The 461373-nt window shown below is 32.8% G+C and carries 368 protein-coding genes, 3 tRNA genes, 1 other RNA gene and 4 pseudogenes (2 of these 376 cut by a window edge); 178 read left to right on the forward strand and 198 right to left on the reverse strand.

Going from position 1 to position 461373, the window contains the following annotated elements:
* Both JOOMADRAFT_RS15020 and JOOMADRAFT_RS15025 read right to left on the reverse strand, forming a co-directional pair.
* Window positions 1–280, reverse strand: partial view of a nuclear transport factor 2 family protein gene (locus tag JOOMADRAFT_RS15020; protein WP_008614827.1) — the 5' portion only. Its footprint begins 98 nt before the window's first position; the window shows 280 of its 378 coding nt (coding positions 1–280); the start codon lies at window positions 278–280; its stop codon lies beyond the left edge, outside the window.
* A gap of 30 nt (window positions 281–310) precedes the next feature.
* Window positions 311–688: a VOC family protein gene (locus JOOMADRAFT_RS15025; RefSeq protein ID WP_008614828.1), complete on the reverse strand. Its 378-nt coding sequence runs from the start codon at window positions 686–688 to the stop codon at window positions 311–313.
* Between the two features lie 662 nt (window positions 689–1350).
* Here JOOMADRAFT_RS15025 and JOOMADRAFT_RS15030 point away from each other — a divergent pair.
* Genes JOOMADRAFT_RS15030 through JOOMADRAFT_RS15040 form a run of 3 tightly spaced genes read left to right on the forward strand, consistent with a single transcriptional unit; the run spans window position 1351 to window position 3095 of the window.
* A complete protein-coding gene (locus JOOMADRAFT_RS15030) occupies window positions 1351–1845 on the forward strand; it encodes a hypothetical protein (protein WP_008614829.1) in 495 nt (164 codons plus the stop codon).
* A 31-nt stretch (window positions 1846–1876) separates the two neighbouring features.
* Entirely contained in the window at window positions 1877–2320 is a 444-nt protein-coding gene (locus JOOMADRAFT_RS15035; RefSeq protein ID WP_050989702.1) for a DUF6265 family protein, read from the forward strand.
* A 1-nt stretch (window position 2321) separates the two neighbouring features.
* Complete coding sequence (locus JOOMADRAFT_RS15040; protein WP_008614831.1) at window positions 2322–3095, forward strand: NYN domain-containing protein; 774 nt, start codon at window positions 2322–2324, stop codon at window positions 3093–3095.
* Between the two features lie 943 nt (window positions 3096–4038).
* Here the strand turns inward: JOOMADRAFT_RS15040 and JOOMADRAFT_RS15045 are convergent.
* On the reverse strand, window positions 4039–6216 hold the full coding sequence (locus JOOMADRAFT_RS15045; RefSeq protein ID WP_008614842.1) for an endonuclease MutS2: 2178 nt from the start codon (window positions 6214–6216) through the stop codon (window positions 4039–4041).
* Between the two features lie 179 nt (window positions 6217–6395).
* Here JOOMADRAFT_RS15045 and JOOMADRAFT_RS15050 point away from each other — a divergent pair, with 179 nt between their 5' ends.
* Window positions 6396–7061 (forward strand): uracil-DNA glycosylase, encoded by a 666-nt coding sequence (locus JOOMADRAFT_RS15050; protein ID WP_008614844.1) that lies wholly within the window; start codon window positions 6396–6398, stop codon window positions 7059–7061.
* Here JOOMADRAFT_RS15050 and JOOMADRAFT_RS15055 read toward each other — a convergent pair.
* The 5 genes from JOOMADRAFT_RS15055 to JOOMADRAFT_RS15075 all read right to left on the reverse strand — a co-directional run bounded on the left by JOOMADRAFT_RS15055 (window position 7048) and on the right by JOOMADRAFT_RS15075 (window position 11239).
* On the reverse strand, window positions 7048–7899 hold the full coding sequence (locus JOOMADRAFT_RS15055) for a substrate-binding domain-containing protein (RefSeq protein ID WP_008614845.1): 852 nt from the start codon (window positions 7897–7899) through the stop codon (window positions 7048–7050). The genes JOOMADRAFT_RS15050 and JOOMADRAFT_RS15055 overlap by 14 nt on opposite strands.
* Window positions 7900–7966: 67 nt before the next feature.
* Window positions 7967–8842 carry a nucleoside phosphorylase gene (locus JOOMADRAFT_RS15060; protein WP_008614846.1) on the reverse strand — a complete coding sequence of 292 codons (876 nt, stop codon included), beginning with the start codon at window positions 8840–8842 and terminating at the stop codon, window positions 7967–7969.
* Between the two features lies 1 nt (window position 8843).
* Window positions 8844–9776 (reverse strand): DUF1835 domain-containing protein, encoded by a 933-nt coding sequence (locus JOOMADRAFT_RS15065; RefSeq protein WP_008614857.1) that lies wholly within the window; start codon window positions 9774–9776, stop codon window positions 8844–8846.
* A gap of 153 nt (window positions 9777–9929) precedes the next feature.
* Window positions 9930–10259, reverse strand: a complete 330-nt coding sequence (locus tag JOOMADRAFT_RS15070; RefSeq protein WP_008614859.1) for a translation initiation factor — start codon at window positions 10257–10259, stop codon at window positions 9930–9932.
* A gap of 29 nt (window positions 10260–10288) precedes the next feature.
* Window positions 10289–11239 carry an isopenicillin N synthase family dioxygenase gene (locus JOOMADRAFT_RS15075; protein WP_008614861.1) on the reverse strand — a complete coding sequence of 317 codons (951 nt, stop codon included), beginning with the start codon at window positions 11237–11239 and terminating at the stop codon, window positions 10289–10291.
* A 153-nt stretch (window positions 11240–11392) separates the two neighbouring features.
* On the opposite strand from JOOMADRAFT_RS15075, the gene JOOMADRAFT_RS15080 reads away from it, so the two are divergent.
* The 6 genes from JOOMADRAFT_RS15080 to JOOMADRAFT_RS15105 all read left to right on the forward strand — a co-directional run bounded on the left by JOOMADRAFT_RS15080 (window position 11393) and on the right by JOOMADRAFT_RS15105 (window position 18445).
* On the forward strand, window positions 11393–13396 hold the full coding sequence (locus tag JOOMADRAFT_RS15080; RefSeq protein ID WP_008614863.1) for an alpha-ketoacid dehydrogenase subunit alpha/beta: 2004 nt from the start codon (window positions 11393–11395) through the stop codon (window positions 13394–13396).
* A gap of 110 nt (window positions 13397–13506) precedes the next feature.
* Window positions 13507–14004 carry a lipocalin-like domain-containing protein gene (locus JOOMADRAFT_RS15085; protein WP_008614865.1) on the forward strand — a complete coding sequence of 166 codons (498 nt, stop codon included), beginning with the start codon at window positions 13507–13509 and terminating at the stop codon, window positions 14002–14004.
* A 46-nt stretch (window positions 14005–14050) separates the two neighbouring features.
* Window positions 14051–14737 (forward strand): OmpA family protein, encoded by a 687-nt coding sequence (locus JOOMADRAFT_RS15090; protein WP_008614866.1) that lies wholly within the window; start codon window positions 14051–14053, stop codon window positions 14735–14737.
* A gap of 79 nt (window positions 14738–14816) precedes the next feature.
* Window positions 14817–15680 carry a dienelactone hydrolase family protein gene (locus JOOMADRAFT_RS15095; RefSeq protein WP_008614867.1) on the forward strand — a complete coding sequence of 288 codons (864 nt, stop codon included), beginning with the start codon at window positions 14817–14819 and terminating at the stop codon, window positions 15678–15680.
* Window positions 15681–15859: 179 nt separating this feature from the next.
* Window positions 15860–17836 (forward strand): aconitate hydratase, encoded by a 1977-nt coding sequence (locus JOOMADRAFT_RS15100; RefSeq protein WP_008614868.1) that lies wholly within the window; start codon window positions 15860–15862, stop codon window positions 17834–17836.
* Between the two features lie 6 nt (window positions 17837–17842).
* Window positions 17843–18445, forward strand: a complete 603-nt coding sequence (locus tag JOOMADRAFT_RS15105; protein ID WP_008614870.1) for a nitroreductase family protein — start codon at window positions 17843–17845, stop codon at window positions 18443–18445.
* 113 nt (window positions 18446–18558) lie between these two features.
* Here the strand turns inward: JOOMADRAFT_RS15105 and JOOMADRAFT_RS15110 are convergent, their stop codons facing one another.
* The 8 genes from JOOMADRAFT_RS15110 to JOOMADRAFT_RS15145 all read right to left on the reverse strand — a co-directional run bounded on the left by JOOMADRAFT_RS15110 (window position 18559) and on the right by JOOMADRAFT_RS15145 (window position 26100).
* Complete coding sequence (locus JOOMADRAFT_RS15110) at window positions 18559–18960, reverse strand: arsenate reductase family protein (RefSeq protein WP_040879773.1); 402 nt, start codon at window positions 18958–18960, stop codon at window positions 18559–18561.
* 125 nt (window positions 18961–19085) lie between these two features.
* Window positions 19086–19388 carry a ribosome hibernation-promoting factor, HPF/YfiA family gene (hpf, locus tag JOOMADRAFT_RS15115; RefSeq protein ID WP_008614879.1) on the reverse strand — a complete coding sequence of 101 codons (303 nt, stop codon included), beginning with the start codon at window positions 19386–19388 and terminating at the stop codon, window positions 19086–19088.
* A gap of 712 nt (window positions 19389–20100) precedes the next feature.
* Entirely contained in the window at window positions 20101–20400 is a 300-nt protein-coding gene (gene trxA, locus JOOMADRAFT_RS15120) for a thioredoxin (RefSeq protein ID WP_008614888.1), read from the reverse strand.
* Between the two features lie 158 nt (window positions 20401–20558).
* Window positions 20559–20855, reverse strand: a complete 297-nt coding sequence (locus tag JOOMADRAFT_RS15125) for a DUF3817 domain-containing protein (protein WP_008614890.1) — start codon at window positions 20853–20855, stop codon at window positions 20559–20561.
* 80 nt (window positions 20856–20935) lie between these two features.
* Complete coding sequence (locus tag JOOMADRAFT_RS15130; RefSeq protein ID WP_008614892.1) at window positions 20936–22258, reverse strand: dipeptidase; 1323 nt, start codon at window positions 22256–22258, stop codon at window positions 20936–20938.
* Window positions 22259–22497: 239 nt separating this feature from the next.
* Window positions 22498–24318: an SLC13 family permease gene (locus JOOMADRAFT_RS15135; protein WP_008614894.1), complete on the reverse strand. Its 1821-nt coding sequence runs from the start codon at window positions 24316–24318 to the stop codon at window positions 22498–22500.
* Between the two features lie 846 nt (window positions 24319–25164).
* Window positions 25165–25650 (reverse strand): hypothetical protein, encoded by a 486-nt coding sequence (locus JOOMADRAFT_RS15140; protein ID WP_008614896.1) that lies wholly within the window; start codon window positions 25648–25650, stop codon window positions 25165–25167.
* Between the two features lie 12 nt (window positions 25651–25662).
* Window positions 25663–26100 (reverse strand): ATP-binding protein, encoded by a 438-nt coding sequence (locus JOOMADRAFT_RS15145; RefSeq protein ID WP_040879774.1) that lies wholly within the window; start codon window positions 26098–26100, stop codon window positions 25663–25665.
* 486 nt (window positions 26101–26586) lie between these two features.
* Between JOOMADRAFT_RS15145 and JOOMADRAFT_RS15150 the strand changes: the two genes are divergently transcribed.
* Both JOOMADRAFT_RS15150 and JOOMADRAFT_RS15155 read left to right on the forward strand, forming a co-directional pair.
* A complete protein-coding gene (locus JOOMADRAFT_RS15150) occupies window positions 26587–27045 on the forward strand; it encodes a (2Fe-2S)-binding protein (protein ID WP_008614897.1) in 459 nt (152 codons plus the stop codon).
* A 7-nt stretch (window positions 27046–27052) separates the two neighbouring features.
* Entirely contained in the window at window positions 27053–29308 is a 2256-nt protein-coding gene (locus tag JOOMADRAFT_RS15155) for a xanthine dehydrogenase family protein molybdopterin-binding subunit (RefSeq protein WP_008614898.1), read from the forward strand.
* A gap of 78 nt (window positions 29309–29386) precedes the next feature.
* On the opposite strand, the gene JOOMADRAFT_RS15160 is transcribed toward JOOMADRAFT_RS15155, so the two are convergent.
* The 11 genes from JOOMADRAFT_RS15160 to JOOMADRAFT_RS15210 form a co-directional block, all read right to left on the reverse strand.
* Window positions 29387–29812 (reverse strand): helix-turn-helix domain-containing protein, encoded by a 426-nt coding sequence (locus tag JOOMADRAFT_RS15160; RefSeq protein WP_050989703.1) that lies wholly within the window; start codon window positions 29810–29812, stop codon window positions 29387–29389.
* Window positions 29813–30424 (reverse strand): flavodoxin, encoded by a 612-nt coding sequence (locus tag JOOMADRAFT_RS15165; RefSeq protein WP_008614899.1) that lies wholly within the window; start codon window positions 30422–30424, stop codon window positions 29813–29815.
* Between the two features lie 33 nt (window positions 30425–30457).
* The gene (locus JOOMADRAFT_RS15170; RefSeq protein ID WP_008614900.1) at window positions 30458–31597 is read right to left on the reverse strand and encodes an alpha/beta hydrolase; all 1140 of its coding nucleotides are present in this window, start codon (window positions 31595–31597) and stop codon (window positions 30458–30460) included.
* A gap of 24 nt (window positions 31598–31621) precedes the next feature.
* On the reverse strand, window positions 31622–33214 hold the full coding sequence (locus JOOMADRAFT_RS15175; RefSeq protein ID WP_008614901.1) for a carboxylesterase/lipase family protein: 1593 nt from the start codon (window positions 33212–33214) through the stop codon (window positions 31622–31624).
* A 96-nt stretch (window positions 33215–33310) separates the two neighbouring features.
* Window positions 33311–33757, reverse strand: coding sequence for a nuclear transport factor 2 family protein (locus tag JOOMADRAFT_RS15180; protein WP_008614902.1), 447 nt, complete (start codon window positions 33755–33757; stop codon window positions 33311–33313).
* Window positions 33758–33788: 31 nt separating this feature from the next.
* A complete protein-coding gene (locus tag JOOMADRAFT_RS15185; protein ID WP_008614904.1) occupies window positions 33789–34232 on the reverse strand; it encodes a nuclear transport factor 2 family protein in 444 nt (147 codons plus the stop codon).
* A 37-nt stretch (window positions 34233–34269) separates the two neighbouring features.
* Window positions 34270–35250 carry an aldo/keto reductase gene (locus tag JOOMADRAFT_RS15190; RefSeq protein WP_008614906.1) on the reverse strand — a complete coding sequence of 327 codons (981 nt, stop codon included), beginning with the start codon at window positions 35248–35250 and terminating at the stop codon, window positions 34270–34272.
* Between the two features lie 10 nt (window positions 35251–35260).
* Window positions 35261–35737 carry a cupin domain-containing protein gene (locus tag JOOMADRAFT_RS15195; RefSeq protein WP_008614907.1) on the reverse strand — a complete coding sequence of 159 codons (477 nt, stop codon included), beginning with the start codon at window positions 35735–35737 and terminating at the stop codon, window positions 35261–35263.
* Between the two features lie 10 nt (window positions 35738–35747).
* Window positions 35748–36599, reverse strand: a complete 852-nt coding sequence (locus JOOMADRAFT_RS15200) for an aldo/keto reductase (RefSeq protein WP_008614908.1) — start codon at window positions 36597–36599, stop codon at window positions 35748–35750.
* Window positions 36600–36632: 33 nt separating this feature from the next.
* Entirely contained in the window at window positions 36633–37709 is a 1077-nt protein-coding gene (locus JOOMADRAFT_RS15205; protein ID WP_008614914.1) for an alpha/beta hydrolase, read from the reverse strand.
* Window positions 37710–37811: 102 nt separating this feature from the next.
* Entirely contained in the window at window positions 37812–38549 is a 738-nt protein-coding gene (locus JOOMADRAFT_RS15210) for a carboxymuconolactone decarboxylase family protein (protein WP_008614915.1), read from the reverse strand.
* A gap of 181 nt (window positions 38550–38730) precedes the next feature.
* Here JOOMADRAFT_RS15210 and JOOMADRAFT_RS15215 point away from each other — a divergent pair, with 181 nt between their 5' ends.
* The 4 genes and pseudogenes from JOOMADRAFT_RS15215 to JOOMADRAFT_RS20760 all read left to right on the forward strand — a co-directional run bounded on the left by JOOMADRAFT_RS15215 (window position 38731) and on the right by JOOMADRAFT_RS20760 (window position 41176).
* A complete protein-coding gene (locus JOOMADRAFT_RS15215; RefSeq protein ID WP_008614916.1) occupies window positions 38731–39624 on the forward strand; it encodes a helix-turn-helix domain-containing protein in 894 nt (297 codons plus the stop codon).
* A gap of 429 nt (window positions 39625–40053) precedes the next feature.
* Window positions 40054–40332: a transposase gene (locus JOOMADRAFT_RS15220; RefSeq protein ID WP_008611014.1), complete on the forward strand. Its 279-nt coding sequence runs from the start codon at window positions 40054–40056 to the stop codon at window positions 40330–40332.
* Window positions 40329–40915, forward strand: a pseudogene (locus JOOMADRAFT_RS20755) (IS3 family transposase); the annotation flags it as partial. The gene JOOMADRAFT_RS15220 and the pseudogene JOOMADRAFT_RS20755, both read left to right, overlap by 4 nt.
* 12 nt (window positions 40916–40927) lie before the next feature.
* The gene (locus JOOMADRAFT_RS20760) at window positions 40928–41176 is read left to right on the forward strand and encodes an integrase core domain-containing protein (RefSeq protein WP_394359002.1); all 249 of its coding nucleotides are present in this window, start codon (window positions 40928–40930) and stop codon (window positions 41174–41176) included.
* Window positions 41177–41525: 349 nt separating this feature from the next.
* On the opposite strand, the gene JOOMADRAFT_RS15230 is transcribed toward JOOMADRAFT_RS20760, so the two are convergent.
* From JOOMADRAFT_RS15230 to JOOMADRAFT_RS15245, 4 genes are all read right to left on the reverse strand, one after another.
* Entirely contained in the window at window positions 41526–42161 is a 636-nt protein-coding gene (locus JOOMADRAFT_RS15230; RefSeq protein WP_008614918.1) for an RloB family protein, read from the reverse strand.
* Window positions 42148–43491 carry an AAA family ATPase gene (locus JOOMADRAFT_RS15235; protein WP_008614919.1) on the reverse strand — a complete coding sequence of 448 codons (1344 nt, stop codon included), beginning with the start codon at window positions 43489–43491 and terminating at the stop codon, window positions 42148–42150. The genes JOOMADRAFT_RS15230 and JOOMADRAFT_RS15235 overlap by 14 nt, the downstream gene beginning before the upstream one ends.
* Before the next feature lie 603 nt (window positions 43492–44094).
* The gene (locus JOOMADRAFT_RS15240) at window positions 44095–47652 is read right to left on the reverse strand and encodes an ABC transporter permease/M1 family aminopeptidase (RefSeq protein WP_008614920.1); all 3558 of its coding nucleotides are present in this window, start codon (window positions 47650–47652) and stop codon (window positions 44095–44097) included.
* 3 nt (window positions 47653–47655) lie between these two features.
* Window positions 47656–48543 (reverse strand): ABC transporter ATP-binding protein, encoded by an 888-nt coding sequence (locus JOOMADRAFT_RS15245; RefSeq protein WP_008614921.1) that lies wholly within the window; start codon window positions 48541–48543, stop codon window positions 47656–47658.
* A 295-nt stretch (window positions 48544–48838) separates the two neighbouring features.
* Here JOOMADRAFT_RS15245 and JOOMADRAFT_RS15250 point away from each other — a divergent pair, with 295 nt between their 5' ends.
* Both JOOMADRAFT_RS15250 and JOOMADRAFT_RS15255 read left to right on the forward strand, forming a co-directional pair.
* The gene (locus JOOMADRAFT_RS15250; protein ID WP_245547683.1) at window positions 48839–49900 is read left to right on the forward strand and encodes a sensor histidine kinase; all 1062 of its coding nucleotides are present in this window, start codon (window positions 48839–48841) and stop codon (window positions 49898–49900) included.
* Window positions 49893–50591 carry a LytR/AlgR family response regulator transcription factor gene (locus tag JOOMADRAFT_RS15255; RefSeq protein ID WP_008614924.1) on the forward strand — a complete coding sequence of 233 codons (699 nt, stop codon included), beginning with the start codon at window positions 49893–49895 and terminating at the stop codon, window positions 50589–50591. The genes JOOMADRAFT_RS15250 and JOOMADRAFT_RS15255 overlap by 8 nt, the downstream gene beginning before the upstream one ends.
* Window positions 50592–50741: 150 nt before the next feature.
* Here the strand turns inward: JOOMADRAFT_RS15255 and JOOMADRAFT_RS15260 are convergent, their stop codons facing one another.
* Window positions 50742–51074 (reverse strand): hypothetical protein, encoded by a 333-nt coding sequence (locus JOOMADRAFT_RS15260; protein WP_008614926.1) that lies wholly within the window; start codon window positions 51072–51074, stop codon window positions 50742–50744.
* Between the two features lie 286 nt (window positions 51075–51360).
* On the opposite strand from JOOMADRAFT_RS15260, the gene JOOMADRAFT_RS15265 reads away from it, so the two are divergent.
* Entirely contained in the window at window positions 51361–51837 is a 477-nt protein-coding gene (locus tag JOOMADRAFT_RS15265; RefSeq protein WP_008614929.1) for a hypothetical protein, read from the forward strand.
* Between the two features lie 267 nt (window positions 51838–52104).
* Here the strand turns inward: JOOMADRAFT_RS15265 and JOOMADRAFT_RS15270 are convergent, their stop codons facing one another.
* A complete protein-coding gene (locus JOOMADRAFT_RS15270; protein ID WP_008610872.1) occupies window positions 52105–52983 on the reverse strand; it encodes an IS982 family transposase in 879 nt (292 codons plus the stop codon).
* 205 nt (window positions 52984–53188) lie between these two features.
* Window positions 53189–54469: a serine hydrolase domain-containing protein gene (locus JOOMADRAFT_RS15275; protein ID WP_008614931.1), complete on the reverse strand. Its 1281-nt coding sequence runs from the start codon at window positions 54467–54469 to the stop codon at window positions 53189–53191.
* Between the two features lie 460 nt (window positions 54470–54929).
* Here JOOMADRAFT_RS15275 and JOOMADRAFT_RS15280 point away from each other — a divergent pair, with 460 nt between their 5' ends.
* On the forward strand, window positions 54930–55769 hold the full coding sequence (locus tag JOOMADRAFT_RS15280; RefSeq protein ID WP_008614933.1) for a DUF1853 family protein: 840 nt from the start codon (window positions 54930–54932) through the stop codon (window positions 55767–55769).
* 1137 nt (window positions 55770–56906) lie between these two features.
* Here JOOMADRAFT_RS15280 and JOOMADRAFT_RS15285 read toward each other — a convergent pair.
* Window positions 56907–59165, reverse strand: coding sequence for a xanthine dehydrogenase family protein molybdopterin-binding subunit (locus JOOMADRAFT_RS15285; protein WP_008614935.1), 2259 nt, complete (start codon window positions 59163–59165; stop codon window positions 56907–56909).
* A gap of 222 nt (window positions 59166–59387) precedes the next feature.
* Window positions 59388–59843: a (2Fe-2S)-binding protein gene (locus JOOMADRAFT_RS15290; protein ID WP_008614937.1), complete on the reverse strand. Its 456-nt coding sequence runs from the start codon at window positions 59841–59843 to the stop codon at window positions 59388–59390.
* 326 nt (window positions 59844–60169) lie between these two features.
* On the opposite strand from JOOMADRAFT_RS15290, the gene JOOMADRAFT_RS15295 reads away from it, so the two are divergent.
* On the forward strand, window positions 60170–61174 hold the full coding sequence (locus tag JOOMADRAFT_RS15295) for an NADP-dependent oxidoreductase (RefSeq protein WP_008614939.1): 1005 nt from the start codon (window positions 60170–60172) through the stop codon (window positions 61172–61174).
* A 146-nt stretch (window positions 61175–61320) separates the two neighbouring features.
* Here the strand turns inward: JOOMADRAFT_RS15295 and JOOMADRAFT_RS15300 are convergent, their stop codons facing one another.
* The 5 genes from JOOMADRAFT_RS15300 to JOOMADRAFT_RS15320 all read right to left on the reverse strand — a co-directional run bounded on the left by JOOMADRAFT_RS15300 (window position 61321) and on the right by JOOMADRAFT_RS15320 (window position 67708).
* Window positions 61321–62268, reverse strand: coding sequence for an EamA family transporter (locus tag JOOMADRAFT_RS15300; RefSeq protein ID WP_008614944.1), 948 nt, complete (start codon window positions 62266–62268; stop codon window positions 61321–61323).
* Between the two features lie 17 nt (window positions 62269–62285).
* Window positions 62286–63647 (reverse strand): DEAD/DEAH box helicase, encoded by a 1362-nt coding sequence (locus JOOMADRAFT_RS15305; protein WP_040879776.1) that lies wholly within the window; start codon window positions 63645–63647, stop codon window positions 62286–62288.
* A gap of 87 nt (window positions 63648–63734) precedes the next feature.
* Window positions 63735–65045, reverse strand: coding sequence for a DEAD/DEAH box helicase (locus JOOMADRAFT_RS15310; protein WP_008614955.1), 1311 nt, complete (start codon window positions 65043–65045; stop codon window positions 63735–63737).
* 117 nt (window positions 65046–65162) lie between these two features.
* Window positions 65163–66506, reverse strand: a complete 1344-nt coding sequence (locus JOOMADRAFT_RS15315; RefSeq protein WP_008614956.1) for a DEAD/DEAH box helicase — start codon at window positions 66504–66506, stop codon at window positions 65163–65165.
* A gap of 203 nt (window positions 66507–66709) precedes the next feature.
* A complete protein-coding gene (locus JOOMADRAFT_RS15320) occupies window positions 66710–67708 on the reverse strand; it encodes a metal-dependent hydrolase (protein ID WP_040880142.1) in 999 nt (332 codons plus the stop codon).
* A 329-nt stretch (window positions 67709–68037) separates the two neighbouring features.
* On the opposite strand from JOOMADRAFT_RS15320, the gene JOOMADRAFT_RS15325 reads away from it, so the two are divergent.
* Window positions 68038–68610, forward strand: coding sequence for a pseudouridine synthase (locus JOOMADRAFT_RS15325; protein WP_008614958.1), 573 nt, complete (start codon window positions 68038–68040; stop codon window positions 68608–68610).
* A gap of 525 nt (window positions 68611–69135) precedes the next feature.
* Here JOOMADRAFT_RS15325 and JOOMADRAFT_RS15330 read toward each other — a convergent pair.
* Window positions 69136–70404: an MFS transporter gene (locus JOOMADRAFT_RS15330; protein WP_008614960.1), complete on the reverse strand. Its 1269-nt coding sequence runs from the start codon at window positions 70402–70404 to the stop codon at window positions 69136–69138.
* 470 nt (window positions 70405–70874) lie between these two features.
* Here JOOMADRAFT_RS15330 and JOOMADRAFT_RS15335 point away from each other — a divergent pair, with 470 nt between their 5' ends.
* Window positions 70875–71708, forward strand: coding sequence for an OmpA/MotB family protein (locus tag JOOMADRAFT_RS15335; protein WP_008614961.1), 834 nt, complete (start codon window positions 70875–70877; stop codon window positions 71706–71708).
* A 290-nt stretch (window positions 71709–71998) separates the two neighbouring features.
* Here the strand turns inward: JOOMADRAFT_RS15335 and JOOMADRAFT_RS15340 are convergent, their stop codons facing one another.
* From JOOMADRAFT_RS15340 to JOOMADRAFT_RS15380, 9 genes are all read right to left on the reverse strand, one after another.
* Window positions 71999–73276, reverse strand: coding sequence for a PQQ-dependent sugar dehydrogenase (locus JOOMADRAFT_RS15340; RefSeq protein WP_008614963.1), 1278 nt, complete (start codon window positions 73274–73276; stop codon window positions 71999–72001).
* A 199-nt stretch (window positions 73277–73475) separates the two neighbouring features.
* On the reverse strand, window positions 73476–74522 hold the full coding sequence (arsB, locus tag JOOMADRAFT_RS15345; protein ID WP_008614965.1) for an ACR3 family arsenite efflux transporter: 1047 nt from the start codon (window positions 74520–74522) through the stop codon (window positions 73476–73478).
* The gene (locus JOOMADRAFT_RS15350) at window positions 74522–75133 is read right to left on the reverse strand and encodes an arsenate-mycothiol transferase ArsC (RefSeq protein ID WP_008614967.1); all 612 of its coding nucleotides are present in this window, start codon (window positions 75131–75133) and stop codon (window positions 74522–74524) included. The genes arsB and JOOMADRAFT_RS15350 overlap by 1 nt, the downstream gene beginning before the upstream one ends.
* A 15-nt stretch (window positions 75134–75148) precedes the next feature.
* Window positions 75149–75619 carry a DUF6428 family protein gene (locus JOOMADRAFT_RS15355; protein ID WP_008614968.1) on the reverse strand — a complete coding sequence of 157 codons (471 nt, stop codon included), beginning with the start codon at window positions 75617–75619 and terminating at the stop codon, window positions 75149–75151.
* Between the two features lie 87 nt (window positions 75620–75706).
* The gene (locus tag JOOMADRAFT_RS15360) at window positions 75707–76042 is read right to left on the reverse strand and encodes an ArsR/SmtB family transcription factor (RefSeq protein WP_008614970.1); all 336 of its coding nucleotides are present in this window, start codon (window positions 76040–76042) and stop codon (window positions 75707–75709) included.
* A gap of 73 nt (window positions 76043–76115) precedes the next feature.
* Complete coding sequence (locus JOOMADRAFT_RS15365; protein WP_008614971.1) at window positions 76116–76718, reverse strand: LbetaH domain-containing protein; 603 nt, start codon at window positions 76716–76718, stop codon at window positions 76116–76118.
* A 1-nt stretch (window position 76719) separates the two neighbouring features.
* The gene (locus tag JOOMADRAFT_RS15370) at window positions 76720–77178 is read right to left on the reverse strand and encodes a universal stress protein (protein ID WP_008614972.1); all 459 of its coding nucleotides are present in this window, start codon (window positions 77176–77178) and stop codon (window positions 76720–76722) included.
* Window positions 77179–77346: 168 nt separating this feature from the next.
* Window positions 77347–78033: a hypothetical protein gene (locus tag JOOMADRAFT_RS15375; protein ID WP_157136693.1), complete on the reverse strand. Its 687-nt coding sequence runs from the start codon at window positions 78031–78033 to the stop codon at window positions 77347–77349.
* Window positions 78034–78353: 320 nt separating this feature from the next.
* On the reverse strand, window positions 78354–79655 hold the full coding sequence (locus JOOMADRAFT_RS15380) for a carboxypeptidase-like regulatory domain-containing protein (protein ID WP_008614974.1): 1302 nt from the start codon (window positions 79653–79655) through the stop codon (window positions 78354–78356).
* 307 nt (window positions 79656–79962) lie between these two features.
* Between JOOMADRAFT_RS15380 and JOOMADRAFT_RS15385 the strand changes: the two genes are divergently transcribed.
* A complete protein-coding gene (locus JOOMADRAFT_RS15385; protein WP_008611014.1) occupies window positions 79963–80241 on the forward strand; it encodes a transposase in 279 nt (92 codons plus the stop codon).
* Window positions 80238–81086 carry an IS3 family transposase gene (locus tag JOOMADRAFT_RS15390; RefSeq protein ID WP_008611013.1) on the forward strand — a complete coding sequence of 283 codons (849 nt, stop codon included), beginning with the start codon at window positions 80238–80240 and terminating at the stop codon, window positions 81084–81086. Before JOOMADRAFT_RS15385 ends, JOOMADRAFT_RS15390 begins: the two co-directional genes overlap by 4 nt.
* 105 nt (window positions 81087–81191) lie before the next feature.
* Here the strand turns inward: JOOMADRAFT_RS15390 and JOOMADRAFT_RS15395 are convergent, their stop codons facing one another.
* The 5 genes from JOOMADRAFT_RS15395 to aroC form a co-directional block, all read right to left on the reverse strand.
* Window positions 81192–81578 carry a response regulator gene (locus tag JOOMADRAFT_RS15395; RefSeq protein WP_008614976.1) on the reverse strand — a complete coding sequence of 129 codons (387 nt, stop codon included), beginning with the start codon at window positions 81576–81578 and terminating at the stop codon, window positions 81192–81194.
* A complete protein-coding gene (locus JOOMADRAFT_RS15400; protein WP_008614977.1) occupies window positions 81571–81972 on the reverse strand; it encodes a hypothetical protein in 402 nt (133 codons plus the stop codon). Before JOOMADRAFT_RS15400 ends, JOOMADRAFT_RS15395 begins: the two co-directional genes overlap by 8 nt.
* 197 nt (window positions 81973–82169) lie before the next feature.
* Window positions 82170–83330, reverse strand: a complete 1161-nt coding sequence (locus tag JOOMADRAFT_RS15405; RefSeq protein ID WP_008614979.1) for a flavohemoglobin expression-modulating QEGLA motif protein — start codon at window positions 83328–83330, stop codon at window positions 82170–82172.
* The gene (locus JOOMADRAFT_RS15410) at window positions 83327–84760 is read right to left on the reverse strand and encodes a dicarboxylate/amino acid:cation symporter (protein WP_008614981.1); all 1434 of its coding nucleotides are present in this window, start codon (window positions 84758–84760) and stop codon (window positions 83327–83329) included. Before JOOMADRAFT_RS15410 ends, JOOMADRAFT_RS15405 begins: the two co-directional genes overlap by 4 nt.
* Before the next feature lie 57 nt (window positions 84761–84817).
* Complete coding sequence (aroC, locus tag JOOMADRAFT_RS15415; RefSeq protein ID WP_008614984.1) at window positions 84818–85888, reverse strand: chorismate synthase; 1071 nt, start codon at window positions 85886–85888, stop codon at window positions 84818–84820.
* 277 nt (window positions 85889–86165) lie between these two features.
* On the opposite strand from aroC, the gene JOOMADRAFT_RS15420 reads away from it, so the two are divergent.
* Window positions 86166–86996 carry a UDP-2,3-diacylglucosamine diphosphatase gene (locus tag JOOMADRAFT_RS15420; RefSeq protein WP_008614986.1) on the forward strand — a complete coding sequence of 277 codons (831 nt, stop codon included), beginning with the start codon at window positions 86166–86168 and terminating at the stop codon, window positions 86994–86996.
* Between the two features lie 157 nt (window positions 86997–87153).
* Entirely contained in the window at window positions 87154–87915 is a 762-nt protein-coding gene (locus tag JOOMADRAFT_RS15425) for a hypothetical protein (protein ID WP_040879778.1), read from the forward strand.
* 644 nt (window positions 87916–88559) lie between these two features.
* On the opposite strand, the gene JOOMADRAFT_RS15430 is transcribed toward JOOMADRAFT_RS15425, so the two are convergent.
* Window positions 88560–91427, reverse strand: coding sequence for an FAD-binding and (Fe-S)-binding domain-containing protein (locus tag JOOMADRAFT_RS15430; RefSeq protein WP_040879779.1), 2868 nt, complete (start codon window positions 91425–91427; stop codon window positions 88560–88562).
* A gap of 96 nt (window positions 91428–91523) precedes the next feature.
* Here JOOMADRAFT_RS15430 and JOOMADRAFT_RS15435 point away from each other — a divergent pair, with 96 nt between their 5' ends.
* Window positions 91524–92024, forward strand: coding sequence for a hypothetical protein (locus JOOMADRAFT_RS15435; protein ID WP_008614990.1), 501 nt, complete (start codon window positions 91524–91526; stop codon window positions 92022–92024).
* A 127-nt stretch (window positions 92025–92151) separates the two neighbouring features.
* The gene (locus JOOMADRAFT_RS15440) at window positions 92152–93261 is read left to right on the forward strand and encodes a TlpA disulfide reductase family protein (protein WP_008614992.1); all 1110 of its coding nucleotides are present in this window, start codon (window positions 92152–92154) and stop codon (window positions 93259–93261) included.
* A 164-nt stretch (window positions 93262–93425) separates the two neighbouring features.
* On the opposite strand, the gene JOOMADRAFT_RS15445 is transcribed toward JOOMADRAFT_RS15440, so the two are convergent.
* Window positions 93426–94115, reverse strand: a complete 690-nt coding sequence (locus tag JOOMADRAFT_RS15445; RefSeq protein ID WP_008614993.1) for an SIMPL domain-containing protein — start codon at window positions 94113–94115, stop codon at window positions 93426–93428.
* A 53-nt stretch (window positions 94116–94168) separates the two neighbouring features.
* Window positions 94169–94816: a rhomboid family intramembrane serine protease gene (locus JOOMADRAFT_RS15450; RefSeq protein WP_008614994.1), complete on the reverse strand. Its 648-nt coding sequence runs from the start codon at window positions 94814–94816 to the stop codon at window positions 94169–94171.
* A 56-nt stretch (window positions 94817–94872) separates the two neighbouring features.
* On the opposite strand from JOOMADRAFT_RS15450, the gene JOOMADRAFT_RS15455 reads away from it, so the two are divergent.
* From JOOMADRAFT_RS15455 to JOOMADRAFT_RS15465, 3 genes are all read left to right on the forward strand, one after another.
* Window positions 94873–95787: a lysophospholipid acyltransferase family protein gene (locus JOOMADRAFT_RS15455; protein WP_008614995.1), complete on the forward strand. Its 915-nt coding sequence runs from the start codon at window positions 94873–94875 to the stop codon at window positions 95785–95787.
* A 295-nt stretch (window positions 95788–96082) separates the two neighbouring features.
* Window positions 96083–99799 carry a YCF48-related protein gene (locus tag JOOMADRAFT_RS15460; RefSeq protein ID WP_008614996.1) on the forward strand — a complete coding sequence of 1239 codons (3717 nt, stop codon included), beginning with the start codon at window positions 96083–96085 and terminating at the stop codon, window positions 99797–99799.
* Window positions 99796–100506: a fibronectin type III domain-containing protein gene (locus JOOMADRAFT_RS15465; protein ID WP_008614997.1), complete on the forward strand. Its 711-nt coding sequence runs from the start codon at window positions 99796–99798 to the stop codon at window positions 100504–100506. The genes JOOMADRAFT_RS15460 and JOOMADRAFT_RS15465 overlap by 4 nt, the downstream gene beginning before the upstream one ends.
* A 90-nt stretch (window positions 100507–100596) precedes the next feature.
* Here the strand turns inward: JOOMADRAFT_RS15465 and glmM are convergent, their stop codons facing one another.
* Entirely contained in the window at window positions 100597–101985 is a 1389-nt protein-coding gene (gene glmM / locus JOOMADRAFT_RS15470; RefSeq protein WP_008615000.1) for a phosphoglucosamine mutase, read from the reverse strand.
* Window positions 101986–102271: 286 nt separating this feature from the next.
* Between glmM and JOOMADRAFT_RS15475 the strand changes: the two genes are divergently transcribed.
* The 5 genes from JOOMADRAFT_RS15475 to JOOMADRAFT_RS15495 all read left to right on the forward strand — a co-directional run bounded on the left by JOOMADRAFT_RS15475 (window position 102272) and on the right by JOOMADRAFT_RS15495 (window position 109551).
* Window positions 102272–102856 (forward strand): acyl carrier protein phosphodiesterase, encoded by a 585-nt coding sequence (locus tag JOOMADRAFT_RS15475; RefSeq protein WP_008615001.1) that lies wholly within the window; start codon window positions 102272–102274, stop codon window positions 102854–102856.
* A gap of 6 nt (window positions 102857–102862) precedes the next feature.
* Window positions 102863–104542, forward strand: a complete 1680-nt coding sequence (gene ggt / locus JOOMADRAFT_RS15480; protein ID WP_008615003.1) for a gamma-glutamyltransferase — start codon at window positions 102863–102865, stop codon at window positions 104540–104542.
* 11 nt (window positions 104543–104553) lie between these two features.
* A complete protein-coding gene (locus JOOMADRAFT_RS15485) occupies window positions 104554–105261 on the forward strand; it encodes a hypothetical protein (protein ID WP_008615005.1) in 708 nt (235 codons plus the stop codon).
* Between the two features lie 716 nt (window positions 105262–105977).
* Window positions 105978–108809 (forward strand): excinuclease ABC subunit UvrA, encoded by a 2832-nt coding sequence (uvrA, locus tag JOOMADRAFT_RS15490; protein ID WP_008615006.1) that lies wholly within the window; start codon window positions 105978–105980, stop codon window positions 108807–108809.
* A 52-nt stretch (window positions 108810–108861) separates the two neighbouring features.
* The gene (locus JOOMADRAFT_RS15495; RefSeq protein ID WP_008615007.1) at window positions 108862–109551 is read left to right on the forward strand and encodes an LOG family protein; all 690 of its coding nucleotides are present in this window, start codon (window positions 108862–108864) and stop codon (window positions 109549–109551) included.
* A gap of 54 nt (window positions 109552–109605) precedes the next feature.
* Here the strand turns inward: JOOMADRAFT_RS15495 and JOOMADRAFT_RS15500 are convergent, their stop codons facing one another.
* From JOOMADRAFT_RS15500 to JOOMADRAFT_RS15515, 4 genes are all read right to left on the reverse strand, one after another.
* Window positions 109606–110484 (reverse strand): YihY/virulence factor BrkB family protein, encoded by an 879-nt coding sequence (locus JOOMADRAFT_RS15500; protein ID WP_008615009.1) that lies wholly within the window; start codon window positions 110482–110484, stop codon window positions 109606–109608.
* Between the two features lie 115 nt (window positions 110485–110599).
* Complete coding sequence (locus JOOMADRAFT_RS15505) at window positions 110600–113188, reverse strand: phosphoenolpyruvate carboxylase (RefSeq protein ID WP_008615010.1); 2589 nt, start codon at window positions 113186–113188, stop codon at window positions 110600–110602.
* 88 nt (window positions 113189–113276) lie between these two features.
* A complete protein-coding gene (locus tag JOOMADRAFT_RS15510; RefSeq protein ID WP_008615011.1) occupies window positions 113277–113756 on the reverse strand; it encodes an Lrp/AsnC family transcriptional regulator in 480 nt (159 codons plus the stop codon).
* A 99-nt stretch (window positions 113757–113855) separates the two neighbouring features.
* Window positions 113856–114989 carry a M14 family metallopeptidase gene (locus JOOMADRAFT_RS15515; protein ID WP_008615012.1) on the reverse strand — a complete coding sequence of 378 codons (1134 nt, stop codon included), beginning with the start codon at window positions 114987–114989 and terminating at the stop codon, window positions 113856–113858.
* 302 nt (window positions 114990–115291) lie between these two features.
* Between JOOMADRAFT_RS15515 and JOOMADRAFT_RS15520 the strand changes: the two genes are divergently transcribed.
* The 3 genes from JOOMADRAFT_RS15520 (at window position 115292) to JOOMADRAFT_RS15530 (ending at window position 116685) form a co-directional block, all read left to right on the forward strand.
* Entirely contained in the window at window positions 115292–115717 is a 426-nt protein-coding gene (locus tag JOOMADRAFT_RS15520; RefSeq protein WP_008615014.1) for a helix-turn-helix transcriptional regulator, read from the forward strand.
* Window positions 115718–116095, forward strand: coding sequence for a hypothetical protein (locus JOOMADRAFT_RS15525; RefSeq protein WP_008615015.1), 378 nt, complete (start codon window positions 115718–115720; stop codon window positions 116093–116095). It abuts the gene before it with no gap.
* A 134-nt stretch (window positions 116096–116229) separates the two neighbouring features.
* Window positions 116230–116685 carry an MgtC/SapB family protein gene (locus JOOMADRAFT_RS15530; RefSeq protein ID WP_008615016.1) on the forward strand — a complete coding sequence of 152 codons (456 nt, stop codon included), beginning with the start codon at window positions 116230–116232 and terminating at the stop codon, window positions 116683–116685.
* A gap of 120 nt (window positions 116686–116805) precedes the next feature.
* Here the strand turns inward: JOOMADRAFT_RS15530 and JOOMADRAFT_RS15535 are convergent, their stop codons facing one another.
* The 3 genes from JOOMADRAFT_RS15535 to JOOMADRAFT_RS15545 form a co-directional block, all read right to left on the reverse strand.
* Entirely contained in the window at window positions 116806–119421 is a 2616-nt protein-coding gene (locus tag JOOMADRAFT_RS15535; RefSeq protein WP_008615017.1) for a DNA gyrase/topoisomerase IV subunit A, read from the reverse strand.
* 44 nt (window positions 119422–119465) lie between these two features.
* The gene (locus JOOMADRAFT_RS15540; RefSeq protein WP_008615022.1) at window positions 119466–121319 is read right to left on the reverse strand and encodes a DNA topoisomerase IV subunit B; all 1854 of its coding nucleotides are present in this window, start codon (window positions 121317–121319) and stop codon (window positions 119466–119468) included.
* Between the two features lie 99 nt (window positions 121320–121418).
* Window positions 121419–122330 (reverse strand): DMT family transporter, encoded by a 912-nt coding sequence (locus tag JOOMADRAFT_RS15545; RefSeq protein ID WP_008615024.1) that lies wholly within the window; start codon window positions 122328–122330, stop codon window positions 121419–121421.
* Window positions 122331–122426: 96 nt separating this feature from the next.
* On the opposite strand from JOOMADRAFT_RS15545, the gene JOOMADRAFT_RS15550 reads away from it, so the two are divergent.
* Window positions 122427–122945 carry a gluconokinase gene (locus JOOMADRAFT_RS15550; RefSeq protein WP_245547684.1) on the forward strand — a complete coding sequence of 173 codons (519 nt, stop codon included), beginning with the start codon at window positions 122427–122429 and terminating at the stop codon, window positions 122943–122945.
* Between the two features lie 86 nt (window positions 122946–123031).
* Here the strand turns inward: JOOMADRAFT_RS15550 and JOOMADRAFT_RS15555 are convergent, their stop codons facing one another.
* On the reverse strand, window positions 123032–123934 hold the full coding sequence (locus tag JOOMADRAFT_RS15555) for a hypothetical protein (RefSeq protein ID WP_008615041.1): 903 nt from the start codon (window positions 123932–123934) through the stop codon (window positions 123032–123034).
* A gap of 240 nt (window positions 123935–124174) precedes the next feature.
* On the opposite strand from JOOMADRAFT_RS15555, the gene JOOMADRAFT_RS15560 reads away from it, so the two are divergent.
* Together JOOMADRAFT_RS15560 and JOOMADRAFT_RS15565 are read left to right on the forward strand one after the other, a co-directional pair.
* Window positions 124175–125191 (forward strand): formimidoylglutamase, encoded by a 1017-nt coding sequence (locus JOOMADRAFT_RS15560; RefSeq protein WP_008615051.1) that lies wholly within the window; start codon window positions 124175–124177, stop codon window positions 125189–125191.
* 201 nt (window positions 125192–125392) lie between these two features.
* Window positions 125393–125857 carry a GNAT family N-acetyltransferase gene (locus JOOMADRAFT_RS15565; protein WP_008615053.1) on the forward strand — a complete coding sequence of 155 codons (465 nt, stop codon included), beginning with the start codon at window positions 125393–125395 and terminating at the stop codon, window positions 125855–125857.
* Between the two features lie 64 nt (window positions 125858–125921).
* Here the strand turns inward: JOOMADRAFT_RS15565 and JOOMADRAFT_RS15570 are convergent, their stop codons facing one another.
* From JOOMADRAFT_RS15570 to JOOMADRAFT_RS15610, 9 genes are all read right to left on the reverse strand, one after another.
* A complete protein-coding gene (locus JOOMADRAFT_RS15570; protein WP_008615054.1) occupies window positions 125922–126839 on the reverse strand; it encodes a patatin-like phospholipase family protein in 918 nt (305 codons plus the stop codon).
* 27 nt (window positions 126840–126866) lie between these two features.
* Window positions 126867–127763 (reverse strand): patatin-like phospholipase family protein, encoded by an 897-nt coding sequence (locus JOOMADRAFT_RS15575; protein WP_008615056.1) that lies wholly within the window; start codon window positions 127761–127763, stop codon window positions 126867–126869.
* An 87-nt stretch (window positions 127764–127850) separates the two neighbouring features.
* Entirely contained in the window at window positions 127851–129938 is a 2088-nt protein-coding gene (locus JOOMADRAFT_RS15580) for a M1 family metallopeptidase (RefSeq protein WP_008615058.1), read from the reverse strand.
* Between the two features lie 656 nt (window positions 129939–130594).
* Window positions 130595–131356, reverse strand: a complete 762-nt coding sequence (locus JOOMADRAFT_RS15585; RefSeq protein ID WP_008615059.1) for a YoaK family protein — start codon at window positions 131354–131356, stop codon at window positions 130595–130597.
* Window positions 131340–131816, reverse strand: a complete 477-nt coding sequence (locus JOOMADRAFT_RS15590; RefSeq protein WP_008615060.1) for a hypothetical protein — start codon at window positions 131814–131816, stop codon at window positions 131340–131342. The genes JOOMADRAFT_RS15585 and JOOMADRAFT_RS15590 overlap by 17 nt, the downstream gene beginning before the upstream one ends.
* A gap of 17 nt (window positions 131817–131833) precedes the next feature.
* Window positions 131834–132304, reverse strand: coding sequence for a hypothetical protein (locus tag JOOMADRAFT_RS15595; protein WP_008615061.1), 471 nt, complete (start codon window positions 132302–132304; stop codon window positions 131834–131836).
* A gap of 303 nt (window positions 132305–132607) precedes the next feature.
* Window positions 132608–133960 carry a sensor histidine kinase gene (locus JOOMADRAFT_RS15600; RefSeq protein WP_008615063.1) on the reverse strand — a complete coding sequence of 451 codons (1353 nt, stop codon included), beginning with the start codon at window positions 133958–133960 and terminating at the stop codon, window positions 132608–132610.
* The gene (locus JOOMADRAFT_RS15605; RefSeq protein ID WP_008615064.1) at window positions 133944–134663 is read right to left on the reverse strand and encodes a response regulator transcription factor; all 720 of its coding nucleotides are present in this window, start codon (window positions 134661–134663) and stop codon (window positions 133944–133946) included. The genes JOOMADRAFT_RS15600 and JOOMADRAFT_RS15605 overlap by 17 nt, the downstream gene beginning before the upstream one ends.
* A 75-nt stretch (window positions 134664–134738) precedes the next feature.
* The gene (locus tag JOOMADRAFT_RS15610) at window positions 134739–135617 is read right to left on the reverse strand and encodes an IS982 family transposase (protein WP_008610872.1); all 879 of its coding nucleotides are present in this window, start codon (window positions 135615–135617) and stop codon (window positions 134739–134741) included.
* Window positions 135618–135756: 139 nt separating this feature from the next.
* Here JOOMADRAFT_RS15610 and recG point away from each other — a divergent pair, with 139 nt between their 5' ends.
* Both recG and pheT read left to right on the forward strand, forming a co-directional pair.
* Window positions 135757–137859, forward strand: coding sequence for an ATP-dependent DNA helicase RecG (gene recG / locus JOOMADRAFT_RS15615; protein ID WP_008615065.1), 2103 nt, complete (start codon window positions 135757–135759; stop codon window positions 137857–137859).
* A gap of 453 nt (window positions 137860–138312) precedes the next feature.
* A complete protein-coding gene (pheT, locus tag JOOMADRAFT_RS15620) occupies window positions 138313–140739 on the forward strand; it encodes a phenylalanine--tRNA ligase subunit beta (protein ID WP_008615066.1) in 2427 nt (808 codons plus the stop codon).
* Between the two features lie 230 nt (window positions 140740–140969).
* Here pheT and JOOMADRAFT_RS15625 read toward each other — a convergent pair whose 3' ends face one another.
* The 6 genes from JOOMADRAFT_RS15625 to pabB all read right to left on the reverse strand — a co-directional run bounded on the left by JOOMADRAFT_RS15625 (window position 140970) and on the right by pabB (window position 147871).
* Complete coding sequence (locus tag JOOMADRAFT_RS15625; protein WP_008615067.1) at window positions 140970–142937, reverse strand: protein-disulfide reductase DsbD family protein; 1968 nt, start codon at window positions 142935–142937, stop codon at window positions 140970–140972.
* Window positions 142930–144246, reverse strand: coding sequence for a tRNA lysidine(34) synthetase TilS (gene tilS / locus JOOMADRAFT_RS15630; protein WP_008615068.1), 1317 nt, complete (start codon window positions 144244–144246; stop codon window positions 142930–142932). Before tilS ends, JOOMADRAFT_RS15625 begins: the two co-directional genes overlap by 8 nt.
* A 60-nt stretch (window positions 144247–144306) precedes the next feature.
* On the reverse strand, window positions 144307–144549 hold the full coding sequence (locus JOOMADRAFT_RS15635; RefSeq protein ID WP_050989704.1) for a hypothetical protein: 243 nt from the start codon (window positions 144547–144549) through the stop codon (window positions 144307–144309).
* A 73-nt stretch (window positions 144550–144622) separates the two neighbouring features.
* On the reverse strand, window positions 144623–145468 hold the full coding sequence (locus JOOMADRAFT_RS15640) for an alpha/beta hydrolase (RefSeq protein WP_008615069.1): 846 nt from the start codon (window positions 145466–145468) through the stop codon (window positions 144623–144625).
* A gap of 74 nt (window positions 145469–145542) precedes the next feature.
* The gene (locus JOOMADRAFT_RS15645; protein WP_008615070.1) at window positions 145543–146505 is read right to left on the reverse strand and encodes a glycoside hydrolase family 43 protein; all 963 of its coding nucleotides are present in this window, start codon (window positions 146503–146505) and stop codon (window positions 145543–145545) included.
* 70 nt (window positions 146506–146575) lie between these two features.
* A complete protein-coding gene (pabB, locus tag JOOMADRAFT_RS15650; protein WP_008615071.1) occupies window positions 146576–147871 on the reverse strand; it encodes an aminodeoxychorismate synthase component I in 1296 nt (431 codons plus the stop codon).
* A gap of 616 nt (window positions 147872–148487) precedes the next feature.
* Between pabB and JOOMADRAFT_RS15655 the strand changes: the two genes are divergently transcribed.
* The 14 genes from JOOMADRAFT_RS15655 to JOOMADRAFT_RS15720 all read left to right on the forward strand — a co-directional run bounded on the left by JOOMADRAFT_RS15655 (window position 148488) and on the right by JOOMADRAFT_RS15720 (window position 162978).
* On the forward strand, window positions 148488–149117 hold the full coding sequence (locus tag JOOMADRAFT_RS15655; RefSeq protein WP_008615073.1) for a GNAT family N-acetyltransferase: 630 nt from the start codon (window positions 148488–148490) through the stop codon (window positions 149115–149117).
* Window positions 149118–149156: 39 nt separating this feature from the next.
* Entirely contained in the window at window positions 149157–150338 is a 1182-nt protein-coding gene (gene argG, locus JOOMADRAFT_RS15660) for an argininosuccinate synthase (RefSeq protein WP_008615075.1), read from the forward strand.
* Window positions 150339–150450: 112 nt separating this feature from the next.
* Window positions 150451–151425, forward strand: a complete 975-nt coding sequence (gene argC, locus JOOMADRAFT_RS15665; RefSeq protein WP_008615080.1) for an N-acetyl-gamma-glutamyl-phosphate reductase — start codon at window positions 150451–150453, stop codon at window positions 151423–151425.
* 18 nt (window positions 151426–151443) lie between these two features.
* Complete coding sequence (gene proC / locus JOOMADRAFT_RS15670) at window positions 151444–152232, forward strand: pyrroline-5-carboxylate reductase (protein WP_008615081.1); 789 nt, start codon at window positions 151444–151446, stop codon at window positions 152230–152232.
* Between the two features lie 113 nt (window positions 152233–152345).
* Window positions 152346–153488, forward strand: coding sequence for an aspartate aminotransferase family protein (locus tag JOOMADRAFT_RS15675; RefSeq protein WP_008615082.1), 1143 nt, complete (start codon window positions 152346–152348; stop codon window positions 153486–153488).
* Window positions 153488–154684, forward strand: coding sequence for a glutamate-5-semialdehyde dehydrogenase (locus JOOMADRAFT_RS15680; RefSeq protein ID WP_008615083.1), 1197 nt, complete (start codon window positions 153488–153490; stop codon window positions 154682–154684). The genes JOOMADRAFT_RS15675 and JOOMADRAFT_RS15680 overlap by 1 nt, the downstream gene beginning before the upstream one ends.
* Window positions 154685–154775: 91 nt before the next feature.
* Window positions 154776–155558 (forward strand): glutamate 5-kinase, encoded by a 783-nt coding sequence (gene proB / locus JOOMADRAFT_RS15685; protein ID WP_008615084.1) that lies wholly within the window; start codon window positions 154776–154778, stop codon window positions 155556–155558.
* A 185-nt stretch (window positions 155559–155743) separates the two neighbouring features.
* Window positions 155744–156520 (forward strand): glutamate 5-kinase, encoded by a 777-nt coding sequence (gene proB / locus JOOMADRAFT_RS15690; protein ID WP_040879785.1) that lies wholly within the window; start codon window positions 155744–155746, stop codon window positions 156518–156520.
* Window positions 156521–156566: 46 nt separating this feature from the next.
* Window positions 156567–157505, forward strand: coding sequence for an N-acetylornithine carbamoyltransferase (locus JOOMADRAFT_RS15695; RefSeq protein WP_008615086.1), 939 nt, complete (start codon window positions 156567–156569; stop codon window positions 157503–157505).
* A gap of 194 nt (window positions 157506–157699) precedes the next feature.
* Window positions 157700–158473, forward strand: a complete 774-nt coding sequence (argB, locus tag JOOMADRAFT_RS15700) for an acetylglutamate kinase (protein WP_008615087.1) — start codon at window positions 157700–157702, stop codon at window positions 158471–158473.
* Window positions 158474–158916: 443 nt separating this feature from the next.
* Complete coding sequence (locus JOOMADRAFT_RS15705; RefSeq protein WP_008615088.1) at window positions 158917–159267, forward strand: four helix bundle protein; 351 nt, start codon at window positions 158917–158919, stop codon at window positions 159265–159267.
* A gap of 98 nt (window positions 159268–159365) precedes the next feature.
* The gene (locus JOOMADRAFT_RS15710; protein WP_008615090.1) at window positions 159366–160427 is read left to right on the forward strand and encodes a M20 family metallo-hydrolase; all 1062 of its coding nucleotides are present in this window, start codon (window positions 159366–159368) and stop codon (window positions 160425–160427) included.
* A gap of 337 nt (window positions 160428–160764) precedes the next feature.
* Entirely contained in the window at window positions 160765–162045 is a 1281-nt protein-coding gene (gene argH / locus JOOMADRAFT_RS15715; RefSeq protein WP_008615091.1) for an argininosuccinate lyase, read from the forward strand.
* A gap of 165 nt (window positions 162046–162210) precedes the next feature.
* Window positions 162211–162978, forward strand: coding sequence for a porin family protein (locus tag JOOMADRAFT_RS15720; protein ID WP_008615092.1), 768 nt, complete (start codon window positions 162211–162213; stop codon window positions 162976–162978).
* Window positions 162979–163365: 387 nt separating this feature from the next.
* Here JOOMADRAFT_RS15720 and JOOMADRAFT_RS20765 read toward each other — a convergent pair whose 3' ends face one another.
* Together JOOMADRAFT_RS20765 and JOOMADRAFT_RS20210 are read right to left on the reverse strand one after the other, a co-directional pair.
* Entirely contained in the window at window positions 163366–163608 is a 243-nt protein-coding gene (locus JOOMADRAFT_RS20765; RefSeq protein WP_394359003.1) for an alpha/beta fold hydrolase, read from the reverse strand.
* Window positions 163609–163617: 9 nt separating this feature from the next.
* Window positions 163618–163782 (reverse strand): hypothetical protein, encoded by a 165-nt coding sequence (locus tag JOOMADRAFT_RS20210; protein ID WP_157136695.1) that lies wholly within the window; start codon window positions 163780–163782, stop codon window positions 163618–163620.
* A 215-nt stretch (window positions 163783–163997) separates the two neighbouring features.
* Between JOOMADRAFT_RS20210 and JOOMADRAFT_RS19745 the strand changes: the two genes are divergently transcribed.
* From JOOMADRAFT_RS19745 to JOOMADRAFT_RS15750, 5 genes and pseudogenes are all read left to right on the forward strand, one after another.
* Window positions 163998–164561, forward strand: a complete 564-nt coding sequence (locus JOOMADRAFT_RS19745; protein ID WP_008615094.1) for a Crp/Fnr family transcriptional regulator — start codon at window positions 163998–164000, stop codon at window positions 164559–164561.
* 69 nt (window positions 164562–164630) lie between these two features.
* Window positions 164631–164990, forward strand: coding sequence for a hypothetical protein (locus JOOMADRAFT_RS15735; RefSeq protein ID WP_040879787.1), 360 nt, complete (start codon window positions 164631–164633; stop codon window positions 164988–164990).
* Between the two features lie 21 nt (window positions 164991–165011).
* Window positions 165012–165395 (forward strand): hypothetical protein, encoded by a 384-nt coding sequence (locus JOOMADRAFT_RS15740; protein WP_040879789.1) that lies wholly within the window; start codon window positions 165012–165014, stop codon window positions 165393–165395.
* Between the two features lie 242 nt (window positions 165396–165637).
* Window positions 165638–166261, forward strand: coding sequence for a DJ-1/PfpI family protein (locus JOOMADRAFT_RS15745; RefSeq protein WP_008615095.1), 624 nt, complete (start codon window positions 165638–165640; stop codon window positions 166259–166261).
* A gap of 112 nt (window positions 166262–166373) precedes the next feature.
* Window positions 166374–166694: pseudogene (locus tag JOOMADRAFT_RS15750) on the forward strand (YegP family protein).
* A 124-nt stretch (window positions 166695–166818) separates the two neighbouring features.
* Here the strand turns inward: JOOMADRAFT_RS15750 and JOOMADRAFT_RS15755 are convergent.
* Window positions 166819–166935 (reverse strand): hypothetical protein, encoded by a 117-nt coding sequence (locus JOOMADRAFT_RS15755; RefSeq protein WP_008615097.1) that lies wholly within the window; start codon window positions 166933–166935, stop codon window positions 166819–166821.
* Window positions 166936–167118: 183 nt separating this feature from the next.
* A complete protein-coding gene (locus JOOMADRAFT_RS15760) occupies window positions 167119–168300 on the reverse strand; it encodes a YbfB/YjiJ family MFS transporter (protein WP_008615098.1) in 1182 nt (393 codons plus the stop codon).
* 106 nt (window positions 168301–168406) lie between these two features.
* Between JOOMADRAFT_RS15760 and JOOMADRAFT_RS15765 the strand changes: the two genes are divergently transcribed.
* A complete protein-coding gene (locus JOOMADRAFT_RS15765; protein WP_008615099.1) occupies window positions 168407–169273 on the forward strand; it encodes a LysR family transcriptional regulator in 867 nt (288 codons plus the stop codon).
* Between the two features lie 127 nt (window positions 169274–169400).
* On the opposite strand, the gene JOOMADRAFT_RS15770 is transcribed toward JOOMADRAFT_RS15765, so the two are convergent.
* Window positions 169401–169757, reverse strand: coding sequence for a winged helix-turn-helix transcriptional regulator (locus JOOMADRAFT_RS15770; protein ID WP_008615102.1), 357 nt, complete (start codon window positions 169755–169757; stop codon window positions 169401–169403).
* A gap of 103 nt (window positions 169758–169860) precedes the next feature.
* On the opposite strand from JOOMADRAFT_RS15770, the gene JOOMADRAFT_RS15775 reads away from it, so the two are divergent.
* The 4 genes from JOOMADRAFT_RS15775 (at window position 169861) to JOOMADRAFT_RS15790 (ending at window position 173604) form a co-directional block, all read left to right on the forward strand.
* Complete coding sequence (locus JOOMADRAFT_RS15775) at window positions 169861–170607, forward strand: SDR family NAD(P)-dependent oxidoreductase (RefSeq protein WP_008615105.1); 747 nt, start codon at window positions 169861–169863, stop codon at window positions 170605–170607.
* A gap of 486 nt (window positions 170608–171093) precedes the next feature.
* Window positions 171094–171966 (forward strand): HD domain-containing protein, encoded by an 873-nt coding sequence (locus JOOMADRAFT_RS15780; RefSeq protein WP_008615106.1) that lies wholly within the window; start codon window positions 171094–171096, stop codon window positions 171964–171966.
* Window positions 171967–172189: 223 nt separating this feature from the next.
* A complete protein-coding gene (locus JOOMADRAFT_RS15785) occupies window positions 172190–172771 on the forward strand; it encodes a TetR/AcrR family transcriptional regulator (RefSeq protein WP_008615107.1) in 582 nt (193 codons plus the stop codon).
* Between the two features lie 41 nt (window positions 172772–172812).
* A complete protein-coding gene (locus JOOMADRAFT_RS15790; RefSeq protein WP_008615108.1) occupies window positions 172813–173604 on the forward strand; it encodes an SDR family NAD(P)-dependent oxidoreductase in 792 nt (263 codons plus the stop codon).
* Window positions 173605–174000: 396 nt separating this feature from the next.
* Here the strand turns inward: JOOMADRAFT_RS15790 and JOOMADRAFT_RS15795 are convergent, their stop codons facing one another.
* The 10 genes from JOOMADRAFT_RS15795 to JOOMADRAFT_RS15845 form a co-directional block, all read right to left on the reverse strand.
* Window positions 174001–175671, reverse strand: coding sequence for a RagB/SusD family nutrient uptake outer membrane protein (locus JOOMADRAFT_RS15795; protein ID WP_008615109.1), 1671 nt, complete (start codon window positions 175669–175671; stop codon window positions 174001–174003).
* Between the two features lie 8 nt (window positions 175672–175679).
* On the reverse strand, window positions 175680–179060 hold the full coding sequence (locus tag JOOMADRAFT_RS15800) for a SusC/RagA family TonB-linked outer membrane protein (protein WP_008615110.1): 3381 nt from the start codon (window positions 179058–179060) through the stop codon (window positions 175680–175682).
* Between the two features lie 35 nt (window positions 179061–179095).
* Entirely contained in the window at window positions 179096–179698 is a 603-nt protein-coding gene (locus tag JOOMADRAFT_RS15805; RefSeq protein ID WP_008615111.1) for an RNA polymerase sigma factor, read from the reverse strand.
* Entirely contained in the window at window positions 179688–180650 is a 963-nt protein-coding gene (locus JOOMADRAFT_RS15810; protein ID WP_008615112.1) for a FecR family protein, read from the reverse strand. The genes JOOMADRAFT_RS15805 and JOOMADRAFT_RS15810 overlap by 11 nt, the downstream gene beginning before the upstream one ends.
* Window positions 180651–180943: 293 nt before the next feature.
* Window positions 180944–181789: an MBL fold metallo-hydrolase gene (locus JOOMADRAFT_RS15815; RefSeq protein WP_157136696.1), complete on the reverse strand. Its 846-nt coding sequence runs from the start codon at window positions 181787–181789 to the stop codon at window positions 180944–180946.
* Between the two features lie 251 nt (window positions 181790–182040).
* Complete coding sequence (locus tag JOOMADRAFT_RS15820; RefSeq protein WP_008615115.1) at window positions 182041–182394, reverse strand: DUF4260 domain-containing protein; 354 nt, start codon at window positions 182392–182394, stop codon at window positions 182041–182043.
* Between the two features lie 362 nt (window positions 182395–182756).
* Window positions 182757–183329, reverse strand: coding sequence for an NAD(P)H-dependent oxidoreductase (locus JOOMADRAFT_RS15830; protein ID WP_008615117.1), 573 nt, complete (start codon window positions 183327–183329; stop codon window positions 182757–182759).
* Between the two features lie 72 nt (window positions 183330–183401).
* The gene (locus tag JOOMADRAFT_RS15835; protein ID WP_008615118.1) at window positions 183402–184223 is read right to left on the reverse strand and encodes a helix-turn-helix domain-containing protein; all 822 of its coding nucleotides are present in this window, start codon (window positions 184221–184223) and stop codon (window positions 183402–183404) included.
* A 20-nt stretch (window positions 184224–184243) separates the two neighbouring features.
* The gene (locus JOOMADRAFT_RS15840) at window positions 184244–184783 is read right to left on the reverse strand and encodes a hypothetical protein (RefSeq protein WP_008615119.1); all 540 of its coding nucleotides are present in this window, start codon (window positions 184781–184783) and stop codon (window positions 184244–184246) included.
* A 532-nt stretch (window positions 184784–185315) separates the two neighbouring features.
* Window positions 185316–185855 carry an NADPH-dependent FMN reductase gene (locus JOOMADRAFT_RS15845; RefSeq protein WP_008615120.1) on the reverse strand — a complete coding sequence of 180 codons (540 nt, stop codon included), beginning with the start codon at window positions 185853–185855 and terminating at the stop codon, window positions 185316–185318.
* Between the two features lie 109 nt (window positions 185856–185964).
* On the opposite strand from JOOMADRAFT_RS15845, the gene JOOMADRAFT_RS15850 reads away from it, so the two are divergent.
* Complete coding sequence (locus tag JOOMADRAFT_RS15850) at window positions 185965–186855, forward strand: aldose 1-epimerase family protein (protein ID WP_008615122.1); 891 nt, start codon at window positions 185965–185967, stop codon at window positions 186853–186855.
* Window positions 186856–187139: 284 nt separating this feature from the next.
* Here JOOMADRAFT_RS15850 and lpdA read toward each other — a convergent pair whose 3' ends face one another.
* Window positions 187140–188540, reverse strand: coding sequence for a dihydrolipoyl dehydrogenase (gene lpdA / locus JOOMADRAFT_RS15855; protein ID WP_040879794.1), 1401 nt, complete (start codon window positions 188538–188540; stop codon window positions 187140–187142).
* Between the two features lie 443 nt (window positions 188541–188983).
* On the opposite strand from lpdA, the gene JOOMADRAFT_RS15860 reads away from it, so the two are divergent.
* Entirely contained in the window at window positions 188984–189958 is a 975-nt protein-coding gene (locus JOOMADRAFT_RS15860) for an MBL fold metallo-hydrolase (RefSeq protein WP_008615126.1), read from the forward strand.
* 100 nt (window positions 189959–190058) lie between these two features.
* Here the strand turns inward: JOOMADRAFT_RS15860 and JOOMADRAFT_RS15865 are convergent, their stop codons facing one another.
* Window positions 190059–190517: an Lrp/AsnC family transcriptional regulator gene (locus JOOMADRAFT_RS15865; RefSeq protein WP_008615127.1), complete on the reverse strand. Its 459-nt coding sequence runs from the start codon at window positions 190515–190517 to the stop codon at window positions 190059–190061.
* 157 nt (window positions 190518–190674) lie between these two features.
* Between JOOMADRAFT_RS15865 and JOOMADRAFT_RS15870 the strand changes: the two genes are divergently transcribed.
* Window positions 190675–191877 carry an aminotransferase class I/II-fold pyridoxal phosphate-dependent enzyme gene (locus JOOMADRAFT_RS15870; protein WP_008615133.1) on the forward strand — a complete coding sequence of 401 codons (1203 nt, stop codon included), beginning with the start codon at window positions 190675–190677 and terminating at the stop codon, window positions 191875–191877.
* A 160-nt stretch (window positions 191878–192037) separates the two neighbouring features.
* Here the strand turns inward: JOOMADRAFT_RS15870 and JOOMADRAFT_RS15875 are convergent, their stop codons facing one another.
* A complete protein-coding gene (locus JOOMADRAFT_RS15875; RefSeq protein WP_008615135.1) occupies window positions 192038–192490 on the reverse strand; it encodes a thioredoxin family protein in 453 nt (150 codons plus the stop codon).
* Window positions 192491–192699: 209 nt separating this feature from the next.
* Between JOOMADRAFT_RS15875 and nhaC the strand changes: the two genes are divergently transcribed.
* From nhaC to ribB, 10 genes are all read left to right on the forward strand, one after another.
* A complete protein-coding gene (gene nhaC / locus JOOMADRAFT_RS15880) occupies window positions 192700–194154 on the forward strand; it encodes a Na+/H+ antiporter NhaC (protein WP_008615137.1) in 1455 nt (484 codons plus the stop codon).
* Between the two features lie 205 nt (window positions 194155–194359).
* Complete coding sequence (locus JOOMADRAFT_RS15885; RefSeq protein WP_008615147.1) at window positions 194360–194998, forward strand: peroxiredoxin; 639 nt, start codon at window positions 194360–194362, stop codon at window positions 194996–194998.
* A 7-nt stretch (window positions 194999–195005) separates the two neighbouring features.
* Window positions 195006–195320 carry a thioredoxin family protein gene (locus tag JOOMADRAFT_RS15890; protein WP_008615150.1) on the forward strand — a complete coding sequence of 105 codons (315 nt, stop codon included), beginning with the start codon at window positions 195006–195008 and terminating at the stop codon, window positions 195318–195320.
* The gene (locus JOOMADRAFT_RS15895; protein WP_008615152.1) at window positions 195301–195561 is read left to right on the forward strand and encodes a DUF6952 family protein; all 261 of its coding nucleotides are present in this window, start codon (window positions 195301–195303) and stop codon (window positions 195559–195561) included. Before JOOMADRAFT_RS15890 ends, JOOMADRAFT_RS15895 begins: the two co-directional genes overlap by 20 nt.
* Before the next feature lie 158 nt (window positions 195562–195719).
* Window positions 195720–196223, forward strand: coding sequence for a thiol peroxidase (gene tpx, locus JOOMADRAFT_RS15900; RefSeq protein WP_008615153.1), 504 nt, complete (start codon window positions 195720–195722; stop codon window positions 196221–196223).
* Window positions 196220–196579 carry a diacylglycerol kinase gene (locus tag JOOMADRAFT_RS15905; protein ID WP_008615155.1) on the forward strand — a complete coding sequence of 120 codons (360 nt, stop codon included), beginning with the start codon at window positions 196220–196222 and terminating at the stop codon, window positions 196577–196579. The genes tpx and JOOMADRAFT_RS15905 overlap by 4 nt, the downstream gene beginning before the upstream one ends.
* 62 nt (window positions 196580–196641) lie before the next feature.
* Window positions 196642–199062 carry a DNA translocase FtsK gene (locus tag JOOMADRAFT_RS15910; protein ID WP_008615157.1) on the forward strand — a complete coding sequence of 807 codons (2421 nt, stop codon included), beginning with the start codon at window positions 196642–196644 and terminating at the stop codon, window positions 199060–199062.
* Between the two features lie 71 nt (window positions 199063–199133).
* Complete coding sequence (locus JOOMADRAFT_RS15915; protein WP_008615167.1) at window positions 199134–199781, forward strand: LolA family protein; 648 nt, start codon at window positions 199134–199136, stop codon at window positions 199779–199781.
* 73 nt (window positions 199782–199854) lie between these two features.
* Complete coding sequence (locus JOOMADRAFT_RS15920; RefSeq protein WP_008615168.1) at window positions 199855–201306, forward strand: LptF/LptG family permease; 1452 nt, start codon at window positions 199855–199857, stop codon at window positions 201304–201306.
* A gap of 201 nt (window positions 201307–201507) precedes the next feature.
* Complete coding sequence (gene ribB, locus JOOMADRAFT_RS15925) at window positions 201508–202659, forward strand: 3,4-dihydroxy-2-butanone-4-phosphate synthase (RefSeq protein WP_008615169.1); 1152 nt, start codon at window positions 201508–201510, stop codon at window positions 202657–202659.
* A gap of 376 nt (window positions 202660–203035) precedes the next feature.
* On the opposite strand, the gene JOOMADRAFT_RS15930 is transcribed toward ribB, so the two are convergent.
* Both JOOMADRAFT_RS15930 and JOOMADRAFT_RS15935 read right to left on the reverse strand, forming a co-directional pair.
* On the reverse strand, window positions 203036–204241 hold the full coding sequence (locus JOOMADRAFT_RS15930; RefSeq protein WP_008615170.1) for a DegT/DnrJ/EryC1/StrS family aminotransferase: 1206 nt from the start codon (window positions 204239–204241) through the stop codon (window positions 203036–203038).
* Window positions 204242–204319: 78 nt separating this feature from the next.
* A complete protein-coding gene (locus JOOMADRAFT_RS15935) occupies window positions 204320–204952 on the reverse strand; it encodes an NAD(P)H-dependent oxidoreductase (RefSeq protein WP_008615171.1) in 633 nt (210 codons plus the stop codon).
* A gap of 382 nt (window positions 204953–205334) precedes the next feature.
* On the opposite strand from JOOMADRAFT_RS15935, the gene JOOMADRAFT_RS15940 reads away from it, so the two are divergent.
* From JOOMADRAFT_RS15940 to JOOMADRAFT_RS15955, 4 genes are all read left to right on the forward strand, one after another.
* Window positions 205335–205419 (forward strand) — tRNA-Ser (locus tag JOOMADRAFT_RS15940).
* A 248-nt stretch (window positions 205420–205667) separates the two neighbouring features.
* Window positions 205668–206879, forward strand: a complete 1212-nt coding sequence (locus JOOMADRAFT_RS15945; RefSeq protein ID WP_040879796.1) for a site-specific integrase — start codon at window positions 205668–205670, stop codon at window positions 206877–206879.
* A gap of 85 nt (window positions 206880–206964) precedes the next feature.
* A complete protein-coding gene (locus JOOMADRAFT_RS15950; RefSeq protein WP_008611014.1) occupies window positions 206965–207243 on the forward strand; it encodes a transposase in 279 nt (92 codons plus the stop codon).
* Window positions 207240–208088 (forward strand): IS3 family transposase, encoded by an 849-nt coding sequence (locus tag JOOMADRAFT_RS15955; protein ID WP_008611013.1) that lies wholly within the window; start codon window positions 207240–207242, stop codon window positions 208086–208088. Before JOOMADRAFT_RS15950 ends, JOOMADRAFT_RS15955 begins: the two co-directional genes overlap by 4 nt.
* A 727-nt stretch (window positions 208089–208815) precedes the next feature.
* Here the strand turns inward: JOOMADRAFT_RS15955 and JOOMADRAFT_RS15960 are convergent.
* The 7 genes and pseudogenes from JOOMADRAFT_RS15960 to JOOMADRAFT_RS15990 form a co-directional block, all read right to left on the reverse strand.
* Complete coding sequence (locus tag JOOMADRAFT_RS15960; protein ID WP_083833488.1) at window positions 208816–210165, reverse strand: RNA-binding domain-containing protein; 1350 nt, start codon at window positions 210163–210165, stop codon at window positions 208816–208818.
* Between the two features lie 282 nt (window positions 210166–210447).
* Complete coding sequence (locus tag JOOMADRAFT_RS15965) at window positions 210448–211248, reverse strand: DUF4138 domain-containing protein (RefSeq protein WP_008615176.1); 801 nt, start codon at window positions 211246–211248, stop codon at window positions 210448–210450.
* An 86-nt stretch (window positions 211249–211334) separates the two neighbouring features.
* Window positions 211335–212276, reverse strand: a complete 942-nt coding sequence (gene traM / locus JOOMADRAFT_RS15970; protein ID WP_040880163.1) for a conjugative transposon protein TraM — start codon at window positions 212274–212276, stop codon at window positions 211335–211337.
* Window positions 212277–212293: 17 nt separating this feature from the next.
* Window positions 212294–212908 (reverse strand): conjugal transfer protein TraK, encoded by a 615-nt coding sequence (locus tag JOOMADRAFT_RS15975; RefSeq protein ID WP_008615187.1) that lies wholly within the window; start codon window positions 212906–212908, stop codon window positions 212294–212296.
* Between the two features lie 23 nt (window positions 212909–212931).
* Window positions 212932–213774 carry a hypothetical protein gene (locus tag JOOMADRAFT_RS15980; RefSeq protein WP_008615189.1) on the reverse strand — a complete coding sequence of 281 codons (843 nt, stop codon included), beginning with the start codon at window positions 213772–213774 and terminating at the stop codon, window positions 212932–212934.
* A gap of 3 nt (window positions 213775–213777) precedes the next feature.
* A complete protein-coding gene (locus JOOMADRAFT_RS15985; RefSeq protein WP_008615191.1) occupies window positions 213778–214371 on the reverse strand; it encodes a hypothetical protein in 594 nt (197 codons plus the stop codon).
* 8 nt (window positions 214372–214379) lie between these two features.
* A pseudogene (locus tag JOOMADRAFT_RS15990) lies at window positions 214380–214967 on the reverse strand (TraG/VirB4 family ATPase); the annotation flags it as partial.
* Window positions 214968–215035: 68 nt separating this feature from the next.
* Between JOOMADRAFT_RS15990 and JOOMADRAFT_RS16000 the strand changes: the two are divergent.
* Window positions 215036–216219 (forward strand): IS3 family transposase gene (locus JOOMADRAFT_RS16000; RefSeq protein WP_085942222.1). Its coding sequence is split into 2 segments (ribosomal slippage): window positions 215036–215297 and window positions 215297–216219, totalling 1185 coding nucleotides; the frame shifts between segments, so codons are not numbered across the junction.
* Between the two features lie 39 nt (window positions 216220–216258).
* Window positions 216259–217200, forward strand: a pseudogene (locus tag JOOMADRAFT_RS16005) (transposase); the annotation flags it as partial.
* 104 nt (window positions 217201–217304) lie between these two features.
* Here JOOMADRAFT_RS16005 and JOOMADRAFT_RS16010 read toward each other — a convergent pair.
* The 3 genes from JOOMADRAFT_RS16010 to JOOMADRAFT_RS16020 all read right to left on the reverse strand — a co-directional run bounded on the left by JOOMADRAFT_RS16010 (window position 217305) and on the right by JOOMADRAFT_RS16020 (window position 220893).
* Window positions 217305–219167: an ATP-binding protein gene (locus JOOMADRAFT_RS16010; RefSeq protein ID WP_008615199.1), complete on the reverse strand. Its 1863-nt coding sequence runs from the start codon at window positions 219165–219167 to the stop codon at window positions 217305–217307.
* 3 nt (window positions 219168–219170) lie between these two features.
* The gene (locus JOOMADRAFT_RS16015) at window positions 219171–220292 is read right to left on the reverse strand and encodes an SIR2 family protein (RefSeq protein ID WP_008615200.1); all 1122 of its coding nucleotides are present in this window, start codon (window positions 220290–220292) and stop codon (window positions 219171–219173) included.
* Window positions 220293–220632: 340 nt separating this feature from the next.
* Window positions 220633–220893 carry a helix-turn-helix domain-containing protein gene (locus tag JOOMADRAFT_RS16020; protein WP_008615201.1) on the reverse strand — a complete coding sequence of 87 codons (261 nt, stop codon included), beginning with the start codon at window positions 220891–220893 and terminating at the stop codon, window positions 220633–220635.
* A gap of 854 nt (window positions 220894–221747) precedes the next feature.
* Between JOOMADRAFT_RS16020 and JOOMADRAFT_RS16025 the strand changes: the two genes are divergently transcribed.
* From JOOMADRAFT_RS16025 to JOOMADRAFT_RS16035, 3 genes are all read left to right on the forward strand, one after another.
* Entirely contained in the window at window positions 221748–224783 is a 3036-nt protein-coding gene (locus JOOMADRAFT_RS16025; protein WP_008615202.1) for a SusC/RagA family TonB-linked outer membrane protein, read from the forward strand.
* 142 nt (window positions 224784–224925) lie between these two features.
* Window positions 224926–226215: a RagB/SusD family nutrient uptake outer membrane protein gene (locus JOOMADRAFT_RS16030; RefSeq protein WP_245547686.1), complete on the forward strand. Its 1290-nt coding sequence runs from the start codon at window positions 224926–224928 to the stop codon at window positions 226213–226215.
* 98 nt (window positions 226216–226313) lie between these two features.
* Window positions 226314–228863, forward strand: coding sequence for an alpha/beta hydrolase family protein (locus JOOMADRAFT_RS16035; RefSeq protein WP_008615204.1), 2550 nt, complete (start codon window positions 226314–226316; stop codon window positions 228861–228863).
* Between the two features lie 74 nt (window positions 228864–228937).
* On the opposite strand, the gene JOOMADRAFT_RS16040 is transcribed toward JOOMADRAFT_RS16035, so the two are convergent.
* From JOOMADRAFT_RS16040 to JOOMADRAFT_RS16070, 8 genes are all read right to left on the reverse strand, one after another.
* Window positions 228938–229228: a DUF6520 family protein gene (locus JOOMADRAFT_RS16040; RefSeq protein WP_008615206.1), complete on the reverse strand. Its 291-nt coding sequence runs from the start codon at window positions 229226–229228 to the stop codon at window positions 228938–228940.
* Between the two features lie 78 nt (window positions 229229–229306).
* The gene (locus JOOMADRAFT_RS16045) at window positions 229307–230800 is read right to left on the reverse strand and encodes a MauE/DoxX family redox-associated membrane protein (RefSeq protein WP_008615207.1); all 1494 of its coding nucleotides are present in this window, start codon (window positions 230798–230800) and stop codon (window positions 229307–229309) included.
* Between the two features lie 143 nt (window positions 230801–230943).
* Entirely contained in the window at window positions 230944–232530 is a 1587-nt protein-coding gene (locus JOOMADRAFT_RS16050) for a type IV secretory system conjugative DNA transfer family protein (protein WP_008615208.1), read from the reverse strand.
* Between the two features lie 11 nt (window positions 232531–232541).
* Entirely contained in the window at window positions 232542–233612 is a 1071-nt protein-coding gene (gene mobB / locus JOOMADRAFT_RS16055) for a MobB family relaxase (RefSeq protein WP_008615209.1), read from the reverse strand.
* 11 nt (window positions 233613–233623) lie between these two features.
* On the reverse strand, window positions 233624–234016 hold the full coding sequence (locus JOOMADRAFT_RS16060; RefSeq protein WP_008615210.1) for a BfmA/BtgA family mobilization protein: 393 nt from the start codon (window positions 234014–234016) through the stop codon (window positions 233624–233626).
* A gap of 410 nt (window positions 234017–234426) precedes the next feature.
* Window positions 234427–234624, reverse strand: coding sequence for a hypothetical protein (locus JOOMADRAFT_RS19960; RefSeq protein WP_008615211.1), 198 nt, complete (start codon window positions 234622–234624; stop codon window positions 234427–234429).
* A gap of 126 nt (window positions 234625–234750) precedes the next feature.
* The gene (locus JOOMADRAFT_RS16065; RefSeq protein WP_008615212.1) at window positions 234751–235200 is read right to left on the reverse strand and encodes a JAB domain-containing protein; all 450 of its coding nucleotides are present in this window, start codon (window positions 235198–235200) and stop codon (window positions 234751–234753) included.
* Between the two features lie 69 nt (window positions 235201–235269).
* Window positions 235270–235614 (reverse strand): single-stranded DNA-binding protein, encoded by a 345-nt coding sequence (locus JOOMADRAFT_RS16070; RefSeq protein WP_008610593.1) that lies wholly within the window; start codon window positions 235612–235614, stop codon window positions 235270–235272.
* Between the two features lie 715 nt (window positions 235615–236329).
* On the opposite strand from JOOMADRAFT_RS16070, the gene JOOMADRAFT_RS16075 reads away from it, so the two are divergent.
* Complete coding sequence (locus JOOMADRAFT_RS16075; RefSeq protein WP_008615213.1) at window positions 236330–236659, forward strand: YegP family protein; 330 nt, start codon at window positions 236330–236332, stop codon at window positions 236657–236659.
* A 92-nt stretch (window positions 236660–236751) separates the two neighbouring features.
* Here the strand turns inward: JOOMADRAFT_RS16075 and JOOMADRAFT_RS16080 are convergent, their stop codons facing one another.
* From JOOMADRAFT_RS16080 to JOOMADRAFT_RS16125, 10 genes are all read right to left on the reverse strand, one after another.
* Window positions 236752–236928 carry a histone H1 gene (locus JOOMADRAFT_RS16080; RefSeq protein ID WP_008615214.1) on the reverse strand — a complete coding sequence of 59 codons (177 nt, stop codon included), beginning with the start codon at window positions 236926–236928 and terminating at the stop codon, window positions 236752–236754.
* A gap of 195 nt (window positions 236929–237123) precedes the next feature.
* Window positions 237124–237459 carry a hypothetical protein gene (locus tag JOOMADRAFT_RS16085; protein ID WP_008615215.1) on the reverse strand — a complete coding sequence of 112 codons (336 nt, stop codon included), beginning with the start codon at window positions 237457–237459 and terminating at the stop codon, window positions 237124–237126.
* A gap of 60 nt (window positions 237460–237519) precedes the next feature.
* Window positions 237520–238356 (reverse strand): DUF932 domain-containing protein, encoded by an 837-nt coding sequence (locus JOOMADRAFT_RS16090; protein WP_008615216.1) that lies wholly within the window; start codon window positions 238354–238356, stop codon window positions 237520–237522.
* 77 nt (window positions 238357–238433) lie between these two features.
* Window positions 238434–238841 (reverse strand): hypothetical protein, encoded by a 408-nt coding sequence (locus JOOMADRAFT_RS16095; RefSeq protein WP_008615217.1) that lies wholly within the window; start codon window positions 238839–238841, stop codon window positions 238434–238436.
* Window positions 238842–239468: 627 nt separating this feature from the next.
* Window positions 239469–240926 (reverse strand): aldehyde dehydrogenase family protein, encoded by a 1458-nt coding sequence (locus tag JOOMADRAFT_RS16100; protein WP_008615219.1) that lies wholly within the window; start codon window positions 240924–240926, stop codon window positions 239469–239471.
* A 17-nt stretch (window positions 240927–240943) separates the two neighbouring features.
* Window positions 240944–241726: an enoyl-CoA hydratase/isomerase family protein gene (locus JOOMADRAFT_RS16105; RefSeq protein WP_008615227.1), complete on the reverse strand. Its 783-nt coding sequence runs from the start codon at window positions 241724–241726 to the stop codon at window positions 240944–240946.
* Window positions 241727–241737: 11 nt separating this feature from the next.
* Complete coding sequence (locus JOOMADRAFT_RS16110) at window positions 241738–242886, reverse strand: CaiB/BaiF CoA transferase family protein (protein ID WP_008615229.1); 1149 nt, start codon at window positions 242884–242886, stop codon at window positions 241738–241740.
* A 2-nt stretch (window positions 242887–242888) separates the two neighbouring features.
* Window positions 242889–244034, reverse strand: coding sequence for a CaiB/BaiF CoA transferase family protein (locus JOOMADRAFT_RS16115; protein WP_008615231.1), 1146 nt, complete (start codon window positions 244032–244034; stop codon window positions 242889–242891).
* Window position 244035: 1 nt separating this feature from the next.
* Window positions 244036–245193 carry an ABC transporter substrate-binding protein gene (locus JOOMADRAFT_RS16120; protein ID WP_008615233.1) on the reverse strand — a complete coding sequence of 386 codons (1158 nt, stop codon included), beginning with the start codon at window positions 245191–245193 and terminating at the stop codon, window positions 244036–244038.
* 53 nt (window positions 245194–245246) lie between these two features.
* The gene (locus tag JOOMADRAFT_RS16125) at window positions 245247–247796 is read right to left on the reverse strand and encodes a glycoside hydrolase family 2 protein (RefSeq protein WP_008615235.1); all 2550 of its coding nucleotides are present in this window, start codon (window positions 247794–247796) and stop codon (window positions 245247–245249) included.
* A gap of 93 nt (window positions 247797–247889) precedes the next feature.
* Between JOOMADRAFT_RS16125 and JOOMADRAFT_RS16130 the strand changes: the two genes are divergently transcribed.
* Entirely contained in the window at window positions 247890–248636 is a 747-nt protein-coding gene (locus tag JOOMADRAFT_RS16130) for an IclR family transcriptional regulator (protein ID WP_008615236.1), read from the forward strand.
* Between the two features lie 123 nt (window positions 248637–248759).
* Here JOOMADRAFT_RS16130 and JOOMADRAFT_RS16135 read toward each other — a convergent pair whose 3' ends face one another.
* From JOOMADRAFT_RS16135 to JOOMADRAFT_RS16180, 10 genes are all read right to left on the reverse strand, one after another.
* Window positions 248760–249989 carry a glycoside hydrolase family 117 protein gene (locus JOOMADRAFT_RS16135; protein WP_008615237.1) on the reverse strand — a complete coding sequence of 410 codons (1230 nt, stop codon included), beginning with the start codon at window positions 249987–249989 and terminating at the stop codon, window positions 248760–248762.
* 29 nt (window positions 249990–250018) lie between these two features.
* Window positions 250019–251032 carry an L-rhamnose/proton symporter RhaT gene (locus JOOMADRAFT_RS16140; RefSeq protein ID WP_008615238.1) on the reverse strand — a complete coding sequence of 338 codons (1014 nt, stop codon included), beginning with the start codon at window positions 251030–251032 and terminating at the stop codon, window positions 250019–250021.
* A 39-nt stretch (window positions 251033–251071) separates the two neighbouring features.
* Window positions 251072–252112: an aldose epimerase family protein gene (locus tag JOOMADRAFT_RS16145; RefSeq protein WP_008615239.1), complete on the reverse strand. Its 1041-nt coding sequence runs from the start codon at window positions 252110–252112 to the stop codon at window positions 251072–251074.
* A gap of 11 nt (window positions 252113–252123) precedes the next feature.
* Window positions 252124–253218, reverse strand: coding sequence for a mandelate racemase/muconate lactonizing enzyme family protein (locus tag JOOMADRAFT_RS16150; protein ID WP_008615240.1), 1095 nt, complete (start codon window positions 253216–253218; stop codon window positions 252124–252126).
* A 127-nt stretch (window positions 253219–253345) separates the two neighbouring features.
* Window positions 253346–254800: an aldehyde dehydrogenase gene (gene aldA / locus JOOMADRAFT_RS16155; RefSeq protein ID WP_008615241.1), complete on the reverse strand. Its 1455-nt coding sequence runs from the start codon at window positions 254798–254800 to the stop codon at window positions 253346–253348.
* Window positions 254801–254811: 11 nt separating this feature from the next.
* Window positions 254812–256236: a sulfatase gene (locus tag JOOMADRAFT_RS16160; protein WP_008615242.1), complete on the reverse strand. Its 1425-nt coding sequence runs from the start codon at window positions 256234–256236 to the stop codon at window positions 254812–254814.
* An 11-nt stretch (window positions 256237–256247) separates the two neighbouring features.
* Window positions 256248–257018 carry an SDR family oxidoreductase gene (locus tag JOOMADRAFT_RS16165; protein WP_008615250.1) on the reverse strand — a complete coding sequence of 257 codons (771 nt, stop codon included), beginning with the start codon at window positions 257016–257018 and terminating at the stop codon, window positions 256248–256250.
* Window positions 257019–257028: 10 nt separating this feature from the next.
* Complete coding sequence (locus JOOMADRAFT_RS16170) at window positions 257029–258045, reverse strand: zinc-dependent alcohol dehydrogenase (RefSeq protein WP_008615251.1); 1017 nt, start codon at window positions 258043–258045, stop codon at window positions 257029–257031.
* A gap of 10 nt (window positions 258046–258055) precedes the next feature.
* Window positions 258056–259396, reverse strand: coding sequence for a LamG domain-containing protein (locus JOOMADRAFT_RS16175; protein WP_008615257.1), 1341 nt, complete (start codon window positions 259394–259396; stop codon window positions 258056–258058).
* A 3-nt stretch (window positions 259397–259399) separates the two neighbouring features.
* Complete coding sequence (locus tag JOOMADRAFT_RS16180; RefSeq protein ID WP_008615267.1) at window positions 259400–261955, reverse strand: glycoside hydrolase family 2 TIM barrel-domain containing protein; 2556 nt, start codon at window positions 261953–261955, stop codon at window positions 259400–259402.
* Window positions 261956–262550: 595 nt separating this feature from the next.
* Here JOOMADRAFT_RS16180 and JOOMADRAFT_RS16185 point away from each other — a divergent pair.
* From JOOMADRAFT_RS16185 to JOOMADRAFT_RS16220, 8 genes are all read left to right on the forward strand, one after another.
* Complete coding sequence (locus tag JOOMADRAFT_RS16185) at window positions 262551–264083, forward strand: hypothetical protein (protein WP_245547688.1); 1533 nt, start codon at window positions 262551–262553, stop codon at window positions 264081–264083.
* A 244-nt stretch (window positions 264084–264327) separates the two neighbouring features.
* Complete coding sequence (locus JOOMADRAFT_RS16190; RefSeq protein WP_008615269.1) at window positions 264328–267414, forward strand: SusC/RagA family TonB-linked outer membrane protein; 3087 nt, start codon at window positions 264328–264330, stop codon at window positions 267412–267414.
* Window positions 267415–267432: 18 nt separating this feature from the next.
* Entirely contained in the window at window positions 267433–269163 is a 1731-nt protein-coding gene (locus JOOMADRAFT_RS16195; RefSeq protein ID WP_008615270.1) for a RagB/SusD family nutrient uptake outer membrane protein, read from the forward strand.
* 13 nt (window positions 269164–269176) lie between these two features.
* Window positions 269177–270760: a PKD domain-containing protein gene (locus JOOMADRAFT_RS16200; protein WP_008615271.1), complete on the forward strand. Its 1584-nt coding sequence runs from the start codon at window positions 269177–269179 to the stop codon at window positions 270758–270760.
* A gap of 87 nt (window positions 270761–270847) precedes the next feature.
* Complete coding sequence (locus JOOMADRAFT_RS16205; protein ID WP_040879802.1) at window positions 270848–271870, forward strand: PfkB family carbohydrate kinase; 1023 nt, start codon at window positions 270848–270850, stop codon at window positions 271868–271870.
* A gap of 62 nt (window positions 271871–271932) precedes the next feature.
* Window positions 271933–272598, forward strand: a complete 666-nt coding sequence (locus JOOMADRAFT_RS16210) for a bifunctional 4-hydroxy-2-oxoglutarate aldolase/2-dehydro-3-deoxy-phosphogluconate aldolase (RefSeq protein ID WP_008615273.1) — start codon at window positions 271933–271935, stop codon at window positions 272596–272598.
* A 41-nt stretch (window positions 272599–272639) separates the two neighbouring features.
* The gene (locus JOOMADRAFT_RS16215; protein WP_008615274.1) at window positions 272640–273467 is read left to right on the forward strand and encodes a xylose isomerase; all 828 of its coding nucleotides are present in this window, start codon (window positions 272640–272642) and stop codon (window positions 273465–273467) included.
* Entirely contained in the window at window positions 273464–275047 is a 1584-nt protein-coding gene (locus tag JOOMADRAFT_RS16220; RefSeq protein ID WP_008615275.1) for a solute:sodium symporter family transporter, read from the forward strand. Before JOOMADRAFT_RS16215 ends, JOOMADRAFT_RS16220 begins: the two co-directional genes overlap by 4 nt.
* Before the next feature lie 67 nt (window positions 275048–275114).
* On the opposite strand, the gene JOOMADRAFT_RS16225 is transcribed toward JOOMADRAFT_RS16220, so the two are convergent.
* Genes JOOMADRAFT_RS16225 through JOOMADRAFT_RS16235 form a run of 3 tightly spaced genes read right to left on the reverse strand, consistent with a single transcriptional unit; the run spans window position 275115 to window position 277841 of the window.
* Window positions 275115–276356, reverse strand: coding sequence for an NAD(P)/FAD-dependent oxidoreductase (locus tag JOOMADRAFT_RS16225; protein ID WP_008615276.1), 1242 nt, complete (start codon window positions 276354–276356; stop codon window positions 275115–275117).
* Window positions 276357–276371: 15 nt separating this feature from the next.
* On the reverse strand, window positions 276372–276680 hold the full coding sequence (locus JOOMADRAFT_RS16230; protein WP_008615277.1) for a 2Fe-2S iron-sulfur cluster-binding protein: 309 nt from the start codon (window positions 276678–276680) through the stop codon (window positions 276372–276374).
* Between the two features lie 6 nt (window positions 276681–276686).
* Window positions 276687–277841, reverse strand: a complete 1155-nt coding sequence (locus tag JOOMADRAFT_RS16235) for a cytochrome P450 (RefSeq protein WP_008615278.1) — start codon at window positions 277839–277841, stop codon at window positions 276687–276689.
* 175 nt (window positions 277842–278016) lie between these two features.
* On the opposite strand from JOOMADRAFT_RS16235, the gene JOOMADRAFT_RS16240 reads away from it, so the two are divergent.
* The gene (locus JOOMADRAFT_RS16240) at window positions 278017–278862 is read left to right on the forward strand and encodes an AraC family transcriptional regulator (RefSeq protein ID WP_008615279.1); all 846 of its coding nucleotides are present in this window, start codon (window positions 278017–278019) and stop codon (window positions 278860–278862) included.
* 41 nt (window positions 278863–278903) lie between these two features.
* Here JOOMADRAFT_RS16240 and JOOMADRAFT_RS16245 read toward each other — a convergent pair whose 3' ends face one another.
* The 4 genes from JOOMADRAFT_RS16245 to JOOMADRAFT_RS16260 all read right to left on the reverse strand — a co-directional run bounded on the left by JOOMADRAFT_RS16245 (window position 278904) and on the right by JOOMADRAFT_RS16260 (window position 286264).
* A complete protein-coding gene (locus JOOMADRAFT_RS16245; protein WP_008615280.1) occupies window positions 278904–280286 on the reverse strand; it encodes a c-type cytochrome domain-containing protein in 1383 nt (460 codons plus the stop codon).
* A gap of 110 nt (window positions 280287–280396) precedes the next feature.
* Window positions 280397–281506, reverse strand: coding sequence for an NHL repeat-containing protein (locus JOOMADRAFT_RS16250; RefSeq protein ID WP_008615282.1), 1110 nt, complete (start codon window positions 281504–281506; stop codon window positions 280397–280399).
* Window positions 281507–281536: 30 nt separating this feature from the next.
* Window positions 281537–283045 carry a DUF1501 domain-containing protein gene (locus JOOMADRAFT_RS16255; protein WP_008615283.1) on the reverse strand — a complete coding sequence of 503 codons (1509 nt, stop codon included), beginning with the start codon at window positions 283043–283045 and terminating at the stop codon, window positions 281537–281539.
* 3 nt (window positions 283046–283048) lie between these two features.
* The gene (locus JOOMADRAFT_RS16260; RefSeq protein WP_008615284.1) at window positions 283049–286264 is read right to left on the reverse strand and encodes a DUF1553 domain-containing protein; all 3216 of its coding nucleotides are present in this window, start codon (window positions 286262–286264) and stop codon (window positions 283049–283051) included.
* Between the two features lie 255 nt (window positions 286265–286519).
* On the opposite strand from JOOMADRAFT_RS16260, the gene JOOMADRAFT_RS16265 reads away from it, so the two are divergent.
* Window positions 286520–287392, forward strand: a complete 873-nt coding sequence (locus JOOMADRAFT_RS16265) for an AraC family transcriptional regulator (protein ID WP_008615285.1) — start codon at window positions 286520–286522, stop codon at window positions 287390–287392.
* Between the two features lie 3 nt (window positions 287393–287395).
* On the opposite strand, the gene JOOMADRAFT_RS16270 is transcribed toward JOOMADRAFT_RS16265, so the two are convergent.
* From JOOMADRAFT_RS16270 to JOOMADRAFT_RS16290, 5 genes are all read right to left on the reverse strand, one after another.
* Window positions 287396–290914: a VCBS repeat-containing protein gene (locus JOOMADRAFT_RS16270; RefSeq protein WP_008615286.1), complete on the reverse strand. Its 3519-nt coding sequence runs from the start codon at window positions 290912–290914 to the stop codon at window positions 287396–287398.
* A 206-nt stretch (window positions 290915–291120) separates the two neighbouring features.
* On the reverse strand, window positions 291121–292680 hold the full coding sequence (locus JOOMADRAFT_RS16275) for a RagB/SusD family nutrient uptake outer membrane protein (RefSeq protein ID WP_008615287.1): 1560 nt from the start codon (window positions 292678–292680) through the stop codon (window positions 291121–291123).
* An 18-nt stretch (window positions 292681–292698) separates the two neighbouring features.
* The gene (locus tag JOOMADRAFT_RS16280) at window positions 292699–295770 is read right to left on the reverse strand and encodes a SusC/RagA family TonB-linked outer membrane protein (protein ID WP_008615289.1); all 3072 of its coding nucleotides are present in this window, start codon (window positions 295768–295770) and stop codon (window positions 292699–292701) included.
* A 189-nt stretch (window positions 295771–295959) separates the two neighbouring features.
* A complete protein-coding gene (locus JOOMADRAFT_RS16285; protein WP_008615291.1) occupies window positions 295960–297495 on the reverse strand; it encodes an alpha-L-fucosidase in 1536 nt (511 codons plus the stop codon).
* Between the two features lie 128 nt (window positions 297496–297623).
* Entirely contained in the window at window positions 297624–299294 is a 1671-nt protein-coding gene (locus tag JOOMADRAFT_RS16290) for a sulfatase-like hydrolase/transferase (RefSeq protein WP_008615293.1), read from the reverse strand.
* Between the two features lie 357 nt (window positions 299295–299651).
* On the opposite strand from JOOMADRAFT_RS16290, the gene JOOMADRAFT_RS16295 reads away from it, so the two are divergent.
* The 10 genes from JOOMADRAFT_RS16295 (at window position 299652) to JOOMADRAFT_RS16340 (ending at window position 310630) form a co-directional block, all read left to right on the forward strand.
* Window positions 299652–301202 (forward strand): alpha-L-fucosidase, encoded by a 1551-nt coding sequence (locus JOOMADRAFT_RS16295; RefSeq protein WP_008615295.1) that lies wholly within the window; start codon window positions 299652–299654, stop codon window positions 301200–301202.
* 93 nt (window positions 301203–301295) lie between these two features.
* Window positions 301296–302303 (forward strand): zinc-binding alcohol dehydrogenase family protein, encoded by a 1008-nt coding sequence (locus JOOMADRAFT_RS16300; protein WP_008615297.1) that lies wholly within the window; start codon window positions 301296–301298, stop codon window positions 302301–302303.
* A 1-nt stretch (window position 302304) separates the two neighbouring features.
* Window positions 302305–303327 (forward strand): sugar kinase, encoded by a 1023-nt coding sequence (locus JOOMADRAFT_RS16305; protein WP_008615298.1) that lies wholly within the window; start codon window positions 302305–302307, stop codon window positions 303325–303327.
* An 8-nt stretch (window positions 303328–303335) separates the two neighbouring features.
* Window positions 303336–304010, forward strand: coding sequence for a bifunctional 4-hydroxy-2-oxoglutarate aldolase/2-dehydro-3-deoxy-phosphogluconate aldolase (locus JOOMADRAFT_RS16310; protein ID WP_008615300.1), 675 nt, complete (start codon window positions 303336–303338; stop codon window positions 304008–304010).
* 10 nt (window positions 304011–304020) lie between these two features.
* Window positions 304021–305673 (forward strand): UxaA family hydrolase, encoded by a 1653-nt coding sequence (locus JOOMADRAFT_RS16315; RefSeq protein WP_008615302.1) that lies wholly within the window; start codon window positions 304021–304023, stop codon window positions 305671–305673.
* Between the two features lie 12 nt (window positions 305674–305685).
* On the forward strand, window positions 305686–307152 hold the full coding sequence (locus JOOMADRAFT_RS16320) for a tagaturonate reductase (RefSeq protein ID WP_008615305.1): 1467 nt from the start codon (window positions 305686–305688) through the stop codon (window positions 307150–307152).
* A gap of 129 nt (window positions 307153–307281) precedes the next feature.
* Entirely contained in the window at window positions 307282–308109 is an 828-nt protein-coding gene (locus JOOMADRAFT_RS16325; RefSeq protein WP_008615308.1) for an amidohydrolase family protein, read from the forward strand.
* 4 nt (window positions 308110–308113) lie between these two features.
* On the forward strand, window positions 308114–308905 hold the full coding sequence (locus tag JOOMADRAFT_RS16330) for an SDR family oxidoreductase (RefSeq protein ID WP_008615310.1): 792 nt from the start codon (window positions 308114–308116) through the stop codon (window positions 308903–308905).
* 59 nt (window positions 308906–308964) lie between these two features.
* Complete coding sequence (gene fucP, locus JOOMADRAFT_RS16335; RefSeq protein ID WP_008615311.1) at window positions 308965–310293, forward strand: L-fucose:H+ symporter permease; 1329 nt, start codon at window positions 308965–308967, stop codon at window positions 310291–310293.
* Complete coding sequence (locus JOOMADRAFT_RS16340) at window positions 310283–310630, forward strand: L-rhamnose mutarotase (protein WP_040879803.1); 348 nt, start codon at window positions 310283–310285, stop codon at window positions 310628–310630. Before fucP ends, JOOMADRAFT_RS16340 begins: the two co-directional genes overlap by 11 nt.
* A 246-nt stretch (window positions 310631–310876) precedes the next feature.
* Here JOOMADRAFT_RS16340 and JOOMADRAFT_RS16345 read toward each other — a convergent pair whose 3' ends face one another.
* Together JOOMADRAFT_RS16345 and JOOMADRAFT_RS16350 are read right to left on the reverse strand one after the other, a co-directional pair.
* Window positions 310877–312559: a sulfatase family protein gene (locus tag JOOMADRAFT_RS16345; RefSeq protein ID WP_008615313.1), complete on the reverse strand. Its 1683-nt coding sequence runs from the start codon at window positions 312557–312559 to the stop codon at window positions 310877–310879.
* A gap of 122 nt (window positions 312560–312681) precedes the next feature.
* Window positions 312682–316917 (reverse strand): two-component regulator propeller domain-containing protein, encoded by a 4236-nt coding sequence (locus JOOMADRAFT_RS16350; protein ID WP_008615314.1) that lies wholly within the window; start codon window positions 316915–316917, stop codon window positions 312682–312684.
* Window positions 316918–317489: 572 nt separating this feature from the next.
* Here JOOMADRAFT_RS16350 and JOOMADRAFT_RS16355 point away from each other — a divergent pair.
* The 3 genes from JOOMADRAFT_RS16355 to JOOMADRAFT_RS16365 all read left to right on the forward strand — a co-directional run bounded on the left by JOOMADRAFT_RS16355 (window position 317490) and on the right by JOOMADRAFT_RS16365 (window position 323997).
* The gene (locus tag JOOMADRAFT_RS16355) at window positions 317490–319079 is read left to right on the forward strand and encodes a sulfatase family protein (RefSeq protein WP_008615315.1); all 1590 of its coding nucleotides are present in this window, start codon (window positions 317490–317492) and stop codon (window positions 319077–319079) included.
* A 212-nt stretch (window positions 319080–319291) separates the two neighbouring features.
* Window positions 319292–322168, forward strand: a complete 2877-nt coding sequence (locus tag JOOMADRAFT_RS16360) for a glycoside hydrolase family 2 protein (protein ID WP_008615316.1) — start codon at window positions 319292–319294, stop codon at window positions 322166–322168.
* A 5-nt stretch (window positions 322169–322173) separates the two neighbouring features.
* Window positions 322174–323997: an arylsulfatase gene (locus tag JOOMADRAFT_RS16365; RefSeq protein WP_040880170.1), complete on the forward strand. Its 1824-nt coding sequence runs from the start codon at window positions 322174–322176 to the stop codon at window positions 323995–323997.
* A 197-nt stretch (window positions 323998–324194) separates the two neighbouring features.
* Here JOOMADRAFT_RS16365 and JOOMADRAFT_RS16370 read toward each other — a convergent pair whose 3' ends face one another.
* Window positions 324195–325751, reverse strand: coding sequence for an alpha-L-fucosidase (locus JOOMADRAFT_RS16370; protein WP_008615319.1), 1557 nt, complete (start codon window positions 325749–325751; stop codon window positions 324195–324197).
* A 388-nt stretch (window positions 325752–326139) separates the two neighbouring features.
* Here JOOMADRAFT_RS16370 and JOOMADRAFT_RS16375 point away from each other — a divergent pair, with 388 nt between their 5' ends.
* The 4 genes from JOOMADRAFT_RS16375 to JOOMADRAFT_RS16390 all read left to right on the forward strand — a co-directional run bounded on the left by JOOMADRAFT_RS16375 (window position 326140) and on the right by JOOMADRAFT_RS16390 (window position 331541).
* Window positions 326140–327381 (forward strand): sulfatase-like hydrolase/transferase, encoded by a 1242-nt coding sequence (locus tag JOOMADRAFT_RS16375; protein ID WP_245547689.1) that lies wholly within the window; start codon window positions 326140–326142, stop codon window positions 327379–327381.
* A gap of 115 nt (window positions 327382–327496) precedes the next feature.
* On the forward strand, window positions 327497–329347 hold the full coding sequence (locus JOOMADRAFT_RS16380) for a sulfatase family protein (protein WP_008615328.1): 1851 nt from the start codon (window positions 327497–327499) through the stop codon (window positions 329345–329347).
* A 7-nt stretch (window positions 329348–329354) separates the two neighbouring features.
* Window positions 329355–330236: a family 16 glycosylhydrolase gene (locus JOOMADRAFT_RS16385; protein WP_008615329.1), complete on the forward strand. Its 882-nt coding sequence runs from the start codon at window positions 329355–329357 to the stop codon at window positions 330234–330236.
* 54 nt (window positions 330237–330290) lie between these two features.
* Window positions 330291–331541 carry a glycoside hydrolase family 117 protein gene (locus tag JOOMADRAFT_RS16390; RefSeq protein ID WP_008615331.1) on the forward strand — a complete coding sequence of 417 codons (1251 nt, stop codon included), beginning with the start codon at window positions 330291–330293 and terminating at the stop codon, window positions 331539–331541.
* Window positions 331542–331702: 161 nt separating this feature from the next.
* Here the strand turns inward: JOOMADRAFT_RS16390 and JOOMADRAFT_RS16395 are convergent, their stop codons facing one another.
* The 5 genes from JOOMADRAFT_RS16395 to JOOMADRAFT_RS16415 all read right to left on the reverse strand — a co-directional run bounded on the left by JOOMADRAFT_RS16395 (window position 331703) and on the right by JOOMADRAFT_RS16415 (window position 341873).
* Window positions 331703–333202 (reverse strand): sulfatase family protein, encoded by a 1500-nt coding sequence (locus JOOMADRAFT_RS16395; RefSeq protein WP_008615332.1) that lies wholly within the window; start codon window positions 333200–333202, stop codon window positions 331703–331705.
* Window positions 333203–333353: 151 nt separating this feature from the next.
* Window positions 333354–334916 (reverse strand): hypothetical protein, encoded by a 1563-nt coding sequence (locus JOOMADRAFT_RS16400; RefSeq protein WP_008615334.1) that lies wholly within the window; start codon window positions 334914–334916, stop codon window positions 333354–333356.
* A gap of 11 nt (window positions 334917–334927) precedes the next feature.
* Window positions 334928–336739, reverse strand: a complete 1812-nt coding sequence (locus tag JOOMADRAFT_RS16405) for a RagB/SusD family nutrient uptake outer membrane protein (RefSeq protein ID WP_008615335.1) — start codon at window positions 336737–336739, stop codon at window positions 334928–334930.
* A 15-nt stretch (window positions 336740–336754) separates the two neighbouring features.
* Window positions 336755–339844 carry a SusC/RagA family TonB-linked outer membrane protein gene (locus tag JOOMADRAFT_RS16410; RefSeq protein WP_245547690.1) on the reverse strand — a complete coding sequence of 1030 codons (3090 nt, stop codon included), beginning with the start codon at window positions 339842–339844 and terminating at the stop codon, window positions 336755–336757.
* Window positions 339845–340661: 817 nt separating this feature from the next.
* Window positions 340662–341873, reverse strand: coding sequence for a site-specific integrase (locus tag JOOMADRAFT_RS16415; protein WP_008615337.1), 1212 nt, complete (start codon window positions 341871–341873; stop codon window positions 340662–340664).
* A 613-nt stretch (window positions 341874–342486) separates the two neighbouring features.
* Between JOOMADRAFT_RS16415 and JOOMADRAFT_RS16420 the strand changes: the two genes are divergently transcribed.
* The gene (locus JOOMADRAFT_RS16420; protein ID WP_008615338.1) at window positions 342487–344937 is read left to right on the forward strand and encodes an arylsulfatase; all 2451 of its coding nucleotides are present in this window, start codon (window positions 342487–342489) and stop codon (window positions 344935–344937) included.
* Window positions 344938–345063: 126 nt separating this feature from the next.
* Here JOOMADRAFT_RS16420 and JOOMADRAFT_RS16425 read toward each other — a convergent pair whose 3' ends face one another.
* On the reverse strand, window positions 345064–346494 hold the full coding sequence (locus JOOMADRAFT_RS16425; RefSeq protein WP_008615339.1) for a hypothetical protein: 1431 nt from the start codon (window positions 346492–346494) through the stop codon (window positions 345064–345066).
* Between the two features lie 140 nt (window positions 346495–346634).
* Between JOOMADRAFT_RS16425 and JOOMADRAFT_RS16430 the strand changes: the two genes are divergently transcribed.
* The 4 genes from JOOMADRAFT_RS16430 (at window position 346635) to JOOMADRAFT_RS16445 (ending at window position 349446) form a co-directional block, all read left to right on the forward strand.
* A tRNA-Pro gene (locus JOOMADRAFT_RS16430) sits at window positions 346635–346708 on the forward strand.
* Window positions 346709–347169: 461 nt separating this feature from the next.
* Entirely contained in the window at window positions 347170–348153 is a 984-nt protein-coding gene (locus JOOMADRAFT_RS16435) for a hypothetical protein (protein ID WP_008615340.1), read from the forward strand.
* A gap of 169 nt (window positions 348154–348322) precedes the next feature.
* Complete coding sequence (locus JOOMADRAFT_RS16440) at window positions 348323–348601, forward strand: transposase (protein ID WP_008611014.1); 279 nt, start codon at window positions 348323–348325, stop codon at window positions 348599–348601.
* Window positions 348598–349446 carry an IS3 family transposase gene (locus tag JOOMADRAFT_RS16445; protein ID WP_008611013.1) on the forward strand — a complete coding sequence of 283 codons (849 nt, stop codon included), beginning with the start codon at window positions 348598–348600 and terminating at the stop codon, window positions 349444–349446. The genes JOOMADRAFT_RS16440 and JOOMADRAFT_RS16445 overlap by 4 nt, the downstream gene beginning before the upstream one ends.
* Here the strand turns inward: JOOMADRAFT_RS16445 and JOOMADRAFT_RS16450 are convergent.
* A complete protein-coding gene (locus tag JOOMADRAFT_RS16450) occupies window positions 349441–349653 on the reverse strand; it encodes a hypothetical protein (RefSeq protein ID WP_008615341.1) in 213 nt (70 codons plus the stop codon). The genes JOOMADRAFT_RS16445 and JOOMADRAFT_RS16450 overlap by 6 nt on opposite strands.
* A gap of 302 nt (window positions 349654–349955) precedes the next feature.
* On the opposite strand from JOOMADRAFT_RS16450, the gene JOOMADRAFT_RS16455 reads away from it, so the two are divergent.
* A complete protein-coding gene (locus tag JOOMADRAFT_RS16455) occupies window positions 349956–350885 on the forward strand; it encodes a TolB-like translocation protein (protein WP_008615342.1) in 930 nt (309 codons plus the stop codon).
* Window positions 350886–351057: 172 nt separating this feature from the next.
* On the opposite strand, the gene carB is transcribed toward JOOMADRAFT_RS16455, so the two are convergent.
* The 3 genes from carB to JOOMADRAFT_RS16470 form a co-directional block, all read right to left on the reverse strand.
* Entirely contained in the window at window positions 351058–353910 is a 2853-nt protein-coding gene (carB, locus tag JOOMADRAFT_RS16460) for a carbamoyl-phosphate synthase large subunit (protein ID WP_008615343.1), read from the reverse strand.
* Window positions 353911–354008: 98 nt separating this feature from the next.
* Entirely contained in the window at window positions 354009–354170 is a 162-nt protein-coding gene (rpmH, locus tag JOOMADRAFT_RS19965; protein WP_008615344.1) for a 50S ribosomal protein L34, read from the reverse strand.
* Between the two features lie 233 nt (window positions 354171–354403).
* Window positions 354404–354973 carry a carboxymuconolactone decarboxylase family protein gene (locus JOOMADRAFT_RS16470; protein ID WP_008615345.1) on the reverse strand — a complete coding sequence of 190 codons (570 nt, stop codon included), beginning with the start codon at window positions 354971–354973 and terminating at the stop codon, window positions 354404–354406.
* A 534-nt stretch (window positions 354974–355507) separates the two neighbouring features.
* On the opposite strand from JOOMADRAFT_RS16470, the gene JOOMADRAFT_RS16475 reads away from it, so the two are divergent.
* A complete protein-coding gene (locus JOOMADRAFT_RS16475) occupies window positions 355508–356023 on the forward strand; it encodes a membrane protein (protein ID WP_008615346.1) in 516 nt (171 codons plus the stop codon).
* Window positions 356024–356090: 67 nt separating this feature from the next.
* Here the strand turns inward: JOOMADRAFT_RS16475 and cls are convergent, their stop codons facing one another.
* Genes cls through JOOMADRAFT_RS16490 form a run of 3 tightly spaced genes read right to left on the reverse strand, consistent with a single transcriptional unit; the run spans window position 356091 to window position 359207 of the window.
* Window positions 356091–357545, reverse strand: coding sequence for a cardiolipin synthase (gene cls, locus JOOMADRAFT_RS16480; protein ID WP_008615347.1), 1455 nt, complete (start codon window positions 357543–357545; stop codon window positions 356091–356093).
* Window positions 357545–358504: a lytic transglycosylase domain-containing protein gene (locus tag JOOMADRAFT_RS16485; protein ID WP_008615349.1), complete on the reverse strand. Its 960-nt coding sequence runs from the start codon at window positions 358502–358504 to the stop codon at window positions 357545–357547. The genes cls and JOOMADRAFT_RS16485 overlap by 1 nt, the downstream gene beginning before the upstream one ends.
* Before the next feature lie 37 nt (window positions 358505–358541).
* A complete protein-coding gene (locus tag JOOMADRAFT_RS16490; protein ID WP_008615353.1) occupies window positions 358542–359207 on the reverse strand; it encodes an alpha/beta hydrolase in 666 nt (221 codons plus the stop codon).
* A gap of 206 nt (window positions 359208–359413) precedes the next feature.
* On the opposite strand from JOOMADRAFT_RS16490, the gene JOOMADRAFT_RS16495 reads away from it, so the two are divergent.
* Window positions 359414–359707 carry a GNAT family N-acetyltransferase gene (locus JOOMADRAFT_RS16495; RefSeq protein ID WP_008615355.1) on the forward strand — a complete coding sequence of 98 codons (294 nt, stop codon included), beginning with the start codon at window positions 359414–359416 and terminating at the stop codon, window positions 359705–359707.
* A gap of 121 nt (window positions 359708–359828) precedes the next feature.
* Here JOOMADRAFT_RS16495 and JOOMADRAFT_RS16500 read toward each other — a convergent pair whose 3' ends face one another.
* From JOOMADRAFT_RS16500 to JOOMADRAFT_RS16510, 3 genes are all read right to left on the reverse strand, one after another.
* Entirely contained in the window at window positions 359829–360167 is a 339-nt protein-coding gene (locus tag JOOMADRAFT_RS16500; protein WP_008615356.1) for a hypothetical protein, read from the reverse strand.
* 450 nt (window positions 360168–360617) lie between these two features.
* Window positions 360618–361811: an ADP-forming succinate--CoA ligase subunit beta gene (gene sucC / locus JOOMADRAFT_RS16505; protein WP_008615357.1), complete on the reverse strand. Its 1194-nt coding sequence runs from the start codon at window positions 361809–361811 to the stop codon at window positions 360618–360620.
* Window positions 361812–362049: 238 nt separating this feature from the next.
* A complete protein-coding gene (locus JOOMADRAFT_RS16510; RefSeq protein ID WP_040879809.1) occupies window positions 362050–362679 on the reverse strand; it encodes an LON peptidase substrate-binding domain-containing protein in 630 nt (209 codons plus the stop codon).
* 222 nt (window positions 362680–362901) lie between these two features.
* Here JOOMADRAFT_RS16510 and lysA point away from each other — a divergent pair, with 222 nt between their 5' ends.
* From lysA to JOOMADRAFT_RS16545, 7 genes are all read left to right on the forward strand, one after another.
* Window positions 362902–364143: a diaminopimelate decarboxylase gene (gene lysA / locus JOOMADRAFT_RS16515; protein WP_008615359.1), complete on the forward strand. Its 1242-nt coding sequence runs from the start codon at window positions 362902–362904 to the stop codon at window positions 364141–364143.
* A gap of 295 nt (window positions 364144–364438) precedes the next feature.
* Complete coding sequence (locus JOOMADRAFT_RS16520) at window positions 364439–364681, forward strand: type II toxin-antitoxin system ParD family antitoxin (RefSeq protein WP_008615360.1); 243 nt, start codon at window positions 364439–364441, stop codon at window positions 364679–364681.
* Entirely contained in the window at window positions 364678–364980 is a 303-nt protein-coding gene (locus JOOMADRAFT_RS16525) for a type II toxin-antitoxin system RelE/ParE family toxin (RefSeq protein ID WP_008615361.1), read from the forward strand. Before JOOMADRAFT_RS16520 ends, JOOMADRAFT_RS16525 begins: the two co-directional genes overlap by 4 nt.
* A gap of 124 nt (window positions 364981–365104) precedes the next feature.
* Entirely contained in the window at window positions 365105–365620 is a 516-nt protein-coding gene (locus tag JOOMADRAFT_RS16530) for a thioredoxin family protein (protein ID WP_008615365.1), read from the forward strand.
* A 105-nt stretch (window positions 365621–365725) separates the two neighbouring features.
* Window positions 365726–366901 (forward strand): serine hydrolase, encoded by a 1176-nt coding sequence (locus JOOMADRAFT_RS16535; RefSeq protein WP_008615366.1) that lies wholly within the window; start codon window positions 365726–365728, stop codon window positions 366899–366901.
* A gap of 8 nt (window positions 366902–366909) precedes the next feature.
* Entirely contained in the window at window positions 366910–367362 is a 453-nt protein-coding gene (locus JOOMADRAFT_RS16540) for a VOC family protein (RefSeq protein WP_008615367.1), read from the forward strand.
* A gap of 131 nt (window positions 367363–367493) precedes the next feature.
* The gene (locus tag JOOMADRAFT_RS16545) at window positions 367494–368075 is read left to right on the forward strand and encodes an NUDIX domain-containing protein (RefSeq protein ID WP_008615368.1); all 582 of its coding nucleotides are present in this window, start codon (window positions 367494–367496) and stop codon (window positions 368073–368075) included.
* A 72-nt stretch (window positions 368076–368147) separates the two neighbouring features.
* Here the strand turns inward: JOOMADRAFT_RS16545 and JOOMADRAFT_RS16550 are convergent, their stop codons facing one another.
* From JOOMADRAFT_RS16550 to JOOMADRAFT_RS16560, 3 genes are all read right to left on the reverse strand, one after another.
* Window positions 368148–369485, reverse strand: coding sequence for a DUF3472 domain-containing protein (locus JOOMADRAFT_RS16550; protein ID WP_008615369.1), 1338 nt, complete (start codon window positions 369483–369485; stop codon window positions 368148–368150).
* Between the two features lie 76 nt (window positions 369486–369561).
* Complete coding sequence (locus JOOMADRAFT_RS16555) at window positions 369562–371220, reverse strand: RagB/SusD family nutrient uptake outer membrane protein (protein WP_008615370.1); 1659 nt, start codon at window positions 371218–371220, stop codon at window positions 369562–369564.
* An 18-nt stretch (window positions 371221–371238) separates the two neighbouring features.
* Window positions 371239–374163 (reverse strand): SusC/RagA family TonB-linked outer membrane protein, encoded by a 2925-nt coding sequence (locus JOOMADRAFT_RS16560; RefSeq protein WP_008615375.1) that lies wholly within the window; start codon window positions 374161–374163, stop codon window positions 371239–371241.
* Window positions 374164–374460: 297 nt separating this feature from the next.
* On the opposite strand from JOOMADRAFT_RS16560, the gene JOOMADRAFT_RS16565 reads away from it, so the two are divergent.
* The 5 genes from JOOMADRAFT_RS16565 (at window position 374461) to JOOMADRAFT_RS16585 (ending at window position 379502) form a co-directional block, all read left to right on the forward strand.
* Window positions 374461–375597, forward strand: a complete 1137-nt coding sequence (locus tag JOOMADRAFT_RS16565) for an SIS domain-containing protein (protein WP_040880172.1) — start codon at window positions 374461–374463, stop codon at window positions 375595–375597.
* Window positions 375598–375601: 4 nt separating this feature from the next.
* Window positions 375602–376540 (forward strand): 1-phosphofructokinase family hexose kinase, encoded by a 939-nt coding sequence (locus tag JOOMADRAFT_RS16570; RefSeq protein ID WP_008615390.1) that lies wholly within the window; start codon window positions 375602–375604, stop codon window positions 376538–376540.
* Window positions 376541–376742: 202 nt separating this feature from the next.
* Complete coding sequence (locus tag JOOMADRAFT_RS16575) at window positions 376743–377687, forward strand: carbohydrate kinase family protein (protein ID WP_008615392.1); 945 nt, start codon at window positions 376743–376745, stop codon at window positions 377685–377687.
* A 5-nt stretch (window positions 377688–377692) separates the two neighbouring features.
* The gene (locus JOOMADRAFT_RS16580) at window positions 377693–378511 is read left to right on the forward strand and encodes a class II fructose-bisphosphate aldolase (RefSeq protein WP_008615393.1); all 819 of its coding nucleotides are present in this window, start codon (window positions 377693–377695) and stop codon (window positions 378509–378511) included.
* 4 nt (window positions 378512–378515) lie between these two features.
* Entirely contained in the window at window positions 378516–379502 is a 987-nt protein-coding gene (locus tag JOOMADRAFT_RS16585; RefSeq protein WP_008615394.1) for an amidohydrolase family protein, read from the forward strand.
* A gap of 155 nt (window positions 379503–379657) precedes the next feature.
* Here the strand turns inward: JOOMADRAFT_RS16585 and JOOMADRAFT_RS16590 are convergent, their stop codons facing one another.
* Window positions 379658–381466 carry a glycoside hydrolase family 15 protein gene (locus JOOMADRAFT_RS16590; RefSeq protein WP_008615395.1) on the reverse strand — a complete coding sequence of 603 codons (1809 nt, stop codon included), beginning with the start codon at window positions 381464–381466 and terminating at the stop codon, window positions 379658–379660.
* Window positions 381467–381675: 209 nt separating this feature from the next.
* Between JOOMADRAFT_RS16590 and JOOMADRAFT_RS16595 the strand changes: the two genes are divergently transcribed.
* From JOOMADRAFT_RS16595 to JOOMADRAFT_RS16610, 4 genes are all read left to right on the forward strand, one after another.
* Window positions 381676–383889: a bifunctional alpha,alpha-trehalose-phosphate synthase (UDP-forming)/trehalose-phosphatase gene (locus JOOMADRAFT_RS16595; RefSeq protein ID WP_008615396.1), complete on the forward strand. Its 2214-nt coding sequence runs from the start codon at window positions 381676–381678 to the stop codon at window positions 383887–383889.
* A gap of 206 nt (window positions 383890–384095) precedes the next feature.
* Window positions 384096–385391 carry a VOC family protein gene (locus JOOMADRAFT_RS19750; RefSeq protein WP_157136698.1) on the forward strand — a complete coding sequence of 432 codons (1296 nt, stop codon included), beginning with the start codon at window positions 384096–384098 and terminating at the stop codon, window positions 385389–385391.
* 155 nt (window positions 385392–385546) lie between these two features.
* Window positions 385547–386881: a M28 family peptidase gene (locus JOOMADRAFT_RS16605; protein ID WP_008615399.1), complete on the forward strand. Its 1335-nt coding sequence runs from the start codon at window positions 385547–385549 to the stop codon at window positions 386879–386881.
* 202 nt (window positions 386882–387083) lie between these two features.
* A complete protein-coding gene (locus tag JOOMADRAFT_RS16610) occupies window positions 387084–387911 on the forward strand; it encodes a dienelactone hydrolase family protein (protein WP_008615401.1) in 828 nt (275 codons plus the stop codon).
* Window positions 387912–388337: 426 nt separating this feature from the next.
* Here JOOMADRAFT_RS16610 and JOOMADRAFT_RS16615 read toward each other — a convergent pair whose 3' ends face one another.
* A complete protein-coding gene (locus tag JOOMADRAFT_RS16615) occupies window positions 388338–388931 on the reverse strand; it encodes a Fic family protein (protein WP_245547691.1) in 594 nt (197 codons plus the stop codon).
* Between the two features lie 662 nt (window positions 388932–389593).
* Here JOOMADRAFT_RS16615 and JOOMADRAFT_RS16620 point away from each other — a divergent pair.
* Both JOOMADRAFT_RS16620 and JOOMADRAFT_RS16625 read left to right on the forward strand, forming a co-directional pair.
* The gene (locus tag JOOMADRAFT_RS16620) at window positions 389594–390160 is read left to right on the forward strand and encodes a YdeI/OmpD-associated family protein (RefSeq protein ID WP_008615406.1); all 567 of its coding nucleotides are present in this window, start codon (window positions 389594–389596) and stop codon (window positions 390158–390160) included.
* Between the two features lie 31 nt (window positions 390161–390191).
* A complete protein-coding gene (locus tag JOOMADRAFT_RS16625; RefSeq protein WP_008615408.1) occupies window positions 390192–391835 on the forward strand; it encodes a M1 family metallopeptidase in 1644 nt (547 codons plus the stop codon).
* Window position 391836: 1 nt separating this feature from the next.
* Here the strand turns inward: JOOMADRAFT_RS16625 and JOOMADRAFT_RS16630 are convergent, their stop codons facing one another.
* Window positions 391837–392856 carry an App1 family protein gene (locus tag JOOMADRAFT_RS16630; RefSeq protein ID WP_317133728.1) on the reverse strand — a complete coding sequence of 340 codons (1020 nt, stop codon included), beginning with the start codon at window positions 392854–392856 and terminating at the stop codon, window positions 391837–391839.
* A 13-nt stretch (window positions 392857–392869) separates the two neighbouring features.
* On the opposite strand from JOOMADRAFT_RS16630, the gene JOOMADRAFT_RS16635 reads away from it, so the two are divergent.
* The 7 genes from JOOMADRAFT_RS16635 (at window position 392870) to JOOMADRAFT_RS16665 (ending at window position 397927) form a co-directional block, all read left to right on the forward strand.
* The gene (locus JOOMADRAFT_RS16635; protein ID WP_008615411.1) at window positions 392870–393742 is read left to right on the forward strand and encodes a diacylglycerol/lipid kinase family protein; all 873 of its coding nucleotides are present in this window, start codon (window positions 392870–392872) and stop codon (window positions 393740–393742) included.
* A 135-nt stretch (window positions 393743–393877) separates the two neighbouring features.
* Window positions 393878–394588, forward strand: a complete 711-nt coding sequence (locus JOOMADRAFT_RS16640; RefSeq protein WP_008615412.1) for a DUF2490 domain-containing protein — start codon at window positions 393878–393880, stop codon at window positions 394586–394588.
* 106 nt (window positions 394589–394694) lie between these two features.
* Window positions 394695–395312 (forward strand): YceI family protein, encoded by a 618-nt coding sequence (locus JOOMADRAFT_RS16645; protein WP_008615421.1) that lies wholly within the window; start codon window positions 394695–394697, stop codon window positions 395310–395312.
* 7 nt (window positions 395313–395319) lie between these two features.
* Window positions 395320–395901 (forward strand): superoxide dismutase family protein, encoded by a 582-nt coding sequence (locus JOOMADRAFT_RS16650; protein WP_008615422.1) that lies wholly within the window; start codon window positions 395320–395322, stop codon window positions 395899–395901.
* 101 nt (window positions 395902–396002) lie between these two features.
* Window positions 396003–396533 (forward strand): RNA polymerase sigma factor, encoded by a 531-nt coding sequence (locus tag JOOMADRAFT_RS16655; RefSeq protein ID WP_008615424.1) that lies wholly within the window; start codon window positions 396003–396005, stop codon window positions 396531–396533.
* Window positions 396533–397330 (forward strand): anti-sigma factor, encoded by a 798-nt coding sequence (locus tag JOOMADRAFT_RS16660; protein ID WP_008615431.1) that lies wholly within the window; start codon window positions 396533–396535, stop codon window positions 397328–397330. Before JOOMADRAFT_RS16655 ends, JOOMADRAFT_RS16660 begins: the two co-directional genes overlap by 1 nt.
* 24 nt (window positions 397331–397354) lie before the next feature.
* Entirely contained in the window at window positions 397355–397927 is a 573-nt protein-coding gene (locus JOOMADRAFT_RS16665; protein WP_008615437.1) for a pentapeptide repeat-containing protein, read from the forward strand.
* A gap of 426 nt (window positions 397928–398353) precedes the next feature.
* Here JOOMADRAFT_RS16665 and JOOMADRAFT_RS16670 read toward each other — a convergent pair whose 3' ends face one another.
* The 3 genes from JOOMADRAFT_RS16670 to JOOMADRAFT_RS16680 are packed head-to-tail and all read right to left on the reverse strand — an operon-like array spanning window position 398354 to window position 401478.
* Window positions 398354–399673 carry a sugar MFS transporter gene (locus JOOMADRAFT_RS16670; protein ID WP_008615440.1) on the reverse strand — a complete coding sequence of 440 codons (1320 nt, stop codon included), beginning with the start codon at window positions 399671–399673 and terminating at the stop codon, window positions 398354–398356.
* Between the two features lie 33 nt (window positions 399674–399706).
* The gene (locus JOOMADRAFT_RS16675) at window positions 399707–400435 is read right to left on the reverse strand and encodes a LytR/AlgR family response regulator transcription factor (RefSeq protein ID WP_008615441.1); all 729 of its coding nucleotides are present in this window, start codon (window positions 400433–400435) and stop codon (window positions 399707–399709) included.
* The gene (locus tag JOOMADRAFT_RS16680) at window positions 400432–401478 is read right to left on the reverse strand and encodes a sensor histidine kinase (protein WP_157136699.1); all 1047 of its coding nucleotides are present in this window, start codon (window positions 401476–401478) and stop codon (window positions 400432–400434) included. The genes JOOMADRAFT_RS16675 and JOOMADRAFT_RS16680 overlap by 4 nt, the downstream gene beginning before the upstream one ends.
* A gap of 222 nt (window positions 401479–401700) precedes the next feature.
* Between JOOMADRAFT_RS16680 and JOOMADRAFT_RS16685 the strand changes: the two genes are divergently transcribed.
* From JOOMADRAFT_RS16685 to JOOMADRAFT_RS16705, 5 genes are all read left to right on the forward strand, one after another.
* Window positions 401701–404784, forward strand: coding sequence for a SusC/RagA family TonB-linked outer membrane protein (locus tag JOOMADRAFT_RS16685; RefSeq protein WP_008615444.1), 3084 nt, complete (start codon window positions 401701–401703; stop codon window positions 404782–404784).
* 5 nt (window positions 404785–404789) lie between these two features.
* Window positions 404790–406388: a RagB/SusD family nutrient uptake outer membrane protein gene (locus JOOMADRAFT_RS16690; RefSeq protein WP_008615445.1), complete on the forward strand. Its 1599-nt coding sequence runs from the start codon at window positions 404790–404792 to the stop codon at window positions 406386–406388.
* 211 nt (window positions 406389–406599) lie between these two features.
* Entirely contained in the window at window positions 406600–408516 is a 1917-nt protein-coding gene (gene nagB, locus JOOMADRAFT_RS16695; protein ID WP_008615446.1) for a glucosamine-6-phosphate deaminase, read from the forward strand.
* A gap of 270 nt (window positions 408517–408786) precedes the next feature.
* Window positions 408787–409647, forward strand: coding sequence for a BadF/BadG/BcrA/BcrD ATPase family protein (locus JOOMADRAFT_RS16700; protein WP_008615447.1), 861 nt, complete (start codon window positions 408787–408789; stop codon window positions 409645–409647).
* A 10-nt stretch (window positions 409648–409657) separates the two neighbouring features.
* Window positions 409658–411952: a family 20 glycosylhydrolase gene (locus JOOMADRAFT_RS16705; protein ID WP_008615448.1), complete on the forward strand. Its 2295-nt coding sequence runs from the start codon at window positions 409658–409660 to the stop codon at window positions 411950–411952.
* A gap of 508 nt (window positions 411953–412460) precedes the next feature.
* Here JOOMADRAFT_RS16705 and JOOMADRAFT_RS16710 read toward each other — a convergent pair.
* The 4 genes from JOOMADRAFT_RS16710 to JOOMADRAFT_RS16725 all read right to left on the reverse strand — a co-directional run bounded on the left by JOOMADRAFT_RS16710 (window position 412461) and on the right by JOOMADRAFT_RS16725 (window position 423530).
* Window positions 412461–413252, reverse strand: coding sequence for a hypothetical protein (locus tag JOOMADRAFT_RS16710; RefSeq protein WP_008615449.1), 792 nt, complete (start codon window positions 413250–413252; stop codon window positions 412461–412463).
* A gap of 30 nt (window positions 413253–413282) precedes the next feature.
* Window positions 413283–414998 carry a RagB/SusD family nutrient uptake outer membrane protein gene (locus JOOMADRAFT_RS16715; protein WP_008615457.1) on the reverse strand — a complete coding sequence of 572 codons (1716 nt, stop codon included), beginning with the start codon at window positions 414996–414998 and terminating at the stop codon, window positions 413283–413285.
* Window positions 414999–415017: 19 nt separating this feature from the next.
* Window positions 415018–418173, reverse strand: coding sequence for a SusC/RagA family TonB-linked outer membrane protein (locus JOOMADRAFT_RS16720; RefSeq protein WP_157136700.1), 3156 nt, complete (start codon window positions 418171–418173; stop codon window positions 415018–415020).
* Between the two features lie 1187 nt (window positions 418174–419360).
* Entirely contained in the window at window positions 419361–423530 is a 4170-nt protein-coding gene (locus JOOMADRAFT_RS16725) for a hybrid sensor histidine kinase/response regulator transcription factor (RefSeq protein ID WP_008615462.1), read from the reverse strand.
* A gap of 225 nt (window positions 423531–423755) precedes the next feature.
* Here JOOMADRAFT_RS16725 and JOOMADRAFT_RS16730 point away from each other — a divergent pair, with 225 nt between their 5' ends.
* Window positions 423756–424634, forward strand: a complete 879-nt coding sequence (locus tag JOOMADRAFT_RS16730; RefSeq protein ID WP_008610872.1) for an IS982 family transposase — start codon at window positions 423756–423758, stop codon at window positions 424632–424634.
* A 383-nt stretch (window positions 424635–425017) separates the two neighbouring features.
* Here JOOMADRAFT_RS16730 and JOOMADRAFT_RS16735 read toward each other — a convergent pair whose 3' ends face one another.
* The 7 genes from JOOMADRAFT_RS16735 to JOOMADRAFT_RS16760 all read right to left on the reverse strand — a co-directional run bounded on the left by JOOMADRAFT_RS16735 (window position 425018) and on the right by JOOMADRAFT_RS16760 (window position 431020).
* Window positions 425018–426163, reverse strand: a complete 1146-nt coding sequence (locus JOOMADRAFT_RS16735; RefSeq protein WP_008615463.1) for a lactonase family protein — start codon at window positions 426161–426163, stop codon at window positions 425018–425020.
* Window positions 426164–426272: 109 nt separating this feature from the next.
* Window positions 426273–427442 carry a hypothetical protein gene (locus JOOMADRAFT_RS16740; protein ID WP_008615465.1) on the reverse strand — a complete coding sequence of 390 codons (1170 nt, stop codon included), beginning with the start codon at window positions 427440–427442 and terminating at the stop codon, window positions 426273–426275.
* Between the two features lie 477 nt (window positions 427443–427919).
* Window positions 427920–428525, reverse strand: a complete 606-nt coding sequence (locus JOOMADRAFT_RS16745; RefSeq protein ID WP_008615466.1) for an outer membrane beta-barrel protein — start codon at window positions 428523–428525, stop codon at window positions 427920–427922.
* An 89-nt stretch (window positions 428526–428614) separates the two neighbouring features.
* Window positions 428615–430180, reverse strand: a complete 1566-nt coding sequence (gene rny / locus JOOMADRAFT_RS16750; protein ID WP_008615467.1) for a ribonuclease Y — start codon at window positions 430178–430180, stop codon at window positions 428615–428617.
* 51 nt (window positions 430181–430231) lie between these two features.
* Window positions 430232–430360, reverse strand: a non-coding RNA gene (ssrS, locus tag JOOMADRAFT_RS19980) — 6S RNA.
* 63 nt (window positions 430361–430423) lie between these two features.
* On the reverse strand, window positions 430424–430714 hold the full coding sequence (locus JOOMADRAFT_RS16755) for a cell division protein ZapA (protein WP_008615476.1): 291 nt from the start codon (window positions 430712–430714) through the stop codon (window positions 430424–430426).
* Between the two features lie 15 nt (window positions 430715–430729).
* Window positions 430730–431020: a hypothetical protein gene (locus JOOMADRAFT_RS16760; protein ID WP_040879817.1), complete on the reverse strand. Its 291-nt coding sequence runs from the start codon at window positions 431018–431020 to the stop codon at window positions 430730–430732.
* Between the two features lie 270 nt (window positions 431021–431290).
* Between JOOMADRAFT_RS16760 and JOOMADRAFT_RS16765 the strand changes: the two genes are divergently transcribed.
* Genes JOOMADRAFT_RS16765 through JOOMADRAFT_RS16775 form a run of 3 tightly spaced genes read left to right on the forward strand, consistent with a single transcriptional unit; the run spans window position 431291 to window position 436052 of the window.
* Window positions 431291–432982: a M23 family metallopeptidase gene (locus tag JOOMADRAFT_RS16765; RefSeq protein WP_008615485.1), complete on the forward strand. Its 1692-nt coding sequence runs from the start codon at window positions 431291–431293 to the stop codon at window positions 432980–432982.
* Between the two features lie 12 nt (window positions 432983–432994).
* Window positions 432995–435415, forward strand: a complete 2421-nt coding sequence (locus JOOMADRAFT_RS16770) for a TonB-dependent receptor plug domain-containing protein (RefSeq protein WP_008615486.1) — start codon at window positions 432995–432997, stop codon at window positions 435413–435415.
* Window positions 435416–435419: 4 nt separating this feature from the next.
* Complete coding sequence (locus JOOMADRAFT_RS16775; protein WP_008615488.1) at window positions 435420–436052, forward strand: hypothetical protein; 633 nt, start codon at window positions 435420–435422, stop codon at window positions 436050–436052.
* Between the two features lie 114 nt (window positions 436053–436166).
* On the opposite strand, the gene JOOMADRAFT_RS16780 is transcribed toward JOOMADRAFT_RS16775, so the two are convergent.
* Entirely contained in the window at window positions 436167–437633 is a 1467-nt protein-coding gene (locus tag JOOMADRAFT_RS16780) for a Gfo/Idh/MocA family protein (protein WP_008615489.1), read from the reverse strand.
* Window positions 437634–437929: 296 nt separating this feature from the next.
* A complete protein-coding gene (locus tag JOOMADRAFT_RS16785; protein ID WP_008615490.1) occupies window positions 437930–439432 on the reverse strand; it encodes an ATP-binding cassette domain-containing protein in 1503 nt (500 codons plus the stop codon).
* A gap of 127 nt (window positions 439433–439559) precedes the next feature.
* Here JOOMADRAFT_RS16785 and JOOMADRAFT_RS16790 point away from each other — a divergent pair, with 127 nt between their 5' ends.
* The gene (locus tag JOOMADRAFT_RS16790) at window positions 439560–440165 is read left to right on the forward strand and encodes a hypothetical protein (protein WP_008615491.1); all 606 of its coding nucleotides are present in this window, start codon (window positions 439560–439562) and stop codon (window positions 440163–440165) included.
* Between the two features lie 85 nt (window positions 440166–440250).
* Here the strand turns inward: JOOMADRAFT_RS16790 and JOOMADRAFT_RS16795 are convergent, their stop codons facing one another.
* Window positions 440251–441444, reverse strand: a complete 1194-nt coding sequence (locus JOOMADRAFT_RS16795; protein WP_008615492.1) for an MFS transporter — start codon at window positions 441442–441444, stop codon at window positions 440251–440253.
* A 384-nt stretch (window positions 441445–441828) separates the two neighbouring features.
* Window positions 441829–442944: a PQQ-dependent sugar dehydrogenase gene (locus JOOMADRAFT_RS16800; protein ID WP_008615493.1), complete on the reverse strand. Its 1116-nt coding sequence runs from the start codon at window positions 442942–442944 to the stop codon at window positions 441829–441831.
* Window positions 442945–443156: 212 nt separating this feature from the next.
* Between JOOMADRAFT_RS16800 and JOOMADRAFT_RS16805 the strand changes: the two genes are divergently transcribed.
* The 3 genes from JOOMADRAFT_RS16805 (at window position 443157) to JOOMADRAFT_RS16815 (ending at window position 445969) form a co-directional block, all read left to right on the forward strand.
* A tRNA-Pro gene (locus JOOMADRAFT_RS16805) sits at window positions 443157–443231 on the forward strand.
* A 229-nt stretch (window positions 443232–443460) separates the two neighbouring features.
* Window positions 443461–444690: a site-specific integrase gene (locus tag JOOMADRAFT_RS16810; protein ID WP_008615494.1), complete on the forward strand. Its 1230-nt coding sequence runs from the start codon at window positions 443461–443463 to the stop codon at window positions 444688–444690.
* A gap of 316 nt (window positions 444691–445006) precedes the next feature.
* Window positions 445007–445969: a hypothetical protein gene (locus JOOMADRAFT_RS16815; RefSeq protein WP_008615495.1), complete on the forward strand. Its 963-nt coding sequence runs from the start codon at window positions 445007–445009 to the stop codon at window positions 445967–445969.
* Window positions 445970–446648: 679 nt separating this feature from the next.
* Here the strand turns inward: JOOMADRAFT_RS16815 and JOOMADRAFT_RS16820 are convergent.
* Window positions 446649–446876, reverse strand: coding sequence for a helix-turn-helix domain-containing protein (locus JOOMADRAFT_RS16820; RefSeq protein ID WP_008615500.1), 228 nt, complete (start codon window positions 446874–446876; stop codon window positions 446649–446651).
* A gap of 514 nt (window positions 446877–447390) precedes the next feature.
* On the opposite strand from JOOMADRAFT_RS16820, the gene JOOMADRAFT_RS16825 reads away from it, so the two are divergent.
* Both JOOMADRAFT_RS16825 and JOOMADRAFT_RS16830 read left to right on the forward strand, forming a co-directional pair.
* Complete coding sequence (locus JOOMADRAFT_RS16825; protein ID WP_008615501.1) at window positions 447391–448176, forward strand: RNA polymerase sigma factor; 786 nt, start codon at window positions 447391–447393, stop codon at window positions 448174–448176.
* 2 nt (window positions 448177–448178) lie between these two features.
* A complete protein-coding gene (locus JOOMADRAFT_RS16830; protein WP_008615504.1) occupies window positions 448179–449276 on the forward strand; it encodes a hypothetical protein in 1098 nt (365 codons plus the stop codon).
* 716 nt (window positions 449277–449992) lie between these two features.
* On the opposite strand, the gene JOOMADRAFT_RS16835 is transcribed toward JOOMADRAFT_RS16830, so the two are convergent.
* Complete coding sequence (locus JOOMADRAFT_RS16835) at window positions 449993–450352, reverse strand: hypothetical protein (protein WP_008613816.1); 360 nt, start codon at window positions 450350–450352, stop codon at window positions 449993–449995.
* Window positions 450353–450506: 154 nt separating this feature from the next.
* Here JOOMADRAFT_RS16835 and JOOMADRAFT_RS16840 point away from each other — a divergent pair, with 154 nt between their 5' ends.
* The 10 genes from JOOMADRAFT_RS16840 to JOOMADRAFT_RS16890 all read left to right on the forward strand — a co-directional run.
* Window positions 450507–451613 carry a tyrosine-type recombinase/integrase gene (locus JOOMADRAFT_RS16840; protein WP_008615506.1) on the forward strand — a complete coding sequence of 369 codons (1107 nt, stop codon included), beginning with the start codon at window positions 450507–450509 and terminating at the stop codon, window positions 451611–451613.
* A gap of 19 nt (window positions 451614–451632) precedes the next feature.
* Window positions 451633–452073 carry a hypothetical protein gene (locus JOOMADRAFT_RS16845; protein ID WP_008615512.1) on the forward strand — a complete coding sequence of 147 codons (441 nt, stop codon included), beginning with the start codon at window positions 451633–451635 and terminating at the stop codon, window positions 452071–452073.
* A gap of 747 nt (window positions 452074–452820) precedes the next feature.
* The gene (locus JOOMADRAFT_RS16855; protein WP_008615513.1) at window positions 452821–453195 is read left to right on the forward strand and encodes an ArsR/SmtB family transcription factor; all 375 of its coding nucleotides are present in this window, start codon (window positions 452821–452823) and stop codon (window positions 453193–453195) included.
* On the forward strand, window positions 453192–453791 hold the full coding sequence (gene merTP, locus JOOMADRAFT_RS16860) for a mercuric transport protein MerTP (protein ID WP_008615514.1): 600 nt from the start codon (window positions 453192–453194) through the stop codon (window positions 453789–453791). The genes JOOMADRAFT_RS16855 and merTP overlap by 4 nt, the downstream gene beginning before the upstream one ends.
* Window positions 453791–453997, forward strand: coding sequence for a GDCCVxC domain-containing (seleno)protein (locus JOOMADRAFT_RS16865; RefSeq protein WP_008615517.1), 207 nt, complete (start codon window positions 453791–453793; stop codon window positions 453995–453997). The genes merTP and JOOMADRAFT_RS16865 overlap by 1 nt, the downstream gene beginning before the upstream one ends.
* A gap of 269 nt (window positions 453998–454266) precedes the next feature.
* A complete protein-coding gene (locus JOOMADRAFT_RS16870) occupies window positions 454267–455904 on the forward strand; it encodes a hypothetical protein (protein WP_157136701.1) in 1638 nt (545 codons plus the stop codon).
* Between the two features lie 1132 nt (window positions 455905–457036).
* Window positions 457037–457369, forward strand: a complete 333-nt coding sequence (locus JOOMADRAFT_RS16875) for a type II toxin-antitoxin system RelE/ParE family toxin (protein ID WP_008615525.1) — start codon at window positions 457037–457039, stop codon at window positions 457367–457369.
* Between the two features lie 10 nt (window positions 457370–457379).
* Window positions 457380–457712, forward strand: coding sequence for a helix-turn-helix domain-containing protein (locus tag JOOMADRAFT_RS16880; protein WP_008615527.1), 333 nt, complete (start codon window positions 457380–457382; stop codon window positions 457710–457712).
* 765 nt (window positions 457713–458477) lie between these two features.
* Window positions 458478–460685, forward strand: coding sequence for a DNA cytosine methyltransferase (locus JOOMADRAFT_RS16885; RefSeq protein ID WP_008615529.1), 2208 nt, complete (start codon window positions 458478–458480; stop codon window positions 460683–460685).
* Window positions 460682–461373, forward strand: the 5' portion of a protein-coding gene (locus JOOMADRAFT_RS16890; RefSeq protein ID WP_008615531.1) for an MvaI/BcnI restriction endonuclease family protein. It continues 490 nt past the right edge of the window; 692 of the gene's 1182 nt are visible here — the first part of the coding sequence; its start codon is at window positions 460682–460684; its stop codon lies beyond the right edge, outside the window. The genes JOOMADRAFT_RS16885 and JOOMADRAFT_RS16890 overlap by 4 nt, the downstream gene beginning before the upstream one ends.

The raw sequence follows: 461373 nt of genomic DNA on the forward strand, positions 1-461373 counted from the left end.
CTAATGTAATTATACCATTGGCAGCTGCTTGTTTTCCGTGAGATAGAATTTGTTCGAGTTTTAATTCTGTTGTTTGAATACTTTTCATTTTATTAAGCGCTTTCACAAAATTTTCTTTTCCCTCTATTTTCTTGGAGCTGATTATATCCCAAACAATATTATCCGCGATACTTTCAATAATAAATGCAACATCTCCTTTAGCAAAAGCAATATTGAATTCTTTTATAAACTGCATTTTAGGAGAATTGCCACAGTTTGGAGTTGAAATAATTTTTGTCATTTAGCAAAGATTTAAAAATCAGTGTTCCGTTTATAGTTCTGTTTCTCTTTGTTGTAAATTAAAAACTGTTCCAGCAGGATCCTGAATCCAATGCATATTCTCTGGAAGTTCTTCAAGTTCGTCACAAGTTTCTACGCCTTTTAACTTTAAATATTTTGTGGCTTCTTCTACATTTGGCACCTTAAGCTGAAGCCAAGTTTCAGAATGCGTATAGTTGTCTACACAGTCTAACCATATCACGTTATTTCCAAAATCTACTTTGTGTGTTTTAGAAACAGTAGGGTTATCAATTGGTTTTTCTTCAACTTTTAATTTTAAAATATCTTTATAAAAAGCAACTGTCTTTTTATATTTACTTTTAGGAATTTTTATGGCAATGTTTATTCCTGCTTCAAATTTCGAATCCATATTTTATTTTACTTCTTAAAATTAAGGTTTTCACTTACAAATATTTAATTTTTACCAAGCCTATCGAGTTTATCAAAGGTTTGTTGGGTTTAAATGAGGTTAATTTATTTTATTTGAATCCCTCACAAGGGAGTTATTTATTATATAGAAATAGTCTATGTAATTGGTTATTAACGATTCATAAAACTAATTTAGCAAATAAAATAGAGAAATCAGTCAAGATATTCAGATTCAAATAGATTCTCCATTTCACTCAAAAGGTATTCTGTTTTGGTGTTTTACTCATGTTTTTGGTTAAAAAGAAGCAGTTTTAAGGCTTTAGAATACTATTTTTAAAGGCTTACTTTCAAATTTTAGTCACTTAAATTAAAACTTTAATGAAAAGTTGTAAAATGTGGATTGTTAGAGCTAAAAAGATCTATTTTTAACCTTATCGCATCTATTTTTAATCTAAAAACATCAAGAGTTTAGCTAAACACTTGGGTTATATGTTTAAACGTTTAAAAGAAGATATTAAACGTTTAGTTATAGTCTCTAAATTTTTAGCTTTTAGACGTATAAGATTCTCATTTTATCTATAAAATTCAACTCAATTTTTAAGAGCAAAAGGGTTTCGCTATTTTTATTTAGTATCTTAGTTGTATAACTTAACAAATCAACCAATGAACCCTAACAAAAATTATGTATTAGTTTTGATTGGAATGCTATTTGGAGCATTTTACCCTTATGGAATTTATACTTTATTTTTTAAACTTTTAGAAAGAATTTTATTCATATTTCCTATTAATGTGTTTACAGCTAGTGCTATAGCGGCCTATATGGCTGTTGTTTTTGCTCTTTTGTCCTTTGTGGGAATGTCAAAATACATGTCAACATTTAGTTTTAAAAGCGAAGCAGATGTAAAATCAGTTTTTAGAATGGGGGTATTAATAAATATCTCTATTTTTTTTATTTGGATTTTACTCCCAATTATAGACCTTAATCTTGGTCAGAAAAACCTTGATAATATTAACAATTCATACCAAATATTAAATTCGGATTTTTTAATTTCTACTTTGTTGATTAAGTCGGGGAGTTCACTGCTGTGCTTTGGTGGTGTTGCTTATGTAGTCTATAAGAATGTGTATTTTAATTTGTCTATAGATTTTGACAAGTAATTATAAAGTGAGTCTTTTTTATCCCATAAATATGAGAAGTATTTTTATTTTATGTATCCTCGTTATTAGTTTTTCTTGTAGAGAACAAGCAAGTCCTAATTTTGATTGGCTTCTCGGTAATTGGGAACGCGTTAATGAAGAAGAAGGGAAAGTAACTTACGAGTTTTGGAAGAAAATTACTGATAAAGAATATAAAGGTCTTAGCTTTACGCTGAAAAGTAATGACACTATTTTTAAAGAAAACATGCAATTATTAAAGATTGATGGAAAGTGGAATTTGCATGTATTGGCACCTAAAGAACCACATCCTACAGTTTTTAAAGTAACAACAATGGAGGGAAATAGTTTTATTGCTGAAAATAAAGAAATTGAATTTCCTACAAAAATAGCCTATAAACAAATGGATACTTCTTTAAATGCAGCAGTATCAAATAAGGAAATGAAAATTTCTTTTGAATTTAAAAAAATTGAATAAAATGATGAATTCTAAGTTGCCAGAAACCAAATTTAATATAGCAGTTTTAATAGATGGAGATAATGCGCAACCTAAACTGATTAAAGAGATAATAGAAGAGGTTTCTAAATATGGAAAAGCAACTATTAGAAGAATTTATGGCGACTGGACATCGCAACAAATGAATAGTTGGAAGTCAATTATCAATCAGCATTCTATTAGTCCGATTCAAAAATTTTCTTATACTACAGGGAAGAATTCCACAGACAGCTCTTTAATTATTGATGCTATGGATATTCTCCATGGTAAAAATATAGAAGGATTTTGTATTGTTTCGAGCGATAGCGATTATACGGGACTTGCAAAAAGGATTCGAGAAGAAGGACTTTTTGTAATGGGAATAGGAGAGAAGAAAACTCCAGAAGCATTTGTAAAATCGTGTGAGGTCTTTACTTTTACCGAAAATTTGGTTACTAAAGAACCTGAAAAACCCAAGGAAAAACCAAAAGCAGAAACTATAGCTACCAGTGGGAAGTCAAAATCCTCTAATACCTCCGCAAAACTTTCAAAAGAGGATTTAGCTACTATTAATAAGGCTTTTGAGATTTCTTTAAATGAAGAAGAAGAAGCTCATATCTCCAAACTAGGTGCTAATATCAGAAAAATTGACCCTAGTTTTGATCCTAGAAGTTACGGCTTTAAAAGTTTGACAAAATTGTTTGAAAATCTCGATAAATACGAAGTCCTAAAGAATGAAGTAGGAGGGTTGAATCATCCTTTAATAAAGGCTAAGTAAGATTTTCTTGCTTAGTTTTAATTAACTGTAAATCAGTATTATAAAATTATCTTTCGTTAATGTCCGAATATAAATACAAGACCGCTTCGCTGTAAGAAAAAAGATAAAAGACTAAAGCATCGCAGTCATGTCGACCAGCGGGAGACATCTCATTACGGCAAATGCTTTGAGTTAAACAGGGATGTGATTTCTCCTTTCAGTCGAAATGACTAAAGCATCGCAGTCATGTCGACCAACGAGAGACATCTCATTACGGCAAATGCTTTGAGTTAAGCAGGGATGTGATTTCTCCTTTCAGTCGAAATGACTAAAGCATCACAGTCATGTCGACCAACGAGAGACATCTCATTACGGCAAATGCTTTGAGTTAAACAGGGATGTGATTTTTCCTTTCAGTCGAAATGACTAAAGCATCGCAGTCATGTCGAACGGCGGGAGACATCTCATTACGGCAAATGCTTTGAGTTAAACAGGGATGTGATTTCTCCTTTCAGTCGAAATGACTAAAGCATCGCAGTCATGTCGAACGGCGGGAGACATCTCATTACGGCAAATGCTTTGAGTTAAACAGGGATGTGATTTCTCCTTTCAGTCGAAATGACTAAAGCATCGCAGTCATGTCGACCAGCGGGAGACATCTCGTTACGGCAAATGCTTTGAGTTAAACAGGGATGTGATTTCTCCTTTCAGTCGAAATGACTAAAGCATCGCAGTCATGTCGACCAGCGGGAGACAACTCATTACGGCAAATGCTTTGAGTTAAACAGGGATGTGATTTCTCTTTTCAGGCGAAATGACTAAAGCATCACAGTCATGTCGACCAACGAGAGACATCTCATTACGGCAAATGCTTTGAGTTAAACAGGGATGTGATTTCTCCTTTCAGTCGAAATGACTAAAGCATCGCAGTCATATCGACCAACGAGAGATATCTCATTACCGCTTAACCTTTTTTCTTTACAGCCTCTACCAATTCTAACTTATCTAAATCGGAACTTGTGGTAAACATCCCGTAATTTACTAGCGCTTTTCCTTTTTCAATCTTATCGAGGGTTCCAACAGATTTGCTCCCTATCAAACGTACTCGATCTCCTAGTTTTAAAATATGCTTCGGTTTTTCTGGAACTTTAGCTTTCTCTATTTTCTCTATTTTTTTCTTCTCCCTAATAACTTTTACCTCTTTTTGAACTTCTGCTTCAACCGCCTTTTTCTTGGCACGTTCTTCTTTCTTTTTAGCAGCCGATTCTCTTTTGCGTTTGGAGTTTTCTGTCTCTACAATTCTAAGAAATTCTGATACAAGCGGACGCTTTTTTTTATTTATAAAATAGCTTTCAGCAATATCATTTATTTTATTTCCTAGGTAAATCATACGCTGGTTATGGTCGTATAACTGCTGATAATTCTCAAGCTTGGCTTTTATTTTTACATTTAATTCTTCCAATCTTTTAGCTTCATCACGCGCCTTATCTTCTTCTTCTTTTAAATTGGTAGATGTTTTTTCCATTTTGCTCCGTTGCTTTTGTAGTTTAGCAATGGTAGCATCAAAACGTACTTTTCCGCGCTCAATCTTCTTTTTAGCACGATTAATTAAGCTATATGGAATTCCATTTTTCTGAGCTACTTCAAAAGTAAAAGAGCTTCCTGCTTCCCCTAAAACTAATTTAAAAACTGGCTCTAACGTACGGTTGTCAAAACGCATATTGGCATTAGTAGCATGGGGTAAATCGTTGGCAAGCATTTTTAAATTAGCATAGTGAGTAGTAATAATTCCAAAGGCTTCTCTTTCATAGAACACCTCTAAAAATGTTTCCGCCAAAGCGCCTCCAAGCTCAGGATCACTTCCTGTTCCAAACTCATCTATTAAAAATAAGGTCTCCCGATTACATTTTCGCAAGAAATAATTCATGTTTTTTAATCGGTAGCTATAGGTACTTAAATGGTTTTCTATGGATTGATTATCGCCAATATCGGTTAGAACATTGTCGAACAAACACATTTCACTCCGTTCATGTACAGGTACTAAAAGTCCACTTTGGAGCATAACCTGTAATAAACCAACGGTTTTAAGCGTAATACTTTTCCCACCTGCATTCGGTCCAGAAATAACAATAATTCGGTTTTCCTGATGCAGTTCTATAGTTTGCGGATATGTTTTTTCTCGCTTAGCTTTATTGGTTAAATAGAGAAGTGGGTGGTAAGCGTCTATAATGTTAAATTGCCTTCCTTCTGTAATTTTAGGTAAAAGCGCATTCATCTTGTCTGCATACTTTGCTTTTGCAGCAACTACATCAATACGTGTTAAAAATGTTTGATAATCTATTAATAAGTCTCTATAATCTCGGATGAAATTGGTAAGAAATTTTAATATTTTCTGAACTTCTTCCTTTTCTTCATACTCCAAATTATTAAGTTCTCGGTTATAGTGGCGCGTAGCTTCTGGCTCAATATAAACAATACTTCCTGTTTTGGAATTTCCCATAATAGCGCCTTTTACACGCTTTCGATACATAGCTTTTACAGCAAGTACACGACGGTTATCAATTACCGTTTCTCTAATGTCGTCTAATAAACCTGCCGAAGCATAACTACTCAGCGCACCAGCAAAACTTTGATTGATTTTACCACGAACTAAATTCATATCCTTACGAATATTGAATAGCGAAGGAGAAGCATCATCTTTTATTTCTCCAAAACGATCTATTACCTGTTCTATTTGTTGCTGAATTTCTTTTGTAAATTCAATCTCCTGCGCAAGTAGATGAAGCGTAGGATAATACTCATGAAATTTTTTATAAAAGAGAATATGATTATTTACTGTTACAGAAATAGAAGCAATCTTTTTGAATCCTTCAACTTCAATAACCGTATTTTCAATTTTTAATAGCTGAATCTCTTTAGAAATAGCATCAAAATAATGAGGTGGGATGCTATTATTATTTTCAAAAGAAGCCAGGTATTCATTCGTTAAATGCAAAGAAGTAAAAAGTTCCTCTTTTTTTCGAAATGGTTTTATTTGTAAAGCACTTTCTTTTCCTAGTTCGGTATTACAGATTTCGGAAACCTGTGTAAGGACTTTAGAAAATTCAAGGTCTTGTAATGTTTTATCGTGTATTTTATTCATATAAATTAGATCCGAATGCTTTGGATTCTTGCAAATTTACATACTAATTTGGATTTATAGTTACTCGTATAAGAGTTTTAAAAACTAGCTCCTTTATTTTAAATTACTAAATGAAAATAGTATAATTTTCTATTTATAGAATCCTAAACTTTTATATTTACCATTCTAAATTATTAATAATGAATATTGCTATTGAATCTAGTTGGAAAACGGTTTTACATAATGAGTTTGAGAAGGAGTACTTTAAAGAATTAACTTCTTATGTAAAAGAAGAATATGCTCACCACACTTGTTTTCCTCCAGAAAATGAAATATTCAATGCTTTTAGTTACTGTCCATTTGATGATGTAAAGGTTGTTATTATTGGTCAAGATCCATATCATGGGGTTGATCAAGCAAATGGCTTGTGCTTTTCTGTTAAGGAGGGGATTAAACATCCACCCTCCCTAGTAAATATTTTTAAAGAACTACAAACCGATGTAGGTAAAGAATACCCAGACAGTGGTAATTTAGAAGCTTGGGCAAAGCAAGGGGTACTTCTTTTAAATGCTACCTTAACTGTTAGAGCCCACGAAGCTGGAAGTCACCAAAAAAAGGGCTGGGAAACTTTTACAGATGTGGTTATTAAAACTATTTCTGATAAAAAAGAAAACGTTGTTTTTTTACTTTGGGGAGGCTATGCCAAAAGAAAAGTAAAATTAATAGACACCAACAAACATGATATATTAACTTCTGGACACCCATCTCCACTTAGTGCAAATAGAGGATTTTGGTTTGGAAATAATCATTTTAGTAAGTGTAATGAGATTTTACTAAAAAACAATAAAGAGCCTATACTTTGGTAACAATTTTAGAATAAGGTAGTGTTTTTTCAATAATTGCCAATCTTTCTAGTTGCTCTTGAATGTTTTTAACCATAATAGGAGTGATGTTTTCCTGACTCCATCGGGTAATAGAAAGCCACTCTTGGATGTCTTCAACTTTTTGTTCATATCTATTAGCTAACATTCTGTCAATACTTGGAATGTCTTTAAAATCTTCTGTATAAGTATTAATAACTTCAAGAATATGATTTACTAGAGAAGGACTTTTTTCCAGCAACTTATCTGTAACCGCAATTACAAAGCAAGGCCATGGAGTAGGGCAGTCGTCAACTCTACGGAAAATGCCTTTATCTACCAAAGGTTTTGTTGTAAAGTGCTCCCACATAAAATAATCGGCAGTACCATTGTTTAAGGCTTCAATAGCGCCATCTACATTGTTTACAACCTCAAATTCTAGATTTTTATAACTCCAACCATTATTATTGGCATTTACAACAGCCATTAAATGACTTCCGCTTCCGTATCTAGAAATAGCAGCCTTTTTATCTTTTAAATCAGCTACTTTTTTATTAGATGAATTAGCGGCAACATGAATTCCCCAATATAAAGGCGATTGTACAAAAACCTGAACTATCTTTGAAGGATTTCCTGCAACAATATCTTTAACAATTCCTTCAGTAAGAATAATAGCAATATCGGTTTCACCGTCGCGAAGCATAGTACACATTCTTCCAGTACCTTCAGGAACTTCTGTCCACTCTAAATCGATTCCTCGGTTTTCGAATGCACCGTCTTCTATAGCTAAATGCCAAGGTAAATTGAAATGCTCAGGAACACCAGCAATTTTAATTTTCTTCATCTTTATACAGCTTTTATGTAGGGGGTTTTTAGCAATTTTATCTTAGGTCAAAGCTAAATAAAAGAGTTTAAATGTGCGTAATTTTTTCTAGTGTATATTGAATAAGTTTTTCGGTAGCTTTTAGTGGATCTTTAGAAAAATTTTTGTTAGGTCGATTTGCAAGAATACAATTCATAGATACCGCTTTGTGTCCTAGTAATTTTGCCAAGCCATAAATTCCAGCGGTTTCCATTTCTAAATTAGTAATCTTTAGTCCGTTGTAATCAAAGGATGCTAATTTATCGTTTAATGAGGGATCTTGAACTTCTAAACGTAATTTTCTAGATTGCGGACCATAAAATCCAACATTGGTTGCTGTAAATCCTAAATGTACATTTTCAGATAGTAATTTACTTGCTAAACTTTCATCATAAGAAACAACATAAGGCATTGATTTTTTCTGAAACCAATTGGTATGTTTTACTATTTTTTGCTGAATGTCTGTATATTGAATCTCTTCACTTTGGTAAAAATGAAGCAAACTATCAAACCCCACCGCATATTCACTCATTAAAAAGTCGTCTACCTTAATTTCTGGCTGAAGAGAGCCTGTTGTTCCAATTCTAATAATATTAAGAGAGGTGAGTTTCTTTTTTATAGTGCGGGTAGCAAAATCTATATTTACTAAAGCATCGAGTTCATTTAAAACAATATCAATATTATCCGTTCCAATTCCTGTAGAAATTACAGAAATTCGCTTATTATTTAAGGTTCCGGTATGTGTTACAAACTCTCGTTTTCCTTTTTTCAACTCAATAGTATCAAAATACTTAGAAACCGTAGCCACTCTGTCTGGATCTCCAACAGTTATTATGGTGTCTGCAATGTCTTCTGGAAGAAGATTTAAATGATAAATACTGCCGTCGTCATTCAGTATCAATTCAGATTCAGCAATTTTTGCCATTTTATAGTTTTAGGAGTTGTTCACTATCTTCCATAAATAAAAAAGAATATTTTGGAGTCCCTCCTAAATATTCCTTGTCGCTACGTATGTTTGGATAGTAATTTTCTAATTTCTCGGCTACTTTAGCACCTGTTTTGGTAAGTTTTACAGGATTAAAAGATTTAAATAAAGGTCTTAAATTATTCGCCATTTTTACAAATTGAATGTCTCCAAAACCATAGATTCCTTGATCTAGAAGCATTTCTTGTATAATGTCGTCTTTTGACTTTAGTTGTTTATTAAGACTTTTTTCCAACATTTTATTTTCCAACTCATTCAATCCATTTTTTAAGCTCGGAAACCTATGAATATGAGATTCCATAGCTTTAGATAAATAGGTAAGTTCACTCGTGTTTTGTTTGATTGCATTTTGAAGTCTTATAGGATTGTTCTCACAATACAATTGCCAGATATAATCTCCATATTCAATATCATCTTTAGTTAGTAAAACTCTATTTTCGTAAAGTTTTTCTAATTTCTCTTTGCTGAGTTCTGTAAGTGCATATAGTTTATCTGTAGCATCTTCTTTTCCAGAACAAGCTAAAAATATATCTGCATCACTACGGTTTTTCTTTAACCAACTCAATACAGCAATCATATTAACTTGACAAAAAAGATCGTATTCAAACCAAAGAACAATTTCCTCTTGACTCTTTTGATTACATAAGTTCCTATATTCTTTTAAAGTCCTATTTATAAAGGTGTCTTTTGTAATTTTATAGGCTCTGTTGAGGAATTCGTAGCGTTGACGCCAAAAGGATTCACTACCAACTTCATTAATAGTTTTTCCTTCACATAGCATTTCTCGCCACGTAATTATATCACCAGAAATATTGAGCTCGTTTAAGACAGTAGTAAAGCTGTCTCCGTTTGTAATATGAAGTGTCTTAGCCATTTAATATAGGGTTGAGGACTGTAAATGTATTAAATACGATTTAATAAACAAGAAAAAGTACGTTAATTCTATAACGATTATAATTAATATTTATTGAATAAAAACTAGAATAATCCGAGAGTGCCCGCTATGGTTTATCTTTCAACTAATTCGTTAACCTCCAACACGTTTCACTTTAAAACCTTTTTCTTTTAATAGCTCCATTATAGTATCCCTAAAATCTCCTTGAAGGATTATTTTGTCATCTTTAAAAGAACCTCCAACACTAAGTTTTGTTTTTAATTCTTTGGCTAATTTTTTAAAATCTTCTGTAGCGCCAGTATATCCGTCAATTATAGTAATAGGTTTGCCTTTGCGCTTTTCATATTTACATAAAAGCGGGTCTTCTTGCATCCAGATGGCGTTTGGATCTGCTTTTTGCGTTGGTTCTTCTTTAAATTCGTGTTCCGGAAATAAATTTTTTAATTGGTCTTGTAAGTCCATTTTTACGATTCGTAATTTTTAGAAAGAAATTATACTTTAATTAATCCAAGTTCAATTAAACGCTCATAAAGAAACTCTCCAGAGGTAATATCATCATAAAGTTTAGGATGCTCATCATCAATACAATTTTCTAGTACATCTAATGGCATGTCGCTTACAGGATGCATAAAAAACGGTACCGAATAGCGAGAAGTTCCCCAAAGTTCTTTTGGCGGATTAATAACTTGATGGATAGTAGATTTTAGTCTGTTATTAGTATGTCTAGAAAGCATATCTCCAACATTAATCATTAATTCGTCGGGTTCTGCAATAGCATCAATCCATTCTCCCTCATGATTTTGTACTTGAAGTCCTCTTCCTTGAGCTCCCATTAATAAGGTTATCAAGTTAATATCTCCATGTGCGGCAGCTCTTACAGCATTTTTTGGCTCTTCTTTAATTGGAGGGTAGTGAATAGGGCGTAAAATAGAATTCCCATTTTTAATGTACTTATCAAAATAGGTTTCTTCTAAATCTAAATGTAAAGCTAAAGCTCTTAAAACATATTTGGCAGTTTTTTCAAGCTGTTTATAGGTTTCTTTTCCTACTTCATTAAAATTTGGAAGCTCTGCTACTTGTACATTTTCTGGATATTCTTTTTCTAATTTAGGATTGTCTTCCACATATTGTCCGAAATGCCAAAACTCTTTTAAATCGCCTTCTTTGCGACCTTTAGCATGTTCTTTTCCGAAGGAAGTATACCCTCGTTGGCCTCCAATTCCTTCAATTTCATATTTGTCTTTTACCTCCTGCGGAAGGTCAAAAAACTTCTTAATTTCACTATATAAACCTTCTATTAATTGATCTGATAAAAAATGACCTTTTAAAGCTACAAAACCAATATCTTCATACGCTTTACCAATTTCATTAATAAATTTCTGCTTTCGAGCAGGGTCTTCAGAAAGAAAATCACTTAAATCAACGCTGGGTACTTTATTCATTTTTATAACATTTTTAGAAGCCTAAGCCTCATATATATAACAAATGTAGCGATTTATTATGCGATTCTATAATTTCAAAAAGAACATTTTTCAACACATAAAAACTACTTATATGATACTATTTTTTTCTAAATTTGATTTAAAGCTCTAGTTATGAATCATACTACTACGCCTTATTCTTTTGAATTTGATAATCGATTTGTTAGCAATCCTATACTTTTAGAATTGTTTCGAAACATGTTGAAATCTAGAATGATAGAAGAAAAAATGCTAATCCTATTGCGTCAAGGAAAGATTTCAAAATGGTTTAGTGGAATAGGGCAAGAGGCTATTTCTGTAGGCGTTACAATGGCGCTTCAACCGGATGAATATATTTTACCGATGCATCGTAACTTAGGGGTTTTTACTACAAGAAAAATTCCCTTAAACCGACTTTTCTCACAATGGCAAGGGAAAGCTAGTGGTTTTACCAAGGGAAGAGATCGGAGTTTTCATTTTGGAACACAAGAATATAAAATTGTAGGAATGATTTCTCATTTGGGACCTCAATTGGGGGTAGCAGATGGGATTGCATTGGCACATAAACTTAGAAAGGAGGCAAAGGTAACTGCTGTATTTACAGGAGAAGGAGGAACTAGCGAAGGAGATTTTCATGAAGCTCTTAATATTGCTTCGGTGTGGGATTTGCCTGTACTTTTTTGTGTTGAAAATAATGGTTATGGACTTTCAACCCCTATAAATGAACAGTTTAATTGCAAAAATATTGCAGATAAAGGGATTGGTTACGGTATGGAAGCTCATATTATTGAAGGGAATAATGTTTTAGAAGTGTATACCAAAGTAAATGAGATTGCTAAAAGTGTAAGAGAAAACCCGAGACCTGTTTTATTGGAGTTTAAAACCTTTAGAATGCGCGGCCATGAAGAGGCTAGTGGCACTAAATATGTTCCAGATGAATTGCTTAATGAATGGGCTACTAAAGATCCAATTAGTAACTATAGTAAGTTTTTAAATGATGAAGGAATTCTTACTAAGGATATAGAAACGTATTATAAAGATAGTATTCAAGCAGAAATTGATGAGAATTTACAAATTTCTTATGCTGAAAATTCTATTGTTTCTGATGAAACTAATGAATTAAATGATGTTTATTATAATACTGTTAATAAGTTATTTAAGAATTCGGAATCAAAAAATAACATTCGGTATATTGATGCTGTTTCTGAAGGTTTAAAACAAAGCTTAGAAAAGCATGATAATCTTATTGTTATGGGGCAAGACATAGCAGAATATGGAGGTGTTTTTAAAATAACAGAAGGCTTTGTTGAGCAATTTGGAAAAGATAGAATTAGAAATACGCCCATTTGTGAATCTGGAATTGTAGCTACAGCAATGGGACTTTCTATAAATAAAATGAAGGCTGTGGTAGAAATGCAATTTTCAGATTTTGTTTCTAGCGGTTTTAATCCAATTGTAAATTATTTAGCAAAATCGTATTATAGATGGGAGCAAAATGCCGATGTTGTTATTAGGTTGCCTTGCGGGGGTGGAGTAGGCGCAGGCCCTTTTCATTCACAAACTAATGAGGCTTGGTTTACAAAAGTGCCTGGGTTAAAAGTAGTGTACCCTGCATTTCCACAAGATGCAAAAGGATTACTTATTGCAGCTATTAACGACCCTAATCCTGTTATGTTTTTTGAACATAAAGCTTTGTACAGAAATGTCTATCAAGATGTGTCAGATAATTACTTCGATATAGAATTAGGAATAGCCTCTGTTATAAAAGAAGGAAAAGACGTTAGTATTATTACCTACGGTATGGGGGTGCATTGGGCATTAGAAGTATTAGAAGCACATAAAGATATTTCTGTAGAGCTAATAGATTTGAGGACACTTTCTCCGTTAGATACGAAAATGATTTATTCTTCAGTAAAGAAAACAGGAAAAGCCCTTATTTTACAGGAAGACACTCTTTTTGGAGGTATTTCAAGTGATATTTCAGCCTTAATTATGGAGAATTGTTTTGAGTATTTAGATGCTCCTGTTAAGCGTGTAGCTAGTTTAGAAACCCCAATTCCATTTGCTAAAAATCTTGAAAACCAGTTTTTAGCCAAGTCTAGATTGGAAAAAGAATTGTTGAATTTACTCTCATATTAGCATTTTTACGGAATTAAATAAATGTTAATTTAACAAGCAAATACTTATTTTAAGGCGGATTTTTATTATCTTAGATGTTACATCAACAATAATTATTAAACTAAACAATCATGAAAAATAAGGCGTATATTCTTATACTTATGGTGTCTTTGGTATTAACTTCCTGCGGACTTAGCAAGGAAAATAAAGACAACCGAAAAACCTTAGATGGAACTTGGAAACTCACAAATATTGATTATCAAAATAACGAAGGTTATTTTAAGTCAATTTTATTTAATGACGTTTCTGCAAAGTGCTTTAGAGGTAGCGAATGGTTTTTCCGCTCAAACAACAGTACAGGGTATTACAACATTTTAGATGGGGGAGAGTGTTCTCCAGGACAACGTAATATCCGTTGGTCTATTCAAGACGATGCAAATGGTACTCCAAACCGTTTTCAATTTAAATTTATAGACGAAAAGAAAAATGATATTAGTGGAGGATATGGGTACGTATTCCAAATCAATTCTTTATCTCCACAACAAATGGTAATTTCTGCGGATGCTAGCGTAGGCGCAGAAACTGTAACTGTAGTGTATCAGTTTACCAAAATTGCATCACTTAGATAAAAATAAAACCCATAAATTGGGGATTAAATAAAAATAACTATACAACATGAAAAAAATAATTTTAAAAAGCGGTATTGTATTAACTTCAGTGTTAATGCTTATAAGCTGTGAAGCTATTAAAAACTCTAATAACACACAGCGTGGAACAGCTATTGGAGCTGGTTCTGGAGCGGCTATTGGTGGAATTATAGGAAATAATGTAGGAGACGGAAATAATTCTGTTTTAGGAGCTATTATTGGTGCAGCCGTTGGTGGTGCCGTTGGTAATAGAATTGGTAATAAAATGGATAGAAATGCAGAGGCTATTGAAGAGGCAATTCCTGGTGCAGAAGTTACTAGAATTGGAGAAGGTATTAATGTTACTTTTGATGAAAATAGTGGTGTTAAATTTGCATTGAATTCTGCTGATATATCTCCTGAAGGTCAGGAAACGCTTAGAAAAATGGCCGAAGTTTTTGTAGAGTATGACGATACAAATATTTTAATTGAAGGACATACAGATAGTTCTGGAGCAGATTCATATAATATGTCGCTTTCAGAAAAAAGAGCTAAGTCGGTTAGAGATTTTTTATCTGCTAATGGAGTAGCTTCTTCTAGAATGACTACAAAATGGTATGGTGAAACACAGCCTAAATTTGATAATAATACTGAGGATGGACGTGTTAAAAATAGACGTGTAGAGCTTGGTATCGTTGCAAGTCAAGAAATGATTCAAGAGGCTAAATCTGAGTAATTTCAGAAACCAATAAATTAAAGTCCGATTTTAAGTAATCGGACTTTTTTGTTTTAAACCTATTTTAAAAGTAAATATTATGAAAATTAATAACATTAAATTTTTATTGCTAATAGGAGTGATATCCTTTTCCATAAGTTGTAAAAGTGATAAAAAAAACAAAGAGGAAGTAATTAAGGAACCTGAAGTAGAAACCCCTCATGGCGGTCCTGAAATGACCATGATTAAAGGGGAAGAAATAAGCTATAAAACAGATTCCACAACCATGAAAGGTTATATAGCATACAATCCCGAACTAAAAGAAAAAAGACCTGGGATATTGGTTGTTCACGAATGGTGGGGACATAATGAATATAGCAGACAACGAGCAGACATGCTTGCAGAATTAGGCTATGTGGCTTTGGCTGTAGATATGTATGGAGATGGAAAACAAGCAAAGCATCCTAATGATGCTGGAAAATTCTCTGGGATGGTTATGAAAAATATTGAGGTAGCTAAAGCTAGATTTGATGCAGCTCTTAAAGCATTAAAAAGTAACCCACATGTAGATGCTAATGAGATTGCAGCTATAGGCTATTGCTTTGGAGGAAGTGTTGTTCTAACAATGGCAAATATGGGAGAAGACTTGGATGCAGTTGCAGCTTTTCATAGTGGAGTACAGCTTCCTGTAATGCCTACAGATGCTATAAAAGCTAAAATTTTAGTGTGTAATGGAACTGCAGATCCATTTGTTTCTGAAGAATCTATTGTTAATTATACAAAAGCAATGGATAGCGTAAATGCAAATTATGAGTACATAGCTTATGAAGATGCTGTGCATGCATATACCAGTAAAGATGCAGATTCTTTAGGTAAGAAATTTGATTTGCCATTAGCATATAATAAAGAAGCGGATGAAAAATCATGGGAGGAGCTTAAAAAGCTATTAGATGAAGTTTTCTAAAATAGAATACTTCCTTACTATTTAAATCCAAGTGAAAGCTTGGATTTTTTTATTCCTACAAATAAGGTATTGTTAAACAATCCTTAAACCTCCGTTAAAGTGCATTAAAACACATGGTTAGCTGTTAAAACTATTGTATCTTAAAGGGAATAATTAATTATCAACTCAAAAAATTAATAATGAACAAACCCTTAAACGTAGCTCAAAAACTTATAAAATCACATTTGCTTCAAGGGGAAATGACTCCTGGAAGCGAAATTGGAATTAAAATTGACCAAGCGTTACTTCAAGATGCAACAGGTACTTTGGTGCAATTGGAATTAGAGGCAATGGGTTTAGATACTGCAAAAACCGAAGTTGCTGTCCAATATGTGGATCATAATTTATTGCAAACAGATTTTAAAAATGCAGACGATCATCTTTTCCTACATTCTGCCGCACAAAAATTTGGACTTTGGTATAGCCGACCTGGAAATGGAGTGAGCCATCCCGTCCATATGGAGCGATTTGGAAAGCCAGGAAAAACATTGGTAGGATCAGATAGTCATACGCCTGCAGCTGGATCTTTAGGGATGCTAGCAATAGGAACAGGAGGACTGGATGTTGCAGCTGCAATTGCAGGGCAACCATATTTTGTAAAAATGCCACAAGTTATGGGAGTTAAATTAACAGGAAAACTTCCAGACTGGGTAAGTGCCAAAGATGTTATTTTGGAAATGTTAAGACGTTATGATGTAAAGGGTGGTGTAGGAAAGATTATTGAATATTATGGTGACGGATTAAAACATTTAAGCGCAATGGACAGGCATGTTATTGCTAATATGGGAGCAGAATTGGGCGCTACTACAACTGTATTCCCTAGTGATGAAGAAACCAAGCGCTTTTTAAAATCGCAACAAAGAGAAGATGATTGGGTGGAATTAATAGCCGATGAAGGGTGTGAATATGATCTAGAGGATGAAATTATTTTAGATGAATTGATTCCGCTTATAGCTTTGCCTACCAGTCCTGGTAATGTAGTTCCGGTTAGAGAAGTAGAAGGAAAAAGTATAAGTCAGGTTGTAATTGGTTCTTCTGCAAATCCTGGATTACGCGATTTTTGGATGGCAGGGGCTATTGTAAAAGATAAATCGATAAGTCCAGATGTTTCCTTTGATATTAATCCTACTTCCAGACAAATTATCCAGAATATGATTGATAATCGTGCTTTTGCTAATTTAATAAAGGCAGGAGGAAGATTCCATCAATCGGGGTGCATGGGATGTATAGGAATGGGACAAGCGCCAGCTAGTGGAACTATTAGTTTGCGTACAATGCCGAGAAACTTCCCTGATCGTTCTGGAACCAAAGACGACCAAGTGCATCTTTGTAGTCCAGAAACCGCAGCAGCTTCAGCATTAACAGGTAAAATTACCGATCCAAGGGATATGGAAAAGCTTTTTAATATGAAGTATCCTGAATTTGAAGCTCCAGAAATAGATATTATTAATACAGATATGTTGGTTGCTCCTCCAGAAAACGGACAAGAATTGGCTTTAAAGAAAGGACCTAATATAAAAGCATTGCCTCATATAGAACCTTTAAATGATACTTATGAGATTCCTGTGGTTTTAAAAATGGGAGACAATATTTCTACAGACGAAATTTTAAAAGCAGGAGCAGAAGTGCTCCCTTTTAGAAGTAATATTCCCGAAATTAGTAAATATTCTTATACGGTTATAGATGAGACTTTTTATGACAGAGCCATGGAGGTCAAAAATCAATATGGAGGTCATATTGTTGTAGCAGGCGATAATTATGCGCAGGGGAGTAGTAGGGAACATGCTGCTATTGCACCTAAATATTTAGGGCAAATAGCTGTTGTAGCCAAAAGTTATGCCCGTATTGCATGGCAGAACTTGGTTAATTTTGGAATTCTTCCTCTTGAATTTGTAGCTACTTCAGATTATGACAAAATCCATCAAGGAGCAATGGTTTCTTTTAAAAATCTGTTAGAAGACGTAAAAAATAATAATCCAATTCGGTTGGTTGTTTCTTATGAAAATAAGGTAGAAGAAATTCTTACTAAACATTCTATGAGCGAGCGTCAAATTAATCTTATTTTAAAAGGAGGAATAATCAACGATTTTAAACAAAAACTAGCATCAAAAAAATAAAAAATTATGACAGCATTAGAACAATTACATTTAGATAAAATAGCAAAAACTAACCATGAGATTTATGCACTTTTAAAAATGCGTTGGAGTCCAAGAGTTTTTAAAGAAGATAAACTTCAAGAGAATGAAATAAAACAGCTTTTTGAAGCTGCTAGGTGGGCACCAAGCTCTTTTAATAGGCAGCCATGGAGATTTATGTATGCTGAAAAAGGAAGCGACACCTATGATAAAATTTTAGACTGTTTAAGCGATTTTAATAAGAGTTGGGTTACCAATGCTCCTTTATTGATGATTACCGCGTACAAAGAAAATACAGAAGAGGGTGATGTAAATTTCCATGCTTTACACGATTTGGGCTTAGCCGTTGGAAATATGAGTGTGCAAGCTCAATATATGAAAATAGGAATGCATCAAATGGCTGGAATCGATTGGGAAAAAGCCCAAAAAGTATTTAAAATTCCAAAGGGATTTCATGTAGCTACTGCTATTGCTTTAGGATATTATGGAGGCGATTTTGAGAAATTAAATAGTGAACTTCTAGAAATGGAAAAAAGTGAAAGAGACCGGATTCCTCAGGAGGATTTTGCTTTTAAAGATTCTTGGAAGTAATTATTACCAAAAAGCAGTTATTTTGAGTAGAATCTATATAACTGCTTTTTTATTTCTTAAGGAATATTTTAAAATATCACCATTGTTAAACTTCAAGTCTATAAATTAAATTTTTATGGTATTTTAACGTCAGAAGAATCTGGTTTTATAAGCTTTAAGATATCTGAAAATGTATGCGCCATTACCGCTTTGTCTCCACGTATTGCAATTGGATATACTAGTGTTTCTGGATTTTTATTTAAAACTTTTAGAGCATCTGTATTGTCCAATTCAATTCCTTCCCCATAAAGATTTGTAAATGCAGGATGGTCTTTTGCAATCAATTCTGGAACAGTTTTACCTATTCTCTCAGCTATTTCTACCCATTCGGTATCTGCAATTTTAGTTTTTGTTAAATCGATTGCCAAAATTTTAGCCTCAGAAGATAGGGCATAAGCTTGGCATTCTCGTCCTAATTTAGTGCTAGGATCAAAAATAAAAGTTATTTGTCGGTCGTTTGTTGATATAATGCTCATTTTTTCCACGTATAAATGTTTTTTTAATACCTCATAGAGGATTTAATTTTCTAATGCCTGCCTTGAGGTAGAATTTAATTAATATTTATATACTTAGCGTAGAATTTTTTAGGGGATTTGCCTTATTACTTAGCTTTCATTTTTTCTTTTTTCTTTCTCAATTGTTTATCTAGATCGTCTCCAGCTTCTGCAATAGACATTTCAAATTTTTCATGAGAAGCCTCAGCAAATAATCTCGGGCCAGGAACGCTTAATCTGATATTACAGATTTTTCCAGTTTCTTTAGAAGAAGTATTTTCAGTTTTAAAAAAAACATCAGCTCTTACAATAAAATCGTATTTATCTGCTAATTTATTAAGTTTTTTAGTAGCTAGTTCTTCCAAACGATTGCTAGCAGCAACACTGTCGTACTCAAAATTTATTTGCATAGTTATAGTTAATTAGTGTTATCAATTAAGTACTTCTTTTTCTTTATTGAAGTAACTCTCTTAAAAATACTAAAATTAACAATGCTGATGAAGTAAACCTTAGGTTTTAATATGAATTTATGAAATACTCTTTTATGATTTGAAGATTTGAAAATGTGGGAATGAAAAGAAGTCGGAAGTCGGGAGGCTTTATGCTTTAAGCTATATGCTAACTCAAAGATGCAAAGGTTCAAAGAAGCAAAGTTGTGATTGTGTAAATTATTGAATTCTTTAATCTTCTGCCTATTGTCTATTGCCTACTGACTTCCGTCTATATTCTCTTCTCTTTATTCTTGCTCCCCTTTTTTCTCCTTACTTCGGACTCCCGACTTATTCAATCTTTCAATCTCTGTCTCTTCCTGACTCTTGATTGAAAATGTACGCCTATTGAACATTGAACACTGCATTCTGTATTCAGTCTTCCGTCTTCTGCTTCCGTCTATATTCTCTTCTCTTTATTCTTGTTCCCCTTTTTTCTCCTTACTTCGGACTTCCGACTTCCGACTTCTTCAATCTCTGTCTCTTCCTGACTCTTGATTCCTGACTCTTGATTGAAAATGTACGCCTACTGAACATTGAACACTGCATTCTGTCTTCCGACTTATCTTTGTTCTTATTTCATCTTAATACTTTATGCTAAGTACTTAATAATTAATACTTAACACAAAAAAATCTAAATATGCTCTGTAAGTTTTTTAACTAAATCATTTTTTGAAATCATCCCTGATTGTCGCCAAACAGAAGCTCCGTTTTTAAAAATCATAAATGTAGGAACACCACGTACTTGAAATCTACCAGCTAACTCTTGATTCTTATCTACATTTATTTTAATGATATTGATGTTATTACCCATTGCTTTTTTAACATCATCCAATACTGGCATCATTGTTTGGCATGGACCACACCAGTCTGCATAAAAATCTATTAATACAGGTTTATTTACTTCTATAATATCTTTAAAACTACTTTTCATGTACTTTACTTATTTTTTACGATTTCTAGTATTGGTAAAAAAGCTCTAAACCAATTGAGAATTAGTCCTCTTTAAAGGATTTAAATTGGTTGTGAACTTTTTAAATACTTAAAAATTTCTATAAATACGTATAAAACGTTTCTTTAGATGAGAGAAAATTAACTTTCTTGTACTTTATTAGGGTGTAAGTACTTTCTTTCCATCCAAAATGTACCAAATGGAATAATAGAACAAAGCAAAACAATAAATAGGGTAGAGAAGGACCATTTTAATCTTCTATAAAAAACAAAAGCCATTACCACATAAGCAATGAACAGGATTCCATGGATCATACCGATAATTTTATTTGGCCCATGAAAATCCATTAAATATTTTAAAGGCATGGTAACTCCAAAAAGTAATAAATAGGAAATTCCTTCTAATATACTGACAAGTCTAAAATTCTTAATATTCATTGATACAATTTTATACAAAAATAAAGCACCATTTTGAGATATGGTGCTTTAAAGATGTTAAAGGTATGTTTAAACCTTCATTATTCTTCTTGTTGTATTTTTTGAGCTACTGCTTGTACTTCATCTAAAACACGTAGTAAATTACCACTCCACAGCTTTTCTATTTCTGTTTTAGTATAACCTCTTCTTACTAATTCTTTGGTAACATTTAAGGTTTCAGAAGCATCATTCCAACCATAAATACCTCCGCCACCATCAAAATCTGAACTAATTCCAACATGGTCAATTCCCACTTTCTCAATTAAATAATCAATATGATCTACAAAATCAGCAACGTTTACTGGGTCTGCAACTTTCTTAAGAGAATCTAATTTTGGAGCAGCATTATTTCTTAAAGCGATATACTTCTGGTAATATGCCTCTCTTTTTTCCTTAGAAAATGTCATTACACTATCTCTTTCCAGTAATTCAAAGCCTTGTTTTTGAGCTTCTGCTTCAAGTACTTTCTTGGATTCATTTTTAAAAATACTATCCTTAGTAACACTTACATAAGGACTAAAAGCAACAGTTTGTACAACGCCACCATTTCCTTTAAGCCATTGTAACTGCTCATCATCTAAATTTCTACTATGGTTACTCAACGCGCGGGCAGAGGAGTGGGAAGCAATAATTGGAGCTTTAGTAAGCTCAATCATTTGTCTCATAGCTTCTTTGGATGGATGAGAAACATCTATCATCATTCCATATTTATTCATTTTTGCAATAACTTGCTTTCCTAATTCGCTTAAACCATTATTTAACCAAACACTGTCTTTTTCCCCTGTATTAGAATCGGCTAACTGACTATGGCCTTGGTGCGCAAGTGACATATACCGACCTCCGAGGTCATAAAATTTCTTTACATTATTAAGATCTGTTCCAATAGAATATCCATTTTCAATACCTATCATAGCTACTTTCTTACCCTTTGCATGGATACGTCTTACATCATCTGAGGTTAAAGCCAATTCAATTTCATCGGGCGCTATTTCTTCACATAGTTTATGAATTGCATTAAATTTTGCCATTGCATTTTCATAGGCTGCTTTGTAACCGCTTTCGGTTAAGGAATCCTGACCTGTATACACAATAAACCAAGCTACATCCAAGCCGCCTGCTTCCATTTTAGGTAAGGTAATTTGTGTTTCTAATTCTTGAGTGTAATTAATAGAGTCGGTAAAATTATTCACATTAAAATCGCAATGCGTATCTAACGTAATAATTTCCTTTTGTATTTTAAGGGCTTTAGCATTGATTTCGTCTTCTGTAAGTGCCGCAGTAGCTGGTTCTTCTTTTTGAGTCTGTTTACACGAAAAAGAGAGTACAGTAGTTAAGATTAGGAGGGATAAGTTTAGTTTTTTCATCTGTTAATATTTATTGTTTTAAAAGTTCAGGTAGAATGCTCTGGATTATCATATAGGTTGATTCGATAAAATCCTTAAAGGGCATTTCATAAATAATATTGATTTGTAGGTTGTAAAATAAAACTATAAATCGAAGCATCCAAATCCCTGTAAATAAAGCTATATACTTATTGGAATTATATAATAATACCTATCGGTTTTTTTGAATTTCTAATTTTTTAAAGAGTGAAATTGAAGAATTAAGATTCAGGAATCATATTTCCGAGGAGGAAGGAAGCCGTTATCCATAAAATAATAGACAACATGCCACCTATAATTAAAAAATGCTTGAATTTATAGATTCCAAGACCATATACAAGCGTATTAGTTTGATAGCCTAAGGGCGTAAAAAAACTAAAATTAGCCGAAAATAAAACAGCTAAAATAAAAGGTTTAAGAGGTAGATTACTTGCCGATGCTAAGGAAATGGCAATTGGAGTCATAATAATAGCAGTAGCATTGTTGGAGATAATTCCGCTTAAAAGCATAGTAAACAGAAAAATAAGTCCGATAATAATTGTAGGCTGCTTGCCAGAGATTAATTCTAAGAGGTGAGAGGACACCCAAACATCGGCACCGCTATTATTCATAGCTATTCCCAAAGGAATCATACCCGCTAATAGAAATATTATTTCCCAGTTAATGTTTTGGTATACCTTACTTAATTCGATGCAATTAAACATTAATAAAAGGAAACATCCTGTAAGAGAACTCGCAAGAATACTAAGAACTCCCGATGCTGCCAAGCCAATAACTGCTATGAGGATGCAAAAGGTAAGCATCTTTTTATATTTAGAAACCGAAGCATAAGAGGTGTGTTCTTGCAAAACCGCCATATTTTCTACGGTAGACAAATCTGTTAACCGGTCTTTTGGCATTTCTACCAGCAATCTATCTCCTACTTTGAGCTTTATTTTTTCGACATTTATATTAAGTAACTTATCTGTTACGTTTTGGATATTTTTTCTTCGTTTTATAGCTAATGGTAAACCTCCGTGAATCATTTTTCCTTTTAATTCAGTAATAGACCGCTTTAAAAATGGAGCTCCAGGAAGCATTAATAATTCAACAATAGCATTTCTTTGTGAATCAAATTCGTTGGATTCGTCTTCATTATCATCAATTCCAGAAACCGCATAATTATTTATCAGAATTCCTTCGGTTTCTTTAATCTTAACCAAGCTATCCATATTACAAGAGAGGAGGAGCTTATCTCCTTTTTGTAGGGTAATATATTTTCCAGGCGATTTATTTGAAATTCCATTTCTAGTGAGTTTTAACAACGTAATTCCAAGATCGTTATATAGAAAAGTATCCATTATTTTTTTATCGATCAATTCTGAAGAAGGTTCAAACTCAATACTCGTTAAATATTGATCCAATTCATACTCCTGATTTAAATTATTGGAAGTGTCCCAAGGGAGTAAAAAAGAAGTAAGGGTAATAAAAACAATCCCAATTGCAAGAAAAATAAGGCCATACATTGAAAACTCAAAGAAAGTAAACCGCTCAGCACCAAATTTTGTAGCCACAGAATTCACAATTAAATTGGTAGAAGTACCCATTAACGTACAACTACCACCTAAAATTCCTGCAAAAGAAATAGGAAGTAATAATTTAGAACGTGGAATATTATATTTAACAGAAAGTTCGGTTAGGATCTTAATAAACACAATAACAACGGCTGTAGTACTTATAAAAGCAGAAATACTCCCAGAAATAAACATAAAAACAGGAATCATTAAAAGGATGGGGAGTGTTTTTAACTTTTTCAATCCATTTGCAAGCAGATTAATAATTCCATTTTGCTCTAACGCAATGGCAATAATCATTAAACAGAGTACCGTTATAGTAGCACTATTAGAAAAGCCACTAATAGCTTCTTCAGGAGAAACTACCCCAAAGAGTAGCAGACTCACAATAATAAAAAACGCAATTTTATCTACAGGAAATATTTCAAAAGCAAAAAACAATACTACTAAAAATAGCACTGCAAATACATATATAATTTCTATAGACATTTGGTAGATTTTACATTGGTTACTTAAAGATATTTGATTTTATGATTAGTTGTATGTCACGTTTTTATAAATTTAACAATCTTTAGCTTAATTTAAACGTAAACCAATTACTACTAATATAATAGCTTGATTGTAAACAAAGAAGTAGATAAGCAATCCAGTCATTTCGACTGAAAGGAGAAATCACATCAAGGAAACATATTAAATAACAATACTTTATAATTTATCCTGAGTTTACTAAAAGTTTATTGTAAAGAAAATTATTTTAATAGTTTGCTTTCTGTAATGAGATGTCTCCCGTTGGTCGACATGACTGTAATACTCCGATATTTAGTACTGTTCTAAGTTTTATGGGCTTAACAAAAAGAGATATAAATGGAGTGCATTAAATCCAGTCATTTCGACTGAGAAGGAGAAATCACATTACTATAATGCTTTAAATACTAATGCTTTATACTTTATCCTGAGTTTACTAAAAGTTTATTGTAAAGAAAATTATTTTAATAGTTTACTTTCTGTAATGAGATGTCTCCCGTTGGTCGACATGACTGTTTAAATTTGTTACTTAGAACCAAAAGAAAGGAATTAGAGTAGTGGTTGTAAATATTCTATTTTACATAATATAAATTATAGTGCAAGTTGAAGTTATTTTATTAACGTACAACTGTTGTTGAGTGACGGTTTTCTAAAAAGAAGAAACCGTTGCGCTTGTTGCCCATATTTTGAAACATGGAATCACACAATTTAAAAACTGGAAGGATTTTAGCCATGGAATTTATTATTTATTTCATTTAGAGTTATTTATAATAATAAAATTGTAAAAATAATGTGAAAAAGTCGTGAAATTTAGATTAAATAATAACCTTTATATTTTCTCAGTTTATTGAAAATATTTAATTTTTTCTCCAAGTTATTTATTCTTTTCAATATTCTTAAACTCCCATCGGATGTATTTGGTAATTTCCAATAATCTAGTTCAAACCATTTCATACATACTTTATACGCCTTTTCAAATTCCTTTTGCTTGATATATATAATTGCCAAACGCTCATAAGTCCATGGTGTGTATATTTCAGAATAAATTGCTTCTTGTAGTACATCAATCTCCGTTTCTAACTCATTGACTTTTTGAAGTTCTTTAGCTTTATAATTAATATCGGCAGGGTTACTCTTCGAATAGTCAAACAGATTCATTTTATCATATATATCTTTGAAAATCACTTGTGCAACCTTTACATATTTTACATAATTATTTTTGCAATGAGTCAAATATAATTCGAGATCATTTTCTAACTCATAAATCATTTGTTTTCCAATCTCTTCTGAATTCATTTTGACAACAATTTATTCTACATTATCAAAACCTTCTCCATTAATAACATGTTTCCTATCATTTAATTGAATAATAATTGGCTGTTTTAATTTTAGTGCCTTTCCAACAGCGATAGCATGTCTTTCTTCTAATGTTGGTAGTGTATTTGAGTAATCTGAACCAATATAATTTTCTAAGAATTGTTTTCCAGTATCATCAAACACTCTTAGGGCAAAAATTGTATTACATTGATTTAAGATGCTTTTACTAATGTTAGCAGTACGTTGAGTTATTACCAAGCTTCCCAAGCCGTACTTTCTACCTTGTAAAATTACCTTAGCTGTTCCATTAACTGCCGTTTTATCTCCTTCATTAGCAATAGAATTCCATTCTGGCACCAAAGAATGTGCTTCTTCAAAAACAAATAAAACCCTAGCTTGTGCCCCATCAGAAGTTGGTGGGAATTTCATCAATATTTTCAATGTCTCTTCAGTAATTATTCTTGTTTTTTCTGCTGGACTTAATGCAGGGTACTTTTTTTGAATAATTCAAATACAGTCTTAGCTTTTTTATTTTTATAATTATACAGTCTCACATATTATATATAAGTATACAATTTAAAATTAATACATTTATTTCATAAAAAAGCTGCCCGATAGGACAGCTTCCTTTGCTAAATGTGTAAACAGCTATTATAAACAAGATATAGAGTACATAACTGCTAACTAAATGTGTATTCAAATGTAGCATTGGTTCCATTTAAAAACATACATCCATCAAACAATAAAATACAACATTCAAACATTTTATGTAGCTCTAAGCAACTATTAAGACTAGTTCTTTATAAGAATCAGCTTGTATGTTGTTTGGATTTTGTAATTTTTATAGTCATTAAATCGATATTTTTATAAATATCTTTTATACTCCTTTTTTCTATTTCAAATAAATTATTAAAAATGGCAACTTACAACCTTAAAATCAACGGAAAAGATCAACAAGTAGATGTTAGTGCTTCCACGCCGCTATTATGGGTGCTCAGAGATCATTTTCAATTAGTAGGTACAAAATTTGGATGTGGTATAGCGCAATGCGGAGCATGCACCATTCATATTGAAGGTATTGCAGTTCGTTCTTGTCAACTACCGGTTTCAGCCGTTGGTGAACAAAAAATAACTACCATTGAAGGTCTATCTGAAAATGGAGACCATCCTGTACAAAAAGCATGGATAGAACACGATGTCCCCCAATGTGGTTACTGTCAGGCAGGACAAATTATGTCTGCCACTTCTCTACTAAATCAAAATCCAAATCCTTCTGATATAGAAATAGATGAGGCTATGAATGGGAATATTTGCAGATGTGGAACATATACACGAATAAAAAAGGCAATTAAAACTGCTGCTAACTCAAAATAATAAGAAAATGGCAACTGTTAAGACAACATTAGGAAGACGATCTTTTTTAAAATCCTCCGTATTGGCTGGTGGTGGCATGATGCTTAGTTTCAGTTGGTTTGCGGGCTGTGAAATCCCAAATAGAAAAGAAGCTGCTACAATAGAAATGCCTGAAGAATGGTTTGAATTAAATAGTTATATAAAAATTGGAGATAATGGAGTGGTAACACTTTTTAATCCTAATCCTGAATTTGGTCAAAATGTAAAAACTTCCATGCCGATGATTCTTGCTGATGAATTGGATGTCGATTGGAAAAATGTAATTGTAGAACAAGCTAACTTTTATCCTAAACGTTACGATAGACAATTTACTGGCGGGAGTCAGTCTATTCGTCAAGGTTGGAATATTTTGCGTACCGCAGGTGCTACCGCCAAAAGAATGCTTGTTACTGCTGCTGCCCAACATTGGCAAGTACCAGTTAATGAAGTTACAGCAAAGGCAGGAATCCTTTACCACACCGCAACAAATAAAGAAATTTCCTATGGTGAAATAGCTTCTCTCGCAGCAATACAGCCTATTCCGGAAGAAGTAGAATTAAAAGAAATTAAAGATTTTAAAATTATAGGAACCTCCAAAAAAAATGTTGCTGGAACAGAAATTGTCACTGGTAAACCTATGTTTGGAATTGATTATCAAGCAGAAGGTATGTTGATTGCCATGATAATCCATCCTCCTGCTTTTGGAATGAAACTAAAAAAGTTTGATGCTACAAAAGCCAAATCGATGCCTGGTATTAAAGATGTATTTAAAATAGATACCTTAAAAAGTGATTACGCAAGGAATTATTTTGACACCACAACTTTTACCGAATTAATTACAGTAGTTGGTAATTCCACATGGGAAGTCATGCAGGCCAAAAAAGAAGTGGTGGTCGATTGGGAGCAAGCTCCAGAGCATACTTTTCAAATGGATGCTAGAGGAAATAAAATAGCTATAAATGTTCCAGCAGGTTTGGAAAGTACTACTGTTCATCAAACTAAAATGAACCAGTACAATAAAAAACCTGGAAATATTCTAAGAAAAGACGGAGATCCGGAAAAAGCGTTTAAAAATGCTGCTAAAATATTGGAACGGACGTATTCTGCCCCATTTTTAGCACATAATACCATGGAGCCTGTAAATTGTTTTGCCAATGTTTCTGCTGAAAAAGCTGAGCTTTATGGCCCAATTCAAGCTCCTGAATTTATCATAGGGACATTATCTGAACGGCTGAAACTCCCTAAAGACAAGATTCAAATTAATTTAGCCCGTATGGGAGGTGGTTTTGGACTTCGGGCTTATGGACACCATATGATTGAAGCAGCAGTTATTTCTCAAGAAATGAAAGCTCCCATTAAGATGGTTTACACACGTGAAGATGATATGTCTTACGGAATTTACAGACCTTCTTACACAGCGACTTACAAAGCCGCCATGGATGAAAATAACAATCTCATTGCATTTCATGTAAAAGCAGGTGGGATTCCTGAATCACCACTAGCTCCTAACCGTTTTCCTGCCGGGGCGATAGAAAATTATTTGGCAGAAGCCTGGGAAATTCCTTCAAATATTACCATCGGGGCATTTAGAGCTCCTAGGTCTAATTTTATTGCTGGAGCTGAGCAGTCATTTTTAGACGAACTTGCAGAAGAACTTGGGAAGGATCCAATTGAGTTTCGTCTAGAACTTTTAGAAAGAGCTAAAAATAATCCAGTTGGAGAAAATAACGATTACGATCCTGAACGTTATGCCGGTGTTATTAAGTTAGTAAAAAGCAAGTCTAATTGGGATGAGATAAATGATAAATCAAGAGGCTTTTCTGCCTATTTTTGCCATAATACGTATGTAGCTCAAGTTTTAGACCTTGAAATAGAAAATGATAAACCCAAGGTTAATAATGTGTATGCTGCTGTTGACTGCGGAATTGTTGTTAACAAAGATGCTGCCAAAAACATGGGAGAAGGTGCTATTATTGACGGTATTGGAAATTCACTTTATGGTGAACAAACCTTTAAAGATGGGGCGCCACAAAAACTTAATTTTGACCGTTATCAATTAATAAGAATGTCTGAAGCACCAAAGTCTATTGAAGTGCACTTTGTTGAAAATGAACATAGCCCAACAGGAATGGGAGAACCTCTTTTCCCTCCTATTTTTGCTGCAATGGCAAATGCTTTATACCGTGCAACAGGGCAAAGGCATTACCAACAACCTTTTATAATTGAGAAAAAAATTATAGGTTAAAAAACTTATAACTATTCAAACTAACTAGAAAAACCGTCTATCCGACGGTTTTTTTAATAGTATACTTTAGAATACAATTTACAAACAGACCATATCCATCAAACAATAACATACAATATTCAAACATTTTCTATAGGCTTGGGGGGTGGTATCCATATGTTTCTTAAAAAAATTACTAAAATGTGTAGCCTCTTTAAACCCTAAAAAATATGCTACCTCGGCAATGTTCCAATTTTTTTCTCTCAATAAATACGTAGCTTTTTGTAAAATACGTTCGGCTATTAATTGAGTTGTTGTTTTTTGAGTGCTAGTCTTCAACACCCGATTTAAATGATTCACATGAATATTTAATTCTTGGGCAAAATCAGCGGGAGCTCTTAGATTCACTGGTTTTCCAAATTCTTCCTTGGTAGAATACTCGTTATCTAAAAGTTTAAAGAATTCATTTGATATTCGCTGACTTGCAACACTTATATTTTTATATGTATCTAAATTATCTTTCATCTATAAAAACTTAATCCGCCGCAACCAAGTCATTATTTCTTCTTTTACTTTGATTTTTTTATCGCCTTTCATTACAAAATAAATTTCGTCTCTTTCAATTCCTCCTTTGGTAGAAAATCCTTCTAAAACCGTTGCGTTTGGACACATTTCTTTAACCGTTTTAAAACTACTTCCTACTCCATATCCTGCATTGGTATTGAAAGGAATTACTGTTTTGCCACTCATATTATATTTGTTGAGAAAACTCTTCATTGGCGGTGGTAATTGCATTCCCCATGTAGGAAAACCTACAAATACTTTATCGTATTGATTGAAATTATCGATACGCGTTTTCAATGGTGGTAGATATCCCGATTCGTTTTCTTTTGCCACTTGTGCCACTATAGAATCGTAATTTTCTGGGTAAGGTTCTTTTAATTCGAGTGCTACCAAATCCCCACCTACTTCCTTTTGGATAATTTCTGCTACTTGTTTGGTGTTGTTGGTTCGAGATAGGTATACAATCAATAGCTTTCCTTTCTCTTTTTTTAATTCTTGAGCAGTACAACTACAAAAAAACACTGGGACTATTGTCAATAGTAGAAGAAAACAGGTTTTTAATGTTTTATCCATGTTTGTTTATTTATAATTGCTGAATCTTTATTTCTACTTATCTAATCCTTTTTCTTGAAGCCATGTAGACATTAAATCTGCTATTTCCACATTATTTAAATCGCTCATCGGAAAATGTGTATTTCCTTGAATTCCTTCTTCTGGTAAGTGAATAAGCGTAACATCACCTCCGTGTTTGTTTACCGTTTCTTTCCATAATTTAGCCATCGATAGAGAGGCACGCCATTGATCTTCCCCTGGAATTTCAGATGTTTCATTAGGAATATGATCCCCATAAAAAATAACGATAGGAAGTTTTGTCAATCGCTTAAATTCCGACATAGGAACTTCTGAGGCTTTCAGAGCTCCACCGAGATATGAAATAGGCTCAGGAACTTCACCTTCAGGAAAAATAAAATTGCTCCCAGGTTCAAAAGAAACTACAGCTTTAATATTATTATTTTTTAGCGCTGTTAACCACCCCATTCCGCCGCTATGTGAATGAGTTACTAATATTCCCGATCCAATTTTATCGAAGAGTTCTGCTACTGCTTTTACATTTAAATCGATATTTAAAGGGCCTGTATCGGGTGTCATTTGTCTAAAGAACTGATTCAAAGCTTCAGGGTCTTTTGAAAATTGAACATTTGGGTAAAATTCTGTACCAATACCTAGTCTAAAAATACCAAACCACAATTGATCGTTGGTAGCTGCCGAAATTGTAGTTGGTTCGGTACTTTGTGCTGCTAATCCACGCCGAGGCTGATCTATAAGATACACAGGAAAGTTGCGTCTTAAAAATAATGTTTGAAACCCCTCTCTCCCATCGGGAGTTGTTTGCCAAGTTTTCATCGATTGCCCGTATCCATGCCAAAATACAAGAGGAAGTTTTTTAGGGGTAGTCGGTATTTGGTACCATACAAAAGCATGATCTCCATGAAGGGTTTGCCCCTCTTGACTTTGATTGGAAGGATTAAAAACACCGTGTTTAATAGGATCAAAAGTACCTGGACTTGTTTTTACAGTCCCTCCTACTGTAAAACTGCCTTGCTTTTGGATACTAATATTTTTATCATCAATTTTAGTACTGGTCTCCTCTTTATTTTTTGGTTGGCATGAAACAATACACAATACTGCACCAATCAACATAAGCGTATGAAGCCCTACCCTAATCTTATTCGTTTTCTTTTTCATATAAATATTTATTTTTATTATCTGTTATTCATAAAAAGCTTTCTTGATAACATCCAATCTTGCTTTTCTTTCATCTAAAGAACTTCCTGCCGATCCATCGTGTCTAATTTCAAAAACTTCATTCTTTTTTGGATCATGAACAGGCCATTTTGGTAACCCCTCTCCATTTGGATTCCCTGTTTTAGCGAAGTTTGTCCAATAGGTATTCATCATACTGGCAACTTTTTTGTCATTTGGGGTAACTACAAAACCATTTCTTTCCATAAGGTTATCAAATACATAAGGAATTTCCGATGCATGAGAGGCTCCAAATCGCATACGTTCCTGCATAGATTCTGCCACATAAGAAAAAAGATAAACGTAAGCAGGAATACCTTCTGAAACAAAAGCATTTGCAGTGAAACGCGCAGGCTCTGCCCAAACTTTATCGGTATTAACCAAGGTCAGCATTCTTGCAAACTCGGTTGATCCATCTGGATCATAGGCTTTGGATGCCTCATTTTTATAATCCCCAAACATAGATAATAGTTCTTCTTTTGAATTGGCATTCACAAATCCTGCCGGTACTTCAGCACTGTTAGAACCAATAATTATGGGTACTTGGGTTTGTGAATTATCTTTGTATGAACTTTCGGCAGTTTCTATTACTAATTTTCCATCTAAAATAGGTCCTGAATAGGTAGGAACACCTCCCGGACCATCAGTTTCCTGACCTCCATCAATAATCTCTCCCACACTCAAAGAACGAAGCTTTTTCAAAGCATTGGCATCCGTTTTTTCTATTTTATGCCTATGAGCAAAATTAACTCCAATGGTTTCTGCTGAAATTGGATAATTTGAATCGGCATTTTCTTTATCAATGGGTCTTCCAGTTAAAACCCCATCACAACCACCTCCAGATTCAATAATTGCTTTATGAAATAGTCCTTTAGCCTCAGGGATTGTTAATAACGAATGTACTGAAACGCCGCCAGCCGACTCTCCAAAAATTGTAACGTTAGCAGGATCTCCGCCAAAATTAGCTATGTTTTTTTGCACCCATTTTAAAGCAGCAATTTGATCCATATATGCGTAATTTCCTTTGGCTTCATTTGGATGTTCATCACTTAATGCAGGAAAAGCAAAGAAACCTAATCTTCCCAAGCGATAATTAAAAGTAACAAGAATAACATCCTTCTTCGCAAAATTCTCACCCGAAAACCCAGGACTAGAACCACTACCAAAAACAAAAGCTCCACCATGAATCCATACCATCACCGGTAGCTTGCTTTTATGATTAACCGAAGTGGGTCTCCAAATATTCAAGGACAAGCAATCTTCTGATGAACCTTCTCTGATAGCCCCTGGATTTGGCGGATATGAAGCCTGAGCACAATCTGAACCGTACTTACTTGCGTCCAATTCTCCTTTCCATTTCAGTGCTGGTTGAGTTGGTCGCCATCTAAATTCTCCAACAGGTGGCGCTGCATAAGGAATCCCTTTAAAACTATCAACACCACCTTCGGTAACTCCTCGTACAATACCAGACACTGTTTCTACTTTTGGATACCCCTGCTGTGCTTTTACGGTATAACTATATATAACAATTAATATGGCTATTATTTTTTGAATTTTCATGGTAGATGGTTAATGACTATTACTATTTTTTTGTTCGTTTTCCCCAATAAATTATTAGGATAAATATATTTTCATTGCGTTATATTACTTCAAATTTTAATGTTCAATTTGATGGGAATCCCGAACACTACTAAAAGTTAAATCGAGTAATTTCCAGTCTCCACTTTCTTTTTTGTAGATTTCGGTTACCGTAAATTCGTTTGACACTTCATTTCCTCGAACTACAGCCAAAAGTGTAATCCGATTCCACAGAATTACAGTTTCCCCAAAAGTTTCTATAACCACATCATGAACGTCTGCTTTTTTATACCAAATACTCCCCGTTTTAATAATTTCTAATTCTCGTTCCTTTTTCCAAGAGCCACTCATATGTACAAATCTTGATTTATCGTCAAAGAGCTTTGCAAGTTCTTCCACATTTTTATTGGCCATCCACTCCCATTTCTTTTTAGAGAGTTCTTTTATTTCTGTTTCAGTGGTATTTTGAGCCAAAATTGGTGTACTTGTAAGGATTAAAAAAAGTCCAATAACTAATGTTCTCATAATAAGTTGTTTTAAATTTTCTATTTTTTAATTAATTCCCTGGTCGCTCCATTAGTTTTACAAAAGATAAATTGGCTAATTTCCAATTCCCATCAATCATTTTATAAACCTCGGTTACCATAAACGGATTGGTGACTTCGTTGCCGCCAACTTCTGCCAATAAGGTTATTCGGTTTAAAACAATGGCGGTATCTTCTCCTATTATATCAATAGTTACTTCGTGGATGTCTGCTTTTTTATACCAAATACCTCCGCTTTCTATAATGGCAAGTTCTCTATCTGTTCCCCAAGCACCTCCCATGTGGACAAATTGTGCGTCTTTATGAAAAAGTTTGGTTAGTTCCTCCACATTCTTATCGGCCATCCATTGCCATTTTTCTTTGGAGAGTTCTTTTACTTCTGCTTCTAGAGCATTTTGTGCTAGAATTGGTGTACTAGCAATAATTAAGAATAGGGTAACAATAAATGTTTTCATAATGATTTTGATTTTAAAGTTTGGTGATATTTGTTTATTATTTTCCTACGCGTTCCTGCAAATGTTTTGGATAGCGATCTCCTTGTACTTCTACTTTGGCAAAGGCATTATCTATTTCAAGAATAGCTTCTGATGATAAATTAATGGCCGCTGCACCAATATTCTCTGTTAATCGATGTGATTTTGTAGTTCCAGGAATGGGTGCTATCCACGGTTTTTGTGCAAGTAACCATCCTAAAGCAATTTGTGCTGGTGTTGCATTTTTATCATTTGCTATTTTTCCCAATAAATCTACCAATGCTTGATTGGCTTTTCGGTTTTCTTCACTAAAACGTGGAACTATGTTTCTAAAATCACTTTTATCAAATGCAGTCTCCGAATTAATTTTTCCAGTAAGAAAGCCTTTCCCTAGGGGACTAAAAGGCACAAAACCGATTCCTAATTCTTCTAATGTTGGGAGAATCTCTTTTTCAGGCTCACGCCACCAAAGCGAATATTCACTTTGTAAGGCCGTAACCGGCTGTATTGCATGTGCTTGTCTAATGGAAGCTACACTGGCTTCCGAAAGTCCAAAATGTTTTACTTTTCCTTCTTGTATTAAATCTTTTACCGTCCCAGCTACATCTTCCATGGGTACATTGGTATCCACCCGGTGTTGGTAGAATAAATCGATGACATCGGTTTTTAAATGTTTTAAAGATTTCTCGGCTACTTCTCGAATCCTTTCTGGGCGACTGTCTTGCCCTTGACTTGAATCGCCGTTTTTAAATCCGAATTTAGTAGCAATTACCACTTCTTTACGAAAAGGAGCTAATGCCTCCCCAACAAGTTGCTCGTTTGCTGCTCCATATGCTTCAGCAGTATCAAAAAAGGTAACGCCTTGTTCATATGCTTCACGGATCAATTTAATTGCTTGGTTTTTATCGGTAGCAGGACCATAACCAAAGCTAAGTCCCATACATCCTAAGCCTAGAGCCGAAACTTCCAAGCCATTAGTTCCTAATATTCTTTTTTTCATGTTTTTCTTTTTATTTATCGCCTGCTAAATATTCTTCATCTGTTACAGGTGCTAACCATTGTGTAGGTCCTTTTTCTCTTCCTGTAATGGCTATCTGTATAAATTCTTTATCAGCACTTGCGCCATGCCAATGAGGCGTATTGGCTGGACATTTTACCACGTCTCCTTTACGTAATATTCTTTTTGGACTCCCTTTTTCCTGATAATACCCAACACCGCCAGTTGCCAATAAAATTTGCCCGCTTGGATGCATATGCCAATTGGAGCGTGCTCCAGGTTCAAACGTAACATTTCCAACTCCATTTCGGTTTATGCTATCTGCTTTTACCAAAAAAGTTAGCCAGGCAGTACCTTTAAAATTATTATTTGTAATCTTTTCTCCTTTTGGATAAAGTAAAACTGTATCTTCAGTATTTTTATCATTAGGGTTACCGCAGGATGCTAATCCTACAAGGATACATGCTACTAAAATTGATTTTATTTTCATTTTTTTTTGTTTAAATATTCAATTTTCTTTCACTTAACCATTGTACTTTCTCGGGGTCTCTATGATCAAAAAACAAACTTTCTTGGGTATCTAAAGATTGGATACTTGCCATATCTTCAGCAGAAAGTTCAAAATCAAAGACATTGAAATTCTCTTTCATACGTTCTTTTCTTACTGTTTTTGGAATCGCAACAATATCTCTTTGTAATAACCAACGAAGAATTACCTGGGCTACAGATTTATTGTATTTAATACCGATAGTAGACAATATTTCATTGTGAAAAATATTATTTTTCCCTTCTGCAAACGGCCCCCACGATTGAATTTGTGTATTGTTTTTTTGAAAGAATTCTTGTGTATGGATTTGCTGATGAAACGGATGTGTTTCAACTTGATTAATAGCTGGTGTAAAACCACTATTCACAATTAAGTCTATAATTCTATCAGGGTGAAAATTTGCAACTCCAATAGCCTTTATTTTACCTTCATGATACAATTCTTGCATAGCTCTCCAAGAACCAAATACATCTCCATATGGCTGATGGATTAAATATAAATCCAAATAATCCAACTGCAATCTTTCCAATGATTTTTGAAAAGCCACCTTCGTATTTTCATAGCCCGTATCTTGCACCCAAAGTTTTGTCGTTATAAAAAGTTCTTCCCTATTAATTCCACTGTTTATAATGCCTTTACCAACGGCCTCTTCATTCATATAAGAAGCTGCTGTATCGATTAAACGATATCCAGTTTCAATGGCCTTTATTACCGAATTCTCACATTCTAATGGGTCAGGAATTTGGAAAACTCCAAAACCCAAAATAGGCATTTCAACTCCATTATTTAATGTTATATTATACATGTTATTCTTTTTATTTTTACTTCATTTTCATTCTTAAAGATACTCTTGGTAAAAATCCACCAACTTAGTTACGGCTTGCTTTACATATTCTGGTTTCCAATAAGTTTCTATATGTGTAGCACCATCAATAAGGAATAACTCTTTGTCTTTTGCATTGGAAGCTTTTGCAAATGCTTCATCTGTCATATATTTAGTATCTGCTTTACTACCCGCTATCATTAATAAAGGCTGATTAATTAAATCCATATCGGTAGCCGCATCCCAAGTCATAAGTTTAAGTAAACTACTCCTAGTGTATAAAAAGGTAGAGTTTGGATGTGCATGCGTTCTATAATAATATTCATACCCTTCTCTGTATAAATCTGTTTTAGTAGCTGTTATTTCCTTATCAGTAACGCTTGCAACACCTGCATAAATAATTTCTCCTCCGGCAGCTTCTTGAGCACGAGCATCACTAGCTTGTTTTAAACGCTCTTGAATAGTGTTTAACTGAGAATTCTGAAATCCGTTACGTCTTACTTCTCCAGAATTAAACATGCTCAAGGTAGCAACCGCTTTGAAACGCTTATCAGATTGCGTCGCTTTTAGCGTATATCCACCTCCTCCACAAATCCCAAAAGCACCAATGCGATCAGGATCAACTCCAGGGAATTGAGCTATAAAATCGGCCATACCTTGAATATCTTCCGTACGATAATATGGGTTATCCGTATGGCGAGGTTCTCCTCCACTTGCTCCTTGGTAGGCAGCATCTGCAGCAATAGTTATAAAGCCAGCTTCGGCCAAATGTTGAGCATACAATCCAGCTGTTTGCTCTTTAATCCCACCATTAGGGTGCGCAACTGTAATAGCCAAATACGTATTCTCTGGATTATAATTAGCAGGCGTATAAACATTAGCAGCTATCTCTAATCCATTTAACTTATAGGTTACAGGATGGATATTTACTTTTCCTTTTACATTTTCTGTAATTGCCCCTGCATACACTAATGTAAATGGATTTTGTTTATATGTTTCTTGAAGCGGAGCTACTTCTACAGTACTTTGTGCCATGATACTATAATTTACGGTTAGTAAGCTTATAAAAATCAATAATTCTATTCTTTTCATCTATTTAAATTTTCATAATTAATTCTTTTCCAATAATTTAATTATTTATAGGAGATATTGGTCAATACCTATTAAATGCCCATTATGGGCTTCCATTACTTATTATTCTTTAGATTGTAATAATTCCTTCAATACTGTTTCTGCAGCTGTTCCTTCTTGCCTGCCAACATGTTGCTTAATTATTTTAGTAAAATCTTGAAGTTGCTCTGCTGTCCAACCTTGGATTAAACAAATATTCATATGTGAGCGCAACATGGGTTCCGCTTTTTGTATACTGGCAATAACAGAAATAGTTACCAGTTCTCTTTCTTTATAGGTAAGTACATCACGTTCAAAAAGGTCTGCAAACAAATGTTCTTTTAAAAAGATTTCAATCTCAGGAGAAAATTTAGCATATCCTTTTTTAGGCCCATCGAGTGTTGTACCCACCAATTTGTCAAGGTTCGTTTTTCCTCTCGCGTATTTATCTCTACTATCTGTTATTGGAGAGGCTTCTGTCCCCCATACATCTTCAATTCCTTTTGCCTTTCTATCGTCTAGCACTTTAATAAAAGTTTGCAATCCCCTTATACTTCTTGGAAAACCACAGTAGGCATATAAATGGACTATTGCCTCCTTTATTTGATTTACTGTTAAGCCATTATCCAAACCATCGTTAAGCACTTTCTCTAGTTTCTTTAGATCCCCTTTTGCTGTATAAGATGCTACCAATACCAATGATTTCTCTTTTTCGGTAAGCGTCTCTTGAGATAAAATTCCTTCGCAAGCATTTAGAGACTGAGTACTTCCCACCGCCAAAAAGAAGATAGAAAATACCGTTAAAATTTTAGAAATATGCATGTCTTATTTATTTTATGTTTGTAATTTCGATAGTATTGTTTGTATTCATTGCAAATATCCGAACACATTAAGCCTGTTTACGTATACCAATTACTGTTATACTAACACGGATTACTGTTTTACACTATCTAGTTGATTTTAAATGAATAACAAGCAGTATCTTTAACAAAAAATTATAAATATGGAAGATATCATCACCTTCAATACGATAAAACAATACTGCGATTTTAACAATAACAAAGCTTTGCATCCACTGGTTGGGATTATAGATTTATCTAAAGCCGAACTAAGACAATTTACCCGTTTTCGATATAATTTTTATGTAATCTTTTTTAAAGAAATAAAATGTGGGGATCTCCGCTATGGCTGTAATTATTACGATTATGAAGAGGGAACCCTTGTGTTTTTAGCCCCGGGACAGGTTATCGGTGAAAATAAACCAGAATATTACCAACCGAAAGGCTTTGCTATGGTTTTTCATCCAGATTTTATTCTTGGAACTTCGCTTGGTCAGCGTATGCAGGAATATACTTTTTTTAATTACGAAGTAAATGAAGCTTTGCACCTTTCTATACCCGAAAGGGATATGATTAAAGATGTTTATGCAAAGGTAAACCATGAATTAGAGCAACTTATAGATAAACACACCAAGAGTTTGGTCATCTCTAATATCGAGTTGTTTTTAAATTATTGTGTGCGGTTTTACGATCGGCAGTTTATTACTCGAACCAATGCGAACCAAGATATTATAGCTCGTTTTGAGAAACTGCTAAACGACTATTTTCATTCCGACAAGGCTGAAAAACTTGGCTTACCTTCCGTTGCCTATTGTGCAGAACAATTGTTTATCTCCCCTAATTATTTAGGAGATATGATAAAAAAAGAAACAGGAAAATCTCCTCAGGAACATATACAGCTAAAATTAATTAGCATTGCTAAGGAACGCATTTTTGATCCCTCCAAAAGTATCTCTGAGATAGCTTATGAACTAGGTTTTAAATACCCTCAACACTTTAGTAAAATGTTTAAAAAAGTTACAGGAACAACCCCCAATGATTATAGATTGATGAATTAATTTTTAAAGTTCCAGTTTTTAAATTGCGAATTACTTCTATTTAAAGTGAATTCCAGATTTTAAATTATTATTTGTGAAGATAATAATGGTTTTAAACAATTATTCATAAGTGGTTACAAGTAATTATTAAGTGTATTGCCATGTTCTAGAATTTAAATTGAGGGTAACATCTTGTACAAACAATAAACTGTAGTACTTGGGTCATTAAACATTAGGCTCTTGGGTTTAGTACTAAATAAGAAACATTCTGCTGTTTGTAGCTATAATTAGCCGTTATGTAAAATTGCCGCACGCCAATACGCTCGATTGCTTTTTTAAAATAATTATGCTTTCACATTAATTTTTTAAAACACAATTTCCAACCGCATTGCCTATAATACTCCCCAAATTTAGGACAGGAAATTAAGTTGTAATTTTAACCCTGTCAATATGAAAACATCAAGAAGAAAATTCAGCGCATCCTTTAAGGCCAAAGTAGCCATTGAAGCGATAAAAGAGCAGACAAGTATACCTGAACTTGCTGCCAAATTTGAATTGCATCCAGCCCAAATATCCAATTGGAAGCGAGAGTTTTTAAAAAACGCAGAACTTGCTTTCGAGTCCAAATCAGAAAAAGATACTCCAGCTGTGGATACCGCACCGCTTTATAGTAAGATCGGTCAATTACAAGTTGAGAATGATTTTTTAAAGAAAGTCTTGGGCAAATGAGTACTACTGAAAGAAGACAAAAGGTAGTAAAATCTCATCCAAGGCTGAGTCTTGCACAACAATGTAAAATCCTTAACATTCATCGCTCTGGTCTGTATTATAAGCCTAAAAGTGAGAGTCCATTGAATTTAGAACTGATGAAGGCAATAGATGCGCAGTTCCTGGAACACCCCTATTATGGAGTCGAACGGATGACTGATTATCTCATCCTTGATCTTGGCTACCACGTAAATGTGAAAAGAATAAGACGGCTGTATAAAATTATGGGATTACAGACCATATATAGAAAACCTAAAACCACCATCAGGGATCCTAAAAACTATAAGTACCCTTATCTCTTGAAGGGCTTAGTAATAGACCGCCCTAACCAAGTATGGCAGACTGACATCACCTATATTCCTATGTTCCGTGGCTTTATGTATATGAATGCTATCATTGATGTATATAGTAGAAAATACTTAATTGGAGTATTTCAAACTCAATGGACAAACAGTGGTGTATCGAGCTTCTTAGAGACACTATCGCTCAATATGGCAATACGGAGATCCATAACTCCGATCAAGGGTCACAATATACCAGCTCCGAATATATTGAAGTGCTTAAAGAACATGATATTCAAATACCTATGGACAGCAAAGGAAGAGCTTTGGATAACATTTTTATTGAGCGCTTCTGGAAGTCTCTTAAATATGAAAAGATCTATCTAAACCCACCAAACGGAGGTCTAGATCTCTATCAAATGGTCACGGAATATATTGAATTCTATAACACCAAAAGAAGGCATACTGAAATAGGAAAAGTACCACCTGATCAAATTTATAATACAAAAAGAATAGCATCATAAATAATTAGATATATATTTAAACTGTCTTACAGATGGGGAGTAGTGTAATATTTAGAACTTCAATTAATCCTTTTTTTTAATGTTTCATTATCTTTTGTCTTGAAACAAAAGAAACAAAAATTCAAGGCTGCATATAATTTTGGAAACAATTAACGGCTCATTCACTATATTTTAGGAAACATTGAAACTCATTAACATTGCTTTGAAATCCCTTGTGTAATTTAAACTCTTAAGAAAAGGTATTACTAAACCCCTAAAATATGGACGCTCTTTTCGCCTATTGTTTTGACTAAAATTTTATGAGGCCGAATAAAACATCGAGATTCTATTTTACATAATAATATATGAGTTATACCTTTAAAAAGCCATCTTCATATTTTAATAACTTTATGATTTCTTTGCCTAAAATATATAATTTTGTAACTCCAATATCAGGGTAATATCCGTCTTTATTTTCATCAATATTTTCTGCATTTACTATAGCAGTTTCAATATCAGGAGCATAAATATCTAAATTATATCCGCCATTAATCTGTTCACTTAGTAATTGTTTCATATGAGTAGAATTTTCTGGAACAATTTTAATCTCACTTTTATGATAATAAAGCCAAACTTCAAAACATTGGTTACTGATTCCAATAAACCAACTTGATGTTATTTGTGTTAAATGATATAATTCATCAATACTTTCTCTTTCCCACCTATCAATATCCAAAATAAACCACAACTGATCCTCAAACTCATTTTCCCAACCATTTTCTTCAACATATTCAGCAGCTCTATCTTTCAAATGATTTGGAGCTGACTCCCCCTTATTAGAGCCAATTGGTGCTATCGTCTTTACAATCAATTTTTGAGATTTTTTATCAAAATAATTGAAATATTTTGCTTCTCTTTCTCCTTCACAAATTAGAATAAACTTTCTTGCATCTCTGAAAGGTTCATCTTTTTTGTATTTTCTATTTGATTTTTTAATTGGAGGCATACTCAGTCCAGTTTAAATCTTCAAAATTTGCAAGCATTGGAATACCTCCAAACCTCCTATTAAGGTAACCTTTTCTAATATCTAAATCAGTTCGGATTTTCTTAAATTCAGCTAAAGTTTTAAACTCTGTATTACCTGTTTTCTTATTTTTTTCTGCAAACCAAATTTCATCTGGTCTCAGCATATTTAAATCTAATAAATTTGATTCGTGAGTTGTAAAAATTAATTGGCCTTTAATATCCTTTTCACTTGATAATTTAGTTAAAAAGCCTTTTAATAGACTTGGGTGTATACTACGCCCTATTTCATCTATTACAAAAACGCTTGGGGATTCATCTGAAACAATAAGACTATAGAGCATTGACATAAACTCTATTAGCCTTTTAGTACCATCGGATTCTTCACTTAAAGAAAATAAATTATCAACCCCGAAACCAGTATGTTCAATATATAGTTTTTTTAATATTGCCTTTTTGTTTTCTAAAGTAGCAATCATATCCACTCCTAAATGAACATTAGAATCTAGGTTTTTTTCTAATTCACTAATTATTTCATCTGTAAAATCCTTATCATCTTCTCCAAAATACTTCTTCAAATCAAAAGATTTAATATGTAAATCTTTTATTCCAGTATCAAAACTACATAACATATCTTTAGTGAAATCCATAAAAGAATTCTTATCCATAAGTTCCGTTAATAGGTATTTTGGTTTAGAATTTGGGAAAATTATTTGCATGCTTAAAATCCAATCTGTTACGATTTCTGCTTCAACAGATAATTTACCTAATTCAATTTCGCTAATTTCTGACAAAAAAAGTTCTTCAGATTTCACTTTCTTTTCATAATGTTCTTTTAAAATCTTACTTTTTTGAGTTTTTACAAGGCTTTCATTAATATCAATTTTACTTACACCTTTCTTCGATACAGTTCTGTCAAATATTAATTTATCTTCTTTACCAATGTTTGAATTGTATAAATATTCATTGATAATTTCTCCTTTATATACCTTTACTCCATAGATGTATATTTTCTCATTAGTTAAAAACTCAATTTCAAAGCTTGAAGGCTTACCTTTGTTACTTTTAAAAATAGAACTTTCAAACTTTATAGCTTTTCCTTCCATTACACAACTTCTTAGATAGTCTAAGGAATCCACCAAATTTGATTTTCCAGAAGCATTTGCTCCATAAATTGCGGACAATTTCAGAATATCGATGTTCTTATATTTGTGTACGTGGTTATCAAATCTTCTAAAATCTCCAGTAAAAAGATTAAATTCTGTAGAATTATTAAAAGAAAGAAAATTAGATATATTATATCTTAATAACATTTTATTACGATTTTTTCGTTGTAAATATATATAAATATAACAATAATAACCTTATTTAGCTCAATAAAAACGATATTTACGTTAATATTAACATTTCATACATATTACGCTTCCCTCCTACGTCGTCGCATAAAAAGTATTCCATTAACATTGCAGAAGAAACTTTTGAGTATAAATTTTTTCAATAAACTTTAGAAGAACTTTCGCTTTTAACCAAAGCTCAAGTTACATAACGCAGAACATTATAGTGCAAATGTTCACTATGTTGTTTAGGACATTGTTTCCATTTGATAGCTATAATGTAGTATTATGTAAAATATCCCAGAAGCATTTGTTTTCATAAGAATAAATAGGAACTTGGGTCATTAAACTATTAAGCGGTTTGCTTCGCAGAGTTTTTTAAAACATTATGTATCTATAATTAGCCGTAATGTAAAATAGCCACTACCAAGCGCTCGATTGTTTTATAAAATCAAATTGCTCTAACAATTTACTTATAACACAAATGCATAGCATTCATGAGCACATTTAAAAAACAATAATAATTAGCGAATAATTATCCAACGCTTGCCAACGCCAAAATAAAAGCTAACCTTTCTTTTATTAAAATCTAAATATATTATCAACTAAATTTTCATCAGATCGGGTTCCATAAGGATCAATAGCAATATAATTAGGAATTTCATTTACTATAAACTTAACTTCAGTGATCTCTTTATTAATTTGTTTCGACTGATAGTATAATACAGAGCTATCATCTTTAACTAAAGAAGGATGTGTTATGAATATTCCTAATTTAACAGGTTCATTAATTCCTACTTCAATTATTTCTCCATTGCTTAAAGTCTCAAAACGCTTTGATTTTATAGTCGCTATAATCTCATAAGTTCCATTTTCTAATGCTATATACGAACTCTCCTCAATGCTTAAGTCGTAGGTGATTACTTTTTTAAACCAATCTTCAAGTAAATGATGGGATTCTTTTGGCGTTTCTTGATAAATCATTTCTAAAAATTCAATGGTATTTGCTTCTAATTTGGAACTACTTCGGTGTCTATCGGTTAGGGCTTTTATAACTTGGTTAAGCTGATTCTCACCAATAAGATCTCGCAATGCTAACATAACATTTAAAGCTTTTCCATAAGAAATATAGCCTTGACCAAGAACTTTATAAACTGGTGGTTCCGGGTCGCTTGCAAACGAGCGACCAGAAAAATAACGCCTTCTTGCATTTTCGCTTAACTCATAAACAGCAGCTTTTCCATACATTTTTTCCATGACAACGGCTTCGGTATATTTTGCAAAGCCCTCTACAAAAATAGATCCACCTGCAACTGGTTTTGCAGACAAGGTATGTCCCCAATATTGATGTGCTACTTCATGAATGGTCCTTTTGGCAACCAAATTGAAAGTCTCATCATTTCTAACATCTGCTAGAAACAATCGGTCTTCAACCATACTTATCACTCCTGGGTGTGCAAATCCACCAAAGGACCAATGTGACGGAATTTCTGCTATTCTAACATGGTCAAAAGCATAGTCTCCAAAGTTTTCCTCACAATAATCTATGGTTTGTTTGGTACTATTTTCAATGTCTTCAATATTAAATGCATGTGCTGCATCATAATATTGCTCTATAGAAATGCCTTTATAATCCACTTTTTTGGTTTTATAGTAGGCTGAAAAATAGGCAATCATTGGTATGACTTTATTCTTGGTTTTATAATGAAAATAGTTCCTATTATTTTCTGACCATTGTTTTACCAAGCTACCAGAACTCAAAGCCATCTGGTTAATACTTGTAGAAACAATGGTTTCAAAGTTTATTTTTTCACTATTAAAATCTTCAAGTGCAATATGTTGGTCTGTACTATTTTCTTTTTCACGTTTCGGTAAATTACGTTTTTCACGTTCAATGTTGTTCGTTATTTCTAGACTAGAACTGTAACCCAACATAGGCTCAAAATCTCTATGCGTAATATATGTTCCGTTTTTCACAATCGTTTTATCTACTTCGTACCCCTTCAACTTATGCTTCAATTCAAAATTATAGCGTACAGAATCATTGGGTTGTAACGGTTTTTTAAAGTGAAATATATAAATGCCATAAATACTGTCGTATGTTACTAAATTTGCGTTTTCAATAGTTATAGACTCTAACGGAAGGCGCTCTGTTACAAATACCTTTGATAAGGGTTTGACATTTCCATTTTTCAATATATAATCCGCTGTTACGGTATAATGCCTTTCCTCTGGAAAAATTGCAACTTCCGTTTTTCTTGACGTTGGAAATGGTCGCACTAAGTCTTCATACCGTTTGAACTTTTTTTCATAGTGCTCTTTAAAATCTAAATTATCAGCTGTGGTTTCATAATCTGAAACAATATTCATATTGTAAAAAATCAGACTTCCGAAACCAATAAACACTAAAATTAAAAATGAAAAGGATACCTTTTGAATAGTTGTATAACCGTTTATAAATTGCTTGAGTTTCGTTGAAAAGTTAGCCACTACGCCTCTATTCCATATTTTAAAAGAGACGAATACCAGCAACAATCCAAAGGATAACCAATACATAGCTAAATGATTGAATAGTCTTAAACCACCATAAAAACCATTCATGTTTGTATAGAAAACTCGTGGCATAAATCCAAGGCTTGTTAATGGATGTTCTAATCCAATAGTGCTGGATTTTAGGCTTCCCAATACAATCAAGCCGAAGATTCCCATGCCTAAATATTTACTTTTTGCCAAACTGTTAACAAACAAGGCAATCATACTGAATACAGCAAGTTGTAATCCGTAATGATAAAATAAAGAAGCGTATAGATTAAACTCAAAATTTGTGTAGTTTAAACTTAACTGAAATAGCATACACGTAATAATTCCAGTGGTAATTAGAATAACTGGTAACAATAAAATGGCAAAGAACTTAGAGAGAAAGAACACGCTATTTTTTGTTGGTACCGCATCTACAATTAGATTAAAGTTTAGGCTATGTTCTTTCCAAACAATTTCGGCACTATAAAAAATGATTAAAATGAGACTGAAAAGCGTTAACGGATTTACTATTAAACTTATAAGTTGATTTGTAAATGGGTATTGGCTTACACCATATTCTCCACCACTAATAACGGTACTATACAATTCTGAAAACACAATAGCTAACCACATAATTAATACGGCTATAAATGGTAAACTTTTAAAAACACTAGTTAACTCTATTTTTAATAATGAGAAAAAGGCTAAATACTGTGCTTTAAAATTATGTGTTGTCTGTAAAGGTTTATAAGCTACTAATTGAGTATTTTTGTTTATAGATCTTTTAGCTTTTTTTACTTTTTTAGTGATTTTTCGAAAGGAAAATAAGCTGTAGGTTCCAAGTAATATTCCCAAACCAACTACTATCCAAATCAATCTATTCCATAAAAACAATCCGGAAAACGATAGTAATTGTGAGTTTTTTTGAAAAGGTGTCCAATATTGTGTTTGCTCAAAAAAAGCAGCCACACCAAAAGGGTCTGCAATTGCTGCAAAAGCCATAGCTTCTGGTGACGCGGGAATAGATTGTGCTAATAAAGGCGAATTTAAAAATAGAGAACAAATAAAATATAACATGTAAACAAATACGGCACTTACATAAGTTGCTATACTATTTTTTGTTATGGCACTTACAGAAAATATGATCGCTGAACATATAAATAGATTTGGTACAACAATGTATAGCCATGGTTGAACATAGGTCAGTAATTGAAAATCACCTAAACGTTCTACATCCAAATCAGAAAAATAGTTTCCTAAGATATAGCCTAAAATAAATGGCGTAAAAGCTAAAATGCTAAATATAAATGTACCTAAAAACCGGCTCCAAAAGTAATATGCCTTTTGTATAGAAGAACTGTAAATAAGCAATTCCATATTGTGCTGCTTATCGCGAAGCATGGCACTAATGGCAAAGAACATGATAATAAATACACTCCCTAATGTAAATAAACTTGTATGAAAATATACTTGATAAACTGAATTATAATCAACTTCAGTTGGTGCAAACCCTTGCCTACCAACAAAAATTCCCAAGAATAAAAATAAGATGGCAAATATGGGGAATGCGCGCTGTTTTACTTGATAAAAAACTTCAAATTTTAATAATTGCGTAAACATAACTTATTGTTTTTTTGTTGGATTATTAAAAAGTGTAGTGAAATAAAAATCTTCTAAATTGGGAGTAATTAATTGAAAACCTTCTTCTGGTTTTTTATCAGACAATACTCTAATTTGGGTGTCACCTGCAACTAATTTTGTTGAGATAACATCAAAGGTGTTTTTGTATACTTCAATGTCTTTTTTAGGTACTATCTTTGTCCATATTTTGCCTTCAATACTCGTCACTAAATCTTTTGGGTTTCCTTCAGAAATAATTTCACCATTAGATAATATGGCCATTTTAGGACACAAGTTTCTAACATCTTCAACAATATGTGTCGATAAAATAACAATAACGTTCTCCCCTATTTCGCTCAATAAATTCAAAAATCGATTGCTTTCTTCAGGATCTAAACCAGCTGTTGGCTCATCCACAATAATTACTTGCGGATTTCCTAATAAGGCTTGTGCAATCCCAAAGCGTTGACGCATGCCTCCAGAAAAGGTATATACCGATTTTTTTCTGTGTTGATAGAGATTCACTTGCTGTAACAAGGCTGTTACCTGGTTCTTACGCTGTTTTTTGTCTACTATACCTTTTAAAATCGCCAAATGATTGAGTAATTTTTCTGCTGAAATTTTAGGATATACACCAAACTCTTGAGGTAAATAACCCAAATGCTGTCTAACATGTTCAGGCTTTTTTATGATATCAGAATCGTTAAAAGAAATACTTCCTGAAGTTGGTTCTTGTAGTGATGCAATGGTTCGCATTAAGGAAGACTTGCCAGCTCCATTTGCGCCTAATAATCCAAACATGCCATCGGTGATTTCCAAATTAATGTCGTTTAATGCCTTAACGCCATTAGGATAGATCTTGCTTAAATTATTGATTTGTAATGTATTCATATCTGTCGATTTGTAATTGATGTGCTATTTTAGTTTTAATTTGAGACAAACATAAATTGAAGAAAGCCTCCTTTATAATTTATATGATGTAAGCTGATTATATGAAGTCAAAAAACATGAAAAGCTGTATGAATCCTATTTCATGCTAAAAATTATAGTGTTGGTGTTAATTTTAGTAGTGTCTACCAACTTTCTTGTTAATACATGATTACATACTTACTTTTGCTGTATGGTTGAGTACATCAAAAAAAACAGAGCCTTTTTAATAGCACTAATTATTATACCTATATTTTATATGTTGGATTATTTTGGTGTTATAAATATTCCTGAAGATGAGCCACTTGAAGTAATATTAATTACACTGTTTTGGTGGTGGGTCATAGCATTGCCTATTCATAATTATAACTATTTAAAGCGTAAAGGTGCTACCATACTTAAGGTTATAGTGCTGATTGTTGTTTTTATCGTAGCATTAGGTGTAGATACTTTGATGGATATGCCAGATAATCCAGTGACTTTTATACTATTAATGGGGTTTTGGATTGGTGTTGTGTATTTACTGATTCCTACATTTATAAATAAATATTGGAAACTCATTGCGCTTATTTATATACCACTATTTATATATTTTCTTTATTTAAGGTTATTTTCTGGTGGTTTAGAAGCCTATTTAGAAATTAAAAAAGAGTTTCCATTTTACGTGTTCTTTTTACCCATTCCGGTATTATTTTTCGTTTGGGTGTACGAACAGTGGAAATGGTTTAGAAATTTAAAAGCTGAAAAATCTAAAACTGAACTTTCACTTTTAAGAACGCAGATAAATCCTCATTTTTTCTTCAATACCCTAAATAACTTGTATGCCTTAACCGTAAAACAATCTGAAAAAGCACCAGAAGTCATTTTAAAATTATCTGATATGATGCGTTATACTATTTATGAAGGTGAAAAGGACATGGTAAAGATTAAAGACGAAATAGAATATTTAAACAATTACATTGAATTACATAAAATACGTTATAAAAAATCTGTAGAGATTACGTTTAATCATGATGTGGATACCAGTTTAACTATTGCACCTTTGTTGTACATTATTCTTTTAGAAAATGCCTTTAAACATGGAATTGAAACTTTAGCTGAAAACGCTTTTGTACATATTAACTTAAATGAAGAAACAGATTTTATTATTTTTTCAATTGAAAATAATTTTGATCCCAATGAAATTAGTTTATCAAAGGGAATAGGCTTACAAAATTTAAAAAGAAGATTATCTTTATTATATAAAAACAAACATGAGTTAAAAGTTGATGTGTCAAACAATCTATATATAACAACCTTAAAGATTGCTAAACATGCTTAAGTATATAATTATTGATGACGAACCGTTGGCTCATGAAATAATTGAAGAGTTTTGTAGTATGTTACCGCATTTACAATTAGAAAAAAATTGTTACAGCGCTATGGATGCCATGCAGTATCTAAATGAAAATACTGTCGATTTTATGTTTTTGGATATTAATATGCCTAAATTAAAAGGTTTAGATTTTTTAAAAACATTATCAAATCCTCCAAAAACCATAGTTACAACGGCTTATAAAGAACATGCAATTGAAGGTTTTGAATTAAACGTTGTAGATTATATTTTAAAGCCTTTTAGTTTAGATCGATTAGTAAAAGCTGTAAATAAAGTTTCTGAATCCCAGGCTTTAAAAACTATTACAAAAGAAGTTGCTTCTAAAACTTCTATGAGATTCTTTGTAAAAGGTGATAAAAAACACCATCAAATAGATTTGAATGATTTGCTATATATTGAAGCTTATGGTAACTACACCAAACTTTTTTTAAAGAACGAAATGATTATTAGTCACGAAAAAATATCGTACTACGAATCTATTTTAAAGAAAGATAATTTTTTAAGAGTTCATAAATCGTTTCTTGTAGCTACAGATAAAATTAAATTTATAGAAGGTAATCGTATTTTAATAAACGAGCATAGAATTCCTATTGGACAAACATACAAAAGCAATGTAAATAAGCTATATAACAGTTAATTCCCATTCCACACACATTATGCTTCCCTCCTACGTCGTCTCATAAAAAGTGTTCCATTAACTGTAGTATAAGAAGCTTTGCAAGAAAACTTTTAAAAGAAAAATCAGCATTATAGTGCAATCCAAAATCTTTATTATAAAGTTCTATTGTTATTTCTTTCCTTTTTTAATAGTTACCAAGCTATTTATAATCATATTTTTAAAATATTCTTCTGGAGGTTGACTTTTAATTTGCAGTATGTTATTAGTTGTACTGAAATCAACAATTGAGAATTCTTTAAAATGTTTATTTTTATAATTTATCATTTTGTTTACAACTTTCCCTTGTTTATGCCTGCTAAGCATATCTTTAAACATTTTATCTCCAATAACTCCTTTCTTTAAGGCTAAATTCCATGCTTCTATACATATTTCAAACACCTGTACTGTTGTCCATTTTTCAGGTAAGCTATCATCAAACTGCTCATATATTTCCATAATCATTTCTGAATATTTTGGACTACTTTTTTTCCATATATTTCTTTCATAGCTAAATTTATTTATATAATCATCTAAATATACTGAATTATCAAAGGATGTTTTTTTGAATTCCTAAGTAAACCTTCACTACGAATCCTAATGCATATTTCGGGTTTAATTTAAAGTGTATGGGTAAAACTGCACCCCCTTCCTCCTCCTTTTATCAATTCAAAAACAATTTCGTAAAAAATCTAGTTAATTAGCATTATTTACTACATTACAGTTAGTATTAATTTAATAATATTTAGATATGAAAAATGTAATTCAAAGTAAGTTTTCTGAGGAAGACAGAGTAGAAATCCGTAATGGAGTTAACAGTTTGATGGCGTTAATAGAAGGGAAAGTAGCAGCTTTAAATGAGGAAGAACGTTTAAAATACGGATCTATTAATGAGGTAAATAAGCTTTTTGTTAATAAGGTTAAATCTTATTCTGATGAGAGTCCTAGCTTGCGGTCGCCAGATGTGGATTGGGTTGAGTTTAGAGCAGATTATGATATGCGTGCATTTTTAGAAAGTCAAATACAATCGCTTTCTAGTGTGGTATATCAGTTGGAGAGTACCAAAAAGCTTCACGATTATGATAATTTCCAAGATTCTTTAATAGATTATAACTATACACAGTATAAAAAGAATGCCCAAGACAGTGGATACTCTGAAAAGCTAACCGAATTAAAACAGTTTTTCCCACGTACCAAAAAAAGTAACAATCAGAATATTGAAGAATAACAAGATTTTCATTTCTATTAATTTAAGCCACTAATTCACAAATCTATAATTCCTTTCTGCTAATTTGTGAATTAGTGACATATAGAAGAGTTTCTTCTTGATACTTAATACTATTTCAGCTACAAATACACGGATATAATTTCTTAATACTTATAATACTCTTAATACTATATCCGTTTACGTATCGATACGTAAAAATATACGTTCGCTACCTAAACGTATACGTTACAGACGTATAAATTTAACCTCTATACACCCGTTGTGCATTTAGGCAATATTGATTTTTAGGTTATTGATATTTCTGTTGAATTCAAATATGTTTATATATTGAATGACCGTCATAGCCGTAATCTTAGATAATATTCTGTTTTTGAATCCCTCAAAAGATTTAGCATAATTCCTTCGAATCATAAATTGGTCGCAAAGTTGAGAAAACAATGTTTCAATACGCTTTCTGGATTTCTTAAAAACGTACGGCTGCTCCCTATAGTTATGCTGGTTTGTTCTCATAGGGGTTTCAAGTCTAATATTATGATATTCAAATAAATTCAATTGATATTCAGCCGACAAATACCCTTTATCACCAAGTAATATGCAATCACTTAATTGATGCTTTATATCCTTTAAATAATTAATATCGTGCACAGAGGCTGGACTAATATCCATACTTTCGATAACACCCTGAGCAGAACAGACAGCATGTAATTTATATCCATAATAATGGCTTGATTGACTTGCACAATATCCTTTTTCGGGCAGACTGTAGTTTTGTTCTTTACATATCTTACTTCTAGCGCTTCTTGATAATTTACAGACCTCTAACGGCATACTGTCAACAATATAACAATGCTCAGATTTATTCAACTTTCTCACTAATGCCTTGCGAAGTGATTCTCTAAAAGAAAACAACTTACGCTTTCTTCTATTGTAGACACTGCGCTCTATTTTGCTGGATAGACCAGCAGGTAACATTCGAAAAAGCTGGCATTCACTATCAACACTCATATATTCTGATGTTAAATCAATAGCTATAAGCTCTTTATCTCTTAATTTAGGTTTACGGATTTGATGTAAATAATCCATTTTACAATCCAATTCTTTTAAAACCTTGAGGATTTTGTCGTAATTTGCTTGAAAGTTGTGCATATAAATTATAGTGTGGTTACTACAATTTACTGCATTTTAGCAGTTTGCACAACTTTTTCTAAATGCACAACGGGTTCTATACGTATGCGTTTACGTTAGGCAACGTAAAAACTTCTATTTTTTACGTAAACAGCTCTATTTTTTACCTAAAACGTATTAAAAAAGAGAATCATCAAGTAGAATTTAACTCTTCTGTGAGGAGAAATTAATCTTCTATAGCTTGATAAATTAAAGCTCTAAGTTTATCGTGGTCGTCCAAACCGTTAGCAGGAATTAATTGTGTAAAATAAACTACTAATAGGTCTTCAGCAGGATCCACCCAATACGTAGAATGGTATGCGCCTCCCCAACCGTACTCTCCTACCGAGCCTAAGGTTCCTCTTTTTCCTAAATCTTCTAAAACAGTAAACCCTAAACCAAATCCTACGGCTCCTGTAGTGGTAAATTTAGCTTCTGATAAATTATTGGTGGTCATTAATTCCACCGATTTTCTAGATAATATACGTTGACCATCTAGCGTTCCTTTATTTAGCATCATCTGTAGAAATCGGGCATAATCGTTTGCAGTACTTACAAGTCCAGCGCCACCAGAAAAACTCGTTTTTGGTCCGCTAACATAATTACCTTGAGAAACCATAGTACCTTCTACAGGAGCTTTTTCAATTCCATCTTCCGTAGCCGAATATACAGTTGCTACGCGCTTACTTTTATCCGCTGGTACATAGAAATAGGTGTCGCCCATCTGTAGCGGGTTAAGAATTTTGGTATGTAAAAAATTATCCAAATTACTTCCAGAAACAATTTCGATTATAGCTCCTAAAATATCTGTATTGTAACCATATACAAATTTTTCTCCAGGTTGTGCTTCAAAAGGTAAACTTGCCATTTTCTTTACGGTTTCTTGGATAGGTTCTTTTCTATCAGCAAAATACCAACCCTGAATTCCTGCTTTCTCCCATTCCTTGGCTGCTACACCTCCACCATAACCAACTCCAGAGGTATGCGTAAGTAAATCGTGAATTGTAATTGGGCGTTTAGCAGCTACTACATCATAACTTCCATCTTCTTTTGCTACCGCTACCGTTGTTTCTTTAAATTCTGGAATATATTTTCCTACAGGATCCGATATTAATAATTTTCCTTCTTCTTGCAACATCATAATTCCTACACTTACTATAGCTTTTGTTTGAGAGGCTATTCTGAACATAGAATTTTTCTGCATCGGGATATTTTGTGTTACATCTTGATACCCATCTGCTTCAAAATAAGCTACTTTACCATGCCTTGCTACTAAAATTACCGATCCTGCTAATTCTTTGTCTTTTGAATATTGCTGAAATGTTTTTGTAAGGTATGTAAGTCTTTCAGTAGAAAAACCTACTTCTTCAGGTTTTACCTGTTTTAAACTTTGTGCTGTGAGTACGTTACTAAAGCTTGTAAATACTACTAAAAAGAATATAAATTGAAGGATCTGTTTTTGGGTCATGATATGTTGATTTTTTAAATATTGAATAAAAGTATAAAATAATTTTATTTCAAGAACATTACTTATGTTTATTGGACATAGAATAGTAGTACATTCTTTATAGTTTCTATAAATTTCAGTCACAAATTCACTAATGTATTTCCCTGTTAATAATGATAATAGTAATAAAAATTAATTAGTGTATTCGTGGCAAAAAAACTTCTTAATACTATTTTTGTGGTTTGAGCCACAAATTCACTAATGTATTTCCCTGTTAATAATGGATAATAGTAATAAAAATTAATTAGTGTATTCGTGACAAAAAACTTCTTAATATTATTTTTGTGGTTTCAGTCACAAATTCACTAATATATTTCCCTGTTAATAATGAATAATAGTAATAAAAATTAATTAGTGTATTCGTGGCAAAAAAAAACTTCTTAATACTTAGTACTATATACTTAATACTATTTTTGTGGTTATGGATACTAAATCTAAAAACATACAACTCCAATACCAAGGCTATTTAAATACGCCTTTGTTATGGGAACAGACTAAATTATATGGTTTGAAACAGCTGTATTTACCAATGGTAGCTACAGCTGTTTTTAATAGAGTAACAGCTAGTAATTTGCGTTTGGGAAAGTTGGTAGAACAATTTGTTAGTACGCAGTTATCTCAATATGAATTTATTAATGTTCTCTTAGAGAATTTTCAAGTTCAAAATGGAAAGCAAACCATAGGAGAGTTTGATTGTATTCTAGAATATGATGAAAAGCCTATTCATTTAGAAATTATATATAAGTTTTATTTATATGATGAAAATGTAGGAACCTCAGAAATAGAACATTGGATTGGTCCAAATAGAAACGACACCCTTTTAAAGAAACTTACCAAACTAAAAGAAAAGCAACTTCCCCTACTCTATAATATACATGCAAAAACAGCTTTAGAAGCTTTAAATTTAAAAGCAGAAACTATAGAGCAACGAGTCCTTTTTAAAGCTCAATTATTTATTCCGTATACTAAGAGGCAAGTTGAGTTTAAAACGTTAAATGAAGCTTGCTTAAGCGGTTTTTATATCAATCATACAGAAATCGATCGGTTTAAAGATTGTAAATTTTATATCCCTTCAAAGAAAAATTGGCTCGTAGAAGTTCATTCTAATGTAGCTTGGCAAACATACTCTCAATTTTCTATAATTATAAGAGAGTTAATAGCTCAAAAAATGGCTCCTTTATGTTGGATTAAATTCCCCAACGGAACCCTCCAAAAGTTTTTTATAGTATGGTGGAGTTACAAGGAAAAAACTGACAACTGAATACTTTCCTTTATATTGAAAAATTGAAAAATTGAAAAATTGAAGGATTGAAGGATTGAAGAAGTCGGAAGTCTGAAGATAGAATGCAGTGTTCAATGTTCAGTAGGCATACATTTTCAATCAAGAGTCAGGAATGTAAAAAAGTTAATGAGTTAAAGGAAACAAGAATAAAAATAAGGAAGAATGATTTTTCTGAAAATAAAAAAAACTGCTTACAGCAAATAGCTTATAGCATAAAGCCTCCTGACTTCGGACTTCTGCCTTCAAACCTTTTTTATCTTCAAATCATCTAATTAACTCATTCACAAATTTAAAACTTTACCCCTCTGAACCTTTGCCTCTTTGTCACTTTGAGTTAAAAAGAAAAAACTGCTTACAGCGTATAGCTTATAGCATAAAGCCTTCCGACTTCGGTCTTCAGTCTTCTGACTTATTTCTTATTCCTACATTTTCAAATCTTCAAATTAGTATAAAGAATATAGAATAAAGAGAAGAGAGTATAGATTTTTCTTGACTCTTGATTCCTGACTCTTGATTGAAAAAGAAAGAAGTTGGAAGTCCGAAGCCCGAAGTAAAAAGTTACGCTGTTATGTAGTTACGATGTTACAAAGAAAAAACTGCTTACAGCAAATAGCTTAAAGCATAAAGCCTCCCGACTTCGGTCTTCAGTCCTCCGACTTATTTCTTATTCCTACATTTTCAAATCTTCAAATTAGTATAAAGAATATAGAATAAAGAGAAGAGAGTATAGATTTTTCTTGACTCTTGATTCCTGACTCTTGATTGAAAAAGAAAGAAGTTGGAAGTCCGAAGCCCGAAGTAAAAAGTTACGCTGTTATGCAGTTACGATGTTACAAAGAAAAAACTGCTTATTGAACATTGAACACTGCTTACAGCAAATAGCATATAGCCTCCCGACTTCGGTCTTCATTTCATTTCCACATTTTCAAATCTTCAAATTAACACATTTACAACTTTGCCCCTTTGAGTTAAAAAAGTTAATAAGTTATTGAGTTATATTGTTGTGATGTTTCAAAAAAATTTTTCTTTGCCTACTGCCTACTGCCTACTGCCTACTGCCTACTGCCTACTGCCTACTGCCTACTGCCTACTGCCTACTGCCTACTGCCTAGATGCCTAACTTACCACTTTCTTTTGTGTTATATAGGGTTGATTGTAATGACGTTGTCCAGTAGCTTTGTATAATGCATTAGCCAACGATCCCATAATTGGAGGGAAAGGAGGTTCTCCTAATCCAGTTGGATGTTCCTTATTTTGTACAAAATGAACTTCTATTTCTTTTGGAGCCTCTTTATGACGAATCATTCTATAACGATCAAAATTTGTCTGTATAGGTTTTCCATCTTTAAAAGTAAGTCCGCTATACATAGCATGCCCTATTCCATCTACAGTTCCACCTTCAACCATATTTGTAGCTGCAATTGGATTTACTACAATCCCACAATCTACAGCACAATACACCTTTTTAACTACAGGAGTTTCCTTTTCCATTACCATTTCTAAAACATTGGCAACATAAGAGTTATGACAAAAATATGCTGAAACCCCTCTATAGGTATTATTGGTACTTTCTGGCGACCAATTAGATTTTTCTCGTACTAATTCCAATACTCCAGCATAACGTTTAGCATCATAATCATTCTTTTCTCCTACCGGATTTGTGGTAGCACGTTCTAAAAGTTCCAATCGGAAATCAAACGGGTCTTTCCCCATTGCTTCGGCAACTTCATCTAAAAACGATTGTTCGGCACCTGCAATAAAGTTTGAGCGTGGCGCTCTAAAAGCTCCTACAGAAATATTAGAAGCTATTTCCCACGATTCTGCCAAGTAATTATCAATTGCTCCAGCAGGGAATCTATTAGCAAAAAGCGGACTCTCAGGGATTCCTCCTGCGCGAACATGAAATCCTATAATATTGTTATTTTCATCTAAAGCAGCTCTATATCTAGCGTGATAAGCTGGACGATAGTTCCCAAAAGTCATATCGTCTTCTCGGGTATATACTAATTTAATAGGAGATTTCATTTTTTGGGAGATGGCCGCAGCTTCCACAACAAAATGCCCATAAAGTCTTCTTCCAAAACCACCTCCTTGGCGTGTCATTTGTAAGTCTATTTTTTCTAATGGGAGTCCTATTCTAGCAGCAACAGATTTTTCCATAAATTCTGGAGTCTGAATAGGTCCGCTTAGTACTGCTTTATCTGCAGTAACATCCGCATAAAAATTCATGGGTTCCATAGTATTATGCGCTAAAAATGGTGCTGTATAACTACGTTCTATTATTTTAGCAGCCTTTTTAAAAGCTTTTTCAGGATCCCCATCTTTCCGTACTTCTTTTGCTAGTTTGGTAGAAAGCTCCTCCATTTTTTCCATATGAGACTCTGTATTCTCTGCTCCTGCAGGTACAGACTTAGAGAAAGTTCCATCTCCAGAAAAGTTGGCAAATACATCTTCATAACCTTCAAAAGGCTCCCAGCTAGTTTTTAATGCTTTTTTGGCATTCATAACTTCCCAAGTAGAATTTCCTACAACCACTACTAATTCAGGAAAAGCATCGGCATCAAACATACTTTTATTAAACCCATCTTCATAAGTTTTAATGCTGAAAACATCTTTTATTCCAGGCATTTTTTTAACTTCTGAAGCGTCAAAAGACTTTAATTTCATTCCAAATGCTGGCGGATGTACTATCATTGCAATTAACATCCCTTCTTTATACTGGTCGATTCCAAATAATGGTTTCCCTGTAACTATCTTTTCGCCATCTACGTTTCTGGTAGCAGTTCCTATAATACTAAATTCATCAAGTTCTTTAAGTGCTACTTCTTTAGGAACTTCCAGAGTAGCAGCTAGAGAGGCTACTTCTCCATAACCAAGAGATTGATCGCTCTTTTTATGATGAATAACTCCATTTTCTGTAGTAATTTCTTCTAAGGGAACTTCCCATTTTTGAGCGGCTGCCTGTTTTAGCATGTGTCTTGCTGTAGCTCCAGCCATTCTTAACCCATCCCATCCTTGGCGGATAGACTGACTCCCCCCTGCTAATTGGTTGGTGTATATTTTAGTGTTTAACGGCGCTTGTTCTACAATTACGTTATTCCAAGCAATGTCTAATTCTTCCGCAACAATCATAGGCATCGATGTTTTTACATTCTGACCTATTTCTGGGTTTGGAGACATAATAGTTGCCATTCCATTATCTCCTATTTTTAGAAATCCGTTAATTTCAAACCATTCTTTTGGTAAGTTAGCAATTTCCTCTGGAGAGGGTTTGCATGAGGCAAGCCAACTAAATCCAATGACCATTCCTCCTCCTGCTAATGCTGAAGTCTTTAAAAAAGACCTTCTTCCGTATGATGTTTTTATAAGTGACACGTGCTGTAGATTTTAAAGTTTAAACCCTCTTGGAGGGCTAACTCCCCGATGCTTACATCGAAATGAGTTAATATTTTTTATTTGAATCCCTCATTGAGGGTTTAATTCCCTAGAGCCTGTCTTGGGTTTACCATAGGGCTCTACGTCTAAATGGATTAAATTATTCTCCTTTGACTACCTCGTAAATTCTACCTGAGGTTGTTGCTTAGTTTTAAAACTAACTTAATTAGAAGCGGCTGTTTTAATTGCTGCTTTAATGCGAGTATAAGTGCCACAACGACAAATATTCCCATTCATAGCTTCGTCAATATCTTCATCTGTAGGATTGGGATTACTATTTAATAAGGAAGCAGCCGACATAATTTGTCCTGCTTGGCAATAACCACATTGCGGAACATCATGTTCAATCCATGCTTTTTGTACAGGGTGATCTCCTTTTTCCGATAAACCTTCTATGGTTGTTATCTTTTGTTCTCCAACTGCAGATACTGGTAATTGACAAGATCTTACTGCCACTCCTTCAATATGTATAGTGCATGCCCCACATTGAGCAATTCCGCAACCAAATTTTGTTCCTACAAATTGAAGATGGTCTCTTAAAACCCATAACATAGGTGTGGTTTCCTCCACATTTATAGTATGAGATTCTCCATTGATGTTAAGTTTGTAATCAGGCATAGGTTCTTTTTTTTGTTTTAGTCTGAATTCTGTAATTATAGCTAAACACAGAATTTGGTTTAAATTAATAAATTTTTAGTAATTATTACTAATGAAAATCAAACATTAACGCTTTCATAAAGCTATAAGGGACATTAATACTGTTATTTGATTAAAAGTGAATTAGTTATAAATAGTTTTATAGCTTATTTATTTAAATTCTAAACACTAAAAAGGAAGTGAATAAAGCTTTTAATTTAACAAAGAAATATACTTTAATATTTTTCAGATTATTGCGAAAAGAGTAAATTATTGCTGTTGTTTTTAAGATGAAAAAAATTAAAATTATGAGTAAAGTAATAGTATTAGATAAGCGCCCAGTAGGAACTCCAACCTTATCAGATTTTAAATTTAAAAATGAAGATATAGTAGATTTAAAGGATGGCGACCTACAAATAAAGTCAGAATATGTATCTGTAGACCCTTACTTAAGAGGAAGAATGAGCGACGCTAAGTCGTATGTCCCTCCTTTTGAATTAGGAAAACCAATTACGTCTGGAATAGTAGCTAAAGTTGTAGCTTCCAAAAATAAAGATTTCCAAGAAGGAGATTATATTTCTGGAATATTAGATTGGAAAGAAGAGCAGATAATTTCTTCAGAAAAGATAAAAGAAATTAGAAAAGTAGATGCTAACCAGGCACCATTATCTGCTTATTTAGGAATACTTGGAATGACAGGACTTACCGCATATTTAGGACTCACAGAAATTGGGAAACCTAAAGAAGGAGAAACCTTGTTGGTTTCTGGAGCTGCTGGTGCTGTAGGAAGTGTTGTAGGGCAGATAGGGAAAATATTAGGACTTCGTGTAGTTGGAATTGCGGGAAGCGATGAAAAGATCAACCTTTTAAAATCGGAGTTTGGTTATGATGAAGGGATTAATTACAACACCATTAAAGATATGAAGGCAGCCATTAAAGAAGCCTGTCCTAATGGTGTAGATATTTATTTTGATAATGTGGGTGGAGAAATATCCGACGCTGTATTATTTAGCATCAATAAATTTGCACGTATGATTATTTGTGGAGCTATTTCTGTTTATAACGAAACTTCTGTTCCGAAAGGTGTTAGTGTTCAGCCATTTTTAATTAAAAATAGTGCCTTAATGCAAGGATTTATTGTATCCAATTACCAAGATAAGTTTCCAGAAGCTGGGCAACAACTAGGACAATGGTTAGCAGAAAACAAACTCACTTATAAAGAAACTATTGTAGATGGATTTGATAATATCCCACAAGCCTTTTTAGATTTATTTGAAGGGAAAAACAAAGGGAAAATGATAGTAAAGATATAATTACTGGTCGCAGATATGATCTAAAACCCTGCTACCATATAAATTTTAGTCACGAATTCACAGATTTACTCAAAAAATAGTTGTGAATTCGTGGCAAACTAAAAATCTTAATACTTTATACTAACTACTTAATACTATTTATAAAATTACATTTCCTCTCTATACTTCTTCCCTATTTTACTAGAGAATCGAGAGAATATAAGAAGTGTTTTTTTAGTATTGATAAAATAAACCCCAGTAAGTAGTATTGCAGCCGCTATTATAGATTGTAGAGTAATATGTTCTTCTAAAAAGAACCATCCTAGAAATAAAGCTATAATTGGATTTACATAGGTTGATGTTGCTACTTTTTCTGGAGAGACTACCCTTAGTAAGTAATTAAAGGAAGTAAAAGCAACGATACTTCCAAGTAAAATTAATGCTAATAACGCCAATTGAGTATCTGTTTGCCAAGTGTTTGGAGCTGTCCACTGCTCTCCTAAAGTCAAACTTAACGTGAGTAGAAAAATCCCACCCATAAACATTTGGTAGGCAGAATTTACAAAAAAGTGCTTAGGTAATTTTGCTTTAGAAACAAAAATACTGGCATAGGCCCAACTAATCATACAAAGAAAGATAACCCCTATTCCTACTAAGCTGTTTTCTTTATTACTAACGGTATTTTGACTTACCAATAAGTAAATCCCTAAGATTCCTAAGCCTACGCCTATAAACGACATGAATTTTATTTTCTTACCCTCTAAAATTCGTAGTAAAAGTAATACAATCAAAGGCTGAGCAGACATTTCTAAGGCAGCAAAACCGCTATCTACATACTTTAAAGCCCATACTACAAAGCCATTTCCAATTGCTAAAAATAAGAAACCAGCAATGGAAGTATTTATAAACTGTTTTTTAGAAACTTTAATATCTAATCCTATGGATTTAGCAATAATAAATGCTATAATTCCTGCTGTTACAAAGCGTAATCCAGCCAACATAAATGGAGGAAGTTCAGTAACTGCAATTTTATTTAAGAAATAAGTAGAACCCCAAATTACATAAATAGCAATAAAGGCAAGTACAATAAGTACTTTATTAGAAGCTGCTTTCATTAATTATTTTTCTTCAATTATTTTTTCTTCTTTTTATTACGCTGATTGTAGTTTTTATCGCCTCTTGTTTTAGGTTTTTTATATTTCTGTTTTATAGTTCTTCTGTAAGAACCTCCTTGATTTGTTTTTTTATTTTTCTCCTTTTTTTCATGAAAACTAGCTCCAGGAGCATCTTCATCCAGACGTTTATGTGGATTATCAGGTTCTATAACTCTGGGTTGCTCTTCTGAAGTTAATTGTTTTGAAACTTCAACTTCCTCAGGGAAATCATGCTGAGGGATTTCCATTTTCATTAATTCCTCAATAGCCTCTTTATTTTCTTTTTCCTTTTCAGTAAAAAATAAAATAGCACTTCCCTTCTCCTCTGCTCTACCGGTTCTACCAATACGATGCATATAATTTTCTGGAAAAGCTGGCGTATCAAAATTAAAAACGTGAGATATTTTATCTAGATCCAAGCCACGAGCCATAACATCTGTAGTAACAAGTATTCTATGAACACCCTCTTCAAACTCCTCAATAGAGCGCAATCTATAATTTTGGGTCTTATTAGAGTGAATTACACAAACATCATCCTTAAAATTCTCGGTAAGTACGGTGTATAATAAGTCAGCACTTTTTTTATTGGAGACAAAAACCAATACTTTTTTGAAAACTTCCTTATCTTTTAAGATATGATGAAGCAAATTAATTTTGGTATAAAAGTTAGGAACACTATAGCAACTTTGGTCAATGTTTTCCAGCGGTGTACCACTAACAGCAACCGATACTTTTTCTGTTCCTCGGAAGAAATCCTGAATTAAAGTTTCTATTTCATCGGTCATAGTAGCCGAAAACATGATGTTTTGACGGCGCTCTGGTAATAATTCAAAAATATTATTTAATTGAAATCTAAAACCTAAATCCAGCATTACATCTACTTCATCAATAACTAGTTTTTTTACGGCTTTTAACTGTACAGCTCTACTAATTACCAAATCGTATAAACGTCCAGGAGTTGCTACAATGATATCGGTTCCTTGCGCTAAAGCTTCTTTTTGACGGTTTATATTTGTCCCTCCATAAACTCCTTCAACCCTAATATTCATGTATTTACTAAACTTAGCAATCTCTTCTACCACTTGTACCACAAGTTCTCTTGTTGGAACCATTACCAATACACGAGGATTTACTTGTTTAGAAAATTTTAATCCCTGAAGGATAGGGAGCATATATGCAAAAGTTTTTCCTGTTCCCGTTTGTGCTATTCCAATAACATCTTTTCCAGACATTACCACTGGAAATGCTTTTTCTTGGATTGGCGTAGGATTTTCAAAGCCTAAATCCTCTATTGCATACTGTAATTGGTTTGATATTTTAAATTCGTCAAAAGATTGCATATCTATACTTTTTTCCTTCCACAAAAGTAGTGGGATTTAATTTTAAAACTTATGGATCCTAAATAATTAAAACTATTATTAACAGAGTTATATAACAGTTACTCGTACCTTTTTCTTTTTCAACCTACTGTTATTCAAGGCTTCTACTAATTTTGTAGCTTCAGAAGCTGGTACGGCTACAAAGGTACAATCTTGCTTTAATTCAATAATACCTAATTGGTCTTTATTTAAATTACCTTGCTTAAAAAATAAGCCAGCTATATCTCCTTTTGAAATTTTATCTTTCCGTCCGCCAGATACAAATAATGTTTGCCAGTAATTAGGCTTGATGGGTGTTTTTTTAGAAATATCCGCATTTGAAGTCTTTTTAATAAAATCGGGGAAATTCTCTTTCTCTTCTTTTAAAACATAGGCTGTTCCTTTAGCATTTACCCGTGCAGTTCTACCATTTCTATGTGTAAACTCATTAGCATTAAAAGGAAGCTGATAATGGATAATATATTTTATCTCTGGAATATCAATCCCACGAGCTGCCAAATCGGTAGCTAATAACACATTAAAAGTTCCATTTCTAAATTTTATAAGGGAACGTTCTCTATCTTTTTGCTCCATTCCTCCATGAAAACAACCATGAGAAATATGATTCCTACTAAGAAAATTACTCACCTCTTGAATACTATCTTTTAAATTGCAAAAGATAATTCCAGGTTCATTTCCTTCGTGTTCTACAACATCTAATAGCGTTTTTAGCCTTTTTCCTGAAGGAGAAATTACAGTTTTTATAGCTAATTTTGAAGCTTCTTTATTTAGATAATTTATAACTGTAGAATTCTGAAACTTAACAAAATTAGGTATTTTAACTCCTTGTGTTGCAGAGGTTAAAATGCGTCTATCTAAATTATTAAGTTCAATTATGATTTCCTTCATTTCTTCTTCAAATCCTACTTCTAACGATTTATCAAATTCGTCTAAAACTAAAGTTTTAATATGTTCAGTAGAAAAGCGTTCTTGTACAAAATGATCGGACATTCTCCCTGGAGTTCCTATTAGAATAGCGGGAGTATGCTTTAATTCAATTTTATCTTTCGACATAGCGCGACCTCCATAAACTGCATTGACTTTGTAGCCAGTTCCCATATTTCTAATAACCTGCTCTATTTGAATAGCCAATTCTCTAGAAGGAACTAAAATAAGAGCTTGGACTTCTTCACAGGTAGGATCTAATCTCTCTAGTATAGGGAGTAAAAAAGCTAATGTTTTTCCTGTTCCTGTAGGAGAAAGAATAATTGTGTTGACTGAATTTTTTATTACTGAAAGAGCTTCTTCTTGCATATCGTTTAACTGATAAATATTCAGTTTCTCAAGAATCTCTTGTTGATCTTTTATAGTATTGGCCATTATTTATAACTTAAGCACTAATTTTTTTACTCGATAATCAAAATTTGAATACTCCAAAGCCTGTTCTGAGTTCACCAAAGGGCTTCTGTCTATTTTATACCTTTAATATCTAGTATACTAGCTTCGAGATGGTTTTCGTTTCTTTTCATTCACCTCTTTAGTAGGTGTAGCTTGTTGGTTTAAGTAATTTGCTAGTAACTTATCTACCAACTCTTCTTTTGTTAAATGATGAAATACGGTATGCACTTTCTCTCTAAATTCAGGAGATATTGTGTGGTTAGGCTTTGTTTTAAATATTTTTTTAGCCCATAAAAGGGTGTTATTCTCTTCAATACTTTTAGCGTCTGCTTTCTCAAACTTTTTAAAAGTAATCCCTAGTTCATTTTCAAATTCACTTAATTCGCTTACTTCCTCTTCTTGTAAAACAGTCAATGCGAGTCCGTTTGCTCCTGCTCTTGCAGTACGACCACTTCTATGTACATACGCTTCAAAAGTATCTGGAAGATGATAATTTATAACATAAGAAATATCTTTTACATCTATTCCACGTGCTGCCAAATCTGTAGCTACTAGAATATTAATATGTCCTTCTCTAAACTGCCCCATAATTCGATCTCTTATAGGCTGAGAAAGGCTCCCATGTAATGCCCCCGAAGAAAATTTATTAATAGCTAAGTTTTTAGCTAGCTTATTTACGGCAGCTTTAGTTTTACAGAAAATTATTCCCTGTTCTCCATTTTTACTGTTTAGAAAATGCATTAAAACTTCTAGCTTTTCAATAGGTTCTACCACTACGTATTTATGATCTATTCCTTGATGTCCGCTAGTTTCCATATCTACCGACACCTGAATTACATGTTTAGACATATAATTTTGAATCAGCTGTTTTATAGTTCCAGGCATTGTTGCTGTAAAAAGCATTGTCCTACGATTTTTAGGAAGCTCAGCTACAATTTCATCTAAACCTTCTTTTAGCGAAGTAACCATTTCGTCGGCTTCATCTAAAACTAAATAAGAAGCTTTTTTAATATCGATTGCTTTTCGCTTAATCAAATCTATCAAACGCCCAGGAGTTGCCACAACAATATGTGTGTCCTTTTTAAGTCGTTCTATTTGTGGTTTTATAGGAATCCCACCACAAATGGATGCAATAGAAACTGTAGGTAAATTAGTAGCAAAAGACTCTAAATTTGTATAAATCTGCTGTCCTAATTCTCTGGTTGGGGCTACAATAACTGCTTGAATATGAGATTTTTCAGTATCAATTAATTGCAGGATAGGTAAACCAAAAGCAGCAGTTTTTCCTGTTCCAGTTTTAGCTACTCCAACAAAATCATCCTTTTTAGTGAGGATTATAGGGATTGCTTTTTCTTGAATTTCTGTGGGAGTGTTTATTTCTAAATCGAATAAACTATGCTGAAGAGGCTCAATAACCCCTAATTTTGAGAACGGTGTGGACATGAATATAATTTCAGCAAAGATATTGTATCTATATTAAAAGAAATCATTTAATTATGGATATCTCACAAAGGCAGCATTTATAGGAAGAAAATTACTACAGCTTTACTCGATAATCGAAATTTGATAGAAAGTAAAAAATAAAGATGATAGTATAGAATTTAAATGATTGTTAGGAAGTATTGGTATTAAAATTGTTCAAAAAATTAATTTCCTTTTATTCTAGTCCAAAGCTCTTTCATTAATTTTTGAGCATCATCTCTTCCCTTTTTGGTTTCTGAGAATTGTAGTAATCCGTTATTATTGATTTGGATTTTATACTGAAAAACAAAATCTTCAGCTTCAGAATCTAAACTCATTAATCCGAAGCGTAAATCGTTGAAAAACAACTCATTTTCTCGGACAGAAATACTATACCATCCTTTAGAAATATGAATCATCCGCTGCATTTTATCATTTTCTTTAATAGCTTCAATAAGCTCATGATTTTTAGGGCGACTCTCAAAAGTAATTGGTTGTGAGTCGAATAAAGAATAAGTACCTAAGAGAAATGAGTCTTTTGTATTTACATTAGCATTCCATAAAACAGTATTCATAGGAGATGGTCTGGTGTCTATTTCGGAATATGCTATATGTTGTTCTTTCAAAGCGTTTTCAAATTTGGTGTAGGTTACCCACTTTAAAATTAAGGTCAGCATTAAATAGCTCGTACTCAATATTAGTCCCATTTTATTATAAAAACTCCGTTTTTTAGAACTTCGTTTCTTACACATTGTAAGTAGTAAAAATACAATAAAAGGAAGCGTATATAGTGGATCGATAACAAAGATAGATTTAAAAGCTACCCTATAATCCAAAGGCCAGAAGAGTTGGGTTCCCCATGTAGTAAAGGCGTCTAAAAGAGGGTGTGTTAAAAATCCCCAGAAAAATAAAAGAGTCCACCCTTTAAAATCTTTATAGGATTGATATTTAGAGACAAGCCATCCAAAAATAGGAGCAAAAATTATAGAAAACAAAATAGAATGTGTAAACCCGCGATGCATTTCTAGCGCAGTAACTGTATCCGTAAAGTTACTTGCCAATACATCTAAATCTGGAATAGTACCAGCAATAGCACCATATAACATAGCCTTATTGCCTATCTTTTTTCCGAGAACAGCTTCTCCAACAGCGGCTCCTAATACTATTTGTGTAAGTGAATCCATATTTTTTACAAACATAGGTTATCTTATAAAATAGTTTTATTATTTCATACAAATAAATTCAATCAGACCAATTAATTTTCAATAATTTATAGAATTAAAAAGTAGCATTTGCACAAAGATATAAGACCGCTTTGCTATAAGAATAAAGAGTAATTACCATAAAATTTTTAGTTTATAGAGAAACCTCTTTAAATTTATTGTAGAGGTTTTCTTATGAAAATTCACAAATTCTTTAATTTATTAAGTGAATCTCTATCTTCGCAAAAGTATTTACATCAAAATGAATTCTTGAGGAATTAAACCCTCTATGAAGGATTAAAGAATTAGGAATGACTACCAAGCATCTACATTTTAAATTATATAAACCTTATGGAATTATTAGTCAAATGGCTAGTAATGATCTCCGTCAGGCTCGAAAAAAACGATTTTTAAAAGAACTTTATAATTTCCCTGATGGGATAATGCCTATTGGGAGACTTGATGAAAAATCTGAAGGACTTTTACTCATGACTACTGATGGGAAATTGAGTGACACTATTAACCGAAGTGGAATAGAAAAAGAATATTATGCTTTGGTTGATGGAGATATAACGGAAGAGGCTATAACACAATTACAAAACGGACTAAAAATAGGTTTGCATGGCGAAAAATATAAAACGCAGCCATGTAGAGCCAAAAAAATAGCTACTCCAAAGCTTCCTGAACGTAAAAAGAAGATTAGAGATGCACGGCACGGTCCCACAAGCTGGGTAAGTATTATCCTAACAGAAGGTAAATTTCATCAAGTTCGTAAAATGACATCTGCAGTAGGCTTTCCTACATTGCGATTAGTTAGAGTTCGTATTGGAGATATTTCTTTAGGTAATATAGAGCCTGGAGAGGTAAGAGAAATAAAAATGTAAACGTTTTAAGTTTCTATTTCTTTTTTTATGCTCTAAAGCTAGTGAAATGGTGACGTTTGATTTAATAAGGGAAATTTCTTTTGCTACTCCTTTTTTACTAGCGTAAATGATGCACTCCCCCGCTAGCGCGAGCGTCACACTCGTGCTCATTAAAACCCGCTGCCGCACGAATCCTTTCGTGCGGTAGTTGTCTTTTATCCATAATGCTTAAATTTTGTAAAAGTTTCTACTTATATTTTATTACCATTATTACTATCCCTGTGGAACGCAATACAATCGCGCACCAGCGGGGGTTTGACCTGGGTACTATTTAACACCTTGTTCCACTCCGCATTTACTATCCCCTTGAGGGGATTATAGGGGTGTTTGTTTCATTGTTTTTACTTCTTACTCATAATTGGCGCAAGCTTAGCTCTTACGCTAACTGGGCTTCCCCGCTGCCGCACGAATCCTTTCGTGTGGTAATATTCTCTTAGCCATAATATTAAAATTTAATTTTTTGGTCAATATTGAATATACCCTTACTTACTCCTCCTTTTCATGCTCTTCAATATCTTTTCTAAGATCTAGTTTTCTAAAAGCAGGAGAAACAATTCCTGTAGTTACAACTGTTATTAATGTCATTGTACCGCCAAAAACTACAGCGGTAACTGTTCCCATTAATCGTGCTGTTAGTCCGCTTTCAAAAGCCCCTAACTCGTTAGACGATCCTACAAACATAGAATTAACCGATGCTACTCTACCACGCATATGGTCTGGAGTACGCAGTTGTAAAATGGTTTGTCTAATAATCATTGAGATCCCATCGAAAACTCCACTTAAGAAAAGTGCTAATACAGATACCCAAAACCATGTTGAGAGTCCGAAAACAATAATACACACACCAAATCCAAAGATAGCTCCAAGAAGTTTCATTCCAGCACTTTTATTAAGCGGGAAATAAGCAGATGTAAACATTGTTATTAATGCTCCTACAGCTGGGGCGGCTCTTAAAACTCCAAAACCTTGAGAACCTACATGTAAAATATCTTGTGCAAAAACAGGTAATAGCGCTACAGCCCCACCAAAAAGTACAGCAATCATATCTAAAGTTATAGCCCCTAGAATTACTTTAGTACTAAATACAAACCGAACTCCTTCTCGCAAGCTTTTAAATACATTTTCTCCTATTTTAGGATTTAAAATTGGCTTTTTAGGGATCTGAAGTAGGTTAACAAATGCTATTAAAGAAAAACCAAAAATTAGACACATAGACCAATGTACGCCAATCCAATTAATACTAAATCCAGCTAATGCTGGCCCTAGAACAGCTCCCATTTGCCAAACAGAACTACTCCATGTTGCTGCATTTGGATATACCTTTTTGGGTACAATTAAAGAAAATAAAGAAAAAATGGTAGGCCCTAAAAAAGCACGTACAAAACCACCTAGAAAAACTAAAAAGTAAATACAATACAAAACAATATCAGTAGGCCATTCTCCAATAATTTTAGGCCACGTTAATAAAAAGAGTCCGAAACTAATTACAGAAAATCCTAAAATACACTTTAACAACAAGCCTCTTTTTTCCTTTTGATCTACTACATGTCCTGCAAAAAGTGCTAAGGAAACCGCAGGAATAACCTCCATTAGTCCGATAATTCCTAAAGATAACGGGTCTTTTGTAATACTATATACCTCCCACTCTATTACTACAAATTGCATTGACCATGCAAAAACCATTGCAAAACGGACAATCAAAAATATGTTGAATTCTTTGTAACGCAGTGCTGCGTAGGGATCATTCTTTGCCAAAATATTGATAATTTGAAGTTGTTCTTTTTCTATTTAATCCCTCATTGAGGGTTTTATTCCTCAGAGCCTGTCCTGAGTTTATCGAAGGGCTCTGCATCGAAATGGATTTAATTTGTATTCCTTTGAATACCTCGTAGGCTTGCCTCGAGGTAGTTGATTTTCAGATAAAAAAATCAAAGGTACTATAATATTGAAATTTATTTGCTGTTTTTTTGTAAGATAAATACTGAAGTTTAACCTCTTGAAAACCACGACTTCATCATTTATATTCTTCGATAAAATGAATGTTTTAAACGATAAAACGTTTCATTTTAACATTTTTAAATAATCTATTTTAGAAAGATCTCCGTAGATATTACAGAATGAATTAAAAAATTGATGCTGAAACATCCTTCAAAAAGTAAATTTCAAGATGTAGTTACTTGGGTGTTTTAACTAAGACTTTTAAAAATAATTAAAACTATTAACAGATGAAAAAAACAGCAATAACATTATTTACAATTGCAATATTAACTTCTTGTGTATCGAAGAAGAAATATGTGGAATTAGAGAATGAAAAAGGAGAACTTCAAAGTCAGCTACAAAAAACACAAGTTGAAAAAGAAGAATTGGAAACAAAATTCTCTGCTATTCAAAATCGTGTTGATGAGTACAATAGTAAAATTAATAGTTTAACAGAAGAGAACGATAGTAAATTGGTTACTGTTGGCGATGTAGCAGTTATTTCTGAAGAAACTAAAAGAGGAATGCGTAAAACACTACAAAATGTAGACCCTTCTCAACTTAGTGAGGCTAAGACTTTAAAAGATTCAATGAATTTAGCTGTCTCTTACAATCTACAAAAATCAATGAATAACAGCAGTTTGAATGAAGATGATGATATTGCTATTGATATTGATGAGACTGTAGTAATGATTTCTATTTCTGATAAATTACTATTCAATACAGCTAGTTACAGAGTAAGTAATAAGGCAAACGATATTTTACAAAAACTTGCAGACGTTATAAACTCTGAGCCAAGTATTGAGGTAATGGTAGAAGGACATACAGATGCCAGAAGTATTCATACAGAGAAAGTGCAAGACAACTGGGATTTAAGTGTTTTAAGAGCTACATCTGTTGTTAGAAAACTTCAAAACGATTACGAAGTAAGTCCAGAAAAATTAATAGCTTCTGGAAGAAGTAGTTTCCAACCGCTAGTAGATAATGAAACTAAAGAAAATAGAGCCAAAAATAGAAGAACTAGAATTGTGATTTTACCAAACATCAACAAATTCTTTGCTTTAATGGCTTCAAATGAATAAACAATAATAGATTAACACACACTTTAAGCTGAAAGGACGTCTTACTTTATTAGTAAGGCGTTTTTTTAGTTACTAATAATCGAGATTTACATGCTTCAGGACTTACCAGAAGGAGTTTAATTTTGACAAAATTATTTGCCTGTTTTTGATCTTGTAAGCTTAATGATAAAAGGTGTAAACCAATCCCATGTACTAATAAATTGATGTATTATTAAGAGTCTGATATAAAAAAATAGCTTCCTAAATTATGAGTATTATAACTTAGGAAGCTACTAAAAGTTTATATTTTATTAATTAGCTGCAGTTACTTTCCAAATAATCCCAGCATCGTCATCGTTAACCAATAAAGAACCTTTTGGGGTTACAGTTACGTCTACCGGACGTCCATAAACCTCTCCAGCTTCATCATTTGCAATAAATCCGGTTAAGAAATCTTGAGGTTGTTGTGGCTTGCCATCACTAAAAGGAACAAATACAACTTTATATCCTGCAAAATTTGCTCTATTCCAAGAACCATGTTGTCCTACAAAAGCTCCATTTTTATAGTTATTAGGAAATTGATCGGCTGTATAAAATGTTAAACCTAATGAAGCAGTATGACTTCCAACAGGAACATCAGGAATAATAGTTTTTTCCACCATATCTTGGTGTGGGTCTTCCTCCCAACGCGGATCGTTAATAGCTCCATAATAACTAAATGGCCAGCCGTAGAAACCACCTTTTTTAACGCTAGTAATGTAATCTGGTACTAAATTATCTCCTAGTCCATCACGCTCATTAACAGCTGTCCATAACTCTCCAGTTACAGGATTTATATCCATTCCTACAGGGTTTCTAATTCCGCTAGCATATATTTCCTCTCCAGAGCCGTCAGGGTTTACTTCCAGGATAGAAGCGCGTCTTTGTTCTTCTTCCATTCCATGTTCTCCTACATTACTTGCAGAACCTACAGAAATATAAATTTTGCTACCATCTTTACTACTAATAATATTTCTAGTCCAATGATTATTGTATCCGCCAGCAGGAAGATCTACAATTTTTTCTCCTTCAGATGTAATTTTATTAGCTCCTTTTTTGTACGGATATCTATACAATCCATCGGTATTTGCTACATAGAAATAATTATTCAAAACCAACATTCCTAAGTTTTGGTGTAACCCTTCAAGATAAATATGCTGCTCGTCTACTTTTTCATCTCCATTAGTATCTCTAAGTAGTGTAATTCTGTTTGCACTGTCTTTACTTGTATTAGCTTCTGCAACAAAAGCATCTCCATTAGGAGCAATATACGTCCAACGAGGATGTTTTAAATCTTCAGCAAAGCGAGTTACCTTAAAACCTGCAGGAGCTGTAGGAGTTTTCTCTTTTGGCCAATCTATTACTGTACTAGGTCTAGAAACAGACCTAGTAAAAAATGGTGCAGGTAATTCAATTTCACCAATGGCTGTTTGAACAGATGGTGTACTATCTTTTATAACTTCATTTGTATCTTCTGAAGTATTTTTACTTTGATTTTTACAACTAGCTATTACCAAGGGAATGGCTAGAAGGTAGATTAATTTTTTCATTTTTTTTATTTGATTTAGTTGTACTGTTCTAATTTACATTTTATTCTAGATGAAGAAAAAACTTACCCAATATTAGCATTAATTTAACAACCCATATAATAAAATTCCCCCGAGGTATATATCTCGGGGGAATAATTTTATAGTTATCATTCCTGGCTATTCTATACTAGAATAGAGTGAATCATTTTTATATCTGAAGCTAAGTAAGCGATGGATAATATTTTTTTCGAAGCCAAAAAGCAACTCTTACTAATAATATAAGTGCTGGAACTTCCACTAATGGTCCGATAACCCCAGTAAATGCTTGTCCGGAATTTAGCCCAAATACTGCAATAGCTACAGCAATGGCAAGCTCAAAGTTATTTCCTGCGGCAGTAAAAGCAATAGCTACATTCTCATCATATGGAGTTCCTTTTGCTTTACTAACAAAAAAACCAATAAAAAACATTACAGTAAAATAAATGAGTAATGGAATGGCTATTAATACAACATCAAATGGAATTTGAACAATAAGTTCTCCTTTTAATGAAAACATAACCAGAATGGTAAATAGCAAGGCTATGAGTGTTATTGGAGAAATATAAGGAATGAATTTTTTTGTATACCATTCCTCTCCTTTAATTTTAACTAAAATTAGCCTACTTAAAAAGCCTAAAACAAAAGGGATTCCTAGATAAATAGCTACACTTTCTGCAATTGTTGCTATTGAAATATCTACGATTGCTCCTTCAAATCCGAAAAGAGGTGGTAATTTGGTAATAAATAGCCATGCATAAAAACTATAGCCAAAAACCTGAAAAATACTATTTAAGGCTACCAATCCTGCGCCGTATTCGCTACTCCCTTCAGCTAAATCGTTCCATACTAAAACCATAGCTATACACCTAGCAAGACCAATTAAAATTAGACCTACCATGTATTCTGGATAGTCATGAAGAAAAATGATAGCTAGAAAAAACATTAAAAAGGGGCCTATTATCCAATTTAAAACCAAGGAAATAGATAATACTTTTACGTTTTTAAAAACTTTTGGCAATAAGGCATAATTAACCTTAGCCAAAGGAGGATACATCATTAATATGAGTCCGATTGCAATAGGGATATTTGTAGTACCACTATTAAAAGAGTTTATAATATTTGAAATGTTTGGATATACATAACCTATAAAAACTCCTATTGCCATGGCTACAAAAATCCACAGCGTTAAATTTTTATCGAGAAAACTTAATTTTTTAGACTGCTTCATTAGTTACTGACTTTTGAAAATACATAATACATTTCTGTAGCTATTTGTAAGCTTCTTTCCTGATATTTTGCTGCTTGTTCTGGAGTTCCATCAAATAATTTTGGATCTTCATAAGTAATAGGGATTCTTTTTTCTGCTCCTGCTATAAACGGACAGCCTCCATCTGCCTGAGAACAAGTCATTATAGCTGCAAACCCTGATTCAGGATTAAAATCATCATCATACTTTTTAGAAAAAGCAATTACAGGATGTTCATTTTCGGCATATTTAATACTATATACTGGGTTATCCCCTTCTGAAATATTTTTTACTAGAAACCCACTCTGCTTCAAAGTTTCACCAACCATAGGAAACATAGCTGTACTTTCTGTTCCTCCAGAGTAACAAAATACATTTTCTATTCCAAAATAATGAGCCATAGTTTGTGCCCAAATTTGCGATAAGTGACTTCTTCTTGAGTTGTGGGTGCAGATAAAATTTATAGTAACAGCTTCCTTTTTCGCGACTTTATTGTTGATAAATTCGATTAAAGATGTTAACAATTCCTTACGTTCTTCGGATAAGGATTCAATATTTAGAGTACTTATATTATTATTTATTGTAGGATACATATTTAATAATTTAGGTTAACAGCAACCACTTCCTGGGGTGCATGAATTAGATGAGCTTATGGGGATTTCTGATAATTTTACGTTCTTTTTTTCTGGAATTCCGCAAGCATCTTTTGCAAGACAGTCTGTTTGTTTAGTAGTTAACATAAAGATTCCATTTGCAATGTCTAAACCATATTTACTGATGGTTTCGCCTTGGTATTCAACTTCTATTTCGTTGTCTTCTAGATTTAATTTTTCCTCTGATAGCTCTATAATGTGAATTAATTTTTCTGGATGTAATCGATGGTCGTAATCATTTTCTTCCCAAAGTTGAAAATTAATTACTTTTTCTTCTCTTAACGTTCCTCCGCAATCAATGAATTTTTTACTGATAGCGCCTACTTCCGTAACATGGAAATGATTTGGAACAAGACTTCCATTTGGTAATTGAAATGCTATTTTTTCTTTCCCTTTTAAGTGTTTTTTAAAATCTGATAATTTCATTTTATAAAATTTTATATTTTAAACATTGCTTTATTGCTATATTACGATTAACTAAACTAAATAAGTTCATAAATTTATAATGACAAGCTAACAACAATCGCCTGTAGAAATATTAGGAGATTGATTAATAAAAAGATTCAAAATATGAGCCATTTCATCCCAATTCGTTTGGTTGATGCAATAGCAAACACTAGTTCCTTCAATAGTTCCTTTTATAATTCCTATATTTTTTAATTCTTTTAAGTGTTGAGAGATTGTTGGTTGTGCAAGCCCGATTTCTCCAACCAAATCTCCACAAACACAGGCATTTGTTTTAAATAAATATTGTAAAATAGCTACTCTAGCGGGATGCCCTAGCACTTTTGCTATACTAGCAATTTTATTTTGTTCTTCTGAAAAAATTTCAGCCTTTGTTAGTCCCATGTCAATTTGTTTATTGCAATATTACAATTAATAGATTTAAAGTATATTAAATAAATGTGAAGTTTTATAAAATTTATGGAATCTGAGCAATTAGTTCTAGCCGTTTTACTATAAAATGAGGTGGTAAAATAGTGCCTGGAGAAAGTACCGCATTAGCTCCCACTCTACTGCTATCTCCCACAATAGAACCAAATTTGGTAACTCCTGTATCTATATGTTCATTGTTATGAAGCACCCAAATTTGTTTATCAGTTCTTTCATTATAATGATTTGCAGCTATTGATCCCGCTTCAAAATTTACATTAGAACCAATAATACTATTTCCGATGTAATTTAAATGAGCAATTGCAGAATGAGATCCTATAAAACTACTTTTAATTTCACAATTGGCGCCAATATGAGTATTTTCAGCAATAAAAAAACCTTCTCTTAAATAGGAATTAGCTCCCACAAAAGCATTCTTACAAATAATACCTGGAGATTTTAGTACCGCCCCCTTTTCAATAACAGCAGATTTATGAATAGCAATATGATTTTCTATTATAAAATCATCATTTAAGGATTTTTGAAAATCTAAAACGAGTTGCTTTATATTAGAAGTAAATTCCCATGGTCTTTTCTCTTCTTCAGTAAAAAAAGGAAATTCAGTTATAAAATTTTTAATACGTAATTCCAAACTAATCTTTCTTAATAGGAACCATAAAAACAGGAACTTTTGTATGTTCCAAAACAGAAGAAGCAACTGTTCCAATTAATAATTTTTCTAGTGCACTATGACTGTGAGTTCCCATAACAATTAAGGAAGCCTTCCATTCTTCAGCATAATTTAGCACCTCGTCGGCAGTATCACCTTCTGCTATATGAGATTTTACCATTGGATCCTTTAAATTTTCGGTTGCAGTTTTAAGGAAATCCTTGGCTATCTTTTTCATTTCATCTTGGATTGATGGGTCGTATGTTACATTCATGGCATCGTATCCCATAAAACTAGGATATTGAATCCCGTAATATTGGAGATTGCTAATAACATGAATTAAACAAACTTCTGCATCCAAGGTTTTAGCAAGCTCATACCCTTTTTTAACAACCTCCTCTGAGGTTGGATTGTAATCTATGGCTATTAGTACTTTATTCATAGTTTATAAGAATTCAATGATATACTTATAAAGGTATGAAATTGTTAAAAAAATTTACGTTAAGTTTTTCTGAAATAATTTATATGGATGTAAGTTATAGGTTTGCTAATAACATATTTAGAAGCTAGATTCTTTAAATATTAATTATATAAGCTATAAAAGGAAGCTCTATTCTTCTTTTATAATTAAAAGAGAAGCTTTTACGCCAGTAGCTAAATTCCAAATATTTGAAGATATTTCGACTCCTTTATCATCAAAAACAGCAAATTGAGCAGTATTTGGCCCTGAAGAACCTTGATTTAACGCTTTAAATTCTATTTTATTAAATCCTTTTTCAAGGTCAATATAAATTCCTTTAAAACTCGATTCTAAGTATATATTTGGTGCTACTACTTTATCATTTACAATAACACTTACACGGTCTCCATCCACATATTGATGATCTCTACAAAGTATTTTAATTGATTTGGCATTGCTTTTAAAGTCGCCAAAATACTGTGTTGTTGTAGCGCCCATTTTTCCGTCATCTCCACTCCCGTTAAATTTTTTGTTCAGCTTTTTTTCAAACCGGTCTCCTGGATCTAAAAAAGCTTCTTGACTCCCCATCATATCTACTTCTTTATTTGCTATGTCGGTAGCAGATGGTTTTTTGGGAGTTTTAGGAACATACTTTTTAGGGACTTCTACATCTGGTGTAGCCTTTATATTTAAATTGGTAGCTTCATTTGAATTCTCTTTTGGAAGCTGTGTTGCATTCAGTCCTTCTAATTTAATAGGGGTGTTTGTAGATTCAACTTGCGCATAGGAAGTATACCCAAGAAAAACCATACATATAGAGACAAATAAAAACTTCATTTTATAATTCAAATTCATAACCGCGATAAATATAAAAAATATCTAACTTTTGGAGTAAAAATAATATCCAATTCTGTGCCAAACGCTTAAATTTTGTTAACTTTTTTAATCGTAGTTATTTTAATACTGAATTAGAGGTTTAATTTATTATACACTACCCTTATTTCTCGAGAGTATACAATCAACTATCTCGAGGCAAGCCTACGAGGTATTCAAAGGAAAATAATTTAATCCATTTCGACGTAGAGCCCTTCGATAAACTCAGGACAGGCTCTGGGGAATAAAACCCTCAATAAGGGATTTAAATTATTTTGATTTAATTAGCTTTTGTTTCTATCTATTTGTCGCTGAATTTTATTAATTGCAGACTCTATAGATTTTTCGGGTTCTATAACATTATAAGCTCCCCAAAATTCTGGATCTGAAAACCCAGAAGCTTCATCTACAATAATGATTGAAGGTTTCATTCGGTCTTTGTTTTTAACAGTTCTTTCTCCCTCATTTTCTTGCCAATCAGTAATAGCCATTTCACTTTTCACATGATATTTAGAGTTAAACCACTTCCCTTTTTTATTAACAACAAATGTAAGTTGTACGTTTGCGTAGCCATAGTACCACTTTCCATTTTTTATTCTATAATCTACTCTGTAAGAAGCTTCTGTAGGATATACATCAGTTCTACTTGGTTTTCTTCTAACTAATAATTCACTAACTTTCTCTCGGTCTTCAACATTTAAGTTGAAAATAGCACTTACCAAAGCATGATTTTCAGCATCTATAAATAATTTGCCATAAAACAGAGGGTCTATAACATTTTCCTTTTGTTTAAAATTAACTACATAAACAGATTTACTATTTATAGTTGTAGAAGCATCAAATTTAAAGTCGTAATGTTTTATAAGTTCCTGTGTAAAAATATATTCTGGATACTTCATAACATCCACATACAAGGGAGTAAACGGCCCTCCTTGCAATTTTAATGCTACTGTATCCAAACGAGAATAATTAGTGTGCTTTCTAGATTTAAATAAATCTACAATATCTCTTTTACCATTGGAATTAGGTTGTTTGTAGATGTAAGCAACAGCTTCAGATAAAGAAGCGTCTCTATTTCGTTTCTTAATTGTTTCTCTATAAAAAGCTGTCATTTTAACTGGAGAAGTCAAATAGTTAACCCCACTTTTATTCAACATACTTCTAACCAAACTTAGCGCATCTTTTGGAGCGCTTAAATCTACTTGGGAAAGCGTTATCGAGACAGGATATAATGAGATTTCATTGTCTTCAACACTGAGCGTATTTATAGGAATTATTTTTTTTTGATATCCTAAAAAAGATACGGTTAGATTCTTATCGAGCATGGATATTGGAACTTTTAAAATAAAGCCGCCTTCCGCATTTGTAATCGTACTTATGTTGGTGTTTTCTATAGCTATGGTAGCAAATACAAGTTCATCATTAGTTGTGGCATCAAAAATAGTTCCTTTAAACTCTTGAAAGTTAATGGTGTCTTGTACGCTTACTATAAAATCTGATTCAAAAGCTTTTACGGAAGGAACATTGCAAAAGATTAACAATGCTATTAGAAATAAAAAAGACGATTTAACTGACACAGCTTTCATGACTTAAAAATTAAATTAAACTTACAAAAGATACAAAAAACTAAATGAGAAAGCTATAAATTAATTATAGGAAAAGCGATACAAAAAAAATCTCCCTATGTTTAGGGAGATTGTAAGTAGGTTTTCAGGTAAGACTTGAGGCAAGTCTTTTTAAGTTTTAGTAATTATTGCTTTAGGGCGCACAATAACTTTTAAACTATACAATAAATTTAAGTCAGATTCGTTTGATATAAAATATTTTGTTGTCAAGTATAATACTCCCCAAATTTAGGACAGGAAATTAAGTTGTAATTTTAACCCTGTCAATATGAAAACATCAAGAAGAAAATTCAGCGCATCCTTTAAGGCCAAAGTAGCCATTGAAGCGATAAAAGAGCAGACAAGTATACCTGAACTTGCTGCCAAATTTGAATTGCATCCAGCCCAAATATCCAATTGGAAGCGAGAGTTTTTAAAAAACGCAGAACTTGCTTTCGAGTCCAAATCAGAAAAAGATACTCCAGCTGTGGATACCGCACCGCTTTATAGTAAGATCGGTCAATTACAAGTTGAGAATGATTTTTTAAAGAAAGTCTTGGGCAAATGAGTACTACTGAAAGAAGACAAAAGGTAGTAAAATCTCATCCAAGGCTGAGTCTTGCACAACAATGTAAAATCCTTAACATTCATCGCTCTGGTCTGTATTATAAGCCTAAAAGTGAGAGTCCATTGAATTTAGAACTGATGAAGGCAATAGATGCGCAGTTCCTGGAACACCCCTATTATGGAGTCGAACGGATGACTGATTATCTCATCCTTGATCTTGGCTACCACGTAAATGTGAAAAGAATAAGACGGCTGTATAAAATTATGGGATTACAGACCATATATAGAAAACCTAAAACCACCATCAGGGATCCTAAAAACTATAAGTACCCTTATCTCTTGAAGGGCTTAGTAATAGACCGCCCTAACCAAGTATGGCAGACTGACATCACCTATATTCCTATGTTCCGTGGCTTTATGTATATGAATGCTATCATTGATGTATATAGTAGAAAAATACTTAATTGGAGTATTTCAAACTCAATGGACAAACAGTGGTGTATCGAGCTTCTTAGAGACACTATCGCTCAATATGGCAATACGGAGATCCATAACTCCGATCAAGGGTCACAATATACCAGCTCCGAATATATTGAAGTGCTTAAAGAACATGATATTCAAATATCTATGGACAGCAAAGGAAGAGCTTTGGATAACATTTTTATTGAGCGCTTCTGGAAGTCTCTTAAATATGAAAAGATCTATCTAAACCCACCAAACGGAGGTCTAGATCTCTATCAAATGGTCACGGAATATATTGAATTCTATAACACCAAAAGAAGGCATACTGAAATAGGAAAAGTACCACCTGATCAAATTTATAATACAAAAAGAATAGCATCATAAATAATTAGATATATATTTAAACTGTCTTACAGATGGGGAGTAGTGTAAAGATTGGTTTTTTGTATGTGAACGTATCATAATAGTCCTTTTAACCAGATTAGTTTACTATAAAACTTCACTTTTATATATTCCTACAATTTTTGAAGTTAATTCTATCAAAATTTCTGGTACTACAGGTTTAAGAACACAGTTATTTATTTCTAAAGTTGAGTTTTCTATTAAAGCTACTTGTTGACTATTTGAGGCTAAGAAAATTACAGGGGTATTTAAAACGTTTTTTTTATCAATCTCTTGAATTATTGATAGTCCGTTAAAATTTGTGCTACTAAAACTATAAATTATTACATCAAAAAGCTTATTGGATAAAAAATCTGTAGCAGCTGAGAGGTTTGCAAAAACGACTACTTTGAAATTCTCTTTCTTTAACCGAAACGACAGTAAAGAAGCAACCATTCGATCCTCTTCTATTAAAACAATAGTTTTTTTAAGCATCCAGTTCGTTTATTTGCTTCCGAATTTCGTTTAATACTGCTATATATTCATTTTTAAAGCCTGAAATTAGATTTGAAATATTATCGTAAGTGTTTAAATGCTGGCATTCCTTTTGGATCATATCTAAATAATCAAGAAGCGAATTGGCTTTAACCATTTCCAAACCATTCCTTACTTTATGAGCCGCTCTAGAAATTGAAAAGCGCTCTTTTGCTTTTATAGAAATTGCTGTAGTTTCATAAAACTCCTCTATGTTTTCATTTAACAAAGCAACTATTTCATTCATATACTCTTTATCGGCCAAGCAGTCTTCTTTTAATTTAGAAATATCTGCTTTTTTAAGTCGCTCATCTTTCTTCACACTAGAAAAATTAAAAATATTAATCATCTTCATAAGGTATCTAAGTTTACGCTTACAAACATAAAGTAGGTTTCATAAATAAGATTTGGGTATAAAATTATTTATATAGAAGCAAAAATATCTCCTGTATATTTTAAATGAAATTTTTTGTTGTGTAGGGATGATATTTGTATACAAAACACTTTATTAAGATAGTGTCTTATAAAATGAGAAAATATAAGTAGTTTTACTTATTTTAGATTATGGAGAATGAAATCAATACTAGAATTATTGTTTTTATTAGCTGAGTAAGAATCTGTTATATGAATAGATTTTGAAGCCAGTCCTAATTCTTGAAGTTTTACAATAGAATCTACCCTATCTAAAGAAACTTTTCCTGTTAATAAAGGGGAAAGATTGTTCCCAGATTTGTAATATTCATACACTTTTTTTAATCCTGTTAAATACAAATAATCTTTTGTAAACCCTCCTCCTCTATGGATTCGTAGTGTTATTATAAAAGCCTTATCTCTATCTAATTTATACTGATTGTGTAATAAATCGAAAGTGTCCGAAAATGAATATCCTTTAATCAAACTATCAGCGGCAATTACTCTATACGCTAATATTTTTAGTCGACTTAAAGTGAGGGCGCCACTCATATACTCGCTAAATACAGCCAATCCTTCTTGTGTTTCTACATTTTTTGGAAAGCCATTAGAAAATATTTTAAGAGGCTGATTTAAACCATTAAAAGTAGTTACCATATGAACGCCTATTTCATGGTTTGCTAACGTTTTAAGCTGATTGTCGTTAAATTTAGCGTTCTTTTTAATATACAACGTTTGTGTGCTATTAGATACCATAGCATCTGCCGCTATACTAGTAGATAATTTTATATTTAAAGGAAAATCATAACGCTCTACAAACTCTTCAAAGTACGCCTGCGCATCTCTAGCAGTGTATTTTTTTTCCTGATTTTCTCCTTCTTTTTCATTTTTTATATGAAGAATAAAACGGGCATTGGCTACGTCTTTTTCTTTTGGAGTTCCATAAAGTTTCAGGCTGTTATAAAAGAATTTTTTTCGCTCACCAATTGCTTCTGCAGTTTGTACCATGTTGGCATAATAATATACAATCCCTTGGTATAAATCGCGAATATCATCATCTTCAATTTTTTCTAATTGATTAGAAAACAACGAACGCTGTAGCTTGAAAGCATTAAAATTTTGCTTCGGATATTTAAAGATAGGTTCTTCTGTGTATTTAGAAGAAAAGAAACGATGCTTTTCCTTTTCAGTATTTAAAGGATTTAAATAACTAAGTAACTCTATTCGTTTAATTAGCCTATCTAAATTCTTATCAATAGTAAATAAAGCAGCGTTGTCTTTTAAAATATCCTTAGTTATCATACAGTAACTTCCTTCTCTTTTTGTTCTTGATAATTAAGCATTCCTTCACTTTTAGCAATTAAAGAGCAAACAGTAGCGTCTCCAGTAACATTTACTACAGTTCTCATCATATCTAAAATTCTATCCACAGGAAGGATGATACCAATCCAAGCTGGATTTAGGCCTACCGATTGCAATACTATAATAAGCATTACTAAGCCAGCGCTTGGCACCGCAGCAGAACCAATAGAGGCTAATGTGGCAGTTAGCACTATAGTTAATTGCTGTGCAATAGTTAAATCAATCATGTGTAATTGAGCAAGAAATACAACTGCTACTGCTTGGTATAAGCAGGTCCCGTCCATATTTACGGTAGCTCCAATTGGAAGTACAAAACTTGTTATTTTTTTATCTACTCCTAAGTTATCTTCCACGCATTCCATTGTAACTGGAAGCGTAGCGGCACTACTTGATGTAGAAAAAGCTAATGTTTGAGCTGGGCTCATTGCTTTAAAGAATCCAAAATAAGAAATAACTCTTATAAACATTTTAAAAATTGCAGGATATACTACAAATATCATTAAACCTAAACCAAGCATTACTGTAAGAGAATACCAACTTAGCCCTTTAAATATTTCTACTACTTTTCCTATATCGTCTCCAGCCATTTTACTTACAACACCTGCTAGAAGAGCAAAAACAAAAAATGGAGCTGCCTTCATAATCAAGGCTACCATTTTAAGAAACACCTCCATAACTCCATCAATAAAAGCTTCTACAGGTTTTGATTTTTCATCAGGAATAAAGAGTAAACTAATTCCGAAGAAAAGAGCAAAAAATATAACTTGAAGCATTAATCCGTTATCTGCTAAAGATTTAAAAATATTATCTGGAACAATATCTACTAGCGGTTGAAGCGGTCCTGCTTCTTTTGCCTGATTTGCAGTATTCATTTTTTCGTTTACGGTAGCGTCTTTCAATTCTGATCTGGATAAATCTGAAATTCGCTCTGCTCTATCTAGAAATTTAGGATCGTGTAAATAATTAACCCCATCCTTAATTTCTAAATTCTGAGATCCTGCCCACAATTCGTAGCTAATTCTATTATCTATTCTGCTTTGCTCATCTATAAGCTTTCCAGGTTTAATAACATTCACTAAAACTAATCCAAGGGAAACCGCTAAAATAGTAGTAATAAGGTATGCTAAAAGGGTTTTTCCTCCCATTCTACCTAAACTAGACGGATCTCCAATATTTGAAACTCCATTTATAATAGAAAAAAGCACTAAAGGAACAGCAATGAGCTTTAATAAATTAATAAAAATAGTTCCGAAAGGCGCTATCCAGCCAATTGTAAACTGACTCCAACCAAGTTTACTTGATAAAATAGCCCAAATAATTCCAAGAACTAATCCAATGATAATTTGCCAATGTAATGCTAATTTCTTCAAATGAATGTATGTTTTAAGTTAATCTGTTAATAAAAACTGCTTCAAATATAACAGAATTTATCTTTTATGAAGATAACTATTATTTATCAAGGTATAATCGGCTAAAACCAATGCTGCCATTGCTTCTACAATAGGTACTGCACGAGGAACCACACAAGGGTCATGACGACCTTTTCCCTGCATTTCTACTTCTTCCCCCTTATTATCTATAGTTTTTTGAGTCTGCATTATAGTAGCTACAGGTTTAAAAGCTACTCTAAAATAAATATCCATGCCATTGCTTATACCTCCTTGAATTCCACCAGAATAGTTAGTTTTTGTAGTGCCGTCTGCATTGTATAAATCGTTATGCTGGCTTCCCTTCATTTCGGCACCTGGAAATCCGCTTCCATATTCAAATCCTTTTACAGCATTTATGGAAAGCATTGCTTTTCCTAATTCTGCATGTAATTTATCAAATACAGGCTCTCCAAGTCCAACAGGTACATTCTGAATTACACAGGTAACTACGCCTCCAACAGTATCTCCTTCTTTTCTAATTTGCTTGATATAATTTTCCATTTTAGCAGCCAAATCTGTGTCTGGACAGCGTACAATGTTAGTTTCTGCATTAGCTAGATCAAGTTCTGTATAGGGTTTTTCTAAATGGATATTTCCTACGGAAGAAACAAAAGCATTTATTTTTACACCTTCCAACATTTGCTTGGCAACAGCACCAGCCACTACTCTACTAGCCGTTTCTCTAGCAGAACTTCTTCCGCCACCACGGTAATCTCTAAAACCATACTTTTTTTCATACACATAATCTGCATGTGAAGGTCTGTAACTATCTTTTATATGAGAATAATCGTGTGATTTCTGATTGGTATTTTCTATAATAAAACCAATTGGCGTCCCTGTTGTTTTGCCTTCAAAGATTCCAGAAAGAAAACGAACTTCATCTGGTTCTTTTCGTTGAGTTACAATGGCAGATTGCCCAGGTTTACGTCTATCGAGGTCTAATTGTATTTTGCTTAAATCTAAAGAGATGCCAGCTGGGCATCCATCTATAACTCCGCCTAGAGCCTCTCCATGAGACTCGCCGAAAGTACTTAACTTAAAGAGGTTTCCAAAGGAATTTCCTGCCATAAAATTTTGGTTTTGACAAATGTAAATCTTAAAAAAGAGAAACAAAAATTAAATATACGTAATCATCAATTAATATTAAGATGTTAAAATATGGTGTTTCTTAACAAAGAAATCATAAATAATTAATTATCAAGTAATACGATGATTGAATAACTTTCTTTATTTCGTAATAATCAATTGACTAGTGTAAAAACATAATAAATTCAATTGAAAATAATTAAAACTGATTCTCCATAGAGCTCAGAAAATTATACCCTTTGGGATTAAACAGTTACGATTGAGAAAAAGAAAAGTAGACGTGGTAGTAATTTCAGATGTTCATCTTGGCACTTTTGGTTGCCATGCTGGAGAATTACTTTCTTATTTAAATAGCATATCGCCTAAAAAGCTAATTCTAAACGGAGATATAATAGATATTTGGCAGTTTAGAAAACGTTATTTCCCTAAAAACCATCTTCAGGTAATTAAAAAGATAATCGACTTATCTACTAAAGGTACAGAAGTCTATTATATTACTGGAAACCATGATGAAATGCTTCGTAAATTTAGTGATGTAACCATGGGGAATATCCACATTTTAGATAAGCTTATCTTAAATTTAGACGGAAAAAAGGCATGGATTTTTCATGGAGATGTATTCGATGCATCTATACAACACACCAAATGGATTGCTAAATTAGGTGGTTGGGGTTATGATCTTTTAATCTTGATTAATCAATTTATCAATTGGATTTTAGTAGGAATGGGAAGAGAAAAATACTCCCTTTCAAAAAAAATAAAGAATAGTGTAAAAAAAGCTATTAAATACATTGCCGATTTTGAAAAAGTAGCGTCAGATTTAGCTATAGAAAATGGCTATAAATATGTTGTTTGTGGACATATTCATCAACCTCAAATGCTTCGAAAAGTCAATAAAAATGGAACTTGTTTATACTTAAACTCTGGCGATTGGATAGAGAATCTTACTTCTCTAGAATATCATAACAAACGCTGGGAGTTGTACCATTTTAATGAAGATAAATTAAGTCCTTTTTATTCTGATGAGGATATAAAAACCATGAACTACAAGGAGTTACTAGCTGCAATTACAATAACAGGTACCAAGTAAAATTTATTTTTCTATATTTGAAAGCCCATTATGGGCTTTTAAAAAGAATGGTCAATACCAACCTACATAAACAAACAATAGTTTGTGAAATTTTGTATAGATGAAAAATCCTTAATAAATGCTTCGGAACTCCCTTCAACTTGTTTTTCTTTCAATAATGTTCATTTCCTGTTCTAGTAGCGAATCTATTTCTGATGATTTGTTAGCTGAAATAAATAACGAAAATTACTTTCCATTAGAAAATTCTAATTATTGGGTTTATGAAGTAGACTCAGAAAAATCTGGAATTGATAGTTTATGGGTAGAAAAAGATACCTTAATTGAAGGAGAAATTCATTACCACATCAGTGCTAATAGTTCTAAAACAGGATTTATAACAAATTTATTAACGAACAGCCTTCTCCATAAATCGAAGAATAAATTGATTTTAAATGGAGTTATTACTGATTTAATTCCGGGAATTGAAATTCCTGTTGAAAATCTAGTCTTGTTAGATCCTAAAAACCCTGTTGGGAATACTATGCATACAAGTATTGGGACTTCTTCTACAGAAAAAGAAGGTTATATTATTGAAGTAGCGCATACCATAACAACAAAAACAGAAGCTTTAATTGAAGATTATTCGCTTTTCGGTGAAGATTATAGCAATGTTATAAAGATATCGATGGTTGTTAATCTTTCTGGAGTTGTAACCACAACCGTTAATGGTTTTGAAGTTACTGTTTCCATTTTAAAACCTAAAGATGTTATTATTTCTACACAATATTTTGCTCCTGGTATTGGCATTATTAATAATGAAACTAATGTTGATTATCAGCTTACAAACATTGAGCAATTGAGTATCCCTTTAGAAATGCCAACCAAAATTTCTGAAATAACTTCTCAGCACATTGCTAATTCTTCAAAAATAAGTGAGTGATTGTTTAAATAGTTTTTCACTGCTTTTAAGTAGTCAACCTATGTCAGGGAAGCACAGGGAGTTGGGAGTCAGAAGACAGAAGTTGGAAGTTGTGAAGAAAAAACGGACTACTGAACACTTTTCTTTATATTGAAAAATTGAAAGATTGAAAAGATTGAAAGATTGAAGGATTGAAGGATTGAAGGATTGAAGGATTGAAGGATTGTAAAAGAAAGAAGTCGGAAGTCGGAAGACCGAAGCTGGAAGCAAACAAGAATAAAGAGATGAGGATATAGATTAGAGCATAAAACCTCCTGACTTCGGACTTCTACCTTCAAACCTTTTTTTTCTTCAAATCATCTAATTAACTCATTCACAAATTTAAAACTTTACCCCTCTGAACCTTTGCATCTTTGCATCTTTGAGTTAAAAAATGCTTACAGCATTTAGCTTATAGCATAAAGTCTCCTGACTTCGGTCTTCTTTTTATTTCCAAATTTTCAAATTAGAACATCCACAAATTTAAAACTTTGAGCCTTTGCCCCTTTGCCTCTTTGCCTCTTTGCCCCTTTGAATTAAAAAGCTTATAGCATAAAGCCTTCCGACGTAGAACCCTTCAAGATACTCAGGACAGGCTCTGGGGAATAAAACCCTCAATGAGGGATTCATAAAACAAAACTATTTAAAAGTGTAACTGGATGAATAGCATCTCTGCCTGTTCCATCTTTTATTTGATGTCTGCAACTTGTACCATTTGCAACTATTATAACACTTTCTGCTGCTTTTCTTACAGCTGGAAATAAACGAAGCTCTCCAATAGCCATGCTTGTTTCATAATGTTCTTTTTCATATCCAAAAGAACCAGCCATACCACAACATCCAGAATTAATCATGGTTACATTAAAATTGGAAGGAAGATTTAAAATATCAAAAGTTGATTTTGTGTTGGATTGCGATTTTTGATGACAATGCGCATGATATTTTACAGTTTTCTCTTCGGAAGAAAATTGAGAGGAAGTAATATTCCCTTTTTTTATTTCATCTGAAAGAAATTCTTCTATAATAAAACTATTCAATGCTACTTTTTTTGCAGCTTCCTTATTTTGCACCATTCTTAAATACTCATCTCTAAAAGATAATATTGCAGAGGGCTCAATTCCAATAATAGGACAATCGGAACTTACTAAATCTTCTAACTTACTAATGTTTACATTGGCTAATTTTTGAGCTTGTTTTAAAAAACCTTTAGAAAGAAAAGAACGCCCACTTTCTCCATAAAACAGCGTTACATCATAGCCTAATTTAGTTAATAACTCAATAGCATCTTTTCCGATAGACACATCTAGATATTGAGTAAATTCATCTATATAAAGAATTATTTTTTTGTTTGCAAAAAACTCATTTTTAGATATTTCTAGTTGTTCATCAAAATCAAAGCTTTCAATTTTAGGAAGTGTTCTTTTTGGAGCTACATTAAGTACTTTTTTTAAAATACTACCAGAAAACTTACTATTTGTTAATAATGGAAATACACTTCCTAATTTACTTAATTGAGTGTTGTATGCAAAAGCTTTATCTCTTATTGACGGCGGATTGTCTTTATAGTATTGATATAAAAACTCAGCCTTCAAAGTAGCAACATCTACATTACTCGGACATTCACTGCTACATGCTTTGCAGCTTACACATAAATCAAAAACCTCTTTAAGCTCCTTGTTGTTAAACTTATTTTCTTTTTCTGAAGTTGTTAAATATTCTCGTAATGCATTTGCACGAGCTCTTGTTGTATCTTTTTCGTTTTTAGTAGCGTGATAACTCGGACACATAGCGCCATTAGAAAGATGTGTTTTCCTACAATCGCCACTCCCATTACATTTTTCTGCAGCTCTCAAAATCCCTAACGAATCTGAAAAATCTAATAATGTTTCTACTTTTGGTTCTTTTCTATCCGGTTGGTAACGTAACGAAGTATCCATTGGAGCACTGTCGACAATTTTTCCTGGATTGAAAATGTTATTAGGGTCAAATGTCTTTTTAACACGCTTAAGAAGCTCATAATTTTCACTTCCTATCATTAACTCTATAAATTCAGCTCTAACCCTTCCGTCTCCATGCTCACCACTCATAGAACCGCCATATTTCTTAACTAAATGTGCAACATCTGTAGTTATTTGTCTGAAAAGCTTTACATCTCCACTTTTTTTAAGATCCAAAATAGGTCGCAAATGAAGCTCTCCAGCGCCAGCATGCGCATAATACACCGCATTTTGATTATATCCACTCATAATTTGAGTAAATTCAGAAATATAACTGCTTAAATCTTCAATACTTACAGCAGTATCTTCAATACAAGCAACCGCTTTTTTATCGCCTACAATATTCCCTAACAGTCCAAGTCCTGCTTTTCTTAATTCGGCAGCTTGCTCTATTTCTGTATGATATAATGAAGGATTTGCATAGCTTAACCCCTTTTTATCTAATGTTGCAATAAGTGCTTTTCGTTTTTCTTCTAATATATTCACATCATTATCTCGCAGTTCCATCATTAAAATAGCCTCAGGATCCCCTTCAATGAAAAATCGATTAGGTAATTGCGACTTATTATTCTTTGTACAATCAAGAATAACCTTATCCATCATCTCACAAGTAAAAAGGTCGTGTTGCATGGCATCGTAAACAGCGTCACAACAATCGGCTACACTTTTGTAATGTGCGGCTACCATTACCGCATTTGTAGGCATTAACGTATCTAATTGGATTTTTATCTTTGTTGTAAAAGCCAAAGTCCCCTCACTTCCAGTAAGTAGTTTACACATATTAAATACCCCTCCGCCTTTATTAAACGGCTGTAATCTTAATAATTCATCAATTGCATACCCTGTATTTCTCCTATGAATTTCGGGTTTAGGGAAATTATCTTTTATACGTTTAGCTACTCCATCAGCAGTTAACTCTTCATAGAGATTACGATATATTTCTCCTTCTAATGTTTTAAGTTCAAGTTTCTGTTTAAATTCTTCCGCAGTTAAATTTTTAAACACTACTTCACTCCCATCACTTAAAATAGCTTCAATTTCTAAAACTTTATCACGAGTAACACCATATTTAATAGAAGTAGTTCCACTAGAATTGTTCCCTGTCATACCTCCAATCATACATCTATTGGAAGTAGAAGTATTAGGCCCAAAAAACAAATTATAGGGCTTTAAATACAGATTTAACTCATCGCGAATAACTCCGGGCTGTACAATTACAGTTTTTTCAGCTTCATTTATATCTAAAATTTCAGTAAAATGCTTAGAAACGTCTACTACAATTCCGTCCCCAACACACTGTCCAGCAAGAGAAGTTCCAGCAGTACGCGGAATAATTGACAATTTATAATCATTACAAAAAGCAATTATTTTCTTAATATCATTTATGTTTTTTGGGTAGGCTACAGCCGTTGGCATTAAGCGATATACAGATGCATCTGTAGCATAAATAGTTTTATGTAAATCGTCGAAAAACAGCGTTCCTTCAAGCTCTTCCATAAGAGCTTGTAAGTCATTTTTAGAATTTTTTAACAAGAGTGTGTGAACTTTAAGTTAATTTAGTAACGTATATATTACAAATCAAAAATCAAATTTATGAAAAAAATAATCTTATTAAGTTTTTTAGCAATTGGATTTGCATCAACAGCCTATTCACAAGAAGTATCTAAGAATGCCTTAGGTTTAAGACTAGGTGATGGAGATGGCTTTGGAGCTGAAATATCTTATCAAAGAGGGTTAAGTGCTAACAATCGACTTGAGTTAGATTTAGGATGGAAAGACAGTAATCATTATGATGCTTTTAGGCTAACAGGTCTTTATCAATGGGTATTTCCTATTGAAGGAGATTTTAACTGGTATGTAGGTGCCGGTGGTGGACTTGGAGGTTACGATACTGATGATGATTACGATTTTGATGGGAACGACCATGACGATAGCGGGATGTTTGCATTTATAGCTGGAGATATAGGGGTTGAATACGACTTTAATTTCCCTTTATTATTATCTTTAGATTTCCGTCCAGAAATTGGATTTAATGACATTGATGACGATGATTTTGACTTTGATATTGCGCTAGGTATAAGATATCAATTCTAAAAAAAGAATTAATACTAATAAAAGCCCTGAAAACATAATGTTCAGGGCTTTTTTTGTTAATTGTCTTTTAGGATTAAAATGAAATTTTAACTTTGTAACTGAACTAAAACTGTTTAAATAAATTTTAATGAAAAAAATAGGAACTATTCTTTTATTACTTGTAGTACTTGTAGCATGTAATAAAGTTGAAAAAGACACATACAAAGTAACTGTTAGTGTTGATGGTGTTGAAGATGGAAAGCAAGTATACTTACAAAAACCTGTGGATGGGCAACGTCCAGAAGTTATAGATACAATGGAGGTTAAAGAAGGAAAGTTTGAATTTACAGGAAAAGCTGAAAGTCCGCAACTTCACTATTTATTTTTTGAAGGTGTAAGAGGTGTTTTACCAATTATACTAGAAGAAGGAGATATCCAAGTTACTGCATATAAAGACAGCTTAAACTTCTCTAAAATTGAAGGAAGTCCTTCAAATGAAGATTTCACTGCTTTTATTCAAGGATCTAAAACGATTAGAGATAAAATGTCTGACATTCAGAAAAAAGGAATGGAAGCACAACAAAGTGGTGATACTATTACCATGAACACCTTAAAAGAAACTTTTGAAGAAGTTCAAGAAGAAGCTAGAAATTACGAAAATGACTTTGTAGATACTCATAAAGAGTCTTACATCTCTCTTTTAGTGATTCAGCAAATGATGCGTACGAAAAGTAAGACTTCAGAAGAAGTAGGAGTTTTATTTAATGACCTTTCTGAGGATATAAAAAATACTGAATTAGGAAAAACTATTTCTGAAGAACTAGGAAAGGCTAATAAACTTTCTGTTGGTGCTGTAGCTCCAGATTTTTCTGGGCCTACTCCAGACGGAGAAACAGTTTCTTTAAAAGGATCTCTTGGAAAAGTTACTGTGCTAGATTTTTGGGCTGCTTGGTGTAAACCATGTAGAGCTGAAAATCCTAATTTAGTAAAGCTTTATGCAGAATATCACGACAAAGGATTAAATGTTGTTGGGGTTTCTTTAGATAGAAAAGCAGAAGATTGGAAAAAAGCTATTGAAGACGATAACTTACCTTGGACTCATATTTCAAACCTTAAATTTTGGCAAGATCCTATAGCTCAAGAATACAACATCCGTTCAATTCCTGCTACATTTATTTTAGATGAAAACGGAAAGATAATTGCTAAAGACCTGCGTGGTGAAGCATTGAATGAAAAAATTGCTAGCTTGTTAAATTAACAAATAGTAGAAGATCAAAAAGAAAGGCTTTCCGTTTGGAAAGCCTTTCTTTTTGATTTAATTTAAAGATTGAAGGATTAAAAAATTGAAAAAGTCGGGAGTCAGAAGTTTATAAAGAAAAAAACTGCCAACTGAACACTTTCCTTTATATTGAAAAATAAAAACTATTTCAAGTGAAAAGTAACATTTACTTTTGCTTCTATTACCATTTCTCCAACAGCTATAGTTTCCATATCTCCTCCTCCACTACTGTCTGCAGATTTCATCATCTCCATTCTATAAATTGGCTGTGGAGCACTTACAGAACCTGTTTCAGAAATAGTTAATGCTTTTCCAACACTTTGACCTAAAGCACTAGCATATTCTTCAGCTTTCTTTTTAGCATCTTTTATTGCTTCCATTCTTGCTTTAGAATTATGTGTTTCAATTTCCGTAGATTTAAAAGTAACACCATCAATTCTATTAATTCCAGCATTTAATAATCCTTCTGTAAATTCAGAATACTTATTTAAATCTTTCAGTAAAATAGAAATCGACTGATTTGCTACATATTTATACTCTTTAGTTTGATAATCATAGTTTTTATTAAGGTTTACATATTCTGTTTTTACATCCCCTTCTTTAACTCCCATTGATTTGGTGTACTTTAAAACCTTGTCAATTGCTTTATCATTATCACTTTTTACTTGTTGCGCAGAAGAACCTTCGCTTTCAACTCTTACTTTTATTAAAACTTGGTCAGGAGTTACTCTTACAACTCCTTCTCCAACTACCGCTATTGAAGGGGTTATTTCTTGTGCTTGTAAACTATTCATACCTATAAATGCTGTTACTAATAAAATTATTTTTTTCATGTTTTTTTAAATTTTAAATTTCTTTTGATTCTATATACAAACAGAATGCCAAACTATATTTTTCCTGTTTTTTCTAAAATAAATAACACTATAATAGGTAAGGCAAGTAGTACAACCATTAATGTTTCTTGTGTAAGTAATGAAGGCATAAAAAGAAGTGTAATTACATATCCTCCAATTGCCCCTCCAAAATGGGCAGTATGCCCAATATTACCCAAGCGGGCTTTCATTCCATAAATAGAATACAACAAATAACCGATTCCAAATATATAAGCTGGAATAGGAATTGGAATGAAGAAAAAAGCTAATCGCATTTCTGGCTGCAAAAGAATTGCGGCATATAAAATCCCTGTTACAGCACCGCTAGCCCCGACGGCGCTATAATGATAATCGTTTTTATGAAAACTGAGCGATAACAAACTCCCTGCCAATAAACTTATAAAATAAATGATTAGAAATTTTACATCCCCCAAGTATTGAACTACAATAGGTGCAAAAAAATATAATGTAAGCATATTAAAAAGCAAATGAGAAATATCTACATGTAAAAAACCAGAAGTAATGGTTCTTATTTGCTCTCCACGTTTTATAGCTCCAATATTGAATTTATAACGTTCAAAAAATGAGAAATCATTAAAGCCTTTAATAGAGGCCAATACATTAGCTCCGATAATAACAATAGTAGCAATACTTAAATTCATAAAAACAATTAAAGTTTAGCATCAAATATAGCTATATTTGCTAAAATTCTTACAGAATGCAACTAGTTATTTACCTACTCGTTTACCCTTTATTATGGATGATTTCAATTCTTCCATTCCCCATTTTTTATAAAATATCCGACGGAGTATATTTATTATTATATTATGTAATAGGATATAGAAAAAAAATGGTACTAGCTAATTTAAAACGTTGTTTTCCAGAGAAATCGGAAGAAGAATTACTACTGATAAGAAAAAAGTTTTATAAGCATATGTGCGATTTATTTTTAGAAATGATAAAATCGCTTACCATGTCTCAAGAAGAAATGAAGAGAAGAGCTAAGTTTCATAATTTGGAATTACTCGATAAATATGCGGAACAAAATAAAAGTGTGATTTTACTTTGTGGGCATTATGCAAATTACGAATGGGTACTTTCTTTAGGGCAACATATTCAGCATGACGGATTTGGAATCTATTCTCCGTTATCCAATAAATATTTTGATAAATTAATTAAGAAAACTAGAAAAAGACAAGGTGGAACCTTAATCTCTATGTTTGAAACTGCAAAAACCGTACTTAGAAATTATCGCGATAACCATTTAGCATTATATGGTTTTGTTAACGATCAATCTCCGCAAGTAAGTCACGCTAGATATTGGAGACCTTTTTTCGGAACTGTTGTCCCTGTGCATACTGCCGCAGAAACTTTGGCCAAAAAATTTGATTTGGCTATAGTATTTTTCTGTGTAAAAAAAGTAAAAAGAGGTTTTTATGAAACCACTATTGTAGACATTACAGACAATCCGAAGGCGTACCCAGATTTCGAAATTACGGATATGTATACCGAAATGTTAGAAAAAGAAATTCGATATAAACCAGAATATTATTTGTGGACACACAACCGTTTTAAGCACCGTAATAAAGTCCCAGCAGAATATCTAAAAGAAAACACTTCTTTAAATTCCTAAAATCTAAAGAAGTGTTTTTTAAGTTTTATTTTTAACAACTTGGCTTTCCTACAATCCTGCTACATCACTAATTTCCGCAATAAATTTATCGGCAAGCGTATCGGCTTCTTGTTGTGATTTTGCGAATTATTTCTTCTTTATAATTCCTATAAATATGTAATTAATGTACTTTCTAATCTATGCATAGGTTAGTATGTAAAATTATTTATTTAATACTAAATATTTTATTGAGAAGATATACTACATGAGGGTAATTTATCTATATTAGCAGAAATACTATTTAATAATAAACCTTATGATAAAAAAACTACTCATTCTAAGCTTATTTTTAACATCAAATTACCTACTAGCGCAGTCTTCATGGGAACTTTTAAATCCTAAACCAACAATTTTGGATGGAGAAGGAATTACTTTTTCTTCTGATACTAATGGTTATATTTTAAATAATGAAGAATTATTACATACAGATGATGGAGGTGAAACCTGGAATATCAAACAAAATATTGATAGCGGAAACGACATTGCTATTAAAAACACTACAGGTTATATTGTTGGAGATTATGGGTATGTTTTAAAAACAACTGACGGGGGTGTAAATTGGAGTAAAATAAATATTAATTCAGGCCAAAATCTTGGTAAAGTCTATATAGTAGATGATAATACCGTTGTAATTTCTGGAGAAAGGTATTTATATAAAACTTTAAATAATGGTAATACTTGGGAAAGTTACAGTGTTAATCCAGATAACTATAACTCAATACAAGATTTATTTTTTATAGACTCACTTACGGGATACGTTGTTTTTAGAGACGGTATTGTCTATAAAACAATTGATGGAGGGACTACTTGGACTGAATCATTAGCTATGGATAATTATAATTCTAATGCTTTTATCCACTTTTTTAATGATTTATCGGGTGTTGTCTCAAACGGTAATGGTATATACAAAACAACTGATGGTGGTACCTCTTGGACTCTCGTAAATAATAGCGTTTATATAGAATCGATATCCTTTATTAATGAAAGTACTGGTTATGGCTATGATTCTAATGGAATGATTTATAGAACAGATGATGGTGGAGAATCATGGTTGTTTATAACCGAAATAGAAAGTAATATTATTCCTCGAGATTTATATTTTTTTGATGAGGCTCATGGTTTTGTTATTGGAAGGGATGGTGTAATATTTGAAACATTAGACGGTGGTGTAAACTGGAAAGGGTATACATTTTATAATTCCATTAGTCAGCTACAATTTTTAACTTCTACTACAGCCTTTGTTGCAGCGGGTAAAGATATTTATACAACTATTGATAGTGGCGATACATGGCAATATCAAAGTAGTTTAGAGCAAGAGGTTATAAATTTCAAATTTCTTAGTGAAACTACAGGCTATTTAATTACCACTAATTTTGTTTATAAATCCATAGACGGTGGTATGTCATGGATAAAAAAAGACAATGGTATTACAACAAATTTTCTTGATGACTTATTTAGTGTTGATTTTATTGATGAAAATATAGGAATAATAAGTGGAGGAGCATCAGAGAATAATAAAGTAGTATACAAAACCACAGATGGTGGTGAAACATGGAATAAACAAGAAAGCATCTCTTTTAAACAAATAGAATTTATAAATTCTGAAACCGTATATGCATTAGAAGATTCTAATTATTCAAACAATAGATTATTTAAGTCAACAGATGGAGGAACTACATGGAATGCAATATATGAAGGGGAATCAACAATTTCGTCATTCGATTTTGTAGATGCAAATACTGGTTATTTTAAAAGTGGTTATTCCAATTTATATAAAACAATAGATGGAGGGGAAAATTGGAATCTTATAGATGACAATAATTACTATAGTAGTGGTGGCAAAATCAAGTTTTATAATAATAATGTAGGTTATTCTTATAGCTCTGGTGAAGTTAACAAAACTGAAAATGGAGGGTATTCTTGGGAGAATATTTATAATAATTACAATTATTATTCAGAAAAAATTATCCTGAGTTTATTTGAAGACACCATGTTTATTGGAGAAAATAAAGGGCAAATAAGAAAAACTAGCATTGATTATAATAGTGTTAAGGTTACTCTTTTAGATCGACATGACTATATTGATAAGGAACCTGTTGTTATGAAAGGAAATGTAACCTCAAATACAGATGAGATTACAGACATTAAATTTTTATACGGAAAAGAATATTCAGTTTTAGATAATGAAATTCCAGCCTCTACCACTACTGTTGAAGCCTTACAAACTGAAACTGTAAATGCAGAATTAGAAGGATTAGAAGCAAACACTTATTATTATTATCAATTAGTAGGAACAAGTAATGGCGTTCAATATAAAAGTGATATAAGAACATTTTTTACTCCAAATGAATATGAAATTTACATAGGTAATTCTTATGTAAATGATAATACTTCTTTAGAACTAACAGCTGAAATTACTAGCTTTAATAAAAAACTAACAGCTATTGAGTTTATATATGGAACAAAATCTGATTCTTTAATATATAGCGTTCCCGCAGATCTTAGCACTGTTGAGCTAGGCCAACATCAAGTTAAAGCAAAACTTACAGAATTAACACCAAACACAACCTATTTTGTAAAAGTTAAAGCTCTTCGAGATGGCATTGAGATTTTTAGTTACAACACTAGAGAGATTAAAACCAAGCCAGATTATATTTTTGAACTTAATGCCTATTATTATAATGATGATAGTGCAACATTACAATCTAGTGTCTATGCGTATAAAGAAGACTTAAAAGAGGTTACTTTTGAATATGGCACCACATTAGATATGACTAATTCCATAGCTGCTACCCCTTCAGAAATTCCTTTAAATGAGGAGTTTAGTAGTGATTGGGTTTATAGTGAAATAAGTGAACTGGATAAAAACCAAACCTATTTTTATAGATTAAAAGCTTTGCAAGGTGAAGAATATGTTTATAGTGAAATAAAGGCCTTTAACTATTCAGGAGATTTATCTGTTACTGAAATAGAAAGTATAGAAAATGAAGACCATTCAATTTTATTAAAAGCATATATATATCCAGGAAGTAATTATGTAAGCAATGTAATATTTGAATATGGATTATCTTCTGAATATGGAAATAGTATTACTACAATATCTGAATCTTTTTATTATGATGGAAATATGGTTGAAGTTACCATCCCTAAAAGCGCATTGTCAGAGAATACTACATATTTTTATAGATTGAAGTTTGATATAAATAATGAAGAATACATATCAAACGGCAAGACTTTTATTACAAATGAAAGATACTCTGTAAATGAAGATAATTACAAAATAGAATTTACAAATGAAACCTGTGTAAATAAGGGAAATGGTAGTGTAAAAATCACTCCAATAATAGTTCAAAACTATGAAGCCGCCATAAATGATGAAATATATCAATTTACAAATGAACTTTTTGTAGAAGATATGATACCTGGTAAGTATTTAGTTTGTTTAAAAATTGTAGGATCTGAGGAATCACAGCAATGTTTTGAAATAGAAATAAAAGCGGCTGAAGAATTAACTGGAGATATCGCTAATAATAAAAAAACCATCAATAAAAATAGCGTTTCATTTTATATCGAAAAAGGAACATCTCCATTCCGAGTTGTTTCTAATGGAAGAACTATTGGCACTTATTCCAGTAGATCGTTTGAGGCTATTATTGAAAAAGAAGGTCTCGTTGAAGTATATTCTAGTCTTCCTTGTGAAGGAAAGATTGAAAAATATATTTCAAATAAAACAATTTCCATTTATCCAAACCCAATTATCAATCAGACTATAATAACATTGCCTACACGGGAATCAAAAAATAAAGATATTCATATAGAGGTTATTGATAATTCTGGAAAGGTAATTATTGGCAATACTTATCCTGTTTTAAATAATGCAGTAACTATAGATATGAGTATTTTAAACCCCGGAATGTATTTTATAAAAGTGTATTCCGATCAAGTAGAAACCCTAAAAGTAGTAAAAAAATGAAAAAGTTAAATTTCCTATATATAATAATATCAATATTGATAACTGCTTGCGGTGGATCAGACGATGGTCCCGAACCAGTTCCTGAACCTACACCAGAGCCTGTAAATAATGCTCCTTCCCTACCTAATTTAGATTATCCTACAGAAGATTTAGTTTGTATTGATAATAATGTAACCTTTAAATGGTTAGAAGCAACCGATAAAGATGGAGATAAAATTACCTATCAGGTACAAATTAGTGATGTTTCAGATTTTTCTAAAACAGATTATAATGATTTAACACCAGACTTATCCAAGAAATATAATTTACCAAAAGGGAAAACTTTTTATTGGAGAGTAAAAGCAATAGATAGCAAAGAAGCGGAAAGTAGTTATACAAAAGCTTCCCGATTTTTTACAGAACGTGATGCAGAAGTTAATCAGGTTCCAAATCAACCAACAATTATTACTCCTGCAAACAACATTGTTATTTCTAAAAGTTCTGTAAGCATACAATGGCAGGCAACAGACCCTGATAATGATGTCATTTTATATGATATGTATTTTGGTACTGATCCAGAAGCGCTACCATTAATAATAGAATCTGCTTCTCAAAATAATTATCTAGCTACTTTACAACCCAAAACAAAATATTATTGGAAAATAGTTGTAAAAGATCATAAAGGTGGAGTTACAATTGGAAATATCTGGAGTTTCTCTACAAATTAAAAACAAAAAAATAAATAAGTTCATAAAAAAGGCTCATAAACAAATCAGTTTATGAGCCTTTTAATTTTTAAAAAAAATAGCTTGGCTTTCCTACAATCCTGCTACATCACTAATTTCCGCAATAAATTTATCGGCAAGCGTATCGGCTTCTTGTTGTGATTTTGCTTCTGTGTAAATTCTTATAATAGGTTCGGTATTCGATTTTCTTAAATGCACCCAGTTTTCTGGAAAATCTATTTTTACTCCATCAACGGTAGTAATATTCTCTTCTGAATATCTTTTTTCCATAGTTTCTAAAATAACATCCACATCTAATTCTGGTGTTAATGCTATTTTCTTTTTACTCATAAAATATGAAGGGTAACTGGCTCTTAATTCTTTTACAGAAATTCCTTTTTCAGCTAAATGAGTTAAAAACAAAGCTACTCCTACCAATGCATCACGACCATAATGGCTCTCAGGATAAATAATTCCGCCATTTCCTTCACCTCCAATAATAGCATTGTTATTTTTCATCAAAGTAACAACATTTACCTCTCCTACTGCAGAAGCTTCATAAGTTCCACCGTGCTTTTCAGTTATATCTCGCAAAGCTCTAGAAGACGACATATTGGAAACAGTATTTCCTTTAGTTTTTCCAAGCACATAATCGGCACAGGCTACTAAAGTATACTCTTCCCCAAACATTTCACCGTCATTACTAATAAATGCCAATCTATCTACATCTGGATCTACTACAATTCCTAAATCGGCTTTTTCTTTTACAACCAACTCACAAATATCTGTAAGGTGTTCTTTTAAAGGTTCTGGATTATGAGGAAAATGCCCATTAGGCTCGCAGTATAATTCTACAACCTCTACTCCTAGTTCTTTTAACAACTTAGGAATAACAACTCCTCCAGAAGAATTTACGCCATCAACAACTACTTTGAATTTAGCTGCTTTAATTTTTTCAGCATCTACTAAAGGTAAATCCAATACTTCATCAATATGGATGTCTACATAGGAATCGTTTACAATAATCTCCCCTAAATCATCTACTTCAGCAAAATTAAAATCTTCCGCTTCAGCAATTTCTAAAATTTCTTTTCCATCATCTCCACTCAAGAACTCTCCTTTATTATTAAGGAGTTTTAATGCATTCCATTGCTTTGGATTATGACTAGCAGTTAAAATAATACCTCCGTCTGCTTTTTCTAAAGGAACTGCAATTTCTACAGTTGGAGTGGTAGAAAGTCCTAAATCGATCACATTAATTCCTAATCCAATAAGAGAAGAAGAAACTAAATTCTGAATCATTTCTCCAGAAATACGAGCATCTCTTCCAATTACAACAGTGAGTTCTTTTTTATCTGATTGCGATTTTAACCATGTTCCATAAGCAGATGCAAACTTTACTGCATCCAAAGGAGTTAGATTTTCTCCTGAACTCCCCCCTATGGTACCACGGATTCCTGAAATTGATTTTATTAATGTCATGTAGTTTATTGCTTTTTATTTCTATATAAAACGCTGATTGAGGCACAAACAACGTCAAAGTTTCGATTTTCAACAAATATAGAAGTTTTTTGAAGGTTTTAAGTTGATTAAAGTTAAGTTATTAGAATGAAGCTGAACACAAGTTATAGGGGTTTCAAGTTTAATTAACTATATTTCAATACTATACAAATACGTCTTCTATTTTAAAATAATTTCTTACAGATTACTTTTTATAAAATTACACTCGTTACTGCTTTTATATACGCTGAATTTGTAAATTTAGAAAATGAACTTTTTAGCACACATTTATTTATCAGGAGAAAACCCTGAGGTTAAAATCGGAAACTTTATGGCCGATAGTATTCGTGGGAAACAATATTTAAAGTATCCTGAAGGGTATAAAAAAGGAATTTTATTACATCGAGAAATAGACACTTACACCGATGCGCATCCTACGGTGAGATTAAGTACTAAAAAATTGCATAAAAATTACAGTCACTATAGCGGGGTTATTGTAGATATTTTTTACGACCATTTTTTAGCTAAAAATTGGAGTAGCTATTCTGATATACCCTTAACTATTTATGTTGATAATTTTTATGATTTATTAGGCGAACACTATGAGATTCTTCCTATGAATATAAAAAAATTAATGCCTTATATGATTGCTGATAATTGGTTGCTAAATTATGCTAAATTAGAAGGTATTTCAAAAGTGCTTGATGGAATGAATAGGCGAACTAAAAATAAATCGAAAATGAATTTTGCTATTCAGGATTTACAAGAATATTACGATGAATTTGAAGCTGAATTTACTTCTTTTTTTGAGGAATTACGAGTGTTTTCAGCTCATAAGCTTAAATCTTTATAATTAGATATGATAAAAAAATTACTCTTCATCTCCTTTTTACTCATTATAGGGTGTAAAGAAAGGAAATCAGCAGTTAAAGGGTTAATTGCAAAAAATGGGATGGTAGTTTCAGCACGAGTGGAAGCTTCTCAAATAGGAACGGATATTCTAAAACAGGGCGGAAACGCCTTTGACGCCATGATTGCTACCAAATTTGCGCTAGCAGTAGCTTTCCCTTTTGCAGGAAATATTGGTGGCGGCGGATTTATGGTTTACAGACTTAATGATGGTACTACAGGAACTCTTGATTTTAGAGAAAAAGCTCCTTTGACAGCTACTAAAAATATGTATTTAGATTCTTTAGGAAATGTAATTGAAGGAAAAAGTACAGAAGGAGCTACAGCAGTTGGAGTACCTGGAACCGTAGCTGGTATTTTTGAAATTCATAAAAAGTTTGGTTCGCTTCCTATGGAGCAACTTATTCAACCAGCTATCGATCTTGCTAAAAAAGGTGTTTTAGTCACCGAAAAACAAGCTCGAAGATTGGAACATTATAAAGAGTCAATCACTAAAATAAGTAGTGATACTGTATTGTTTGCAAAAAATTTTTCTGCTAAAGATTCTATTAAATATATAGAATTAGCAAAAACATTAGAAGTTATAAAGGAAAAAGGTAAGGACGGGTTTTATAAAGGTGAAGTAGCAGAAAAAATAGTAGATTTCCTTCAAAAAAATGGAGGTGTTATTACTCTAGAAGATTTAGAAAAGTATCAAGCTGTTTGGAGAAAGCCAGTAGAATTTTCTTATAAAAATATAAATGTTATTTCTATGGGACCACCAAGCAGTGGCGGAATTACCTTGGCTCAAATAATGAAAATGATTGAAAGTAAAGGTTTAGATTCTAATCATAACTCGGTTAAAGCAATACAGTTAATCACAGAAGCAGAAAGACGAGCCTATGCCGATAGAGCTTATTTTTTAGGAGATCCAGACTTTACGCAAATCCCTGAATTAGAAATAACAAGCTCGACATATTTAAATGATAGAATGAATTCTTTTTCTTATGAAAAAGCTACTCCTTCTGAAGAGGTATCACACGGAAATGTCGAAATTATTGAAAGCGATCAAACTACGCACTTCTCTATTGTGGATCAGTTTGGGAATGCAGTATCGGTAACCACTACCTTAAATGGTGCGTATGGTGCTAAGTTGTATTCTGAGGAATTAGGTTTTTTCTTCAATAATGAAATGGATGATTTTAGCTCCAAACCAGGAGTCCCTAATATGTTTGGGCTTATTGGTGGAGAAGCAAACAGTATTATGCCAGAAAAGAGAATGTTAAGCAGCATGACTCCTACTATTGTTGAAAAAAATGGTAAATTACTCATGGTTTTAGGAACTCCTGGAGGTTCTACTATTATCACTTCAGTGTTGCAAACTATTTTAAATGTGGAAGAATATGAAATGGGAATGCAAGAGGCGGTAAATGCACCACGTTTTCATCATCAATGGTTGCCAGACGAAATTAGGATGGAACCAAATAGCTTTGATAAAGAAACTATTAAAGAGCTTAAGGATTTAGGATATTTTATTAACGAATCTAATGCTAGAATTATTGGACTTGTAGATGCTGTTTTAGTTCTTCCTGACGGGAGATTGGAGGCTGGTGCAGACAAAAGAGGAGACGATACTGCAATAGGATTTTAAAAACCATACAAATGAGAATCATAAAAAAAATAGTAAAGTTTTTAGTAATACTATTGTTATTACTGATAACAATTTCTGCGGTTGTATATTTTGTATACAACGAACCTTTACCGCAAGGAAAGGAAGGCCCGCAAGCGGAAGCTTTAGCCGATAAAATGCTGAAATCTATAAATTACACCAATTATACAAAAACCCGTTTTATTGAATGGTCTTTTGCAGGAAAGCACTTTTACAAATGGGATAAAGAGAAGAAATTAGCCGATGTAAAATGGGATAATTATCTTGTTAAACTTAACTTGAATAATTACAGTAAAAGTGAAGTTTATATTGATGGAGTTAAAATGCATACAGACCCAAAGCAAGAATTAATAGATACCGCAGTAAAGTATTTTAATAACGATTCTTTTTGGTTAGTAGCTCCTTTTAAGATAAGAGATAAAGGAACAAAAAGGAGTTTTGTAACACTTGATGACGGAAAAGGAGCTCTTTTAGTAACCTATACACAAGGAGGGGATACTCCAGGCGATTCCTATTTATGGAAATTAACGGATGCTGGATTTCCACAAAGCTTTAAAATGTGGGTTAGCATTATTCCAATTGGCGGACTCGAAGCTTCATGGGATGAGTGGAAAGTAATGGAAACCACTACTTACCTACCCTCAAAACACGATTTTTTGTTTCTAGAATTAGAAATGGGAGATTTAAAAGCGTATAATTAAACTCCACCTCATGCCGCTCAAAGGAAGGCACCTTAATACAGAAAAAAGATCGCAGTCATGTCGACCAGCGGGAGACATCTCATTATCGAAAGCAATTTGAATTGAACACCCTAGTTATCAATAAGGAAGCCTTTTTTTATAGATTTTCCTCTAAAAATTGACAAACTCTGAACAATCAAATCTCTATTATTTTGTTGATGTGATTTCTCTTTTCAGTCGAAATGACTAAAGCACCGTAGTCATGTCGACCAACGGGAGACATCTCATTATCAAACGCACCATGGATAGAACAGTTTAAGCGTTAATAAGAAAAGTTTTCTTTATAGATTTTTCTATAAGAACATAACAGAATCCAAAGCAATCAAATCTCTGTAATTCTGTTGGTGCGATTTCTCCTTTTCAGTCGAAATGACTAAAGCAACGCAGTCATGTCGACCAGCGGGAGACATCTCATTATCGAAAGCAATTTGAATTGAACACCCTAGCTATCAATAAGAAAATTTTTCTTAATCGATTTTTCTGTATGAATACGACAAACTCAGAACAATCAAATCTCTGTTATTTTGTGGGTGTGATTTCTCATTTCAGTCGAAATGACGGGATTATTTTAAGGAATTTTACGGCTTGACAAACCAATAACTTAATTATTAAATTCAAAACTCCATCTTCTTCCCTTTTAACACTTAAAATCGTAACTTTGTAGTTTTGCGTTTTATATGACAAATTTTGAAGAAAACATAGAGGTTAAAGGCGCTAGAGTCCATAACCTTAAAAATATAGATGTAACAATTCCAAGAGAAAAATTGGTAGTTATAACCGGACTTTCAGGAAGTGGGAAATCATCCTTAGCTTTTGATACTATTTATGCCGAAGGTCAACGTCGATATATTGAAACATTTTCAGCATATGCACGTCAATTTCTTGGAGGATTAGAGCGTCCCGATGTCGATAAAATTGACGGACTCTCCCCTGTTATCGCTATTGAACAAAAAACTACTTCTAAGTCGCCACGCTCTACCGTTGGGACTATTACTGAGATATACGATTTCTTACGTTTATTATTTGCCCGTGCTGCAGATGCTTATAGCTACAATACTGGTGAAAAAATGGTGAGTTATAGCGACGAGCAGATAAAAGACCTTATTATAAGCGAGTATAATGGTAAGCGGATCAATATTCTTGCACCAGTAGTTAGAAGTAGAAAAGGACATTATAGGGAATTATTCGAGCAGATTTCTAAACAAGGTTTTGTAAAAGTACGGGTTGACGGAGAAATTTTAGACCTCACCAAAGGAATGAAAGTTGACCGTTATAAAAATCATGATATAGAAACCGTCATCGATAGAATGCAAATTGATGATAATGAAAATACCTCTAAACGCCTTTCTGAGAGTATTAATACCGCCATGTATCATGGAGATGATGTGTTAATGATAATAGATCATGATACTGAGGAAGCCCGTTTTTTTAGTCGAAATTTAATGTGTCCTACTTCTGGAATTTCATACCCTAATCCAGAGCCTAATACATTTTCATTCAATTCCCCTAAAGGAATGTGCCCTACTTGCAGTGGCTTAGGGAAGATATATGAAGTAAACTTTGAAAAAATTATTCCTAATGATGCTTTAAGCATTAAAGCTGGCGGGATTGCTCCCTTAGGAGAATATAAAAAATCTTGGATTTTCAAGCAGTTAGAAGTTATAGCACAACGTTACGATTTTGAACTCACAGATCCAATTAAGAAAATCCCTGCCGAAGCAATGGAAATGATTCTTAATGGAGGGAATGAAAAATTCTCTGTAGAATCTAAAACATTAGGAATTACCAGAGATTACAAAATTGATTTTGAAGGGATTATTAGCTTTATAAAAAATCAGTTTGAAGAGAGTCAGTCTACCTCTATCCGTCGCTGGGCAAAAGGATTTATGGATAAAGTAAATTGCCCTACTTGTGATGGAAGCAGACTAAGAAGGGAGTCGTTGTATTTTATGGTGAATGAAAAAAATATAGCTGAATTATCTGCTTTAGATATGATTGAATTAGCTTCTTTCTTTAAAGATTTACCAAAGCAACTTTCAGAAAAGCAGTTAAAAATTGGAGAGGAAATTCTTAAAGAGATTACGGCAAGAATTGATTTTCTTTTAGATGTTGGTCTTAATTATTTATCGCTAAGCAGAAGTTCAAAGTCGCTTTCTGGTGGGGAAGCACAACGAATTCGTTTAGCCACACAGATAGGTTCGCAACTTGTTGGTGTTTTGTATATTTTAGACGAGCCGAGTATTGGATTACATCAAAGAGATAACGACCGACTCATAAAATCTTTAGAATCTTTAAGAGATATTGGGAATTCTGTGATTGTGGTGGAGCACGATAAAGATATGATTGAACGTGCAGATCATGTTATCGATATCGGTCCAAAAGCAGGAAAGTTAGGCGGTGAAATAATTTCTGAAGGACCTCCATCAGGATTAAAGAAATACAATACCCTTACAGCAGATTACATCACAGGAAAGAAAGAAATTGAAATTCCTGAAAAACGAAGAAAAGGCAATGGAAAATCTATTGTTTTAAAAGGATGTTCTGGAAATAATTTAAAGAACATCAATGTTGAGTTTCCTTTAGGAAAAATGATTGGAGTTACGGGAGTTTCTGGAAGCGGAAAATCTACATTAATTAACGAGACCTTATATCCTATTTTAAATGAACACTTTTTTAATGCTGTAAAAATCCCCATGCCTTACAAAAGCATCAAAGGCTTAGAGCATATAGATAAGGTAATAGATATTAATCAATCTCCAATAGGGAGAACCCCTCGCTCCAACCCTGCTACGTATACTGGTGTTTTTAGTGAAATTAGAACACTATTTACACAAACCCCAGAAGCTATGATTCGCGGTTATAAGCCTGGAAGATTTAGCTTTAATGTAAAAGGAGGAAGATGTGAGACCTGTCAAGGTGCCGGAGTGAGAGTTATTGAAATGAATTTTTTGCCAGATGTAACAGTATCATGTGAAACTTGTAATGGAAAACGATTCAATAGAGAGACCTTAGAAATTAGATATAAAGGAAAGTCGATTGCCGATGTTTTAGAAATGACTATTAATGAAGCTGTGGAGTTTTTTGCAAACATCCCAAAGATACACCGTAAAATAGCAACATTGCAAGACGTAGGGTTAGGCTATATTACACTAGGACAGCAGTCTACTACCCTTTCTGGCGGGGAAGCTCAACGCGTGAAATTGGCTACAGAACTTTCTAAAAAAGATACTGGAAATACGTTTTATATTTTAGACGAACCCACAACTGGATTACATTTTGAAGATATTAATGTATTGATGGGAGTTCTCAATACACTAACTAACAAAGGAAATACTGTTTTGATAATTGAGCATAATCTAGATGTTATTAAAATGGTAGATCATATTATAGATATTGGCCCTGAAGGCGGAAAAGGTGGTGGAAAAGTTATTGCCACTGGAGCTCCAGAAGAAATAGTTACTAATAAAAAAAGTCATACCGCTAAGTACTTAAAGAAAGAATTAAAATAAACTATTTAAGTTACTGTAAATAAACCTATTGATTATTAAAACACAATATAAAATGAGAAAAGAAAAGCATCATAAAGGATGGAATGAGATAAAAACAAATGATTCATGGGCCATTTTTAAAATCATGAGTGAATTTGTAAATGGCTATGAGAGATTAAGTAAAATAGGTCCCTGTGTTTCTATATTTGGATCTGCTCGTACTAAACCAGAACACAAATATTATCAATTGGCAGAAAATATTGCTAAGAAAATAGTAGAGGCTGGTTATGGAGTAATTACGGGTGGTGGCCCTGGAATTATGGAAGCTGGTAATAAAGGAGCACATTTGGCAGGTGGAACCTCTGTAGGTTTAAACATAGAACTCCCCTTTGAGCAACATGACAATCCATACATAGATAGTGATAAAAGTTTAGATTTTGATTACTTTTTTGTTCGTAAAGTTATGTTTGTAAAATATTCTCAAGGATTTGTAGTTATGCCAGGTGGATTTGGAACTTTAGACGAGCTTTTTGAGGCTATTACACTCATTCAAACTAAAAAAATAGCAATGTTTCCTATTATATTAGTTGGAACCGATTTTTGGGGAGGATTAATGGACTGGGTTAAAACAACCTTGCTAAATGCAAATAACAATATAAGTGAAAAAGATTTAGATTTGATTAAGCTAGTAGATACTGAAGACGAAGTAATTGAGGTTCTTGATGCTTTTTACAAAAAATTCAATTTGAGTCCAAATTTCTAATTTTTAATAAAGACGTTGGACAATTTCTTATAATAAGTTCATGAGGGATTAAATTTACGCCTGAACATCATCTATTGATGTTTCAGGCTTTTTTTTATTAATTCTATATTCTGAATACACCATTGTAAATTCAGCTCCCATAAAAAATATAAGTCCCGTATAGTATACCCAAAGTAAAATTAATACCACTGAACTTGCACCACCATAAACCGATGCAGGCGCTGCTTGCCCAAAGTAAACTCCTATAACTGTTTTCCCTAATAAAAATAATAATGTAGTTATGGAAGCCCCTATTAAAGCTGTTTTCCAACGAATTCTTTTGTGAGGTAAAAATCTATAAATAGCTCCAAATAAAATTGTTATAACCACTAATGAAACTAAAAAATTAAGTCCGCTAACAATAAGAGAAGCTATTTCTGGATAATAATTTTTAACGTAATTATTAAACACTGAAATTCCTGCAGATACAATTAAAGAGATAATCAATAAAAATCCAATAGCCATTACCATCCCAAAAGAAATAAGCCTATCTATAACCATTTTCTTAAAAGTAGAATTATCTTCCTTAACCTCAAAAATAGTATTTAGTGTTTTTTGTAATTGAAAAAAAACTCCTGTTGCCCCAAAAATCAATGTCCCTCCACTTATAATCATATTCACCGCAGAATTGCTATTAATACTTGCACTACTTATCATCCCCTCAATGGCTTTTGCTGGCTCATACCCTACTAAACTTGAGAACTCCTGAGTAATATGTCCTTGCACCGCTTCTCTTCCGAAGAAAATACTAGTCACCCAAATTACTATCAATAATAATGAAGGTAAAGAAAATAAAGTGTAGTATGCAATAATAGCACTTTGCGCAAATGGGTCTAAGTCCAACCATCTAGAAAAAGTATCTTTTAAAATTTTAATGCTAGTTTTTATTTTCATTTAAAATTAAATTGGAGTAATAGCTATTTTAAAGATATCTTTTATATAAGGAAAAAGCTGTTAAATAATCTACAAAAGATTACTTAACAGCTTTAAATTAGCTATTTTTAAATACTTATGCTGAGTTTCTGGCAGCATTTATATTCCCAAATAAAGAGCGAGTAACCATACGCTCATAAGTTTCCATAAGCTCTGGATCTACCTCTTTTTTAGAAGCATTTAACTCTTGAATTTGTCTAAGAGCAAATTGCTGAATTGTTAATAAAGGCAACACTATTTTCTCTCTTACTTGAATTGAAGCTTTCATAGAGCGCGTATCTTCCATTAACTCGGAATATCCTGTTAATTTAAGCAGCATAGCCTTACTTCTTTCATATTCTTCATGTATAATCTTCCAAAAAGCTCCAAACTCTTTATCATCTTGCATATAGGCAGTAAGCTTAAAGAAAGACTTAGTTAAACTCATCATACTATTTTCTAGCAAAGTTCTAAAGAAAGTAGAGTTTTGGTATAGCGATTGTACTTTATCAAATTCATTGTTGTCTACAAACTCTTGGATAGCAACACCTACCCCATAAAATCCTGGTACATTTTGTTTTAACTGACTCCAACTTCCTACAAAAGGAATTGCTCTTAAATCAGAAAAAACTAATTTATCGCCCCCTCCTCTTTTTGAAGGTCTACTTCCAATATTTGTTTTTGCATAATATTTTAGCGTACTCATACGCTCTAAATAAGGCAAGAATTTAGGATGATTTTTAAAATCTACATATGCTTTATAGCTAATTTTAGCTAATCTATCCATTGTATCCCTATCTTCTTTCCCTAATCTATCTTTTTCATTAGCAAAAACATTATTTGCAATCCCAGAACTTAATAATTGCTCTAAGTTATACTGGCAAGATTCTGGAGTTCCAAAATTAGAACTAATAGTCTGACCTTGGATAGTAAGCTGAACTTCTTCATTTTCAATTGTAGGTCCTAATGAAGCATAAAACTGATGCGTTTTACCACCTCCACGTGCTGGTGGTCCTCCTCTACCATCAAAAAAGACAACTTTAATACCGTATTTACGAGATATAGCAGATAAGGCTTCTTTAGCTCTGTAAATTCCCCAGTTAGCCATTAAATAACCTCCATCTTTTGTTCCATCAGAGAAACCAAGCATAATAGTTTGCTTATTCCCTCTACGTTTTAAATGTTCTGCATACGCCTTGTTCTTATAAAGCGTCTCCATAACATTATGCGCATCTTCTAAATCCTCAACAGTTTCAAATAACGGTACAACATCGGTAGTTGGCTGCTCCCAATCGCACATACGAATCATAGCAAACGCCTCCATTACATTTAACACACTACCATTATTACTAATAATGTATCTATTACTTCCCATTTCCCCATTATTTCTTTGAATGGTTTTCATGGCATAAATAGATTCAAGCGTGTTTCTACTCATCTCATGTTTAAACAAACTAGGATTAACTTTTCCTACAATTTTACTAAGCGCATTGATTTGTTTTTCTTCGGATAATTTATTGTAATTCTTCGGAAAAATATCAAGTCCCATTTCTAAAGACTCCTCAACAATATTTGATAATACGTTGTGGTGTACTCTTGAATCTTGACGAATATCTAAGGTTGCAAAATGAAAGCCGAATAGCTTCATTTTATTAATTAAATCATTTATTTCATCAACAAATAACGACTGATGTTTAGTTTCCAGAATCTCTCTTATCTCTAAAAGAGTACTCATAGTCTCTTCTGCAGTAATGGTAGTTCTCCCACTTTGTAGAAATATGTTTTCATAAAGCTTAGACTCTAAATCAGTAATAAGCTTATCTACAAATTTAAAGGTAATTCTACGACGTAACCTTCTTACATCACGATAATAATTTTTAAGAATTGTACTACGAAGTCTATCAGCTACTTTTAAAGTAATTTCTGTAGTTACAAAAGGATTTCCATCCCTATCTCCTCCAGGCCAAAAACCTAAATTTAATACTTGGTTGTTTAATTCCTCTTCTCCAAAAATATTATCTTGGATATAATCAAAAATCTGACTAGCAGATTGGTAGAACACATTTTCCAAATACCAAATCAAACTCACAGCCTCATCAAAAGGTGTAGGCTTTTCTTTTTTAAAGAAAGGAGTTTTTCCTAATTGCGCGAGTAACTTTTTAATAAGATTTAAATTGTTATCTCTAATTGCGGTAGCTAAATCGGTTATAATACCTAATACAGAACCTGGGTAAAACTGCGTAGGATGCGCTGTTAATACTGGTCGCACTTTAAAATGCTCTAAATAAGCTTTAAGCTCTGGCATTTTGTTTTTAGCCTCCGCTTCTTCTTTTATGTTCCGAAGCGTACCTCTTCCGTCCATATTATTTACAACCGGAAAGGTAGCATCTTCAATAGCATCAAAAAGCACAACTTGCCTTTCTATATATTGAATAAATCTAAAAAGAAGATCAAATTTTTCGGTATCGGTTGGTTTTTCGTAATATTTTTTAAAAAAATTACCAACTATCTCTGTAGGGTTTTTATTTTCTTCATAACCCTTTTCACAAATTTCAGAAAATAGCGGTAATAATACTCCAGTATTACTTATTTCATCAAATGGTAAAGTGATAAAAATACTGTTGTAGATTTGATATCTTGATAAAACACTTTCATTAAATCGGTCAATCTTTGGTTTTCTTAGCATAAAAATTTTCTGTTTTACGTAAAAATACAAAAAACCCTCTCAAAACAAAGGCTTAAGAGGGTTAGTTTATTGTTATAAAACAGAAATCTTATAAATCGTTAAAAATTGTATGCATTAATCGACGTTTATCGTTAATACTTTCTTCTAGAGAAATCATAGTTTCTGTTCTAGAAACTCCATCAATATCATCTACTTTAAAAATTATATCTTTTGCATGCTTAGTATCTTTAGCACGAATCTTACAGAAGATATTGAATTTTCCAGTAGTAATATGCGCTACTGTTATATACGGAATCTGATTTAATCGCTCTAAAACAAACTTTGTTTGATGCGTTTTTTCTAAGAAAATTCCAACATATGCGATAAATGAATACCCTAGTTTTACGTAATCTAGAGTTAAAGAAGAGCCTTTAATAATACCTGCATCTTCCATTTTTTTAACTCTAACGTGAACAGTCCCCGCTGAAATAAGCAATTTCTTTGCTATATCAGTAAAAGGAGTTCGGGTGTTATCAATCAACATATCTAGAATTTGATGATCTACCTCGTCTAATTTAAATTTCGCCATAGTTTTTTATTATCTTTAAAGAATATGCAAAAAAAATAAAAAAAATTGAATTATTCATAATCGTTTGCCGATTATTTTTTTAATGATTTCCTGATTTTATTAAATTTTTCTTAGCAAATCTGTTAAATAACTATTATTTAATTCATGTATAGGCACAGGATCAACTCCCACATTCCTCATATCTAATTCTTTATGGCCATAGTAATGAAGGTGCTTCTCGATATGTTCAATACTCGGCTTAAACTCAATTTTATCATTTATTAACGTTTCCTTAAAGAAAATTGCGACATCCTTAAATTCAGTTTCTTCTTTAGTAGCAATTGGAAAATTTCTTAAAATTATATCATAAAAGAGCTTTTCATTCTCTGGAATATGGAAATAATCATGATGTTTCTTTCCTGTAACCTCAGTTAGATTAATGTATTGGAGAGCAGTTACTAAAGAATAAGCTATGTATTTACGTGTTTCTTCACGCATATAATCGTTTGGATAATGACCAGATTCAAATAAAATAGTAGGCACGCCAAGCGATTGAAATGTATCTCCAACGCAGTTCAAATTAAAACCATCGTCGTATCTCCCTACTTGTTTTGGAATATATTTCTGAAGCATTTTATTCATCGCTACAATAACTTCCATACTTCTCTTCCTATTCTGTGTTACTTTTCTTTCTTCATCCTCAGCAGGCGTTAAAAAAGATATTGTAGCAGATTTCTTATGGTTGCCTGCACTAAAGATAGTCCGTTGATCATGTAAATTAAAGCAATAATCAGGCTTAAATTCATTGAAAACAGCTCTTAAAATTCTACTTTCAGGCTGCGATTGATTTTGAGCATCTCTATTTAAATCAATTTCATTAGCATTTATTCGAGTGTATGCCAAAGCTCCATCTGGATTTAAAATAGGAATTATACAAAGCGTGAAATTCTCATTGATATAATTTAAAACATCAATATTGGTATCTATATAGTTTAGGAAATCAAATAAAGCCTTTGTAGTTGTTGATTCATTTCCATGCATTTGAGACCATATTAAAATTCTATTTTTTCCAGACCCAATAGTTAATTTATGAATAGGGTTGTTTAATACTGAAACACCTATTTGTTCAACATTAAACTTTTCTGAATAATCTTCTAATAAAGGAGAAATCATTTTATGAGTTACATACCGACCTCTAATTTTTTGATTGATATATGCTGTATAATTTGATGTAAAGTCTTCTATTAAATCCATATTGTTATTTAAGGTTTACAAATGTAAAATTATAATTGTTTACGAATGTAAATTGAAATGATACACATTTGTAAACAAACTTTAATGCGCCATAAATAGGAATAGTTACATCTGTAACCATAATAAAGACATTTACTCAATATATTATTAATTAGAAATATAAATTATTTATTTTCAGATATTTAAACTCTATTACATGAAGTTTAACATTAAATAAATAGCCTTCCTAGTGCTTATATTTGCTTATGTCAACGGTTATGTTTACATTTGTAACTATTAATTGTACTAAACATTAGTTTACAATGGTAAACAAAGAGGATTTTATTAATCGACTAGAGAAAGTATTGGATTTTTACGATTTATCGGCTTCTGCTTTTGCTGATAAAGTAGGTGTTCAACGCTCTTCTATTTCTCATTTACTTTCAGGAAGGAACAATCCTAGTTTGGATTTTATAATGAGAATTCTTGAGAATTTTCCTGAAGTAGAGTTATATTGGTTGTTAAATGGAAAAGGAAGTTTTCCACCTACAGAAGAAAATTCTAAAAACTTAACTTCTTCTACTTCCGACTTATTTTCTTCTGAGGACACAAATCAAGTTACAAACGAGAAACAGGAAAAAATAGAAGACTTCCCTATTCCTTTGCATAAAGAGCAAAAAAATGAAATTGCTCGTATCGTAGTTTTTTATAAAAACGGTACCTTTGAAGAGTATAAAAATAAAGATTAAATGATGCGTTCTATTTTTGCCTTATTCTCCTTAATATTCCTTTCATCTTGTTATCAGCAAGAAAAAAAATGTGAAGATTTCAAAACTGGAGAATTTGAATTTACTTACACAATAAACGGAGAAGAGAAAACAAGTAGATTTATTAGAAATGATACTCTTGAAATTGATTATTTTGAGAATGAAATTGACACCAACTCTGTCCGTTGGATTAATGATTGTGAGTTTATTGTAAAAAAAATAAATCCAACTTCTAGGAACGACGCAAAAGCTATTCATATGAAAATATTAACTACTAGCAAAAACTCATACACTTTTGAATATGCTGCTGTAGGAGATAAAAAAAATAAGCAAAAGGGTATTGCGAAAAAAGTAAAGTAAAATAAATCCTTAATCCCACAAAGAGTCATATTTACTGTTAGTAGCATACATATGACTCTTTTTTATGCGCTTCTATTTTTAAAACTTTCTTTCTTAAATACATAGATAAAAATATTTTTAATAATTTTAGTTATATGATGTTTATAGAGACAGTTATTGAAAATATAAAGGTTACAGATTTTATTTTAAAAATAAGCGCTGCTACCATTGCTGGGCTTTTAATAGGTTTGGAACGAGAGTATAAAGGAAAAAGCGCCGGACTTAAAACCAATACTCTTGTTGCTATTGGCGCTGCTGTTTTTGTAATAATTTCCTTGCAGTATGAGCATCAATTTGGAGTTGATGCTACCCGAGTTCTTAGTCAGGTTGTAGTTGGAATAGGTTTTTTGGGAGCAGGTGTTATTCTCCAAAAAGAAAATAAAATTAAAGGATTAACTACTGCAGCAACTATTTGGTGTAGTGCCGCTGCTGGCTGTTTAGCTGCAACGGGACTCTATATAGAATTAGCTGTGCTCAGTATTTTGGTGGTTTTAATTAACTTAATTTTTGGGTATGTTGATTCTCATATTGAGAAAAAAGTGAAAAAGTAGAAAGTTGCAAAGTCCAGAAAGAAACTATCTAAAAAGCCAACAAACTCTATATTATTTTGAGTTTGTTGGCTTTTTATTTTAAATGTAAATCGTTTTTTAAATAACTCCTTTAACTGTTATTTATTCAAAATCAAAAAGCGTTGGACCGTCATCATCTTTAGCGTTTGAGTTATTTTCTTCTGAAACATCTTCCTCATCATTTACCTCCATTTCTTCTGGCTGCAGCTCTTCTGGTTCGTCAAAAGGTAAAGGTTCTAGTAAATTAATTTGATTTACCTTATCTTTTGTAAGCTGATTCCCGATAGCATTTATTCCTTTTACAGCAATAAACTCTTCTATATCTACTTCCAAATTAGGTTTTCGGTCTTTTCCTCTTTCCTTGGTAAATTCAATATCGGCAACAGGCCTCCAATCGGTTGAAACAATTTCTAAACGCGAATTTGAATTGTCTGGAATAAAAGATTCTTCTTTTCCTTCAGTTTCAATAACAAACCTTTTAATATAATAAAGCTCTCGCTCTCCATTAAAATAAATTGCAGAAATAGGTTTTTTAGGATTCCATTTCTCTAAAACAATAATATTACTCTCAAAATGCATAGTTAATTCTGGAGTAACTGTTTTTACCATTCCTTCTTGAGTAATTATAAGCAACCTATCTTCCCCTTTAAAAGCTCCGAGTAGCTCTCCACGCCCATCAACATTTAATCTTTGTACCGTTTCATCAAACCAAATCTTACGCGGTTTTAAAGTAGAAACTCCTTTTTCTTTAAGTTCGATACGTTTAACTGCGTATTTACTTACAATATTTCCTTTAGAAGCTCGACCTTTAATCATAATATCGGCAAAATCAAGATCCCATTTAAGTTTCTTAATACTTCCCACCTGACGTAAGAAAACAGTTACCACTTCTGCCTCTCCATTTGGATTTGCAGAGAAATAATGGACAAAAGAACCTGGTTTTCCGTTTGTTAGATCGTACTCCTTATCTCTAGTAATACTCGATACAAAAAAGCGTTTTACATACGTAGCCCCGCCTTTTCCATCTTTATAGATGAGATTATATATAGTTCTCTTATCTTTTTTCTTAAAAACAGCTACATGAATAATATCTTTTCCAATAAAGGTTTTGGTGTCAACTTTTGTAACCATCATCTTACCAGTAGCAGTAAAAACGATAATATCATCAATATCACTACAATCGCATACATATTCATCTCTCTTCAGAGATGTTCCTACAAAACCTTCTTTACGATTTAGATAAAGTTTAGTATTCCGAATTACCACTTTAGAGGCCTCAATATCGTCAAAAATACGAATCTCGGTTTTACGCTCTCTTCCTTTTCCGTAAGTAGTTTTAAGTTTTGTAAAATAGTCAATAGCAAAATCTACTAAATGCTCTAAGTGATGCTTCACAGTAGCGATATCTCCCTCTAAGGCGTCTATTTTTTGTTGGGCTTTATCAATATCAAATTTAGAAATACGTTTAATCCGAATCTCAGTAAGACGAACAATATCTTCTTCAGTAATTGTACGTTTCAAATGTTTTATATGAGGCTGAAGTCCTTTGTCAATAGCGCTAATTACACCTTCCCAAGTTTCTTCTTCTTCAATTTCACGATAAATTCTATTTTCAATAAAGATGCGTTCTAAAGAAGCAAAATGCCACTGCTCTTCCAGTTCATGAAGTTGAATCTCTAATTCTTTTTTCAGTAAATCAAGCGTATTATCGGTAGAACGCTTTAACATTTCACTGACTCCTATAAAAAGTGGTTTATTATCTTCAATAACACAAGCCAATGGAGAAATAGAAGATTCGCAAGCTGTAAAAGCATACAGAGCATCAATAGTTTTATCTGGAGAAATTCCTGAAGGCAAATGCACTAAAATCTCAACATTTGCAGCAGTATTATCTTCAATCTTCTTTATTTTGATTTTTCCTTTATCGTTTGCTTTTAAAATTGAATCTATCAAACTAGAAGTATTCGTTCCAAAAGGAATTTCACTTATAGTCAGTGTATTTTTATCGTATTGAGAAATCCTAGCACGCACACGGATCTTCCCTCCTCTTAAACCATCATTATAATTGGTAATATCCATAATTCCAGCAGTTGGAAAATCTGGATATAGCGTAAAATTCTTTCCTTTTAGGTGTTTTATAGAAGCATCTATAAGCTCTATAAAGTTATGCGGTAATACTTTTGTTGATAATCCTACAGCAATTCCCTCTGCTCCCTGAGCTAACAGTAAGGGAAATTTTACAGGAAGATTAATCGGTTCCTTCTTCCTGCCGTCATAACTAAGTTGCCATTCTGTGATTTTCGGACTGTAAACAACTTCTAATCCGAATTTAGAAATTCGTGCTTCAATATAACGTGAAGCAGCAGCACTGTCTCCCGTTAATATATTTCCCCAGTTTCCCTGGGTATCAATTAGCAAATCTTTTTGACCAATTTGCACCATGGCATCTCCAATACTAGCATCTCCATGCGGGTGATACTGCATGGTATGCCCTACAATGTTTGCTACTTTATTGTATCGGCCATCATCTAGTTCTTTTAAAGAATGCATAATTCTACGTTGCACTGGCTTAAAACCATCTTCAATAGCTGGCACTGCACGTTCTAAAATTACATACGAAGCATAATCCAAAAACCAATCTTTGTACATTCCGCCAACACGAGTGATGGTTTCTTGACTGTTATTTTCTTCCGGATTTAATTCTGTATTCTCTTCCATAAAAGGTTAGTAGGGTATTATTTTAAATAGCTAATTTTTAACTATTATTCTTCTATTACATCAAGTTCTACTCGAAGGTTATTTATAATGAATTTTTGACGATCGGGAGTGTTTTTCCCCATGTAAAATTCTAATAAACTTTCAATCGACATCGATTTATCAAGCATTACTGGGTCTAAACGAATATCATCTCCAATGAAATGTTGAAACTCATCTGGTGAAATTTCTCCCAAACCTTTAAATCGAGTTATTTCTGGTTTCCCAGTTAACTTCTCAATTGCCTCTTTTCTTTCATCCTCACTATAGCAATAGATGGTTTCTTTTTTATTACGAACTCTAAACAAAGGAGTTTGCAAAATATACAAATGTCCTTCTTTAATCAATTCAGGAAAAAACTGTAAGAAAAAAGTAATTAGCAACAATCGGATGTGCATTCCATCTACATCGGCATCGGTTGCTATTACAATATTATTATACCGAAGGTCTTCCATTGACTCTTCTATATTTAATGCCGCTTGTAATAAATTAAACTCCTCATTTTCATACACAATTTTTTTAGTCATTCCGTAGGTATTCAAGGGCTTTCCACGTAAGCTAAATACCGCTTGTGTATTAACGTCTCTAGATTTGGTAATGGATCCCGAAGCGGAATCTCCCTCTGTTATAAACAAAGTAGTTTCTAAAGAACGTTGGTTTTTGGTATCACCCAGATGCACTCTACAATCGCGAAGCTTTTTATTGTGCAAACTTGCTTTTTTAGCCCTGTCTTTAGCTAGTTTTCTAATTCCAGAAAGCTCTTTACGCTCTCTCTCTGCTGCTAGAATTTTTCGCTGAATTTTATCGGCTACTTCTGCATTCTTATGTAAGAAATTATCAAGATGCGTTCCTACAAAATCGTTGATATAGGTTCTTACCGTTGGCAAATCGCCTCCCATATCTGTAGAACCTAATTTAGTTTTTGTCTGACTTTCAAAAACGGGCTCCATTACTTTTATAGAAATAGCAGCAATAACTGATTTTCTAATATCGGAAGCATCATAATTCTTTCCGTAGAAATCGCGTAATGTTTTAACAATTGCTTCTCTAAAAGCAGCCAAATGCGTTCCACCTTGGGTTGTATTTTGTCCGTTTACAAAAGAGTGATATTCTTCGCTATACTGTGTTCTACTGTGAGTTATTGCTACTTCGATATCGTCCCCACGCAAATGAATAATTGGATACAGCATATCTTCTTTATTGGTAGTATCTTCCAATAAATCTTTTAATCCATTTTCAGAATAAAACTTTTCTCCATTAAAAATAATGGTTAACCCTGGATTAAGATATACATAATTTCGAATCATTTTTTCTACATATTCATTTCTGAATTTGTAGTTTTTAAAAATGGTATCATCTGGGATAAAGGAAACTTTTGTTCCTCTCCGCCTACTTGTTTCGTCTAATTCTTCTTCATTTACAAGGTTTCCTTGCTCAAATTCTGCCGCCTTAGATTTGTTATCTCGATTTGATTCGACTCTAAAAGAAGAGGAAAGAGCATTTACCGCTTTGGTACCAACTCCGTTTAGACCAACCGATTTTTTAAAGGCTCTAGAATCGTATTTCCCACCGGTATTCATTTTAGATACAACATCTACCACTTTTCCTAATGGAATCCCTCGTCCATAATCGCGTACAATAACTTTATTTCCCTGAATAGAAACTTCAATGGTTTTTCCTGCACCCATAACGAATTCATCGATACAGTTATCGAGTACTTCCTTTATGAGGATATAAATTCCGTCGTCTGCAGAAGAACCATCGCCTAATTTCCCAATATACATACCAGGACGCATGCGGATATGCTCCTTCCAGTCTAACGAACGTATATTGTCTTCTGTATACTTAGTAATTTCCGACATAAAATATTAGAGATGGGTTTTGTTGCTAATATAATGTATAGCGACTTAAAATGAAACCCTGCATCAGTAAAGTAATTAACAAGCTTTTGCTGAAAATTGTTAAGAACCTGATTTTTTGTAAGTTGATTTATTTAAAGACACTACAATTATTCCTACAATTACCAAAATTGCACCTCCAAATTGAAGTAACGTTAAACGTTCTCCTAAAAAAATAGATGCTAAAATAATAGTTGATATGGGACCTAATCCTGCTAAAATTGAAAAATTTGAAGCCCCAATCTCTTTAATACAATAGGACACCAAATAAGAAGGAATTACAGTGGAGAAAAAAGCCATTGCTAGCCCTAACCAATATACATTTGGATGGTATCCAAGTAAGGATGTATGCTCAAAGAGGCTATAATGTAGTATTACGCTTACACAAGATACAATCATAGCATAAGATGTAAACCTAACCACTCCAAACTTTGGAATTAACCAATCGCTTCCCACCAAGTATGATGCATAAGTTATGGCGCTTAAGAAAATAAATCCTGCACCCAAGAGAAATTGTGCTCCATCCACACTTATTTCGTCCCAGAAAGCAATAATAATTCCTATATAAGTTATTGATATGGCAAACACCTGCACCCTACTAATAGGACGCTTTAGAAAGATACTAGAGAGCAATAGAACTATGGTAGGATAAATAAATAGAATAATTCTCTCTATACTCGCTTTTATATATTGAAGTCCTACAAAATCAAAATAACTCGCCAAATAATATCCTATAAAACCAAATACAATTAACCATACATAGTTTTTCCTTGGGAGTTTTTCAGATTCCTTTTTTGTAAAAAGAAGCACAGCAATATAAAAAGGTAATGCAAAGAGCATTCTAAACATCAATAAATTTACTGCGCTTACATTATACTGATACGCTAATTTAACCATTACAGCTTTGGCCGAAAACAACACTACACCTAAAATTCCGATTAAAATAACAAGAGGTAATTTCTTTGAGTTTTTCATTATCCAAAATTACCATTTTACAAGAAGGTATTCTTATCAAGAATATCAAATTTTACGATGCTCAAAAATGTTTCTTTTCAAATAAAATTATATCTTGTGTCATATATATATAATATGTTACCAAAACCTAAGGCCATAATTGTTATGGGAGTTTCTGGGTCTGGAAAGACTACCATTGGGGAATTACTTTCAGAAAAAACAGGAATTCCTTTTTATGATGGAGATGATTTTCATCCTGAAGAAAATATCAAAAAAATGAAAGCTGGACATCCTCTAAATGATGATGACAGATTGGGATGGCTAGAAAAGATAAACGAATTCTGTATAGAACAAATAGAAGCTAACACAAGCTGTATTATTGCTTGTTCTGCTTTAAAAGGTTCTTATCGAAAAATTCTCAGAAAAGATATTGAAAAAAGCACAGAGTTTATTTATTTGTTAGGCGACTTCAAGTTAATTGAAGAAAGACTTGCAGGCAGAGTTTCTCATTTTATGCCTATAGCCCTACTAAAATCCCAATTTGAGACTTTACAGCCTCCAAAACATGCAATAACTGTAAATATAGCAGATACTCCAGAAGAGATTGTTACCGAAATTCTTGAACAACTAACATAAAAAAAGCATCGAGAGATATCCCGATGCTTTCTTAAATTAATTGGTTAGTTGAGTTTTTTTACTCGACATTTACATATCTAGTAAGTTTATTTTAAGTCAAATTGTGTCGACCCTAATTCTTTTAAATTCTGGTCGTAAACCACAACACTGTATTTTCCTTCAGCAAAATCTTCTCCTTCTTTATTAATAAAGTCACATACATCTAAAACAGTGTTTTCATAGTAAAAACTAGAAGCTTTACTGTAAGTTATACTTATAGGTTCTGATGTTTCTGTACCTTCTTTTGCAGCTACAGCACGCTCTCCCATAATTGTTCCAGATGGATCTGTTACTTGAATATAGAATTGTTTAGCTCCAGGTTTTGTAATTTTATTAGCTCCAACTGTGTAACAAATTTTTAATTTGTCTGCTCTTCTATTATTGTTTACAGAAACAATTTTACCACTATTACGCTCTTTAACAGCTTCCGCAGAAAACTTAGCCAACCCTAAAGCAGCTCCTGTTTCTACAACTTTAGAAAGCTGAGTGTTTTGCATAATTAAAGAATCTGTAAACATAGATTGTTCCTGTAAAGCAGTTTTTGTACTATCTCTTTGCATAGCCAACAACGTATTTGAAGCTCTTAAAGAATCGTTTTGAGTTAACAAAAATTCACGCTCTTTGGTAAGTTGTTGTACTTGTCTTCTATATCTAGAAAGCGAACTAATGTCTGCTTTCATTTGCTGTACAGAATCTATATAGGTTGCAATTTTATTTCGTGCTTCTACCAATTCAGCATTTGCTGATTCACTTTCAGAAATAGCCCTATCATAATCAGATTTCAAATTATTCAAATCTTCAATAACAAGATTTTTTTCTTTGTTAAGCTTGTTAGTAGTCTCTTTTTTACTGTTATACAGGCTTGCTGTATAAATAAGAGTTCCTATCAAAGCAGCAGCAAGTAGTCCTGCTATTACTTTTAAACCATTATTGGATTTTGTTTCTGTCATAAGTTGTTTATTTAAAAATTTGGTACGGCAAAATAGTCATTCTTTTCTATGCCTTACGAATTATATACGTTTAAAAGTTAAAAATAGATTTTTTAAAACTATTTTATTGTATCATATCAGTTTTTTTTTAACATTTACATATAGAACTCATTTAAACTTTTTCTATTTCCTGAAAATTTCAACGAGTTCATAGATTATCTTTTGATAAAAGCGTTTACAGCTTTATAATAAATATACAGTATGTCTTCAAATTTGGTTAGTTACGATTTAAAAAAAATCACCCCTTTAATTGCTCCTAGAAAAGGAGAGCAAAAATTAGGGGAACATATAGAATTATTACATGAGAACGATTCCCTTGTTTCTCAATTATCAGCTTCAGAAACTAAATATGTTTTAATGGGAATTCCCGAAGATATTGGGGTAATAGCAAATTTAGGAAAGCCTGGAACAAGAAATGCTTGGGAAGCAGCATTGCCATATATTTTAAATATTCAAAATAACCAATACACAAAAGGTAATAAAGTTTTATTATTAGGGCATTTAGATTTTTCTTCTGAATTAAAAAAAATTGATGCCCTTTCAGGAGAGGAACAAATTGAAGAAGCTCGTAATATCACCGCTCTTATAGATACGGAAGTGACTAATATAATCCATAAAATTGTTACTAGCGGAAAGAAACCTATTGTTATTGGCGGCGGACATAATAATGCCTACGGAATATTAAAAGGCGCTTCATTGGCTTATGGAAATGCTATAAATTGCCTTAATATAGATGCACACACCGATTTTAGAAAACGTGAAGGTCGACATAGCGGAAACGGATTCTCCTATGCTTTTCATGAAGGATTTTTAGAAAATTACTTTATCTTTGGGCTTCATGAAAACTATACTTCAAAAAAAGTATTTAAAACCCTAGAGAAGGAGTCTCGAATTAAATACAATACTTTTGAAGAACTGTATGTGCGTTGTGAAAAAGGCTTTGATTTTGAAATAAAAGAAGCGATTGATTTTGTAAAACCTTCTAAATTTGGACTAGAAATAGATATGGATTCCATAGAAGGAATGCCTAGTAGTGCCATTACAAGCTCAGGATTACCTCTTAATACTGTGAGAGAAATTATATTTAAAAGTAAAAAGGCAAAAAACATTTCTTATCTCCATATTTGTGAAGCTGCTCCGATTATGGAAAACGAACGAGAAAAAAACTTAGTTGGTAAAGCAATAGCTTATCTAGTTTCCGATTTTATAAGAAAGTAAATCTTTATTAAGTAATTACACAATTAAAATACATATTAGATCATTAGTGCTACACTAATGCTTCTACATTAAATAAACTCCCTCGAGGTAAGCCTACGAGGTATTTAATAGAAAATAATTTAATCCATTTCGACGTAGAGCCCTTCGGGAAACTCAGAACAGGCTCTGGAGAAGAAAACCCTCAATGAGGGATTGAAATATATGAACATAGAAATTGTACCATTTAAAATGGAATATGCTACTGCATTTAGAGATTTAAATGTAGAATGGCTTGAGAAATTCTTTATTGTAGAACCTCATGATAAAGAAGTATTATCTAATTGTAAAGAGAATATTATAGATGAAGGAGGATTTATATATTTTGCTAAAATAGATACTGAAATAGTAGGGTGCTTTGCTTTTTTAAAAGTTGAAAATGGAATTTTTGAATTAACAAAAATGGCTGTTTCTCCAGAATACCGTGGTAAAAAAATAGGTCAGCATTTATTACAGTTTAGCATAGATACTGCCAAAGACAAAGGTTTTAAGGAGGTACTCCTCTACTCTAGCAGAAAGCTTGAAAATGCTATTCACCTCTATCGTAAATATGGTTTTAAAGAAGTGCCATTAGAACCAAATACTCCATACAAACGTGCAGATATTAAAATGGTTATGAAAATAGTATAAGGAATGGTTTGTATGGTTCTCAATTATATTTAATAGAGATTTAAAAGTAAAAGTGTCTAAAAAATTAGCCTGCCATAGTTACTCTTTTAGCATCTTTTTGAATTTTTACGCGCTCTTCTGCATATTCTTTTCCTTGTTCCCACCATTGCGCCATTAATTCCTTATTAAAATACAGGGAGTTTTCTGTTAATCTTGTAGGAGTAAAATAAGTGTTTAGCTTCACATTTTTATTGATAGCTGCTAGTTTTCCTTCAACCACATCATGAGATTCTAGTTGGTCTAATACAAAACTATATAAATTTACCATTAAAGAAAATGGATTCTTACCTAACACTTTTTTGTGCTCCATGTTTTCAGTTTCTAAAATAATGGCATCAACTTCCGTAGCGCCCATTTTAATAGCTTCGCGAATTGGAATTACACACCCTAATCCGCCATCAGCATACTCAAAACCATTTTTTTTAGCAAGCGACATAAACGGAACATAATTACAAGAAAGCCAAATCCAATCACAAAAATCTTCATATTCATAATCCATAATCGACTTATATTCTACTCGATTCATAGATAAATTAGAAACCGTTACCACTACATTTTTCCCTTTCTCTTTGAGTAAATTATAATCGTTTTCAGAAAAATGTTTTTTGATGTGCTTACGTAAGTTTTTACTTTCCCCAAATGTACGCTTACGCTTTATAAGTTGCCACATTACGTTTAAGTAATTAATAGCTACATATTCTTCATCTCCTTTTTTACGAGTTACAAACGGATTGTTACTGAAAATTTTACGCTGAGTAACGGTAGTATAAACTTCGTAGATTTTTTCGATATCATTATTTGCCAAATGTGGAATCAATAAGCTTCCGGTAGAGGTTCCTAAATAAAGATCGTAATCTCTTTTTTCCTTTTTCATAAGATGCTCTGCAACACCACCGGCAAATGCTCCTTTACTTCCCCCTCCACTTATAACTAATGCTCGCATACTTTTATATTGATTTTTTATAGTAGCTTATAACTGACTCGTTTCTTTGTTTTTAAATTTAGCAAAATCAAAACCACTTTGCCACCATCTTGTCATTTTTTCTTTGTTGAAAATTAAGGAATTTGTAGTTAATACAGTTGGTGTATAATAAAAATTTATAATAACATCATTATTAGACGCTACAAACTTCCCAATTCTAATGTTTTGATGTTCAATTCTATCCAACATAAAACTAAACATAGTGGTAAGTAATGAAAATGGATTTCTAGAAGGCAAACGATTTAATTGTGTTACTTCCGTTTGAAGGATAATAGCATCAATTTCTGTAGCCCCTCTCCTAATTGCTTCTTCAATAGGAACCATAGTGCCAATACCTCCATCTGCATATTCACAGCCTTCTTTTCTCACTAAACTCATAAAAGGTGTGTAATTACTGGAAATCCAAACCCAATCGCAAAAATCATCATACGTAAAATCGTTAATAGATTTGTATTCTACTTGATTTAAGGATAAATTGGATACGGTTACTATTACTTCTTTTTTACTGTGTTTTAATTTTAAAAACTCTTCTTCTGTAAAAGTATTTCGAATCAGTTTTTTAAGATTATAACTCTCTCCAAAAGTTTTACTTCCTCTTAAAAAATTGCGAATTACATTTAAATGATGAATCGAAATTTGCTGAACTCCATACTTTTTTTTAATTCGAAACGGACAAATATTAAAGATGCTTTCGTTGTTTACTGAGGTATAAATAGCCTTTATCTTTTCTACTTCATTAAGCGCTAAATGATTTACCAACAAACTCCCTGTGGAAGTTCCCAAAAATAAATCGTACTCTACTTTTAATTCCTCTATTAAATATTGAGCAACTCCGCCAGCAAACGCCCCCTTTGATCCTCCTCCAGATATTACAAGTGCTTTCATCTGTTAATATTTATGTTTCTCAATGGTAAGATGCATGCTCTTGACATCATATTGGTTGGTTTTTAATTGTTAATGGCCATTTCATAATTAATTTTCTTGTAGCTGTTGTTCAAGAAAAACTTTTTCTTCGGAAGGTAAATCGGTTACAATTCCTTCTAAGACAATTCTATAATCTTTATTACTCATTAACTCTTTCAACAATTCTCTTGAAAATTTTGAAAACTGCCATACAGGATGCTTGCAAGCTTGAACTAAATTTCTAAGAGCCATTTCATCAAATCCTTTTATTTGATAAAGATATTGAAAAGCCTGTTGACGGATTTCAAAATGTTGTGAGGGATTGGTGTAACTTAACAAAATATCAAAATATTCTTTTTTATTATTTTGCTGATAGTCTTCTGTAATTAAAGCCAATGTAAGCCATAATGTTTCAATGTTTTTATCGCTAAAACCCGTTATTCCTTTCGTTTTATCAAGAAATCTAACTCTATCTTTTGGAAAAGGAAAATTTACCCACAACTTCATCAAAGCATTCTGTATGGTTAGATAACTCTTATCTAATAGTAATTTTTCGAATTCTGATTTAAATTCTTGCGGAATAGGATTCATATATAGTGCTACCGCTTGTCGTGTTTTTAATACGTTAGACTGCATAGCCTTTAAAAAAACAGCCTTCTCCTCTTCGGAATTAGGAAGCAAGCGTTTAAGAATATGAGTAACTATAACAGATTTATCTTGAGAAGAAAAAATAATAGGATGCGCTTCTGCATATTTTATTACTTCTTCATTATTCATTTCATCTATGGTTAACAGGGTTTTAGAGACTTCATTTTGAAGCAACAATTGTTTTGCATCTTCTAATGGAAATTTAGGATTTACAAACCACTTTTGGACAAAATCTTCTAATTTAATCTGACTTTTAGCAGCAGCTATATTGATAAAGTTGTGAGTATTGGCGTTTTTAAAAGCATAATCTTTTAAATATTTCTTTATCGATTTTTTAAACGCTCTATCGCCAATATAATTCCGCAATGCAAAAATAGCCCAAGCACCCCGCTCATAGAAAGTAAGGCTACTCGCCTTTGGATTGAGCAGACTTTCACCTCCATTTTTATTTAAATCCTCTAATTGTTTAGCTGAATTATACAATTGCTCGTAAAAATAATCTTCCCCAAAAATCTCCTTTTCAGCCAAAAGCGCATAATACGTAGCAAAACCTTCTTGTAACCAATGGTGTGTGCTACTCTCCTCTGTTACTAAATCTCCAAACCATTGATGCGCCAATTCATGTGCATTAACATTGATGTAATTTTTATCAATAAACCCAATTGAATCTACCATATGTGAATCGGAAAAAATAGTAAGCGATGTATTTTCCATCCCAGCATATAAAAAATCTTTTACTGGAACTTGCTTATAATTCTGCCACGGATAAGCAACACCTATTTCTGTTTCTAAAAAGTCAAAAATATGCTTTGTATGCCTATAAGTAGGTTCTACTATATCCGATTTATTTGGATAATAATACATTTCTATAGGAATTCCACTTTTAGAAACCTCCGTTTCATAATCGTAATTCCCAACTGCTAAAGCTACTAAATAACTACTCATTGGATATTGCATATCGTATTTCCAAGTAGTTAAATTCTTCTCTTCTATTTTATCTACAAGTTTTCCATTTGCTATAGTTTTATATATTGATGGAGTTGAAATAGAAAGATCAAATTCTATCTTCTCGTTCATATCATCAAAGCTAGGAAGCCAATTAGAAGTGTATTTTCCTTGCCCTTGCGTCCATACTTGAGTTTTATTATTTCCGTCAGGAGACACAAAGTATAAAGCTTTTTTAGGACTTGTATAATATTCTATTTTTAAACTATTTAAAGTATTTGATTTAAAGTTATAGTTTACTTTTAGTTTTGTATTGTTATAAGTAAATTCAACAGGAGAATCATTTAAAAACACAGCTTCTATTTCCATGTTTTTAGCATCAATAAAAAGCGAATCCGTAGCTTTTAAAATATCAAAAGTATAAACAACATAACCTGAAACTTTTTTTAATTCAGGATCAATTGTTAGCGTAACATCTCCTTTTTTTATATCTATAAATTGAGTCTGTTGGGAAAATCCAATAAAAGAAATAAAGAAAAAAAATAGGGCAAAGAATAGCTTCATGGGGTTTTAAATTTACTCGATAATCGAGATTTTAATGCTCCAAAACCTATTTCAGAATCAAAATGCTTTTCTTATAACTACCTTGTAGGTTTACCCCTGCTAGGTAGTTTACTCACATTAAGCATGTTTATATTCTTCAACACTAGGTCGGAATATTACATTATAATTTATATCTTTTTCTTGTAAGTTTATTACATAGTTATTGGCTACCAAAATACTATTTTCTAATGAAATTTTAGTGTTCTATAACTATTGTTGTCCGATAAAAGTTAACGGAATTTATTGTACTCCACTTATATCAAGGCTTAAATGAGGTTTTCAAAATAGGCTCCTTGCTATTAGTAAAAATGAATGAAAAGAGGATTTTAGTAATGTTTATTATCTAAATTACTTGTTTTTAGATAGTTAATATTTAGTCGTTGTTCTTTTTCTTATAGCGAGCGGACTTGTATTTTTACTCGGACATTAATGTTTCTATACTATTAAAGAAGAAGGAAACTACATCAAAGTAACTAAACTTTCGATTATCGAGTAAAATTAGAGCAAAAAAAACATCAATCCATTTAAAAAAGCCAAACGGATTGATGTAACAACTGGTTTAAAAAACCTAACTAACCATCGTAATAATTCTTAGAAACCTTTGGTAATAAAATATCTTAATCGGCAATTTTATATTTTGGTGGAAGTGCTCGTTTACGACGACTCCTCATAAGTTTGTTTATTTTTAATTTATAATATTCATAGCCTATAATGATAGAAATAGCAAAACAAGCAACATAAAATACCATAAATTGAATTTTTAAATACACTACTCCTGCAAAAATCCCCCCTGTAATATATGCTAAGGCTATGGAGAGCAATATTTTTCCTTTCTCTTTTAGCGCTTTATTATTACGGTATTTCTTTTTTGTGTACATAGAAGCAAGAATACCAACATCGGTGGTAAGTCCTGTCATATGCGTTGTTTTTACCGAAAAATTAGAAATACTAGCGGTCAGTCCATTTTGTAATCCCATTGCAAACAACATCAAACCAACCATAATTTCGGTTTCCCATAAGGTTTCTTGATAATAAAACTCCCCATAAGTTCCTACTGCAAACAGACATATAATTTCAAGAAATAACGGTACCGAATGTGCGATGTACGAATTTTTATGATTGAAGTTTATTATGACTTGATTGGAGCAAAAGTTTCCTATAAAAAATAAAAAGATCCAAGCAAATACAATGATAGCGCCATTCCAATTCCCCTTGGCCACCTCTTCAGCAAAAATTGCATAATGCCCAGTTACATTCGACGTAAATGCAAAAAATATAATTACAGAAGTAACATTAACCATTCCTGCTGAAAAAGCAGATAAGGATCCTAGTTGGATATTATCTTTGACGGTTCTGCTATTATTAAATTTTCTCAGCATAATTTATCTCTTCTTTTTTCTTAAAAGTTAGCTTAACTATTCCCCTTGCTTGAATATCCGATTGGAAGTGAAGCTCCATTTCTTTATCATTAATTTTATAAAGATTGTAATGTTCATTCTTAAAATCGGGATATTTAAGTTTTAAAATATGTCCCCTTCCTTTGAGTGTCCACTCTAACTTCTTTTTCCTGTCTTCACTAGAGAGAAGAACTTCCCCATTTGGTAAAAACTCCCAAGTTTCCGCTTCATGTATAATCAAGCCTTCTGTAATATCATTCTTTATAGTTTCATCAATATATTTATTGTTTTTTAATGGCAATTTTTCATACTTCCAAGATGTTTCTTCCCAAACCCCAACTATTTCCATATTTGGAGGAGTGCTTTTGCTTAAAACAAGTGTAATTGTTGTTACAATAACTACAAACGAAAGCAGGTATATTAGTACAATTTTATTCTTCATAATTGTTTTTTTGAGAGCTATGACGTAAGTAATTTCGCAAAAGTTCCTTGAGTCTGGTAGATTATTTCTAAAGGAGTTTCTACTTCATTAACAATCAAATTTGACCTCTTAATAGTATTTATTAAAAGGAAATTTTTTTCTTTCTGCTTCTTCACAGCCATGGGAATATATGCTTCGTCTATCTTATTTGCTTTTATATAGTTTTCAAAAGCATTTTTTGTATATCCATGATATAAATCTGTAGAAATAGAATTGATTATTCTAGCGTGTTTATTACCCAATATTTCAAGTGCTTCATTAAATTTTTCCTCTTGAAGCATTTCTATTTGTTGTTTTTTGGAGAAAAATAAAAGTTCTGTAATAGAGCTAGAAATTGGAGCGCTGTAAATAAGTACAATATTGATTTTTTCTGTCTGACTGCTAATTACTTTTTTTAATAGTGATAAAGACTGAATTGTAAAATCTGTAGGAACTAATATCTTCTTCATAGTTTGTTTTTTTTACTTAAAAACAAAACTATGTTTACATTATAAGAATGGAATTAAGACCACATTAGAATTCCATTAGAATTTTCAAATCCCTCATTGAGGGTTTTAATCCCTATAGCCTATCTTGAGTTTACCGAAGGGCTCTACGTCGAAATGGATTAAATTATTTTCCTTTGCATTCCTTGTAGGCTTGCCTCGAGACAGTTGATAGATAAATTTTATAAGCCGCTATGTTATCATTAATTAAGATTCTACTGTTGTAAAATCTGTCTAATCTTAGCGAATAGCTTGCGAGAGAATTAATTATTTGTGAGGAAGTAAAATCTCTACTGTTGTTCCTTCATTTTCTTTAGAGCTAACAATGAGCTCTCCTCTATGAAGTTTAATAACATTCCTACTTAATGGCAATCCAATTCCGTAACCTGAGTAATCTTCAGTATTTGAAGCTCTAAAAAATGGATCGTAAATATAGCCTAACTCTTTTTCTGGAATTCCAACTCCTAAGTCTTTAATAATTAAAATCACATTTACATCAGAGGCAGCTAGAATAATATCCACCTTGGCATTATTGGAATATTTGCATGCATTCATTACAATATTAGAAACAGCCAGATGTAATAATTGCTCATTTCCTTTTACTTTTAAATGATAAGGATTTTCGGGTAACAAATTAAAGTCCAGATAAATATTAGCTTCAGGATAAATTTTTTCAACCGTAGTTTTAACATCAATAACTAACTCATCCATTCGGATAATGCTGTCTTGATTTATTTTTCCTTTATTGTAACCCGTTTGTGCAAGAAACAACAATGCTTTAGTTTTTTTATTCAGTTTTTCAGCTTCCTCTAAAATTGTAATTAACGATTGTTTATATTCTTCAGAACTTCTGTCTTTAGACAACGTAACTTCTGCTTCCCCAATAATTGAAGTTAGCGGAGTATTAAGCTCATGAGAAGCATTACTAATAAAATTTTTCTGTGTTTCAAAAGAAGTTTCCAATCGGTTAAGCATATCGTTAAAAGTGGTAGCCAAACTTTTCATTTCTTCATTACTTTGAGACTCCTCTAAACGATAATTAAGACTTTCTGTCCCAATTTTCTTCACTCCTTTAATAATCTTACTTATAGGTTGCATTACCGTTCGAGAAAAAAAATACGCAATAAATACTATTATTAAAACTGAAATAAGCAGAGAGAAAAACAGAAGGTTTCTTAAATGGACCATGTGGTGTTCTGCATAATAATTTTGTGCAGAAACAACTACTATATAATTTTCATATTTTATTCCTGAATAAAAGGTATTATTTTGCTTGTAAAATACTCTTTCTTCTTCTATAATTTGCTGTATAAACTCCTGTGGAATATTTGCTTTATTTAATAAAACCTCAGAATCGGCTATTTCATCAAGATCTATAAGCGTTATTTTTTCATCTGGAAGTTTTTCTAAAAAATCTTGGCGAATCTCTTTAACAACATCAATATCTTGATTGTTTTCTAATTGAATTTTTGCCATGGTAATGGCTCTAATCTCCAGTCTTTTATAGAAATCCGTATACGCATAACTACTTATAGAATAATATATTACACCACTAAATATTAAAATATAAGCAAAGAAAACGGAGGTTAAAAATATGATTATTCTATTTTGTGTCTTCATCGTTTACTCTTAAAATATATCCCATCCCAATTACAGTATGGATAAGACGTTCTCCGTTATATTTCTCTAGCTTTTTCCGTAAATAATTTACATACACATCTACTACATTTGTCCCAATATCAAAATTTACTCCCCAAACATTATCTAAAAGCTCATTTCTAGAAAGTACAATTCCAGGCGACTTTATAAAAGCTAACAAAAGCTTATATTCTGTAGAAGTTAAATTAATTTTATGACTGTCTCTTTGAACTGTTTTGGCAGCATCGTTTACAACAATTGTTTCAAACGTATAAATATTAGACGCTTGGTTAACCAACGATTTGTTATTGGAAGACCTTCTTAACAAACTATTTATTCTAGCGGTTAATTCAATAAACTTAAACGGCTTTACTAAATAATCGTCGGCTCCAGTATTTAGTCCTAATGCTATGTTTTCTGGACTTCCAAGAGCCGTTAAAAATATAATTGGAATACTGGCGTTATTTTTTCTAATCTCCTTACAGATGTCCATTCCGTTCATCTCAGGAAGCATAATATCAAGAATTAGCAAATCAAACTCAGAAGAAGTAGCTAACCTAAACCCTTCACTTCCATTTAAAGCTATGGAAACTTCAAAACCTTCTTCGGTAAGCCCCTTATTTATAAAGGAACACACCTTAGGGTCGTCTTCAACTAATAAAATTTTTTGCTTTTCTTTTTTCATAATACGAGCGTAAAAATACAGAATTTATAACTATTCCTTTTGTGAAGGTAATTACTTTAGTAACCCGTTGTGCATTTAGGCAATATTGATTTTTAGGTTATTGATATTTCTGTTGAATTCAAATATGTTTATATATTGAATGACCGTCATAGCCGTAATCTTAGATAATATTCTGTTTTTGAATCCCTCAAAAGATTTAGCATAATTCCTTCGAATCATAAATTGGTCGCAAAGTTGAGAAAACAATGTTTCAATACGCTTTCTGGATTTCTTAAAAACGTACGGCTGCTCCCTATAGTTATGCTGGTTTGTTCTCATAGGGGTTTCAAGTCTAATATTATGATATTCAAATAAATTCAATTGATATTCAGCCGACAAATACCCTTTATCACCAAGTAATATGCAATCACTTAATTGATGCTTTATATCCTTTAAATAATTAATATCGTGCACAGAGGCTGGACTAATATCCATACTTTCGATAACACCCTGAGCAGAACAGACAGCATGTAATTTATATCCATAATAATGGCTTGATTGACTTGCACAATATCCTTTTTCGGGCAGACTGTAGTTTTGTTCTTTACATATCTTACTTCTAGCGCTTCTTGATAATTTACAGACCTCTAACGGCATACTGTCAACAATATAACAATGCTCAGATTTATTCAACTTTCTCACTAATGCCTTGCGAAGTGATTCTCTAAAAGAAAACAACTTACGCTTTCTTCTATTGTAGACACTGCGCTCTATTTTGCTGGATAGACCAGCAGGTAACATTCGAAAAAGCTGGCATTCACTATCAACACTCATATATTCTGATGTTAAATCAATAGCTATAAGCTCTTTATCTCTTAATTTAGGTTTACGGATTTGATGTAAATAATCCATTTTACAATCCAATTCTTTTAAAACCTTGAGGATTTTGTCGTAATTTGCTTGAAAGTTGTGCATATAAATTATAGTGTGGTTACTACAATTTACTGCATTTTAGCAGTTTGCACAACTTTTTCTAAATGCACAACGGGTTTTAGTAATAAAAATCCCTCTATGAAGGTTTCACACTTTCTAACTATCTGCTATCTTCGTATTCATGAACCCGAGTATTTTACAAACACCTATAGACTATTTAAAGGGAGTTGGTCCTAATCGAGCCGACTTACTTCGTACAGAACTCGGCGTACACACCTATCAAGACCTTATTAATCTGTTTCCAAATAGATATATTGATAAGACACGGTATTATAAAATCAACGAATTGCAACGTAATAATGCCGATGTGCAGGTTATAGGAAAGATAACTAGCCTAAAAACTGTGGAACAAAAACGGGGGAAGCGTTTAGTAGCAACTTTTGTGGACGATACCGGTCAAATGGAATTGGTTTGGTTTAGAGGACATAAATGGATTCGGGAAAGCATAAAAATAAATCAGCCATATGTTATTTTCGGAAAAACAAATTGGTTTAACGGGTTTTCTATGCCACATCCAGAAATGGAATTGTTGGAAGAACATGAAAAAAGCCTACGTACCGCAATGCAACCTGTATATCCTTCCACAGAAAAGCTTACAAATAAAGGAATTACCAATAAAGTAATTAATAAAATAATGCAACAGCTTTTTGTGGAAACAAAAGCACGCTTTTTTGACACCCTTTCTGCGGAATTATTAGACGAATTAAAGCTTATTTCTAAAAGTAAAGCACTATTTAATATTCATTTTCCTCAGAGTCAAGAATTATTAGCTAAAGCCCAATATAGATTAAAATTCGAAGAACTTTTTTATATTCAATTACAACTCATCTCTAAAAACCTAACTCGAAAAAATAAAATAAAAGGGTTCAATTTTGACCAGGTAGGAACTTTATTTAATACTTTTTATGCAGAGCACCTTCCTTTTAAATTAACAAATGCACAAAAACGTGTAATTAAAGAAATTAGAAACGATTTAGGAAGTAATGCACAAATGAACCGTTTATTGCAAGGAGATGTGGGTTCTGGAAAAACAATTGTAGCACTTATGTCGATGCTTTTAGCTATTGATAACGGCTTCCAAGCATGTCTTGTTGCTCCTACTGAAATTCTTTCACAGCAACATTACAACGGGATTCTAGAGCTTGTTAAGCCATTAAATATAAAGGTGAAACTATTAACAGGATCATCTAAAAGCTCTGAAAGAAAAGAAATTCATGAAGCATTAGAAAACGGAGAACTCCAAATACTTATTGGTACCCATGCAATTTTGGAAGATAAGGTTCTTTTTAAAAATTTGGGACTCGCTATTATAGATGAGCAACACCGTTTTGGAGTAGCTCAACGTGCCAAATTATGGCGTAAAAATAATATTCCGCCTCACATATTGGTTATGACGGCCACCCCCATCCCACGTACGCTAGCAATGAGTTTATACGGAGATCTAGATATTTCTGTTATTGATGAACTCCCTCCTGGTAGAAAAGCAATCAAAACAGTACATCGGTATGATAGTAACCGATTAAAAGTATTTCGTTTTATAAAAGATGAAATTGAAAAAGGACGACAAATTTATGTGGTCTATCCGCTTATTCAGGAGTCAGAAAAATTAGATTATAAAGATTTAATGGATGGTTACGAGAGTATTGTTAGAGAATTTCCGCAGCCAACATATCAAATTTCTATAGTACACGGACAAATGAAGCCTGCTGATAAAGACTATGAAATGGAACGTTTTGTTAATGGAGATACCCAAATTATGGTTGCAACAACAGTGATTGAAGTTGGGGTAAATGTACCAAATGCCTCCGTAATGATTATAGAAAGTGCTGAGCGCTTTGGACTCTCTCAACTCCATCAATTACGTGGACGTGTAGGACGTGGTGCAGAACAGAGCTTTTGTATTTTAATGACTGGACATAAACTTTCTAACGATTCTAAAACCCGTCTGGAAACAATGACACGTACTAATGATGGATTTGAAATAGCAGAAGTTGACCTTAAACTACGCGGACCGGGAGATCTTATGGGAACACAACAAAGCGGGGTTCTTAATTTAAAAATTGCAGATATAATTAAGGATAACGAAATATTAAAATCGGCTCGCTATTATGCCTTACGGATTTTAAAAGAAGACTCGAGCCTAGCAATGGAAAAGAACAAAATAATTAGGTATACCTATCAAATGTTGATTAAACATAAAAATATCTGGAATTATATTAGTTAGCAGGAATAGGCACTATAAAACTGTTGGCGGTTAATTATTTTCAGTCATTAATGTCCGAATAAAATACAAGACCGCTTGGCTGTAAGAGAAAAGAACAAAGACTAAACCTGAACTATTACAAAATGAGTAGTTTAAAGAAACAACATTACCAACTCCTCTTTTTATTCATTTTTCTTGATAGTAAGGGGGGCTATTTTGAAAACCTCATTTTAAGCCTTGGTATAAGTGGAGTACAATAAATCCCGTTAACTTTTATCGGACAACAATAATTTTTCAGTATAAAAATAAAAGTAATAGCATTTATTATATTATTTGAGCTATTTGATATGTTTTCCACATCATAATTAAACGATTATAAATAAATAGCCATTCAGAAAAAAGAAAAACTAATGAGGGGTTCTTATTACACTGCGGATTATTATCTTTGCACCTCAAAATAAATAAAAGTAGCAAGTGAAAATTTCATACAACTGGTTAAAGCAATTTATTCAACTTGATTGGGAATCTGAGAAAACAGCAGAACTTTTAACCGATTTAGGTTTAGAAGTTGAAGGAGAAGAAACTTTCGAATCGGTAAAAGGAGGATTAAAAGGAATTGTAGTTGGACATGTTTTAGAGTGTGAGCAACACCCAAATGCAGACAGACTAAAGTTAACAAAAGTTGATATTGGAACAGGAGAACCTTTACAAATTGTATGTGGTGCTCCAAATGTTGCCAAAGGTCAAAAAGTACCCGTAGCTACTATTGGTACTACTTTATATGATGATAAAGGAGAGCCTTGGGAGATTAAAAAAGGTAAAATTCGTGGAGAAGCTTCCTATGGGATGATTTGTGCAGAAGACGAGCTTGGTTTAGGTAAAAGTCACGACGGAATTTTGGTGCTTGATGATGCGTTAGAACCTGGAACGCTATGTGCCGATTTATTTAAGATTGAAAACGATACTGTCTTTGAAATCGGATTAACACCAAATCGTGCAGATGCGATGAGTCATCATGGAGTAGCAAGAGATTTAAAAGCTGGTTTACTTCAAAAAGATATTAACCTTGAACTCATTACACCTTCTGTAAGTAGTTTCCATGTGGATAACCGTACGCTTAGAATGGAGGTTGACGTAAAAAATAAAGAACTTTGTCCACGTTACTGCGGAGTTACTATTTCTGGAATAAAAGTACAATCGTCGCCAGATTGGTTACAAAATAGATTAAAAGCCATTGGTCTAACTCCAAAAAATAATATTGTAGATATTACCAATTACGTATTACACGAATTAGGACAACCGCTACATGCTTTTGACGCTAATAAGATAAATGGTAATAAAATTATAGTTCAAACCTTAGAAAAAGGCACAAAATTTACAACTTTAGATGAAGTAGAAAGAGAACTTCATGAAGATGACCTTATGATTTGTGATGCTGAAAAACCTCTTTGTATAGCAGGTGTTTTTGGAGGGGAGAATTCTGGAGTTACAGAAAATACTACAAATATTTTCCTTGAAAGTGCTTATTTCAATCCTGTTTCTGTAAGAAAAACAGCAAAAAGACATGGTTTAAATACAGATGCTTCTTTTAGATTTGAAAGAGGTATTGACATTAACACTACAAAATATGCTCTTTTAAGAGCTGCATTATTGATTAAAGAAATTGCAGGAGGTATTATTTCTAGTGATGCTGAAGATTTTTATCCAAAGAAATTTGAAGATTTTCAAGTATTCCTAACTTTCGAAAAGGTAAATAGTTTAATAGGACAGAATATTCCAACAGACACTATTAAATCAATTTTAAGTTCCCTAGAAATTAAAATCAACAATGTTACGGAAACTGGAATTGGACTTACTATTCCTTCGTATCGTGTGGATGTGCAGCGAGAAGTAGATGTAATAGAAGAAATTCTTCGTGTGTATGGATACAATAATATAGAATTTACAACTAAACTGAATGCTTCTATTGCTAGCACTTCTAAATTTGAAGATTATAAACTTCAAAATATAATAGGAAATCAATTAGCAGCTTTAGGTTTTTTTGAAATTTTAGCTAACTCCTTAACTACCCCTAAATATATGGAGTTAAGCCAGGATAATAAATCGGAATTTAATGTAACAATGCTAAACCCTTTAAGCAACGATTTATCGGTTATGCGCCAATCAATGCTTTTTAGTGGTTTAGAAGCTTTAAGTTATAATATAAACCGTAAAAGTGCCGATCTTAAATTTTTTGAATTCGGAAAAACATACCACAGTTTTGAAAGTGGTAGAATTGAAAATAAACATTTGAGCCTTTTAATTACTGGAGATCAGCATTCGGAAAGCTGGCGAGTTCAAAATGGGAAAAGCGATTTCTTCTTTTTAAAAGGAGTTATTAATAATGTATTGGAGCGTTTAGGATTGCCTACGCCAAAATCTGAACCTGTAACTTCGGATGTTTTTTCTGAAGGATTAAATTACAAGCTAAAGAAGAGAAAACTTGTTTCTTTTGGTATTGTAAACCACAAAATATTGAAGCATTTTGATATTAAACAGGAGGTTTTATATGCAGATTTTGAATGGGACGCTATTATTGACCTAGCAAAAGAGCAAAATATTTCTTTTGCTGAAATTTCTAAATATCAAGAAGTAAGAAGAGATTTAGCTCTGTTAGTAGACAAGCAAACTAGCTTTGAAGAGATTTACAACCTTGCTAAAAATAGTGAGAAAAAACTTCTAAAAGATATTAATTTATTTGATGTTTATGAAGGAGATAAAATTCCTGAAGGTAAAAAATCCTATGCGGTAAGTTTTACGCTTCAAGATGATAGTAAAACCTTAACAGACAAACAAATTGATAAAGTAATGAAGAAACTTCAAGGAAGTTTTGAATATCAATTAGGAGCTACTTTAAGGTAACAACATCTCAACTATAAATAACAAAAGACTGTCTATAAAGGCAGTCTTTTGTTATTTATAGCGTTTTACACCCAAAATCTCAAGGGTTTTTATCGGTTACCCAGTTCAACCATAATTCTTCAATACAGTTATAAAACTTAGCATCTCTAGGTTTAAAATTATAATTTGCTAAGCTTTTAAAAGAAAATTATAATTCATCTAATAAATAAAATAACTATAACTTCTTGAAATTAATTTTTAAAGTTCTCTAATCCCGATTTAAGCCACTCATAATACGCAATAGCTTCGGTATATTGTTGTGGTCCATTTAACAGTTCAAAATCTGGAGACATTAAAATATAGTATGGTTGTGAAGCGGTTTTAAAATTGATAGCTTGGAAAGTAGCCCACTTATCCCCTATTGTTTTTATAGACTTAACGCGACCATTATCCATTTTGTAATTAAACTGTAGATCTTCCGGTAAATCTTTCCTGTCGTCTACATATAAGGATATCAAAACGTACTCTTCATTCAAAATAGAAAATATCTCTGGTTCACTCCATACATTTTCTTCCATTTTACGACAATTTACACAAGCCCATCCTGTAAAATCTAATAAAATAGGTTTATTATTTTCCCTGGCATATTCCAAGCCTTCTTCAAAGTCTTTAAAGCAAGTAAGTCCAAGCGGACAATCACTTTCTTGTGGGTAGATACTATAAAATACCGGTGGTGGAAATCCGCTTAATAATTTTAAGTTAGACTCATTAGATTTCTGTAACCCTGGAATTAAATAAACAACAAAACCTATAATTGCTACTCCAAAAGCACCTCTGTAAAAGCTTAATTTTTTCTTAGGTCCATCATGAGGAAAACGTATTATCCCAAACACATATAACGTCATTAGAATCCCTATAACAATCCAAATACCAATAAATATTTCTCTCTTTAAGATTCCCCAATGCTCTACCAGATCGGCATTTGATAAAAATTTAAATGCTAATGCCAACTCTAAAAATCCGAGAATAACTTTGGTTGTTGTCATCCAGCCTCCAGATTTCGGCAACGATTTAAGCATATTAGGAAACAAAGCAAATAATGCAAAAGGCAGTGCTAAAGCCGCTCCAAACCCTGTCATTCCTACGGTTAGTTGCATTGCACCACCATCGTTAGATAGTGAACCTGCTAATAAAGAACCTAAAATAGGTCCTGTGCAAGAAAAAGAAACAATAGCTAGTGTTAATGCCATAAAAAAGATTCCAATAATCCCTCCTGAGCTAGAGGCAGAATCCATTTTATTTCCCCATGAAGATGGTAGCGTAAGCTCATAATAACCAAAAAATGAAAAAGCAAAAAACACGAAGATGACAAAGAATATAACATTAAGCCAAACATTGGTTGAGATATTATTGAGTATTTCTGGTGCTATGGAATCTAAAAAATGAAAAGGAACACTCAACGCCATATAAATTCCTATGATAAAAACACCATAAAGAATGGCATTAGAAATACCTTTTTTCTTGTTACTTGTTTGTTTGGTAAAAAACGAAACCGTTAAAGGAATCATTGGAAAAACACAAGGAGTAAGTAATGCAATAAGTCCTCCCAAAAAGCCTAAAATAAATAAGCTAGATAAATCTCGTTCTTTACTTACATCACTCCCATGAACATCTTTTAATAAATCTGTATTCTTTAATGGTAGCGCTAAATCTTCTGCAAGATTGATACTTTTGGAGTCTACTTCTTTAGTCCCAAAATCAACTTTACTTCCATCTAAAGAAAACCCTAAATCTGCATCATTAAAAATACAGCGCTGATCGTCGCAGGCTTGATATTCTACGGAACCAACAATACTATTAACAGTTGGGTTTGTAATTTTTACCCGTTGTTTAAATGTAACTTCTTCAGCAAAATATGACAATTCTTCTCCAAAAATCTGATCCAATTCTGTAATAGGTTCCTCCTCTTCTACATCCTCTATTAATTCATAATTACCTCCAGCATCTTTGAAAGAAAATGTAGTAGGAATAATAGAAGCTTCTTCCCCCAAAGGCTGATTTTGAGCGTACAAATGCCAATGCTCTTCAATAGTAGCTTTTATAACTAATTCATATTCTGAGTCAGAAACTTTTTCTACAGAAGTATCCCATTTTACAGGATTTTGAGCTTGAATTAAAGTAGTAACTAATAGAAAAAGTGCAACAAGTAAATTACGCATCTATAAAATGTATTTTTAAAATTTTCTCTGTTCTTTCGGTTACTTTAAATCGATTATCAGCACGTTTGCCTACAACCCAAATTATAGTGTTCTCACTATCACAAAGCAACCATTGATTTTCTTTTGAAATAAGCGAATACTTTTCGTCTTTAAAAAACTTACTCAATTTCTTCTTACCTTCCATTCCAAAAGGGTAAAAATAGTCACCATTTTCCCATTTTCTAAGCTTTAAAGGAAACTTTAACTTTTCTCTATCTACGTAGATTGTATGTTGGTCTTCCTCTTTTATTCTTCCTACTAAATCGATAGATAATTTGATAGGCGCAACCACACTAGCTTGCTCTTTATTTATAAAAAAATGAGAAGGATTTACATTATCAATTAATGGTGTAATAATTATTTCATCTCGATTCTTAATTAACCGATGGGTATCAGAAAAAAGCTGCTTTCCACTTTGCGATTCTGTAATAGAAACTAAATCTGAAGGTTCTTTAAATCCATAATCCTTGAAAAGATAATATAAATACGTTTCTTTAGGCAATAACTTTTCTAAGGCAGAAATAGGAACTACAACCTCGTCTCCTCTTTTATTAAAAACATCCAATCGTAATATATCGATATGATTATTTAATATCTCAGAAGCGCCTTTTAAGTGATTTTTCGTGTTTTCAAAACTCTTTAAAATTCCAGGATTTATTTCTTTTAACTTCGGAATTAAATCGTGTCTGAATTTATTTCTTAAATATTTTGTTTCAGCATTACTACTATCTTCCCGCCACTTAATATTTTGTTGTAAAGCATATTGAAAAATATCATCTCTCGAAAAAGGCAATAACGGGCGGACAATAAAGTCATTTATTTCTGGAATCCCAGTTAAACCATCGATACCTGTTCCTCGTGAAAAATTAATCAGAAAAGTTTCCAAATTATCGTCTGCATGATGAGCAGTTAACAAATACTCAAAGCTTAGAATTTCTTTTTGCGCTTTAAACCATTGATATCTTAACTCACGAGCAGCAATTTGTGTAGAAACCTTATGTTTTTTTGCATAGTCATCAGTATCAAACAAAACACTATAAAAAGGAATTTTAAGCATTTCTGTTTGCTGCTGAAGGAATATTTCATCCTCATTACTAGCCGCTCCTCTTAATTGAAAATTACAATGCAAAACTTCTATATTTATCTGCAATTGATGACACAAATACGTAAGCACCATACTATCAATCCCCCCACTAGATGCTATTGCAACTTTGGAAGTTAATAGATATGGAAAATGTTTTGTAATATGCGTTTTAAAATTATCTAGCATTTAGCAAAGGTAGTTAAAGCCAATTTTAAAAGAAGATTTTTAAATAATTTCTTGAGATATCTATTTTTTATTTTGTTCTATCCATTTTGAAGCAATTGGCCATACTTCTTCTGCAGCATTTCTTGACAAGAAGATACTGCTATGATTATAATTTTCTTTAAATCCACTTGATTTTGAACAAATAATAAATTTGTTTTTTTTATTATTAAACTCATTAAAAAATTTCTCACAGCCTTTTTGAGAAGCAATAAAATTATCTCCCTCTGCACAAATGGATAAAACAGGAACTCTTATTAATTTCATCAAATTAAGATAATCAACATTTGTCCTTCCTATAAATTCTACATTACAGCGTATTTAATACAGGTTTAAATCGCTATTCTTTAACCGAAGTATATATCAATTGCCCATCTAGCCAATTAACAATTGTAGCAAAAACATCTTCTCTGTCTAAATCGTTGTGAAGCTCGTGGTAGCCTCCTTTGTATAGTTTTAAAGTAATAAAATCGGATTGTTTAGCAAAGGCTTTACTTGCCCAGTGACTCGTAATATAATCTCCTGTTCCATGTAATAATAGCAAGGGCACTGCTAATTCTTTAGGATTATTAAGCACCCATTCTCCCCTTTTTATAAACGGTATTGAAAAATTTGGACTTATACGATTGTGAACTAATGGATCGTCATTATATTTTTCTACCTCCCTTTCGTCTCTAGAAATATACTTAGACTCAATACCACTGGGTAATGTTATAAAAGGTAAAATGTAATAAAATAACTTCCCAGCACTTAATTTCCATGAAGGTGGATCGAAAGCCATGCGTAAAAAAGGACTTGTAGTTATTACGCCTTGAATTTCATGCTTCCGTTTCATTGCATAATTTAAAACTACATTCCCTCCCATACTATGTCCATATAAAAAAGTAGGAAGACTAGAAAAGTTTTCTTCTTTGTGCTCAGAAACTGCATCGATAGTATCTAGAACTGCTTTATAACTTGGGCAATGCCCTCTCTTTCCTTCGGAATGTCCATGACCAAAATGGTCAAAACTATAAACTACATATCCAGCATGTACTAATTCCGGAATAACAGAGCCAGTATACCTACCGCTATGTTCGCCCATTCCATGAACTAAAATAACCACAGCTTTGGTTTGTTCTCCGTGCCAATATTGACCAAACAAACGCTTATTGTGACAATAAAAGTCGAAACCTTGATGTTGCATAAAAGATTAAGGGGTAATGGTTAGTTACCCCCTAAAATCGTAAATTGTAATGAAATACGCTATTATTGTGAGTATTATTTTTTCAAAGGATGTGCTTTTACTCCTTCATTTGTAATCTTCACAGGAAGAATATGTCCGTTTTTATCAAACTCCATAACTTCAATACAAGTTTCTCGAGAATCTCTTCCTTTTTCAGACATCGGGCGTCTGTGATAAACAATATAATAAGTGTCTTCATTCGGAACTTTTATTACAGAATGATGCCCTGCTCCGTTAGCAATTTCAGGATCTTGCTCAAGAATTTTATCCAGTCTTTTAAAAGGTCCCATTGGAGAATCTGCAATAGCATAGGCTACACTATAATCTGGACCAGTCCATCCTCCTTCAGACCACATAAAATAATATTTCCCATCTTTAATAAACATAAAAGGGCCTTCTACATACCCCTCTGGAGTTATTTCTTTAAAAATAGTCCCGTCTTCATAAGGCACAAAACCAGTAAAATCATCATTTAATTTAGCTATATTACAATGCTTCCAACCTCCATAGATTAAATAATATTGATCGTCTTTATCATGAAAAACAAATTGATCTATTGGCTGCGCTCCATTATGGAATTTTCCTATTAATGGTTTTCCTAATAAATCTTTATAAGGACCTTCAGGCTTATCTGCAACTGCAACCCCTATTCCACCTTCTTCATCATCATTCTGAATATCGTTAGCCCCAAAGAAGAGAAAGTATTTGTTATCCTTTTCTATTATAGATGGTGCCCAAACAGCTTTTTTTGCCCATTTTACAGCACTTGTATCTAAAACTTTTTCGTGTTTTGTCCAATTTACCAAATCGGGAGAAGAAAATGCATCAAAAAACACTTGGTCCTCATAAAGTGCTGAGTATGTAGGAAAAATCCAATATTCATCATTAAAAATAATTCCTTCTGGATCGGCATACCAACCAGGAAATACTGGATTGTTATTTTGGGCGGTTAAGGTGATTGTTACCATAGTGAATAAAGAAAAAAGTATTTTTTTCATTAGTAAAACGATTTAGTTAGCTACTTGTACTTAATCATATAAATACAAATACTTGGTTAATAGTTGTTTATTATTCCAGTGCTTTTCGCATTGCTTTAGCTTTAACTAAGCATTCTTCAAACTCAAGTTCTGGCTTAGACTTTGCTGTTATAGCACTTCCTGCGGAGAAAGATACATATCTTTTTTTATAATTGTAAAAAATACTTCTAATAATTACATTAAAGTCGAAATCGCCATTTGGAGCAAAATAACCAACGGCTCCACTGTACAATCCTCGTTTAGTTTCTTCTAATTTTTCAATAATCTTCATTGCAGAAAGTTTAGGAGCTCCCGTCATACTTCCCATCGGGAAAGCAACTTTTATAATATCTACAGGATGCGTTGTAGGAGCAACTTCAGCTTTAATGGTAGAAATCATTTGATGTACTTGCATAAAGGTATAAACCTTACATAATTCCTCTACCGTTACACTTCCTTTTAGTGCAACACGAGATAAATCGTTACGCACCAAATCTACAATCATTACATTTTCAGAACGCTCTTTGCTGTCGTTTTCCAAAGAAGATACTAATAAAGCGTCTTCTTCTTTATTTTCTGCTCTTCTTGCAGTTCCTTTTATAGGCTGCGATATAATTTGAGTTCCTTCTTTTCTAATATACCTCTCTGGAGATGCGGAGAGCAAGAATTTATCATCATGTTTTAAAAAGGTAGCAAAAGGAGGTTTGGAAATTTCATTTAAATTATAAAATGTTTTAATGGGGTTTATGGCAGTGTTCTCAATATAAAACTCCTGACAAAAATTAGCTTCATAAATATCTCCTCGATGAATATGAGCAAGCATCGTTTTTACTTTTTCGAGGTATTCTTCTTTTGGAATACGATGTTTAATAAGAAGGTCTTTTTTTTCCTCTAAAATCTCTTCTGCTGAAGTATTTTTAAGAATTTGCTGATAATCTTCTTCAATTTCATCGTCAATCATCCCTAAATAATGAAACTCTAAAACATTTCCCTTCAGAAATAATAAACGTTTAGGTTGAAAAAAATATAAATCGGGAAATTCCAAGCCATCAAAATTATTGGAGGCTAAGTTTTCAAGGTCATTCTTTAAATCATACGTAAGATAACCAAAAATCCAATCCTCGGTAACCGATTGATATTCTTTTAAATCCTCAAAAGCAGCATGATAATCTGTTTTAATGGAAGTAAAAGCTTCTACTGCCAACACAGCTTCATAACTACTGTGATTTTGTTTATAAAAGTTGCTATCTAGCCAAACCACTTCCTCAAAAGAAGAAGCCCAAGAAAGAAGATTTCTTTTAAACAGTTCAATATCGTGTATATTAAATTGTTTAATAGTTCTATTCATATATAAATAGGAGTTTTTTATTTAATAGATTCATCTTATCTTAACTTTTTCTATTACCCACAAAATAGTCATTTTACCCTCTAATTTTGTATTTTCATCAAACCGTAACACTGCTATGCTTTTTCAAAAATACTTCAATCAACTACCTCGGGGCAAGCCCACAAGGTATTCAAAGGAAACAAATTTAATTCATTTCGACGCAGAGCCCTTCGGTAAACTCAGCACAGGCTCTGGGGAATTAGACCCTCTATGAGGGATTAAAGAATAAAAGCACTATGTATCGCTCAAACACAAAAAGTCAAGATAAATTCAATGTTACAAATTTAACAAACTATAGGGTTTTTAATCTAATTATTATTCATAATATTGTATTATAATTCTAAGCAAAAGAACGAATACTTGCGAAATGCAAAAAGTAATTAAAAAAATACAAACCATCTTAAGAGCGTTGTTTACTACAACTACTCCTTCTTATGTATTGGTTCCTGTACGCCACGTTCGCTTTCCTCGTCGTCGCCCGTAAGGGTGTTACGATTTTATGGAGTTAGGTGTGTCCAACTCCCCTCTTAAAAACAAATCATTTTTCAATATTATTAATTTTTAATTCAGTAATTGAATGCAAATACTTATTGCAAACGATACGCACATACCATATGCACAGACAATCTGTGATACCATTGATGAGTCCGCTAGACAGCGTGGCACTGGTATTGCAAAACGTACTCCTGAGTATATAACAACCAAAATTCAGAATGGTAATGCGGTAATTGCTTTGGAAGGTAATGAATTCGCTGGATTTTGCTACATTGAAACATGGGGCCATGGAAAATTTGTAGCCAATTCAGGGCTAATTGTTCATCCAGATTTTAGAGGTCAAGGTTTGGCTACTAAAATTAAAAATAAAGTTTTTGAACATAGTAGAACTAAATTTCCAGATGCTAAAATCTTTGGTATTACTACAGGTTTGGCAGTCATGAAAATTAACTACGACCTTGGTTATGAACCCGTAACATTCTCAGAATTAACAGACGATCCTAGCTTTTGGAATGGCTGTAAAACATGTAAAAACTTCGATATTCTTACTAGAAACGAAGGGAAAATGTGCTTATGTACTGGAATGTTATACGATCCTGTTGAAAAAGAACAGAAAAAACAGAAACATAAATACGATTCTAAAGTATTTACCCGATTAAAAAGTATTAAACAGACGTTGTTTCTTAAAAAAGAAAAAGATAATAAAAAATAAAACCTACGGAATAGCAACCGAAGAAAATAAAAATAAAGAATGAAAAAATTAGTATTAGCATACAGTGGAGGGTTAGACACCTCGTATTGCGCAAAACATCTATCTGAAAATGGTTACGAAGTACACGCTGTAAGTGTTAACACAGGAGGATTCTCTAAAGAAGAAATTAAAAACATAGAACAGAAAGCTCTAGCGCTTGGTGCTAGTAGTTATACCTCTTTAGATGCCGTACAAACTTTTTATGATAAGGTTGTAAAATATCTTATCTACGGAAATGTACTAAAAAACAATACATACCCGCTTTCTGTTAGTGCAGAAAGAATTGTTCAAGCTATTGAAATTGTAAATTTTGCTAAAGAAAATAAAGCACAATATATTGCCCACGGAAGTACAGGTGCAGGGAACGACCAAGTTCGTTTTGATATGATTTTTCAAATTCTAGCTCCAGAAATAGAGATTATTACTCCTATTAGAGATAATAAACTTTCTAGACAGGAAGAAATTGATTTCTTAAAATCTAAAGGCGTAAATATGGAGTGGGAAAAAGCCAAATACTCCATAAATAAAGGACTTTGGGGAACCAGTGTTGGAGGTGATGAAACGCTTACTTCTCACCTATCACTTCCTAACGAAGCTTACCCGAGTCAGTTAGAAAACATGGGGAGTCAAAAAATTAAATTAAGTTTTACCAAAGGAGAATTAACAGCAATTGATGGTAAGAAAGACAAAGCCATCAACCTAATTGAAAAGCTTGATAAAATTGCTTCCTCATTTGCAATAGGTAGAGATATCCACGTAGGAGATACTATTATTGGAATTAAAGGAAGAGTAGGTTTTGAAGCTGCTGCTCCTATGGTTATTATCAAAGCTCACCATACCCTAGAAAAGCACGTGCTTACTAAATGGCAACAACAACATAAAGATTATTTGGCAAATTGGTACGGAATGTTACTTCATGAAGGGAATTATTTAGATGAAGTAATGAGAAATATCGAAGCCTTTTTAACCGATGCTCAAAAAAATGTTACTGGAGATGTTTGGGTAACATTATTTCCATATAGATTTTTTGTTGACGGAATAAAATCTGACCACGATTTGATGAATGCCAAATTTGGAAGCTATGGAGAGATGAACAAGGGTTGGAGTGCAGATGAAGCAAAAGGATTTATTAAAATTAACGCTAACGCAGCCAAAATTCATCAAGCAGTAAATAATAAGTAGTTGAAAGTTGAAGGTTGAAAAGTTAAGGTTTTTGGGTTTTACAGCTAAACAGTTAGACAGATCAGCAATTAAACATTTCAACAGCTAAACAACTCATCATAATAATAAAAAAATGATTAAAGCAGGAATTATAGGAGGTTCGGGATATACTGGAGGAGAACTGATACGAATTTTAATAAATCACCCACAAGTAGAAATTGACTTTGTGTACAGCACCACTCGCGCTGAAAAACCAGTTACCGATGCACATGAAGACCTATTGGGGGCAACCGATTTAAAATTTACAGGAACTATCAACCCAAAAGTAGATGTCCTCTTTTTATGTCTTGGTCACGGAAATTCTAAAGCTTTTTTAGATACGCATACATTTTCAGACAACACTAAGGTTATTGATTTAAGTAATGATTTTAGACTGAAAAATGATGCAACTTACAATGGGAGAAAGTTTGTTTATGGCTTACCAGAATTACAAAAAGAAGCTATTAAGAATGCAAACAATATAGCAAATCCTGGATGCTTTGCAACAGCCATACAGCTTGCTTTGCTCCCATTGGCAAAAAATAACCTATTAACAGAAGATATTCATATCAATGCTGTTACTGGGAGTACTGGAGCTGGAGTATCTCCTTCTGCAACCTCACATTTTAGTTGGAGAAACAACAACATATCTTGGTACAAACCTTTTACACACCAACATTTAGGAGAGATCAATCAAAGCATTGTGAGTCTCCAAGACAACCAACCAAATATTTTTATGTTACCACAACGTGGGAATTTTACAAAAGGGATTTTTGTAACATCTTACCTTAAATTTGAAAATAGTTTGGAAGAAACTTGGAATTTATACGAGGATTTTTATGTTATAGATCCGTTCACACATTTATCGGAAAAGGAAGTTCACTTAAAACAGGTTATTAATACTAACAATTGTTTTATACATCTTCATAAGCACGAAGACGTGCTGCTAATCACTAGTGTCATAGATAATTTAATAAAAGGCGCCTCTGGACAGGCAGTACAAAACATGAACTTACTTTTCGGTTTTAATGAAAGTGACGGACTAAATTTAAAAGGAAGTTATTTCTAAAAACTAAAAACAAAACAAATGAAAGTTACCGTTATTGGATCAGGAAATCTAGGAAAATCAATCATTACCGGAATTGCATCCAGCGATTTATTTGATTCAAAGAACATCTTAGTAGCAGACAAATCAGATGAGAATCTGGAAATTATTAAAAAACAAGCTGGCGTATCTGTTACGTCCGACAATATTAAAGCAGTAAAAGAGTCTAAATGGGTAATACTTTGTATTCAGCCTAGAATTCTTAAAATTGTTCTTAATGAAATTAAAAATCACATTACAGATGATCAAATTTTAATTTCAACCGTTACAGGAGTTTCTATTAGCGAAATCAATGAAATTGTTCCAAACAATAAAGTGATTAGAGCTATGCCAAATACTGCTGCAGTAAAACTACAATCTATGTCGTTTATCTGTGCTGATAACATAGAGCATGAAGATGTACATTTTGTAGAAAAAATGTTTGGAACCATTGGTAAAACAATGATAATTGAAGAGCGTTTAATGCAAGCTGCAACTGTACTTGGAGCTAGTAGTACTGCTTTTTTCTTACGTTTCTTACGTGCATTAACACAAGGAGGTGTACAAATGGGATTCCACCCTCACGAAGCGCAAGAAATTTCAGCACAAGTAGCTATTGGTGCAGCAGCATTAATTGAAGATGGTACACATGCCGAAGTTGAAGTAGATAATGTAACTACACCAATGGGTTGTACTATTGAAGGATTAAATGCCATGGAGCATAACGGATTAAGTTCTGCAGTAATAAAAGGTATTATGGCAGCTTACAAAAGAATTAGTGATATTAATTAACCTTTGTATAACTGAAAGTTAAAACGAGTTCATTAACAAATTTTATAACATTACTTAAGAACAACGTTATATACTATCAGTTTTACAAAAAATACAAACTTTCAATACAATAAATGAAACTGTTTGATGTTTATCCATTATACAACGTTACTCCTGAGAAAGGAGAAGGCGTTTACGTTTACGATGAAAAAGGGCAAAAATATTTAGATCTTTACGGAGGTCATGCTGTTATTTCAATTGGTCATGCGCATCCTACTTATGTAGAACGAATTACCGAACAAGTAAACAAACTTGGCTTCTACTCCAACGCCATTCAAAATCCACTTCAAGTGGAATTGGCAGAAAAGTTAGGAAGGCTTTCTAATTGCGAGGAATACAATTTATTTCTTTGTAATTCTGGAGCAGAAGCCAATGAAAATGCATTAAAATTAGCCTCTTTTCACACCAATAAAAAGCGGGTTATAGCTTTTAAAAATGCATTTCATGGAAGAACATCTGCTGCAGTAGCAGCTACAGACAATGGAGCTATCAATGCTCCAATTAATAATCAGCACAGCGTCACAACATTCCTTCCTTTTAACCAACTTCACTCTTTAGATTATGAATTAGCGTTCGGTGACGTTTGTGCGGTTATTATAGAGCCTATTCAAGGTGTTGGAGGTTTAGACGAACCTACCACAGAATTTCTTCAAGGCGTTCAACAATTATGTAAAAAATATAATGTTGTTTTGATTTTAGATGAAATTCAATCTGGATATGGAAGAAGCGGAAAATTCTTCGCTTTCCAACATCATGACATAGAACCTGACATAATAACAGTTGCTAAAGGTATGGGAAATGGATTTCCAATTGGAGGCGTATTAATCCATCCTAGATTTGAAGCTAAGTATGGAATGCTGGGCACCACCTTTGGGGGCAATCATTTGGCATGTGCCGCTGCCCTTGCAGTTCTAGAGGTTATCGAAAATGAAAAATTGATTGATAATGTGAACGAAATTTCTGCTTATTTTATTGAAAAAGCCAAGAAAATCAAGAGTTTACAAAAACTTAAAGGTAGAGGATTGATGCTTGGTATGGAGTTTGAACAAAATGTATCAGAAATAAGAAAAGAGCTTATTTACGAGAAAAAAATATTTACAGGCGGCTCGTCAAATAAGAACTTATTAAGAATTTTACCGCCATTAACGATTGGAAAACATCATATAGACACTTTTTTAAATTCGTTGTCTGATGTTTTAAAAAATCAAAACTTGTAATGAATAAAATACTAACAATTTCCGAAAGAAATAATGTATTATTAACGATGGCAGATCTTATCCGAGAGGAAAAAGAGGCTATCATAAAACAAAACAAGAAAGACCTAGACGGCTACAATGGCGATGATCTCGCTATGGAAGACCGACTAAAAGTTGATGATGCCAAAATTGATGGGATGATAGCATCTTTAGAAGAATTGGCATCGCAAGCTGATCCTTTAGGAAAAGAGCGTTTCCATTTCAAGCATGATAACGGAATGGATGTTTACAACAAAACAGCTCCTTTCGGTACTATCATGATTATTTATGAATCTAGACCTGATGTAACAGTAGAAGCAGCTGGAATTGCTTTTAAATCGGGTAACAAGATATTATTAAAAGGAGGAAAAGAATCTTTAAATTCAAATCTTTTAATCGTAGATTTATGGCATAGAGCCATGAAGAAACATGGTGTTTCTACTGTGTGGGTTGAATATTTACAGTTCAACCGTCAGGAAACACAAGCGTTCCTTGAAAACCCAACACAACAGATAGACCTTATTGTCCCAAGAGGAGGAGAACGTTTAATTCAGTTTGTAAAAGAAAACGCAAACTGTCCTGTTATTGTTAGTGGGAGAGGAAATAACTTTGTTTATGTTCATAAAGATGCAGACCTAGATTTAGCGTTAAAAGTAATTATTAATGCTAAAACTGCTAAGATTTCTGCATGTAATGCTTTAGACAAAGTATTAATAGATACCAACCTGCCTAATTATAAAGAGTTTGTAAAAACACTTCTTAATAAATTAGCAGAATTTAAAGTTGATGTTCATGTAGATCAAGAACTCTCGGATATGGAAAATGTTACCGTTATAACAGATGACGCCATATGGTATGAAGAATTCTTGGATTATAAAATCGTAATTGGAGTTATCAATTCTGAAGAAAATGCTATTGCCAAAATAAATAAATATTCTGGTGGGCATTCTGCTTCAATCATTACCAAAGACAATGGTGTTGCAGAAGAGTTTATGGCTACTGTAGATACAGCAGCTGTATACCATAATGCTTCAACTAGATTTACCGATGGATCTCAATTAGGTCTTGGTGGAGAGTTGGCAATTAGTACAGATAAGTTACATCAGCGTGGTCCAATTGGCCTTGAGCATTTGGTTACCAATAAATGGTATATCCACGGTGACGGACAAATAAGATAATATAATTCAGAATAATTTCAATAAATAACCGAATTGTAATAACGCTCAATAGGTGAGCATTTACATTTATAACATAACTAAAAACAAAAAAATGAGTAAGCCCGAAAAAAAGAAGAAAAGAATTCTTTTAAAAATAGGATCTAATACGCTTACAAAAGAATCTGACCAAATATCTAGAGGTAAATTAGAAGATATTGGTCGCCAAATCGCAGCACTTCAAGACGATTACGAGTTTGTAATTGTAAGTTCTGGTGCTAAAGTGGTTGCTAAGCAGTTTGTAAACTTAGAAAGCACTTATAGCGAAGATATTAACGTGAAACAAGCCTTGACCTCTATTGGTCAGCCTCACTTAATCCGTATTTTTCAAGAAAGTTTTAGAGAATTAGGATTATTGGCTTCACAATGCCTTCTTTCTTATTCTGATTTTGAAAAAGATGTTTCTAAAGAGAACATTGTAAACACCATTAATATTTTAGTTGATAATGGATACATTCCAATTATTAATGAAAATGATACGGTAGCTACCGATGAAATTCAATTTGGAGACAATGATAAATTAGCAGCTTTGACTGCTGCTTTATTGAAGGTAGATTTATTGATTATTGCAACAAATACCAATGGTATTTATACAAAGGAGTCTTTTGCAGAAGGCTCTCCAGAAACTATTGAAGAAGTAGATAATTTCTCCGACCTTAAAAAAGAGGTGATGGACGATACTAAGTCTTCTCATGGTACTGGAGGGATGAGCTCAAAAGTAATTGCTTTGGAAATTGCCAACAAAGCAAATATAGAAACATGGATTGTAAATGGTTTAGAAGATAATTTCATCTTAAATACTATTAACGACAACACTCCTTATACTAAAATTGAATGATATTTTAAATCCCTCATTGAGGGTTTTATTTCCCAGAGCCTGTCCTGAATTTTCTGAAGGGTTCTACGCCGAAATGGATAAAATATAAGTATAAGTAAATAACGCCTGTAAAGTAAATATTAGCATATTTTTAAATATGAAAGCAAAACTTTCGGGCGTTTTTTATGTCATTTTTCCAACTAAAAATGAAAGAAACAACCAAAAAAAGAATTGTTCTTAAAATAGGTTCCAATACCTTAACTCGAGAGACCAACCATATTTCTCGTGGAAAAATTGAAGATATTGCTCGTCAAATTGCTGTTTTAAAAGACACCTATGAGTTTATTATTGTAAGCTCTGGCGCTATTGCAGCAGCCAAACAATTTGTAAATTTAGAGAGTAATGGAAAAGAAATCTACGTAAAGCAAGCCTTAGCTTCTATAGGGCAATTGCATCTCATGCGTATTTATCAGGAGAATTTTAGAGAGCTTGGACTGTTAATTTCCCAATGCCTCCTCTCCTATTCAGATTTCAAGAGTAAAACTTCCAAAGAAAATATTGTAAACACTATAAATATTTTATTGGAAAATGACTATATACCAATTATCAATGAGAATGATACAGTAGCTACCGATGAAATAAAATTTGGAGATAACGATAAACTTGCTGCCTTAACAGCAGAATTATTAACAGCAGATTTGTTAATAATTGCTACCAATACCGATGGGATTTATACCAAAAAATCGATGCTAGAAAACAAGCCACAAACTATTAAAGAAGTTATTGGTTTTGAAAGTTTAATAAATGAAGTAGCAGATGGAAAATCTTCTCACGGAACTGGAGGTATGAAATCTAAAGTCGATGCTGTGGAAATAGCAACTTCAGCAGGAATTGAAACATGGATTGTAAACGGACTCAAAGAGAATTTTATTACAAATGCTGTTCATAATTTAATCCCATATACTACAATAAAACCAAAATAAATTGCTTCCTTTTATTCTGAAAAAGGAAAAATAAAATAAAAAACAAATGAAACAGTTTTTAGATTTAGAAGACATTCAAAACGTACCGAACTTAATAGAAAAAGCAATAGCTTTAAAAACAAACCCTTTTGCTCATAAAGAATTAGGAAATAATAAAAGTATAGGATTATTATTTTTTAATTCTAGTTTACGTACACGATTAAGTACGCAAAAGGCGGCTCAAAACTTAGGAATGGACGTAATGATTATGAATCTAAACTCGGATGGCTGGGGATTAGAGTTTGAAGATGGAAGCGTAATGAATGCTAACACCGCAGAACATATAAAAGAAGCTGCTGCTGTAATTTCTCAATATGTAGATATTATCGCGCTTCGTGCTTTTCCTTCGTTAACAGACAAGAAAAAGGATGAAGAGGAACAAATTATTAAAAGTTTTCAGAAATATGCCTCTGTTCCAGTTGTAAACATGGAAAGTGCAACTGCACACCCTTTACAAGCCCTAACTGATGCTATTACTATTACTGAATTTAAACAAAAAAATCGCCCAAAAGTAGTATTAACATGGGCACCGCATCCACGTGCTTTACCACATGCCGTTCCAAATTCTTTTGCTAAAATGATGCAAATGATAGCTGTGGATTTTGTAATAACACATCCTAAGGGTTATGAATTAAATCCAGAAATTACTAAAAACACCCCAATTATATACAATCAAGAAGAAGCTTTAAAGGGAGCCGATTTTGTGTATGCAAAAAATTGGAGTAGTTATAATGACTACGGACAAATAAAAAGCACAGATGAAAACTGGATGGTAACAAAAAGTAAACTTCAGACTGCTAAATTTATGCATTGTTTACCAGTAAGACGTAATGTTATTGTTGCAGATGAAGTGCTGGACAGCAATCAGTCTTTAGTAATTCAGCAAGCAAATAACAGAACCTATGCAGCTCAAGCTGTTCTAAAAGAGATTTTGGAGAATAGATAAAGGAAGTGGCAAAGTGGCAAAGTGGCAAAGTGGCAAAGTGGCAAAGTGGCAAAGTGGCAAAGTGGCAAAGTGGCAAAGTAAATGTATTAAATCTGGTGAGAAATAAAAACGTTAGGAGAAACAATTCTGGAGCAATCATCAAAATACTAAAATAATTTTGAACCTCTGAACCTCTGAACCTTAAAAAATATAAAATGAAAGTATCAATCATAAAAATAGGCGGTAATTTAATAGAAGATGAATCTGTATTAAAAAAAGTATTGCAGAATTTTGCTAGACTGGAAGGTGCAAAAATTCTTGTTCATGGTGGTGGGAAACTAGCTACACAGGTTTCAGAAAAATTAGGAATCGCTACACAAATGGTAGATGGAAGAAGAATTACAAACCGCGAGACATTGGATGTAATTACCATGGTTTATGGCGGACTCGTAAATAAAACTATTGTTGCCAACTTACAATCTCTTAATTGCAACGCTTTAGGATTGTCTGGTGCAGACCTAAATAGCATCAAATCGGTAAAAAGGCCTGTAAAAACTCACGATTTTGGTTTTGTGGGGGATGTTACAGCCGTTAATTCCGAAATGTTTTCGTTACTCTTAAACAATAATATAACGCCAGTTTGTTGTGCTATTTCTCACGATGGAAACGGACAATTATTTAACACCAATGCCGATACTATTGCTTCTGAAATTGCAATTGCCTTAGCTAAAAATTTTGAAGTAGAACTCTACTATTGCTTTGAAAAAAAAGGTGTTTTACGTACCATAGAAGACGAAGATTCTGTAATAACAGATATCAATACAGAAATCTATCAAGCCTTAATTAAAGAAAATATTATAGCAGATGGAATGCTTCCTAAAATGCAGAATTGCTTTAATGCATTAGAAAGAAATGTATCAAAAGTATTTATAGGAAGTATAGATATGCTTTCTGAAGAAAATCAATTAAGGACAACAATAACATTGTAGCAAAGAGGCAAAGAGGCAAAGAGGCAAAGAGGCAAAGTAAATGTATTAAATCTGATGAGAAATAAAAACATATAGAACGTAGTGTTCAGTTAACAGAGCTCAGTTAGCAGTTATTTTGACCTTTGTAACAACATAATCTCGTAACAACGTAACTTTTAACTTTAAAACTTAAGAACAAAGTGGCAAAGTGGCAAAGTGGCAAAGTGGCAAAGTGGCAAAGTAAATGTATTAAATCTGATGAGAAATGAAAACATATAGAGCGTAGTGTTCAGTTAACAGAGCTCAGTTAGCAGTTATTTTGACCTTTGTAACAACATAATCTCGTAACAATGTAACTTTTAACTTTAAAACTTAAGAACAAAGTGGCAAAGTGGCAAAGTGGTAAAGTGGTAAAGTGGTAAAGTGGTAAAGTGGTAAAGTAAATGTATTAAATCTGGTGAGAAATGAAAACATATAGAGAGTTAATTGTATGGCAGAAATCAATGGAATTAGTAACCAAAAGTTATAAAATTTTCACTGACTTCCCTAAAGAAGAAGTATTTAGTTTAACATCACAACTCAAAAGATCTATTGTTTCTGTGCCATCAAACATAGCCGAAGGCTACGGAAGAGATAGTAAAAAAGAATATGTTCGTTTTCTGTACATTGCTATAAGTTCTTTATTTGAGTATCAAACACAAATAGAAATTGCTTACAACTTAAAATTTTATACTAAAGAAAAATTTAATAATCTATTTGAAGATTCAAGAGAAATTGAAAAAATGTTATCCTCGCTAATAAGAAAGCTAAAATAACTTTGCCCCTTTGCCCCTTTGAACCTCTGAGCCTTTGAGCCTTTGAGCCTTTGAGCCTTTGAACTTAAAAAAACAAATGTAACTTTCAAACTTAAACAATGACCATACAGCAACTTACACAAGAAGCCATAGACCTTTTGAAATCGCTAATTAGAACGCAATCTTTTTCTTCAGAAGAAGAGCAAACTGCTGCGCTTATAGAAAAATGGTTTCAGAGATACAACATTCCTTTTAAAAGAGAAAACAATAACATTTGGGCTTTTAATCAAGATTATACAGAAGGAAAGCCATTACTGCTATTAAATTCGCATCACGATACCGTAAAGCCGAATACCGCTTACACCAAAGATCCTTTTGATGCTCATATTGAAGACGGAAAATTGTATGGACTCGGGAGCAACGACGCTGGTGGATGTTTGGTATCCTTAATTGCCACATTTACATACTTCTATCAGCAGAAAAATTTAAATTATAATATTGTTATTGTAGCTTCTGCTGAAGAAGAGAGTTCAGGGCCAAAAGGACTTAATTCAGTATTAAAAAGTTTACCAGAAATTGAAGTTGCTATTGTAGGAGAACCTACATTGATGAATCTTGCAATTGCCGAAAAAGGACTGGTAGTTTTTGATGGTTTGGTAAAAGGAACTCCTAGTCATGCAGCACATCCAAACGATGATAATGCCATATACAAAACCATAAATGTTTTACAATGGTTTAAGGATTACAAATTTGAAAGGATCTCGGAAGTTTTAGGTCCGGTTAAAATGACAGTTACCCAAATTGAAGCTGGAAACCAACATAATGTGGTTCCTGCGGAAGTAAAATTGGTTATTGATGTACGTGTAAACGATAAATATAGTAATGAAGAGGTTTACAATACTTTAAAAGAATTAGCTCCATGCCAAGTAACCCCTCGCTCATTACGATTAAATTCATCTGCAATACCAAAAGAACATGCGTTGGTAAAAGCTGGAATTGAATTAGGAAGAGAAACTTACGGCTCTCCTACCCTTTCCGACCAAGCTACTTTGAGTTGCGCCTCGTTAAAACTAGGACCAGGAGATTCCACTCGTTCGCACTCGGCTAATGAATTTATTTATGTAAATGAAATAGAAGAAGGCATCGATTTATATATTAAATTATTAGAAAAGGTATTGTAAGTTGAGAGAGATTGAGAGATTGAGAGATTGAGAGATTGAGAGATTGAGAGATAAAAGGAATGATTTATATATTCAACAGTTAATTTGTAGCCGAAAAATGTTTGCTATCAGTAAATAAAAATTAATGCTTATAATAACTGTTATAAAACTTCTAACTCAAAAAAAAGTATCTTTGCTTTCGTCAATCAACTACCTCTAGGCAAGCCTACGAGGTAGTTAAAGGAAAATAATTTAATCCATTTCAACGTAAAGCAATTCAGTAAACTCAGGATAGGCTCTGGGGAATAAAACCCTCAATGAGGGATTTAAAAGAAATAAAAACAATAAAATATAGACCATGAAACTTTGGGACAAAGGTTTTTCTACAGATAAAAAAATAGATATTTTCACAGTTGGTTCAGACAGAGAACTCGACTTAGTTATTGCCAAGTATGATGTGTTAGCATCTATAGCACATGCAAAAATGCTGCATAAAATTGGTTTAATTACTGAAAAAGAAGCTATTAACTTAGTAAAAGAGTTAGAAAACATAGGAGAAACCGTTAAAAATGGTACTTTTTCAATCGACGATAATTTTGAAGATGCACATTCAAAAATAGAGTTCCTTTTAACTGAAAAATTAGGAGATACAGGAAAACGAATTCATACAGCACGTTCTAGAAACGATCAAGTTTTAGTGGCAGTTAATTTATATTTAAAAGCCGAATTAGAACAAATAAAGAATAATACTAAAGAGCTCTTTGATGTTTTAATGGATCTGGCAGAGACACATAAAAAAACCTTATTACCAGGGTACACACACCTACAAATTGCCATGCCTTCTTCCTTTGGATTATGGTTTTCTGCTTATGCGGAAAGCTTGATAGACGATTTATATTTTATTGATGCCGCACATAAAATTGTAGATCAAAACCCACTTGGAAGTGCTGCTGGCTATGGGAGCTCCTTCCCTATTGATCGGGATTTTACTACCAAAGAATTAGCTTTTGAAACACTAAAATATAATGTTGTAGCTGCGCAAATGAGTCGTGGGAAATCTGAAAAAAGTACTGCCTTTGGATTGAGTAGCATTGCTGCCACACTTTCTAAAATGTCTATGGATATTTGTTTGTATATGAGTCAGAATTTCGATTTCATAACCTTTCCAGATGAGCTAACTACAGGTTCAAGCATTATGCCGCATAAAAAAAACCCAGATGTTTTTGAGCTTATTCGAGGAAAATGTAACAAAATACAAGCAGTTCCTAACCAACTAGCTATGCTTACTACCAATTTACCAAGTGGTTACCATAGAGATTTACAGCTAACTAAAGAGATTATAGTTCCTGCCATTCAAGAATTAAAATCGTGTTTAGAAATGCTTACATTTTCTATTAAAAACATCATAGTAAAAGAAAATATTTTAGATGATAAAAAGTACGATTACCTTTTTAGTGTAGACACTTTAAATGATTTGGTGTTAAATGGGATGCCATTTAGAGATGCTTATAAGCAAATGGGAGAAGAAATACAGCGAGGGGAATTCACTCCAAAAAAAGATATTTCTCATAGTCACAAAGGCAGTTTAGGGAATTTATGCCTAGATGAAATTAAAGCGAAAATGGAAAAGCTGTTTTAGTAATCTGAATATTAGTATCTTTAATTTCTCATAGAGGTCTGATTCTCAAAAAGCTTATACCATATTTGTTCAAGGGGTCTGCGTCAATATGAGTTATATTTATTTGATTAACATCCCTCATGGACTCCCCCGAAGTAGTTGATTTATCATTCTAAAAAAGTTCGTATGAAAAAAAATATTAAAAATTCTCAATCGATATTTTTAACAACTATTGTTTTTAGTTTTTTAATGCTTTTCCCTCTGTTAACTTATTCTCAAGCGGCTATTATAGCAGCTATATTTGGAGATAAAGTAGCTTCAGAAAAATTTAATTTAAGTATGGAAATAGGTGTTCCATTAACAAACTATAGTAATATAGAAGGGAATAAGCCTAATTTAGGATTCAATTTTGGGATTGCAGGAAATATTAAAATTAACGATTCTTGGTCGGTGAGTCCAACCGCCTATTTTTTGGCTAAAAGGAGTTTTGATATTAAGAATTTTTCTTTAGAAAGTCCAGATGCCCATTTAAATGAACTATACAATAATGTTCCAACAACTATAGAGCTCAACTATATTCAAATTCCTATTTTTATAAATTACAAAATCCCTAATTCTAAATTTAGAATTGGTTTAGCTCCTCAAGTATCGTTTAAACAAAATGTAGATGCTACATTTAGCTCTGAAATTGGAGAATTTGAACGAGCCGTAGGAATCCGAGTAAATAATATTGATTACGGATTAATAGCTAATTTGAGTTACTATTTACAATATAAGAGAAACGGGAAAGGTTTGTATGTAAGTTTACGTTACAACCAAGGTTTTACAGATGTTTTTAAAGATTCTTTTATTGAAGGAACAAATAGGAATCATTATTTATCTTTCAATATAAGCTTACCTTTTCTTACTGATGAATTGGCTCAGAAAAACCTAAATACGCAGCCAAAACCTTGATGCGTTAGAAGATAATAAACCATTTTAAAGCTTCATCAAAAAGTCCCTTTTATAGTTTTGCTTCGGCAATGACACTACATACATGTAGCTTGGTATTTTGTTTTATAATCTATAGCTTGATTTATATTTGAAAAAAGGGAATCATTTGGAATCGTTGGGTTCACCCCAAAAGATTTAAATATTTGCATTTCAGTTTGTTATAAAACACTATAAAGAAAGAATAAAAAGAGAAATAAAAAAAACCATTTTTTAACCAATAGTAATTAAGTTTAATATCAATGTGTCAAAATAGCTTCATCCTCTTTAAACAACTTAGTATAAATTTTATTTAAACTTTGCACTAGAAAAGAATGGAAAAATATGATGCGAAAAAACAGTTAATACTATTCAATAAATACCATCTAAAACAATATTTAAATCCTTTGGTATTCTATCTGCAAAATTCTCATTTAGTTTAATTCCCTGTTTCCAAACTTCATCACCACCCCAATACGGTGGAGCGATAAGGAATAATCCATCAACGTTTTTACGCATTCCGTTTTCTGATAGATATTTTAAAAGCATTGAGGCACCAAAAGAATAACTTATCAAAAATAAATCACCCTTAACAGAATAAATTTCTTTGTCAATTTGCTCTACCTATCCAAAATCAGGAAGCGTTTCATTAAAATATATTTGCAGATTACGTACTTCATAGCTATCTCCCAATTCCTTTCGAAGTGAGGCGGCTAATTTAGTATCTGTCTCATAGTCCCCTTTACCTCCCCCATGGATGAATACTACCTGTTTTACCTTTATTGCCATTATTTTTATCTCAATACAATCATACACTTACAAATTTAACAAACTCTTTTCTGTGAAGGCATGAAGAATAATGACTTCTATTTAACAAAAAATATAAATTTATTTTAGAGTTTGTTAAATATATTTACAAAACTAATTATGGAAATTTTAATTATTAAAATCAATTAAACTTCCATAAAACATAACTTATCAACCTGTAAAACAAACCCGATATAATGATAGATTTCTTTGAGTTTTGTAATAAGATTTCTCCACTTGATAACATCGCTTCTGTTGAATTAAGTTCTATCTTAAAATTAAATAGTGTAAAGAAGAATGAACCTATTGTAACACGTTCTCCTCATGCTCGAGAGTTCTATTTTATAAAAAAAGGAATCGTAAAATTATGCTTTAATGGAGATGGCACGGAATTTACTATGCGATTCTTTGAAGCACATACGCTACTTTGTGATATTGAAAGTTGCACTAAAAACGAACATTCCAAATACCGTATTGTAGCGATTGAAGATACCGAGTTTTTTTCCTTTTCTTTTTTTGAGTTTGAAAAGTTATGCCTTACACATCATTCCTTGGAAACATTTTATCGCAGATTTATGACAATGGCCAACCTAAATATGATGGAAAGGATTAGTGAAATTCTTGAAGAAAACGCAACAAAAAGATACAATAATTTCATTAAAAAAAAACCTCATTTACTGCAACGCATTAGTTTAGGTGAACTTTCTAATTATTTAGGAATCACTCAAGTTTCTTTAAGCAGAATAAGAGCCCTTAAATAGTTTTTTATCATTTGTTAAATGAATTATGCTAGTTAAGATTGATTTTTGTTATTTATTAAAAATAAGCAAATGGAAGAAAACACAAATTTAAAAGTAGTAAATAATCACCTAAACTATGACAAGGTATCCTTAGTTAAACCTTCAACCTCAAGTTACATTCATATAGCTGCTGAAATCGATAAAAAGAACATTCCATTTTTTCTCACCAGTAGTTCTAAAAAAAAAAGACTCATTGCACAATGTAAAAAATGGTGCCACCTATTAAAAAAAATAAACGGCGTAATTGAAATTCATCTATTTAAAGCAACCATAATTCCCCCTGGAATAGGAAAATATGTAAAAGAAAATATTCATGAAATACATTTGGCAAAATTTGATTTTGTCATTTTGATTGAGACCAACTCTGAAAAAACACATACTGAGGTTTAAAATAATGAGGTTTATAAAAAAATGTTGAATACTATAGAAAGAAAAGCCAGTTATACAAACATTATGTTTGCAGCTAATGTTAGAAAAATTAACGATGTAGATCATAAAAAGAAAGGCGTATTCCTTTTTAACTATTTCTCTGCTAAGAACACAGAACAAAACTTAAAAGTTTGGGAGTATACTGCAGGTTGGTTTCAAAAAGAAACTGGTTTAAACAATTCTACCCTTTTATTACCAGTTGGAGAAAGAAATTTTCAATATTCAATAATTAACCATTGCAGGTGGGATAGTTACATACATATTTTACCTGCTTTAATTTTTAAAAAGACATTTAAAAAATATGTACTAGACAATTTTTATATAAATAATGTTGGGGCTCAACCCATCCTGTATACAATTTTATAAAATGATTGTTCTATTGGATTTATCAACGAATAAGCCTTACTTTTCCAATTATTGTATTTAACTACTATACAGAAAAAGCTAACTTACTATATTGGGACTATAGGGGATCCTATATATTTGCTAATAATTTTTCATTAATTAAGTTGTAAAATAAACCACTATGGATTTGAAATCCATAGTGGTTTATTTTATAGATTAGTGTAAATGTTATTTATGAATTATAAACTCAAAGAAGTATTCTCATGAATCATTTAGAAGTAAAGAACCTAAACGATTACAAAAAAATAAATGTAGGAATTTTTATATTCAATGAAGTCGAAGTTTTAGATTTTACTGGCCCATTTGAAGTTTTCTCTTTAGTAGAATATAACAATGAAAAGGTTTTTAATGTGATCACAATTGGGGAAGATGACAAATTATTGCATGCAAGAAATGGATTAAAAGTGCATTCGGATTATCAATTTGAAAACCATCCAGAACTCGATATACTAATAATTCCAGGTGGTTACGGTGCAGAACACATTGAAATAAAAAATAAGTGTTTACTTAATTGGATAAAAGAACAAAGTAAAAAAGTTCAAATTTTAGCCTCCGTTTGCACAGGAGCTCTTTTACTCGCTGAATGTGGTTTACTAAATAATAAGAGAGCAACCACTCACTGGATGGATTTAGACAGATTGGAAAAGGATTACCCCAAAATTAAAGTAGTAAGAGGTGTTAAATTTATAGATGAAGGGAACTTAATAACATCTGGAGGAATTTCAGCAGGAATTAACATGTCTTTTCATATTATAAAACAATTGATAGGAATGGAAATAGCAGTGTGCACTGCAAAAAGAATGGAATACGATATTGTTATAAAATAAAGTCCTTATAAAAAGATATATGTTATCATACTCAAAATGTAGCTGTTTTATAAAGCACAATACAACATGATTGAAATTATAGATTTAAGCCACAAAATATGGAGAATTTGAAATAAGCACCGATACATCTGATAAATATCGGTTTAATCTATAAGCTACGAATGGACAAGTGATTTTAAGTAGTCAAGGGTACACCACTAAATCAGCTTGTGAGAATGGTATCGACTCTGTAAAGAAAAATATTCAAGATGATGAAATGTTTGAACGGAATACCGCCAAAGATGGAAGTCCGTTTTTTAATTTAAAATCGAGTAATGGTCAAGTAATTGGTACTAGTGAGATGTATTCGAGTACTTCGGCTATGGAAACTGGAATCACTTCTGTTAAATCAAATGCACCTGATACAGTAATAGTAGATAATTCTCAACTATAAACACATAAACGCTCTCTTTTGCTATTACTATAATAGCGATCATGATAAGGCAGACTAACACCAATTAGTCTGCCTTTTTGTTTACCTATTTTTTCCTTCTTCAACGGACACTTTTCTAAACTCTTTAAAAAGCTTTGTAAGCTCTAGTTCCAGCTGCTTTATTTCCACTTTCTAGTTGCGAGTTTGCATCTTTTTGAAATGATTCGAATTCGGCTTCGATCTTTGAAATTAAATCTTTCATGTTACTTTTTTTTAAATTGATGATGTAATATAAATAGAAAAATTATTTTTCATTTGAGGGCAAACTTTTTTCTATAGTATCACTATTACACCTTAAGTCCTAATGATATAGATTTGAACTTGTAATTATCTCATAGAAGAATTACGCCCAAGAATAAATGATGGTTTTATCACAATACTAGTGCTACTGCCGTACTGACTTGGAACTCCAATAATCCGCAATACTTCCAATAATTAATGAGATGGATCCAATTGTAAAAAGCATTGTATAAGACCCATACCTGGAGAAAAGGTAGGTTAATACATATGCAGTTAGGGCATGAGCTACAGAATAGGTTACTGTCATATAACTCCATACTTTTTTCTGGTGACTTTGTGAGACCAATTCTCCAGTTCTACCTGCGGCTAGAGAGCTTATTCCTAAAGCTAAACTACCCACAAAAACACTGGATGCAGCAAGGCTCCATATGGAGGTAGACATTAATGGTAAAATAACGCCAATAGCCTTGATCAGCAAACTTATCCTTATACTTTTTGCAAAACCAATTTTATCTGCGATGTACCCTGTTAATAAGGGTCCGAGCGCGGCAGCGATCCCTAAAAGCACCCACAATTGTGTCCCCTTCCCTATTCCTAATTTTAACCCTCTACTGATAAAATCTACCCAAAAGACCGTATGTGGAACAAACCCTACTGCATTAGAAGCATAAGAAACTATCAGTAAGATGATGGTTTTATTCCAAACCCTACTACCTGAACCATAAGTTAAGGATGTGATCTTATGCTTTTCATTACTTCCATTAGGCCACCCGTTCCAAGTAACCGATATCAAAACTATAGCTGTTATTACATAAGCAAACCATGTTATTGACAAGCCTTTATCTACAAGTAGCGGGATGATTGTTCCTGACAAGGCAATACCTATTCCAACTCCAGAGAAAACTAATCCTCCTACCAGTCCCTTTTTATCGTTTGATGTATATTTAAAAAGAGTGGGAGCTGTGAGAACCATTAAAACACCGCCAGTAATACCTGCAATAACTCTTAGTGTAAAGTACAAGAGAAATGAGAGTTGAAAAGAACATCCAAGAAATGTTATTGCTGTAAATAATAGCATTACCCGTATTAATGTAACCGAAGGAATATACCTATTCAATAGTGTTGCAATCATGGAACCTATAATATAGCCTGTTAAGTTAGCAGCTCCTAGGTAATCTGCCTGTGCAATGGTGAACCATTTTTGATTAATTATTTCGGGGATGAGCGGTGGATAGCCAAACCTACCAATACCTATCCCAACTAATAGCGCGGCTAGACCGGTAAAAGAATAACCAATAGGGTATTTCTTTTTCAATTCTTTATTCATAACAATTCATTTTAAACAATGCAAAACTATTTGTATTTTTACATATGTAAAAACGATATATAATGATATATATTTATCATTAAAAACGAATAATAATATTGATAAAATGAATATTAATGACTTAAAAATATTTATAGCAGTGGCAGAGTATGAAAGTATAACTAAATCCGCAGCCATAAATAATACTGTTCAATCTAACGTATCAGCGAGAATAAAATATTTAGAAGAACAATTGGGAGTGACACTCTTAACCAGAACAACTAGGGTAATAAAGTTGACAGAAGAAGGAATACAGTTCTTAAAAGCAGCTAAGGAAATTATAAATATTTTAAGTGATTATAAGAATTCAGTCAACAAAAATGGGGTGGTTACAGGGCAATTAAAAATTGGAGCCCTACAGTCTGTTGCAGCATTTAGAGCACCAGACATTCTTCAAAGATTTGTGTCTAAATATCCAGAGATGGATTTTATTCTGAAAACAGGAACAACGGATGAATTAATAAAGAAAGTGATTTCGTTCAAACTTGATGGTGCCTTTGTTGCAGGAAGGGTGAAGCATTCAGACCTAATAGTGAAACCTATTATTATGGAGAAGATGTGTATTGTCTCTACGCCATTATATGGCAGTATTGATCTTTTAAAAAAAAGTAATAAACCTATTAAATTAATTGTTTTCAGTAAAGGATGTTCCTACCGTAACCTTTTAGAAGAGTTACTTACTGAAATGGGTCTGATAAATTTAAAGATTATGGAGATGGATTCACTTGATAGCATTATTCGGTCAGTGGAAAATGGTTTAGGAATTACACTGCTTCCTGAGGAATTAATTAAGAAAAACTATGCTTATAGAAGTTTGGTTAAAATAAAGATACCGATAAAATATGCCCTATACCCTACTGTTTTTATAAGAATGAAGAACTCGCTTTCCAACAGAGGTTTGCAACTATTTGAGAATTCAATTGAAGACCAATAATTACAGTAGATTCTCAGTTTAAAGTTCAAGTGCTAGCTATACGCTGACCTGAATAAACTACCCTGCACTTAAAATGGAGGATGAGCTAAAAAAACAACATAGATAATTATAGTCTAGAGGAAAAAACTTAGCTACCAATTATTTTCCTTCTGTGCCTTTTTCCCCATTCTGTCAAATTATCTATAATTGTTCGTAATGTTTTTCCGTGCTCGGTAAGTTGGTAATGAATAGTTACAGGATGTGTATCTATAACTGTACGCGTGATTAACTGATTGATTTCAAGCTCCTTTAACTCTTTACTTAACATTTTATTGGATATGCCATGTACATCGTTTAGAATATCTGAGAATCTTCTTTTATTGTAAAAACAAATAGATGATAGGATCGTTATTTTCCACTTTCCCCGTAGCACATCCATAGTGTCTTGAACGGCCATCATTTCTTTTTTATGTTGATCTGGTTTGAATTCTTCGCACTCCATCATAAGTTACTTTGTTACTTTAAGGTTACTGTTACTTTTTGTTACTTAATAACAAAAATAAATAAAACTGTTCTAAGTTTGTATCCAAACTATAAATAATTATAAAATGAATTTCGAAAATAAAAATGTAGTAATTACTGGTGGAAGTACAGGTATAGGGTTTGCAACGGCAAAAGCCTTTATAGAAAAAGGTGCAAATGTATGGATCACAGGAAGAAGTGCAGAAAATCTTCAAAAAGCAGCTGCAAAAATAAACAGCCAACGATTGAATACAGTAGTTTCAGATACTTCAAATTTAACCGGGATTACAGTATTAGAAAAAGCAGTTTCAGAAAGTGGAATTAAAATAGACGTTCTTTTCATAAACGCGGGAACAGCTGTATTCGACTCCATTGAACAAGTAACAGAAGAAGATTTTGATGCCCAATTCAACACCAATGTAAAAGGAAGTTTCTTTACATTGCAAAAATTACTTCCTCACATTAAAGACGGAGGAGCTATATTATTTACATCATCAACCGTAGCAACAGCAGCCAATTTGGGATCAAGTGTCTATGCTGCCACTAAAGGGGCACTTAATAAGATTGCCCAAATTGCAGCAAACGAGTTGGCTGACAGAAAGATTAGGGTAAATATTGTGAGTCCTGGCCCTGTTCAAACAGAAGGTCTTGACAGTGTAGTTCCTACTAAAGAAGCAAAAGGCCATTTGGCTTCGGCAACAGCTCTACAAAGACTAGGGAATCCTCATGAAATTGCAAAGGCGGTATTGTTCTTAGCTTCAGATGAGGCAAGTTTTATCTTGGGAACAGAATTATTGGTTGATGGTGGCTACACCACCTTCGCAAAAAAATAAAGTAATGAATTTGCACAGGCATTAATTGTACTAATTTTTGCCTGTGTATTTTAATTAATAGTGGAATGGTCGGAACAAACTGTCATAAATCAAACTAATAAATTACCATTGGAATATAAATCGTTTTTAATTAAACTGATAATATAAAATCATAGTAGTAGACAGAAAATGGTCTTCTCTATTGCATATGATAAAACTAAGTAACGTAAGCACCTCATTCTCCTAAATTCCGAGAAAAGTTACATTTTCAGACGGTAGCGCTTCCGTAAATAAGTCTTGGACACCATCCCAAATTTCTCCTTTCCATTGCGTAAACTTTTCCTACTAAACTGGAGAAGAACACTTTGTCATTGCTCCAGAATTGTTTATTCAGTCTGCCCTACGAGTCTACTAAGAATGAAAAATGTTATGTCATCCCTAATAAATGACAGGGATAATATTATTTTTATATTTTATACAACAAATTACCTGAAAGCTAAAATATAAATGAAATACATAGATAAAATTTACGGAGAATTTGAAATCACAGGAGTAATTGAAGAATTGATTAATACAAGAGTATTTCAAAGATTAAAGGGAATCCATCAAGGAGGAGCAATTTTTTTAGTCAATCCGGAAATAAACCATACGAGATTTGAACATTCAATCGGAGTGATGTTACTCATAAAAAAATTAAGGGGCAGTAGTGAAGAGCAAATAGCTGGATTAATTCACGATATTTCGCATACAGCATTCTCTCATTTAATAGATTACGTATTGGAAATCGAAGAAGAAGATTATCACGAAAAAAGGTTTGAAGAAGTCTTAAGAGATAACGAACTAAACGCTGTTCTCAAAAAATATCAACTAGATATTAATAAATTCATTGAAATTGAAAACTATCAGATTTTAGAATATCCCCTACCCAATTTATCAGCCGATAGAATAGATTATACTTTAAGAGACTTATTTCAAATTGGAAAGATTACGAGGAAAGAAATTTTATGGTTTCTAAGTGGGCTGAAAATAGTTGATAATAGAATTGTCTTGATTTCTGAAGAGCACGCAAAGTGGTTTCAATCAAAATATGAATTTTTAGTAGCTGAATATTTTGGGGGGAAACAAAACAAAGGGGTGAATATCTTAATGAAGAAGATTGTAAAAGATTGTCTAACAAAAGGAATTATTCAAGAGGAGGATTTTTACCAAGACGATTTCTATTTAATAGACAAAATAAACCGCTCCGTTAATCTAAAAAAAATGATAAGCGAAATCAATAGTTTGAAGATAGAAAACGAAAAAATAACACAAAAGAAAAGAAAGATTGACCCTGAAATACTTGTTGATAATCGAGTCTTAAAATTATCCGAAATAAGTTAAAAAGCCAGCAGGTAACATTGCTTATAGCAAATGCTGGAAAAGTGCTCGAAATTTATGAAATTATCACTAAACAAATTTACGTCAGACAAACAAGAAAGCGACTTCAAAATTCCGAACTTGCCATAACCAGCGCCCTTAACGGTAATATTGACCCAAATAATAGCTGAAATCATTGGTTTCAGTTTTATTTTTTCTATTTTTGTATCGAATATTACAAAAATAAATGAAAGGAAGGCCAATAGTCTTTAAAGACAAGGAAATGGTGCTCAAAGCACAAGAACTATTTTGGGAAAAAGGATATAACGCCACGTCCTTGTCGGATCTAAGTACTGCGACAGGTGCAGGTGCAGGTAGTTTATACAACACCTTTAAAGGAGGAAAAAAAGAGCTTTTCAAAAAATCGCTTCAACAACGCAAAGAAGATTTAGAAGGTTTCAAAATCAAACTAGCCAATAGCGACACTCCTATTGAATTAATTAAATCGTTTTTCATAAGTGTGGCCACTGCATCAAAAAAATCTCACTTGAAAGGATGTATTGTTGCAAATACAATAGTTGAGATGACTTTTATAGATGAAGAACTAGAAAATGAAGCAATAGAAATTTTAAAAGAAACTGAAAAACTTTACACCACAACTATTCTTGCAGCACAGAAAAAGGGAAACATCAAATCAAAAATACCAGCACCTACTTTAGGAAAGCATTTAATTACCCTTTGGTGTGGAATTAATACATTACGAAGAATTTATCCGGATAAAGAAATTTTAAAACAACAAATTGAATTACAACTACAGCTAATCAATTAAAAAAATTTAATTATTTATTTAATAATCATTACAAAAATAAAATGGATTTAAAATTAAAAGGAAAAAGAGCATTTATTAGTGGCTCAACACAAGGCATTGGTTTTGCTATTGCACAACAATTATTAGAAGAGGGAGCTTCTGTGACAATTAATGGACGACAAAAATCAAAGACAGAACAGGCGAAAGAAAAACTACAAAAACAATTTCCTAATACTCAGGTTTCGGCAATTTCAGCAGATTTTTCAAAGAAAGAAGAAGTTGAAAACTTACTTAATCAATTAACTGATATAGCTATTTTGATAAACAATGTCGGAATCTTTGAAATTGAAGAATTTAAAAACATAAACGATCAAGATTGGTACAGATATTTTGAGATAAACGTAATGAGTGCTGTTCGTTTATCTCGAAAATTATTACCGCAAATGCAAAACAATAATTGGGGACGAATCATTTTTATCAGTAGCGAATCAGGTGTAAATGTTCCTGAAAATATGATCCATTATGGAATGTCAAAAGCGGCTATGGCTGCCATTGCAAATGGACTTTCTAAATTAACAAAAGGAACGGAGATTACGGTCAATACTATTTTGGGAGGACCAACCTATTCCGATGGCGTTGCAGCAACAGTAGCGCAAATTGCAGAAACACAAAACCTAGAATTAGAACAAATGAAAAATGCAATTGTACAACAGACCAATCCACACATTTTATTGCAGCGATTCATTGATCCAAGCGAAATAGCAAGTTTAGTAGCTTATTTAGCAAGCCCTCTATCCATTGCTACAAATGGAGCTTCTTTAAGAGCAGATTCAGGAGTATTGAAAACCATTTAAAAAGCAATAACAAACATTCAAAACGAAGTTCAGGTAAAAACTAATAGAATTTCCAAAACGTAGGCATCCTTAAAACAGTTCCAATTGATTGCTTTGTTTTGCTTTCAGTTTAAAACTCCCGTGCTAGCTATACGCTAACCTGAATGAAATTTATTAAAGATAGTTATTCTTGTAACAAGTTAAAATTAATCCTAGTTACAAAAGATATTGAACATTACATCTACAATATTTGATTTAGAAGGTAGTTAAAATACCGAAAATATGGCTATCAGTACCTCAAAGATTAGCTCCAGGTTTGTTTTTGATAATTATTTCTTTATTGATAAAGCAGCAAATTTCTACATAGATAAAGTAAAATTGCAGGAGTGTTACCACCCCTGCAATAATTAAATCAAACTAATACCCATTATTTTGGGTTACTAAACCAGCATCTACTCCATCAATATATGCTTGTGGAATTGGCCAATATTCATTTTTCCCTTCTATAAAACTGGCGTTAGATAGATGGGTTCTTCTAGTTTTCTCTACTTCAAGATATTTAGAGATAATCTCATCTGCCTTTTTCCATCTAACTAAGTTAAAAAAGCGATGTCCTTCAAGGGCTAATTCTAATCTAGATTCCATACGAACTGCTTCTCTGGCTTGCTCCTGGTTACTCCATACGGAATTATACAACTCAATACTATAATTGGCAGCATTGGCACTCCCATCTAGGGTTTTAACATATGCAGTATTCTTTGCACGATTTCTTATCTGATTGATTAATGTACGTGCTACTTCTAACTGACCAATCTCAACCGCAGCTTCTGCTCTCCATAATAAAACTTCCCCATACCTTAGGATGTAATAATTTAAAGCACTAACATAAGGCCATACTTCTAAATGAAATGATGAATTGGCTGAAACAATTCTTTTCTTCGGACTAAACTCTCCATAAGTAGCCAAATCTCTTGCCCAATTAGCTTCGTATAAAACACCTAAATCTTTATAAGGAACTCCTGGTCTACCTATAGTAATATCTATTCTTGGATCTACAAGATCGGTTTCTTTTAGATTTTCATTACTGTTGGCAGGAAGTCCATTTGCTGTTACCTTATAGGCATTAACCAGATTTTGTGAAGGTCTGTGAAAACCATACTGTGAATAAAAAGGCCCTCCGGGAGCTAACAATCGATCACCAATACTTCCATTATAATTACTTGGTTGCCCATCATTTATAGAATGTTGCACTGCAAAAATTATTTCCTTATTGTTATCGTTCTCAGGTAAAAATAGTTCTTGAAAATCATCCATCAACCCGTAATTACTATTAACAACTTCCGTGGTGGCATCAAATGCCATTTGCCACTTTTCTTGAAATAGATATGTTTTAGCTAAATATGCTTTCGCTGCAATTTTAGTAGGTCGCCCTGCATCTTCTTGAGTAACAGGTAACACATTGTACGCCGCCTGAAAATCAGCTTCTATTTTCCCCCATAACTCTTCAGAGGTAAATTCTGTGTTTGATTTCGCATAATCATTTACGGTTTCAGCAGTTTCATCAATATAGGGAATATGATTATATATTTTTTTCAACTCAAAATAAAAATGTCCCCGTAAGAATTGCAATTCAGCTTTTCTTTGTGCTTTTAAGTTTGTATCAAAATTTTCAGAAGCAGCCAGCAAACGCATTGCTTCATTAACTCTTTTAACACCTTCGTATAATGCCATCCATTTACGTTCTACATCAATAGTGGTAGGTAAGGTGTTAAATATTTCCATTTGGTGAATATTATTTTGATCCCCGGTTCCACCACCTCCCTTGTAGGCATCATCCGATACCACATCACCAAAGCTCCAATTAGACGCTGGAGAATTATAGGCATTACTTGCTCCATCAAATTGCCCATTTAGAACGCTATATGCTGAAATAATTGCGCGTTCAACATTTGCTGGCTTAGTCATTTCATCTGGAGAAACCTCCCCGTAAGTTACTTCTTCTAAATAATCATTCGAACAAGAAGTACTACTTATTACGATTGTTGAAACAACCATAATTTTTGCTATATATGCTTTAAATTTCATCATTATTTTTTTTAAAATTTCAGGTTAAATCCAAATACAAAAGTTCTGGATGGTGGGTAGATACCACGATCCACACCAATATCTAAATTCCTACTACTACTTGAATAGTTTTGAAGTCCTATCTCTGGAGTCATTCCACTATAATCGGTAATGGTAAAGACATTACTAGCTTGTGCATAAACCCTTAGATTTAAATCTCCTAATACGGATGCTGGAATGGTATAACCAACTTGCAAGTTATTGAGTTTTAAATAAGACCCATCTTCAACATAATATGAAGAAGGACGTATATTATTATTTGGATCATCAAGGCTAAGTCTTGGAATGTCAGCATCAGGATTAGCTGGTGTCCATGCACCAAGTAACGAAGAATCTTTGTTATAGGCAGATTGATTAAAAAATTGTGTTTTGTATTTGGTAAGATTGTAAAGGTCATTCCCAATACTTGCATTAAAGAACATGCCTAAGTCAAAATTTTTATAATTAAGATTCACATTAAAACCAATAACTACATCTGGGTGTGGAGAACCAATAAAAGTTCTGTCTTTATCATCAATGACACCGTCATTATTTACATCTTCAAACTTAATATCTCCAGGTTGTGCATCAGGCTGTAAACCGTATGCATCTACTTCTTGTTGGCTTCTAAATAAACCTGCTGCCTGATAACCAAAAAAAGATGCTATTGGCTCCCCCACTGTACTTCTTGAAATTTCCTGATCAAAGTTTACACTGTGTAATGAAGAACTTGGAATTCCTAAATAAGCTACGCTATAAAGTTCCTTTAATTCATTCTTATAACCTGTTACATTTAAACCTAAGTCATAACCAAAGTCTCCTTTTTGGTCTCTAAATTTAAAATTAAGTTCATACCCTTTATTCTCCATACTCCCATCATTAATCCACTGTCCATCATTTGTTCCTCCAAAGGTTAATGGCACTGCATTGTATACTAAAATGTCGTCTGTTACCTTTTTATAAACTTCTGCAGTTATACTCAATTTATTATTGAAAAAACCTAAATCTACTCCCAGGGAAGTCTGCGTAGTAGTTTCCCATTGAAGATCTGCATTAGGAACTCTTGTTTGTGCCAGCCCAGTTGACACAGAATTCTGTCCACCATCGATAGCATAGTCACTATAATTGTTATTATTGCTATAGCTATCCACTGTAGAGTAAGAAGGTACTTGTTGATTCCCTGTTTGTCCCCAACTTGCACGAATCATCATATTTGTAAATCCATTTCCAAAATCGAAGAAATTTTCTTTATCTACTCTCCAGCCTGCAGAGAATGCAGGAAAAGTTCCCCAATTATTATTTGCTAAACGGGAGGTTCCGTCTCTTCTAACTGTAGCGGTGAGAAGGTATTTTTCATCAAAATTATAATTTACTCGTCCGAAATACGAATTAAGTTTCCATTCACCTGCATTACCAGCATTTAACTGATTTTCAGTACCAAAACTCAAATACCTAAAATTTAAATCTTCATACAGAAAATTCTGTCTTGAGGCAGAGAAGTTTTCATTATAATACTCAATTGCTTCTTGACCTAACAATACATCCAGATTATGGTTTCCAAAGGACTTGGCATAATTTAATGTGTTCGTGAAAGTGAATTGATAATTATAACTATTCTGAGTACTTAAACTATTAATGGTATTTTGAGATAGAATTTCATCATAAACTGGCGAAAAACCGCGGTAATTAAAATTATTATAGTCCAAACCAAAGGATGATTTAAAGGTGAAATCTCCAAAATTAAGTGCAGCAAAAGCATTTCCAAAAGCGCGAACATTTTTACGCTTGTTATCCTTAGCACGATATAAATTCCCTAATGGGTTTCCCACATCATTTATTGGATTTCCTCCAAACTCCCCATTTAAGTCTTTTACAGGAACAATTGATGGAAATTGAAAAGAATCATAAATAATACTTCCCAAAGAGCTATTCGTTCCAACAGACACTTCTTCTGTATAAGACCCTGTGAAATTTTCTCCTATGGTGAGCCAATCTGTTACCTTATAATTTGAATTAAAACGAGCTGAATATCTTGAAAAACCAGTATGTTTAACAACACCTTCTTGATCATAGTATCCAAGAGAAAATGAATGTTGTCCTTTTTCTGATCCCTTTTGAATTGAGACATTGTAGTTTTGAATAAATGCTGGCTGCATAATTTCAGCTACCCAATCCACATCACTGCTAGGTAATGTTTGTTCTGTATTAAGCCATTCAGGGATTTGCGCTTGATTAGGATTGTTTCCATAAATATCATGCGCTGGAGTTTGCCCGTCATTTTTATATGCCTGCCATAACAAATCTCCATATTGCTGCGCATTCAACATTCTAGGTAAGTTAATAGCTGTTTGAAGCCCAGCATACCCATCAAAATTTACAACAAAAGAATCTTTTCTCGCTCCTTTTTTAGTAGTAATAACCACTACTCCATTTGCTGCTCTAGAACCATAAATAGAAGAAGAAGCTGCATCTTTAAGCACCTGTATGCTCTCAATATCCTGTGGATTAATACTACTCAACCCATTTGAAGTAGGCACCCCATCTATAACCACAAGAGGATCATTATTATTAATGGTACTAAAACCTCTTACACGAATGGATGTTCCTCCCCCTGGGCGGTTATCGCTCATTACTTGTACTCCAGGCATTCTCCCTTGAAGCATTTCTGCAACATTCGCCTTTGGTAACGACTTTATTTCTTCTGGATCTACTGTTGAAATAGCAGCTGTAATATTTTCACGCTTTTCCGTTCCATATCCTACGACTACAATTTGTTCCAACATATTAGTGTCTTCTTCTAAAGAAATTGAAATTTCTGTTTTTCCGACAATGTCTATGTCAGCTCTTTTAAAGCCCATAAAAGTCACGCTTATCGTTTCGGTATCTATAGGGACATTTAACACGAAGTTTCCATCAAAATCTGTTGGAGTACCTATATTGGTCCCAGCTACAAAAACATTAGCTCCTGGAACTGGTGTCCCACTATTGTCTCTTATCGTTCCACTAATTTTACGTTGTTGCTGGGTGCTATTGGTATTTACTATTTCTTTAACCAATATCCCATCTCCTGCTATTTTGAATTCTAAGCTTGTGAGTTTCTCAAGTTCAGTAAGGGTTTCTTTTATATTAGCATTATTTATATTTATACTGATATTTTCTTTAAGAAAATGCTGGTCTGATCTGTAAATAAATCGTCTTTTAGACTGTGCTTCAATCAGTTCAAATACTCTTTCAATAGAAGAGTTTTTAAGGTTTAAATTAATTTTTTCAGAGATTTCAATCTTATTGAAAGTATTCTGATTATTATTCCCTGCCTTAACTCCATACATTATGGAAAGTACCAACAAAGAGAAAAGTAAAATTTTGTTTTTCATTATTTTAGATTGATAATTTGTAGTTTTAACGGAAGTTATTTTCTGTTTTTCTTACGCAATACTTCTAGTTCTAAGCGAATATGTTTCATTGCTAAAGCAATATGATTTTCCACTGTACGAGGAGACAGGTCTAATATTTCTGAAATATCCTTATATTTAAATCCATCTATCCTACTTAACTCGAAAACTCTTCGAGATTTTTGTGGTATCCTCCCTAAAATAGACTGGATTAATTGTGTGTTAATTTCTTCTTGTTCCTGATCTATCATTTCATCCTCTATACTTGGGGAAAATGGAACATCTTGACTGTAACTTCCATCTAGTGAGTAGTGCAATTGGCTAATTTTGGTTTTCTTTAAAAGACTGTGTTTTGCTATTACATATATATAAGATTTTGGTTTTTCAATTTTTTTTAGTTGTTTCCGTTTATTCCATAGTAGAATAAAAACATCCGATATTTTCTCTTCAACAATGGCTATATTACTCTCATAGCTTAATCCAAAACGGCAGAGATCATCATAATATTTATCGAATATAACCTCTAAGGAAGCATACTCTCCTTTAGAAATTTTACAAAAATGTTCACGATCATGAGTTTGATTATCTATGGCTACTCCTTTACTATATCTAATTTTCATCGGAAGCTTGTATTGAGAATGTTTTAGCAGTATGCTTAATTACTTTTACATTTGTTATAAATTCTAATGAAGCTATAAAATCTTCTAAACTTTGATCCTTAAAGGCACCTGTTATTCTTTGTGTTTTTAATCGATCCTCATCAATAGAAAAATGAACTCCATAGAATTCATTTATTTTATGAATTGCTTCTGAAAAGGGAAGATTATCTAAAAGCAATGTATTTTCCTTCCAAGCTAAGAACTTCTGTGGTTTAAAATTTCTTTTTATAACCTCATTGGAAGATACATTCCAGATTAATTGTTCTTCGGGCAGCAAGTTGACCCTATCTTTAGTCCGCTTGAGTAATACATTTACTTTGCCAGTTTCTAAGGAAATTGTTTGCTTTTCAGCAGAAGCCAACACACCAAAACTAGTACCTACAACCTCTACATCAACTTCAGCAGTGTGTACGATGAACGGATTATTCTTATCTTTGGTGACCTCAAAAAAGGCCTCCCCATTCAAAAAAACCGATCTAGGATTTGAAAATTTCTGATTGTACTTTAAGGTAGCACCCGCATTTAAAATAACGCTGCTACTATCTGGTAAATAAAAGTGTAAGCGTTCTCCTTTATCTGCTATTTTTACGTTGGTATACTTAATAGTATCTGAAAATAATAGAGCTGAAACCCCCGATAGCATTAGAAAAATAAATAGAATAACAAGGATGATGTTTCGTTTAACAAATACCTTCTCACGAATCTTTCCTTGAATTTTTTGCTGACTAATTTCTGGATGTAACTCTAAGCTTTTATTAGGATAAAACATCCAAATTTTTTTATAATAACTATATAATGATTTCAATTCATCATCAATGGATAGTTCGATTTCAAAGACAGAACGGTCTTCTTTAGACATTTCATTGGCTAAGTACCGAATACACTTTTTATCTTTTTCCGTTAGGTTTTCCATTTACCTTCATGCGTTTATTATAAAGAGCTTGAAAGATGAAAAAACCCCTAGCTTCGAATATCAACAAAAGGTAAAATCAGAAAGTTTCTAATTAACATTTAGTTAACATCAACTAGGAGTGCAAAACAAGTATGCTTTTTATCAGAGGAATTTTAATTCATAAAAGAAAAAAACAAGGAAAATTAAAATGACATTAGAAGCATTCATTGACTACTCATAAAGTTTGAAGATGGTACAAAAAAACATATATCGGTAACTCACAAAAAATATTAATAGTTACACTGTTTAAAATTTCAATCAATTCTAACAATATGATTACTTATTTTAGGAAATTTAGAAAAAAATAAATCATCATGCCCTGGTATAATAAATAAAATATCTTTTACAAATGTTTTCATTCTTTCCATTTCTTTCACGTATGCAATGATGTCAAAGGTAGCATGGTTAGGTGCAGACATAAGATTATTTAAATTATAGTAAGTAAACACATTGTCTGAAGCAATTATTATATTATTCTTATCATTTTCCACCATCACATATTGTGATTCAAATGTATGCCTGGATCCAGTAAAAACTTTAATATTTGGAAGGATAACCTTATCATCTCCATCTATAAAAAATAATTTACCTTCAATATTTAACTTCATAAGTTTTAGAACATCTTCCTTATTAAAGCCTCCTCTGCCATTTTTTTGCCAAGCATCTGTTACAAAGTAATAATAATCCTTTTTTTGAATCCAAACATTTGCATTAGGATATAGGCTAACTCCTCCTACATGGCCCCAATGAGGATGCGTTACAATAATATCTGTAATATCTGATGCTTTTAAACCTAACTCTTGAAGCATTAAATCTGGGCGAACATAATTTATAATACCAAATGTTTTTACTTGTTCAATATCTCCCAAAAACCCAGTATCCACTATTATGTTTTTTCCATTATTACCTTTAAGTAGCCAATACATAAAAATTGGTTTCAATTGTTCAGACGCTGGAGCGTTTAAAACCATTCCGGATAATGGTTGTGTGGAACCTACTTCTGCAAATTTTATAGCGTATATTTCATAATTAGCATTCTTTGATAAAACAGTATTAATATTAATAAAACTAACTAAAATAGTAAAGAGTATTTGTATCATTTTTTTTAATTCTAAAGAGCTAGAAATCATACTTTTTTTTTATAGCAATAAATGAATTAAAACTTCTATTTGTTGTATGATGTAGTTCAAAGGTTCATGATTTTATATTAAAGAGTAGAAAATGTTTTATCCATGACTCATGATTAATTTGCCCAAGTTTAATTCTTGAATTATCTATTTGAATATGTCAAATATTAAAATCCTTTAATTTTTATAAACCCTATATAGCGTCCATACTTTTATGATTCTAATTATAAAAATGATTCTGTACTTAGTGTTGTATGCCAAAAACCATCAAGGTATTTAAGTCCTGTTCCAATTGCTCTGTCCATAGTAGCATGAGCAAACAGAATAATCCCAACGAGCATGAATTTTCGATTTCCTTTTACTAATCCATAGGTAATAAACAGTACAGCGATCCCTCTAAAATGAACTAAATTGTAGGTAACTGCACCAAAGGCATCGTTAACCAAGTACCCTAACATTCCCAAATCTGGCAACATTAATAAGGCAGGAAACCACCACCATTTAAAATTTAAAAGTGAAAATAAATAGATGGACATAAAGAACATTGTTAGTTCTTCAATTTGAATCAAGATTTCCATAAATGCTTTTTTTAAAAAATTAGTGTTAGAGATTATTTAGTGTTTAATATGAATATTTCTAATAAAATCTGTTAGATTTTAAGGATATTAACGTTTGCAACAATTAAATAACAGATTAATTTATATTCAATAATTTGATGAAGCAAATGTAAAGGCTCATTAGAACCTAAAATTGTATGAAAACGAGATTATTTTCGGGATTAAATTTTCATCTTTTGGTTGAATAGTTTCCATCCGAAAAATGTTGTCACAGTCTTCTAAATCAAAATTCCACTTAGCATTTTTACAAATTTTGTTAATGTTTGGTGTTAATTGATTTACTAATCTCTGGGTAGTTACTGAAGTTTTGAAAACATATACCATCATAAAAATGCCTTTTTAGTTTCTTGTTTCCACATCGCTACACGCTCTGTAGTTACCTTGTCAGCTTGATCAAAGAAAAAATGTTTTATAATTTCTAAGCCGCTATAAGTGTATATTCCGGTGTCAGATGTTAAAGAGAGCGCTTTGTCCATCCCTAAACTTTGATATTCCCTATGTGACTTTCCGTGTGTATTTATAATAACTACTTTCTTACCAGTTAGCAACCCTTTTTGGACGCCTGCATCATAACGGTAAGCAAAACCATAGCTAAAAACTCGGTCAATATACCCTTTCATGATAGCGGGTAAACCAGTCCACCAAATGGGGTGAATAATGGTAATACAATCCGCCCAGGTAATAAAATCTTGTTCTTGCTTTACATCAGCAGCTACGACTCCTTGTAGTTGTCCAGCCAAATCATCAAATGACAGTACTGGATTGAAATTTAAAGCATACAAATCCCTAACGTATACTTCGTTATTGTTTTCTTGAAGATATTCTACAACATAATCTTTTAATGTACTGTTTAAACTTTTGGTATTTGGGTGACAATAAATAATCAAATGTTTCATCTGTTTTTATTTTATAATTTGATGAAGCAAATGTAAATTCTAGCAACAGGCTAGAATTGTAGGAAAACGAAATCAGGATATTGGATTGCAAATATCTTGTTGAAATTTAATGTATTCTGTGGGGGTAAGATGGATATAATATTTAAAATCACGAATAAGTTGACTCTGGTCATAATAACCACATTGATTAACTATTTCAAACCAATCAATTTTTGAAGTATTGGAAGCTACCCCTTGGATAAATTCAGTGGCTTTTAAAAACCTTTTATAGCGTATCAATTCTTTGGCGGAATAACCAAAGTGTTTTTTATGTTGTAGTTGTATATTACGTGGGGTTTGCCCATATTCCTTGGCTACTGACTTTATTGAACTTATAGATTGATTTTCAAAATTAGCTAATTCTTTAGCAATTTTATTTCGTTTCATTAGATAAGGTTCACTGAATTTAAGAATGTGATTAACTCTGGCGTTTATATCATCCATTTTACTAAGTTGATGCCACAAAATATGGAAGCAGTCCCCATGTACAATAGCTTCTGGTTGGATAGGTAAATGTTCTGAAATAGCGGAATACCTAAAAAACCGATAAAAAGCATCATCTTTAAAGTTAACAATCAGTATTTCTGTATTTGGAGGGAGTGTGTAATCAAAGGCCTTTTTTACAGGACCAATAACAAGAAATTTATCAACTTCAATCCGTGTGTTTTGTTGGGTACGGAAAGATGGCTTTTCTTTAAAATTGAAAATTAGTATGGTTTGATACGATGGTAATAATGTTTTTGTAATACGTTTATTCGAATTGTTTTCAGCATAATAAAAATGTGTAAATACCTCCTCATAGCTCCTTGGTACTGCTATTCTATAATTATTGAATTCATGTTTATTTTCTTTCATTCTTTACAATTAAAAAATCCTTATTTAAGTAGTATACAAAATGACTTCACTATTCGTTGAAAAAATCCATTATCACTTTTTTTTACCGCAGTTTTTACTTCTTTTCCCAATTTTCTATAAAAGTTAAATGATTTGGGATGACTACTACTTACTAAAAGGTATTCAAACCCCCTATTCTTATACAGAGGTAGGATTACATTATGTAGCCAATAAGTTCCGTAACCATTCCCTTTATCAACCACATGAAAATACTTTAAAAGTAGGGTTTTATCAATTGGATAATTTATTAATTCTCCTTCTATTTGATCTAAAGCGCCTCCAACAATTAATACTACGCCTATTACAGTATTGTTTTTCTCCATTGTGTGCGTTTCAAACCAAATATTTTCTTGCTTTTTTATGTTTTCAATATACTGTATAGCATGATAAAGTTCGTTGTAGTCATCCCAATCATTTTTTAATTTCCAATTGACATATTTTCCTATAGGGAGTAAAAAATTATAATGAAATATAGCATGAATATAAAAAACTACAGTTCCCTTTCTACCTAATTCTTGCATCCTTATTTAGTGTTTTAAAATTATACTGATTTGTTTTACTTCATTACAAATTTATCCATAAAAAATATAAAAATATGATTCGGGTTGATATAGCTATATTATTATAAAACTGTAATAATAGGTCAAATAAGTACGAGATTCTGTTAGTGGAAATTCTTATTTTTTATGTGAAGACTTTTCTATAAAATACACTTGAGACTGGAATTACTATGTTAGACTTTCAATAGGTAGAGAAAATATATTTTGTATCCTTATTCTTTTGAAAATCTTTAGTTTACCATAATCTTCGGTCTTCTTTTCATTTCCACATTTTCAAATTAGAACATTCACAAATTTAAAACTTTGCCTCTTTACCTCTTCAAATCAGAAGTTATAAAGAAAAAACTGCCTACTGAACACTTTGCTTTATATTGAAAGATTGAAGAAGAAAAAGTCGGAAGAAAAAGGGTGAACAAGAATAAAGAGAAGAGAATATAGATTAAGTCGGAAGTTCTCAAATTTCTCTTAAATCCCTAGTGAACTAGTTATAAGGCTATGGTAATTTACTAAGAAAATTATTTAAGTGTTCTAAGTGCTTTTGCTTTAATTCATCGTTAATAATAACTCCTTTCTTTATAGAAAAATTCTCACTAAAAAGAGGTAAAGAAAACACATTGTCAATCTTTGCACCAAACCTTGGTAAGGTTTGTTCTGTATTTGTTATTGCAGAGATAGCTCCCCTTGTTCCTGGTGATGTCCCCATTAAAAAAACTGGTTTATCTAGTAGAAATTTACGCTCCACACGCGAAAGCCAATCGATTAGATTTTTAAAATAAGACGACACATTACTATTATGTTCATTTACACTAATAATTACGCCATCAGATTCCAAAATATCTTCCTTCAATTCTATTAATGAGTTTTTATAACCAAACTCACGTTCATCGTCTTCACTAAACATTGGAAAGGGCATATTAGCCATATTCAATAATTGTATGTCATGGTCGTCTATCAAAGAAACTGTATATTTTACGAGTTCATAATTAATAGAATTTGAAGAATTACTTCCAGCAAATGCAATTATTTTTTTCATCAAACAAAATAGTTATAGGATCAATATTCATAACAAGGTAATAATCTTTTTTAAGATAGTGAATTAGAATTTGTACTTTTAAGAAGAAAATATTATTTGCAGTATTACAATGAAAAATTCTGAAAAAGTAGCTATAAAAAACAAGTTTCTTCAAATTGAAATCACAAAAACTGGCGCTGAGCTTTGCAGTATTAAAAACAATGAAAATCCGGAATTTATATGGCAAGCTAACCCCGATATTTGGGGAAGTTCTGCTCCAGTACTTTTTCCAATAATTGGTGCTTTAAAAGACGCTGTTTTTTATTATGAAGGAAAAGAGTATAGTGTTCCAAAACATGGATTTATTAGGCACAATAACGCCCTACATATTATTTATCATAAAGAAGATAGTGTTACATTTGAGTATACTTATAACCAAGAGACCCTTAAAAACTATCCTTTTAAATTTGAGTTCTCTATAAGTTTTTCTTTAGATGATAAAAATCTAAACGTCTCTCATAAAGTAGTAAACCATGGAACTAATAATATGTTGTTTTCTTTAGGAGGACATCCTGCATTTAAATGTCCGCTCCAAGAAGATGAAAAATATGAAGATTATGTGTTGCAATTCGAAAAAATAGAGAATAGTTCTCGCCATTTAATTAATAATAATGGTTTACAAAATGGAAAAACAGCTACTAGCTTAATACATACAAATTTATTACCGCTCTCCCATAAACTTTTTACAGAGGACGCGCTCATATATAAAGATTTAAGGTCTAAAAAAATTAGCTTAGCGCATCAAGTTAAAGGGAAAGTACTTACAGTTTCTTTTTCTGATTTTGATTATGTAGGAATTTGGGCGAAGCCCAATGGGAATTTTGTATGTATAGAACCTTGGCTTGGAATTACGGATCATGAAGACACAAATGGCAATTTGAAGCAAAAAGAAGGTATTATTAGCTTAGCACCAAAAAAAGAGTTTAAGGCTAGTTATACCATTGAAATCCATAAAGCTTAGTTTTTAAACCCTCTTAGAGGGTTTAATTCCCCGAAGGATTCTACATCGAAATGAGTTGAATTAATTTCCTTTGAATATCTAGTGGTCTTGCCTCGAAGTAGTTAATTAACAAAAAGCTGTCTAAAAAGTAATTTATAGTTGTCAAACTGAGCTTGTTCGTTGTCAAACTGAGCTTGTCGAAGTTTAAAACAACTAGCACTCAAAAGAATCCTTCGACAAGCTCAGGAAAGCATTTAGAGTTTATATACTTTTTTAGACAGCCTCTTGCTGTTATATTATTACAACTATACGTGTAAAGCTCTATCTTCTGTTGCAGCCAGAGCGGCTTCTTTTACCGCTTCAGCATACGTAGGGTGTGCATGACTCATACGTGAAATATCTTCAGCGCTAGCTCTAAATTCCATAGCAGTAACTGCCTCTGCAATTAAATCTGCCGTACGAGCACCAATCATATGAACTCCTAAAACTTCATCTGTTTCCGCATCTGCAAGGATTTTAACAAATCCATCAATATCCATACTTGCACGAGCTCTTCCTAAAGCACGCATTGGAAATTGTCCTGCTTTGTATTTTACACCGGCTTCTTTTAATTGCTCTTCTGTTTTACCAACAGCAGCAACTTCTGGCCATGTATAAACCACTCCAGGAATTAAATTATAATCAATATGAGGTTTTTGCCCTGCAATACTTTCTGCCACTAAAACCCCTTCTTCTTCGGCTTTATGAGCCAACATTGCTCCTTTAATTACATCTCCAATTGCATAAATATTTTCAACATTTGTTTGCAAATGGTCGTTAACTTCCACTTGTCCTCTATCGTTTAATTTAACGCCTGCTTTATCAGCATTTAATCCATCAGTATAAGGACGTCTTCCTACAGAAACTAAGCAGTAATCTCCTTCAAAAGAAACCTCTTTCCCTTTCTTATCATCTGCTTTTACAACTACTTGCTCTCCTTTTCTGGTAACTTCTTTTACTTTATGAGAGGTGAAGAATTTAATACCTTTTTTCTTTAAAGAACGTTGTAACTCTTTAGAAAGTCCAGCATCCATTGTAGGAATAATTCTATCCATATATTCTATTACAGAAACATCCGCTCCTAAACGACTGTATACTTGACCTAGTTCTAAACCAATTACACCGCCACCAATAATAATAAGATGCTTAGGAATTTCTTTTAATTTTAATGCTTCTGTAGAAGTTATAACTCTTTCTTTATCTATTTCAATAAAAGGAAGACTAGATGGCTTAGAACCCGTAGCAATAATTGTTTTCTTTGCTTCGATTTCTTCGTTCTTTTCTCCTTTTATTTCAATATGAGTAGCGTCTTTAAAGCTTCCGATTCCGTGGTAAACATCAATTTTATTTTTGTTCATCAAGAAATCTATCCCGCTTGTAGTCTGGTCTACTACTCCTTGCTTACGAGCTATCATCTGCTCTAGATTAACTTTTACCTCCCCTGGAATTTCAATTCCGTGTTCTTTAAAATGACTAATAGCATCGTCATAATGGTGAGAAGAATCTAAAAGTGCTTTTGAAGGAATACAACCTACGTTAAGGCAAGTTCCTCCTAAAGTATTGTACTTTTCTATAATAGCTGTTTTCATTCCCAATTGTGCGCAACGAATTGCTGCAACATAACCTCCGGGTCCTGAGCCTATAACGGCTACATCATATGAGTTCATAGAATGTTTTTTGTATAACTTTTGTTTATCGACTAACAAAAATACAAATGTTTTACGGGAAGGCAACTATGTATCTTTTTAAAATTTGAATTATGTTTTTATCTAACAAAAAATCCATTTTTAAGCTAAAAATAAATTAGATGATAAATTCCAATATTTCACTTTTTAAAAAAATATCAGCTATTTTACTATATTTAAATTATTGTTGTCCGATAAAAGTTTACGGAATTTATTAAACTCCACTTATATCAAGGTCCAAAATGAGGTTTTAAAATAGACTTCTTGCTATTAATAAAAAGAGGATTTTAGCAATGTTGTTTCTTTAAAAGTGCTTATTTTTTGATAGTTAATATTTAGTCTTTGTTCTTATAGCGAAGTGGTCTTGTATTTTTACTCGGACATTAAAGTATTTAAATATAAATAATTAAAGAAACATCATCTTAATGAAACAGCTTCTCCTATTACTTTTATCTATTTGCTTGTTTGCATGTCAGACAAAAAAACAAGAGTTCCCTGCAGATACTAAAAGTATTGTTGGAATTCCAGAAATATCTGGAAAAGTTTCTCTTATTGTTTTAGGAAATGTTCAGGATGCAGGGTCTCCACAAATTGGTTGTACTAAAAAATGTTGTGAGAATTTATTTAAAAATCCAGATCGGAACAGAAAAATAACTTCGTTGGGGATTTACGATCAAGAAAATAATAAAACTTTTCTTTTTGAAGCCTCCCCAGATATTATAACACAAACAAAATATCTAAAAAATTACGCTCAAACAGTTGGCGAACTTCCTGATGGAATTTTCTTAACCCATGCTCATATTGGTCATTACAGCGGTTTGATGTTTCTAGGAAAAGAAGCTATGAACGCTTCCGATGTACCTGTTTATGTAATGCCAAAATTCAAGTTGTTTATAGAAACTAATGGTCCTTGGGATCAATTAGTCAATAATAAAAACATAGCTTTAAAAGCATTAAACCACAAAGACACCTTAGAAATTACATCAAATCTTAAAATTATACCTTTTAAAGTTCCGCATAGAGACGAATATTCCGAAACGGTTGGTTACACCATTATTGGTCCAGAAAAATCGGTTTTATTTATTCCTGATATTGACAAATGGGAAAAATGGGAAGAAAGCATCATTGAAAAAGTAAAACAAGTAGATTATGCCTTTTTAGATGCTACTTTTTTTGATGCTGAAGAAATTAACAATCGTGATATTTCCGAAATCCCACACCCCTTTGTAATAGAAAGTATGTCTCTTTTTTCTGATTTAAAGGTATCAGAAAAAAAGAAAATTCATTTTATCCATTTCAATCATACCAATCCCCTATTAAATCCAGAAAGTAAACAAACAAAAGAGGTGCTCCAAAAAGGCTATAAAATAGCCCGTCTAGGCAATACCATTCAATTATAAGCTAAACTAGCTCGAAGTAATCTTTCAAAGCATTTCAACGTAGAACCCTTTAAGATACTCAGGACAGACTCTGGGGAATAAAAGTGGCTATCTAAGAAAATTATAGTTTTACAACTGTAGTGTTTTTAACTTCCTCAATCATAAAAATACTATGCGTACTTCCTATATGTTTTAAAGACGTAAGTTTTGTAGTCATAAACTCACGATAAGCAACCATCCCTTCTACATTCACCTTTAAAATATAATCATAATCGCCACTAACATGATAGCATTCTAAAACTTCCTGTAACTTTTTTACTTCTTGTTCAAAACTAACAATATGCTCTTTGGTATGCTGCACCAGTCTAACATGGCAAAATACCACAAAAGACTTATTGATTTTCTTTTTATCTAAAATAGCAGTATATCCTTTTATAACTCCCTCCTTTTCAAGTTTTTTAATCCGCTCATAAACTGCTGTTTTGGAAAGATTTAATTGCATAGAAAGGGCTTTGGTAGTTTGCTTAGCGTCTTTTTGCAGTAATTCTAAAAGTATTTTATCAACTGTATCAAATATCATTCTGAAAAATTTTCATTAAAAATAAATTCCTTTCTGTGAAATTAAACTTTTTATCATAAATAACATTAATTATAAGAATAATTATCTAAATAAATGAATAGTAGTTGAATTTTATTCTTATTAAACCTTATTTTGATGATAAAATAAATTACCTATTATGAAATTTAATCCGGCAGATGCTATTCAAGACTTACAATATTTTGGAGAATTTGGAGGTGTAAATCCTTCTATTTCTGATTCTTCCACCTATACTTTTTTATCAGCAAAAACAATGTTTGATACTTTTGAAGGAAATACCGAAGGTTGCTATTTATATAGTAGACATTCTTCTCCTTCAAATTTATATTTAGGTGAAGCCTTAGCTGCACTAGAAGGAACTGAAACAGCAAATGTTACAGCATCTGGAATGGGCGCTATTACAGCCGTAATTATGCAGTTGTGCAATACAAACGACCATATTGTTTCTAGCCGAACAATTTACGGAGGAACCTACGCTTTTATGAAAAATTTCCTTCCAAAATTTAATATTTCAACCTCGTTTGTAGATACCACTAATCTTGAAATAGTTGAAGCGGCTATTACAGAAAATACAAAAATGATATACTGTGAAACCATTAGCAATCCGCTATTAGAAATTGCAGATATAAAAGGCCTGGCAGCTATTGCTAAAAAGCATAATATTCCGTTGGTGGTAGATAATACGTTCTCTCCGCTCACAGTTGCTCCAACAAAATTAGGTGCCGATATTGTTATTCATAGTCTTACAAAATTTATCAACGGTAGTAGTGATGCTGTTGGAGGTGTTGTTTGTGGAAGTGCCGATTTTTGTTTGAGTTTAAAAGATGTAAACGACGGTGCTGGAATGCTTTTAGGAAGCACTATGGATAGCCTAAGAGCAGCTTCCATTTTAAAGAATATGCGTACGCTACACATTAGAATAAAAAAACATAGTGATAATGCACTTTATTTAGCTGAAAGTTTTGAAAAAGACGGATTAAAAGTGGTGTACCCTGGATTAAAATCGCATACTGGACACGAAGTTATAAAAGCACAAATGAATGAAGAATATGGTTTTGGCGGGATGCTTACTATAGATGTAGGTTCTATTGACAAAGCCAATGCTTTTATGGAAAAAATGCAAGAAAATAATCTTGGTTATTTAGCAGTTAGCTTAGGATTTTACAAAACATTATTTAGTGCACCGGGAAGTTCTACTTCTTCTGAAATTCCACTAGAAGAACAAAAAGAAATGGGATTATCAAACGGATTAATTCGTTTTTCTATTGGATTGGATAACGATATTAAACGTACCTACGAAATGATGAAAACGTGTATGAAAGAGCTAGAGATACTTAACTAAAACTGACAATTAGGTTTAGGTATTTTTAAAACTGCAGTATCCTAATTTATATTAGGGCTGCAGTTTTATATTACTCGATAATCGAGATTTAAGCACTTCAACACTTGATGGACTAACGCAGGCAGACGGACTTAAACCTTAGCCCAAATACTATTGTCTTTTAATTATAATATTCTTCAATTTGATTTATTAAATCATCAGGCTTTCTTACATAGGTAAAAAAACTATCTTGCTCTCCATTTCTTTTTAATAAAACCATTGTCGGAACTGACTCTATCCCATAAATCTCACGATACTTCTTTACATATTCCTGATTCTCAGTATTCTCTTTATCCAAATCATCATAAATTTTAACCATAACAAACTTCTTGGAGTATTCTTTAAATTCTTCTGTTACAAAAGCATACTTTTTAATAAATCTGCAAGGGACACATTTTTTCATTCCAAAATAAATAATCACGTCTTTATCGGCCTTCTCTCCTAATTTTATTCCTTCATCGACATTATATACCCATTCCACAAGCTCTGTTAATTCATCAGTACTTTTTTCTTGTGAAAAACCTAAACATGTACTACTAAAGAAAATTATAAGAATTAATAATTTTTGATACATAAATAAGAATTTTAGTTTCTATAAAAATAACATATTTTCATTACATCTACTTATTCAAACAATTGTATTTGCAAAAAACTTAGTAATATTGTAACATTACATCCTAAACTATCTTTAGCGTATCTAAAGATTATTTATCAATCGTAATAATTCAATTTTACACTTAAAATCGGATAATTAAACCCTCTCTGAGGGATCAAATATTTTTAATGAAAGACGAAAAAGTAATTCAGAATAGAGAGCTTAGTATTTGGGAGGCTCTTATCCCAGTTGTAGTTTTAGTAGGTTTATTAGCATTTAATGTATTTGTTTTTGGAGATGATGCGCTTAGTGGCTCCAATCAATTTATTTTATTAATAGGTGGTGCTGTAGCTGCAATTGTAGGTATTTTTAATAAAGTTACTTATGAAAAAATGCTGGATGAAGTTGCTAACAACATTAAATCTACTGCTGGTGCCATTCTAATATTACTTTTTGTAGGAGCTTTAGCTGGAACATGGCTTATAAGCGGTGTTATTCCTTCCATGATTTATTATGGATTACAGATTTTAAATCCGACTTTCTTTTTAGCTGCATGTGTTGTTATTTGTGCCATCATTTCGGTAGCTACAGGAAGTAGCTGGACAACTTCAGCAACTGTAGGTATTGCCTTAGTTGGTATTGGAGGTGCTTTGGGCATTTCTCCTGGAATGACGGCTGGTGCTGTAATTTCTGGAGCTTATTTTGGAGATAAAATGTCTCCCCTAAGCGATACCACCAACCTAGCCCCTGCTATGGCTGGAACCGATCTTTTTACACATATTAGATATATGGCGTTAACTACCGTTCCTACGGTTGTAGTAACCCTCATTATATTTACTATTATCGGTCTTAATTTAGACACTACAAAGGTACCAGATACTGCTTCCTTACTTTCATCTATAGATGCATCTTTCAATATTTCGCCTTGGTTATTTTTAGTTCCTGTGGTTGTTATTTTCTTAATTGTAAAAAAAGCGCCGCCTCTTTTGGCTTTACTTATAGGAACACTTTTAGGAGGAATTTTTGCATTAATTTTTCAGCCTGAAATAGTAAAATCTATTACAGGGGCAGATAAGCTTACTTTTATCTCGGGTTATAAAGGAGTTATGAATGCTATTACAGTAGATACTTCTATAGAAACTACCAATGAAAAGCTAAACGATCTTTTCTCTTCTGGAGGAATGGCAGGAATGTTAGGCACTATTTGGCTAATTATATGTGCCATGGTTTTTGGTGGTATTATGGATGCTATTGGTGCTTTAGCTAGAATAAGTAAAGCGTTACTTACAGCTTTTGATTCTGTTTTTGGTTTGTTTGCCAGTACTGTTGCCAGCTGTTTAGCTTTAAATGTAACAGCATCCGATCAATATTTGGCAATTGTAGTACCTGGAAAAATGTATGCGCAAGCATATAAAGACAAAGGATTAGCTCCAGAAAATTTAAGTAGAACATTAGAAGATTCTGGAACTGTTACCTCTGTTTTAGTTCCTTGGAACACCTGTGGTGCCTACCAAAGTGGCGTACTTGGAGTAGATACTACTGCCTACATTGGCTATGCTTTCTTTAATTATTTGAGTCCGTTTGTAACATTACTGTATGCTGCTTTAAATATTAAAATAAAACAGCTTTCAGAAAAAAAATAATATCATAATTTTTCAAGCACTCTATTGAGTATTCCTTAATTAAAGAGGTCGAAAATTACATCATCAATAAAAATAATACCTATTCCGCACTAGTATAAGTAAACTCTATTTTTTAATAAGTTAATATAATTCAAAAAATATGGTTTCCTCTCTATTACTTTTTAAATTTGCATTGAAAGTTTAACACAAATAAAAAGTAATAAATATGGCATTAGTAGGTAAAAAATTTCCAAACATAGCAGTAGATGCTATGAACGAAATGGGAGACACTTTTAAATTGAATGTTTTAGAAGAAGCAATCAAAAACAAGAAAAAAGTAATCCTTTTTTGGTATCCAAAGGATTTTACATTTGTTTGCCCTACAGAATTACATGCATTCCAATCAGCTTTAGGAGAATTTGAAAAAAGAAACACCCTTGTAATTGGTGCTTCTTGTGATACTCCTGAAGTACACTTTGCATGGTTAAATACAGCAAAAGACAACGGAGGAATTGAAGGAGTTACTTACCCTCTATTAGCAGATAGCAACAGAAACTTAGCAAATATGTTACGTATTTTAGATTTATCTTCTGAAACGTATAACGAAGAAACAGATTCTTATGTTTACGAAGGAGATAATGTAACTTTTAGAGCTACTTTCTTAATCGACGAAGATGGTAAAGTATTCCACGAAAGTGTAAACGATATGCCTGTAGGAAGAAATGTAAACGAATATTTACGTTTAATAGACGCATATGCGCACGTTCAGAAAAACGGAGAAGTTTGTCCTGCAAACTGGGAAGAAGGTAAAGAGGCTATGAACGCCGACAGAAAAGGGGTTGCAGCTTACTTAAGTTCAAACTAAAAATACGATGTTAGTAGAATTAGAAAAAGATAATTTAGCTGATTTAGTTGCAGAAAACGATACCGTACTTGTACAGTATTCTGCTGGATGGTGTGGCAATTGCCGAATCATGAAACCTAAATTCAAGAAGTTTTCTCAAGAAGCAGCAAATGCAACTTTTGTTATTGTTGATGCTGAAAAATTTCCTGAATCTAGAAAGTTAGCAAGTGTAGACAACTTACCTACCTTTGCTGCTTTTAAAGGTGGAAAAGTGAGCAACCAAATTCAGACAAATAAAACAGACGTCTTAAAAGATTTTATTGATGAAGCTACCAGTAATTAAACAGCTTTCCAATTTTATTGAAGCCAACGATGAGGATTATGTAATTGAGGCCATTGAAACTTTGGAAGCTATTACAGAAGTCCCTTCATTAAAAGACGAAGAGTTGGACGTTATTGGAGAACTTATTTCCAATATGTATGGCGCTTTGGAGGTCAATAAAATGGTAAAAGAAGACGGAATGAACCAAAAAGAGGCTGTAAATGCCTTTATGAAGAGAGTTTTAGGTTCTATTGATAAATAGAATTGAATTCCTCAGATGGGAAAAAATTAGAAAAAGAAACAAAAAAGGTTGTCTGAAAAGACAGCCTTTTTTGTTTCTAATACCAGCATTTATTAATACCTTTAAATTTAGAAAAATCAACTATTTTTCTTTAAACATAAAAATTCAAGACAAATAAAATGGCAACAGTAACATTAAAAGGAAATCAAATTCACACATCAGGAGAGCTTCCTAAAACTGGAAACAAGGCACCCGATTTTAATCTTGTAAAAACAGATCTTTCTACTACTTCTTTAGCAGATTTTAAAGGTTCTAAAGTAGTATTAAATATCTTTCCAAGTGTAGATACAGGAACCTGTGCAGCCAGTGTACGTGCGTTTAATAAAGAAGTTTCTGCATTAGAAAACACAAAAGTATTATGTATTTCAAGAGACTTACCTTTTGCAATGGCTCGTTTTTGCGGGGCAGAAGGTTTGGAAAACGTAATTTCTCTATCAGATTTTAAAAATCATAAATTTGGTAAAGACTACGGTTTAGACTTTACAGATGGTCCTTTAGAAGGGCTTTTAAGTAGGGTTGTTATTGTTTTAAATGAAAATGGAGAAGTTATTTATTCAGAACAAATAGCTGAAACTGTAGACGAACCTAACTATGAAGCTGCATTAAATGCTTTAAAAGCTTGAACAATTTTATAAAAAATAGATTACACAGTATTAGGTACGCTTGTAAAGGAGCGTACCTTTTATTAAAAACTGAAGCCAGTATTCAAACGCAGGCTTCCATTGCCCTAATTGCTACAATTGCTGGTTTTTACTATCAAATTTCTCCTACTGAATGGATCTTACAAATTCTTACAATTGCTTTAATAATGAGTATTGAAGGTTTGAATACTGCTGTAGAAAAAATAGCAGATTTTATACATCCCGAGCATCATTATAAAATAGGATTTATTAAAGATATTGCTGCTGGCGCAGTTTGGATTTCAGCTATTACAGCTATAATAATTGGGGCTATAATCTACATTCCTAAAATATTTTAAAAATATAATTAGAAACTGTACGTTTGTAATTAGTATTTTTGCGACAAAACTTAATGTAGCCAATGGCCAAGAAAAAGACTAAAACGAGTACTAAAACTTCCTCAAAAAAAATTCCATCTTTTAAGGTATCCAATCAACAAAAAATTATTTTTGGAAGCCTCTTGATGCTTTTAAGTGTGGCTTGCGTTATTGCATTTATCTCGTATTTTTCTACTTGGCAAGAAGATCAAAGTTTACTTAAAGAGTTTGGAAACCGACAAGCAGAGGCTAAAAACTGGCTTAATAAATTTGGGGCTTCTGTAAGCCATTTATTTATTTATAAAGGTTTTGGAATTGCTGCATTTATATTTCCTATTTTACTTTTTCAAACAGGTCTTTATCTGTTTCTAAATTACAAACTTAAATTACTGACTAATAGGTGGTTTTGGGGAATTATTGTAAGTACTTGGTTAGCTATATTTTTTGGATTCTTTTCTGAAAGTGCCCCTTTGCTTGGCGGTGTTGTTGGGTTTGAAATGAATGATTTCCTTCGTGCTTACATCGGGAAAATTGGAGTTGCATTATTATTGTTTTTTATTTTTATAACCTATGCTGTTACTAGGCTTGGGGTAACTCCACAAAAGATAAAAGCTTTATTTTATACTACTCAAGAAGAGTTTAAAGCTGCTTTTAAATCAAATAAAGTAAAGGCTGAAGGTAATGAACCTGAAACAGCAACTTCTTATACAGAAACTTCTTCCACTCAAGAACCTAAAACTGTTTCAAATTCCTCAGAACCCGATACTACTTCTGATGTAGATATTGAAAATTCCTTCGAAATTAAACTAGCCGAAGAAGAGGAAGAGCTTGCTCCTCCAACATTAAAAACTCAAGCACCTTCTTCAAATAATGAAAATGATGAACTTAAAATAGAAGTAGAAACAGTTGAAGAAGAGAAAGAAGAAATTGATAATCTTTCTGAAAAACTGGTTAAAGATTTTGGGGAATTCGACCCGAAATTAGCTTTAAGCAATTATAAGTTCCCTACCCTAGAACTTTTAAACGACTATGGTTCTGGAAGTATCACTATTAATCAGGAAGAACTAGAAGAAAATAAAAATAAAATTGTAGACACTCTTAAAAACTACAAAATTGAAATTTCTCAAATAAAAGCCACTATTGGCCCTACTGTAACACTTTATGAAATTGTTCCAGCGGCGGGGGTGCGTATTTCAAAAATTAAGAATTTGGAGGACGACATTGCACTTTCTTTAGCGGCTTTAGGAATTAGAATCATCGCTCCTATTCCTGGAAAAGGTACTATTGGTATTGAAGTTCCTAATAAAAATTCTACCATTGTTTCTATGCGTTCGGTAATAGCTTCCAAGAAATTCCAAGCTGCCGAAATGGAATTACCTATTGCTTTTGGTAAAACCATTAGTAATGAAACTTTTGTTGTTGACCTTGCTAAAATGCCTCACTTATTGATGGCAGGAGCAACAGGACAAGGAAAATCTGTTGGATTAAATGCTATATTAACTTCATTATTATACAAAAAACATCCTGCGGAAGTAAAATTTGTATTGGTTGACCCTAAAAAAGTAGAGCTTACTCTGTTTAATAAAATAGAACGTCATTTTTTAGCCAAGCTTCCAGATAGTGAAGAAGCTATAATAACCGACAATACTAAAGTTATAAATACTTTAAATTCGCTTTGTATAGAAATGGATAATCGCTATGAGATGTTGAAAAATGCCATGGTGAGAAACATAAAAGAATACAACACAAAATTTAAAGCTCGTAAGTTAAATCCTAATGACGGTCACCAATTCCTCCCATATATTGTATTGGTTATTGATGAGTTTGCCGATTTAATTATGACGGCTGGAAAAGAGGTAGAAACCCCTATTGCTCGTTTAGCTCAATTGGCTCGTGCTATTGGAATTCATTTAATTGTTGCTACTCAACGTCCTTCTGTAAACGTAATTACTGGTATTATTAAAGCAAATTTCCCTGCGCGAGTAGCTTTTAGAGTGACTTCAAAAATTGACTCAAGAACAATTTTAGATTCTCCAGGAGCCGACCAATTAATTGGACGTGGAGACATGCTTTATACACAAGGAAATGACCTTACCCGTTTGCAATGTGCCTTTGTAGATACACCAGAAGTAGATAAAATAACTGACTTTATTGGTGGACAACGTGCATATCCAGATGCTCATTTACTGCCAGAATATGTAGGAGAAGAGTCTGGCACAGGACTTGATATAGATATCTCAGAACGAGATGCTCTATTTAGAGAAGCAGCCGAAGTAATTGTTATTGCTCAACAAGGTTCTGCTTCCCTATTACAACGTAAATTAAAACTAGGTTATAATAGGGCTGGAAGAATTATAGATCAGCTAGAAGCCGCTGGTATTGTTGGACCTTTTGAAGGAAGTAAGGCTAGACAAGTACTTGTTCCAGATATGGTAGCACTCGATCAATTATTGAATAACGAATAAATTATTTTAACACAAAACATTCTATTCCTTTTCAATTTATAAATAGAATAGAAAAATAAGTATACAAAAACATGAAAAAAATATTCTTTTTTATAGCAATAGCTCTAATATCATTTAATACAAATGCACAAAATGATGCAAAAGCAAAAAACCTTCTAGATGAAGTATATGCTAAAGTTAAAAGCTATGATAATATATTTATCGAATTTAAATATGCTTTAGACAACACTGCAGAAAGTATTCACCAGGAAACAAAAGGAGATGTTACTATCCAAGGAGATAAGTATGTATTTAATTACTTAGGAGCTACCAAAATATTTGACGGAAGTAAAACATATACTATTATTCCTGAAAATGAAGAAGTAGTTATTGAAGCTAGTCAAGAAGAAGGAGAAGGCGCTATAACACCATCTAAAATGCTTACTTTTTACAAAGAAGGTTATAATTATAAATGGGATATTCTAAAAAACGTAAAAGGAAGAAACATTCAATATGTAGAATTAACGCCTATTGATAGCAATTCAGAAATAAAGCAAATCCTTTTAGGAATCGACGCGCAAACAAAGCATATCTATGATTTGATTGAAGTTGGCAGCAACGGTACCAAAACTACAATTACCGTAAATTCCTTCAAAACAAACGAACCAATTTCGAAGTCTTTATTTACTTTTAATAAAGCAAAATACGACGAATTAGGGTATTACATCATAACAAACTAGTACATTGAAAATTTTAGACAGATACATTCTATCAAGGTTTTTATATAATTTCATCAGTTCGTTTGTGATTCTGATGTTTATATTTATCTTTCAAGCAATATGGTTTTTCATAGATGAATTTGCAGGTAAAGATATCGACCTAATTATTGTAGGGAAATTTCTGTTTTACTACTCCCCTAACCTTGTTCCAAATGTTCTTCCGCTAACAGTACTATTGGCGTCTATTATGACCTTTGGTTCTTTAGCAGAAAACTATGAATTTGCGGCAATGAAAGCCTCTGGTATTTCTTTATATCGAGCCATGCGGGGACTTATTATTTTTATTACTTTTCTGAGTATCGGTACCTTCTTTTTTGCTAATAATGTTATTCCTGCTGCCGAATATAAATCGTATAACTTAAGAAGAAATATCGGACAAATGAAACCTGCAATGGCTATTACCGAAGGGGTATTTAGTAATGTAGGGGAAGATGTTAGCATGAAGGTTGAAAAGAAGCATGGAAATAACGACAACCTACTAGACAATGTAATTATTCATCAATTAGCAGATGGAGGACTTAATAATAAGGTTATAAAATCTGTTGAAGGGGAATTAGTAAGTAGCGAAAATTCTAATATTCTTCAGCTTGTATTAAAAGATGGAAATTATTACGAAGATTTAAAGGCTGAAAGTAGAGATAAACGTGATAACTATCCGCATGCTAAAGCATATTTTGATCGCTATACCATGTTTATGGACTTATCAAAACTTAATGATGTTGATTTAGATAAAGGGGACATTAAAAACTCTTACAAAATGCTAAGAGTGAGCGAATTAGATTACGCTATTGATTCCATACATACTTCACATAAAAAAATATTTACCAACTTTGGGGAGAATATTTATAAAAGAACAGGCGCTGCAAATCTTTACATCAAAAGAGACACTAAAAAAGAGGCTCCAAAAAAAGATACTCCTGAAATAAAAGCAGATAGTATTTCTAGTAATAATTTTAAAGTATTAGTTGATAAAAACACCGATAGTATTATTACCATTTTTGAAGACTACAGACAGAATCAATTGGTAGAAATGGCTTTGAATACCGTTAAAAATACGAAGACCACTTTAGAAGGAAAAAAATGGGATTTAAATAGAAGAACAAAGCTTTATAACCATTACAAACTTGCAATGCATCAAAAATATGCGCTTGCATTTGCTTGTTTTATTCTGTTTTTTGTGGGTGCTCCTTTAGGTGCAATTATCAGAAAAGGTGGTTTAGGACTCCCAATGGTTCTTGCTATTGGATTGTTTTTGACTTATCATTTTATAGGAATTTTTGCTAAAAATTATTCAGAAGATGGAAGCATCCCTCCTCTTATTGGTGCTTGGGTTGCTACAGGAATTATGCTCCCACTAGGAATTTTCTTAACCCGACGGGCAACTGCCGATAAAGCAGTGTTTGATTCTGGTGGTATTTTTTCAAAAGTATCTAGTCTGTTTAGTTTTTTAAAGAAAAAGAAATCGGATTCTAAAACTAACCCATAATAATGTAAAATAAACATCCTTGAGGAGTTTAAATAAAATAACTTAAATTCAATTCGACTGAGAGTACTTCGGTAAACTCAGAACAGGCTCTTAGGAATTAAACCCTCTATGAGAGGTTAATTTAGAAAAGCAAATTAATAATTCAATGCTTACCTAGCGAGTCAAAAGTGAAGAATTAAGTATCTTTGATAAAAATTTGCAATGAATACAGATACGCTAATGCCAACATCAGATATAAAATTAAATACTATTGAAGAAGCAATTGCCGATATCCGCCAAGGAAAGGTTATTATTGTTGTTGATGATGAAAATAGAGAAAATGAAGGAGACTTTGTAGCGGCTGCAGATAAAGTAACGCCAGAAATGATAAATTTTATGGCTACTTATGGGCGTGGTCTTATTTGTACCCCGCTTACTGAAAAACGTTGTAAAGAGTTAGATTTACACCCTATGGTTGGTAATAATACCGACCCTATGGAGACAGCATTTACAGTTTCTGTAGATTTACGAGGTTATGGCGTAACTACTGGTATTTCTGCTGGAGATAGAGCCAAAACAGTGAAAGCACTTATAAATCCTGAAACAAAATCTTACGAATTAGGAAGACCCGGACATATTTTCCCATTAGTAGCTAAAGAAGGTGGGGTTTTAAGACGTACAGGACATACGGAAGCAGCTATTGATTTTGCACGCTTAGCAGGACTCTCTCCTGCAGGAGTGATTGTAGAAATTATGAATGAAGATGGTTCTATGGCTAGACTTCCAGAACTATGCGAAGTTGCTAAAAACCTTGATATCAAAATTGTTACTATAGAAGATTTAGTTGCTTATAGAATGCAACACGATAGTTTGATTGAGAAAAAAGAAGATTTTGATATTGAAACAAGATTTGGTAAATTTAGACTTAGAGCCTACAAACAAACTACAAACGACCAAATCCATATAGCACTTACCAAAGGTAATTGGAACAGTGAAGAGCCTGTTTTAACACGTATTAACTCTACCTTAGTAAATAATGACATTTTAGGCACACTTACCAGCAATGCTGACAAAAAGCTAGACGATATGTTTAAATTGTTAAATAAGGAAGAGAAAGGCGCTATTGTGTTTATTAATCAAGAAAGTCATTCACTTAACTTACTCAATCGTTTATCAGAATTAAAAAAGCTTCAAGAAGAAGGAGAAATGAGAGCGCCAAAAGTAAATATGGATGCTAAAGATTTTGGAATTGGAGCACAAATACTACACGATTTAGATATCTCAAAAATTAAATTAATGTCTAATTCCTCACAAACAAAAAGAGTAGGAATTATTGGTTACGGACTTGAGATTGTGGAATATGCAAATTATTAATTTTTTTATTGTTGTCCGATAAAAGTTAACGGAATTTATTGCACTCCACTTATATCAAGGTTTAAATGAGGTATTCAAAATAGCCCCTTGCTATTAATAAAAAGAAGATTATAGTAATGTTATTTCTTTAAACTACTTATTCTTTGATAGTTAACATTTAGTCTTTGTTCTTTTTTCTTATAGCGAAGCGGTCTTGTATTTTACTCGGACATTAATGTGATTTTTTTATTATACTAAATCACTCTGCACATAAAGTACAGAGTGATTTAGTATTTTTACATCTCCATCTGAGTAACTACCTACTTATATTAGATTAATCATCTTCATACTCAGTAGTAAAGGCAATATCCTTCCCTTCAGCTCTTGCTTGATCGATTTATTTCGTTTCTAACAAAACACCACTTAATACTTGCTTCATTTTTTGAGCTCTCTCATTAACTTCTTCGTCCGTCCAGCTTAGTTTTATTAATACTGAAATATTACGTCCTAACCATTGGTCGGACTGACTAAAATCTTGAGAATTATAATCTGGTAATCCTTTAATAACTTCTTCAGGAAGCTTTCCTAAACTTTTTAAATCTTTTAAATGCTCCCATTTTTTGATATAATGCCAATTATTATCAAACCAATAAAAACAACCATCAACTCCATTGGCTACCAGCTCCTTTTGTGTAGCTCTAGCAGTTTCTTCATCGTTCATAAAAAAGCTGAGAAAAGAATAATTCTCTTCCCCACCATCTGGAACTGTTCTCATGGTAATCCCAGAAATAGTTTCAATAGCTTCTCTTAAAACAGTATAGTTTTTTTTCTGAATTACTAAAAAATCATCCAAACGATTTATTTGCGCCAAGCCTACTGCCGCATTCAATTCTGAAATTCGATAATTATATCCTAAAAACGGATGCGTTTCTGCTCCCCTATCTTTTCCTACATGATTATGCCCATGATCTGAATAATGATCGGCATTGGTAGCATAGTTTTCATTATTTGTAATAACAGCACCACCTTCACCACAAGTAATAGTTTTAACATAATCAAAAGAAAAACAACCTAAATCGCCATAACTACCAAGAGGTTTTCCTTTATAACTCCCTCCTATAGCCTGGCAAGCATCTTCCAGAAGTAAAAGTCCATTTGCCTCACAAATATCTTTTAGTGCTTTTAAATTCGCCATAGAACCACACATATGTACAGGCATTACTACCTTTGTTTTAGCGGTAATTGCTTCTTCTACTTTTTTGGGATCTATTGTTAACGTATCATCAATATCTACCAAAACAGGAACAGCTCCCAAGGCAATAATCGATTCAAAACTCGCTACAAATGTAAATGTTGGCATAATAACTTCATCTCCTGCTCCAATTCCAGCACTTGCCAACGCTATTGTTAATGCAGATGTGCCGCTACTAACTAATTGTGTATGTGCAACCTCCATTCTTTTTGAAATAGCTTTTTCCAGTTCAACAGCCTTCCAATGTCCATTTCTCATTCCATCAAAACCATAGCGCATTAAAACACCACTTTCCAAGACATCATTTACGTGTTTTCTTTCTTCGTCTCCAAATAATTCAAATCCAGGCATCCTTATATTTTTATCATTGCTTAGCCACAAAGTTAGCTAAAAGCATATATATTATAAAGTCTATAAATAAACAATATCTTACTTTAATTCTATCACGCTATCTTGCAAAGGTTTACGTACCTTTTTAAATGCTGCAAACATATCATCTTCAGCACGATATCCAATAGGTAATACTAAAACAGCTGTGAGATTTTTTGATTTAAGGTCAAGAATTTCATCATATTCTTCAGAAGAAAAACCTTCCATTGGGCACGCATCTATTTTTTCGATAGCACAAACCGTAAGTAAATTTCCCATAGCAAGGTAAACTTGGTTTTTAGCCCAGTTTTTAATCTCTTCAGCATTTTTACTATTAAAATCTTCAATTAAGAAATTCTGAAAAGGTTCTAAAATTTCATCAGGAGTATTACGGATATGCTTCACTCTTGCAAAGTAATTTTTGATATAGACATCATCAATTTTATTTTCGATTGAAAAAATCAATAGATGTGAAGCATCTTCTACTTGCGCTTGATTCCATGAACTGGCTCTTAATTGCTTCTGAAGTTTTTTATCGGAAACTATTAGCAATTTTACTGGTTGTAAGCCATAGGAAGTAGCCGTTAGATTAAAGGCTTTCTTTAAAACATTTAATTTTTCTTCGGTAAGAAATTTGGAAGAATCAAATTTCTTAACAGCATAACGCCATTCTAAAGCATTAATAATACTCATTCTAAATTGGTTTTAAACAAAAGTAAGTGATAATATAATGATATAACACTTGTTTTAGCTTTTTCTGACCCCTAAAAAATGTTTGAAATTCACATCTAATATTAGTTTAATTATGCATAGTGATGCTACTTGAAGTAAACTCTGAAAGAGTTAATATGAAAAACAAATAACCATTTTAGATATAAGCTCTTTAATAGACTCAGCACATAATTTTTAAGTATTTAAACCTTAATTATAGAGTAAAAATGAAAAGTCTAACAAATAAATTTAAAAAAAAGGAAAATTATATAGCTGATAATCAGCATCAAGAAATAAAAGCATAAAAAAAACCGCATTTTAGTCTTTTATATTCAAAAAAGGTTTTTATATTTGCACCCGCAAAGGAGAAATGGCAGAGTGGTCGAATGCGGCAGTCTTGAAAACTGTTGAGGGTCACACCTCCGGGGGTTCGAATCCCTCTTTCTCCGCTGAGAGCGTAATAAGCTCCAACAAAATCCCGTAAACCATCAGTGTTTACGGGATTTTTCATTTTATACCATTTCATTTAAATTCAATTAATAGCAATAAAAAGTGGGGCAATTCGGTGTCTGTCCAATCCACAAAATAAGTGACACCGAATGAAGTGAAATCCCTTTATTTTAGCGCTATTTGGCGTTTTTTGGATTTTGTAATTCGATGTCTATTTTGTACCTTTTTTCAAAATTCGGTGTCACTTATGATAAATTCACTTTCACTTTTGTATTACATAAAGAAATCCAAAGTCGATTCTAATAATAAATGTAATATCTACATGAGAATAACTATAGATGGTAAAAGAGCAGAGTTTAGTGTTAATAGGAAAGTTCAGCAAGATCGTTGGATCGCTAAGTCTGGAATGGCTAGAGGATCTAACCCTGAGATTAATGAACTCAATAACTATTTAAATAAAGTTAAAACAGCTATTCTTAATAAACATCAAGAATTCATAACTAATGAAAAGGCTCTAACAGCAATTGCGCTTAGAGATGCCTATCTTGGGAAAAATAAGAAGCATAAAATGCTTTTAAGAATTTTTCAAGAGCATAATGATAAAGTTGATAGTCTTATTGGAAAAGATTTCTCTGCGGGTACTGCAGAACGTTATAGAACCGCAAAGAAACATATTGAAAACTTCATTAAACATGAGTATAAACTTAACGATATTCCTGTTACTGATGTTGACTACCAATTCATAAGCGGATTTGAATACTATCTTAAAACCGTCCGTAAGTGTAGCCATAATACAGCAATTAAATACATAACGAACTTTAAAAAGATTATACGTATTGCTTTAGCTAATGACTGGATTAAAAAAGATCCTTTCTTAAACTGGAAGGTTCGATTGAAAAACGTAGAGCGTGAATTTCTAACAAAGCAAGAAATAGAAACATTATTAAAAAAGAATCTTAGAACGCCAAGACTAGAACAGGTTCGAGATATTTTTATCTTCTGTTGCTTTACTGGTTTAGCCTATGCTGATGTAGAGAAGTTAAATGAAAATGACATCACAATAGGTATTGATGGTGAAAAATGGATCAAAACTAAAAGGAAAAAGACTAATTCAAAAAGCAATATTCCAATTTTACCTATTGCTGCTATGATTTTAGATAAGTATTCTGATTATAAAGATAATGAGGGAAACAATAAGTTATTACCTGTATTAACCAATCAAAAAATGAATGCCTATTTAAAAGAAATAGCCGATTTATGTGGTATCCATAAAAATTTTACCACTCATATGGCAAGGCATACATTCGCCACAACTGTAACTCTTTCCAATGGAGTTCCTATAGAATCGGTTAGTAAAATGCTTGGTCATAGCTCCTTAAAAACAACACAACATTATGCTAAAATTTTGGATATGAAAATAAGTGATGATATGAATGTATTAAAACAAAAGTTTAGTTGATATCCTAGTAAATTTCACCTCTGCCAATTATAATACTCCCCAAATTTAGGACAGGAAATTAAGTTGTAATTTTAACCCTGTCAATATGAAAACATCAAGAAGAAAATTCAGCGCATCCTTTAAGGCCAAAGTAGCCATTGAAGCGATAAAAGAGCAGACAAGTATACCTGAACTTGCTGCCAAATTTGAATTGCATCCAGCCCAAATATCCAATTGGAAGCGAGAGTTTTTAAAAAACGCAGAACTTGCTTTCGAGTCCAAATCAGAAAAAGATACTCCAGCTGTGGATACCGCACCGCTTTATAGTAAGATCGGTCAATTACAAGTTGAGAATGATTTTTTAAAGAAAGTCTTGGGCAAATGAGTACTACTGAAAGAAGACAAAAGGTAGTAAAATCTCATCCAAGGCTGAGTCTTGCACAACAATGTAAAATCCTTAACATTCATCGCTCTGGTCTGTATTATAAGCCTAAAAGTGAGAGTCCATTGAATTTAGAACTGATGAAGGCAATAGATGCGCAGTTCCTGGAACACCCCTATTATGGAGTCGAACGGATGACTGATTATCTCATCCTTGATCTTGGCTACCACGTAAATGTGAAAAGAATAAGACGGCTGTATAAAATTATGGGATTACAGACCATATATAGAAAACCTAAAACCACCATCAGGGATCCTAAAAACTATAAGTACCCTTATCTCTTGAAGGGCTTAGTAATAGACCGCCCTAACCAAGTATGGCAGACTGACATCACCTATATTCCTATGTTCCGTGGCTTTATGTATATGAATGCTATCATTGATGTATATAGTAGAAAAATACTTAATTGGAGTATTTCAAACTCAATGGACAAACAGTGGTGTATCGAGCTTCTTAGAGACACTATCGCTCAATATGGCAATACGGAGATCCATAACTCCGATCAAGGGTCACAATATACCAGCTCCGAATATATTGAAGTGCTTAAAGAACATGATATTCAAATATCTATGGACAGCAAAGGAAGAGCTTTGGATAACATTTTTATTGAGCGCTTCTGGAAGTCTCTTAAATATGAAAAGATCTATCTAAACCCACCAAACGGAGGTCTAGATCTCTATCAAATGGTCACGGAATATATTGAATTCTATAACACCAAAAGAAGGCATACTGAAATAGGAAAAGTACCACCTGATCAAATTTATAATACAAAAAGAATAGCATCATAAATAATTAGATATATATTTAAACTGTCTTACAGATGGGGAGTAGTGTAAATAGTATGAATTGAAGTAAGTAAAAAACTGAATTATACAAATAATATTAAATCATAACACTAAAGTTACATAACAAATATTTCGTTTATTCCTATTCTAAGATATGATTATCATTTTAATTCTCTCCCCTATTCAACCCCTACAATTCCACTAATAATTTTTGCTTATCGCTAAGCACATATTTAGGAAGGACATATAAAGTATAGGGATTAGCCATACCATATTTTAGAGGGAGAATTATAAATATAATTTGATTTGATTTGATTTCAAGTCTTTGACAGGAGGCTTTTCGCTTTATACGCTATCCCTGTAAACTTTTAAATAATCTACTTCAAAAGGAATAACCTAAGTCTTGAATACTTCCATGACTAAATAGGTTTCAGATTTGTGATAAACCATTTTCTGAAGCTGTAGTTTAATTACATTTTTTTTGGACGACAATCTTATGGGTTTGATTTCAAGTAAGTTAGTACTGAAGTATTTATAGTTCCCTAACCTTTCTCCATACATTAGTGACCTCTAAAACTCTATTAGGCGGTAACCGTGGTAAATTATTATATAGAGTATTCCTATTAAACGAAGGTAAATATTACCATTTTCACCTCTGTTTTGGTATTCGAGTGTAAATATTACCTTCGTTTATGCTAGATTTAAGAGGTTTCATAAAATGAGTTCATGTTTATTCCAGTATTTCCCATTTTCCCCGTGTACCTCCAACACGTTTGATTTTTCCTTCTTCTTTTAATCTATCCAAATGATATTTGACCCCATCTTCCGTTATATCTTCCAAAGCAAGTGCCAACTTTTTTCTACTCATGGTTGGATCTTGCCGAAGTAACTCTACAATTTGGGTAGTTATTTGGGTAGTTATTTGGGTAGTTATTTGGGTAGTATTACTATTTGATTTTAATGGTATAATAGTTCTGAAAATATCGTCTTCAATAAATTGTGGTTTGGCACCAGGAGAATAAATACTAGAATACTTAAAGGTGTTTCTAATTCCAGAACCCAATTCGTCCACACGCCCAATTTCCTTAAAAAATTTTGCAATCACCGGATTTTTAGGAAACGGAGAAAAGTTGACGGGATCAATAACACCATCACCGTGAGGACGATTCCAGTTTTCTGCGAACACTTTATCTCGTTCGATAATAAGCTTTGCTGGAAATGCATTAGCATATTCTCTATGGATAAGCAAATTCCCTATGACTTCTCGAAAAATACGATCACGAAGACTAATACGTTGCTCTCCTTCCTGATAAAATTTATCTGGTAGATGTTTTCGTATAAATGCCATGAGTCGGTCATAACTTTCTATAAGATTAGTACGTATATCGTCTCTGTCATCATAACGGTCTACATTTTCAATCCTGAGTATGGCATCTGTTTTATGGTGAGGTAATACACTTTGGATAACCTCTTCCTTTCCAAACAACAATATGGCTGCCAAGGTATACCCATCTTTTCCAGTTTGGTGGTCATGTTTGTATAATCCCGCAGAACGGAGTAGCTCTTCATTAGTCATACTTTGCCAAGGATGATCTGCTCTTTCGTTGTTAGCCAGTTTTCTCACATAACTGAATAATTCTGGTCTAAAATCCAAAAGGTTGACATAAGGATAAATTCGGTTTTCGGAATAAGTGGTTTGTTTTCTTAAGTAAAGCTGAGTTATCTGTTCAATATGTCGGCTGATGTTAAAATCCCCATCCTCATTTCGATCGTATATTTTCCCATTGACACTGTGTACCTGAGAGCTTTCAGGTACAAATACGTAAATGATTTTAGCTCCTTCATAATCAATCACTTGCGGTGATAAGTAAAATGGAGGACTAAGTTTATGGGAGTTATTAGCATTGGTAATGATATTATTTATAATATCTTGAACACAATCTTCTATAACTCCTTCTACCGTACCGTCATTCTTGACTCCTAACAACAAATGACCGCCATTACGATTGAGAAAGGCACAAACTGACTCAAAAGCATCTCTATTCAATTCAAATTGAGAGGTTTTAAACTCAACCTCAATACTTTATACTTTTTAGCTTTTCTGGGGTCATTACTATTGTCTTATTTTTATTGAACAAATCTAATAATTATTACATTTATTTAGTTCAGGGAAATATAAGAATGACTAAAAGTTAGCTGAGTAGACTTTAAAAGCAATCTATAACAGATATTAAATAATTAATCTCTATTTTTAAATGTGAATTAATTCTGCACTATCACCATTCTTTTTCTAAGATACGGGAGTAATTTAACTTTATTGCAGAACCTTGAATATTTTTAAACAAGTAATAATCTATAATTTTCAAAGCCTGGTTACCAAAGTGACCTTCCTACCCCCATTCAACTCCTGCAATTCCACCAATAATTTTTCTTTGTCTCCCAGTACATATTTTGGCAGTACATATACAAATCGAAGTAACTGACCATTCCATATCTTATTGGGATAATTACAAATGTATATCGGTTTCATTTCAAGCCTTTGATAGGAAGCTTTTCGTTTCTTATTCCCACTGACACTGTAAACTTTTAAAAAATCAGTTTCAAAAGTAATACCCGAAGTATTAGATACTTCCATGACTAAATAAGTTTCAGATTTGTGATAAACCATTTTCTGAAGTTGTAGTTTAATTCCATTCCTTTTTTTAGACGCTAATCTTTTGGGGGTAGTTTTAAGTAAGTATTTACTGAAGGATTTATAGTATGCCAAACTTTTCTCCATACTATCCAATGCTAACTGTTTGGGTTTTGGCTTTAATGAAAGCGGTACTTCAGTACCTATACTTTCTGTTTTTGACATAAAATAATTTAGTTTAGGTAGCTGTTCTGCATATTTCAAAATATATGAATACACCTGCCCATCATCAGTAACAACTAACAAATTACTTGCTTCCCCACGCTGCGCTTGTAATAACCCGAAATACTGTTTTGTCTCCCGATTATAGGTAAACACAAAATGAGAAGCCCCTGTAATTCCTTGACGGATCGCCTGTGGAAAAAACAACGCCACACTTTTCTTATTATTAGCATACAACGTATCCAATATAACTTGGGCATGTAAAGAATTTGATAGAATTAAGAATATAAGTATACATATTGCTTTCATGTCTTCATGTTTATTGTTTTTCAAATGTCAAATGAAACATCCATACAATCATCTCCTTATATGTTCAAGAAATAACAAAGAATGTCTCATTGCTTGAGTTTTAATATTAATTGATAATTGTCCATTACCGTCACCTTCACTTGTCGGTTACTCCTTCTAAAAAGCTGCTTGATACCACTTACTTGTGGTACTCCAGCTAGGTTGATATCATCTACCACATCACCAACGACTTGTTTTCGTACATCCTCCTGAAAACTGTTTTCTATGTAAATTCCTTTACTACCATCATCCAAATCATACGCTTCAAATTGGACGGCTCGTCCATTAAGGTTTTCAATTTTTAAGATGGTTCGGTTTGGTTGAAAACTTACAAAACCATACAGTAAGGTGTTTTTTTCAAGAGTGATTCCATCTACTTTGGCAGATTTGGATAGCCGCATACGTAATCTATAATCTTGCTTTACGGTTTGCGTACCGTCTACTCGCACCCATAATTCTTCATCTGTATTACGTATATGTTGTTCAACGTTTTCTTCTGGATTTGAAGTAAAAAAGAGTTGATGTTCCAAGGCCATCGCTTTCATTTTCACTTCCATCACTTTAACAGCTTTCTTGGTTAATTTCACTTGTCTTTTGGATAGCGTATCCCTAACAATAGGTACTTCGTAGGCGTTTTGGGAACGCTGTAGTTTTTGATATCGCGAAGCACCTAATTGATAGACACTATCAATCATTCTTTTTTTCATTGAATCCGATAGCTGTTTGTCATAATAACCCGCACTATCCAGGTACTTTTCCTGATAAACACTTGGAGGCTCTGTCTGCTCTTCCTTTTCTAAAGCGTCTACAGCCTCTAATCGTGATTCAAATTCTGGTGTAGTTTCCTTCAATTTTGGAACTTCAACCGATGCTTTCCCCACACTAGGCTCTTGTGTTCCGCCAAAAGTCAAAATACCATAAGCTCCTATAAACAATAGTACACAGAGCACTAACCCCATGAAAATTAACTTTTTTTTATCTTTAATCATGTTCATATTCCTATAATTTAATTCACTAGCTTTTGTAAGCTATTTTCATAGAACTCGGTTATTAATAGTCCGTGTGGGTTGTGGGGAAAATTCCGTTCGATTCGCAAAAGCTTTCCTGTAGTTATCAGCTTATAGTGATCGGTTACCGTCCCTCTTTTAATTTCAAAGCGTACCTGAGTTTGAAATTTAAAAGGCTTCGTAACTAAATCCACTTCGGTATGTATTTCGGTAACCTTTTGTACCAATGCATATTGCAGCAGACGGTTATATACGCCTTCCGCTTTCTTTTGCTGGTATACTTCATCCACTGAGGTATCTCCCAGCCAAAGTGCTTTTGCTATTTGTTCTTTGTAATTACTCGCACTCAACTGATAAAAACACCGATGAAAACGTGCTAAATGTGCTAGTGCTTCTACTTTTAAATTCGCTCGCTCTTTGGCTATCTTTAAAGGAATGACTTGCCCTTCTTGACTTACCACGAAGGCATTTCTTAATGTTTCTTTATGAAGTTTGATAACTACTAAAATAGAAACCACTGAAGTTATCACACTTCCAATAATAGAGGCTAGTACAATCCATCTGTTTTGTCCCAATACCTGATAGATATTTTTATAAGGGGTTTTAAGTTTCATAAGCCATTATTTTTTCTAATTCGTTAATTCCCAACAAACAGCCTAAACACAAAAGAGGTGGCTCTTTTATAAAGTTTAAATTTGATCAGCACAATAAATCCAATGGTTGCAAGCTCAATAAATGGTGCAAAAAATTCTGATCCCCAATCAGTTCCAAAAAGGGCATTCCAAAAGTTCCCACTGATCTCTCGATAGAGATTATTCACAAAGACATTCACTAGGAAAAAGGCTGGAACGAGCATGTACACCCCTGCATAAAGCTTAAAATAATTATAGGCCAAGCCTCTAAACTTTTCAAAAACTGACAAACTAATTACCAATGGAAAAAAAGCCTGCATAATCCCCAATAAAAAATAGCGCTCTGCTAAAAACAAGGGATAAATAAACAAGTCCATTAACCACAGGAAGACTGACAGGATAAAGGACAAAATTTTCATCCCATAGAGTGGCGTTACTAGGGATTCATACAATAACGCCAATGCCTTTTTGGCGGCTTCCATAGCGCCCACCTCCCGCTCTATCTCTACATCCTGCAACTGCAAAGGAAGGAGCGCTGGAGCCATATCCTTATAATTACTTTCCACAGCCACTAAAACAGCATCAAAAAAACCGAGTATTTGTGATGAAAAAATCACCAGTAATACAATTGTAAAGTTTTTGACCAACTCCCCAGGAGAAAGTCCCCAAGTATAGCCATCGCGGTCTACCACCCCTTCCTGGTATTTTTTAAGTATATTGATTAAAAACAAAAGCACTGCAAATGTTTTTACCCCAGTAATGGTATACCTTGAAAAATCACTGTCTTTAATTATCTGAAAAACAGCATCCACATATTCGAGCCCTATATTTAAAAGAATCCATTGCATCCGTTAATAGTTAGCGATCCTACTGTTAACAGTCGACTGTAGTTTCCGAAAAGAAATGATTTCTTGGTAGCGTCGCATTTTATTTTCAATCTCTGCCACCATCTCCTTGGATTCTTGTTCTTTCTCCTGTAAGAGCTGCACCCTATCAGCATCCGTCATTTTTAATAAATCACTGGATAAAATTTGCTCCACATAATCTAGACTCGCTACCGCGTTTATCATAATAGCATCAAAGGAATCAGCTATCCGTCCTACTTCATCAGGTTTGATATAAGGAGAACTTAATACATCACTCAAATCTGATTGCACCATTTCAAATAACCTTTGGTTGTTATTGGTGAGTGCTTTTAAAGCATGAAGTTGTCGAATTACCGAATTGACCTTTTCCAAATTTTCTTTTTGTTTCTTTAGAAAATTAACGGTTTGCATCAATTGCGAGGTTTGTTTCCCAGATTCAATCAATTGTTTTGCCAAACTGATAAAGTTGGTATTATCATACACAGGCATGCCTTGACTGTTGCCTGCAGTCGGCAGGTATAAAAAACTCAAGATCAATAACCCCATTGGATAGTATCGTATTTTATTTTTAGTTTTCATTAGTACATCTATTTTTGATTACATTTTACAGAGCGTTCTATAGCCTCTTCCATCGAACCTAGCTGATCATACAACCGCATGATTTCTTCACTTTCATTCCCATCGGTCAAATAAGCTGCGTACACCGCTGGAGGAACTTCCAACCGAAACACATTGCTCTCCTTTCCTATTTTTATAAAGATCTCGGTGTATTTTCGGTCTCCGGTAAAGTTGTTTTGAAGGGAAGAAAGCTGATTTAAATCATGGGCAGCAAGTTTTAGTCTTTTGATGAGCTCCTCGTACCCTTTTTCATTGCGAAGGCTGTAAATGACTTGTGTATTTTCCAAAATACTAGCCGAGGTACTGTTCTTTGGTAATTGATTGATGGATTGCAAAATGATTCCAATAGCACCATTTTGTTTACGAATGGCTTGGTAATAAAATTCCACGCTCTCCAATACATTTTTAAATTTTAGTTGTTTAGCAAACTCATCAAAAAGAATAATTCCTCGTTCGGAACGGTTTCGCCAGATGGTACGCTGTACAGCAGTTTTGATTAATTTAAGCATGACAGAGAGCACCTCTTTATTGTCTTTTACTTCATCCAGTTCAAAAATGGACTTGCTATATTTGACTGGACAGTAAGAAAGGAGTTTATATATTTATAAACTTTAAAAAAATAATAATGTCAAAAGCACGAAATTTTTACACCAAAGAATTTAAACAAAAAGCTGTAGAGCTTAGTTATGCTAAAGGTAGTTTAAAACAGACTTGTAAAGATCTAGATATTTCCTTTTCATCTTTATCTAGATGGCGTCGTGAATTAAAACACTATGGAGATAAGAATAGTTTTCCAGGAAAGGGAAACTTAAAATTAACAGATCAACAGCGCGAGATTATAGCCTTGAAGAAAGAATTACAGGATGCTTATTTAGAGAATGAAATATTAAAAAAGGCAGTGAGCATCTTCTCCAAGAGCGACAAGAAAAATATCAATTTATAAAATATCATAGATTGAAATTTCCTGTTGAGAAGATGTGTAATGTCCTAAAAGTAAGTAGGAGTAGTTATTATAATTGGCTAAAATGTGGTCCATCAAAACATTGGTTAGCTAATGAGCGTATCATGTTTTTTATACAAAAGGTGTTTAAAGAAAGCTACGAGAGCTATGGAGCACCCAGAATAAAAAAAGCATTAGAAAAATATGGCTATTTTGTTTCTAGGAGAAGGATAAGTAAGCTAATGAAATTATTAGGTTTACTAGTAAGACGCTCTTATAAGTTTAGAGCATTAACCGATTCGAATCATAAATATATGGTGGCTCCCAATTTATTAAATCAGAATTTTAAAGTTGATAGAAAAAATCAAGTATGGGTATCTGATATGACATACATTGCTACAAAACAAGGCTGGATGTACTTAACTGTAATTATAGATTTATTCAATAGAAAGGTAGTGGGATGGTCTTTTAGTAAGGACCTAACCACAAAAAACACCATTATTTCTGCTTGGAAAATGGCTGTTAATAGAAATCAAATCACGAAAAAATTAATATTTCATACCGATAGAGGTTCTCAATATGCTAGTGGCCAATTTACAGATTTAATTAAATCTTATAAAGGGTTAATTAACCAATCTATGAGTCGTAAGGGAAATTGTTGGGATAATGCTGTAGCAGAATCCTTTTTTAAATCTTTAAAAGTAGAATGGATCTATAAATATCAATACCAAACTAGATCTAATGCAGAATTATCTGTTTTTAAATGGATAGAAACTTGGTATAATAGAAAAAGATTACACTCAGCTTTAGGATTAAAATCTATTGATGAGTTTGAAACAGATATGTACAATCAAAAATTAGCAGCATAATCTCTTTTCTCTTTGTCTAGTTTTTTGTTGCAAGTCCATATTACCACTAGGAATAGCAAATGGGCAAGAGAACAAGATCAGCGTCCTGGCGCAGGTAATAAAGGAGCAAGATATACCAGCAATAAAACGCATTACAGCCCTACCGATCCCGATGCCCGAATTAGTGTAAAGCCGGGCAAGGCTAGAAAACTGAATTACTTAAGTCAATTAACAGTCGATACTTCCAATCATGTGATAACCGACATACAAGCTTACCATGCCGATGGTAAGGACAACCAGCAATTAGCTGATATTGTAAAAAGGGTACAACGGCGACTATGGAACTCAGGACTACTTTGGGAAAACTGTGTAGCAGATACAGGATATAGTAGTGGAGAGAATTATGCCTTTTTAGAAAACAGACACTTGCAAAGCTTTATTCCTCCACACGGTACCTATAAGGGAGGTCCTGATAGTTTTATATATTATGAAAAAGGAAACTATTGGTTATGCCCACAAGGTAAAAAAGTAACTTTTAGAAAACAGAAACTAGAAAAAGGAACGCTAAAAGATAATTACTTTACTAAGCGTAGTGATTGTAAGGGATGCCCGATAAAACAGCAATGTATAGGAAAGAGTCATGAAAAGCGGATCAATATTACCGCTTACCGCAAAGAATATGAACGCAATATAGCTCGGGTAAACAGTCCACAGGGCAGATATATGAAAGGCAAACGGCAAAGCACGGTAGAACCGGTATTTGGAACATTAACCCAATTTATGGGACTTAGAAAGGTTAATACCATTGGCATTAAACAAGCCAATAAGTGTATGCAGCTCTCTGCCATTGCCTACAACCTTAAAAAGTATCTGAAATTCATCCAAAAACATGCTAAAAGTGGAGTGGGAAGCTTAAAAGTCTCGTCTTCTTTTTTAAAAGCCCTTCAAAAACACATTTTATGCTGTTTTAAGCTCCTTGATTTTAACGTACAACTTAATTAGATTGTAAAATAAAAGCCCTTAAAAGGGTTTAAATCTATCTTGTTTTTATAAAATTAATGGCTTGTGCAACGGTTACCAACTTGGCGTGTCGTGCTTTATTATTCTTAATCTTTCCAATTTTCAATCAAGCTTCTTGTTTTATTATTTGGTTCAAATTCTTTTTCAATTGCTCCAATGTCTATAACTACTGGAACTTGAGCCGAAAGACCTGCTAAAATGCATGTACCTGTCGGCAGAATTGGCAAATACTCAAAAGATAGTTTGTCAAGATATGATATGGTTTTCTCTACAGCAATAATGTCATTGTTGTTTATTAGTCTGTGTAAAAAATAGTTGTGCAATTGTGATATTATTGTTGGCGATATATCCGAAGGTCTTTGGCTAGCCAATGTCAGGAAAACACCAAACTTTCTACCTTCTTTTATTATTTCTTCAAAAGTTTCAAGCCTATAATCTTTCCATTGTTCGCTTTCTCTATTGGAATCTCTTGAAAGAATATTGTGAGCTTCATCAATAATTATGTTTAAATGAGAAGTCTCATCATTTTTAGTCTTCTGTTCTTCATAAAGTTGTTTACATAATAATAATGGTAAAATCTTACGCATATGAATATTAACTTCTTTGAGAGATACAATTGTGAAATTTTTAGAGGTTGAAACATCTTCTTTTGCTTCGATTACCTTCCTAATATCACTAAAATTTTTCCCTAATCTTTTTATTAAAGGTGCGAGATGCTCGATGTTTGCAAACCCTTTTATAATTTCATCATAGTATTGAAATATGATTTGAATTTTTAGAACATCTAAATCATTAATTTCTGTATCTGGTAGTTCTAATTCTTCAAAATGATCAAGAATTTTGGTTCTCATGTCGTTATCCCAATGCCATTCTCCTTCTGCGTCTATATAAACAAATTCTCTTTTATTATCTCTCGCATAAAATTTAATTCTCTCTCTAATTGCATCTCTAATGTCAAGTAAATTTGAATAACCCAATGAATAATAGAGTTCAGACAAAAACTCTATTAAAACTTTCTGTCCTAATTCACCATCATTCTTTGCAATCCCAAGCCAAAAAGTATTTTTAATAAGTTCTTTTAGACTGTCGTTGGTTTTTATTTTATCAGCAAGAGACGAATTTCCGATTGCACGTCTCAAAAATGGTGTTTGAGTTTTCTCTGTTGCTTCAAGCACAATTGCCCAAAAAGAATGGTCATAAAGAGTTTCTTTTGAAATAGGGTACTTTTGACCATCATTATTCTTTGTAGTCAACCTATAAATGTTTTTATAATCCTTTGGGATAATTACATTTTCTGATTCGGTAACATATTCGCCATTAAAGTCTAATAAAAAGAAGTTTGATTTTTCTCTAAATTTTTGGTTGTCCTTGTAGATTTTAAAAAGCTCAAAGTATAGTTTGGCTAGTGTATATGATTTTCCACTTCCTGTATTTCCAAAAATGCCTATATGGCTAGCAAAAAGACTATCAATTCCAACTGTTATAGTTTGACCCTTTTCTAATGTTAGAGTTCCAATAACTAATGGTTCATCGGTTTTTCGAATAAAATCATGAACTTGGTTAAACTCTTGTCTATCTAAAAGATAACATTCGTTATCAACTAAAGGCATTTCTTTTATTCCACGTTCAAATTCCTTTTTATTAAAAAAACCAAGTAGACTTACACTAAGCGACCTATTTATTTTTTCCTTATCACTACTATATTCTTTTGTAGAAGCAATTTTATCTTCATAAGTGAACTCTCCTTCAACCTTACCAATGATTATTGTGAAACCTTTTATAATTTTAATATAGCTACCAACAGATACATTTTTAATTAGGTCACCTTTATACACTAAATGAGATGAGTTTTTTGCTTTGTCAACTGAAACTCTAATTGACCGACCATCAACAGAGATTACTCTACCTACTCTAAATATTGAATCTTCGACTATTATTTCGTTTGACATATCCTAATCAATTTTGTCTAAGATTGCTTTTAAGAATTCTTCATTAAAAGTTTTAAAGTCGAAATGTTTAGATGTATCGTCAATCTCTATAACTTGAATGTTATTATAGCGAATGGTGGCACTTCCTTTTTTTAGATTTGCCTCTATATCAAGTTTTGCACTATTGTCATAAGCGAAAACTTTAATTGTTAGAGTGGGATTGGAGTTTGCTGCTCTTGTAACAATCTCCCTAATGTGTTCATCCGCCATAGAAAATCCGAATACGATGAGTATCGTATTTTCTTTTTCTAACTCGTTTGAAAATAATCTTAGAAGCTCATAATACTGAAGATTAAGAATTGTGTCTTGAAACTTTTCTTTGGTTGGGTTTACAACCGCAAATTTTTTATATTCTTCTAAAAACTCTCCATAGGTTGGTAAAATAGTTTTTCCTTTAACTTCTGTAGTAAAATGAGTGTCGATAGTTGCTGATGTATCAAAATCAATCAAATCCGATTCAACATTTTCAAATTTTACTTGGACAGATTTGATAGCTCTTAAACCTGAATAAATAATATTATCTCTATCTGTTTCCCAAGTCAACGAGCCATGGACTTTCAATAAGTTGAAAACAGGAATTTCTGAGGTGTTATCGTAATGAAGGCTTTTTTTGAATAGAGAATTCTTGAAATTTGTCAGATTAAAAATAGGGTTAAATCGCCCATAAAATCCATCGTTGTATTCAAGTTGCGAGGTCTCCAAAGCCTTTTCGAAAAACACATCGATATTTGTAGTGAAAATGTTGACTTGTTTGTTAAGAATGGTACTTTTTCTTTTTAGAACAATTGTATTTAGATAAACTAAGAAATTTTTGTAGTTTGATAGAACCTCGTCTCTCTTAACATCTGTAATAGTTTCATCAATAATTTGAGGGTTTTTGCTAATAACATTTTTGAAGTATTTCCCTAAAATTGAAGCTCTAACAATAGTTTTTTCGTCTTCGCTAAGAGTTTTGTTTCGTTCCAATTCCGTTAAAAGAACTTCAATGTTACCAAGTGTCGAAAAGTAAGGAACAGAAAGACCTGAACCAACAAGGAAATTCAAATTGCAGTCTTGAATTGTATTTTTAAATTTCTCTATGTCCATTATTCCTTTTTCGATTAATGTATTGTGCTGTCGGTTTTGCATGCACGCCAATGTCTGTATAAACACATGTGATGTGTTTATCTCTATTATATTTATTTGAACTAAAATAAATATAATCCTTTCAAATCAAGTAATTTTTCTAGGAAAGAAAGCATTTTATAGATATAAGTATCTTTAATACTAAGCTAAATAAACCCCTAATGCATAAAAATTACTTAACAAAGGAAACTAAAGATTAAATATTATCATTACGGAATTCCTCTTTTTCGATATTTTTATTAAAAATTATAGTATAAAAGAATAAATTAGCATTATACTATAAAATACTAATTTATTTAAATCAAATTTCACTACCATCTATTTGATATTTACTCAAATCGAACTCGAAATCAAAAAAATCTCTAGGATGTACATCTAACGCATTCGAAAACTTCAATAAAGTAGTCATAGTTAAATTAATTTTGCCTTGTTCATATCTACTTATTTCTGACTTTTCAATTCCTGTCAAGAAACTTAAATCACTTTGCTTTTGTTTTTTACTTTCTCTAAATTCAGATATTTTTATTCCAATTTCCTTTAAAAAGTCATCTTTTATTTTCATGCCAAATTGTTTAAAAGCAATTTGTCCTTATTTTGTGAAATTATTGTTGGGATATAACCCAACTAATTAAAATTATTATTATATTTGTTTCAATAACATATATTTGCAATTCTTCAAATAGGAAAATATTAGAAGCAATTGCTTTGAATCTCGTTATCGAAAACTGGCGTTTTATATTACCACGAGATAATAAGCAGATTTGCTCACGACCCGGGCGTGGGCTCTCTTATTAGTGGTAAAGGTACCGCCAGTGCCTCGATAACAATAAGTTGAGATCCACGCTCATTTATTTCAGAAAAGAGTTTTCTCATAGATTTCAAGCATTTCTTTTGTTGTTTACATTGATGAAGTATTGTTCTTACAATGTTTTATATAATGAACCAACTAACTACCTCATTATGGTTTTATTTATTGCCTTTAAATCTTTCATATGGTTTGAGGGTATCGGTCATGGACAGACTTTTTGTAAAGAAACCAAAAGGTCCTATTTAGACCATTTTTGTTACGGGATTGATGATATAAATTATTGATTTTGGCATACGATACACAATTATCTCGTAATAATACTCTTCACGAATCACGGAAACCACCGTGTAAACTATTAGCAAGCTTAGAACGAATTTTTAAGGTTTCGCTGGCAACCTGAACTATCATACTTTGGTATGAAATTCAAACGGCGAAACTAAAATGTTTAACTAATTAAAATTAAAGTATATAAGAAGAAACAGTCAAAAAAAGCATCAACAATATAATTAGTTTCAAACTAAAAAAATAAGGCTCTCCGCCATTGTGGAAAGTGATCGGAAAGCCTTTGTATCAATTAAACGAAGTCTAACTAATAACATTTCAAAATTATGCAAAAAAAGTGTGTAATAAGAGATAAGTGTATACTATTATTTACCCTGCTTATCTTTTCAATTGGAACGTATTCCCTATTTGGGAATACCAGGGGTATTAATTTATTTGATTTAGCTGCATACCAACATCGGATCAAAGGAGTGGTCACTGATACCAATGGCATTCCTATTCAAGGTGTAAATGTAAAATTACAAGACGCATCTCAGGGAACGTTCACTAATGAAGATGGTATCTTTTATTTAGAGGCCAGTCCTTCCGATGTTTTGGTTGTCAGTTACATTGGTTTTAAAACCCTTGTAGTAAAAGTGGGAGATACTGAAGAACTTTCCTTGGTATTGGAAGAAGATATAACCGATCTAGGTGCTGTTACGGTTAATGCTGGATATTACACGGTATCTGAAAAAGAACGTACGGGAAGTATTTCTAAAATCACTGCTGCAGCTATTGAGAAACAACCCGTCACTAATGTATTAGCTACCATGCAGGGACAGATGCCAGGAGTATTTATCACTCAAGACAGCGGTGTTCCTGGTGGGGGTTTTCAAATTCAAATCCGTGGGCAAAACAGTCTTCGCTCGGATGGTAATGCTCCACTTTATATCATTAATGGCGTTCCTTATTCAACTCAAGGTATTTCCTCTTTTTATACCAGCGGCTCTATCCCTGGTGGCTCCAATCCTTTAAATAGTATTGACCCCTCCTCCATCGCTGGCATAGAGGTATTGAAAGATGCTGATGCCACCGCTATTTACGGATCAAGAGGAGCTAATGGGGTGGTACTTATTACCACTAAAAAAGGAAAAGCTGGGAAGACACGTTTCAGTTTGGATTATGCTTATGGATTGGGTTGGGTACGCACCTATATGAATCTTATGAATACAGAAGAATATCTTGATATGCGTCAGGAAGCATATCAAAATGATGGGTATGATGACTATCCATCCAATGCATATGATGTCAATGGCACGTGGGACCCAAATAGGTATACAGATTGGGAGGAAGTCCTCATTGGAGGTTCCTCAGAGATTACCGATATCAAGGGCAGCATTTCCGGAGGTAATACACAGACCCAATTCAATGTGAATGGTTCATACCATCGTGAAACCACGGTATATCCAGGAGATTTTTCATATAATAAAGCCGGTGTCCATTCCAACCTATCCCATCAAACAACTGATGGGAAGTTTAAACTGCAATTCTCTGGAAATTATACACTGCAACAAAATAATTTACCTGGAGAATCACTCACATCAGCAATTTATCAATTAGCACCAAATGCACCAGCGCTATACAACGAGGATGGCAGTCTTAATTGGGAAAATAGTACATGGGAAAATCCATTAGCGCCATTACAAAAGGAATACGCTTCCCAAAGTTATGATCTAACCAGTAACTTACGCCTTTCCTATGAGCTACTTCCTCATCTTTATTTTCAAAGTAATTTTGGATACACACATACCCAATATAATGATGATTTAGCTAGTCCACATACTATTTATGACCCAGCATATGAACTTACTAGTGATTTATCTTCTATTTATAAAAATCAAATACGACGGGCTTCATGGATTATCGAACCTCAACTAGATTACTCTGTGAGTTTCGGGGATTTCAATACGAAGTTATTAGTTGGCGGTACTTTCCAAAAGTTAACTAATAATCGTGAAGAGATTGTTGGTATTGGATTTGTAAACAATAGCCTTATTAATAATATCGCAGCAGCCAATACGAAACAAGTTTTAGCTGATGAGCAAACCGTTTATAAGTACAATGCTATTTATGGACGTCTGAATGTAGCACTTAAAAATAGATACATCTTAAACATTACTGGAAGAAGAGATGGCTCTAGTCGCTTTGGCTCAGGCAAACAATTTGCCAACTTTGGAGCGGTTGGTTTTGCTTGGCTATTTTCTGAGGAACCATTTATTGAAAATACCTTTCCTTTTTTAAGTTACGGAAAATTTCGTAGTAGTTATGGAACTACTGGAAGTGACCAAATCGGAGATTATCAATACTTAGATACGTATACGGTCAACGGAAACAATTACGGAGGAACTCCAACTATGGAACCTTCTAGGCTTTTCAATCCACTTTTTAGTTGGGAAGAAAATAAAAAATTCGAAATCGCATTAGAAACAGGATTCTTAAACGATCGAATCTTAGTAAGTATTGCCCGTTATCAAAATCGTTCCTCCAACCAGCTTGTTGGGATTCCCCTGCCCCAAACAACAGGGTTCCCTTCCATTCAAGCTAACTTGGACGCTACTGTTGAAAACAGCGGTTGGGAATTTGAATTCAACACAACCAACATCAAAGCTTCTCAACTTTCATGGCGTACTTCTTTAAACCTCAGCATCCCTACCAATAAACTGGTAAGTTTTCCTGGGCTAGAAACCTCTACCTATGCAAATACCTATGTCATTGGAGCACCTTTAAACATTGATAAAGTGTATAGTTTCCAAGGGCTGAATTCAGCTACTGGTTTATATGAATTTACAGACTATAATGAGGATGGTGTGCTAAGTCGAGCAGACGACAGAGAAGGCTATAAAGACTTAAATCCAAGCTTTTATGGAGGTCTTCAAAATAGCTTTAATTACAAAGGATTTAGACTAGATTTTTTATTTCAATTTGTCAAACAAGAAAACTATTCAGGGATATCCTTGACTGGACTTCCTGGACAAATGGTTAATCAACCGAAATCCGTACAGGATCATTGGATGCAACCCGGAGATCAAACTACTTATCAACCCTACTCTACTGGACTTAATCGAGAGCTCTATTTGAGGTATCTAAATTATATTCAAAGCGATGCAATAATCACAGATGCCTCTTACATTCGATTAAAAACAATTTCAGTTTCTTACACCTTACCTGAAAATATGATCCAAGGCGTACAATGTAGATTGTTTTTACGTGGTCAAAATCTCTTGACTTTTACACCCTATGAAGGTATGGATCCAGAATCTGGTTTCCGAAGTAGTCTACCACCCCTACGGGTATTAACTACCGGGCTTCAACTTAATTTTTAAAACAATAAATACAGTCATGAAAACACCTATTAGACACCTAACAAATAAACATCCATTATTAAAAAGATATAAACTCATTATATTTTGTCTATTCACTTTTTCCTGTTTCTTCATCACGACAGCTTGTGAAGATTTTGTAGCGGTGGAACTCCCTGCTTCTCAATTAAACGCAGCCGCTGTGTTTGAAGAAGCGGCCTCTGCCAATGCGGCACTATTAGCCATTTACGCGGAAATGCGGGATGAAAGTATGATAAGTGCTTTATCCTATACTATGGGACTCTATGCTGACGAACTGGATTACTATGGAACTACTGATGGAATCAATATTCTTTACACAAATTCCTTACTACCATCATCTTCAACCGTTGGTAGCTGGTGGAACAATAGTTATCATTTGATTTATAGCGCCAATGCTATTATTGAAAAAACAGCACAATCCCAAGCACTATCAGAGGAAGAGAGGAATCAACTTATTGGAGAGGCACTATTTGTCCGTGCGTTCATACATTTTTATCTCACCAACCTTTATGGTGCTATTCCATACATTACTAGTACAGATTATAATGAGAATCAAATAGCCTCCAAAATGACCTCAACGGCAGTATATTCGGCTATTATTGATGATCTAGTTAAGGCAGCAGCCAACTTAAAAAACAATTATCTTTTAGAAGATCGCACCCGTCCTAACAAGGCTACCGTTATGGCGCTATTGGCTAGGGTGTATTTATATACAGAACAATGGGAAGAGGCTTCTAATGCAGCTTCCTATGTCCTTAATTTAAAAAGTCAATATTCTTGGGAAACTGATTTAAACAAAGTATTCTTAAAAGAATCCTCCACCACCCTTTGGCAATGGGCTCCTAAAACAAGTAATGGTAATACTCGTGAAGGGGAAACCTTTATTTTTACATCCGTGCCACCTTCCAATGTCGCACTAACCGCACAGCAATTATCAGCATTTGAAACGAATGATTTACGTAAAACGCAGTGGACGAAAGAGGTCACTGATTATAACAATAGCTGGTCACATGCCTATAAGTATAAAGAACGTAGTACGAGTGACCCTTCCAAAGAGCATACAATCATTTTTAGATTGGCTGAACTATACCTTATACGTGCTGAGGCTAGAGCACAATTTGGAGATATAATTGGTGCTGCTGATGATTTAAATATACTTCGGACACGAGCTGGACTTCCAAATACACCTGCTTCTGATAAAGAATCCCTATTACGTGCCATCTCTGCAGAGCGGAGCGCAGAACTATTTACCGAAATGGGGCATCGTTTTTTTGATCTAAAGCGTACCAAGCAATTGGATATTTTATCAGCATCAAAAAAGGGTTGGGAAGCATCGGATGAATTATTCCCTATCCCAGAAAACGAACTGCTTATCAACCCGAATTTAGCACCACAAAATCCTGGTTACAATTAAATAAAAATAGTAAACAAACCATCTCTAAAACTATAATCGTTTTGCATGCCAATTCATTATGGACATTTTAAGATGGTTTTAAATTTTAAAAACTGTATATGAAACTGCACAGTATTAAACATATCCTTTATACACTTTTAAGTGTTATTTTTCTATTACCTACGATAACTAGGGCACAGAAAACACTTAAACCAATTACAGAGAGCGATTACCATCTATGGTATGACCTACACTTAAGTAAACTCTCGCTAAACGGCTCTTGGGTTAGCTATACACTTTCGAATTTAGAAATAGATTCGCTTTGCATCCAAGAAACAAAAGGCACTAAAAGTTATCGTTTTAAAGATGGTTACGGGCTTCAGTTTTTAGGTGATCATAAAGCTGCATTTGGAATAAAAAATCAAATGGTTTATCTTGATTTAACCTCTGGACATATGACCTACTATCCTAAAAAAACCGAGTTTGCCATTAGTGATGATCAGACATATATATTTCGGTTGGAAAAGGATACAAATAAGCTTAGCATAATCCATGATCGTGATTCTGACTCCCTGACCATTTCTAATGTAAATAAATACAGTTATGACGAAACCTCGGATAGGTTGGCCATAATCATTAAAGATTCAAATACCTACTCCATGGAAGTGATTGCCTTAAAAAAAGGGTTTCCAAAAATCACTATTCTTGCCCCACAAAAGCGACCTATTCTACAAATAGGTTGGCATCCTAAGGGAAAGGCACTAGCCTACGCCCTAACTTCCTCAGAGAATAGTGCTGGATTTCTTGGATACTATCATTTTGAAAACAAAACAGAAAAACATTTTGACCCACTTATTTCGAACAACTTTCCAAAAAGTCATATACTAGAGCCTTCCTGGGAATATCCCTTTATGTTTTCTCTAGATGGCTCCAAAATATTTTTTGCCCATAAGCGCCGGGAAGCAGTTCAGAGCTCTGAAATTCCTCAAGTTTGGAAGTATACAGATCCTTTTCCCTATAAAATAATGAATGCTACCCAAGGGTGGAAAAACACTTCGCATGTCAGTGTTTGGGATGTGAAGAAAAATAAATCCTTGCGCATAACAGATGAAGAATTCCCTCAAGCAATTTACAAGAATGCCAACAATCAGGTATTGGTCTATAACCAAAGTACCTATGGCTTCAAAACACACTATAGAAATCGTATAGATCTGTATGGAATGAACCTTGTTACTGGAAAACGAACCTTACTGATTAAAAAATACGATCATTCTATAAATCAATTAAAAAGAAGTCCTTCTGGCAGGTTTTTATTGTATGGACATCAAGGACAATGGTGGTGTTATGATATGAAAAAACAAAAGAAAATTAACCTTACCGCAAAATATTCATCCCCCGAATCCTATAAAATTATGATGAATGGGCTTGAATCGCCTGTTGGTTGGAACGAAAATGAAACTGCAGTTTTTATGTATGACAAATACGATCTATGGAAAGTATTTTTAGATGATAAAACCCCTGTTCGAATTACCAGGGGAAAAGAAAAAGGAATCACTTATAGCCTAATAAACCCTCATATAAAAAGTGAAACTCCATATGTTAATGAACAAGCGTTGTTCTTTTCCATGACCAAAGGTCTTCTTAGGGGGTATGCCTATTCCAAAAATAAAAAAAACATCCATACCATTGATTTTAAATCCTTCTATACGGAGCGGTCTATAAGTTCCCCAGATGGTAAGTCTATCGCCTATACAACGGAGACCAATAAACGACCTACTGCCATCAAATACTTTAGCATTCAAAACAAGAAGCTCAAAACCTTGGTACAGAGCAATCCTCATTACAAAACATATCAATGGTACCACACGGACACGATCACCTATAGCAATAAACATGGAAAACGATTGATTGGTACATTGAGGTATCCCATAGGTTATCAAAAGGATTCCCTATATCCGATGATTGTCAATATTTATGAGAAAAAATCACAGTTTTACAATGATTATATCAATCCTAGTCAATATAACCATTCTGGAGTAAATGCATCGAACCTTACGTCGAAAGGTTATTTTGTATTTCTTCCTGACATTGTTTATGAAGTAGGAGAACCAGGATTTTCCGCTGTAGATTGTATTGTATCAGGTACAAAGGCTGCCATAAAAACTGCTGCTATCGATCCTAAAAGGATAGGGCTTACTGGCTATTCTTTTGGCGGTTATGAAACCATGTTCACCATCACACAAACACATCTCTTTACTGCTGCCGCTGCTGGTGCTGGGATTTCCAGTTTTAATTGGAACTATGTAACCACAGAACAACAAATTGCCTATCGATATTATATGCACGAAGATTACCAATTTCGGTTGAAAAACTCTCTTTATGATGACTATCAGGGATATTTGGACAATTCGCCGCTATACCATGCTAAAAATGTACAGACCCCGTTACTGCTCTATGCTGGAGATAAAGACGATCATGTGAGTTATAAGCAGTCCATCGCCTTTCATTTGGCACTTAAAAGATTGCATAGGGAAAATGCCTTACTTATATATCCTGGTGAGACACATTCCATTATAGCTCCTACACACCAAAGGGACATCACACGAAAAATTGAGCAGTGGTTCGGGCACTACCTAAAAGACGAGTCCAAAGCAGGTTGGACGCCATAAATCTTATTAATACTACAAAAAAAACATAAAAAAGAGGGAGCTTCAACAAAGCTCCCTCTTAACTTCCAGTCCTTTTATTCAGGACGGTACAATTGAATGGTACAGTTACCAGATTCATCCTTTTTGAACAATTGATTACCACTAGGACTGTAATCCACGGTACACAATTCATCCGTTATTGTTGATGTACATGCTGTTTCCATATCTAATTCACACTGTGCCCCTGCTGGATCTAGCTGAACATAACCATTCTCGATGGCTACTATTTCAGCTTTTGTCTCCATGGCATGGGTAGTAAAAGCTCCGATTACAGCTATTGCCATAATCATAACTGGCAATAGCTTTTTTAAAAAATCTGTTTTCATACTTTTTGATTTTTAATTATTATGGTCTACTCTTTTCATTCAGGTTTTCGACCTTTCCCTGCAATCGCGATTGTATATTTATTCTTTACTGTTTAATGCTTGTTTCCATACCTGAGAAATATCATAGCGTACCAGATAATCTCCCGTTAGACCATAAAAATCATTCTTCCATATAAAAATTTGGCGCACTGGAGCTTGATTCATTCGGTAGACATAGAAACTATTCAAATAAGCCCCATCCTCTAATTGATAAACATCAATCACATCAGCCTGTTCCCAAATTAATTCTGGTTCATATTTCCCGAGTATTTTTGATCGGACAAACAATAGACCATTATAGGCTACTGCCGTTGTATTAACCGTTACAGATGAAATTAACTTGTATTGATTTTTCAAGGTTACCGAATCTATGATCATTTGAGCTTTCTGTATCGTATCAATGGTATGAGCAGTAAATACGGGATTCAATAAACTATCCATTACTTCGAATAAGTTTCGGTAACGATATACATATACCATATTTCTGGTTATTGGATCTTTGGTCAGTGTCCCAGAAACATCGAAGAAACCGTCAATTTGTTTTTTTAGAAGCATAGGCTTGGATTGAATTGGTAAAGAATCTTTCATCTTTAAAATTCCCATTGCTCTTTTCCTCTTTTTATAAATAGTGTGTTTTACTACCCATTGATTTTCATCAAACTGTACTGGATCTGAAAACTGTTTGCTACCATCCCATCGAAACGTCATTTGCCAATCCGTCGTCTTTCCTTTCAATATTCGAGAAATCTGACCATCCAGAAGAAATACATTTGGTGGAATTACTCGACTTTGTGCAGCTTTTCCAGGTAAGTCATCTTTAGACATCTTTATTGTAATTCGTTCTGATGCTTCGAGGTCTTGATCTATTTTTAAAATTTGTAAGGGACGGGTATAATTCCCTAGATAAAGGAATGATGTATCTATTCCTGCTAGGTAATAAGAATTCACTCCTAAATTAAATACGCCTTTCTTAACCATTCTATGAGAATAATTTCTAATAAAGGGATTTTTATAACGTATAAGTCTTTCTGAGGTTACATACAACAGAACTACAGACAATACACCTATAAGTATGTTAATTGCTACCAACCCTACTTGAATAAAAACTGAATTGATCCATTTATTTAAAACAAGCGCAATACTAAGTGCCCAAATTCCAAGTAAAAGGATTCCTAAATTAAAATAAAGGTGTTCCTTCCAGCCCAAAGCTTCCAAAATACCCCCACAAGAACAAGGAACAGATACAGCATGGTAAAGAATGATATAAATATAGGTACTAAACATGGTCATTAACAGTACCGCTAAAATCAACCCGATAATTCTTGTCCGTTTATGAAGTAACAGAAATGAGGTGACCAATTCTATACATGGGATACCCCATGCAATAATGTCAGCAAATCCTTTTATTACAGGGGACTGTCCTAACTGCATTCTGAAATTCTGAAAATTCAAAAACTTGCTTACCGAAGCGTATACGAATAACAGTACATACAGCAGACAGATTCCCCATAATATAATTCTCCTTACCTTCATTTTTCATGTACTTAAATGAATTGGTTTGAGGGGAAATAATTTATTTTGAATAAAATTAATACAGGGTTTTGGATTAGCTTTTATCAAAAACTGGACAATTGTTATTGAAAACAGGCTTTTTTAAATATCTTGAGGATGCTATCTCAGGAAGCTTGAAATATCCCCTTCACCTCCTTATATATCCTTTTATAATTTTCTTTTAGTTCTTTAGCTGTATAGACTTTTTCTGGTAAAGGTTTGACCTTATCAAATTCAGGCACTGGAAAGCGAATCTTTCGATCTTTTCCATCTGCAAAGCTGATAAATTCCCCTTGCCGTAAACTAAAAAACGTACTTGCTCTATTTTTAGCAATTTCTCGTTCTCCTGTGGTAATTCTAGCTTCAAAGCTGAGCGAACTACTTTTAGTAACACTCCTGGTTTTTGTTTTTATCATCTCAAAAAACTGTTCATAATACTTTGCGGTCAAGGGATCATTCGCCTTGCCAAAGAATTGATAGGATAGGTTACTAAGAATCGCTCTACTTCCCTTGTCCCCGTACATCATGTCATTCTGGACTTTATCTTGTAACACATAAACGGTGGCGATATCAAAACTTCGAAGGGTCGCTGGTATTCGATGCATGTTCAACAGTCGCAAGGTCGGCGCTTCTTCCATTAACAAAAAAGAGGGTGCTGCATTTCTAACTGACATCTGTTTTACAGCCGTATGCATAATGGTTGCAATCACGGGCGCATAGGCTGCCTCATAAAGTGGATTGTTTACCACTGATAAAACAGTAGGTTTTGGAAGTCGGTTTAAATGAAGTGGTGTTTCATCGGCTGATAAAGCCATAAAGAGTCGCTGACTGCTAATTTTCTTTAGCGCATTGGAAAGTGTGCTCTTGACCCCTGCCGTTTGTTTTTCCGATTCTATCCCTTGTATAAAGGCAGCAGCCATTCCTGCAGCAATGCGATTGGTTTGTAAAAAAGCCTCTAGACTTTCTGTATCTAATAACTGATATAATATGATAAGATGGGGTAAAGTACAATAGGTAGGATAGGTACTTTTTAGCTTCCAAATAAGCCCGCTTATCAGGCCTTCCGCTGCATCTTTAAAAAAATGATTCGCTCCTTTATACGTATCAGAGGTCTGTTCCAATAGATTTTCAACTAAAACCCGCGATACTTCATACACACTTTCTTCATTGGGTAAATATCGGGGCGCTATAGGATTCACTTTGGAATATATGGTGTCTAAACAAATCACTTTAAAATCAATCCCTGAATCCTTTAATAAAGGATAAGCTAATTCCGTAATTTCAAAATGTTTGTAATCATGGATGATTCCACTAAACTGATGCTTTTTAAAATGCTGTAATAACCCATAGGTAACACTTGCTGTCTTGCCACTCCCAGCAGCGCCGATCACGGATATGCCTCTGCGAATGTTTTCCAATATTAGTTTTCCAGATTGAAGTTTTAAAATCGCTTTAAATCGTCTATCAGTACCACTACTCCCCTCTTTTGTCAAAATTCCAAACAAGATTACATTTATAAGCAACATTGGGCAATAGAGATGTATCACACTTTTAGAAATCATCTGTATATCATGCCCATAACTTCCTTCTATCCATAGAAGGTTCATCAATATAAGTGATAGAAACAAGCCATATTTACTATACCGAATCAATACAAATGCGATGCATCCCATCCCAATGAAAACCCACAAATATGTCCAAACATTTATCATCCTTCTCCACTTTAATATCCAATGGATGATGAGCGAATCCCAACATCAATTCCTTTTTTAACCTGTTTAAGTGCTTTAATTGCCAGTTGCACTTTATTGGTAGGAATGGTAGTCACGGGGACCTGTTGCTCTTTTAGTAATTTCAATGCAAGGGCTTTCTCATTTGATGGGAGTTGCAACACTTTCAAAAAGAATTTCGTAGGCTTATGCTTTAATAGCTTTCGTGCTTTATAGGATTCCACATAATTCCGATTGTATGCAAACATTCTATCAAATACCTTTTCAGCATCTTTATAAAATTGATTCCTATCGAATCCCCTTTTCACTTCTTTCCCATTGATGGTTACTTTGGAAGCTTTATAGGTACTCCCAGGAGAAAGACTTACGCTATTGGTAGCATCCTTTCTACTAACAATAATATGGATATGGGATTGATTCCCGGGTTTCTCCATCCCTTGAACAATGCGCTTGCCATGCAGCTGATGGGGCGCTTCCCTTTCCAACTGTTCTATGCGCTTATGCAGTTCTCTTTGTTTGACCAATTTCGCTTTTTTAGCAGTTGGTTGCGTTCCCTTCTGAGCGCTCTGAATTTCCATAGGAAACTTGCGAAGTTCTTGCTTGAGCTTAAGGATCTCACTAGCATACTTTTGATTTTCTATAATTTCCGTATCGCTTCCTTTGAAATAACGCTTATGCTCTAGTTTTGCATAATATTTTATATCAGCAATGGTCACATTTCTTCCATTGATTTCACGATGAAAAGACGTTACATAGGCTTCCATTACGGCTTTGGTGTATCGTTTTAAATCAGTTACAGAATTGTTTATAGCCCTTAGTTCACGTTGACTTGGATTGATGGTAATGGAATAAAACTTAGGCTCTGTTTTCTTTAGCTTTGCGGTATTGCTATCAATTTCTTTAATAACCTCCTCCCTATTTATTGCTTCCCCATATTGATTAAAAAAATGTTCCATTTCCTCTTTGGAGACCCCTTCATTTTCTTTTTCTAGATACGCTACATAACCGCTTACACTTTGCGGATAACTGCCTTCTAATTTTTGTGCTGATATTGTTACATACATAAGCATTTCCTTTATAATTCATCTACATCTCTTTTCTTCTCTACAAACTTGGGAGGCTTTTTCTTGGGCTTCTTTTCCACAAACTTGGGTGTATCCTTGAGGGCTGCGCCTTCAAAAAGGGCTTGTAACATTGACAAAGTAGGTTTTGTCTGCGTCTTTTCTTGTTCTTTAATCATCGCAATCACATGATTGATTCTTTTTTTTACTAAGCTTTCTAAGGTCTGCATTTTAGAATCCATGCGTTCTTTTGGAGAGATCCCACTCGTTTCAAAAAATTCCAACATCACTAATAAAGTCATGGATTGAGAACACCCCAATTGTTTGCAATAGCTCCTAAATTTCTTCATCACAGATTCCTTTATTTTAACCGTCACAAAGGGTTCTTTTTCGTATCCTTTATCCATTTTTTAGTAAAATTTGTATAGGTTTTACTGGGCTAAGCGGTTTTTTTAGTAAAAAACAAACTTTAGTCTCCTCCTATTTACATGTATTTTGATATGAATTCTAGGCAATCCCTATCAAATACTAACAATTCAAATCAGTAACCACGCGTCAGCGGGTTACCCTCTTGCTACTCCTTTTTGTCCCGCAGGGACAAAATTCATACATCCCACCATGGTGGGTGCCTTATTTCAATGGTGTTAAAATGGTCATATAAGGAAAGTCAAATCGTCCGTTTGGAAAGCTGTCAAAACGAACCTATTTTGATGACCAAAAAGGCTGTTACCTCATGTTTTAAAGATACTCATTTCAAGGGATTACGCATAAAAAATGCCCATCATAATTGATGGGCTTGATTGGTGTTATTTGCTATTTAGATACTGAAAACATACGTATAATTGTATAGATTTCGTATCGCTTCTTCTTCCAATAGGGATTCATAATTTACATAGTGTTCCCTAGCGTAGTGCTTTAATTGTTTCCCAAATCGACTTTCCACATCTTTTTTGGACATGGAAAGCAACCGATTTTGAGTTTCGTTATCGAGGTTATTGTAATTCAAATAAACCATAATCTTAAAATTTAGCCCTTACAAATCATATAGTTTGGGGGCAAAATCATCGGGGTAATTTCCTTGGTCTTGACATGCTTCCAACCAAATTTCAAATTCTTTATTATTTTTTCCATCATCTTTATTTTACAACAAACCATTATCCGCAAAACTGAAGTACTTCCCATCGGGGCTTAAAATAATATGGTCTAATACTTTCACATCAAGATACGAACCTGCTTTTTTGATTTTTTGTGTGATTTCCTTATCCAATTCACTGGCTTTGAGTGTGCCACTGGGATGGTTATGACATAAAATAACCGCTGTACTAAGGCTCTTTAGTACTACTGCAAATAAAATGCGGATATCAACCAGCGTACCCGTGATACCGCCTATGGAAAGCGTATAGATTCCTTTTACCTTATTGCTATTATTTAACAATAAGACTTTAAAAGTCTCTTGTAAAGCGATGGTATTCATATCAAAGGATTGTAAAAGAATAGCAGCAGCTTTGCTACTACTGGAAATAGTTGTTTCACAACTGGTCAAAAAACTTTCTTTATACGAGAGTTGAATTTCATTAACTTTGTTTAACATAACTATTCAATTTTAAATTGATCCGAAATAGTTAAATACAGCAGGTCGGGGGACCTGCTGTATTCTTGTTTAACTTGCTTGGTTTCCACCAAGGAATAAAATCTCTGAGACGATAACCTCGGTTACATAGCGTTTTACGCCTTCTTTATCCTCATAAGAGCGCGAGGAGAGTTTTCCCTGTACGGCAATCTCTTTACCCGTAAATACATAGTCTTCGATTAGGGAAGCCACTTTCCCCCAGGCTACCAATTGATGCCAGTCGGTATTGGTTTGTTTCTCGCCTTTGGAGTTTTTAAAATTCTCATTAGTTGCTAATGAAATTCTAGCTACTTTTTTACCATTATCTAAAACGGTTACTTGTGGCTCTTGCCCTACGTTTCCGATAAGTTGCACTTGATTTTTTAAAGTACTCATAATTAAAAAATTTAAAAGGTTCTTAAATGCCCTTTGTCTGCAAGCTTTTGAGTGAAGTACTTTATAAATGAAGTTTCTTTAATTTTTCACTAGTTTAAAAAATAGTGTTCAGTATTTCATTTAAAAGATTCATCCTATTAATAAGCTAACATTTTAAGGGGTGTTTGTTTGCCTTCTTGCGTGCATAGCACTTATAAAAGCAGTAGGTTCTGTCAAGACTTTTGAGCAGAAATCAGGAGTGTCTGCTGACGCCAGTAAATCCTAGGATTTACCAGGAAGTAGAAACCTTATTTCTAAGCAAAACTTGTTATAGTTTTGACAGGTTCTATAGTGGTTTAGGAATGCTTAGCCGATACATTTTTGCAGGCGTGTACGGGAAGTTAAACGCCTAAAAAAAATGATTTCGGCTTAGAAGTCCTTAGATCACTACCGCTGTTTTTCGTTATCCCGAAAAACAGGTAACGGCTTCTTTTATTATAAAACCCTTAAAATGTGGGGAAGACTCAATTTTTATTTTCAGGACTTTGCCGAGTAAATCCAAAAGAAGGATTTACCAAAAAGGACTTTTTAGAAAATGAAAAATGAGGAGCGCGGTGGATTTAAAAAAATACTATCTTAATATAGACTGATTTAAACTCTTAATTTTTTCAATAACGTATAGGATATTTTGAAACTCTTTCTAAAAGTTTTATATTCAAACTAAAATTAACAAACCATGGGAAAATTTGAAATAAACACCGATACATCTGACAAATATCGGTTTAATCTAAAAGCTACAAATGGACAAGTGATCTTAAGTAGTCAAGGGTACACCACTAAATCAGCTTGTGAGAATGGTATCGCCTCTGTAAAGAAAAATGCTCAAGATGATGCAATGTTTGAACGGAATACCGCCAAAGATGGAAGTCCGTTTTTTAATTTAAAATCGAGTAATGGTCAAGTAATCGGCACTAGTGAGATGTATTCGAGTACTTCGGCTATGGAAACTGGAATCGCTTCTGTTAAATCAAATGCACCTGATGCAGCAATAGTAGATAATTCTTAACTATAAATACATAAACGCTCTCTTTTGCTATTACTATAATAGCGATCATGATAAGGCAGACTAACACCAATTAGTCTGCCTTTTTTGTGTACCTATTTTTTTCCTTCTTCAACGGACACTTTTCTAAACTCTTTAAAAAGCTTTGTAAGCTCTAAAGAGGCTTTACGCGCTCTGGTTCCAGCTGCTTTATTTCCACTTTCTAATTGCGAGTTTGCATCTTTTTGAAATGATTCGAATTCGGCTTCGATCTTTGAAATTAAATCTTTCATGTTACTTTTTTTAAATTGAGGATGCAATATAAATAGAAAAATGATTTTTTTTATAGATCTTAAGATGCATATCAGTTGCTATTTCTAAAATACTCAACAAAAAAGCTCAGCTTTACGAAGGGATCTTTTATAATTTCCTACACTGATTATTCCCTCCATTCCTATTCCTAATAAAATTTCAAAACGTAGGTATCCTTAAAACAGCTCCAATTGATTGCTTTGTTTTGCTTTCAGTTTTTGAGCCGCTATGTATTTTTTCCATTGCCTAGTTTGGCTCTCAAAGTTAAGTATTTCAAGAAGGAAGGCTACTGGGGTTGTAGTGCTTAATTCTTCCTCATGAAACCACATAGACCGAAATCCAGTTTCGGTTATGGGCAACGGTTCAGGAGCTTTTACTGTTATATGCGAAATACCAGCAATTTTGTAATAATTTTTAGTATAGGTAATAAGCAGTGGAATTCCATTCCATTTTGTATTAAACGTTATTGTTTTATCTACTGCTTTTCTAGTTGATTTTTTGTGAGATTTCATAGGTTACAAATAAAATGAAACTCCAGTTTTACAAGGCACTGGAGCGGCCTAACCGTGTATTTATACCATTGCATAAATTGCTTCAAACAACGCCTTATCTAGTTTCTCTTGTTGAGAAAAACCCTTTTTTAGCTGTGTATGTAATACCCTATTAAAAGCATTGTAGCCAAACCATAAATTTGGTGATTCACCAAGGCGTATGGACTCTTTATACAGGGTATCTAACACCATTCTTGCCTTTTTTGAAGGATTATTGTTTTCAGTACTACATGCATATTGAAACAATTTTATACAATTCAGCACTTCGAAAACAAATGCTTCTTCATCATTAATGGGAGCTTTGTTCATTTGTAGAAATTGATTTGAAATACTATAAAACTCATTATCCATAAACTTCTCAAAGAGCCATTCCAATTCAGGCATAATAAAATTCGTACTGTTTTTAGTGTGTCTGATGGAAAAGGCAATTTTTGATTGGGCAATATGAAGTCCATTTGAACAAACTTGTCTAAAAAAACCAAAATGCCCCGACGTTTTCTCACTCCCATCGTAAGAATTCTTAAAACGGAGCATGGGTAGTATTTGGTCTTGTTTATTTTTAAGTTCAAATAGATTGTTATTTTCGATGATAAAATCCATCGCAAACAACCTGTCATTTCGATTGATGGTTCGTTTACGATACTTTAGATTGGCATCTACCAGAAGTTGTTCTGCTTTATGAAAAAATAGTTCATTGGGAATATGCCCATAACTTTTGGATACCATATTAACAATTTTGCCATTTGATACAATGACATTTTCAAGTCCTCTACGGGACTTAATTCCTGTAATACTTTCAAAAGATTTTATTTCTGATGGAATAAAAATCTCCTCCTGTTGTAAATGATTTAAATACATGATGTTAAATTTTATAGATTAAAAAAAGAAAAGCCCACTCTTGCGAGTAGGCTTTTTAATAAATGGAAAATTAAGTTTTACAACTCAAATTGAACAATCTGCTGTTCAATTTCTGCTTTACGTTGTTCCAACGTGGATTGTAAATGCGAGGTCACCAATTTGATAAGATTTGAATTAGTGGTTTTAAATTCTAGATGACGGGAATCCCGAATAAAGAAACTACTCGAACCATCCTGATTGTAATTGAATTTGGTGAGTTCGGTTAAGGTCTCTGCCAAGCGTTCCCGTTGCGTTGCCAAGCCTCGTAACTTTTCAAACTTCTGGATACGCTCATCCAAACTGATTTCTGCTTTTTGAGGAACAACCTTCGTTTCAGCTTTTACAGTTTTCTCAACTGCCTCTTGGGTCAATTTCTTTTGAACGTCCTTTTTAATAGTAGCACTTTGTTTTTTTGCTACACCGCTTGCTTTTGTTTTTGTTTCCATAATAATGAAATTTTTAGACCTGTCTGCCGACAGGTAGGTTAAACAATATTTGAGCATCAATCAAACGGAAGGCAAAATTTTGGAGTGGAAAGGAAACGGAATAAAAAGAGACATCGGAACGGCTTTATGCCGTCCCTTTTCCGATAAATATTTTGCGAGTTTAATTTTCGGGAATATTGGATAGCTATATACTTATATAATTACTCGATTCGCAATTAAAAATTAAATCACTTAATTTGTAGTAAGATTTTTTAACGGTAAGTGATGCTAACACCTTGTGGGTGATGGGGGCAATATCGGCTGCGAGAACAGCGTTAAAAAATTTGAACCCACTAAACCCTTATTGATGGTAACAAGGATTTACATTTAAGTACTTTGAAACTTCGTCTTACACAGTATTAATATTTATAGAACTATATTCTCAGAGCTCCCTATTTCTGTTTTTTACAATAATTTCTTTGATATTCACATGTGGTTACAATTGAAAATATCATTTCTCATGGAGTTGATGATTTAACCAAATACGAGGAAGTTAAACATACCTATTGAAAATACTTATGAAATGTCTGATTCTATGACAGAAAAAGGAAACTTTCACTCTAAATTATTAGATTTTAAAGTGAATTTTTAATTAGAATAATCCAAATAAACTGTTCGTTTTTGCAGAAATTGGTCTATCCCATAAATCCCATCTTCACCACCAATTCCTGAGGTTTTATGCCCAGAGTGGTATCCTTGTATGTAGCCAACTATTTGCTTATTTATAAAAATTGTCCCTACCTCTAACTGATCAATTGCTTTTTGATGTAGCTTATAATTATTTGTAAATAAATATGCTGATAAACCTTCTTCCTTAGCATTGGTTATACTCATCGCTTCATCAAAGCCATTTATCTTCATTATAGGTAAAATTGGAGAAAATAATTCTTGTTTAGCTGTAGCTGAATCATTTTTAATATTTGTAAGGACAGTTGGCGCATACCAATTTCCTTTTTCATATATTTTTCCTTCTGGACGATTTCCCCCCATTCTGAGTTCGGCTCCATTCGCTACATCAAATTGAACTAATTCATGTACCCGTTCTAAACCAACTGAACTTACATTTGGTCCCATATTCACAGAAGTATCAAAAGGGTTTCCAACTTTAATTTGTTGTACACGTTTAATTAATTTATCTGTAAATTCATCAGCAATCCTTTCATCTACCATTACCATTTCATTACAGATACAAACTTGTCCACAATTTGCAAATCTAGAAATTACTGCGGCTTCTACTGCCTTGTCTATATCAGCATCATCTAAAACTATAAATGGTGCTTTTCCTCCTAATTCTAAAATCAACCCAGTTATATTATCAGCTGCCAAACGATACATCGCCCTTCCAGCATCTGTACTTCCTGTTAAGCTTATTAATTTAGTTATAGGACTTTTTACCAATAAACTAGCTGCGTCTGTATCTTTAGTTACAATCATATTAACTACACCCCTAGGTATATCAACTTCTTCAACTAGCTTACAAAATTCGGAAGTAGTAATTGGAGTTAATTCATGAGGTTTCAGAATAATTGAATTCCCAGTTACTAAAGCTGGTCCTAATTTACGCCCAATTAAAGCTAATGGAAAATTAAATGCACATAAGGCAACTGTAACTCCATAAGGTACTTTATGAATCTCAAGACGCTCATTTGGATTATCAGAGGGAAAAACTGCTCCTTGAATTCTACGACCAGCTTCTGCAGCATACCACATGTAACGAATGGTATCATCTACCTCTCCTAAAGCCTCTATATAGGTTTTTCCTTGTTCTTTTACTATTAACGATGCAAAGTATTCTTTTTTTTCCTTTAATTTATTACATAACTCAAAAAGGTAATTAGCTCTTGTTTGTGCTGGTGTTAAATGCCATCCAATCTGTGCCTTTTTTGAAGTTTCTAATGCTAACTGAACATCCTCTATGGAACATGCAGTTACAGTTGCAAAAGTTTCATTAGTAGCAGGGTTTTGCACCTCAAAAGAATCTCTCTTTAATGGATTTAACCATTCACCATTAATAAAAACTGAGTAATGGGTTATTTTGTCAGACATAATAATAGTTTTATAATTTATTTAAATTTTGGTGTACGCTTTTCTATAAATGCTAAAAATCCTTCTTTGGCATCGTAAGTGTCGTAAAGAGTATTTACAGATGAATTCTCAAAATCTAGAGCCTGAGCGGCGGTCATTCCTTTATGTAATTTAATATATTCTTTTATAGCCTTCATAGCTTGTCCTGCTCCCGATGCTAATTCATTAACATAATTTTCTACTTCTTTATTAAAGACAGTTTTATTATATAATTGATGAAATAATCCGTAATCATATGCTTTTTGAGGAGAAATAGTATGTCCAGTAACCAAAAGCTCCATTGCTCTACTTACTCCAATTAAATCGATTAATCTTGGAGTACCACCATTCCCTGGCATTAAGCCTAGTTTTACCTCAGGCAAGCCTATTAAATAATCTCCCTCTGATGCTAAACGGATATCACAAGCCATTACTATTTCTAAACCACCTCCTAAAGCATGACCACTAACCGCCGCTATTACTATTTTAGGACTTGAAACGATAGCATCAGAAACCTTTCTTGCTGCTACAACCATTGCTATATTTTCTTTTGTAGTGTTTCTGCTAAAAATTTTTATATCAGCACCAGCACAAAAAAACTTTTCAGAGGCACTCTTGAGTAAAATGATTTTTATATGTGGATCTTCACTAGCTTCATCTATAGCTATATATATTTGTTCTAGAAATTCTTTAGAATAACTATTTGCCTTTGGTCTATTCAAACTAATTATAGCAACTCCGTTAACTTTTGAAATACTCAAATGTGATGGATTATCATTCATATAGCCATTTTTTATGATTGTAAAAATTCATTTTCAATTTTTTTGTTGTGCTCCCCTAATATTGGACTACCTGTTGTGGATGTTAACCATGTTCCATTAATTTGAATTGGACATCTAGTGGTTTCATATTTATAACCATTAGTACGATTTACTTTTTGTATCATATTTAATATTTTAAATGCCTCTTCATCAAACAGTTCTTTCCAATTCATCACTTTTGCACACCAAACATCTGCTGGTTCTAACACACTTAACCATGCACTCGTTGTTTTAGTTTTTAAATGCGTCGCTAATATATTTTTAATCTCATCTCTTTGATCGTACCAACTTGTTGCTGTTTTATATTTCTTCAAAAATTTACATCCAATAAGTTTTCCTATAAATGGAATTGACCCCATTGCCAAAGCCATAAATCCATCCTTAGTTGGATATATCCCATAAGGTGCCCCTAAATATGCGTGAGCTGAATTTGATTGTGGCCGAATAGTCGGCTGTCCTCCATCTGTAAAAAAACAAGTAATAGATTCAAATTGATATTCAATTGCGGATTCTAACATACTAACCTCTACCCTAGCTCCAGTTCCTTGAGTTAATCTTCGGTATAAACAAGCTAAAATACCTTGAGATAAATGTATACCTGATAATATATCTACTACTGCCAATCCAATGGGTACAGGTCCCATACCATCATTTCCATTTAATTGTGTTAACCCAGATAAAGATTGAATTAATAAATCTAAACCTGGTTTATTTTTCCATACCCCTTCTTTACCATAACCCGTAAGTTCTGCGTAAACGATGGTAGGATTAATTAATTTAATTTTTTCATAGTCAATCCCCAACCTTTCTACTACATTTGGTCTGAAATTATGAATTAAAACATCTGCCTTTTTAATAATATTATATACATTTTGTCTGTCCTTTGTTTTTTTTAAATCAGCAGCATAACTTTCTTTATTTCTATTGATAGCATGAAACATGGAAGATTCATTATCCATTACCAAATTTGAAAAATATAGATTTCTACAAAGATCCCCGCTCTCTGGTTTTTCAATCTTGATTACTCTAGCTCCTAAATCGGCTAACCTTAAACTGGCTGAAGGTCCCGATAAATATTGACTAAAATCAACAACTAATATTCCCTCTAATGGTTTTATCATAACTAGCTTAAATTAAACTCTCTATCAATAATGGCATTATTCTCCCCTACTTTTGGAGCTGATTTAGAATTTAAAATGCGCTCTCCATCCAAACGAATTGGACATCTAGTGGTTTTCATAGGTATACCATCCGATGTTATTACTTCCTGATCCATTTTTAGCACTTTATAGCCTTCATGATTAAGAAATTCGTGATAGTTATATACATCTGAAACTTTAAAATCTAAAGGTTCAAAAATAGACAACCAATAGGCGGTAGTCTCTTTTACAAACTCTTTAGCCAGATAAGACATAATATCATTTCGCTTTTCATACCATACACTCTTATCTTCAAATTCATCAGGTAATTTTATTTTCATAGCGCTAAATAATTCATCTAAAGGAGTCAATGCCACAGAAATATACCTGTCTTTTGTTTGATAAACACCATAAGGAGCATCAAGATAAGCATGAGAGTTTCCTTGATCCGCGCGAAATGGTAATACATTACCATTATTTAAATAAGAAGTAAGTACTTCAAATTGGATATCCAAAGTGGATTCCAGTAAACTTACTTCAATTTTGGCTCCTTTTCCTGTATTATTTCTTTGAATTAATGCTGCTAATATACCCTGCACTAAGTGGCCTCCAGTAAAAATATCTGAAGTTGCTAGACCAGAAGCAATAGGTTGATCATTTTTATTTCCCGTAAGATTTACAAAACCTGATAATGATTGAATTAACAAATCTTGCCCTGGTTTTTTTGCCCATGGTCCAACGTTACCATACCCCGATACCACACCGTATATTATTTTTGGGTTTATCGCCGAAACTGTTTTATAATCCAATCCAATTTTCTCCATTACACCTGGTCTGAAATTATGTGTCATAACATCTGCCTGGGCTATAAGCTTTTTAATTTTTTCTAAATCTTCAGATGATTTTAAATTTGCAGCATAGGATTGTTTATTTCTATTCGCTGTGTGAAACACCATACTACTTTCATCTATATAAATATCCTTAAGAGCAATTTGTCTACCCGCTTCCCCTGTTTTAGGACGTTCAATTTTAATAACACGAGCCCCTAAATCGGCCATCTTTAGACCAGCTGAAGGTCCTGCCATAAATTGAGCAAATTCTAAAACGGTTATACCTTTTAATGGTAACATATTATAATTCCTTCTTTAAAGATTCAAGATATAGCGTGTTTAATTTGTGTAACACACTCTTTGCATTTCCTCCATCTTTCATAAAATCTCTGATTGGAGCACCAGCATGATCTTGAAAATACATATGTCCATGATACCTCGGTCTTAAAAATGCATTATCAAGTGTAAATAACGTGTCCTTAAAATAATCCATAGACATATAATTATTAGATGTATCTAACCATGCCTCTCTATGACCAGGTTGACCTCCATTATCAAAAAAGATAGTTTTTTGTACCTCTGGAGATGCTACGTATTGAGCATATTGTAATGCAATGTCTTGATGAGCAGAGTTTGATGAAATTGCTAACCCTGTACCTCCTAAGGTTGTAATTAATTTCTTTCCTTCTAAAGAAACCGTATTATGAAATTTTAAAATATGTTTAGCATATCCCCTTCTCGAGTAATTGGAATAACCGTATGCAAAGGGCGAGTATACAAACTTATCGGTTCGTGTCATAGCCTCGTATACTTTTATCGGGTTCATACTGAAACACGAAGGATTTATATATTGACCTAAAGTTCTTAAAATATCTAACGCTTTAAGCCCTATTTCTTCTGAAATAAAATAATCTTTTGTAATTGCCACATCTTCTCCCAGAGTTGAGCAAAGCATATAAAAACTCATTAATGTATCCTGTGGGATTCCTGGAATCGCTATTTTACCAGCCTTCGCCAATTCCATTAAATCATCCCATGTTTTAGGTATTTCCTTTCCCAATTTTTCTAATAAATCAGGTCTTGATGCAGCAACTGGAGTGGCTGCATCAATTGCTAGAGCGCTTTGGTAACCATCAAAACAATAACTTTCATGAGATTTTCCAACCGAGTTTGCTAGTTGGTCGTCTAAAAAATCTTTAGGCAAATGCTTGCTTAAAGAAATAATAACTCCTGTTCTTGCTGCAAACCCTGCCCATGGATGATCTATAATTAATAAATCATAGCGCTTTGCTAATTGATCTATGGGTTCGTCTGCAAAAGCTTGAAGTGATCGTTTTTCCCATACAATTTCGACATTTGGATTTAACTCATGAAATCGTTGAGCAGTAGCTACCGCTGATGTATATCCACGACTGTGATCCCAGGTAATCCCTTTTAATAATATATGTTTTTGTGACATGTTATTTAGTATTGTCTATAACCTTTCGACGTATAAAGGTTTATAATAATTAATTAAAATCCTTTTGCTCGAGGGGTTTGAGTCCCACTCTCATAATCTTTCCCGTTCTCTCGAGTAAATTCATCAAAAAAGAAATAATATGAACCATAACCGCCGTGCCCATTTTCATTTTCTTGTTTTAATCGCTCTTCTTTCCATGCTTGAAAATGTTTTGTAGCTACCTCTTGGTCTCCGATTAAAAAGAAATAATCGTTATGAGAAATTTGGTTTCCATCACTATCTAATAACTCCAATTCAACATAAAATTTCTCTTTAACTTTCCCTAAAATATCTTGGTTAATTTCGAAGAATTTTCTGGCACTGTTTTCGTCTATTTTTGCTACGTCATATGTCTTATTAAATAATGTATTTTTTTTATCATTTTTAATCGTGAAATTGATTGTACAGTTTTTATATACTGTGTAGAAGTCATTAATTACCCATATATTTCCTAAAAAAGGTTCATCTGTATGCCATCTTCTTTTCTTAAATTCAAAATTCACCAATAAGGGTTGATAGGCTTTTTGAACATAGTAGTAAGATCGCTTTGGCTTTTGATAATTATCTACTATACCCCATTTCATATCGGGCCAATAAGTAATGTAATGACATAAAGCGATTGCACTTAAACTTGGTTTGTCTCTACGAAAATGTTCAATTCCATTTTGAAAAATAATTCCTTGAGCATCTTGAGTAGCATTTACAAATTCTTCTAATGAGCCCTTCATTTCATCTCCAAACACATCCCAGTTCTGCATACGTAAACGAGTTAGATCTGCCCAATGGTGTCCCCAACTTAACCCTGGTTTCCAAAGTTCATCTTCTGGAATAAATTTTCTTAAACTTTCTACAGAGGGGACTGATGTAATAGCAAATTCGGGTACAATAGGATAGCCATCTGCTTTGGTTTGATACCAGTCTTCGTGCAACCACTCTCCCATATCATAGAAATAACGTAAGGCATGAACAGCCTCTTTTGGTTTAAATCCAGCTTCTTGGGCCACATGATCTGTCATTGGAGAATCGGGAACATAAGGAAGTGGAACATAGGCTTGTAAAGAATCTCCTAAGCGTTCTAAAAACTTTCTACCAGCATGTGGATCGCGTGTACGGAACATCATTTCCTCCCCACCTTCCATCATTATTAGCGAAGGATGATTTCTTCGCTCCTTTACCACTTTTACTGCTTCATTAAAGATTTCTGAAACATGCTCTTCATCTATTGGGAAGTTCCCAGTACCTAAAGGAATCATATCTTGCCAAATGGTCATTCCCATTTCATCTGCATATTGATAAAATTCTGGAATTTCTGGGGGGTGCCAACCAAAAATACGAATGTTATTCATATTCATCTCTTTAGCCATTTTAATGAGTTCATAATATTCTTCCGGTGAAGTACGCCCTACAAAAATGTCTGGAGGTCCTCCCCAGCACGCTGAACGAATAAAATGAAATTTACCATTGATATATGTTGATCTTGGAAAGGAAACATCTACCCCTTTTTCAAATCCTGGATTCCATTTTGAAGTTACTTCTCTTATACCAAAAGTAGTTTCATTAATATCGTGATTAACTTGCCCCTCTTTTAATGAGATTTTTGCTTGATAAAGATTTGGATCCCCCAAATCCCAAGGCCACCATAATTTTGGATTATCTATATGTATTGTTTTGGTAACTTTATGAGTTCCTCTTGTAATATTTTCATTAAAATTAAATTCTAATTTTTCTGATTCAAAATTCTTTCCTTCTAGAGAAATTATAAAGTTCATTTTCTTTGATGCATCATCTGTATTCTCAATGGTCATTTCCATTGTAACATCAGCCGAACCATTCTTATTAATCTTAGTTTTTGCATACACATCTTTAAATCGCACTTTCCCACTTCGTACCATTTTAACGGGTCTCCAAATCCCCATAGGTGCAATATCTCTCCAATAATCGCCAAACCAAGGTGTTTTTTTTCCAGCTACTAATGCATTAACTTGGGGAGCTGGATTTATTTTAACTATCAACATATTCTGCCCTTTAAGGTAATCATGATTGTTTATTCTCAAGTAATCATTTACATTAAAGGAAAATCCTGAAAAAGCCCCTTCATTTTTACCGAGATAATGACCATTTAACCAAACTTCACAACTATAATCTACCCCTTCAAAAACAATATCTACTACTTGATCTTCAATTCCCTCTGTTACCTGAAACTGATAAGCATACCACCATTCGTACTGCTGTACCCATTGCGCTTTAACACTGTTCCTACCAAAGTAGGGATCTTCAATTGCTCCAGCCTTCCATAAATCGGTATAAACATCTCCCGGTACTTCAGCATTATTCCATACTAAAGTTTCGATGTCTTCTGAAGGAAGCTTATGAAGACCTCTTTTGATTCCTTCCCCAGGAAGCATCATTTTCATTCGCCATTTCATACCACTAAAATCTCTCTCGAATTGATTACTTTCTTGATGTGACAATGTAGTATTTGGTTGTCCATACATATTGGCTGTAGAAAGCCCAATAATTATGCATAGTAATAATATTTTAAAACTTATATATTGTTTACTCATAATTTAAATAATTATTTACTTTACAAATATTTTAAAAATGTTTGAATTTTTCAAATATAAAAATATTATTTATATTTAAATATAAATTTAGCAATGAATAAATACAAAGCACCCGCATTAGAAAAAGGTTTAGATATTTTGGAATATCTATCCAATAAAGCGCTACCTCAAACACAAACTGAAATAGCTATAGGATTGAACAAGAGTCCCAATGAGATATATAGGATGTTAGCTTGCTTAGAATATAGAAAATACATCCAAAAGCTTTCTACTGGTCAATATGCATTATCCATGAAAATGTATCAATTATCACATAGACATAGCCCAGTCGAAGGTTTAACTCGCACTGCAAAACAACATATGGACGATTTGGCTAATAAAACAAATCAATCCTGTCATTTAAGCATATTACATTACGGAGATTTACTTGTTGTTTCTCAATCCAAAAGTCCTGGTTCCGTATCTTTGTCTATAAAAGAAGGAAGCTTGTTTCCGCTGTTACAAACATCTTCTGGAAAGGTGCTCTTAGCTTTTGAAAATGAACAAAAAAGAGAGCATTTACTGGAATCTAATCCATTTTACAATTCTCAAAATTCAACTTTTAAAAAACAATTTCTTAAAGATCTACAAAAAATAAATAAAAGTGGGCATAACATATCTAGTAGCGAATTAACTTTAGGAGTTACAGATATTGCAGTGCCTATTTTTGGAATTAATAATGAAATTCTATGTGTTTTGGCTATCTCTAGCATACAACCTATCACCAAAAATGTAGATACTACTTTACTATTGAATGAGCTAAAAAATACAGCTACTAAAATTAATAATGAATTAGGTTGACCATATTTTAAAAGAGGCTTTTATAATAAAAGCCTCTTTTAAAAAGCTAACTAGCAACTAAATCTATAATAACTACTTATAAACTCCATTAACTTCCAGTAAATACTATCTTTTTATGATTCTCTATTTACCCCCTTCTTCGCCTTTACCAACATGATATCCTATTTTCCATGTTGAAAATCTTCTAATGTATTGATAATTATAATCTTGATATTCATGTGTTAATCCCCATTTAAGAATCCCTATCGGGTCTTCATCTGTTTCTAAAGTTCGATTAAGACCTATTGCATGAGGTGCTCCTTTAATTACACTTTTTATTTCAAAATTAATTCCATCTGGAGCCCATTGTACTGTATTTTTTTCTGGTCCATCCGTAGTTATCAAAGAAGCGATACCTCCGTTGTATTTCCAAACACATATTTCATGTCCACTATTACTTATGGGATTGTAGGGCGATTTTACATACGGCCCTTTTGGATTATCTGCTATAGCCACACCATGCCTAATCTGTCTACCACCAAATGTAATTTCTTCCCCCATTTGTTCTCCTTTATAATACAAATAGAATTTACCATTAAAGGGTATTATACATGGATCATGTACTTTATGGCTATCAAAATCTCCTTTCTTTTCCACCTTAAATCTATTGTCTTCATCGCCTTCCCATTTGCCATTATCTGCTGGGCTTAATATAGGTTCTTCACTTTTAGTCCACGGGCCATCTGGAGAATTAGACCAAGCCAAACCTACTTGATTTTTAACTCGTACATTGTAAGGAGATTTTACCGTTTGGTAGCATAAGTAATAAATTCCATCATATTCCATAATTTCTGTTGTAAATACAGACCTGTCATCATAAGAACCTTTTTCACCCCTCGCTACAGCTATTCCCTCTTCTTTCCAAGTCCATCCATCTTCTGAAGTAGCATACCAAATATCGCAACGGTCCCACGGAAAAACTTTTTCATTTTCAATATCCCCTGCAAATCCTTGAGTTGGTCCAACAGATTTTGAATACCATACATAGTACTTTCCATTATGCTTAATCATAGCACTCGGGTCTCTCCTAACAACCCCTTCTTCGTAAGCTAAATCTCCTTTTAAATCTTCAATCTTATATTCAAAAAACCAATCATTCCCTAAATCAGTAGACCATTTTAAAGCTCTTTTAGATGCGGCACTTAAATGATTCGGGTCTGTAATTCCTAAAAAATCAATCTGTTCAGCCGTTGGCACAACAGAATCACTTTTCTTTGAAATATTGTCTTCTTTATTATCATTAAAAGATTCTTGACATGAAGACATCATTAGACATAACATCCATAAACTTGTTAAACTATATTTTATTTTCATACTATAAATTTTAAATTATACTATTATTTCTAAAGAAAAGCAGTAACTAAAACCCCTATAACCATTGAGACCAAGCCTAAATACAAGAACGTTTTTGCTTGTTTTGGGGCTTTTATCCACTCTAAGGTTAATATCCCAGCTATTACAGCTACTACCACCGACAATGTATTAAAAATAGCGTACCCAATAGACCCTCCATGAGCTCCTAAAACAAATGAAGAATATGCAAAAATAATAGAGGCTGTAAAATTTAATATCGCCATTAAAATAGCTAATAACACATTTCTACCGGCTTCTTTAACCTTAAAGCTTGACCACATCTGCTTTTTAGTGAGAACAAATATAAAATAAGGTATCACAAAAATTCCTCCAGATACATACACTATAAACATAGAGCACACAGAAGCTAACCAACTTGGGTTTCCATTTTTAAGTATCACATTTCCAATAATATTCTTTGCTGCTTGCCCATTCATACTAATTTCTAGAGCAACATTAAATCCTGTGGCCAATATACCTCCTATGACTGCTATTAATATACCAACTAACATAGATTTTTGCTCCCCTACTTCTACTGTTTTATTCTCTTCCTTCTGTCTTAAAATTCCAGCCCGACCATTAAAATATATTCCCAATAAAATAATGGAAATCCCAAGTAAAATAGGCCATACTTCAGTTGAGTATGGCAATCCATTAAAATACCAAGGCAGTAGGGAGCCAACGCAAATAATTGTACCTATAAACAATGAAAACCCTAATGACAAACCAATATAATCTATTGCCTTCCCCCATAACATCATGCCTACACCCCATAAAAATCCTGGAACCAGCATACGGAACAATAATGGATATCCAATATCTGATAATACTTGTCCGAAATTATTAATCATAGTAAAAGCAACAATGGATGGTATAATCCAAAGCATAAATAGAAATGCTATACTCCAAGTGTTTTCGTAAACATAATTTTTAACATACTTCTCTGGCATGGCAAAAAAACCCAGCATAACCCCTGCTGAAATGGCTAATAGAATTCCGATCATAATATTTCTGTTTGGTTTAGTTAATTCTTAAGATTTGCTCTAAAAGTTAAATTTAAATACCGTAGAACTTTTAAAGATCTCTCCTGCTTTAGTTATCGATTTCGGAGAATTTTCAATATTTGGTCCATTAGGATACCGATGGGTTTCACAACAAAACCCACGATACTTTCCAAATTGTTGACCATTTTCTCGTTTCAATTTATTTGAAGTATACTTCCCAGTATAAAATAACATACAAGGCTCTGTGGTATGCACCTCAATACTACGTTTATTAGAAGGATTTCTTATAGTTGCTACATGTACTAAACTATTAGTAGTATTTATTAGATAAAAGTGTTCAAAGCCATCCTTCATAACTTCATGAATATCTCCTATACGTTTTTCATCTGTTAAATCTTCATAAGTCCCTTTTAAGTCAATTACTTCCCCAGTAGCAGCTCCCGTTTCATCTATTACTAATTTTTGATTTGCATTAATTTTTATAAAATGATTTTCTACCGTCTCTGAAAATGCAGACAAATTAAAATAGGTATGATTAGTTAAGGACAATGGTGTATCTTGGTCTGGAGTAGCTTTATAAGAAATTGACAACTCGTTTGCGTTGTTTAGAGATATATGTACCACCACTTCTACATTTCCCGGAAAACCTTCTTCTAAATTGGTGCTTTTAAGACTCATTTCAACACCACAATCATCTCCGTCTACAACTCTAGCGTTCCAAACTTTCTTATCAAAGCCTTGAACCCCACCATGTAAATTGTTTTCACCAGCATTTTTTGCCAAAGCATACGTTTTTCCGTTTAAACTAAAAGTGGCATTTTTAATTTGTGAACAATAACGCCCAATTGTGCCTCCAAAATAAGGTGAGTTTTCAAGGTAATCATCAGAGAAATAACCCTTCAAAGAATCGAAACCGCAAGTAATGGTATGTAAATCTCCTTGTACATCGGGGATTCTAACAGCTGTAATAGTAGCACCATAATTAGTAACAGAAACCTCCATCCCGTTATTATTTACCAAAGTAAATAAGGTAATATCTTGTTTTTCTATATTTCCAAAATCTGTTTGTTTCGTCTTCATAAGAGTTCTAATTATTTCTGTTCGTAAGAAGCTAATTTTTTCCAATTAAAAATCACGCCAACACCTGGATAATCTGGAGCTACAGCTCTATAGTTTTCTACCACCAACGGACGTTCTGTATATTGGTCTATTGGAAAACTATGTACTTCCAACCACCCAGAATTAGATTGGGAAGAAACTAAACTTACGTGCAACTCCTGCATTCCATGGGAGCATACAGGGATATCATTTTTATGAGCCAATCTAGCAGCAGCTAACCAACCCGTTATTCCCCCACAATTAGAAGCATCTGGCTGTACATAAGCTAATTTAGCTTGCTCCATGGCATATTCAAATTCGTGGATGGTATGCAAATTTTCACCCATAGCCAAAGGAAATCCAGTAGCATCTACAATTTCTGCATAACCTTTATAATTGTCAGGGATAATAGGCTCTTCAAACCATGTTATATTTTGGTCTTTAAAACCTTCAATTGCATTTATTGCTTGCGCTACCGTCATAGAGTAGTTTGCGTCTACCATAAAGGTTACATCTGGGCCAATAAGCGACCTTACCGCTTTGATTCTATCTAAATCTTCTTCTAAATTCTCGCGTCCAATTTTAATTTTTACTGCTGAAAAACCGCTGTCTAAATATCCTTGTATGTTACTCAGTAGTTTTTCTTTTGAAAACATTAGATCAATTCCTCCACAATAGGCTTTACATGTATTGGATGCACCTCCAGCCATTTCCCATAAAGGCTTATTGACTTTTTTACAACGAATATCCCATAGTGCAATATCTACCGCCGAAATAGCAAACGATGCAATCCCTCCACGTCCAACATAGTGAATGTGCCATTCCAAAAAATCGTAAATCCCTTCAACATCATCCCCATCTTTTCCTAATAAAACTTCTTCAAAATCGTTTATTATCATTGCTTTAATAGCCTGCCCTCCTTTTCCACCAGTATAAGTATATCCTGTACCTTCAGTGCCATCATCCAGTGTAATAGTTACGGTAATTAGTTCGAAATGATAATGATCACCATGCTTAGCATCGGCCATAACCTCAGGCAACGGCACCTTAAATAATCTAGTTTTTATATTTGAAATTTTTGAACTCATGTTAATTCCAATTTTTATGTGTCATTATCACTCCAACAATCAATCATTACAAAAAGTACAAAGGTTCGTAACGGTTTCCTTACCTTCATTCATTTTATCATAAGTAATAACAACGCATTTCCTTTATTTAATTTTTATGTTTTAGATAAAATGTTTTCTTCTCTAAATATTGCTCGAATCCATACTTACCATCTTCTCCTCCTGAACCAGATAATTTATATCCATTATGAAATCCTTGATGTTGCTCTCCATGACCTCTATTCACATAAACTTCTCCATATTCTAATTCATCATTACACTTCATAATAATATTCATATCGTTGGTAAAAACCATTGCTGCTAAACCATAATCACAATCATTAGCATATCCTATTACTTCATCAAAAGTTTGAAACTTCAATACTGGTAAAATAGGTCCAAAAGACTCCTCATGAACAATAGTCATATCTTGAGTAACATTGGTTAAAACCGTTGGTTCAAACCAAAATCCATTTTCAAATTGAGTTCCCTCTGGTTTTTTTCCACCAGTAGCTATTTTAGCTCCTTCTTTAACACTAACAGCAACCAAACGCTCCATGTTTTTTAATTCCGAAGCATTTACTTTTGGTCCCATATCGGTATCTTCTAACATAGGATCTCCTACTTTTAAAGCCTTTACTTTTGCTATAAATTTCTCCATGAAAACATCATAAATAGCTTCATGAACATACATACGTTCATTACAAGTACAAACTTGACCGCAGTTGTCAAAACGAGAATGTAAGGCACTATCTACTGCAGCATCAATATCGGCATCTGCAAATACTATAAATGGGGCTTTCCCTCCTAATTCTAATTGTACATGCGTTAGGTTTTGTGCAGCAGTTCTAGCAATTTGTTGCCCTACGGGAGTAGATCCTGTCATAGTAACCATTTTTGTTATTGGACTCTCTACAAGCACATTTCCCATAGCTTTTCCTGGCCCTGTAAGAATATTAATTACCCCAGGAGGAATTCCAACTTTATTAGCTAGATATCCTAACTCTAAAGTTGCTAATGGAGTTTCTGAAGTTGGTTTTATTACAATTGTATTTCCTGCCACTAATGCTGGACCTAATTTACGTCCGGCCAATGCTAACGGAAAATTCCATGCTGTAATTGCTACTACAACACCTCTTGGGATTTTTTGTATCCATATTTGTTCGTTTGGATTATCTGAAGGAATAATATCTCCTTCAATTCTTCGGGCACCTTCACAAGCATATTCTATAAAAGAAGCTGTTACTGCAACTTCTCCCTTAGCTACTTTTAGTAATTTTCCTTGCTCTTTTACTAAAAGTTTAGCCAGATATTCTGCATTTGCTTTGATTTCCTCTGCCAATTTATACAGATATTCAGCTCTTGTTCTAGCAGGAAGCTTTCTCCATTCTTTTTGAGCTTTATCTGCAGCCTCCAAAGCTTCCAAAGCTTCTTCCGCAGTCCCATTTTGTACTTTCCCTACTACTTCTCCAGTAGAAGGACATATAATATCAATAGTTTCTCCTGAAGTTGATGTTCTCCATTCCCCATTAATAAATAACTGATAATCTTTTATTTCTGCCATAATTAATAAATTTAATTCGTTGTATTTCTATACGTATCTATTCGCTCTATTGCTTTTGCTTCGTACAGATGTTTTAACATCCAACGGGGACGTTCTAAGCCGATTTCCCATTGAAAAAAGCGCTTATATAATTCCTTTACAAGTTCAGGATTGCTTGATGCTAAGTTATTTACTTCAGAAATATCTTGAGCTAGGTTGTATAATTCGGCAGGCCTATCTGGGTAGCGAATTAATTTCCAATCCTTATATCGTATTGCGCCACGCACTTCTTTTTTCCAAAACAAGGTTTCGTGGGGTCTTGCTTCATTCTTTCCGCTTATAAATGGCAGCAAGTTTACACCATCTATGTCGTTAATATTTTTTTCATTTCCTCCAGCTATCTGGTAAAATGTTGGTAATAAATCGAGTGTACTAATTGGATAATCGTACACCGTATTTTCTTTTAATTGTTTAGGCCAAGACATTAAAAACGGTACACGAATACCACCTTCTAAGTGGTTGGCTTTTGTTCCTCCTAAAGGTTTATTTGAAGAGGCATTGGTACCTGAAGGTCCACCATTATCATTGGTAAAAACTATGAGTGTATTTTCTCTAACACCCAGTTCATCTAACTTAGCTAATACGTTTCCGCAAGCACGATCAAGCCCTAGAGTCATGGCAGCTAAGGTTTTTCGTTTACCTTTTAAGTTTGGAAATTGTTTTAAATCATCTGGCCTGGCTTCCATAGGTGTGTGTACAGCATTAAAGGACAGGTACACAAAAAATGGCTGCTTTTGATTTTTTTCTATAAAATCTGTTGTAGCTTCAGCTAAAGCATCTGTTAGGTATAATTTAGATTCTTCAAAATTTCCAAAACCACGCTCTAAGCGATCTTCTTGTCTGTTATTTTTGTTGTTTTCATTGAATTCGTAATAACTTCTAGCACCACCTCTAAAGCCATAAAAAGTATCAAATCCACGTTTTGTTGGGTGAAATTTATCGGCGTTTCCCATGTGCCACTTTCCGAATAAGGCGGTTTTATAGCCTTGTTCTTTTAAATATTCAGGAAGTAACTTTTGATCTAAAGGTAATCCCATCTCATCACCAGTAGTCGCAGATGCACTCATGTACCCAGGCACATTATTTTCTTCGTAACCAAAGCGCTGTTGGTACTTTCCTGTTAGGATACCAGCACGAGAAGGTCCGCAAACTGCTGCAGAAACATAAGCTTGAGAAAATCGAATACTTTGGGATGCTAGCTGATCGAGATGTGGTGTTTTAAATTCTGAACTTCCTTGAAATCCGAAATCAGCATAACCTGCATCATCCGCTAAAATAAATACAATATTAGGTTGCTTCTGAGCAAGCGTGCTAACACACCAGCTCAAAAGCATAGAAAATAACATCACTTTTAAAGCATGTTTGATCTTTATCATTTTTCCTAATATTGATTTCATTTGTTTCTGAATTATCTACCCATCCATCCACCGTCAACTAAAACGATAGATCCGTTCATATACGCTGCTGCTTCTGAAGCTAAGAACACCGTTGGACCTGCAAAGTCTTCTGGTTCTCCCCATCTTCCTGCCGGAATTCTCGCCAAGATAGCATCTGCCCTTTCAGGATTATTTCTTAAAGCTTCTGTGTTATCTGTAGCAATATATCCTGGTGCAATCGCATTAACATTCACACCTTTTCCAGCCCACTCGTTAGCAAAAGCCATAGTTAATTGTCCGATAGCCCCTTTACTAGCAGCGTAACCTGGAACGGTAATACCACCTTGAAAGGTTAATAAGGAAGCTGTAAAGATGACTTTACCTGAACCTCTAGCGACCATGTCTCTACCAAACTCACGGGTTAAGATAAACTGCGCATTCTGGTTTACTTCAATCACTTTATCCCACATATCATCTGGGTGTTCGGCCGCAGGAGTACGTAAAATGGTTCCGGCGTTATTCACTAAAATATCTATTTGAGGATGGTCGTTTTTTACCGCTTCTATAAACTTGTATAAGGACTTTCTATCTGAAAAATCACATTGATACGCACTAAACTTTCTACCTGTAGCTTGTACATCTTTTTCAACCTGACTACCACTTAACTCTAAAGTTGCAGAAACTCCTATAATATTAGCTCCGGCTTCGGCTAAACCAATAGCCATTGCTTTTCCTATTCCTCTTTTACAACCCGTTACTAAAGCTGTTTTTCCTTCTAATTTAAATGTATTTAAAACGCTCATTTTTTATTTTTTATAAACTACAATCCATTAATACCTTCATTCCAGAAGGGTTTTTATCAATACTCTCAAAAACCTCTTGTATGTTACTAAGTGGTTGTATATCGGTAATCATTTCTTCAAAAGGCAATTCATTGGCTGTAATAAGTTCTATGGATTGTTCATAATCTTCTTTCTCATAAACTCTTGCTCCAATAAGACTCAACTCTTTCCAAAAAAACTTAAATAAGTCAACCGGTTTCTTCTCACCATGTATAGCTACCATTACAATTCTACCTCGAATACCTGCAACTTCACACATAACATCCAAAGCAGGTTGAACACCAGCAACTTCAAATACTACATCTGCTGCTTTGTTATCGGTTTTACTTTTTACATATTTCACCAAATCTTCTTCTATAGGATTTATCACATCAAAACCTAACGTTTTAGCTTTTTGAATACGAGTTGGATTTACTTCAGAAATAATAACCTGTGCTCCTACTTGTTTTGCCACCATAGCTACTAACATCCCTATTGGACCACCACCCAATACAACAGCTGTTTCTCCTTTAGTTAAACCACTTCTACGTACATCATGAGTTGCTACCGAAAGCGGCTCTATTAAAGCTGCCAATTTAAGATCGGTTTCTGGCTTTAACTTATGTAATACAAAAGCTGGAACATTCCAATATTGTTGCATAGCTCCTTCACTATCAATTCCTATAAATTTTAGATTTTCACATATGTGATTATAACCTTTATCAGAATCTTTAACTAATCTATCGTCTAGAGGTCTAACCACAACTTTATCTCCTTCGGAATAATTAGTAACACCTTCACCTATAGCATCTACAACTCCAGACATTTCATGCCCAATAGTTTCTGGAAAATTAACTCGTTTATCCATCATCCCATGGTAAATATGCACATCTGTACCACACACCCCAACATAAGCTACTTTTATACGTACCTCTCCTTTTGCTGGCGGTGTAATTTCTTTTTCTATAACACTAAAGGTTTTATTTCCTTGATATTGTGTTGCTTTCATAGTTTGAAATTTATTTTTTATTTAATTTAAAAGCATCTATATAAAGTGCTTGATTCGCTTTATTTTCAACTTTAATAAATACTTCACTTTTTTCTCCGGAATTAAATAGTAGTTCCTCCGAATTCCATTTATCTGTGGTAGTTAAGGAATGTTCCTTTATACCTATAATACTAAGTGTTGCACCTTTCTCTGAAGCTATATGTTTCCATTGAAGTCTATAATCTGAATTGGGAGAAACAGTTACTTTTTGGATTACGGATGCATTATTATTTACTTGTAGCGTATAGGCTTCTTGTAAATTAATCGAAGTATTAGTAACTACAGAAACCTCTCCCTTCCAATACCAATGGGTAAGTTCAGATTGATTAAAAGTTCCATTCTTCAATAGCCCCCCATCATAACTCTGTGTAGGACTATATGTTCTTACATAATCAATTAAATACTTATTTTTATTAGCATCATTTAGTTCTTCATCAGTAGCTACAATCGGAGGATCTTGAGAAGAACGCCAAGCATGATCTTCGATATCTATTATCATGAAAGCTTCTCGGTCTATTCCTAATCCCTCAGGGTCTTGAATATCGTCTGTTCTAATCTCATCTACTAAAACTCCATTATAATATATGTCTAATGTAAAAGGATCTTTCCAGTAGACCCCAAAACGATGAAAATCATTCCGCCATGCTTCCTCATTAGGTAAAGTATGATGCGTTTGTTGATTTATATCTTCTATTATGGTGTTCGATTCCTCATTTCTAATAAAAACATGCGTATTGGAAGAGGCTCGGGCAGCAAACCAAGTTTGGTCTGGACGATCGCTACCATAACATTCTAACACATCAATTTCTCTTTCATCATCTTCACTTAAAAACCAAAAATTTGAGGATAAAACTTGATTAGCAATCTTAGCTCTTACCTCTGAATATATTGGGTATTTTATTTTTTTCTTAGAAGAAATAACTCCGCAATATACTTGGTCTGTATTCGGTTTTCTTGATGCTGAAATAATTAAATTTCCATTACTAACTGCTGAATTTTCTGAAGTCCACTCTGTTAGTCCTGGCCCCTTCCAAGCATTAAAATATGTGTCGTTCCAGTTCTGGGTAAATTCACTTTGTTTGCCTTCATAATTAAATTCATCAGAAAAATCCCCTACTACCTCCCAATTTGTTCCAATAGGTGGGTTTCCGGTATTAGCTGGTACCTCTTTACTTCCATATGTATAACTTTCAGTAGGATCTCCTACTACTTCTTCTTCTGGTATTATTTCTTCATCTTCATTTACTGAACTTGAATCACAAGCGCTTATTTGAAGTAAGCAGAGCAGATATATTAAGATTTGAATTTTCATTATTTATTTAATTTTAATAATTGTTTCACCACTTTTCAATCCTTTTCCTTCAGCTGTAATTGCAATCTCTCCTACTTTATTTTGAGATTGAATAATTAACAGTGTTTTTCCATTATGGGTAGTGCTTTTATTGGACTGAAATTTCTCTATGTTTTTTTCCCATCCACTATCAACCCCAAGAATTTTTGCTGGGCCTTTTACAGAAAAACTCAAAGTACGATCGTCAACTTTTACAGGGTTTCCCTTGGAATCTAATAATTGAGCTACCACGTGTAACACATCGTAGTGATCTCCTTTAAGTTGATTTTTATCTACAGTTAATTTTATTTGCGACGGACTTGCTGCTGTGGAAATAGACTCTACTATAGTTTCTCCATTTTTTTCGCCCACAGCTTTTAAGGTTCCTTCAGAAAAAGGAACTGCCCATTTATAGATATGGTCGTCGAAATCTGATAAGTGCTTTTTCCCTAAACTCTTTTCATCTAGAAATAACTCTACAGTTTTACAATTGGAATAGAGTTCTACATTTATAATTTCTCCTTTATTATAGTTCCAATGGTTATTAACTTTCTGCCACGACCATAAAGCTTTTTTCCATGCTTCAGGATCTTTAGGAACGATATTTCCATTTTCGTCAATTGTATTTAACGATTTTTCAATATTTTGCGTAGCAATATAAATGGTTGGTTTTTCTGTCCATAAAGACTTAAACATATAATAACTTCCCCTAGGAAATCCTGCCGTATTTAACAATCCAGACGTAGAAACTCTTACTGGCCAGGGTTCTCTAATTTCTCCCATGTAATCTATTCCAGTCCATAAAAAAGTTCCTGCAATAAACGGACGTTCCATTACAGCTTTCCACTCATGGTACTGTCCTAAATTCTCTGTGCCCATAATAGGCTTATCGGGATAATTTTTATGTCCATAATCGTATAAAACTCGACGATAGCTATACCCCACAACATCTAAAGCTTCGGTGTACCCCGATAAATGACTTGCAGATGGTAAAATTAAATTGGCAGTTACTGGTCTAGTGGTATCTAACTCCTTTATCCATCTTGATAATTTTTTTGCTGTTTGTCCTATATCGTATTTACCTTTTGGTAAGGTTTCCAATTGCGTTTTTATTTCTTCAGGACTAAAGGGAGGTTCGGACCAAAAGTAATTTCCTTTCCAACTCATATTGTCAAAAAAACCTGTCGCACTAGCATTTCTAGGATATGTCCACTCTATCTCATTTCCAATACTCCATTGTATAATAGAAGGATGATTTCTATGACTCTTAATAATTGCCTTTAAATCTTTTTCAGCCCATTCTTGAAAATGTTCAGTATAACCTCGGGTTACATAATCTTTATCTTGTTCGTTTTGATTAAAGCGTTTATCTTTTGGGTTATCCCACTCATCAAACATTTCATCTTGAACTAAAAGCCCCATTTCGTCGCATAAGTCTAAGAATTCTTGAGAAGCTGGATTGTGAGAAATCCTAATAGCGTTGCATCCCCCTTCTTTTAATATTTTTAATCTACGTTTCCAGACTCCTTTTGGAACGGCAGCTCCTACTAAACCTGCATCATGATGTAAACAAACTCCTTTAATTTTTAAATTCTCTCCATTTAGAAAAAAACCTTTTTTCGGATCAAACGATATAGTTCTAATCCCAAAAGTAGTTCTCTTTACAGCTACTGTATCCTTATCATTTATTATATAGGTTTCAGCTTTATATAGGTGTGGAGTATCTATGCTCCAAAGTTTTGGTTTCTCTATTAATAGTTGCTGTATTAAACTTTTATCACTTTGCTTATTTATTGAAGAGTGTTCAGTTACGCTAGCAACTTTAATGTCTTCTTCATCGTAAATTTCAGTTACCAACTTAAACTCTTTTTCCGTAGAAAATTGATTGGTGACTTCAACATCAATCTTTACTTCTGCTTTCTGTTTCGTTACAGTTGGGGTGGTTATATAAGCTCCCCATACAGGAATATGCAACTTCGATGTCGTTATAAGTTGTACATTTCTATAAATTCCTGCTCCAGTATACCAACGACTATCTGCGTATCGAGAATGATCTACTTTAACTTCCATAATATTTGTAGATCCTACGTTATTTAGAAAAGGAGTTATATCATAATAAAAAGGAGAATATCCGTAGGGATGTATTCCTAACTTTGCACCATTTACATATACCTCACTATTGTTATAAATACCATCAAATAGTACATAACACATTTCATCTTTATTAACTGTAGTAGGAAAACTTTTTCTGTAGTAGCCATAACCCTCTCCATTTAAGTATCCAGTTGCTTTTGCATTATAAACTAAGGTTGAATCAAAATCATTTTCTACGATCCAATCATGAGGTAAGTTAACACTACGCCACTCTTGAGCACTTAAACTCTCAAATGAAGTGCTTTCTAAAGATTTTTGAAACTCCCATCCAAAATTAAAATCTGAAACACTTGTTTTATTTTCAGCTTTTGATTTCCAGGGTAGAAACATAATAACGCCAATGATAGCGGCTATAAAAATTAATAGATATATATGCTCTTTTTTCATGCTAGTTAATTGTAAATTTTAAATATTTTATCACTTTGAATTATTAGTTCTTGTTAATTGTTTTGAATTTCAGATTGTGGTACTAATATTAATGGTTACTCTACAAACAAATCCATCTTGGAAAAAGGATTCAAATTCCTATTGAATTGTAATCATCTAAAAAAATTCCTGATATAATTCCTCCAGCATTCCTAAAAAACTTTCGCTGTCTTTTTAATTATTGCCTCTATAATCATTAGGAGCCTCCACATCATTATCTTTTTAGTGTGAAACACAAAATTGAAGTAAATAAGTGCTATAAATGTTAAATTTATCTAGATAAAAACTAGACAAGACTGTATTTGTAATCGATATTAACTAGACAATTATTTAGTTTGTAGTTATACAATACACTTAGTCATTAAAAAATCATTAATTAGCAATTAATAAATAATAATTCTTATATATTGAAAAATACTCAATTATAAGACCATTAAATAATCAAATCATCATTAATTACAACCTAAAAATTATCATGCCAATAAAACTGCTTTTATGTATTTCGATAAGTAGCTTGATGTTCTTTACAAGCTTATCAGCTCAAACTAATAGACATATGGATTCTACCTTACAAACCGCCCGTAAATTAATTCATACGGATCCAGATAGTTCAGCGCATTATTTTCAGAAAAAAATTGAAGAACAACTACAAAGTAAAGACACCCTTAAAGTCATTCAAACTTTAATTGAACTTTCAACACTGTATGGACATAACCTTAATTACGGAAAGTCTTATGATGGTTTTTGGAAAGCTCTACTTTTAGCCGATACTGTAAAAGACTCTATCTCCATAGCCACTATTTATAATGAACTTGGATGGTTATATAGCTTTTATAAAAGGGATGAAAAAGCACTAAAATATTTTAATAAGTCCATAAATATTCATAAACAGTTGCTCCCCGAAAATATAAACATGAAGACTTATATACTAAGCGACTATTTTTCAATACTAAATTTATATAGAGTTAATAAAAAATATGAAATGGCAAAAAAGTATTTAGACTCGTGTAATATTATTGAAAGGCAAATTACACCTCCCATAAATAGCTTTTACATAAAAGCTGAAGATAGCTATTTACGGGCTATTAACGGCGATTTCGACATAGCTTTAGAGCAACTAAAAGAATGTATTGCACACTTCACAGACAACACTCCTTCGTATTTAGTTGTAATCAATGTATTGTTAGGTGATGTATACAGAATGAAAGGGAACTCCAAATTAAGTATAGCTCATTACAAAGAATCGCTTCGCCGTTCTGAAAATAGTAAGAGCCATCTCAATTACCAATTAAAGGCATATGAAGGATTAAAAAATATATATCTAGAGAAAAACAATTATAGATTAGCCTTCGATTACTTAGATAAGGAGACGAATTTAAATAATAAAATTTTTGGATTCCAGAGTGAAAATAGCAAACACCTAATAGAAATAAAGGATCAATTTCGTTTGGAAAAAGAAAGACAAAAAGATCTATTAAATAAACAACTCATAGAGAACTATGAGCAAGAGGACAAAATATGGTTATTAAAATCTATTATCTTATTCCTCCTTCTCATATCAATCTCATTCTATGGATTCATCGTAATCAGACAAATAAAACTAAAACATAAAAGTGAGAAGAAAATGCTTGCTGAAAAGCAAAAATTAAAACTTCAGAAGAAAAACGAGGTCTTAGAGTTAAAAAATAAAGAGTTAACTCAAGCAGCACTTCGTCTCATTGAAAAAGATGAATTTATATCAGGTATTCAGAAAAAAATAGAATCAGCAGGAGATTCTATAAATAGAAAAGTAATACTCCGAGCCTTAAAATCCTTTCAAGGATCACCTTCTAAAAACTGGTCAGAGTTTGAAGCTAGGTTCACGGCTATCAATCAGAGCTTTTATGACAGCTTAAAAGAGAAATTTCCTCACCTTACTCAAACAGATCAAAAAATATGTGCCCTCGTTCGCTTAAACTTCCCTAGTAAGGACATGGCAAGATTACTTGGTATTTCAGTAGAAAGTGTACACACTTCCAGATATAGACTTAGAAAAAAATTAAACTTAAGAAGAGAAGATAATCTAGAAGATTTTATCAATAAATTTTAAGCGTCCTCATTCTTAATATTTTGTTAAGTAAAGTTAGTAAATGAGTAAAAAATAAAAACCACTACTTCTAATTATTTTATTTACAAATACTTATGAAATAAATAAAATAAACTTGTTCATTAGAAATCTAGTTCAAAATAGAGAGTTATTTAGTTTTGTACAGTTTAAGTCTAGTTAAAATAAAACAATTATTAGGTAATATTAGCAACATTTGTGAAAATAACTAACTTAAACAAATGATTTTATGAAAATTAAATTACCTGTAAAAGGGAAACTTAAATCGCAAATGCTCTTATGGGTTTTGCTGTTTTCTGTTACCCTTACGTATGCACAAACCAAAGAAGTAAAAGGAACGGTTAAGACAGATAACATGCCTCTTGGAGGCGTAAATGTTTTAGTAAAAGGGGCAAAAAATGGTACTGTCACCGATTTTGATGGTAATTATAGCCTAAATGTTTCAAATGATGCCATTTTAGTATTTAGCTATATTGGTTTTAAAAATAAAGAAGTTTCCGTTCAAGACAAAAGTATTATCAATATTTCTTTAGAGATAGATGCATCCGATTTAGAAGAAGTAGTGGTAGTAGGATACGGAACACAAAAGAAAAAAGAAGTTACTGGGGCTGTAGTTAGTGTGGGAGATGATGTTATTAAGAGAACAGCCACATCCGATCTTGGAGCCGCCCTACAAGGTCAAGTAGCTGGAGTTAATATTCAAGCTAGCAGTGGCCGTCCTGGAGAAGCTGCCAATGTACAAATAAGAGGACTGGGATCGGTAAGTTCTAACGCTTTAGGACCTCTTTATGTTGTAGATGGCATACCTTATGAAGACAATCCTAACATCCAGCCAGAACTAATAGAATCTGTAGATATTTTAAAAGATGGAGCTGCCGCTTCAATATATGGTACTCGTGCTTCTAATGGGGTGGTTTTAATTACAACCAAAAAAGGAAAAGCAGGAAATATTAAAGTAGACTTTAGCACCTATACTAGTATACAAGATATTACCTCAGGGACTCCTTTGATGAACACTCAACAGCAAATGTATGAAGAAGAAGTAAAGTTGGAAGCATTAGGAAGAGATCCGTTAATTTTCTTTTTCAACCCAAATGCTTTAGACTATGATACTGATTTCGTGGATGCTGTTCAGAATGATGGAGCCCCAATCAGAAATTATAATTTAGGAATCTCAGGCGGAAGTGAAAACCTTTCTCTTAGTTTAAATACAAATTATTTTAATCAAGAAGGAGTATTGATTAATTCAGGGTTTAATAGATTAAGTACCAGATTTACAGGAGAGTTTAAAAAAGGTCGTTTTAAAGCTTTTGCTACAATAGGATATACTGATGAAAATACAGAGCAAGAACCTTGGGCGCTTTATGAGTATTCTATAGCTCAAAGGCCTTGGCAACCACCATTGAGTGGATTAAATAAAGTAGGCGGAAATGGTGTTGAAATACCTGTAAGGAATGCTATACTTTATAGTTACTTATCTCAGCAATTAGAAAACATAGACAAACGCAAAACTGAAAGTGTAAATATTGCCGCCAACCTCCAATACGAAATATTTGATGGTTTTACCTATAAAATAAACTTAGGTAGAAATACTTGGGAATACAAACGTAAATTTTTTCAACCTCAATATTTAGTATACGATGCCGATGGATTAAACCCAACAGCATCTAGAGAGCAAGCTATTTTGAATGAAGATTTTATTTGGACAGAGAGAGATGTAATAGAAAACCAACTTACTTATAAAAAATCTTTTGGAAACCATAATTTTGATTTACTTGCTGTTCTGTCCTATGAGAAATTTACTTCCAATACACTCGGAACAGGGGTAATATATAGTGAAGAAGCCGGAAATGGTTCTCAGACGTTAGGAACTGGAAGCGAGCCAATATCCCCAAATACTTATAACGACGAAAGAAGACTTGCCGGAAAACTAGGTAGATTACAGTATAATTTTGATGAAAAATATTTATTATCAATGAGCTACAGACGTGATGGTTCTTCTAGATTTTCACAAAGCAACCGCTATGGGAACTTTTATGGATTTTCAGCTGGGTGGAACATTCACGAAGAGAAATTTTTTGAAAATGTTACTTTTATAAACCAATTAAAGTTAAGAGCTAGTTGGGCTGAGCTAGGAAATCAAAATATTTCTTCTTACTCCTATGTTCCTGTAATCGAGAGTGGTGTAAATTATCCTTTTGGGGCGAATGAAGAGTTAAATTATGGTCTTACACAAAGAACTTATGTAGATCCTGATATTAAATGGGAAACTACTATCTCTAAAAATATTGGTATTGATTTAACAATGTTCAAAAACAAAGTAAATTTTACTGCTGATTTATATGAAAACCTTAAAGAAGATATGCTCTTAGAAGAAAGACTTCCTTCTTCAACAGGAACATACCAGCCTCGGGCAGATGGTGTTTATGATACTAAGGTAGTAAATGCCGGAAACATGGTAAATAGAGGTATTGAACTTGCTATTAGCTACAAACATCGTTCTGAAAATGGTAATTTTGGTTATACAGTGAGTGGTACTTTTACTAAAAATCAAAATGAAGTAACCGATTTAAATGGGGTAGAAAGAGGTTATGCTAATGGTAGACCTGCTTTATCTCTAGGACCAAATATAGATTACACTACTTATCTGGCAGAAGGCTATGAAGCGGGTGCTTTCTTTTTGGTTCAACACGATGGTGTTATTAAAACGCAAGAGCAGCTAGATGCTTATAAAACCATCAATCCTAGTGCTCAATTAGGAGACATGATGTATAAAGATATTGATGGAAATAATGTTATTGATGATAACGATCGTGTTTATGCAGGGTCTGGACAAGCAGAGTTTGAAGCAGGTTTAAGTTTGAATTTAGACTATAAAAATTTCGATTTCTACATCCAAACATACTATTCTCAAGGAGCTGAAATTTATAATGGAGCAAGATATTATGCATATACCCAAGGGAGGCATCTAGAGCAATATTACATGTGGTCTCCACAAAATCCAAACTCCGATATCCCTACTGATCGCGAAGATGCATTACATAACAATATTAGAGCTAGATCGGATTACTTTATAGAGGACGGTAGCTACTTAAGAATTAGAAACATGAGTTTAGGTTATAGCTTTAAAAACATACCTACATTGGGGATGCAATCGGCTAGAATATACCTATCTGCTACCAATCCATTCACTTTTACCAATTACGATGGTTATGATCCTGAGGTTGGTGGAGACGGAATTTTTACTAGAGGAATTGACCGAGGAAACTATCCTGTGGCTAGACAATTCCTCCTTGGCGTACAATTACACTTTTAATATTTGATCTTTATTATTATGAAAATATCTAGAAAATATATCACAGTATTATCTACCATTGCCTTTTTTATTACAAGTAGTTGCGATGAAGATAAATTTTTAGAACTTGAAAACCCAAATGCCATTACAACAGATACCTTTTGGGAAACCGAAAACCAATTTAATAGTGGACTTACTGCAGCATATGGTGCACTCCAATTTCAAAATATTAGTGGTGGAGAATTACAGTACGAAATGGCTCTAGGAGATATTGCTGGAACAGAATCATGGTATCGCCCAACTGCATTTAGAAACTTAACATTTACAGATGCTACATATTACGTAGTAGATAAATGGAATGAATTATATATAGGTATATTTCGTGCTAATCAAGTTATACAATACATTCAAGAGGCAGACGACTCTAAATTTACAGGAAATAGTAAATTAGAGATTGAAGCACAGGCAAAATTTTTAAGAGCTTTCTTCTATTTCCAAGTAGCCAATACTTATGGCGGAGCAGTTATACATACCAAAGTAGCAGAAACAGATGAAGAATTAAATCAACCGTTTGCTAGTATTGCCGATGTAAACAATAATGTAATCATACCCGATCTTGTGTTTGCCAGAGAACACTTACCATCCGAATGGAGTAGCGATAATGAAGGTAGAGCTACATGGGGAGCAGCCACTGCCCTACTCGGAAAGATTTATTTGTATGCTGAAGATTGGCCACGAGCTGCTTCACTATTTAAGGATATTATAAATTCGGGAATTTATGAATTGACTCCTAACATTATGGACAATTTTACAGACGAAAATGAATTTAATAGTGAATCAATTTTTGAAGTTGCCTATTCTGCTGAGTTAAGACCTGGTGTACCTGGAGCTGCTGTAGACGACAATCCCGACGAAACAGGTGCTGAAGCTTCTACAATGGCAAATGCATTTGGACAATTAAATTTTGGCGGGTTTAACACTTTACTTCCGACTTATTATTTGCATGAATTATTTGTAAACGACGAAATAGATCCTACAAATAGCATTAATGATGGTAATACGTTCTCTAAAAGAATGAATTCTAGTATCGTACCTATAAATGGGGAAGGATTATATTATGGTTTAGAAATTGGTGAAAAAGGAGGATGGGCCTTTGGTCAGAGTGCTTATATTAAAAAATTCACCAATTGGTACGATCTTAAATCCGAAGACAGTAATTCTCGTTCGGGGATAAACTTTAGACATATACGTTTAGCTGATGTATATCTTATGTATGCCGAAGCAGTAATAAACGCTTCTGGAGACTATACTACTGCTATTACTTACATCGATATGGTGCGAAGTCGAGCAGGTGTGAAAACATTACAACAATATATGGATGAAAACGGAGGGAGTTTCCCTCAGTTACATGTTAGTATTCAAGTAAATGGATCCCAGCCAATGGTCCCTGCGAACGCGGCAAATGTACTTAAACACATTCAACGAGTAGAAAGACCTCTTGAACTTTGTTATGAGGGACATAGATGGAAAGATTTAGTACGTTGGGGAATAGTTGCTGAAGTTTTTCAAGAACTAAGATCAAATGAAGTCTGGAGAGAGAATCATCTAGAAGAATTAGAAATTTCTGAAGACGGGATTGCTCCACTTTTCATTAAAGAAAGAATTCGTCCAGATTTCTTCTTGGCTGCGGATAACTATACCCCAGAAGCACATAATTACCTCCCGGTTCCATCACAGGAATTACAAACTAATGATCAAATTAACAACTAAAACTTATAACAAGATGAAACCTATATTCATAGATAAAATATACTGGTTTATAGCTTTTTCTTTTTTATTCATTACTGCTTGTAGCGATGACGATAAAATAGAGCTCATAGAACCGAGTCAACGGGTGATTTTTACCTCAGAAATGGACTTTGAAAATAAAATTGAAGTAAATAGTGAGATGTCTTTCGGAGATGTTTCTGCAGGTGTAGCTTCAAGAACATGGACTTTTCCTGAAGGAGTTGCCGATATTCTTAATTCAGAAAATGACAATACTTCAGCTGAAGAGAACCTAAAAGTAAGATTCAGAAAAACAGGAAAACACAATGTAAAACTTCATCAAACATTTAAAAAAGACGCATATGTTGGCACTACACTAAAAGGGAAAGAACTAGATACCACCATTGTGGTAACAGTACTTAGCCCCGTTACTGCTAATATAAAAGCTAATTATATAAATAAAGATGGATCTATAGGTGCAGCCTTAAAAATCCAAAACAACGCTGAAAATGAGGTAACAGCTAGCAGGTCCGTTCAGTTTACATACGTCATCGAAGGGGAGCCAGAGGCGTTTTTGTGGGAGTTTGAAGGTGGCGACCCAGCTGCTTTTGAAGGAACAGACGAAAATTTAGCTGTAAAGTACAAAAAGCAAGGAGTTTACGATGTTAGCTTTGTAGCCTCGAGAGAAAGACCGTTTGGAGGAGATACTCTTACATTAAAAAACTTGATAAAAGTAATCCCTTCTACCGACCCTGTTGAACTAGAAAGTGTAACTAGTAAAAATGGCAATATTGCCTTAGTTTATAGTAGAGAAATGGATGGGGCGACTTTAAACGCAACTGATTTCTCAATTACATTAGAGAATGGAGAAACTATTTTATCTCCTACAATAAGCACAATTTCAATAGATGATGAAGAAGGAAACATTGTGTTATTATCTTTAGGTAATGAACAAATCTATAATGACGATATCATAAAAGTATCATACACGGCTGGAGTTATGGCTACTTTAGATGGTGTGCTAGCAGATAATTTTACTGAAGAACAGGTAATATTTAACAAAGTAAATATCTTAAAAGAATCTTCAGAATTTGATTATAGCTTTGAGAGCTTTACAGCTACGAATTGGCCATATATGTCCTGGGGAGCACCTTGGGATGCGTATACTTTAGAAATTTCTGGTGCACAAGCCCAAGATGGAAATAAGAGTGCCTATGTAGAAATAAACCCTGGAGGAGGAATGATTGTTGGACATAAAGATAATTCGGGCAATGAGATTACTTTCCCTGTAGAAGCTGGTAAAACATATGAGATTGGGGTTTGGGTTTATGTTACAAATCTTGGGAATATCGATCCTTCTGGTTTCGATCCAGATTTAAGATTTTTCTGGTTCCCAGATACAGACTGGGCGGTAGTAGGAAACCCAACTTTCTCCAGTAATTTTACAGTCGGAGAATGGGTATATAGTGCTACTTTTGTCGAATTTAGTCAATCTGGAGATAAAACATTTCAAATAAGAGGAGCTAATGAAGCAAATGCTCAAACATTGAGTTTCTATATGGATAACATAAGCGTTTCCGAAGCGTCATTAAGACCATAAATATCATACACAAACAGTTTAATATTAGCTTGTCTATACATACTTTTATGTTATAGACAAGCTAAATAATTTAAATAGTAAATAAATTTGAAAAAAGTGATCACCTTCGGAGAGTTATTGCTCCGTTTATCTACAGAAAGACATTTACGTTTATCCCAAGCAAATTCATTTTTAGCCACCTTTGGAGGAAGTGAATTTAATGTGGCAGTATCCCTCGCTAACTTTGGAATAAACTGTGAATTTGTCACTAAAATACCAACAAATGAACTGGGTGAAAGAAGTTTGGAAGAGATACGAAGAAAAAATGTTAACACAAATTATGTAATAAAAGGAGGAAAAAGGTTAGGAGTGTATTTCCTTGAAACAGGGGCTTCTTCTAGAGCTAGTAATGTTTTATACGACAGAGAAGACTCATCATTTGCAAATATAACTTTAGAAGATATTGAATGGAACGAAGTTTTTAATGATGCCGATTGGTTTCACTGGAGTGGTATTACTCCAGCTATTTCCAATAACACAGCTTTAATTTGTTTAAAAGCATTAAAAGAAGCAAAAAAACGAAATATTACTATCTCATGCGATTTAAACTATCGCTCTAAAATGTGGAAATATGGTAAAGAACCACAAGAGGTTATGCCAGCACTTTTAAAATATACAGATATTGTTTTGGGAGATATAGATACTGCATGCTTAATGATAGGTCAACCTAAATTAAACCCAGATTATAACAATTTATCTAAACTTCCAGCGCTTTACGAAGAAATGCTTTCTAAATTCCCCAACATTCAAACAATGGCTACAACCCTACGCTATTCGGTTAATGCTTCTCATCAAAAAATTGGAGGTATTATATATAATCGTAAAGAAATTTTTAAAGCTACGCTACGAGAAGTTATTCCTGTGGTGGATCGTGTAGGAAGTGGTGATGCTTTCATGGCAGGATTAATTTTTGGACTACTCCGTGATGAAAAAAACTATCAATATAGCATTGATTTTGCTGCTGCATCATGTTGCCTAAAACATTCTATCTCGGGAGATTATAACCTCGTAAATATTAAAGAAGTAGAAGGGTTAATAAAAGGTAGTGGAGCAGCATTAGTAGCTCGCTAAAGTATTGGATTGCCAAAAGCTCATTCAAAATTATACTTTTAGAATAATCATAAAAAAAATACATGAAACATCGTCATCAAATATCACAACAAATAATAGCAACTGGACTCATCCCTTTATTCTATCATTCTGACCCTAAAACGGCAATAGAAATCATAAAAGCTTGCTATAAAGGTGGCTCAAAAGCGGTTGAATTTACTGCACGTGGAAGCAATGCTATTGAGGTTTTTACGGCTATTAGAAAATACTGCAATTTGAATTTACCTGATATGTTAATAGGAATAGGGTCGATAACAGATGCAGCTGCCGCCTCTTTATATATGCAATTGGGAGCCGATTTTATTGTTACCCCAGTTCTTAGACAAGACATCGCTAAAGTTTGTAACCGGAGAAAAATTCTTTGGATGCCAGGCTGTGCTAGCCTCACTGAAATTACCGCTGCGGAAGAGTTAGGTTGTGAAATAATAAAACTCTTTCCAGGTTCTCAGTATGGATCTCAATTTGTCAAAGCTATTAAGGGACCTCAGCCTTGGACACAGATTATGCCAACAGGAGGAGTTACTACCGAGCAACAAGATCTAGAAAATTGGTTTAATGCAGGAGTTTGCTGCGTAGGAATGGGTTCAAATTTAATTTGCAAAGAGCCTAATGGTAATTATAATTTCAAAGCCATTAGTAATTCTATACAAGCTACTATTAAAACAATAAAAGACCTAAGAAGTAAATAAAAGAAACATTAATCTATTTATAATTATTTAATGACAGAAATATGCAAATAAAATATGTTTGTCCTTTTTGGGGGCAGGAAGGCAGCTCACCACTTACTTTTATCACTAAGGTAAAAGATTCAGGATATGAGGCAATAGAAATGAATATTCCTCAAGAAAAAACTTTTGAAGAGGAGCTAAAAAAACTGATACCTAAATCTAATCTTGACTTTATTGGTCAACAATGGTTAGAACCAAGAAATGAATCGGTTAATTCTTATATCCAACGGTTAGAAAAAAGACTTTATAAACTAGCTGAATTTAACCCTATTTTTATCAATTCACATACTGGACGAGACTTTTATAGCTTTGATGAAAATTCAAAAATCCTAGAAAGAATTTTTCAATTCGAGGAAGAAACCGAAATACCAGTATACCATGAAACGCATCGAGGTCGTTTTAATTATTGTGCAAGAGCTTATGATAATTTTCAAAAAGTATTTCCTTCGTTAAAACTAACAGCAGATTTTACGCATTGGACAGTAGTTTCAGAAACGCTACTACACGACCAACAAGAAAGTTTAAATACAGCCATCGCTAATAGTTATTATTTCCATGCAAGAGTGGCAGATACACAGCGCTCTCAAATTTATGATCCGTTTACTTCTGAAAATGAACTTTATCTTTCTACATTTTTAAAATGGTGGGAGAAAATTCTGCAGACAGCTAAGCAAAATGGAAAGAAGAATTTCTATATCTGTCCAGAATTTGGCCCGGCACCCTATATGCAGACAATTTCCAATTCCTCGCAACCAGTGGTAGACCAATGGGAACTAAACATAGAAATGATGAAGTACCTTAAAAAAAAATTCACTAATACCATCTTATGATTATTATCTCATTTTTATGCTTTACCCTACTTGTTGCTATTATAGCATATTTTTCAACACTCAAAACGGATGAAAAAACAAATGATGGTTATTTTTTAGGAGGAAGATCCTTAACTGCTGGAGTAATAGCAGGGTCTCTCCTACTCACAAACTTATCAACTGAACAAATAGTTGGGTTAAATGGTCAAGCCTATTCCGAAGGTATTTTGGTAATGGCATGGGAAACACTAGCTGCTATTGCCATAATAATAACAGCAATCTATCTATTACCGAGATATTTAAAAGGTGGGATAACAACACTTCCCGAATTTTTAGCTAATAGGTATGACGAGAATACTAAAACTATCACTTCTGGATTATTTTTATTGGGTTATATCGTTATTTTATTACCTATCGTTCTCTATTCAGGATCTCTTGCTATAAGTACTATGTTCAATATTCCAGAGCTTATAGGGGTTTCTCAAAATACAGCATTATGGCTTTGTGTATGGAGTATTGGTATTATAGGTTCTATATATGCAATATTCGGAGGGTTAAAAGCTGTTGCAGTTTCAGATTCAATTAACGCAATTGGCTTATTAATTGGTGGACTTATGATTCCGTTTTTTGGTCTTATGTTTATCGGTAATGGCTCTATTTATGAAGGTATTGATATTTTACTTCAGGGAGCTCCAGATAAATTTAAAGCTTTAGGCAATAGCAGAAGCTCAGTTCCTTTTAGCACTATATTTACTGGTCTAATGCTAGTACAACTTTTTTATTGGGGCACTAATCAGGCTATTATACAACGTGCACTTGCTGCTAAAAACTTAAAAGAAGGACAAAAAGGTTTACTCCTAGCTGCCTTTATTAAAATATTAGGTCCCTTAATTGTTGTTCTACCAGGGATTATTGCTTTCTACATTTTTGGAGATAATTTAAAAACTCCAGATCAGGCATATCCGTTATTAGTAAATAAAGTCTTACCTACTCCATTAATTGGTTTTTTTGCTGCTGTATTATTTGGAGCTATATTAAGTTCTTTTAACAGTGCCTTAAATAGTTCTATTACACTATTTAGTATTGATTTTTACAAACAATTTTTTAATTCAAAAGCATCTGATATAGAGGTTATTAAACACGGAAAATATTTTGGCGTACTCTTGGCAATAGCTGCAATGTTAATTGCACCTTTAATAGTAAATGCTCCACAAGGTTTGTTCGGTTATTTACAAGAAGTTAATGGATGTTATACAATACCGATTCTATCCATAATCGTTGTAGGATATTTTACAAAAAGAGTCCCAGCAATAGCTGCCAAAATCGGTATAATATTGGGAGTTGGTTTGTATTTAATTTATTTATTATTTAAATATTTTATTCTAGATAAATCTTCCCTTCCTCATTTTTTACATATTCAGGCTATCATCTTTTTAATCAATATTTGTGTTATGTTACTTATAGGAAAACTATATCCTATGGAAAGGGAATTTAAATTGGAAGATATCGGAAAAGTTGATGTAACGCCTTATAAATACATGAAGAGTTTTGGCATTGCAATTGTGGTGATAGTAATAGCTATTTATTATTATTTCAGATAAAAAGGAGAATTATTTAACATCAAAAACTCAACGTATTACTATGAGTTTTTGATGTTTTAATCTAAGCTTAATTCACTTCTAAGCTATTATTTATGGGTACGGAAATATCCTTTAATTTAGCTTTGTCAACTCTAATCTTGTTTTTTAAAAATTTAGTTCCAAAAACATATGCTTTTGCATTATTAATGGCATCTACTGCCAATAAAGTTTCATCTTTAAAATACCACACAGAAATTACAGGTTTCTCCAAATCATCTTCTCTTACTATAACATCTGTATATCCATTTGCTAATCCCACTATTTGTAGTTTAATATCAAATTGGTCGGACCAAAACCAAGGTATTGTATCATATTTTATTTTCTTCCCTGCAATATTCAATGCAGCAATTTTAGATTGCTCTACAGCATTTTGCACAGACTCTAAACGTACATTATATCCATAATTTTTGTTATAATGATAGCTTACATCTCCAATTGCATAAATATGCTCATTCGAAGTCTGAGTATATTCATCGACCAGAATTCCATCAGAAATTTTTAATTCAGCTTTACTCGCAATAGTACAGTTTGGTTTTACACCTACCCCTAAAATTAAAATATCTACATCAAATTCAGTAGCATCATCGCAATAAATACGAATGGTATCATTATAATTTTCTACAGCAAAAACGTTTTTGCCAACCTGAATATCAACTCCATTACGCTTATGTAATTCTTGAAAAAAATTACTGATATAAGAGGAAGTAACTCTAGCTAAAATTCTAGACTCCCGCTCTAAAACGGTAACCTCAGCGCCCATTTTTTTAAGAGAAGCAGCTGTTTCTAACCCTATATATCCACCTCCGATAATTGCTGCTTTTTTTTTATCTGATTTAAAAAAAGCATTTTTAATGCTCGTAATATCTCCCGCTGTTCTGAGAGTAAAGACTTTAGAAATTTGCTTTAAACCCTCGATTGGAGGTATAATAGGTTTAGCGCCTGTTGCTAGAACTAGTTTAGTATATTCAAAACAAGTACCATCATATAAGATTATTTGCCTTTTTAAAGAATCTATCTTAGATACGGTTTTATCTAACAACAGCTTTATGTTATTTTTATGGTAACTCTCTAAAGGTTTTAATGACTGTAAATCTGCTGCTGGTTCATTTAGATACGTTTTAGATAATGGAGGTCTGTGATAGGGTAATTCGGGATCAGAATCTATTAAAACAACAGCCCCTTGCCAACCTTCTTTTCGCAATGCAAAGGCACAATTAACGCCTGCATGGCTAGCACCAATAATTACACATGTTTTTTCTTTTTTTTTCATTCGAAAAATTGATATCTATTTTGCAACTGTTAAAACAACTCCATCTAAATCATCCGTAATTTGTAATTGACAAGATAAGCGACTATATTCATTTACATTATCATCTAACTCTAGCATATCTTTTTCTATTTCTGTAGCTTCTCCAATTTTATCAAAGAATAATGGGTCTACATGTACATGGCAGGTAGCACAGGAACAAACTCCACCACAATCGCCATCAATACCTTGTATGTTATTATTAACAGCTAACTCCATAACAGATCCGCTTTCTGCTTCTAAAGTAACTTTTTCATTATCATTCGTTATAAATGTTATTTTCACCATTTTATTTTATTTTCTAAATTGTACATGTAATTTGTTAAACCCTACTTTCCTTTTAAAATCTCCCAATTCTTCTATGTTTTCCTCGGAATTTTCTATTTTAATAAATACATTTTCCGCTATTAAAACTTTTAGTAAAGTTCTTAATATTTGACGAGCATGTGTTGCTCCTAAACAATTATGATGACTAAAACCAAAACCTACATGTGGATTTAATTTTCTATCTAATTTTACAGTATTGGCGTCTTCAAAAACATTTTCATCTCTATTGGCGGCAGCCCAACATAAAGACACCCTTGTATCCGCTTTTATTGCATGTTCGCAAGCGGTAGTATTTTTAGTTACTTCTCTTCCCATATGTGTTAATGGAGAAAAATAGCGAACCAATTCTTCTACCGCATTATTTATAATTTCTGGATTCTCTTTAAGCATAGCTAATGAGGAAGGGTGCTCTGCAAAATATGCTATTGTATTTGTAATCGCATTAATTACTGTATCCCTGCCACCAGCAAAAGTTAGGATTATAATTCCTTTTATTTCTTCTTTGGTCAATTTCTCCCCGTTTATTTCTGTTGCCAATAACATTGAATACAAATCGTTGCTAGGGTTTGCTATTGCTTTATCTATTTCTTCGTCGATATAATCATACAGAATTGAAGCTTTATCTTTATCTAAAGCTTCTCCTTCACTACGAAAAACATGCGTTCCCCACAATATCCATTTTTTTGCCTCAGAATAAGGTACATTTAATAATAAGGTTAAAGCTCGTGATTGAATAGGCAATGCAAATTCACTAATCACTTCCGTAGAAGGTTTTATAAATGTTTCTTTTAAAGCCTCTCTAATTATCTTTTCTAGTCTTTTTTGATAATTATCTTCAAGTGGCCTTTTAAACCAAGGAGCAAGTATTTTTCTATAATCGCCATGCATTGGTGGGTCTACTTCAAATGGAATCTGCCTAGTATCTCTTATGTTTACTTCTGATGGGACTACTATTCTTCCGGGTACAGCATTTGAACTGAAAGTTTTCCAATCATGCGCTGCTTTTCGAACATCTTTATGCCTCAATAACATTACTACTGGATCGTTTTGATCGTCCATTTCACCAAAACCTTTTTCAATTCTAGCTTTGTTAAAAGGATCAATAAACTCACTTTGATTCATAATTAAAACTTTTAAAGTTGATTGATCCAAATATCGGTATGTATTAAACTAATTTTATATTCATTTATCTCAAAAAAGTAATCTATTTTGTCATTTATACTATTTAAATAGTATTTTTAATGAATATTTTAATTAGTATTTCAAGGTAACAGAAAATTCTAGTGAATTAAAGTTTATGAAACCCATCTTAGAATCTATTCAATTAGGAACAAAAAAATCGATTATCGCTTTTAAATATAATAATGACAATTTCGAAACTCCATGGCATTTTCATCCTGAACATGAACTTACTTATATCGTTTCTAGTTACGGAACAAAATTTATAGGTGATTTTGTAGGTCCCTTCGAACCAGAAGAATTGATTTTAGTACGATCGAATGTTCCTCATTGCTGGAGAAACAATATTGACGAGCATGTAAAATCAAAATCAATTGTAATTCAATGGAATCAACGAATATTTAATGAAGCACCTGAACTCTATCCCATTTTTGACATGCTTTCAAATGCTTCTAGAGGTATTATTTTCGATAGAGAGAAAAGTAAATTTATTATTGAAGACTTAAAAAAACTTCCCCTTAAAACGGGAAGTGACTTATACATCGGATTACTCACAATCTTAAATTCTCTTACGGAAGTTCCCTATAATACGCTTTCCAATACAAGTTTTTCAAAAGATTTATCTTCAATCCAAACAAGTAGGATGTCAAAAATCCATGAGTTTGTGTCGCAAAAGTATGATAAGAAAATAACGTTGAAGGATATAAGTTCCTTAATAGGATTATCTGAACAAGCTTTTTCTAGATTCTTTTTGAAGATGATGGGTCGTTCTTTTTTTACTTTTTTAAATGAATATAGAATTAATATTGCCACTAGAATGTTGATACATACCGATGAACCAATATCGCAAATAGGGTTTGCTTGTGGTTATGAATCGACTCCGTTCTTTTTTAAAAAATTCAAAATGATTCACCAAACATCCCCAGGAAATTATAGAAAAAAATATAAAAGCATTAAAATATAACAGTTAATTTTTTCCAAACAACATTTTCTTTCCTCTTTAATTTAATTATCTAAAACAATAGTAAGAGGAGAGTCTTTATAGTTCTCTTTAAAAAAGTCTATATCTTGTTGCTTAACTTTTGTATTCCAAACATACACATGCTTTAGTTGAGGCATATTATTTAAAACAGTAAAAACCTCTGAATCTATATTAGTCCCAAATAAATTTATAGAAATTAAATTATTTAATCCTTTAATGGTTTTTAAACCTGTTGTTGTTAATGGGTTTCGATCAAGTTCAAGCTGTTCTAACTCCTTAAACTCATTTATATACTGTATATGATCGTCTGTTACATTTAAGCCATCTAAAGATAGCTTTTTGATGTTGTTCTTAATAGGCTGAAGCAGTTTTAGCTTTACTGACAATTCATTACTTGTCCCTTCAACCAAAGCTCTTTTAGGCAAATCAATGTCATAAATATTACTATCAAATCCCATTTCTCTTATATTAAAACCAGCTAAAATTAAAGCCTCAATATCAGATTCATTAACTTTTTCTCCAGTAGCTAATGAATTCGTATTCTCTTGAAAATCGAACCTTTCTTCTATTATTCCCATTATTTCTTCGGAAACATTTACTTCGGATATGGTAGCCTTAGAAGATGCTTTTACTGTATTAATCCAAAATTCGAGAAGAGCTATTTCTTCATTTGATAATGGTGTTTTACCTTCAGGAGGCATAAATTCTTTATCAGATTTTTCAATAGTTACACGTCGTACTAATTCTGATTGCTTTGAGTTTCCAGCTAAAATAACAGGACCATTTTTACCTCCTCTTATAAGATTTTCATAATCTTGCATTGACAACTCTCCTTTTTTCTTTCCTGATCGATGACAGCTAATACACTTATCATCTAGAATGGGCTTAACTACATGCTGAAAAACAACAGAATTTGCTATGTCTTTTGGTTTATCTATTTCCTTCTCTTTTTCTGAAAAAGGAGCATAAGCCATTAAATAGTCTTCTCCGTGTGTTAAACTACCACCATAATGACCAGTTAAACTTAGTAAGATTACAACTGCAATTATAGAAATTGTATAAGGCACACTCCCTTTAATGAAAGATTGAAATTTACCAATACTTAATAGGTATGCCATAAAAGCAACCACAGTAGTTGCTATTCCAAACCAAAAATGAAGGTCAAAGATATTTCCGTTGTAGTCCCCACTTAAAGACAACATATAGCCAACAATACAAGCACAGGCAGCGCTCAGAACTCCAGTAAGCAAGGTAAAAGGGAGAAGTATACGAAACCTTTCTTGCTTGGTAACTCTTGCTAATAACTCCATAAGTCCCGCAAAAAGTAATATTCCTACAGGTAAATGCACAATTAAAGGATGAAACCTACCTATAAATATTACTAAATTAGAAACTTCTTGATCCATTTTTTTAAAATTAATTTTTAATTAAAGATTTTTCTGGCATGTATTCATGCTTTCAAATCACTTTATTCTTATAAAAACCTCCTCATAAGGATTTTTTCTTCTTAAGCAAACTAAACACGTACAAGCTTAATGGGTGGGGTTCCTTGGGCATTCCACTGGCATACATATAAATTTTTATCCTCATCACATAATACATCATGTCCATGAGCAAAAACTGGTTTATCCGATTGATACATTTTTTGTAATTGTCCATTTTTATACACTGGTTTTTCCCCGCCTGGATTAGATACTACTTTATTATTTGCATCTAAAATTGTAGTGAATCCAGTATTCTTAATCCATTTTTTTCCATCGCGAGTTTCAGACCAACAAACGCCAGTATAAATATTATCATCATCAATTACAGCTCTACAAATCATTGCCCCAGGTAAATAAACCGTTTTGATAAATTTACCGTCTAGAGTGAAAAATTTAAAACAGTTTTCGGTTCTTGAGGTACAAATCAGGACTGGATTATTTTTATCTCTATAATCGATTGTAACTCCATGAGCATTTAGTAAATTATAGTTTTCATCCTCATTAGAATGCCCTCCCCATTTCCTTATAAACTCACCATTTTCAGAATATTGTAAAATATAATCGGAGCCATATCCATCGGCAACATATATGTCTCCATTAGGTCCGATAGCTGTTTCGGTTGGCATATAAATTTGATCTTTGTTATAAACTCCAATAGTATGTGGATCTGGGAGACTAAAAATTAAATTCCCATCAATAGTGGTTTTATGTACTACTCCAGCCTGTTTGTGCCATTTTTTATTTCGGTCTTGCCACCAACCACAATCTACAATGAAAAGCACATCTTCTCCCCCTTCATTATTTAATGTCAATCCATGTCCCCCCGGATATCGAGTTCCCCATGCATCTAGTAGTTTTCCCGATTTATCAAAAACAAGCATATTATTTTTTGTGTGATCGCCCAACATTAGCAATCTCCCCTTACTATCCATTTGCATTTCATGGCAGTTTAATAAAGAAGTATGTGCTCTACTTATTTGAGCCCAGTCTCTACACACTTTATACTGATAATCTCCATGTCCAATTATTTCATCTTCCAAATGAAGTTGTTTAATAAAGTGAAATCCATATGAAGCGGTAGTTGCTAAACCTGTACCTATTAAAACAGTATTCTTAACAAAGTTTCTTCTGTTTATATCCATTAACTTTAGTTTGAATTTATTGATTATATATTAGGTAAGTATATCTTTTACTACATGGCCATCAACATCTGTTAACCGAAATCTACGCCCTTGATATTTATAGGTAAACTTTTCATGGTCAACACCAAATAAATGCATTAAAGTAGCTTGAAAATCGTGAACATGCACAGGATTTTCAATTACATTATAACTGAAATCATCTGTTTTTCCATAGGTATAGCCTGGTTTTACTCCTGCCCCGGCCATAAACATTGTAAAGGCCTTTGGGTGGTGATCTCGACCATAATCAGTAGGGGTTAATTTTCCTTGAGAGTAAACTGTTCTTCCAAACTCTCCGCCCCAAATTACTAAGGTATCTTCTAACATACCTCGACGTTTTAGGTCTTTAATTAGAGCAGCTGTTGGTTGATCTGTTTTTTTACAATTCATTTTAACGCCTCCCGGACAACCCAAATGTTGGTCCCAACCTTGATGATATAACTGAACAAATTTCACATCTTTCTCTAGCAGCTTTCTGGCCATTAAACAATTAGCCGCATAAGTTCCTGGATCACGACTATCAGGGCCATACATTTCAAAAATATCATCTGGTTCGTCACTCAGATCTGTAACTTCTGGGACTGAAGTTTGCATTCTAAAAGCCATTTCATATTGTGCCATTCTAGCATCTATTTCTGGATCTCCGTAACTATCTTTTTGCACATTATTTAATTTATTCAAATAATCCAGCATCTGTCTTCTATCATGACCATCATAATTTTCAGGATCACTTAAAAAAAGTACCGGATCTTTACCTGATCTAAATTGTACCCCTTGATGCTCTGTAGGTAAAAATCCATTTCCCCATAGCCTAGAATACAGAGGTTGCCCTGCTCCGTTTTTAGATACTAAGCTTATAAAAGTGGGTAAGTTGTCATTATCAGAGCCTAAACCGTAACTTAACCAAGCCCCCATTGAAGGTCTTCCAGATAGTTGACTCCCTGTTTGCATAAAAGTAATTGCAGGATCGTGGTTAATAGCATCGGTTTGCATTCCTTTTATAAAGCAAAGGTCGTCTACTACTTCTGATAAGTAAGGCATTGCATCACTTACCCAAGCCCTTGATTCGCCATATTGTTTAAAATCGATAATAGAAGGAGCAATAGGAAAAGAGGTTTGATCGGCACTCATCCCTGTTAATCTTTGCCCATTTCTAATAGAGGGAGGCAAATCTTGCCCAAACATATCTTTTAATTTTGGCTTATAATCAAATAATTCCATTTGAGATGGCCCTCCACTTTGAAATAAGTATACTACACGTTTTGCTTTGGGTGCAAAGTGCGGTAATCCTAATTTGTTTTTTATAAAAGACGGGCTAATAGTATCATCCAATCCATTAAAAACGGAACCAAATGCTTTTTCAGTATTTAATAACGAACCGAATGCCATAGCACCAAGTCCTAATGTAGTTTTAGTTAGAAACTGTCTTCTGTCGTATTGTTTTTCTATTTGTTGTAAATCCTTATTATTAGATCTTAAAATATCATCATGGTGACACATAAATTATCGTTTTGAAATGGTTACATCTGCATTCATAATTGTACTCGCTACTACAGCATTCGCAGCAATTAATGCTTTATCGTCTTGTTTATTTATTTCGTAAGCGCCAGTATTCAACCAACCTTTTGCCTTATTAGGATTGTCTGTGAATTTCTGATATTCTTCTTCATGTAAATCAAGAAGAATATTTAATTCATTAATGGTGGCTTTTCTACCTGTAAGTTTTCTAAAAGATTGTTGTATCCCTACTTTTAAATTATCACAATTCGTCATTTCTTTTCCTATAACTCTAGCTGCTTCGATATAGGTTGGGTCATTTAATAATACCAAAGCCTGTAAAGGAGTATTCGTTTCTTGTCGTCTTATGGTACAAACATCTCTTGACGGTGCATCAAAAGTGGCTAAGGTAGGATTTGGTATAGAACGTTTCCATATGGTATATAGGCTTCTTCTATATAGATTATCGCCTTCATCTTGGGTGTATTTAGTTCCATTCACCTCCCATAATCCTGGTGGTTGATAAGGATTTACACTTTCTCCTCCAATAATATTGTTTAATAATCCACTAGCTACCAAAGCATTATCACGTAGCATTTCTCCTGTCATTCTACCTGAAGGACCTCTCGCTAATAATCTGTTCTCCGGATCCTTTGAAAGAAGCTCTTCTGAAGCTGTTGAAGCTTGCATATATGTCCTTGACATAACTATCATTTTATTAAATGCTTTCATATCCCAATTACTTTCTTGAAATGTTATGGCTAAATAATCTAGTAATTCTGGATGACTTGGTAACTCTCCTTGATTTCCAAAGTCTTCGGAAGTTTTTACTAACCCTATTCTGAAAAAATGTTGCCACATTCTATTAACTGCAACTCTTGAAGTTAGTGGATGATTCTTTTGAAATAGCCATCTAGCAAGCCCTAATCGGTCTTTTGGTAAACCTTTATCCATAGGAACTAAAAATTCTGGGGTTTTAGGAAAAACACTATCGGCACGGGCGTCATAAACTCCTCTTTCTAATAAATATGCTTGTTTAGGAGCTGTTTCTTTCATAATCATGACTTCTTTTACCTTTTCAACACTGTCTACATATGTTTTTCTCAATTGCGCTAATTCAGGATATAGATTTTTAGCAACCTCTACTTGTTGCCTCATGTAATACTCTTTTAAAACATTTTTCTCTTCAATAGATAAATCACTAATATTTTCGGTGTTTTTTAACTTCTCAAGCATACTGTTATTTGCTAATTGAAGTATTTCTAAATTAGTTAATTCACGATTGTATACTTTTATTTCATCTATAACTCCATTAGAAATTCCCTTCCCTCGTAATCGTGCTCCAAATTGTAAAGCGGGTTCCTTCTTTCCGTTTCTAAATAATATATCCTTATATAAATTATCTATTATTATTTCTGTTTTTAGTTCCTCCCCATCCATATAAATTTTTAATCCAGTAGCTTTACTAGACCCGTCATAAGTGATGGAAAAATGTGTCCATTTATTTTTAGGAATACGCTTTTGACTTACTTCTTTAATCTGATTATCTGGAGCGGTATGAGCCATTACTACTTCTAATTTATCATCTACAATTTTGAGATGATATCCTCTCCATGCATTTAAAATTGCTCCATCACCTTTATGAAATATATTACCATTCTGAACATCTTCAGGGATTTTAGCCCATACCCCAATTGTAAAAGATTGTGCTCTTCCAAAAATTCCGATATCTTTAAGATCCAACCAAGTATCTCCATTCAGTAATAGTCCTTTATCCAAATATCCATCTGTAAGATTCACTGGCTGTCCTTCAGTATATTCTCGTTTCATGGTAGCTTTTCCGAAAGGTGTTATTTTATTCTTTAACTCCTTTGTATTTAAGCTATAATCTCCTACTAAACCGTTTTTAGGTGTTCCTGAAGCAATAGTGTGAAAAGATTTTGAATTTAGCCAGTTATTAAATGTACTATTAGCAGCTTCTTTTGTGGCTATAATTTCTTGCTCTTTATCTTCTATAAGGGTATCCATGTATGCTAATAATTTCTCCTGCTCGTCGGTAGGAAGCATCAAGGTAGGCGTTGGCATAGCATTATTCCATGAAATTTGTCCTGCTTCATTAATGTTATTAAAAAATGTTCCCATTTCGTATACATTCTTTTGTGTGATTGGATCATACTTATGGTCATGGCAGCGAGCGCAGGCTACGGTTAACCCCATTAAAGATTGTCCAACAGTATTAGCACGATCCACCATATATTCCACTAAAAACTCTTCATTTACAATTCCACCTTCCATATTTTGGGGATGTAAACGATTAAATCCTGTCGCTAAAATCATTTCCTTAGAAGGATTTTCCATTAAATCTCCTGCTAATTGCCAGGTTACAAATTCATCATAAGGCTGGTTATCATTATAAGCTTTAATAACCCAATCACGCCATGGAGACATATCTCTATATCGATCCACGCTATAGCCGTGGGTATCAGCAAATCGAGATAAATCCATCCAATTAGCAGCCATTTGTTCCCCATAATTTTGCGAGGATAATAATCTATCTACTTGTTTTTCGTAAGCATCCGAACTAGTATCCGATAGAAAAGCATCTATTTCTTCTAGTGTAGGAGGTAAACCAGTTAAATCGAAAGAAAGTCTCCTTAATAAAGTTTCTTTATCTGCAATTGGAGCAAATTGCAAATCATTTTTTTGAAGTGCAGATAATACAAATTTATCTATGTCATTTCTTACTTCATCCCTATTAAAATCGGGAATATGTGAAATTTTCGGAGCTATAAAGGCCCAATGCTTTTCATATTTTGCTCCATTCTCAATCCATTTAGTTAAGACTGCTTTTTCATACAAACTCAAAGTTAAATTTGAGTTCTTAGGAGGCATAATTAAATTTTCATCATTCGAAATTATACGCTTATAAACTTCCGATTTAGATAATTTACCAGGAGTTATTGCAACTTTCCCATTTGAATCTGGAATTTCTGCATATGCTTTCGAAGAACTATGCAATTGAACATCTCCTTCAACTTTATTACCATCTGGACCATGACATGCAAAACACTTATCCGATAATATTGGTTTTACATGAGTATTAAAATCTAATTTTTCTGGTAAGGCAGTATATTCTTCACTAATTTCTTTAGGAATTTGCTCGTTACAAGACGTAAAAATTATAAAAATTAGTAGTGCTATGACTTTCAAATTTATTTTCATAAAAGCTTCAGTTATAAATTTTATATACCAAAGCTAAAATATGAATATGAAGAGATAAGAATAAACACAAATACGACTTATTATTTCATAAACCCAAGATACCAGATTATCATATATTTATTAATTATAGTTAATAAATACCTTTATTCTATATTTTAACAAAGATAAATTTTAAATATATCAATATATTTACATTTATTTCAGATAAGCAAGCGTAGTTCATGCTTGTACAAAATCGATTTTAAAATAACATATATGAATAAACTACTCCAATCTTTACAACTTACTTTATTAAATATAGGATATGCTTCGTTAAATCGAAATTGGAACTTTGATAAGGTTTATAGTCCATTTAGTCGGTTGTATTATATTACAGAAGGAAATGCGCAGGTTTATCATAATAATACTGTTTATCATCTAAAAAAAGATCATTTATATTTAATTCCTAGCTATACGAATAGTCGTTATTACTGTGATAATTTTATGGAACAGTATTATATAAGTTTTTTAGAAGAAATGTTGGATGGAAGTTCAATTTACCATTTACGTTCTTTCCTCTATGAAATTCCTGCTCAAGCATATGATTTAATACTATTTAAACGATTGCTACAAATTAATCCCGCCCGAACTATTTCAAGAGACGATCCAAAGATTTATGATAATGATTCCTCCTTGATTACTTTTATAGATGCAAATAATAAATTAAGTGCATCGTCTTATCTGGAAACTAAAGGTATTTTGTTAAATCTACTTTCTAGATTTATAAAAGACAAAGAACCTAATGAAAATAAGCACATTCCCGACATTAGACTCGCAAAAGTGAATAAGTACATAAGAGAGAATTTAAATGAGCCATTAAGTGTTTTACAACTTGCTAATTTTTGTTGTCTTCATCCAGATTACTTTTCTAGAATCTTTAAAGAAGAGTTTAAAGTTCGACCCATTTCATACATTAATAATCTCCGCATAGAGCGTGCTCAATTATTGCTTGTTACAACTTCGAGTTCTATTCCAGAAATTGCAGAAAAAGTAGGTCTTTCCAATTTATCTTACTTTTCGAGACTCTTTAAAAAACAAACACAAAAAAGCCCTCTTGAATTTCGTAAACAAGAATGGAAATTAAAATAGTAATTATTTAATGGTTCGCTTGATATTACCATTCTTATCAAAAAATTCTATTTTCTCCATTATTTTAGAATTCCAGTTTAATATAGGTGCTGATTGAGATAAATAACCGCTACCTTTATAGCTTTCTATTTTTGTTTTACCACCATTTGTAAGGTGGGTTACAGCAGTGCGTTCTTCTTTTTCAAATCGTAACAACTTTACATTCTCATTATTTGTTGATTTCTTAAAAGCTAGGGTTTTACTATTGTTACTCCCTACTAACCAAAGAACTTCATCTTTCCATTTAATCTGAGCAATAGATTTAGCGTCACTATCAACTAAAAAGTTACTTTTATCTAAAGATATAGTTTGAAACGCTCCATGACCATTTCCTTTTAGAACAATCCCTTTTCCAGCATCATATCTTCCAGAGATAACTTCTGTATGATAATAATTTCCTACTCCTAATAAATCTAAATTCCCATCGTCATCGAAGTCTTGGATTTGGATTCCGAAGAGAGGAGAAAATTGCACCTCTTTAGGTAGGTCTTTAACTTTAAATTGTCCATCTCCTATATTTTCGAGATAACTAGAAGCCCCTTTGTTTATTTCAAGAACTTCCATGTTTGTAGTATCTAGAGCTCTTAGAAATTGATTTATATCGGCATTAGCATATTCTTTATAAGAATTAAATGTTTTATATAACACTCTTAACTGAGAAGCCAATAGCCCTCTAGGAGCAATAGGAACCTCCACATTTTGTATATACCTAGTTATAATGGGATCGATACTGGAATTGCTATCAAAATCTTTGGCATACATCCTTATCGGTTTTTCTATAGTAGGTTTGTATATATTATTCTCTCCCATATTTCCTACCATATAATCTATATCTCCATCGTTATCCATATCTGCCCCCGCAATACTATTATACCATCCTTTTAAATTTAACAGGTTTGTTTCTTTGTTTAACGTTAAGGCTCCTTCTCTATTTTCAAAAAGCATTATTGGCATCCATTCCCCAACAATAATTAGGTCGAGATCATTATCGTTATCATAATCTGTAAATAACGCAGCTCTAACCATTCCAGCATGTTGTAGGTTGGTCACACTCCCAGTAATGTCTTTAAATTGTCCTCCGTTATTTTGTAATAAATAACTTTTTGGACTTGATGGAAATGCTCCTGGCTCTATCATTCCACCCACAAAAAGATCTAAATCTCCATCATTATCATAGTCTCCGGCTACCACAGTTCCGCCGCTAGAGGCCATCGATGGAAGTGCTGTAGTATCGATAGTGAAATTACCATTTCCATCGTTTTTGTACAATCTATCTTGATAATGCCCACGATCATAAAATTTAACAGAACTCCCTCCACTAACTACATATAAATCGAGATCTCCATCATTATCAGCATCAAAAAATAAAGCTCCCATGTCTTCAAACTTTTCAGAATTCTTTAGAGTGGATGAGGTAAAACTTCCATCTATACTTTGCTTATAAAAAACTCCTTCTTGATATCTTGGACTTCCTATAAAAAAATCATCTATCCCATCTCCATCTATATCCCCAACTGCTATTGCTGGTCCATTATTATCATTTAAATGCAATAATAAAGGTTCTTGTCGGAAATCGTTATTATCGTTTTCCTTTGGAGAATATTTTACATTTATATTATCGGAAATTTCATCAAACATAAAATGCTTTATTTTATTATTTTCTTCTTCTTCTAAAATTGTTTTTTTAGTAAAGACATACGAAGTATCTACCTTAATATTCTTAAACACTTGTTTAGAATTATCGGGCCATGTAACCATAACAGAATCAATCTCATTCTGTGTCCCCAAACCAATATGTGTATGTATTGTTGAAGAAGACATAAAGCCTCGTACAGGAGACACATTGTAAGTAAGCGTATTCTGTTTTACGTATGTATTTATGGTAGCTCCTATCCCATTTTTATTTCCTTTTTCTCCTTCTAATTTTACTTTTAAATAATGATTTGCATGACTTGTAAGGCCATTGTTCCTATATATAAAAGCTGGAGAGTTTAAATTATTCACCACAAGATCTAAATTACCATCATTATTAAAATCGGCATATGCAGCGCCGTTCGATAAGGAAGCGTGTAACATACCCCACGAATGGGTTTTATCTTCAAAATTTAAATCTCCATTATTGGTGTATAAATAATTAGGTAATTTAATACTCTCAAGATTTTGTAGTTTTTTTAATATATCCGACTTAGAAATACTCCCCGTCCCTTTTACAAATACAGTAGCTTGACTTGAATATTCTTGAAAATCATGATCGGTAATATCTCTCATAAATCCATTCGTAATATATAAGTCTTTTTTTCCATCATTATTATAATCTGCTAGCAATGGCGACCAACTCCAATCTGTTTCAAAAACTCCAGCAAGCCTTCCAATCTCGCTAAATACTGGATGGTTATTCTTTCCTTCTCCTCGATTTAATTGCAATGCATTCCTAATAAATTGTGGCGAATATCCTTTTTTTATCAACTCCCTATAATGTTCATGATTCATTGTGGAAGTCATTGTTTTTTTTCGGAGGTTAGATTGTGGGAGCATGTCTAACGTTATAATATCCATCAATTGATCATTATTAATATCGGCAGCATCGATCCCCATACTATTTCTACTGGTTTGTTTAAAGTAACTTTTAGCTTTATTGGTAAAGGTTCCATTTTTGTTATTTACATATAAAACATCATCTGCTACAAAATCGTTAGCTATATATAAATCTTGCCACCCATCTTTATTTATATCAATTAGTGCTATTCCTAATCCGTATCCTTCAGTTAAAATCCCAGCATTTTTAGAAACATCTACATAGCTAATCTTACCATTTACAGTCCCTATATTTTCATACAACTTATCCGTACTAGGGCCTGTTCCATCAGTAAGAGTATAAAGTTTGTCTATTTTCGTTGTGGGTTCGTTTGCATGTGTTAAAATATAAAGATCGAGATCGCCATCATTATCATAATCAAAGAAAACAGACTGTGTAGAGTAACCATTATCGTTAATCCCATAAGCAGCTGCGCTTTCAGTAAAGGTTAAATCCTTATTATTTATGAATAACTTATTTTCTCGTTTTGAAGCATCTGCAAAACCACCAACACTTACATAAATATCTTGCCACCCATCTTGATTTATATCAACAATAGAAACTCCATTACACCAAACCTTTGTTTGTAGACCTGCATCTATAGTAATATCATTAAATTTAAACTCTCCTTTATTTAAATAAAGCTTCGATGACATTTCGTTTCCTGCAAAAAAAACATCTTCAAGACCATCGTTATTAAAATCGCCAATACCAACACCGCCTCCATTGTACATATAAGGAAAACTAAAATAATTTAAAGCAGCTGTTTCTGTTATCTTATTTTCGAAAGTTATTCCTGAAGCTTGAGGTGTTAGTAATGTAAACTGTGTAGAAGTATCTTCTTTACATGATATTATAATTAAACTTACTATTATAAATAGATAAGTATATTTAAAATTTAAAATCATAATAAAATTTATTAATAATGATGCTCAACAAAATCTATGTACAATAGAAATTGTTATTTGTTTATAGAAATGTGAAGTACAAACTTCATACTAAAATAGTAAAGAGGAGCCAGAAAATCCAGCCCCTCTTTATTGAACTCGTTTATACCTTTTCTATTTTCTAAAAGTAAAGAGTATAAACGAGTTCTTTATTAAGAATTCAATTTTTAATATCCTGGATTGTGCTCAAAATTTGGATTAGAATCTATTTCATTTTGTGGAATATCTATGTATTCTTTTCCAGGTTTATAAGAAGATGTTCCACCACTTTCAGATTTAAATTGTGGATTGTTAACAATACGCTCTTCTACTTTATTCCAACGTAACAAATCGAAATAACGAGTTCTCTCTAAACTCAATTCTTTTATACGCTCGTCTTCTATATCGTCCATTGTTATTGATGTAAAAGCTGGCATATCTACTCGAGCTCTTACCTTATTAATTGCATTTAATGCAGCAGTTGTAGAACCATTTAATTTAAATTCTGCTTCAGCAAACATTAGCAAGATATCTGCATATCTTAAAAGTCTAAGGTTGTTTCCAGACTGGTGCCATCCTTGATCCTGAGAACCACTATATTCTCCATATTCAATATCTAACCATTTGTTTGCCCATACTAAATCCTCTCCAGGGTATGCTTCTTGGTAAGTTCGATTCCCATAAGTAGTAGACTTCAGTACCTCACCTTGATAGGTAGTTGTTTCCTCGGAATTGAAAAATAATGTAGTATACGTTCTAGGGTCTATTTCTCCATTAGTTGTTCTTTCATCTAAAAATAAATCTAACACCCAATCATTTACTCGCATTCCATCTTGACCTGTGAATCCTTTTGGTGCAAGATCTGGATGAAAAGCTGCTCCTTTTCCTGCTCCAGGAGCATCTCCACCCCATCCTTGACTTCCATCTGCAACTAATTGAATTTCGAATAATGATTCCTTATTATTTTCAGCAGCTTCAGTGAAATTATCAGCATAATTTGCCATTAATTCATAACGCCCGTCCATAATTTTCAAAAACTCCGTCTTTGCTTCTGTATATTTTTCTTGATATAAATACACTTTTCCTAGCATCCCTATTGCTGTACCAGCAGTAACACGACCGTTGTAATCGGAAGGCCATGAGTCTGGCAATAAATTCTGTGCTTCACTTAAATCCGATTCTATTTGTGCCCATACATCTACAGGATCTGCTTGCATTATATTTTTGGGGTCGTCTAAATCGCTAATTGGAATCGTAATCAAGGGTACATTTTTCCAATTATTTAATAAATTGAAGTAATTAAAAGCACGAATAAAATAGGCCTCCCCTAAAATATTATCTCTCGTAACTGGATTCATATCGATATTGGGTACGTTAGCAATAACTTCATTCGCTCGAGTTACCCCTTGATACATTGCACTCCAAACCCAAAAAGCCCCATTGGATGTTGAAATCCCATTAAAAGATCCTGCAGCTGTACGTTCAGAAGTACCAAAAGCATTTACTACATCGTCTCTATAATCTGATAAAAATATCTCGAATCTACTGTAATACCAAATATGAGTAAACGGACTATAAGCACCAATTATACCTTTTGTAGCGTCTTCTTCTGTATTCCAAAACGAATCTGGAGTTACCGCATTTGGATTTTCTTGATCTAAAATATCCTCTTTTCTACAACTATAAATAACAATAGTTATAGTAGCCAAGAATAAATACAGACTTGTTTTAAATATATTTTTCTTCATTACTTTATTTTTTATTGTTTAAAATGATACTTGTAAACCGAGTTGAAATGATCTAGCGGTTGGATAAGAACCTTCATCTACACCTGAGCTAAATATTCTACTAGATTCCCCTCTAGTATTACGTCCTACCTCTGGATAGTACCCTGTATAGTCTGTTATGGTAAAAACATTACTCGCTGAAAAATACAAGCGAAGTTTAGCCATTTTCATTTGTTCAGAAATTTCAGAAGGTAATGTATATCCAATTTGCATATTTCGTAGCCTAAAATAATCTCCATTCTCGAGATAGAAATCAGACATTCTTCTATTGAACCCTGGATCAATTTGAGTATTTCTCGGAATATTAGTATCTGTATTTGTTGGAGTCCAAGCATTTAATGCCCCTGCTAAGTAATTTCCTTCTGTATCAAAATAACCACGATATAAATTAGAATTAAGTATTTTATTACCTGCCACTCCATTAAAAAATAAATTTAAATCAAAACCTCTATACTGTGCAGTAATATTAAACCCATATTGTATATCTGGAGCAGGACTCCCTAAATAAGTTTGATCATCTGAATCAACTTGTCCATCTCCATTTAAATCTTTAAACCTAATATCTCCTGCTTGTGGACTATATGCATCGTTTGCTGCTGCTGCTTCAGCATCAGTTTGATAAATACCATCTCTAACGTACCCATAAAAAGAAGATACTGGTTGTCCTACATCCGTACGAGTACTCTTTAATCCGTTCGATGTAAATCCTCCTTCTATAATAGGGGTTGCATCTCCTAAAGCTGTAACTTCATTATCCAATAAAGTAAAATTCCCGCTAACGTTCAACATGAAATCTCCAAAAGATTGAGCATAACTTGTTAAAAATTCAAATCCCTTATTGGTAATACTTGCTGTATTAAAAGGTACTCGGTTTCCGAAACCAGTATATAATGGTAATGCTAATTCTACAAGTACATCTTCAGAGTTTTTATTAAAATAATCCATTGTAAATTTCAAACGATTATTCAAGGTTGCAAACTCTAAACCTATATCTGTAGTTTTACTTGTTTCCCAAGTAATATCGTCATTAACACCTTTTGTTATAGAGTATCCTGGCTCTCGGTGTTGGTCATCTCCAATTGGGTATTCACTATTTAGGTTTAGTTCTGGACTAATAGAATAGATGTTCACATTATCAGACCCTACTTCTCCATAACTTGCTCTTAATTTTAAGTTTGTTATAAAAGTTACATCTTTCATAAACTCCTCATTACTAATATTCCATCCTAATGCAACAGAAGGAAAAGTTCCCCATCTTAAATCTTCCTTAAATAAAGAAGAACCATCGCGACGTATAGTTGCCGTAAGTAGATAACGACTATCAAAACTATAACTCAATCTTCCAAAATAAGAGCGAATTCCTTTCGTCAAATCTGCTGAAGGCATTTCTGCTCTATCTTCAGCAGCAGATGCAACTCGAATATCGTTTGACGGAAACTTACGAGCTACAACACCTAAATAGCGAGTATTGATAACTTGATCGGTATATCCACCTATTAAATTAATGTTATGCTTTCCAAAGGTTTTAGCATAAGTTAATGTGTTCTCAATTAAAGTTGAGATATAATTTGTATTTGTTTCTCTTAATTCTGCAAAAGGCTCATTTCCATATGTCCCCGCATTAAAGTAATAAGAAGGAGTAAATGTATAATTATTGTCAGCATAACTATCCAATCCTAAGTTTAGCTTATAAGTTAATCCATCTACAATTTCATAAGAGGCTGCAATACTACCTAAAACAGTATTTCTTTTTACCGTTCTATCTTCTAATGTAGCTGTCCCTAAAGAATTGGCAATATTTCCTATACCATAGAATGAAGATAAAGAAGGAGCTCCTGGTACATCTGGAATATCTGACCCATTAAAGTCGCCATTTTCATCATAAATATTTATAGTAGGAAGAAGATCACGCTCTTTTCCGAAGTAATTATTTGGGTTATTCTCAGACCTAGTTAAACCAATTGTACTTTCTAATTTAAATTTACCGAGATTAAACGTTCCATTTGATCTTACAGTAGTTCTCTGAAAACTTGATTCCTTAATAATTCCTTCTTGATCCAAATGATTCAAAGATAAACTATAAGTTAAATTCTCACTACCTCCATAAATTCTTGCATTAGCATTTAGTATTGGTGCTGTACGAAGCGATTCCTCTTGGATGTCGCTATCTATATTAGGGTTAAATTGAGAATCGTTGGCTGGAAATCTTGGATTTCCATCATTATCTCGAGCTCTATTTACAATATCGGCATATTGTCTAGCGTTTGCCCAATCTAATTTATTTGCCACTTCTTGAAATCCATAACTATAATCAACATCAATCCCTACTTTACCAACTTTACCTTTTTTAGTAGTTACAATAATTACTCCATTTGCTGCTCTAGATCCATATATTGCAGCTGCAGATGCATCTTTCAAGACTGATATCGATTCAATATCTGAAGGATTCAAAGAGTTCATATTATCGGTAAACATCCCATCGATTACATATAAAGGGCCAGCATCAGAAAGTGTACTAGAACCTCGAATAGTAACAATTGCATTAGCTCCTGGTGTTCCTCCATTCGCCTCTACATTAACTCCAGCCATTCTTCCTTGTAATGCTTGAGAAGCATCAGAATAAGTATACTTTTCAATATCATCTCCCTCTACTTGTCCTACAGAACCAGTTAAGTCGGATTTTTTCTGAGTACCATACCCTATTACTACTACCTCATCTAAAGCCTGAGTATCTTCTTCCATCGTTACAGACATCTTATCAAAAGAGGCTACTGTTACTTCTTTTGTTTTAAATCCTAGGTATGAAAAAACTAACACATCTCCTTGAGATACATTAGAAACTTCAAAATTCCCATCAAAATCTGTAGTTACGCCGTTCGTAGTTCCCTTTAAAATTACATTTACTCCAGGTAATGGTCCTTGAGTATCTGTAACAACTCCATTAACAGAATTAGTTTGTGCGTTTACACTCACTATTCCAAAGAAAAAAAACAAACACCAGACATACTTGTATTTTATTTTTCGTTTTTCAAAATGTTTAGTTAGCTTCATAATTAAATAATTGTTAGATATTTTATATACCGCAATATGATTAAATATTCCACACTACAACGTTATAGATGGTTTTAATACTATAACATATGATTAACAAATGGTTAAACACATTCGTTAAAATCTGATTATCAAATTATTATATTTTAGAGATTAAAAAATCAAATGAAATATTAGCAGTAATGAGGATTATTCTTTAGTAGTTAGAATTTTAAAAGTATATGCATAATTCCCCACTTTATTCTCTGGCATTTTAATTCGTAAATTTTTAGTTGATTGACTATAATCGAGCTCCCCTTTAAATCCTAAAAGCTCGATATTTGTAATCTCTTTATTTAGATATGTATTATTTTTTTTCAAGGATTCGATTTCTACATATCCGTCTTCAGGCCAAGCTAATACTATTGCGTATAAAATACCATCCTTTGTGGTAAACCGAATATCTTTTTCTGTATTATCGGGATTCTGATGTTCACTTAAGTGCCCTTCTTTTACTGTTGCTTCCCCTTCTCCATAAATCTCCCAAGGTCTAGAGCCATAAATGGCTTCTCCATTAACCTTAAGCCATGCTCCTATTTCTAAAAGCCTTTCTTGCACGGGAAGCGGAATTTCTCCATTCGCCTTAGGAGTTATATTAAGTAATAAACAGCCATTTTTACTTACTACATCTACCAAAAAATCTACAATTCTATTAGCCGACTTATAATCTGGATTTTTAATATGGCTCCATGCCTTCCAATCTATAGAATCGTCGGTAAGCCAAGGGAATTCCTTTTTTTTGCTCATACGAGATCTTTCGAGATCTAAAACTGCAGTACCTTCTTCAAAATCATAAAACTTGTAAGTAGAAACGACTTCCTTTCCTTTTTGTGCTGCATTATTATAATAATAGCTCAAAAATTCTTTCCTATACTTCGCATCAATAACATCCATTTTATTATCGAACCATACCATATCTGGATTATATTTATCTACAATTTCTTTAAGACGTAACAACCACTCTTCATTAAATTCTTTATCTGCCAGAGGATAATATTTTTCTATTCCTTTATCTAAATCTGCTGTAGAAGGTGGATATTGAAAATCTCCTTTAGCGAGTAAAGGACCATATAATCCTGAATATTCAGGGTTGGACGCATCGGTAGTTTTATCCCAAGTAGGGTACCAACCAAGCAGCCATTGCCTATGATAAGTAGCGATAAACTTCATCCCTCGTTCACGGATAGCTTCCGACAATTCTCCCATAATATCACGCTTAGGACCCATATCTACAGCATCCCACTTTGTAATATCACTATCCCACATTGCAAATCCATCTGCATGCTCAGATACAGGTCCTGCAAACTTAGCCCCTGCTTTTTCAAATAATTCTGCCCAGGCATCTGGGTCGAACTTTTCGGCTTTAAACATTGGAATAAAGTCTTTATAACCAAAACTATCAAGACTCCCATATTTCTCTAAATGGTGTTCATAATATTTTTTCCCATTTGGGTATTCTAGATTGTTCTCATTTACATACATCCAATGAGAATACCATTCATTTTCAAATTCAGGAACAGAATACGGTCCCCAATGACAATAAATTCCGAACTTTGCATCTTTAAACCATGTTGGAGTTTCATGTTTTTTTAAAGACTCCCATGTTGGTTGATATTTCTCTTGCGCATTTGTAAGCATACTAGATAACAATAGTATGCCTAAAATAAATCCATTAAATTTTATCATATATATTTATTAAATATTAATTATATTAGGTCTGCCACTAGTTTCATAAGTTTCTAAGTCGTTCTTTAAACTGTTTTGAAATACTTAAACATCTGATAGACATTAAAACATTAGAAAAAACTGCTACATTATTCTAATTGCAGTTTATTATTAGATTCAAACTGGCTCTCTACAGTATATCTTACTACTTTGGGTTTCCCTTCACCCCTAGCCTGTTTTATTGCTTTACTCCATGCTAATTTTAAGGTTGCTAATATTTCGCTATAATTCGATTGCTTTATAAGATTTACTTGCTCTGTTGGATCGTTCTCTAAATCGTATAACTCTTCATACACGGGTTGTTCCCCATTTAAAGGAGCGGTTACATAATCTCTGTAAATTGCAATATCGCTATCGTGAACTGTATAGAGCATTTTAGCTTCTGGCAAACCTAACTCTTCAGCTGTTTTGATTTTCTTGGAGGCTGGAAATGTAGTATTGGCATAATACCTTATATACTTATATTTCTTATTCTGAATAGCTTCACATCGAGGGTTTCCAAATTGTGTAGACCAAAGGTTCTCTGTGAATATATATTCTCGAATTTCCGATTTTTTATCATTTAATAAAGGAGAGATATCTATACCCTGAAAGGTAGTTGCCTTTTCTATACCTGCTAGAGAAAGTATAGTCGGCGCAATATCAATGCTCTGTACAAGCGCATCCTTCTGTTTTCCTTTTAATTTTCGTGGTAAGCGCGGATCTAAAATTAGTAAAGGAACATGCGTTGTTTTCTCATAACATAAGGCCTTTCCTCCAATACCATTCTCTCCCATAAACAAACCATGATCTGAAGTGAAAATAATTATAGTATTTTCATCTATTCCCATAGTTTCCAATTTTGTTCTTAAATCCCCCACCAATCTATCAATCCCAGTCATAGCTTCAAGTTGTCTAATATACCGTTCTTTTAAAGTACTAGGTCTATCTACATAATCGTAAATATCTTGACGCTCTTCTACTTTTAATAAATCTGCTGGTAATTTTGGATTCTCTATAGCTTCTTTTGCTAAATAATTATCTGGAAGTGGTATTTCTATATCTCTATATAATGTTCTATAAATACTATCATCTGTAGCTCTCATTTCCATAGTGCTTGTACTCGCCCCATGTGGAAGATTAAAGTTAACAGACAATATAAAAGGTTGATCTTTAGGTCGGTTCTCTAAAAAATGGAGAGCTCCTTCTAATCGTCTACTATTAGAGTCTAAAAAATCGTTCACTCCTTCTTGTACAATTTCTATTTGTGTATCGGCTTCTGCATCTTTAAATATTTCATGATTCTCCTTTGGGTAAAAACCTAAATGTCCGTGTCCAGCATACCAATAATCAAAACTCTCTTCCATCAGTCCACTTGCATACCCTCCATGTCCAACAGGTGCATGATTTTTACCAACCCATCCCGTATAATAGCCTTTATCTCGCATTATTACAGGATACGATTTCTCCCATGCCTCTGGGGCTACACTAGTACCCGAATTAAAATTTACATTATGTTTTCTCTCATATTGACTCAGTAAAATAGAAACTCTACTAGGCGTGCATATTGCACTAGTAACATGTGCATTTGTAAATAACACCCCTTCGGTAGCCATTTTATCAATATTAGGAGTATGCACAATCTCATTTCCTGTGCACCCCAAATAACCATAAGATTGGTCATCGGTTAGTATAAATACAAAATTTGGTCGATCCTGAGAGAATCCTATAAATGAAAATATACTTATAAAAAGTCCAATTAAGAATTTATATTTCTTCATCGCTGGTGATTGGTTTATTACAATTAATATCTGATAGGTTTTTTTTAATTAGGGTATGAAAGCTACAAGAATACAAGGTCGTTTCAAAACCACTTGAAGATATGTGTTACAAATGGAAACATATGTTTTAGTGATAAGGCGAAAGTCAATTATCTAAAGTTGATAGTAAACCATTATAAAGCAACCTCTACACTACCATTAAGTATAAGAAGATATAAAAGAAGTCTTTTTAACTATCGAGTACTTACCCATATGTTTCAATATTTAGAACATCTGTTACCCGCATGTTAATAAGTAGTAAATAGCTTTGTGGTATATGTATTAACATAAATAATAGTCAAACATAAATAATAATAAATGAGGTTTTTTAATAGCTGTTGCCTTTTAACCCTTTGTACACTTTCACTACTCTCATGTGGAGATGGCGCAAAGAAGTCTCCCATAAAGGAGAGTCAAGATGACGAATTGTCTAATACTACTAAGAAAGTGTTTGAGCCTAATTGGGAATCTATTGAAAAAAACTATAAAGATCCAGCATGGTTTAATAATCAAAAATTCGGAATCTTTATCCATTGGGGAGTTTATTCTGTACCGGCTTATGGCTCTGAATGGTATCCTAGACAAATGTATATGGATACTGCAACCTTTACAGCACAATTAAAACTACAAAAAACAGGACCTAATGAAACATATCTCCATCATAAAAAAACATGGGGAGATCAAAAAGAATTTGGGTATAAGGATTTTGTTCCAATGTTTAAAGCCGAAAAATTTGATCCTAAAGAATGGATAACACTATTTAAGAAATCTGGAGCTAAATATGTTATTCCTGTTGCAGATCACCATGACGGATTTGCCATGTACGATGCAAAAACAACCAAATGGAACGCTGTGAATATGGGACCAAAAAGGGATGTTTTAGGAGAGCTATTTAAAGAAGGTAGAGAACAGGGACTTATTATGGGAGCCTCTTCTCATTATGCTTTTAATTGGTCTTTTTATAATAAGAAAGATAAATTTGACACTACAAATCCTAAATATGCCGATTTATATTCTCCAAAAGGAAAAGATATTAACGAACCTGTTTCTGAAGAGTTTAAAGAAATGTGGTGGAAACGTACCACCGATTTAATTGATAACTATAAACCTGAAATATTATGGTTTGATTTCTATCTAGATATCCCTGATTATGCTGATTTACGACCAAAAATCGCTGCTTATTATTACAATAAAGGAATTGAATGGGGAAAAGAGGTTGTTATAAATGATAAGAATTTTGACCATGAAGCTTTTCCAGAAGGAACTGTTATATATGATTTAGAACGTGGTAAACTGCCAGGGATTCGTAAACTGCCATGGCAAACAGATACCTCTATTGGTAAAAACTCTTGGTCTTATGTAACAAATTGGCAATCTAAATCTACAAACCAATTGATAGATGACTTGGTAGATGTTGTTTCTAAAAATGGAAATCTTTTATTAAATGTAGGTCCGAAAGCAGATGGTACAATTCCTGAAGATCAAAAAGAAATTCTATTACAAATAGGAGATTGGTTGGATGTAAATGGAGAAGCTATATACAACACTCACTATTGGGAAACTTTTGGTGAAGGTCCTACTAAAGTGAAAGAAGGACACCATTCAGAAAAAAACAATGCTCCTTTTACGGGGCAGGATATTCGTTTTACTACTAAAGATGCTAATCTTTATGCCATCTTAATGGCATGGCCTACCAAAAAGGATGTCGTTATAAAATCACTTAAAAATAAGTCTATTAAAAATGTAACGATGTTAGGTTCTACAGAAAAAATAAATTGGGAGCTTACAGAAAATGGTTTAAAAGTAGAAGTACCATCTATAATGCCAACAGATTATGCGCATACTTTTAAAATTGAGCTTACCCAATAAAAATATAGTTCAAGTTGTTATTGAATCATTTTAGTTAGTTTTCTAAAGAATACCCTTCCACGAGGGTATTCTTTAAATTTAAATCAAAGAATTATGAAATATATAGTTTGTGAAGAGCCTAAAAAATTCACTTTAAAAGAAAAAGACATTCCCGTAAGAAAGGAAGGAGAAGTGCTTTTAAAAATTACTAAAATTGGAATTTGCGGTACTGATTTACATGCCTATGCTGGAAATCAAGCTTTCTTCACATATCCCAGAATATTAGGTCATGAACTAGCTTCGCATGTAGTTGAGGTAGATTCAAAAAGTAAGCTTCAAAAAGGAGATAAAGTTGTTATTATGCCCTACTTAAGTTGTGGGACATGTATTGCTTGTAAAAATGGAAAGACTAATTGTTGCCAGAATATAAAAGTCTTTGGAGTACATACAGACGGAGGAATGCAAGAAAAAGTAGTACTTCCGGAAGCTGTTTTAATGCCTGCACCAAATTTAACAGATAATGAAATTGCAATTATAGAACCACTAGCAATTGGAGCACACGCACTAAGACGTGCTTCTATAAAGGCTAACGATACCATTGTGGTAGTTGGTTGTGGTCCGATAGGAATTGGAATTATAAAATTAGCGCAAATAAAAGGAGCTAAAGTAATAGCGATAGATACCAATGAAAACCGATTGCAATATGCTAAAGATACTATTGGTGCAGAATATGCTATAAATGCATTGAATAACCCTGCTGATAAAATAGCTGAAATTACAAATGGTGATATGGCAGATGCTGTATTCGATGCCACAGGGTTTAAGGGAGCTTTAGAAGCTGGCGTTGATTATATGGCGCATGGAGGAAGCTATGTATTAGTTGGATTATCTAAAGGAGATCTCACTTTTAATCATCCTAAAATACATGCAAAAGAAACAACATTACTTTGTAGTAGAAATGCTACTAGAGAAGATTTTCAATTTGTGATAGACCATATCAAAAATTTCCCTACGAATTCTTTCATTACGCATGAAGTAAATTTCGAAGACATGATTTCAAACTTTGATACTTGGTTAGATCCTCAAAATGGTGTAATTAAAGCGATGGTAAATATCTCATAATATGAAGAAAGTAGTAACATTCGGTGAAATTATGCTTCGGTTGTCTACAGAAAGGCATTTACGGTTTTCACAAGCCAATTCTTTTTTAGCAACCTATGGAGGAAGTGAATTTAATGTAGCAGTATCCCTGTCAAATTTCAAAATCAACACCGAGTTTGTTACCAGCATTCCTAATAATGAATTAGGAATGCGAACACTTGAAGAAATTAGGAAGAAGAATGTAGGCTCTCATTTTATTCAAAAACAAGGAAAACGTTTGGGAGTGTATTACCTTGAAACGGGAGCTGCTTCAAGAGGAAGTAGTGTTTTATATGATAGAGAAGATTCTTCTTTTACTACGCTTAAAACAGGAACAATAGATTGGGATACTATTTTTAAAAATGCAAGTTGGTTTCATTGGAGTGGAATCTCTCCCGGAGCTTCTGAAGCTGTTGCTAATGTTTGTTTGGAAGCGGTAAAAGCTGCTAAAAAAAGAGGCGTTAAAGTGTCTTGCGATTTAAACTACCGTTCCAAATTATGGAGCTATGGCAAAGAACCTGCCGAGATAATGCCAGAACTATTAAGATATAATGATCTTGTTTTAGGAGACATTGATACTGCGTGCTTAATGACGGGTATAGATAAAATAAACCCCGATTATAGCAATACCAAAGCATTACCACAAGTTTATAACTATTTTCTAAAGCATTTTCCAAATATTGAATTTATGGCAACCACACTTCGGTATTCTGTAAATGCTTCTCATCAAAAAATAGGAGGTATCTTCTACGATAAAAATAAAGCTTATATAGCTTCTCAAAGAGAGGTAATTCCTGTTGTTGATAGAGTTGGAAGCGGCGATGCTTTTATGGGAGGGCTTATTTATGGGCTTATAGCTAAGCCTTACAACTTCCAATATGCTATCGATTTTGCTGCCGCAGCATGTTGTTTAAAGCATTCTATTTCGGGAGATTATAATTTAGTAAGTGTTAGTGAAGTAGAAAATTTAATATTAGGAAATGAAGCTGCATTAGTGGCTCGATAAATATACACATGAAACACATAGACCGAACCAAAGTAGCAGATACTCTCTCAAACATAGGATTAGTTCCCCTATTTTATAATGAAGATACAGATACTGCAAAACAGATTCTAAAAGCCTGTTATAAGGGGGGTGCAAAAGCTGTGGAGTTTACTGCTCGTGGGAATCATGCCCATGAGGTTTTCTCAGCATTAATAAAATACTCAACGGAAGAATTTCCAGAAATGCTGTTGGGAGTAGGCTCTATAACAGATGCTGCAGCAGCTTCTTTATATATACAGTTGGGAGCAACGTTTATTGTAACTCCAGTACTTAGAGAAGATATTGCTAAAGTTTGTAACCGGAGAAAAGTACTATGGATGCCTGGATGTGGAAGCTTAACAGAAATAGGTACGGCAGAAGAACTAGGCTGTGAGATTATAAAATTGTTTCCAGGAGCTATTTATGGAGCCGAGTTTGTTAAAGCTATAAAAGGTCCTCAACCATGGACTAGAATTATGCCTACTGGAGGTGTTTCTACAGAAAAAGTAAATCTAGAAAAATGGTTTCAAGCTGGTGTTTGTTGCGTTGGAATGGGCTCCAATTTAATATTCAAAAATAAAAATAACGAATATGATTATTTAGAAATTGAAAATGTCATCCGCAAAACGATTCAATCTATTAATAAAATAAAATCTAATTTATAAATCAATTTTTATGCAATCCAGCTATGTTCAAATAGATCCTTTAGATAATATTATAGTGGCGATTACTGATCTTCCTGCGGGAACATTAGTCGAAATTAATAACCAAACCATTACATTAAAAGAGAATATCAAACAGAAGCACAAGTTTGCATTGAATGATCTTTCAATTGGAGCTAATATTTTTATGTATGGTGTTTTAGTGGGTGTTGCAACTCAAAATATTGATTCTGGTAGTGCAATAACCGTTTCCAATATAAAACATGCTGCTGCTGGATACAATAAACAAGAAAATTCATATCAGTGGAATCCTCCTTCCGTAGAAAAATTTAAGGAACTTACTTTTGATGGATACCATAGAAAAGATGGAAAAGTTGGAACCGCAAATTATTGGCTCGTAATTCCTTTGGTATTTTGTGAAAATAGAAATGTAGAACTGCTAGAAGCATCATTAAACGAAGCATTAGGGTATTCCGACAAAAAAGACATTTCTATAGACACTACAGCATTAATTAAAAAATACCAAGCAGGAGAAACTGAAACTTCTATTTACGAAACTCCAATACTCACTACTCAAAAGGAATTGAAAAAAAATAGGGTTTTTAAAAATGTAGATGGTATAAAATATTTAAAACACGATGGAGGCTGCGGAGGTATAAGGCAAGATGCTGAAGTTTTATGTAATTTATTAGCGGGTTATATAGCAAATGCAAATGTTGCAGGAGCTACAATACTAAGCTTAGGATGCCAGAATGCTCAAATGGAAATACTAGAAAAAGCTCTCGAAAAAATCAGTCCTAAAACAAAAAAAACTGTTCACTACCTTGAACAACAACAAAGTAGAAACGAACATAGTTTTATAGAAGAAGCTGTTAAACTAACCTTCTTAGGACTAATAGAGGCTAATAAAGTTAAACGAGAACCAGCACCTTTAAGTAAAATAAAATTGGGATTAGAGTGTGGAGGATCGGATGGTTTTTCTGGAATTTCTGCTAATCCTGCATTAGGGTATGCATCAGATTTATTAGTTGCATTAGGAGGAAGTCCTGTATTGGCCGAATTCCCAGAATTAAATGGAGTAGAACAAGAACTTATAAACAGATGTATCCGTGAAGAGGATGCACAAAAATTCACAAAACTTATGAGTTCCTACTCATCTGCAGCTGTTGCAGTAGGCTCAGGATTTGAAAATAATCCTTCTCCAGGAAATATTAAAGACGGACTAATAACTGATGCCATGAAATCGGCTGGTGCAGCAAAAAAAGGAGGAACCTCTCCAATTGTTGAAGTTTTAGATTACACCGAACAGGTAGAGAAACCAGGGTTAAATCTTTTATGTACCCCAGGAAATGATGTAGAAAGCACTACAGGTCTTGCTGGCTCTGGGTGTAATATTATAGTATTTACTACTGGATTGGGCACTCCCACTGGTAACCCAATTACTCCCATATTAAAATTAGCCAGTAATACAACTTTAGCTGAAAAAATGGACGATATCATAGATGTGAATACTGGAACCATTATTTCTGGCGAGGATACTATTGAATCTATGGGTGAAAAAATACTATTAAAAATTATAGAAGTGGCCAGTGGACGGATCGAAGTCAAGGCTGAAATTAATGGCAACAATGATTTCATTCCATGGAAAAGAGGAATTTCTTTATAAAATATAAAAAATATGACAGTTAAGAATATAGTTTCCGATAATACCACAAGAAAAAATCCTGTGAAAATTTTACAATTTGGAGGAGGAAATTTTGTGAGAGCTTTTATTGAAGATTTTGTTGAAGTTTTAAATGATAAAACTTTCTTTAACGGAAATATTATTATTGTAAAACCTACTAAAAATGGCGACTATTCAACACTAAAATCTCAAAACGGACATTATCATGTAGTTTTAGAAGGAATTAAAAATGACAAACCTGTATCTCAAACAAAATCGATAAAATCAATAAGTAATATTATACATTCTTATAATGAATATGATACTTACTTGGATACTGCCAAAATTCCCACTATTCGTTTTATTGTATCAAATACTACAGAATCTGGAATTGCTTATAATAACCAAGATAAATTTAAAGAGAGTCCTGCTGGTGAATTTCCAGCTAAATTAACACAATGGTTATATACAAGATATACTGCTTTTAATGGCGACCCAAGCAGAGGGTGTGTTTTTCTTCCTTGTGAGCTTATAGAAAATAATGGAGCACAACTCCAACAAGCAATTTTACAATATATAGATTTATGGCAGCTATCAAAAGATTTTAAAGAATGGATTCTAAATAGCAATCATTTTTGTAATACCCTCGTAGATCGAATAGTCTCTGGATATTCTGAAAAAATAGCCAACAATCTTTATAAAAAATCAGGAAATAAAGATGCGCTTTTGGTAGTTGGAGAAATATATCATAATTGGTTAATTGAAGGACCCGATTTTATTAGTAAGGAGCTTCCTTTCTCGGAAACTGATCTTGATGTGAAATTTGTAAACGACTTAACACCCTACAGAAAATTAAAGGTTAGGGTTCTTAATGGTGCCCATACAGCTATGGTGCCTGTGGCCTACTTAGCGGGAGTTTCTACGGTAAGAGAAGTTATGGAACAGAAAGAATTATCCAAGTACATACACGATTTTCTCACGCAAGAAGTTATGCCAATTATGAATAATGATTTTTCAGAAAAAGAAATTCAAGACTTTATAACGGGTGTCATAACTAGATTTAAAAATCCCTATTTAGAACATAAATTACTTAGTATTTCTTTAAATAGTATTACCAAATTTAATACACGCCTACTTCCTACTCTTATAGAATACTATGAGCAGAAAAATGCACTTCCTAATCATATTATTTTTTCACTTGCAGCTTTACTAGTATTTTATAAAGGAAAATTTAAAGGAAAGGAAATACCTATTAAAGACGATGAAAAATATATTCTGTTTATAAAAAAACAATGGAAGGATTTTGATGAAGATCAAATAAATATTGAAAAGTTTGTTAATAATGTAATTAGTAATAAACTTTTATTTCAAGCTGATTTAACACAAATTAGAGGCTTTTCTTCTCTGTTATCTCAATACATTTTGGCTATTGTAGAAAATGGTGTTCTGAATAGCTTAAAGCATGTAAAACCAACCCCCTAGAGGTCAGCTTGCTAAGTATTCAAAGAAAAAAACATAACTCATTTCGACATCAGCCTGCCATAGCATTTAAGACAGGCGGAACGTCGGGGGAATTAGGCCCTAATTGAGGAATTTTTAAAAAAATGTAATATGATTATAGATTCGCACCAACATTTTTGGCAATATGAAGTAGAAAAACATTCGTGGATAGATGATTCTATGAAGACTATTCGACGTGACTTTTTACCTGCAGACCTTAAACCAATCTACAAGCAAAATGATGTTGAAGGTTGTGTTGCTGTACAAGCTGATCAAACATTAGAAGAGAACGATTTCCTTTTAGATCTAGCAAAAAAGAATAGTTTTATAAAAGGTATTGTAGGATGGTTGGATCTTCAGGATAAAAAAGTTACAATTACCATGGAAAAATATGCATCTGAAACTTTATTTAAAGGCGTTAGACATATTATTCAAGGTGAAGATGACCCAAATTTCATTCTTAGAGAATCGTTTAACAATGGAATTTCACTTTTAGAAAAGAACAATCTAACATACGATATTCTAGTTTACCCACATCAGTTAGGAGCTACTTTAGAGTTTGTAGAAAAATTTCCTAATCAAAAGTTTGTAATAGACCATATTGCAAAACCTTATATAAAAGATGGATATTATAGTGGATGGTCCACTTTAATAAAAGCCATTTCAAAACACGAAAATGTGTATTGCAAATTATCTGGTATGGTTACGGAGGCCGATTATAACAATTGGAGCTACGAACAAATAACACCATATATGGAGTTAATATTAGAAAGTTTCGGTCCAAAACGGATCATGTTTGGATCCGATTGGCCAGTGTGTTTAGTTGCTGGAAATTATACCCAAATAAAAGATTTAGTCTCCCAATTTATAGCTCGCCTCTCTCCTACAGAACAAGCAGCATTTTGGAGTACAAACGCGATAAAATTTTATAATTTATAAAAACATGGATTTACATTTAAAAGATAAAGTTGTTCTTGTAACTGGAGCAGCTGGAATTAAAGGAAGTATTGGAGAAACTATCGTTCAGTCGTTAGCTAATGAAGGTGCGATTCCTGTTATTATTTGCAGAAATGATCGTGGCTACCAATACCAAAAAGAGCTCAATGAAAAAGGTATAGATAGCATTTTTGTAAAAACTGATCTTACCGACCCCAAGCAAATTGAAAAAGCTATTAAAACTATTGAAGAAAAGTACCATCGAATAGATGTTATTATTAATAATGTAGGCGTAAATGATGGCGTAGGAATCGATGCGAGTATAGAAGAGTTTATCAAGTCATTGCAACTTAATTTAGTAAGTTATTTTGCTATGGTTAAATACGCGCTACCATTACTAAAAGCTTCCAAAGGAAATATTTTAAATATAGGTTCTAAAGTTGCATTAACTGGACAAGGAGGTACCTCTGGATATGCAGCTGCAAAGGGTGGTGTATTAGGACTCACAAGAGAATGGGCAGTCGATTTAATTAACTACCAAATACGATCTAACGCTTTAATCATTGCAGAAAGTTATACCCCAGCTTATGAGAATTGGATTAACTCTCTAGAAAATGGTAAGGAAAAATTAAAAGCAATTACCAAAAAGATTCCTTTAGAAAATAGAATGACCACTCCAGAAGAAATTGCAAATGCTTGCTTGTTTACTATTTCTGATGTTTCCTCGCACACCACAGGCCAATTTATTTATATAGACGGAGGCTATGTGCATTTGGATCGCTCTTTACTTCCGCAGTAAATCATTTGAAATAATTCAATTAAAATTTATAACCTGTTAACATTCCTTACACTACCTATATGAAAACTAAAACTCATGCTATTGTTCCGAAAGGTATAGTTCTCCCTTTTATTCTTATTACTTCACTTTTTGCTCTTTGGGGTTTTGCAAATGATATCACTAACCCAATGGTTTCGGCATTTAAAAAAGTATTGGAACTTAATAACTTCCAAGCTTCATTAGTACAATTAGCATTCTATGGAGGGTACTTTACAATGGCATTGCCTGCAGCTATTTTTGTAAATAAATATTCGTATAAAAAAGGAATTCTTTTAGGATTAGCGCTTTATGCAATAGGTGCCTTATTATTTTTTCCTGCGGCGGCATATCAAGAGTTTGGTTATTTTCTAGCAGCTTTATATATACTTACATTCGGTTTAGCCTTTTTAGAAACTACAGCAAACCCATATATTCTATCTATGGGGCCGCAGGAAACTGCCACACAACGTTTAAATTTAGCACAAGCTTTCAATCCTATTGGTGCATTAGGAGGGCTGATAGTTGCTCAGAAGTTTATTTTAGGAGCGCTTCAATCTGATGATTTGGATGAGAATGGAAATTCCATATATGAAACCCTTTCCGAAAGTGCTAAATCGGTAATCAGAACTAGCGATCTTGCAGTTATTAGAAATCCATATGTAATTCTAGGACTTGTAGTAATTGCTTTTTTTGTGCTTATTTTAATCGTTAAAATGCCTCAAAACAAAGAACAGGAATCGCAAGTTAATATTAAAGAATCTATAAAACGTCTCTTCTCACATCCAAAATTTTATGGAGGGGTTATCGCGCAAGCTTTTTATGTGGGCGCTCAAATTATGTGTTGGACCTACTTGTATCAATACGCCGAATCTATTGGTATAGAAAACCAATCTGCAGTTAAATATGGAATAATTGCACTTATTGTATTTTTAATTGGTCGATGGATAGGAACTGCTCTTTTAAGGTATTTAAGCGCTGGAAAACTATTATTCATTTTTTCCATTGGTGCTATGATTGCTACACTGGTAACAATTTTCGTACCTGGATATATCGGTTTATATGCCTTGGTATCAATTTCTTTTTTTATGTCTCTTATGTTCCCCACTATTTATGGAATTGCTTTAGAAGGCCAGGGTGAAGATGCTAAATTTGGAGCTGCATTTTTAGTTATGGCTATAGTTGGTGGTGCCCTTATGCCTACCCTACAAGGAATAATTCTAGATTTAGGGGGAGATGGATATACAGATATACAAATTTTGGGAGTTCCAGAGGTTAACTTCTCATTTATACTTCCTTTTATATGTTTTATTGTAATTGCTGTTTACAGCAGAAATGTTTATAAGAAATACCACACTGCAGATGAAAACTAAAAGATATTGTATGGCTTGTGATCTAAAAGATGATAACATACTCATAGAAAAATATAAAGAATACCATGCCGCAGGTAATGCATGGCCAGAGATTACAGCATCTATAAAGGATGCTGGTGTTTTGGATATGGAAATCTATTTAACTGGGAATCGTTTGTTTATGATTATGGAAGTAAATGAAACTTTTGACTTCCAGAAAAAGGCTAAAATGGATGCTGAAAACAAAAAAGTTCAGGAATGGGAAACATTAATGCAAAATTTCCAACAAGAACTTCCATGGGCTCCGAAAGGAATTAAATGGCTCCCTTTGGATTGTATATTTAAATTAGAGCAATAGAGTACTAAAAATTTACTCCATATAATAACTTATAGAAGCAAAAAATAGTCGGGTTCAAAAACCCGACTATTTTTTTGCCTTATTATAAACTTAAAAGTGTCTATGTTAAAGATAATTTCAATACAGTTGCTACTTTAATAAAGTATTACTTTACAGTGATTTATTTGTAAAAACGCACTTAGCAAGAACTATCAATACCAAAAAATATAATTGCTAAAAGATTTTTAACCAAAAATCAACCATTGTTTAATCATTCCAATGTTCATCAATTACTTTTTGAATGTGTGGATAATTCTTATCTGTTTCATTTAACTGCTCTCTAATTGTTATCAACTCTACCTTCAAACTATCTATAATATTATTATACGCTGGATCATTATAAAGGTTATTCATTTCCTTTGGATCTTTCTCTAGATCGTATAATTCCCAAGCTACTGGAGTTTTTCTAGTAAAATCATTCCCCCAACTATTTTTATTCCATGTTGCATCAGGATTATCAGTATCCACCCAATACCTACCATAGAAAAATATAAGTTTATATTTTTTAGTTCTAATTCCAAAATGGGCAGGGTTACCATGCTTATGAGCCAAATGCATCCAGTATCTGTAATAAGTAGCCTGCTGCCAATTTTCGGGTTCTTTTCCTGTTTCCAAAATTTCTTTAAAGCTATGTCCTTGCATATAATCTGGAACCTTTCCCCCCGCCATTTCTATAAAGGTAGGAGCAAAATCAGTATTATTAATTATAGCATCTGTACGGATCCCGCTTTTAATGCCTTTTGGATATCTTACGATAAAAGGCATCCTCATAGACTCTTCATACATCCATCGTTTATCAATATAATCATGCTCTCCGAGCATAAATCCTTGGTCTCCTGTGTAAACTATAATAGTATTTTCAAGAAGACCTTCTTTATCTAAATAGTCAATTATTCTTTTTACATTATCATCTACACCTTTTACACAGCGTAAATATTTTTTTAAATAATCTTGATATACCTTCTTTGTTATTTTTTGTTCTTCCGGAGTATTATTAAAAGGAATATATTCACTTGCAGCAATTTTATCAGCATCTCTATAGTTTTTATAAATGCTACTATCTGCATAAATATTCATTGCCTGATTTCGGATTAAATTTCTTCTTGACACTGAAGAACCAATAATACGTGTTAAAGAATCGTTTTGCCCCCTGGTAGCAACCGAACCATTATTTTTATTATCATAAAGACTTTCTGGTTCTGGTATAAATTCATCTTTTAGATAATCATCATAACGAGGTGCATTTTCAAAATCGTCATGGGGAGCTTTAAAATGATGCATTAAGAAAAATGGCTTATTAGGATCTCTTTCATTCTTTAACCAATCAAGGGTAGAATTAGTAATAACATCAGAAGAATGCCCTACTGTATGCTCAATATTATCTGGCCATTGCCCATTTCCCTTAACTCTAAAATCAGGATTAAAATATTTTCCCTGTACTGGCAACACCTTATAATAATCAAATGCTGCTGGTTCTTCATGTAAATGCCATTTCCCTATAATTGCAGTTTGGTATCCTAAAGCCCCCATTTCTATGGGTAGATATTGATTCTCTGGACGTAAACTCCCCTCAAGATCAATAACTCCATTGGTTTGTGCTCGCTGTCCAGTAATAATGGCAGCTCTACTTGGAACACAGATAGAATTATTTACAAAACAATTATCAAAAATTACCCCGTCTTTAGCAAGTTTATCAATTACAGGAGTAGGATTTAACTTAGCCAATCTACTTCCATAAATTCCAAAAGCTTGTGTGGTATGGTCGTCTGCCATTATGTAAAGAATATTAGGCTTCTTTTTAACAGTTGCCTTCTCTTGGCTACATGCTGAAGATAAAAACATCATGGAAATCATTAAAAATATCCATGTATTTTTTCTATTATTTTTCATTTGTATAGTAGTTAATTATTGAAAGATAAATATAAATGGAGTTGATACTTTAGGGCACAACTTATGATTTGAATATTGTAACAAATGGTTCACTTAATTCTCTTGTAAAAATATAAATGGCTTTATTTCTCTAGCTTTACCTCTTTCTGTACAACATATTCGCTAGGAATAACTCCAAATTGTTTTTTAAAACATTTAGAAAAATAGGAGGCAGTATTAAACCCAGTTCTATACATTACCTCTTTTACGGTTAAATCGCTACTTTCTAGTAATTGAACAGCACGTTTTAAACGTATATTCCTAATAAATTCACTAGAAGTTAACCCTGTTAATTCTTTAAATTTAAGGTATAAATTACTTCGACTATACCCCATTTCTTTTACGAGCATTTCTACATTAAAGTCGGTATTCATCATATGTTTCTCTACTATTTCCATCGCCTGATTTAAAAATTTCTCATCTGTAGAGGTTACTGTAACTTCATTTGGTTGTAAATGAATTTCTCTATTAAATCGTTTCCGTAATAATTCCCTTTGTTTTACAGTATTTAATATTTTTATCTGAAGTGCATCCATATCAAAAGGCTTTCTAATATAATCATCAGCTCCATTTTTTAAACCTTCCACTTCACTCTCTTGAGAAGCCTTCGCGGTAATCATTATAATTGGAATGTGACTGGTTGCAGGATTGGTTTTTAGTTTTTCACATAATTCAATCCCATCCATAATTGGCATTAATAAATCTGTTAGAATAATATTTGGCGAATATTTCTTAGCTAATTCTAATCCTTCTTGTCCATTCTCTGCTTCATAAATAAAGTAATCATCCTTCAAAGCTTGTTTTATAAAGGTTCGAATATCTTTATTATCATCAACCACAAGTAAAACAGGTAACTTTGAGCGTGTTCTTGATAAATTAGCATCTACTAAATCGTCGTTTATATCTATTGCAAAAGATTCGCTCTCCGAGGTTCTAACAAAATAATCACTATCTGAAGTTTCTTTACAAGTAATCTCTGGGATATTTATGTAAGCCTCTTTATCTTTTGGTAACAGAATTTGGAACTTTGTTCCTTTATTTTCTTTACTCGTTACTGTAACTTCCCCCTCGTGCAATTTTACTAGATTTTTAACAAACGAAAGACCAATTCCCATTCCTTCAGGATTTCTATCTTTTTTGTCTCCATCTACATAGAAGCGTTCGAAAATATTATTTAGCTTTTCTTTAGAAATTCCTTGTCCCGAATTTCTAACTTCTATCTCTATAAAATCCATTTTTTTAGATTCCGAAGAAATTTTAATTTGATTAATCGTTTTAATTTTTATTCTAATTTTACCTTCATCCGGAGTAAACTTAAAAGCATTTGATAATAAATTATTTATAATTTTTTCTAACGCATCGTGGTCAAACCAGGCTTTTAATGCCGTATCATTTGTTTTAATTTTAAAATCAATTCTTTTTTTCTGAGCTAAAAACTGGAAAGGCTCTGCTACTTCTTTTATAAAAGATATAATGTCTGTATTACGAACTACCAATCGCATTTTTCCTTGTGTTATTTTTCGAAAATCCAGTAACTGATTTACAAGTCGCAATAATGAATCTGTATTTTTATTCATTAATCCAAACTGCTCTTGGAGCGTTTCCCAACTTAAATTCTCTCCTTTTTTTTGTAAATATTCTAGAGGTCCTTTTATTAATGTTAAAGGGGTTCTAAACTCATGAGAAATATTTGTAAAGAATTCTAGTTTTAATCGCTGAAGCTCCTCTGCTTGTTCCTTCTCCATTTGGTCTAATTCCAATTGATGTTTTTTACTCGCATTTATAACGGTATACCTCCAAAACAATACTAGAATTACGATTATTAACAAAAAGTATATAAAGTAAGCAATATCGGTTTTCCAAAAAGGAGGAACTATTTCTATAAGCAAAACGGAAGGTCTTGAATCCCACACCCCATCATTATTTGAGGATTTCACTTTAAAAGTATAAAGTCCAGGTTCGATATTAGTATAAGTAGCAAACCTTTTAGATGCAGTAGTTTGCATCCAATCTTCATCAAAACCTTCCAATTTATATTCGAACTTATTTTTCTGTGGAGCAGCATAATGCAAAGCTGCAAATTCAAAAGAAAAACTATTTTGATTATAATTTAATTTTACAGCAGATGTATTTTCAATAGGTTGAGATAAAACCGTGTTATTACCTATTCTTTCACCTACCTCTACAACATTATTATTTATGAGTAAATTGGTAATTACTGTTTTAGAAGGAATCTTATTGTCTTCTATTTCTGACGGATAAAATGCGTTATAACCATTTACACCTCCAAAAAGTAACTGTCCATCTTCTTTCTTTAAACATGCCAATTCCTGAAATTCGTTACTCTGTAAACCATCGTTAACGTCGTAATTGGTAAATACTTCTGTTTTAGGATTGAACATAGATAATCCCTGATTAGTAGAAATCCATAGGTTTCCACTGTTATCTTCTATAATCCCTTTTATAACATTATTAGGTAAACCACTATTTTCAGAGTAAACTTTAAATGATATTTCTTTAGAATTTTCATCATAAATAACCTTATTCAAACCACCTCCAAAAGTCCCTACCCACATAGTATTATTATTATCTTCATATAAAGACAATATATAATTGTGACTTAAAGAGGTAGAATCTCCCTTGATATTTTTGTATTTCTTAAATGCTGGATTCTTACTATTACGTTCTTTTTTTGATAAAACAGAGAGACCATTCCCTGTTGCAAACCATATATTCCCCTTATTATCTTCTAATATATTCCTTATGATATTATTTGATAATGATTTCGAATCTCCTTTTTTGTAGCTAAAATTATCGATATCATAATTAGTCATTTGCGAATTTAATTTATATCGATATACACCTCCAGAATACGTTCCTACCCAAATATTTTTATCGGAATCTTGTGCGATACTAAATACACTTTTCTTAAAATCTTTTGAAGGTTTAAAATCTTTCTCTTGAATAGGTCTTTTTAATTCCATATTCAATTTATATAAATTAGGATATCCTTCCGATCCAATCCAAAGCTCTTTCTTTCCAAGATAATCTACTTCAGATATTACAAAGGCTCTCTGGATAGTGGTATACTTCATAAAACGAACTTGATTCTTATTCTGCCTTTCCGAGACTTGCATATTTAACCCTCCACCTTCTGTTCCAATCCAAACGGTTCCGTTAGAATCTTGATACATAGAACGAATTTTATCATAACTTAAACTTTGTGAATCTACTGTTTTTTTTACATGAATGAATTTTTTTCTATTGGGATCGAATTTATTAACTCCTCCCCCATTGGTTCCTATCCAAATAATACCTGTATCATCTACAAATAAAGATTTTACAATGTTTTTTGTTAAACTAAATTCGTTTCTAGGATTGTAAATATATTTTTCTACTAGTTTTGGGGTATTTCCTTTGTTTTCTATAAGAACTAATCCGTTATTAGTGCCTGCCCAAATATTGTTTTGCTTATCTACAATTAGTTCATTGTAATAACCTTCATGAATCAATTTTGCTGTTGGATTTTCCTCATGAACATTAATAAAAAAGAGACCTACAGCTGTTCCTATATAATAATTGCCATTCAAATCTTGTGTTATACTTGGGGTATTCACATGTGGAAGATTAAAAGTGCCATTCATGTACTTAAAATATGCTTCATTATTATTATCACGAGTTAGCATATACAGCCCATAGGTAGCTCCTACCCAAATATCTCCCTTTGCATCTTCATAAATTTCAACAATAGTATTTATTTCTGCTCCTAGTTTAGTTGGATCATGATCTAAATTATACCGTAAAAAATTATTTGAAGCGATAGAATCCTGAAGGTTCAACATATTTATCCCTTCATTTGTTCCTATCCATAATTTGTCTTTTGAACTCAATAATACTTTAGAAACATAATTATTACTTAGGGAATTTGTGTTTTCTTCATCATGCTCAAAGTTTAAAAAATTCCCTGTATCTCTATTTAAATAAGACAAGCCATTACCAGTTGTTCCAATCCATAGGTTCCCTTTTTTATCCCCAGTAATAGAAAATATCAAATTACTATTTATAGATTTATCATTATTAGGGTCGGGCTTAAAAACATGAAAATCATAACCATCGTACTTATCTAAACCATCATGTGTTCCAAACCACATATAACCATAGATATCTTGGTAAATAGAGTTTACATCATTTTGAGATAAACCTTCAGCAGTTGTAATATGCTCAAAGTAATTTTGCTTTTGTCCATTACAAATAGGTATAACTCCTATAAATAGGATTGCCGAAAAAATATAATAAATAGTAGGCTTCAAGAAATTCATATCCTTTTAAAATTCATACATGCAATATATGCAACTATCAATAAATACGATTTGTGCATGTCTTTTTTTGTACAACATATGATTATTATGCTAATATTCAAGTGTTAAAAAATCCTGTTTTAGGCCTTATCTAAATACAATGTGGAAATTAGTCGCCAAAATTTAATAAGTCCTCCAGTTATTTAAAATTCACTTCTATCAATCCAATAGAAAAAACCTTATAATATATTTTTATTTTAAAAGATAATGATGCGTAAAGAAGCTTATAAAAACATATGTACTTCAAAAAAAAACATATGTTTTTAAAGAACTCACTTAAAAGCTTCTAATTTGTATTGTGTTTTAATACTTGACATGAAATAAACATCTAGAAATGTTTTAAAAAAGCCAAGCACATCCTAATACTAAAGAGCATATAATGCATCGATTTTCAATAATATTTCTTCTGGTTTATACAATCTTCCTGCTGAAAATGTAAAAAGAAGACGGATATAGAAGCAAAGAATGCACTCAACAGAATCACTCAATAATAAATAATTTCATACATTTCATTACCACAAACACCAACAAAAATGAAACATTTTTTTAAGCTTAAAACAACTTCAAAATTACTATTGGGATCTGCTTTAGTAGTTTCTATGTGGAGCTGTAAGAACACAAAGAAACAAGTTGTAAAAAATACAGAAACTAATATTGAAGAAGCTGTAAAACCAAACATTGTATTTATTTATTTAGACGATTTAGGTTATGGCGACATTAGCGCTAATGGTGCAACCGAAATCAGCACGCCAAATATCGATAACTTAGCCAAGGGTGGTGTTCGCTTTACAAATGGATATGCAACCTCTGCAACTTGTACTCCTAGCCGTTATGGACTACTTACAGGTGTTTATCCTTGGAGAAATAAAGACGCGCAAATTTTACCAGGTACAGCTCCTTTAATTATAAATACAGAACAAATAACAATTCCTAAAATGTTAAAAAAACAAGGTTACCAAACTGGTATTGTTGGTAAATGGCACTTAGGTTTGGGGACAGGAGAGGTTAATTGGAATGAACGCGTATCTCCAGGACCGAATGAAGTTGGTTTTGATTACTCCTATATTATGGCTGCTACACAAGATCGTGTGCCTACAGTTTACATAAAAAATGGTCATGTTGATGGTTTAGATCCAAATGACCCTATTGAAGTTAACTATATGAAAAATTTTGAAGGAGAGCCTACAGGGAAAGAGAATCCTGAACTTTTATCTATGAAATGGCATCATGGACATAACAATAGTATTGTTAATGGTATTCCGAGAATAGGATATATGAAAGGTGGCGAAGCTGCAAAATGGAGCGATGTGGATATGGCCGATCACTTTTTAAATAAAGCTCAAACCTATGTAAAAGAACATAAAGGTGCGCCCTTCTTTTTATACTATGCTCTACAACAGCCACATGTACCACGTACTCCACACCCACGCTTTGTAGGTAAATCTGGAATGGGGCCAAGAGGAGATGTTATTCTAGAAGCTGATTGGGTTATTGGGGAATTTATAAAAACTTTAGAAGAAGAAAATCTATTAGAAAACACATTAATTGTTTTATCAAGTGATAATGGTCCTGTTTTAAATGACGGTTATTATGATAATGCCGTAGAAAAATTAGGAAAACACACCCCTACAGGTGGATTAAGAGGTGGAAAGTACAGTTTATTTGATGCAGGCACACGTGTACCATTTTTAACTTACTGGAAGGGTATCATTAAACCTACAGTTTCAGATGCTTTAGTTTGTCAAATAGATTTGTTAAGTTCTTTAGCAGAATTAACGGGAAGCGATATTAAAACAGACGATAGTGCTCAAATTATCGATGCTTTCTTAGGGAAATCGAAAAATGGTAGAACAGATTTAATTTTAGAAGCCGGACAAAAAACGGCACTTCGTAGTGGAAATTGGGTACTTATTCCACCATATAAAGGTCAGCCAATTAACAAACAAGTGAATATTGAATTGGGAGTTTCTAGCGAATATCAGTTATATAATTTAAAAGAAGATTTTAAGCAACAAAAAAACCAAGCCTCAACTAGCAAACAAAAGTTAACTGAAATGATTGAGACCTATGAAAAACTTAGAGGAACAGAAAAAGTAGATATTAAAGAATTAGAATTAAAATAGCATTACCCACATAACAATAAAAAAGGCTTTGAATGAAACTTCAAAGCCTTTTTTAATATCCAAATTTTTAAAGAAAATGCTATAAATAAATATTTCATTTTGTATATAACTATAACCCACAATTAATCATATGTGATAACATTCAATACATATCTAATTTCCTTAGTATCGGATTATAAATACTTTAGAGCTTGGAAATAAAATAACAGAAAATGAAAAAAATATACCCCTTAGTAATTTTAATTTTATTGTCTTTTCAAGTAAAGGCACAAAAGCTCCCTAAAGGTTTTGAGGCTGGAGATAGAACAAAAACAAACTTAAACTTTGGATGGAAGTTTCATCTTGGGAATCTTAAAACCACCCCTACTGCTATTAATTTTGACGATAGTTCTTGGGAAAATGTTTCTATACCTCACAATCCTCAGTTAGTTTCCTATGAATTGGACAGCATTAAAGAAACATGGGTTCAAGAAAAATATCTTAGAGATGTAAGTTGGTACAGAAAAAAAATAGACCTTCGAGCAGATGATTCACAAAAAGTATTTTTAGAATTTGAAGCAGTACATAATGCGACTGAATTATGGGTTAATGGTAAAAAAGTAGGCAATTATGCAGTAAATGGATATATACCTTTCCATTTTGACATTACAAACTTCGTGAAATTTGGAGAAGAAAATACTATTGCAATTAAAGCAGATAACACCTATAATCAAACTATTGCTCCAGATCCACACAGAACAGATTATGTGAAATTTGGAGGTCTTTATAGAGACCTCTATTTAGTTACAACTAATAAACTACACGTAAACTATAATTGGGAAGCTTTTGATGCTGGTGTACATATTACCACACCTACCGTAAATAAAAATAATGGTACAGTAACCGTTAAAACTACAGTGAAAAATGAAAACCCGACCACTAAAAACACCAAGATAATTACTAATATCATTAATAAAGACGGGTACGTTATAAAGAAATTAATATCTGAAATTAATGTTGATGGAAATTCTACACATACATTTAGACAGACTGCTACCATTGAAGAAGATTTTCATGTATGGTCTCCAGACACACCATATTTGTATCGTGTAAACTCAGTAATTTATGATAATGAAACCCCAGTTGATTTTGTTGAAAATAAATTTGGATTCAGAAAGTTTTCTTTAGAAAAAGGAAAAGGATTTGTATTAAATGGAGAGCCCCTATTTTTAGTAGGTGCAAACCGCCATCAAAATTATCCTAATATTGGAGATGCTGTTCCTAACTCATTTCATTATAATGAAGCGCTACAGTACAAAAAAGCAGGTATGAACATTATAAGGCTATCCCATTATACACAAGATGATGCCTTTATCGAAGCCTGCGATGAATTAGGAATTTTAATTTACGAAGAACCTTCGACATGGATAGAATGGGGAGATGATAATTGGTTTACAAACTTAGAAAAAGCAACAAGAACCATGATTCGTAATCATCGAAATCATCCATCAATTATTGTTTGGGGAGCTGGAATTAACCATAGAGGTCCGGTACCAAGAATGCAAACCGTTGCCAAAGAAGAAGATCCTTATAGGTTAACAGCCTCTGCATCTGCCCCATGGGATGGCCCAAAGAACGAAGGCGTTACCGATGTCCATGCCACTATGGATTATCGCAGGACCGAATTTCCAGAGAGTGCTTTTACAATGGTTATGGAACATGGTAGTTCTCCAAATGCCGAAGTGAATCAATTTCATATTTCAAGATATAAAGGCAACAAAAATAATTTTGCAGCTATAACTTGGTTGGGCGCAGATTACAACCATTTACAACCCGATATTATAGACGACCAGTGGTCTAGAGATTTCATGACTACCTATGGTGTACTTTCGCCTTACCGAGTGCCGAAACCTGTGTATTACTGGTATCAATCGGAATTAGTGAAAAAACCAATAGTACATATTGCAGATGAAACAGCTTCTAAAGACGGAAAGGTTAGAGTTTACAGCAACTGTCAAGAAGTAGCGCTTTATCAAAATGGTAAACTTATAGCAAGACAATTACCCGACAATGATATTACCAAAGCAAATTTGAATCATCCTTCATTTACATTTAAATATAACTGGAAAAATGGCACATTGAAAGCTATAGGATATTCAAACGGTGAAAAAGTAACAGAATTTATTAGACAAAAAGAAGGTAATCCACATCATATAAAAGTTACTTATAATATTGAAGACAAGCCTTTTTATGCTGGCGGATCGGATATAAGACTGGTCTATGCTTCTATTGTAGATGCAAATGGAGAAGTCGTAACTAGCGCTAAAACTGAAGTGCAATTTTCTATATCTGGTGTTGGAGAAATAATTGATAACGGAAAGATTTATGCAAATCCAGCCCTTGTTTATAATGGTGTTGCTGCTATTTATGTTAAAGGAACAGATGAAACTGGTAGCATTACAGTTACAGCAAAAGGAAAAGGACTCAAATCTGGTAAAGCAACAATCAATACTATAAAATATAATACTGATGAAATTACAAACCAAGCTAAACCCATTTATGATTTCCCCATTGAACGTGTAGATATAGGTGGTGATAAGCAATTGGTACAATTTGAATGGCAAAATTGGACAGGAAGCTCAAATAACGATTTAAAATACAATTTAAAGAACACAGATATTGAAGTAGAAATTAGTGCAAACAAAAAAATAAATTGGTTGGGCAATGGTTCTAGTATGATTGGTGACTTAAGTTTTATGGGGACAGACGGTATTTATATTGAAGAAGGTGAACTTACGCTAAAATTCACCAATATAAAAGCTGGAAAATATACATTAGAAACATTTCACCATGCAAGAAAAACTAATATCAAATTAACCAATGATATAGAAGTAACTGTAGAAGATGCCGAAGGTAGTTTTACCAGAGTTTCCGATGATCATATTGTGAATTACTTTAACAACGATAGTACTGGTGAACGCCAACCAATAGCTATCCAATCAACATTTATTTCAGATGGTTCCACCCCTGTTGTTCTTAAATTTAAAAATAGTAACAAAGAGGGAACTTTATGGATAAATGGTTTCATTCTAAAACAAAGAAATCAGTAAATCACATGAATACTAAACTCTTTTTACTCATAAGCTTAATTACTATAAACAGTTGTTATTCAATAAACAAAACAATATTAAGCGCTAAATCTAAATCAAAACCCAATGTCATTCTAATCATTACCGACGATCAAGGCTATGGAGATGTAGGTATACTTGGAAACAACATTATAAAAACACCTAACATTGATGATTTCTATAAAGAAAGCTATCATTTAACCAACTTTCATGTGGCTCCAACCTGCGCCCCTACCCGATCTGGATTAATGACGGGTAGATATGCCAATAGCACTGGTGTTTGGCATACGGTTGGAGGATGGTCTTTGTTAAGAGAAAATGAAAAAACTCTGGCTAATATGTTTTCCGAAGCCGGTTATATAACAGGAAGTTTTGGGAAATGGCATTTAGGAGATAATTATCCATTTAGGGCAGAAGACAGAGGGTTCCAAGAAACAGTAATGCATGGAGGTGGTGGCGTACAACAAACACCAGATTATTGGAATAATACGTATTTTAACGACACCTATTTTCATAATGGGAAACCACAAAAGTATCAAGGTTATTGTACTGATGTATTTTTTAATGAAGCCATAAATTTTATAAAAACGAACAAAGATAAATCTTTTTTCTGCTATATAGCTCCAAACGCGCCGCATGGTCCCTATAATGTCCCTTCAGAATATTATAACTTATATAAAGATTTAGGTAACGATATTTTAACAGATACCCAAAAACGCTTTTATGGCATGATTACCAATATAGATGATAACTTTGGTAAACTAAGAGACAAGTTGAAAGAATTAAATGTTGCTGATAACACTATTTTAATATTTATGACTGATAACGGCACCTCTGCTGGTTATTATAATAAAAAAGGAAAAACGACGGGATATAATGCTAATATGAAAGGCATAAAAGGAAGTGAATATGAAGGAGGGCATAGAGTCCCCTTTTTTATATATTGGAAAGATGGAAAAATATCAACCTCTAAAGATATTACAACATTGACCGCTCAAATAGATATTATGCCAACTTTGGCAGATTTATGTAATATTGATTTACCAAAAAATCATCAACCTATAGACGGACAAAGTTTAGTACCCCTTCTAAAAGAAAAAGACACTTTAAAGGACCGAATGCTCGTAACAGATTCTCAACGAACTCAGCGCCCAAAAAAATGGAAAAATTCTGCAGTGATGCAAGGTAATTGGAGATTAATCAACGGAAAAGAATTATATAATCTTACAACTGATAAAGGGCAAGAACATAATATTGCTGAAGAACACCCAAAAAAGGTGAGTGAAATGCAAACCTTTTATGAAAAGTGGTGGACACAAGTTTCAACGAGGTTTAATGATGAAATTTATTTTAAAATAGGTTCAGAAAATGAAAATCCCGTAACCTTAACTGCACATGATATGCATGGAGAATATGGGGCATATCCTTGGAACCAAATTAATATAAGAGAGGGAACTGTTGGTGGCGGTTATTGGAGCGTAAACATTCTAAAAAGCGGAAATTATGAAGTGTCATTGAGAAGGTATCCTATTGAATCTAATTTGGCTATAAATGCAATTACTCCTGCTATTACAAAACATGAATTGCCAGGTTTAGAAAAGGATATTGCCAAAGGAGAAAAATTAGACTATGTAGAAGCCAGTATCCGTTTTGGAAACGAATTAAAGTTCAATACTCCCATTAATCAAAATGACATTTCAGCAAATTTCAATGTTTATTTGAATGCAGGTAAAACTAAGTTTTTTGCTAATTTTATAGATAAAGATGATAATATAAATGGTGTATATTATGTCTATTTCAAAAAAATATAAATCAGGAAAAAACATTAGAACGGTCGTATAAAATGGATAAAAAATACGGGGTTTCGACCCCGTATTTTTTAACTAACAAGCTTTTCTGCTTAGTACCAATAATATCATTGTGTTTGTTTACTTAACAACTCTTCTGCTTTTCAGCTAGATGATTTGATTTCAAAATCAAAACCATTTCCTGTTAGACGAGAATATACCTAATCAACATGAGCATCTACTTCACCACCTATGTTATTTTCCGTATACCCCTCTAAAACAATTTTAAATGCATGTGCGTATTCCGTTGGGAAGTTTTTTGGAGAAGTAATAATGAGTCCTTTTTCATTTCTTTTCCATTTTATTTTTTCTTTACTTCCTAATAATTCAATATTTAAAATTTTAGAATTTAAAGCCCCTATTTGTGTACTAAGGGAGGTAACAACTATTTCAGAATCTGGCTTATCCATTACAATAACAAAGAATTCTTTATCTGATTTTTTTGTGAATCGAATATCAGTATTTTTATATTCTAATTTCACCTTTTCCTCAACTTTATGTCCGCCTTCTGGTAATCTAGTTGGACCTTCTCCAAAAATAACCCAAGGGCGAGTACCGTATATTGCTTCTCCATTTACCTCTAACCAGGCTCCCATATCAATAAGTAAATCTTCCATAACTGTTGGAATTGATCCATTTGGATCTGGAGGCACATTAAGTAACATTACTCCGTTTTTAGAAACAATATCTATAAGTATATCTATTAACTCGTTCGGTGTTTTAAATATAGCACCTGGACGATAAAACCATGCACCCGGAGAAGTGTCGGTTAACCAAGTATTCTCTTTAGGTTGATTTGGACGTCCTCTTTCATAATCCTTTATAGCCGTAGCTTCAGTAAAAGTAGATTCTTTATAACATACCGCCACTTCTTTATTCCACTCTATGCCTTTATTGTAATAATAGGCTAAGAATTTTAATCTAGATTCTTCTGTCATATTTTCTAACCACCAATCAAACCAAATTAAATCTGGTTGATATACATCTATAAACTCCTTTAATTTTGCCCACCAATCTTCGTAGAATTCCTCATCAGGTGTTTCAGAATCTAAAGCATGAGGGTTGGTATATAAATCATAATCTTTTGGATCAATCCCTCCAAAAGCATGTGCTGGCGCAAAGTATTGCCAAGTAAAAGCATGATGAAAAGACCCCATAAACTTTAAACCTTTGGCTTCAATTTCTTTTTTAAGTGCTGCGGAAGGATCTATACCTCCGTAATTTACCGAATTCCAACGTGTTACTTTACTATCCCACATAGCAAAGTTATCGTGATGCATGGCTACAGGCCCAGCAAATTTGGCTCCCGATTTAGCAAACAAATCAGCCCATTTTTTTGCATCAAAACCTGAAGTTTCAAATTGTTCTATAATATACTTATAACCAAATTCTTTTGGGTCCCCGTACTTTTCAAGATGATGTAAATAATCGTTTGAAGGAGTCCCATTTTTTGTAGGAACAATTTTACCATCAGAATACATTTTCATACCATACCATCCAGCATACCATTTTTCAGGATTTGTCCCTACAAATGCAGACGATACTGGCCCCCAATGGGTATAAATACCAAATTTAGCATCTTGAAACCAAGCTGGTATTTGGTTTACGGTTTCTATAGATTTCCAGTTTTCCTGAAATCTATCTTCATTCTGAGCATAGATAATACTACAAAATATAAGAGTAAGTAATGAAAAAATCGGGAGTTTAATTGGTCTCATTTGTATCATTTAAAATTAACTAATATTCGTTCACACAAAGATCGTATTAACAGCGATTTTTCTTTATACACATGGGTAAAAGACCAGAACAAATGTTTTTTCTTATTATTTTTTATTTAGCTGAAGAATAAATAAATATAGACTCCCTACCGAAGTAAAATATTAACACTGGTGTAATCTTACATAATACAAATAGTTACTACAATAAAACATATAAGGTAGGATTGCAAACATCTCTTTCATTTAAATTCTAGATGATTTGATATCTTCATTTTTTCAAAAAATAAATTCTGTCTTAGCAGTTTTATATAATATTTTTTTAATGATGATAAAAACAATATGCTCAATCACTCTTTATTTCTTATGCTTTTTAAGTGTATCTGCACAAATGAACATTCTCTTCATAGAATCTGACGATCAAAGCAATCAAACAGTAGGTGCTTTTGGAAATAATGACATTTTTACTCCAAATATTGATATCCTTGCAAAAGAAGGAGTATCATTTATTTCAGCTTATAATATGGGTTGTTGGTCTCCTGCTGTATGTATTCCTAGTCGAACTATGCTTATGTATGGAAAATACTTGTGGGAGTCTCAAAAAATAAATAAGAATAATGCTCCAAAATCCCTTCCAGAACTACTAAGTGAAAACGGATATTATACATTTATAACGGGGAAATGGCATGCCTTGGGGAAACCTGTTAAAGCCATTTTTAATGAAGTGGGAAGTATACAACCTGGGCAGTTAAAAACATACAACTCACCTTCAGGGCACATTACCGATATTACAGGTAGTGAAGCAGTGAAATTTATTAATAATTACAATAACGATAAACCCTTTTTTGCATATGTTTCATTTAATTCTCCACATGTACCTAGGCAAACAGCTCAAAATTATTATGATTTATATCCTATTGAAAACATTACTTTACCTCCAAGCGTAAAAGACAATTCTCTCTTAAATCCTAATGTAAGATACCAATATGCGCCAAATCCATTACAATTAAAGACTATGCTAGAACGGGTACAGCAAAATAATGCTATGGTTACTCATATGGATAAGCAGATTGGAGATATTCTAAAATCTTTAAAAGACAAAGGCATTTACGACAATACAATTATCGTATTTACATCAGACCACGGTATCAATTTTGGAGAGAATGGTGTAGCTGGTAAAGTATGTCTATATGAACCAAGTGTTACCGCACCGCTAATTATTAGAGCTCCAAACCTAGAGGCTGGAACTACTATTTCAGAACGTGTCTATTTACAAGATATCTTCCCTACCCTTTTTGATTTATTAAATTTAAAAATGAATTATCATACTGACTTTCAAAGTTTAATACCATTAATTGAAAAAAAAGACAAAGCTCGAAAATCCATTTATCTGGCTATGTTTGATGATCAACGTGGAATAATTTCTAAAAACGATAAATTAATTATCTATCCTAAAACTGGCGATTTAGAATTGTATAATCTAAAAAACAATCCATGGGAGACTAAGAACCTTGTTACTAAAATAACTTCAAAATCTACTATTAGAGAACTTCTGAAGCAATTAAGAATGTGGCAAGAAAAAACAAAAGACCAAACTGATCTAACAACCATTTACAAAAAATATGACTTATAAATAAAAACAATATCATACTTTATTTAATTTACTATTTACTCAATCCCACAATAAACTATTACTTGTAAATTAAGTTATTCAAAATTTTTAGCATTTAAACCAAATTCTAACAGACATGAATTTTAAATATATATACGTAACGCTGTTTTTTCTCTTTACATTATTCGTTGGAGCACAACCTCCAAATATTGTATGGATTGTTTCTGAAGACAACTCCAAACATTACATAAAACTTTTTGACGAACATGGGGTAGACACCCCTAACATTGAAAAATTAGCACAACAAGGAATTCAATTTAATAGAGCATTTTCGAATGCTGCAGTTTGTAGTGCTGCTCGTTCTACTCTAATCACCTCCAGTTATGGCCCTAAACTAGCGACCCATTATCATAGAGCAGAAGGAAAAATAACCCTAGCAAAAAACCAAGATATGTTTCCTACTTATTTAAAACGTGCTGGGTACTATACTGTAAATAATGCTAAAGAGGATTATAATATTAAAAAACCAGCTCATGTTTGGGACGAATCTTCCAAAAAGGCCACTTATAAAAACAGAAGTCCTGGGCAGCCTTTTTTCTATGTGCACAATATTCAAACCACCCATGAAGGTCAACTACACTTTTCTAAAGAAATAATGAACTCAACTAAAACTAAGGAAAATCCTGATGCTGTTTTTGTACAACCCAATCATCCGAATACATCAGTATTTCAATATTCGAATGCGTATTATCGAGACAAAATAGTTGAAATGGATAAAGAGGTAGGTAAGGTTATTAATCAATTGAAAAAAGACAATCTACTAGAAAGTACAATTATTTTTTACTACGGCGATCATGGTGGCGTTTTACCAGACAGTAAGGGCTATTTAAAAGAAACAGGTTTACATGTGCCATTAGTAGTATATATACCAGAAAAATATAAAAATTTAACCGCTTTTGAGCCTGGTTCTAAAACTAATGCTTTTGTAAGTTTCGTAGATTTCGGAGCAACAGTTTTGAATTTAGCAGAAATTAAAATACCTGAAACCATGGATGGAAATCCTTTTTTAGGAAAAAATATTACAATAAAAGATTTAGAAAATAGAGACGAAACATTCGGGTTTGCTGATCGATTTGACGAAAAATACGATATGGTGCGGAGTTTAAGAAAAGGAGACATGAAATACATTCGTAATTTCACTCCTTTCAACATCGATGGATTGATGAATAATTACCGTTACAAACAATTGGTCTATCAAGAATGGTTAGACTTATTTAAAACAAAAAAACTGAATGCTATTCAATCTCAATTTTTTGAACCAAAAGCACCCGAAGCTTTATACGATTTAGAAAAAGATCCTTTTGAAACTGAAAACTTAGTCAATAATCCTGCATATCACTCTCAACTTATAAGCTTGCGTAAAAAATTGAACACCTGGATGGAAAAACTCCCAGATTTATCTCTTTATCCTGAGTTTTATATACTAGAAAACGCCATTCAAAACCCAGTAAATTTTGGTAGTACACATAAAATGGAGATTAAAAAATATCTTGAAATCGCTAATTTATCATTGCTTGAGTTTGAAAAGGCTACTCCTATACTTTTAAAATATTTAAAATCGACTGATGATTGGCAGCGCTACTGGGCCTTGATAACATGTTCTAGTTTTGGTAAAAAAGCAAAAATATTTCATTCCGAAATTGAAAATATAATGACCTCCGATTCACAATTACTAAACAAGATGCGAGCCGCAGAATACTTAGGAATTACGGGGATAAAAAACACATCACAAGAATTAGTAGAGATTTTATATCAATCTAAAAAACCAACCGAAGCACTTCTTATATTAAATGCTATTGTATTGCAACGCGATTTTTATCAACATTATTCTTATCCCATCGACAATACCAAGTTGAGTAAGAGAGTATATAATAATGGACTAATTAAAGAACGATTAACTTATTTAAATAACGAAATAACAAATTAAAAATGATATGACACTACTAATGAATAAACAGTTACTATTTAGCGCTTTATTGCTTGTAACAGCAATAACTTTCGGACAAGAAACTCCATATTTTAAGAATGGGGAAGCTCCTGAAACTGCAAATAAATCTTGGAAACTAGTCAAAAATATGTCTGATGAATTTGAAGGTGAAAAGGTGGATGAAAAAAAATGGCAAATTTCTGGACAAGGTTGGATCGGCCGCGCACCAGGATTATTCCAAGCTAAAAATATTAAGATCAAAGATGGTGCTTTGCAAATTACAGCTTCGAAATTACAAAAACCGATTATTAAAAATAATAAAACATTTACCCATGGAGGTGCTTATGTTGGATCGAGAAATGCGATGAAATACGGCTATTATGAATGTGAAATGAAAGCCAACAAAACTTTTATGTCTTCTACTTTTTGGCTAATTAATGAACAAAGCGAACTAGAAGGCTGTGACAAGCGTACTACCGAGTTGGATATACAAGAAACAGTGGGGCACATTACTAATCCTGCTAAATGGATGAAAAACTTTGATCAAGCCATGAATTCCAATACGCACAGTAGAAATATTCCTGAAGATTGTAATTATGAGAAAGGAACTAGTAAAGGAAGCGCCCTTACTGAGGGAAAAACCTATGATGATTTTCATGTTTATGGCGTTTGGTGGAAGTCCAAAGACGAAATTATTTTCTTTTTAGATGGTAAAAGACAATCTACCGTAAAACCACCTGCTAATTTTGATATCGAAATGTATTTAAGAATGGTAGTTGAAACATACGATTGGAATCCGGTTCCAAATGATGGAGGTATGACTGGTAGTGTAGCAGATAGAACCACCACGTATAATTGGGTAAGATCCTGGAAATTGGTAGACAATTAATATTTACACAATTTATCGTTACCTAAAAAAATCTAATATTTCAATAAACTGGTTATGAAAAATAACAAATCCTTTATATCGCTATTTATACTATTAATTTTAATCTCATGGAAACTTCAATCACAAACTTTTCCATTTATATTACCTTCAGAAAAACCAAACCAGCCCCTTAGTGCTTCTATGATGCGAAACTATGACAACTATATGGCTCCTAGACCTGAAAATAACGAACTCTACACTCAGTTTAAATACACAGAACTCAAGGGCTTTAATTACAATAATCATGACGGTACTATAAGTAGAAGAGACCCCTCAAAAATAATTTTTGAAAACGGAAAATATTATGTTTGGTATACATATAGAGAAACTGCCACCCCACCTAAAGGCGCCAAACTATCAACAGAAACGATACCTTCTGCCGACTGGGATTTAGCAGAAATTTGGTACGCAACAAGTACGGATGGATTTACTTGGGAAGAACAAGGTGTTGCCATTCCTAGGCCACCAAAACCTAATTTAGGACATCGATCTGTTTCCACTCCTGATATTTTAAAATGGAAAAATAAATACTACCTGTACTATCAAGGTTTTAGTGAAGCTAGTGGGTTACGTGGAGATGATTGCCCTGTTTTGATGTCTTATTCTAGTTCACCAGACGGTCCATGGATCGCAACTAATAAAATCGTAATTCCTAATGGACCAAAAGACACATGGGATCAATATTCTATTCATGATCCTTATCCTTTAGTTTATAAGGATAAAATCTATTTATATTATAAATCTGATTTCGATGGGAAACCCGAATTAATTAGAATGCAAGGTCTTGCTACGGCCGACAATCCGTTTGGCCCCTTTACTAAAAACAACCTTAATCCAGTATTAACTTCTGGACATGAAACAACATTATTTCCATTTAAGGAGGGGATTGCCGCATTATCAATTAGAGATGGAAATGAGCATAATACTATACAATACGCTAAAGATGGTGTAAATTTTGAAATTGCTTCTATCGTAGAACTGATGCCAGCTGCTGCAGGACCTTATATTCCAGATGCGTTTACAAACACCAAAAGCGGAAGAGGTATTACATGGGGAATATCTCATTTTACAAATGCCACAACGTGGGATAAAAATCATGCTATTTTAGCACGTTTCGATTGCGATTTAAGTTTAGATCTAAATGATGTAGATATGAAAAAGCATCATGTATATCATCGCCCAGAAGTCTATTTTAAACAAGGATTAAATGAAAGACAGAAAGAACGTATTACGACCGAAAATGATAAATTAATAATGAAAAATTAAGCTTATTATTACATATAATCCTGTAATTCAACAATTTAACTTAAAATAATATTTTCTGCATACTAAAAGATGTCCAAAATATTCTAATTTCATGAATATTTTGGACATCTTAATTAAAGCTATTTTTATACTACCTCTTTTAAGTAGTAGTACTATCTTTTCTAACTTCGTGTTGCTATACCACTATCTCTCGTTTCATTATATAAGCGAAATAATTCATCTACCTTATCTTTATATGCAGGGTTATTAATGAAATTATCTTCTTCATTTTCAGTAGGATTTTCCTTTAAATTAAACAATGCGATTGGTTCTCTAATTCTATAATCTTTCTTATCAATTTGTATAATTAATTTCCATTCATCTTTAATGATTATAGTTTGCTTTCCTGTACCTGATTGTGTCATAAGAAAAGGATGAACTTGAGTAGTTTTTCCTTTTAATACAGGTAGTAAACTTGATGAATCCATAGCATTATCTCCTTCTAATTTTTGATTCGTAATCTCGGCTAATGTACCCAGAATATCAATACCTAAAATAGGTGTAGAAGAAACTGATTTTGCTTTAATTTCCCTAGGCCACCATGCGATAAAAGGTACTCGATGCCCACCTTCATACATTTGATTTTTTCCTCCTCTAAAAATATCGTTTGATTTGTGACCAGATTTTATAGTTTCCTTTTCTAATAATCCTCCATTGTCTGAAGTAAAAATGATTAAAGTATTATCGTAAACGCCCTTTTGCTTTAAAGCATTTATAATCATTTCCATTTGCACATCCAATTCTTTAACCATGTCTAAGTGGTTGGATGGTGTAGTACCCGCAATGTTAGTACCATTTAATTTTTCTGAAGGTGTATGAGGCAAATGCACTGCTTGAGAACAATAATACATAAAGAAAGGCGATTTATCAGTAGTGCTTTCTATAAAGTTAACTGCCTTATTAACTAATAATTCCCCAGAATTATAAGGGTTCCAATTACTATCGCCTAAACCTTCTTTTTTATCAAGCGTTACTCCTTTTTCCAACATATCCTTCTTGGTGATTAAGATAATTTCGGAATCTGGTCCCAATGATACCATCTTGCCATTTTCATACACAGCATACGGTTCCGCTTGTATTCCTGCTGGATACATAAAACTATAGTCAAATCCATTTTGTAAAGGTCCCTTGTCTATTACTCTTGAAATATCAACATCCAGTTCATGTTCCTTTCGAGGACTTCTATAGATTTCATTTGGATTGTCTTTTCTTGCAAAATCCATTCCAAACCCCCATTTCCCAAAGAAAGCAGTTTGATAACCTGCATTTTTCATTAATGTCCCTAATGTTAATTGATCCGGCTGTATTGGAGATTGTTGATAAGATCCCCAAACTCCCCAAGGCGCATAACTTCTATAGCAGTGATTTCCCGTCATGATAGCATACCTAGTTGGAGCACATAAGGCTGCAGGAGTATGTGCATTTGTAAAAATCATACCTTCCTTGGCTAACCTATCAATTGTGGGTGTTTCAAGAATAATATTGTTTGAATGCTTTTTTCTATAATAAGAAACATCACCAATTCCAATATCATCTGCTAAAACAACTATTACATTCGGTCTTTGTTGGGCAAAAACCATTACTGATATTACCGTTAGAATAAGAGTTAATATATATTTCATTTTTAAAAATTTTAATCAACTGCAATTTACTAGCCCCAAATTAGAGATGAATAATTCGCAAAAAAATGAAGATGCATGTTGTTATTAAAATCTTCATTCTTTTGTTTTGATTAGTAAAAATACAGCGAGCTATTGAATTTGAATGGTCAAATTAAGGTCTTTCATCTACCTCAATTATTCTCAGGTCATCTATGTATATTACACCTTTTCCTCCATGTCTAACATACACATTATAATCGTCGGCTGTATTAGCAGCTTCCCATTTTTTAGCAACCCTTATTGTTACCCAAGTATTTGAAGGTACACTTGCTATATCATTATGCCAGAATTGAGTAACGGTTTCATCTCCTCCTCTATTTATCCATGGAGCCATAAATGGAATTGCAGCTCCATCAACCTTATATAGTTTATATTCATATTGCACGGGCACACCTGCTTCTAAGTGAAAAGTATCCTCATAATTTATAAATGCTGAAAAGTTTCCAGCAACTGGGGCATCTACTTTCAAACTCATTGTCCCACTTGCTGCTTGCTCTGTTGAACTACTTATAATAGTTGTTGATAGGTTTTCATTTACTTTAGGTACAAAATTTAAGGCTCCACTTTCAAAATCAAATTTTATAACCTCATGTTGAAACATATTGACTGGCAAATCTGAAAAGCCTACAGCACTTCTAGTATCTGTAGAAATTAAAGAACCTTCTCCATCGTAACTCACAGTAATTACATCAGATCTATATATCTGATCAGTTAATTTAATATCTAGCATAGTGCCGTCATTAGTGTTTACTTTAACTGAAGCTATTGTAAAAGGAGAATCATTAACAATAACAGAAAAGTGAGATTCTTGTCCTGAAAAGGATTCAAACTCACCATTAAAAGGAACTTGAATTATTTGAGATTCTGATTCGGTTACTGCTCCTGAAACTTCGAACGGTAAAGATGAAGGTATAACTTTTACAGTAGCTGGAATATTATATTTCTCAAAATCTGCAGGAACATTCTCTCCAGTTCTACTAAGATTTAGGGAACCTTTAAATTCTCCTAATTTATTAAACTGAATGGTAGCAAGTGAATCTGAATTTGTTTCTCCAGCTATTTGCCATAATCTAGTATTTGGCCTCCCAACGGTACTTACATCAACAAATTCTACAGCTGAACCAGCTTCTACCGTAATTACATCGCTATCGGATTCGTGTGAAATAATATTTCCATCTTGACGTATTAAAATTTTAGGAACGATTGTATCATATACATCAACTAAAAAAGTGGTATCTATTACCCATCTCCCATCAACTTCCTTAGATTTAAATACAAAATCATCTGCGCCCTTAAACTCAACATATTGATCAAAAACATTGTATAAATTTACTTTCTGAATTCCTCCTTTTTTAAATAAAACATGTACAGTTTTATCATCTGTTTCTAACACAGCTGGTTCTATAATAAACTTATCATATATTGAATCTTTATTTGTAATTGGTCCCTTCAAATAGTAGTTTCCGTCCTCTATTGTCCACTTATGCGAGACTACCCCTTGAGACAGATCCGAGAATGAAGCATAGTCATTGATATTTACATTTAAAATTGAATCCCTGAAGCCACTAGTATACCATGAAACATCCGAAAATGAATTAGGTTCATCATATTCATCACGAGAACATGCTATTACAAGCATAATAATAAATACTAATAAATATAATTTATTTTTCATCTTTTTTTATTTTAATTATTCAAATTTGGATTTGCTGTAACTTCACTATTAGGAATAGGATAGTATCCATGTAAATTTTCATTATAATTTACAGCAGCTTGCTGAAAATCTTGAAATTCAAATCCATTAGATATAGGGTTCTCTCCCTCATTTAAAATGGCACCATAACGTATTACAGGTTTTCCTTTTAGATCAACTGTTTCAAAATCTGTTGCATAATATCTTCTATTACTTAAGTTTTCAAATCGTTCTTTAAGTATACCCCAACGTCTTAAATCTAAAAAACGGATAGCATGTCCTTCTTCAGCTAACTCTAAAGGCCTTTCGATAAACATCAAATGATCCATTACGTCCTTAGCAGTATATATTTTATTATCATGATTAGCAGTTGGATAAGTACTAGTAGTGCTTAAACCTATTAATTGTAATGCAGAACGATGTCTAACTTCATTGATCAAACTTATAGCTTGTGTTACTCCACCCTCATCTGTTCCTCCTTTTATTAAACATTCTGCAAGCATTAAGTAAATATCTGCCAGACGAACTAAACGAATATTAAGTCCAGATCTCGTATTTGGCACAAAATCATTTTCCGAATCTACCGTAGCCCAATTTGAATACTTTCTAAAATAAGCGCACTCATTATTATTAAATATTGTTACTGTTCCAGGTAGATGACCTCCATAATATGGGGTATCTAGATCGTCTGCAAATGCTAAAGAGTATGATGCTCGTAGAGAATATTTCCTAGGCTTGGTTAAAGTAATTGGATCGCAACCTTCTTCTCCTTCTTGACAAGGAACGTAATTTCTAGGATCATTTAAATCCAATTCTTCATTTTTGTAGGCTATTTGCAACCAACAACTTGGTAGACCTATTCTGTAACCTCCTAAATTTCCAGGAGCAAAGGATCTACCTAATGTATTTGAAACGTTTTGACTGTCGTAAGGACTTAACTCAGATTTAAAATTAACTGAGTAACTAATTTCTAAAATAGATTCTGAATTAAATTCACCTACTTCAGAAAAATTATCATCAATATTACTTACTAAGGATCTAGCGTATTCCGAATTAGTTATTATATCATTAAAATATACAGCGGCTGTTGTATAATCTTCTTCATACAAATAACTCCTCCCTAATTCTGCTGCTGCAGCTGCAGCATTAACTCTTCCCAAATCATCATTACTAGTCCAAATTGGAGGTAAATTGCTATATGCAAACTCCAGATCTGCTAAATAAAACTCTTTAACCTTAGATGCAGGACTAAGTGGTTGGTAAAACTCACTTTCTGCCTCTGGAACGAAATCGAAAATAGGAACACTTCCTTTATTAAACATATTATATAAATATGTATATGAAATTCCTCTAAAAAACCTTGCTTGTGCAATTATTTGATTGGCTTCATCTATTTTCTCTTGATCTGTATAAGTATCTATTAGCCTATTGCCATTCTCAATTACCTGGTTAGCTCTAAAAATTACAACATACAGTGCTGACCACTTATTGTTTATATCCACTTGTGAGTCATTGAAAGTATGATTATAAAACACAGCAAGTTGATTATTAGGGTTTGGTCTTCCGAAACCAGGATAATTTAAATCAGCTCTATTATTTTCGCCTACTACATTTAAAATTTGCGTGTTTTTAAAACCATTATAAACTGCGGTTAATCCTGAGTTTAAATCAATATTGTTTTTCCAAAAACTAACTGTCGATAATTCATTAGGATTTGTTTCTGTTAAAAAATCATCTGAACATGAAGAACAAATGAGAATACACAATAAAAAGATATTCAGTTTGTTAGATATAAATATTTTCATCTTATAATTATTTTATTAAAACTTAAATTCTATTCCAGCTCTATATATAGAACTAATTGGGTATACACCTGCATCAATGCCTCGCGTATTAAGCCCATCATTCCCTATTTCAGGATCAAAGCCATCATAATTGGTAATAGTTAATAAGTTATCGGCTGCCAAATAAAATCTTAGCATATTAATGTTCAATTTATCACTCCATTTTTTCGGCATAGTATACCCGAGAGTGATATTTTTTAAACGGGCAAAGCTTCCATCTTGTAACCAAAAATCTGTATAGCCTCTATAGTTGGCGTTATCTCTACCCCTATCTGCAGGGATATTTGAGGTTGGGTTATTAACAGTCCATTGATAAACTAAGTCTTGATGTGTTCCTTGCTTATAAGCATATGCTTTACTTCCATTAATAATTTCTCCACCAATTGCAGAATACCAATTCATAGATAAATCTATTCCCTTATAGTTAGATGTAAAATTTAAACCTAATTCATATTCAGGAGCTCCACTCCCTTTATAAACTCTGTCGTCAAGATTAATAGTTCCATCTCCAGCATCTAGAACTCCATCTCCATCTGTATCGATCGTTAATTGATCAACATAACGTAATGATCCTAACTCCGCTGTCGGATCTAACTCTCTATATTCTATTAATTCTTCTTCAGTTCTAACTAAGCCATCAGTTTCTATAAGAAAGAAAGCTCCTGCTTCATATCCTTCTCTTAAGGCTGTTACTAAATCTTCTCCTGGCAATCCAGGAGCAACTTGACTTCCGCTTAAAAATGAAAATTTATTAGAATCACTCATTTTTGTAATTTGATTCTTATTTGAAGAATAACTTGCTGCTAAACTCCAATTAAATTTACCCGAGTGCTTATAATTTGCACTCCATTCCATTCCATAATTCCTCATATCACCCACATTTAGAATTACGCTAGAATTATTACCTCCTCCAACTGTTGGTGGCAATATAACGGGGAAGAGCATGTTGCTTCGTGAACCATCATAAATCTCACTTGTTAGGGTTAGTTTATTATTAAAAAAACCGAAGTCCATACCAAAGTTTTTTTCTATTTTTTTCTCCCATTTTGCATCTGGATTTTTAAATGCTTCTTGTACTGCTCCCAAAACAAGTGCCTCATTAGAACCTGTTCCAAAAACATAATCATTTCCTATTCCAATGGTTGGATCCGTACTATAATCTAGAATACTTTGGTTTCCTGTAGTACCATAGCTAAACCGAACTTTTAAAAAATTAAAAGTATCACCAAAAACATCCTCCCAACCTTTTTCATCTGAAATAATCCAAGCTAAAGAAGCCGAAGGTGCATATATCCATCTATTATCTGCTGAAAATCTACTTGTACCATCTCTTCTAATACTTGCGCTAAATAAATATCTTCCTTTATAATCGTATTGAGCACGACCCAGCATACCTATTAATGTATTAACTCTATCTTGCCCATATCCATTACCAGTTCCTACATTAGCATCTAATGTTGCTCCATTTAGGTTTACCACTTCATTATTGAATAATTCAAATTTTTGAGCAAAAAATGAATTATAAGTATATTTTTCAGTAGAGTAAGCTCCCACAAGTGTTACATGGTGATTTCCGAAATTATTATTATAGGTTGCAATACCATCTATTGTAGCACTCGTAGCTCTGCTACTCTGATTTTTAACTCCCGATCTTGTTTGTTGTGGTATAAGACTTCCATCCGAACTATATGCTTGAAATAAGGGATTAATAGTTACACGATTATTATTTGTCCTACCCATAGAAACTCTTGTAGTTAATTTTAAATGTTTAAATAAGTTAAAATCAATCTGTGTACGTATATTAAAATCATCTCCAAATCTCTCATCAGATTGTTTAAGCTTACCGGCTAGGTTGCTAAGATTAATAGCATCGTTATTAGTGTTGTTTCCTGCACTATCACTAATAGTTGGGGCATCTGGATCTATTTCCTTTTGATATGGTTTATACCTATACCCATCTAACAAAATCTGCCATGGAGTATATTGTTGTTCATCTGTTCGTAAACCAATACCTGTAGTAATTGTCCATTTATTCTTTTTATAGGTTGTATTTGCACGGACGTTGAATCGTTTTAATCCTGAATTAATTAACGATCCTACCTGGTCAAAATAGTTAAGGGAAAGATTATATGTTAATCCTTCTTTTCCTCCAGTAATATTTACATTATGATTTTGTATCAAAGCATTATCAACTTGCAGGATATCCATCAAATTTGTATCGTTAGTAAAATCATTTGGATTTTGCTCTAAGGTGGTAAATGAATTATTTGGATACGTACCGTTTAAATTATTGAGTCTAATAAATTGTGAATACATTGAATCTTCAAAATTCATTAAAGGTATACTCGATGTTATATCTTGCATCCCTAAATAGCTATTGACTCCAATATCCATCTTTCCTACTTTTCCTGTTTTAGTTGTAATTAGTATTACGCCTGCAGATCCTCGAGTTCCATAAATAGCAGCAGAAGCAGCATCTTTTAATACATCTATAGTTTCTATTTCTGATACACTTAATTGTGGGTTACCGTCTTGAGGAATTCCATCCACTACATAAAGTGGACTATTACTACCAAAAACAGAATTAATACCACGAATTAAAATAACTGCATCTGAACCCGGCTGACCACTACTTGATGTAACATTTACACCAGCAATTTGACCTTGTAATGCATTACCGACATCTGAAGTAGGTATCTTTTCTAATCTTTCAGACTTCACCTGGCCAACAGCTCCTGTTAACTCTCTTTTCTTTTGTTTCCCATAACCTATTACAACAACTTCATCTAAAGTTTCTGTGTCGTTCTTTAGTTCAACATTTAAGTGAGTTCTACCATTTAAAGAAACCTCCTGCTCATTAAAACCGATATAGGAAAAAATTAACACGTTATCTGAATCCGTATTAATTTCGAAGTTCCCATCAAAATCTGTTACTGTTCCAATTGTTGTTCCTTTAACAATTATACTGACTCCTGGGAGCGGGCCTCCATCCCCTGTAACGATGCCTGTAATAGGCTTGTTTTGTGCCTGGATCCGACCAAAACCAACGACTAATAGAATTGTCATGATTAAGATTTTATACCTAAACTCAAAAGGTAAATTAAATTTCATAATTGGTTAACGTTTAAATTAGTTAATCAAAGGTTGATTTTATTAACCTCGAAAGGGATAACAAATGTCTTTTTTAAAGAAACAAATGGGCAAAATCTTAAAAATATGTTAACTAAAACGATTTAGAATAAAATCAGTATATCAGGTAATTAATAGAATAGATTCGTTAAAAAAATTGAAATTGATGTATAATTAGAAGTTTGTAGTATATTCATTCAGCTAACTATTTAATTTTACATTAAATCACCGACTCACAAAGGTTTACCTATTGAAGCTACTTCAAAAATTCACCTTTTTAATTATTTATATATTAATCCATTTTATATAAGGTGAAACAAGGAAAATTACTAGAAAGGAATACAATTGAATTATTGTAAGTCCGGATTTTATGAATTAATCGAAAGCTGCTTCAATAAGTACTTTGCATAGAATTTTTAACCTCATAAGTACAATCGATAGTATATTTTTAGTAGGTCAGAGATAAATTTTAGTTTAATTTAAACCGCTCTGTATATTTAAAATGCTATAACTTATTAAGTTTAAATAATACAAGACTATTTGTATACAGGTTTCATCCAAAAATAAAATTACTTTCACTAACTTATTCAAATTCTATACAACTAAAAAAGCAACTTCAAAGTTATTTTTACACAATAAAATATAGTTGTATAATGTTAATGTTTTTCCAATTCGGTGTCAGTCCATTTTCGACTCACTGAAAGGCATCGTAAACACTCAAAAAATCCAAAAAGATGTAGTTCCTTTTTCTCATTCAAAAATTAACCACTTTATCCAAAGCCATATCTGCTTCTTTTTTCATAAAATTAGCTTGATAATTTATAGTTGTAGTCACAGAAGAATGTCTGTATAACTTTTGCAACATTTGTATTGGTATTTTATCTCCTGAAATATTACCAAAAGTATGACGCGCAATATGCATACTAATATTCTTATTAATTTTAAGCGTTTCAGCTGCTAATTTTAGTCTTCTATTCAAATTCCTAGTGATTGTTTTAACTCTAACTGCTATATGCTTCTTATCATTTAAATTTACCTCCCCAATATCAGGAAAAACCAATGCCCTCTTATTGACCCCCATTTCATTTTTATAATACTCAAGGATAGCATAAGCCTTTTCAGGAATCTTTAAAGAATCATATTTTTTGTTCTTACTCATACGATAATACAACCTACCATCTTTGAAATCTGACCATTTCAACAATAACAAATCCCCTATTCGTATCCCAGCAAAATAAAAACTAAACAACCATAAATTTACTGCATGTTTTTGGGCAGGGGCTAAAAAATCAGCAGCTTCCAGTTTTTTAACCTCTTCTATACTTAACCCTATTTTTTCAGACTGCGGGAATTTGAGTTGTATCTTCCCCTTCCCAAAAGGATAAAAATCTCTACTCACTATTTCATCTGCAATGGCTCGATTATAAATTGTTCGTATTACAATTAAATGATTAACTACTGTTCTGGGAGATTTTTTTTGTCCATGCAATAAAAACGTCTCATACTTTTTAAGAAAAGGTACAGTAATTTCTTTAAAATTCAATTTTGAATTTCCTACAAATAATTGTAATTTTTTAATTCGCCCCTTTTGACTTATGTATTGATTATATTTCTCCCTGTCTATTAGACTTTGTAGGTACTCATCTGCAACACTAAAAAAATCCATCGTATTGGCTACAGTCAATTTTCTTTTAATTGTTGCTACCGAAGCATGTGAATTTAACGCTTCTGAATCGAGCATACACCCATTAATTTCAGCGAGTTTAACCAAGATTAACTGATTAATTTTATCTGCATTCGGATGTGATTTTTTGACTTTTCGGTTATGACTGTCCCAATATTTCTCTTCAATATATTGACCTATTGAAAAATAAGATGTCCTTCTATCTTTAGTTATTCTTATAGCTAAAGGATGTAAAAGTTTATTTTTGTTTTTCTTCCATAAAAGCACTTTAATAGACGACATATCATAAAAGTTTTTTATAAAATTAATCATTTTAGGTAAAACATAGGTAAAACATTTTATGCTTTTTAATGATTTTATTTGATATTATGTAAAACAGAAAAATATATAACTAATTGATTTTAAGGTGGTTTACGTTAAATTAATGTTTTTATTTTTATTTTCATAACCCGGAGGTCTCGGGTTCAATTCCCGATCTCGCTACAACAAATAAAAAGGCTTTACAGAAATGTGAAGCCTTTTTTTATACTCTAATTTTTAATAAGAATCTTTTGCCACCAATTCACAAATAATTCTTTTATTCCACCTCCTACCCTACTAAAAATTATTAATAGAAGCTAACTTCATAGTGTTATTCTTTAAGCTTGTTTTTCTTACCAACACATTTTTCTATAAAAATCATTTTCTACATCAACACCATTAATTCTTATTAAATACACAACGGGAATACATTTTACTCAAAAACCCATAAAATACTAATAAGTAATAAAATAAAAATATAATACTACAATATTTAAGTATTTATATGTAAGAATATTACTTTATTCTATTGAAAATAATTATATCTTTACGTAAAACATGTAATAAAATCCACACAACCAAAAAAAAGAAAAAAATGAAAATTCAACAAAATTTAAGTAAAGTACTCCCCCACATGGTAAGTATCTTTTGCCTTTTACTAGTTGTATCTTGTACTACAAAATCTAGCTCAACTTCAGATGAGACTAGCAATGAAGCAGAAGATGACTTTAAAGGAAAAATAGCACTAGACATCCGTGATTCGGAAGCAGATTGGTCTGCTTACACACCAAAATCGGCACCTAAAGACGCTCCAAACATATTATTTATACTTTATGATGACACAGGTCTTGGAGCATGGTCTCCTTATGGGGGACGTATAAATATGCCTACAATGGATAAATTAGCCGCAAATGGACTAACATATACACAGTGGCATACTACTGCTCTTTGTTCTCCTACCCGATCTACTATTTTAACAGGAAGAAACCACCATTTAAACGGGATGGCTTCTATTACAGAAACAGCAGATGGATATCCTGGTTCTAACGGACGTGTTCCAGACGATTGCGCTCCTTTTGCAGAAATTTTAAGAGACAATGGGTGGAGTACTTTTTGGATTGGTAAAAATCATAATGTTCCAGAACAAGACATTGCTCCAGGTGCAAGCCGAACTGAATGGCCAACACAAATTGGATTTGACAGGTTTTACGGATTCTTAGGTGGAGAAACTAATAATTGGTATCCAGATTTAGTAGAAGACAATCACTTTATTGAAGCGCCAGCTACTCCAGAAGAAGGATATCACCTATCCAAAGATTTAGCAGATCAAGCTATTACAATGTTACGCGACAAAAACGCTACCAACCCATCAAAACCTTTTTATATGTGGTTTAACCCAGGTGCAAATCACGCTCCACATCACTCTCCTGCAGAATACACAGCAAAATATAAAGGTAAATTTGACGATGGGTATGAAGCTTACAGAGAATGGGTAGTTAAACGCATGAAAGAAAAAGGAATTATACCCGAAGATACAGGAATGGCAGACTTTAACCCTATGCCAGAAGATCAAGCTAATCCTGGAGATTTTGTACGTCCTTGGGATGAATTAAATGCAGATGAAAAAAGATTATTCGCAAGAATGGCAGAAGTTTATGCTGGATTCTCAGAATATACAGATGCTCAAGTTGGTAGAATTATTGATTATTTAGAAGAAACTGGACAATTAGAAAATACGATTGTATTGTATGCTGCCGATAACGGGGCATCTGGAGAAGGAAGTCCAAATGGTTCTGTTAACGAAAATAAATTCTTTAACGGTTATCCAGACGAATTAGCAGAGAATATGAAGTATCTAGATGTTTTAGGAGGTCCAGATACATACAACCATTTCCCAACGGGGTGGGCAGCAGCATTTTCTGCTCCCTTTAAAATGTTTAAAAGATATTCTCAATACGCAGGGGGAACAAATGACCCGCTGGTAATTTCATGGCCAAAAGGAATTAAAGCAAGAGGTGAAATTCGCCATCAATATCATCATTCTGTAGATATTGTACCTACTTTACTAGAAGCTTGTGGAATAGAGTTTCCAGAAGTATACAAAGGAGCAAAACAAACTCCACTTTCTGGAACATCAATGGTGTATACTTTTGATGCAAAACCAAACGATGCTACTAAAAAAGAAGTACAATATTTTGCTATGTTGGGTACTAGAGGTATCTGGAAAGATGGCTGGAAAGCTGCTGCTGTTCATGCGCCAATAAGTGGTAAAGGTCATTTTGACGAAGATGTTTGGGAGCTTTATCATGTTGCTGAAGACCGTTCTGAATCTAATAACTTAGCTGAAGAAAATCCAGAAAAACTTCAAGAACTAATTGATGAATGGTTCCATCAAGCTGAAATAAATAAAGTACTTCCGCTTGACGATAGAAGCGCAGCAGAATTATTAACTATTGAAAGGCCTGCTCAGGAAGCTGCTAAAGACCGCTATGTATATTACCCTAATACAGCACCAGTTCCAGAAGGAGTTGCTGTAAATGTACGGGGGAGAGATTATAAAATTTTAGCAAATGTAGAGATTAAAGATCCAAATGTAGAGGGTGTTCTTTTTGCTCATGGTTCTCGTTTTGGCGGCCATTCTCTCTTTATTAAAGACAAAAAATTATACTACGTATATAATTTCTTAGGAATTAAGCCAGAGCAAGTATTTACCTCTAATGTAAGTTTAAAACCAGGAAAATATACATTAGGAATGGAATTTAGCAGAGAAAAAGCTGGAGAATATGGAGAATCTATTGGAAACATGAAGCTCTATGTTAATGAAGAGGTTGTTGCAGAAGGACCAATGCGTACGCAACCAGCCAAGTTTACTTTATCTGGAGACGGATTATGTGTTGGATACGACAGTGGTGATAATGTAAGTAATTTATATGAAGCTCCTGGAGAGTTTGAAGGAGGTTCTATTCAAGGAGTTGCTGTTACTGTTGAAGGGGAACCATACGTAAACCTTGAAGCGGAAGCAAAACGTATGTTGATGACGCATTAAATAAAAAATTACTTCATATAAAATCGGCTTTGATACATGTATCAAAGCCGATTTTTTTATACTTCAAAATATCATTTACAAGAGAATCTCATTCATCAAAACATTTATTAATCAACTGTCTAAAAACTAATCTTTAATTTCTAAAATCCAGATTTCTTTATAAAGATCCTTCTTTTTATATTTAGTATAATCCGCATATAAATCTTCAACCTTTTCACTATAATTTATATATACATACTCCCAACTGTTCTTACTATTTACAAAAGATTTTGGATTAAAACCATCCTTTTCTAGATGTTGTTTCCAATTGTTTGCTAGTTTTTGTTCAGAAAAAACATTCGTAATTAAATAATATCCAGTACTTTGACTAGGAATTTTTAGTGTTTGTTTCACTTTAATTGACTTCAACAAAATAGTATCATTATCAACTTTTGGAGTACTATCTTGAATTGCTAATTGCCTCTCTGTAGACAAGCTTAAAGGTGCTTTAGTTTCCTCTACATTTGTTTGTAAGGCTGTAAAGAAAAGTAAAAATTTATCTCTAACTGTTTTTAAATTAAGTTTTACCTCATCCTCTAAATTAGTTTTCTTAATAGGTAAATTAAAAGAAGCTATATCAAAACCAAGCGTATTTAAACTATTTGGATTACGTTCTATAAAAACTTCATCATTAATTGTAATAGAACTATTAAAAAAATTATGTGCTGGTCTAACTGAAGAAGCTATTGCTTGTGGGGGTGCTTCTTCAGAATATTTTAAAGATATTTCATCGGTTTTTAATCGTTCATCCCCTTCTAAAACTCCTAGAGTTATTGAAGTGCTCAAACTATCTCTTGCCAAAATATTCAATTCAAATTCGCTTTTTTCTACAGATTGGAATCCGTTAAAAAGTGTAAACTCCTTTTTAGAAAGACTTTCATCCTTATATACAACATACATCATCCACCCTCCAGAGCTTCCTCCCAAAATATGTCCTTGAGTAGCACGGACGTTGGCAACAGTATAGATTCCTGAAGTTTTAGAGGTACTTTTTAATATATCAGTAATCTCTGCATAACATAAATAAGGCCTCCCAATACTATCTTTATAATCCTCTAAAACAGAACCTTGAACTGGTTTATATTCACCCTCTGGAGTTTTTAGCAGCACCTTATTAAAAGTTTCTACTCTTGGCTTTACTGGCACAAATTCATAACCTGTTCTTCTACGTTTCATTTCCGCTTCTTCATACTCATATATTGCAGCCCAATACAATGCAGCATACGCTATAGAAGAGGCGCTTTCTGGGATAGTCATATTTGCAGAACTCGAACTAAAAGTATTTGAGTCATTATCAATGTCGATATACACCATTGGGAGTCGGTCGTTTTTCTTTGCCTTATACCCCACATCATTATATGGGTTTGTGGTATGAAGACTCACTATATTATTCCCAATAACTCTAGAATCTCCTTTTATAGAAAAATTTTTGTACAAATTAAACCCTGTAGTTTTTTGGGCAAACAACTGCATTCCTGCTAATAAAAAAAGTATAACTATAAAAAATTTATTGTACATATGGTATGTTTCTAATACAGTAAAAGTACTATTTTCTATATTAAATTAATTTAATATAAATATTAATTTTTATATGAATTATTATTGTGAATGTTATTGACATTTCTTTTTTTTGCTTTCAAAAGTTATTGAATTAATTACGGGATGTGGTGCAGTCTGGTAGCATGCACGGCTGGGGGCCGTGTGGTCGCAGGTTCAAATCCTGTCATCCCGACGAACCTAGAAATAGGTCAAAATAAAACACTGTTAATCTATTGATTTTCAGTGTTTTTAATTTTTATGCATTTATTTGATTTCATTTAAAATCATTAAAAAGGTGTGCAATTTTTCTCCTTCCCTAAGTACAAAGATATTACATTATAATCCTAATACTTTGTTTAGGTTCATAATCAACATATCTATAAGCATGACCTAATACTTATTACTCTTTTATAAATCCCTACTTCCTCTGCATTACAAACCTGTATTAACAAATACAGTGGTGTTTTAGAAACATATAGAAAATAAAGAGGACAGGTTAGTTTGCTCTCTATGTGAATAGTAAAAATACTTGATTTATAAATTAAGTATTTATACGGTTCTATATAAAGTGGTATCAAAATAAATTTGAACAAAGACTTAATGGAGAATTAAGAATTAAATTCTCTTATTTATTAACCACTAAAATTATTAAAAATGGGAAAGTCCAAAACAATTGAACAAAAAATGAAAGATGATCAAAAGTTTCGTGAGTACATGAATCAATTGGATCAAGATTCTAAAAAAGAAGAAGAAAAAATTTTCACAAAAATTAAAGAAAATATCACTTCACATTATGATGGTAATGGTTGGGATCATGCTCGGTTTTTCGGAAACAGGAATAGTGATTACCAGAATTATGACGATTGGAGTTTAGCTAGGATTAACAATATGGTTGATATGATTGGTAATGCATTAAGCGACGGGAATTTCCCTTCTAAAGAAGTTCCTGGTTCAGAAGATGCTGAAGAATCTACTGTTGATGACGCAAAAGATTTTCTAGGTGCCTTTCAAGGAGATTACAGCCTTATTATTAAAAGAGTTAAAGCTATTATCTCTGGTGTTCTGACTCAATTTGCAACGGCGAGTAAAACCTCTAGAAAAACTACTTTTAAAGACATGCCTCTTTCTGGAGGCTTACATCTATTCTTCGGGTCTACAGGAGAAGTGTTTACCAATAATACTTTCTTTACAAATCAATACATTGGATCATTTCAAATTGTATTTGAAGTTATGATGAGTGTTGATGAAGGACAAGCTATTGGAGTTCAACAGATTTTAGCTACTACTGAGCAGGAATTAAGTATCTTAAAAGATCTTATTCTGGAAGCCCGAAAAGCATCTGCCGAAAGCTTAAAAAAAATCTTAAAAGAAGAACCAGAAAAATATGTTGCTACCAAAGCTACATACGATTTGATACTTGCAGATTTGAAAAAAGACCGTGCTGAGGTAATGCTCGAATATGACAAATATAACCAAGTTACCGCAGCTGTTGACAATTTATACACAAAAACAGCTTCTAATAAAGTAGTTACATCCGCTCCTGAAGATGATTTAAAAAACATTTTTAGTGAATGGGAATTCGGAATTGCTTCGCGTTACATTAATGAAAAATACAACGATGCAGCCTTAATAGACTAGTTATAAACCCTAAGAACACTACAGGCAGTTGGTAACAAACTGCCTGTTATTATTTTCAAAATTAATTTATTAATTACTGGAAACAGTTACCCCACATTAATTACTACACTACTATAATACTCCCCAAATTTAGGACAGGAAATTAAGTTGTAATTTTAACCCTGTCAATATGAAAACATCAAGAAGAAAATTCAGCGCATCCTTTAAGGCCAAAGTAGCCATTGAAGCGATAAAAGAGCAGACAAGTATACCTGAACTTGCTGCCAAATTTGAATTGCATCCAGCCCAAATATCCAATTGGAAGCGAGAGTTTTTAAAAAACGCAGAACTTGCTTTCGAGTCCAAATCAGAAAAAGATACTCCAGCTGTGGATACCGCACCGCTTTATAGTAAGATCGGTCAATTACAAGTTGAGAATGATTTTTTAAAGAAAGTCTTGGGCAAATGAGTACTACTGAAAGAAGACAAAAGGTAGTAAAATCTCATCCAAGGCTGAGTCTTGCACAACAATGTAAAATCCTTAACATTCATCGCTCTGGTCTGTATTATAAGCCTAAAAGTGAGAGTCCATTGAATTTAGAACTGATGAAGGCAATAGATGCGCAGTTCCTGGAACACCCCTATTATGGAGTCGAACGGATGACTGATTATCTCATCCTTGATCTTGGCTACCACGTAAATGTGAAAAGAATAAGACGGCTGTATAAAATTATGGGATTACAGACCATATATAGAAAACCTAAAACCACCATCAGGGATCCTAAAAACTATAAGTACCCTTATCTCTTGAAGGGCTTAGTAATAGACCGCCCTAACCAAGTATGGCAGACTGACATCACCTATATTCCTATGTTCCGTGGCTTTATGTATATGAATGCTATCATTGATGTATATAGTAGAAAAATACTTAATTGGAGTATTTCAAACTCAATGGACAAACAGTGGTGTATCGAGCTTCTTAGAGACACTATCGCTCAATATGGCAATACGGAGATCCATAACTCCGATCAAGGGTCACAATATACCAGCTCCGAATATATTGAAGTGCTTAAAGAACATGATATTCAAATATCTATGGACAGCAAAGGAAGAGCTTTGGATAACATTTTTATTGAGCGCTTCTGGAAGTCTCTTAAATATGAAAAGATCTATCTAAACCCACCAAACGGAGGTCTAGATCTCTATCAAATGGTCACGGAATATATTGAATTCTATAACACCAAAAGAAGGCATACTGAAATAGGAAAAGTACCACCTGATCAAATTTATAATACAAAAAGAATAGCATCATAAATAATTAGATATATATTTAAACTGTCTTACAGATGGGGAGTAGTGTAATGTATCTAGGGAGTTTAGAATTGGGGTTATCTCCCCTTTTATAGCCATTCCAAAAATGTACTCATAATCAAGAGTGTCTTTAACTGTTTTTTGTGCATAAATAGTGAAGGTAAACAATAGGAATAAACTAAAAATAGGAGCTTTATGTTTCGAATTCATATCTTTCTTATGTATGGTTTATAATTAAAAGACATGTATTTTTAACGAATGTTGCAGTTACCATTTTAAAACTATGTTAAAATAACATTTGATACTTTACACATAAATTTCTGCTTAGTTTTTATACCCATACTTTAAAAAATAAGGACTTAATCATTTGTATATAAAAAAATGCATTGTTTTTTGGTTTCCAACTATTAGAACATTCATCTAAAATCTTATTTTATTTACTTAGATAAGTCCATAACTTATTCAGAATATAACAATCACTATATTTGATATTGACATCCTAAATAATAACAATGCTGAAAATTAGATTCCTCATCATAATTGTTCTTACATCTTATGGAGTAAGGGCACAACATACAAGAGAAGTCGCCCAGTTTAATCACGATTTCAATCAATCCCTCAGTGTTCGAGATCTTGCTATAACTGCAGACGGAAAGGAAGCGTTCTTTACTATCCAAAGTCCTTTTCAGGAAATTTCTCAAATTGCTTTTATCAAAAAAGAAAATAATACATGGAGCGAGCCCGAATTAATGCCATTTTCTGATGCATTTTCCTATTTAGAACCTTTTATATCTGCCAATGGGAACCGCTTGTATTTTGTCTCTGACCGCCCCTTACATAGTGCTGATACCATTAAAAAAGACTTCGATATATGGTATGTAGAAAGAAAGCAACAAGACGAAAAATGGTCTGCACCTATAAATTTAGGAAAACCTGTAAATTCAGATCTTGATGAATTTTATCCTTCACTAAGTGAAAATAACAATTTATATTTTACTATGGTCTCACCCGAAGGTATGGGAAAAGACGATATTTATGTATGTAGATGGCAAAATGGAGCCTACCAAAGTCCTATGCTTTTAGACAAACATATTAATAGTGCTGGGTATGAATTCAATGCTTTTATTTCTAAAAAGGAAGATTTTTTAATCTTTACAAAATATAATGAAGCAGATGGTTATGGTAGCGGAGATCTTTATATCTCCAAAAAGAATTCCATGGGAAATTGGGAGAAGGCTGAGAATATGGGAGCAGCCATCAATACCAAATATATGGAATACTGCCCCTTCTACGATGAGCAAAGCCAGCTATTATATTTTACTAGCAAAAGAAATGATTTAACTCCAAGAACATTTAAAGACTTTTCAGATTTGCAACAATACATAAAGGAAAGCAATAATGGACTGAGTAAAATTTATTGGATTCCTCTAAATATAAGATAGCATCTTTTATCATATCGGCACGAGTATGATGTTTGCGCTAGCGGGGTTTCTTTTTTACTGAAGAAAATTCTTTTAGCTACTGGTTCAAAAATATTTAAACCTCAATTAATCAATCAAAAAAAAGCTACTAAGTTTCCTTAGTAGCCTTTTCTATAATTTTATTTGAAGAATATTATTTACTCAAATACATCTTTCTACGCTGATACAAGTCGTAAAACTCATCATCTTTCAAGCTATCTATAAATAAGATACTCTCTCCTGTACTCTTCATTTCTGGTCCTAATTTTTTATTTACATTAGGGAACTTATTAAAGGAGAATACCGGTTGTTTAATTGCATATCCTTCTAATTGCGGATTGAAGGTAAAGTCTTTAACTTTCTTCTCTCCCAACATTACTTTAGTTGCATAATTTACATAAGGTTCTTTGTATGCTTTTGCAATAAAAGGTACCGTTCTAGATGCACGTGGATTTGCTTCAATAATGTAAACCATATCATCTTTAATAGCGAACTGAATGTTGATTAATCCAACTGTATTAAGTGCTAAAGCAATTTTACGAGTATGATCTTTTATTTGCTCCAATACTAAGTCTCCTAAATTAAACGGTGGCAATGTTGCATTTGAGTCTCCCGAGTGAATTCCACAAGGCTCAATATGCTCCATAATTCCGATGATATACACATCTTCCCCGTCACAAATAGCATCCGCTTCTGCTTCGATAGCCCCATCAAGATAATGGTCTAAAAGTAATTTGTTGTTTGGTATTTTTCTCAGAAGATCTACAACATGCTCTTCTAATTCTTTTTTATTGATAACAATTTTCATTCCTTGCCCTCCTAATACATAAGAAGGTCTCACTAGAATTGGAAAATCAAGCTCATCTGCAAGCGCTAAAGCTTGATCTGCTGTTTCTGCAACCCCAAATTCAGGATAAGGAATATTATTTTCTTTCAATAATGTTGAAAAGCTCCCACGATCTTCAGCAAGATCTAAAGACTCGTAGCTAGTTCCTATAATTTTTACTCCGTATTTGTCGAGTTTCTCAGCAAGTTTAAGAGCTGTTTGTCCTCCTAACTGAACAATTACACCTTCTGGTTTTTCATGGCGAATAATATCATAAATATGTTCCCAGAAAACTGGCTCGAAGTATAATTTATCTGCTGTATCAAAGTCGGTAGAAACTGTTTCAGGATTACAGTTTATCATAATAGTTTCATAACCACATTCCGCAGAAGCTAATACTCCGTGCACACAACAGTAATCAAACTCAATCCCTTGACCAATTCTATTCGGTCCTGATCCTAATACTATTATTTTTTTCTTATCTGTTACTACACTTTCGTTATCTGAATATACTTCTCCATCTGCAGTTTGTACTACATCTTCAAAAGTAGAATAATAATAAGGTGTTGCAGCTTTAAATTCTGCTGCACACGTATCTACTAATTTATAGATTCTATTAATACTCATTTCATCACGCTTGTTGTGAACTTCACTTTCCCAACATCCAAGCATATGTGCTATTTGTCTATCTGCAAAACCTTTTTGTTTTGCTTCTAGCAATAAACTTTTAGAAATAGTCTCAATAGTATAAGTAGAAATCTCTTTTTCTAAGAAAGATAATTCTTCGTATTGCTTTAAGAACCACATATCAATTTTTGTAATCTCATGGATGCGACTTAATGGAATTCCCATCTGTATAGCATCATAGATTACAAACACACGATCCCAACTTGCATGTGTTAATTTATCGATAATTTGGTCATAATCTTTGTATCCTTTTCCGTCTGCTCCTAAGCCATTTCTTTTGATTTCTAGAGATTGTGTTGCTTTGTGTAAAGCTTCTTGGAACGAACGTCCAATTCCCATTACCTCTCCAACACTCTTCATTTGGAGTCCTAATTCTCTATCAGAACCTTCAAATTTATCAAAATTCCAACGTGGTATTTTCACAATTACATAATCCAATGTAGGCTCAAATAAGGCAGAAGTAGATTTTGTAATTTGATTTTGTAATTCGTCTAAAGAATAACCTATTGCTAATTTACTAGCAATTTTTGCAATTGGATAACCTGTTGCTTTAGATGCTAATGCAGAAGAACGAGATACCCGTGGGTTAATTTCAATAGCAATAATATCTTCATTATCATCTGGACTTACAGCAAACTGTACATTACAACCTCCAGCAAAATCTCCAATACTACGCATCATATGGATAGCCATATCTCGCATTTTTTGGAAAGTTCTATCAGACAATGTCATAGCAGGAGCTACTGTAATAGAGTCTCCAGTGTGAATCCCCATTGGATCCATATTTTCAATTGTACAGATAATAACAACATTGTCATTATCATCTCTAAGTAATTCTAATTCATATTCCTTCCATCCCATCAAAGCCTTATCAATCATTACTTCATGGATAGGAGATATTTCAAGACCTCTACTTAATAACTCATCAAAATCTTCTGCTTTATGCACTATAGAAGCACCTGCTCCTCCTAGGGTATAGGATGCTCTAATTACTAATGGAAAACCGAACTCTTGTGCTATTTCTTTTCCTTTTAAGAAAGAAGTAGCCGTAGCTTGTGGCGCCATTGGAATTCCTATTTTCAGCATTAATTCACGGAATTGCTCGCGGTCTTCCGTAATATTAATTGCATCAATATCTACTCCAATTATTTCCACTCCAAAATCTTCCCAGATTCCTTTCTCGTCAGCTTCAATACAAAGATTCAAAGCCGTTTGACCTCCCATTGTAGGTAAAACCGCATCAATATTTGGATGCTTTTTTAGAATTTCAATAATTGATTTTGTGGTTAAAGGCTTTAGATAAACATGATCAGCCATTGATGGGTCTGTCATGATGGTAGCAGGGTTGCTATTTATCAAAACAGTTTCTATTCCATCTTCTCTAAGCGATCTTAATGCTTGTGAACCAGAATAATCAAATTCACATGCTTGCCCGATAATAATAGGTCCTGACCCTATTAACAATATACTCTTTAAGTCTTCTCTTTTTGGCATTTTTATTAACTATTGTATAAATATAAGATGTTGTTGGGTATAAAAAAAGGCGTTACTAATAAAAGTAACACCTTATATTTTAATAATCAAATCGATCATTATTTCTTGTGTCTAGGTTCAGAAGAAACAGATAATTTTTTTCTACCTTTTGCTCTTCTGCTAGCAAGCACCTTTCTACCGTTAACAGAGGCCATTCTTTCTCTGAATCCGTGCTTATTTCTTCTTTTTCTCTTCGAGGGTTGAAATGTTCTTTTACTCATTGTAATATCTTTATCTCTTTGGTAATTCTATCTCTTATCGGCTTGCAATATACTTCACAAAAGCGCGGCGCAAATATACAAAGACTTTTCACTTATACAAACACCTTTTTGAAAATATTTTTAATATCTTTTAAAACCTATTATTTTACTCGTACTAAGGGAGTTTCTATATTTATAAAAGCTATATATGTCCTGAGAAAATTAAGACAGGTTTTCTACTTCAAAAATAACACTTATTTTTTATAATAAGGCAAATTTCCTTTAACGGCAAATACTCTAGCCCAAACATCCATTAGTACTGTACACATTACTATAGTCTCTATTTCTTCATTATTAAAATACCTTTTAACTTCTTTCGTTGCTTCTTGAAGTTTTTCATAAGAAACAGTTGAAATAGCTTCTGCATAGTTAAGTGCTGCTTTTTCTTTAGCCGAAAAAAGCTCACTTTGTTTATAGGCCATGATATTGTCTATTTTATGAATATCAGTTCCACTATCTCGTGCATCTTGTGTATGAAATATAGTACAATAACTACATTTATTATTAATGCTTACCCAAAGCCTAACTAGTTCTGCTATTTGACGATCTAATGGTAAGGACTCATAACTAAAAGAACCATACTTTTCAGCTAATTGGGAAGGTATATCTGTATAATTTGTAACATTTTCTGTATACAAGGTTTCTTTAAATGCTATACTCCCAAAACTTTGATTAACAATAGCTGTTTCTGTTTTCTCAATCTCTTGTGCATTACTATTATTTAGTGTCATTAAGATGATGAATAAAATTAATATAGTTTTCATATGATAAATTTTTATAAAATAATTAGTGTTATTTACTTTCATACAAGACATTTCACAATAAAAAATACCCTTGAAGGGTAATAGCTATTAGATAGTTATTCGTTTGCTATGTCTTTACAAATAACAATATAGCGATAATTTACCTCGATACTGTATTTTATTCTATAAATAATAGATTTTAAACTATTATTTATTACAAACGCTAGTAAGTATAGAAAGTTAATTTTTATAAAGTTCTAAGCCAGCTCTGTTAACCTTAAATAAGTAGTTTTTATATAGAGGAAAATAAACGGGAAAAACCTAAACTTATTAAAATCAATTATCTATAAGGAAGTTTACAAAGTATTTAAATGGAACAAATTGAGTTTATTTGTATGCAGAGTCGTTTAATAAATTCAGGGCAAAATTTCATAAAACAAACCCTGTATAAGCTATTAAAAAGGTATCTAATAAAATAGTTTCTTTTTAAACTATTGCACACTATTAAAAATGCCTGATTTTATTACCTTTGCCCTTTAATTGAAAATACCCAATATGTTCAACAAAAATATAAAATTAGTAATAGCCGTATTAATTATAGCTTATGCCGTATTCCAATTTATTGAAGGCAATATAGGTAATGGCATTTTTTTAATGCTCCTTTCTCTTATTTTTATCTTTCTTTATTTTAGAAATGAATTGATTTTGCTAGCATTTTTAAGAATGCGAAAGCAAGACATGGTTGGAACAGAAAAATGGTTAAACAAAATTAAAAACCCTGAGAGCGCCTTAATTACAAAACAGCAAGGATATTACAATTATTTAAAAGGAATTATCTCTTCTCAAACCAATCTTACTCAAGCTGAAAAATACTTTAAGAAGGCATTAAAATTAGGATTGAGTATGGATTACGATCTAGCAATGGCAAAACTAAGTCTTGCAGGAATTTCTATGCAAAAAAGAAGAAAGAGAGAAGCTACAATGCTTTTAAATGAAGCTAAAAAATTAGACAAACAAAATATGCTAAAAGATCAAATTAAAATGATGCAACAGCAATTAAAAAGAATCTAAAACTATTCTTGCTTCAAAAAATATAAAAAATGCAATTATTTCTTAAGAGAAGTAATTGCATTTTTATTTATAATAATGGCGCCCATAAGCGGCAAAACGATTCTTTAAGTCGCTGTATAAGTCCGCGGTTTAGCCATCTTTCGGCATCTACTTGTTCACTGTATTGCAAATCGTCTATATAGATTTCTAGCATTTGCTTTGTAATATCTTCATCATAAATTAAAGCATTTACTTCAAAATTAATATGGAAGCTACGGTAATCCATGTTTGAAGTTCCAATGGTGGTAAAAACATCATCAACAATCATTGTTTTTGCATGAATATTCCCTTTTTCGTACAAATAAATCTTTACTCCTGCTCGTAAAAGTTTTTCTAAATAGGAATAGGTAGCATATTTTGCTGCCCAAGAATCGCAACTTTTAGGAATAATTAAGCGTACATCTACTCCACTTTTAGAAGCGGTAGAAAGCGCTAAAGATATTTCATCATTCGGAATAAAGTAGGGAGTGGTTATATAAACATATCTACTAGCAGAATTTATTGCTGTAAACATTGCTTCCATAATATTAGCCCATTCGGTATCTGGACCACTAGCGGCAATTTGAATAGGAATTTTATTACTCACTTCGGTTTCTGGGAACCAACTTTTATCAATCTTAATATCATTTTCACTTACAAAATCCCAATCTAAAGAAAAGTGAAATTGCAACATTCCTACAGCCTGTCCTTCTATACGAATATGAGTATCTCTCCAATACCTACGTCCTTCTTTATTTATGTACTCATCTCCAATATTTATCCCGCCAACATAACCTATTTTTCCATCAATAATTACCATTTTTCTATGATTACGATAATTTGCTTTACTTGCAAATTTTGGAAAATAAACAGGCATAAAAGGGAACATCTCTACTCCACTGTTTTTTAAAAAAGAGATAGATTGATTGGAAAAAGAACTGGCAACAGAATCGTAATTTATTTTTACTGAAACTCCTTCAGCAGCTTTTTCACAAAGAAGATTAATAATTTTGGTTCCTATTTCATCATCTCTAATTATATAATACTCTAAATGGATAGAAGATTTAGCTTCCTTTAAATCGGCAAAAAGACTATTAAATTTTTCTTCGCCATTAATCAATATTTTAACTTTATTATTTAAAGTAAGAGGAGAGCGTTTTTCACTATCTATAAGCTTAATTATTTTAGTATTTCCATTTAAAAGATGACTTCCAATATCATAAGCTTCTTTTTTATTTAGTACTAATTGCTGCGCCCAATCTCTTATATTTCTCTGATTTAAAACATTTTTCTTTTTGAATATTTTAAACTTCCGATAATCTTGTCCAAAGAAAAAATACACAATAAGCCCTACAAAAGGAAAGGCTAAAAGTGCTATTAAATAAGATAATGTTTTTGTAGGATTTATATTTTTAAGCAGAATTGTAACTGCTGCTATCAAAGCTAAAACATAATTTAACCCTAGTAAAAACTGCCACAAATGATCTGAAATATAAGCCCACATTATTTAGCAGGTGGGTAATATCCTTCTTTAGGAATTTCTATGTAATATTTTTTGTGAGAAGCATTATTTAAATGAGTTTCTCTTAACCACGGATTATGGATTTTTAATACTTTATAGTTTATTCCAAACTTTTTAGCAAACTTAGGGAAATCTGTCACCACAGTATCAACTTCCATTTTAGTTACTGGAATGTGAGTATATAAATCCTCTTGATCAAAATTAAATCCATAAGATTCTGGATTTGATAATATTTCTTTTAACGCCAAAATTCTAAAAACATAACGTCCAGTTTCTTCACCTAATAAAACATTGTAATAGTTTTCAACCTCTTGCCTTTCCAATTGTTTTGCCATTCCAAATTGTCCAGCATTATAGGCAGCCGCTGCCATTGTCCAGCTTCCAAAACGATCTTTTGCTTTCTTCAAATATTCACAAGCAACTTCGGTAGATTTTTCAATATGGTATCGCTCGTCTACATTATCGTTTACTTCTAAGCCGTATTCTCTTGCTGTTCCCTTCATTAACTGCCAAAAACCAGTAGCTCCAGCAGGAGAAATAGCTTGTGTTAATCCGCTTTCAATAACCGCTATATACTTTAAATCGTCTGGAACCCCGTGTTTCTTTAAAATCGGTTCTATAATTGGAAAATACTTATTAGCTCTTTTAATTAGTAATAATCCGTTAGACTGCCAATACGTATTAACCAACAGTTCTCTATCCATACGCTCTTTTACATCTGGATCTTCTACCGGAACCCTTTCTCCAGCAAAATTAATCCCTGCTGGAATTTTTAAAGCGTAAACATTATAATCATGCACAAGACTTAGACTGTCTTTATCTTTTGCTACCGTTTTATTTGTTGCTTCTGGCATTGGATTGGTAGATTGAACTGCATTAATAAATACTGCAGAAACAGCAACTACCCCTATCAAAATTATTATGTTTTTTATACGCTTCATCTACTTCTTTTTTTTTTAAATATACAAATTTGATTTTTTATTTATCATCAATTAATTTAGGTAAGTTTTCATTAAACCATCTAAATTTATTAATTATCATGATGTGAGTTCCCCCTTTAATTTTAATACAATCTTTAATATAAGCACAAGGAAAAACTGCATCTTTGTCTCCTTGAATATGTATGGTTCCTGATGAAGGCTCCACCTGCTTCCAATTAATAATAGAATCAATAGCCCAATCTAAATAATATTTATCTCTAACAGATAAATATTTCTCATACAAATGTAACCTTTTTGTAACGGTTTCTCCAAAAGCATACTTAGCTAAAACCTCAATATTACTTACTAAGCTTGTAGGTAAAAGCTTATGTGCTTTTGTATATTTTGCAAAAATCATTCTCTTTGGTAATTCCTTATTACACTTAACGCTAGAAATAATAATTACTTTTTTTACTGAAATAAATTTTGCCATTTCCTGCACTAATATCCCTCCAAAAGACACCCCTATAAGAATAGGATTTTCATGCTCAATTAGAAGCGTCATTCTTTTGGCATAAGCTTCTAGCGTCTCATTTTTTAAAGGAATATTCCAAGTTAAAAAATGAGGAACAAACCGATCTTTTGGCAATTTTATATTTTCAAAAATTGTAGGGTTTGCAGCCATCCCTGGCATAAAGTACACATGTATCAATTCAGCACTCATAGATATTAACAATTGAAAAATAGAAGGTTAGCTATTTTTTTCGTAACTTTGCATCGCTAAAGGTATATAATTCTCCGTCAATACAACTACCGACCTAAACTAAATTATACCAAATTTTACCACCATTTAGTGCAAAACACAATGCATTACATGGACTGAATTAGATTTTTGGTGATAATTAAAAATGATTTTTAAACCTCGTAATAATGAATGAAGTAGTAATTAATGACAATGAGTTTTTGCGTCAATACGAAACAAGAATTGACGGTAAGCTAGCTAAAATAGAGTATGCTTCTCAAGAACGAAAAGTTTTTTTAACAAAACTTGTTATCCCGGAAGAGGTAACAGACCCTAACTTCAAAGATGAATTCATTACAACTGTTTTGAAGCACATTGAAGAGAAAAAATTAAGTGTAGTTCCTACTAGCCCCCAAATTGCTGGTTTCCTTAGAAAGCATAAAGAATTTAAAGATTTATTACCAGTAGGAATTAGAATTTAAAAAACTAAAAGCTGTCTAAATAGGCAGCTTTTTTTATCGTCCAATTATACTACATAAAAAAATCGCCTAAAAAATACTAGACGATTTCTTCCCTCTAAAACAAACAAACTAGTTATTACAATTATCCTTTAGCTACAATTCTTACATCAACAATATACTCTTCATTTGGTTTTAAAGCAGCTACCTCTACCTTTTTATAATTCATTCTGCTTTTGATATATTCTTCAACCATATCATTTTCAGCAGAAACATTTATAACAACTATTTCACTACGCTTATTCACCATAAAATGAACTTTAGCCACCATATCATTTTCTGTAACTTTAAATGTTGGCGTTCCTAATATAGTTGAAAGTTGTTTAGAAACCTCTTTATTTGATGGTTTCGGATCTACGTTGGCCATAACAATATTCGATACTGCTACGAATGCCATTACTAATACTAATTTAAAATTTTTCATAATGCTTTTTGTTTTTTGATTACAGGTCAAAATTACAAACAGAAATCATAATAAAATACTAAAAACTAGATAGTTAACTTACAATTAAACGATATAACATTCTCGTAACAAAGAAAAAAACGCAGAGAATTAGTCAAGAAATAGGAAAAGCCATATATACATAGTCTTTCAAGAATCTGTTTATTTTTCAGAAGAAAAAGAGAAAAAAATCAACCTTTCATTCCCTAGTAAAATACGCTACTAAGAAATATAAATTTGAGCTGAATCTTTAAATTAATAGCAAAAAAACAAACTTACTATTAGCATATTCATATTATAGCAAACTCAAATGTGTTGCTAACAATAACTTTACAAAGCAGCTATACTTATAAAACTACTTTACAATTTTAAAACAAAAAAGCCTCGATAAAAGTATCGAGGCTTTATATATAATGTAATAATATCAGGAATTTATTTTAATACTTCCTGAACTTTATCTGCTGCTTCTTTAAACTCAATAGCCGATTGAACAGCCAATCCAGAGTTGTCTATAAGCTCTTTAGCTATATCTGCATTTGTTCCTTGCAAACGTACAATAATTGGAACTTTAATTGAATCTCCCATATTTTTATAGGCATCTACAATTCCTTGTGCAACACGGTCGCAACGTACAATTCCTCCAAATATATTTACCAAGATAGCTTTTACATTTGGATCTTTTAAAATCATTCTAAAAGCAATCTCCACTCTTTTAGCATCTGCAGTACCTCCAACATCTAAAAAGTTTGCAGGTTCTCCTCCAGCCATTTTAATTAAATCCATGGTAGCCATTGCTAAACCAGCTCCGTTAACCATACAACCAACGTTTCCGTCAAGGTTTACAAAGTTAAGACCAGCTTCTTTTGCTTCAACTTCAATTGGATCTTCCTCTCTTAGATCGCGCATTGCTTCATAATCTTTATGACGGTATAAAGCATTGTCATCTATAGATACTTTAGCATCTACAGCCATAATTTTATCATCTGAAGTTTTCAATACAGGATTGATTTCAAATAAAGAAGAATCAGAAGCTTCGTAAGCTTTATAAAGTGCTGTAACAAATTTTGTCATTTCTTTAAAAGCAGTACCGCTTAAACCTAAGTTAAAAGCAATTCTTCTAGCTTGGAAAGGCAATAATCCAGTTGCAGGATCTATTTCCTCATGAAATATTAAGTGCGGTGTTTTATCTGCTACCTCTTCAATATCCATTCCTCCTTCAGTAGAATACATAATCATATTCTTCCCTTTGCTTCTATCTAACAATACAGACATATAAAACTCAGAAGTTTCACTGTCTCCTGGGTAATAAACATCTTCAGCTACCAATACTTGGTGAACTCTTTTACCCTCTTTAGAAGTTTGAGGTGTAACCAAGTCCATTCCAATAATATTTCCAGCTATTTCTTCTACTTCTTTAAGGTTTTTAGCAAGCTTAACTCCACCACCTTTTCCACGTCCACCGGCATGAACCTGTGCTTTTATTACGTGCCATCCGGTTCCCGTTTCTTCAGTTAATTGTTTTGCAGCAGCTACAGCCTCTTCAGGATTCTGAGCTACAATACCACGCTGAATGCGTACTCCAAAACTTGCTAATATTTCTTTTCCTTGATATTCGTGTAAATTCATAACGATACGTTGTATAATTTAAAGCTGAACAAAAGTAACAAATGGAGTTTAATAAACCCAATCTAGAATTATTTTTTTGGGCAAGCATACAAATCTACTACCTCGAGGCAAGCCCACAAGGTATTCTAAGGAAATAAATTTAAATCATTTCGACGCAGAGCGTCTGGGAATTAGACCCTCTATGAGAGATTAATAACAAATAGCAACTCAAAAACATTCAGGAATAACATAAAACTCCTTAAAATTTTAAAGGGTCTAAGTTTTTAAAATGCCCATTCATTTGAATTAGTTTTCTTGTATCGTTAACTTGATTTAATATAGGGAGTACTTTTAATAAATGTGCTTTTATAAATTGAACACGTTCCCACTCACTCACTATTTCTAATAGCTGATATTCTTCTCCTATACTCATCCCTATTTTATGGGCAAACAAAAAACTATTAAAAGTTTCTATCTGAATATTGTGTGCAGAAACACCAATAATTGCATATAATTGCTTAATTAAAGCTATTACTTCAGAATATTCTTCGAGCGTACTATCATCTTTATTTTCAAAAAATTGAACTTCGCCTCCCGCATATAATTTATTAGGAATTGGATTAAAGAATTTATCTACTTTAAAAGTCCTAATCCCTTTACATAGAATATCCATGCTTCCGTTATCATAGTTTTTTACAATCTCTTCTAACTTCACTTCTGTACCATAACTTAATTTCCCTTCCAAAAAAGTGGGAATTCCAAAGTTTAAACCTCTTCGTTTACAATCGTTTATTAATTGTTTATAGCGTTCTTCAAATATGTGTAATGGAAGTACCTCCGTAGGAAAAACAACAATTTGAAGCGGAAACAGCGGAATAATTCTATTCATAACAGACACGTTCTTGTAAGTTTATAATTATAGTTCTAAAAGGCAAAAATGCTTTTTAGCGACAGCTATTTCTTAAATTTACAAAAAATACTTTTTAAATTTTAGAAATCACCAACCTTATGTTATAAATGTAACATTGTGTTTTATTTTTATATATTTAATAAAATTTATTTTGAATACGAATCTACTTTTCTAATTTTGCCTTCTAATATATAATGTAGTATGAACAATAGCGACCTTTTAAATGTAGCCAAAGAATTTGGCAGTCCGGTATACGTATACGACTCAGAAAAAATAACATCTCAATACCAAAGGCTTACTTCTGCTTTTAAGAATGTAAAGAATTTAAAACTAAATTATGCCGTAAAAGCGCTATCTAATGTGGCTATTCTTAAGCTTATGAATTCTTTAGGAAGTGGTTTAGATACTGTTTCCTTACAAGAAGTACAATTAGGTTTAATGGCAGATTTTAAGCCAGAAGACATCATTTTTACCCCTAATGGAGTTTCTTTAGAAGAAATTGAAGAAGTTGCCAAGTTGGGAGTTCAAATAAATATTGACAATCTTTCAATTCTAGAACAATTTGGAGCTCGAAATCCAAAAATTCCTGTTTGTATTAGAATCAATCCGCATGTTATGGCTGGTGGGAATTCTAATATTTCTGTAGGACATATCGATTCTAAATTCGGAATTAGTATCCACCAAATTCCGCATATTCTAAGAATTGTAGAAAATACTGGGATGCGAGTAAACGGTATCCATATGCATACGGGAAGCGATATTTTAGATATTGAAGTCTTCCTGTATGCTTCTGAAATTTTATTTGAAACTGCTAAAAATTTCCACGATTTAGAATTTATAGATTTTGGAAGTGGTTTTAAAGTTCCTTATAAAGAAGGCGACATTGAAACTAATGTAGAGGAATTAGGGAAAAAACTTACAAAACGCTTTAATGCTTTTTGTAAAGAATTTGGTCGCGACTTAACATTAGCTTTTGAGCCAGGTAAGTTTTTAGTAAGTGAAGCTGGTTTCTTTTTAGCAAAAGTAAATGTAGTTAAACAAACCACATCTACTGTTTTTGCAGGAATAGACTCTGGTTTTAACCACTTAATCCGACCAATGTTGTACAATTCTTACCACAGAATTTACAATATCTCAAATCCGAAAGGGAAAGAGCGCTTCTACTCTATTGTAGGTTATATTTGCGAAACAGACACTTTTGGAAGTAACAGACGCATTAACGAAATATCTGAAGGAGATATTCTTTGTTTCAAAAATGCTGGAGCTTATTGCTTCTCTATGGCTAGTAATTACAACTCTAGATTTAGACCGCCAGAAGTATTATGGCATCAAGGGAAAGCTCATTTAATAAGAAAAGGAGAAACTTTTAACGACCTTATAAACAATCTTGTGGAGCCAGACATCCCTGAGATAAATAAAAAAGAACTCGTAAAAGAGGCATAAAATAGTAAAAACTACCTCTGGAGAAGCCCCAAGGTATTCAAAAAATAATTTAAACGTATTTCTACGCAGAGCGTTAGAGAAACAAACCCTCTAAAAAGGGATTAAAGCTCGGCAAAATTTGCCGAGCTTTTTTGCTGAATATATTAACACTCTTCTACATTGATATTTTGCTATATTTACTCTTCCTGAATTAACCCAACCATAAACGCTTGTAGTAAAGTGTTTATTTGGAGGTTTTAAGCTATTTGCCTACGTTACCAAGGTTTGGTATATTTATATAAATTTATAGTCAAAAATGGGGAAAAACACATCAATATCGCTTGGAAATCATTTTGAGGATTTTATCAGAGAAGAAGTGAATTCTGGTAGGTATGGTTCAGCTAGCGAAGTTATTCGTTCCGCATTACGCTTGTTAGAACATGAAGAAAAAAAAGAAAGAGAATTGATTAAGGCTCTCGAAGTTGGGGAAAGCAGCGAATTTGTTGAAAATTTTGACGCAAAACAAAATCTAACTGAATTACATCGCCAACACTCATGAGTAAAAACAAGTATCGAATAAGTAAACAAGCGATTGATGACTTAAATGATATTTGGGTATATACTTTTCATAAATGGTCTAAAGAACAAGCCGACAGATATTACGAACTAATAATTGGAGAGATTGATTTTATAGCAGATAATTACTTGAATGGTAAGTCCGCAGAACAAACTCGAAAAAACTATCGAATAGCGAAAATCAAATCGCATCTTATTTTTTACAGAAAAGTCGAAAGTGAGATTGTTGAAATCGTTAGAATTTTACATCAGAGAATGGATATTAAAAAACGACTGAAATAAAAAATTACTCACAATAATACTATAAGTAATTGCTTGTTCTTGCATACTTTTGAAAATTCTAACTAATTTTCACGAAAAGAAATCTCAGCTAAGCACAACATATAGCCTCTTAAAAAACAAAAACATGAAACAATATATATTTATCCTTTTCACTTTTTTATTTACAATAACTACACAAGCCCAAGAAATTGAATGGCTAACGTGGAGTGAAGCCATAGAAAAGGTAAACACGGATAAAAATCCGAAAAAGCTTTTTGTAGATGTCTATACCGATTGGTGTGGATGGTGTAAAAAAATGGATAAAGACACCTTTAACAATCCAAAAGTAGCCAAATATATGCAGGAGAATTTTTATATGATAAAAATGGATGCTGAAGGAAAGGAAGCTATTGTTTACAAAAACAAAACCTTTAAATATATTCCACAAGGAAACCGCGGTTACCATGAGTTGGCCGCCGCTTTGTTGCAAGGGAAATTGAGTTTCCCAACCGTTATTTTTTTAAATGAAAATGAAGAAATTCTTTCTCCAGTTCCTGGATATCAAAAACCAGATGGGTTTTTAATGATTGCTAAATATTTTGGAGATGATATTTATAAAGATAAAAGTTGGAAAGAATATGACGATAGTAATAAAAGCTAACCCAAACACCAAACTATGAATTGTCCATTAACAAACTTGAAAATCAACCGATATGATAGTAAAAGACGTTACATCTCCCCCTTGAAATACAATAAATATTAACAGATGAAACTTTTAATCAAGCTATTTATTTTTTCAATAATTACTTTCTTTTTTACTTCATGTAAAGAAAAAAAGGATGATCAAATAAAAAAAGTAACTATTGAGAATGTTAGTCCTATTAGCCCTATGGAAAGGGTTTTGGAAGCTAACAATCCGCTTTTAAAAAGAGTTCTTGACAGTGCTGCTGATTATGAAGTACAAATTATGTTTACTGAAATTAAAAGGAACCATAACAACGTTACTTTTAAAGATTATAAATTCCATGTAAACGATTCCAATTATTTTTATCCTGCAAGCTCAGTAAAATTACCAATAGCTGTTTTAGCACTAGAAAAACTTAATAAAGACAAGCGTTTTACTATAAATACTCCTTTTTATATAGAGGGAGATTCGGTGGAGACAACTTTTAAAGATGAAATAAATAAAATATTTGCGGTTAGCGATAATGAAGCCTATAACCGACTATTTGAATATTTAGGAAAAGATTATATCAACAAAACTCTCAAAGAAAAAGGATTAACAAGCGTTCAAATAAATCATCGTTTAGCTACCGACAATGCCTATGAAATTGAGAATAAACCGCTTATTTTCATCACAAAAGATACCCTTACAGAAATTGTAGGAAGTATAAATACCCCCATTGACACTCTAAAAATTGAAAATTTAAAGAAAGGAAAAGGTTATATGGAAAACGATTCCATTATAAATGAGCCTATGGATTTTTGCTTAAAAAATTATCTTCCTGTAAGTACACTTCATAACATTATGAAACGTATTATTTTTCCAGAGAATTTTTCTCCTGAAGAGCAGTTTAATTTAGCTACATCTGACAGAGAATTCCTTTTAAAATCTATGTCTACACTACCAAAAAATCAAGGTTATGACTCAGAAGAATATCACGATAGTTACGTGAAATTCTTTATGTATGGAGATAAAAAAGAAGACATTCCAGACTCTCTAAAAATATATAATAAAGTTGGATTTGCATATGGTTATCTTACCGATTGCTCTTATATACACGATACAAAAAACAACATTGAATTTATTATTACCGCCACCATTCATGTAAATAAAAATCAAATTTACAACGATGGTATTTATGAATACGATAAAGTTGGCATCCCTTTTCTAGCTGAATTAGGACGTCAATTTTATAAAACTCAAACATTAACTAACTAACAACCAAAATGAAAACTACAAAAACATTTTTATTATTTATTACAATTTTATTTTTTATGAATACAAAAGCAGCTGCTCAAGAATTTGAATTAACCTTCGACCACAATGCTATTTTAGTTAAAGACCTTACCGAAAGTTCCAATTTTTATTTAAACATTATTGGACTTAAAGAAATTGAAAACAAAACTGAAAAATCGCATATTCGCTGGTTTTCTTTAGGCGGAAACTCTTCACTTCATGTTATTGAAGATAAAAACCATAAAGTACCAGACGTAAAAGGGCTTCATTTTGCCTTACACACTAAAAATTTAGATGCTTTTATAGAACATTTAAAAGAAAATAATATCTATTTTGAAAATTGGCCTGGCGAAGCAAATACAACCAATACACGTCCAGATGGGGTTAGACAAGTTTATTTAAAAGACCCAAATGGATATTGGATTGAAGTTAATGAGAACTAAAAAATCAACTCCCTCGAGGCAAGCCTACGAGGTATTCAAAGGAAAAATAATTTAACACATCTCGACGTAGAACACTTCGATATACTCAGAACAAGCTCTGGGAAATAAAACCCTCAACGAGGGATTTGAAAATGAAGAACAATCAAATAAAAATAGAAAAAGAAAGCATTCTTTCGGATAATTGGTACCTGTTAAAAAAAATTGATTTTCAGTTTAAAAACAAAAAAGGCGAATGGGAAAAAGTTAGTAGAGAGGTATACGACCGTGGAAATGGAGCTGCTATTTTACTATACAATCCCGAGACAAAAAATATTGTTTTAACTAGACAATTTAGAATGCCAACTTATTTAAATGGTAATGAAAGCGGGATGATGATTGAAGTTCCTGCTGGAATTATTGAAAATGAAGACCCCGAAATATCTATCATCAGAGAAACCGACGAAGAGACTGGATATAAAATTTCTGAAGTACAAAAAGTGTTCGAAATATATCCATCTCCTGGTGCTGTTACAGAAAAGTTACACCTCTACATTGGAAAATACAACGCCAATATGAAAGCACATGAAGGCGGCGGACTCGATAGCGAACATGAGGATATTGAAGTTTTTGAAACCTCTTTTACAGATGCAGAAAGCATGGTAAAGAATGGTGAAATAAAAGATGCAAAGACCATTATGTTAATTCAATACGCTAGACTACATGGTATTATATAAAAAAAGCATTGTTAGCAGGAACTAACAATGCTTTAACAACAAACTAACTATCAATTTAACAAATTGAAATTTTTATTTCAAACTACCCTTTGGTAGTAATGCAAAATCTATTTCAGGAGCTTTTCCGTTTGGCGTTCTAGTATGCATGGTATTCATTTCTGTCATATCATCAAAAAAGCCACAATTTTTCATATAAAAAGTATTGCCTTTAGCTCCACCAGCATAATCAACTCTAGATCCTTTTTTTGCTGTAGCATCTGCTGTAAATTTAGCTTCGGTTAATTCGTGCCACTCTCCTTCGGTATCATACACCCATTGGTTTCCATATATTCCCATACGACTTATATTTCCTGTTTGGGTAATAAAATTTTCTAAAAAAGAATGCTGTCTTTTTAAATAAGTACTTGTGTGCGGTCTTCTAAAACTAGCAATCAAATTCCAACTCCCTTCAGTAGGGTCAAAGAAATAAGCTGTATAATCGGTAGAATTATTGGTAGATGGACTCCCTTTAAGTAAAAACTTATACGTCTGCCCCGCTTTCCAATTAAACACTTTATAACTTTGTCCACCAGAACCTTCGTTTCCAAATTCTCCTGTGGTGACTCCTTCTCCTTTTCCTAAAAGAATAATTTTATAATCGTCTGGAATTTCATCAGGATTTTGCGTTTCATATGGACTCCAAACTGAAAATAAAATTCGTCGCTCTGTTGAAGAATTCACCTGCATCCCAAAGTATCCTTCAGCAAAACCATTCGCCATAAAATATGAACCTAAAGTATCGTCTCCTTCTGGTACTGTAATTTCATTATAAAACCACACAATGTCTTTTCCTTCTGGAGCTGTATAGTTTAAGTGGACAGATGGTCCTCTTCTACCCCAATAAAAGTCTTCTTTTACATAAGTAATACCTTCATTTAATGCAGAACCTTCTAACGTAAAACTATCTATATCTGCAATAGTTTCTCCAGTATTAGACTTCCCTTGTATTTCTAAAAAATAGTACCCTGCCTTTTCTACAGAAAACATCCCAGCTTCAAGAGTTTGAAAATCGGTATTGGAGATTTCCACCTCTTTCTGCTGATCTCCCAATGCAATAGTTACTACAGAAGAACCTTCTACGGCTTGTGCTTTAAGACTTACTTTTATTTGTCCCGAAGTATTTACCTTAAAATACGTACGAATTTTTGTATCTAAATCCTTCCAATTACGAATTCCATCTTCTGTAATAATTTCTTCATTACTAGCAATATCTCCAACAACCCAACTATTTCCCTTAGTAAGAATAATACTTGGCGGATTAATAGCTTCTTCTATTATAACTTCTTTGGTTTCTCCATCCGTGTTACAACTAAAAAGTATAACCGAGCAAATGGTTATTAAAACTGATAAATATGTATTTTTTTTCTTCATTTAAAAAAAGTTAACTGAATGCTTTTAGCGATATTTACAAAAAAGCATTCAGTATTATCTAAACTCAACAATTAAATTAATCGTTTTGGATTAATGTAGGCTGTGTATTAATTTGGTTTTGTGGAATATATTCAATCACTCTATTATCTGTTGGCAACACTTCATAATAAGGATTACTTCCACTTAAATGAGTCCCTGGATATCTTCTATCTAGCGTCTCAGCATTTCTAAACACATCAAACTTTCTATGCCCTTCATAAGCAAATTCCAATCTACGCTCATCTGACACAACATCAATTAAGTCTTTCCCTACTGGAAAATCGGTAGCATCATCATAAGTTGGCACCCCTGCACGCTCTCTAATAACATTTACATTAGCAAGTGCATTTGTTTCATCTCCCATCTCAGCATAAGCTTCAGCTTTATTTAAATACATTTCAGCTAATCTAGAAACTACTGGCGACCATAAATGAGGTACATTTTCTTGTAAAGAAGCTTTTAGAATATAAAATTTTGGAAAACCATTTCTTTTAAACATATCGAAATCGTATGTTACATATGTTTTTGTACCTGCATTATTAAAATAATACAATGTTTCCCCACCATTATCCTCAGTCATAACTTCTACTTTACTTTCATCTTGAGTAAAGTAAATTTTCCCATTCTCTTCGGTGGTTCTTCTAAATTGGTAAGTATAATTATCATTTACCCAATAAACAGCTGGTATTTTGTTTCCGTCATCATCCAATTCGTACTGCGGATCGATAAATTCTTTTCTCGCATCTTCTGGATTTTCATTTATTAAATTTAAGTACGATTTTGAAGCATACATTTCTCCCCATCCAGTTCCTTGAATGTTAGCATAAAGAGACCCTACAGTATACCATCCTGGAGCTCCACTATTATTATAATCTGCTTCTTCTACAAAACGAAAACAAAAAATAGTTTCTGTATTATCTTCAGGTGTTTTTTGGAAATATTTTCCTAATTCTGTTGTTGGCAACAAACTAAACCTTCCAGAGTTTATTACTTTATCTGCATACTTAATAGATTTATCATTTTCTCCCATATACAAATAAACTCTAGACAATAAAGCTTGTGCCGCCTCTTTAGTAGCATATGCATTTGTTTTATTAATGCTCATTAAAGATTCTGCCTTCAATAAATCTTCCACTACTTGATTGTAAACTTCTCCTACTGTATTTCTGTCTGGAATATCTGTAATATCAGAAGTTAACTTTAAAGGCACACCTAAGTTTGAAGCTCCTTGATAATATGGTTTCCCAAATACATTTACCAACTCAAAAAACGCATATGCTCTTAAATAGTAATTCTCTCCTATTAATTGATCTGACTCAGCAGCTTCCCCTTCCGTAGAAAGTTCAATCACTTTATTACATCCTACAATCGCTTTGTAAGCCGAACTCCATAAGTCGTTAATCCTACCACTGGTAGTAATATTATTATAGTTGTATGTGTAGAATAAAGCATCTGTTGTGGTTCCACTTAAAGAAACATTATCACTAGAGAACTCTGCTATTCTATGTAATTGTGGAGCAAAACCTCCTCCATCTCCATTTCCTTTTAATAAGGAATAGGATCCTCCAGTTGCGGCTTCTAACCCGCCTTCTCCTTCAAATAATTCATCTGAAGCAACCGAATCATATGGAAACCTGTCAAGTTCACATGAAGTTATAGAGGCTGCTGCTAATATGATATATAGTATTTTTTTCATTTCTTTTGATTTTAATGATTAAAAGGATATCGATAAACCTAAAGTAAGTCTCTGTGAAACAGGATACAAAGAACTATAATTCCCATTCACCCCTACTTCTGGATCCATCCCTGAAAAATCTGATGTTGTCCATAAATTATCCCCAGAAAGATAGATATTGAAATTACTCATCCCGATATTCTGTACCCAATCTGAAGGTAATGTATACCCCAATCTAACATTTCTCATTCTCAAATAACTACCGTCTTCTAAGTAACGAGAAGATACTTTATTTGATAAATTATTTCCACCATTTATCAATTTAGGATGCGTAGCAACATCTCCTGGCTGCTCCCAACGACTCCATCCATCTGCTAAAATCTGTTGGTTATATGTTGGATAAGCCCCATCTGCATCGTACAATTCTCTACTTGAGTTATAAATTAAATTCCCTTTTGAAAAAGCAAAGTTTGCCGATAACGAAAGCCCTTTATAATTAAATACAGTACCAAAACCACCATAATAATCTGGTGTAGAAGCTCCTACTTCTTGCTGTGTAGCATCATTCCAATTATTTGTTGTAGTTACTTCACCTGTAGTTTCATCTACAACCTCCCATAATGGATCTCCATTTGCAGAATCTACACCAGCCCACTTACGCATATACCAAGTATTAATATCTTGCCCTTCATTTAATCTTTTATTTCCATTTATTATTGGCTCTCCTTCAAAAAGCTCAGTAACTTCATTATTATTAATACCAATATTAAAGTTTAAAGCCCATAAGAAATCTTCATTACGAATTACATCTGCATCTATAAAAGCTTCAAAACCAGTGTTTTTAACTCCTCCAATATTTTCCCAATATCCACTATATCCAGTAACATCAGGTATTTTCACAAAATACAATAAATCAGAAGTATCTTTAATATAGTAATCAAACGTTAATCCTATTCTGTCAAATATTCTAAAATCAAGTCCAAAGTTTGTTTGAAAAGATTTTTCCCAAGCAACATCTTCATTCCCTAATTGAGAAGGCGTAGTTACAGGCACTCCATTATATGTATTACTCAAGCTAAACAAATCGTATTGTGGATATAAAGAACTAGGTCTATTTCCAACAGCACCATAACTAGCTCTTAGCTTAAGCTCATTAATAGCTTCTACATTAAAAAAATCTTCATTATGTACATTCCACCCAGCACTTGCTGAATAAAAAATACCATATTGATTATTCTCTCCAAAGTTTGAAGCCCCATCCCGTCTAATAGATAATTGCACTAAATATCTATTATCGTAACCATAGTTTGTATTTAATAACATAGATTGCAATGCGTATTCGTTTTTACCTCCACCAACAGTTTGTGGACTAGCTGCATTGTCTAAAATTTCTGTACCAGCAACAATTCCTTGTCCTGCAGCAGAAAAGCTATCAAATACATAATCATTATATTCATATGCAGCCAAAGCTGTAAAACTATGGTCTCCCCATAGGTTACTATACTTTAACATCTGGTTGGTAAATCTTGTTATTCTTCTAGAAGTATATTGACTTAAACTACCATTAACCGCCAAACCAGCATTTGATTTTGGATCTTGATATGATTTACTATCATATCTAAACATTGTATAACTGTTTGTTGAGATGAATTTTAAATGATCGGTAATTTTATATTCAAAATCAAAGTTTGTATACAAATTAAACTCTTGATTTTCACTATAATTCCACTGCAAATCATATAAATAGTTAGAGTTATCTCTCCCAATCCACCCAGTTCCATTCTCTTGTGGGTTTATAATATTCCCCTCTTCATCATAAGGAGAGTCCCATGGCATATAGGTAAGCATAGCATACAAAGAGTGTTGCTGATTTTCTACTGTATTGTAGTTCAGTCCAACTTTAGGCTTCAATGTTAAACGCTCTCCTACTTTATAATCATGATTTATCCTAAAACTTAATTTATCAAATTCATACCCCTTAATAGATCCTGTTTCATCATAATATCCTAAAGAAATATATGTTTTAGTTTTTTCTGTTCCAGCAGTAAATATTAAATTATGATCCTGAACAATTCCAGTTTGTGTACCATTATCTATCCAATCATAATCTTTCTCCAACAAACTTGGGTTATACCATGGATTATCAGCTTGATTAAAAGTATCTCCAAATTGTTGATAATTATCGTACATCTGTTGAGAATTCATCAATTCAAAATTCCCTTGATTAAAGTTTGAAAAACCTGTTTTTGTTGATACCGTTAATTCACTTCTACCAACTTTGGCTTGTTTTGTAGTTACAACCACTACTCCATTTGCTCCACGAGAACCATACAAAGATGTAGCCGAAGCATCTTTTAAAACAGATAAAGTTTCAATTTCATTTGGATTTAAGTTTGGTGTACCATGCATAATAACTCCATCTACCACCCATAACGGACTTACACGTCCATCAATAGAAGAGATTCCACGTATCCGAACATCTGGTACAGACCCTGGTTGCCCAGAACCTTGGATTACTTGTACCCCAGAAACTTTACCTTGTAACATGGTAGATACATCGGTGGAAGTTACGTCTGTTAATTCTTCAGAGTCAATTGTAGAAACCGATGCTGTAACTTCTTCCTTCTTTTGTGTTCCATAAGCCACAACTACAACCTCATCTAATTCTGAAGCTGAAATTTCCATACTAACATTTACAGTATTAGCCGCTCCAATAACAACCTCTTTTTCTTTATATCCAATATAAGTAAAAAGCAATTTTACTCCTTCCTCTACAGAAATAGAGTAATTCCCATCAAAATCGGTGACAGCACCTTTGGTTGTGTTCTGCACCATTACGTTTGCGCCAGGAATTGGCATACCAGTCTCCGCATCTGTCACTGTTCCTGAAACAGTTTTTTCTTGCGCAAAAGAAACCATACAACACAAAACCGTAATAAAACTTACAAATAAATGTTTCTTCATTATTAAAAAATTAGGTTAGTAATTTATGTTAAACTCAAATTCTTGTTAAAAAAGTAATGTTCCAAAACTTTTAAATGCTTAAATGCACAACAAAAACTTTCATTTGCACCGCAATTTATAAATTTCTCACAATTAAACAAAAAATAATAAACATTTAACTTTCGAATTGATTTTAAAATTATGAAAAAACATATAAAACGAAAATAAAAAGCTTATGTGATAATTTTTATTTTCGAATTATTTTCTTTTAATTTGCGTAAGATGACTATTAGTCTTCACTATATAAATATGAAAAAGATGAATAATAATACTGAAAGCTGTCAAGATCTTTATACGGTTCAAGAAATTAATGCACAGCCTAGATTATGGTTAGAGACTTTTCTTCTACTGAAAAAAAATAAAGAAGACATCTCTAATTATTTACAACCTATTTTAGATATCAATAATCTTAGAATAATTGTAACTGGTGCAGGTTCTTCAGCATTTATTGGAGAGGCAGCTCAAAGCATCATTCAAAAGCAAACCAACCAGTTAACGCAACCTATTGCTACCACAGACCTTGTTACGCATCCAGATTTTTTCTTTATAAAAGACACTCCTACCTTATTAATTTCTTTTGCAAGATCTGGTAACAGCCCAGAAAGTCTAGAAGCAGTTTCCTTAGCAGATAAATATTGTAATAATGTTCACCACTTAATTATTACTTGTAATAAAAATGGAGAATTAGCCAATTACAATAAGGAAACAAAAAGTCCAAGTTATAGTATTATTTTACCAGAAGAAACTAATGATAAAAGTTTAGCAATGACAAGTAGTTTTACCTGTATGCTTCTTACTGCTATATTAGTTTCAGACATTAAAAACATAGACAAAAAAGAACAAGCTCTAGAAACTATATGTAAACAGGCTACTACTATTATAAAAAATCAAGAAATTTTTTCTAAAATAGCAGAAAGAGCCTTTGAAAGAGTCGTATTTTTAGGTTCTGGAGAGAAATTAGGTATTGCGAGAGAATCTCATTTAAAATTACAAGAATTAACTGACGGTAAGGTTATTTGTAAATTCGATTCGTTTTTAGGTTTTAGACATGGACCAAGAGCTGTGGTTAACGCAAACACACTGCTTGTATATTTATTTTCTGAAGATGAGCACGCCTTTAAATATGAAAAGGATTTAGTGGAAGACATCGCTAAAGATCCTAGAAATATTCAATCTATTTTGGTTGGAGGCTTCAATGATATAACTATTGAAAATTCTACTAGAATTCCTTTTCAAGCGGTTAACAACAATATATTACAACTAATTCCTGTTACATTAATAGGTCAGCTTTTAGGGTTGCACAAATCGCTAAACTTAGGCTTAAACCCAGACAACCCTTCGGTTTCTGGAGCTATTAACAGAGTGGTTCAAGGAGTTAATATTTACAAAAAATAATGAAATGATCTTAACTGTTTGTCCAAATCCATCTATAGACACCTATGCTTGGCTAGAAAATATAGAAGCTAAAAAAGCAAATAGGATATTAGCATTAAAAGAGTATCCTGGAGGAAAAGCTACGCATGTTGCCTTTGCTTTAAAGGAGCTTAATATGGCAACCACACTTTTTGGAAACTGGGCAGGGACAACAGGACAATGGATCAAAACTGCTTGCAGCACTAAAAATATAGACGTTGATGGAATAACACTTCATGATGGACAGAACAGAAAATGTTATACGTTTAGATCCTCGCTAGCTGCTTTTAACAATACTGAACTTTTAGAGCCAGGACCAAAATTTAAAGAAACAGATTGGGAGTTATTTACAACAGCATTTCAACAATCGGTTTCCAAACATTCTCTAGTATGCATCTCTGGATCGTGGCCTAAAGGAGCTCCAGAAAATGCTTATAATTTGTTGATTGAAATTTGTAATCGTCAGCAAAAAAAAGTAATTATTGATTGCTCAGGAGAACAACTAAAAAACGCATTACAACAATCATTTTTTGGCCTCCATATTAATGAAGACGAGTTGAAATCTATATATAAAGAAGATTCAATTCCGTCTATTATAAAAAAGTTAAGCGTAAAGGTAGAACTTATCGCTATAACAAAAGGAAAAGAAGGTTTATGGTTATACTACCAAGGAAAATTAATCCATGCAAATGTAACCATTGATAAGGTGCTAAGTACCGTTGGTAGTGGCGACTGCCTTACCGCAGGAATTACTTATGCAGTTGAAAAAAACCTCAACATGGAAGATATTGCTAGGTATGGCGTTGCATGTGGAGCAGCCAATTGTTTAAATGAAGACTTAGGAATGCTTAAAATTGAAGATGTAAACAAGCTACTGCCAAAAGTAATAGTAACACCTCTTGAAAATAAGCTTATGAATAATTAGAAGGAGAAACTGAAAAAAAATCGCCACAAAAGTAAATATCAAAATAATCAACTACCTCAAGGCAAGTCTACGAGGTATTCAAATTAAAGATGATTTAATCCATTTCGACGTAGAACACCTCGATATACTCAGAACAGGCTCTGGGGAATAAAGCCCTCAATGAGGGATTCAAATCTCAATTATTGAATAAAAGAATTGAATTATGTCTTATAAAGAATTAATAGTTGTTGGAGAGCTCAATGTTGATTTAATATTAAATAACATTGAAGGTTTTCCAAAAATAGGAACAGAAATTATAGCTAATAATATGAATCTCACACTTGGGAGCTCATCGGCTATTATGGCTGCAAATGCAGCTGCAATGGGAATTTCAACTTCTTTTTGCGGCGTAGTTGGGAACGATAACTATGGAGATTTTATTACCTCGGAATTAAAAAAGAAAAACGTACATACGGAATTCATCACAAAAAATAGTGCCTTACAATCTGGAATCACTATTGTAATGAATTACGATCAAGATAGAGCAAATGTAACCTATTGCGGAGCTATGGAAGCATTAACTTTTGATTTAATTCCATGGGACACATTGTCAGAATTCAAACATTTTCATTTATCCAATTTTTTTATTCAGAAAGGTATCCGAAAAGACATTACCAAAATCTTTAAAAAAGCAAAAGAATGTGGATTAACAACTTCTCTTGACCTGCAATGGGATCCAGAAAATAAATGGGATTTTAATTTTGAAGCATGCCTCCCATATGTTGATATTTTTATGCCGAATGAGCAGGAATTATTGGCTCTAACAAAACAAGAAACACTGGATACTGCAATACAACATATTGAGAAAAGTGCAAATATTATTGTAGTCAAGATGGGAGAAAAAGGCAGTATTGCTATTCAAAATAAAAAAAGAACTACTACCGAAGCTTTTCATAATCCTACCTATGTGGATTCTATTGGAGCTGGAGACTCTTTCAATAGTGGTTTTATAAAAAAATTCATTGAAAAAGCACCCTTGACAGAATGTCTTCGTGCAGGAAATTTAATGGGCGCTTTAAATACAACTGCTGCTGGAGGAACAGCTGCCTTTGTCAATCAAAATATCATCAAAGAAAAAGTAAAAACAATATTTAATTCTGAATTATAAAAGTCATGTTATTAAAAGAAAAATTAGCCGTATTTACCAGTCAACATAGAGGATTGCTCGCTACAAACTTCTATAACTTAGAAACCTTACACGGGGTTTTAAAAGCAGCATCAGAATTAAAAGAACCTATAATTTTACAATTGACCAAAAGTTCCATAGATTATATGGGGTTGGACACTGCTGTAAAACTCGGAAGAGCAGGTTTAGAACAGTTTGGTGTTGAAGGATGGATTCACTTAGACCATGGAGGTTCTGTAGAATTAGTACAACAATGCCTTGATGCTGGCTTTGATTCTGTTATGATTGACGGAAGTGAACTCCCTTTTGAAGACAATATAAAAATGACTCAAGAGGTAGTAAAGCGTGCTAAAAAATACAATGCACATGTAGAAGCAGAATTGGGTTATGTAGCAAAATTAGGTCAATCTCATGGTACACAGGGCTTTACACAACCAAGTGAAGCTAAAGAATTTGTAGACGCTACTGGCGTTGATGCTTTAGCAATTGCCATTGGTACAGCCCATGGATTCTATAAAGAAGAGCCTAATTTAGATATTGAACTTTTAAAAAGCATTAAAGAAGTTACCAATGCAACCTTAGTACTACATGGAAGTTCTGGAGTTCCTCACAACCAGGTACAAGAAGCTATTAGCAACGGTATTTGCAAAGTGAATTTAGCTACAGAAATTAAAAATATCTTTATGAAAACGCTTCAAAAGGAGCTTACTAATAATGAAGAAATCGACTTAAGAAAAGTTTTTCCTAAGGCTACCAATCAAGTTACCGACTTGGTGAAAACTAAATTAGAAATGATAAAAAACTAAAACTATGCTAAACCCATTCATTGATGCACATGTCCATTTAAATACACGCTCCGAAGCAAAAATGAAGTTAGCTAAAAAATATAATGCTTCATTTTTATCGATTAATACCAATATTCCGTTTTTTGATTCTTTAGAGGAACAACAACAGGTGATCCACGATTTGGAAGAAAAATATCCAAATACAAGTAAATTCATTACTAGTTTTGATACTAAATTTTGGAATACAGACAAATGGCTTCCGCATGCTTTAAACCAAATAAAAACAGGAATAGCAAATGGCGCTGTTGGTGTTAAAATTTGGAAAAACATAGGAATGGATCCTGAAGTAAAAGATAAAAATGGAAACTTTGTTTTGTTAGATGATGCTCGCTTCGACCCTATTTATCAATACTTAGTAGCTAATGATATCTTACTTATTGGACACCAAGGGGAACCTAAAAACTGCTGGCTTCCGTTAGAAAAAATGACAGTGGATTCTGATAGAAATTATTTTGCTGAACATCCAGAATATCATATGTTTTTACTTCCTGAATATCCATCATATGAAAAGCAAATGGAGGCTCGTGATAATGTGCTAAAAAAATTCCCTCAACTAAAATATGTTGGGCTTCATTTGTTTAGCATGGAATGGAGCATAGATGAAGTAGCAAAAAGGTTAGACACCTATCCAAATACAATGACCGATTTAGCGGAGCGTATTTGCCATGTCCAATTACAAGCAAAAGAAAACCTTGAAAAGGTAAAAGAGTTTTTTATTAAATATCAAGATCGAATTATCTACGGAACTGATGTTATTGACGATGGAAGCATGAATGATGAACAACTTACCCAAAAATTTGAAACACTTTGGAATACTCATTGGGACTTTTTTGCAACTGACAAAACATTAAGTGCTCCAGAGTTTAAAGGAACTTTTGAAGGCTTAAATTTACCTGAAAACGTTCTTCAAAAAATATTTAGAGATAATGCTATAAAAACTTACGGCTTTTAAATAAAAAAGTGGCTATCTAGAAAGAATCTAAACTCTAAATGTTATCCTGAGCTTGTCAAAGGATTCTTTTATGAGTTGGTTGTTTAAACTTCGACAAACTCAGTTTGACAACTACCAATTACTTTTTAGATAGCCACTTTTTATGGTTTTAACAGTTAATCTTGCCTTACATTTCCTATTATTTGCTCCTCCTCTGTTTTGTAATTAGACAGGTTAATAGCCGTTTCTATTAAAGCTAAATGAGAATAAGCTTGTGGGAAGTTCCCTAACAATCTCTTAGTTTCAAAATCTATATCTTCACTAAATAAACCTAAATGATTGCTATAAGACAGTAATTGTTCAAATAGTTTTACTGCTTTTTCGTGCTCTCCTATTTTATTTAATGCATTAATAAACCAAAACGTACAGATTGTAAAAGATGACGAAGGCAATCCAAAATCGTCTTGATTTTTATATCTATAGAGCAAGCCATCGTTGCTAAGTTCTTTTTCTATTGCTTTTACAGTTCCTACATATCTTGGATCATTTGCATTAATAAAACCATAAGGTTCCATTAATAAAACAGAAGCATCTAAATCTTTAGACCCATAAAACTGAGTAAAGGCTTGTACTTCTTCATTCCAAGCATTGTTATGGATATCATTTTTTATTTCTTGTTCTAAAACGCTCCATTTCTCAATTTTGCGGGTTTTATTTAACATTTTAGCTACCCTTAAAGCTCTATCTACTGCTACCCAGCATAATACTTTAGAAAAGGTAAAATGCTTTTCTTCAGTTCGAAATTCCCAAATCCCTTTATCTGTTTCTTTCCAGTGTTTGTTTACAACCCAAACAATCCCTTTAGTAATAGTCCAAAGGTCTTCACTATTTTCAATTTGAGTACTAAACTTCATAAACTGCTCATAAATAACATCCATTAAAATTCCATAGATATCATTTTGACGTTGCTCATACGCAGCATTTCCAATTCTAACAGGTTTAGAGCCTTTATAACCACTTAAATGATCGAGAGTTTCTTCGGTTAACCTTTTCTCCTTATTAATTCCGTACATAATCTGAAGTTTCTCATCTTTATCTGGAATTAAATCGATAATAAACTGAAGAAAACGTTTGGCCATATTTTTATGTCCGAGTTCAGAAACTACTTTTATAACCATTGAAGCATCTCTAATCCAACAGAACCTATAATCCCAATTTCTAACCTCTCCAATAGTTTCTGGAAGTGAAGTTGTAGCAGCAGCCAAAACAGCTCCGGATTTATCATAGCTCAACATTTTCAGTGTCAAAGCACTTCTCAGAATTTCTTTATTGTATTTTTTATAGGTTGGAGTTCTCTCAGACCAATTTAACCAATATACTTTAGTTCTAGATAATTCTAAAAAAGCCTTATTTACAGTTGGTACAAATATTTTCTCATTGTATCCTACCAAGAAATACCCATCTCCATTAATTGAGATTTCCTCACCTGTTACTACTTTATCTTTGTCGTAACTAGTATATAGAAAAAGGGTATCAAATTTTTCTTTATCGGTTAAACTAACAATAAAATCATCTTTTACATAGGTATTTGTTACCCCTAAAGCATACTCTAACTTCGGATTATAATCAACCCTCATTTTTGGGTTTCCACTAATGTGTTCTATATAGCGAATTACATCTGGAGGGGAATTATATCCCCCATCTTCTTCGTAATATCTAGGCATAAAATCCCATACCGAAAAAGCATCCTCTCCATTAGAAAAACGTGTTACTAAAACACTTGTATTTTTATAATATTCCTGAGAAATAGTATATGAATTGTCTACCTTAAAACCAAAACTCCCTCCTATTTCTTCATCTAAAAGTTTAGCGAATACAGAAGAAGAATCAAATTCGGGCAAACAGCACCAATCGATGTATCCCGTTTTAGAAATTAATGCAGCGCTTCTGCAATTTCCTATGATTCCGTATTCTAAATTATTCATTAATTATATTTTTTATAACGTTTAAAAACTAATAATTCCTTAAATTAACGAAAATCTTATTTGTTAACCAATATTCTAATCATAAATGAAAGTAAATAAATTATGTCATTTTGATTATCATAATTCAAGGGCTTATTTTATATTATTTTCATAAAAAGGATATTAAAAAACAATCAACTTAAAAAAAAGAAAAAACAGCAACCAAAATTATGAGCAAAACAATTATTGTTTCCAACCGACTACCACTTCAAATAAAATTAAATAATGATGAACTTGAAATAACCCCTAGTGTTGGTGGGCTTGCCACTGGAATGAAATCTGTGCATAAGGATGATGGTGGTTTATGGATTGGGTGGTCTGGACTTACTGAGGAAGAGTTAAACGAATCTCTTGAGAAAAAAGTTGATAAAGCAGTAGCTAAAGAAAATTGTGCATCGGTTAATTTATCTCAAAATGATATTGACAACTATTATTTTGGGTTTAGCAACAGAACTCTTTGGCCCCTTTTTCATTATTTTATGGAATATACCGAGTTTGAAAAAGACTTTTGGGAGTCTTACAAAAGGGTAAATCAGAAATTTGCAGATGTTGTTATTGAAAATTTAGAGGATGGAGATAAGGTTTGGGTGCACGATTACCAACTATTATTACTCCCCCAACTTATAAAAGACAAAAGACCTGATGTTTCTATTGGTTTCTTTTTACATATTCCATTTCCTTCTTATGAAATTTTTAGGACTTTCCCTTGGCGTGAAGAATTGTTAACTGGAATGCTGGGATCGGATTTAATTGGATTCCATACGTATGATTATGAAAGACACTTTTTAAGTTCGATAAAAAGAATTTTAAGACTTGATGTAAAATTCAATGAAATTATTTATCATGATAGAATTGTAAAAGTAGACTCTTTCCCAATGGGAATTGATTATAAAAAATTTCATGAAGCTGCTATCAACCACACCGAATTAAACACTAACGATAAATCTGAACTACAGCAACGTTTAGACGACCATATACAAGCTTCTCAAGACACTAAATTAATACTTTCCATAGATCGATTAGACTACACCAAAGGAATCCCAAATAGAATTCGGGCATTTGAGTATTTTCTGAATAAATATCCAGAATTCAAAGAAAAAGTTCGGCTTATAATGCTCTCTGTACCTTCAAGATCTAATGTGCCACAATATCAATTATTAAAAAAGGAAACCGATGAATTGGTGGGGAGAATAAATGGGCAGTTTGCAACCGTAAGTTGGACTCCAGTTTGGTATTTCTATCGCTCTATGCCTTTTGATAATTTGATAGATTTATACACCTCTTCAGATGTAGCCTTAATTACTCCTGTTCGAGATGGAATGAATTTGGTAGCTAAAGAATACGTAGCCACCAGAACCAAAAAAGATGGGGTTTTAATTTTAAGTGAGATGGCTGGTGCTTCCAAAGAAATGAATGAAGCCTTGATGATTAATCCTAATAATTTTGAGCAAATTGCAGATGCTATAAAACAAGCGCTTGAAATGCCAATTGAGGAACAAATATCTCGAAATACCATCTTGCAAAAAAGATTAGAGCGTTATAGTGTTGAAAAATGGGCTCATGAATTTATGAAATCTCTAGACGCCACTAAAAATTTAGGGCAAGTTATAGTTTCTGAAAAACTAAATGATAAACTTGTTGAACGCATGCTTAGCGATTACAAAAAGGCTAAAAGCAAACTAATTTTATTAGATTATGATGGAACGCTAGCTGGATTTCAAGACAATCCGCAAAATGCGAGTCCAGATGCAGCGCTTATAAAATTACTAGATAGGCTAAACGAAATGCCAAATACCGATATGGTAATTATAAGTGGAAGAGATAAAGAAACTTTTGAAAAATGGTTTGAAAATAAAGACTACTCACTTATTACCGACCATGGAGTATGGCTAAGAAAACGTACCAAAGAATGGGAAGCACTTGAGCGTTTAAAAAACGATTGGATGGAAAACATCAGGCCTATTCTTGAGACTTTTGTGGATAGAACACCTGGAACATTTATTGAAGAGAAAAAATATTCTCTTGCATGGCATTACCGTAAAGCAGATCCAGAATTAGCACAAATAAGAACTATCGAGCTCAATACAGTCTTAACCAGCCTTATTTCTAACAACGACCTTACCGTTCTAAAGGGCAATAAAGTAATTGAAATTAAAAGTAGTAGTGTTAATAAAGGACGTGCTGCTTCTAGATTATTATCTGTCAAAGATTATGACTTTATTTTTACAATTGGAGATGATTGGACCGATGAATACATGTTCGAAGAAGTACCAGAAGGTTCTTATACCGTAAAAGTAGGTTTCAAAAAAACAAAGGCTAAATATTACGTAAAAGACACAAAAGAAGTACGAACCCTAATTTCCAAAATAGCTGATTCACAATAAAATAGTCATGCCAAATATCATTTTTGCATAAAAGTTTCACTTTTATCGATTTTTTAATGTGCATGATAGATTTTTATATCTATTTATAAAATTCTTTCGTAAAATTAGTACTCTAAACTAATACTAGCCAATCAAATAAATCATTTTTGTTTATTCTGATTGGCTTACTTATTATAATTATGAAAGCAATTTACATATCCCTTTTTATGTTCACACTTCATTTAGGGGCTCAAAACGCAACTGAAGTTTTTTTGTTTGATATGGATAAATCCTATCGATTAACAAATCCTATAAACCTCTCAAATAATCCAACTGAGTACAACAACCAACCTTATTTTGTAAATAATAACAACATATTATATTCTTCAACAAGAAATAAACAAACAGATATAAAGCATGTAGATTTACAAAAAGAAACCCAAGAATGGATAACTAATACTCCTGGGAGCGAATTTTCTCCTCAAATGGGTTATCTCCCTAATATGTTTACCGCCATACGGTTAGATACAGATGGCAAACAGTTATTATATAGTTATGATATAAAAAATGGAAGCGCTACTGAGCTTATAAAAAACCTAAAAATTGGCTATTACACTTGGTTTGACAAAAATACTATTGTAACCTATACCATTGGTAAAATAGCAGATAGTTCCAAGCTGGAAGTCCATGAATTAAATAACAAAACAACTTTTACATTAACTAAAAATATAGGTAGATGTATCCAAAAAATACCTAATACAAACCTCATTAGTTTTGTTGACAAAAAGAGTATTCCCAATAGCATCAAAACCTTTGATATTAGTACCGGACAAGTAAAACTTATTACAAGTATATTAGAAGGTTCTGAAGATTACACATGGACTCCTGACGGGAATATATTAATGGGAAAAGATGATATTTTATATTTGTTTGATCCGTCAGATAAAAAAGGTTGGACTCCAATTGCCTCTTTAAAAAATTATAACCTTCATAAAATATCAAGATTAGCTATTAGTCCAAATGGAAAATCAATCGCAATAGTAGCTGTAAAAAAATCGGCTAATTCTCCTAGAAAAACTAAAATGGGAATTATTGACATTGGAGTGGTTGTAAATAATTTAGAGAAATCGCTTACATTTTACAAAGATATTTTAGGAATGACAGAAATGCGGAAGTTCTCTATTGACAAAAAGTTTGGAAAAGAATCAGGCTTAACAAATGGATTAAGCACAGAAGTTACGGTACTACAATTAGAAGACAATGATTATACTACAGCGTTTAAATTGATGAGTTTTGGAAAGCATAAAGATTGGCAACCTAACTATATCCAACAAGATTTAGGAGTTCAGTATATAACACTTAATGTAGATTCTGTCGACCCTTTTTTAAAGAGAATATATAAAAACAATGTGGAACTCTTAGGAAACACTCCTATTACATTAAGTAATGGAAAAACATTTCTCTTGATTAAAGATTACGACGGTACTTTTATCGAAATTATCGGGAATTCCATTAATGATTAACTCGTACAAATGCCGCAAAATTTTATTTAATTTTAATATCCTCCAAGAAACCATACATTTTTTTATCTTTAGAAAGTCATTTTATTAAATGAATACACCTTATACAAGTGTTCAAATATTTTTAAGTCTCATTCTTAATTAGTTAAAAACTTTCTATGAAAAAATTTTTATTCCTTCTTACCCTCACCACTTGCAGTATTTTAGCTGCGCAAACAGATTCTAGAATTTATGATATTATAAATAATGTTTCTGCGGAAAGAATTAAAACCGATGTAACAAAATTAGTCGGTTTTGGAACACGACATACCTTAAGCGATACCGTTTCTAAAACTCGCGGAATTGGAGCTGCAAGACGATGGATAAAAAGTGAATTTGAAACTATTTCTTCTGATTGTGATAATTGTTTAGAAGTTTTCTATCAGAAAAATTTAGTTAAAAAAGGCGAAAATAGTAGAATTACTAAAGACGTTTGGGTAAATAATGTAGTCGCTATTCAAAAAGGAACCAAATATCCTAATCGCTATATTATTATGAGTGGCGATATTGATTCTCGTGTTTCTGACGCTAATAATTTCGAGTCAGATTCTCCAGGAGCAAATGATAATGCTAGCGGAATGGCAGGTACTATTGAAGCCTCTAGAGTTCTCTCCAAATACAAATTTGAAAATAGTATAATCTATGTTGGACTTTCTGGAGAAGAGCAAGGACTATTTGGAGGAAAAGGCTTGGCTGCATATGCTAAAGAAAAAGGATGGGAAATTATCGGGATTTTTAATAACGATATGATTGGAAACATAAAAGGCGTTGATGGAATTATTAGCAATACCGATTTTAGAATTTTTTCTGAACCTACTCCTCCAACAGAAACAGAACAACAAAGAACCCTTCGTAGGTTTTATGGGGGTGAAGTTGATGGAATCTCAAGACAACTGGCAAGATATGTACACGCAAATGTAAAAACATATATGCCAGAAATGAATCCTATGTTAATTTATCGTCTTGACCGTTTTGGTCGCGGAGGACACCATCGTCCATTTAACGATGCTGGATTTGCTGGAATCCGAATTATGGAAGCTCATGAAAATTACACACAACAACACCAAGATATTAGAACCGAAAATGGCATTGAATACGGAGATGTTCTCAAACACGTTAATTTTGAATATGCAGCAAAACTAACTGCAGTGAATGCTATTAATTTAGCGTCCATTGCTTGGGCTCCACCAGCACCCAAAAAAGTTGCTATTGGTGGTATTGTAGAAGCCTCAGCTAAATTAGAATGGAATAAAATAGATGGCGCTAAAGGTTATAAAATATATTGGAGAGATACAACTTCTCCTACATGGGATCATTCACGTTATGTAGAAAATACAACTTCTTTTACATTAGAAGGCGTTGTTATTGATAATTTCTTTTTTGGAGTAGCTGCTGTAGGAGAAAATGGAAATGAAAGTGTGGTAGTTTTTCCAAATGAAATTATTAAAAACTAACTTTTGGAAGAAGCTACACTCAAGCTATTTATTTGATTTTCAATATAATAAATCACCTCAAAGCAAGCCTACGAGGTATTCAAAAGAGAATAATTTAGTCCATTTTGACTTAGAGCCCTTCGGTAAGCTCTGGACAGGCTTTGGGGAATAAAACCCCCAATGAGGGATTTAAACATAGATATTAATCAAAAAAGCACCAATTATGAAAACCATTTTGACATCCTTATTTGCTGTTTTAATATTAACAGCGTGTAAAACAGAACCCAATAAAGAGAAAGACGTAGTTGCTAACGCCGTATCTGAAATAAGTAACGAATTATCCGAATCTCAAAGACACCACGAGTGGGTCGACCTTAAAAGAGAGAATGGAACTTTTAAAGCCTTTGTAGTATATCCGGAAAGCAATGTTGCTACCGATGCTGTTATTGTAATCCATGAAAACCGTGGTTTGAATGATTGGGCACGTTCTTTTGCTGATAAGCTTGCTGCTGAAGGATATTTGGTAATTGCTCCAGATTTAATTTCGAATACTGTTGAAGGCATTGAAAAAACAACAGATTTTGAAAACACCGACAAAGCCCGAGAAGCTATATACGCCCTCAATCCAGACCAAGTTACTAAAGACTTACAAACCACTTACGAATATTTAAAGAAAGATCCTGCGGGGACTGGAAATATTTCTGTAGTTGGTTTCTGCTGGGGAGGTTCTCAAACATTTAGATATGCCACCAATAATCCAAACATAGAAAAAGCTTTTGTTTTTTACGGAACAGCTCCAGACAACAAAACAGTTCTAGAAAATATTAAAGCTCCTGTTTATGGTTTTTATGGCGGAAATGACAATAGAGTAAATGCTACTATTCTAACTACCAAAGAAGCTATGAAACAATACAACAAGGTGTATGAACCCATTATTTATGAAGATGCTGGACATGCCTTTATGAGAAGTGGTGCAGAAGAAAATGCCGAGGAAGGCAATAAAAAAGCACATAACCAGGCTTGGAAACGACTTTTAGAACTTTTAAAGTAAAATGCTCACCTAGTATTAAAAGGCTAAAAAGTATTTTTATGTAAGGGTTCGTAGTAATACTCTAAAATTCATCTTCGTATCAAAATCTTAGATTAAATTTGCAATGTGTTGAGTGGATTTCAAAAGAAAACACAAAAGCCCCGAAAAAGAAACAACAATTAACTCAACAACAGCTTGTTGAATAAGCTGGAACTACCAAAAACTATATTTCACGAATTGAAAATAATATAAGTGATATTCGACTATCAACTTTAATGCGAATTATACGTGAAGGATTAGGTGGAAGTTTAAAAGTATCCCTCGACAATCAACTACCTCAAGGCAAGCCCATGAGGCATTAAAAGGAAAATTATTTTTTTATGTAAAAGTTAGCTATAACATTATTGATTACTGGTTTTAAGATAAATAAGAAAGTCTTAATAGATTTTATATTTGATTACGTTCCTCTAGATATTCAGACATCCCATTTGAAAGAAACTCTATCAATGGTTCATCTGAATTCTTATTTTCGCAATCAACAATTTTATTCACATATTCAAATCTATCTTCTTCCGAGGTAATCTTAACAAAAACAGGTGGACAATTATTTTTCATTAAAATGGTCCCCATAATTATCCGACAAACTCTTCCATTTCCATCAGCAAATGGATGAATTTCATTGAGAAACTTATTATGAAAATAAGCTAAAGTAGTAATCAAATGTGTTTTGCTATCAGAATTATCAATAGAATTAAACCTAGTATTAAACATTCCAATATAAGATGACATTATAACATCTAAATTATAGTGCGGAGCATACTCCTTATTTGGAAAAAAAGGTTCTCTATAGCCTATTGTTGGAAGATTTCTATAATTTCCAACCAAGTGCTTTTTAAAATCAACTTCCCAAGAAAGCTCACTACTCATTAAATCTTTATGAATTCCTTTTATTGTATCCTCATTTAATTCGAATTCTTCAAATCTATCTATTAAAGAAAGTAAAACATCCTTATGGTTTAAAACATCCAATAGACTTTTCATTTTTTCTTTTTTAACTAATTCTCCATTTAGAAATCTAATTGTATCTCCATACATTAATTTTTCATCTTCAACCTTAGCTGAATAAAATGAATAATCGTTAATTATATTCGATTTGAAATTGTCTGACCAATTAGGCCTTGGAAATTTTTTTTGGAAATTTTCTAAAGCTGAATTAAACCTTATAAGGTAACTGGGAAGCATTCCCCTTAATCATTATATTTTAAAAAAACATAACGAACCCAATGCTTAATATCGTGAGGATAAGCAAAAAGATGATTATTTTCTTTAACTAAAGTCTTACCGAAAAAGTATCTATCAAAATCTCTTTTGAAAGAACTTGGAATTTTTTCAATAGATACTAAATCATTCGAAAATGACAACTCCTTAAGAATTGATATGTCTGATTTATTGATTAACATTACGTATAACTATTTTGAATTCAGGGTATTATACTCCTAAACTCGGATACAAATATACATAAAGTTAAGAACTCTGAGTGAGAAAAAGAAACTAATCCTCCCATTACTATAAAAAACAGCTAAAACCGCTCCAAAATCGATTTGTATTGTTTCTTTAATAACGCTATTTTAGTAGGAAAGTATCTGTTTACTTACGTGCTACTTTCATATTTTACGACCATTAAAAAATTGATGACAAAATAAATGGAAATTCCAGAATTCTATTTTCCAACCGATAAAGAATGGAGAGAATGGCTTCATAATAACCATCAAAATTATGAAGGCATTTACCTTGTTCTCTATACCGTTAGCAGTCCGAAGCAAAGCATGAGATGGGAAGAAGCAGTTAGAGTAGCTCTTTGTTACGGTTGGATTGATGCCACCGTTAAAAAAATAAATAACGAAAAGAGAATCCAATATTTTACACCTCGAAAACCAAAAAGTGTTTGGAGTAAAGTCAATAAAAATCATTTAAAAGAGCTAGAAGAACTAAAATTAATACATCCAAGTGGGTATGAAAAAATTGAAGTTGCTAAACAAAATGGTTCTTGGACAGCCCTAGACGATGTTGAAAATTTAATTATCCCAACAGACCTTCAAATAGCTTTTGATGCAAATGAAATCGCATTTAAAAATTACCTTACATTTAGCAAAAGTTATCAAAAAAGCTATCTCTATTGGCTTAACCAAGCTAAAAGAGAGCAAACTAGAGAGAAGAGAATTAAAGAAATTATTAACCTCTGTAAACAAAATATAAAATCTAGAAATTGATTAGCTTTGCCTTTCATCACATCTATTTATAATGAAAAGAATATTTTTAATAGCATTATTATGCGTTGTAGCTACTACTAAAGCACAAGAAACAGGATTGTTTCATAACGAAGAACAGTTTACAAGACAAGATACTTTAAGAGGAAGTATTACTCCAGAAAGAGCATGGTGGGATTTAAATTACTACCATTTGGATGTTGCTGTAGAACCTTCAAAGAAATACATTTCAGGAAAAAACACAATCCGTTATAAAGTTCTTTCTTCAGCGCAAACTCTACAAGTAGACCTGCAACCTCCTTTAAAGATTGAAAAAGTTACTCAAAATGATAAAGAACTAACCTTTACTTCGGAAGGAAATGCTCATTTTATTCATCTAAAAGAAAAACAAAATAAAGGCGACTATAATGAGGTGGTTGTGTATTATTCTGGACATCCAAAAGAAGCTATTAGGGCTCCTTGGGATGGTGGATTTTCATGGAAAAAAGATAAAAACGGAAATGATTTTGTAGCTACTTCTTGTCAAGGCTTGGGAGCTAGCGTTTGGTGGCCAAACAAAGACCATATGTATGACGAGGTTGACAGTATGAAAATAAGTGTTACCGTGCCAAAAAACTTAATGGACGTTTCCAACGGAAGACTAATTGGAGTTGATGAACATGAGAAAACTAAGACTTTTCATTGGTTTGTAAGCAACCCAATTAATAATTATGGGGTGAATGTGAATATTGGAGATTATGTTCATTTTGGTGAAAAATATGAAGGAGAAAAAGGAACTCTCGACATGGATTATTATGTATTGAAGGACAACCTTGATAAAGCAAAAGAACAGTTTAAACAAGCACCAAAAATGATGGAAGCTTTTGAGCATTGGTTTGGTCCTTATCCTTTTTATGAAGACAGTTTCAAGCTTGTAGAAGTACCCTATTTAGGGATGGAGCATCAAAGCTCTGTTACCTACGGAAATAAATATCAAGATGGGTATTTAGGTCGTGATTTGTCTGGAACTGGTTGGGGATTGAAATTTGATTTTATAATTATTCATGAAAGCGGTCACGAGTGGTTTGCAAATAATATTACCTATAAAGATATTGCAGATATGTGGATTCATGAGAGTTTTACCGCCTATTCTGAAAATCTGTTTTTAGATTATTTCTACGGAAAAGAAGCGTCTGCTGCATATGTAATTGGAACTCGAAAAGCCATTCAAAATGACATTCCAATTATTGGAAAATACAATGTTAATAACGAAGGCTCTGGAGATATGTATTACAAAGGCGCAAACATGCTTCATACACTTCGTCAACTGGTAGAAGACGATGAAAAATGGCGTTCAATACTTAGAGGTTTGGGAGAAAAATTTTACCATCAAACAGTAACTACGCAACAAATAGAAGGTTATTTGTCTGAGAAAACTGGAATCGACCTTACCGCTTTCTTCAACCAATATTTAAGAACCGTAATGATTCCTAAATTAGAATACAGCATAAACAACAACACTCTTAAATTTAGATATACCGATATTGTTGAGGATTTTGACATGCCAATTCAAGTATTTATTAACCAAAAAGAACAATGGATCTATCCTAATAAAGATTGGAAAGAGGTAAATGCTGACACCCCAATTAAGGAGTTTAAAGTTGATGAAGACTTTTACATCTTAAATCAGGAAATATAATTTAGAGTAGTCCTATTTTTTTAGAATGTTCTATAGCTTTAGAACTATGCTCAAAATAGCAAGTCGGTATTTTAAAAGCTTCTACTTCTTGAAGCATTTTTACGGTCTTGCTATTTTGTTTTGACTTTGTTTGTCTAATATAAATTGCCTCCACATTTTCAGGAAAATACTTTACAATTTTAGCATACAGAAAAGGATCTTTTTGCGAATCGTCTCCCATTAAAACAAAACGCATTTCAGGGTAAAACTCTAAAATATCTTTTATTTTATTAAACTTATGATTGTGACTCCCTCTCCCCGAAAAAAGAAAATCTGTTAGTCCGCTTTTAATTTTTTTTAATTTGAATACCGCTTTTGGTAACTTATGAAGCTGTGTGAAATTGAGAATAAAGCTATACAAATTCCATTCACTACTCGATACGTAAAAAAAGGTATTTGTTTCCATTTTATCCTCCCTCCCTGCTCTACTTAAAAGTGAATAATGTGCTACTACATCTTCAAAAATCTTACGCTTTTTTACATTTTTAGTAAGTAAAACATAAAGCTTTTTAAATAAGTTGTTGGTATGAGAAATCAAAAAAGTATCATCAATATCAGATATTACACCTATTTTACCGGGATAAGGTTTTAGAAATTCACTTTTTTCAGTTACTTTATAGTCTTCATAAAAGGCTTCCGCAGTAAAATTATGCCATCCAGCTTTTATATTTTCACAAGGAATACAAATTCTAAAATACCCATCATTAACCGTACGTGTTGTTATTTCTTGATTTTGAAAACTTACTTTCACCAAAGCATTGTTCAGTGTTTTTATAGTAAACATTTCAAACACACCTTTAGCATGCCTATATCCTTTTTTATCGTTTAACAAATAGTCTGGAGCAATAGATTTAAATACATGTCCGAATAAAATTATTTGCTTTTCGTTTGCATATCCCCTATACAAAGTGAGGTCGAATTTCATAAATCTATTTACGTTTTCTTTAAGATACAATTTACTTATTTTGATTAAATTAGTCAAAATACTTTTTTAGATGACTCATATTCCCGCCATTTTATTGATTGTTAATCCTATTTCTGGTGATATTGATAAGGACATACTTATCCAAAAAGTTGAAAAGCAAGTTTTAAATGAGGGCAAGAACCTACTTATTTATAAAACTTCTGGAAAGCATGATATTCAAGAAATAACTTCTATTTTAAAAGAAAACTCTCCACAAAGAGTACTTGTAGCAGGCGGGGATGGAACTATAAAGTTATGTGTAGAAGCCCTACAAAAGTTTGATATCCCACTTGGAATTATCCCTGCTGGAAGCGCTAATGGATTAGCTGTTGATTTAGGGATTCCAACCGACTTAAATAATGCTATTGATTTAGCATTAAACAAAAATGCTAAACCTATGGATATTTTAAAGATTAATGGAGAAACCGCCATTCATATAAGCGATATAGGAATTAATGCTTCCTTAGTGAAAAACTATGACAAAAGTAACATCCGTGGTAAACTAGGTTATGCCTTACAATCTATTCCTACACTTATAGATTTTAAGGAGACTTTTCGTTTTAAAATTGTTGCAAATGGAACTATAAAGGAAGGACATGCAATGATGATAGCCATTGCTAATTCCCAAAAATATGGAAACGGTGCTGTAATAAACCCAAAAGGAAAGCTTGACGATGGAAAGTTTGAAGTCCTAATTTTCAAATCTTTGCAAATGGGAAAAATTTTACAAACAATTTTTAATGAGATTCCTTTTGATGAAGATTTTGTGGAGATGATTGCTACCGATGTTGTAGAAATAACCACAAAAGAAGCTATTCCATTTCAAATAGACGGGGAATATATTGAAAAGACTAAAAAAATAGAAGCTAAAATATTTTCCAAACAAGCCCAAATAATATACTAAATCCCATAAAATTATTAATGCCTTTCTCATTACTAAATAAGAAAAACCTTATTTAGTAAGTAAATTTAAGTTGAATTGTAAAAAATTATATAAATAGCCAACAGGAAATATCAACTCTTAAAACCAAGCAACAAAATGCAATTTTCAAAAATGAATTTATTCTTTAAAACCATCATAATAACCTTACTTTTTATTACTTCAACAAATACACTTTCTTCACAAGCAAAAGGAAGAGAGCAATTAGGAAGTTGGTTTGCTTTTAACGGTACAAATATGATTTCCGAAAAATTTAGTTGGCATACGGAAGCTCAATTTAGATATTATGAATTTGCTCATAATTTTAATCAAACACTTTTAAGAACCGCAATAAATTATCATTTTTCTAATAAAGCCATGGTTTCCGCAGGATATGGATATATAGACACCTCTTCCTATGATAAAAATGAAAACCAAATTACTTCAGCAGAAAATAGAATTTATGAACAATTTATCCTTAGAAATAATTTAGGGAAATTTAATTTTTTGCACCGTTACAGACTTGAACAACGTTGGGTAAATAGTTTAGGGTACACAGAACTTCTACACAGATTTCGATATTATCTAGAAATAAGCTACCCTATTACAGAAAACTGGCATTTAGTAGTTTCTGATGAAATTATGATCAATTTTGAGCCAGATCTCTTTAATCAAAATCGTTTATTTGGCGGGATTCGTTATAAATTCTCTAAAGATTTAGCATTTCAATTAGGATACCTTAAAAACCATTTTAGTGATATTAGTTTTGATAGAATTTCTTTAACTGTTGCCTTTAGAACAGATTTTATTGCAAAAGCTTTACAGAAATAATAAATAAATACTGTCTCTCAATACGTGAAAACTACGTTAATTCCTCTGTTATATTTTGGAGTTGACTTATATCTTCTTAATTTAGATTTAACTAAAAAAAACAAACATGAAAAAAATAAGTTTGCTCGTAGCAGCAATTCTAATGATTACTGTTATTGGATGTAAAAAATCTGAAAATAATAAGAATTCTGAAAATACGGTTATAGAAAAAGAAACTACAATGCCAAAAGAAGCCAAAGAAAAAGAAACTTCTTTAAGACATTCATTAGAATTTACAGCTTTTAAAACTCCTAAAAAGGTAGGTGTAAAAGGTACTTTTAAAGATATAACGTTGACTAACACATCTTCAGGAAATATAACTGAGATGTTAACCAATGCTAATTTCGAAATTGTAACTGCAAGCATCGACACAAAAGACCCGACTAGAGATATTAAATTAAAAGAGTTTTTCTTTGATAATCTAGCCAATCCTAAAATAACAGGAACTTTTAAAAGTTTTGAAGGAAATAAAGCTGTTATAAGTATTCAAATGAATGATGTAACTAAAGATATTCCTTTTGAGTATACTGCTACTGAAAAAGAGATTTTATTATCGGGATCTATTGATATGATTGAAGATTTTTCAGCAAACAAAGCATTTAATGCTATTCATGAAGCGTGTAAAATACTCCATGAAGATAAAACATGGACAGATGTAGAATTAAATTTAACAATAGGAAAATAATTAAAACATGAAAAAATTAGCCATAATGTTTATGGCTTGCTCACTTATTATTGGAGTTAGCTGTAAACAAAACAAAGAAAGTAAGAAAGAAGAAATTACTGACAAAAAAGAAGTTACAGTAGATAAGAAAGAAGAAATCAAAAAAGTTAAGGTTTCTATGGATTCTAAAAGTAACTCAAATGTAAGTGGGAATATTGTGTTTGAAGCAAAAGATGGAACAGTAACAATGACAGCAGTTTTTGACGGTCTAGAACCTGGCCCTCACGCTATCCATTTACATGAAAAAGCAGATTGTAGTGCTCCTGATGCAAAATCTGCCAATGGGCATTGGAATCCAACGCATAGTAAGCACGGAGAATGGGGCAGCAAAGAAGGATATCATAAAGGTGATATAGGTAACTTTACTGCCGATGAAAATGGAAACGGAACCATTACTTTTTCCACAGACGAATGGTGTATAGATTGCGGAGATGACCTTAAAGATGTTGTAGGAAGAAGTGTAATTGTACATCAAGGTACAGACGATTTTACATCACAACCAAGTGGTGACGCAGGAAAACGTGTAAGTTGTGGCGCTATTGCTTTGTAAGTAAAAAATTATAAAATTGAAAAGGCTGTCTTAATAGATGGCCTTTTTTTTGTCAGATTAAAAACAAATTTGTTACTTTAAAGAATTAATCTACACCTTATATGGAGCAAGAGCTTTTAATAAAACGTATTGAAGAAAAAGACCCCAAAGCCTTCGATGTGTTATACGAAAACTATTCTAAAAGCCTTTTTGGCGTTATTTACAATATAGTTAAAAATGAAGAAATAGCCGAAGAGATCCTACAAGATGTTTTTATAAAAATATGGGATAAAGCAGCAACATATAGCCCTTCTAAAGGACGCATTTTTACTTGGATGCTCAATATAGCAAGAAATGCAGCTATTGACAAAACAAGGTCTAAAGACTTTAATAAAGACAAGAAAAACCTTAGTTCTGAAAATTTCGTAGATATTTTAAATGCACATGATAATTTAAATGAACAAGTTGATGCTATAGGAATTTCAAAATATGTAAAGAAGCTTAAAGAAACTTGTAAATCTATTATAGAGTTGTTGTACTTTAAAGGATTTACTCAAAAAGAAGCTTCCGAAGAACTTAACATTCCTATCGGAACTGTTAAAACAAGAAATAGAAATTGTATTGCCAACTTAAGAGAAATGCTACTTAACTAATGAATATAAAAGAATACATAGAATCAGGGATTTTAGAGCTTTATGTGGCTGGAGTACTTTCTGAAAAAGAAAATGAAGAAGTCTCTACAGCTATAAAAGAACATCTTGAGCTAAAAGAAGAGGTTGAAGATATTGAAACTGCAATTATTAAACTAACTGCAGCAGTAGCTCCTAAAGATGCTCAAAAACTTTATGATAAAATTAAAGCCAATGTTCTTAATGAAAAAGAAACCAAAGTAGTTTCTCTTCCACAAAAAAGAATAAACTGGGCAGCTTATACTGGTTGGGCAGCTGCTGTTATTTTGGCTGGTGGACTATTCTATTTGTCAAACCAAAACAACAATTTAAATTACCAATTACAATCGTTAGATGCTAAAAATGCAGTTTTAGAAGCTAAAATTGCTGAAGCAAGCCAAGACCTTAAAAAAGCGGAAGAATTAGTAACACTTATAAGAGCACAAGACATTACTACCATTAACTTAGGAGGTCAAAATGTATCGCCTCAATCATATGCTAAAGTGTATTGGAAAAAAGACCAAGAGGTGGTTTATATAGATGCGCTTGGATTACCAGAACCTCCAGAGGGGAAGGTTTATCAAGTTTGGTCTTTAACTTTAGATCCTTTGACTCCTACCAGCATTGGACTACTTGCAGATTTTGTTAACGATGAAAACAAGGTATTTGAGCTACAAAACCCTAATAAATCTCAAGCCTTTGGTATAACCTTGGAGCCAGCAGGTGGTAGTGAAACTCCAACTATGGAGCAACTATATACTTTAGGTATCGTACAATCGTAATGTAGAAAACTGCATATTTTATTTATGAGCAATCATTATTTTGATGATCAAGATTACAATGGAGAAAATTACCAGAAAAGTCCCCTTTTAAAAGGAGATTATGATAATTGCACTTTTACCAAATGTAATTTTAAAGAAAGTGACCTAAAAAACATTAATTTCTCAGAATGTACATTTACTGATTGTGATTTTAGTATGGCCGATATTGGTAATTGTTCCTTCAAAGAAGTAGAATTTTACGAGTGTAAATTATTAGGACTTCAATTTGAAAGTTGTAATCCGTTTTTAATGTCCTTATTTTTTAAGGGTTGTACACTCAATTTTTCTTCTTTTTATAAACTGAAATTAAGCGGAATGAAATTCATAAGATGTACCTTAGAACAGGTAGATTTTACGGAAGCTAATCTTACAAGTGTTTCTTTTGAAAAGTGTAATTTAGAAAATGCTATTTTTCAGAATACCAATCTTCAAAAAGCAGATTTAAGAACAGCTACTAATTTTTCTATCTCTCCACAACAAAACATCATTGAAAAAGCTAAATTTTCTAATGAAGGTGCGCTCTCACTACTTGAACCTTATAATATCATTGTAGACTAAAAATCATTAATACCCTAGTAAAAATATAAGACTGCTTTGCTATAAAAAAAAGAACAAAGACTAGGCCTTAACTATCATAAAATAAACAACTTAAAGAAACAACATTTCTAAAATCCTCTTTTTATTTATTTTTATTAATAGCAAGGAGTCTATTTTGAAAACCTCAATCAACTACCTCGAAGCAAGCCTACGAGGTATTCAAAGGAGAATAATTTAATCCATCGACCTAGCGCCCTTCGGTAAACTAAGGACAGGCTCTCGGGAATAGAACCCTCAATAAGGGATTTAAACCTTGACATAAGTGGAGTCCAATAAATTCCGTTAATTTTTATCAAACAACAATAATTAAAAATAAAAAAGGCTCTCGAAACGAGAACCTTTTCTATTATAAAACTCGATAATCGAGCGTTGAATACATCAAAATTGTTATTTTTTTAAACCTACTTTATGTCCGTAAAATGCATAATAAAGAATAATAGCATAACACGGAAATAAGATCCAATAACCAGTGGTAGCTGCTTGTCCTGCCGCTACTCCTACTTCTACCCCTTCAGCCACAAGGTCTGCTTTTTTAGCATCTACAAAATATCCATACAAAAGAGGGATTGTAGCTCCTCCAGAAATGGCCATAACCAGTAATGCTCCTCCTGTTTTGGTAAACTTACCAAGACCATTAAGTGCCAACGGCCAAATGGCAGGCCAAACCAATGCATTTGCTATTCCTAACGCTGCAACAAACAAAACAGAGGTAAACCCAGTGGTAGAAATAATTCCAATTCCAAAAAGTATTCCTAATATAGCACTTGCTTTTAAGGCTGTTGTTTGTGATATAAATTTTGGAATTAAAAACACTCCTAGAGCATAGGTTCCAACCATAGCCATAAGCGTCATTAATGTAAACGATTTTGCTTCTTCTCCAGGCATTCCTAAAGACAATCCATAAGAAATAATAGTATCTCCAGCAATTACCTCAACCCCAACATATACAAACAAAGCTAATACTCCCAACCACAAATGTGGAAACTGAAAAATACTTGTTTTCTTGGTAACTACACCATCTTTAACCTCCTCTTCTATTTCCTCAGCTTCTACATTTGGTAATGGAGCTTTAGTTATAAAAATTGCTAGTATAAAAAGTACAATTGCCATTACAACATATGGCATCACTACGCTGTCGGCCATTTCATTTAATAAAGTAGTTTTTTCATCTAAAGACACTTTAGTTAATTGGTCTTTAATTTCATCAATTCCAGAAAGTAAAATTGCTCCAAATATTAACGAGCCCAATGCCCCTGCTGTTTTATTGGCAATTCCCATAATTGCAATTCGTTTTGCGGCACTTTCCATTGGCCCTAAAATAGTAATATAAGGATTCGAAGCTGTTTGTAAAATAGTCATTCCTACTCCTTGGATAAAAATTCCTGTAAGAAAAACCCAATACGTTCTTGCTTCAGCTGCTGGAATAAAAACTAATGCTCCAATTGCCATAATTGCTAGTCCGAGTGACATTCCTTTTTTGTAACCTACTTTTCCTATAATATAAGAAGACGGTAGTGCCATAACCACAAATGAAATATAAGATGCAGAAGCAACTAAATACGATTGTGCATCTGTTAATTCATTTATAGTTTTCATAAACGGAATCAAGGCTCCATTTATCCAAGTAACAAAACCAAAAATGAAAAATAGCCCGGCTATAATCATTATTGGAACTAGCGAATTCGCTTTTGTAGAGGTAGTTGTCATAATTTAAATTTGACTTAGTTAATATATAATTGATTATTCGTTTAAGAAATTTCCTTTATCTCTTAAAATTTTATCTTTAGTATACTTTGCATAATTTCTTCCAATCGGAATTTTTTTATTCTCAATTTCTATTAAATTCCCTTCAATTGATTTTACTTTATCTATAGCTATGGTATAGGACTTATGGACTCTTACAAAGTTTTCAGAAGGAAGCTCTTCACTAATACTAGAAAGAGATTTATGAGAGATATAAGTTCCCTCCCGACTGTGGAGTTTTATGTAATCTTTTAAGCTCTCTATAAATAGAATATCATGTAGGAAAATCTTTATAAGCTTCTTTTCTACTTTTAGAAAAATATGTGGATCTTGATCAAAGTCAACTGCTTGTTTAATACCATTAAGAGTCATTAAACGCGCTGTGAGTTTATTTATAGATTTTAAAAACCGATTAAATGGAATAGGCTTCACCAGATAATCCAACACCTCCAATTCATAACTCTCAATAGCATATTCTCTGTAAGCAGTTGTTATAATTACTAATGGATGCTTATTTAAATTCCGAAGGAATTCTAAGCCATTCATTTTTGGCATATTGATATCTAGAAATATAACATCTATTTCTTCTTTATCAAGAACTTGTAAGGCTTCAATTGGATTATTAAACACCCCCACTACCTCTAGATTTTTAAACTCAATTAAGTATGACTTAATGATTTCAATAGCTAATGGCTCATCGTCTATTATCAAACATTTTATAGTCATAGGATGGGGATTTTTAGAGTTACTACAAACATATCACTATTTACTTCAGTCTTCAAATCAAAATTATCTTTATAAAGTATTTCTAATCTTCTCTGCATATTTTTAAGTCCTATTCCTCCTTGAGTTTCAGATTCACTTTTTTCTATATCAAAATTATTAAGCACTTTAAAAATTAAATATTGACCTGCTTTTTCAAAAAAAACTGTCAATTTTAATTTTTTATTATTTTGAACTCCATGCTTAAAAGAATTTTCAATAAAAGGGAGAAATAATAAGGAAGGGACTTGAATTCCATCAATTGTACCATCAATATTAATCTCAGATTCTATACTATCTTCGTAACGTAATTTCTCTAGCTCTATATAATTATCTATGTAATTTATTTCTTGAATAAGAGGTAAGCGTTTCTTACTGGCATCATAAATAATGTACTTCATAATATCTGATAATCTTAAGACAATATCTGAAGCTTGCGAGGACTTTTTTAGAGTAAGCGCATATAAATTATTCAATGTATTAAAGAAAAAATGCGGCTGCATTTGAGCTTTTAAATATTTAAGCTCTGTTTTATACTGAAGTTCTCTTAATTGCTGATTTTGATTTCTTTCATCTATAAAATCAACCGTAAATTTTATGGCTGCAGTAATCCCGATTACATATAACTCTCCAATAGATACTGCTAGAATATGATTAAAGCCAAAAGCTTCTTGAGTTCCTTGTGCTTCTGGCCATAAATTTTCAGTTACAAGCCAATAATTAAGTCCGCTCCTAATAATATAATGTATTGCCAAGAGTAAAATTAAAGAAATAACATAGAGTACATACTTTTTTTTGAATATCAATTTTGGAATTAGGTAATAAACATTAAAGTATACAATTACAATATGGAGTGGAAATTCCACCAAATTTGAAGAAAATGAATAGGAATAATCGTTAAAATAGCTTCCCCATCTTATAAAGTTTATCATAAAGTAGATTCCCCAAAAGTAAAAATGATACTTCAGCGCAATCGTTTTCTTTACAAGCATTTCATTTACAGACATATTAAATAATATTCATCGTTTTAGGCATTTTGATTAAAAATCTGTGAAAAAATATAATTAATTACAAGAATAACCAAAAGATTTTTAAAAATGGTGAATTATAAAAATCTGTTATCGAAAGCTAGGTGTTGTTTATTGGTAAAATGATGTTGTTTGTATAAAAAGATTTTTGGAAAAGTACCAATGAAGTAATTTTTAACCATTAATTAACAAATTGATAATATGAAACAAAAAAACTTACTAGTAATCCTCTTATCATTTATATGTATGTACGGGGTGTTTGGACAAGAAGTTCAAATCTCCGGGGTGGTAAAGAGTAGTTTCGACGATGTTCCGCTTCCAGGAGTAAACATTATGATTGTTGGAACGGCACAAGGAACACAAACAGATTTTGATGGTAACTATACTATCGACGCCAATCCTGGCGATGTATTAAAGTTTTCATATGTGGGTATGAAAGCTAAAGAAGTAACTGTTGGTGCAAACACAACTATTAATGTAGCACTAGAAGAAGACAGTCAGCAATTAGATGCTGTAATTGTTACAGCACTTGGTATTGAGAAAGAAGAAAAAGCACTAACCTATGCTGCACAAGAAGTAAGTGGAGATGAGCTTACTAAAGTAAAGCAAACAAACCCGATAAATAGTTTATCAGGAAAATCTGCTGGGGTTACAATAACTAGAAGTTCTTCTGGTTTAGGAGGTGCTGCAAAAGTTGTATTGAGAGGAAATTCTTCTACCTCCAACAACGACCCTTTATATGTTATAGACGGGGTGCCAATGCTAAATAGTGGAAATGGTTCTAATGGTGCTGAACCTGGAACAGACATTTTTGGTGGGCAAACAGGAAATAGAGATGGTGGAGACGCTATGTCTATGATTAACCCTGACGATATTGCAAGTATGACAGTTTTAAAAGGAGCTTCTGCATCTGCTTTATATGGGAGTCAAGGTGCAAATGGAGTTATTTTAATTACTACCAAAAAGGGAAAAGATGGTGCTTTGGCTGTAAACTTTAACTCAAGTTTTACGGTAGACAATGTAATGTCTTTACCAGAATTACAGTCGGAATATCAATCTAATTCTGTAGGGCAACCAATTGCAGAAAATGGTAGAGTTGCAGATCCAAAATCATGGGGAGCAAAAGTTAACGGATTAGATAATGATGCTAGAGATTTCTTCAATACAGGATATACTTCTATAAATTCTATGTCTTTAACAGCTGGAAATCAAAAAGCGCAAACCTATTTCTCATACGCTAATACTATGGGAGAAGGAGTAATTCCAGAAAATCGTTTAAATAGAAATAATCTTACGTTAAGAGAGACCGCTAAGTTTTTAGATGAAAAAATTGATGTTTCTGCAAGTATCAACTTATCAGATCAACGTATTTGGAATAGACCTACAAACGGTTTATACTCAAATCCGCTTACTGGAGTTTATTTAAATCCAGTTGGGATTAGTAGAGATATGTACAAAAATAAGTACGAGTATTTTAACTCAGATACTAATATGATGGATCAATATGCTTCGTCTTTTGACGAAACTATTCAGCAAAATCCATATTGGTTAATCAATCGTAACCAAAGCAAAGATATTGCACAACGTGTGTTAGCTAATGTAGCTGTTAAGTATCAAATTACAGACGATTTTTCTTTACAATCTAGAGGAAGTTATGACAAATCTTTCTTCACTTTTGATAAAAGAATGTATGCTGGTACAGATACCAATAACTCAGGTACAAACGGACGTTACATTTATGAGAAAACCGAAAATACGCAACAATACATTGATTTAATTGCCAATTACAACAAAAAAGTTTCTGAAGATTTCGGAATTACTGCTTTGTTAGGAACTAGTTTAACAAAGTATAAAATTGGGGATCAATTATTTATTGATTCAGGGAGAGATGGCGTAGGTTTAAATTACCCAAATATTTTTACCCTAGCAAATGTTGCTACTACTAATAACATGAGACAATCTGTTGGAAATAGAGAAGTGCAGTCTGTTTTTGGGTCGGTTAACTTTGATTATAAAGGGATGCTTTATTTAGATGTTACAGGAAGAAACGACTGGTCTTCTACCCTTGCAAATACAGATAGCTATGCTTTCTTTTATCCATCTGTAGGTTTAACTGGAGTTTTATCAGAAATGTTTACAATGCCAGAAGCAATTTCTTTTGCTAAGGTAAGAGCTTCTTATGCAGAAGTAGGAAAAGACATCCCTGTATATGCTACAGTTCCATTAAATCAAATTTCAGCTACAGGTCCAAATGTAGGTTCTCCTGTGTTTGCTCCAATAGAAGGAGAAACATTAAAACCAGAAAGACAAAAATCTTTTGAAATTGGTACAGAATGGCGCTTTTTCCAAGGTCGTTTAGGTCTTGATTTTACTTATTATGACACAAAAACATCAGATCAGATATTCTATATTCAAGCGGCTCCAAACCCTTATGGATATTCTCAAAATATTGTAAATGCTGGTGAAATATCTAATAAAGGTTTTGAAATTGTAGTAAATGGAAAGCCATTTGCTAATGATAAATTTACTTGGAATACAGCTTTAAACTTTGCTAAAAATGATAACGAAGTAATTTCTGTTCATCCTTCTTTACAAGATGGGGAAGCAATTATTACTGCTCGTGGAGTTAATGGATATGAGTATTCATTAATAGAAGGCGAAAACTTTGGGAGTATTAAAGCGCGTTCTTTAATTAGAGATGAAAATGGAACTCCTGTTATTAGTGATTCTGGAACTTTACTCTCTACCGATTTTGAAACAGTAGCATATGCGCAACCGGACTTTACATTAGGATGGAATAACTCTTTTGATGTTGGAGATTTTACTATCAACTTTTTAATTGATGGTAAATTTGGTGGAGATGTAGTGAGTGTAACCGAAGCTATTAACGATTATTACGGTGTTTCTCAAGCTACGGCAGATGCTAGAAATAATAATGGAGGAATGGTAAATGTAGTTGATGAAAATGGTACTTCTTCTCAAATTACTGCTCAAGATTATTACACTGCTGTTGGTGGTAGAGCTGGTATGTTAGGAGAATATGTTTACGATGCTACAAATGTAAGTTTAAGAGAATTTTCTGTTGGATATAGATTAGCATTTAACGATGGCTTTATTCAAAGAGTAAACTTCTCCATTATTGCAAATAACCTTTTCTTTTTCTATAAAGATGCTCCATTTGATCCAAACATTGCAGCAAGTACTGGTTTAGGATTACAAGGAGTAGATATCTACAACCTACCTTCTACAAGAAGTATTGGGTTAAACATTAACGTAAATTTCTAAGAAAAATGAAAAAACTAATAACATATACACTCGCTTCTGTCCTCGCTTTAGGCATGACCAATTGCACAGAAGATTTTAAAGATATTAATACTAATCCACACGGAATTTCGGATGAAAGTCTACAACAACGCTTTAATAATATTGGAGCTAAATTTCCTCCAATGTTTGCCAATGTTATTCGTGTAGAACCAGCTTGGAATTATCAGTTACAACATAATTTAAATGCTGATTTGTTCTCTGGATATATGACTACTCCTACTCCATTTGCAGGAAATATCAGTAATCAAACTTATAGTCTTAATAGCGGATGGAATCAGTTTATTTGGACAGATGCTTATGATGCTAACGACGGAAATGGGGTAATGCCTTATGCTAGAGGGATTGACGAGCAAGTAGAATTGGCTGGAGATGAAAGTTCTAAAATGTTCTCTTATATCTCGGATATCATAAAAGTAACAGCAATGCACAGAATCTCTGATGTTTTTGGACCTCTTCGTTATTCAAAATACAACGATTATGAGACTACAGGAGCATACGATTCTCAAGAAGAAGCTTACAATGCTTTTTTCGCAGATCTTGGAACTGCCATTGACCAATTAAAAGCTTTTGAAGGGCAACCACAATTTACCCCTTTTGATTTGTCAGAATTTGGAGGAGATATTGCAAAATGGAGAACCTATGCTAATTCCTTACGTTTACGCTTAGCAATTAGAGTTTCTAATGTGGATCCTGCTTTAGCAAAAACAGAAGGCGAAAAATCGCTTTCTAGTGATGCAGGACTTTTAGAATCTGAAAATATGGCAATTGATATGCAAGGATTTATTCATCCATTAGCAACTATTAGTGAAGGATGGGGAGATATCCGCATGTCTGCAGAAATGGAATCTATTTTAAAAGGTTTTAATGATGCACGTTTAGAAACATTCTTCCAACCTGCTTTAGGGAATGGTGTAGAAGGAGAATATAAAGGGATTCGTTTAGGAATTGCTATAGAAGCAAAATCCGATTACGGAGATCATTCTAAATTAGGAACTTATTTAGGAGGTTTAACTTCTAAAGATTGGATGACTACTGCAGAAGTTTACTTCCTAAAAGCAGAAGCTGCTCTAAGAGGTTGGACAGGTGCTGGAGATGCTCAGGCAAATTATGAAAGTGGAATTAGAGCTTCTTTTGCACAACATGGTGCTGGCGGCGTTGAAGATTATATTATGGATGTAACAAGTACACCTTCAGACTACGTAGACGCTGTTAATGCTAGTAATAGTATTGCCTATGCTTCTGATGTGAAAATTGCATACGATGCTACTGCTCCAAAAGAAGAACAACTAGAACAAATTATTACGCAAAAATGGATTGCTATGTTTCCTGACGGACAAGAAGCTTGGAGCGAATTTCGTCGTACTGGATTTCCAAAAATATTTCCTGTAGTTGTTAACAATAGTGGAGGAACAATTGACACAGACATTCAGGTACGTAGAATCAATTTTGTGGATACAGAAAAGAACACAAATGCAGCCAATGTTGAAGCTGCAACAGCCTTATTAAAAGGGCCTGATAATGGTGGAACACGTTTATGGTGGGACACAGGATCTAACAATCTTTAAGGATTATATTTAAAAGCCAAGAATACATAAAAGTGGCTATCTAAAAAGTAATTTATAGTTGTCAAACTGAGCTTATTGAAGTTTTAAACAACTGATAACCAAAGATATCCTTCGAAAAACTAAGGATAATACTTAGAGTTTGGATACTTTTTAGACAGCCACCTTTTACTAAATAGAACGAGAAAGAAAAACAAAAAAAGGCTATTATAAAATGATACAAGAAATTAAATACAAACAGGTTGGTAAGTTTGAAGATACCAAATTTGAAAAGATTCATAACGAAATCTTTGAAGACTCTAACTATGCGTCTGTTTTGGTGGCTCATGAAATTGCAGAACTTATCAAAGAAAAACAGCAAGAAGGAAAACCTTGCGTTCTTGGTCTTGCTACAGGATCTTCTCCTATTAAAGTATATGAAGAGTTAGTTAATCTTCATAAAAAAGGAGAGCTCAGTTTTCATAATGTAATAACATTTAATTTAGATGAATATTACCCAATGGAACCTGAAAATCGTCAGAGTTATTACTACTTTATGCATCAACATTTATTTGATCATGTAGATATTAATCCTGAAAACATTAACATTCCTTCTGGAGAAATCTCTCAGGAAGAATTGGATCAATATTGTATTGATTACGATTTAAAAATTAAACAATTAGGAGGCCTGGATTTTCAATTATTAGGAATTGGACGTACAGGACATATTGGTTTTAACGAACCCGGTTCTCATAAAAATTCAGGAACAAGAATTATTACCCTCGACCATGTTACGCGTAGGGATGCAGCATCCGATTTTAACGGAATTGAGTATGTTCCTAAAAAAGCAATCACAATGGGAGTTAGCACCATTATGAAAGCTAAAAGAATTATTATGCTAGCATGGGGGCATAAAAAATCTGCTGTCGTAAAAGAAACTATAGAGGGGCAAGTTACAGCAACTATACCTGCTACATTTCTTCAAAACCACGACAATGTTACAATGATCCTAGATGCAGAAGCCGCATCAGATCTTACTAGAATTAAAACTCCATGGATTGTTAGTCAGTGTATTTGGACAGACGATTTAAAAGTAAAGGCTGTTACTTGGCTAAGCGATGAGTTAAAGAAACCTATTCTAAAGCTTACCGATAAAGATTATAATGAGCATGGCATGGCAGGATTACTAACTATTGAAGGCTCCGCTTACAACTTAAACATTAAAATCTTTAATAAATTACAGCATACTATTACTGGTTGGCCTGGAGGGAAACCAAATGCCGACGATAAAAACAGACCAGAACGTTCTACTCCAGCTAAAAAAAGAGTTATTATTTTTAGTCCACATCCAGATGATGATGTAATCTCTATGGGAGGTACTTTTTCTAGACTTATAGACCAAGGGCACGAAGTACATGTGGCATACCAAACCTCTGGTAATATTGCAGTTACCGATGAGGAAGCATTGAAATTTGCAGAAGTTGCAAAACTAATGGACAGCAATGCTGATAAAACAGATTTCAAAAAAGTTATTGATTTTTTAAATTCCAAAACAACTGCTTATGAAGACAGCTTGGAAACTAGAAAATTAAAAGGATTAATACGTAGAATGGAATCTTATGGAGCAACTCGTTATGTTGGATTAGACGATTCTCAAGTACACTTTTTAGATTTGCCTTTTTACGAAACTGGAAAGGTAAAAAAGAATCCTATTGGCAAGGAAGATATTGAAATAATCTCAGACCTTATTACTAGTATTAAACCGCATCAAATATATGCTGCGGGAGATCTCGCCGATCCTCATGGAACTCATAAACTATGCCTAGACGCCATTTTTGAAACTATTGAGCAGATAAAAGATCAAGCTTTTATGGACGATTGTTGGGTGTGGCTATACCGTGGTGCGTGGCACGAATGGGATATTGCAGATATAGAAATGGCTATTCCATTGAGTCCAGATGAAATGAATAAAAAAATAAACGCTATTCTTTTCCACCAATCTCAAAAAGATAGAGTAATGTTTCAAGGAGAAGATGCTAGAGAATTTTGGGTAAGAGCACAAGAAAGAAATAGAAATACCGCTGTTTTGTATGACAATTTAGGACTTGCAGAATACGAGGCTATTGAAGCCTTTAAAAGATATCATTTTTAAATTTTAGTTTATAGTTAGCTTTGAGTTAGTTTCAAGATTAGCCCTTCTTCATGGGGCTAATCTACTACCTCAAGAGAACAAAACCGACTACCACGAGGCAAACCTACGAGGTATTCAAAGGAAAATAGTTTAATCCATTAGGACATAGAGCCCTTCGGTAAACTCAGGACAGACATTGAGGAATTAAACTCTCTCCTCTATAAGGGATTAAACTTAAATGATTATCTTAGAAACAGTGTTATTTCTAAACAAAATATAAACAAAAAAAACATGATTTTAGTTGCTGATAGCGGTTCTACAAAATGTGATTGGATACTTGCTGATAAAAATGGAGAACAGTTACTTTTCTCTCAAACTGAAGGAATAAACCCAATGGCTTTATCCGATAAATCTATAATTGGTATCATTCAAAACAATAAAGATTTAGATCCCTACAAAACGCTGGTTACACAAATTCATTTTTATGGAGCTGGTTGTGGTACACGTAGTGCCGATCAAAAAATGAAACTTATACTTGAAAATATCTTTGAAAATACTATTCATATTAGTATAAAAGAAGATGTTGTTGCTGCCATTCATGCAACAACTACCAAGCCTGGAGTTATTTGTATTTTGGGCACCGGATCCAATTGTTGTTATTTTGATGGCACTAATATCATTCAAAAAATACCTTCTCTTGGTTATGTACTTTCAGATGAAGGAAGTGGTAATTTTATAGGAAAAGAACTACTTCGAGGTTATTACCACAAATTAATGCCTCAGCATTTGGCAATAGCTTTTGAGAAGGCATACAATACAGATATGAATCAGGTTTTCCAGCAATTATATCACAACCAAAATCCAAATAAATATTTAGCCTCTTTTGCTCGTTTTGCATTTAATCATAGAAACGACCCCTATATAGAAGCTCTTTTACACCATACCATAGCAGGGTTTGTAAAAACGTACTTAACACACTATCACCAAGAATTACAACAAGACCCCATTCACTTTGTTGGATCTATTGCCTATTATGCGCAAGACATCATAAACAAGCAACTTAAAGAAAAAGGATATAGAGCAAGTACTTTTGTAAGAAAACCAATTGACCGACTTGTAAAATATATTGCTAGTCAAAACATCCAAGCTTAAATTTAAAATTATGAACCTAAAGTATCTCTTATTATTCCTAATTGTTTGTATTAGCTGTAAAAACACTAATAAGGAAACAGCTATAAATACAAATACTTATATAACTCCAAAACCTCAATATTTAGTAAAGAAAGAAGGGACTTTCACTATAAACAACAATACTTCTTTTAGTTTTTCTGATGAAAAATCCAAAGCAATAGCTTCCTTTTTTATAGATAAAATTAAAGGATATACTGGGATTGAATTAACTATTGCTGAAAATAAACCAGAAAAAAACACCATCTATTTAAAATTAAACGATTCGTTATCAATAAATAACGAAGGTTATAATTTAACTATCGATTCAAAAAATATACTAGTGGAAGCAAAAACTCACCAAGGTTTATTCTACGGAATGCAATCGGTACTTCAATTAATCCCACTTGTTTCAGAAGAAGAAAAAAACACTATCACTTCAGTTGCTATTCCTACAATAGAAGTTGAAGATGAGCCTACATTTTCATGGAGAGGAATACATTTAGATGTTTCGCGTCATTTCTTTTCAGTAGAAGAAATTAAAAAGCAATTAGATGTTTTAGCGCTTTTCAAAATAAATAAATTTCATTGGCATTTAACCGATGATCAAGGATGGCGTATCGAAATAAAAAAATATCCAGAACTTACAGAAAAGGGAATTAGAGTTGATGGAACTTCAAAAGAAAAAGAATTTTATACTCAAGAACAAATAAAAGAGGTTGTTGCTTATGCTCAAGAACGTTTTATTGATGTAATTCCAGAAATTGAAACCCCAGGACATGCAGTTGCGGCTCTTTCTGCATATCCAGAATTGGCTTGTAATGATAAAGAAAACTACCAACCAAGAGAATTATGGGGAATTGATTATAATATTTTTTGTGCTGGAAAAGAAAATGTTTTTTCCTTTATAAAAGATGTTTATAATGAATTGATTCCTTTATTTCCATATAAATACTATCATGTTGGAGGAGATGAAGCTCCTAAAAAAAGATGGGAAAATTGTCCGCTTTGTCAAAAAAGAATGCAAGAAAATGGACTTAAAAATGAAGCTGAACTACAAAGCTATTTTATTGCTCGTGTTGAAAAAATCTTACAAGAACACGATAAGATAATGATAGGTTGGGACGAAATTCTTGAAGGAGGTATTACCCCTACAACAAATATAATGTCTTGGCAAGGAGAAGAAGGAGGAATTAAAGCCGCCAATGCAGGTCATGATGTTATTATGACACCAACAGCCTATTCATATTTAAATTTTCATCAAGGAGATTACAGAGTAGAACCAATGGCACATGGAAGTTATATTCCGCTTGAAAAAGTTTATAATTACAATCCTATTCCAGAAGAAATACAAGAAGATAAAGAAAAACATATCCTTGGAATGCAAGGAAACCATTGGACAGAATATGCGTATGAAGGGAAAGATATTGAGTACTATGCATATCCTAGAATAATTGCTATTGCTGAATTAACATGGAGTGGAGAAAACACAAAAAGTTATAATGACTTTTTGGTTCGATTAGACAATCTCTATCCTACTTTAGATTTTTATAATATAAATTACCATATTCCACTTCCTGAAGGACCTACAGCCAACAATATCGCTTTTATTGATAGTGTGAGTTTAGAATTTAACACCACCCATCCGGTTAAAATGGTGTACACTTTAGATGGAAGTTTACCTACTCCAGAAAGTGAAGTTTATAAAAATCCGCTTACATTTACTGAGGATACTAAAATAAATATTGCCTCTGTTTTATCTACAGGAAAAATAAGTACTATAAGAAAACTCCAAGTTAAAAAAGTTAGCCTTAAAGCACCTTCATCTGTTGATAATTTAGCTTCAGGATTAGTAATGAAAACTATAAAAGGGCATTTTGAAGATGCTTCTGCCATTACAGGAACTCCTTCTAACCCAAAAATCATTAAAAACATTCAAGATGCAAATGTAACTTTCGATTGGGGAAAAGATATTGATACAACACAATTTAAAGCTGTATTTTTAAAAGGATTTGTTGATATTCCTGAGGATGGTGTCTATTATTTTGCTAGTAAACAAGAAAAAGTAAAGATTGCCGATTCTTTGATTATCGATCCAGAGTACACGCTAAAAAGGTTTCCACTAGAAGGTACTATTGCTCTTAAAAAAGGAAAACATCCTATTGAAATAGTCTACATAAACAATGTTATAAAAGGATGGGCATCCGATTGGAATACTGTAGAAGTTACCTACAGAAAAGCAGATGAAACTGAATATAAAGCAATTGATAGCACTATGATTTTTCACTAACCATAAGTTGTAATTAGCTTTTATAACACCGCCATAATTTGTTGTTTTCAGTCTACCTTTCCCAGAGGGTAGACTGATTTTTTTATGCCTCTAGTTTAGAATTACGTTGATTATTTCTTAGCGCTAATACAAATCCAAATTACCAGTGACTTCATGCTTTTCATTTCTTTTGCTCGCCCAAAAGAAACGAAACAAATAAAAAAGCGCATTATTTAATGAATTTGTTCGACAACGAGGCCAAAAAAAAGTAAAGTATATAATATTCAATAACTTAAATCATATTTCGTATTATCCTAACACAAAGGCGAAACAAAAAAATCAGTCTTCTTATATATTTATAATTCTTATGTTGAACTCACCTTATACTATAATTATAAGAGAGCTAGTATACTGTATAAACTGAGAAACCTCACCACCCGATAAGGTAGTGAGGCCTCTCAATCAAAAGCTAACTTAAATAAATAAATTAACGCTACTAAAAACTAATAAGATATTAGTTATACTTCTATTATTCAGGTTTAAAAACCCAAGTCCATCCTGTTCCCCCAGCATTATTTGCTAAGTAAAGAATTAATTCGTCTTCTGTTAAAGAAATAATGGTGTACAAACCTGCTGGATTTCCTTGTTCTGCTCCTAAAATATTTGAACCATTTACCTGCAAGGTTTGGTTGGCAACATCTAAAACAAAACTTCCAGTCTCACCTTCGACATCTGTGTCTGAATAGTATGTGTAATTTCCAGCACCATCAAGATCAAAATGCATTTTTCCTGCTGCATCTCCTGGAGGGCAACAATCTCCTGCTGCATTCCACCATGCAGTTTCCCACGAAGCTGGATCATCTGGTGGCGACATATACCACCACTTTCCTCCATCTGCACCTGGTCCACCGGCAAAAACCCAAGTTTTTCCTACAGATGTTTCTTCACTTACCAAATCATACCAATCTTGATTTAGAGCATGATCTAAAGTATCTATTTGGACATCAATAGTTTTTGAAAAAAATTCTCCTCCCAAAGTTCCAACATACGTAAAAGTTGTAGCTCCAGGAATAGGATAAACAATTTCTATTCTATCTGTAAGCCCTTTTCCTAGATTAAAATCCCAATAACCTGTTACTCCTAGAGTTTCCATACTTAACTCTACTAAATTCCCTCCTGCTGTAGCTTGTGTAGCTACCAGTTTCACACCATCAGCATCCGTTGTGTTTTCTAATTCTTCCCTGTCCTCTATGGGTTGGCATGCTGAAAATAGTAATATCAATACACTACCCCATAGCCCTATAATTTTATTTACTTTCATGTTTTTAATTTTATACGTTATAATAATTAATTACCAACCTGGGTTTTGTTCATAAACTCCATTTGAAAGTCTTATCTCTGATTCAGGAATTGGAACCAATCCTTTGGTCTCTGGTCTGTATTCCACACTATATGTAGCATCTACCCCAGAATTTCGAACATTAACCTGATTACCAAAAGCACTTTCAACATCTCCCCAGCGTACCAAATCAAACCAACGTAATCCTTCAAAAGCAAATTCGTGTAAACGTTCTTCTTTTAATACCTCAAGAGAATATCCTACAGAAGTTAAACCAGCTCTACCTCTTACGGCATTTAACCCAGTTGCAGTTTCTGAAATTTCAGAATGCATTAATAATACATCCGCAAAACGTAAATAAACATAATCTTGAGCTGCCCACAATTGTAACGGGTCTCCATTATTCATATCATATAAGAAATAAAACATTCCTTTAACGCCGTCCTCTCCTTCAGGATCTTCATGTTTTAAAGTGATGTATTTTTTATTAACTAAACCAGTCTCATGGTCTCCTTTGTCTGCTTGCCAAGCATCGGTACCTTGCTCTGCAACTCCTAATTGAAGAATTGATCCTTTTTTACGAGGATCTGCATCATCCCATTGATTCCATAATGTAGGGTTAACAGAACCCCAGCCCCAGCCTTGACCAAAAGGTAACAATTCAGTATTATCACGAATTCCAAAAAATAAAGGCATACGATTGTTATATTGTTGTCCCCAATCCCAATTGGTAGTAGAATAACGCTGTACAAACATAAATTCGTCATTTCCTGTTCCAAATGTTGGAGAAAGTCCATCTTGACCAGCCCAACTTAATCCTTCGGTTTCTGCCCAAGGTAATACTGTATCTCCTGCACTTTCATTTACATAAGAGTAAGGCCATAAATTTCTAAAATCACCTACTAAACCATAACCACTATTATTAATACAATCGTCTAAATAAGCAATCACTTGCGATTTAGAAATAGAACCTCCTTCTGGCAAAGGCAATTCACTAGCGGCTTGCCCTTCAATGTTGGTCATATATCCTGTATAATATAAATATGCTCTTGCCATATAAGCTTCTGCTACCCATTTATCTGCATGACCGTATCTCTCTGTTGGAGTTGCAGAAAATGAAGTTGATGGAAATAAATCTATCGCCATTTTAAAATCGGATGCAATTTGTGCATACGTATCAGTCATTGATGCTCTTGGAGCATCTTTAGGGGCATCTGTTTGATTAATAACAGGAATTCCTCCAAAAAATTTTGCTGCTCTAAAATAAAAGAACCCTCTCATAAAATACGCTTCAGCTAAGGTTTGATTTATAAACTCAACCTCCTCCACTTCAGTTAAAAAATGAGTAGAATAATCCGCATCTGGGACTTTCTCTAAAATCATGTTACATCTATAAATTCCATTATAAGTTTGTACCCATAAATCTTTATAAGTGTCTTCTTCTGGATCTTGGAAACTATCTACATTTTTTGCAGATCTATCATCTGGCCCACCGCCACCAAACATCATGTCGGAGAGCAAATTTGCCGCTATAGCTTCGTCACTATGAGGACCGGCTGTATACAAGGCATTATACACACCTCCCATAGCTTCCTTGATATCTTGCGGACGAGCATAATAATTACTCAAACTCTTCTCTAAAAGGTTTTCTGTATCTGTAAAATCTTCACTACAACCTACTAAAAGTGTCATTGCAGCAATTGATATACTATATATTATTTTTTTCATTGTCTTCTTTATTTTATGATTAAAAGTCAACACTCAATCCAAGCATTACTGTTCTTGGTAATGGATATAATCCTAAATCAACTCCCGATGCCCAAGTTGTATCATCATTACCGCCATAAGAAACATCAGGATCCATTCCATCATACTTTGTAAAAGTGTATAGGTTATTAACTGAAGCATAAATATTTACTTCTTTTATATAATCTACATCCTTCAAATACTGTCCTAATTTAAAACCAACAGTTAAATTGCTAATTCTTAAATAGTCGGCATCTTGCATATAGATATCAGAAATCCAGTTAGTATTTCTATTAGAAACAGAACTTAATCGAGGTAATTTATTCGATGTTCCTTCTCCATGCCAACGATTAAAAATATCTGTAGTATAGTTTTGGTCAAAGTTATCGGCAAAAGAACGGTACGATTGCATTACCTGCATTCCTAATTTTCCTGTTAAGGTTGTATTTACATAAAAACCTTTATATTCTGCATTTAACTGTAACCCTACTTCATAATCTGGCAACGGACTTCCGAGCATAGTTTTATCACTTTCATCAATAACCCCATCTTGATTTTGATCTACAAAGCGTACATCTCCAGGACGTTGATCTGCAAAATATGGAGTACCATCTGTTGGTTTCACATACGCATCTACTTCGTCTTGATTTTGTAGAATTCCATCGGTTTCAAATCCATAGAAATAACCTATTGGCTGCCCTACTTCAACTCTAGATATATAAGCAGTTCCTTGTGATAAAATATGAGGTTGTCCTTGAATAATTCCTTCAGCATTTGCCAAACGTGTTACTTTATTCTTATTATAAGAACCTGTTAGAGTTGCCCCATAAGAAAAGTCTCCTGCGGTATCATTCCAAGATAACATTACTTCAAACCCTGAGTTTTCTATATCCCCACCGTTAATATATGGTGCAGCTGCTCCTTCTGTACCTTGAATAGGCGCTAAAACCAACCAGTCTTTAGTTGTTTTTTTATACCAATCGGCCGTGAATGCCAGTCTCGAATTAAAAAAACGAGCATCTAAACCAAAGTCTAATTGCTCTGAAGTTTCCCAAGTCACATCTGGATTAGGAATTCTTGTAGGAATGGTTGAAACATTAGGTACTGGCTTACTATCTCCAAAGTAATATCCTGGAGTTATGTATGAAACTGTAGAGCTATAGTAAAAATTAGGAATGGACTGATTTCCATTTTGCCCCCAACTACCTCTTAGCTTCAAAAACACATTAGAGTCGTCCATAAAGTTCTCTTCACTTAATACCCAACCTGCAGAAACTGAAGGGAAGTATCCCCATCTGTTACCTTCAGCAAAGTTAGAAGAGTTATCAGCACGCATAGTTGCAGACAACATGTACTTTTCTTTATAGTTATATTGCGCTCTTGCTATGTAAGACAGTAAACCTCCTCCTCCAGCAGCCCAATCGGCTCCCCAAGTATCAATAGCACCAATAACTGTTTTATTTACATTGTTTAGAAAAGCATATTTAGGATCGCCAAATAATGAATTTGCCATACTTCCTCCGACTTCAAAATTAATTTCGTTTTTATAAACTTCATTACCTATTAAAGCTGTGAAATTATGGTCTCCTACATTACCTTCATAAGAAATAGTATTAGTCCAAGTAGAATTATTTCCTAAATATTGACTTTGATTAACTCCATCTGTAGCGTTTTGATAAAGTGTACCTAGCGCATAAGTTGGTGTCCAAGAGCGCCCAGTTCCAAACCAAGCATTGATACCGTAAGAAGATCTGAACTTTAAGTTTTTAAGAGGTTCAATCTCCATATAAACATTTCCAACAATTGTATTTCCTTTATTTCCTAGGTTTGCATAATTATGTCTGTAATACATAACAGCTAATGGATTATGCGAGTTGTTAGAAATTCCATCCATAGTTGGGGTAAATCCATATTGGTCTGGAGAGCCTTCCCAATACGCTGGCATTAAAGGATGTTGTACCAAACCATTATGCAAATCATTCCAATAAATATTTCCAGTTGCTACGCTTCTATTTTCTGTCTGTGAATAGGTAAAATTCTCTCCAACAGTAACTAGACTTCTATCATCGTTTTTAAATAAAACAAATTCAGTATTTAATCGAGTTGTTAATCTTTTAAAACCAGCATCTGTTGTATTTCCTCCAATAATACCTTTTTGGTCATAGTAAGAAGCTCCTAAAGAATACGTAATATCTTCACTTCCTCCTGTTATATTGATAGAATGATTTGAAACTGGAGCATTCTTCATGGTCATTTCATCAATCCAATTAGTTCCTTCCCATCCATTTTGTAACATCCCCCAAACATCTTCTCCTAATTGAGTTCCTAATTGTCCTGGATACGTATTGTTTAACCAAGCGTTATTTTTAATTAAAGCCTCCCAATCATTTGGAGCTAATCCATCGTTTACACGCCCTTCATCCATTATGTACATATACTCCTGTGCATTTAACGGAGTTAAATTTTTATAGATATTCTGGAATCCATAAAACGATTCATAGTGTACTTGTGCCTGCCTTGATTTATTACCTTGACGTGTTGTTACTAAAACAACTCCATTTGCAGCACGAGAACCATAAATTGCAGCAGAAGCAGCATCTTTTAATACATCAATACTTTCAATATCTCCAGAACTTAAGTAATCTATATTTCCTACAGCTACTCCATCAACTATATAAAGAGGGTTTGAATTACCAATGGTACCCAAACCACGGATAGTTACTTTAGTCCCTGCTCCAGGAGCACCATTATTTCTTGAAATACTCACTCCAGGAGCTACACCTTGTAAAGCCTCCATAGCAGTACCTGTATTAAGCTTGGCTATGTCTTCTCCTTTTACATTTAAGTTCGCTCCAGTAACCAACGCTTTTTTCTGTACCCCATATCCAATTACAACCACTTCTTCAAGTGACTCTAAAGATTGCTCTAGAGTTACATTTATAGAAGTTTGTTCTCCTACCAATATGGATTGTGATTTCATACCTACATATGAAAAGATCAATTTGTCTGATGGACTTACCTCATTAATATTGTAATTCCCATCAAAATCTGTTTGGACACCATTATTAGTACCATCTACCATAACCGAAACCCCTGGCATAGGCATTCCAGCATCATCAGTAACAGTACCACTAATGGTTTTTGTCTGCGAAAACATGCTTTGTGCGCAGAGCAGCAGCAAAACAATAATCGCGAATTTAAACTTTAGCATCATCTTTAATTAATTTAAGTTAATTGAGTTAGATTTTAATCAAAGCAATACAAAGGATTATGAAGAGTACCTTACTTGTTAAAAAACAAAAAAGACTAAAAAGACTAATAATCCAATAATGATTATTATTAATAGAATCTCACTTAAGGTTCTCCAGCTAAACTTTGAAAAGCTTTTTTTCATTATGTAAATGTTAACAAAACATTAAAAAAAATGTAGAACGAATTAAGCAATCAATATTAAATTTGATGCAAGGGATGTAGTAGAAATGATGTATGCTTCATATGTTATATAGAATGCTTCATTATTACTATTCACATATAAAACCTTTAAAATCAGTAATTAATAAATATTAAATGTTTAATATTTAAGTACAAAAAAAGATGATATGATAATATCACTATGCTTTATTCGCTATAGACTCAAAAAAGTAGTACATGTAAATATTCCCTTTGAAATGAAGATAAAACTGTCTCAAAACTATAATTTATTACTAGACACACACTTATATCTATATTGTAACACTAGACAGTTTAAACAGAATGATTGTTGTCCGATAAAAGCAGACAGCGTTTATTGCATTCCACATATATCAAGGGTTAATAGAGGTTTTTAAAATACCCCCCTTGCTATTAAGAAAAATGAATAAAAAGAGGAGTTTTGTAATGTTATTTCTTTAAACTACTCATTTTGTACTAGTTAAGATTTTAGTCTTTATCCTTTTCTCTTGCAGTGAAGTGGTTTTGTATTTTTACTCGGACATTAATAAAACAGAATAATTAAATGGTATTTGAACACAGAGTATTTAGATTAACCCAAAAAATTGAAAATTCAACTCTCTCAAAACAATCCCTATAAGTAATCAACTACCTCGAGGCAAGCCTACGAAGTATTCAAAGGAAAAATATTTTAATCCATTTCGACGTAGAACACTTCGATATACTCAGAACAGGCCCTGGGGAATAAAACCCTCAATGAGGGATTTAAGAGAAACAAATTCAATTGATTTAATACAGAGTCCCTTCGATAAACTCAAGATAAGCTGTAAGGAATTAAACCTTCTTAAGATAATAAAGGCTTAATAATTGATTATATAAAAGTAGTTTGTTTAAAAAATGTATACTGAAGCAAAATTACTCCTCTTTATCTGCTTCTACTTCTATTTGCGTAGGAAGAACCCCAAAATAATTTTTAAAGCATTTGGTAAAATAAGAAGATGTAGAGAACCCAACCGTGTAAGAAACTTCACTTATATTGGTATTACCTGCTTGTATGAGAACCTTAGCTTTATGAAGCCTGATATTTCTTATGAACTCGTTTGCTGTTTGATCTGTAAGAGCTTTTATTTTACGATATACCTGACTTCTACTTAAATTAAGATGAGAAGCAAGCGATTCCACACTTATTTCTGAATCTCCAATATGTTGATTTATATAGTTTAATGCTTTCTGAATAAACTCTTTATCCAAAGAAGTAGTATTTGCATTGGCTGGTAAATCGCTAATAGCACTAAAATATTTATTAAAAATAAGTTGCCTACTGGTAATAAGTTGAGACAAACGAAGTTTTAATAATCTCATATCAAATGGCTTTACCATATATGCATCTGCACCAATTTCTATTCCCTCTATCCTATCGTCAATTTTTGCCTTTGCAGTAAGCATTAATAATGGAATATGACTGGTTCTGATGTCTGTTTTTATACATCTACACAATTCAAATCCATTCATCTCAGGCATAATTACATCAGTAATAATTACATCTGGCAATGTTTCTATAGCTAAATCGTATCCTTCTTTTCCGTGGTTAGCTGTAAGTACCCTATAATGGTTTTTTAATTCACTTTTAAGGTAATTCCTCAATTCTATATTATCCTCTACAATCAATACCGAATATGGATGAAGAGCTTCTTTAGGTTGATCTGCTTCTATTTTTTCTATAGGAATATTAGCTTGTAAATATTTCTTGTTAGATTTATTTTGTTCATACACATCAGAATAAATCTCATCATCTTTTAAATGTTCTTTCCCCTTTGGTAGTATAATTCTAAAGGTAGTTCCATCTTCTACCTCACTTGCTACTTCAATTTTACCCTTATGTAATTCCACAAAACTTTGAACAACTTCTAAGCCTATTCCTGTACCTCCATAATATGTTTTATTCAAACTATCTACTTGATAAAAACGTTCAAACATCTTGCTTATCTCGTCTTTAGGAATTCCTATTCCTGTATCAGAAATTACCAACTCTACTGCCTTTGCTTGATAATGCTCACTCACCAAAGGAAAGGTAACCAGATCGTCTTTAGTATACAATGCTACACTAATAGTACCTCCTTCTGGTGTTGCTTTAAAAGCATTTGAAATAATATTAAAAATAACTTTTTCAAGCATATCAATATCTGCCCAAACCATTACTTCTTCTTCATCGGTACTAACATCTAAGTCGATATATTTTACATGAGCCTCTTCCTTAAAATAGCTCAAAACATCATGAGTTAAATCAACCAAATTAAATTCTTTGGCTTTTAGGCTAATTTTATTAAGCTCCAGCTTTCTAAAGTCTAATAACTCATTTACCAATCTATGCAGTCTTGCTGTATTTTTTTGAATAATTCGGTGTTTACTTTTAATTCCCTCTGGAAGAAACAGCTTTTCATTACTCATAATATCATGAAGCGGATTCATTATTAAGGTTAGTGGAGTTCTAAATTCATGAGAAATATTTGTAAAAAACTGAAATTTTTTCTCATTTAAATTTTGCTCTTGTATACGTTTTTCTTCCTCGTACTTAGTCAATTGCTTGGTACGAATTCTACTTTGGGTTACTTTATTTAAAAGATACAATCCAATAAAAAATATAGTTAAGTACCCTATTAAAGCCCAAGATGTTTTCCACCATGGCGGCAGAATGGTTATTTTTAATTCTAAAGGCTTTGCATTCCATACCCCATCGTTATTAGACGATTTTAGTTTAAATATATAATTACCAGGGTCTAGGTTGGTGTAAGTGGCACTTTTAACACCTCCTACATAATTCCATGTGTTTTCATAACCAGCCAAGTAATAAGCATATTCATTTTTTTCTGGTCTTGTATAATTTATTCCTGAATACTCAATTGTAAAAACAGATTGTTTACTGTTTAATGAAATACTATCGGTCTCTGTTATAATTTTATTTAACGGTGAGTTCTCTTGAGTTGGAAGTACTTTTTTATTAAAAATCTTCAATTCCGATAAGTATAAAAAGTTTTCACTCTTATTAATATCTATAGTATTTGGTTTAAAATAATCTACCCCATCATAGCCTCCAAAATAGATTTCTCCATTAGCATTTTTATAACTGGAATTCATATTAAAATCATTAGAAAGCAAACCATCATTAACAGTAAAATTTGTAAATTCATTGAATTCAGTATTTATTTTTACTATTCCAGAGTTCCCAGAAACCCATATATTCTGACTGTTACATTCAATAATCCCACAAACATTTTCTAATATTAGTCCGTTTAACTTATTGTACCAAATAAAAGAGTTACTTGCTATATTATACTTACATAAACCAGCTCCTTTTGTTCCAATCCATATATTTTTATCGCTACTTTCATATAAAGAAAGAATATGATTTGCTGTAGTTACATTATGGTATTTCTCCTCCATTTTTTCTTTCATGGAATTTATAGAGAACGCCCCATTGCTTTTTTGTACTATTTTAAATAATCCATTTGTAGTACCAAGCCAAATATTATCTTTATAGTCTACAAGAACTTTCCAAGAATCACTATTAGAAATTCCATTCTCCTGAAACTCTGGCGTATTATAATGAGTAAACTTAGCTGTTGTAGGATTGTAAGAGTGTAATCCGCTATGGTAAGTAGAGATCCATATGGTTCCTTTGGAGTCTTCATCAAAACTAACCACCACATCAGATTGTAAATCTCCATTTGTAGTCTCTTTTGTTTTATTAACAAAATGTTTAGTTCCATTCTTTAAAAAGAAAATACCTTGATCCCAGCTTCCAGCCCAAATATTCTCTTTACTATCTATAAAAATAGCTTGAATATAGTCGCTTGTTAATCCTGAATACTTGCTTTTTAAAGAGGTGTTTATATGTGTGTATTGATTACTCTTTTTATCAATCACATCAATTCCTCCACCATCCATTCCTACCCATATCTTACCAGATTTATCCTCAACAATAGAGGTTACAGAGCTAGCTTGAAGAGAATTAGGATTGTTATATAAGCTTTCTAATCCTTTAAATTTATCATACAGAGGATCATATACCGCTACTCCTTTATTATAATAGCCCAGCCATATTTTATTATCTTTATCTTGATACAAAGACCATATTGAGCTCGACAATAAACTCTTTTCGTCCTTATTACTTGCTTTATGATGATTTAAAATTTTTCCTTGCTGATTGATATGGTACAACCCATCGTTTTCAGTTCCAAACAACAAAGTTTCATCTTTTAAAGATGTTATCGAAAAAAATGGATTCTCAGAAACTGAAAAGTGCTCTATCTCTCTATATGTATCATTATCCTTATAATTTGCCTTGTAAATTCCTTTTGAGGTAGCACCAGCCCAAATATTATTATTCTCATCAATAATTAAAGATTTTATATGATCTTTCACATATAATTCTTTTGAAAACAACGTAGGCTTCAATATATTTTTGTTCGAATCGTATTCTTGTATTCCCAAATTAGTTCCAGTGTAGATTTTACCATCGTTATCTATAGCAATTGCTTCTATGGTTATTGGAACATCTATATTTAATTTACTGCTTTGAATTTTATCTACCTGAAGAATTTCATCTCCAGTAATCTTAAATAATCCCGCCCCAAAAGTTCCTACAAAAATATTTCCTTGTTTATCTTCTATTATATTTCTTACAGATATACTCTTATTGTAGGTAGCTTCAAACTTAGAGTTTGGAATTCTTAAAAATTGATCATTATTTTGATTATATAGATTAAGACCTTCTTCTGTTCCTACCCAAAACCTATGTTTACTATCTAAAAATGTGCAATAAACTACACTACTGCTAAGAGATGTAGAATCGTTTAAAATATATCTGTAGGAATTGTAATCTATTCCATCATACCTGTAGAGACCAGCCCCGTTGGTAGCAATCCACATAAACCCATCGTCGTCTTGATTGATATGATAAATTCCTACTTTGGGAATATCCTCCATCATACTCACAAAATTGAACTTCTTATTTGCTTCTTGAGCAAACAAAAAGACATTCAACAAGAATCCAATACAGGAAAGAAAATAGTCTTTTCTAGACATTTTAGGTTTTTATTAATAGGTACATAGGTTAACACCAAAAATAACATAAAATATTAAATATTAAATTTTTATACCTATATTTTAAAATAAAACCTTTTTAATGCGATATAAAATATCATAAAATAATTTTTTAACTTAATTTAATAAATAACCCGTTGTGCATTTAGAAAAAGTTGTGCAAACTGCTAAAATGCAGTAAATTGTAGTAACCACACTATAATTTATATGCACAACTTTCAAGCAAATTACGACAAAATCCTCAAGGTTTTAAAAGAATTGGATTGTAAAATGGATTATTTACATCAAATCCGTAAACCTAAATTAAGAGATAAAGAGCTTATAGCTATTGATTTAACATCAGAATATATGAGTGTTGATAGTGAATGCCAGCTTTTTCGAATGTTACCTGCTGGTCTATCCAGCAAAATAGAGCGCAGTGTCTACAATAGAAGAAAGCGTAAGTTGTTTTCTTTTAGAGAATCACTTCGCAAGGCATTAGTGAGAAAGTTGAATAAATCTGAGCATTGTTATATTGTTGACAGTATGCCGTTAGAGGTCTGTAAATTATCAAGAAGCGCTAGAAGTAAGATATGTAAAGAACAAAACTACAGTCTGCCCGAAAAAGGATATTGTGCAAGTCAATCAAGCCATTATTATGGATATAAATTACATGCTGTCTGTTCTGCTCAGGGTGTTATCGAAAGTATGGATATTAGTCCAGCCTCTGTGCACGATATTAATTATTTAAAGGATATAAAGCATCAATTAAGTGATTGCATATTACTTGGTGATAAAGGGTATTTGTCGGCTGAATATCAATTGAATTTATTTGAATATCATAATATTAGACTTGAAACCCCTATGAGAACAAACCAGCATAACTATAGGGAGCAGCCGTACGTTTTTAAGAAATCCAGAAAGCGTATTGAAACATTGTTTTCTCAACTTTGCGACCAATTTATGATTCGAAGGAATTATGCTAAATCTTTTGAGGGATTCAAAAACAGAATATTATCTAAGATTACGGCTATGACGGTCATTCAATATATAAACATATTTGAATTCAACAGAAATATCAATAACCTAAAAATCAATATTGCCTAAATGCACAACGGGTTAATAAATAATATTTGGAGAACAAATCTCCTTATTTCATAAAAAAACCTTGAGAAAAATCTCAAGGTTTATACGTATCTAATCAACACCATCGGTGCACCCCACGAAGCATTTAAACAAAAATATTTAATTCATTTCGAGGTTTTCAAAATAAACCCCTTGCTATTAATAAGAATGAACAAAAAGAGGACTTCAGTAATATCTCTCCTTTAAACTGCTTATTTTATGACAGTTAGATTAGTCTTTGCACTTTATTCTATGCTCTATGTTCTATGTTCTTTGTCTTTTGTCTCTGTTCTTTTTCTTATAGCAAAGCGATCTTATATTTTTACTCGCACATTAATGATAAAATATTTATAAAACTCTTACAACTACTTAAATAAAATACATACAGGTGTTGCTGCCTTTATCTCATCTACATATGTTAATAGTCCGTTATTGATATCTCTTTTAAATGAAATTATATTGTTTGTATATTGATTTGCTACTAAAAGAAATTTTTCGTCTGGCGATAATGAAAAATTACGCGGACCTTCTCCCCTAACAGATTCATGACCTATAACTTCTAAATTACCATCATCCTTAACTTTAAATATTACAATTGAATTATGTCCACGATTGGATGCATACAAAAACTTCCCATCGGAAGAGATATGAATATCTGCTCCTGTATTTTCTTCTTTAAAATCTTCTGGTAGTGTTGAAATAGTACTTTCCACTTTAAACTCTCCAGCCTCATTTATTGCCAAAACTGTAATCGTATTATTTAATTCTCCGAAAACATATGCCCACTTTCCACTCGGATGAAAAGCCATATGACGAGGTCCTGCACCTTTTGCTATTGCTAATTTCTCATTAGACTTAGGTTCTATTTTATTGGTTTCGGAATTAAGTTTAGAAAACCATAATTCGTTTGTCCCTAAATCTACTTCTATTACATCATTTTGGGTAGGTTGTAACCATACAGAGTGCGCATGCGGACCGTCTTGTCTTTTATTAGCTCCTTTCCCTTTATGTTGATGTACATCTAATAATTCTGTAAGACTCCCATCTTCTTTTAGTTTAAGTAAGCCAACACTTCCACTAGAATAGTTTGCTGCCAATACAAATCCTTCATCATTACTTACTACAAAACATGGATGCATTCCTCCAGAAGATTGTTTATTTATAAACTCTAATGTATCTTTTAATATTTTAAATGAAGAAACTTTCCCTTCTGTTAGTTCATTGGCTGCTATTAGATATTTTTTATCTGCAGAAAAATTTAAATAAGAAGGATTTTCTGTCTTAGCAACAAGCTTCTCCTTAGATAATTTCCCATCTTCTGCTAAAGAATATTCATAAATCCCTTCACTCTCGCCATTGGTATAAGTTCCTACGTAAAATGGGGAATTTTGCTCCTTTTTTTCTTCAATTTTACTATGAGAATCTGCCGCTGTCATATTTTCTTTTTTCTCTACTTTGTCCTTACAGCTTGCTAATAAAACTATTACCAATGCTATTTTTAGTAATTTCATTTCCGCTAAATAATTAGAATGTTTATAAAAAGGAAAGATACAATTTATTAGTATTTAATTACAAAAAGTCAAGATGAGTTCATAAAATAGATTCCCATCTAAAAGAAGATTATTTAGAATTTCTAATTTCGTTTTCTTTATCATTTTTATTTTTTTGAAAAATTCTTCCCGTAAAATATCCTAGTAAAAATGGTAAGAAAAGTATTATTGCAAAAAATAAAACTACATAAAACAGAACACTGCTTATAATATCTTTTACATGTGTCATGGTATTGTTTATTGCCTCTTCGGCTAAAATATTTACCTCTTTAGAAAGTGCTTTCCGCTCTCTCAACACCATACTATCTAATGCAACCCGTTCTCTTTCAATAATTGTATCTATAGACGCTCTTTCTTCAGAGAAAAAGACTTTTGAACTTTCTATGTCGTTATGTAATCCTAAAAATAAAATTTGCATATCCCTCCGGAAGTCTTTTATAGATTCATCAAGCATTTCTGGAGTAGTTTCCGCAGTGGTAACTAACCTATTCAAACTATTATCCATACTATTAAATGCTTTTTGAAGACTAGCCGAGTCTATTCCTTGTTCCCGAAGCATCAATTCTGTATTCCATTGTAATTGCTTTCCAGTACTTTCTGAAGTATAAACCAGTCTATTTGAAAAATTTGTCATTACTTCAGAGAGCGTTCCAACGGTTTTTAAAGCCGTACTATCTGGAGTTTTATTAGCCTCTAAATATGCATCGCGAATGGATTTATGACGAAAGTTTAGTCCGTAAATAGGATTTTTTTGAACGTAGTTTTCTACTAACTCATCTAATTTCTTGTAATTCTTTTCGCTTAACAAACTCCGTGCATTTTTCTCTATAGCATTTGAATTTGTATGAGCTATGTTAGCAACATAAGGCTGCCACTTTCCAAATAAAGGCCTTGCTTTATCTGAAACTAAGAAGTTTTCCATAGCTAAAGAAAGAGCCCAAGCATCTACTAATGCCAATTGCGGCATTGTTTGAAACCCCACTTCCCTATAAGAAGTTAATGTTTTTAATTTCCACCGATAAGCATTTTTCTGAATTTCAAAATCGGCTTCTTCATAGATAATACTATCGGCTGCCCATTCTACCCTTTCAGAAGCATCTGCTATAAAACTCTGTGTTAGCAATCTAGAGTTTAACTGACTCGTAGTTAATGGTTCCTGAGCGCTTTCTATTTTTAAAAGTGAACAAGATTGTAGTACAAATAAAATAAGAATAGCAGAAATATAAGTTCTAAATCTCATCTAAGCTTGGTTTATTTCAATAGGTAGATTCTTTTAAACTGTTTCCTAAAGATACTTATTTTAACTGAAATCAATCAAAACCTATAATAATAAACTCCACATAATACACCTTCATTAGAACAACACTTTTCTACAAAGAACAAAAAATCCTGTGAAGCTTTTCCACAGGATTGATTTTAGTATTTAAAAATTTATTTTCCTTTTTTAAGGCTACTTATTATTAATGTCCGAGAAAAAATACAAGACCGCTTCGCTGCAAGAAAGAAGAACAAAGACTAAATCTTAACTATCAAAAATGAGTAGTTTAAAGAAATAACATTAGTAAACTCCTCTTTTTATTAATAGCAAGGGGGCTATTTTAAAAAACCTCTATTAATCCTTGATATATGTGAACGCAATAAACGCTGCCTGCTTTTATCGGACAACTATAGCTACTTATCAAAGAAATATTTTCCTTTAATAGGAGTCATAGGCAGTTTATTTACCCCATTTTCCTCCACCAAGATAGAAACCTAAAGATATTCCAAAGTAACTATTTTTAACTTCAAAACTATCTACTTCTATGCTTGATCCACCTTCAGATAATGAGAAACCTTCTGATTTTGTTTTAGGTATTATATTATATTCTAATCCTAATCGGAATTTACCAACTTCAACACCACCTCGAATCATTCCTCCAAATTTACCAGACACATCAAAAGAACCACTTCCATTATTATCGGTATCAAGCTCTAGACTGGCTAATCCATAATATCCCATACCTGCTCCAACAAAAGGAGCGAAAGTACTACTCCCATTATTAAAATAATAATCATAAGTCCCTAAATAAGAAGACATTGTAGCTACTTTTGCTTGTTGATTATTCACCTCTCTAACTGTGGCGGCACCAGCAATTCTCAAACCTACATTCATATTATCTGCAATATTGTACTTAGGTTCAATGTCGAATAAAATTCCTCCACCTCCAGATGCAGCTGCGTATCCTAAGTCTAAGCCGACTCTAAATTTACCCTTTTCCTGCGCTTGAGAGCTATATACTCCAACAACAGTAATTAAAATCACTAATAATAGTTTTTGTTTCATAATGGTATAAGTTTATATTTTATACCACTAATATAACATATATTCTATAATTAGAAAATATTATTTGTGTTAAATATTATTTTCTATATTTATTTAGCAATATTCACTGCTCTTGTTTCTCTAATAACAGTAATTTTAACCTGTCCTGGATAGGTCATATCTGTTTGTATTTTTTGAGAGATTTCAAAAGATAATTCAGAAGCCTTGTCATCACTTACTTTTTCACTTTCTACAATAACACGTAATTCTCTACCCGCCTGGATTGCATACGCTTTTTTAACTCCAGTAAATCCAAAAGCTATTTCTTCAAGGTCTTTTAATCGTTGGATATAAGAATCCAAAACTTGACGCCTTGCTCCTGGTCTTGCTCCACTTATAGCATCACATACCTGAACAATTGGTGCTAATAAAGACTTCATTTCTATTTCGTCGTGGTGAGCCCCAATAGCATTACATACATCTGGTTTCTCTCCATATTTCTCTGCCCATTCCATTCCTAAAATAGCATGTGGAGTTTCCATTTCTGTTTCTGGAACTTTTCCAATATCATGTAAAAGACCAGCTCTTTTAGCCATTTTTGCATTTACGCCTAACTCCGCAGCCATTACGCTACATAATTTAGCTACTTCTCTTGAGTGTTGTAATAAGTTCTGTCCATAAGAAGAACGATATTTCATTCTACCCACAGCTTTAATAAGTTCTGGATGTAAACCATGAATTCCAAGGTCAATTACGGTACGTTTCCCTACTTCTATAATTTCCTCTTCAATTTGCTTCTTGGTTTTCTTCACCACTTCTTCAATTCTTGCAGGGTGAATCCTACCATCGGTTACCAAACGGTGTAAAGATAATCTGGCAATTTCTCTTCTTACAGAATCAAAACAAGAAAGTATAATCGCTTCTGGTGTATCGTCTACAATAATTTCTACCCCAGTAGCAGATTCTAAAGCACGAATATTCCTACCCTCTCTACCGATAATTCTACCTTTAACATCATCCGATTCTAGATTAAAAACAGATACACAGTTATCTATAGCTTCCTCTGTACCAATTCTTTGAATGGTATTAACAATAACTTTCTTTGCTTCTTGTTGTGCTGTAAGTTTAGCTTCTTCTAATGTATTTTGAATGTAAGCCATAGCATCACTCTTAGCATCTGCTTTAAGCGATTCTACTATTTGAGAGCGTGCTTCGTCGGCAGAAAGCCCTGAGATAACCTCAAGTTGCTCTATCTGACTTTTGTGAAGCCTTTCTATTTCTGCTTGTTTTTTATCTAAAAAATCTAAACGAAAATCATAATCCTTATTCTTTTCATCTATTTCAGCATTGAGCTTTTTATTCTTTGCTAATTCGTTAGAAACTTGAGACTCTTTATCTCTTGTTCTTTTTTCAGCTTCAGCAATTTTTTTATCTTTAGAAATAATTACTTTTTCATGCTCAGCTTTGAGCTCTAGAAACTTTTCTTTCGCTTGAAGTATCTTATCTTTTTTAATACTTTCTCCTTCTGTTTTAGCTTCTTTTAAAATCTTTTGAGCTTCTTTTTTAGCTCCTGAGATCATTTTAGTTGCATTTTTCTTTTCAAGCACCTTGGCTATCACAAATCCAGCTGCAATCCCTATTATTCCTACAATTATTACTAGTGTAGTATTCTCCATCTTTACATATATTTAAAAAAAAAGCCTACATTGGTAATTGAAGTTTTGTACAAACTCCTCTAAACAGGTTTAAGGCTACCAAACTGATCAAGGATCCGCAGTCCTATATCTGAAATTAATCAGAGGAGCGGCTTGCTTTTACAACTTGAACTCACCTTTTTTAATATATACTTGTTGAGTTTGTCAAAAAAATGCAACCAATGTAGGCAGTAACATTATACTATTTAAAAGAACATCTTATCATCAGCCCAAATGCTTTGATAGCATAGCGTCTAAGTTTTTTAAACGCAATTCCATCTCTTCACTTGTTTTGTTTGTATCAATACCTTCTTGTTCTACTTTAGAAGCAAATTGTAAGGCACACATTGCCAAAACATCTTGCTTGTCTCTAACAGCATAGTTTTGTTCGAATTGCTTAATCAATGTATCAATAGTCTTTGCAGCCTTGCGTAATCCTTCCTCCTGTGATGGTGCCACCGTTAACGGGTACACCCTATCTGCTATCGATATTTTGATTTTAAGCTTCTCTCCCATTGTAATTAGAACGTTTTATTCGGATAATTGAGCAATGCATTGATCTATTTCCCGAATTAAAGTATTTATTTTAAGCTTAGCTTCTGTTTTATTTTCATTACTGCCAAGCATTGAATTTGCCATTTTGAGTGATTCATATTTCTCTTCCCATTTAATAACAGAAAGCGCTAAATCCTTATTCTCATTTTTCGAATTAGCCAATTCTTCTTGTAATTTTAGATTGATATTACGTTCTTGCTCTAATTTCTTGAGCAATTTCCCAATCTTATTCTCCAGAGAATCAACAATTTCTATAATCTCACTCATACATGCAATATTCAACACATATCTTTACAAAGTTAACATACCTTTACGTACTTCACAACAGTTTGTAAAAATTTCTTTTTTATTCTATTTTGAAGGATAAACCTTATATTTTATATCAATTTATAAAGTGTAATTCTTCAGGGTTCAAATATCGTTGGTTTTTTTGATTAATTTATTATATCATACTAATATAATTAAAATTGCGTTTTTACCGTAGTTTTTTCATGTTTAATTAACATTTGACTATTTTTACGGCATAACTATTTTTTCATGCGCTATCTATTAATTTGCACTATTTTAATATCACAATTTATACATTCTCAAAACAGCTATCCTAAAGATTATTTCCGCTCTCCTTTGGATATTCCAATTGTTTTAGCAGGTACTTTTGGAGAATTGCGCTCCAACCATTTTCATTCTGGAATGGATATAAAAACGCAACAACGAGAAGGATTAAACGTGTATGCAGTTGCAGATGGCTATGTTTCTAGAATTAAAGTGCAACATTATGGATACGGAAAAGCCATTTATATAACACACCCAAATGGATACACCTCTGTTTATGGACATTTACAGAAATATGCTCCAGAAATTGAAGCTTATATTAAAGAAGAGCAATATAATAATCAATCCTACGAAATAGAACTCTTTCCCTCTGCCAATGAAATTCAAGTTCATAAAGGAGATTTAATCGCTTTGAGCGGAAATACAGGAGGCAGCGGTGGTCCTCATTTGCATTTTGAGATTCGTGACGGACTAGAAAAGCCTATAAATCCACTTTTATTTGGGTACCATGTAAAAGATACCAAAGCGCCACGTATTCTAGGAGTTCATGCATATCCTGTAGGAAATAACGCCATTATTAACAATGAGAATACTAGAAAAGAACTGAGACTTACACAAAATCCAGATGGCACTTATATGGCCGATAAAATCTATGCCTCTGGAAACATTGGCTTAGGCGTAGAAACCTACGACCAATTAGATATGGCATACAATAAAAATGGTGCTTACAAAATATGTACTACAGTAAATGGCACCTTAAATTTTGAATACGATTTCGAAACTTTTTCTTTTGCTGAAAGTCGCTATATAAACACTTTGATAGATTATCCTACTTATATTGACAACAGCATTAAAATTCAAAAATGCTATATCGAACCTTATAATAAATTAAGTATTTATAAGAAAAGAAACGATGATGGTGTAATAACTATAAATGATGGATTATCCTACCAAGTTACCATGGAAGTTTCGGACTTTGCAGGTAATACAAGTACTATTATTATTCCTATTGAAGGGAAGAAACAAGAACTATCCAACCCTATTACATCAAATACTGAAAATAAAGGAGATTATTTAATTGCGACTCGAGATAATATCTTTTCGGTAGGAAATGCTTCTTTATTTTTTCCTGAAAACACCTTCTATCATGATCTTTTTATCAATTTAAAAACAGAAGATGATGCCATTATTATTCATAATGAAAGTGTTCCTGTAAAAAACAATTACACTATAAGTATGAATATTAGGAATAGAAATGAAACCGATAAAGACAAGCTTTTTATTGCACATGTCTCTGATGATGGCAGACTTTCTTATGAATACACCTACAGAAAAGGAGATTTATTAAGCACTCGAACCCGAGACCTTGGAAAGTTTAAAGTAGCTAAAGATACAGTTGCTCCTGTAGTTAAACCTAGTAACTTTAGAGATGGACAATGGCTTTCTAATTTTCGTTATTTAAAACTAAACATTACCGACGACCTTAGCGGCATAAATTCCTACAGAGCCACTATTAATGGGGAATGGATTTTAATGGAGTACGAATACAAAGAAAATTCCCTTACTTACGATTTAAGTGATATTGATTTTAAGGATGCTGCAAATAATTTGGAAGTAGTTGTAACTGATAATGTTGGAAATAGTACTACTTTTAAAGCAGTTTTTCATAAAAAGTAACCAAATCTGACATTGAACTTTAAAAGAGCGATTTTTCCTATACTGTTTTTTCTGACATTAAATTCGCTTTACTGTCAAACTGCTACCATTCGTGGTGTTATTTTAGACGAAAGAAATATTCCTGTTGAAAGTGCTACTATTTCTACTGAAGAAATTGCTACCACAAGTAACAAAAACGGATTTTATCAGCTTATAATTCCTGCAAAAAAGGAGATTGTCATTCATTTTAATCATCTCTCATTTAAAAAAATTCAGCTAAAAATAAACCTTCAATCTGCCGAAAATTTTGAGTTTAACCCTGTTCTAAAAACACAAATAGAACAGATTGGCGAAGTATTAGTTTTATCTTCTGAAGAAAAAAAAATCGAGGGAATCCAAAATATAAATCCCGAAACCGTTAGAACCATTCCAGGAGCAAATGCTGGAGTAGAAAATATATTAAAATCGCTTCCAGGGGTAAACTCCAATAACGAATTAAGCACTCAGTATGCTGTAAGAGGCGGTAATTATGACGAAAATCTAGTATATGTAAACGAAATTGAGATCTACCGTCCTTTCCTAATCCGTTCTGGTCAACAAGAAGGAATGAGTTTTATAAACACCGACTTAATTCAAAACATCGACTTTTCTGCAGGGGGGTTTCAAGCAAAATATGGCGATAAACTTTCTTCAGTCTTAGACATTACTTACAAAACTCCTACACAATTAACAGCTGCTATAGATGCTAGTTTTTTAGGAGGAAGCGTTTATTTAGGAACAAGCTCCAAGAATACCCGATTTACAACTTCTTCTGGCATTCGCTATAGAAACAACAGCTTATTTGTTAATAGCAAGGACACCAAAACAAATTACAATCCTGTTTTTGCAGATGCGCAAACGTTTATGACCTATAGATTTTCAGGGAAATTCCAACTTCATTTTTTAGGCGCCATTTCTTTAAATGAATATGATTATAAACCACAAAGCAGACAAACAACTATTGGCACTTTTAACATTCCTACAGCTATTAGTGTGAATTATAATGGAAAAGAACAAGATAGCTATAAAACAGTTTTTGGGGCTCTAAAAGCTAATTATCAGCTTAACCAAAATACCTCTTTAAAATTTATTGCGTCCTTATATAATACCCGCGAAAAAGAAAATTATAACATCTCTTCTCAATATCAAATGGGAGAAATAAATACGAATCTGGGCGGTCTGGTAGGAGATTATAAAGATATTGGCTCCCAATATGAATATGCTAATAACAACTTAGATGCTCAGATTTTTAATTTTCAGCATAAAGGTTTTTTCGAAAAAGATAGCAACACTTTAGAATGGGGAGTAAAATATACGCATGAAAGAATTAAAGATTATATCAACGAATTTGAAGCAGTAGACACCCTAATTGTTGACAGTTTAGACTCTTCAAACCAATGGGTAATTCCAGACTTTAATACTATTGATGCGGAAAATAAGATTAAGAATAATAGAGTTTCTGGATATACACAATGGAGTAGATTAACAACTATTGGAAGTAGCAAAGTATGGATTAATGCAGGGGTAAGAGCACAATTTTGGAATGTTTCTGGAGATAGTATTGCTTCAAAATCTCATTTTATTGTTAGTCCAAGAGCACAATTCTCAATAAAACCAGCATGGAAGAAAGACATGCTTTTTCGTATTTCTGGTGGCTTATACCAACAACCACCTTTCTACCGAGAAATGCGCGATAGTTTAGACAATGTAAATCCGGATGTGAAAGCCCAAAAATCGTATCATTTTATTTTAGGTAACGAATACAGTTTTAAACTTTGGGAACGCCCTTTTAAATTAATTTCTGAAGTTTATTATAAATATTTAGACGATGTAAACCCATATAACATTGAAAATGTTCGCATTCGGTACCAAGCAACAAACAATGCAACAGCCTATGCGTATGGCTTAGACTTAAGACTTAATGGAGAATTTGTACCTGGAACAGAATCTTGGGTAAGCTTTGGCTACTTAGAGACAAAAGAAAATAGAAATGAAAGAGGTTACATTCCGCGCCCTACCGACCAACGAATAAAATTTGCAGTACTCTTTCAAGATTATATGCCTTCTATTCCAAATTTAAAATTATACCTCAACGGTGTCTACAACACTGGACTTCCTGGAGGCTCTCCAAATTATGCCGACCCTTACGAATATCAATCGCGACTTCCAGCATACAAACGAGTAGATATTGGTGTTACTTATGTGTTTATGAATAGTGAAGGAAAAGTTAAAAATGAAGAACGGAATAACAAATTCAAAGAAATTGAGGTAGGCTTCGAGATTTTCAATATTTTTGACATCCAAAATTCAATTACCAACACATGGGTAAATGATTATTACACCAATAGCCAATTTGCCATACCAAACTACATGACAGGAAGAGTTTTTAATATTAAAGCAGGATTGAGGTTCTAAACATATGAAGAAAATTATAATTTTATGTAGTGTCTTATTAATAAGTGCACTAGGATATAGTCAAAAAACAATATATCAAAGCGATTCTTTTGAAACCTTAAGTAGCAACCATAAAACAGTGGCCATTATTCCTTTTGAGGCTCGTTTAGAGCTAAAAAACAAAGAACTTACAGATGAACAATTAGAAAAACTTCAAGAAAAAGAAGGTTATGAGGTACAAAATGCTCTTGAAACTTACTTTTTAAAAATGCATCAACGCAAAGATTATCGCATTGAATTTCAAGACATACAAAATACCAATGCACTGCTATCAAAAGCAAACATAGATTTAATGAATTTAGACATATACACTACCCAAGATTTATGTGAAATTTTGAAGGTAGATGCTATTATTTCAGGAGACCTTACACTAAATGCCTTAATTTCCGAAGGGGTTTCTACAGATTTTGACTTTATGTCTTTTATTTCTGGGACTTCAGATTATGGTAGGATTGCCATCAAATTAAGTGATGGAGCTACAGGAAAACTTCTTTGGAAATACGAAAAGGTAATTACTAGAAAATCGGGTAAAAACACTTATGACATTATTGAAGCTATGATGCGTAAGTCTACTCGTAAATTTCCGTACGACAAGTAATTAATAATTTTTAAAAAAAATTATTAAAATAAATCGAGCGAAGTATGAGTTGATTAACTCGTTACTTCGCTCGAACTCATAATTGCGGTTATAAGCAAATAACCATATCTTTAATTACATCTCCCAACCTTTACGGTAAGTTCTTGTAACAAATTGATTTGCTTCTTCTAGGTTAGTAATTTTCATATTCTCACCATCCCATAATAATTTCTTACGTCCGAAAAACTCTTCATTTCCTTTAGCATTTTCTTTTTTCAGCATAAAACTTCTAATAGCTAGATTCCCCATTAAAACAGTTTCTGTCATAGGTCCTGCATAGTCAAACGAAGAAGTAAGTCCTTTGTGTTCTTTACTGTTAAATCCAGCCTTACAAGCATCCACCCATTTACGTTGGTGTCCGTATTCTGGTTCTGGCATCTCCTCTACTTCTGGACCAAATTCGGTAGTTCCATCATTTAAATAAAGCTTAGGCATTAACGGAGAACTATCATTAATATTAGTGGAAATAATTCCATTTTCACCATGAATTAAAACTCCATTAGCACTTCCTTTCCCTCCAATATCACTATCTGCAGGAATAATATCTGGATGTGCAGGACGAATCCCTCCGTCACTCCACGTCATTTTCAATGGTGCTTTAGTTTTATCGGTAGCATCAAAATCTATAGAAATAAATGACGATGGCGGACAACCCTCTGGGTGATAATCTGGTGTCCACATTTGTGAATATACAGACCCTACACTACATTCGGCTGCTTTTGGATACATTAAATCCAAGGTTCTAAAAGGAATATCTATTAGGTGGCATCCAACATCTCCAAGAGCTCCTGTTCCATATTCCCACCAGCCACGCCAGTTAAATGGATGTATATTTGGAATATAAGGCGTTTCTCTTGAAGGGCCTAACCATAAATCCCAGCTCAATGCATCTGGTTTTTTACTTGGGTCTGGAGCAGGCATTTGCCCTCCTTGCGGCCATACAGGTCTATTTGTCCATACTTCTACTTTTGTAATAGCTCCAAGTTTACCAGAATCCACCCATTTTTGAACCATATTTAATAACGGATTCGACCCTCCTTGATTCCCCATTTGAGTAACCACTTTTTGATCTCTTGCCATTTGTGTAAGCATTCTTGCTTCACGGATATTGTGCGTCATTGGTTTTTGAACATATACATGTTTTCCACGTTCCATAGCATATTTTGCTGCAGGACCATGAACATGGTCTGGAGTAGAAATAGTTACTGCATCAATATCCTTTTCCTTATCAAGCAACTCTCTAAAGTCGGCATACAATTTAGCTTTAGGAAACTTTTTAACTGTTGCAGCTGCTGATCCCGAAAAATCCACATCACATAAAGCAATCACACGCTCTCTTCCATTTACAGAAGCATTTATAATATCGCTTTGTCCTTTTCCTCCTGCACCAATAGCAGCAATATTTAGTCGGTCACTAGGAGCCATATATCCAACTCCGCCGAGAACATGCCTTGGTACAATTAAAAATGAAGAAGCTAAAGCACTGTTCTTAATAAAAGAGCGTCGCGATGTTCCTTTTGGTTTCTGGTTTTTTTCGTTCATAATAATAAGTTTACGGTTGTTTTTAACAAATTAATTAAAGTTAGCTAATTTTACTAAAACGTTTTATTAAAACAGTCAAAAAAAATGATTTCAAATACTATAAAAATCAACTAACAGGATAAATGTATGAAAACATTTAGCTATCACTAAAATTTTAACATAAAAAAATACAAAAATCAACTAAGTCGAAGCAAGCCCACAAGGTATTCAAAGGAAAAAAATTTAATTAATTTCAACGCAGAGCACTTTGATATACTCAGAACAGGCTCTAGGGAATTAGACCCTCTATGATGGATTTAAACAGTCTTCCCTTTTTCTAGTCTCAAAATTTTAGTAACACTATTTGGGATTTCTTCCTCTCTATGAGAAACATAGATCATGGTTATATGTTTTGAAGCACAGATATAATCTAATAATATTTTAAAATACTGAATTTGATTTCTGTCCATTCCTTGGCATGGTTCGTCTAAAATAAGCAACGAAGGACTTTTAACCAATGCCCTTAAAAGCAATAAAACACGTTGCTCTCCAAGAGAAGCATTTACAAACAACGTATTCTTTAAATGAGTTAATTTTACAAGATCAAGCCATTTACTAGCCACCTCTTCTTGGTGTTCTGTAGGAATAGAAACAGTTCCTATTTCATCTTTAAAACCAGAAATAATTACATCCGAACAACTCAGAGTACTGTAAGTTTCTTCTGTAGTAGTAATCCCCGGAACGCTATTGGCAATTCCTTTTCCTCGCATAAAATACAAATGAAGTTCTGGAGATAAAAAACCGATGTGTTGCTTTATATCCCAAATACTTTCCCCACTCCCACGTTTTCTATCAAAAAGTATTAAATGATTTCTATATCCCTGCGGATTATCGGCAGTAATTAAACTCAATAAAGTAGATTTTCCAGCGCCATTATGCCCTAAAAGTGCCCAACACTCCCCTTGTTTGATAGTCCAATCTACATTTTGTAAAATTGACTTACCACTCATGGATACATTTACATCTTTCATTTCAACAATAACCTTGAAATAATTTGAACTTTCTTGCAACAAAGCATCAACTTCAATAGAATTATCTAGCTTTAATTGTTGCGCTTCTGTAATTTTAATTTCTGAAGGAATTCCTTGCTGAACAATTCTTCCCTGCTCTAATACGATGGCATTTGTTATAAATGATGGGATTTCGGAAACATCACAAATAAGAATTATCATTATTCCTTTATCAGAAATACTTTTTAAAAAATCAGATAAATTCCCTCTTGATTTTACATCCAAGCCTATATACGGCTGATCCATTATTAAAACTTCGGGATCTTGAAGACAAGCAGTAACTAATTGCAGTCGTTTCCGTTCTCCATTACTTAACTGAAGTAAACTTTTTTCAAATAAATAAGTAATATTAAAAGTTTTAAAAAGAGACACCTCTTCCAAACTTCCTTCTACAAACCTTTCCTTTTTATTGAGGCGCTCTAAATATTGATATACGGTAAGCTGATTTTCGTATTCATGAAACTCATATCGTTTACTATAATATGTACTTGCCATTCCAGCTATTTCACTAAAATGATCTTGCTGCGAAACAAAAATGGTTTTAAACGGATTCCTTACCACTCCAGAACTAGGAGTTTTCTTCATCTGAATTAAATTAGCTAAAGATGTTTTTCCACTTCCGGAATTTCCTGTAATTGCTAACGAATTTCCCTTGTGTATTTCTAGATTAATCGCATCTAAAATAAGATGATTTTTAATCGTTAAATTCGTATTAGATAACTCAATAAAAGCTGTTTTAGACTCTGGCATTTCAATATAATTTGTCTTGACGAATTTCGTATATTCTTAGTAATAACAATAACATTTACGGAACAAGTTTAAAGATACCCTAAAATTAATTTTCATTATCTTTATAATAAAATCTACTAAAACAATTATGAAACCTCTTTCTTTATTTCTGATATTAGTTTTTCTTATTTCTTGTAAAGAAGCAAAAAAAGAAAATAGTAACGCTACTGAAAAAACTATTGTTGAAAGTCCTAAAAAGGAAATAGAAAAGTCAGTTGAAGAAGTTTATGCTCCTCAAACAGTAAACGATGAATTAGCAGAAAAAATTAAAACCTATCTAAAAACCGATTATTTAAAAAATGACATTGCTATTTTAGAAGAAACTGACAGGCAGTTTCAATTTTATGAAATAGATTTAAATGAAGATGGTAAAAACGAAATCTTTATCAACTTCTTTACCCGTTATTTTTGTGGTTCGGGAGGCTGCACACTATTACTGCTGGATGCTAATTTAAAACCTATAACTAAATTCTCTGTTATGAATCCTCCTCTCTTTGTTGAAAAAACGAAGAAAAATGGATGGTCCATTCTTTTAATAAAAGACTCGGGAGTTTTTAAGGAACTTAGCTATAATAAAGGCAAATATCCTTCAAACCCAAGCATCTTAGAAAAAGCTCCTTATGATGCCCCTAGCGGACATGCCGAAATTCTTTTTAGCGATGAATACAGCAAAGCTAAAATCTATACCTATTAAATCTAAAAAGCACACATTAAGACTCCTTTCAAGGAAAATAATATTGATTAAAACTCAGAAAGTTTATAGGAGCCTATATAAGGGATTAATTTTGAAAAGCTAGTTGCTGTTTAGAAGCTTTTTGTTTTCTATACCATACTATTGAAACAGCCAAGATAACACCACTACAAGCCATTATAGCGCCTACTATACTTGCAGAAGTATAACTAAGCCCATAAGCTATTGGAAGCCCTGCAAAATATGCCCCCGACGCATTTCCCATATTAAAAGCACTTTGATTAGCAGAAGAACCTAACATTTCGGAACCTTTAGCACTTTTTATAACCGCCATTTGAATTGGAGTAGACACCGTAAAAGCAACCATTCCAATAATAAACGTCATTAATAAAACAATATAACCACTAGAAGCTATAAAACTATTAAGAAGCAAAACGCTTACCATGACCACTAAACTAATAATTACCGCTTTTAAAGGAGTAAATATTTCTGCCAATTTTGCACCTACAAAATTCCCTACTACCATTCCTAAACCAGCAATTATCATTGCATAACTCACTATATTTTCATTCAAACCAGCCACATCGGTTATTAATGGTGCTATATAACTATACCATGCAAAGAAACCTCCAGTTCCTACCATTGTTAAAACAATTAGCCCTAAAAAGTCTAAGTTTTTAAATAGTTTAAACTCTTCTTTTACACCTTTAGTTTTTGTTTTTTCTATTTCAGGCATCCAGAAATAGATACTTAACATTGTTAAAATACCTATTACTCCAACTATCATGAACGAAATACTCCAATGAAAATGGTGTCCCACATACGTTCCTAAAGGCACTCCAATAACATTTGCCACAGTTAACCCTGAAAACATAGTTGCAATTGCTTTGGCCGATTTACCTTCTTTAGCTAATTTCCCAGCCACCACAGCTCCAATTCCGAAGAAAGCACCGTGAGGTAAGCCCGACAAAAATCTAGAAATTAATAATAAATAGTAACTATCTGCAAACGCGGAGAGTGTATTAAAAACTGTAAACCAAACCATTAAATACAAAAGCATTTTATGAGGAGCCCATTTATTTCCAATACTAGTTAAAAGTGGTGCACCTACTACAACTCCCAATGCATAAGCAGAAATAAAGTGTCCTGCCTGCGGAATTGTAATATTTAAAGCAGTAGCTACATCGGGAAGAATCCCCATAATAACAAACTCTGTCATCCCTATACCAAAGCCTCCTATTGCTAATGCCAATAATGCTTTCTTATTTGTTATTCCTGCCATTTGGTTTTATTAAAACAATTATTAATTTATTACAAAAATACCGCCTATTTAATGATTTTTCCTATACTCTATTATCTAGTATATGTAAAAAAATATCATTAATTAATATTGCTGTCCGATAAAAGTTAACGGAATTTATTGGACTCCACTTATATCAAGGTTTAAATGAGGTTTTCAAAATAGATTCTACGCTATTAATAAAAATGAATAAAAAGAGGATTTTTAGCAATACCGCCCCTCTAAACAACTTATTTTTTGATAGTTAAGATTTAGTCTTTTTCTTATAGCGAAGCGGACTTATATTTTTACTCGCACATTAATGATTAATTAACTATTATTTTTGACAACAATTTATTTAGTTCGATATTTAAGTATAACCTAACATTATTTTTTATTAGGAATCAACTTTACAATTCCTTTCCCTTCTATTCCTAAGTACAAAAAACCATCGGGTCCTTGTTTTATATTTCTTACCCTTCCTTCTCCTTCTACTATTTTTTCTCTTTTTTCTACATTAATACCTTCTAAAACCATTCGCTCTAAATAACCAAACTTTAAAGACCCTACCATTAAATTCCCTTTCCATTCAGGATAAACATCCGAAGTTACAAAAGCCATTCCGCTAGGCGCAATTGAAGGCACCCAATAATAGATAGGCTGCTCCATCCCTTCTTTTTCGGTTATGTCTGTAAAAGAAGTCCCGTTATAATTTTCCCCATAACTAATTACTGGCCAACCATAATTTGCTCCTTTTTTAATAATATTAATCTCGTCTCCACCCTGAGGGCCATGTTCATGAATCCAAATTTTTCCAGTTTGGTAATGTTTTAACATCCCTTGAGGGTTTCTATGTCCGTAACTATAAATTGCCTGTTTTGCTCCAGACTGCTCTGCAAAAGGATTACTATCTGGAATACTACCATCGTCATGTAAACGATAAATTTTCCCTCCATCTCTAGTAATATCTTGAGGATTTACATCTCTTTCCCCTCTTTCTCCTATTGAAAAATAAAGATATCCGTCATTATCAAAAGCTATTCTAGAACCGAAATGTTGTCCTTTTGTTGTGTTAGGCTCTGCCTTATAAAGAACTTCGGTGCTTACTAACGAATTTCCTTCTAATTTCCCTCTCGCAATAGCTGTATTCCCTCCATCTTCTTCGCCTTCATTAGAAGCATATGTTATATATATCCACCCGTTATTTTGGTAATCGGGATGAAGTTCTATATCTAAGAGTCCACCTTGTCCTCTATCATAGACAGTTAAGTTATGTGCTATTTCTGTTTTCTGACCATTTTTAAACTGAAATAATTTACCAGACTTTTCTGTTATTAGCATACTTCCATCAGGTAAAAAAACCATTCCCCATGGAATATTAACCCCATCAACAACAGTTTCCAAGGTATAATTAATGGTTTCGGGAGTTGAAATTGTTTTGTCCTCCTGAGCACAAGAAAATTGAATTAAGATCAACATTAATAAATATATTTTCGCCTTCATAGTTATTTTTTTTTGATAATATAATTAAAAAAAATAACTCACAACTAATTGCCTATCAAATAGTAATATTTATCAACACTATTTTGAATTAAAAAATTTTAGTTTTATAATGATATTTTAAAAAAATAATCATACTTTTGTGCCCGCTTTAAACAAGACATACTAACGTTTAGTGTTTATCTTTTAAAAGCAGAACTTTACTCAAAAGTTTTCGGGGTGTAGCGTAGCCCGGTTATCGCGCCGCGTTTGGGACGCGGAGGTCGCAGGTTCGAATCCTGCCACCCCGACAAAATAGCTTTTAAAAAGCTACAATAAAAATGTAAAATGATGATTTTCAGTAAACTACATTTTTATTAAAAACATTTGATTGTATTTAAAATCAATGAAAAAGTTACCTAATCGGTTACCTCTCAGGTAACCGATTTTTTTATTATCTTGTATTCGGGAGCTACCACAAGCTCTTATGATTTGACTTTCGTTTTGTATCACTGAATTATTCATGAAAAACGAGAGATTATGCACGTTTCAAACACATTTTCCATTCTTTTTTGGTTGCATACAGCCAAGCAAAAAGACAATTTAGCCCCTATTTACGTACGTATTACTGTTAACGGTAAAAGGACAGAAATTAGCTTAAAACGAACTGTATCGGTTACCTCTTGGGACAGTTCTAAAAATCGGGTTATTGGTAGGACAGATAGGGTAAAAAGTATTAATTCCTTTTTAGACCAGACACATGCCAAATTGCAGGATTGTTATAGTCAACTACAAAGTGAATTAAAGCTCATTACAGCACAAAGTATCAAAGCACGGTTTCTTGGTGCTGACGAAAACCATAAGACGCTTCTAGAGCTTATAAAGTATCATAACACAAATATGAATGGTACTATTAAGCAAGGAACGATGAAAAATTACTTTAGTACAGAAAAATATTTAAAAAAGTTTCTGCTAAAGAAAATAAAAAGCAACGACATCTACCTAAAGCACATCTCTTATAGTTTTATTGTTGATTTTGAAACTTTTTTAAGAACAGCTCCTACTTTAAAAAAACATCAACCATTGAGTAATAATGGTATTATGAAACATTTGGAACGGTTAAAAAAACTTATCAACCTTGCTCTAAAACTGGAATGGATAGATAAAGACCCTTTTGCAAGATATAGCTTGAAGTTTACAAAATTTGACAGGGTTTATCTTAATAAAGAAGAGTTGGAACAATTGGAGGGTACATCCTTTAAAAATACAACGCACCAAAAGACAAGAGATGTATTTGTATTTGCCTGTTATACGGGGTTATCTTATGCGGATATAAAGACATTAACTTCTTCACATATTGTAAGAGGTATTAACGGAGAGTATTGGATTTATACCCGAAGAGAGAAAAGTAATACTTCGGTTAAAGTTCCATTACTGGATAAAGCACTGTCAATTATTAAAAAATATGATGAGAATCAAGATAGTAGCTCTAATCAAGTATTACTTCCAGTTTGTAGCAATCAGAAAATGAATAAGTACTTAAAAGAAGTAATGCAAGAATGTAAGATTCACAAAAGGATTACTTTTCATGCAGCAAGGCACACTTTTGCTACTACAGTTACGCTTTCTAATGGAGTTCCCATAGAAACCGTTTCTAAACTTTTAGGGCATACAAAAATAACGACTACTCAAATCTATTCAAGAGTATTGGAACAAAAGATTGGAGATGATATGTTTGCTCTAAAGACAAAATTAAATATGGCTACATAAGATGATATTTATAATCAAAATTTATAAAGGTGGAAGGCTTATTTTAAAAACGTCATAGCCTATTATTACTGCTATTCTGTAATTTTTATTTATTTATGCACACCTAATTGCATACTAAAACCAAGAAAAGAGCTTTGGAGATATAATTTACTCTCTTTTAATATTATAAAGATATGAAAATTAGTAAATAGCACAATCTCTGCAAAAAAATGGTTATACTACGTACTCATTGAATTAATTGTCCAGTTTTTTGTTGCAAATCCAAAATATATCTGTAACATATTCCATACTTGTTCGTCGAAAGTTAAAAAAATAAATGCGAACCATACTCTTATTAATCTTATCGATCAAATGTCTGTTTTCATTCGCTCAAAATAATGAATTAAAGTGTTCTAAAAGTGACACTTTAGTTATTATCGAGAAGAATTCTGAAAAAGGTTTTTATCATGACTATATCTTGTTTATTCCAAAAGAAACACCCTTTAACAAAAAAACATACCTACTGGTAGAGCCAAATAATACAGGTAGAACTACCGATAGTATAGAAGTTCATAAAAAGTATGCTATTGATTTAGCGTCAATAAGTTCTGTAGGAAACAATGTTTCTACAATGCTAAAAATACCCTTACTGGTTCCTATATTTCCTAGACCTGCCAAGCAAGAATTAATCTACACTCATGCATTAGACAGAGATGTTATGTTAGAAAAATCTCCTGAATTAAAACGGCTAGACTTACAATTACTTGCCATAATTAATGATGCTAAAATAGTTTTAAACAAAATGAATATTCAAGTTGATTCAAAAGTATTTATGAGTGGTTTTTCTGCATCTGCCACGTTTACAAATCGTTTTTCTTTTATACATCCAGAAGCTATAAAAGCATTAGCCATTGGTGGGTTTAATGGTGAACTGATGCTACCTCAAAAGGATATTAATGGTACAAAATTAAATTACCCTCTTGGTCTAAACGATTTCACGGTTTTATTTGATAAAAAATTTGATATTGCTTCCTTTAAACAAATTACCCAATTTATTTATATGGGTGAATTAGATGAAAATGATGCTGTTCAGTTTGATGATGCCTACAGTGAGCATGAACGCCAAATCATTAACAACTACTTAGGGAGAGAAGTACAAGTAAGGTATTTAAAATGTCAAGAGTTATATTTGGAGAAAAACATTTTTCCGCTTTTTGAGAACTATGAAAATGTTGGACATTGGACAACTTCAGAAATAAATTTTGCTGTGATAAAATTCTTTTTCAATCAAATGAAATAATCTTACTGCTAACATTGTTAAAAAATGGATACATCAATAACTTTATATATATTATTTTAGTTTTGTCTCACGTTACTTTATATAGCTGGTAATCGTTATGCATTATCTTACCCCGTGCTGAATATGAAGACATAGAAAATGGAATTAAGTAAGAATTAAACAACACATTTCATGTCGATGGACAGGTTTTTTCGATAGCACCTGATTTACTTTGCTAAGAAGCTTTTGAGTTAGGGAAACTAAAACTTTTCTGGGAGGGTGAAAATATGGTATGGTAGGAATATAAAAAAGGAATTGGAATTTTTTACATCATTGGGTTTACATCCCGAAACAGGTAAAACATTAGACCCAATTACAGATTATATGATAAAAAAATATGCGTGCCCTAAAAAAATGCCTTAAAATTAAGAGTTTAGACTCTTTTATCAATACTCTCTTTATCAAAAGCTATTAAATTGAATAGCTGATGAATTCTTTAACTTGCTCGTTTACAGCATATCTATTATAAATCCTGTGCGTTCGGTCTTGTCGTTGCATGGGTTCTTATTTTTCAATACATAAATAAAATTGATTTTTTATCCTGATAAGTTCAACTTGTGATTAAGATTCTTGACACCAACATGTAGTTGGTTAACCTAGTAATTTAAACAAAAAATATTAATTAAGAGTATGGTTGACTTTAGATAGCTCTTTCTGGCCAAAAGTCTTTAGGAGAACATTTGAATATTTTGGCAATTGCATTTAGATGATTCAAATTGTATTTGGCTCTTCTGCTTTTAGCTTCTACATGAGATATAAAACTATCGTTCATTTCCAGTCTCTGAGAAAGCTCTAATTGTGTAATGTTGAGCTCTAAACGCTTTTTTCTAATTGAATTTATTATATGTTGTTCTATATCAGTTGCCAATTCGGGTAGATTTATTACAAAGAGCTACTATTTTTACATTCTTTTCAATGGTACATGTACCATTATTTAAATAATTTTATTATATTTGACTATCAGTTAATGATTTAGCATTAAAAGCATTGTCCTTAACAATATTTTAGTGCATACTAAATATAGACTCCCATATAAAAAGTTATCTATAACAAATGCTTTTTAGGATATTTAAAAGAGAAATTAAAATAATTGGTTTTTTCCGTTATGGGGATGGTGTAACTGTATTTGATATTCTATTTAAGAAAAAGCCAAAGAACCCAATATGATATTTTTAATTATAGGATACCCTGTTGCACTTTTTTAATTCCGGTAATCGATAATTTTAATCCTATAATTCACGCACTTCATTTTTCATGGTATCCGGCCATGCTTCTATTAATAAAGATTTAATGTTGATTCTTTCTTGTCATTACAGGGCTAGGCAATTGCATGGCTTTGATAATTTCAAGTGGTTTTAGCATTTAATAAAACAAAATCTATTATGCCACACACAAACTTTGAATTATTAAAAAATAATGATCCCGCTGCTTTGGTTAAAATTCATGCGCAATACAACAGAAGTATCTTCTGGGTGGGCAAGCGATGGCTGGATGATGAATTTGTGATAGCAACCTTGGTTCAAAATGTTTTTTTAAAACTGTGGGTTTGTAGGGATAGAATAGAAACACCAAAACATATTTACTTTTTCTTAAAGTTTGTGATGAAAAGAGAATGTATATCCTACTACAGCAAGCCCAGAAATAAGTTTTATAGAAAAATTTATTCCTTAGATAATTTCAATAATTATCAAGATTATATGGTAGGCTATAACCCAGAAAAAGTCGATACACATCTTCAAGATCAGGAATTCGAACAGCAGCAATTTGAAAAGCTCAAGAAGGTATTACCTCTCTTAAGTAACGAGAGAAAGCATCTAATAGAACTCTGTTTAAAATACGGTTTTCAATATAAAGCAATTGGTGCAGTGATGGGAAAAGGTATTACAGAGACCAGTAACGAGGTTAAAAGAGCCATAGAAGATTTAAAAACCATCATCCATCAGGGAGGTATGAAGGCAGTTATGAAAAGTCCAACTATTGGGATAAAGGTTCAAGGTGTAATGACCGAAGAACAAAAAAGAGTATTGGAGTTACGATGTAAAGAGAAACAGTCTTTTGCATTTATCGCCAATGAACTTAAACTATCCCAAAAGGAAGTCCACAAAGAATTTGTGGCTGCCTATAAGCTAATGCAAGAGCAACATAAGCAGCAATTAAAATCAGCATAGTTATGGGGAAATCAACACTTAAACTCACTCGAAAGATTCAGATACTAGTAGACCTGCCAACCAAAGAAGAGCGGAAGGAGAAACTAGACAAATTATATCAATACCAGAATCGGTGCTTTAGAGCAGCGAATATTATGATGTCTCATATGTATGTGCAGGAAATGATCAAAGACTTTTTTTACCTCTCCGAAGGAATTAAGTATAAACTAGCAGATGAGAAAAAAGATAAAGATGGTATTTTGCAGCGTTCCCGTATGAATACTACTTTCCGAGTGGTGTGTGACAAGTTTAAAGGAGAAATACCAACCGATATTCTATCGAGCTTGAACAATACCTTGTTGTCCACTTTTAACAAGAACAAATCGGATTACTGGAAAGGACTCTGCTCCCTACGAAATTTTAAAAGAGACATGGCATTTCCGTTCCCTGCGAAAACAATGAGTCGGATTTCCTATAATCCTGATAAAAAGGCATTTTGTTTCCGTTTGTTTTCCATACCGTTTAAAACATATTTAGGAAAAGACTATACTGATAAACGAAAATTATTAGAGCGTTTGGTTGAAGGAAATATGAAACTATGTACTTCAAAGATTAAATTAAAGGATGGAAAAATATTTTGGCTAGCGGTATTTGAAATTGAGAAAGAAGAGCATGCTCTTAAACCTGAAGTTATCGCAGAAGCTTCGCTTTCTCTTGAGTATCCTATAGTAGTTAAAACGGGCAAAACAAAACTTACTATTGGAAGTCGAGAAGAATTTTTATACCGAAGGCTAGCTATACAAGCCGCCTATAAAAGAACACAGGAAGGAATTACTTATTGTAAATCAGGAAAAGGGAAAAAGCGAAAATTAAAGGCTGTGGAGAAGCTTCGAGATGCAGAAACTAATTATGTATCCCATCGCTTACATTTATACAGTAGAAAACTGATTGATTTTTGTGTAAAGAATCAAGTGGGAACGCTGATTTTAATAAATCAAGAGGACAAAATCGAGATTGCTAAAAAGGAGGATTTTGTCCTTAGAAATTGGAGTTATTATGAGTTAATGACTAAAATAAAATACAAAGCCGATAAGGCAGGTATTGAGCTTATTACAGCTTGATGATTTAATTTAGAGGGTGCTTGTACACCCGTAGGGTGAGGTTTATCTAAAGCGCTCACTAAATGCTTGTAGCATATACAACGGCGTGGGCTTTCTTTATTTTTCTATACTCTGATTAGGGTAAAAAGCCCTAAATCTTACCATAACTAATACTATTTTTTGAATGGGATTTATAGGAGTTATTAAAATATTTCATGATAAGAACGTTTACCTAAAAACTCTTCATTGAAGCTAGGGAAACTTTAAAGTTCTCTCAACTACAAATTAAATAGGAAGTCTAAAAAGGCTTCTTATTCCTTTTTTACTAAAAAACACCCTAGTTTTAAAAGGCTGAGCGCATTTTTTAGTAAAAAACCTTTCGAAAACACCTAAATTCATTTCAAGAAATTTTCTTAAAATACATCTGAAATTTATATAGAACAGACATGCGAAATCATACTTTTTGCGGCAAAAAATAGCCTATTTATTAGAGATAGCGAAAGATTTGCTGCAAAAACAAAGTAAATAGTAATAATCTAAAAGATACTAAAAACGCTGAAAACTGTAATAAACAAAGGGGATTTCGAGGAAATGAAAACCAGTAACATCGCTTTAGCGTGTTACCCTCTTGCTCTACCCCCTTTCTTTTACAATCACACTTATATAGAGAATTTTTAACTGTTTTCTCATCTAATAAAACACCAAATCCCTTTTGGATATAGCTAAATTTGGTAACACTATTTTTCCTTTCTGATGATCAAGATTTCGTCATTTGAAAATTCCATCCATGCAAAGTCATAAACATAGTGGTAGGTTTTACCTTTACTATTTACATGCAAATGCGTATGGTACTTAAAAGTAAAATTCTTTTTTTCTAGCACCACCCGTTGTACTGTTATTTGCCCCTTTCTTTTACCAAGAACTTCCAAAAGAATACTTCTGTTTCTATGAAGAATGTTGTCCAGTTCCTTTACGTGGCTGTTTGTAACTTTTCTTAAGTTGACATGGTAATAATTTTTACATTTTACGGAACAGAATAATTTATCATTTCTTCCTACAACTTGTTTACTGCATATTTTGCACTTCCTTTTATCCATAGGTTATAAATAACAATTTAAAATACTGATTCTAAGTTTTTTGCACGTAGTCGTTTTTAACGGTTAAAATACAGTTATTTAAAATAGGCCTCTATTAATTATAGTCTTTTGAGCTATTTTTATATCAGAAAAATAAATATAAAAAAACAAAATTATGCAACCCGTTATATACCAACCCTTTAAAAAAGCAAAGCGTATCAAGGTTTTTATACCCTATGATATGATTGTTGTTAGAGAGTCCATAAAAAAAATGGATGGTAGCTTTTGGCACCCGCACCAAAAACTTTGGTCGGTCGTCAATACATCGCAAAATTTTGAGCAATTGAAGAGAATTTGTGGCGGAAACCATATTATTGAAAAGGATATGCGTTTTGCCCCGGTACCAAGTGTCCCCCTAAATGAAAATGCATCGGAAGCTCTTTTTGAGCTTGAAAAGGCATTGGTCTTAAAGCAGTACAGCAATTCAAGCATTCAGGTCTATAAAAAAATGTTCAGTGTTTTTTTGGGGAAATTCATGAACCGAAACTTAAGGGAGGTTACAAAAGAGGAAATTGAAGGCTTTTTGTATGAACTTATCACAAAAAGCAAGATCAGTGAAAGCTATCAAAACCAATTGATAAATGCCATAAAAGCATATTATGAACACGCCCTTAAAATGCCCAGAGAGTATTATGATATCCAACGCCCAAAAAGGGCGGTATCCATACCGAACGTATTGAGTAAAAGTGAGGTTTTGAATATCATCCAATCGCCTAAAAACATAAAGCACAGGGCCATTTTACATACCATTTATGGCAGTGGGTTGCGAATATCGGAACTTTTGAATTTACGGGTTGCAGATGTCCATTCCGACCAAGGGTATTTATTTATAAAGGACAGCAAGGGAAAAAAAGACAGGAAAACCATTTTGCCAAAACAGTTATTGGTATTATTAAGGGCTTATTATAAGGGCTATAAACCATCCTACTGGTTATTTGAAGGGCAGACTGGAGGTAAGTACAGTACAGCCAGCATACGGTCCATATTTCGAAAGGCAGTGGACGACACCAATTCCAACCCATGGGCAACAGTCCATACCTTGCGACATTCGTTTGCTACACATTGTATTGAAAACAACATAAACATTAGACATTTACAGAACATGTTGGGGCATAATTCTCCTAAAACAACAGAAATTTACACAAAAACGATTGAAATTAACAATAAGACTATAATTAGTCCATTGGATACTTTGTTAAAAAATAATATATTGCATACATAATAAATATAACTACAATTGTATGGCTATTTATTGTAGTTATACAAGTGTTGCCAACAATATGAACAAACTTATTCTTCATTTGCTAATGATAATCGGACTTTCCTCTTGTGGACAAGACCTAAAATGTTCTGACTTTAAAAACGGGAAATTCCTTATTCCTGGAGATTCAATTTATCCGATTAGTTCTATTATAATCCGCAAAGATGGACGACAAGTTGAATGGGAAAAAGTAGGTGACAGCACTCACGCAATTATAAAATATTTGGACGATTGTAACTGGATTCTGACTTATGATACGGAATTAAATGAATTGGACGAGTTGGAGCAATTAATAAACGATTCTGGCGGAGTAAAAGTTGAAGTGCTGGAAATAAAAGGTGATACTCTTTTCTACAACGGGATTTTCAAAAATGATACTTTACTTTTTGAGCAACCCGGGACGATAATAAAACTTAAATAAATACTGTTGGCAACACAGTGTATAATTAATGGCTAGGTCGAGCCTGCTTACGAAAATCCTCACGGATTTTCTATTCAGTTTTTATTTGCTAAATTAGGTGCTTAGACAACGCCACTAATTATACACAATCACGTTAGCATAAATATAAAAGAATCGATTTTTCATTCTTTCGGTCATTTAAGCTATAAACTTTGGGCACTGTTTTTAAACCAATTTTCGGCTGGCGAATAATTGACCTCTCGCCTACTTACCAATTTTTTTTCTGACTTTTCAAGTTGTTTAATATCTAAAACCTTGCGAATGATTTTTAGTATGGTTTCCGTCCGCTAGAATAAGTTTAATCCAATGACAAAAAAGTAAACCGTGCTAGATGAACTTATCTGGGCGCAAGCAAAACGTAGTAATTTTACTTTTTTGCGCTTACTTGGTTAGGCTTGTGACTGAATAAAGTAAAAATACTTATGCTAACACCGTGTATAATTAATGGCTAGGTCGAGCCTGCTTACGAAAATCCTCGCGGATTTTCTATTCAGTTTTTATTTGCTAAATTAGGTGCTGGAACACGCCACTAATCATACACAATCACGTTACCCACAAGCTGAAAACCAACCGCATATTTTAGCACTTTCGGTTTTTTCCGACACACAAATCCAACGCTTAAAACCAAAAGAGCTAAAATTTTCCCAACGCCTGAAAATTATATATTTTAGTATTTGCTTAAATAAGAAATAACCGTAACTTTGTTTTATGGAAAATAATTCTTGCATAAGACAACAAGCCGATATTGAACAAATAAATCGTTGCAAAGACACAGTTTCGGAATTAAACGAATCGTTCGACTATTTGGCGAACGGACTTTCATTAGTCGGAAATAACGTTCGACTGAAAATACTTTACCTACTCTTTCAGGAAAAAAGACTTTGTGTTTGTGATTTAAGCGACATTCTCGGAATGAACATTTCTGCTATTTCTCAACATTTGAGAAAAATGAAAGACCGAAACCTATTACAAACAGAAAGAGATGCTCAAACGATTTTTTATTCACTTACGGCTGAATACGAAAAAATGCTAAACCCATTTTTTGAGATACTTGATAAAAACAAAATTTTAGAAACGATATGAAAAGTGAAAACAAATTAATCGGTGCAGGTTTGTTAACGGCAATTACAGCTTCTTTATGTTGTATTACACCAGTTTTGGCTCTTATCGCAGGAACAAGTGGAATTGTTTCAACATTTTCTTGGATAGAACCTTTTAGACCATATTTAATTGGACTGACAATTTTAGTTCTTGGCTTTGCTTGGTATCAAAAACTTAAACCTCAAAAAGAAATAGACTGTGATTGTGAGACGGACGAAAAACCAAAATTTATTCAATCAAAAAAGTTTTTAGGTATTGTAACAGTATTTGCAATTGTAATGTTGGCTTTCCCATATTATTCTGGAATTTTTTACCCAAACACAGAAAAACAAATAATTGTAGTTGACAAATCGGACATTAAAACAACGGAATTTAAAATCAGCGGAATGACTTGTACCAGTTGCGAAGAACACGTCAATCACGAAGTAAACAAACTCAACGGAATTGTAAACTCAAAAGCGTCTTATGAAAATGGAAATGCAATCGTTGAATTTGACAAAACCAAAACCAATGAAACGGAAATTGAGAAAGCAATTAACTCAACAGGTTATAAAGTAACCGACAAAAAAGAAAATTAATGGAAACTATATTAAAATCTGAAATAACTTGTCCAAACTGCGGACATAAAAAAATGGAAGATATGCCAACAAACGCTTGTCAATTTTTCTACGAATGCGAAAATTGTAAAAAGGTTTTAAAACCAAAAGAGGGAGATTGTTGTGTTTATTGTTCTTATGGAACAGTAGCTTGTCCACCAATTCAAGAAAATAAAAGTTGTTGTTAAAAAGCCAACGCTAAAAGCCATACACATTTGCAATTCGCTTCAGCCGAAACACAAGCCAAAAATTGCAAAAGAGTATGTCTTTGCCAACGCTGAAAACCAAGCTGAACGGAATAAAGCCAGTGGGTAACAACGTATATAAAAAATAGCGGTTTAGGTGCTAAATCGAAATGAATTTTATAAATTTAAGGTCTGTGTTTAACCGAAAAGTTCGTGCAAAAAATCCGCTACTTTTCATATACAAACCCGTTAGGCACAATGCTAAAAAAAAAATGGGACTAATAAGAATACATAATAAAAAAGTGGTGTTAGCTAATGCCGATTACAAGCATAAATATTGGCCTATTTTAAGCAATCTTGTGTTCGAAAAATTCGGACCTACTCAAATAAATGAACCCAATGCAGTTCAGGAAACATTAAAAGAGTGCTTCTTTACTCTATGTAAAATTTTTGAAGAAAAACTTTCAGAAGAAAAAAGAGCTTCTTTCTATATTTTCTGCCATAATCTACACGAAGATTCAATTGATTTATGGCGATTACAAACACAGAATATCCCTTTGGGTATTAACGAAGAAGAATTTGCTTCGTCAAGAAGAGTTTTAAAAATAATATTAGAGCAATCGACTAAATTAGATTTAGTTGGAACACCTAATTTCTTTTATGAAATGAGGGAAAATTTAGAAACATATGTGGATTTACTTGAGGAACTATTATATATTGGTTCTTGGTGTCTTGTAATTAGTGAGAATACGGCAAGGAGCCAACTTTTTGAAACCTCTACAGGAATACAAGTAATTGATGATGAATTAAACATTCTAACACACCAACCTTATCCTGAATTATTCAAGTATGTTTTTTATGATATGCCTAGGCATAGTTCTAAAGTTGCACTATCTGATTCAATGATTGAGTTCAAAACTATCGTTGAGGATAATTATGGTGTTAAGTATGACGATTTAGCATCATTTATAAATCAACAACTACAATCACCTATTTATAGATTGGGACTTACAAAAATCGAACCTTTAAAAAATGAAATTTTAAAAGAACTAAAATGTGACGAAGATTTCATTAACGATTTTTATGCAGGTTTAACTGTAACAAAAGATAATTGTCTTTCAATTGAAAAGTGTTTTTTAAATAACCAATCCGAATTTCGATTTACGTATAGACCAATCCTAGAATTGAATGTTGATGGTCAGATTTACAATTTGATTGGGTATAATAAATGGCTTGAAAGTATGTCTCTTTTATCAACAAATGCTTTTCCTTTTGGACTTTATCCAACAGAATGGAAAAGACATCAAAAGATTAAAGAATTTGTCCAAAAAACGGATAACACTCACGATAAAATTTTAGAAGAACCTATAATAAATATTTTAAAAGAAAAGTCTTTTTTCAATGATTCGAATGTTGAATCATTTGAACAACCAAACGGACAGAATGTAAACATCAAAAATAGTGTTGGAGATATTGATATTTTGTTTATTGACGTTGATTTTGAGCTTATCTACGTTTGTGAATGTAAACACAATCGTTCTAGACACGATATGAATAATTGGAGAAGAGACTATTCAAATTTTAAAGAAAAATATGAAAGTCAATTAGAACGAAAAGTTGATTGGGTAACTCAAAATAAAAATATTGTAGAGACGCATTTCGAGCAAATATATCCTGAACACTTCAAAGTAAAACTTGCTGATTACGAAGTCAGAGGAATATTTATAATTAATGCACCAACAGTGTATATGTACAATGGAAAATACAGAGCAATGACAATCACAGATATCAATGACCTGTTGGAACGAAAATATAATGATGTGAAATTTGAATTTACAAATGAAAGTAATGGAGAAGTAACATTAATAGAATATCCATACTTTGATAATGTTAAAGAAAAATTAGGATAAAGCACAGTGCCTAACAACGTATATAAAAAATAGCGGTAGATGGTTATTAGAATTCAAATTCCTACTTTTAAAGACAATAGAACTATCTGAAAAGTCCGAACAAGCAAAACCGCTACTTTTCATATACAATACCGTTAGCATAAATATATAAGAATCGATTTTTCATTTTTTCAGTCATTTAAGCTATAAACTTTGGGCACTGTTTTTAAACTAATTTTCGGCTGGCGAATGATTGACTTCTCGCCTACTAACCAATTTTTTTCTGACTTTTTAAGTTGTTTAATATCTAAAACCTTTCGAATGATTTTTGGTCTGGTTTCCGTCCGTTAAAATAAGTTTAATCCAATGGCAAAAAAGTAAACCGTGCTAGATGAACTTATCTGGGTGCAAGCAAAACGTAGTAATGTTACTTTTTTGCACATACTTGGTTAGGCTTGCGACTGAATAAAGTAAAAATACTTATGCTAACACCGTTTATAATTAATGGCTAGCTCGAGCTTGCTTACGAAAATCCTCACGGATTTTCTATTCAGTTTTTATTTACTAAATTAGGTGCTTAGACAACGCCACTAATCATACACAATCACGTTAGCATAAATATATAAGAATCGATTTTTCTTTTTTTCGGTCATTTAAGTTATAAACTTTGGGCACTGTTTTTAAACCAATTTTCGGCTGGCGAATGATTGACTTCTCGCCTACTTACCATTTTTTTTCTAACTTTTTAAGTTGTTTAATATCTAAAACCTTGCGAATGATTTTTGGTCTGGTCTCCGTCCGCTAAAATAAGTTTAATCCAATGGCAAAAAAGTAAACCGTGCTAAATGAACTTATCTGGGCGCAAGCAAAACGCAGTAATTTTACTTTTTTGCGCTTACTTGGTTAGGCTTGCGACTGAATAAAGTAAAAATACTTATGCTAACACCGTGTATAATTAATGGCTAGCTCGAGCCTGCTTACGAAAATCCTCACGGATTTTCTATTCGGTTTTTATTTACTAAATTAGGTGCTTAGACAACGCCACTAATCATACACAATCACGTTGCCAGCAATGCGGACGAAATCACCAAAAGTTTCTATATAATTCAACTTTTTTATTATCTTTGTTAAAATAAAACGACAAAATAATTGAATGAAACCAAAATTTGAAGTAATTTTTCTTGAACAAGCTATTGAATTTATATCAAAATTGGATTCAAAAGCAAAAAAGAAAATCTACTATAATTTGGATAAAGCTAAACTCGAAAATGACCCAAAACTGTTTAAAAAACTGACAGATGATATTTGGGAATTTAGAACACTTTATCAAGGAATTCAATACAGACTCTTTGCGTTTTGGGACAAAACTGATAAAACCGAAACACTTGTGTTATCGACGCACGGAATGATAAAAAAAGTAAGTAAAGTTCCAAAAGCGGAAATTGAGAAAGCATTGAAAATTAGAGCTGAATATTTTGATGAATAAACTTAAAATTATGGCAACGAAAAATAAAAAAATGAAAATGATGACACTTGACCAAATGAAGGACAAGGACATTGGAAAAGTTGGAACACCAGAACGTGACAAATACGAATTTGACTTGCGAATGGAAGTTCTTGGAGATATGATAAAGTCTGTCCGAAAAGAAAGAAAATTGACCCAAGAACAACTCGGAGAATTAATCGGAGTTCAAAAATCACAAATCTCTAAATTAGAAAGAAATACTAAAAACGTAACTATCGAAACGATTTTAAAAGTATTCAGAGCATTAAAAGCAAATGTTCGATTTAGTGTTGAAATGAACGAATCGGAATTTAAAGTAGCATAAAGCACTACTGGCAACAAAGGCTATAAGTAATTGCTTGTTCTCGCCTACTTCTGAAAATCCTCGCGGATTTTCAGTTTGGTGTGTACTTGCAAAGTTAAGTGCTTAACCACGCAACTACTCATAGCCGAGACCGTTAGCATAAATATATAAGAATCGATTTTTCATTCTTTCGGTCATTTAAGCTATAAACTTTGGGCACTGTTTTTAAACCAATTTTCGGCTGGCGAATGATTGACCTCTCGCCTACTAACCATTTTTTTTCTGACTTTTTAAGTTGTTTAATATCTAAAACCTTGCGAATGATTTTTGGTCTGGTCTCCGTCCGCTAAAATAAGTTTAATCCAATGGCAAAAAAGTAAACCGTGCTAAATGAACTTATCTGGGCGCAAGCAAAGCGTAGTAATTTTACTTTTTTGCGCATACTTGGTTAGGCTTGCGACTGAATAAAGTAAAAATACTTATGCTAACACCGTTTATAATTAATGGCTAGGTCGAGCCTGCTTACGAAAATTCTCTCGGATTTTCTATTCAGTTTTTATTTACTAAATTAGGTGCTGGAACACGCCACTAATCATACACAACAACGTTACCTGCAAGCGAATCCCACCGCACAGTCAAGCACATTTTATTTTGCTCGTGCCTCACAAAATAAAAAGAGCTTGCCTTTTTCCAACGCATAATCTGAACAAAAAACAGAATTAAATTAGGAATTAATAAAAATGTCCGTAAATTTGTCCGTGTACGTAAAAACGTCCGTGAATAATTATGGCAACAATTAATTTTTATTTAGACAAACCTGACAAAAAAGGGTTTGCACCAATTCATCTACGAATAAACTGTAATGGGAGTCAGGTTAAGGTTTCGACAGGTCAAAAAATAGAAGCTAAAAAATTTGATAAATCCAAACAAAAAGCGATTGGTTTGACTACAGAATCGCACGAAATAAACCATTATTTGGATTTCTTAAGAGAAAGAGCTGACGAACTTCTACACCATTCCAACAAAAAGACTTTTAACCAAGACGAAGTTAAAAGCCTTTTAAATGAACACATAGAAAACTACAAAGAAAACAGTAATGTAAATATTGTAAAAGAACAAGTTTCACTTTACGGAAAACCGTTCACTTTTGTTGATTTATTTGCTGGAGCAGGTGGTTTTAGCGAAGGATTTTTACAAGCTGAACATAACAATAAATTCTTCGATTTTATTGTGGCTAACGATATTAACGAAAACTGTGAGTTAACTCACCTTGTTCGCTACAATCACCAATTAGGTTTAAATGCTGAATTTTTAAAACAAGATATTACTGAACCAGATTTTCTAGACAACTTATTAGAAAAAATCAATGGTAGAAAAATAGATGTTGTTTGTGGTGGACCACCTTGTCAAAGTTTTAGTCTTGCAGGAAAGCGAAAAAAATTCGACAAAAAAGATGACCTATTTTCTCATTATTTAGAAGTCATTAAGGCTTTACAACCTAAATACTTTGTGATGGAAAATGTAAAAGGCATTTTGACTAAAGAAGGTGGTAAAATAAAAGAGTTAATTCTTCAAGAAATCAACTCTATTGTTGACACTAAAGAAATTCCTCAATTAATTTCATTCATAAAAAAAGTCAGTAAAGAATCAAATTCATTTCTTTTCGATACAATAATAAAAAGAGTTGAAATCGAAAAGCTTCTGGAAAAAGACAAAGAAAATGGAAAAGCCGATTTCATCAACTTTGTGGAAAACAGATTTAAAAAGATAACACCAAAAATTGCAGACTACAAAACCAGTAAAACAGACGAAAACATTAACACAATCCGCCACGGTTTTAATCTTTTAGCACGAACCAAAGAATGGGATAAATTAAAGCGTGACATTATTAAAGAGAAAGACTTTTGTAATATCGATAGTGATAATTTCACAACTGCTTTTACTGACTTCCTTACAGAAATTGGCTCTGAAAATATTATTTCAAAAATTGAGAATTCATTTAAAAATTTAAAAGTTCCAGCCAACTATAAAAAAGATTGTGAAGATATTATTACTGCATTAAAAATTTACACCACTTCTTTTGACGAGTCAATTGAGATATTAAAAACTCATTGTAATAAAACACAAAAACAGGAATTAGAAACAATTCTTGAAAGTATTAGACTTTATAAAATAGAACAACCTTTTGTTGCTAATGCATCAAATTACGGTGTTCCGCAGAATAGAGAAAGAGTACTTTTTATTGGTTGTCGCAAAGACCAAAAATATATTTCTGAAATTCCTGCAACAGTTTCCGAAGAAGAAAAAGTTACAATTTTTGAAGCTTTACACGATTTAGACTTTATCGGCAATGACCAAGAAGCTCATCGATATGAAGAAGTTGATATTTATGCTCAATACAATGGAACAGCTAAAAAAATGGCTAAACTTTTGAAGAAGCGCAGAATTGATGGAAAACCAATTTCAAAAGGTGGAAAATCATTTGCTGAATGGTCAAAGAAAGGTAGATTGATTGAACGTTTCAAACCACAAACAAAACCATTTTACGTAAGAAATACTGAAGGTTTAGAAAACGGAGAAAAATACTTTGACATACTCAACAATCACAAAACAAGTAAGCAAAACGAAACTGTTGTTGAAAGACTTGGAGTGATTTTAAAAAATGGAGATTATAAAAAAGCACGGCCAGAACTTGAGAAATTAAATCTGTCTACAAATAAGAGAAATTACAATGTTTTAAAACCAGACGAGCAAAGTTCTACGATAATGACCATTGCTGACGATTATATTCATTACAATTCGCCAAGGTCATTAACAGTTAGAGAAATGGCACGTTTACAATCCTTTGATGATTCTTTTGTGTTTCAAGGTAAACGCTCAACAGGCGGAAATAATAGAAAAACAGAAGTGCCACAATACACTTTAGTTGGCAATGCTGTTCCGCCTTTATTAGCAAGAGCAGTAGCAAGTGAAATTTTAAAACATATCAAGTGAGAAAACTTACAGACGCAGAACAAGAAAAAATAAAATTACTGACCAAAAACCAAGTTTCTCTTACTTTAATTGAGCCAACCGAAACCGGACTAAAAAAATCCATTATGGATGCAACTGGTTCTGTTCGAAGTTTTTTGAAAAGTGAAAACATTCACGATTACGAATTACAAAAACAAGGTACTGAAAGTAAAGTGATGATTCCTGCAATCATTCATACAGGTTTTAAAACCATAAAATCACAAGCATCTTTATACAGACCTTCTACTAAAAAAGGAGACCCACGAATTTGGTTTTATAGCTTAACAAAAATTGCAGACCCAAATGATATTATTGCATTTACATATTTTGATAATCAATTTCAAGTTTTCAACTTGACAAAATTAGACATCAAAGAATTGATTAATTCTTCAATTCTAAATCCTTTTCAAGAATTAATAAATGCAATTAATACGACTGAAAATGAAGTTGCTTTTGAGCTTTTGGCTATGTTAAGAAAAATTGCAAACGCTGGCCCAATTCCTTCAATGGTTGATGCAGATACTTCTGTTGGGAGAACACTTGAAACTGCACTCGGAATTGACATTAATTCATCAAAACAGCCAGACTATAAAGGAATTGAACTTAAATCATTCAGAAATAGTAGAACAAACCGTAAAAATCTATTTGCACAAGTCCCAGATTGGAAATT

Source organism: Galbibacter orientalis DSM 19592 (assembly GCF_000260115.1).
Classification (GTDB): Bacteria; Bacteroidota; Bacteroidia; order Flavobacteriales; family Flavobacteriaceae; genus Galbibacter; species Galbibacter orientalis.

Excerpts from the sequence above, each read along its gene's own strand:
- JOOMADRAFT_RS15770 (WP_008615102.1), bottom strand. The coding sequence starts at position 169,757 with ATGATGGAGTGCGAAGAATTCAAACCAGATCAACATAAAAAAGAAATG.
- JOOMADRAFT_RS16680 (WP_157136699.1), bottom strand. The coding sequence starts at position 401,478 with ATGTCTGTAAATGAAATGCTTGTAAAGAAAACGATTGCGCTGAAGTAT.
- JOOMADRAFT_RS15485 (WP_008615005.1), top strand. The coding sequence starts at position 104,554 with ATGAGAATCATAAAAAAAATAGTAAAGTTTTTAGTAATACTATTGTTA.
- JOOMADRAFT_RS16235 (WP_008615278.1), bottom strand. The coding sequence starts at position 277,841 with ATGAATCAAAGTGAGTTTATTGATCCTTTTAACAAAGCTAGAATTGAA.
- JOOMADRAFT_RS16535 (WP_008615366.1), top strand. The coding sequence starts at position 365,726 with ATGAAACTTTTAATCAAGCTATTTATTTTTTCAATAATTACTTTCTTT.
- JOOMADRAFT_RS15505 (WP_008615010.1), bottom strand. The coding sequence starts at position 113,188 with ATGCTAAGAAAACCAAAGATTGACCGATTTAATGAAAGTGTTTTATCA.
- JOOMADRAFT_RS15460 (WP_008614996.1), top strand. The coding sequence starts at position 96,083 with ATGATAAAAAAACTACTCATTCTAAGCTTATTTTTAACATCAAATTAC.
- JOOMADRAFT_RS15055 (WP_008614845.1), bottom strand. The coding sequence starts at position 7,899 with ATGAAGAAAATTAAAATTGCTGGTGTTCCTGAGCATTTCAATTTACCT.
- traM (WP_040880163.1), bottom strand. The coding sequence starts at position 212,276 with ATGATTAAAGATAAAAAAAAGTTAATTTTCATGGGGTTAGTGCTCTGT.
- JOOMADRAFT_RS15155 (WP_008614898.1), top strand. The coding sequence starts at position 27,053 with ATGGCAACTGTTAAGACAACATTAGGAAGACGATCTTTTTTAAAATCC.
- JOOMADRAFT_RS16785 (WP_008615490.1), bottom strand. The coding sequence starts at position 439,432 with ATGCCAGAGTCTAAAACAGCTTTTATTGAGTTATCTAATACGAATTTA.
- JOOMADRAFT_RS16400 (WP_008615334.1), bottom strand. The coding sequence starts at position 334,916 with ATGAAAAATAAATTATATTTATTAGTATTTATTATTATGCTTGTAATA.
- JOOMADRAFT_RS15320 (WP_040880142.1), bottom strand. The coding sequence starts at position 67,708 with ATGGATTCACTTACACAAATAGTATTAGGAGCCGCTGTTGGAGAAGCT.
- JOOMADRAFT_RS16595 (WP_008615396.1), top strand. The coding sequence starts at position 381,676 with ATGAGCAAAACAATTATTGTTTCCAACCGACTACCACTTCAAATAAAA.
- JOOMADRAFT_RS16010 (WP_008615199.1), bottom strand. The coding sequence starts at position 219,167 with ATGTCAAACGAAATAATAGTCGAAGATTCAATATTTAGAGTAGGTAGA.
- JOOMADRAFT_RS16875 (WP_008615525.1), top strand. The coding sequence starts at position 457,037 with ATGAAACCAAAATTTGAAGTAATTTTTCTTGAACAAGCTATTGAATTT.
- JOOMADRAFT_RS16780 (WP_008615489.1), bottom strand. The coding sequence starts at position 437,633 with ATGAACGAAAAAAACCAGAAACCAAAAGGAACATCGCGACGCTCTTTT.
- JOOMADRAFT_RS16295 (WP_008615295.1), top strand. The coding sequence starts at position 299,652 with ATGAGGTTTTTTAATAGCTGTTGCCTTTTAACCCTTTGTACACTTTCA.
- JOOMADRAFT_RS15840 (WP_008615119.1), bottom strand. The coding sequence starts at position 184,783 with ATGCAAGAATTAGGTAGAAAGGGAACTGTAGTTTTTTATATTCATGCT.
- JOOMADRAFT_RS15270 (WP_008610872.1), bottom strand. The coding sequence starts at position 52,983 with ATGCACAACTTTCAAGCAAATTACGACAAAATCCTCAAGGTTTTAAAA.
- JOOMADRAFT_RS16390 (WP_008615331.1), top strand. The coding sequence starts at position 330,291 with ATGAAAAATAACAAATCCTTTATATCGCTATTTATACTATTAATTTTA.
- JOOMADRAFT_RS15170 (WP_008614900.1), bottom strand. The coding sequence starts at position 31,597 with ATGAAAAAGAAAACGAATAAGATTAGGGTAGGGCTTCATACGCTTATG.
- JOOMADRAFT_RS15175 (WP_008614901.1), bottom strand. The coding sequence starts at position 33,214 with ATGAAAATTCAAAAAATAATAGCCATATTAATTGTTATATATAGTTAT.
- JOOMADRAFT_RS15540 (WP_008615022.1), bottom strand. The coding sequence starts at position 121,319 with ATGTCGGAAATTACTAAGTATACAGAAGACAATATACGTTCGTTAGAC.
- JOOMADRAFT_RS16160 (WP_008615242.1), bottom strand. The coding sequence starts at position 256,236 with ATGAAATCAATATTAGGAAAAATGATAAAGATCAAACATGCTTTAAAA.
- JOOMADRAFT_RS15185 (WP_008614904.1), bottom strand. The coding sequence starts at position 34,232 with ATGAAAACATTTATTGTTACCCTATTCTTAATTATTGCTAGTACACCA.
- rpmH (WP_008615344.1), bottom strand. The coding sequence starts at position 354,170 with ATGAGTAAAAGAACATTTCAACCCTCGAAGAGAAAAAGAAGAAATAAG.
- JOOMADRAFT_RS16245 (WP_008615280.1), bottom strand. The coding sequence starts at position 280,286 with ATGGATCAAGAAGTTTCTAATTTAGTAATATTTATAGGTAGGTTTCAT.
- JOOMADRAFT_RS16360 (WP_008615316.1), top strand. The coding sequence starts at position 319,292 with ATGAAAAAAATATACCCCTTAGTAATTTTAATTTTATTGTCTTTTCAA.
- JOOMADRAFT_RS16060 (WP_008615210.1), bottom strand. The coding sequence starts at position 234,016 with ATGGATAAAGGATACGAAAAAGAACCCTTTGTGACGGTTAAAATAAAG.
- JOOMADRAFT_RS15075 (WP_008614861.1), bottom strand. The coding sequence starts at position 11,239 with ATGAATAAAGTACCCAGCGTTGATTTAAGTGATTTTCTTTCTGAAGAC.
- JOOMADRAFT_RS15350 (WP_008614967.1), bottom strand. The coding sequence starts at position 75,133 with ATGTATCCTACAATAAATAATAATATAAGTACTCTAAATATTGAATCC.
- JOOMADRAFT_RS16395 (WP_008615332.1), bottom strand. The coding sequence starts at position 333,202 with ATGAAATATATATTAACTCTTATTCTAACGGTAATATCAGTAATGGTT.
- JOOMADRAFT_RS16670 (WP_008615440.1), bottom strand. The coding sequence starts at position 399,673 with ATGACAACTACCTCTACAAAAGCGAATTCGCTAGTTCCAATAATGATT.
- JOOMADRAFT_RS16210 (WP_008615273.1), top strand. The coding sequence starts at position 271,933 with ATGAAACATCGTCATCAAATATCACAACAAATAATAGCAACTGGACTC.
- JOOMADRAFT_RS15430 (WP_040879779.1), bottom strand. The coding sequence starts at position 91,427 with ATGGAAGAGCTTGAAGGAACGCTGTTTTTCGACGATTTACATAAAACT.
- JOOMADRAFT_RS16330 (WP_008615310.1), top strand. The coding sequence starts at position 308,114 with ATGGATTTACATTTAAAAGATAAAGTTGTTCTTGTAACTGGAGCAGCT.
- JOOMADRAFT_RS15955 (WP_008611013.1), top strand. The coding sequence starts at position 207,240 with ATGAGTACTACTGAAAGAAGACAAAAGGTAGTAAAATCTCATCCAAGG.
- JOOMADRAFT_RS15915 (WP_008615167.1), top strand. The coding sequence starts at position 199,134 with ATGAAAAAAATATTCTTTTTTATAGCAATAGCTCTAATATCATTTAAT.
- JOOMADRAFT_RS15230 (WP_008614918.1), bottom strand. The coding sequence starts at position 42,161 with ATGCCTCCAATTAAAAAATCAAATAGAAAATACAAAAAAGATGAACCT.
- pabB (WP_008615071.1), bottom strand. The coding sequence starts at position 147,871 with ATGAATAGAACTATTAAACAATTTAATATACACGATATTGAACTGTTT.
- JOOMADRAFT_RS15520 (WP_008615014.1), top strand. The coding sequence starts at position 115,292 with ATGGTAAACAAAGAGGATTTTATTAATCGACTAGAGAAAGTATTGGAT.
- JOOMADRAFT_RS15280 (WP_008614933.1), top strand. The coding sequence starts at position 54,930 with ATGGATACTAAATCTAAAAACATACAACTCCAATACCAAGGCTATTTA.
- JOOMADRAFT_RS15325 (WP_008614958.1), top strand. The coding sequence starts at position 68,038 with ATGACTACCAAGCATCTACATTTTAAATTATATAAACCTTATGGAATT.
- JOOMADRAFT_RS16325 (WP_008615308.1), top strand. The coding sequence starts at position 307,282 with ATGATTATAGATTCGCACCAACATTTTTGGCAATATGAAGTAGAAAAA.
- JOOMADRAFT_RS16730 (WP_008610872.1), top strand. The coding sequence starts at position 423,756 with ATGCACAACTTTCAAGCAAATTACGACAAAATCCTCAAGGTTTTAAAA.
- JOOMADRAFT_RS16050 (WP_008615208.1), bottom strand. The coding sequence starts at position 232,530 with ATGATAAATGTTTGGACATATTTGTGGGTTTTCATTGGGATGGGATGC.
- JOOMADRAFT_RS15755 (WP_008615097.1), bottom strand. The coding sequence starts at position 166,935 with ATGAAAGATTTAATTTCAAAGATCGAAGCCGAATTCGAATCATTTCAA.
- JOOMADRAFT_RS15965 (WP_008615176.1), bottom strand. The coding sequence starts at position 211,248 with ATGAAAGCAATATGTATACTTATATTCTTAATTCTATCAAATTCTTTA.
- JOOMADRAFT_RS15500 (WP_008615009.1), bottom strand. The coding sequence starts at position 110,484 with ATGAAAATAAAAACTAGCATTAAAATTTTAAAAGATACTTTTTCTAGA.
- JOOMADRAFT_RS15535 (WP_008615017.1), bottom strand. The coding sequence starts at position 119,421 with ATGGAAGAGAATACAGAATTAAATCCGGAAGAAAATAACAGTCAAGAA.
- JOOMADRAFT_RS15425 (WP_040879778.1), top strand. The coding sequence starts at position 87,154 with ATGTTCATTTCCTGTTCTAGTAGCGAATCTATTTCTGATGATTTGTTA.
- JOOMADRAFT_RS15290 (WP_008614937.1), bottom strand. The coding sequence starts at position 59,843 with ATGCCTGATTACAAACTTAACATCAATGGAGAATCTCATACTATAAAT.
- JOOMADRAFT_RS16825 (WP_008615501.1), top strand. The coding sequence starts at position 447,391 with ATGCCACACACAAACTTTGAATTATTAAAAAATAATGATCCCGCTGCT.
- JOOMADRAFT_RS15710 (WP_008615090.1), top strand. The coding sequence starts at position 159,366 with ATGACCATACAGCAACTTACACAAGAAGCCATAGACCTTTTGAAATCG.
- JOOMADRAFT_RS15805 (WP_008615111.1), bottom strand. The coding sequence starts at position 179,698 with ATGAAAATTAGATATAGTAAAGGAGTAGCCATAGATAATCAAACTCAT.
- JOOMADRAFT_RS15380 (WP_008614974.1), bottom strand. The coding sequence starts at position 79,655 with ATGAAAGCTGTGTCAGTTAAATCGTCTTTTTTATTTCTAATAGCATTG.
- JOOMADRAFT_RS15815 (WP_157136696.1), bottom strand. The coding sequence starts at position 181,789 with ATGATACAAATACTCTTTACTATTTTAGTTAGTTTTATTAATATTAAT.
- JOOMADRAFT_RS15745 (WP_008615095.1), top strand. The coding sequence starts at position 165,638 with ATGAATCATTTAGAAGTAAAGAACCTAAACGATTACAAAAAAATAAAT.
- JOOMADRAFT_RS16640 (WP_008615412.1), top strand. The coding sequence starts at position 393,878 with ATGCAATTTTCAAAAATGAATTTATTCTTTAAAACCATCATAATAACC.
- argG (WP_008615075.1), top strand. The coding sequence starts at position 149,157 with ATGAAAAAATTAGTATTAGCATACAGTGGAGGGTTAGACACCTCGTAT.
- JOOMADRAFT_RS15875 (WP_008615135.1), bottom strand. The coding sequence starts at position 192,490 with ATGTATCAAAAATTATTAATTCTTATAATTTTCTTTAGTAGTACATGT.
- JOOMADRAFT_RS15080 (WP_008614863.1), top strand. The coding sequence starts at position 11,393 with ATGAATCATACTACTACGCCTTATTCTTTTGAATTTGATAATCGATTT.
- JOOMADRAFT_RS16560 (WP_008615375.1), bottom strand. The coding sequence starts at position 374,163 with ATGAAGAAACATTTATTTGTAAGTTTTATTACGGTTTTGTGTTGTATG.
- JOOMADRAFT_RS15165 (WP_008614899.1), bottom strand. The coding sequence starts at position 30,424 with ATGGATAAAACATTAAAAACCTGTTTTCTTCTACTATTGACAATAGTC.
- JOOMADRAFT_RS15205 (WP_008614914.1), bottom strand. The coding sequence starts at position 37,709 with ATGAAAAGAATAGAATTATTGATTTTTATAAGCTTACTAACCGTAAAT.
- JOOMADRAFT_RS15035 (WP_050989702.1), top strand. The coding sequence starts at position 1,877 with ATGAGAAGTATTTTTATTTTATGTATCCTCGTTATTAGTTTTTCTTGT.
- JOOMADRAFT_RS15560 (WP_008615051.1), top strand. The coding sequence starts at position 124,175 with ATGTCTTCAAATTTGGTTAGTTACGATTTAAAAAAAATCACCCCTTTA.
- JOOMADRAFT_RS15145 (WP_040879774.1), bottom strand. The coding sequence starts at position 26,100 with ATGAAATTCCCACCAACTTCTGATGGGGCACAAGCTAGGGTTTTATTT.
- JOOMADRAFT_RS15040 (WP_008614831.1), top strand. The coding sequence starts at position 2,322 with ATGATGAATTCTAAGTTGCCAGAAACCAAATTTAATATAGCAGTTTTA.
- JOOMADRAFT_RS16215 (WP_008615274.1), top strand. The coding sequence starts at position 272,640 with ATGCAAATAAAATATGTTTGTCCTTTTTGGGGGCAGGAAGGCAGCTCA.
- JOOMADRAFT_RS15135 (WP_008614894.1), bottom strand. The coding sequence starts at position 24,318 with ATGTCTATAGAAATTATATATGTATTTGCAGTGCTATTTTTAGTAGTA.
- JOOMADRAFT_RS16020 (WP_008615201.1), bottom strand. The coding sequence starts at position 220,893 with ATGAAAATAAAAGATGACTTTTTAAAGGAAATTGGAATAAAAATATCT.
- fucP (WP_008615311.1), top strand. The coding sequence starts at position 308,965 with ATGAAAACTAAAACTCATGCTATTGTTCCGAAAGGTATAGTTCTCCCT.
- JOOMADRAFT_RS16350 (WP_008615314.1), bottom strand. The coding sequence starts at position 316,917 with ATGAATTTCTTGAAGCCTACTATTTATTATATTTTTTCGGCAATCCTA.
- JOOMADRAFT_RS16035 (WP_008615204.1), top strand. The coding sequence starts at position 226,314 with ATGAAACTGCACAGTATTAAACATATCCTTTATACACTTTTAAGTGTT.
- JOOMADRAFT_RS16145 (WP_008615239.1), bottom strand. The coding sequence starts at position 252,112 with ATGAAGACGAAACAAACAGATTTTGGAAATATAGAAAAACAAGATATT.
- JOOMADRAFT_RS16345 (WP_008615313.1), bottom strand. The coding sequence starts at position 312,559 with ATGAAAAATAATAGAAAAAATACATGGATATTTTTAATGATTTCCATG.
- JOOMADRAFT_RS16110 (WP_008615229.1), bottom strand. The coding sequence starts at position 242,886 with ATGATAAAACCATTAGAGGGAATATTAGTTGTTGATTTTAGTCAATAT.
- JOOMADRAFT_RS16685 (WP_008615444.1), top strand. The coding sequence starts at position 401,701 with ATGAAACAAAAAAACTTACTAGTAATCCTCTTATCATTTATATGTATG.
- JOOMADRAFT_RS16700 (WP_008615447.1), top strand. The coding sequence starts at position 408,787 with ATGATTTTAGTTGCTGATAGCGGTTCTACAAAATGTGATTGGATACTT.
- JOOMADRAFT_RS15950 (WP_008611014.1), top strand. The coding sequence starts at position 206,965 with ATGAAAACATCAAGAAGAAAATTCAGCGCATCCTTTAAGGCCAAAGTA.
- arsB (WP_008614965.1), bottom strand. The coding sequence starts at position 74,522 with ATGAAGCAGTCTAAAAAATTAAGTTTTCTCGATAAAAATTTAACGCTG.
- JOOMADRAFT_RS15845 (WP_008615120.1), bottom strand. The coding sequence starts at position 185,855 with ATGAAAAAAATAATTGCATTTGCTGGAAGTAATTCTTCAAATTCTATT.
- JOOMADRAFT_RS15395 (WP_008614976.1), bottom strand. The coding sequence starts at position 81,578 with ATGCTTAAAAAAACTATTGTTTTAATAGAAGAGGATCGAATGGTTGCT.
- JOOMADRAFT_RS15800 (WP_008615110.1), bottom strand. The coding sequence starts at position 179,060 with ATGAAAAACAAAATTTTACTTTTCTCTTTGTTGGTACTTTCCATAATG.
- JOOMADRAFT_RS15975 (WP_008615187.1), bottom strand. The coding sequence starts at position 212,908 with ATGAAACTTAAAACCCCTTATAAAAATATCTATCAGGTATTGGGACAA.
- JOOMADRAFT_RS16100 (WP_008615219.1), bottom strand. The coding sequence starts at position 240,926 with ATGTCTGACAAAATAACCCATTACTCAGTTTTTATTAATGGTGAATGG.
- JOOMADRAFT_RS16165 (WP_008615250.1), bottom strand. The coding sequence starts at position 257,018 with ATGAGCGTTTTAAATACATTTAAATTAGAAGGAAAAACAGCTTTAGTA.
- JOOMADRAFT_RS15125 (WP_008614890.1), bottom strand. The coding sequence starts at position 20,855 with ATGAATATTAAGAATTTTAGACTTGTCAGTATATTAGAAGGAATTTCC.
- JOOMADRAFT_RS16180 (WP_008615267.1), bottom strand. The coding sequence starts at position 261,955 with ATGAAAAAAGAGCATATATATCTATTAATTTTTATAGCCGCTATCATT.
- JOOMADRAFT_RS16790 (WP_008615491.1), top strand. The coding sequence starts at position 439,560 with ATGAAACCTCTTTCTTTATTTCTGATATTAGTTTTTCTTATTTCTTGT.
- proB (WP_040879785.1), top strand. The coding sequence starts at position 155,744 with ATGAAAGAAACAACCAAAAAAAGAATTGTTCTTAAAATAGGTTCCAAT.
- JOOMADRAFT_RS15355 (WP_008614968.1), bottom strand. The coding sequence starts at position 75,619 with ATGAAATTATCAGATTTTAAAAAACACTTAAAAGGGAAAGAAAAAATA.
- JOOMADRAFT_RS16620 (WP_008615406.1), top strand. The coding sequence starts at position 389,594 with ATGGAAATTCCAGAATTCTATTTTCCAACCGATAAAGAATGGAGAGAA.
- JOOMADRAFT_RS15655 (WP_008615073.1), top strand. The coding sequence starts at position 148,488 with ATGCAAATACTTATTGCAAACGATACGCACATACCATATGCACAGACA.
- JOOMADRAFT_RS15190 (WP_008614906.1), bottom strand. The coding sequence starts at position 35,250 with ATGAAAAAAAGAATATTAGGAACTAATGGCTTGGAAGTTTCGGCTCTA.
- nagB (WP_008615446.1), top strand. The coding sequence starts at position 406,600 with ATGATACAAGAAATTAAATACAAACAGGTTGGTAAGTTTGAAGATACC.
- JOOMADRAFT_RS15095 (WP_008614867.1), top strand. The coding sequence starts at position 14,817 with ATGAAAATTAATAACATTAAATTTTTATTGCTAATAGGAGTGATATCC.
- JOOMADRAFT_RS15200 (WP_008614908.1), bottom strand. The coding sequence starts at position 36,599 with ATGTATAATATAACATTAAATAATGGAGTTGAAATGCCTATTTTGGGT.
- JOOMADRAFT_RS16125 (WP_008615235.1), bottom strand. The coding sequence starts at position 247,796 with ATGAGTAAACAATATATAAGTTTTAAAATATTATTACTATGCATAATT.
- JOOMADRAFT_RS16495 (WP_008615355.1), top strand. The coding sequence starts at position 359,414 with ATGAATGAAGTAGTAATTAATGACAATGAGTTTTTGCGTCAATACGAA.
- glmM (WP_008615000.1), bottom strand. The coding sequence starts at position 101,985 with ATGACATTAATAAAATCAATTTCAGGAATCCGTGGTACCATAGGGGGG.
- JOOMADRAFT_RS15050 (WP_008614844.1), top strand. The coding sequence starts at position 6,396 with ATGAATATTGCTATTGAATCTAGTTGGAAAACGGTTTTACATAATGAG.
- JOOMADRAFT_RS16835 (WP_008613816.1), bottom strand. The coding sequence starts at position 450,352 with ATGGATAAAAGGAAGTGCAAAATATGCAGTAAACAAGTTGTAGGAAGA.
- JOOMADRAFT_RS16190 (WP_008615269.1), top strand. The coding sequence starts at position 264,328 with ATGAAAATTAAATTACCTGTAAAAGGGAAACTTAAATCGCAAATGCTC.
- aldA (WP_008615241.1), bottom strand. The coding sequence starts at position 254,800 with ATGGCAGAAATAAAAGATTATCAGTTATTTATTAATGGGGAATGGAGA.
- lysA (WP_008615359.1), top strand. The coding sequence starts at position 362,902 with ATGAACAATAGCGACCTTTTAAATGTAGCCAAAGAATTTGGCAGTCCG.
- JOOMADRAFT_RS16585 (WP_008615394.1), top strand. The coding sequence starts at position 378,516 with ATGCTAAACCCATTCATTGATGCACATGTCCATTTAAATACACGCTCC.
- JOOMADRAFT_RS16040 (WP_008615206.1), bottom strand. The coding sequence starts at position 229,228 with ATGAAAACAGATTTTTTAAAAAAGCTATTGCCAGTTATGATTATGGCA.
- JOOMADRAFT_RS15030 (WP_008614829.1), top strand. The coding sequence starts at position 1,351 with ATGAACCCTAACAAAAATTATGTATTAGTTTTGATTGGAATGCTATTT.
- JOOMADRAFT_RS15525 (WP_008615015.1), top strand. The coding sequence starts at position 115,718 with ATGATGCGTTCTATTTTTGCCTTATTCTCCTTAATATTCCTTTCATCT.
- JOOMADRAFT_RS16845 (WP_008615512.1), top strand. The coding sequence starts at position 451,633 with ATGGCTATTTATTGTAGTTATACAAGTGTTGCCAACAATATGAACAAA.
- JOOMADRAFT_RS16830 (WP_008615504.1), top strand. The coding sequence starts at position 448,179 with ATGGGGAAATCAACACTTAAACTCACTCGAAAGATTCAGATACTAGTA.
- JOOMADRAFT_RS15265 (WP_008614929.1), top strand. The coding sequence starts at position 51,361 with ATGAAAAATGTAATTCAAAGTAAGTTTTCTGAGGAAGACAGAGTAGAA.
- JOOMADRAFT_RS16175 (WP_008615257.1), bottom strand. The coding sequence starts at position 259,396 with ATGAAAATTCAAATCTTAATATATCTGCTCTGCTTACTTCAAATAAGC.
- JOOMADRAFT_RS15785 (WP_008615107.1), top strand. The coding sequence starts at position 172,190 with ATGAAAGGAAGGCCAATAGTCTTTAAAGACAAGGAAATGGTGCTCAAA.
- JOOMADRAFT_RS15455 (WP_008614995.1), top strand. The coding sequence starts at position 94,873 with ATGCAACTAGTTATTTACCTACTCGTTTACCCTTTATTATGGATGATT.
- JOOMADRAFT_RS16565 (WP_040880172.1), top strand. The coding sequence starts at position 374,461 with ATGAATAATAATACTGAAAGCTGTCAAGATCTTTATACGGTTCAAGAA.
- JOOMADRAFT_RS16140 (WP_008615238.1), bottom strand. The coding sequence starts at position 251,032 with ATGATCGGAATTCTATTAGCCATTTCAGCAGGGGTTATGCTGGGTTTT.
- JOOMADRAFT_RS16550 (WP_008615369.1), bottom strand. The coding sequence starts at position 369,485 with ATGAAGAAAAAAAATACATATTTATCAGTTTTAATAACCATTTGCTCG.
- JOOMADRAFT_RS15980 (WP_008615189.1), bottom strand. The coding sequence starts at position 213,774 with ATGCAATGGATTCTTTTAAATATAGGGCTCGAATATGTGGATGCTGTT.
- JOOMADRAFT_RS15720 (WP_008615092.1), top strand. The coding sequence starts at position 162,211 with ATGAAAAAAAATATTAAAAATTCTCAATCGATATTTTTAACAACTATT.
- ggt (WP_008615003.1), top strand. The coding sequence starts at position 102,863 with ATGATAAAAAAATTACTCTTCATCTCCTTTTTACTCATTATAGGGTGT.
- JOOMADRAFT_RS16130 (WP_008615236.1), top strand. The coding sequence starts at position 247,890 with ATGAATAAATACAAAGCACCCGCATTAGAAAAAGGTTTAGATATTTTG.
- JOOMADRAFT_RS15920 (WP_008615168.1), top strand. The coding sequence starts at position 199,855 with ATGTTTATATTTATCTTTCAAGCAATATGGTTTTTCATAGATGAATTT.
- JOOMADRAFT_RS16200 (WP_008615271.1), top strand. The coding sequence starts at position 269,177 with ATGAAACCTATATTCATAGATAAAATATACTGGTTTATAGCTTTTTCT.
- JOOMADRAFT_RS16240 (WP_008615279.1), top strand. The coding sequence starts at position 278,017 with ATGAAACCCATCTTAGAATCTATTCAATTAGGAACAAAAAAATCGATT.
- JOOMADRAFT_RS15740 (WP_040879789.1), top strand. The coding sequence starts at position 165,012 with ATGTTGAATACTATAGAAAGAAAAGCCAGTTATACAAACATTATGTTT.
- JOOMADRAFT_RS15780 (WP_008615106.1), top strand. The coding sequence starts at position 171,094 with ATGAAATACATAGATAAAATTTACGGAGAATTTGAAATCACAGGAGTA.
- JOOMADRAFT_RS16195 (WP_008615270.1), top strand. The coding sequence starts at position 267,433 with ATGAAAATATCTAGAAAATATATCACAGTATTATCTACCATTGCCTTT.
- JOOMADRAFT_RS16380 (WP_008615328.1), top strand. The coding sequence starts at position 327,497 with ATGAATTTTAAATATATATACGTAACGCTGTTTTTTCTCTTTACATTA.
- JOOMADRAFT_RS16225 (WP_008615276.1), bottom strand. The coding sequence starts at position 276,356 with ATGAAAAAAAAAGAAAAAACATGTGTAATTATTGGTGCTAGCCATGCA.
- JOOMADRAFT_RS16070 (WP_008610593.1), bottom strand. The coding sequence starts at position 235,614 with ATGAGTACTTTAAAAAATCAAGTGCAACTTATCGGAAACGTAGGGCAA.
- JOOMADRAFT_RS16085 (WP_008615215.1), bottom strand. The coding sequence starts at position 237,459 with ATGAAATCTCACAAAAAATCAACTAGAAAAGCAGTAGATAAAACAATA.
- JOOMADRAFT_RS15300 (WP_008614944.1), bottom strand. The coding sequence starts at position 62,268 with ATGAAAGCAGCTTCTAATAAAGTACTTATTGTACTTGCCTTTATTGCT.
- JOOMADRAFT_RS15250 (WP_245547683.1), top strand. The coding sequence starts at position 48,839 with ATGTTGGATTATTTTGGTGTTATAAATATTCCTGAAGATGAGCCACTT.
- JOOMADRAFT_RS15105 (WP_008614870.1), top strand. The coding sequence starts at position 17,843 with ATGACAGCATTAGAACAATTACATTTAGATAAAATAGCAAAAACTAAC.
- JOOMADRAFT_RS15260 (WP_008614926.1), bottom strand. The coding sequence starts at position 51,074 with ATGATTATGGAAATATATGAGCAGTTTGATGATAGCTTACCTGAAAAA.
- JOOMADRAFT_RS15070 (WP_008614859.1), bottom strand. The coding sequence starts at position 10,259 with ATGGACTTACAAGACCAATTAAAAAATTTATTTCCGGAACACGAATTT.
- JOOMADRAFT_RS15130 (WP_008614892.1), bottom strand. The coding sequence starts at position 22,258 with ATGAAAAAACTAAACTTATCCCTCCTAATCTTAACTACTGTACTCTCT.
- JOOMADRAFT_RS16690 (WP_008615445.1), top strand. The coding sequence starts at position 404,790 with ATGAAAAAACTAATAACATATACACTCGCTTCTGTCCTCGCTTTAGGC.
- JOOMADRAFT_RS15295 (WP_008614939.1), top strand. The coding sequence starts at position 60,170 with ATGAGTAAAGTAATAGTATTAGATAAGCGCCCAGTAGGAACTCCAACC.
- JOOMADRAFT_RS16775 (WP_008615488.1), top strand. The coding sequence starts at position 435,420 with ATGAAGAAAATTATAATTTTATGTAGTGTCTTATTAATAAGTGCACTA.
- argB (WP_008615087.1), top strand. The coding sequence starts at position 157,700 with ATGAAAGTATCAATCATAAAAATAGGCGGTAATTTAATAGAAGATGAA.
- JOOMADRAFT_RS15375 (WP_157136693.1), bottom strand. The coding sequence starts at position 78,033 with ATGAAGTTTTTATTTGTCTCTATATGTATGGTTTTTCTTGGGTATACT.
- proB (WP_008615084.1), top strand. The coding sequence starts at position 154,776 with ATGAGTAAGCCCGAAAAAAAGAAGAAAAGAATTCTTTTAAAAATAGGA.
- JOOMADRAFT_RS16230 (WP_008615277.1), bottom strand. The coding sequence starts at position 276,680 with ATGGTGAAAATAACATTTATAACGAATGATAATGAAAAAGTTACTTTA.
- merTP (WP_008615514.1), top strand. The coding sequence starts at position 453,192 with ATGAAAAGTGAAAACAAATTAATCGGTGCAGGTTTGTTAACGGCAATT.
- JOOMADRAFT_RS16340 (WP_040879803.1), top strand. The coding sequence starts at position 310,283 with ATGAAAACTAAAAGATATTGTATGGCTTGTGATCTAAAAGATGATAAC.
- JOOMADRAFT_RS15910 (WP_008615157.1), top strand. The coding sequence starts at position 196,642 with ATGGCCAAGAAAAAGACTAAAACGAGTACTAAAACTTCCTCAAAAAAA.
- JOOMADRAFT_RS15705 (WP_008615088.1), top strand. The coding sequence starts at position 158,917 with ATGAAAACATATAGAGAGTTAATTGTATGGCAGAAATCAATGGAATTA.
- JOOMADRAFT_RS16870 (WP_157136701.1), top strand. The coding sequence starts at position 454,267 with ATGGGACTAATAAGAATACATAATAAAAAAGTGGTGTTAGCTAATGCC.
- JOOMADRAFT_RS15555 (WP_008615041.1), bottom strand. The coding sequence starts at position 123,934 with ATGACAGAAACAAAATCCAATAATGGTTTAAAAGTAATAGCAGGACTA.
- JOOMADRAFT_RS16765 (WP_008615485.1), top strand. The coding sequence starts at position 431,291 with ATGCGCTATCTATTAATTTGCACTATTTTAATATCACAATTTATACAT.
- JOOMADRAFT_RS16590 (WP_008615395.1), bottom strand. The coding sequence starts at position 381,466 with ATGAATAATTTAGAATACGGAATCATAGGAAATTGCAGAAGCGCTGCA.
- JOOMADRAFT_RS15465 (WP_008614997.1), top strand. The coding sequence starts at position 99,796 with ATGAAAAAGTTAAATTTCCTATATATAATAATATCAATATTGATAACT.
- JOOMADRAFT_RS16385 (WP_008615329.1), top strand. The coding sequence starts at position 329,355 with ATGACACTACTAATGAATAAACAGTTACTATTTAGCGCTTTATTGCTT.
- JOOMADRAFT_RS15195 (WP_008614907.1), bottom strand. The coding sequence starts at position 35,737 with ATGAAAATAAAATCAATTTTAGTAGCATGTATCCTTGTAGGATTAGCA.
- JOOMADRAFT_RS16095 (WP_008615217.1), bottom strand. The coding sequence starts at position 238,841 with ATGGAAACAAAAACAAAAGCAAGCGGTGTAGCAAAAAAACAAAGTGCT.
- JOOMADRAFT_RS16260 (WP_008615284.1), bottom strand. The coding sequence starts at position 286,264 with ATGAAAATAAATTTGAAAGTCATAGCACTACTAATTTTTATAATTTTT.
- JOOMADRAFT_RS15360 (WP_008614970.1), bottom strand. The coding sequence starts at position 76,042 with ATGGGACTAACAAAGGCTGAAATTTTTTCAGAAGAACAAAATAAAATT.
- JOOMADRAFT_RS16420 (WP_008615338.1), top strand. The coding sequence starts at position 342,487 with ATGAAAATTCAACAAAATTTAAGTAAAGTACTCCCCCACATGGTAAGT.
- JOOMADRAFT_RS16220 (WP_008615275.1), top strand. The coding sequence starts at position 273,464 with ATGATTATTATCTCATTTTTATGCTTTACCCTACTTGTTGCTATTATA.
- JOOMADRAFT_RS16665 (WP_008615437.1), top strand. The coding sequence starts at position 397,355 with ATGAGCAATCATTATTTTGATGATCAAGATTACAATGGAGAAAATTAC.
- JOOMADRAFT_RS16300 (WP_008615297.1), top strand. The coding sequence starts at position 301,296 with ATGAAATATATAGTTTGTGAAGAGCCTAAAAAATTCACTTTAAAAGAA.
- JOOMADRAFT_RS16280 (WP_008615289.1), bottom strand. The coding sequence starts at position 295,770 with ATGAAGCTAACTAAACATTTTGAAAAACGAAAAATAAAATACAAGTAT.
- JOOMADRAFT_RS15890 (WP_008615150.1), top strand. The coding sequence starts at position 195,006 with ATGTTAGTAGAATTAGAAAAAGATAATTTAGCTGATTTAGTTGCAGAA.
- JOOMADRAFT_RS16290 (WP_008615293.1), bottom strand. The coding sequence starts at position 299,294 with ATGAAGAAATATAAATTCTTAATTGGACTTTTTATAAGTATATTTTCA.
- JOOMADRAFT_RS16710 (WP_008615449.1), bottom strand. The coding sequence starts at position 413,252 with ATGAAAGTAAATAAAATTATAGGGCTATGGGGTAGTGTATTGATATTA.
- JOOMADRAFT_RS15585 (WP_008615059.1), bottom strand. The coding sequence starts at position 131,356 with ATGCTGAGAAAATTTAATAATAGCAGAACCGTCAAAGATAATATCCAA.
- JOOMADRAFT_RS15760 (WP_008615098.1), bottom strand. The coding sequence starts at position 168,300 with ATGAATAAAGAATTGAAAAAGAAATACCCTATTGGTTATTCTTTTACC.
- JOOMADRAFT_RS16655 (WP_008615424.1), top strand. The coding sequence starts at position 396,003 with ATGGAGCAAGAGCTTTTAATAAAACGTATTGAAGAAAAAGACCCCAAA.
- JOOMADRAFT_RS16500 (WP_008615356.1), bottom strand. The coding sequence starts at position 360,167 with ATGAAAAATTTTAAATTAGTATTAGTAATGGCATTCGTAGCAGTATCG.
- JOOMADRAFT_RS16375 (WP_245547689.1), top strand. The coding sequence starts at position 326,140 with ATGAACATTCTCTTCATAGAATCTGACGATCAAAGCAATCAAACAGTA.
- JOOMADRAFT_RS16510 (WP_040879809.1), bottom strand. The coding sequence starts at position 362,679 with ATGAATAGAATTATTCCGCTGTTTCCGCTTCAAATTGTTGTTTTTCCT.
- JOOMADRAFT_RS16425 (WP_008615339.1), bottom strand. The coding sequence starts at position 346,494 with ATGTACAATAAATTTTTTATAGTTATACTTTTTTTATTAGCAGGAATG.
- JOOMADRAFT_RS15835 (WP_008615118.1), bottom strand. The coding sequence starts at position 184,223 with ATGAAAGAAAATAAACATGAATTCAATAATTATAGAATAGCAGTACCA.
- JOOMADRAFT_RS20210 (WP_157136695.1), bottom strand. The coding sequence starts at position 163,782 with ATGGCAATAAAGGTAAAACAGGTAGTATTCATCCATGGGGGAGGTAAA.
- JOOMADRAFT_RS16105 (WP_008615227.1), bottom strand. The coding sequence starts at position 241,726 with ATGAATGATAATCCATCACATTTGAGTATTTCAAAAGTTAACGGAGTT.
- JOOMADRAFT_RS15635 (WP_050989704.1), bottom strand. The coding sequence starts at position 144,549 with ATGAAATTAATAAGAGTTCCTGTTTTATCCATTTGTGCAGAGGGAGAT.
- uvrA (WP_008615006.1), top strand. The coding sequence starts at position 105,978 with ATGACAAATTTTGAAGAAAACATAGAGGTTAAAGGCGCTAGAGTCCAT.
- JOOMADRAFT_RS15025 (WP_008614828.1), bottom strand. The coding sequence starts at position 688 with ATGGATTCGAAATTTGAAGCAGGAATAAACATTGCCATAAAAATTCCT.
- JOOMADRAFT_RS16625 (WP_008615408.1), top strand. The coding sequence starts at position 390,192 with ATGAAAAGAATATTTTTAATAGCATTATTATGCGTTGTAGCTACTACT.
- tilS (WP_008615068.1), bottom strand. The coding sequence starts at position 144,246 with ATGCTAGATAATTTTAAAACGCATATTACAAAACATTTTCCATATCTA.
- JOOMADRAFT_RS15605 (WP_008615064.1), bottom strand. The coding sequence starts at position 134,663 with ATGAAAAAAGAAAAGCAAAAAATTTTATTAGTTGAAGACGACCCTAAG.
- JOOMADRAFT_RS16270 (WP_008615286.1), bottom strand. The coding sequence starts at position 290,914 with ATGATTTTAAATTTTAAATATACTTATCTATTTATAATAGTAAGTTTA.
- JOOMADRAFT_RS15580 (WP_008615058.1), bottom strand. The coding sequence starts at position 129,938 with ATGAAGCTATTCTTTGCCCTATTTTTTTTCTTTATTTCTTTTATTGGA.
- recG (WP_008615065.1), top strand. The coding sequence starts at position 135,757 with ATGAACCCGAGTATTTTACAAACACCTATAGACTATTTAAAGGGAGTT.
- JOOMADRAFT_RS15220 (WP_008611014.1), top strand. The coding sequence starts at position 40,054 with ATGAAAACATCAAGAAGAAAATTCAGCGCATCCTTTAAGGCCAAAGTA.
- JOOMADRAFT_RS16555 (WP_008615370.1), bottom strand. The coding sequence starts at position 371,220 with ATGAAAAAAATACTATATATCATATTAGCAGCAGCCTCTATAACTTCA.
- JOOMADRAFT_RS19960 (WP_008615211.1), bottom strand. The coding sequence starts at position 234,624 with ATGGTTTATTTGAATTACAATAACCTCGATAACGAAACTCAAAATCGG.
- JOOMADRAFT_RS15870 (WP_008615133.1), top strand. The coding sequence starts at position 190,675 with ATGAAATTTAATCCGGCAGATGCTATTCAAGACTTACAATATTTTGGA.
- JOOMADRAFT_RS15045 (WP_008614842.1), bottom strand. The coding sequence starts at position 6,216 with ATGAATAAAATACACGATAAAACATTACAAGACCTTGAATTTTCTAAA.
- JOOMADRAFT_RS16725 (WP_008615462.1), bottom strand. The coding sequence starts at position 423,530 with ATGTCTAGAAAAGACTATTTTCTTTCCTGTATTGGATTCTTGTTGAAT.
- JOOMADRAFT_RS15140 (WP_008614896.1), bottom strand. The coding sequence starts at position 25,650 with ATGAATTCAGAAGAGATTGGAAAACAAATGATTTATGAGTTAGAAAAT.
- JOOMADRAFT_RS16015 (WP_008615200.1), bottom strand. The coding sequence starts at position 220,292 with ATGGACATAGAGAAATTTAAAAATACAATTCAAGACTGCAATTTGAAT.
- mobB (WP_008615209.1), bottom strand. The coding sequence starts at position 233,612 with ATGTATGTAACAATATCAGCACAAAAATTAGAAGGCAGTTATCCGCAA.
- JOOMADRAFT_RS16355 (WP_008615315.1), top strand. The coding sequence starts at position 317,490 with ATGAAACATTTTTTTAAGCTTAAAACAACTTCAAAATTACTATTGGGA.
- JOOMADRAFT_RS15515 (WP_008615012.1), bottom strand. The coding sequence starts at position 114,989 with ATGGATTTAATAGAAGACTTTACATCAAATTATACAGCATATATCAAT.
- JOOMADRAFT_RS16065 (WP_008615212.1), bottom strand. The coding sequence starts at position 235,200 with ATGTTAAACAAAGTTAATGAAATTCAACTCTCGTATAAAGAAAGTTTT.
- JOOMADRAFT_RS16315 (WP_008615302.1), top strand. The coding sequence starts at position 304,021 with ATGCAATCCAGCTATGTTCAAATAGATCCTTTAGATAATATTATAGTG.
- JOOMADRAFT_RS16485 (WP_008615349.1), bottom strand. The coding sequence starts at position 358,504 with ATGAAGCGTATAAAAAACATAATAATTTTGATAGGGGTAGTTGCTGTT.
- JOOMADRAFT_RS15625 (WP_008615067.1), bottom strand. The coding sequence starts at position 142,937 with ATGCGTAATTTACTTGTTGCACTTTTTCTATTAGTTACTACTTTAATT.
- JOOMADRAFT_RS15150 (WP_008614897.1), top strand. The coding sequence starts at position 26,587 with ATGGCAACTTACAACCTTAAAATCAACGGAAAAGATCAACAAGTAGAT.
- JOOMADRAFT_RS15060 (WP_008614846.1), bottom strand. The coding sequence starts at position 8,842 with ATGGCAAAAATTGCTGAATCTGAATTGATACTGAATGACGACGGCAGT.
- JOOMADRAFT_RS15885 (WP_008615147.1), top strand. The coding sequence starts at position 194,360 with ATGGCATTAGTAGGTAAAAAATTTCCAAACATAGCAGTAGATGCTATG.
- JOOMADRAFT_RS15795 (WP_008615109.1), bottom strand. The coding sequence starts at position 175,671 with ATGATGAAATTTAAAGCATATATAGCAAAAATTATGGTTGTTTCAACA.
- trxA (WP_008614888.1), bottom strand. The coding sequence starts at position 20,400 with ATGAAAAGTAGTTTTAAAGATATTATAGAAGTAAATAAACCTGTATTA.
- JOOMADRAFT_RS15210 (WP_008614915.1), bottom strand. The coding sequence starts at position 38,549 with ATGCATATTTCTAAAATTTTAACGGTATTTTCTATCTTCTTTTTGGCG.
- JOOMADRAFT_RS16575 (WP_008615392.1), top strand. The coding sequence starts at position 376,743 with ATGTCTTATAAAGAATTAATAGTTGTTGGAGAGCTCAATGTTGATTTA.
- JOOMADRAFT_RS15850 (WP_008615122.1), top strand. The coding sequence starts at position 185,965 with ATGAAAAATTCTGAAAAAGTAGCTATAAAAAACAAGTTTCTTCAAATT.
- JOOMADRAFT_RS15570 (WP_008615054.1), bottom strand. The coding sequence starts at position 126,839 with ATGCGAGCATTAGTTATAAGTGGAGGGGGAAGTAAAGGAGCATTTGCC.
- JOOMADRAFT_RS16540 (WP_008615367.1), top strand. The coding sequence starts at position 366,910 with ATGAAAACTACAAAAACATTTTTATTATTTATTACAATTTTATTTTTT.
- JOOMADRAFT_RS15475 (WP_008615001.1), top strand. The coding sequence starts at position 102,272 with ATGAACTTTTTAGCACACATTTATTTATCAGGAGAAAACCCTGAGGTT.
- JOOMADRAFT_RS16025 (WP_008615202.1), top strand. The coding sequence starts at position 221,748 with ATGCAAAAAAAGTGTGTAATAAGAGATAAGTGTATACTATTATTTACC.
- JOOMADRAFT_RS15865 (WP_008615127.1), bottom strand. The coding sequence starts at position 190,517 with ATGATATTTGATACAGTTGATAAAATACTTTTAGAATTACTGCAAAAA.
- JOOMADRAFT_RS16865 (WP_008615517.1), top strand. The coding sequence starts at position 453,791 with ATGGAAACTATATTAAAATCTGAAATAACTTGTCCAAACTGCGGACAT.
- JOOMADRAFT_RS15110 (WP_040879773.1), bottom strand. The coding sequence starts at position 18,960 with ATGAGCATTATATCAACAAACGACCGACAAATAACTTTTATTTTTGAT.
- JOOMADRAFT_RS16855 (WP_008615513.1), top strand. The coding sequence starts at position 452,821 with ATGGAAAATAATTCTTGCATAAGACAACAAGCCGATATTGAACAAATA.
- JOOMADRAFT_RS19745 (WP_008615094.1), top strand. The coding sequence starts at position 163,998 with ATGATAGATTTCTTTGAGTTTTGTAATAAGATTTCTCCACTTGATAAC.
- JOOMADRAFT_RS16090 (WP_008615216.1), bottom strand. The coding sequence starts at position 238,356 with ATGTATTTAAATCATTTACAACAGGAGGAGATTTTTATTCCATCAGAA.
- JOOMADRAFT_RS15400 (WP_008614977.1), bottom strand. The coding sequence starts at position 81,972 with ATGAAGATGATTAATATTTTTAATTTTTCTAGTGTGAAGAAAGATGAG.
- JOOMADRAFT_RS16645 (WP_008615421.1), top strand. The coding sequence starts at position 394,695 with ATGAAAAAAATAAGTTTGCTCGTAGCAGCAATTCTAATGATTACTGTT.
- cls (WP_008615347.1), bottom strand. The coding sequence starts at position 357,545 with ATGTGGGCTTATATTTCAGATCATTTGTGGCAGTTTTTACTAGGGTTA.
- JOOMADRAFT_RS16135 (WP_008615237.1), bottom strand. The coding sequence starts at position 249,989 with ATGAAAATAAAATATAGTTTAACAAGTTTATGGATGTTATGTCTAATG.
- JOOMADRAFT_RS15305 (WP_040879776.1), bottom strand. The coding sequence starts at position 63,647 with ATGCAATCTTTTGACGAATTTAAAATATCAAACCAATTACAGTATGCA.
- JOOMADRAFT_RS15590 (WP_008615060.1), bottom strand. The coding sequence starts at position 131,816 with ATGAAGAATAAAATTGTACTAATATACCTGCTTTCGTTTGTAGTTATT.
- JOOMADRAFT_RS16660 (WP_008615431.1), top strand. The coding sequence starts at position 396,533 with ATGAATATAAAAGAATACATAGAATCAGGGATTTTAGAGCTTTATGTG.
- JOOMADRAFT_RS15235 (WP_008614919.1), bottom strand. The coding sequence starts at position 43,491 with ATGTTATTAAGATATAATATATCTAATTTTCTTTCTTTTAATAATTCT.
- JOOMADRAFT_RS15565 (WP_008615053.1), top strand. The coding sequence starts at position 125,393 with ATGAACATAGAAATTGTACCATTTAAAATGGAATATGCTACTGCATTT.
- JOOMADRAFT_RS16250 (WP_008615282.1), bottom strand. The coding sequence starts at position 281,506 with ATGGATATAAACAGAAGAAACTTTGTTAAGAATACTGTTTTAATAGGT.
- JOOMADRAFT_RS16795 (WP_008615492.1), bottom strand. The coding sequence starts at position 441,444 with ATGGCAGGAATAACAAATAAGAAAGCATTATTGGCATTAGCAATAGGA.
- JOOMADRAFT_RS15895 (WP_008615152.1), top strand. The coding sequence starts at position 195,301 with ATGAAGCTACCAGTAATTAAACAGCTTTCCAATTTTATTGAAGCCAAC.
- JOOMADRAFT_RS15860 (WP_008615126.1), top strand. The coding sequence starts at position 188,984 with ATGAAACAGCTTCTCCTATTACTTTTATCTATTTGCTTGTTTGCATGT.
- JOOMADRAFT_RS16615 (WP_245547691.1), bottom strand. The coding sequence starts at position 388,931 with ATGAAAAGTCTATTGGATGTTTTAAACCATAAGGATGTTTTACTTTCT.
- JOOMADRAFT_RS15275 (WP_008614931.1), bottom strand. The coding sequence starts at position 54,469 with ATGACCCAAAAACAGATCCTTCAATTTATATTCTTTTTAGTAGTATTT.
- JOOMADRAFT_RS15610 (WP_008610872.1), bottom strand. The coding sequence starts at position 135,617 with ATGCACAACTTTCAAGCAAATTACGACAAAATCCTCAAGGTTTTAAAA.
- JOOMADRAFT_RS15765 (WP_008615099.1), top strand. The coding sequence starts at position 168,407 with ATGAATATTAATGACTTAAAAATATTTATAGCAGTGGCAGAGTATGAA.
- JOOMADRAFT_RS16285 (WP_008615291.1), bottom strand. The coding sequence starts at position 297,495 with ATGATAAAATTTAATGGATTTATTTTAGGCATACTATTGTTATCTAGT.
- rny (WP_008615467.1), bottom strand. The coding sequence starts at position 430,180 with ATGGAGAATACTACACTAGTAATAATTGTAGGAATAATAGGGATTGCA.
- JOOMADRAFT_RS16735 (WP_008615463.1), bottom strand. The coding sequence starts at position 426,163 with ATGAAATTACTAAAAATAGCATTGGTAATAGTTTTATTAGCAAGCTGT.
- JOOMADRAFT_RS15310 (WP_008614955.1), bottom strand. The coding sequence starts at position 65,045 with ATGGCCAATACTATAAAAGATCAACAAGAGATTCTTGAGAAACTGAAT.
- JOOMADRAFT_RS16075 (WP_008615213.1), top strand. The coding sequence starts at position 236,330 with ATGGGAAAATTTGAAATAAACACCGATACATCTGACAAATATCGGTTT.
- JOOMADRAFT_RS16405 (WP_008615335.1), bottom strand. The coding sequence starts at position 336,739 with ATGAAAATATTTATATCTAACAAACTGAATATCTTTTTATTGTGTATT.
- JOOMADRAFT_RS16675 (WP_008615441.1), bottom strand. The coding sequence starts at position 400,435 with ATGACTATAAAATGTTTGATAATAGACGATGAGCCATTAGCTATTGAA.
- JOOMADRAFT_RS16045 (WP_008615207.1), bottom strand. The coding sequence starts at position 230,800 with ATGAAGGTAAGGAGAATTATATTATGGGGAATCTGTCTGCTGTATGTA.
- JOOMADRAFT_RS16120 (WP_008615233.1), bottom strand. The coding sequence starts at position 245,193 with ATGTCACAAAAACATATATTATTAAAAGGGATTACCTGGGATCACAGT.
- argC (WP_008615080.1), top strand. The coding sequence starts at position 150,451 with ATGATTAAAGCAGGAATTATAGGAGGTTCGGGATATACTGGAGGAGAA.
- JOOMADRAFT_RS16150 (WP_008615240.1), bottom strand. The coding sequence starts at position 253,218 with ATGAGTTCAAAAATTTCAAATATAAAAACTAGATTATTTAAGGTGCCG.
- JOOMADRAFT_RS16740 (WP_008615465.1), bottom strand. The coding sequence starts at position 427,442 with ATGAGATTTAGAACTTATATTTCTGCTATTCTTATTTTATTTGTACTA.
- JOOMADRAFT_RS15820 (WP_008615115.1), bottom strand. The coding sequence starts at position 182,394 with ATGGAAATCTTGATTCAAATTGAAGAACTAACAATGTTCTTTATGTCC.
- JOOMADRAFT_RS15595 (WP_008615061.1), bottom strand. The coding sequence starts at position 132,304 with ATGAAGAAGATATTAGTTCCTACAGATTTTACAATTCAGTCTTTATCA.
- JOOMADRAFT_RS15810 (WP_008615112.1), bottom strand. The coding sequence starts at position 180,650 with ATGGAAAACCTAACGGAAAAAGATAAAAAGTGTATTCGGTACTTAGCC.
- JOOMADRAFT_RS15445 (WP_008614993.1), bottom strand. The coding sequence starts at position 94,115 with ATGAAAAAAATAATTTTATTAGTAACAGCATTTATAGGTATGAATAGT.
- tpx (WP_008615153.1), top strand. The coding sequence starts at position 195,720 with ATGGCAACAGTAACATTAAAAGGAAATCAAATTCACACATCAGGAGAG.
- JOOMADRAFT_RS16525 (WP_008615361.1), top strand. The coding sequence starts at position 364,678 with ATGAGTAAAAACAAGTATCGAATAAGTAAACAAGCGATTGATGACTTA.
- JOOMADRAFT_RS15775 (WP_008615105.1), top strand. The coding sequence starts at position 169,861 with ATGAATTTCGAAAATAAAAATGTAGTAATTACTGGTGGAAGTACAGGT.
- JOOMADRAFT_RS15100 (WP_008614868.1), top strand. The coding sequence starts at position 15,860 with ATGAACAAACCCTTAAACGTAGCTCAAAAACTTATAAAATCACATTTG.
- JOOMADRAFT_RS16545 (WP_008615368.1), top strand. The coding sequence starts at position 367,494 with ATGAAGAACAATCAAATAAAAATAGAAAAAGAAAGCATTCTTTCGGAT.
- JOOMADRAFT_RS15435 (WP_008614990.1), top strand. The coding sequence starts at position 91,524 with ATGAAAAAAATAATCTTATTAAGTTTTTTAGCAATTGGATTTGCATCA.
- JOOMADRAFT_RS15335 (WP_008614961.1), top strand. The coding sequence starts at position 70,875 with ATGAAAAAAACAGCAATAACATTATTTACAATTGCAATATTAACTTCT.
- JOOMADRAFT_RS15440 (WP_008614992.1), top strand. The coding sequence starts at position 92,152 with ATGAAAAAAATAGGAACTATTCTTTTATTACTTGTAGTACTTGTAGCA.
- nhaC (WP_008615137.1), top strand. The coding sequence starts at position 192,700 with ATGAAAGACGAAAAAGTAATTCAGAATAGAGAGCTTAGTATTTGGGAG.
- JOOMADRAFT_RS15830 (WP_008615117.1), bottom strand. The coding sequence starts at position 183,329 with ATGAAACATTTGATTATTTATTGTCACCCAAATACCAAAAGTTTAAAC.
- JOOMADRAFT_RS16840 (WP_008615506.1), top strand. The coding sequence starts at position 450,507 with ATGCAACCCGTTATATACCAACCCTTTAAAAAAGCAAAGCGTATCAAG.
- JOOMADRAFT_RS15530 (WP_008615016.1), top strand. The coding sequence starts at position 116,230 with ATGATGTTTATAGAGACAGTTATTGAAAATATAAAGGTTACAGATTTT.
- JOOMADRAFT_RS15215 (WP_008614916.1), top strand. The coding sequence starts at position 38,731 with ATGGAAGATATCATCACCTTCAATACGATAAAACAATACTGCGATTTT.
- JOOMADRAFT_RS15575 (WP_008615056.1), bottom strand. The coding sequence starts at position 127,763 with ATGAAAGCACTTGTAATATCTGGAGGAGGATCAAAGGGGGCGTTTGCT.
- JOOMADRAFT_RS15340 (WP_008614963.1), bottom strand. The coding sequence starts at position 73,276 with ATGAAAAAATTAATCTACCTTCTAGCCATTCCCTTGGTAATAGCTAGT.
- JOOMADRAFT_RS15315 (WP_008614956.1), bottom strand. The coding sequence starts at position 66,506 with ATGTCCACACCGTTCTCAAAATTAGGGGTTATTGAGCCTCTTCAGCAT.
- JOOMADRAFT_RS16310 (WP_008615300.1), top strand. The coding sequence starts at position 303,336 with ATGAAACACATAGACCGAACCAAAGTAGCAGATACTCTCTCAAACATA.
- JOOMADRAFT_RS16760 (WP_040879817.1), bottom strand. The coding sequence starts at position 431,020 with ATGAGTGAGATTATAGAAATTGTTGATTCTCTGGAGAATAAGATTGGG.
- JOOMADRAFT_RS16580 (WP_008615393.1), top strand. The coding sequence starts at position 377,693 with ATGTTATTAAAAGAAAAATTAGCCGTATTTACCAGTCAACATAGAGGA.
- JOOMADRAFT_RS15160 (WP_050989703.1), bottom strand. The coding sequence starts at position 29,812 with ATGAAAGATAATTTAGATACATATAAAAATATAAGTGTTGCAAGTCAG.
- JOOMADRAFT_RS15545 (WP_008615024.1), bottom strand. The coding sequence starts at position 122,330 with ATGAAAAACTCAAAGAAATTACCTCTTGTTATTTTAATCGGAATTTTA.
- JOOMADRAFT_RS16185 (WP_245547688.1), top strand. The coding sequence starts at position 262,551 with ATGGATTCTACCTTACAAACCGCCCGTAAATTAATTCATACGGATCCA.
- JOOMADRAFT_RS16635 (WP_008615411.1), top strand. The coding sequence starts at position 392,870 with ATGACTCATATTCCCGCCATTTTATTGATTGTTAATCCTATTTCTGGT.
- JOOMADRAFT_RS15390 (WP_008611013.1), top strand. The coding sequence starts at position 80,238 with ATGAGTACTACTGAAAGAAGACAAAAGGTAGTAAAATCTCATCCAAGG.
- JOOMADRAFT_RS15370 (WP_008614972.1), bottom strand. The coding sequence starts at position 77,178 with ATGAATAAAGTACTAATAGCCATAGATTACAATCCAACCTCAGAGGAG.
- JOOMADRAFT_RS16435 (WP_008615340.1), top strand. The coding sequence starts at position 347,170 with ATGGGAAAGTCCAAAACAATTGAACAAAAAATGAAAGATGATCAAAAG.
- JOOMADRAFT_RS16705 (WP_008615448.1), top strand. The coding sequence starts at position 409,658 with ATGAACCTAAAGTATCTCTTATTATTCCTAATTGTTTGTATTAGCTGT.
- JOOMADRAFT_RS15735 (WP_040879787.1), top strand. The coding sequence starts at position 164,631 with ATGGAAGAAAACACAAATTTAAAAGTAGTAAATAATCACCTAAACTAT.
- JOOMADRAFT_RS16530 (WP_008615365.1), top strand. The coding sequence starts at position 365,105 with ATGAAACAATATATATTTATCCTTTTCACTTTTTTATTTACAATAACT.
- aroC (WP_008614984.1), bottom strand. The coding sequence starts at position 85,888 with ATGGCAGGAAATTCCTTTGGAAACCTCTTTAAGTTAAGTACTTTCGGC.
- JOOMADRAFT_RS15945 (WP_040879796.1), top strand. The coding sequence starts at position 205,668 with ATGATAAATTCACTTTCACTTTTGTATTACATAAAGAAATCCAAAGTC.
- JOOMADRAFT_RS15385 (WP_008611014.1), top strand. The coding sequence starts at position 79,963 with ATGAAAACATCAAGAAGAAAATTCAGCGCATCCTTTAAGGCCAAAGTA.
- JOOMADRAFT_RS16265 (WP_008615285.1), top strand. The coding sequence starts at position 286,520 with ATGAATAAACTACTCCAATCTTTACAACTTACTTTATTAAATATAGGA.
- lpdA (WP_040879794.1), bottom strand. The coding sequence starts at position 188,540 with ATGAACTCATATGATGTAGCCGTTATAGGCTCAGGACCCGGAGGTTAT.
- JOOMADRAFT_RS15450 (WP_008614994.1), bottom strand. The coding sequence starts at position 94,816 with ATGAATTTAAGTATTGCTACTATTGTTATTATCGGAGCTAATGTATTG.
- JOOMADRAFT_RS15675 (WP_008615082.1), top strand. The coding sequence starts at position 152,346 with ATGAAACTGTTTGATGTTTATCCATTATACAACGTTACTCCTGAGAAA.
- JOOMADRAFT_RS16115 (WP_008615231.1), bottom strand. The coding sequence starts at position 244,034 with ATGTTACCATTAAAAGGTATAACCGTTTTAGAATTTGCTCAATTTATG.
- JOOMADRAFT_RS16800 (WP_008615493.1), bottom strand. The coding sequence starts at position 442,944 with ATGAAGGCGAAAATATATTTATTAATGTTGATCTTAATTCAATTTTCT.
- JOOMADRAFT_RS16650 (WP_008615422.1), top strand. The coding sequence starts at position 395,320 with ATGAAAAAATTAGCCATAATGTTTATGGCTTGCTCACTTATTATTGGA.
- JOOMADRAFT_RS16415 (WP_008615337.1), bottom strand. The coding sequence starts at position 341,873 with ATGTCGTCTATTAAAGTGCTTTTATGGAAGAAAAACAAAAATAAACTT.
- sucC (WP_008615357.1), bottom strand. The coding sequence starts at position 361,811 with ATGAATTTACACGAATATCAAGGAAAAGAAATATTAGCAAGTTTTGGA.
- JOOMADRAFT_RS16815 (WP_008615495.1), top strand. The coding sequence starts at position 445,007 with ATGCGAACCATACTCTTATTAATCTTATCGATCAAATGTCTGTTTTCA.
- JOOMADRAFT_RS15930 (WP_008615170.1), bottom strand. The coding sequence starts at position 204,241 with ATGCCTGGATTTGAATTATTTGGAGACGAAGAAAGAAAACACGTAAAT.
- JOOMADRAFT_RS16610 (WP_008615401.1), top strand. The coding sequence starts at position 387,084 with ATGAAAACCATTTTGACATCCTTATTTGCTGTTTTAATATTAACAGCG.
- JOOMADRAFT_RS16475 (WP_008615346.1), top strand. The coding sequence starts at position 355,508 with ATGTTCAACAAAAATATAAAATTAGTAATAGCCGTATTAATTATAGCT.
- JOOMADRAFT_RS16715 (WP_008615457.1), bottom strand. The coding sequence starts at position 414,998 with ATGAAAAAAATAATATATAGTATATCAATTGCTGCAATGACACTTTTA.
- JOOMADRAFT_RS16370 (WP_008615319.1), bottom strand. The coding sequence starts at position 325,751 with ATGAGACCAATTAAACTCCCGATTTTTTCATTACTTACTCTTATATTT.
- JOOMADRAFT_RS15510 (WP_008615011.1), bottom strand. The coding sequence starts at position 113,756 with ATGGCGAAATTTAAATTAGACGAGGTAGATCATCAAATTCTAGATATG.
- JOOMADRAFT_RS15240 (WP_008614920.1), bottom strand. The coding sequence starts at position 47,652 with ATGTTTACGCAATTATTAAAATTTGAAGTTTTTTATCAAGTAAAACAG.
- proC (WP_008615081.1), top strand. The coding sequence starts at position 151,444 with ATGAAAGTTACCGTTATTGGATCAGGAAATCTAGGAAAATCAATCATT.
- JOOMADRAFT_RS15085 (WP_008614865.1), top strand. The coding sequence starts at position 13,507 with ATGAAAAATAAGGCGTATATTCTTATACTTATGGTGTCTTTGGTATTA.
- JOOMADRAFT_RS16255 (WP_008615283.1), bottom strand. The coding sequence starts at position 283,045 with ATGTGTCACCATGATGATATTTTAAGATCTAATAATAAGGATTTACAA.
- JOOMADRAFT_RS16570 (WP_008615390.1), top strand. The coding sequence starts at position 375,602 with ATGATCTTAACTGTTTGTCCAAATCCATCTATAGACACCTATGCTTGG.
- JOOMADRAFT_RS16520 (WP_008615360.1), top strand. The coding sequence starts at position 364,439 with ATGGGGAAAAACACATCAATATCGCTTGGAAATCATTTTGAGGATTTT.
- JOOMADRAFT_RS15985 (WP_008615191.1), bottom strand. The coding sequence starts at position 214,371 with ATGAAAACTAAAAATAAAATACGATACTATCCAATGGGGTTATTGATC.
- ribB (WP_008615169.1), top strand. The coding sequence starts at position 201,508 with ATGAATACAGATACGCTAATGCCAACATCAGATATAAAATTAAATACT.
- JOOMADRAFT_RS16755 (WP_008615476.1), bottom strand. The coding sequence starts at position 430,714 with ATGGGAGAGAAGCTTAAAATCAAAATATCGATAGCAGATAGGGTGTAC.
- JOOMADRAFT_RS15180 (WP_008614902.1), bottom strand. The coding sequence starts at position 33,757 with ATGAGAACATTAGTTATTGGACTTTTTTTAATCCTTACAAGTACACCA.
- JOOMADRAFT_RS16305 (WP_008615298.1), top strand. The coding sequence starts at position 302,305 with ATGAAGAAAGTAGTAACATTCGGTGAAATTATGCTTCGGTTGTCTACA.
- JOOMADRAFT_RS15640 (WP_008615069.1), bottom strand. The coding sequence starts at position 145,468 with ATGCAACATCAAGGTTTCGACTTTTATTGTCACAATAAGCGTTTGTTT.
- JOOMADRAFT_RS15405 (WP_008614979.1), bottom strand. The coding sequence starts at position 83,330 with ATGATAACTAAGGATATTTTAAAAGACAACGCTGCTTTATTTACTATT.
- argH (WP_008615091.1), top strand. The coding sequence starts at position 160,765 with ATGAAACTTTGGGACAAAGGTTTTTCTACAGATAAAAAAATAGATATT.
- JOOMADRAFT_RS16745 (WP_008615466.1), bottom strand. The coding sequence starts at position 428,525 with ATGAAACAAAAACTATTATTAGTGATTTTAATTACTGTTGTTGGAGTA.
- JOOMADRAFT_RS16410 (WP_245547690.1), bottom strand. The coding sequence starts at position 339,844 with ATGACAATTCTATTAGTCGTTGGTTTTGGTCGGATCCAGGCACAAAAC.
- JOOMADRAFT_RS15645 (WP_008615070.1), bottom strand. The coding sequence starts at position 146,505 with ATGAAAAAAATACTTTTTTCTTTATTCACTATGGTAACAATCACCTTA.
- JOOMADRAFT_RS16080 (WP_008615214.1), bottom strand. The coding sequence starts at position 236,928 with ATGAAAGATTTAATTTCAAAGATCGAAGCCGAATTCGAATCATTTCAA.
- JOOMADRAFT_RS16470 (WP_008615345.1), bottom strand. The coding sequence starts at position 354,973 with ATGAAAACTATATTAATTTTATTCATCATCTTAATGACACTAAATAAT.
- JOOMADRAFT_RS15495 (WP_008615007.1), top strand. The coding sequence starts at position 108,862 with ATGAGAAAAGAAAAGCATCATAAAGGATGGAATGAGATAAAAACAAAT.
- JOOMADRAFT_RS19750 (WP_157136698.1), top strand. The coding sequence starts at position 384,096 with ATGTTCACACTTCATTTAGGGGCTCAAAACGCAACTGAAGTTTTTTTG.
- JOOMADRAFT_RS15090 (WP_008614866.1), top strand. The coding sequence starts at position 14,051 with ATGAAAAAAATAATTTTAAAAAGCGGTATTGTATTAACTTCAGTGTTA.
- carB (WP_008615343.1), bottom strand. The coding sequence starts at position 353,910 with ATGCCAAAAAGAGAAGACTTAAAGAGTATATTGTTAATAGGGTCAGGA.
- JOOMADRAFT_RS15065 (WP_008614857.1), bottom strand. The coding sequence starts at position 9,776 with ATGGCTAAGACACTTCATATTACAAACGGAGACAGCTTTACTACTGTC.
- JOOMADRAFT_RS15255 (WP_008614924.1), top strand. The coding sequence starts at position 49,893 with ATGCTTAAGTATATAATTATTGATGACGAACCGTTGGCTCATGAAATA.
- JOOMADRAFT_RS16490 (WP_008615353.1), bottom strand. The coding sequence starts at position 359,207 with ATGAGTGCTGAATTGATACATGTGTACTTTATGCCAGGGATGGCTGCA.
- JOOMADRAFT_RS16320 (WP_008615305.1), top strand. The coding sequence starts at position 305,686 with ATGACAGTTAAGAATATAGTTTCCGATAATACCACAAGAAAAAATCCT.
- JOOMADRAFT_RS16810 (WP_008615494.1), top strand. The coding sequence starts at position 443,461 with ATGCACGTTTCAAACACATTTTCCATTCTTTTTTGGTTGCATACAGCC.
- hpf (WP_008614879.1), bottom strand. The coding sequence starts at position 19,388 with ATGCAAATAAATTTTGAGTACGACAGTGTTGCTGCTAGCAATCGTTTG.
- JOOMADRAFT_RS16720 (WP_157136700.1), bottom strand. The coding sequence starts at position 418,173 with ATGTTTTCGCAGACAAAAACCATTAGTGGTACTGTTACTGATGATGCT.
- JOOMADRAFT_RS16445 (WP_008611013.1), top strand. The coding sequence starts at position 348,598 with ATGAGTACTACTGAAAGAAGACAAAAGGTAGTAAAATCTCATCCAAGG.
- JOOMADRAFT_RS15790 (WP_008615108.1), top strand. The coding sequence starts at position 172,813 with ATGGATTTAAAATTAAAAGGAAAAAGAGCATTTATTAGTGGCTCAACA.
- JOOMADRAFT_RS16440 (WP_008611014.1), top strand. The coding sequence starts at position 348,323 with ATGAAAACATCAAGAAGAAAATTCAGCGCATCCTTTAAGGCCAAAGTA.
- JOOMADRAFT_RS16450 (WP_008615341.1), bottom strand. The coding sequence starts at position 349,653 with ATGAATTCGAAACATAAAGCTCCTATTTTTAGTTTATTCCTATTGTTT.
- JOOMADRAFT_RS16880 (WP_008615527.1), top strand. The coding sequence starts at position 457,380 with ATGGCAACGAAAAATAAAAAAATGAAAATGATGACACTTGACCAAATG.
- JOOMADRAFT_RS16365 (WP_040880170.1), top strand. The coding sequence starts at position 322,174 with ATGAATACTAAACTCTTTTTACTCATAAGCTTAATTACTATAAACAGT.
- JOOMADRAFT_RS15935 (WP_008615171.1), bottom strand. The coding sequence starts at position 204,952 with ATGAGTATTATTAATGCTTTAGAATGGCGTTATGCTGTTAAGAAATTT.
- JOOMADRAFT_RS15680 (WP_008615083.1), top strand. The coding sequence starts at position 153,488 with ATGAATAAAATACTAACAATTTCCGAAAGAAATAATGTATTATTAACG.
- JOOMADRAFT_RS15600 (WP_008615063.1), bottom strand. The coding sequence starts at position 133,960 with ATGAAGACACAAAATAGAATAATCATATTTTTAACCTCCGTTTTCTTT.
- JOOMADRAFT_RS16605 (WP_008615399.1), top strand. The coding sequence starts at position 385,547 with ATGAAAAAATTTTTATTCCTTCTTACCCTCACCACTTGCAGTATTTTA.
- JOOMADRAFT_RS15695 (WP_008615086.1), top strand. The coding sequence starts at position 156,567 with ATGAAACAGTTTTTAGATTTAGAAGACATTCAAAACGTACCGAACTTA.
- JOOMADRAFT_RS15245 (WP_008614921.1), bottom strand. The coding sequence starts at position 48,543 with ATGAATACATTACAAATCAATAATTTAAGCAAGATCTATCCTAATGGC.
- JOOMADRAFT_RS16170 (WP_008615251.1), bottom strand. The coding sequence starts at position 258,045 with ATGAAAGCAACACAATATCAAGGAAATAAAACCTTTAGTGTTATAGAA.
- JOOMADRAFT_RS16455 (WP_008615342.1), top strand. The coding sequence starts at position 349,956 with ATGCTGAAAATTAGATTCCTCATCATAATTGTTCTTACATCTTATGGA.
- JOOMADRAFT_RS16275 (WP_008615287.1), bottom strand. The coding sequence starts at position 292,680 with ATGAAGAAAAATATATTTAAAACAAGTCTGTATTTATTCTTGGCTACT.
- JOOMADRAFT_RS16885 (WP_008615529.1), top strand. The coding sequence starts at position 458,478 with ATGGCAACAATTAATTTTTATTTAGACAAACCTGACAAAAAAGGGTTT.